The 461,373-nt window shown below is 36.5% G+C and carries 452 protein-coding genes, 1 tRNA gene, 1 other RNA gene, 7 pseudogenes, 4 riboswitches and 3 other annotated features (2 of these 468 running past the window's edge); of the genes and pseudogenes, 333 read left to right on the top strand and 128 right to left on the bottom strand.

Going from position 1 to position 461,373, the window contains the following annotated elements; genetic code table 11:
- Positions 1-226, top strand: partial view of an ATP-dependent RNA helicase DbpA gene (gene dbpA, locus RBB48_RS07830; RefSeq protein ID WP_097890079.1) — the end only. It extends 1,220 nt beyond the left edge of the window; the window shows 226 of its 1,446 coding nt (coding positions 1,221-1,446); its start codon lies off the left edge, out of view; the stop codon is at positions 224-226.
- 42 nt (positions 227-268) lie between these two features.
- On the opposite strand, the gene RBB48_RS07825 is transcribed toward dbpA, so the two are convergent.
- On the bottom strand, positions 269-829 hold the full coding sequence (locus RBB48_RS07825; RefSeq protein WP_088065081.1) for a DUF1836 domain-containing protein: 561 nt from the start codon (positions 827-829) through the stop codon (positions 269-271).
- A gap of 164 nt (positions 830-993) precedes the next feature.
- Here RBB48_RS07825 and trhA point away from each other — a divergent pair, with 164 nt between their 5' ends.
- The 4 genes from trhA (at position 994) to RBB48_RS07805 (ending at position 4,929) form a co-directional block, all read left to right on the top strand.
- A complete protein-coding gene (gene trhA, locus RBB48_RS07820) occupies positions 994-1,641 on the top strand; it encodes a PAQR family membrane homeostasis protein TrhA (RefSeq protein WP_000995376.1) in 648 nt (215 codons plus the stop codon).
- A gap of 224 nt (positions 1,642-1,865) precedes the next feature.
- A complete protein-coding gene (galE, locus tag RBB48_RS07815) occupies positions 1,866-2,882 on the top strand; it encodes a UDP-glucose 4-epimerase GalE (protein ID WP_098082163.1) in 1,017 nt (338 codons plus the stop codon).
- A 469-nt stretch (positions 2,883-3,351) separates the two neighbouring features.
- Positions 3,352-3,942 carry an AmiS/UreI family transporter gene (locus RBB48_RS07810; RefSeq protein ID WP_000542569.1) on the top strand — a complete coding sequence of 197 codons (591 nt, stop codon included), beginning with the start codon at positions 3,352-3,354 and terminating at the stop codon, positions 3,940-3,942.
- Between the two features lie 99 nt (positions 3,943-4,041).
- On the top strand, positions 4,042-4,929 hold the full coding sequence (locus RBB48_RS07805; protein WP_137012945.1) for an NAD-dependent epimerase/dehydratase family protein: 888 nt from the start codon (positions 4,042-4,044) through the stop codon (positions 4,927-4,929).
- Positions 4,930-5,017: 88 nt separating this feature from the next.
- Here RBB48_RS07805 and sodA read toward each other — a convergent pair whose 3' ends face one another.
- Complete coding sequence (gene sodA / locus RBB48_RS07800) at positions 5,018-5,644, bottom strand: superoxide dismutase [Mn] (protein ID WP_088065080.1); 627 nt, start codon at positions 5,642-5,644, stop codon at positions 5,018-5,020.
- 217 nt (positions 5,645-5,861) lie between these two features.
- Here sodA and RBB48_RS07795 point away from each other — a divergent pair, with 217 nt between their 5' ends.
- Positions 5,862-6,932, top strand: a complete 1,071-nt coding sequence (locus RBB48_RS07795) for a nitric oxide synthase oxygenase (RefSeq protein ID WP_088065079.1) — start codon at positions 5,862-5,864, stop codon at positions 6,930-6,932.
- 361 nt (positions 6,933-7,293) lie between these two features.
- Complete coding sequence (locus RBB48_RS07790; protein ID WP_097890081.1) at positions 7,294-8,862, top strand: BCCT family transporter; 1,569 nt, start codon at positions 7,294-7,296, stop codon at positions 8,860-8,862.
- A gap of 96 nt (positions 8,863-8,958) precedes the next feature.
- Here RBB48_RS07790 and RBB48_RS07785 read toward each other — a convergent pair whose 3' ends face one another.
- Positions 8,959-10,257, bottom strand: coding sequence for an MFS transporter (locus RBB48_RS07785; protein ID WP_001103428.1), 1,299 nt, complete (start codon positions 10,255-10,257; stop codon positions 8,959-8,961).
- A gap of 328 nt (positions 10,258-10,585) precedes the next feature.
- Here RBB48_RS07785 and lytS point away from each other — a divergent pair, with 328 nt between their 5' ends.
- The 6 genes from lytS (at position 10,586) to msrB (ending at position 16,794) form a co-directional block, all read left to right on the top strand.
- Positions 10,586-12,355, top strand: a complete 1,770-nt coding sequence (gene lytS, locus RBB48_RS07780) for a two-component system sensor histidine kinase LytS (RefSeq protein WP_088065076.1) — start codon at positions 10,586-10,588, stop codon at positions 12,353-12,355.
- Positions 12,333-13,073, top strand: coding sequence for a LytR/AlgR family response regulator transcription factor (locus RBB48_RS07775; protein ID WP_048542820.1), 741 nt, complete (start codon positions 12,333-12,335; stop codon positions 13,071-13,073). Before lytS ends, RBB48_RS07775 begins: the two co-directional genes overlap by 23 nt.
- Positions 13,074-13,206: 133 nt before the next feature.
- Entirely contained in the window at positions 13,207-13,638 is a 432-nt protein-coding gene (gene lrgA / locus RBB48_RS07770) for an antiholin-like murein hydrolase modulator LrgA (RefSeq protein WP_000104908.1), read from the top strand.
- Positions 13,639-13,672: 34 nt separating this feature from the next.
- Positions 13,673-14,365: an antiholin-like protein LrgB gene (gene lrgB, locus RBB48_RS07765; RefSeq protein ID WP_000168869.1), complete on the top strand. Its 693-nt coding sequence runs from the start codon at positions 13,673-13,675 to the stop codon at positions 14,363-14,365.
- A 328-nt stretch (positions 14,366-14,693) separates the two neighbouring features.
- Positions 14,694-15,737: an AI-2E family transporter gene (locus tag RBB48_RS07760; protein ID WP_088065075.1), complete on the top strand. Its 1,044-nt coding sequence runs from the start codon at positions 14,694-14,696 to the stop codon at positions 15,735-15,737.
- 91 nt (positions 15,738-15,828) lie between these two features.
- Complete coding sequence (msrB, locus tag RBB48_RS07755; RefSeq protein ID WP_088608197.1) at positions 15,829-16,794, top strand: peptide-methionine (R)-S-oxide reductase MsrB; 966 nt, start codon at positions 15,829-15,831, stop codon at positions 16,792-16,794.
- A gap of 27 nt (positions 16,795-16,821) precedes the next feature.
- On the opposite strand, the gene RBB48_RS07750 is transcribed toward msrB, so the two are convergent.
- The gene (locus RBB48_RS07750; RefSeq protein WP_306007500.1) at positions 16,822-19,938 is read right to left on the bottom strand and encodes an efflux RND transporter permease subunit; all 3,117 of its coding nucleotides are present in this window, start codon (positions 19,936-19,938) and stop codon (positions 16,822-16,824) included.
- A 142-nt stretch (positions 19,939-20,080) separates the two neighbouring features.
- Between RBB48_RS07750 and RBB48_RS07745 the strand changes: the two genes are divergently transcribed.
- On the top strand, positions 20,081-20,953 hold the full coding sequence (locus RBB48_RS07745) for a TetR/AcrR family transcriptional regulator (RefSeq protein WP_088065072.1): 873 nt from the start codon (positions 20,081-20,083) through the stop codon (positions 20,951-20,953).
- Positions 20,954-20,983: 30 nt separating this feature from the next.
- Here RBB48_RS07745 and RBB48_RS07740 read toward each other — a convergent pair whose 3' ends face one another.
- Complete coding sequence (locus RBB48_RS07740; protein WP_001170707.1) at positions 20,984-21,955, bottom strand: glycosyltransferase family 2 protein; 972 nt, start codon at positions 21,953-21,955, stop codon at positions 20,984-20,986.
- A gap of 36 nt (positions 21,956-21,991) precedes the next feature.
- Entirely contained in the window at positions 21,992-22,375 is a 384-nt protein-coding gene (locus tag RBB48_RS07735) for a GtrA family protein (protein WP_000413281.1), read from the bottom strand.
- A 302-nt stretch (positions 22,376-22,677) separates the two neighbouring features.
- On the opposite strand from RBB48_RS07735, the gene RBB48_RS07730 reads away from it, so the two are divergent.
- Complete coding sequence (locus tag RBB48_RS07730) at positions 22,678-24,117, top strand: glycosyltransferase family 39 protein (RefSeq protein WP_088065071.1); 1,440 nt, start codon at positions 22,678-22,680, stop codon at positions 24,115-24,117.
- Positions 24,118-24,176: 59 nt separating this feature from the next.
- Here the strand turns inward: RBB48_RS07730 and RBB48_RS07725 are convergent, their stop codons facing one another.
- From RBB48_RS07725 to RBB48_RS07705, 5 genes are all read right to left on the bottom strand, one after another.
- Complete coding sequence (locus RBB48_RS07725) at positions 24,177-25,634, bottom strand: ArnT family glycosyltransferase (RefSeq protein ID WP_306007499.1); 1,458 nt, start codon at positions 25,632-25,634, stop codon at positions 24,177-24,179.
- A 92-nt stretch (positions 25,635-25,726) separates the two neighbouring features.
- Positions 25,727-27,280 carry an ABC-F family ATP-binding cassette domain-containing protein gene (locus RBB48_RS07720; protein ID WP_087981892.1) on the bottom strand — a complete coding sequence of 518 codons (1,554 nt, stop codon included), beginning with the start codon at positions 27,278-27,280 and terminating at the stop codon, positions 25,727-25,729.
- 210 nt (positions 27,281-27,490) lie between these two features.
- On the bottom strand, positions 27,491-28,312 hold the full coding sequence (locus RBB48_RS07715; protein WP_087981893.1) for a glycosyltransferase family 2 protein: 822 nt from the start codon (positions 28,310-28,312) through the stop codon (positions 27,491-27,493).
- A gap of 28 nt (positions 28,313-28,340) precedes the next feature.
- Positions 28,341-29,795, bottom strand: coding sequence for an oligosaccharide flippase family protein (locus tag RBB48_RS07710; RefSeq protein WP_087981894.1), 1,455 nt, complete (start codon positions 29,793-29,795; stop codon positions 28,341-28,343).
- A 490-nt stretch (positions 29,796-30,285) separates the two neighbouring features.
- Positions 30,286-30,798: an acyl-CoA thioesterase gene (locus RBB48_RS07705; RefSeq protein ID WP_000412135.1), complete on the bottom strand. Its 513-nt coding sequence runs from the start codon at positions 30,796-30,798 to the stop codon at positions 30,286-30,288.
- A 312-nt stretch (positions 30,799-31,110) separates the two neighbouring features.
- Here RBB48_RS07705 and RBB48_RS07700 point away from each other — a divergent pair, with 312 nt between their 5' ends.
- Entirely contained in the window at positions 31,111-32,424 is a 1,314-nt protein-coding gene (locus RBB48_RS07700) for an ArnT family glycosyltransferase (RefSeq protein WP_306007498.1), read from the top strand.
- A gap of 92 nt (positions 32,425-32,516) precedes the next feature.
- On the opposite strand, the gene RBB48_RS31635 is transcribed toward RBB48_RS07700, so the two are convergent.
- The 3 genes and pseudogenes from RBB48_RS31635 to RBB48_RS07690 all read right to left on the bottom strand — a co-directional run bounded on the left by RBB48_RS31635 (position 32,517) and on the right by RBB48_RS07690 (position 34,580).
- Entirely contained in the window at positions 32,517-33,323 is an 807-nt protein-coding gene (locus RBB48_RS31635) for a methyl-accepting chemotaxis protein (protein ID WP_370512865.1), read from the bottom strand.
- Positions 33,321-33,698, bottom strand: a pseudogene (locus RBB48_RS31630) (protoglobin family protein); the annotation flags it as partial. The gene RBB48_RS31635 and the pseudogene RBB48_RS31630, both read right to left, overlap by 3 nt.
- A gap of 249 nt (positions 33,699-33,947) precedes the next feature.
- Complete coding sequence (locus RBB48_RS07690; protein WP_000924376.1) at positions 33,948-34,580, bottom strand: trimeric intracellular cation channel family protein; 633 nt, start codon at positions 34,578-34,580, stop codon at positions 33,948-33,950.
- A 270-nt stretch (positions 34,581-34,850) separates the two neighbouring features.
- Between RBB48_RS07690 and RBB48_RS07685 the strand changes: the two genes are divergently transcribed.
- From RBB48_RS07685 to RBB48_RS07650, 8 genes are all read left to right on the top strand, one after another.
- Complete coding sequence (locus RBB48_RS07685; RefSeq protein WP_088065068.1) at positions 34,851-36,257, top strand: O-antigen ligase family protein; 1,407 nt, start codon at positions 34,851-34,853, stop codon at positions 36,255-36,257.
- Positions 36,258-36,334: 77 nt separating this feature from the next.
- Positions 36,335-37,435, top strand: a complete 1,101-nt coding sequence (locus RBB48_RS07680; protein WP_088065067.1) for a glycosyltransferase family 4 protein — start codon at positions 36,335-36,337, stop codon at positions 37,433-37,435.
- Between the two features lie 15 nt (positions 37,436-37,450).
- The gene (locus tag RBB48_RS07675; protein WP_046955475.1) at positions 37,451-38,191 is read left to right on the top strand and encodes a WecB/TagA/CpsF family glycosyltransferase; all 741 of its coding nucleotides are present in this window, start codon (positions 37,451-37,453) and stop codon (positions 38,189-38,191) included.
- 291 nt (positions 38,192-38,482) lie between these two features.
- Complete coding sequence (locus tag RBB48_RS07670; RefSeq protein ID WP_087981899.1) at positions 38,483-39,682, top strand: MFS transporter; 1,200 nt, start codon at positions 38,483-38,485, stop codon at positions 39,680-39,682.
- Positions 39,683-39,950: 268 nt separating this feature from the next.
- On the top strand, positions 39,951-40,667 hold the full coding sequence (locus RBB48_RS07665) for a LytR/AlgR family response regulator transcription factor (protein ID WP_048542790.1): 717 nt from the start codon (positions 39,951-39,953) through the stop codon (positions 40,665-40,667).
- 121 nt (positions 40,668-40,788) lie between these two features.
- Positions 40,789-42,867, top strand: coding sequence for a carbon starvation protein CstA (gene cstA / locus RBB48_RS07660; protein WP_088065065.1), 2,079 nt, complete (start codon positions 40,789-40,791; stop codon positions 42,865-42,867).
- Positions 42,860-43,063, top strand: coding sequence for a YbdD/YjiX family protein (locus RBB48_RS07655; RefSeq protein WP_000919820.1), 204 nt, complete (start codon positions 42,860-42,862; stop codon positions 43,061-43,063). The genes cstA and RBB48_RS07655 overlap by 8 nt, the downstream gene beginning before the upstream one ends.
- A 146-nt stretch (positions 43,064-43,209) precedes the next feature.
- A complete protein-coding gene (locus RBB48_RS07650) occupies positions 43,210-44,265 on the top strand; it encodes a GGDEF domain-containing protein (protein ID WP_088065064.1) in 1,056 nt (351 codons plus the stop codon).
- 82 nt (positions 44,266-44,347) lie between these two features.
- Here RBB48_RS07650 and pdxK read toward each other — a convergent pair whose 3' ends face one another.
- The gene (gene pdxK / locus RBB48_RS07645) at positions 44,348-45,172 is read right to left on the bottom strand and encodes a pyridoxine/pyridoxal/pyridoxamine kinase (RefSeq protein WP_087981903.1); all 825 of its coding nucleotides are present in this window, start codon (positions 45,170-45,172) and stop codon (positions 44,348-44,350) included.
- Between the two features lie 134 nt (positions 45,173-45,306).
- On the opposite strand from pdxK, the gene RBB48_RS07640 reads away from it, so the two are divergent.
- The 3 genes from RBB48_RS07640 to RBB48_RS07630 all read left to right on the top strand — a co-directional run bounded on the left by RBB48_RS07640 (position 45,307) and on the right by RBB48_RS07630 (position 48,363).
- Complete coding sequence (locus RBB48_RS07640; RefSeq protein WP_088065062.1) at positions 45,307-46,878, top strand: GAF domain-containing sensor histidine kinase; 1,572 nt, start codon at positions 45,307-45,309, stop codon at positions 46,876-46,878.
- A 20-nt stretch (positions 46,879-46,898) separates the two neighbouring features.
- Entirely contained in the window at positions 46,899-47,546 is a 648-nt protein-coding gene (locus tag RBB48_RS07635; RefSeq protein ID WP_088065061.1) for a response regulator, read from the top strand.
- Between the two features lie 190 nt (positions 47,547-47,736).
- On the top strand, positions 47,737-48,363 hold the full coding sequence (locus RBB48_RS07630) for an FMN-dependent NADH-azoreductase (RefSeq protein WP_000246726.1): 627 nt from the start codon (positions 47,737-47,739) through the stop codon (positions 48,361-48,363).
- 62 nt (positions 48,364-48,425) lie between these two features.
- On the opposite strand, the gene RBB48_RS07625 is transcribed toward RBB48_RS07630, so the two are convergent.
- A complete protein-coding gene (locus RBB48_RS07625; RefSeq protein ID WP_087981907.1) occupies positions 48,426-49,097 on the bottom strand; it encodes a transcriptional regulator YeiL in 672 nt (223 codons plus the stop codon).
- Between the two features lie 106 nt (positions 49,098-49,203).
- On the opposite strand from RBB48_RS07625, the gene RBB48_RS07620 reads away from it, so the two are divergent.
- Complete coding sequence (locus RBB48_RS07620) at positions 49,204-49,899, top strand: YjjG family noncanonical pyrimidine nucleotidase (RefSeq protein ID WP_306007497.1); 696 nt, start codon at positions 49,204-49,206, stop codon at positions 49,897-49,899.
- A gap of 40 nt (positions 49,900-49,939) precedes the next feature.
- Here RBB48_RS07620 and RBB48_RS07615 read toward each other — a convergent pair whose 3' ends face one another.
- Positions 49,940-51,172: a chloride channel protein gene (locus RBB48_RS07615; RefSeq protein ID WP_088065060.1), complete on the bottom strand. Its 1,233-nt coding sequence runs from the start codon at positions 51,170-51,172 to the stop codon at positions 49,940-49,942.
- Between the two features lie 314 nt (positions 51,173-51,486).
- A riboswitch (SAM riboswitch) is annotated at positions 51,487-51,591 on the top strand.
- Between the two features lie 92 nt (positions 51,592-51,683).
- On the opposite strand from RBB48_RS07615, the gene RBB48_RS07610 reads away from it, so the two are divergent.
- The 3 genes from RBB48_RS07610 (at position 51,684) to RBB48_RS07600 (ending at position 55,308) form a co-directional block, all read left to right on the top strand.
- A complete protein-coding gene (locus RBB48_RS07610; protein WP_000504750.1) occupies positions 51,684-52,982 on the top strand; it encodes a bifunctional O-acetylhomoserine aminocarboxypropyltransferase/cysteine synthase in 1,299 nt (432 codons plus the stop codon).
- Positions 52,966-53,871, top strand: a complete 906-nt coding sequence (gene metA / locus RBB48_RS07605) for a homoserine O-acetyltransferase MetA (protein ID WP_088065059.1) — start codon at positions 52,966-52,968, stop codon at positions 53,869-53,871. Before RBB48_RS07610 ends, metA begins: the two co-directional genes overlap by 17 nt.
- Positions 53,872-54,012: 141 nt before the next feature.
- On the top strand, positions 54,013-55,308 hold the full coding sequence (locus RBB48_RS07600) for a homoserine dehydrogenase (RefSeq protein WP_000659102.1): 1,296 nt from the start codon (positions 54,013-54,015) through the stop codon (positions 55,306-55,308).
- A gap of 30 nt (positions 55,309-55,338) precedes the next feature.
- Here RBB48_RS07600 and RBB48_RS07595 read toward each other — a convergent pair whose 3' ends face one another.
- A complete protein-coding gene (locus tag RBB48_RS07595; protein ID WP_088065058.1) occupies positions 55,339-55,965 on the bottom strand; it encodes a YczE/YyaS/YitT family protein in 627 nt (208 codons plus the stop codon).
- A 98-nt stretch (positions 55,966-56,063) separates the two neighbouring features.
- On the opposite strand from RBB48_RS07595, the gene RBB48_RS07590 reads away from it, so the two are divergent.
- The 5 genes from RBB48_RS07590 to RBB48_RS07570 are packed head-to-tail and all read left to right on the top strand — an operon-like array spanning position 56,064 to position 60,529.
- Complete coding sequence (locus RBB48_RS07590; protein WP_306007496.1) at positions 56,064-57,041, top strand: LacI family DNA-binding transcriptional regulator; 978 nt, start codon at positions 56,064-56,066, stop codon at positions 57,039-57,041.
- A 10-nt stretch (positions 57,042-57,051) separates the two neighbouring features.
- Complete coding sequence (locus tag RBB48_RS07585; protein ID WP_142291835.1) at positions 57,052-57,933, top strand: SGNH/GDSL hydrolase family protein; 882 nt, start codon at positions 57,052-57,054, stop codon at positions 57,931-57,933.
- Positions 57,930-58,847: an ABC transporter ATP-binding protein gene (locus RBB48_RS07580; RefSeq protein ID WP_088065055.1), complete on the top strand. Its 918-nt coding sequence runs from the start codon at positions 57,930-57,932 to the stop codon at positions 58,845-58,847. The genes RBB48_RS07585 and RBB48_RS07580 overlap by 4 nt, the downstream gene beginning before the upstream one ends.
- Positions 58,840-59,832 (top strand): ABC transporter permease subunit, encoded by a 993-nt coding sequence (locus tag RBB48_RS07575; protein WP_088065054.1) that lies wholly within the window; start codon positions 58,840-58,842, stop codon positions 59,830-59,832. Before RBB48_RS07580 ends, RBB48_RS07575 begins: the two co-directional genes overlap by 8 nt.
- A 19-nt stretch (positions 59,833-59,851) precedes the next feature.
- The gene (locus RBB48_RS07570; protein ID WP_088065053.1) at positions 59,852-60,529 is read left to right on the top strand and encodes a uracil-DNA glycosylase; all 678 of its coding nucleotides are present in this window, start codon (positions 59,852-59,854) and stop codon (positions 60,527-60,529) included.
- 41 nt (positions 60,530-60,570) lie between these two features.
- Here the strand turns inward: RBB48_RS07570 and RBB48_RS07565 are convergent, their stop codons facing one another.
- The 3 genes from RBB48_RS07565 to RBB48_RS07555 form a co-directional block, all read right to left on the bottom strand.
- Positions 60,571-60,864 carry a DUF3817 domain-containing protein gene (locus RBB48_RS07565; RefSeq protein ID WP_000953389.1) on the bottom strand — a complete coding sequence of 98 codons (294 nt, stop codon included), beginning with the start codon at positions 60,862-60,864 and terminating at the stop codon, positions 60,571-60,573.
- Positions 60,865-61,073: 209 nt separating this feature from the next.
- Positions 61,074-61,895: a Cof-type HAD-IIB family hydrolase gene (locus tag RBB48_RS07560; RefSeq protein ID WP_087981923.1), complete on the bottom strand. Its 822-nt coding sequence runs from the start codon at positions 61,893-61,895 to the stop codon at positions 61,074-61,076.
- Positions 61,896-62,176: 281 nt separating this feature from the next.
- Positions 62,177-63,460: a purine/pyrimidine permease gene (locus RBB48_RS07555; RefSeq protein WP_046955487.1), complete on the bottom strand. Its 1,284-nt coding sequence runs from the start codon at positions 63,458-63,460 to the stop codon at positions 62,177-62,179.
- A 95-nt stretch (positions 63,461-63,555) separates the two neighbouring features.
- Here RBB48_RS07555 and RBB48_RS07550 point away from each other — a divergent pair, with 95 nt between their 5' ends.
- The 3 genes from RBB48_RS07550 to RBB48_RS07540 all read left to right on the top strand — a co-directional run bounded on the left by RBB48_RS07550 (position 63,556) and on the right by RBB48_RS07540 (position 65,276).
- Positions 63,556-64,548: a potassium channel family protein gene (locus tag RBB48_RS07550; protein WP_000993991.1), complete on the top strand. Its 993-nt coding sequence runs from the start codon at positions 63,556-63,558 to the stop codon at positions 64,546-64,548.
- Between the two features lie 6 nt (positions 64,549-64,554).
- Positions 64,555-64,842: a YwdI family protein gene (locus RBB48_RS07545; protein WP_001167358.1), complete on the top strand. Its 288-nt coding sequence runs from the start codon at positions 64,555-64,557 to the stop codon at positions 64,840-64,842.
- Positions 64,843-64,907: 65 nt separating this feature from the next.
- Positions 64,908-65,276 carry a DUF423 domain-containing protein gene (locus RBB48_RS07540; protein ID WP_000688322.1) on the top strand — a complete coding sequence of 123 codons (369 nt, stop codon included), beginning with the start codon at positions 64,908-64,910 and terminating at the stop codon, positions 65,274-65,276.
- Positions 65,277-65,307: 31 nt separating this feature from the next.
- On the opposite strand, the gene gerQ is transcribed toward RBB48_RS07540, so the two are convergent.
- The 4 genes from gerQ to hemQ form a co-directional block, all read right to left on the bottom strand.
- Positions 65,308-65,736 carry a spore coat protein GerQ gene (gene gerQ / locus RBB48_RS07535; RefSeq protein WP_000068635.1) on the bottom strand — a complete coding sequence of 143 codons (429 nt, stop codon included), beginning with the start codon at positions 65,734-65,736 and terminating at the stop codon, positions 65,308-65,310.
- Between the two features lie 27 nt (positions 65,737-65,763).
- Positions 65,764-66,186 (bottom strand): cell wall hydrolase CwlJ, encoded by a 423-nt coding sequence (gene cwlJ, locus RBB48_RS07530; RefSeq protein ID WP_000538157.1) that lies wholly within the window; start codon positions 66,184-66,186, stop codon positions 65,764-65,766.
- 175 nt (positions 66,187-66,361) lie between these two features.
- Positions 66,362-67,633: a serine hydrolase gene (locus tag RBB48_RS07525; protein WP_088065052.1), complete on the bottom strand. Its 1,272-nt coding sequence runs from the start codon at positions 67,631-67,633 to the stop codon at positions 66,362-66,364.
- A 356-nt stretch (positions 67,634-67,989) separates the two neighbouring features.
- Positions 67,990-68,733 (bottom strand): hydrogen peroxide-dependent heme synthase, encoded by a 744-nt coding sequence (hemQ, locus tag RBB48_RS07520; RefSeq protein ID WP_001287602.1) that lies wholly within the window; start codon positions 68,731-68,733, stop codon positions 67,990-67,992.
- 279 nt (positions 68,734-69,012) lie between these two features.
- Here hemQ and pta point away from each other — a divergent pair, with 279 nt between their 5' ends.
- Positions 69,013-69,984, top strand: a complete 972-nt coding sequence (pta, locus tag RBB48_RS07515) for a phosphate acetyltransferase (RefSeq protein WP_000067226.1) — start codon at positions 69,013-69,015, stop codon at positions 69,982-69,984.
- Positions 69,985-70,032: 48 nt separating this feature from the next.
- Here pta and lipL read toward each other — a convergent pair whose 3' ends face one another.
- Both lipL and RBB48_RS07505 read right to left on the bottom strand, forming a co-directional pair.
- Entirely contained in the window at positions 70,033-70,878 is an 846-nt protein-coding gene (lipL, locus tag RBB48_RS07510; protein ID WP_046955490.1) for an octanoyl-[GcvH]:protein N-octanoyltransferase, read from the bottom strand.
- Between the two features lie 129 nt (positions 70,879-71,007).
- On the bottom strand, positions 71,008-71,700 hold the full coding sequence (locus RBB48_RS07505; protein WP_087981931.1) for an RsfA family transcriptional regulator: 693 nt from the start codon (positions 71,698-71,700) through the stop codon (positions 71,008-71,010).
- Between the two features lie 284 nt (positions 71,701-71,984).
- On the opposite strand from RBB48_RS07505, the gene RBB48_RS07500 reads away from it, so the two are divergent.
- From RBB48_RS07500 to RBB48_RS07475, 6 genes are all read left to right on the top strand, one after another.
- Positions 71,985-72,209 carry a YuzB family protein gene (locus RBB48_RS07500; protein WP_000526075.1) on the top strand — a complete coding sequence of 75 codons (225 nt, stop codon included), beginning with the start codon at positions 71,985-71,987 and terminating at the stop codon, positions 72,207-72,209.
- A 312-nt stretch (positions 72,210-72,521) separates the two neighbouring features.
- Positions 72,522-73,577 (top strand): FecCD family ABC transporter permease, encoded by a 1,056-nt coding sequence (locus tag RBB48_RS07495; protein ID WP_000388283.1) that lies wholly within the window; start codon positions 72,522-72,524, stop codon positions 73,575-73,577.
- The gene (locus RBB48_RS07490) at positions 73,574-74,590 is read left to right on the top strand and encodes a FecCD family ABC transporter permease (RefSeq protein ID WP_088065051.1); all 1,017 of its coding nucleotides are present in this window, start codon (positions 73,574-73,576) and stop codon (positions 74,588-74,590) included. The genes RBB48_RS07495 and RBB48_RS07490 overlap by 4 nt, the downstream gene beginning before the upstream one ends.
- A gap of 15 nt (positions 74,591-74,605) precedes the next feature.
- A complete protein-coding gene (locus RBB48_RS07485) occupies positions 74,606-75,418 on the top strand; it encodes an ABC transporter ATP-binding protein (protein WP_000212064.1) in 813 nt (270 codons plus the stop codon).
- Positions 75,419-75,607: 189 nt separating this feature from the next.
- Positions 75,608-76,552: an ABC transporter substrate-binding protein gene (locus RBB48_RS07480; protein ID WP_088065050.1), complete on the top strand. Its 945-nt coding sequence runs from the start codon at positions 75,608-75,610 to the stop codon at positions 76,550-76,552.
- A gap of 146 nt (positions 76,553-76,698) precedes the next feature.
- Positions 76,699-78,003, top strand: coding sequence for an HD domain-containing protein (locus tag RBB48_RS07475; RefSeq protein WP_000262747.1), 1,305 nt, complete (start codon positions 76,699-76,701; stop codon positions 78,001-78,003).
- A 39-nt stretch (positions 78,004-78,042) separates the two neighbouring features.
- Here RBB48_RS07475 and RBB48_RS07470 read toward each other — a convergent pair whose 3' ends face one another.
- Positions 78,043-78,228 carry a 2-hydroxymuconate tautomerase gene (locus RBB48_RS07470; RefSeq protein ID WP_001147171.1) on the bottom strand — a complete coding sequence of 62 codons (186 nt, stop codon included), beginning with the start codon at positions 78,226-78,228 and terminating at the stop codon, positions 78,043-78,045.
- 112 nt (positions 78,229-78,340) lie between these two features.
- Between RBB48_RS07470 and RBB48_RS07465 the strand changes: the two genes are divergently transcribed.
- On the top strand, positions 78,341-79,015 hold the full coding sequence (locus RBB48_RS07465) for a site-2 protease family protein (RefSeq protein ID WP_000372469.1): 675 nt from the start codon (positions 78,341-78,343) through the stop codon (positions 79,013-79,015).
- A gap of 25 nt (positions 79,016-79,040) precedes the next feature.
- Entirely contained in the window at positions 79,041-79,550 is a 510-nt protein-coding gene (locus tag RBB48_RS07460) for a YwhD family protein (RefSeq protein ID WP_087983730.1), read from the top strand.
- Between the two features lie 34 nt (positions 79,551-79,584).
- Here RBB48_RS07460 and RBB48_RS07455 read toward each other — a convergent pair whose 3' ends face one another.
- Both RBB48_RS07455 and RBB48_RS07450 read right to left on the bottom strand, forming a co-directional pair.
- Positions 79,585-81,636, bottom strand: coding sequence for a transglycosylase domain-containing protein (locus RBB48_RS07455; RefSeq protein ID WP_088065049.1), 2,052 nt, complete (start codon positions 81,634-81,636; stop codon positions 79,585-79,587).
- Between the two features lie 102 nt (positions 81,637-81,738).
- On the bottom strand, positions 81,739-82,464 hold the full coding sequence (locus RBB48_RS07450; protein ID WP_088065048.1) for a glycerophosphodiester phosphodiesterase: 726 nt from the start codon (positions 82,462-82,464) through the stop codon (positions 81,739-81,741).
- 152 nt (positions 82,465-82,616) lie between these two features.
- Between RBB48_RS07450 and RBB48_RS07445 the strand changes: the two genes are divergently transcribed.
- The 4 genes from RBB48_RS07445 to speB all read left to right on the top strand — a co-directional run bounded on the left by RBB48_RS07445 (position 82,617) and on the right by speB (position 86,298).
- Complete coding sequence (locus tag RBB48_RS07445) at positions 82,617-83,024, top strand: MerR family transcriptional regulator (RefSeq protein ID WP_088065047.1); 408 nt, start codon at positions 82,617-82,619, stop codon at positions 83,022-83,024.
- Positions 83,025-83,029: 5 nt separating this feature from the next.
- Entirely contained in the window at positions 83,030-84,193 is a 1,164-nt protein-coding gene (locus tag RBB48_RS07440; RefSeq protein WP_060487953.1) for an MFS transporter, read from the top strand.
- Between the two features lie 186 nt (positions 84,194-84,379).
- A complete protein-coding gene (gene speE, locus RBB48_RS07435; RefSeq protein ID WP_000424696.1) occupies positions 84,380-85,207 on the top strand; it encodes a polyamine aminopropyltransferase in 828 nt (275 codons plus the stop codon).
- A gap of 218 nt (positions 85,208-85,425) precedes the next feature.
- The gene (gene speB, locus RBB48_RS07430) at positions 85,426-86,298 is read left to right on the top strand and encodes an agmatinase (protein ID WP_001209823.1); all 873 of its coding nucleotides are present in this window, start codon (positions 85,426-85,428) and stop codon (positions 86,296-86,298) included.
- A gap of 388 nt (positions 86,299-86,686) precedes the next feature.
- On the opposite strand, the gene RBB48_RS07425 is transcribed toward speB, so the two are convergent.
- The gene (locus RBB48_RS07425) at positions 86,687-87,724 is read right to left on the bottom strand and encodes a PTS sugar transporter subunit IIC (protein ID WP_000996323.1); all 1,038 of its coding nucleotides are present in this window, start codon (positions 87,722-87,724) and stop codon (positions 86,687-86,689) included.
- 234 nt (positions 87,725-87,958) lie between these two features.
- On the opposite strand from RBB48_RS07425, the gene RBB48_RS07420 reads away from it, so the two are divergent.
- A complete protein-coding gene (locus RBB48_RS07420; RefSeq protein ID WP_000779928.1) occupies positions 87,959-88,321 on the top strand; it encodes a YxeA family protein in 363 nt (120 codons plus the stop codon).
- Between the two features lie 25 nt (positions 88,322-88,346).
- On the opposite strand, the gene RBB48_RS07415 is transcribed toward RBB48_RS07420, so the two are convergent.
- The gene (locus RBB48_RS07415) at positions 88,347-89,333 is read right to left on the bottom strand and encodes a S66 family peptidase (RefSeq protein WP_088065046.1); all 987 of its coding nucleotides are present in this window, start codon (positions 89,331-89,333) and stop codon (positions 88,347-88,349) included.
- A 202-nt stretch (positions 89,334-89,535) separates the two neighbouring features.
- On the opposite strand from RBB48_RS07415, the gene RBB48_RS07410 reads away from it, so the two are divergent.
- The 5 genes from RBB48_RS07410 to RBB48_RS07390 all read left to right on the top strand — a co-directional run bounded on the left by RBB48_RS07410 (position 89,536) and on the right by RBB48_RS07390 (position 93,450).
- Complete coding sequence (locus RBB48_RS07410) at positions 89,536-89,973, top strand: YwiB family protein (RefSeq protein ID WP_000414868.1); 438 nt, start codon at positions 89,536-89,538, stop codon at positions 89,971-89,973.
- Positions 89,973-91,643 carry an arginine--tRNA ligase gene (argS, locus tag RBB48_RS07405; protein WP_088065045.1) on the top strand — a complete coding sequence of 557 codons (1,671 nt, stop codon included), beginning with the start codon at positions 89,973-89,975 and terminating at the stop codon, positions 91,641-91,643. The genes RBB48_RS07410 and argS overlap by 1 nt, the downstream gene beginning before the upstream one ends.
- A 323-nt stretch (positions 91,644-91,966) precedes the next feature.
- Positions 91,967-92,494 carry an RNA polymerase sigma factor gene (locus RBB48_RS07400; protein ID WP_088065044.1) on the top strand — a complete coding sequence of 176 codons (528 nt, stop codon included), beginning with the start codon at positions 91,967-91,969 and terminating at the stop codon, positions 92,492-92,494.
- Positions 92,481-92,795, top strand: a complete 315-nt coding sequence (locus tag RBB48_RS07395) for an anti-sigma factor (RefSeq protein ID WP_087983725.1) — start codon at positions 92,481-92,483, stop codon at positions 92,793-92,795. Before RBB48_RS07400 ends, RBB48_RS07395 begins: the two co-directional genes overlap by 14 nt.
- Positions 92,779-93,450 (top strand): anti-sigma factor, encoded by a 672-nt coding sequence (locus RBB48_RS07390; protein ID WP_088065043.1) that lies wholly within the window; start codon positions 92,779-92,781, stop codon positions 93,448-93,450. The genes RBB48_RS07395 and RBB48_RS07390 overlap by 17 nt, the downstream gene beginning before the upstream one ends.
- Positions 93,451-93,475: 25 nt before the next feature.
- On the opposite strand, the gene RBB48_RS07385 is transcribed toward RBB48_RS07390, so the two are convergent.
- The 4 genes from RBB48_RS07385 to map form a co-directional block, all read right to left on the bottom strand.
- Positions 93,476-93,850: a hypothetical protein gene (locus tag RBB48_RS07385; RefSeq protein ID WP_088065042.1), complete on the bottom strand. Its 375-nt coding sequence runs from the start codon at positions 93,848-93,850 to the stop codon at positions 93,476-93,478.
- Positions 93,851-93,997: 147 nt separating this feature from the next.
- Complete coding sequence (locus tag RBB48_RS07380) at positions 93,998-95,398, bottom strand: M28 family metallopeptidase (protein WP_000749138.1); 1,401 nt, start codon at positions 95,396-95,398, stop codon at positions 93,998-94,000.
- A gap of 489 nt (positions 95,399-95,887) precedes the next feature.
- Entirely contained in the window at positions 95,888-104,650 is an 8,763-nt protein-coding gene (locus RBB48_RS07375) for a SpaA isopeptide-forming pilin-related protein (RefSeq protein ID WP_306007495.1), read from the bottom strand.
- Positions 104,651-105,428: 778 nt separating this feature from the next.
- Positions 105,429-106,223 (bottom strand): type I methionyl aminopeptidase, encoded by a 795-nt coding sequence (gene map / locus RBB48_RS07370; protein ID WP_002096176.1) that lies wholly within the window; start codon positions 106,221-106,223, stop codon positions 105,429-105,431.
- A 157-nt stretch (positions 106,224-106,380) separates the two neighbouring features.
- Here map and RBB48_RS07365 point away from each other — a divergent pair, with 157 nt between their 5' ends.
- Genes RBB48_RS07365 through RBB48_RS07350 form a run of 4 tightly spaced genes read left to right on the top strand, consistent with a single transcriptional unit; the run spans position 106,381 to position 109,744 of the window.
- Positions 106,381-107,283 (top strand): ABC transporter ATP-binding protein, encoded by a 903-nt coding sequence (locus tag RBB48_RS07365; protein WP_064470372.1) that lies wholly within the window; start codon positions 106,381-106,383, stop codon positions 107,281-107,283.
- Positions 107,280-108,014 (top strand): ABC transporter permease, encoded by a 735-nt coding sequence (locus RBB48_RS07360; RefSeq protein WP_306007494.1) that lies wholly within the window; start codon positions 107,280-107,282, stop codon positions 108,012-108,014. The genes RBB48_RS07365 and RBB48_RS07360 overlap by 4 nt, the downstream gene beginning before the upstream one ends.
- A complete protein-coding gene (locus RBB48_RS07355; protein ID WP_097907574.1) occupies positions 108,015-109,145 on the top strand; it encodes a sensor histidine kinase in 1,131 nt (376 codons plus the stop codon).
- Positions 109,142-109,744, top strand: a complete 603-nt coding sequence (locus RBB48_RS07350) for a response regulator transcription factor (RefSeq protein WP_000619265.1) — start codon at positions 109,142-109,144, stop codon at positions 109,742-109,744. Before RBB48_RS07355 ends, RBB48_RS07350 begins: the two co-directional genes overlap by 4 nt.
- Before the next feature lie 31 nt (positions 109,745-109,775).
- Here RBB48_RS07350 and RBB48_RS07345 read toward each other — a convergent pair.
- Positions 109,776-110,322, bottom strand: a pseudogene (locus RBB48_RS07345) (M4 family metallopeptidase); the annotation flags it as partial.
- 168 nt (positions 110,323-110,490) lie between these two features.
- Between RBB48_RS07345 and RBB48_RS07340 the strand changes: the two are divergent.
- Positions 110,491-111,354, top strand: coding sequence for a helix-turn-helix domain-containing protein (locus RBB48_RS07340; protein ID WP_063222538.1), 864 nt, complete (start codon positions 110,491-110,493; stop codon positions 111,352-111,354).
- A gap of 83 nt (positions 111,355-111,437) precedes the next feature.
- Complete coding sequence (locus RBB48_RS07335) at positions 111,438-111,575, top strand: quorum-sensing peptide PapR (RefSeq protein ID WP_063222537.1); 138 nt, start codon at positions 111,438-111,440, stop codon at positions 111,573-111,575.
- A gap of 16 nt (positions 111,576-111,591) precedes the next feature.
- Here the strand turns inward: RBB48_RS07335 and RBB48_RS07330 are convergent, their stop codons facing one another.
- From RBB48_RS07330 to cls, 3 genes are all read right to left on the bottom strand, one after another.
- Positions 111,592-114,270: a DUF4084 domain-containing protein gene (locus RBB48_RS07330; RefSeq protein ID WP_088608227.1), complete on the bottom strand. Its 2,679-nt coding sequence runs from the start codon at positions 114,268-114,270 to the stop codon at positions 111,592-111,594.
- 128 nt (positions 114,271-114,398) lie between these two features.
- Entirely contained in the window at positions 114,399-115,352 is a 954-nt protein-coding gene (gene uvsE / locus RBB48_RS07325; RefSeq protein WP_306007506.1) for a UV DNA damage repair endonuclease UvsE, read from the bottom strand.
- Between the two features lie 32 nt (positions 115,353-115,384).
- Positions 115,385-116,578 (bottom strand): cardiolipin synthase, encoded by a 1,194-nt coding sequence (cls, locus tag RBB48_RS07320; RefSeq protein WP_306007493.1) that lies wholly within the window; start codon positions 116,576-116,578, stop codon positions 115,385-115,387.
- Positions 116,579-116,931: 353 nt separating this feature from the next.
- Between cls and RBB48_RS07315 the strand changes: the two genes are divergently transcribed.
- The 8 genes from RBB48_RS07315 to pyrG all read left to right on the top strand — a co-directional run bounded on the left by RBB48_RS07315 (position 116,932) and on the right by pyrG (position 126,854).
- Positions 116,932-119,043, top strand: coding sequence for a (Fe-S)-binding protein (locus RBB48_RS07315; RefSeq protein WP_001086763.1), 2,112 nt, complete (start codon positions 116,932-116,934; stop codon positions 119,041-119,043).
- Positions 119,044-119,052: 9 nt separating this feature from the next.
- Positions 119,053-120,336 carry an acetyl-CoA C-acetyltransferase gene (locus RBB48_RS07310; RefSeq protein ID WP_097889523.1) on the top strand — a complete coding sequence of 428 codons (1,284 nt, stop codon included), beginning with the start codon at positions 119,053-119,055 and terminating at the stop codon, positions 120,334-120,336.
- Between the two features lie 56 nt (positions 120,337-120,392).
- Positions 120,393-121,244 carry a 3-hydroxybutyryl-CoA dehydrogenase gene (locus RBB48_RS07305; protein ID WP_000538863.1) on the top strand — a complete coding sequence of 284 codons (852 nt, stop codon included), beginning with the start codon at positions 120,393-120,395 and terminating at the stop codon, positions 121,242-121,244.
- A 72-nt stretch (positions 121,245-121,316) separates the two neighbouring features.
- Complete coding sequence (locus tag RBB48_RS07300; RefSeq protein ID WP_087985984.1) at positions 121,317-122,447, top strand: acyl-CoA dehydrogenase; 1,131 nt, start codon at positions 121,317-121,319, stop codon at positions 122,445-122,447.
- A 21-nt stretch (positions 122,448-122,468) separates the two neighbouring features.
- Positions 122,469-123,608, top strand: coding sequence for an acyl-CoA dehydrogenase AcdA (gene acdA / locus RBB48_RS07295; protein ID WP_306007492.1), 1,140 nt, complete (start codon positions 122,469-122,471; stop codon positions 123,606-123,608).
- 66 nt (positions 123,609-123,674) lie between these two features.
- A complete protein-coding gene (locus RBB48_RS07290; protein WP_048542708.1) occupies positions 123,675-124,304 on the top strand; it encodes a TetR/AcrR family transcriptional regulator in 630 nt (209 codons plus the stop codon).
- A gap of 154 nt (positions 124,305-124,458) precedes the next feature.
- Entirely contained in the window at positions 124,459-124,989 is a 531-nt protein-coding gene (gene rpoE / locus RBB48_RS07285) for a DNA-directed RNA polymerase subunit delta (RefSeq protein WP_048542705.1), read from the top strand.
- A gap of 257 nt (positions 124,990-125,246) precedes the next feature.
- Complete coding sequence (pyrG, locus tag RBB48_RS07280) at positions 125,247-126,854, top strand: CTP synthase (RefSeq protein ID WP_000170450.1); 1,608 nt, start codon at positions 125,247-125,249, stop codon at positions 126,852-126,854.
- 31 nt (positions 126,855-126,885) lie between these two features.
- On the opposite strand, the gene RBB48_RS07275 is transcribed toward pyrG, so the two are convergent.
- Positions 126,886-127,410: a DUF2529 domain-containing protein gene (locus RBB48_RS07275; protein ID WP_088064869.1), complete on the bottom strand. Its 525-nt coding sequence runs from the start codon at positions 127,408-127,410 to the stop codon at positions 126,886-126,888.
- Between the two features lie 202 nt (positions 127,411-127,612).
- Between RBB48_RS07275 and spo0F the strand changes: the two genes are divergently transcribed.
- From spo0F to RBB48_RS07200, 15 genes are all read left to right on the top strand, one after another.
- Positions 127,613-127,981 carry a sporulation initiation phosphotransferase Spo0F gene (gene spo0F / locus RBB48_RS07270; RefSeq protein ID WP_000398593.1) on the top strand — a complete coding sequence of 123 codons (369 nt, stop codon included), beginning with the start codon at positions 127,613-127,615 and terminating at the stop codon, positions 127,979-127,981.
- 211 nt (positions 127,982-128,192) lie between these two features.
- Positions 128,193-129,050, top strand: coding sequence for a class II fructose-bisphosphate aldolase (locus RBB48_RS07265; RefSeq protein WP_001131858.1), 858 nt, complete (start codon positions 128,193-128,195; stop codon positions 129,048-129,050).
- Positions 129,051-129,382: 332 nt separating this feature from the next.
- The gene (gene murA / locus RBB48_RS07260) at positions 129,383-130,672 is read left to right on the top strand and encodes a UDP-N-acetylglucosamine 1-carboxyvinyltransferase (protein ID WP_097889524.1); all 1,290 of its coding nucleotides are present in this window, start codon (positions 129,383-129,385) and stop codon (positions 130,670-130,672) included.
- A gap of 116 nt (positions 130,673-130,788) precedes the next feature.
- Positions 130,789-131,754, top strand: a complete 966-nt coding sequence (gene glpX, locus RBB48_RS07255) for a class II fructose-bisphosphatase (protein WP_000442336.1) — start codon at positions 130,789-130,791, stop codon at positions 131,752-131,754.
- A gap of 394 nt (positions 131,755-132,148) precedes the next feature.
- Positions 132,149-133,420 (top strand): transcription termination factor Rho, encoded by a 1,272-nt coding sequence (gene rho / locus RBB48_RS07250; protein ID WP_001053898.1) that lies wholly within the window; start codon positions 132,149-132,151, stop codon positions 133,418-133,420.
- Positions 133,421-133,741: 321 nt separating this feature from the next.
- A complete protein-coding gene (locus RBB48_RS07245; RefSeq protein ID WP_000643447.1) occupies positions 133,742-133,987 on the top strand; it encodes a type B 50S ribosomal protein L31 in 246 nt (81 codons plus the stop codon).
- A gap of 110 nt (positions 133,988-134,097) precedes the next feature.
- Entirely contained in the window at positions 134,098-134,682 is a 585-nt protein-coding gene (locus tag RBB48_RS07240; RefSeq protein ID WP_000281084.1) for a thymidine kinase, read from the top strand.
- A 313-nt stretch (positions 134,683-134,995) separates the two neighbouring features.
- Positions 134,996-136,063 carry a peptide chain release factor 1 gene (gene prfA, locus RBB48_RS07235; RefSeq protein WP_002096180.1) on the top strand — a complete coding sequence of 356 codons (1,068 nt, stop codon included), beginning with the start codon at positions 134,996-134,998 and terminating at the stop codon, positions 136,061-136,063.
- On the top strand, positions 136,063-136,914 hold the full coding sequence (gene prmC, locus RBB48_RS07230) for a peptide chain release factor N(5)-glutamine methyltransferase (protein WP_048542701.1): 852 nt from the start codon (positions 136,063-136,065) through the stop codon (positions 136,912-136,914). The genes prfA and prmC overlap by 1 nt, the downstream gene beginning before the upstream one ends.
- Positions 136,915-137,026: 112 nt before the next feature.
- A complete protein-coding gene (gene spoIIR, locus RBB48_RS07225; protein ID WP_097907159.1) occupies positions 137,027-137,893 on the top strand; it encodes a stage II sporulation protein R in 867 nt (288 codons plus the stop codon).
- 49 nt (positions 137,894-137,942) lie between these two features.
- Positions 137,943-138,401 (top strand): GNAT family N-acetyltransferase, encoded by a 459-nt coding sequence (locus tag RBB48_RS07220; protein WP_306007491.1) that lies wholly within the window; start codon positions 137,943-137,945, stop codon positions 138,399-138,401.
- A gap of 108 nt (positions 138,402-138,509) precedes the next feature.
- Positions 138,510-139,553, top strand: a complete 1,044-nt coding sequence (locus RBB48_RS07215; protein WP_048560279.1) for an L-threonylcarbamoyladenylate synthase — start codon at positions 138,510-138,512, stop codon at positions 139,551-139,553.
- Between the two features lie 74 nt (positions 139,554-139,627).
- Complete coding sequence (locus RBB48_RS07210) at positions 139,628-140,176, top strand: manganese efflux pump MntP (protein WP_048542694.1); 549 nt, start codon at positions 139,628-139,630, stop codon at positions 140,174-140,176.
- Between the two features lie 19 nt (positions 140,177-140,195).
- Entirely contained in the window at positions 140,196-140,327 is a 132-nt protein-coding gene (locus tag RBB48_RS07205) for a hypothetical protein (protein ID WP_306007490.1), read from the top strand.
- Between the two features lie 81 nt (positions 140,328-140,408).
- On the top strand, positions 140,409-140,687 hold the full coding sequence (locus RBB48_RS07200) for a DUF3935 domain-containing protein (protein WP_048542692.1): 279 nt from the start codon (positions 140,409-140,411) through the stop codon (positions 140,685-140,687).
- Positions 140,688-140,954: 267 nt separating this feature from the next.
- Here the strand turns inward: RBB48_RS07200 and RBB48_RS07195 are convergent, their stop codons facing one another.
- A complete protein-coding gene (locus RBB48_RS07195; RefSeq protein WP_073517195.1) occupies positions 140,955-141,566 on the bottom strand; it encodes a flavin reductase family protein in 612 nt (203 codons plus the stop codon).
- Between the two features lie 159 nt (positions 141,567-141,725).
- On the bottom strand, positions 141,726-142,112 hold the full coding sequence (locus tag RBB48_RS07190) for a DoxX family protein (protein ID WP_087985979.1): 387 nt from the start codon (positions 142,110-142,112) through the stop codon (positions 141,726-141,728).
- A gap of 388 nt (positions 142,113-142,500) precedes the next feature.
- On the opposite strand from RBB48_RS07190, the gene RBB48_RS07185 reads away from it, so the two are divergent.
- From RBB48_RS07185 to RBB48_RS07095, 19 genes are all read left to right on the top strand, one after another.
- Positions 142,501-142,998, top strand: a complete 498-nt coding sequence (locus RBB48_RS07185; protein WP_087985978.1) for a PTS sugar transporter subunit IIA — start codon at positions 142,501-142,503, stop codon at positions 142,996-142,998.
- Positions 142,999-143,245: 247 nt separating this feature from the next.
- Positions 143,246-143,686 carry a low molecular weight protein arginine phosphatase gene (locus tag RBB48_RS07180; protein ID WP_048542685.1) on the top strand — a complete coding sequence of 147 codons (441 nt, stop codon included), beginning with the start codon at positions 143,246-143,248 and terminating at the stop codon, positions 143,684-143,686.
- 96 nt (positions 143,687-143,782) lie between these two features.
- Positions 143,783-144,226 carry a ribose 5-phosphate isomerase B gene (gene rpiB, locus RBB48_RS07175; RefSeq protein WP_000869917.1) on the top strand — a complete coding sequence of 148 codons (444 nt, stop codon included), beginning with the start codon at positions 143,783-143,785 and terminating at the stop codon, positions 144,224-144,226.
- Between the two features lie 21 nt (positions 144,227-144,247).
- Positions 144,248-144,865: a TIGR01440 family protein gene (locus RBB48_RS07170; protein WP_095205689.1), complete on the top strand. Its 618-nt coding sequence runs from the start codon at positions 144,248-144,250 to the stop codon at positions 144,863-144,865.
- A 253-nt stretch (positions 144,866-145,118) separates the two neighbouring features.
- Complete coding sequence (gene glyA / locus RBB48_RS07165) at positions 145,119-146,360, top strand: serine hydroxymethyltransferase (RefSeq protein ID WP_000349796.1); 1,242 nt, start codon at positions 145,119-145,121, stop codon at positions 146,358-146,360.
- Between the two features lie 272 nt (positions 146,361-146,632).
- Complete coding sequence (gene upp, locus RBB48_RS07160; RefSeq protein ID WP_000517539.1) at positions 146,633-147,262, top strand: uracil phosphoribosyltransferase; 630 nt, start codon at positions 146,633-146,635, stop codon at positions 147,260-147,262.
- 372 nt (positions 147,263-147,634) lie between these two features.
- Positions 147,635-147,748: a DUF4024 domain-containing protein gene (locus RBB48_RS07155; RefSeq protein ID WP_048542683.1), complete on the top strand. Its 114-nt coding sequence runs from the start codon at positions 147,635-147,637 to the stop codon at positions 147,746-147,748.
- A 26-nt stretch (positions 147,749-147,774) separates the two neighbouring features.
- The gene (locus tag RBB48_RS07150; RefSeq protein WP_001171220.1) at positions 147,775-147,999 is read left to right on the top strand and encodes an AtpZ/AtpI family protein; all 225 of its coding nucleotides are present in this window, start codon (positions 147,775-147,777) and stop codon (positions 147,997-147,999) included.
- Positions 147,999-148,391, top strand: coding sequence for an ATP synthase subunit I (locus RBB48_RS07145; RefSeq protein WP_000567600.1), 393 nt, complete (start codon positions 147,999-148,001; stop codon positions 148,389-148,391). The genes RBB48_RS07150 and RBB48_RS07145 overlap by 1 nt, the downstream gene beginning before the upstream one ends.
- Positions 148,392-148,398: 7 nt before the next feature.
- Positions 148,399-149,118: a F0F1 ATP synthase subunit A gene (gene atpB / locus RBB48_RS07140; RefSeq protein WP_048542682.1), complete on the top strand. Its 720-nt coding sequence runs from the start codon at positions 148,399-148,401 to the stop codon at positions 149,116-149,118.
- Positions 149,119-149,174: 56 nt separating this feature from the next.
- The gene (atpE, locus tag RBB48_RS07135; protein ID WP_000052064.1) at positions 149,175-149,393 is read left to right on the top strand and encodes a F0F1 ATP synthase subunit C; all 219 of its coding nucleotides are present in this window, start codon (positions 149,175-149,177) and stop codon (positions 149,391-149,393) included.
- Between the two features lie 129 nt (positions 149,394-149,522).
- On the top strand, positions 149,523-150,029 hold the full coding sequence (gene atpF / locus RBB48_RS07130; RefSeq protein ID WP_001142625.1) for a F0F1 ATP synthase subunit B: 507 nt from the start codon (positions 149,523-149,525) through the stop codon (positions 150,027-150,029).
- Positions 150,026-150,568, top strand: coding sequence for a F0F1 ATP synthase subunit delta (gene atpH, locus RBB48_RS07125; protein ID WP_098349047.1), 543 nt, complete (start codon positions 150,026-150,028; stop codon positions 150,566-150,568). Before atpF ends, atpH begins: the two co-directional genes overlap by 4 nt.
- Before the next feature lie 11 nt (positions 150,569-150,579).
- Positions 150,580-152,088, top strand: a complete 1,509-nt coding sequence (gene atpA / locus RBB48_RS07120) for a F0F1 ATP synthase subunit alpha (protein ID WP_000027511.1) — start codon at positions 150,580-150,582, stop codon at positions 152,086-152,088.
- Positions 152,089-152,303: 215 nt separating this feature from the next.
- The gene (gene atpG, locus RBB48_RS07115; RefSeq protein WP_000157696.1) at positions 152,304-153,164 is read left to right on the top strand and encodes a F0F1 ATP synthase subunit gamma; all 861 of its coding nucleotides are present in this window, start codon (positions 152,304-152,306) and stop codon (positions 153,162-153,164) included.
- 119 nt (positions 153,165-153,283) lie between these two features.
- Positions 153,284-154,693 carry a F0F1 ATP synthase subunit beta gene (gene atpD, locus RBB48_RS07110; protein ID WP_001032603.1) on the top strand — a complete coding sequence of 470 codons (1,410 nt, stop codon included), beginning with the start codon at positions 153,284-153,286 and terminating at the stop codon, positions 154,691-154,693.
- Positions 154,694-154,713: 20 nt separating this feature from the next.
- On the top strand, positions 154,714-155,115 hold the full coding sequence (gene atpC, locus RBB48_RS07105; RefSeq protein WP_000847206.1) for a F0F1 ATP synthase subunit epsilon: 402 nt from the start codon (positions 154,714-154,716) through the stop codon (positions 155,113-155,115).
- Between the two features lie 130 nt (positions 155,116-155,245).
- Positions 155,246-156,028, top strand: coding sequence for a DUF975 family protein (locus tag RBB48_RS07100; RefSeq protein ID WP_098091556.1), 783 nt, complete (start codon positions 155,246-155,248; stop codon positions 156,026-156,028).
- Positions 156,029-156,075: 47 nt separating this feature from the next.
- Complete coding sequence (locus tag RBB48_RS07095; RefSeq protein ID WP_048542679.1) at positions 156,076-156,729, top strand: DUF975 family protein; 654 nt, start codon at positions 156,076-156,078, stop codon at positions 156,727-156,729.
- Between the two features lie 16 nt (positions 156,730-156,745).
- On the opposite strand, the gene RBB48_RS07090 is transcribed toward RBB48_RS07095, so the two are convergent.
- A complete protein-coding gene (locus RBB48_RS07090; RefSeq protein WP_097907154.1) occupies positions 156,746-159,475 on the bottom strand; it encodes a putative bifunctional diguanylate cyclase/phosphodiesterase in 2,730 nt (909 codons plus the stop codon).
- Positions 159,476-159,764: 289 nt separating this feature from the next.
- Between RBB48_RS07090 and nuoA the strand changes: the two genes are divergently transcribed.
- From nuoA to pgtP, 49 genes and pseudogenes are all read left to right on the top strand, one after another.
- Complete coding sequence (nuoA, locus tag RBB48_RS07085; protein ID WP_000179270.1) at positions 159,765-160,133, top strand: NADH-quinone oxidoreductase subunit NuoA; 369 nt, start codon at positions 159,765-159,767, stop codon at positions 160,131-160,133.
- Positions 160,124-160,642, top strand: coding sequence for an NADH-quinone oxidoreductase subunit NuoB (nuoB, locus tag RBB48_RS07080; protein ID WP_000236331.1), 519 nt, complete (start codon positions 160,124-160,126; stop codon positions 160,640-160,642). The genes nuoA and nuoB overlap by 10 nt, the downstream gene beginning before the upstream one ends.
- The gene (locus RBB48_RS07075) at positions 160,639-161,700 is read left to right on the top strand and encodes an NADH-quinone oxidoreductase subunit C (RefSeq protein WP_306007489.1); all 1,062 of its coding nucleotides are present in this window, start codon (positions 160,639-160,641) and stop codon (positions 161,698-161,700) included. The genes nuoB and RBB48_RS07075 overlap by 4 nt, the downstream gene beginning before the upstream one ends.
- 3 nt (positions 161,701-161,703) lie before the next feature.
- A complete protein-coding gene (nuoD, locus tag RBB48_RS07070) occupies positions 161,704-162,804 on the top strand; it encodes an NADH-quinone oxidoreductase subunit NuoD (protein WP_306007488.1) in 1,101 nt (366 codons plus the stop codon).
- Positions 162,804-163,805 (top strand): NADH-quinone oxidoreductase subunit NuoH, encoded by a 1,002-nt coding sequence (gene nuoH / locus RBB48_RS07065; RefSeq protein WP_000573437.1) that lies wholly within the window; start codon positions 162,804-162,806, stop codon positions 163,803-163,805. The genes nuoD and nuoH overlap by 1 nt, the downstream gene beginning before the upstream one ends.
- Positions 163,806-163,830: 25 nt before the next feature.
- Positions 163,831-164,250 (top strand): NADH-quinone oxidoreductase subunit NuoI, encoded by a 420-nt coding sequence (gene nuoI / locus RBB48_RS07060; RefSeq protein ID WP_000677191.1) that lies wholly within the window; start codon positions 163,831-163,833, stop codon positions 164,248-164,250.
- Positions 164,247-164,771: an NADH-quinone oxidoreductase subunit J gene (locus RBB48_RS07055; protein WP_001012824.1), complete on the top strand. Its 525-nt coding sequence runs from the start codon at positions 164,247-164,249 to the stop codon at positions 164,769-164,771. Before nuoI ends, RBB48_RS07055 begins: the two co-directional genes overlap by 4 nt.
- Positions 164,764-165,078: an NADH-quinone oxidoreductase subunit NuoK gene (gene nuoK / locus RBB48_RS07050; protein WP_000100078.1), complete on the top strand. Its 315-nt coding sequence runs from the start codon at positions 164,764-164,766 to the stop codon at positions 165,076-165,078. Before RBB48_RS07055 ends, nuoK begins: the two co-directional genes overlap by 8 nt.
- A gap of 29 nt (positions 165,079-165,107) precedes the next feature.
- Positions 165,108-166,970: an NADH-quinone oxidoreductase subunit L gene (nuoL, locus tag RBB48_RS07045; protein ID WP_306007487.1), complete on the top strand. Its 1,863-nt coding sequence runs from the start codon at positions 165,108-165,110 to the stop codon at positions 166,968-166,970.
- The gene (locus RBB48_RS07040) at positions 166,967-168,469 is read left to right on the top strand and encodes an NADH-quinone oxidoreductase subunit M (protein WP_098155991.1); all 1,503 of its coding nucleotides are present in this window, start codon (positions 166,967-166,969) and stop codon (positions 168,467-168,469) included. Before nuoL ends, RBB48_RS07040 begins: the two co-directional genes overlap by 4 nt.
- A gap of 7 nt (positions 168,470-168,476) precedes the next feature.
- A complete protein-coding gene (gene nuoN / locus RBB48_RS07035; RefSeq protein ID WP_141555619.1) occupies positions 168,477-169,991 on the top strand; it encodes an NADH-quinone oxidoreductase subunit NuoN in 1,515 nt (504 codons plus the stop codon).
- Positions 169,992-170,203: 212 nt separating this feature from the next.
- Positions 170,204-170,440, top strand: a complete 237-nt coding sequence (locus RBB48_RS07030) for a DUF1146 family protein (RefSeq protein WP_000940744.1) — start codon at positions 170,204-170,206, stop codon at positions 170,438-170,440.
- A 51-nt stretch (positions 170,441-170,491) separates the two neighbouring features.
- A complete protein-coding gene (locus RBB48_RS07025; protein WP_371399543.1) occupies positions 170,492-171,196 on the top strand; it encodes a YwmB family TATA-box binding protein in 705 nt (234 codons plus the stop codon).
- 39 nt (positions 171,197-171,235) lie between these two features.
- Positions 171,236-172,540: a UDP-N-acetylglucosamine 1-carboxyvinyltransferase gene (gene murA / locus RBB48_RS07020; protein ID WP_000411269.1), complete on the top strand. Its 1,305-nt coding sequence runs from the start codon at positions 171,236-171,238 to the stop codon at positions 172,538-172,540.
- 208 nt (positions 172,541-172,748) lie between these two features.
- Positions 172,749-173,768, top strand: a complete 1,020-nt coding sequence (spoIID, locus tag RBB48_RS07015) for a stage II sporulation protein D (protein WP_048566710.1) — start codon at positions 172,749-172,751, stop codon at positions 173,766-173,768.
- Positions 173,769-173,871: 103 nt separating this feature from the next.
- Positions 173,872-174,286: pseudogene (locus RBB48_RS07010) on the top strand (AMP-binding enzyme); the annotation flags it as partial.
- Between the two features lie 116 nt (positions 174,287-174,402).
- Positions 174,403-175,410 (top strand): LytTR family transcriptional regulator DNA-binding domain-containing protein, encoded by a 1,008-nt coding sequence (locus RBB48_RS07005; RefSeq protein ID WP_306007486.1) that lies wholly within the window; start codon positions 174,403-174,405, stop codon positions 175,408-175,410.
- Between the two features lie 180 nt (positions 175,411-175,590).
- Entirely contained in the window at positions 175,591-176,433 is an 843-nt protein-coding gene (locus RBB48_RS07000) for an ABC transporter ATP-binding protein (protein WP_306007485.1), read from the top strand.
- On the top strand, positions 176,433-177,140 hold the full coding sequence (locus tag RBB48_RS06995) for an ABC transporter permease (RefSeq protein ID WP_088064857.1): 708 nt from the start codon (positions 176,433-176,435) through the stop codon (positions 177,138-177,140). Before RBB48_RS07000 ends, RBB48_RS06995 begins: the two co-directional genes overlap by 1 nt.
- 162 nt (positions 177,141-177,302) lie before the next feature.
- Positions 177,303-178,262, top strand: a complete 960-nt coding sequence (spoIIQ, locus tag RBB48_RS06990; protein WP_088608243.1) for a stage II sporulation protein SpoIIQ — start codon at positions 177,303-177,305, stop codon at positions 178,260-178,262.
- A 287-nt stretch (positions 178,263-178,549) separates the two neighbouring features.
- A complete protein-coding gene (locus RBB48_RS06985) occupies positions 178,550-178,684 on the top strand; it encodes a hypothetical protein (RefSeq protein WP_000008903.1) in 135 nt (44 codons plus the stop codon).
- A 307-nt stretch (positions 178,685-178,991) separates the two neighbouring features.
- On the top strand, positions 178,992-179,264 hold the full coding sequence (gene spoIIID, locus RBB48_RS06980) for a sporulation transcriptional regulator SpoIIID (protein WP_000544012.1): 273 nt from the start codon (positions 178,992-178,994) through the stop codon (positions 179,262-179,264).
- Positions 179,265-179,425: 161 nt separating this feature from the next.
- Positions 179,426-180,427, top strand: a complete 1,002-nt coding sequence (mreB, locus tag RBB48_RS06975) for a rod shape-determining protein (RefSeq protein ID WP_000457990.1) — start codon at positions 179,426-179,428, stop codon at positions 180,425-180,427.
- Between the two features lie 506 nt (positions 180,428-180,933).
- Complete coding sequence (gene fabZ / locus RBB48_RS06970) at positions 180,934-181,368, top strand: 3-hydroxyacyl-ACP dehydratase FabZ (protein WP_000931959.1); 435 nt, start codon at positions 180,934-180,936, stop codon at positions 181,366-181,368.
- Positions 181,369-181,716: 348 nt separating this feature from the next.
- Positions 181,717-182,394: a CpsD/CapB family tyrosine-protein kinase gene (locus RBB48_RS06965; RefSeq protein WP_306007483.1), complete on the top strand. Its 678-nt coding sequence runs from the start codon at positions 181,717-181,719 to the stop codon at positions 182,392-182,394.
- A 277-nt stretch (positions 182,395-182,671) separates the two neighbouring features.
- On the top strand, positions 182,672-183,415 hold the full coding sequence (locus RBB48_RS06960; protein WP_098146019.1) for a YveK family protein: 744 nt from the start codon (positions 182,672-182,674) through the stop codon (positions 183,413-183,415).
- Positions 183,405-184,106 carry a CpsD/CapB family tyrosine-protein kinase gene (locus RBB48_RS06955; protein WP_098146016.1) on the top strand — a complete coding sequence of 234 codons (702 nt, stop codon included), beginning with the start codon at positions 183,405-183,407 and terminating at the stop codon, positions 184,104-184,106. Before RBB48_RS06960 ends, RBB48_RS06955 begins: the two co-directional genes overlap by 11 nt.
- A gap of 108 nt (positions 184,107-184,214) precedes the next feature.
- Entirely contained in the window at positions 184,215-184,982 is a 768-nt protein-coding gene (locus RBB48_RS06950) for a tyrosine-protein phosphatase (RefSeq protein WP_098962323.1), read from the top strand.
- 243 nt (positions 184,983-185,225) lie between these two features.
- Positions 185,226-186,107, top strand: coding sequence for a UTP--glucose-1-phosphate uridylyltransferase GalU (gene galU / locus RBB48_RS06945; RefSeq protein WP_098146010.1), 882 nt, complete (start codon positions 185,226-185,228; stop codon positions 186,105-186,107).
- A 17-nt stretch (positions 186,108-186,124) separates the two neighbouring features.
- Positions 186,125-186,811: a sugar transferase gene (locus RBB48_RS06940; protein ID WP_098146008.1), complete on the top strand. Its 687-nt coding sequence runs from the start codon at positions 186,125-186,127 to the stop codon at positions 186,809-186,811.
- 59 nt (positions 186,812-186,870) lie between these two features.
- Entirely contained in the window at positions 186,871-188,121 is a 1,251-nt protein-coding gene (locus RBB48_RS06935) for an oligosaccharide flippase family protein (protein ID WP_306007482.1), read from the top strand.
- Position 188,122: 1 nt separating this feature from the next.
- A complete protein-coding gene (locus RBB48_RS06930; RefSeq protein ID WP_098920618.1) occupies positions 188,123-189,028 on the top strand; it encodes a glycosyltransferase in 906 nt (301 codons plus the stop codon).
- A 15-nt stretch (positions 189,029-189,043) separates the two neighbouring features.
- Positions 189,044-190,015: a glycosyltransferase gene (locus RBB48_RS06925; protein ID WP_098146002.1), complete on the top strand. Its 972-nt coding sequence runs from the start codon at positions 189,044-189,046 to the stop codon at positions 190,013-190,015.
- Between the two features lie 21 nt (positions 190,016-190,036).
- Complete coding sequence (locus RBB48_RS06920; protein WP_098920620.1) at positions 190,037-191,326, top strand: hypothetical protein; 1,290 nt, start codon at positions 190,037-190,039, stop codon at positions 191,324-191,326.
- A gap of 23 nt (positions 191,327-191,349) precedes the next feature.
- On the top strand, positions 191,350-192,528 hold the full coding sequence (locus RBB48_RS06915; RefSeq protein ID WP_262719630.1) for a CDP-glycerol glycerophosphotransferase family protein: 1,179 nt from the start codon (positions 191,350-191,352) through the stop codon (positions 192,526-192,528).
- Positions 192,529-192,618: 90 nt separating this feature from the next.
- Positions 192,619-193,497 carry a glucose-1-phosphate thymidylyltransferase RfbA gene (rfbA, locus tag RBB48_RS06910; protein WP_098148158.1) on the top strand — a complete coding sequence of 293 codons (879 nt, stop codon included), beginning with the start codon at positions 192,619-192,621 and terminating at the stop codon, positions 193,495-193,497.
- Positions 193,498-193,512: 15 nt separating this feature from the next.
- Positions 193,513-194,073 carry a dTDP-4-dehydrorhamnose 3,5-epimerase gene (gene rfbC, locus RBB48_RS06905; protein ID WP_306007481.1) on the top strand — a complete coding sequence of 187 codons (561 nt, stop codon included), beginning with the start codon at positions 193,513-193,515 and terminating at the stop codon, positions 194,071-194,073.
- Positions 194,074-194,078: 5 nt separating this feature from the next.
- On the top strand, positions 194,079-194,933 hold the full coding sequence (gene rfbD, locus RBB48_RS06900; protein WP_306007480.1) for a dTDP-4-dehydrorhamnose reductase: 855 nt from the start codon (positions 194,079-194,081) through the stop codon (positions 194,931-194,933).
- 1 nt (position 194,934) lies between these two features.
- On the top strand, positions 194,935-195,957 hold the full coding sequence (rfbB, locus tag RBB48_RS06895; RefSeq protein ID WP_087983256.1) for a dTDP-glucose 4,6-dehydratase: 1,023 nt from the start codon (positions 194,935-194,937) through the stop codon (positions 195,955-195,957).
- 141 nt (positions 195,958-196,098) lie between these two features.
- Positions 196,099-197,487 carry a glycosyltransferase gene (locus tag RBB48_RS06890; protein WP_137035387.1) on the top strand — a complete coding sequence of 463 codons (1,389 nt, stop codon included), beginning with the start codon at positions 196,099-196,101 and terminating at the stop codon, positions 197,485-197,487.
- A complete protein-coding gene (gene cps2T, locus RBB48_RS06885; RefSeq protein WP_097907712.1) occupies positions 197,488-198,645 on the top strand; it encodes a beta 1-4 rhamnosyltransferase Cps2T in 1,158 nt (385 codons plus the stop codon).
- A gap of 146 nt (positions 198,646-198,791) precedes the next feature.
- Positions 198,792-199,706: a polyisoprenyl-teichoic acid--peptidoglycan teichoic acid transferase TagU gene (gene tagU / locus RBB48_RS06880; protein WP_087985949.1), complete on the top strand. Its 915-nt coding sequence runs from the start codon at positions 198,792-198,794 to the stop codon at positions 199,704-199,706.
- Positions 199,707-199,804: 98 nt separating this feature from the next.
- The gene (locus tag RBB48_RS06875; protein WP_087985948.1) at positions 199,805-200,623 is read left to right on the top strand and encodes an SGNH/GDSL hydrolase family protein; all 819 of its coding nucleotides are present in this window, start codon (positions 199,805-199,807) and stop codon (positions 200,621-200,623) included.
- 89 nt (positions 200,624-200,712) lie between these two features.
- Positions 200,713-201,705, top strand: a complete 993-nt coding sequence (galE, locus tag RBB48_RS06870; RefSeq protein ID WP_264461356.1) for a UDP-glucose 4-epimerase GalE — start codon at positions 200,713-200,715, stop codon at positions 201,703-201,705.
- 122 nt (positions 201,706-201,827) lie between these two features.
- On the top strand, positions 201,828-202,499 hold the full coding sequence (locus tag RBB48_RS06865) for a response regulator transcription factor (protein ID WP_306007479.1): 672 nt from the start codon (positions 201,828-201,830) through the stop codon (positions 202,497-202,499).
- A gap of 11 nt (positions 202,500-202,510) precedes the next feature.
- The gene (locus tag RBB48_RS06860; protein ID WP_098082135.1) at positions 202,511-203,941 is read left to right on the top strand and encodes a HAMP domain-containing sensor histidine kinase; all 1,431 of its coding nucleotides are present in this window, start codon (positions 202,511-202,513) and stop codon (positions 203,939-203,941) included.
- A gap of 66 nt (positions 203,942-204,007) precedes the next feature.
- Positions 204,008-204,790, top strand: coding sequence for a DUF3919 family protein (locus RBB48_RS06855; RefSeq protein WP_088064840.1), 783 nt, complete (start codon positions 204,008-204,010; stop codon positions 204,788-204,790).
- Positions 204,787-205,821, top strand: coding sequence for an ABC transporter substrate-binding protein (locus RBB48_RS06850; RefSeq protein ID WP_215558977.1), 1,035 nt, complete (start codon positions 204,787-204,789; stop codon positions 205,819-205,821). The genes RBB48_RS06855 and RBB48_RS06850 overlap by 4 nt, the downstream gene beginning before the upstream one ends.
- 19 nt (positions 205,822-205,840) lie before the next feature.
- On the top strand, positions 205,841-207,175 hold the full coding sequence (pgtP, locus tag RBB48_RS06845; RefSeq protein WP_046955541.1) for an MFS transporter: 1,335 nt from the start codon (positions 205,841-205,843) through the stop codon (positions 207,173-207,175).
- 106 nt (positions 207,176-207,281) lie between these two features.
- Here pgtP and RBB48_RS06840 read toward each other — a convergent pair whose 3' ends face one another.
- Together RBB48_RS06840 and RBB48_RS06835 are read right to left on the bottom strand one after the other, a co-directional pair.
- Positions 207,282-207,794: a DUF3278 domain-containing protein gene (locus RBB48_RS06840; RefSeq protein WP_048560327.1), complete on the bottom strand. Its 513-nt coding sequence runs from the start codon at positions 207,792-207,794 to the stop codon at positions 207,282-207,284.
- Positions 207,795-207,986, bottom strand: a complete 192-nt coding sequence (locus RBB48_RS06835; RefSeq protein ID WP_306007478.1) for a helix-turn-helix transcriptional regulator — start codon at positions 207,984-207,986, stop codon at positions 207,795-207,797.
- A gap of 375 nt (positions 207,987-208,361) precedes the next feature.
- Between RBB48_RS06835 and RBB48_RS06830 the strand changes: the two genes are divergently transcribed.
- The 5 genes from RBB48_RS06830 (at position 208,362) to RBB48_RS06810 (ending at position 212,949) form a co-directional block, all read left to right on the top strand.
- Positions 208,362-209,555, top strand: a complete 1,194-nt coding sequence (locus RBB48_RS06830; protein WP_088064836.1) for an efflux RND transporter periplasmic adaptor subunit — start codon at positions 208,362-208,364, stop codon at positions 209,553-209,555.
- Positions 209,552-210,232 carry an ABC transporter ATP-binding protein gene (locus RBB48_RS06825; RefSeq protein WP_000631628.1) on the top strand — a complete coding sequence of 227 codons (681 nt, stop codon included), beginning with the start codon at positions 209,552-209,554 and terminating at the stop codon, positions 210,230-210,232. The genes RBB48_RS06830 and RBB48_RS06825 overlap by 4 nt, the downstream gene beginning before the upstream one ends.
- A complete protein-coding gene (locus RBB48_RS06820; RefSeq protein ID WP_061679380.1) occupies positions 210,229-211,431 on the top strand; it encodes an ABC transporter permease in 1,203 nt (400 codons plus the stop codon). The genes RBB48_RS06825 and RBB48_RS06820 overlap by 4 nt, the downstream gene beginning before the upstream one ends.
- A gap of 127 nt (positions 211,432-211,558) precedes the next feature.
- Positions 211,559-212,260 (top strand): YknW family membrane protein, encoded by a 702-nt coding sequence (gene yknW, locus RBB48_RS06815; RefSeq protein WP_088064835.1) that lies wholly within the window; start codon positions 211,559-211,561, stop codon positions 212,258-212,260.
- Positions 212,261-212,478: 218 nt separating this feature from the next.
- Positions 212,479-212,949 (top strand): sigma-70 family RNA polymerase sigma factor, encoded by a 471-nt coding sequence (locus tag RBB48_RS06810; RefSeq protein ID WP_087985940.1) that lies wholly within the window; start codon positions 212,479-212,481, stop codon positions 212,947-212,949.
- A gap of 55 nt (positions 212,950-213,004) precedes the next feature.
- On the opposite strand, the gene RBB48_RS06805 is transcribed toward RBB48_RS06810, so the two are convergent.
- Positions 213,005-213,511: a competence protein ComK gene (locus RBB48_RS06805; RefSeq protein WP_048542596.1), complete on the bottom strand. Its 507-nt coding sequence runs from the start codon at positions 213,509-213,511 to the stop codon at positions 213,005-213,007.
- 194 nt (positions 213,512-213,705) lie between these two features.
- Between RBB48_RS06805 and RBB48_RS06800 the strand changes: the two genes are divergently transcribed.
- Complete coding sequence (locus RBB48_RS06800; RefSeq protein WP_000731403.1) at positions 213,706-214,104, top strand: DUF4359 domain-containing protein; 399 nt, start codon at positions 213,706-213,708, stop codon at positions 214,102-214,104.
- Positions 214,105-214,123: 19 nt separating this feature from the next.
- Here RBB48_RS06800 and RBB48_RS06795 read toward each other — a convergent pair whose 3' ends face one another.
- Together RBB48_RS06795 and RBB48_RS06790 are read right to left on the bottom strand one after the other, a co-directional pair.
- Positions 214,124-214,339, bottom strand: coding sequence for a DUF2922 domain-containing protein (locus RBB48_RS06795; protein ID WP_001197599.1), 216 nt, complete (start codon positions 214,337-214,339; stop codon positions 214,124-214,126).
- A 107-nt stretch (positions 214,340-214,446) separates the two neighbouring features.
- The gene (locus tag RBB48_RS06790; protein ID WP_088064834.1) at positions 214,447-214,671 is read right to left on the bottom strand and encodes a DUF1659 domain-containing protein; all 225 of its coding nucleotides are present in this window, start codon (positions 214,669-214,671) and stop codon (positions 214,447-214,449) included.
- 110 nt (positions 214,672-214,781) lie between these two features.
- On the opposite strand from RBB48_RS06790, the gene RBB48_RS06785 reads away from it, so the two are divergent.
- Positions 214,782-215,267 (top strand): VanZ family protein, encoded by a 486-nt coding sequence (locus tag RBB48_RS06785; protein ID WP_088064833.1) that lies wholly within the window; start codon positions 214,782-214,784, stop codon positions 215,265-215,267.
- Between the two features lie 24 nt (positions 215,268-215,291).
- On the opposite strand, the gene RBB48_RS06780 is transcribed toward RBB48_RS06785, so the two are convergent.
- Together RBB48_RS06780 and RBB48_RS06775 are read right to left on the bottom strand one after the other, a co-directional pair.
- On the bottom strand, positions 215,292-218,048 hold the full coding sequence (locus RBB48_RS06780) for a DEAD/DEAH box helicase (RefSeq protein WP_306007477.1): 2,757 nt from the start codon (positions 218,046-218,048) through the stop codon (positions 215,292-215,294).
- Positions 218,032-219,651 (bottom strand): SWIM zinc finger family protein, encoded by a 1,620-nt coding sequence (locus RBB48_RS06775; protein ID WP_088064831.1) that lies wholly within the window; start codon positions 219,649-219,651, stop codon positions 218,032-218,034. The genes RBB48_RS06780 and RBB48_RS06775 overlap by 17 nt, the downstream gene beginning before the upstream one ends.
- A 158-nt stretch (positions 219,652-219,809) precedes the next feature.
- On the opposite strand from RBB48_RS06775, the gene RBB48_RS06770 reads away from it, so the two are divergent.
- The 3 genes from RBB48_RS06770 to RBB48_RS06760 are packed head-to-tail and all read left to right on the top strand — an operon-like array spanning position 219,810 to position 223,252.
- Positions 219,810-220,301, top strand: coding sequence for a zinc ribbon domain-containing protein (locus tag RBB48_RS06770; protein WP_087985935.1), 492 nt, complete (start codon positions 219,810-219,812; stop codon positions 220,299-220,301).
- Positions 220,302-220,306: 5 nt separating this feature from the next.
- Complete coding sequence (locus RBB48_RS06765; protein ID WP_088064830.1) at positions 220,307-221,857, top strand: zinc ribbon domain-containing protein; 1,551 nt, start codon at positions 220,307-220,309, stop codon at positions 221,855-221,857.
- A 12-nt stretch (positions 221,858-221,869) separates the two neighbouring features.
- Positions 221,870-223,252, top strand: a complete 1,383-nt coding sequence (locus tag RBB48_RS06760; RefSeq protein ID WP_088064829.1) for a zinc ribbon domain-containing protein — start codon at positions 221,870-221,872, stop codon at positions 223,250-223,252.
- 42 nt (positions 223,253-223,294) lie between these two features.
- Here RBB48_RS06760 and RBB48_RS06755 read toward each other — a convergent pair whose 3' ends face one another.
- Together RBB48_RS06755 and RBB48_RS06750 are read right to left on the bottom strand one after the other, a co-directional pair.
- Positions 223,295-223,597 (bottom strand): DUF3910 family protein, encoded by a 303-nt coding sequence (locus tag RBB48_RS06755; protein WP_046955548.1) that lies wholly within the window; start codon positions 223,595-223,597, stop codon positions 223,295-223,297.
- Between the two features lie 79 nt (positions 223,598-223,676).
- A complete protein-coding gene (locus tag RBB48_RS06750; protein ID WP_046955549.1) occupies positions 223,677-224,555 on the bottom strand; it encodes a cell wall-binding protein EntA in 879 nt (292 codons plus the stop codon).
- Between the two features lie 664 nt (positions 224,556-225,219).
- On the opposite strand from RBB48_RS06750, the gene opuD reads away from it, so the two are divergent.
- A complete protein-coding gene (gene opuD / locus RBB48_RS06745) occupies positions 225,220-226,737 on the top strand; it encodes a glycine betaine transporter OpuD (protein WP_306007476.1) in 1,518 nt (505 codons plus the stop codon).
- Between the two features lie 282 nt (positions 226,738-227,019).
- Positions 227,020-227,154, top strand: a complete 135-nt coding sequence (locus RBB48_RS06740) for a hypothetical protein (protein WP_000833067.1) — start codon at positions 227,020-227,022, stop codon at positions 227,152-227,154.
- A gap of 193 nt (positions 227,155-227,347) precedes the next feature.
- Here the strand turns inward: RBB48_RS06740 and RBB48_RS06735 are convergent, their stop codons facing one another.
- From RBB48_RS06735 to RBB48_RS06710, 6 genes are all read right to left on the bottom strand, one after another.
- Positions 227,348-228,649, bottom strand: coding sequence for a glycosyltransferase family 2 protein (locus RBB48_RS06735; protein WP_306007473.1), 1,302 nt, complete (start codon positions 228,647-228,649; stop codon positions 227,348-227,350).
- Positions 228,646-229,401, bottom strand: coding sequence for a diguanylate cyclase domain-containing protein (locus RBB48_RS06730; protein ID WP_088064825.1), 756 nt, complete (start codon positions 229,399-229,401; stop codon positions 228,646-228,648). Before RBB48_RS06730 ends, RBB48_RS06735 begins: the two co-directional genes overlap by 4 nt.
- 262 nt (positions 229,402-229,663) lie before the next feature.
- The gene (locus RBB48_RS06725; protein WP_088064824.1) at positions 229,664-230,875 is read right to left on the bottom strand and encodes a NupC/NupG family nucleoside CNT transporter; all 1,212 of its coding nucleotides are present in this window, start codon (positions 230,873-230,875) and stop codon (positions 229,664-229,666) included.
- A 346-nt stretch (positions 230,876-231,221) separates the two neighbouring features.
- On the bottom strand, positions 231,222-232,964 hold the full coding sequence (locus RBB48_RS06720) for a C40 family peptidase (protein ID WP_088064823.1): 1,743 nt from the start codon (positions 232,962-232,964) through the stop codon (positions 231,222-231,224).
- Positions 232,965-233,173: 209 nt separating this feature from the next.
- Positions 233,174-234,058: a D-amino-acid transaminase gene (locus RBB48_RS06715; RefSeq protein ID WP_088064822.1), complete on the bottom strand. Its 885-nt coding sequence runs from the start codon at positions 234,056-234,058 to the stop codon at positions 233,174-233,176.
- A 510-nt stretch (positions 234,059-234,568) separates the two neighbouring features.
- The gene (locus RBB48_RS06710) at positions 234,569-236,497 is read right to left on the bottom strand and encodes an LTA synthase family protein (RefSeq protein WP_060488013.1); all 1,929 of its coding nucleotides are present in this window, start codon (positions 236,495-236,497) and stop codon (positions 234,569-234,571) included.
- Between the two features lie 545 nt (positions 236,498-237,042).
- Between RBB48_RS06710 and RBB48_RS06705 the strand changes: the two genes are divergently transcribed.
- Positions 237,043-237,408, top strand: a complete 366-nt coding sequence (locus tag RBB48_RS06705) for a YkvA family protein (protein WP_000435500.1) — start codon at positions 237,043-237,045, stop codon at positions 237,406-237,408.
- A gap of 50 nt (positions 237,409-237,458) precedes the next feature.
- Entirely contained in the window at positions 237,459-237,950 is a 492-nt protein-coding gene (locus RBB48_RS06700; protein ID WP_088064820.1) for a metal-binding protein, read from the top strand.
- 117 nt (positions 237,951-238,067) lie between these two features.
- Here the strand turns inward: RBB48_RS06700 and RBB48_RS06695 are convergent, their stop codons facing one another.
- A complete protein-coding gene (locus RBB48_RS06695; RefSeq protein WP_087983179.1) occupies positions 238,068-238,385 on the bottom strand; it encodes a magnetosome magnetite crystal formation protein family in 318 nt (105 codons plus the stop codon).
- 284 nt (positions 238,386-238,669) lie between these two features.
- On the opposite strand from RBB48_RS06695, the gene lldP reads away from it, so the two are divergent.
- Positions 238,670-240,325, top strand: coding sequence for an L-lactate permease (gene lldP / locus RBB48_RS06690; RefSeq protein WP_088064819.1), 1,656 nt, complete (start codon positions 238,670-238,672; stop codon positions 240,323-240,325).
- Between the two features lie 71 nt (positions 240,326-240,396).
- Positions 240,397-240,512: riboswitch (TPP riboswitch) on the top strand.
- Between the two features lie 112 nt (positions 240,513-240,624).
- A complete protein-coding gene (gene thiC, locus RBB48_RS06685) occupies positions 240,625-242,385 on the top strand; it encodes a phosphomethylpyrimidine synthase ThiC (RefSeq protein WP_306007472.1) in 1,761 nt (586 codons plus the stop codon).
- A gap of 101 nt (positions 242,386-242,486) precedes the next feature.
- Here thiC and RBB48_RS06680 read toward each other — a convergent pair whose 3' ends face one another.
- The 3 genes from RBB48_RS06680 to cydA form a co-directional block, all read right to left on the bottom strand.
- Positions 242,487-243,845 (bottom strand): arsenic transporter, encoded by a 1,359-nt coding sequence (locus tag RBB48_RS06680; RefSeq protein WP_088064818.1) that lies wholly within the window; start codon positions 243,843-243,845, stop codon positions 242,487-242,489.
- A gap of 352 nt (positions 243,846-244,197) precedes the next feature.
- A complete protein-coding gene (locus RBB48_RS06675; RefSeq protein ID WP_000544164.1) occupies positions 244,198-245,223 on the bottom strand; it encodes a cytochrome d ubiquinol oxidase subunit II in 1,026 nt (341 codons plus the stop codon).
- Positions 245,216-246,571, bottom strand: coding sequence for a cytochrome ubiquinol oxidase subunit I (gene cydA, locus RBB48_RS06670; protein WP_000381970.1), 1,356 nt, complete (start codon positions 246,569-246,571; stop codon positions 245,216-245,218). The genes RBB48_RS06675 and cydA overlap by 8 nt, the downstream gene beginning before the upstream one ends.
- A 254-nt stretch (positions 246,572-246,825) precedes the next feature.
- Between cydA and RBB48_RS06665 the strand changes: the two genes are divergently transcribed.
- Positions 246,826-246,975, top strand: coding sequence for a hypothetical protein (locus tag RBB48_RS06665; protein ID WP_000283173.1), 150 nt, complete (start codon positions 246,826-246,828; stop codon positions 246,973-246,975).
- 91 nt (positions 246,976-247,066) lie between these two features.
- A complete protein-coding gene (locus tag RBB48_RS06660) occupies positions 247,067-248,152 on the top strand; it encodes a transcriptional regulator (RefSeq protein ID WP_142398694.1) in 1,086 nt (361 codons plus the stop codon).
- 55 nt (positions 248,153-248,207) lie between these two features.
- Here the strand turns inward: RBB48_RS06660 and RBB48_RS06655 are convergent, their stop codons facing one another.
- Positions 248,208-249,092, bottom strand: coding sequence for a LysR family transcriptional regulator (locus RBB48_RS06655; protein WP_306007471.1), 885 nt, complete (start codon positions 249,090-249,092; stop codon positions 248,208-248,210).
- A 135-nt stretch (positions 249,093-249,227) separates the two neighbouring features.
- On the opposite strand from RBB48_RS06655, the gene RBB48_RS06650 reads away from it, so the two are divergent.
- Entirely contained in the window at positions 249,228-251,228 is a 2,001-nt protein-coding gene (locus RBB48_RS06650; protein ID WP_306007470.1) for a YhgE/Pip domain-containing protein, read from the top strand.
- A gap of 40 nt (positions 251,229-251,268) precedes the next feature.
- Here the strand turns inward: RBB48_RS06650 and RBB48_RS06645 are convergent, their stop codons facing one another.
- The 3 genes from RBB48_RS06645 to RBB48_RS06635 form a co-directional block, all read right to left on the bottom strand.
- Positions 251,269-251,649, bottom strand: a complete 381-nt coding sequence (locus RBB48_RS06645) for a VOC family protein (RefSeq protein WP_088608291.1) — start codon at positions 251,647-251,649, stop codon at positions 251,269-251,271.
- 42 nt (positions 251,650-251,691) lie between these two features.
- Positions 251,692-252,849 carry an acyltransferase gene (locus RBB48_RS06640; RefSeq protein WP_087983964.1) on the bottom strand — a complete coding sequence of 386 codons (1,158 nt, stop codon included), beginning with the start codon at positions 252,847-252,849 and terminating at the stop codon, positions 251,692-251,694.
- Between the two features lie 148 nt (positions 252,850-252,997).
- Positions 252,998-254,215 (bottom strand): dicarboxylate/amino acid:cation symporter, encoded by a 1,218-nt coding sequence (locus RBB48_RS06635; protein WP_048542556.1) that lies wholly within the window; start codon positions 254,213-254,215, stop codon positions 252,998-253,000.
- Between the two features lie 223 nt (positions 254,216-254,438).
- Between RBB48_RS06635 and RBB48_RS06630 the strand changes: the two genes are divergently transcribed.
- From RBB48_RS06630 to RBB48_RS06620, 3 genes are read left to right on the top strand one after another with little or no spacing between them, the layout of a single operon-like run.
- Positions 254,439-254,741 carry a PTS sugar transporter subunit IIB gene (locus RBB48_RS06630; protein WP_048542554.1) on the top strand — a complete coding sequence of 101 codons (303 nt, stop codon included), beginning with the start codon at positions 254,439-254,441 and terminating at the stop codon, positions 254,739-254,741.
- 14 nt (positions 254,742-254,755) lie between these two features.
- Positions 254,756-256,057, top strand: a complete 1,302-nt coding sequence (celB, locus tag RBB48_RS06625) for a PTS cellobiose transporter subunit IIC (protein WP_097889558.1) — start codon at positions 254,756-254,758, stop codon at positions 256,055-256,057.
- 9 nt (positions 256,058-256,066) lie between these two features.
- A complete protein-coding gene (locus tag RBB48_RS06620) occupies positions 256,067-256,384 on the top strand; it encodes a PTS lactose/cellobiose transporter subunit IIA (protein ID WP_061679347.1) in 318 nt (105 codons plus the stop codon).
- 110 nt (positions 256,385-256,494) lie between these two features.
- On the opposite strand, the gene speD is transcribed toward RBB48_RS06620, so the two are convergent.
- Positions 256,495-256,866, bottom strand: a complete 372-nt coding sequence (gene speD / locus RBB48_RS06615) for an adenosylmethionine decarboxylase (protein WP_088123753.1) — start codon at positions 256,864-256,866, stop codon at positions 256,495-256,497.
- A gap of 27 nt (positions 256,867-256,893) precedes the next feature.
- On the bottom strand, positions 256,894-257,985 hold the full coding sequence (locus tag RBB48_RS06610; protein ID WP_088064811.1) for a polyamine aminopropyltransferase: 1,092 nt from the start codon (positions 257,983-257,985) through the stop codon (positions 256,894-256,896).
- Positions 257,986-258,385: 400 nt separating this feature from the next.
- Here RBB48_RS06610 and RBB48_RS06605 point away from each other — a divergent pair, with 400 nt between their 5' ends.
- The 5 genes from RBB48_RS06605 (at position 258,386) to chbG (ending at position 262,601) form a co-directional block, all read left to right on the top strand.
- A complete protein-coding gene (locus RBB48_RS06605) occupies positions 258,386-258,688 on the top strand; it encodes a PTS sugar transporter subunit IIB (RefSeq protein WP_001023569.1) in 303 nt (100 codons plus the stop codon).
- A gap of 16 nt (positions 258,689-258,704) precedes the next feature.
- A complete protein-coding gene (gene celB / locus RBB48_RS06600; RefSeq protein ID WP_306007469.1) occupies positions 258,705-260,012 on the top strand; it encodes a PTS cellobiose transporter subunit IIC in 1,308 nt (435 codons plus the stop codon).
- 183 nt (positions 260,013-260,195) lie between these two features.
- Positions 260,196-260,519 carry a PTS lactose/cellobiose transporter subunit IIA gene (locus RBB48_RS06595; RefSeq protein ID WP_000989050.1) on the top strand — a complete coding sequence of 108 codons (324 nt, stop codon included), beginning with the start codon at positions 260,196-260,198 and terminating at the stop codon, positions 260,517-260,519.
- Positions 260,520-260,522: 3 nt separating this feature from the next.
- On the top strand, positions 260,523-261,848 hold the full coding sequence (celF, locus tag RBB48_RS06590; RefSeq protein ID WP_000145757.1) for a 6-phospho-beta-glucosidase: 1,326 nt from the start codon (positions 260,523-260,525) through the stop codon (positions 261,846-261,848).
- Positions 261,849-261,896: 48 nt separating this feature from the next.
- Entirely contained in the window at positions 261,897-262,601 is a 705-nt protein-coding gene (chbG, locus tag RBB48_RS06585) for a chitin disaccharide deacetylase (RefSeq protein WP_306007468.1), read from the top strand.
- Positions 262,602-262,640: 39 nt separating this feature from the next.
- On the opposite strand, the gene RBB48_RS06580 is transcribed toward chbG, so the two are convergent.
- Entirely contained in the window at positions 262,641-263,822 is a 1,182-nt protein-coding gene (locus tag RBB48_RS06580; RefSeq protein WP_306007467.1) for a chromate transporter, read from the bottom strand.
- Between the two features lie 189 nt (positions 263,823-264,011).
- On the opposite strand from RBB48_RS06580, the gene exsM reads away from it, so the two are divergent.
- A complete protein-coding gene (gene exsM / locus RBB48_RS06575; protein WP_000207035.1) occupies positions 264,012-264,425 on the top strand; it encodes an exosporium regulatory protein ExsM in 414 nt (137 codons plus the stop codon).
- A 141-nt stretch (positions 264,426-264,566) separates the two neighbouring features.
- Here exsM and RBB48_RS06570 read toward each other — a convergent pair whose 3' ends face one another.
- The 3 genes from RBB48_RS06570 to RBB48_RS06560 all read right to left on the bottom strand — a co-directional run bounded on the left by RBB48_RS06570 (position 264,567) and on the right by RBB48_RS06560 (position 269,358).
- On the bottom strand, positions 264,567-267,242 hold the full coding sequence (locus RBB48_RS06570; protein ID WP_046960087.1) for a sigma-54-dependent transcriptional regulator: 2,676 nt from the start codon (positions 267,240-267,242) through the stop codon (positions 264,567-264,569).
- 104 nt (positions 267,243-267,346) lie between these two features.
- Positions 267,347-268,084 carry a polysaccharide deacetylase family protein gene (locus tag RBB48_RS06565; protein ID WP_097889560.1) on the bottom strand — a complete coding sequence of 246 codons (738 nt, stop codon included), beginning with the start codon at positions 268,082-268,084 and terminating at the stop codon, positions 267,347-267,349.
- 200 nt (positions 268,085-268,284) lie between these two features.
- On the bottom strand, positions 268,285-269,358 hold the full coding sequence (locus RBB48_RS06560; RefSeq protein ID WP_000378314.1) for a glycosyltransferase family 4 protein: 1,074 nt from the start codon (positions 269,356-269,358) through the stop codon (positions 268,285-268,287).
- A 587-nt stretch (positions 269,359-269,945) separates the two neighbouring features.
- On the opposite strand from RBB48_RS06560, the gene RBB48_RS06555 reads away from it, so the two are divergent.
- Both RBB48_RS06555 and wecB read left to right on the top strand, forming a co-directional pair.
- Positions 269,946-271,316, top strand: a complete 1,371-nt coding sequence (locus RBB48_RS06555) for a UDP-glucose dehydrogenase family protein (RefSeq protein WP_097889561.1) — start codon at positions 269,946-269,948, stop codon at positions 271,314-271,316.
- A gap of 74 nt (positions 271,317-271,390) precedes the next feature.
- Positions 271,391-272,506, top strand: a complete 1,116-nt coding sequence (gene wecB, locus RBB48_RS06550) for a non-hydrolyzing UDP-N-acetylglucosamine 2-epimerase (protein WP_000140139.1) — start codon at positions 271,391-271,393, stop codon at positions 272,504-272,506.
- 40 nt (positions 272,507-272,546) lie between these two features.
- Here the strand turns inward: wecB and RBB48_RS06545 are convergent, their stop codons facing one another.
- Together RBB48_RS06545 and RBB48_RS06540 are read right to left on the bottom strand one after the other, a co-directional pair.
- Positions 272,547-273,680 carry an LCP family protein gene (locus RBB48_RS06545; RefSeq protein WP_088608298.1) on the bottom strand — a complete coding sequence of 378 codons (1,134 nt, stop codon included), beginning with the start codon at positions 273,678-273,680 and terminating at the stop codon, positions 272,547-272,549.
- Positions 273,681-273,754: 74 nt separating this feature from the next.
- Entirely contained in the window at positions 273,755-274,390 is a 636-nt protein-coding gene (locus RBB48_RS06540; RefSeq protein WP_000926678.1) for a YigZ family protein, read from the bottom strand.
- A gap of 239 nt (positions 274,391-274,629) precedes the next feature.
- On the opposite strand from RBB48_RS06540, the gene RBB48_RS06535 reads away from it, so the two are divergent.
- The 16 genes from RBB48_RS06535 (at position 274,630) to RBB48_RS06460 (ending at position 292,892) form a co-directional block, all read left to right on the top strand.
- Complete coding sequence (locus RBB48_RS06535) at positions 274,630-275,472, top strand: DegV family protein (protein WP_088608299.1); 843 nt, start codon at positions 274,630-274,632, stop codon at positions 275,470-275,472.
- Between the two features lie 172 nt (positions 275,473-275,644).
- The gene (locus tag RBB48_RS06530; RefSeq protein WP_088608300.1) at positions 275,645-275,959 is read left to right on the top strand and encodes a winged helix-turn-helix transcriptional regulator; all 315 of its coding nucleotides are present in this window, start codon (positions 275,645-275,647) and stop codon (positions 275,957-275,959) included.
- 252 nt (positions 275,960-276,211) lie between these two features.
- On the top strand, positions 276,212-277,528 hold the full coding sequence (locus RBB48_RS06525; protein WP_088608301.1) for a C40 family peptidase: 1,317 nt from the start codon (positions 276,212-276,214) through the stop codon (positions 277,526-277,528).
- Between the two features lie 127 nt (positions 277,529-277,655).
- On the top strand, positions 277,656-279,005 hold the full coding sequence (gene comFA / locus RBB48_RS06520; protein ID WP_097908207.1) for an ATP-dependent helicase ComFA: 1,350 nt from the start codon (positions 277,656-277,658) through the stop codon (positions 279,003-279,005).
- Positions 279,005-279,709 (top strand): ComF family protein, encoded by a 705-nt coding sequence (locus RBB48_RS06515; protein ID WP_097889564.1) that lies wholly within the window; start codon positions 279,005-279,007, stop codon positions 279,707-279,709. Before comFA ends, RBB48_RS06515 begins: the two co-directional genes overlap by 1 nt.
- A 126-nt stretch (positions 279,710-279,835) precedes the next feature.
- The gene (gene cspC / locus RBB48_RS06510) at positions 279,836-280,033 is read left to right on the top strand and encodes a cold shock protein CspC (RefSeq protein WP_001990088.1); all 198 of its coding nucleotides are present in this window, start codon (positions 279,836-279,838) and stop codon (positions 280,031-280,033) included.
- Positions 280,034-280,353: 320 nt separating this feature from the next.
- Complete coding sequence (gene hpf / locus RBB48_RS06505; protein WP_000671189.1) at positions 280,354-280,896, top strand: ribosome hibernation-promoting factor, HPF/YfiA family; 543 nt, start codon at positions 280,354-280,356, stop codon at positions 280,894-280,896.
- Positions 280,897-281,170: 274 nt separating this feature from the next.
- Positions 281,171-283,678: a preprotein translocase subunit SecA gene (secA, locus tag RBB48_RS06500; protein ID WP_048542521.1), complete on the top strand. Its 2,508-nt coding sequence runs from the start codon at positions 281,171-281,173 to the stop codon at positions 283,676-283,678.
- A 144-nt stretch (positions 283,679-283,822) separates the two neighbouring features.
- A protein-coding gene (prfB, locus tag RBB48_RS06495; RefSeq protein WP_096001656.1) for a peptide chain release factor 2 occupies positions 283,823-284,921 on the top strand; the annotation gives its coding sequence in 2 pieces (ribosomal slippage) (positions 283,823-283,894 and positions 283,896-284,921; 1,098 coding nt in all).
- A 438-nt stretch (positions 284,922-285,359) separates the two neighbouring features.
- The gene (gene cccB / locus RBB48_RS06490; protein ID WP_000727965.1) at positions 285,360-285,683 is read left to right on the top strand and encodes a cytochrome c551; all 324 of its coding nucleotides are present in this window, start codon (positions 285,360-285,362) and stop codon (positions 285,681-285,683) included.
- Between the two features lie 319 nt (positions 285,684-286,002).
- A complete protein-coding gene (gene ftsE, locus RBB48_RS06485) occupies positions 286,003-286,689 on the top strand; it encodes a cell division ATP-binding protein FtsE (RefSeq protein WP_000594325.1) in 687 nt (228 codons plus the stop codon).
- Positions 286,679-287,572: a permease-like cell division protein FtsX gene (gene ftsX / locus RBB48_RS06480; protein WP_087983949.1), complete on the top strand. Its 894-nt coding sequence runs from the start codon at positions 286,679-286,681 to the stop codon at positions 287,570-287,572. Before ftsE ends, ftsX begins: the two co-directional genes overlap by 11 nt.
- Positions 287,573-287,690: 118 nt before the next feature.
- Positions 287,691-289,127, top strand: a complete 1,437-nt coding sequence (locus tag RBB48_RS06475) for a S41 family peptidase (protein ID WP_000830301.1) — start codon at positions 287,691-287,693, stop codon at positions 289,125-289,127.
- Positions 289,128-289,369: 242 nt separating this feature from the next.
- A complete protein-coding gene (locus RBB48_RS06470; protein WP_306007466.1) occupies positions 289,370-290,572 on the top strand; it encodes a PDZ domain-containing protein in 1,203 nt (400 codons plus the stop codon).
- Between the two features lie 227 nt (positions 290,573-290,799).
- Positions 290,800-292,515, top strand: a complete 1,716-nt coding sequence (locus RBB48_RS06465) for an ABC transporter ATP-binding protein (protein ID WP_088064796.1) — start codon at positions 290,800-290,802, stop codon at positions 292,513-292,515.
- A 65-nt stretch (positions 292,516-292,580) separates the two neighbouring features.
- The gene (locus tag RBB48_RS06460; protein ID WP_000637523.1) at positions 292,581-292,892 is read left to right on the top strand and encodes a heavy metal-binding domain-containing protein; all 312 of its coding nucleotides are present in this window, start codon (positions 292,581-292,583) and stop codon (positions 292,890-292,892) included.
- 115 nt (positions 292,893-293,007) lie between these two features.
- On the opposite strand, the gene abc-f is transcribed toward RBB48_RS06460, so the two are convergent.
- The 4 genes from abc-f to RBB48_RS06440 all read right to left on the bottom strand — a co-directional run bounded on the left by abc-f (position 293,008) and on the right by RBB48_RS06440 (position 296,773).
- Positions 293,008-294,642 (bottom strand): ribosomal protection-like ABC-F family protein, encoded by a 1,635-nt coding sequence (gene abc-f, locus RBB48_RS06455; RefSeq protein WP_088064795.1) that lies wholly within the window; start codon positions 294,640-294,642, stop codon positions 293,008-293,010.
- Between the two features lie 273 nt (positions 294,643-294,915).
- The gene (locus RBB48_RS06450; RefSeq protein ID WP_088064794.1) at positions 294,916-295,455 is read right to left on the bottom strand and encodes a flavodoxin family protein; all 540 of its coding nucleotides are present in this window, start codon (positions 295,453-295,455) and stop codon (positions 294,916-294,918) included.
- A gap of 4 nt (positions 295,456-295,459) precedes the next feature.
- On the bottom strand, positions 295,460-295,828 hold the full coding sequence (locus RBB48_RS06445; protein ID WP_046955576.1) for a MerR family transcriptional regulator: 369 nt from the start codon (positions 295,826-295,828) through the stop codon (positions 295,460-295,462).
- Between the two features lie 51 nt (positions 295,829-295,879).
- Complete coding sequence (locus tag RBB48_RS06440) at positions 295,880-296,773, bottom strand: LysR family transcriptional regulator (protein ID WP_087983943.1); 894 nt, start codon at positions 296,771-296,773, stop codon at positions 295,880-295,882.
- A gap of 151 nt (positions 296,774-296,924) precedes the next feature.
- Between RBB48_RS06440 and RBB48_RS06435 the strand changes: the two genes are divergently transcribed.
- From RBB48_RS06435 to RBB48_RS06315, 25 genes and pseudogenes are all read left to right on the top strand, one after another.
- Positions 296,925-297,947, top strand: a complete 1,023-nt coding sequence (locus tag RBB48_RS06435) for a YeiH family protein (protein WP_141522828.1) — start codon at positions 296,925-296,927, stop codon at positions 297,945-297,947.
- A gap of 234 nt (positions 297,948-298,181) precedes the next feature.
- Positions 298,182-298,379 carry a helix-turn-helix transcriptional regulator gene (locus RBB48_RS06430; RefSeq protein WP_000538359.1) on the top strand — a complete coding sequence of 66 codons (198 nt, stop codon included), beginning with the start codon at positions 298,182-298,184 and terminating at the stop codon, positions 298,377-298,379.
- Between the two features lie 11 nt (positions 298,380-298,390).
- The gene (locus RBB48_RS06425) at positions 298,391-298,780 is read left to right on the top strand and encodes a hypothetical protein (protein WP_087983941.1); all 390 of its coding nucleotides are present in this window, start codon (positions 298,391-298,393) and stop codon (positions 298,778-298,780) included.
- An 18-nt stretch (positions 298,781-298,798) separates the two neighbouring features.
- Positions 298,799-299,020, top strand: coding sequence for a hypothetical protein (locus RBB48_RS06420; RefSeq protein WP_088064793.1), 222 nt, complete (start codon positions 298,799-298,801; stop codon positions 299,018-299,020).
- Positions 299,021-299,079: 59 nt separating this feature from the next.
- Positions 299,080-299,410: pseudogene (locus tag RBB48_RS06415) on the top strand (ATPase).
- Positions 299,411-299,426: 16 nt separating this feature from the next.
- Positions 299,427-299,654 carry a hypothetical protein gene (locus RBB48_RS06410; RefSeq protein ID WP_000524128.1) on the top strand — a complete coding sequence of 76 codons (228 nt, stop codon included), beginning with the start codon at positions 299,427-299,429 and terminating at the stop codon, positions 299,652-299,654.
- Positions 299,655-299,754: 100 nt separating this feature from the next.
- Entirely contained in the window at positions 299,755-300,516 is a 762-nt protein-coding gene (locus tag RBB48_RS06405) for a MerR family transcriptional regulator (RefSeq protein WP_306007465.1), read from the top strand.
- Positions 300,513-301,133: a hypothetical protein gene (locus RBB48_RS06400; RefSeq protein WP_075309658.1), complete on the top strand. Its 621-nt coding sequence runs from the start codon at positions 300,513-300,515 to the stop codon at positions 301,131-301,133. Before RBB48_RS06405 ends, RBB48_RS06400 begins: the two co-directional genes overlap by 4 nt.
- Before the next feature lie 46 nt (positions 301,134-301,179).
- Positions 301,180-301,608: a DUF4362 domain-containing protein gene (locus RBB48_RS06395; RefSeq protein ID WP_137035897.1), complete on the top strand. Its 429-nt coding sequence runs from the start codon at positions 301,180-301,182 to the stop codon at positions 301,606-301,608.
- A 151-nt stretch (positions 301,609-301,759) separates the two neighbouring features.
- Positions 301,760-303,736, top strand: a complete 1,977-nt coding sequence (uvrB, locus tag RBB48_RS06390; RefSeq protein WP_088608599.1) for an excinuclease ABC subunit B — start codon at positions 301,760-301,762, stop codon at positions 303,734-303,736.
- An 11-nt stretch (positions 303,737-303,747) separates the two neighbouring features.
- Positions 303,748-306,618, top strand: a complete 2,871-nt coding sequence (gene uvrA / locus RBB48_RS06385; RefSeq protein ID WP_137035905.1) for an excinuclease ABC subunit UvrA — start codon at positions 303,748-303,750, stop codon at positions 306,616-306,618.
- Between the two features lie 59 nt (positions 306,619-306,677).
- Positions 306,678-307,127 (top strand): DUF4275 family protein, encoded by a 450-nt coding sequence (locus tag RBB48_RS06380; protein ID WP_088608597.1) that lies wholly within the window; start codon positions 306,678-306,680, stop codon positions 307,125-307,127.
- A gap of 114 nt (positions 307,128-307,241) precedes the next feature.
- Positions 307,242-307,622 (top strand): phage holin family protein, encoded by a 381-nt coding sequence (locus tag RBB48_RS06375; protein ID WP_001267307.1) that lies wholly within the window; start codon positions 307,242-307,244, stop codon positions 307,620-307,622.
- 156 nt (positions 307,623-307,778) lie between these two features.
- A complete protein-coding gene (gene hprK / locus RBB48_RS06370) occupies positions 307,779-308,708 on the top strand; it encodes an HPr(Ser) kinase/phosphatase (RefSeq protein ID WP_001127247.1) in 930 nt (309 codons plus the stop codon).
- A gap of 24 nt (positions 308,709-308,732) precedes the next feature.
- The gene (gene lgt / locus RBB48_RS06365; protein WP_000924234.1) at positions 308,733-309,545 is read left to right on the top strand and encodes a prolipoprotein diacylglyceryl transferase; all 813 of its coding nucleotides are present in this window, start codon (positions 308,733-308,735) and stop codon (positions 309,543-309,545) included.
- Positions 309,546-309,612: 67 nt separating this feature from the next.
- Positions 309,613-310,263 carry a pyrophosphatase PpaX gene (ppaX, locus tag RBB48_RS06360; RefSeq protein WP_306007464.1) on the top strand — a complete coding sequence of 217 codons (651 nt, stop codon included), beginning with the start codon at positions 309,613-309,615 and terminating at the stop codon, positions 310,261-310,263.
- A gap of 75 nt (positions 310,264-310,338) precedes the next feature.
- Positions 310,339-310,845 carry an acyltransferase gene (locus tag RBB48_RS06355; protein ID WP_306007463.1) on the top strand — a complete coding sequence of 169 codons (507 nt, stop codon included), beginning with the start codon at positions 310,339-310,341 and terminating at the stop codon, positions 310,843-310,845.
- A 145-nt stretch (positions 310,846-310,990) separates the two neighbouring features.
- The gene (locus tag RBB48_RS06350) at positions 310,991-312,502 is read left to right on the top strand and encodes a tetratricopeptide repeat protein (RefSeq protein ID WP_088064788.1); all 1,512 of its coding nucleotides are present in this window, start codon (positions 310,991-310,993) and stop codon (positions 312,500-312,502) included.
- An 85-nt stretch (positions 312,503-312,587) separates the two neighbouring features.
- Entirely contained in the window at positions 312,588-313,544 is a 957-nt protein-coding gene (trxB, locus tag RBB48_RS06345) for a thioredoxin-disulfide reductase (RefSeq protein WP_001288065.1), read from the top strand.
- A 160-nt stretch (positions 313,545-313,704) separates the two neighbouring features.
- Entirely contained in the window at positions 313,705-314,511 is an 807-nt protein-coding gene (locus RBB48_RS06340; protein WP_000455195.1) for a DUF368 domain-containing protein, read from the top strand.
- A 228-nt stretch (positions 314,512-314,739) separates the two neighbouring features.
- Complete coding sequence (locus tag RBB48_RS06335; RefSeq protein WP_001190080.1) at positions 314,740-315,198, top strand: NUDIX hydrolase; 459 nt, start codon at positions 314,740-314,742, stop codon at positions 315,196-315,198.
- A gap of 20 nt (positions 315,199-315,218) precedes the next feature.
- Positions 315,219-316,100, top strand: a complete 882-nt coding sequence (rapZ, locus tag RBB48_RS06330) for an RNase adapter RapZ (RefSeq protein ID WP_000138461.1) — start codon at positions 315,219-315,221, stop codon at positions 316,098-316,100.
- Between the two features lie 3 nt (positions 316,101-316,103).
- Positions 316,104-317,057, top strand: coding sequence for a gluconeogenesis factor YvcK family protein (locus RBB48_RS06325; protein ID WP_000712182.1), 954 nt, complete (start codon positions 316,104-316,106; stop codon positions 317,055-317,057).
- A gap of 89 nt (positions 317,058-317,146) precedes the next feature.
- Positions 317,147-318,097 (top strand): DNA-binding protein WhiA, encoded by a 951-nt coding sequence (gene whiA / locus RBB48_RS06320; RefSeq protein ID WP_000006569.1) that lies wholly within the window; start codon positions 317,147-317,149, stop codon positions 318,095-318,097.
- Between the two features lie 23 nt (positions 318,098-318,120).
- Entirely contained in the window at positions 318,121-318,369 is a 249-nt protein-coding gene (locus RBB48_RS06315; protein WP_000250305.1) for an HPr family phosphocarrier protein, read from the top strand.
- Positions 318,370-318,764: 395 nt separating this feature from the next.
- Here the strand turns inward: RBB48_RS06315 and clpP are convergent, their stop codons facing one another.
- The 8 genes from clpP to RBB48_RS06275 form a co-directional block, all read right to left on the bottom strand.
- Positions 318,765-319,346, bottom strand: a complete 582-nt coding sequence (gene clpP / locus RBB48_RS06310; protein ID WP_001049163.1) for an ATP-dependent Clp endopeptidase proteolytic subunit ClpP — start codon at positions 319,344-319,346, stop codon at positions 318,765-318,767.
- 240 nt (positions 319,347-319,586) lie between these two features.
- A complete protein-coding gene (locus RBB48_RS06305; protein ID WP_046955590.1) occupies positions 319,587-320,456 on the bottom strand; it encodes a DUF421 domain-containing protein in 870 nt (289 codons plus the stop codon).
- Between the two features lie 20 nt (positions 320,457-320,476).
- Complete coding sequence (locus RBB48_RS06300; protein WP_088064786.1) at positions 320,477-320,683, bottom strand: DUF1657 domain-containing protein; 207 nt, start codon at positions 320,681-320,683, stop codon at positions 320,477-320,479.
- Between the two features lie 11 nt (positions 320,684-320,694).
- Entirely contained in the window at positions 320,695-321,045 is a 351-nt protein-coding gene (spoVAE, locus tag RBB48_RS06295; protein ID WP_000575918.1) for a stage V sporulation protein AE, read from the bottom strand.
- Positions 321,042-322,058 carry a stage V sporulation protein AD gene (gene spoVAD / locus RBB48_RS06290; RefSeq protein ID WP_046955591.1) on the bottom strand — a complete coding sequence of 339 codons (1,017 nt, stop codon included), beginning with the start codon at positions 322,056-322,058 and terminating at the stop codon, positions 321,042-321,044. The genes spoVAE and spoVAD overlap by 4 nt, the downstream gene beginning before the upstream one ends.
- Positions 322,059-322,535 carry a stage V sporulation protein AC gene (gene spoVAC, locus RBB48_RS06285; RefSeq protein WP_000095399.1) on the bottom strand — a complete coding sequence of 159 codons (477 nt, stop codon included), beginning with the start codon at positions 322,533-322,535 and terminating at the stop codon, positions 322,059-322,061.
- A gap of 29 nt (positions 322,536-322,564) precedes the next feature.
- Positions 322,565-323,050, bottom strand: coding sequence for a YhcN/YlaJ family sporulation lipoprotein (locus tag RBB48_RS06280; RefSeq protein WP_046955592.1), 486 nt, complete (start codon positions 323,048-323,050; stop codon positions 322,565-322,567).
- 93 nt (positions 323,051-323,143) lie between these two features.
- Positions 323,144-323,350, bottom strand: coding sequence for a DUF1657 domain-containing protein (locus RBB48_RS06275; RefSeq protein WP_000216160.1), 207 nt, complete (start codon positions 323,348-323,350; stop codon positions 323,144-323,146).
- 205 nt (positions 323,351-323,555) lie between these two features.
- Here RBB48_RS06275 and RBB48_RS06270 point away from each other — a divergent pair.
- The 10 genes from RBB48_RS06270 (at position 323,556) to eno (ending at position 333,102) form a co-directional block, all read left to right on the top strand.
- A tRNA-Arg gene (locus RBB48_RS06270) sits at positions 323,556-323,631 on the top strand.
- Between the two features lie 180 nt (positions 323,632-323,811).
- Positions 323,812-324,108 (top strand): hypothetical protein, encoded by a 297-nt coding sequence (locus RBB48_RS06265; RefSeq protein WP_097889579.1) that lies wholly within the window; start codon positions 323,812-323,814, stop codon positions 324,106-324,108.
- A gap of 272 nt (positions 324,109-324,380) precedes the next feature.
- Complete coding sequence (gene rpoN / locus RBB48_RS06260; protein ID WP_088064784.1) at positions 324,381-325,688, top strand: RNA polymerase factor sigma-54; 1,308 nt, start codon at positions 324,381-324,383, stop codon at positions 325,686-325,688.
- 9 nt (positions 325,689-325,697) lie between these two features.
- Complete coding sequence (locus RBB48_RS06255; protein ID WP_000869731.1) at positions 325,698-325,943, top strand: glutaredoxin family protein; 246 nt, start codon at positions 325,698-325,700, stop codon at positions 325,941-325,943.
- A 135-nt stretch (positions 325,944-326,078) separates the two neighbouring features.
- Positions 326,079-327,107, top strand: coding sequence for a gapA transcriptional regulator CggR (cggR, locus tag RBB48_RS06250; protein ID WP_001258183.1), 1,029 nt, complete (start codon positions 326,079-326,081; stop codon positions 327,105-327,107).
- Between the two features lie 26 nt (positions 327,108-327,133).
- Positions 327,134-328,138 carry a type I glyceraldehyde-3-phosphate dehydrogenase gene (gene gap / locus RBB48_RS06245; protein WP_000161234.1) on the top strand — a complete coding sequence of 335 codons (1,005 nt, stop codon included), beginning with the start codon at positions 327,134-327,136 and terminating at the stop codon, positions 328,136-328,138.
- A gap of 139 nt (positions 328,139-328,277) precedes the next feature.
- The gene (locus RBB48_RS06240) at positions 328,278-329,462 is read left to right on the top strand and encodes a phosphoglycerate kinase (protein WP_001036333.1); all 1,185 of its coding nucleotides are present in this window, start codon (positions 328,278-328,280) and stop codon (positions 329,460-329,462) included.
- Positions 329,463-329,494: 32 nt separating this feature from the next.
- Positions 329,495-330,250 carry a triose-phosphate isomerase gene (gene tpiA / locus RBB48_RS06235; protein WP_001231043.1) on the top strand — a complete coding sequence of 252 codons (756 nt, stop codon included), beginning with the start codon at positions 329,495-329,497 and terminating at the stop codon, positions 330,248-330,250.
- Complete coding sequence (gene gpmI / locus RBB48_RS06230; protein WP_001231145.1) at positions 330,247-331,776, top strand: 2,3-bisphosphoglycerate-independent phosphoglycerate mutase; 1,530 nt, start codon at positions 330,247-330,249, stop codon at positions 331,774-331,776. Before tpiA ends, gpmI begins: the two co-directional genes overlap by 4 nt.
- 30 nt (positions 331,777-331,806) lie before the next feature.
- Complete coding sequence (gene eno / locus RBB48_RS06225; RefSeq protein ID WP_000103948.1) at positions 331,807-333,102, top strand: phosphopyruvate hydratase; 1,296 nt, start codon at positions 331,807-331,809, stop codon at positions 333,100-333,102.
- 50 nt (positions 333,103-333,152) lie between these two features.
- Here the strand turns inward: eno and RBB48_RS06220 are convergent, their stop codons facing one another.
- Positions 333,153-334,055 (bottom strand): nucleoside hydrolase, encoded by a 903-nt coding sequence (locus RBB48_RS06220; protein WP_199695618.1) that lies wholly within the window; start codon positions 334,053-334,055, stop codon positions 333,153-333,155.
- A 382-nt stretch (positions 334,056-334,437) separates the two neighbouring features.
- Here RBB48_RS06220 and RBB48_RS06215 point away from each other — a divergent pair, with 382 nt between their 5' ends.
- The 13 genes from RBB48_RS06215 to alo all read left to right on the top strand — a co-directional run bounded on the left by RBB48_RS06215 (position 334,438) and on the right by alo (position 347,826).
- Entirely contained in the window at positions 334,438-334,806 is a 369-nt protein-coding gene (locus RBB48_RS06215; protein ID WP_075309614.1) for a CidA/LrgA family holin-like protein, read from the top strand.
- Complete coding sequence (locus RBB48_RS06210; RefSeq protein WP_000078299.1) at positions 334,803-335,495, top strand: LrgB family protein; 693 nt, start codon at positions 334,803-334,805, stop codon at positions 335,493-335,495. The genes RBB48_RS06215 and RBB48_RS06210 overlap by 4 nt, the downstream gene beginning before the upstream one ends.
- Positions 335,496-335,589: 94 nt before the next feature.
- Positions 335,590-335,823, top strand: a complete 234-nt coding sequence (gene secG / locus RBB48_RS06205; protein WP_000557263.1) for a preprotein translocase subunit SecG — start codon at positions 335,590-335,592, stop codon at positions 335,821-335,823.
- Positions 335,824-335,984: 161 nt separating this feature from the next.
- Positions 335,985-336,725, top strand: coding sequence for a carboxylesterase (gene estA, locus RBB48_RS06200; RefSeq protein ID WP_000761972.1), 741 nt, complete (start codon positions 335,985-335,987; stop codon positions 336,723-336,725).
- A gap of 142 nt (positions 336,726-336,867) precedes the next feature.
- Positions 336,868-339,300, top strand: coding sequence for a ribonuclease R (rnr, locus tag RBB48_RS06195; RefSeq protein ID WP_088064782.1), 2,433 nt, complete (start codon positions 336,868-336,870; stop codon positions 339,298-339,300).
- A 248-nt stretch (positions 339,301-339,548) separates the two neighbouring features.
- Complete coding sequence (gene smpB, locus RBB48_RS06190) at positions 339,549-340,016, top strand: SsrA-binding protein (protein WP_001123922.1); 468 nt, start codon at positions 339,549-339,551, stop codon at positions 340,014-340,016.
- A gap of 125 nt (positions 340,017-340,141) precedes the next feature.
- Positions 340,142-340,496: a transfer-messenger RNA gene (gene ssrA, locus RBB48_RS06185) on the top strand.
- Between the two features lie 367 nt (positions 340,497-340,863).
- Entirely contained in the window at positions 340,864-341,541 is a 678-nt protein-coding gene (locus RBB48_RS06180; protein ID WP_087983994.1) for a response regulator transcription factor, read from the top strand.
- A 369-nt stretch (positions 341,542-341,910) separates the two neighbouring features.
- The gene (locus RBB48_RS06175; RefSeq protein ID WP_087983993.1) at positions 341,911-342,924 is read left to right on the top strand and encodes a siderophore ABC transporter substrate-binding protein; all 1,014 of its coding nucleotides are present in this window, start codon (positions 341,911-341,913) and stop codon (positions 342,922-342,924) included.
- A 19-nt stretch (positions 342,925-342,943) separates the two neighbouring features.
- Entirely contained in the window at positions 342,944-343,960 is a 1,017-nt protein-coding gene (locus tag RBB48_RS06170; protein WP_046955599.1) for an ABC transporter permease, read from the top strand.
- Entirely contained in the window at positions 343,957-345,021 is a 1,065-nt protein-coding gene (locus tag RBB48_RS06165; RefSeq protein WP_000631136.1) for an iron chelate uptake ABC transporter family permease subunit, read from the top strand. The genes RBB48_RS06170 and RBB48_RS06165 overlap by 4 nt, the downstream gene beginning before the upstream one ends.
- Positions 345,018-345,770, top strand: coding sequence for an iron ABC transporter ATP-binding protein (locus tag RBB48_RS06160; RefSeq protein ID WP_000590056.1), 753 nt, complete (start codon positions 345,018-345,020; stop codon positions 345,768-345,770). Before RBB48_RS06165 ends, RBB48_RS06160 begins: the two co-directional genes overlap by 4 nt.
- A 517-nt stretch (positions 345,771-346,287) precedes the next feature.
- Complete coding sequence (gene alo, locus RBB48_RS06155) at positions 346,288-347,826, top strand: anthrolysin O/cereolysin O family cholesterol-dependent cytolysin Alo (protein ID WP_088064781.1); 1,539 nt, start codon at positions 346,288-346,290, stop codon at positions 347,824-347,826.
- 51 nt (positions 347,827-347,877) lie between these two features.
- Here alo and RBB48_RS06150 read toward each other — a convergent pair whose 3' ends face one another.
- From RBB48_RS06150 to RBB48_RS06140, 3 genes are all read right to left on the bottom strand, one after another.
- Complete coding sequence (locus tag RBB48_RS06150; RefSeq protein ID WP_306007462.1) at positions 347,878-349,158, bottom strand: purine/pyrimidine permease; 1,281 nt, start codon at positions 349,156-349,158, stop codon at positions 347,878-347,880.
- Between the two features lie 127 nt (positions 349,159-349,285).
- Positions 349,286-349,735 (bottom strand): cyanase, encoded by a 450-nt coding sequence (cynS, locus tag RBB48_RS06145; RefSeq protein WP_029443571.1) that lies wholly within the window; start codon positions 349,733-349,735, stop codon positions 349,286-349,288.
- A 55-nt stretch (positions 349,736-349,790) separates the two neighbouring features.
- Positions 349,791-350,372 carry a beta-class carbonic anhydrase gene (locus RBB48_RS06140; protein ID WP_076541667.1) on the bottom strand — a complete coding sequence of 194 codons (582 nt, stop codon included), beginning with the start codon at positions 350,370-350,372 and terminating at the stop codon, positions 349,791-349,793.
- A gap of 167 nt (positions 350,373-350,539) precedes the next feature.
- Between RBB48_RS06140 and RBB48_RS06135 the strand changes: the two genes are divergently transcribed.
- A complete protein-coding gene (locus RBB48_RS06135; protein ID WP_002008929.1) occupies positions 350,540-350,971 on the top strand; it encodes an Lrp/AsnC family transcriptional regulator in 432 nt (143 codons plus the stop codon).
- A gap of 289 nt (positions 350,972-351,260) precedes the next feature.
- A complete protein-coding gene (locus tag RBB48_RS06130) occupies positions 351,261-351,689 on the top strand; it encodes an Lrp/AsnC family transcriptional regulator (protein ID WP_223270633.1) in 429 nt (142 codons plus the stop codon).
- Positions 351,690-351,729: 40 nt separating this feature from the next.
- On the opposite strand, the gene RBB48_RS06125 is transcribed toward RBB48_RS06130, so the two are convergent.
- On the bottom strand, positions 351,730-352,287 hold the full coding sequence (locus RBB48_RS06125; RefSeq protein ID WP_088064779.1) for a cysteine hydrolase family protein: 558 nt from the start codon (positions 352,285-352,287) through the stop codon (positions 351,730-351,732).
- Positions 352,288-352,581: 294 nt separating this feature from the next.
- Between RBB48_RS06125 and psiE the strand changes: the two genes are divergently transcribed.
- The 4 genes from psiE to RBB48_RS06105 all read left to right on the top strand — a co-directional run bounded on the left by psiE (position 352,582) and on the right by RBB48_RS06105 (position 354,340).
- Positions 352,582-352,986 (top strand): phosphate-starvation-inducible protein PsiE, encoded by a 405-nt coding sequence (gene psiE / locus RBB48_RS06120; protein WP_000834706.1) that lies wholly within the window; start codon positions 352,582-352,584, stop codon positions 352,984-352,986.
- A 142-nt stretch (positions 352,987-353,128) separates the two neighbouring features.
- Positions 353,129-353,644 (top strand): spermidine N1-acetyltransferase, encoded by a 516-nt coding sequence (speG, locus tag RBB48_RS06115; protein ID WP_088064778.1) that lies wholly within the window; start codon positions 353,129-353,131, stop codon positions 353,642-353,644.
- Between the two features lie 180 nt (positions 353,645-353,824).
- Positions 353,825-354,037 (top strand): DUF3955 domain-containing protein, encoded by a 213-nt coding sequence (locus tag RBB48_RS06110; protein WP_088064777.1) that lies wholly within the window; start codon positions 353,825-353,827, stop codon positions 354,035-354,037.
- A gap of 63 nt (positions 354,038-354,100) precedes the next feature.
- The gene (locus RBB48_RS06105) at positions 354,101-354,340 is read left to right on the top strand and encodes a DUF3947 family protein (protein WP_046955610.1); all 240 of its coding nucleotides are present in this window, start codon (positions 354,101-354,103) and stop codon (positions 354,338-354,340) included.
- A 33-nt stretch (positions 354,341-354,373) separates the two neighbouring features.
- Here RBB48_RS06105 and crcB (RBB48_RS06100) read toward each other — a convergent pair whose 3' ends face one another.
- On the bottom strand, positions 354,374-354,730 hold the full coding sequence (gene crcB / locus RBB48_RS06100; protein ID WP_088064776.1) for a fluoride efflux transporter CrcB: 357 nt from the start codon (positions 354,728-354,730) through the stop codon (positions 354,374-354,376).
- Positions 354,727-355,131: a fluoride efflux transporter CrcB gene (crcB, locus tag RBB48_RS06095; protein WP_176546148.1), complete on the bottom strand. Its 405-nt coding sequence runs from the start codon at positions 355,129-355,131 to the stop codon at positions 354,727-354,729. Before crcB (RBB48_RS06095) ends, crcB (RBB48_RS06100) begins: the two co-directional genes overlap by 4 nt.
- Positions 355,132-355,185: 54 nt before the next feature.
- Positions 355,186-355,245, bottom strand: a riboswitch (Fluoride riboswitch).
- A 220-nt stretch (positions 355,246-355,465) separates the two neighbouring features.
- Between crcB (RBB48_RS06095) and RBB48_RS06090 the strand changes: the two genes are divergently transcribed.
- The 5 genes from RBB48_RS06090 to tyrS all read left to right on the top strand — a co-directional run bounded on the left by RBB48_RS06090 (position 355,466) and on the right by tyrS (position 361,608).
- Positions 355,466-356,524 carry an endonuclease/exonuclease/phosphatase family protein gene (locus RBB48_RS06090; RefSeq protein WP_088064775.1) on the top strand — a complete coding sequence of 353 codons (1,059 nt, stop codon included), beginning with the start codon at positions 355,466-355,468 and terminating at the stop codon, positions 356,522-356,524.
- Between the two features lie 34 nt (positions 356,525-356,558).
- Positions 356,559-358,061, top strand: a complete 1,503-nt coding sequence (locus tag RBB48_RS06085) for a DUF4077 domain-containing protein (protein ID WP_088064774.1) — start codon at positions 356,559-356,561, stop codon at positions 358,059-358,061.
- Between the two features lie 211 nt (positions 358,062-358,272).
- A complete protein-coding gene (locus RBB48_RS06080) occupies positions 358,273-358,668 on the top strand; it encodes an SET domain-containing protein (protein WP_000573650.1) in 396 nt (131 codons plus the stop codon).
- Positions 358,669-359,056: 388 nt separating this feature from the next.
- A complete protein-coding gene (murB, locus tag RBB48_RS06075; RefSeq protein ID WP_048542427.1) occupies positions 359,057-359,971 on the top strand; it encodes a UDP-N-acetylmuramate dehydrogenase in 915 nt (304 codons plus the stop codon).
- Between the two features lie 108 nt (positions 359,972-360,079).
- Positions 360,080-360,295 (top strand) — a binding site (T-box leader).
- 50 nt (positions 360,296-360,345) lie between these two features.
- Complete coding sequence (gene tyrS, locus RBB48_RS06070; protein ID WP_088064773.1) at positions 360,346-361,608, top strand: tyrosine--tRNA ligase; 1,263 nt, start codon at positions 360,346-360,348, stop codon at positions 361,606-361,608.
- Between the two features lie 190 nt (positions 361,609-361,798).
- Here the strand turns inward: tyrS and RBB48_RS06065 are convergent, their stop codons facing one another.
- The 3 genes from RBB48_RS06065 to RBB48_RS06055 all read right to left on the bottom strand — a co-directional run bounded on the left by RBB48_RS06065 (position 361,799) and on the right by RBB48_RS06055 (position 364,240).
- The gene (locus RBB48_RS06065; RefSeq protein WP_000043194.1) at positions 361,799-362,977 is read right to left on the bottom strand and encodes an NAD(P)/FAD-dependent oxidoreductase; all 1,179 of its coding nucleotides are present in this window, start codon (positions 362,975-362,977) and stop codon (positions 361,799-361,801) included.
- A gap of 44 nt (positions 362,978-363,021) precedes the next feature.
- Entirely contained in the window at positions 363,022-363,462 is a 441-nt protein-coding gene (locus tag RBB48_RS06060) for a DUF1641 domain-containing protein (RefSeq protein ID WP_001115312.1), read from the bottom strand.
- A gap of 430 nt (positions 363,463-363,892) precedes the next feature.
- Positions 363,893-364,240, bottom strand: coding sequence for a winged helix-turn-helix transcriptional regulator (locus RBB48_RS06055; RefSeq protein ID WP_000760478.1), 348 nt, complete (start codon positions 364,238-364,240; stop codon positions 363,893-363,895).
- A gap of 394 nt (positions 364,241-364,634) precedes the next feature.
- On the opposite strand from RBB48_RS06055, the gene RBB48_RS06050 reads away from it, so the two are divergent.
- The 5 genes and pseudogenes from RBB48_RS06050 to RBB48_RS06030 form a co-directional block, all read left to right on the top strand.
- A complete protein-coding gene (locus RBB48_RS06050) occupies positions 364,635-365,789 on the top strand; it encodes an MFS transporter (protein ID WP_176546149.1) in 1,155 nt (384 codons plus the stop codon).
- 24 nt (positions 365,790-365,813) lie between these two features.
- Complete coding sequence (locus RBB48_RS06045; RefSeq protein ID WP_060488090.1) at positions 365,814-366,653, top strand: aldo/keto reductase; 840 nt, start codon at positions 365,814-365,816, stop codon at positions 366,651-366,653.
- A gap of 124 nt (positions 366,654-366,777) precedes the next feature.
- Positions 366,778-367,707 carry a thioester domain-containing protein gene (locus RBB48_RS06040; protein WP_088064771.1) on the top strand — a complete coding sequence of 310 codons (930 nt, stop codon included), beginning with the start codon at positions 366,778-366,780 and terminating at the stop codon, positions 367,705-367,707.
- A gap of 530 nt (positions 367,708-368,237) precedes the next feature.
- Positions 368,238-368,705, top strand: a complete 468-nt coding sequence (locus tag RBB48_RS06035) for a GNAT family N-acetyltransferase (RefSeq protein ID WP_088064769.1) — start codon at positions 368,238-368,240, stop codon at positions 368,703-368,705.
- A gap of 522 nt (positions 368,706-369,227) precedes the next feature.
- A pseudogene (locus RBB48_RS06030) lies at positions 369,228-371,198 on the top strand (M60 family metallopeptidase); the annotation flags it as partial.
- Positions 371,199-371,253: 55 nt separating this feature from the next.
- Here RBB48_RS06030 and RBB48_RS06025 read toward each other — a convergent pair.
- Positions 371,254-371,892 carry an NAD(P)-dependent oxidoreductase gene (locus RBB48_RS06025; protein ID WP_088064768.1) on the bottom strand — a complete coding sequence of 213 codons (639 nt, stop codon included), beginning with the start codon at positions 371,890-371,892 and terminating at the stop codon, positions 371,254-371,256.
- Between the two features lie 300 nt (positions 371,893-372,192).
- Here RBB48_RS06025 and RBB48_RS06020 point away from each other — a divergent pair, with 300 nt between their 5' ends.
- The 5 genes from RBB48_RS06020 (at position 372,193) to RBB48_RS06000 (ending at position 378,803) form a co-directional block, all read left to right on the top strand.
- Positions 372,193-373,623 carry an alanine/glycine:cation symporter family protein gene (locus RBB48_RS06020; protein ID WP_088064767.1) on the top strand — a complete coding sequence of 477 codons (1,431 nt, stop codon included), beginning with the start codon at positions 372,193-372,195 and terminating at the stop codon, positions 373,621-373,623.
- A 332-nt stretch (positions 373,624-373,955) separates the two neighbouring features.
- Positions 373,956-375,398, top strand: coding sequence for an alanine/glycine:cation symporter family protein (locus tag RBB48_RS06015; RefSeq protein WP_088064766.1), 1,443 nt, complete (start codon positions 373,956-373,958; stop codon positions 375,396-375,398).
- 364 nt (positions 375,399-375,762) lie between these two features.
- Positions 375,763-376,944: a NupC/NupG family nucleoside CNT transporter gene (locus RBB48_RS06010; RefSeq protein WP_000673848.1), complete on the top strand. Its 1,182-nt coding sequence runs from the start codon at positions 375,763-375,765 to the stop codon at positions 376,942-376,944.
- Between the two features lie 351 nt (positions 376,945-377,295).
- The gene (locus RBB48_RS06005; RefSeq protein WP_046960038.1) at positions 377,296-378,477 is read left to right on the top strand and encodes a NupC/NupG family nucleoside CNT transporter; all 1,182 of its coding nucleotides are present in this window, start codon (positions 377,296-377,298) and stop codon (positions 378,475-378,477) included.
- A 92-nt stretch (positions 378,478-378,569) separates the two neighbouring features.
- Positions 378,570-378,803: a hypothetical protein gene (locus tag RBB48_RS06000; protein WP_088064765.1), complete on the top strand. Its 234-nt coding sequence runs from the start codon at positions 378,570-378,572 to the stop codon at positions 378,801-378,803.
- 25 nt (positions 378,804-378,828) lie between these two features.
- On the opposite strand, the gene RBB48_RS05995 is transcribed toward RBB48_RS06000, so the two are convergent.
- Positions 378,829-379,335 (bottom strand): ferritin, encoded by a 507-nt coding sequence (locus RBB48_RS05995; protein WP_046955624.1) that lies wholly within the window; start codon positions 379,333-379,335, stop codon positions 378,829-378,831.
- Between the two features lie 53 nt (positions 379,336-379,388).
- Positions 379,389-379,712, bottom strand: a complete 324-nt coding sequence (locus tag RBB48_RS05990; RefSeq protein WP_000355764.1) for a MazG nucleotide pyrophosphohydrolase domain-containing protein — start codon at positions 379,710-379,712, stop codon at positions 379,389-379,391.
- 73 nt (positions 379,713-379,785) lie between these two features.
- On the opposite strand from RBB48_RS05990, the gene RBB48_RS05985 reads away from it, so the two are divergent.
- Together RBB48_RS05985 and RBB48_RS05980 are read left to right on the top strand one after the other, a co-directional pair.
- Positions 379,786-380,364 carry an LOG family protein gene (locus tag RBB48_RS05985; protein WP_046955625.1) on the top strand — a complete coding sequence of 193 codons (579 nt, stop codon included), beginning with the start codon at positions 379,786-379,788 and terminating at the stop codon, positions 380,362-380,364.
- A gap of 118 nt (positions 380,365-380,482) precedes the next feature.
- A complete protein-coding gene (locus RBB48_RS05980) occupies positions 380,483-380,764 on the top strand; it encodes a hypothetical protein (RefSeq protein WP_088064764.1) in 282 nt (93 codons plus the stop codon).
- Positions 380,765-380,780: 16 nt separating this feature from the next.
- Here the strand turns inward: RBB48_RS05980 and RBB48_RS05975 are convergent, their stop codons facing one another.
- The 3 genes from RBB48_RS05975 to RBB48_RS05965 form a co-directional block, all read right to left on the bottom strand.
- Entirely contained in the window at positions 380,781-380,978 is a 198-nt protein-coding gene (locus RBB48_RS05975) for a hypothetical protein (RefSeq protein ID WP_000656314.1), read from the bottom strand.
- 678 nt (positions 380,979-381,656) lie between these two features.
- Entirely contained in the window at positions 381,657-382,097 is a 441-nt protein-coding gene (locus RBB48_RS05970; RefSeq protein ID WP_001041898.1) for a Dps family protein, read from the bottom strand.
- Between the two features lie 337 nt (positions 382,098-382,434).
- Positions 382,435-383,868: an alanine/glycine:cation symporter family protein gene (locus RBB48_RS05965; RefSeq protein ID WP_088064763.1), complete on the bottom strand. Its 1,434-nt coding sequence runs from the start codon at positions 383,866-383,868 to the stop codon at positions 382,435-382,437.
- A gap of 409 nt (positions 383,869-384,277) precedes the next feature.
- On the opposite strand from RBB48_RS05965, the gene RBB48_RS05960 reads away from it, so the two are divergent.
- From RBB48_RS05960 to nprB, 7 genes are all read left to right on the top strand, one after another.
- Positions 384,278-384,775 carry a cation:proton antiporter regulatory subunit gene (locus RBB48_RS05960; RefSeq protein ID WP_001026071.1) on the top strand — a complete coding sequence of 166 codons (498 nt, stop codon included), beginning with the start codon at positions 384,278-384,280 and terminating at the stop codon, positions 384,773-384,775.
- Positions 384,776-385,975, top strand: coding sequence for a cation:proton antiporter (locus RBB48_RS05955; RefSeq protein WP_088064762.1), 1,200 nt, complete (start codon positions 384,776-384,778; stop codon positions 385,973-385,975).
- Positions 385,976-386,054: 79 nt separating this feature from the next.
- Positions 386,055-386,657 (top strand): undecaprenyl phosphate transporter UptA, encoded by a 603-nt coding sequence (uptA, locus tag RBB48_RS05950; RefSeq protein ID WP_088064761.1) that lies wholly within the window; start codon positions 386,055-386,057, stop codon positions 386,655-386,657.
- A 128-nt stretch (positions 386,658-386,785) separates the two neighbouring features.
- Positions 386,786-387,220: a DUF3920 family protein gene (locus RBB48_RS05945; RefSeq protein ID WP_306007461.1), complete on the top strand. Its 435-nt coding sequence runs from the start codon at positions 386,786-386,788 to the stop codon at positions 387,218-387,220.
- A 112-nt stretch (positions 387,221-387,332) separates the two neighbouring features.
- Complete coding sequence (locus tag RBB48_RS05940; protein WP_088064760.1) at positions 387,333-387,743, top strand: MarR family winged helix-turn-helix transcriptional regulator; 411 nt, start codon at positions 387,333-387,335, stop codon at positions 387,741-387,743.
- A gap of 51 nt (positions 387,744-387,794) precedes the next feature.
- Entirely contained in the window at positions 387,795-388,490 is a 696-nt protein-coding gene (locus tag RBB48_RS05935) for a pirin family protein (RefSeq protein WP_088064759.1), read from the top strand.
- Positions 388,491-388,649: 159 nt separating this feature from the next.
- The gene (gene nprB, locus RBB48_RS05930; protein ID WP_142291828.1) at positions 388,650-390,299 is read left to right on the top strand and encodes a neutral protease NprB; all 1,650 of its coding nucleotides are present in this window, start codon (positions 388,650-388,652) and stop codon (positions 390,297-390,299) included.
- A 195-nt stretch (positions 390,300-390,494) separates the two neighbouring features.
- Here the strand turns inward: nprB and RBB48_RS05925 are convergent, their stop codons facing one another.
- The 4 genes from RBB48_RS05925 to RBB48_RS05910 form a co-directional block, all read right to left on the bottom strand.
- Positions 390,495-390,812: a metal-sulfur cluster assembly factor gene (locus RBB48_RS05925; protein WP_000082523.1), complete on the bottom strand. Its 318-nt coding sequence runs from the start codon at positions 390,810-390,812 to the stop codon at positions 390,495-390,497.
- 117 nt (positions 390,813-390,929) lie between these two features.
- Positions 390,930-392,621 (bottom strand): methyl-accepting chemotaxis protein, encoded by a 1,692-nt coding sequence (locus tag RBB48_RS05920; protein ID WP_088064758.1) that lies wholly within the window; start codon positions 392,619-392,621, stop codon positions 390,930-390,932.
- Positions 392,622-392,847: 226 nt separating this feature from the next.
- Positions 392,848-394,542, bottom strand: a complete 1,695-nt coding sequence (locus tag RBB48_RS05915) for a methyl-accepting chemotaxis protein (RefSeq protein WP_088064757.1) — start codon at positions 394,540-394,542, stop codon at positions 392,848-392,850.
- Between the two features lie 411 nt (positions 394,543-394,953).
- Entirely contained in the window at positions 394,954-395,772 is an 819-nt protein-coding gene (locus RBB48_RS05910; protein ID WP_088064756.1) for a class I SAM-dependent methyltransferase, read from the bottom strand.
- 172 nt (positions 395,773-395,944) lie between these two features.
- Positions 395,945-396,215, top strand: a binding site (T-box leader).
- 402 nt (positions 396,216-396,617) lie between these two features.
- On the opposite strand from RBB48_RS05910, the gene RBB48_RS05905 reads away from it, so the two are divergent.
- Both RBB48_RS05905 and RBB48_RS05900 read left to right on the top strand, forming a co-directional pair.
- Positions 396,618-397,973, top strand: coding sequence for an RNA-guided endonuclease TnpB family protein (locus RBB48_RS05905; protein WP_098133961.1), 1,356 nt, complete (start codon positions 396,618-396,620; stop codon positions 397,971-397,973).
- 304 nt (positions 397,974-398,277) lie between these two features.
- Positions 398,278-398,472 (top strand): annotated as a pseudogene (locus RBB48_RS05900) (methionine--tRNA ligase); the annotation flags it as partial.
- A gap of 41 nt (positions 398,473-398,513) precedes the next feature.
- On the opposite strand, the gene RBB48_RS05895 reads toward RBB48_RS05900, so the two are convergent.
- The 5 genes from RBB48_RS05895 to RBB48_RS05875 form a co-directional block, all read right to left on the bottom strand.
- Complete coding sequence (locus RBB48_RS05895) at positions 398,514-399,416, bottom strand: EamA family transporter (RefSeq protein WP_088064754.1); 903 nt, start codon at positions 399,414-399,416, stop codon at positions 398,514-398,516.
- A gap of 140 nt (positions 399,417-399,556) precedes the next feature.
- Positions 399,557-400,999, bottom strand: a complete 1,443-nt coding sequence (locus tag RBB48_RS05890) for a sensor histidine kinase (RefSeq protein WP_088064753.1) — start codon at positions 400,997-400,999, stop codon at positions 399,557-399,559.
- Positions 400,977-401,642, bottom strand: a complete 666-nt coding sequence (locus tag RBB48_RS05885) for a response regulator transcription factor (RefSeq protein WP_000148835.1) — start codon at positions 401,640-401,642, stop codon at positions 400,977-400,979. The genes RBB48_RS05890 and RBB48_RS05885 overlap by 23 nt, the downstream gene beginning before the upstream one ends.
- A gap of 364 nt (positions 401,643-402,006) precedes the next feature.
- On the bottom strand, positions 402,007-402,468 hold the full coding sequence (locus RBB48_RS05880) for a L,D-transpeptidase (RefSeq protein WP_000735054.1): 462 nt from the start codon (positions 402,466-402,468) through the stop codon (positions 402,007-402,009).
- 30 nt (positions 402,469-402,498) lie between these two features.
- A complete protein-coding gene (locus tag RBB48_RS05875) occupies positions 402,499-402,942 on the bottom strand; it encodes a DUF3978 family protein (protein ID WP_000388758.1) in 444 nt (147 codons plus the stop codon).
- A gap of 413 nt (positions 402,943-403,355) precedes the next feature.
- On the opposite strand from RBB48_RS05875, the gene RBB48_RS05870 reads away from it, so the two are divergent.
- Entirely contained in the window at positions 403,356-403,970 is a 615-nt protein-coding gene (locus RBB48_RS05870; protein ID WP_088064752.1) for a DedA family protein, read from the top strand.
- A 55-nt stretch (positions 403,971-404,025) separates the two neighbouring features.
- On the opposite strand, the gene RBB48_RS05865 is transcribed toward RBB48_RS05870, so the two are convergent.
- On the bottom strand, positions 404,026-404,817 hold the full coding sequence (locus tag RBB48_RS05865; protein ID WP_087981955.1) for a hypothetical protein: 792 nt from the start codon (positions 404,815-404,817) through the stop codon (positions 404,026-404,028).
- Positions 404,818-404,981: 164 nt separating this feature from the next.
- Between RBB48_RS05865 and RBB48_RS05860 the strand changes: the two genes are divergently transcribed.
- From RBB48_RS05860 to RBB48_RS05845, 4 genes are all read left to right on the top strand, one after another.
- Positions 404,982-405,203, top strand: a complete 222-nt coding sequence (locus RBB48_RS05860) for a helix-turn-helix transcriptional regulator (RefSeq protein WP_087981953.1) — start codon at positions 404,982-404,984, stop codon at positions 405,201-405,203.
- Positions 405,193-405,900, top strand: a complete 708-nt coding sequence (locus tag RBB48_RS05855) for a DUF3169 family protein (RefSeq protein ID WP_088064750.1) — start codon at positions 405,193-405,195, stop codon at positions 405,898-405,900. The genes RBB48_RS05860 and RBB48_RS05855 overlap by 11 nt, the downstream gene beginning before the upstream one ends.
- 12 nt (positions 405,901-405,912) lie before the next feature.
- Positions 405,913-406,995 (top strand): site-2 protease family protein, encoded by a 1,083-nt coding sequence (locus RBB48_RS05850; RefSeq protein WP_088064749.1) that lies wholly within the window; start codon positions 405,913-405,915, stop codon positions 406,993-406,995.
- Positions 406,996-407,091: 96 nt separating this feature from the next.
- A complete protein-coding gene (locus RBB48_RS05845) occupies positions 407,092-407,232 on the top strand; it encodes a DUF3985 family protein (RefSeq protein WP_000404783.1) in 141 nt (46 codons plus the stop codon).
- Positions 407,233-407,490: 258 nt separating this feature from the next.
- On the opposite strand, the gene RBB48_RS05840 is transcribed toward RBB48_RS05845, so the two are convergent.
- The gene (locus RBB48_RS05840) at positions 407,491-407,877 is read right to left on the bottom strand and encodes a DUF3938 domain-containing protein (RefSeq protein ID WP_001077775.1); all 387 of its coding nucleotides are present in this window, start codon (positions 407,875-407,877) and stop codon (positions 407,491-407,493) included.
- A gap of 452 nt (positions 407,878-408,329) precedes the next feature.
- Here RBB48_RS05840 and RBB48_RS05835 point away from each other — a divergent pair, with 452 nt between their 5' ends.
- Positions 408,330-408,851: a GNAT family N-acetyltransferase gene (locus RBB48_RS05835; protein WP_088064748.1), complete on the top strand. Its 522-nt coding sequence runs from the start codon at positions 408,330-408,332 to the stop codon at positions 408,849-408,851.
- Positions 408,852-408,961: 110 nt separating this feature from the next.
- Here RBB48_RS05835 and RBB48_RS05830 read toward each other — a convergent pair whose 3' ends face one another.
- Positions 408,962-409,855: a YitT family protein gene (locus tag RBB48_RS05830; protein WP_000530033.1), complete on the bottom strand. Its 894-nt coding sequence runs from the start codon at positions 409,853-409,855 to the stop codon at positions 408,962-408,964.
- Between the two features lie 276 nt (positions 409,856-410,131).
- On the opposite strand from RBB48_RS05830, the gene RBB48_RS05825 reads away from it, so the two are divergent.
- From RBB48_RS05825 to RBB48_RS05795, 7 genes are all read left to right on the top strand, one after another.
- The gene (locus RBB48_RS05825; RefSeq protein WP_000394932.1) at positions 410,132-410,416 is read left to right on the top strand and encodes a hypothetical protein; all 285 of its coding nucleotides are present in this window, start codon (positions 410,132-410,134) and stop codon (positions 410,414-410,416) included.
- Positions 410,417-410,444: 28 nt separating this feature from the next.
- Complete coding sequence (gene yidC, locus RBB48_RS05820) at positions 410,445-411,227, top strand: membrane protein insertase YidC (RefSeq protein WP_000920534.1); 783 nt, start codon at positions 410,445-410,447, stop codon at positions 411,225-411,227.
- 129 nt (positions 411,228-411,356) lie between these two features.
- On the top strand, positions 411,357-412,157 hold the full coding sequence (locus RBB48_RS05815) for a hypothetical protein (RefSeq protein WP_088064747.1): 801 nt from the start codon (positions 411,357-411,359) through the stop codon (positions 412,155-412,157).
- Positions 412,158-412,607: 450 nt separating this feature from the next.
- Positions 412,608-412,844: a binding site (T-box leader), on the top strand.
- Between the two features lie 64 nt (positions 412,845-412,908).
- The gene (locus RBB48_RS05810) at positions 412,909-414,222 is read left to right on the top strand and encodes an APC family permease (RefSeq protein ID WP_088064746.1); all 1,314 of its coding nucleotides are present in this window, start codon (positions 412,909-412,911) and stop codon (positions 414,220-414,222) included.
- Between the two features lie 109 nt (positions 414,223-414,331).
- On the top strand, positions 414,332-415,516 hold the full coding sequence (locus RBB48_RS05805) for an MFS transporter (RefSeq protein WP_142291827.1): 1,185 nt from the start codon (positions 414,332-414,334) through the stop codon (positions 415,514-415,516).
- A 79-nt stretch (positions 415,517-415,595) separates the two neighbouring features.
- A complete protein-coding gene (locus RBB48_RS05800) occupies positions 415,596-415,766 on the top strand; it encodes a hypothetical protein (RefSeq protein WP_087986001.1) in 171 nt (56 codons plus the stop codon).
- A 267-nt stretch (positions 415,767-416,033) separates the two neighbouring features.
- Positions 416,034-418,190, top strand: coding sequence for a SpaA isopeptide-forming pilin-related protein (locus RBB48_RS05795; RefSeq protein WP_098133965.1), 2,157 nt, complete (start codon positions 416,034-416,036; stop codon positions 418,188-418,190).
- A 30-nt stretch (positions 418,191-418,220) separates the two neighbouring features.
- On the opposite strand, the gene RBB48_RS05790 is transcribed toward RBB48_RS05795, so the two are convergent.
- A complete protein-coding gene (locus tag RBB48_RS05790; protein ID WP_087986003.1) occupies positions 418,221-418,979 on the bottom strand; it encodes a TrmB family transcriptional regulator in 759 nt (252 codons plus the stop codon).
- Between the two features lie 188 nt (positions 418,980-419,167).
- On the opposite strand from RBB48_RS05790, the gene RBB48_RS31840 reads away from it, so the two are divergent.
- The 4 genes from RBB48_RS31840 (at position 419,168) to RBB48_RS05770 (ending at position 423,070) form a co-directional block, all read left to right on the top strand.
- The gene (locus RBB48_RS31840) at positions 419,168-421,168 is read left to right on the top strand and encodes a methyl-accepting chemotaxis protein (protein WP_306007460.1); all 2,001 of its coding nucleotides are present in this window, start codon (positions 419,168-419,170) and stop codon (positions 421,166-421,168) included.
- Between the two features lie 77 nt (positions 421,169-421,245).
- Positions 421,246-421,548, top strand: coding sequence for an MTH1187 family thiamine-binding protein (locus RBB48_RS05780; RefSeq protein ID WP_001018862.1), 303 nt, complete (start codon positions 421,246-421,248; stop codon positions 421,546-421,548).
- Positions 421,549-421,596: 48 nt separating this feature from the next.
- Positions 421,597-421,842 carry a YusU family protein gene (locus RBB48_RS05775; protein ID WP_087986005.1) on the top strand — a complete coding sequence of 82 codons (246 nt, stop codon included), beginning with the start codon at positions 421,597-421,599 and terminating at the stop codon, positions 421,840-421,842.
- A gap of 310 nt (positions 421,843-422,152) precedes the next feature.
- A complete protein-coding gene (locus RBB48_RS05770) occupies positions 422,153-423,070 on the top strand; it encodes a proline dehydrogenase (protein ID WP_306007459.1) in 918 nt (305 codons plus the stop codon).
- Positions 423,071-423,092: 22 nt separating this feature from the next.
- Here RBB48_RS05770 and RBB48_RS05765 read toward each other — a convergent pair whose 3' ends face one another.
- Positions 423,093-423,932 (bottom strand): D-alanyl-D-alanine carboxypeptidase family protein, encoded by an 840-nt coding sequence (locus RBB48_RS05765; RefSeq protein WP_000831460.1) that lies wholly within the window; start codon positions 423,930-423,932, stop codon positions 423,093-423,095.
- Positions 423,933-424,029: 97 nt separating this feature from the next.
- On the bottom strand, positions 424,030-424,176 hold the full coding sequence (locus RBB48_RS05760) for a YuzL family protein (RefSeq protein WP_001096344.1): 147 nt from the start codon (positions 424,174-424,176) through the stop codon (positions 424,030-424,032).
- Positions 424,177-424,413: 237 nt separating this feature from the next.
- Here RBB48_RS05760 and RBB48_RS05755 point away from each other — a divergent pair, with 237 nt between their 5' ends.
- The 10 genes from RBB48_RS05755 to RBB48_RS05710 all read left to right on the top strand — a co-directional run bounded on the left by RBB48_RS05755 (position 424,414) and on the right by RBB48_RS05710 (position 434,385).
- A complete protein-coding gene (locus tag RBB48_RS05755; RefSeq protein ID WP_000486366.1) occupies positions 424,414-426,795 on the top strand; it encodes a 3-hydroxyacyl-CoA dehydrogenase/enoyl-CoA hydratase family protein in 2,382 nt (793 codons plus the stop codon).
- Between the two features lie 21 nt (positions 426,796-426,816).
- On the top strand, positions 426,817-427,989 hold the full coding sequence (locus tag RBB48_RS05750) for an acetyl-CoA C-acetyltransferase (protein ID WP_001206340.1): 1,173 nt from the start codon (positions 426,817-426,819) through the stop codon (positions 427,987-427,989).
- A gap of 128 nt (positions 427,990-428,117) precedes the next feature.
- Positions 428,118-428,261, top strand: a complete 144-nt coding sequence (locus tag RBB48_RS05745) for a hypothetical protein (RefSeq protein WP_306007458.1) — start codon at positions 428,118-428,120, stop codon at positions 428,259-428,261.
- A 115-nt stretch (positions 428,262-428,376) separates the two neighbouring features.
- Entirely contained in the window at positions 428,377-430,161 is a 1,785-nt protein-coding gene (locus RBB48_RS05740) for an acyl-CoA dehydrogenase family protein (protein WP_483861669.1), read from the top strand.
- Positions 430,162-430,306: 145 nt separating this feature from the next.
- Positions 430,307-431,029 carry an MBL fold metallo-hydrolase gene (locus tag RBB48_RS05735; protein WP_306007456.1) on the top strand — a complete coding sequence of 241 codons (723 nt, stop codon included), beginning with the start codon at positions 430,307-430,309 and terminating at the stop codon, positions 431,027-431,029.
- 3 nt (positions 431,030-431,032) lie between these two features.
- Positions 431,033-431,590, top strand: a complete 558-nt coding sequence (locus RBB48_RS05730) for a TetR/AcrR family transcriptional regulator (RefSeq protein ID WP_306007455.1) — start codon at positions 431,033-431,035, stop codon at positions 431,588-431,590.
- Between the two features lie 115 nt (positions 431,591-431,705).
- A complete protein-coding gene (locus RBB48_RS05725; RefSeq protein ID WP_001180550.1) occupies positions 431,706-431,891 on the top strand; it encodes a hypothetical protein in 186 nt (61 codons plus the stop codon).
- A 13-nt stretch (positions 431,892-431,904) separates the two neighbouring features.
- Positions 431,905-432,153: a spore coat protein gene (locus RBB48_RS05720; RefSeq protein WP_097891384.1), complete on the top strand. Its 249-nt coding sequence runs from the start codon at positions 431,905-431,907 to the stop codon at positions 432,151-432,153.
- 245 nt (positions 432,154-432,398) lie between these two features.
- Positions 432,399-433,349, top strand: coding sequence for an L-lactate dehydrogenase (locus tag RBB48_RS05715; protein ID WP_306007454.1), 951 nt, complete (start codon positions 432,399-432,401; stop codon positions 433,347-433,349).
- Positions 433,350-433,371: 22 nt separating this feature from the next.
- Entirely contained in the window at positions 433,372-434,385 is a 1,014-nt protein-coding gene (locus RBB48_RS05710) for a PTS sugar transporter subunit IIC (protein ID WP_000666174.1), read from the top strand.
- Positions 434,386-434,440: 55 nt separating this feature from the next.
- Here RBB48_RS05710 and RBB48_RS05705 read toward each other — a convergent pair whose 3' ends face one another.
- Positions 434,441-435,088 (bottom strand): phosphatase PAP2 family protein, encoded by a 648-nt coding sequence (locus tag RBB48_RS05705; protein ID WP_048542336.1) that lies wholly within the window; start codon positions 435,086-435,088, stop codon positions 434,441-434,443.
- 143 nt (positions 435,089-435,231) lie between these two features.
- Here RBB48_RS05705 and RBB48_RS05700 point away from each other — a divergent pair, with 143 nt between their 5' ends.
- Both RBB48_RS05700 and RBB48_RS05695 read left to right on the top strand, forming a co-directional pair.
- Complete coding sequence (locus tag RBB48_RS05700) at positions 435,232-435,759, top strand: hypothetical protein (RefSeq protein WP_088064739.1); 528 nt, start codon at positions 435,232-435,234, stop codon at positions 435,757-435,759.
- 55 nt (positions 435,760-435,814) lie between these two features.
- A complete protein-coding gene (locus tag RBB48_RS05695) occupies positions 435,815-435,928 on the top strand; it encodes a tail length tape measure protein (RefSeq protein ID WP_088064738.1) in 114 nt (37 codons plus the stop codon).
- Positions 435,929-436,235: 307 nt separating this feature from the next.
- Here RBB48_RS05695 and RBB48_RS05690 read toward each other — a convergent pair whose 3' ends face one another.
- Complete coding sequence (locus RBB48_RS05690) at positions 436,236-436,625, bottom strand: hypothetical protein (RefSeq protein ID WP_088064737.1); 390 nt, start codon at positions 436,623-436,625, stop codon at positions 436,236-436,238.
- Positions 436,626-436,776: 151 nt separating this feature from the next.
- Here RBB48_RS05690 and RBB48_RS05685 point away from each other — a divergent pair, with 151 nt between their 5' ends.
- The 19 genes and pseudogenes from RBB48_RS05685 (at position 436,777) to yunB (ending at position 453,317) form a co-directional block, all read left to right on the top strand.
- Entirely contained in the window at positions 436,777-437,166 is a 390-nt protein-coding gene (locus RBB48_RS05685) for a hypothetical protein (protein ID WP_137012389.1), read from the top strand.
- Positions 437,167-437,689: 523 nt separating this feature from the next.
- A pseudogene (locus RBB48_RS05680) lies at positions 437,690-437,788 on the top strand (DUF3937 family protein); the annotation flags it as partial.
- Positions 437,789-438,396: 608 nt separating this feature from the next.
- Entirely contained in the window at positions 438,397-438,762 is a 366-nt protein-coding gene (locus RBB48_RS05675; protein ID WP_000218969.1) for an arsenate reductase family protein, read from the top strand.
- Between the two features lie 41 nt (positions 438,763-438,803).
- Positions 438,804-439,187, top strand: a complete 384-nt coding sequence (gene gcvH / locus RBB48_RS05670; protein ID WP_000026896.1) for a glycine cleavage system protein GcvH — start codon at positions 438,804-438,806, stop codon at positions 439,185-439,187.
- A gap of 590 nt (positions 439,188-439,777) precedes the next feature.
- Positions 439,778-440,122, top strand: a complete 345-nt coding sequence (locus tag RBB48_RS05665) for a toprim domain-containing protein (RefSeq protein ID WP_000640866.1) — start codon at positions 439,778-439,780, stop codon at positions 440,120-440,122.
- A 3-nt stretch (positions 440,123-440,125) separates the two neighbouring features.
- The gene (locus RBB48_RS05660; protein WP_088064734.1) at positions 440,126-440,434 is read left to right on the top strand and encodes a thioredoxin family protein; all 309 of its coding nucleotides are present in this window, start codon (positions 440,126-440,128) and stop codon (positions 440,432-440,434) included.
- A gap of 154 nt (positions 440,435-440,588) precedes the next feature.
- Positions 440,589-440,933: a hypothetical protein gene (locus tag RBB48_RS05655; protein ID WP_000781217.1), complete on the top strand. Its 345-nt coding sequence runs from the start codon at positions 440,589-440,591 to the stop codon at positions 440,931-440,933.
- A 125-nt stretch (positions 440,934-441,058) separates the two neighbouring features.
- Positions 441,059-441,166, top strand: a riboswitch (SAM riboswitch).
- 299 nt (positions 441,167-441,465) lie between these two features.
- A complete protein-coding gene (locus RBB48_RS05650) occupies positions 441,466-442,491 on the top strand; it encodes a methionine ABC transporter ATP-binding protein (protein WP_088064733.1) in 1,026 nt (341 codons plus the stop codon).
- Complete coding sequence (locus tag RBB48_RS05645; RefSeq protein WP_000359548.1) at positions 442,484-443,149, top strand: methionine ABC transporter permease; 666 nt, start codon at positions 442,484-442,486, stop codon at positions 443,147-443,149. The genes RBB48_RS05650 and RBB48_RS05645 overlap by 8 nt, the downstream gene beginning before the upstream one ends.
- 24 nt (positions 443,150-443,173) lie before the next feature.
- Complete coding sequence (gene metQ, locus RBB48_RS05640) at positions 443,174-443,986, top strand: methionine ABC transporter substrate-binding lipoprotein MetQ (RefSeq protein WP_000735093.1); 813 nt, start codon at positions 443,174-443,176, stop codon at positions 443,984-443,986.
- A 71-nt stretch (positions 443,987-444,057) separates the two neighbouring features.
- Positions 444,058-444,864 carry a methionine ABC transporter substrate-binding lipoprotein MetQ gene (metQ, locus tag RBB48_RS05635; protein WP_000722406.1) on the top strand — a complete coding sequence of 269 codons (807 nt, stop codon included), beginning with the start codon at positions 444,058-444,060 and terminating at the stop codon, positions 444,862-444,864.
- Between the two features lie 238 nt (positions 444,865-445,102).
- Positions 445,103-445,888, top strand: a complete 786-nt coding sequence (gene sufC / locus RBB48_RS05630) for a Fe-S cluster assembly ATPase SufC (RefSeq protein WP_000929162.1) — start codon at positions 445,103-445,105, stop codon at positions 445,886-445,888.
- 15 nt (positions 445,889-445,903) lie between these two features.
- Positions 445,904-447,196, top strand: coding sequence for a Fe-S cluster assembly protein SufD (sufD, locus tag RBB48_RS05625; protein ID WP_088064731.1), 1,293 nt, complete (start codon positions 445,904-445,906; stop codon positions 447,194-447,196).
- Positions 447,196-448,416 (top strand): cysteine desulfurase SufS, encoded by a 1,221-nt coding sequence (gene sufS, locus RBB48_RS05620; RefSeq protein WP_001020765.1) that lies wholly within the window; start codon positions 447,196-447,198, stop codon positions 448,414-448,416. Before sufD ends, sufS begins: the two co-directional genes overlap by 1 nt.
- The gene (sufU, locus tag RBB48_RS05615; protein WP_000009525.1) at positions 448,406-448,837 is read left to right on the top strand and encodes a Fe-S cluster assembly sulfur transfer protein SufU; all 432 of its coding nucleotides are present in this window, start codon (positions 448,406-448,408) and stop codon (positions 448,835-448,837) included. Before sufS ends, sufU begins: the two co-directional genes overlap by 11 nt.
- A gap of 48 nt (positions 448,838-448,885) precedes the next feature.
- The gene (gene sufB, locus RBB48_RS05610) at positions 448,886-450,283 is read left to right on the top strand and encodes a Fe-S cluster assembly protein SufB (RefSeq protein ID WP_001118829.1); all 1,398 of its coding nucleotides are present in this window, start codon (positions 448,886-448,888) and stop codon (positions 450,281-450,283) included.
- Between the two features lie 464 nt (positions 450,284-450,747).
- Entirely contained in the window at positions 450,748-452,163 is a 1,416-nt protein-coding gene (locus RBB48_RS05605) for a bifunctional metallophosphatase/5'-nucleotidase (RefSeq protein WP_306472130.1), read from the top strand.
- Positions 452,164-452,228: 65 nt separating this feature from the next.
- The gene (locus RBB48_RS05600) at positions 452,229-452,531 is read left to right on the top strand and encodes a YunC family protein (RefSeq protein ID WP_000248463.1); all 303 of its coding nucleotides are present in this window, start codon (positions 452,229-452,231) and stop codon (positions 452,529-452,531) included.
- Between the two features lie 54 nt (positions 452,532-452,585).
- A complete protein-coding gene (gene yunB / locus RBB48_RS05595; protein ID WP_046954393.1) occupies positions 452,586-453,317 on the top strand; it encodes a sporulation protein YunB in 732 nt (243 codons plus the stop codon).
- Positions 453,318-453,353: 36 nt separating this feature from the next.
- Here yunB and RBB48_RS05590 read toward each other — a convergent pair whose 3' ends face one another.
- Positions 453,354-454,337 carry a M23 family metallopeptidase gene (locus tag RBB48_RS05590; protein WP_000944677.1) on the bottom strand — a complete coding sequence of 328 codons (984 nt, stop codon included), beginning with the start codon at positions 454,335-454,337 and terminating at the stop codon, positions 453,354-453,356.
- A gap of 189 nt (positions 454,338-454,526) precedes the next feature.
- Between RBB48_RS05590 and lipA the strand changes: the two genes are divergently transcribed.
- Positions 454,527-455,423, top strand: a complete 897-nt coding sequence (lipA, locus tag RBB48_RS05585; RefSeq protein ID WP_000166369.1) for a lipoyl synthase — start codon at positions 454,527-454,529, stop codon at positions 455,421-455,423.
- A gap of 20 nt (positions 455,424-455,443) precedes the next feature.
- Here lipA and RBB48_RS05580 read toward each other — a convergent pair whose 3' ends face one another.
- Both RBB48_RS05580 and RBB48_RS05575 read right to left on the bottom strand, forming a co-directional pair.
- The gene (locus RBB48_RS05580; RefSeq protein WP_048542306.1) at positions 455,444-455,923 is read right to left on the bottom strand and encodes a YbaK/EbsC family protein; all 480 of its coding nucleotides are present in this window, start codon (positions 455,921-455,923) and stop codon (positions 455,444-455,446) included.
- A gap of 74 nt (positions 455,924-455,997) precedes the next feature.
- A complete protein-coding gene (locus RBB48_RS05575) occupies positions 455,998-456,552 on the bottom strand; it encodes a histidine phosphatase family protein (protein ID WP_088080791.1) in 555 nt (184 codons plus the stop codon).
- 134 nt (positions 456,553-456,686) lie between these two features.
- Between RBB48_RS05575 and RBB48_RS05570 the strand changes: the two genes are divergently transcribed.
- Entirely contained in the window at positions 456,687-457,130 is a 444-nt protein-coding gene (locus RBB48_RS05570; protein WP_088064728.1) for a hypothetical protein, read from the top strand.
- Positions 457,131-457,153: 23 nt separating this feature from the next.
- On the opposite strand, the gene RBB48_RS05565 is transcribed toward RBB48_RS05570, so the two are convergent.
- On the bottom strand, positions 457,154-457,969 hold the full coding sequence (locus tag RBB48_RS05565) for a YhfC family intramembrane metalloprotease (RefSeq protein WP_116868002.1): 816 nt from the start codon (positions 457,967-457,969) through the stop codon (positions 457,154-457,156).
- Between the two features lie 99 nt (positions 457,970-458,068).
- Between RBB48_RS05565 and RBB48_RS05560 the strand changes: the two genes are divergently transcribed.
- Entirely contained in the window at positions 458,069-458,800 is a 732-nt protein-coding gene (locus RBB48_RS05560) for a MerR family transcriptional regulator (protein ID WP_060488132.1), read from the top strand.
- Positions 458,801-458,830: 30 nt separating this feature from the next.
- Here the strand turns inward: RBB48_RS05560 and RBB48_RS05555 are convergent, their stop codons facing one another.
- A complete protein-coding gene (locus tag RBB48_RS05555) occupies positions 458,831-459,409 on the bottom strand; it encodes a YhcN/YlaJ family sporulation lipoprotein (RefSeq protein ID WP_046954398.1) in 579 nt (192 codons plus the stop codon).
- Positions 459,410-459,524: 115 nt separating this feature from the next.
- On the opposite strand from RBB48_RS05555, the gene RBB48_RS05550 reads away from it, so the two are divergent.
- The gene (locus tag RBB48_RS05550; RefSeq protein ID WP_002008894.1) at positions 459,525-459,836 is read left to right on the top strand and encodes a YutD family protein; all 312 of its coding nucleotides are present in this window, start codon (positions 459,525-459,527) and stop codon (positions 459,834-459,836) included.
- A gap of 45 nt (positions 459,837-459,881) precedes the next feature.
- On the opposite strand, the gene RBB48_RS05545 is transcribed toward RBB48_RS05550, so the two are convergent.
- The 3 genes from RBB48_RS05545 to glpX (RBB48_RS05535) all read right to left on the bottom strand — a co-directional run.
- Complete coding sequence (locus RBB48_RS05545) at positions 459,882-460,379, bottom strand: cytoplasmic protein (RefSeq protein WP_098082241.1); 498 nt, start codon at positions 460,377-460,379, stop codon at positions 459,882-459,884.
- A 370-nt stretch (positions 460,380-460,749) separates the two neighbouring features.
- The gene (locus RBB48_RS05540; protein WP_000392614.1) at positions 460,750-461,016 is read right to left on the bottom strand and encodes a DUF3055 domain-containing protein; all 267 of its coding nucleotides are present in this window, start codon (positions 461,014-461,016) and stop codon (positions 460,750-460,752) included.
- 16 nt (positions 461,017-461,032) lie between these two features.
- Positions 461,033-461,373, bottom strand: partial view of a class II fructose-bisphosphatase gene (gene glpX, locus RBB48_RS05535; RefSeq protein ID WP_000439090.1) — the 3' portion only. The gene runs 631 nt beyond the window's last position; only the last 341 of its 972 coding nucleotides appear in the window; its start codon lies off the right edge, out of view; the stop codon is at positions 461,033-461,035.

The raw sequence follows: 461,373 nt of genomic DNA, 5'->3' as shown, positions 1-461,373 counted from the left end.
ATTGTACTTTAATGGCGGAAAGAAAAAGAAAATTAGGGCGGTAGATTTCGTTGGTACAATTGCTAAAATTCAAGGTGTTTCTGCTGATGATATAGGTATTATTACAATACAAGATAATGTTTCGTATGTTGAAATATTAAACGGAAAAGGACCACTTGTTTTAAAGGTTATGAGAAATACAACGATAAAAGGTAAACAATTAAAAGTTCATGAGGCAATTAAGTAAACAAAAAAACTATCCACTATAATAGGTGGATAGTTTTTTTATTTAAGATTCTTTTAAATCATCAATCAACTTCTCAGCTAAGCGCCTATACATATTACTCATCGACACAAATGATGTTAGTAATAAAAATTTCTCTAGATTCGGATCTTCTAAGGAAGAAATTTCACTTACTTCTGAAACAAGATTATTTACGTCTTGTGTAAAGCTTTCGACGTTTTTTTCGGTAAGAGAAAGATAATCTTTATATAATGTATTTAATTCGAATGAATCATCGTTTAATAAGGATTCATTTATATTTTCTAAGGAGCTTTTTATGTCATTAATGGAAAGGGCTCCTTTTAATTGATAAATTAAGCTGATTAAAATCATATGCTCTTTTGAGTATTTTTTATTTTTGATTGGAATAAACAGTTTCCCTTTTGCGTAATTGTTAATCATTGTTTTTGTTAATACTTTTTCATCATCGGTTCTTGTTGTATCCGAATAAGTATTTTCAAATAATTGGACAACCTGGTCTACATACAAGTCGACATTTGGAATATCCTCAAGCGTAATGTTTTTTTCTAAATATAATGTTTCAAGCAGTTTATTTATATTTTCCACGTAGAACCCCTCACTTTTATAACTTAGTGGAGCATAATGTTTAGTTTATCTCTAAATATGGTATTACGAAACAAATGAATTGTAAATGTTGACCTCTAATAATAATACGTATATAATTACATGTAGTTATTGAAACTACATGTAATTATATGCGGGGTGTATATATGAATGCTTATGTAAGAGAACCAGTTAATGCTTTTACCCACTTGGGAGGAGCTGTATTATCATTTATTGCATTATTAGCTATGCTTGTAAAAGTTTCTATTAAGATGCCATCTTTTGCGGCAATTACAGCTGTTATTTTGTTTGGTATCGGAATGATGGTTCTGTATACAGCATCAGCTGTATATCATAGTGTTGTAGCCAGTGAACGTGTTATTTATTTCTTTCGGAAGCTTGATCACTCTATGATTTTTATATTGATTGCAGGTACATATGCACCATTTTGTTTAATTACATTACATTCCGCAAACGGTTTATTATTATTTTGTTTAGTTTATGCAACTGCCATTTGTGGTATTGTTTTTAAAATGTTTTGGTTTAGTTGCCCGAGATGGTTATCAACAGCAATTTATATTACAATGGGCTGGTTAATTGTTCTGTTCTTTGCACCGTTAGCTGCTAACTTAAGTGCAGGAGGTATCGTGCTTCTAGTGCTTGGAGGCATTCTTTATACAATCGGTGGATTTATTTATGGAACAAAGCCAAAATGGTTAGAGTTTAAACATATGGGGCATCATGAAATTTTTCACGTGTTCGTGTTATTGGGAAGCCTTGCCCACTTTTTAAGTGTATATTGCTACGTAATTTAACAAGATGAAATTTCCGAGTGATTTTTATTTTTTCTTGATTAATAAATAAAGATATAGACACATATGTATGTTAAAGAGTTGCATAACGTAAAGGTTATGCGGCTCTTTTTTATATAAATAATAATTCGAAATAAATATTCTAAATTATCAGTCTTTTGTGGTAGGATAGATTTGTATTGAGGTTATAAAATTTTATAATTAATAATAAGTGGGGGACTATATATATGGCGATACTTATAACAGGTGGAGCAGGATATATTGGTAGTCATACGTGTATAGAATTATTAAATAATAATTATAAAATTATAGTCGTAGATAATCTTTCAAATAGTTCAATCGAGTCCTTAAATCGAGTAAAAGAAATAACAGGAAAACAATTTGAATTTTATAAAGAAAGTGTTTTAAATCGTGAAAAAATGAATGAGATTTTTTTGGAAAATAATATTGAAGCGGTTATACATTTTGCTGGATTTAAAGCAGTTGGGGAATCGACTACAATTCCTCTAACATATTATTATAATAATATAATAAGTACAATCGTACTATGTGATGTGATGCAGAAACATCATGTTAAAAAGTTTATTTTTAGTTCATCTGCAACTGTATATGGAATTCCAAAAACGTCACCAATTACAGAAGAATTTCCACTAAGTGTGACAAATCCATATGGGCAAACAAAATTAATGATTGAGCAAATTATGCGTGATGTGGCAAAAGCTGATGATGAATGGAGTATTGCGTTACTTCGTTATTTCAATCCCTTCGGAGCACATAAAAGTGGTCGTATTGGAGAAGATCCAAATGGGATTCCGAATAATTTAATGCCATATGTAACGCAGGTGGCGGTAGGTAAATTAAAGGAACTAAATATATTCGGAAACGACTATCCAACAAAAGACGGGACAGGTGTCCGTGATTATATTCACGTTGTTGACCTTGCAAAAGGACATGTAAAGGCACTTGAGAAAGTACTTGAGACGAAAGGAATAGAGGCATATAATCTTGGCACAGGTAAAGGGTATAGTGTGTTAGAGATGATAAAGGCTTTTGAGGAGGTTTCAGGTAAAAAAATACCTTATAAAGTGATAGGGCGTCGTCCTGGTGATGTAGCAGTATGTTTTGCTGATGTATCTAAAGCGAAACGAGAATTAGGATGGGAAGCAGAATATGGGTTAGAAGAGATGTGTGTAGATTCTTGGAGATGGCAGGTAAATAATAAAAACGGCTATCAAATGATTTAAGGTAGTTAGTAAAGCATTCTCTTATTAATTTGTAGGATATTTTATGTATATAATAAATTGTTTTCTTTATTATGTTGCTTGAGGTCAGTAATATGTTCAATTTAGGAAAGAGAATGTAATAAAATATTACTGACCATAGCATTTGAATAGCAACCGGTTCTATTGAAAAGTATTCCAATACTTGTATCATTGTTAAAGTGCGTTTATAATCAAATAATCTTGTTAGCTTTTTGCTTGAATTACGTATTATTGAAAGCGTTTTTATTGCGTGATATATTTTGATTGACATCATTACTGTATAAAATGTATGAAAAGGGTTTTTCTATTGTTTTTTAAGGTAGGAAGTCTGACTTATTTTCGAAAAAACTTCGTATGTAGTTGTAAGTAAGAAGGAGAATAAGGAATAATATAATTTTTACAAGACGGGGAGGGTACAGTGTGAAAATGTAAGGTTTTCACATGAGGATATATGGGGTACGTAGGATTATTACTTTCGGGTGCAGCTTTATTTTTAAATAGTCTTGTTATATTAGGGAAAGCAGAGATGAAAAGTGCGGGTGTTTTTAATTTATTTGTGGGTGCACTACAAATTATTATTCCGTTCTATTTGATCATGATTTCTGACCAAAGTAATTGGACAGTGTATTCATATGCAGCTACTTTCTTATTTGGATTAACCTATTTATATGTAGGTGTTACCTTTATAAAAGGAATGGATAGTAGCGGTTTAGGTTGGTTTTGTATTTGGGTAGCAATTATTGCTTTATTCTATATGGTTGTTTCATTTGTTCAATTTCACGATGTTGTTAATGCATTAACGTGGTTTATGTGGGCATTACTTTGGTATTTATTCTTTGTATTAAATACACAAAAGAAGAATATCAATCAATATCTTGGAAGAATTGCCTTCGTACAATCATGGGTAACATTGACGTTGCCTTCACTCTTTTATTTTATGGGAGTATGGGGAGAGGGATTCGTATATGAACTATGGGTTTATGTATCCGTAATTTCTATTTTATACTTCTGTTATTGTATTTATAAATATCGAGTACGTTAATATATTTTCTGTAGAAAAGCATGGAATCGTTAAACGAATTCCATGCTTTTTCTATATTAGCATTTATAATAGAGAGGTAGTATTTTACAATTTATCAAAATGGGGATGATGAATTTGAAAAAAGTATTGGTGCTAGGGGGAACAAGATTTTTTGGTAAACATTTAGTAGAAGCACTTTTGCAAGCTGGACACGATGTAACAATTGCGACGAGAGGCATTACTGAAGATTCTTTTGGAAGTGTAGTAAACAGATTGATTGTAGATAGAGAAGACGAAAAACAACTAGCTGAGCGTCTAAAAGATAAAAGTTATGATATCGTATACGATAATTTATGCTATAGCTCGAATGCGGCGAAGATAGTATGTGGAGTGTTACGAGGAAAAACGAAGAAATACATTATGACATCTTCAATGGCTGTTTACGAGCCAGCACTAGGCTTATTAGAAGAGAACTTTAATCCGTACGAGTATGCCATTACGTATGGAGATAGGAAGGATTTTACTTATGGTGAAGGCAAGCGACTAGCTGAAGCTGCTGTATTTCAACAAGCAACATTCCCAGTTGTTGCAGTACGTTTTCCAGTTGTTATTGGAGAAAACGATTATACGAAAAGGTTACAATTTTACGTTGAACATATTGTGAAGCAAGAACCTGTCGCCGTGAATGATCTAGATGGAGAGTTATCATTTATACATGAAAAAGAAGCAGGAGAATTTTTAGCTTGGTGCGGGATGAAGGACATAGAAGGGCCAATTAATGCTTGTAGCAACGGGGTAGTTTCTACTCGAGAAGTTATTCATTTCATAGAAGAAAATACGGGAATAAAAGCACTCGTTCAAGAAGTAGGAGATAATGTAGCACCTTATAATGAAGTGATTAATTGTACATTACATAATGGAAAAGCTAGTGAATTAGGATTCCCGTTCCGAGAATTGAAAATAGAAATAGAACAAGTATTACGTTATTACATACATGCAATGAAATAATCATAAATCCCCCGGTGGCAATCCGGGGGATTCTGGAGGATTTCGACAATACTAATTGTACATTACCAAACTTACCTTATACGCACGACTAATGTTTTTGTGATCGCATTGCTTGTAAATACTTTTCATTTACCTGGTCCCAGTTCACTGTATGCCACCAGTTGGTAACAAATTCTGGACGCCGATTTTGATACTTTAAATAATAGGCATGTTCCCATACATCGATGACGAGTAATGGAATTTTACCTTCTTGCAAAGGTGTATCTTGATTGGGTGTACTCATAACGGAAAGTTCCTCACCGTCCAGAACAAGCCATCCATAGCCACTTCCAAAACGACTAATAGCTGCTTTGGAAAGTTGATCTTTTAAGTTGTCAAAGGTATTGAAATAATAATCAATTACTTTTGCAACGTCTCCATTAGGCTCACTGCCACCTCGCGGGCTCATTACTTCCCAAAAAAGACTATGACAATAGTGACCACCACCGTTATTTCTGACAGCTGTAACAATTTCTTTTGGTAAAGTTTCTAAATTACATAGTAACTCTTCTAAAGATTTATTATGTAATTCCGTATAGTTTTCTAAAGCGGCATTCAAGTTATTTACGTATGTCGCATGGTGCTTTCCGTGATGAATGGAAAGCGTGTTGCTATCGATATATGGCTCTAGTTCATCATAGTCATATGAAAGCTTTGGCAATTGAAATGAAGACATAACATTCCCTCCTTTCTCATTAAAAAGTTGGTCTAGGTAAAAATAATTTACCTGAGTCAAAAATACACCTATTTTTTATACAAGTCAATAGTAATCTCTTTAATTTTCTGAAAAATATTACAATAAAAGTAACACTTCGACTTTCATTTGTGACTCTTATTCTTTTTGCTTATACTGTAAAGTAGTAACGTTTTGTTGAAATAGAAGGAGATCGTTTATGAGTAAAACGAAACAATTAATAGAGGAAGCGAGTCATTTTATTACGGTTTGCTATAAAGAGCTTAATAAAGAACAATTCATAGAAGAGAGAATAAAAGAAATTCAAGTTGAGATAGAGAAGACGGGGACGTATGAGCATACATTTGAAGAACTTGTTCATGGATCACGAATGGCATGGCGCAATAGTAATCGATGTATCGGAAGACTATTTTGGAGTAAGATGCACATATTAGATGCACGTGAAGTAAATGATGAGGAAGGTGTATACAACGCATTAATTCATCATATTAAATATGCAACGAACGATGGGAAAGTTAAACCGACAATTACAATTTTTAAGCAATATCAAGGTGAAGAAAATAATATACGAATTTATAATCACCAATTGATTCGGTATGCAGGGTATAAAACAGAAATGGGAGTGATTGGTGACTCTCATTCCACTGCGTTTACGGATTTTTGCCAGGAACTTGGCTGGCGAGGAGAAGGTACGAATTTCGATGTATTGCCACTTGTTTTTTCTGTCGATGGAAAAGAACCTGTATATAAAGAAATTCCAAAAAAAGAAGTGAAAGAGGTACCAATTGAACATCCAGAGTACCCAATCTCATCTTTAGGAGCAAAATGGTATGGGGTTCCAATGATTTCAGATATGCGCTTAGAAATTGGCGGTATTTCCTATACAGCCGCTCCGTTCAATGGATGGTATATGGGGACGGAGATTGGGGCTCGTAACTTAGCGGATCATGATCGTTATAATTTACTGCCGGCTGTTGCGGAGATGATGAAGCTCGATACATCGAGAAACGGTACGTTATGGAAAGACAAGGCGCTAATTGAATTAAACGTGGCTGTTTTACATTCTTTTAAAAAACAAGGAGTTAGTATTGTGGATCACCATACAGCTGCGCAACAATTTCAACAATTTGAGAAGCAGGAAGCGGCATGTGGACGGGTTGTAACAGGTAATTGGGTATGGCTCATTCCACCGTTGTCGCCAGCTACCACTCATATTTATCATAAACCGTATCCAAATGAAATTTTGAAGCCAAATTTCTTTCATAAATAATAGCTAGTATAGTTTTTTTATGCAAATTATAATTTTTTTTAATTACTGTTACGTAGCAAATGGAAGCCTTTACTCTCGGTTATTTTTGGAAGGAGCTTTTTGAACCAAGGAGTTCCTTATGTTATAATCAAATTTCTGTTTCGAAGACCTTATAGAAATATAAGGTCTTTTGTTTTGCTTTTTTATGTAATAGGAATAGAAAATTTCTTTTAAATAAGGGATTTAGCATATTTTTAGGGACAACATAAGTGTGTAGAAAATTGATGAATTATTATGCTTATATAATCATTGTGTTTTGGATGTAAACAATAAAACATAATAAAGTTGTTTTTTTAGATTGCTGAGGAAGGAGGAAGTGTAAATGAGAATGAAGAGTCGAAAAACGGATTGGCCTGTATTTCTTATTAGTGGTGGCTCACTTTTATTATTTGTAATTGCAGTTATTTTAAATAAAAGTTACGTAGAGGGAGTCATTAATAGCAGTTTTGCAGCTTCAATTAAATATTTTGGTGCCTTTTGGCAAGTTTTATTAATTGGTACATTTGTTGTTGCAATGTGTATGGCATTTTCGAAATATGGGAGAGTTAAACTTGGGGGGCTAGAAAAACCTGAGATTAGTACGACAAAATGGCTCGCTATTATTATGTCTACATTACTTGCTGGAGGTGGCGTTTTTTGGGCAGCCGCAGAGCCGATGTACCATTTGATGACGGTGCCACCAATACATGAAGGTATAACTGCTGGGACGCAAGAAGCGGTAATGCCTGCTTTAGCACAAAGTTATATGCACTGGGGTTTCCTGGCTTGGACGATTTTAGGTACAATTAGTGCGGTAGTTATGATGTACGGGCATTATCATAAAGATATGCCGTTAAAACCTCGAACGCTTTTATATCCTATCTTTGGGGAGAGATTGCGAAAGAGTTGGCTTGGAACAATGATCGATGTATTTGCCATTATTGCGGTAGCTGCAGGGACGATTGGTCCAATCGGATTTTTAGGACTACAAGCAAGTTATGGGTTACAAGCATTGTTTAACATTCCTGATGTGTTTACTACTCAATTAGCTATTATTGTTTGTGTAGTAGCTGTTTCTACTATATCTGCGGTAACGGGAATTGATAAAGGGATTCAAATTATAAGTAATTTAAATGTTAGGTTAGCAGTTCTATTAATGCTATTTGTATTACTATTTGGACCAGGTGGATTTATTATCGATTCATTTGTGTCTTCGTTTGGATTTTATATAAATGAATTTATTCCAATGAGCACATATCGTGGTGATACAGCTTGGTTAGGATCGTGGACAATCTTTTTCTGGGGATGGTTTATTGGATATGGACCGATGATGGCAATTTTAGTGAGCCGAATTTCAAGAGGAAGAACAATCCGAGAAATCATCGTTGCAATTGGAATTATTGCGCCTATTATTACAACATTTTGGTTTACTATACTAGGGGGATCAGGTGTGTTTTATGAGTTAATGAATCCTGGTTCTATCTCGGTGGCATTAAGTGAATCTGGCATGCCAGCGGCTATGATTGCAATTACAGAGCAACTGCCACTATCTAATATTATTGGACCTGCATTTCTTTTATTAACAATTTTATTTGTAGTGACAACAGGAGATTCAATGGCTTATTCAATTTCAATGGCAGTGACTGGAGATGGAGATCCTAGAATTAGTTTGCGAGTTTTTTGGTCGCTTATTATGGGCGCAGTTGCGGCGATTCTTTTATATATGGGTGAGGGAAGTATTAACGCCTTACAATCCTTCATTGTAGTGACGGCTGTTCCTGTATCTATTCTGTTATTCCCGATGCTATGGCTAGCGCCTAAAGTCGCAGGGGAATTAGCGTTAAAACAAGGTATTGTAAAAGAAGAAGATAAAACTAGCTTCTTGTTCCAAAAAGCTAGTAAATCAAAATAAATAATTGTATTTATATAAGAAGAGGAAGCATTTCATTTGAGATGCTTCCTCTTTGCTATTTATTTAACTACTGTTCATACTCTGTACATTTTCAATCTATTCTAATACTTTATCTTTCGTCTCTGGGACACATAATAGCATTGTAACTAAACCGATTGGATAGATAATGAAGATGAGAGATAATGCTCCCATTAAATTACCACCTGCAGCAAGTAAGCCGATAATAACAGGCCCAAATCCAGCTAAACCACGTCCTGTACCGAAAATAAAGTTTTCTGCTGTAGAGCGAGCTTCAGCAGGATAGTTTTCGGCTAAAACTGCCCCGAATCCTCCCATCATGCCATTGGCAAAGAATCCAAGCAATGCACTTCCCCATAACAATAATGTTGAGTCTGTGAATAAGAAGAAGTAAATGAGACAGTATATAGTACCACCGACATAATAGATTGTAAAAGTTTTACGGCGACCAATTTTATCAGCTAGAATACCAAAAGTTGCAATTCCAATTAGCATGCCAATTGTAGAGATGAACATCCAACCGCTCGCTTTTGCTAATGTGTAGTTATATTTATTCGCTAAAATAGTTGGCATCCATGTGAAAATTCCATAATATCCGAAGTTCTGGATGAATGACATAATAATAAGACCGATTGTTGTTATCGTTACTTTTTTATTGGCAAATAACTTTCGAAGTGGGAACTTTTTCATTTGCTTTAGTTGTTCTGCCTCGGTAGTTGTTAAATTACCTTCAGCTTCTTTTTGTAACAATTCTTTTTTGTATCGTTGTTTTTGTTCCCATATTTTCGGTTCACTTAAACTTTTGCGGACGTAAACAGCTAATAAAGCGGGAATGAGTCCAAATAAGAAAACAGCTCTCCATCCGAAATGCGGGACGATAAATGCTGGAAGGAGTGAAGCGACTAGTACGCCAAATTGCCATCCAAGTGCAACAACGGATGTCGCCTTAGCGCGCATTTCTTTAGACCATGTTTCAGTTACGATGGCCATTCCAATCCCGAATTCACCACCAACTCCCATTCCAACTAAAAAGCGAAGAATTAATAATTGCCAATAATCTGTTGCGAAATAAATAAGTGCTGTTGCGAGTGAAAATAGTAAGATTGTGAAGGCCATCGTACGGATACGCCCAAATAAATCAGCAATAAATCCAAATAAATAAGACCCGATTAGCATTCCTATTGTGGTAGCTAATGTCAAGTTTCCACCTTCAACAGGGCTCAAATGAAATTCTTTTAAAATGTAGACCAGTACGAAAGATAAGAGCAACATATCTAAACCTTCTGCTGCATATCCTAGCGCAGAACCAAACAATGTTTTATATCTTTTCTCCTTCGTTTCCTCTGTTGTTGATTGTACATCAGTAGTAACGTTCATCATTACTCCTCCCTATTTTCTCCTACAGTCGCTATGGAAGAATAACAAAAGGCCTTCTCACCTGATATGATGAGAAGGCCAAAAAAGCATACGTATCTCTAAAAAAGACCATACGTATAGTATATTCCGACTTCCTTCTCAACCTCACGGGGTTGGGTTAAAGGACTGTATTATATTACTTTATTTTTAGCACTCTTCTATTAGGTTGTCAAATAAAGAGGGGATAGTTATGTGTAAAATATTTCAAAAGATATTGCATTCTTCTTGACGCCCACTTCATTATTTTCCCATAATAAAACTAACTCATATAAAAAGGAATGAATCACAGATGCTAAATTTAGTACTTATGATGATTGAACGTGTCGGACTTATTGTTATTTTAGGATTTTTACTTTCTCATATTAGAACGTTCAGGCGCCTTCTTCATAGACAAGATGGGTATGTAGATAAGCTTAAGCTTATTTGTATTTTTTCAGTGTTTACAATTGTCAGCAATTACACGGGAATTGAAATTGCGGGGAATACAATTATGAATGAAAATTGGCTACAAGGTGTTTCGTCATCTAGTACAATTGCGAATACACGTATTATGGGTGTTGGAATTAGTGGATTGCTTGGTGGTCCTATCGTCGGAATTGGAGTAGGATCGATTGCTGGTATTCACCGTTATATGCTTGGCGGGACGACAGCGCTAAGTTGTGCAATCTCTTCAATTTTAGCAGGTGTTATAACTGGGTATATTGGACACATTTTCAAAAAATATAATCGTGCAATTACGCCTAAATTTTCAGCGATTTTAAGCGTGTTTATTGTTTCTTTAGAAATGATTATGATCCTATTAGTCGTAGAGGATGGAACTAGTATCGTGAAAACAATTGCGATACCAATGATCCTTGTAAATAGTTTCGGAAGTTTTATTTTACTTTCAATGATACAAGCTATTTTGCGTCAGGAAGAAAACGCGAAAGCTCTGCAAACGCATAAAGTATTACGAATTGCTGATAAGACATTACCATATTTTCGCAGGGGATTAACAGAAGAGTCTTGTAAACATGTGGCACAAATTATTCACCGTTTTACGGGAACGGATGCGGTATCCTTAACAGATACAGAGAAAATATTAGCTCACGTTGGATTGGCATCAGATCATCATATTCCTTCACACAGTTTAATAACAGGTTTATCGAAAGAGGTTTTACATACAGGGAAAATAATGAAAGCGAAATCACGTGAGGTTATTAATTGCCAACATGAAGGCTGTCCTTTGCAAGCAGCTATTGTTATTCCATTAACTTCACATGAAAATACGATAGGGACATTAAAACTGTATTTCAAGAACCCTAACCAGTTAAGTCGTGTTGAAGAGGAACTTGCAGAAGGATTAGCAAAAATATTTTCCACGCAGCTTGAGTTAGGTGAAGCAGAGTTACAAAGTAAGTTATTGCAAGATGCCGAAATAAAAGCGTTACAAGCACAAATCAATCCGCATTTTTTATTTAATGCGATTAATACCGTATCAGCTTTATGCCGAACAGATGTAGAAAAGGCAAGGAAGTTATTATTGCAGCTTAGCGTGTATTTTCGTTGTAATTTGCAAGGGGCACGTCAGTTGTTGATTCCACTAGAACAAGAATTAAACCATGTACAGGCATACCTATCACTAGAACAAGCAAGATTCCCAAATAAGTATGAAGTAAAGATGTATATTGAGGAAGAGTTAAAGACAACATTAGTACCACCATTTGTTCTTCAACTGTTGGTTGAAAATGCGTTGCGACATGCTTTTCCGAAGAAACAGCCAGTATGCGAAGTAGAAGTGCATGTTTTTGAAAAAGGGGGCATGGTTCACTTCGAAGTGAAAGATAATGGACAAGGAATTGAGGAAGAACGCTTAGAACAATTAGGAAAAATGGTAGTGTCGTCAAAGAAAGGGACTGGAACAGCTTTATATAATATTAATGAACGACTTATCGGGTTATTTGGGAAAGAGACAATGCTTCAAATTGAAAGTGAATTAAATGAGGGGACAGAGATTACTTTTGTTATTCCTAAAAAAATAGGGGAGGAAGAACGGAGTGTTAAAAGTATTAGTAGTTGACGATGAAATGTTAGCACGTGATGAATTGAAGTATTTATTAGAGCAAACGAAAGAAGTAGAGATAATTGGTGAGGCGGATTGTGTAGAGGATGCATTAGAGGAATTAATGAAAAACAAACCAGATATTGTTTTCCTAGACATTCAGCTATCTGATGATAACGGATTTGAAATCGCAAATATATTAAAGAAGATGAAAAATCCCCCTGCAATTGTGTTTGCTACTGCCTATGATCAATATGCGCTGCAAGCATTTGAAGTAGACGCGTTAGACTACATTTTAAAACCATTTGATGAAGAACGTATCGTACAGACATTAAAGAAATATAAAAAGCAAAAACAAATAAAATTAGAAACAAATCAAGAGGTAAAGAGTGTAGACGTAACGACCGAGATGCATAAATTAGCATTACCAATTGAGGAATCGATTGTACTTGTGAATATTGAAGATATTATATATGTAGGACTTGTGGATGGAAAAGTGACAGTAAAAACAATGAGAGAAACGTATGTAACACACGATACACTTGTAATTTTGGAAAAGAAGTTGCCACAAGCAAGTTTTATGCGTGTCCATCGCAGTTTTATTGCAAATATTAATCATATTACGGAAATACAACCATGGTTCAATTCTACATATAATTTAATTATGAAAGAAGGATCAAAAGTACCTGTTAGCCGTACATATGCAAAAGAACTCAAAAAGCTACTTCGTATTTAAGAAGTAGCTTTTTGCATTTCATCTGCCTATTTTTGTAACTAATTTTGTATATTTGACGTTCCGCTATGCAAACGCTTACAGCTTTGTTTTTATCTTATACAATAAAGGTACCAAATCGAAAGAGGTGGCCAAAATGAGTACGAAAAAAGTATATAGTTTCTTATCACAAGCATTCATATTTTCAGCTATTATGTTAGTTTCTAATATTATTGCAACGCATTTACCAATTCCGATGCCTTCATCGGTGATCGGATTAGTTATTTTATTTAGCCTATTATGTTTAAAAGTTATTAAATTGGAACAAGTTGAATCACTCGGAACGGCTTTAACAGGTATTATCGGATTCCTTTTCGTTCCATCAGGTATTTCGGTTATTAATTCTCTCGGTGTAATGGGACAATATTTTGTACAAATTTTAACTGTAATTGTTGTCGCAACAATTATTTTACTCGCTGTAACAGGATTATTTGCACAATTTATTTTAGGAAAAGACGATAAAGAAATAGAAGATACGAAAGAATTGAAAGTAGTAAATAAAGGACGCAAGCACGGAAAAGTTGCGTAACCAATTTAGTATATATTGCTAGGAGGGAATGAACATGGCAAGCACAATGACTCCATATTTCGGAATCGTCGTTTCATTAATCGCATACGGAATCGGAACATTATTATTTAAGCATTCAAAAGGATTCTTCTTATTCACACCATTATTCGTAGCGATGGTATTAGGGATTGTCTTTCTAAAAGTAGGTAACTTTACTTTTGAAGAATATAATACTGGCGGAAAAATGATTAGCTTCTTCTTAGAACCAGCAACAATCGCGTTTGCAATTCCATTATATAAACAAGTGGATAAGTTAAAAAAATATTGGTGGCAAATTTTATCGGCTATCGTGGTTGGATCTATTTGCTCAGTAATTGTCGTGTTTATTGTTGCAAAAGCAATTGGTTTAGATACAGCAGTAATGAATTCAATGTTACCACAAGCAGCAACAACAGCAATTGCATTACCAATCTCTGAAAGTATTGGTGGTATACCAGCAATTACATCGTTTGCAGTTATTTTTAACGCAGTTATTGTATACGCATTAGGAGCATTATTCTTAAAAACATTTAGAGTAAAACATCCAATTGCAAAAGGTTTAGCACTTGGAACAGCAGGTCACGCATTAGGAGTGGCAGTAGGAATTGAAATGGGTGAAGTAGAGGCAGCTATGGCAAGTATTGCTGTAACAGTAGTTGGGGTTGTAACTGTAGTTGTCATACCGATGTTTATGCCATTCATTGGATAGTAAAACTTACTTAAAAAAACGAGAAAAGCAAGCTATTTGTAGGACAGATTTCTACTGATAGCTTGCTTTTTATGTTACAGTAGTGGTAAGACCTATGTTAATAAAATGTAAGTTTCCTTAAATCTTCATTAATACTGTGTAGAATACGTTTTGAATTAGGTCATTGTATTGTAAAATAAGAAGTAAGCTACTATAGGATCTGCTAAGAGAGACCTATAATAAGCTTATAAAAATCTTTATATGAATGAATAATTAAAGGTAGAGAAGAGAGAAAAAATCTACTTATTAACGTTTTACTTTATAGGACAGGAGAGAGTACTCGTCGATTATGCAAATAAAAAACCTGTTTCAAAGCAAAGGATTTCAGAGGTTTCTCGTATTAGTAATACTTGCTCTCGTGTTATACGGGCTGCAAAGTATGTTGAATTTAATTTTAATTACGTTTATTCTCACATATTTAATGGATCGATTCCAAAAGTTTATTTCTCGCAAATTAGATCATTTCATGCCCATTAACCGAAAAATTATTATAGCGTTTCTATATGTAATGTTAATTGGTGGAATTGCTATTACGCTATTTAAATATTTACCAGTATTAACGATACAAATTTCACAATTGATTTATCAATTTAACGTATTTTTAAGAAACCCACCGGATAGTGAATTAATTAAGTATGCAGTTAATGCTGTCAATCATATGGAACTTTCGAAATATGTAGGACAAGGCGTTGACATTTTGTATAAATCGATTACGAATGTTGGGAAATTTGGCCTTCAAGTGTTACTTTCTTTAATTTTAAGTTTATTTTTCTTATTGGAGAAAGCTCGGATCGTTGCTTTTACTGCAAAATTTAAAGAAAGCCGACTTGCAATTTTCTATACTGAAATTGAGTACTTCGGTAAGAAATTTGCACGTTCATTCGGAAAAGTAATCGAAGCACAATTTTTAATTGCAGTTGTTAACTGTGTTTTATCCGTTATTGCACTATGGATATTAGGATTCCCGCAATTATTAGGTTTAGCGTTAATGATCTTCTTACTCGGTTTAATTCCAGTAGCTGGGGTTATCATTTCGTTATTCCCGCTTTGTATGATTGCTTACAATATTGGCGGTATTATGTACGTTGTTTATATTTTAATTATCGTAACAGTAATTCATGCGCTTGAAAGTTACGTGTTAAATCCGAAGTTCATGTCGCAAAAAACAAACTTACCGATCTTCTATACATTTATGGTATTAATCTTCTCAGAACACTTCTTAGGTGTATGGGGATTAATTATCGGTATTCCAATCTTCATTTTCTTATTAGATGTCTTAGATGTGACAAGTGATGAAATAGAGAATGAAGCCAGAAAAAATAAGGTGAAGTAAAGAAAAAGCATCGATGTTCGATGCTTTTTCTTTTATAACATGATGTTTTTTATGCCATACTGTAAGCAGAAGACAGAATAGGGGTGAAATAATGGCTGTAAATGAAAAGGTAGAGTTAGCTACATTTGCTGGAGGGTGCTTCTGGTGTATGGTTTCGCCATTTGAAGAGATGGAAGGAATTATAAAGGTTGTTTCTGGTTATACAGGTGGTTATAAAGAGAGTCCAACATATAAAGAAGTATGTTCAGAAACGACGGGACATTATGAGGCAGTACAAATTACATTTGATGCAAATAAAATGCCGTATGAAGAGTTATTAAATATATATTGGAGACAAATTGATCCGACTGATATAGGAGGACAATTTCACGATCGTGGACAGTCTTACGAAACAGTAATTTTTTATCACAATGAAGAACAACATAAAAAAGCAGAGGCTTCAAAAGAAGAGCTTGCAAAGAGTGGACGCTTTTCAAAACCAATTGCTACAAAAATATTACCAGCAGCTACGTTTTATCCAGCTGAAGACTATCACCAAGGATATCATAAGAAAAATACATTCCGCTATGAGTTATACCGTAAAGGATCGGGACGAGATGCTTTTATTAAACAACATTGGCCAAAAGATAATACTCATTTAAAAGAAAAACTCAATGAGATGCAGTTTTATGTAACACAGGAAAATGGAACTGAGCCACCCTTTCAAAATGAATATTGGAATCATAAAGAAGAAGGACTTTATGTAGATATCGTCTCAGGTGAACCGCTATTTACTTCTTTAGATAAATTTGATAGCGGGTGTGGATGGCCTAGCTTTACGAAGCCAGTTATGTCAGCAAGTGTGAAAGAAAAAATGGATGTCAGTCATAATATGACGCGTACGGAAGTGAGAAGCAAAGAGGGAGATTCACATCTAGGCCATGTATTCCCGGATGGCCCAGGACCAAATGGTCTTCGTTACTGTATTAATTCCGCAGCCCTTCGATTTATCCGAAAAGAGGAATTAGAGAAAGAAGGATATGGTGATTTTCTAGTCGTATTTGGGAATAAAAAATAACCTCGCTAACTGCGAGGTTATTTTTTGTTATTTTGCTTTTTTCTTTTTGAACTTGCTTAATACTTCATAAACGATTGGAACAATAAGAAGTGTTAATAACGTTGAACTTGTTAATCCACCAATTACTGTTACACCAAGTCCTTTAGAAATTAAGCCGCTACCTTCAAATCCTAATGCAAGTGGGATAAGAGCACCGATTGTTGCAATTGCAGTCATTAAAATAGGGCGAAGGCGTGTAGCACCAGCCTCTAATAAAGCTTCACGTGTTGATAGACCTTCATTTTCTTTATGAATAACACGGTCGATAAGCACGATTGCGTTTGTTACAACGATACCGATTAACATAAGTGCACCAATCATTGCAGAGACACTTAACGTTTCACCAGAGATTAATAAGGCAACAAGAGCTCCGATAATTGTGAATGGTAGCGAGAATAAAATTGCGAATGGTGCAAGGGCACCGCCAAATGTAACGACAAGAACGAAGTATACAATGGCAATCGCAGCTAACATCGCTAAGCCAAGTTGCTTGAATGATTCTTCAATATCTTTTGTAACACCGCCCATAGAAACATCTACACCGGAAGGAAGATCCATTTTATCTACTTCTTTTTGAACAGCGGCAGATGCTTTTGAAACGTCATCAGATGTTAGTTTTGCACTTACTTCTGCATAAACACGGCCATCGCGGTGTTTCACTGTATTCGAAGTTTCCCCTTCTTTTACAGTCATAACATCTTTCACAGCCACTTCAGTACCAAGTGGCGTTGTAATTTTACGATTTGTTAAGTCATCGATTGTTGCATAATTTTGTTTTTCAGCTTCGACATATACGTTGACATCTTTACCGTCTTTTTTAATTGTTGTCAGAACAGGTCGATCATGTTGATTAGAAAGTCCCATTCCGATTTGTGCAGCTGTTAGACCCATTTTACTTAGTTTTTCCTGATCTGCGACTAAAGTGTACTCTGCATACGTTTTTGCAATACTAGAGTCAATATCCTTTAAGTTTTTATTTTTCTTCATGATATTTTGAATATCTTTGACAATAGGTTTAATGTCCTCCGAGCTATCTCCGTAAACGTATAGTTTAATTTCATTACTACCGCCACTCGCTCCGAAGTCTTGGTTTTTCCATTCGCCTTTTCCAGACATCTTCTGTAAATCTTTAACGACTTGCTCTTTTTCTTTTTCGAAGTTTTTCGTGTCGTTATCATATTGCACGAAGAACATTGCTTGATTTGATTGACCAGGACTCATTGGGTTTTCGCCACCTAATGAGAATTGAATTGTTTTGACGTCTTTATTATCTTGGAAGTGCTTCTCAGCTTTCGTTGCAATTTTTTCAACATCTTCTAACGTTTGACCTGGTTCAGGGTTGTACGTTGTAATGATCATTTTTTCTTCTTCAGATGGTAAGAAACTTACACCGATAATTGGCACAAGTGCAAGACTACCAACTAATAGAAGGACAGCAATGCTTGATGTGATGATTTTATGATTTAAAGCCCATGCAAGTATGCGTTTATACCCGTTTGCTAATTTACTTGGTTTTTCTTCATGATGTACTTCTTTTTCCCTCATGCTCTCTTTTTTAAATAAAGAGTGAGCTAACATCGGCACGATTGTAACTGCTACTAGTAACGATGCTAATAAAGCGAAGACGATAGTTAAGGCAAATGGTAAGAACATTTCACCAATCATACCTTTTACTAGTCCAAGCGGTAAGAATACAGCAATTGTTACAATGGTAGAAGACATAATTGGGATAAACATTTCCTTCGTAGCTTCACGAATTAAATCTTTTCCGCGCAGTTTCTCTTCTGATAACGACATTCGTCGGTAAATATTTTCAATAACAACAATGGAGTCATCAACAACGCGTCCAATAGCGACTGTCATTGCTCCAAGTGTCATAATATTAAGCGTAATATCCATTTGTTTTATGACTAATACAGCAATTAATAAAGAAAGTGGTATGGAAACGACAGAGATTAATGTTGTTCGGATATTTCGTAGGAACAGCATAATAATAACAATCGCAAATATAGCACCAAAAATAGCTTTGCTCAGCATTGTTTCTACTGATTTCTCAATCGGTGCACCTTGGTCGAATGTTGAAATAATCTCTAAGTCTTTATATTTTTTCTCAAGGTCTTTTACTTTATCTTTCACTGCATTTACAACATCAACAGTATTCGCGTCAGCAGCTTTCACAATTTGAATTCCAATTGCTTCTTTTCCATTTGTTCGAGAAATAGATTCTGCTTTTCCGACTTCTTTAATGTCAGCAATTTCATCTAATGTAACTGTCGGAATCCCGTTCATAGCCGCTGGATTCATTTGCGGTGTTTGTGTACCAGCTCCAGCGTTTTGACTACCTTGACCGCTCGGTGATGAAGGTATAGCTGGGATCTTTAATTCTTTTAATGCTTTCATTGTTGTAATATTTCCATCTACAACAACTGATTTTTCTGTGTCTTTAAATGTATATAAGCCAAGTGGTAAAGATACGTCCGATCCTTTAATTACATTTTTTACAGTATCTTCACTTAAACCTAATTCTTTCATCTTATCTTTCTTGAAGACAAGTTGTACTTCATCTACTTGTTGACCTGAAATTTGAACAGATGCGACCCCATCAAGTCCTTTTAATCCGGGAACAACATTTTTTTCTACATTTTCAGTTAAGGCAGCTAAAGATTCATTTTTACTTGCTACGCTTAACGAAATAACTGGAAAGGCATTGAAGTTTACACGTGAAACTTTCGGGTCTTTTACACCTTCTGGGAGTTTCACATTTGTGAGAGCTTCTTTAATTTCTGTTTCAGCCTTTTCCATATTTTTATCAAAATCATATTCTACCTGAATAGAAGATGCGTTTTGAAAAGATGATGAACTAACAACGTTTACACCACTTAAGTTTTGTAGTTGCTCTTCCATCGGTTTTGAAACTTTGTCAGCTACTTCTTCTGGTGTAGCACCAGGATAAACCGTAGTTACTGTTACAACAGGTGTTGTAATATCAGGAATTGTTTCCAGCTTCATATTCAGCCCAGAATAAATACCTGCAATGGTAACAATAATGGTTAGTAGCCAAACTGCGAACTTATTTTTTAACGAGAAATTAATAATTTTGTTCATGTTTGCGCTCCCTTTGTATTGTATTGACCAACTGGTCAGTCTAATACATAATATAACTGACTGATTGGTCAGTCGTCAATGAAAAGGGATGGTATAATAAATTCATAATAAGATGCGAGATTAAATTTAGGAGAGACATGATATGAAAGAAAAAGAGCGCTTAATTATAGAGATGGCTATGAAGTTATTTGCGACTAAGGGTGTAAATGCGACATCAGTACAGGAAATTGTGACAGCTTGTGGCATATCTAAGGGAGCTTTCTATTTATACTTTAAATCGAAAGATGAGCTTTTATTAGCAACACTTCGATATTACTATGACAAGATTCAAAATAAAATGCTGGATATTGAAAATGAATCGTTATTGCCGCGTGAAAAATTTGCAAAGCAATTGCGTTGTCAGTTTAACGATATACAAAAGCATAAAGAATTTATTATTATGCATGCGAGGGAAAATGCTATACCTTTTAATAAAGAAGTAGAAGAGTTTATGATGAGGATGAAGTTAGAGTCTCATGCATTTTATCGGAATAGTTTATTGTCTATTTATGGTGAAAAGGTTATGCCTTATTTATTAGATTTAGTCATTATGGTAGAAGGTATATGCCGTGGATATTTAGAACTGATCATTTTACAAGCACCAGAAATTGACTTATCTTACGTTTCTGCATTTATTTTGAAAAGAGTAGATGATTTAGTAGATGGATTGGTAGAATCTTCGGAAGAACCTGTGTTACATGAAGAAAAGCTTGGGGAATTTCTTTGCAAATCAGAGCTTAGTAAGGAGCAGGTTAAGGAACACTTTTTAAAAGAAATTATTGTTTTTAAACGCACATTAGCTGATCAACTAGAAGATGAGGAATTGCTTGTTACATTAGATGTTTTGGAGGCAGAAATGAGATTGCAAAATCCAAGGATACCGGTCATTCAAGGAATGTTATCTAATTTAGAGATATATCCAAATTTAAAAGAATTTCGTTTGAGGATTATGGGGTATTACAATATAAAAAGGTAACAATGATGGTTTTCATTGTTACCTTTTTTATTATGCATTCACTTTTTCTTTTGTTTGTGTAGTCTCTTCTTGCTCAATATTGATTGTTTCTTTTACGATATAAATCGGACGGTTTTTACTCTCGTCATAAATACGAGCAATATATTGGCCAACGATTCCTAGACCAAGTAACTGAATACCGCTAAAGAATGTAATAGCAACCATAATAGATGCCCAACCTGTTTGCGTACCAGTGCCAATAATTTTTACAGTAATTGTATATAGTAAGACGATTATTGAAATAAGAACTGATAATAAGCCTAAAGTCATAACGATACGTAATGGTTTTGTTGAAAATGCAATAATGCCATCTGATGCAAATTTAATCATTTTCTTTAATGGATATTTTGTTTCACCAGCAAAGCGCTCATCGCGTTCATATTCAACATACGTTTGACGGAAGCCAACCCAAGACATCATACCGCGGATGAAGCGATTTCGTTCAGTCATTTGATTGAAAACATCAGCTACTTTGCGATCGATGATTCGGAAATCACCAGTATCTTTTGGGATATCGATATCAGACATGTAGTTTAAGAATTTATAGAAATATTTAGCTGTTAAAAGTTTAAACCAAGTTTCACCTTTACGTTGTTTACGTTTCGCATAAACAACTTCATATCCTTCTTCCCATTTTGCAATAAGTTCAGGAATAACTTCAGGTGGATCTTGTAAGTCTGCATCGATAATTACAATAGCGTCACCTTTTGCAGCAGCAATACCAGCTGTAACGGCTATTTGGTGTCCAAAATTACGTGCAAAATTAACGATTTTTGTACGGTAATCATTTGCTGCAATCTCAGATAAGATTTCCATTGTACGGTCTGTGCTACCGTCGTTTACAAAGACAAACTCGTAATTAATATCATTTTGAAGCATAACGGACTTTAAACGGTTATAACATTCCTGTGCTACTTCTTCCTCGAAGTACATAGGAACTACAACCGAAATTAATTTTTGCATGTTGTATCCTCCGTATTTTTAATAAGTTGTTCAAGTTTAATTAGTAGCCTTTTCGGTTTGGTTGAATGTCCAAATTTTATTAAGGACAAAGTTTATAACCATTCCGACACCAATTGCGAAGATCTGTGCAATTAATGCATTAAAAGTAAGTTTATCTACTAATATAAATAAACATAATGTATTAAAAGCCAATACAATTAAATTTACAGTTAGAAATTTAAAGAACATTGACGTGCTTTTATTATTAGGTTTAAACACCCAATTTTTATTCCAATAGTAGCTATTGGCAACACCAATTAAATAGGCAATGGTATTCGCAATAAGGTAGTTCATCCCGAATTTTAATAATATCCAAAAGCTAATAATTGTAATGAGTGTATTAAAGATTCCTACTAAACCAAACTTTAAGAGTTTCTCCATAATAGTATCCTCAACTTTATAAAATATATAAATAAAACAGGAATGTAAAAAGGTTGTTCGTACATAACAACTATCAATTATATCATAGTTTATGCTAATATGTTATATGTTTTGGGTAGATATCATTTTAGGATATAAAATAAATCTGTTCATAATAAAAATGATTATTTTAAATTGGTATACTAGGAAATATAAAAGCAAACATGGAAATCATGATAATATTAATGTATAGTAGCTGGTAGTGTAATTTTTTTAGGAAATATAATGTTTTCCCATATAAATATGTTAAGGAGTGAGTTTTTTTGGAACGTTTTTCTGGATTGTTTTCAACCTTTTCTACACGTGCCATATACGGCATTTATAGCTTTTTCGTTGCAATATTAATTTTTGATTATTTTTCAGATACTCAAAAATATAATTATGTAATGATATTAGTTGGAGTTTTATTATTATGTACAATTGGAAACTTTATACTTAGCAGTGGATCGCTATACCTTGAAAGAGTAAATGAAAAAATATGTTTTTTTGTACTGCTAATTATTTGTGTAGCAGTGAAAACAGCGTGGATTCTTACATATAAGATTGATCCGATTGGTGATTATGAAGCCTTTTTTAATACGGCAAAAGCATTAGGTGACAACTTTGTTATTCATGATAGATATGTTGCATTATTTCCACATATTTTTGGATATGCTTCATTCTTAAGTATCTTCCTGAAAATATTTGGGGCAAACTTTATGATTCCGCCAATTATTAATGTTGTTTTAACTACAATATCGATGGGATTAATATATTTTATAGCTAGAAGAATTGGTGGAGTGAGAACAGCGATAACAGCAAGTGTTTTATGGATTCTCTTGCCATCACAAACGATGTATAACATGTTTGCACTTTCAGAACCGTTGTATTGTACAATATTGTTATTGGCCTGGGCAATTATGATAATTGTTTATGATAAAATTGAAAATATAACGATTGCAAAGGTTCTTATGTATTCAATTCTAGTAGCTGCATTACTTGTATTAATAAATATGGCAAGACCAATTGCAGCAGTGCCAATTATAGCCCTAGCAATATGGATGTTTATTATAGATACAAAGCATATTGGGAATAAAAAGCTACTTATTAACAAGGTGGCATATGTAGGGGTTATCATTATTGGATACTTAATGATGTCTTCGGCGGTAAATCATTATGTAACATTACGTTTAGGTGAAGAGATAGCAACAGTGCCGGGATACAATATTCATGTAGGATTTAATAAGGGAGCTTCAGGAACATGGAATCCAGGAGATTCAGCATTACTATATCATTATAGTGGTCAACCAGGATGGAGTGCTCAGGACGTTCAAAAGCAAATGCTTGAAGAAGCGAAAAAGAGAATAAAAAACGATGATATAGATTTCGGGAAACTAATGTATGATAAATTTATTATCTTTTTAGGGAACGATGATCAAGCTGTTAAATATGCAGATCCAATTATGGATCATAAAGTACGATATACTATAATTTCTAATGTTTTCTATTACTTTTTACTAGCTACTTCACTGTTCGGGGCGTTAGTAGCTATAAAAAATAAAAATAAATCTTCACTTCTCATTATTTGTTTATACACGATTGGGCTAACAATGGCACAAATGATAGTAGAAGTAGCACCGAGATATCATTATTCGGCTACAATACCTATGATCTTTTTAGCTGCTTTTGGCATTAATCATATTTACAATAAAAAAAGGATATAAATAAAAAGGCATGAGCTCGGTATTGCATCGAGCTCATGCCTTTTTTATTTGGCCTTATCTTATATTTTTGTAGTCTTTCTTTTAGACATGAGACGATAAACTACATATAGTCCATAACTTTGAATGATTGTAAAGCTAGGGATGATAAAGTATCGGTATCTTGTTTGATATTCGATTAAGAAGTGAATCGTTATATAGCCAATTATTAATAATAAAAATAGTGTGTAATGTGTGTTGTTTTGCTTAGTTAGTATGAGATAAAAAGTTGCTAACGTGCCAAATAACATAGTTGTAATATATATATATTTATCGTATGTCTTAAGGTCGTCTTGCAAGGTAACCATATCATTCTCTGTGTTACTTAGTGTTGCCAGACTCCATACTGGGGCGGAATCATAATCTGCCCACATAATCGTGAATTTATCACTAAATAAAGATAAAACCTTTTGTGGATCAGCTAGTCGCTCTTGAATCAATTTCTTCTCAACGGCTTCTCGTTCTTTTCCAAGCTCAAAGGACATAACATATTCTACATCTGCTGAAGAATATCCACCTCTTGTTTCGTGATTAAGTCCTACGGTGAATTTCCAGAGAGGATCCCTGTTAGATAGCGGATATTGGGTAATTCCGGCAGATATAAATGAAGAACTTATAATGTAATGAACAAGGTAAAAAATGATGAAAATCCCAGACAATTTTTTTATAGAAGTTAAAATATCCTGTTTTGATTTTCCTAATATACCTTGTAAAAAGACATAAAGAGCTACTGCAATCAAAACTAAAGCGCCAAGTGGACGCATAATATCTCCTAAAGCTAGGGAGATCCCTATAAAAATCCACATATATTTATGGGTTAGGCCTTTTGTAATTAATAAATAAAACCCAAGATAAAATAGGAATGTGGCAATATGTTGATTCGTTAGTAAAGAGCTCATTACAATGCTTGGTATATATAATGCATATAGTAATCCAGCCATTCTTCCAGACCATTCATTAAAAACATATGAAGTTATTTTGTAAATTAGCAAGGTTGTTCCTGTGCAATACATTATATTTAAAAGTTTTAGAAGGAAAGGCCCTTCACCGAATAAATTAATAATGAGGGCTTGGTACATTGTAAATCCAAGTTGATAAACCCATGAAGTATAATAGTCATCTTGTGCAAAACTAAAATCGCCTTTAGTAGCTTGAATAGCACTATTGTACATCACTGAAAAATCCGATTCGATAGGAGTTGGAACGTAGAGAACCCAAATTAATCGAACAGAAAAAGCTAAAACAATAAGTGAAACGGTAAATATAAATGTAGACATATACTTATTAGAAATATAGCCAATAAGCAAAAATAGAAGGCCTATTAGAATAATAATCGGGATGATAATAACGGAATGTGTGTCAGTTTTGTCTTGAATTACGACTATTGATTGCCACGTTATAGCAGCAGAAATAATTAGACATAGTACTAATAAGCACTTTACAAAAAATATATTAAGCTTTAGGGGGAATGTACGTTGCATTATTAAAAACTCCTTATCAAACTGTATGTTTATTTTAAAACGAAATCCCTTTACACGCTAAATAGCAGTGTAAAGGGATGTTTTTTAGGGGATTAAGAATTTTCTTGGGCCCATTTCTCTACATCCCAAGTTTTTGTTATCCACTCTTCATAAAAGTCTGGTTCGTGGCATACAAGAAGAATTGTTCCTTTGTATGCTTTCATCGCTTTTTTCAACTCTTCTTTTGCTGTAACATCAAGGTGGTTTGTTGGCTCATCAAAGAGTAGCCAGTTACTTTCTTCACCCATTAGTTTACATAAACGAACTTTTGCTTGTTCGCCACCGCTTAATTGATTCAGTGGACGAGAGATATGTTCGTTTTTTAAACCGCATTTCGCTAACATTGCACGTACTTGATGCTGGTCTAAGCTAGGGAATGTATTCCAAACATCATCAATGGGTGTTATATTATCAGCTTTTACTTCTTGCTCGAAGTATGATGGGTTTAAGAAGTCACCAAGACTTGTTTTTCCGCTTAATGGTTTAATCTTACCTAAAATCGTTTTTAACAGTGTTGACTTACCGACACCATTGCATCCAACAATTGCAATTTTTTCACCACGTTCAATTGTCATTGTTAATTTCGGTAATAACGGATGTGTATATCCAATCTCTACATTTTCCCCTTCGAAGACAAATCGACTACTTGCACGACTTTCTTTAAAGGAGAACTCAGGCTTAATAGCTGTTTCAGGACGATCGATACGTTCCATGCGATCAAGTTGTTTTTGACGGCTCTTTGCACGGCCTGTTGTTGAGTAACGGGCTTTATTTTTTGCAATAAAATCTTCTTGTTTTTTGATAAACTCTCGCTGCTTTTCATAAGCATTGATATGTTGATTTTTATTGATTTCTGCCAGCTCTAAGAATTTTTCATATGTTGCTGTATAACGCGTCATTTTTGTGAATTCTAGATGGAAAATAACATCGACACATTTATTCATAAATTCCGTATCATGGGAAATTAATAGGAATGCATGTGGATATTCTTTTAAATAACTTGTTAACCAATGGATATGTTCAACGTCTAAATAGTTGGTAGGCTCATCTAATAGTAATACTTCTGGTTGCTCAAGTAGTAACTTTGCAAGTAATACTTTTGTACGTTGTCCACCACTTAATGCCGCAACATCACGATCTAGACCAATTGCATCAATTCCAAGGCCGCGCGCTGCTTCTTCAATTTTAATATCTAATAAATAGAAGCCACCTGCTTCAAGGGCATCTTGAATTTCTGCCATTTGTTCAAGAAGTTCCTCTAATTCTTCTGGTGTAGCAGTTCCCATTTTTTCTGCAACTTCATTTAAAGCTTTTTCTTTTTCAAATAAAGGTAAAAATGCATCTGCTAATACGTCACGGATCGTGCGACCAGGTGTTAAAATCGTATGTTGGTCTAAGTAACCGTAATTTGTACCAGGTGTCCATTCTACACGACCTTCGTCATGGATAAGCTGACCAGTAATTATATTCATAAATGTTGATTTACCAACACCGTTTGCTCCGACTAATCCAACGTGTTCTCCTGCGAGTAAGCGCATGGATACATCTCTAAATAATGTACGATCACCAAATGTATGGCCTAATTTTTCAACAGTTAATAAGCTCATAATGTCCTCCGTTCATTTCTAAATAGTGTCTTGAATCATGATACTAAATTCTTGGATATAATGCTATCATTTCAAAAATATATAATGTAACTGACAAGCAAGGTATGCGATTACAAAAGAATGATGGGTTGCTTTGCAAGAAACAAGCGATGCAAGAGAAATAAAAAAATAAGGTGTAACCATTTAATAAAAGTGGTTACACCTTGTTTTTTATTTTAAATATCCACGAACAATACCGCGTAAGCGGTTTGCGTGGAATTTACGCTTATCATTAGAAATGTTTTGTGTCATACGGAATGTTGCGGCAGCGACAGCACGTATGAAATAAGGGAATCCATAGTGTAAGCGAATAACCCTACCAAAACCACCAGCATAAGAAATAGCACGTTTTAATGATTGTTCATTAATAATTTCCTCTTTTACAGGATGATATACGAACAGATCTTTTCTAAATAAACCAGTGTAATTTTGTTTCATCCCACGTAGTACAAAGTCAGTTTCTTCACCAGCTCCATAAATCGTGCCAGAACCAACACCTAAATCTTCATCAAATGTACCTACAGCTTGTACAAATTGTTTTGTGAAGAATAGTGTGAAAGAAGGCCCCATGAATCCATACTTATTATTTAAAATAATGTCTGTATTCGGTGCGTGTATTAAAGAACCTGTACCTTCAACATTTGTAGTGTTTGTCGAGATGAAATGAACATCTTTATTAGAGTTGAAAGTTTCTAATATACTCTCTAAAACATTTGTTTCATAAATACAATCATCATCTGGAAAAGCGATGAAATCACCATCTGCTACTTTTAATCCTGCATTTCGAGCTCTCGATAGCCCTTTAATAGGTGTATAAATGTAGTTAATAGAAAATTTATCTTTATATTCATCAAATAAATCAGAGATTGGCGTATCATTTTGATCTACTACGATAAGTTCAAAGTTTTTGTAAGTTTGTTGTTCAAGTGATTTTAGTAAGTCAAGAATATCATCACGTCTGCCACAAGTAGCCATGATTAAAGAAAATTTCAAGTTTAACAGCTCCTTTTAGAGATTGCGTTTAAGCTTTTTTGAATCGTGCTAATATCTTTTCAAGTAGTGAAAAGAGAATTTCATCCTTTGTTATAAAGAGGATAAGGGCATACGTTAATCCACACGTTATTATGACTAGGATAACTTGTAGTATTTGTCCAGATACGATCATATCAATAACGAATGCTATGGGGACAAATGTTAGGGAATAAAATAGATATTTAAGTTTTTGTATATCAAATAACGTATAATTCACTTTTAATTTCTTTTTCACATAAATATATTCAAATGTGATTAAGAAACAATTCGCAATTGTTGTTGTGAAAATTGCGGTTGTTGGTGTAAGTATATGGAAGAATATTAATGCAATATTGGATGCCAAGTTGATAAATCCACAAATGAATAAAAATCGCACTAAAATGCTTTCTTTCTTTTTCACATAAATAATTTGATTCGATAAAATGGACTCAATACCGACTGTAATCATATAGAAGGCGAAAACAATTAATGTATTACCAGCCTCAGCAAATTGTTGTCCACCGTAAATAACAACAGCTCCATGAGCAATGAGCATTAAACCAATTGCGGCAGGGAATAGGGTAATGAAATATACTTTTGAAATTTTATTTAGTAAAGACTCATATTCCATTTCAGACGCGTTTCCTGATAAATAAGACAGTCTTGGAACGGTTACTTGTACAACACTTAACATAAGTGTATTAATAATCATCATAATTTGAAAAGCCATTACGTAATATGCAACTTCTTCTTTTCCAACATATACCCCTAAAACAAGACGATCTAATTGAGTATATAAAATATTAGCATTTGAAAAAATCAAGACTAATAGTAACGGTTTTAAATGAGGAATAATTGTTAAGTCGGAAAAATCAAATTTCACTTGGCGTTTCACATATATAAAGCTAATAGAGTGGTTTAAAAATGTCGATAATACTAATAAACCAGCATATGTTTTGTAATCGTCAACCCCATGAATGAAAGAGAAAAGAAGTACGACATAGATTAATCGAACGATAACTGTTTTTTTAGTGATGAAGTCATAATTTTCATATGCCTCATTGAACCATTCCACATAAAACATGTTAGATATAAAATTAAAACCGAAAATAAGAAGAACAGGAAATAAACTTTCATGTCCGTATCCAATATAACTAAAGAGCACAAAGCCTGATAAAGCTAAAATACTAGTTGTGAAGTTAATTACATAGAGACTTGTAAATAACTTAGAAACTTTCTTTTTATCGTTTTTAATTAAGCTAATTTCACGTAAACCATATTGATATACACCAAATACGGCGAACACGAAGAAGTAATTGAAAAAAGTTTCAGCAATGTTAACGGTTCCGATTGAATTGGCCCCTAATGTTCGATATGCGTAAGGACCAACTAAAATTGGAAGTATAATATTAAACGTGTTGAGCAGTATTTTATAAAAAATATTTGAAGCAATTGATTTCTGCATAATTTCACCTTTCCATTAAAATAATCCAGTTTTTTCACTAGAGTTAATTCTCTCAATATAATGAAATGTAAGGTGTTTTCTACACTGTTTACAAATCCTTAAATTGTTTGTTGACCACCCGTATAAGTGTACCCTACATAAACTTTGTAAAGCAACTGTTGATGGGATCGAACTGTATTATAAAGTGAAACTTTAATCAGTGGGGGGTTGTACATTTCCTATTGATTATCAGCACTCATCAATTGGGCGTTTACGGGCAACGGGGCTCCCGCCTAAAGTCTTTGCTACACGGTAGTTTTACAGCCCGAAAATAGCGGGATAAATGAGATTTTATCAATTAGAAAAAGTTAATAGCGAACGGGTATGTATAAAAATATTACATAATATGTGTGAAAAGGAGTAATGGTTGTATGAAGGTGTGAAATTGTTTATAAAAAATGAGCGAATATGTGATAGCTATTCGCTCAAAAGATGTTTTAATGGTGAAGGCCTATATACTCCAAGGTTTACTTAAAGTTAAAACTTCAGCCATTTCTTTGCTTTTTACACGCCCTTTTTTTCTACTTTCTGCACGCTCAGAACCAGTTGTGTGTAGCCAATGTTCTTCTTCCGTTTCAGGTAGTACTTGTGGGACAGATGAAGGTTTTCCATCTTTTAATGCAACGAATGTAATGAAACATGTTGCAGCTATTCTACGTTCGCCTGCTAATAAATTCTCTGCAATTACTTTTACGAACACTTCCATCGAAGATTTTCCTGTATAACATACGAATGCTTCGTAACAAACAGAATCTGCTTGGTGAATTGGAGTTAAAAAATCAACAGAATCGATAGATGCCGTTACGCAATGTTTACGGCTATGTCTTGCAGCTGCAATTGAAGCGATACTATCAATTTCCGCTAATAATTTTCCTCCGAAAAGTGTTTGATGATTATTTAAATCATTCGGAAAAACACGTGTTGTTTTAATTGCTTTGGATTCTCGCATGAATTTCTTTTCCATATGGTCAGCCCCTATTTTCTGTTTTCAATCAGAATGACATGTATTGTAAGTGGAGTACAAAAAATTAAAAATCAATAGATATTTAATGAAGTAAAGAATTCCAGAAGAGGGTTAGTAAAACTTCTGTATTTGTATTCATGTAACTGAAAGAAAATTTATTACTATATAAAGTGTAGTGTAAAAGAGGATTCGCTTACATTGCAAGTGAAAAAATTAGGACCCTGTATTTGTCATAGAAATTCCCTATCAGCTGTGTACCTATTCATGATAGAATCGTTTTGTTATGAATGGAAATAGAGGTGCAATGGACATATGAATCATATACAAACAAATTTTTCGTCTTTTTTTAGTAAAATAATGATTGGTGCGATGCTCGCATTTTTTGTTTATAGTTGTTGGTCAGCGTTTGAAACAAGTAAACAATTTTTTGGCGACAGTACAACAAGTGTAACAATTGTATTGGTTATTTTTGTTATTCTTATGTTGTTAGTGGCATCGATTTTACAGTATCGCTTTACAGAAAAACAATTTCTTGTTTTTCTTATGAGTACATCTATAATTGTGAGACTTAGTATGGTTCTATTTGTAGACGTTCCGATAATTGGTGATATGAAAGCTATGTTTGAGTCTGCAAAGCAGATTGCAATTGGTAATAACGTAGAGAGCATAGCGCAGTTACCTTTTATTATTTATGAATCAATAATTATTCGTGTATTTGGCGATACAGTATTCGCATTGCAGTTATTTAATATTTTATTTTGCACAGGGACTGCATTTTTCATTTATCGTATTGCAGCAATGGTTTTCGGAGAAGAATGCGGCCGTATTGCGTCTGTATTTTACGCTTTATATATTCCGAATATATTTATGAGTTCCTTATTAACATCAGAATCGCTCGCAATATTTTTATTTTATTTGGCTTGCTACATACTTTTATATAAAGGTTTAGATCATCCTTATATGTGGGTACTTTCAGCAATTTTATTTGCATGCAGTAATATGATTTTCCCAATAGGATTACTTCTTCCTATTTTTATTGCTGTATATGTGTTGTTAATTGAACTCTTTCAATCAGCAATGAAGCAAAAAGTACTATTAAAGATGATAGGGATACTTATTCTATTTTATAGTGCTCATTTTGGTGTGAGTTATGGAATTCAGACAATGGGAATGTCACAATATACAATTTCAAATGAGACGTATGTTCAATCTGTTTTAATTGGAAAAAGTAAAAATGAGGAAAAAATAACAAAGAATCAAAACGTAACAGAGCATATTGATCAAAAGCTAAAAGAGATTGAAGAAGAAAGATTTAATCTTTTAAAGCCAGTAATTAATCAATTCTCAGGTGAGGGAATACATTCTATTCTATTTAAATGTGAAAAACTTATATATATAGCGGTAACATTATTTATGTCGATAGCTTTATTACACTTTCTTATTAAGAAACAACAAAACGAAGGATATATGTTGTTCGTTTTGTTAATTGGCGGATACGTATTGTTAAGGCTCTTCCAAGTAGATATGGCATATTACAATCTTATTGTGCCAGCCTTGTTTATTTTGCAAAGCTTTGGTGTTTATATGAGTTATGTTTATTGTCAAAAAATATTCTTCAGAAAATAAAAAGAATCCAGTTTGGATTCTTTTTTTATGGATGGAAGATGAGGACTAAGAGTCAGCAGAGATGAAGAATATCTACTGACATAAGCTTCACCCTATCTATTCAGTTCTAGTTGTAAACTATCAGCTGTTAGAGCCATTTTTGAGGAATCGTCTTGAATTCCTTTCATTACTTGTGAAATGGTTTCTAACTCATTTTCAATTTTTTTATTCTGTTCTTTCGAGTTAGACATGTCTTTTACAATTTCTTGGAAGTATTGATCTGTTGCAGACATACTATCCGTTCCTTCAGATACGAGGGAGCTAATTTGTTTCACTGAAGAAGAGACACGAACAATTTGTTCATTTGTTTTTTCAACGAGCTTTGTAACGTTGAATATAGATTCTTTCGTTTGCTCTGATAACTTGCGAATTTCTCCAGCTACAACAGAAAAGCCTTTGCCAAATTCCCCAGCACGTGCAGATTCAATAGCAGCATTTAGTGCGAGCAAATTTGTTTGCTCTGCAATTGATTTTACAATGTCTATAATCTCGTTAATTTTGTTAGAAATATCGAGAAGTTCATGAGTATCTGTAATAATCGTTTCCATGTTTGTTTGAATGTATTCCATTCGTTTATTCTGTTGATTTAATTGTTCTTTCCCTTTATTCGCTTTTTCTTCTGATGTTGTAGCTAATGATGTACCTGTTTTGGCAATTTCTACAATAGTTTCAGATTTAGCGGTTAACTGTTGAATAGAAGCACTCGTTTTTTCAGATACAGATGCTAGTTCTGTTGCAATATGCGTAATGGTCATAGCTGTTATTTCTTTTTCTTTTTCATGTTCTTTTTGCATTCTTTCATATTCAGATTCATAAGCCGCAATAACGAGCTCTTGTTCAAGGGTGAATAATTTGTTTATTACGTTTATAGAATAAGAAAAATCGTCAATTGTTGTAATTTTTGTTTGCAAAATCTTCATGATAGAGCGGAATAATTCTTGATAAGCGGCAGTATACCATTTTCTATGTAAACCAATTTGTACATGTCTTTTGGCAATTCTAACACGTTGTTCAATAAAATCTTCGTGCATATCTCCGCTGAATAATTCCTTTATATGTGTTTTTAAAGTTTGCTTTAGTTTTGGAATAGAGCTATAACGTTCAATAATAGTAGTTAAATTAGGCTGCTTTGTAATATTGGCATAGAATTTTTCCGTAATCCAATCAATTTCTTCATAAATAAAGGGCTGTAGTACCTTTACGATTTGTAAATCTTCTTTTGAAATATGTAGCATATCCATTTGAATTTTCAGTTCAGAATTAGTAGGCACGTTAAAAGTGATTTTTTGATCCTTACTTAATTCGAGTATACTGGCGTTTGTTTTATTTGTATGTTTTTTAAAAAACCGAAGCATCGTTCTTCCCCCTGTGTATAAAGCGTTTTCATTTTTGATTCTAATATAATTATATATTTTTATATACAATTACTCTATATTAGTGTGTAGAATAGTATATAAATTAAGAGAATTCTGTGTAGAATTCTCTTAATGGCCTTTATTAATTTTAGCATGTGTTTTAAAGAAAACAGGGAAATGTACATTATATATTACAGTGACAACACGAATAATAAATGTTACTAATAAACAAACATAGAAAGCTAGTACGTGTGCCCCCATTGCATATGTGATTAGGAAACTAATAGCTCCTAAGATAGAAGCGATTGCGTAAATCTCTTTTCGGAATACGTAGGGGATATCTTGAGCGCAAATGTCACGCAAAATACCGCCTCCAATACCTGTAATGACTCCCATTGAAACAACTAAAAATGAGGCGTCAACATGATGTGACATTGCTGCATTTGCACCAATAGCTGTAAAAACACCTAAGCCAACAGCATCAGAAAGCATAATAACGACTTGCAGTTTATTGATACGCTCAAAAAACATACAAGTAAATAATGCTGATAATACGCTTACGAAAAAGTAAATGGGTTTAACAAATGCGACAGGAGGCAGGTTACCGATCATAATATCACGAATAATACCGCCGCCGAGCGCTGTAGCTACAGCTAAACAAAGGACACCGAATAAATCTAAATCTTTTTTTAAACCAACTAATGTACCGGAAATAGCAGCGGCGATAATGCCAAGAAACGTAAATATGTCGATTAATAACATTGCTGTAATCCCTTCCTCCTAAAGATGTTCCAGAGAAAAAATATACACTAAAGTTATGTAAATAACAATGCATTTTCTTTACATGTAGAAAAAAAGAAAAAATGAGGAAAGAAAGCGCTTGAAAATGCAAATATGCTTTTTTCTATAAGGTAAGGCTGGGGAGAAATGTGAGGCGTTTAATTAAAAAATATATGTTATAATAAATATTTGAGATAAGAAAAAATATTAACAGTATAGATTGAAATTAGGTAATAGTTATGGAGGTTCTAGATGTTAAGCGAAAATAGTAAAAGTAATAAATTTGAAAATTTTCTATTAATCTTTATTTTGTTGCAACCAATTTTAGATTTGCTCACGGCATTCTGTATAATGGTTTTAAAAATTGATACGACCATTGGAGTTATTACACGCTTATTCGTTATGTTCCTAAGCGGGATATATATTTTAATTCAAACGAAGAAACAAGGAAATATAAAATATATATTGTATATAATCTTAGTAGGAATAGTCTTCACCATCGGATTGGTAAATAACAAGCTTACAAAAGATCCTATGGTACTTACAGAGGAAATTAAGTTTATAGCAAAAGCATTATATCCGTTTGTTATGCTTACTTGTTATGTATTTGTATTTAAGTCTTTAAAAGAGAAAAGCCATTCAAATTCAAAAATGCGTGACTATGTTACGTATGCATCGCTAATTATAGGAGTAGTCATGGTAGCTTCGATTACTACTGGAACAGATTATAATAGTTATGAATGGGTAAAGTTAGGATCACGCGGTTGGTTTTATGCAGGTAACGAGCTAGGATCTATTTTAGCCATCATGTGTCCAATTGTTATTTTGTATTCAATTGAAAGAACAAAAAGTATAGGTAAAGCGTACTATTGGATTCCTTCAATTTTAGTTGTTTATTCACTATTTGCAATTGGGACAAAGGTTGGCGTAGGAGCAATCTTTGGATCAATGGCTATCGCAGTTGTTATGTGCTTTATTCAGGCATTTACACAGCGTAAAGATGGAAAGAAACATGCCTATTTATTAAATGGTTTTCTTGCAATAACTGTATTTGTAGGCATATTGGCATATACACCTTTTTCACCGTTTATGAAAAATATGGGATTCCATTTCCAATTAATTGAACAAGAACAGAGTGCGAAAAAGGAAGAGAAAAAGAAGGAGGAAGCTAAAGAGCACAAACCTCCTGTGACAGAGCAAGAAAAAGAGAAAGAAAAAGCAAAAGAAAAAGTAGCGGAGAAGAAAGAAGAAACGCAAGCTCTTATTTTTAGTGGGCGTCAATTATTTGAACAGATGTATAAAGATTTCTATAATGAAGCCCCAATGTCTCAAAAATTATTAGGAATGGGTTATGCTGGTAACTATAAAGAACAGCCGAAATTAATTGAACGTGACTTCCACGATTGGTTCTATTCTTTCGGAATCATAGGGTTCATTTTACTTGTAATTCCATTCTTATACTTTGGTATTAAATTTATTGCATGTATATTTACTAAATTTAAACAAATATTCACAGTGAAATATGCAATGATGATTGCAGCAATACTTCTCGGATTAGGTATCTCATTCATGGCTGGTCATATTTTAATTGCACCTGGAGTGAGTTTCTACTTAGTAATAATCATGGCATATTTAATAGTTGACTTGGAAATTGAATGATAGAAAAATAAAAGCTAGCATATGTTAGCTTTTATTTTGTTATAGTAAATAAAAAGAAAAAATGGGGGATGTAAGAAATGAAAGTGTTGCATATGAATGCTGGTGCAGAAGAAGGTGGGGGGAAAACACATATTATTTCACTTTTATCTCAATTTTCAAAGGAAGAAGTGGAATTAATGGTATTTGAAGAAGGTGCGATTGCTAGAGAGGCGAGAAACCTTGGTATTCAAGTGCATGTTTTTACCCAATCATCTCGGTACGACCTATCAATTCTTTCAAAAATAAAAGCATTTATTAATGAAAATCAATTTGACATTGTGCATACACATGGCGCACGAGCAAATTTCTATCTCTCCCTCTTGAAAAAAGGTATAAAAGCGAAATGGATAATGACTGTCCACAGTGATCCAACTTTGGATTTTATGAAGAGGGGATTAAAAGGATGGGTATTTACGAAGTTAAATTTACGTTCTTTCAGGAAGGTAGATTTATTCTTTGCAATTACGGAAAACTTTAAGAGAAACATAATAAAACTAGGTGTACCAGAAGAGAAGATTTGTACGGTTTATAATGGAATCGAGTATGATAATACTCCAGCAAAACCTTATGATAAAAGTGAATTTGGCATTGATGAAGGAGTATTTACAGCTGTTCAAGTAGCGCGTCTTCATCCTGTTAAAGGTCATGATATTTTATTTGAAGCGTTACAAAAAATTAAAATTCCAAATATAAAGGTGCTCTTGCTTGGTGATGGACCTATAGAAGCAGAATTAAAAGAGATGGTGAAACAAAAGGGCTTAGAGGATAAGGTGATTTTTCTAGGTTTTCGTACAGATTCAAAAGAATTATATGCATCTGCACACATTAATTTGTTAACCTCTTATAGCGAAAGCTTCCCTCTTGTTTTATTAGAGGCGGCTAATCAACGCTTAACATCTATTGCAACAAATGTAGGTGATATGAAAAAGTTAATAGTTGATGATACGTATGGATGGATTGTACCGATTGGTGATGCGGATTCGTTAGCAAACGCGTTAGAAAATGCTTATGAAAAATGGTTGAATGGTGAATTAGAAGCGATGGGAAATCGTTTATATAATCATGCATCTACTCATTTCTCGCTAAAGAATTTGTATGAAGATACTTATAATGCATATAAAAAACTTTTACTGAAATAGAGAGGATAGTTAATCATGGAAGTAAAAACGGTTGATATTCTAGGTGTTCCTTTTTCTACAATGACAATGGATGAAACGATCCAATATTTGAAGGGACAACTAGAATTGGAGCGAACTCATACTTTTCAGGTAGTAACAGCAAATCCTGAAATTGTTATGTGTGCAAAAAAGGATGAAACATTCCATAAAACATTATTAAATACAGATTTAATTACACCTGACGGTATTGGAGTTGTAAAAGCAAGTGGTATGTTAGGTACACCTGTAAAGGAACGTGTAGCAGGTTTTGATTTAATGTGTAATCTATTTGCAAAGTTATCAGAGGAGAATAAACCGGTATCTGTTTTCTTACTTGGTGCAAAACCGCATGTTGTACAAGCTGCAGCAGATCATTTAACGAAGACATATTCAGCTGTATCTATTGTGGGTACACAAGATGGGTACTTTAAACAAGAAGAAGAAGAGAGTATCGTTTCTCGCATTCAAGAAGCAAAACCAGATTTATTACTTGTCGCGCTTGGTTTCCCAAGACAAGAGAATTTTATCCAAACTAATAAGCATCGTTTAGAAACGAAGATGGCTGTTGGAGTGGGCGGAAGTTTAGATGTATGGGCTGGAGAGGTAAAACGTGCACCAAAATGGATTCAAGCGATTAACTTAGAGTGGTTTTATAGATTGTGTAGTAATCCAACGCGCTGGCGTCGTCAGTTAGTATTAGCGGAATTTTTAAAAGAAGTCATGCGTTCGAAAAAGTAGCGGAATATCGCTACTTTTTTATTTGGTCATTTTTAATAAAGTGAGGTTTTGCTCATCCACCACTGATGGTTAACCCTCACCAATTGGACGTTTAATGGCAGTTGGTCTTCAATTTAACCTTTTTGTTTCAGCTGAATTTTGAGGTAGGAGTCTTACTGCCCTCAAATAGTGTGATAAGTATTTTACTTTTGGGGAATGATGAAGGAGAATTTTTTGAACGAAAGTATTTTACTTATACAATTCACACATGTAAAATGATGTGTAAAGACAGCTGTGTAAGGAGGACTTCTTGTGGGCAAGGTGAAAGAAATTTCGAAGCGAAAGCTACTTGGTATAGCAGGGCTTGGATGGTTATTTGATGCAATGGATGTTGGAATGCTTTCATTTGTAATGGTAGCACTGCAAAAAGATTGGGGATTAAGTACGCAAGAAATGGGCTGGATAGGCAGCGTTAATTCGATTGGTATGGCAGTCGGAGCGCTCGTTTTTGGAATACTATCAGATAAAATAGGGCGGAAATCAGTCTTTATTATTACATTATTACTATTTTCTATCGGTAGTGGTTTAACTGCTTTAACGACGACACTTGCGATGTTCCTTGTTTTACGATTTTTAATTGGTATGGGGCTTGGCGGAGAGCTTCCAGTCGCATCTACATTAGTATCAGAGAGCGTTGAAGCGCATGAACGTGGCAAAATAGTTGTGCTATTAGAAAGCTTTTGGGCAGGTGGATGGCTAATTGCAGCCCTTATCTCGTATTTTGTTATTCCGAAATATGGTTGGGAAGTTGCAATGGTATTGAGCGCGGTTCCGGCACTATATGCTTTATATTTAAGATGGAATTTACCGGATTCTCCCAAATTTCAAAAGGCTGAAAAAAGACCATCTGTTATCGAAAATGTAAAGTTAGTTTGGTCTGGTGAATATCGTAAGGCAACAATTATGTTATGGATTCTATGGTTTTCTGTTGTCTTTTCTTACTATGGGATGTTCCTTTGGTTACCTAGTGTAATGGTATTAAAAGGATTTAGTTTAATAAAAAGTTTTCAGTACGTACTTATTATGACGTTAGCTCAATTGCCAGGATATTTCACGGCTGCTTGGTTTATTGAACGACTTGGTCGTAAGTTCGTTTTAGTTACGTATTTAATCGGTACAGCATGTAGTGCTTACTTGTTTGGAGTGGCAGAGTCATTAACGATATTAATCGTAGCAGGCATGTTACTATCCTTCTTTAATTTAGGTGCTTGGGGTGCATTATACGCTTATACACCGGAACAGTATCCAACGGTTATTCGTGGTACAGGTGCAGGGATGGCAGCAGCATTCGGTCGTATTGGTGGTATTCTTGGGCCGCTATTAGTAGGATATTTAGTTGCTTCACAGGCTTCACTATCACTAATATTTACGATTTTCTGTGGATCAATTTTAATTGGCGTAGTTGCTGTAATTGTACTTGGGCAAGAAACGAAGCAACGAGAATTAGTATAAGGTGAAAGTTTAATCGGTGAGGGATTTATCCCCACTGATTATTAGCCAGCACCAATTGTGTTTTTGGGGAAGTAACACTCATTTCTTCGCATTCAGTGGGTGTTACTTCCTACAAATAATTGAATGAAAGGGTAGGGGGAACCGTTGTGGTTTCCTTTTTTCTGTTTTTTTAGATAAATAATGGTATAGTAAGAAAAAGGGAATGTTTCTTATAAAAGCGAATGTATACAACAAGACATATGGACAAAAGAATTAGGTGGTTGAAGAAATGAAAATTTTACTGATCATGGAAGAAGCAGAAGAGCGAAGAAGTTTAGCTGAAAAATTTACTGAAAATATAAGGAATGTAGAATGTTTTGAAGCGAATACGGGAACAGAATCATTATTGATCATGAAAAAGCATACACCAGATTTTGTTTTCTTGAATTCAAAATTACTAGATGGAACTGGTTTTGAATATGCGAGTTTATTACGGGAAGTAAATTGTTATACGAAATTGATTTTTATGGGTGAAGATATAGAAGAGTCGATTACGGCATTTCGGTTTCAAGCATTTTATTATTTACTACGCCCATTTCGTGAGGAAGATTTGCAATTCCTTTTATATAGAATGTGTAAAGAGCAAGGCGAGAAAGCAAAGAGTTATTTGCGAAAACTACCGATAGAAGGTCAAGAGGGAATTCGGTATATTTTCCCTGAAGATATTGTATATGTAAGCAAAAATAAGGAAAATAAAACGGTTTCAATTTATACAACAAATAATCAGTATATTTCAACATATACACTTCAAGAGCTGGAAAATAAGCTAAATGTATATGATTTTTTACGTGTGCATAAAAGTTATTTAATTAATATGTCATATGTACAAGAACTAAAACCTTATTATAATGGCACATATAATCTGTATTTAGATAAATATGATGAGCAACCGATTCCAGTTAGTCGTAATTATGTGAAACGACTTCGAAATAAGATTGAATTATAGTAGGTAATGCGAATTTTTTAACATGATAAACTAAAAATCCTTCATGATAAGGAGGATTCAAATTAAATATTCAGAAAATTTAGTACAATCCCACTAAGCGATAGTATTGGGGGGATTGTATGTGAAAACATTGAAGTCGATTTTACTATGGGGAGTTATTGCAGCAGTAGGCGCAGGTGCTTTTGGTGTAATAGCTTTATCACAAGGTGAAACTATTAATGCCGTGTGGCTCTTAGTAGCTGCGGTATGTGTGTATGCAGTTGCTTACCGCTTTTATAGTAGATTTATAGCGAGAAAGGTATTTGGTTTAGATAATAATCGGCAAACGCCAGCCCATACATTAAACGATGGAAAAGATTATGTTCCGACAAATAAGTGGGTATTATTTGGGCACCATTTTGCAGCAATTGCTGGGGCAGGCCCTTTAGTAGGACCGATTTTGGCAGCGCAAATGGGATATTTACCAGGGACAATATGGATTATTGTTGGGGTAGTTGTCGCTGGAGCTGTACAAGATTTTGTAATTTTATTTGCTTCGATGAGACGGAATGGTAAATCTTTAGGAGAAATGATTAAAGATGAGATCGGTCCTGTTACAGGGCTTATTGCAATGATAGGCATTTTAGGCATTATGATTATTTTATTAGCGGTATTAGCATTAGTGGTAGTAAAGGCGCTTGTCGGAAGTCCTTGGGGAATGTTTACAATAGCAGCAACGATTCCTATTGCTATTTTAATGGGAGTGTACATGCGCTACATTAGGCCTGGCCGGGTTGGTGAAGGGTCAGTAATCGGAATTATTCTACTTATACTGTCTCTTATTGGGGGACAGTATGTAGCAGAGCATCCAACGCTTGCAAGCATGTTCACGTTTAGCGGTGAAACGATTGCTATTATGCTTATTGTATATGGATTTATCGCATCGGCCTTACCAGTTTGGATGCTTTTAGCACCACGTGATTATTTAAGCACATTTTTAAAAGTCGGAACAATTGTTGGATTAGCAATTGGTATTTTAATTGTAGCACCAGATTTACAAATGCCAGCAGTTTCGAAATTTATCGATGGAACAGGTCCTGTTTTCTCTGGAAACCTATTCCCATTCTTATTTATTACAATTGCTTGTGGTGCGGTGTCTGGATTCCATGCTCTCGTTTCATCAGGTACGACACCAAAGATGATTGAACAAGAGGGACATGCACAGCCAATCGGTTATGGGGCAATGTTAATGGAATCATTTGTAGCGGCGATGGCGATGATTGCAGCTTGTGTATTAACACCAGGAACTTATTTTGCAATTAATAGTCCCGCAGCACTTATCGGTACGGATGTCTCGCAGGCAGCTCAAGTTATTTCCTCATGGGGATTTGCTATTACACCAAATGAACTAAAAGATCTCGCTGTAAACGTTGGAGAGCAAACGATTTTATCACGCACAGGTGGTGCACCAACGTTAGCGATAGGTATGGCGTATATTTTCTCACAAGTAATAGGTGGAACAGCCATGATGGCCTTTTGGTATCATTTTGCAATCCTCTTTGAAGCTCTATTCATTTTAACAACAATTGATGCTGGAACGCGTGTAGGCCGATTTATGATTCAAGATATTTTAGGACATGTATATAAGCCATTTGCGAAAACGGATTCTACATTAGCGAATGTGATAGCTACAACATTATGCGTATTAGGATGGGGTTATTTCTTATACCAAGGGGTAGTAGATCCGCTTGGTGGAATTAATACATTATGGCCACTTTTCGGTATTGCAAACCAAATGTTAGCAGGTATTGCATTATTACTTGGAACGACAATTTTGTTCAAAATGGGGAAAAAGGCATATGTTTGGGTGACACTTATTCCAACTGTCGGATTGCTTATTGTAACGATGACGGCGGGTTATCAAAAGCTATTTCATGAAAATCCTAAAATAGGATTTCTATCTCATGCAAAGGTGTTTCAGGGAGCATTAGATGAGGGGAAAGTGTTAGCACCAGCTAAAAATGTCGCTCAAATGAAACAAATTATTTTCAATGATTATATTGATGCAGCGCTTTGTGGAATTTTTATGATAGTTGTAATCGCTGTATTAATTTCTGCGATTCGAATTTGGATTCAAGTATTAAGAAATAAGCCGATGCCGCTAAAAGAGGCACCATATATTTCTAGAGATGAAAGTGAGTCGAGGAACTATTATGCTTAAACGACTACGAAAAGTATGGGGAAAAAGGAAACACTTTATTAGTTTACTCGTTGGGGTACCAAGCTATGAAACATATGTAGAGCATATGAAAAAGCATCATCCAGAAGAAGAGGTTGTATGTCAAAAACAGTTTTTTGCAGAAGCGCAAGAAGCTAGATTTAATGCAAAGGGTGGAAAGATATCACGGTGTTGTTAAGGAAAAGGGCGAATTTTCGTCCTTTTTTATTTTTTGCTGTTTCACGTGGAACAGCAAAAAATAAATAAAAAGCTTTGGGAATTATAGGTATTTCGTATAAAATAAAATAAGGAAAGGGATAGATAGAAAAGTAGGGAGATTATTTTATGTTAAGGGACTTATTTGTAAACACAACAATTATTCTTTCCTTTATTTTTGTTGGAGGTCAGCTTTTAAGAGATAAACCGTTAAAAGAAGGGTTCTCTTTTTGGCAGAAATGTGTAGTAGGTATTCTTACTGGAATATTAAGTGTACTGTTGATGCATTTTGGTGTACATATTGAAGATATTATGTTGGATCTACGTTATTTAGCTGTTATTTTGGCAATTATAATTGGAGGTCCGATAGCTAGCAGTATAACAGTTACTATTATATTAATTACCCGATTATTTTTTACTGAATACTCTTTAGCCTCTGAATTGGCTTGTTATACAATTGTATTGATAGGTTTTGGAATTATTTTCATTTGGCGGATGAAAGCTTCTATATTTAAAAGATGGATCTGGTTTAATGTATATAGTTTATCTATTTTAACGGTTCCACTTTCTATTTTATTTAAGGATATGTCTATAATAGTATTATATTTAGTTTGTAGTGGTGTTGCAGCATATATCACATTTATAAGCGCAAATTATGTATTGCAATCCAATGAGTTATTTCAAACGATGAAGCAATACGCAACGATAGATGCACTGACAGGTTTAGGAAACGTAAGACAGTTTGATTTAGAGATGAATCGTCATATTGGTAATAAGCGTATGAAAAATGATTCACTTTGTTTACTACTTATAGATATTGATCACTTTAAGTGTGTAAATGATACGTATGGGCATCCTGCGGGAGATGAAGTATTAAAACAAATGGGGCATATTTTACGAGAAGTTTCAATGTTTCCAGATTTGGCTTTTCGAAAGGGTGGGGAAGAGTTTGCGCTTTTGATACCGCAGAAAGGATTAGCTTATGGAATGCGTATGGGGGAAAAAGTTCGTACGGCTGTTGAAAACCATCCATTTCAATTGCTAAATGGAACTAAAATAAAAATTACAGTTTCAGTAGGAATTTCAGTGTATGAAGAATCACCAGAGCGATTTATTCAAGCTGCTGATGATGCATTATATTACTCCAAAAGAAATGGTAGAAATCAGGTTAGTTCTGCATCTTAAAGATAAGATGACCAGAAGAGCTTATAAAAAAACACCCACAGAGAGGAAATATATAAACTCTGTGGGTGTTTTCATTTATATGTTAGACAAGTTCTTTTGATGCAACGAATTTACGATATGCACCGTGATGTGTTGGGCCTACGTATTCGTTGATCTTGAATGAATAACGGATAGCAGCTGTGATAAATTCTTTAGCAGTTTTTACTGCTTCTTTCACAGTTTTTCCTTTTGCAAGTTCTGCTGTAATTGCAGCAGAATATGTGCAACCTGCGCCGTGTGTATTTGTCGTATCAATTTTTTCTGATTCTAGAAGATCGAATGTTTCTCCATCATATAGGACGTCGATTGCAGTTTCCGTACCAAGCTTGCTACCGCCTTTAATTAGGACGTATTTCGCACCTAAAGCGTGGATTTTTTTTGCTGCTTCTTTCATGTCTTCAAGAGAACTAATCTTTACGCCACTTAATTGGTAAGCTTCAAACAAGTTTGGTGTTACAACTAATGCCTTTGGAACAAGAACGTCACGTAAGCAATCGTTCGTTTCAGGATGTAATGCTTCATCAGCACCTTTACATACCATAACAGGGTCCACTACTACATTTTTGAAATTATGTTTTTCGATTGTTTCAGCAACCATTTCAATAATTTCTACTGATCCAAGCATACCTGTTTTTAAAGCATCTACTCCAACACCATCAATTGTCGTTTCTAATTGTGGTTTTAATGTAGAAGCTGGGATTGGGAATACGTTATGTGCCCAACCGTTATGTGGATCCATCGTTACGATTGTCGTAAGAGATGTCATTCCGTATACACCAAGTTCTTGGAATGTCTTTAAATCTGCTTGTATACCAGCACCGCCACTTGTGTCAGAACCAGCGATAGTAAGTGCTTTATTTAATGTCATTATGAAATCCCCCTCAAGTGATATAATGAAAACTATGTTTTCACCATTATATCAATGTTACGAATAAGTACAAAGTGAAAAGTAGATGATTTACTTTAGGGGCGATTTAAAATCTTGTATGTAGGAGACGAATTATGTTTCAAGAGAATCGTACAAATGAATTAGTTATATTAAAAGAGATTGCAGAGACGTTGAACACCTCAAATGATACATATCATGTGCTGCAAGCTGTGTTGGAAAAACTGTTGAATGTAACAGGTTTAACGACAGGATGGATATTTCTTGCGGATGAAAATGGCAGATATACAAAATTAATTGATTATCAATTACCAGAGGGATTAAGATTTGAAAATAAACGACCGATGTGTGAGGGGAATTGTTGGTGTTTACACCGATTTGTGGAAGGGAAACTAGAGAAAGCCGTTAATATTATTGAATGTAAGAGAATTAATAATGCGATTGAATATAACTGGGGAGATACAGAAGGGATTGTGCATCATGCGACAGTGCCGCTAAAAGCGGGGGGAGATGAATTTGGCGTATTAAATGTGGCTAGTCCAGGTAAAACGCATTTTTCTGAAGAAGAGTTAGTGCTATTACAATCAGTTGCTTTCCAAATTGGAACAGCATTAAAACGTACAAAATTGTATGAAAATGAAAAGAGAAGGGCTCATTATTATGTAAAGTTAGACCGATTTATTCAAGCTTTAAGGACGATTCATAAATTTAATGCATTGCCAGAGGAGATTGTAAAGCAAATAGGGAAGTTATTTTTATGGGAGCAAGTTGTATTCTTTATTAGAGAAGAAAATGAACTTGCTGTAAGAGCCCCATGTAAGATAGATGAGATACAAGAGGATTTGAAGTCAGCGGCACAGGAAGCTCTGAAAAAAGAAGAGCCTGTTTTGTTAAAGAGTCAGGTTGGGAATATCGTACATCCTAATCGTGCGGTTATTGCCATTCCCATACATATTCAAGATCATATATTTGGCGTACTAAGTGTAAGTTCGAATAATGGAGAATTTGATATAAATACGATAGATGTAGTACAGGCGTTAGCCAATCATATATCGTTAATGATAGAGAACTTAAGGTTAAATGAAAAGCGCCGAGAACTTGTACGACTGGAAGAACGTAATCGTTTAGCTAGAGATTTGCATGATTCTGTTTCACAAAAGTTGTTTTCATTAACTTTTATGACGAAAGGTGCCGAAGCCGTCTTAAAGGGGAAAAACGAAAAGGTAGATCAGTCTTTGCATGAGATACGTGAGTTATCGCAAGGTGCTTTAAAAGAAATGAGGACGTTAATTTGGCAACTACGTCCAGCGGGATTAGAGAAAGGACTATTACCAGCTTTAAAACAATATGGTGAAAGTTTGGGATTGAAAATTCGGGAACAAGTTACAGGTGTTCGTGATTTGCCACGCGTAGTAGAGGAAGCGCTATGGCGAATTGGACAAGAAGCTTTAAATAACGTAAGTAAACATGCGAATGTCAGAGAAGCGGCGATTTATTTCAAAGTGACGGAGAAGAATGTATCATTAGAAATAGTCGATCAAGGAAACGGCTTTGTAGAGAAGAATATAAAAGAGAAGAAATCACTCGGTATGACTACGATGCGCGAAAGAGTAGAATTAGTCGGTGGAACAATTAAAATTGTAAGTGATAAGAAAAGAACAAGTGTAAAAGTAAATGTACCATTATGATGTGAAAATGAGGGAAGTTTGTGAAAATAAAAGTATTGTTAGTTGATGATCATACAGTTGTTTTAAAAGGATTAGCATTTTTCTTAAGTACACAGGAAGATTTAGCGTTAGTTGGAGAAGCAAATAATGGGAAAGAAGCGTTAGTGAAAGTAGGGGAGACGAATCCTGATGTTGTATTAATGGATTTATATATGCCCGAAATGGATGGTGTCGAGGCGACGGCGTGCATCAAAAAAGAATATCCAAATGTGAAAGTAATTGTATTAACTAGCTTTTCTGATCAGGCGCATGTTTTACCAGCGTTAAGGGCGGGGGCAAGTGGGTATATTTTAAAAGATGTAGAACCCGATCAGCTTGTTGAAGCTATTCGAAGCGCATATAAAGGTAATATTCAATTACATCCAGATATAGCAAATACTCTTCTCTCTCAAACATTACCTGTGGAAGAAAAGGAAGAAGAACCTTCTATTCAAGTGGATGTGCTAACGGCGAGAGAAAATGAAGTGTTGCAGCTATTAGCGAAAGGAATGAGTAATAAAGAGGTCGCTTCTGTTTTAGTTATTACAGAAAAAACGGTAAAAGCTCATGTAAGTAGTATTTTGAGTAAGTTGAATTTATCTGATCGCACGCAAGCAGCATTATATGCAGTGAAAAATGGAATTGTATAAGACAAAAGTCGTAAGACCTAGTTCGCCTTTAGAAGGTGGACTTTTTTTATGGAAAAATACGTCTATGTGAGGACGAAATTGTCTTGATATAAAGATAAAATATGTTTGTAAGCAACAAAACAACAATTACAAGGGATACCTTTTTTGAAAGCATATAACAACAGAAGAGTGAGTACTAGGAGGAAAAACAATGGCAACAGTTTTATTTGTAAAAGCAAACAACCGCCCAGCGGAACAAGCAGTTAGTGTGAAATTATACGAGGCATTTTTAGCAAACTATAAAGAAGCACATCCAAATGATACAGTAGTAGAACTTGATTTATATAAAGAAGAATTACCATATGTAGGCGTAGATATGATTAATGGTACATTCAAAGCAGGTAAAGGATTTGATTTAACTGAAGAGGAAGCAAAAGCAGTAGCAGTTGCTGATAAGTATTTAAATCAATTTTTAGAAGCTGATAAAGTCGTTTTCGGTTTCCCATTATGGAACTTAACGATTCCAGCAGTGCTACACACATATATTGATTATTTAAACCGAGCTGGCAAAACGTTTAAATATACGCCAGAAGGTCCAGTTGGTCTAATTGGAGATAAGAAGATTGCATTATTAAACGCGCGCGGCGGCGTATATTCTGAAGGTCCAGCAGCTGAAGTAGAAATGGCTGTTAAATATGTAGCAAGCATGATGGGCTTCTTCGGTGCAACAAATATGGAAACAGTAGTTATTGAAGGACATAACCAATTCCCAGATAAAGCAGAAGAAATCATTACAGCTGGTCTTGAAGAAGCAGCTAAAGTGGCAAGTAAATTTTAATTGAAAATAGAATCGTCACTCGAAAAAAGTAGCATTAACAGATAAACGTTAATGCTACTTTTTTATATTTTAAGTTCATCAGCCAGTTTTTCTAATTGAATTCGATCTTGTATGTAATAGGTTCTTCCGTCTTTTTTTAAGTAATTTTGCTGGCAAAACTGGTTTAATACGTATAAAAGATGGCGGTAGCTGACATTTAAGTATTCCGAAGCCTCGGTATGTTTTTCTGTATAACTGTTATTTTGTTCTGTTAATAGAATAAAAGCCGCTAATCGATTTTCGAACGGATAACTATTGTTTTTGGCGTAACTTTCTGTTCGGCTAATTGTTTTTTCGCCGATAAATTTACATAGTTTCTGTAGAAAGGTAGCATCTTGCAATAAAAGATGCTGACAATCTTTAAGAGGGAGCGCTAAGCACATACAATCTTCAATCACTTCCACCGTTTTCGTAACGGATTCAACGCCAATTAACCCTAATTCTCCAATGAACGAAGGTGCTTGAATAAAGTTAATTAAGGAGACCTTCCCGTTTTTGTGACTCATATATATTTTCGCTTTTCCGGAAATTAAGTAATAAAGATAAGGAACATCAACGCCTTCATTACATATCCTTTCTCTCTTTTGAAAGGAATGTAGTTCAGCATACGGTAAGACATTAAAAGAAAAAAGAGTATGGACGTTGTAAGTTTGCATGTAATGAGAGATTTCTTCGCTATTTTTGCTGACTTTCATATTTTCACCTCATGTTTAGTATGAGATATCTCCTATTATGTTTACAAGAAGGAATGATACGATTTACGTAAATTTGTTTTTGTAGAAAAGAGAGTGTGAAGGGCTTATGAAAAAATATAAAACATTGCTATTTGATGTAGATGATACATTGTTAGATTTTCAGAAGGCGGAGAAAATGGCGTTACGTATGCTGTTTGAAGAGAAAGGGATTCCTCTAACTAGCGAGATTGAAGGGCACTATAAAAAAATTAATAAAAGTCTTTGGGATGCTTTTGAGGAAGGTGAAATGAACCGTGATGAAGTTGTAAATACGCGGTTTTCAATTTTGTTTAAAGAGTACGGGGAAGAAGTAGATGGAGTATTATTCGAAAATAATTATCGTAGCTACTTAGAAGAAGGAGACCAACTTATGCAAGGTGCGTTTGAATTTATAAGTCAAATTCAAAGTGAGTACGATTTATATATAGTGACAAACGGTATTTCTAAGACGCAAGATAAACGTTTACGTAATGCAGGATTACATGCCTTGTTTAAAGATATTTTCGTTTCTGAAGATACGGGATTCCAAAAGCCGATGAAAGAGTATTTTGATTATGTTTTTGAACGAATTCCTAATTTTTCCCCTGAAGAAGGGCTCATTATTGGGGATTCGTTAAGTGCTGATATGAAAGGTGGATATGTAGCGGGAATTGATACTTGTTGGTTTAATCCAGAAAAGAAATCAAATAATAGCGAGATTGTGCCAACATATGAAGTACAAAATTTTGAAGAGTTATACGCGTTATTGAAGCAACGTGTGTAATAAAAATAGGCAGTGGAACTTTTGTCCCTACTGCCTATTTTTATTCGTTTGCAGCTTCGTTATTTTTAGGAAGTGGAAATGCATTACCAATCGCTGCCGCTCCAAGCATCGGTAATAGTAAATTGAGCGGGAAAAACATGAGTAATAGTAATGTTATAGCAATTGGTTTTCTTAATGCATAGCTTGAAATTGCTGTCGTGACGATGGCTACCGAAGCGATTGGATCTATCGGGATAATGGAAGCTATAGCATATCCGATACTAGATCCAGCAAATATAATTGGGAAAATATGTCCACCGCGCCAACCTGTATTTAAACAAACGGCAGTAATACATAATTTTAAAACACCTGAAAGAAGTAGTACCCAGAAAGATAAATGACTCCATTCAACGACTAAATCTTTTAATTGATGTTCTCCTGAGAATAACGTGTACGGGAGAAAAGTTCCTGTAATTCCTAATAAAATACCACCGATAATTCCAAGTGATAGTTTGTATTCCCTGAAGGGATGGATTAATTTCTCTAATGTGAATTCAAATTTGAAATAAAAGAAACCAACTATAGCACCAATACTAGCAAGTGGTAGAAAGGCGATCCATTCATTAAGAGAAAGGGAACCTTCCCCAAAATCAACGATAAAGGATCCGCGATTATCGAATTTACTAAGTAATAAATAAACGGAAAAGCCAGCGAAAGTGGTAGCTAAATATACAATTGCTTTTTTTCCTTTAGAAAATTCGTTAATTTGCTCACCCTCATTTTCATTTGGAGCTAAATAACCGAATAATGGCGCGTTAAAAATTACACTTAAAGTAGCGCCAATTCCAACCTCTGTTAGTTCATTCATTCCTTTTAAGGCAAATGTAAAGCGATCCCCTACCCATGTACAAAGTCCACCGATAATTCCAACAAGTGCTGCTTCGGGACCTAAGCTAGCTCCAAATATTAAAACGATAATCGCAGTTAAAGTAGCTTTATGTACAAAACGGTATTCAATTCTACCAGTTTTTTTATATTCACCCATCACTTCCGGCATAAGACGTGGATATATGCCGAAGTATTTTTGGGTTAAACCAACGAGAATACCACCGATAGTTGTTACACAAATAGTGTAATACGGGGGAGAAGAGAAAATAGTAGGTAAGTATCCCCAAATAAAGTGAATGCCGATATTTATTGTAACTAAAAATAGCCAGACTGTAGCTCCTACTATAGAGCCTAAAAGAATGCCGTATAGGACGAGTATATAGTGCATGTCCTTTGTGTTTGTCATGTTATACCTCCGTTATGTAAGTTTTAATGTCGAAAGGATTAAATATGCTACTGTGAAAGGAATATGTATAGTATCTTTTTGAGAGGTGGGCTTATTCAATATATTGAGGTCTCGTGAGAATTTGAAATGTATACAGTTAAACTACTTACTTAATTTTATATAGTAATCGTGGGTTTTAAAAGGTCTTTTTCAAATGGATATGGAATATATTTCTTTTGTTATGCATGTCAAATTCTTTGTATTTAATTTAGAACATTCAGAAAAACTGTTTGACATTAGGAAATTATTGCTATAAAATCAACGGTAATTGCATAGTCTTATCAAGAAAAGGTGGAGGGACAGGCCCGATGAAACCTTGGCAACAGCCGTATAACGGAATTGTGCCAAATCCTGCAGGTAATAATCCTGAAAGATAAGAAAGAGCCTTTAGAGCGTGTTTTCAAACTGCTCCTTTCTTGTTTTCAGGAAAGGAGCAGTTTTTTATTTTGTATAAAAGAAAGGAGAATGAGAGATGGGAGAATCATGGGGAAAAGGAACAATTTGTGTGCAAGGTGGCTATACACCAAAGAATGGTGAACCGCGTGTTTTGCCACTTTATCAAAGTACAACGTATAAATACGATACTTCAGATGATTTAGCAGCGCTATTTAATTTAGAGGCAGAAGGATATATATATACGCGTATTGGAAATCCTACTTTAGCTGCATTTGAGCAAAAGTTAGCGGATTTAGAGGGTGGTGTAGGAGCTGTTGCAACGGCTTCTGGGCAGGCTGCTATTATGCTTGCTGTTTTAAATATTTGTAGTAGCGGAGACCACTTGCTTTGTTCTTCCACAGTTTATGGCGGAACGTTTAATTTATTTGGAGTGAGTTTGCGTAAGCTTGGTATTGACGTTACGTTCTTTAATCCGAATTTAAGTGCTGATGAAATTGTGGCCCTTGCTAATGATAAGACGAAACTTGTTTATGCAGAGTCGTTAGGAAATCCAGCGATGAACGTTTTAAATTTCAAAGAATTTTCAGATGCAGCGAAAGAGTTAGAAGTACCTTTTATCGTGGATAATACATTAGCAACTCCTTATTTATGCCAAGCATTTGAGCACGGAGCAAATATTATCGTTCATTCTACGACGAAATATATTGATGGTCATGCAAGCTCTTTAGGCGGCATTGTCATTGACGGAGGGAACTTTGATTGGACAAATGGGAAATATCCTGAACTTGTTGAACCGGATCCAAGTTATCACGGCGTAAGTTACGTTCAAAATTTTGGTGCAGCAGCGTATATTGTGAAGGCACGTGTTCAATTATTAAGAGACTATGGAAACTGTATGAGCCCATTCAATGCGTATATTAGCAATATCGGCTTAGAAACGCTACATTTAAGAATGGAGCGTCATAGTGAAAATGCTCTCGCAGTTGCTAAGTGGCTTGCTAACCATGAACGTATTGAATGGGTGAATTATCCGGGATTAGATAGCAATGAAAATTACTCGTTAGCACAAACGTATTTGAAAAAAGGTGCTAGTGGTGTTTTAACATTCGGCATTAAGGGCGGATTAGAAGCAGCGAAAGAATTTATCGCAAATGTAAAACTAGCAACTCTCGTAACGCATGTAGCGGATGCACGAACTTGTGTTATACATCCTGCTAGCACAACGCATAGACAATTAAGTGCTGAAGATCAGCGTCTAGCTGGCGTTACATCAGATTTAATTCGTTTATCGGTTGGTATAGAAGATGTTTCTGATATTATTGCAGATTTAGAAGCAGCGCTAGTCGGAGGCAAAGAACATGCCGATCATAATTGATAGAGATTTACCAGCTCGCAAAGTGTTGCAGAAGGAAAATATTTTTGTAATGACGAAGGAGCGAGCAGAAACACAAGATATCCGGGCATTGAAAATTGCTATCTTAAATTTAATGCCTACAAAGCAAGAAACAGAAGCGCAATTACTTCGTTTAATTGGCAACACACCGTTGCAATTAGATGTTCACTTACTTCATATGGAATCACATTTGTCTCGCAATGTAGCGCAGGACCATTTAACGAGTTTCTATAAAACATTTCGTGATATTGAGAATGAGAAATTTGATGGACTTATTATTACAGGAGCACCAGTTGAAACTCTTTCTTTTGAAGAGGTAGATTATTGGGAAGAGCTTAAACGTATTATGGAGTATTCAAAAAAGAATGTAACATCTACGCTTCATATTTGCTGGGGGGCACAGGCTGGCTTGTATCATCATTATGGTGTTCCAAAGTATCCTCTTAAGGAAAAAATGTTCGGTGTATTTGAACATGAAGTTCGTGAGCAACATGTGAAATTGTTACAAGGGTTTGATGAATTGTTTTTTGCCCCGCATTCTCGTCATACAGAAGTACGAGAGAGTGATATTAGAAAGGTGACAGACTTAACATTATTAGCAAATTCTGAGGAAGCAGGTGTTCACCTTGTCATTGGGCAAGAAGGAAGGCAAGTGTTTGCGCTCGGGCATAGTGAATATAGTTGTGATACGTTAAAGCAAGAATACGAACGGGACCGCCAAAAAGGGTTAAATATTGATGTGCCGAAAAATTATTTTAAGCATAATAATCCAAATGAGAAACCACTTGTAAGGTGGAGAAGCCATGGGAATCTATTATTCTCTAATTGGCTGAATTATTACGTGTATCAAGAAACCCCTTATGTATTATAAAAAAAGATTGTGTAACACGTGGCAACGTTTTCTTTGTAAAGATTAACTCATATTTTTCCGAATGTTCAAAAAACATTGTTTTTCATATTTTTTACTCATATAATTTCATCTAAACACAATTTTTGAGGGGTGGACAGTATTATGAAAGAAATTCAAGTTGGTTTATTAGGTCTTGGGACAGTTGGGAGTGGTGTAGTTCGTATCATTACAGATCATCAAGAGCGACTTATCCACCAAGTAGGTTGTCCTGTAAAAGTAACGAAAGTACTAGTACAAAATATTGAAAAAGAGAGAGAGGTAGAGGTACCTTCTACTCTATTAACACAAGATGCAAATGAAATTTTAGATAATCCAAATATTGACGTTGTCATCGAAGTGATGGGTGGCATTGATGATGCAAAAGCATATATTTTGCAAGCCTTACAGAGCGGGAAGCATGTTGTGACTGCCAATAAAGATTTAATGGCGTTACATGGGGCGGAACTCTTAGCGGTAGCAAAAGATAATAAAGCAGATTTGTTTTATGAAGCAAGTGTAGCCGGAGGGATTCCGATTTTACGAAGTATCGTAGAAGGACTTTCTTCAGATCTTATTACGAAAGTAATGGGAATTGTAAATGGAACGACAAATTTTATTTTGACGAAAATGTCAGATGAAGGGAGAGCATATAACGACGTGTTAAAAGAAGCCCAACAACTTGGATTTGCAGAAGCAGATCCAACATCAGATGTGGAAGGTTTAGATGCAGCGAGAAAAATGACCATTTTGGCTACCCTTGGTTTTTCTACAAATGTAGAGCTTGGAGATGTGAAGGTAAAAGGGATTACTTCTATTACAGAAGAAGATATTGAATACAGTAAGAGTTTAGGATACACGATTAAATTAATCGGTCTTGCGAAGCGAGATGGTGAAAAATTAGAGGTGACAGTTGAACCGACACTACTTCCAAATACACATCCTCTGGCGGCCGTACAAAACGAATATAACGCTGTATATGTGTATGGTGAAGCGGTCGGAGAAACGATGTTTTATGGGCCAGGTGCAGGAAGTTTACCGACAGCAACAGCTGTTGTTTCAGATTTAGTAGCTGTAATGCAAAATATTCGATTAGGTGTAAACGGAAATAGTGCGGTATCCCCGCAGTATAAAAAAGTATTAAAAGAGCCAGACGAAATTGTTGTGAAGAAATTTTTAAGACTTCATGTAAAAGATGAGATTGGTGTATTTGCAAAAATTACTTCATTATTCTCTGAGCGTGGCGTTAGCTTTGAAAAGATTATTCAAATGCCGCTTGAAGAGAAAGGGAAGGCTGAAATTGTAATTGTGACGCATCGTGCGTCTCTTGCTGATTATGATTATATTCTACATACGTTGCAAGGGTATGAAGAAATAGATTGTTTGAAAGCAAACTATCGAATTGAAGGGGATGCTAAGTAGTATCTCTTCTTATAAAACAGAAAGAGCCTGTTAAGCAGCTTGCTTAATAGGCTCTTTTCTATTTAAAATCTTCGTACCAATTTGAATAAATGCTTGGATAATCCAGCCTGTTGTAAAGGATAAGATGATTGTTCCAAAATAGATAGGTCCATCTAATAGGAAGCTTAATGTTAAAAATAAAAACGCTAACGAAATTTCTGTTCTTCTAAATGTCCATTTCTTTTTCTCAGCAACCGTTAAAACGAAAGCTTCTTGAGGTGCTGCGCAAAGGTTTGTAGAGACGTAAAGACCAATCCCAGCTCCAACGAATAGATTTCCGCAAATAAGTGTTATATATTTTGGAAGAGAACGGATAGCGTCCATAATAGTTGGAATGGAACCAATCCAATCAACAAAAAGGGAAATAAGAACCATCGTTACAATTGTACCAATTGTTATTTGTTTTTTATTCCAAAAGAGTACGATAAGAGTAAATGCAAAGTTAATCATGAAAATCCAAAAACCGATACTTATCCCGAAATTTTGATATAGTGCAATAAAGAAGGAATCATAAGGGCTAAGTCCAAAGGAAGTAATTGTCGTCATCATATTAATACCGATGGCGAGAGTGAGTAGACCGCCAATGAAAAATATATATTCTAATTTGAATCGAAGCATAGTTGTATATCCTTTCAAAATGTATTTGCTAGGAAAGGATATATTGTGGAAAGCTTACCAGGTCAAGGGAGAATTTTTGCAGGGAAGGGGAAAATGAGATGACGAATATAAGGAAGATTGCTGAGCTTGCTGGGGTATCTGTTTCAACTGTTTCACGTGTACTAAATAATCATCCATATGTGAATGAACAGAAACGAAAAGAAATTTTAGCAATTATAGAAGAATTAAATTATACGCAAAATGTGAATGCAATTCATTTAGTGAAAGGAAAAACGAATGTAATTGGCGTTTTATTACCGCACGTAAATGATCAATATTATAGCGCTATTATCGAGGGAATATCAAAGGAAACAGCAAAGAATAATTATAATATGATGCTTTGTCAGACGAATTATAGTGAGGAAAGGGAATTAGAAATTTTAAATATGTTAAAAATGAAAAAACTTGATGGGGTTATTATATGTTCGCGGGCGAATAGTAAGGAAAAGCTTGAAGAATATACGAAATTCGGCCCTATTGTTATGTGCGAAGAAATCGACTCGAATTTCATTTCGAGTGTGCATATTGATTACTATAAAGTGTTTTCGCGCGGAATGAAAAGCTTAATAGATGCGGGCCATACAAGTATTGGGTATTGCATTGGAAGAAGTAATAGCATTAATAGTCAGAGAAGAAAACAAGCATATGAAGATTCGCTTCAACAGATTGCTGTAACACCGATAGAGGCTTGGAAGTTTAAAGGCTGTTTTACAGTGGAAGATGGGCGTAATGTGATTAGGGAATGGACACGTATGTCAGTAAAACCAACAGCGTTTCTTGTATCTTGCAACCATATTGCCGCGGGGATGGTAACGGAAGCGAAAAAACAAGGCATTCGTATTCCGGAAGATATTACGATTATTGGTTGTGATGATCAAGATGTGGCAGATATTTTAGGCATTACGGCGATTTCGTATTGTAGTAAAAATGTTGGTGTGAAGGCATTTGAATTATTATATGAAAAGATTAATGATGAGCAAATCGATATAAGGCACGTAGAGTTATTGCCAGAATTAGTACATAGGGAAACAACATAATAGATAAGGTTTGAAAATCGCTTTTCAAAATTGCGTTTGGTATAATTATGGACAATCTATGAGGGCTAAAAGGGGTTTTGATATGAGATCAAAAGTAGTAAAAGTAATTCTACTCATTACAATTGCATCTTTCTGTTTATTTGCATATGGCTTTGTTTCAGGTGTAAATGATGTATTAAATCCGAAAGCTTCAAATTTAATTAAAAAGACCGATGTAGTGGCAAAAGAGAAAAAGAAAACGGGAACGTTACAAATCGTTAGTTTAGGTGATTCATTAACACGCGGTGTTGGTGATAAAGAAGGAATTGGCTATGTTGGACGGATGAAAGAAGATTTACAAAAAAATTATAAGCAAAAGGTTGCATTAACAAACTTAGCTGTTAGTGGTGCAAAAATGCCCGACCTATTAAAACAAATTGAGAGTAGTGGCGCTCAATATTCAATTAAGCAAGCAGATGTAATCGTTTTAACAATTGGAGGAAATGATTTATTTCCAGGGTGGGAATCGCTTGAAAAGATAGATTTAGAAACATACCGTCCTGATACAGCGACGTTCCAAAATGAAGCGAAGAAAATAATAGAAGAAATTCGTAAGTTAAATACAGATAGCCCTATTTTTTGGCTTGGTTTATACAATCCTTTTGAAGATGTAGAAGATTTAAAAGGTTCTTCAAACATCGTTGTAGACTGGAATGCATCTTTAGAAAAATTAGCGATAAATAATAAAAATGTGTATATTACACCGACATTTGATTTATTCCAAAACCGTGGGAAAGATTTATTATACTCCGACCATTTCCATCCGAATGAAATAGGATATACATATATGGCGGACCGATTAGTTCAAAATGTTGCGAGTAAATTAAAACTAGAACAAGGAGGGGTAAAATGACGACGATACTTTCCGTACGTGACGTGAAGAAGGTAATTGGAAAGAAGACAATTGTAGAGAATATTTCCTTCGATGTAAAACAAGGGGAAGTGTTCGGCTTCCTAGGGCCGAATGGTGCCGGAAAAACAACTACAATTCGAATGTTAGTTGGATTGATTAAAGAAACAGAAGGCACGATTTCTATCGGCGGTTATTCTATTAAGGAGAATTTCAGAGAAGCGATGCGTCAAATTGGGAGTATCGTTGAAAACCCAGAACTGTATACCTATTTAACGGGATGGGAAAATTTAAAACAATTTGCCCGTATGTTAGGTGGTATATCAGATGAACGTATTATTGAAATTGCTCAAATGGTTCATTTAGATGAAAGAATTCACGATAAGGTAAAAACATACTCACTCGGTATGAAACAGCGTCTTGGTATTGCGCAAGCGCTTCTTGGAAATCCAAAATTGCTCATATTAGATGAGCCAACAAATGGTTTAGACCCAGCTGGGATTAGAGAACTTAGGGAATTTATACATAAGCTTGTGAAAGAAGAAAATATGAGTGTGTTTATTTCAAGTCATTTGCTAAGTGAAGTACAAATGATATGTGATCGGGTTGCGATTATTCATAAAGGAAAAATGATAACAGTTGCCAAGGTTGAAGAGTTAATTAAAACAGCAAGTGATCGTGTAGAATGGATTGTTACACCGATTTCTAAGGCGAAAAATATGCTAGAAGATGCTGAGGAAGTAAGAGAAGTGAGTATAGAAGGTAATCGATTACTATGCCGCATGGATATTGTATCTATAAGTAGTTGGAATAAACGTTTTGTAGAAAACGAGATAGATGTGCATAGTGTTAAGGAGCTTGTATTTACGCTAGAAGATTTATTTATTGAACTCACAAGGGGTGAGCAGCATGCGTGAATTTGCGAATCTAGTCTTAAATGAATCGGAAAAAATTTATCGTAAGAAACGTATTTTTGTTGTCATGCTTATTTTAGCAATCTTGATCCCACTTTTCGTGTATGCGCAGTATCGTGAAGTAGAAACGACACAAAAAAGGCTCGGTACGACGGATTGGAAAGTTTCATTACAACAACAAATTGTTGATTCTCAAAACCGCTTGAACAATTCTAGACTACCAGAAGAATGGCGTGATTGGCTAAAGGTAAGAGTGGAGCAGCAACAATATTATTTAGATCATGATATTAACCCGATGGCACCGGGCGCACCCACTTTTGTAAGGGTGTTTATTGAGCAAGGAATTACATTGTTTATTCCGCTTCTCGTCATGATTGTCGCTATCGATATTGTTTCAGGAGAGCGAAGTGATGGAACGATGAAGATGCTACTTACACGGCCGATTCGGCGCTGGAAAATACTTCTTAGTAAGTACGTGACGATGTTATTTTTCATTTCACTCATACTGCTTCTTGTCGGTTTGTTTGCTTACATATTATCTGGGCTTGTATTTGGATACTCGGGATGGAATTTGCCTGTTTTAACTGGGTTTGTTATTGATAAGGAAACGTTAAATACGAATTTTGTACACCTTATTCCACAGTGGCAATACGTCTTGATGGCGTATGGGTTAGCTTGGTTTGTTGCTATCGTTGTCGGAACTATATCATTTATGGTTTCTGTTTTAATTCGAAATACACCAGCCGGTATGGGCGTTATGTTAGCCGGATTAATCGCAGGTGGCATTTTAAGCTCGTTTGCAACATCTTGGGAGGGTGCGAAATATATTTTTAGTGTGAATTTATCATTAACAGATTATCTATCAGGAAAATTACCTGCATTACAAGGCTTATCGATGGGGTTCTCTTTAATGAATTTAACGGTTTGGGCAGTTGTATCCCTTATTATTTCGTTTGTAGTATTTACAAAACAGGATATGGTGAATTAATTGGACGGGAAGTGAAAGCATGAAAAATGTTTTAAAAAATGATTGGGAGCCATTATTGGCACCAGAATTTGAGAAAGAATATTATCGTAAGCTGGCTGATTTTTTGAAAGAAGAGTACAGTACACATGTTGTTTATCCAAGGGTAGAAGATATTTTTAGCGCTCTAGAGTATACAAGTTATGAAAATACAAAGGTCGTTATTTTAGGGCAAGATCCATATCATGGACCGGATCAAGCACATGGTTTAAGCTTTTCAGTACAGCCCGGCATTAAAACGCCACCGTCATTGCTAAATATGTATAAAGAACTTCGAGATGAATATGGTTATGAAATCCCGAATAACGGTTATTTAGTAAAGTGGGCAGAGCAAGGGGTTTTATTATTAAATACGGTATTAACAGTTCGACAAGGTGAAGCCAATTCTCATAAGGGAAAAGGTTGGGAGTATTTCACAGATCGTGTAATTGAGCTATTAAATGAACGTGAAAAACCGGTTATTTTCATATTGTGGGGACGTCATGCACAGGCGAAGAAAAAGTTAATTACGAATACGAAGCATCATATTATCGAGTCTGTACATCCGAGCCCATTATCGGCAAGACGTGGTTTCTTTGGTAGTAAGCCATACTCTAAAGTAAATACGATTTTAGCTAATATGGGCGAGAGAGAAATTGATTGGGAAATTCCAAATTTGTAAATAAAAAAGGTAGTTAACAGTCGTTAACTACCTTTTTGCTATTATTGTTGTTCGTTCTTTAATTTTGCATCTAGTACAAACGTACCGAATGGGATAACTGATGAAACAAATGCCCCAAGTGCCCATGCAATTGATTTGCGGTGTACGATTGTTACTTGAATTACCGCAAAGATGAATAGAATAAATAAAACACCATGAGCCATACCTGTAATTTTAACGGCTGTTGCAAATCCTGCAAAATATTTTAATGGCATTGCTACAAATAATAGTAATAGGAAAGAAATCCCCTCAATTAAGCCGATTGCTCTTAATCGTCCGATTGGTGTAGATAACATGAAGTAGCCTCCTTTAATGTATGCTTGTATATAGTAAATTTGTATTCTTTTTCAAAATAAAATAGTCTATTTTGTTCCATTATATACAAAAAGAAAGTTTACACTACGAGAATAGTGCAAAGTTCAAAATATAGTCACAAAAGCATGAGAATTTAAATAAAAACCTATTTGAAGTGTTTGACTTCAAATAGGTTTTATGAGTGAAAATATTAAACAAGTGCTTCTCTTTTTAGTACGAACTTCTCTACAACTTTTGCAACGCCATCGTTCATATTTGTATCTGTTACGTAGTTTGCAATTTCTTTAATATCATCTGGTGCATTGCCCATTGCAACACCAAGACCGGCGAATTCGATCATTGCCTGATCGTTATAGCTATCGCCCATTGCGATAACTTCTTCGCGCTTAATGCCAAGTTTTTGAATCAGTTGGTTTAAGCTTGTTCCTTTTGTAACACCAGCTTCAGTAAATTCTAAGAAGAATGGTTTAGAACGCATAACGCTTAATTGGCCTTCTAGTTGTTTTTGTAGTTTCTTTTCTACTACAACAAGTCGTTCAGCTTCTTTATTCATTAATACTTTTACTACAGGCTCTTTAACAGCAGCTTTAAAGTCATCTACTACAACAATTGGCATACCAGTAATATCGCCCTCAATTTCAGTATAAGGATTATTTTCTTCTGTTACGATATCATCGCCAATATAAGTATGAATCCATACATCTTCAGTCTTACTAATTTCAAATAGGTTGTGAACGATTTCAGGAGATAGCGTACTACTAAAGATTTCTTCGCTTGTTTTACAGTTAATAATTTTTGCGCCATTAAAAGATAGAATGAAACTACCGTATTCTTCTAAACGAAGTTCTTTCGCTACATTGCGCATACCAAATGTTGGACGTCCAGAAGCAAGTACAACTTTTACACCTTGCTCTTGTGCAGTCATTAGAGCCTCTTTCGTACGAGGTGAAATGGTATGGTCGTCACGTAATAAAGTATCATCTAAGTCTAAAACAATCATTTTATAAGTCATATTGAAAAGTCCTCTCTTTGTTGAAATAGAAATAAAGTTTTATGAAGATATTGGGGAATATATAGTAAGACATCGAACTTCTTTATGTGAAGCTAGGAGAAGTTCTGTATTTTTAGTATAAATTATCACGAGCACGTTGCCCATGATAATTTATACTGCTAATGCCCGATCGGTGAGAGCTAATCATTAGTAAAGATGAATAGCTCTCATTGATTAAAGTTTCACTTTATCATTATCGTAACAACTCTAAAGATAGAGTGCAATAATGGAAGTTTTCCAATTTACGATGGTTGTTTTTCTGTAGAACGAGAAAATAGTATTTCGAGCAAAATTGCCATTACAGATCCAAGAACAAGACCGTTACTTAAAAACGATGCTAGAAACGGCGGGAGTGTAGAAAATGCTCCTGCTGGAACAAACATAACTCCGACTCCTGTAAAGATTGAAAGACCTGCTACTTTAAATAACCGTTCTTTATCTTGTACTGTTTCGTATTCGCGAAAGGCAAGGCCAATCATGCTTGCAAATACAGGGTAAATGGCAGCATATCCGACTGCGACAGGTATCGCCGCAAAGAATGAAGTAATCTTTGGGAATATACTAACGAAAATAATAAAGCTTGACCCTAACATAAATGGGAGTCGTTTATAAATATTAGTCGTTGCAATAAATCCTGCTGATCCAGAAATCGCGACAGGTCCAATAGCTGAAAAAAGGCCTCCTAGCAATTGATTTATTCCTGTTATAATACCGGCTTGTTTGAAACGATCTGGTGCTGCATTCTTTTCATACTTAGAGACAATCCTTTGCACAACGCGAATACTTGCTAACATATTTGTTAGAAGTAATAGTGTAACGAAAACTACCGTAATTGCCATGTTCCATTCAATACGAGGCATTCCGAAAACAAATAGAGACGGAAAACGGATTATATCTGTCACAGGCGTTACTGGATTTGATAATCCGAAGCATGCGAATAATATCCAGCCGCAGACGATACTGAAAAGAACGGAATATTGTCCAATAATAGGTAGCTTCATGATGAAAAAGGATAGTAAAATAACAATGAGTGAAAGAATAAATACGTCAGCTTGTACCTCTGTATGTTGTCCGTCAAGACCGAACATTCCCTTTAAGAAGGACCCGCTAAGTTGCGCGACGAGAAGAAATAAATATGTTCCAATTACTGTCGGTGTAAAATAGCGCACTAGTTTATCGATGAGTCCAAAAACACTAAGAATAATACAAATGATACCACTCAATAGGAAAGCGTACTGAAGGACTTTAAGCGTTTCATTGCTGGATCCAAATAATACGACACCTAAACTTGCATAAAGGGAGAAAATACCCCACCAAAGTCCAGCAGGACCTTCTTGAATAGGAAGTTTATGCCCAAATATAGCTTGCAGTAGGCCAGCAAAGCCAAGAACAAATAATGTTCTTTGTACGAATGCAATAGCTTCAGCGCCATCGAGACCATAATTAGTTGCGACGCTAATTGGTACAATAAGGCTTCCAGCTAAAATAAATAGTGCCCATTGTAAGGCGGAAAGAAATGTTTTCATTATATCAACCTCTTTCATAGATTCCGTATCTAGTATATATGTATTTCATTTCCACTGGCAAAGATTGTAGATAGAGAAAAGAGTTGAAGCGCAATATGAATGCACGGAAGCAATTATGGATAGCAGTTATATGTATGACTTTTGTTGTAATTCTAGGAACGCTAGGATTTATGATGATTGAAGAGATTAGTTTGTTTCAAGCATTTTGGATGACGATGATTACTGTATTGACTGTTGGATACGGAGATGCCGTTCCTGTAACGCAAGCGGGGAAAGTATTTGCACTCCTTATTATACCTGTTGGTGTCGGTATTGTTACGTATGCAATTGGTGTAGTGGCAGCTATGATTATTGAAGGGAATTTATTTCATGCAGTACGGAGGAAGAAGATGGATAAACAAATAGCACAGTTACAAAATCATATTATCGTATGTGGTTGCGGTAGAGTGGGGCTTCAAGTTGTACATGAATTGCAAGAAAAGAAAATCCCATTTGTCGTTGTTGATAAAGATGAGAGTATATTGGAACAGGAAAAGCTTTTATTTGTACACGGAGATGCAACGGAAGACCAAGTGTTACATCATGCTGGAATTTCAAAGGCAGCTGGTTTAGTTGCTATCGTAGCAAATGATGCTGAAAATGTATTTATTACATTAACGGCAAGAGGGCTAAACGATGCAATTAAAATTGTGGCAAGGGCGGAAAAACCAGAAACCGAAGACAAATTAAAGCGTGCTGGGGCAAATAAGGTGATTAATCCATCTAGCATGGCAGGAATTCATATTGCAAAAGGTATTGCGAATCCGCTAACAGTTCATTATATTGATACAGTACTATATGGCATGGAACAGTCATTTGTAATTGAAGAAATTGCAGTCGGCAAGGGTTCTATTTTAGCTAGTAAATCGTTACTAGAGAGTGATGTGAGAAATCAATTTGATGTAACAATTTTAGCGATTTTGAGAAATGGGGATGTTATACATAATCCAACGGGGCAGGAAAAACTACAAGAACATGATATGATAATAGTGTTTGGTTCAGTAGAGAAGCTAGGACAATTTGAGAAAGAACTACAAAGTAAGAGGTGACAAGGAATGCAAATATCGAGCGATAAGATTTTAAATAAAATGGCGAATGAAATTGCAAAGGCAAAAAGCAGTGAAGGGCAACAATCAAAAGCGCATTTATTAGTTGTGCGAGCGTTATGTGATTTATTATTAGATGAACAAGCTGAGCCTTCTATGTATAGAGAACCTGAGATTCCATCACAAGTAATTGGATCTCAGCCTATGACGACAGTTCAACCAGTTATGCCGGTTTCTGGAGAACCTGTGTATATAAAAGAAGAAGGCGCAAACGGTAATTCTTTATTTGATTTTTAGAAGATAAATCGTTTGGCTTATATGAAAAAATTGCTTATGATAAAGGTAAAAAAAGGGGAATTAAGATGAAAATTTTCTTTTTACTAGGTTGTATTGCGGCAGGGCTATCTGTTGCGCTAGGGGCTTTTGGAGCACACGGTTTAGAAAATAAAGTTTCTGCAAAAATGTTAGAAGTTTGGAAAACAGGCGTTACATATCAAATGTTTCATGCCGGTGGACTATTCGTAGTTGCTTTATTAATGGATAAAATTCAATCATCACTTTTAACTACTGCTGGCTGGCTTATGGTAGCTGGGATTATTATGTTTTCAGGTAGTTTGTATGCATTAAGTACGACAGGTATTAAGTTCTTTGGCCCAATTACACCTCTTGGTGGTGTAGCGTTTATTGTGGCATGGATCTTAGTCGGAACTGCAGTTGTAAAAGGCTTATAAAAAAACAAAAGCTGGCATATGCCAGCTTTTTTTATGGTCTTGGAGCATAAGTTGCTTGTTGACTAGGTAAATACATAATTTCTTCTGGGAATTCTACATAATCTAAGTAAATCATTAGTAGTAAAAAACGTTTCCCCGATTGCGGTTCACTAATAACGATGTGATCACGTCCAGCTGCCTCAATAATACCTGTATAAGATTGTGTACCGAGTGAACTACCACGCTCATAAGTCATTACTACGGTGGCTTGCTTGCCTTTGTTCAAGCGAAGAATATTTTCAATATACGACTGTTCTAATGGTAACATGCCTTGAGAAACGGCATATTGAGCTTGCGCAGCTTGTTGTTGCATCGCTTGCTGTTGTTGCTGTTGCTGTGGGGTCATTTGTTGCTGTTGTGCATAAGTTCCAGATGGTTGATAAAAACCTGTTCCATAATACGGGTTTTGTTGCTGTGCCATTCAAAAATCCCTCCTCGTTTTCATTCCTTAATATACGCTAGGGCAATCCCCGGCAGATGGTTGGAAGAAGCAGTGCTTTTTAAAACGTCCAGAGTTTTGTTGGTCATACCAAGTTGGTGGGCAAGGGCCTTCAGGTCTAAAAAACCATAAGGCGAAATTTGCAGGCCAAAAACGTTGTCCTTGAATCGTTCGCCTTGCTAATGCGATATCTTGTTCTCTTGCACGCTGATAAAAATACCCTTTTTGCGTTGCCTCAAAACCGCCAGGATTTTGATAAACCATTTGACGTAAATTACGTATTTTTTTAAAATCTAAACAATTTCCGCGGACACGATTTACCCCTACGTTTCCGACCATTAACATTCCTTGTTGTCCTTCTCCTTCGGCTTCAGCACGCATCAGTCTAGCTAATAACTTTACATCTTCTTCGTTATAAGCAATAACACCCATTATGTGTCACCTCTCTTTTTGGAATACCTTGTGGAAAGAGGTTTATTTCTAGATGAAGTGTGTAACGATTACTAGTTCATACGTATGAGAAAAAGGACTCAGATATGACAACCAAACGAAGTTTTACATGGAGAGAGGAAAATAAAAAAAGCTAGCGTGAGCTAGCTTTCCATCATTAAAATACTTTAGACCATAAGTTTGAAAAGAAATCTCCGATAGAGCGCATTGTTAATACGAACCAATTTGCCTTTTCAACTTCTTCTGTCGTTTTTGCAGTAACTTTCATACTTTTACTACCGTCTAAGAAACCATATTTATCAGTTGATTCTAAAGTAATTGAGCCTACTTTGGCATCTTTCTTAATAGGAGCAACTAAATGTCCATCTTCAGCAAGAGATTTATCTACTTCAGTCCCAATTTTATAAGGATCTTTGCTACCTTTTTTCGCAATTACTGTTATTTCTTTTTCCGGTGTAACAGTCACTTGATCTTCTTTCCCTTTTACTACAGAGATTGTATTATTTTTATCAACTTTTAACTTTTGTTTTTCGAAGTTATTAAACCCGTACTCGATTAATTCACGAGATTCTGTGAAGCGCTCGTCCATTGATTTTGTTTTAATAATAACTGAAATAAGACGTACATCACCACGTTTAGCAGTAATAGTGAATCCATATCCAGCGGTATCAGAACTACCAGTTTTTAAACCATCTGTTCCTTCATAAGAGAAAGCAGCACCTGGTAACATCCAGTTCCAGTTTTCCATACGAATTGGTTTCGGATGATTATCTGGGAAGTTTCTAAATCTTTGTTTTGTATCCTCTAGCATTTCTGGATACTTTGTAATCATTGCTTTTGAAAGCATACCCATATCGCGAGCTGACATGGAATTTTCTCCATTCGGATCCGTTCCCTCAGGGTGTTTTCCTTTTAAGTCAGCGTTATTTAACCCAGTAGCGTTTACAAATTTATATTTCTTTAACCCTAGTTTTTTTGCATGTTCATTTGCAAGATTCAAGAAATTCTTCTCACTTCCTGCAAGAAGTTCTGCTAAGGCAATACTAGATCCGTTTGCAGAGAAGATAACGATAGAATGATATAATTCTCTTACAGTATATTGACGTCCCTTTTCAAACGGAACGTTAGAGAATTCATTATTACGTGAAACTTCATAAGCATAATCAGAAATGTTTACCTTTGTATCCCAAGTAATTTTTCCTTCTTTAATTGCTTCTAATACGGCATAAACAACAATTAATTTTGACATACTAGCAATAGCTAGTAATTCATCTGGATTTTGTTCATGCAGTATTTTTCCTGTATCTGCATCAAATAAAAGTGCAGCTGCCGCCTCAATGTGTATTTTTTCTTCAGCATGGGATGTTGTTACTCCTAAGGAAGAAATTGACAATAAAAGCGCTAGTAAAATAGACAAGATTTTCTTCATATAGATTATCACCTTCGCATCGTTATTAGCATGTAGCTCGTACCATTTTAGCATAAATTTGGATATAGAAAGGTTACAATTTTGTAAGGAAATTGAAAAGAATTTGTAGATTTTTGTTCGAATTTGCAGAGAAAGGAAGTATTTTGAGGAGAAATATAGAGGGTAATAAAAAAAGGAACGAAATTCGTTCCTTTTTTACGATTTGCCCCGCTATTTGCCGGGCAGTAAGATCCTCACCTAAAAATTAAGCGAAAGCAAAGAAGTTAGATGGGCGATCAACTGCTTGTAAAAGCCCGATTGGTGAAGGCTAATAATTAGTGGGGATGAACAAAACCCCCACTGATTAAAGTTTCACTCTATATGTGTAAAAACTTCTCTACCTTTTCGTCTGGTAAAATGTTTCCAACGAAAAATGTTCCGAATTCACCATAACGAGCACTTACTTCATCGAAGCGCATTTCATATATAAGTTTTTTAAATTGAAGAACATCGTCAGCGAATAATGTTACGCCCCACTCAAAATCGTCGAATCCAACTGATCCTGAAATAACTTGGCGTACTTTACCTGCGTACTGGCGACCGATTTTACTATGACTGTACATCATTTTTTTACGTTCTTCCATAGGAAGCATGTACCAGTTGTCATCACCTTGGCGACGCTTATCCATTGGGTAGAAGCAAATGTGATTTGCTTTTGGTAGTTCTGGATATAAGCGAGCTAAGATTTGTGGGTTTTGATATGGATCTTCATCAGCTGGAAGGTAGTTGCTTAGTTCAACAACAGATACGTAAGAGTATGCAGGAACCATATATTCAGCTAATGTTGTTTTATTCAATTCTGTCTCAATTTCATTTAACTCTTCCATTGTTGGACGTAAAATCATAAGCATAATATCAGCTTTTTGGCCAACAACAGTATACATTGCATGACTACCTTTTTTCGCGGTAGATACTTCGTTCCATTTTTCAACGACATTTAAAAATTCAGACACAGCTTGTCCGCGTTCGTCGCTAGATAATGTTTTCCATGCAGCCCAATCAATAGAACGTAAATCATGTAAACAATACCAGCCATCTAACGTTGTTGTTGCTTCACTCATTCTATTCACCTCAGTTAATGATAGTTTTACACGTTAACTATAGCATATATAGTTTTAAAATCATCTATATAAAGCCTTAGCGCATAAAATTGTCACATTTAAATTTACTTGAAAATAGGAGAAGATGAGGCTTAAAGGGGATTTATTTCTAGGCTGAATTTTATGAAAATATAATCATTTTAATTTTATCTATTTTTTGGGAGCTATAAGTTTAAAATATAGAGGAAAAGCAGTATTCTTAAAGATAGAGTTTTTTAACATATGTAGGAGGGTTTATTCGTGAGCAACTTATTTACAACAGTAAAAGAAAAAGTTCAAGGAAAAGGCATTTCTATCGTACTTCCTGAAGGAACTGATGAAAGAATTTTAGGCGCTGCAGAGCGTTTAGCAAAAGAAGAGTTAGTACAACCAATTTTAGTTGGTAATAAAGAAGAAATTAGCGCAAAAGCTGCTAGCATGAATTTAACATTAGCAGGCGTTGATATTTATGACCCAGCTACATACGAAGAAATGGATGCAATGGTAGCATCTTTCGTTGAACGCCGTAAAGGTAAAGCAACTGAAGAAGACGCTCGCAAAATCCTTAAAGACGAAAACTACTTCGGTACAATGCTTGTATACATGGGTAAGGCACACGGTTTAGTAAGTGGTGCAGCTCACTCTACAGCTGATACAGTTCGTCCAGCACTTCAAATCATTAAAACAAAACCAGGCGTTACAAAAACTTCTGGCGTATTTATCATGGTACGTGAAGAAGAGAAATATGTATTTGCTGATTGTGCAATTAACATTGCACCAAACAGCCAAGATTTAGCTGAAATTGGTATCGAGAGTGCGAAAACTGCTGAACTATTCGGTATTGATCCACGCGTTGCTATGTTAAGCTTCTCTACAAAAGGTTCTGCGAAATCTCCAGAAACAGAAAAAGTTGTAGAAGCAACTCGTATTGCAAAAGAAATGGCTCCTGAATTAACTTTAGATGGAGAATTCCAATTCGATGCTGCATTCGTACCGTCTGTAGCTGAGAAAAAAGCTCCAGGTTCTACAATTAAAGGTGATGCTAACGTATTCGTATTCCCAAGCTTAGAAGCTGGTAATATTGGCTACAAAATCGCTCAACGTTTAGGTAACTTCGAAGCAGTAGGACCAATCTTACAAGGTTTAAATATGCCTGTAAATGATCTATCTCGCGGATGTAACGAAGAAGAAGTGTACAAGTTAGCTTTAATTACAGCAGCTCAAGCACTTTAATTCTATAATGAATCGAAATAAAGACCGTCGCTATTATAGCGACGGTCTTTATTTTTCTAAGCCAAGTGCTTTATTGTTACGATCAATAATACGTTGTAAATTCGTCTCATATAAAGGTATTTCATCTATTGTTAATTGAGATGGTGTTAACTTTGGAGCGAATTGCTGCAGTGTTTTTAAAAGGCGCATCATTAAATCTTGTACTGTAATAGTTTCGCCAAGTAATTCTGAAAGTGAAGCCATCGTACTCGGTACAATTTCAGGATACGTAAAGCGTGTTTCTTCTCCTTGAATGGCTAGGTTGTAGAAATCACGAACGAGTGCGGCACGCTCAGAGCCACTTCCTGTAGCGCAGAGATAAATTTGGACAGCGACACCACCGCGAATACGGCGCTGTGAAATGCCAGCAAATTTTTGATTGCGAATACTTAAGTCATAGCTACCAGGACAGTAAGAACCAACAATTTCTTTTGCCTCGATTGTAACATCGTAATCGTTTAACATTTCCTTAATTAAATGCCACATTGTATCGTATCCAAGATCAATATCGATACCTTTTTCTGTCTCTTGGAATAAAAGTGATACGTTTAAAACACCTTCATCAAGTACGACTGCAAGTCCACCGGAATTACGAACGATAACATTGAAGTTGTTTTCTTGTAAAAAGGAAATACCTTCTTCCAAGTGTGGTAGGCGTGAATCTTGAATGCCAAGAACAATTGTATTGTGATGAACCCAAGAACGCATTGTTGCAGCTGATTGACCATTTCCAATGCTTGTGCACAGTGTGTCATCCATTGCGAATGACTGCAATGCATGGAATGTTGGTCCCAAACTAGACTGATCTACAATACGCCACTCTGGCTGAGATAAAATGGAACGGGAATTGCTCATATAACTAACCCCTTATCTTTAAAATGACAATCTCTATTATAGCAAAAAATGAAGAAGGGGGTTTTCTCGCATATAAAGGGAAAGTTTAAAGATGAAAGACTAAAAAAGGATGCATTACATGCATCCTTTCTATTCTGCAATTTTTTCTAAATTACCGTTTCGATCCATTCGGAAAGATGTTTGAGAACGTTCTTCGTCATCCATGACTGCCAACTTACGAGCTCGGTTCATAATATTCATAAGTGTTTCGTAATCTTCTTGTACAGTATGAGATTGTTTTTCTAATTTTTCTAGTTTCTTTTCTAGTTCTTCATTTCGAAGGATTTGTGCTCTAATCTCTTGTTTCAATCTCGTATTCTCGTTTTCAAGAGCTGTCACTTTTATATTTGAAGATCCGACTGTTTGTAAAAAATAAATAACATCTTGCATTGTCATAGAGCTTTTTGTAGCAGGAACGGTAGTTTCTTTATATGGAATAGCTTCTTTATATTGTACAATTGATTCCTCTTGTACGAATTCTTCATAATCAGTTATCGAATCTGAAGCTGGCGGTGTATAAAGTAAACGTTTTTTCGCTTGTTCACCGCTTGCAGCGCGCATTTTATCTTTACGATGTTTTTTTGCTAGTTGAAGAGCTTGTTCATAACTATAGCGAACAACAGCATTCCAACGGAAACCACAGGCAGCCGATGTACGATTTAATTGATCACCCACTTCTTCAAATGCATTTAATTGAGTACTTCCTTCTCGAACGTGACGAAGTACAGTTTCAGCAAGTAATAAATCATCCTCATCCGTCCAAGCATCTTGTCTTACTTTCATAGATTCAACTCCCTTTCTTTTTATGAACTTCCTATTTTTATAATGGGCAAAAAAATGAGCTTTTATACAAAGCTTTTAAAAATATGGTAGATTTCGATGAAAGGTATAAATTTTGCCAAGAATGACGTAAGCTTCTGTAGGAGAACATATAAATATGTAGCATTATATGAAGAAAGAGCTTTAAAGGGAAACTTGCAACGAGCTTCAAAGAGCGGTAAAATACCATTTAGTGTTTATTTTTAAATGTACTTGAGAAAAGTTTAAAATAGAGGAAGTGTTATATAATGGGGAACGAATTTCGTGTGTGTGATGATTGTCAGGCAACGAACGTTAAAACGTTGATTCCAAAGTTAAAAAAAGTAGATTCATGTGCAACGATTGAAGTTGCATGTCAGTCTTACTGTGGTCCTGGTCGTAAAAAATCATTCGCATTTGTAAATAATCGTCCAGTCGCGGCTCCAACAGAAGATGAATTAATTGTAAAAATTGAAGCAAAGTTAAATAAGTAAGAAAAAGAAGAGTGAACAGATTACTCTTCTTTTTTTATGCCCATACGAGGAATGAGTTATTCTACGAAAATACAATTGAGTAGATTAACATTCAATGAAGGAGGGGCATCATCTATTCATTCAAATTTCAATTTATATAAATTTATATTTCAAAATAATGGTTGACAGTCTTTTGAAGCGATAGGTAGAATAGAAAGTGTCTGATTCTGATAATCATTATCAAGAAAAGGTCAATTAACCTAATTTTTTATTACTATTTGAGAATAAATTTCATTTCATTAAATATATGTTGTTGGTTAGGATGGTTGAGGTATGGAAGCGAGCGCAAGGAGTATAGAACAGCAAGATGTGAATGTTAAAGAGATTAAGAGCAGGCCGCTCGTTGCTTCTATTATTTTAGTAGCAGGTACAGTTTTGTTAGCTTTAAGCATGGCAGTTTCTATTTCGTTTGGTGCTGCAGATATTAGTTTAAAGACTGTATGGCAAGCTGTGTTTCAGTTTGACGGTTCTATTACGCATCATAACGTAATTCAAGAACTTCGCATGCCTAGAGCAATAGGGGGCGTAGTTGCAGGTGCCTTTTTAGCAGTATCAGGGGCAATTATGCAAGGTATGACGCGAAATCCACTTGCTTCACCATCGTTAATGGGAATTACAGATGGAGCTGTATTTGGAATTGCAATTATGTATGCATTCTTCCCTAATTCACCCTATTTAATGTTCGTTATCGCATCTTTTATTGGGGCTGCGTTTGGAGCGAGCATTGTATATGGAATTGGGTCTTCTTCACCAGGTGGATTAACACCTGTGAAGTTAGCTTTAGCGGGTGCAGCAATTAGTGCTTTATTAGGGGCCATTTCATCTGGAATTGCGCTATATTTCAACCTTGCCCAAGAGGTGAGTATGTGGAATGCAGGCGGAGTTGCGGGAGTGAAATGGGAAAGTATTAATATGTTAGTACCAATTGGCCTTGTTTGTCTCTTTATTGCAATTATGATGTCGAGGTATATTACAATTTTAAGCTTCGGTGAAGAAATTGCGATTGGACTTGGTCAAAATACGACATTAATTAAATTTATCGGAACAGTACTTGTTCTTGTGTTAACAGGTTCTGCGGTTTCTATGGCAGGATCGGTTGGGTTTGTTGGTCTTGTAATCCCGCACATGACTCGTTTCCTTGTAGGCTCAGACTATAGATGGGTTATTCCATGTTCTGCGGTCTTAGGCGGGCTGTTAATTGAATGTGCAGATATGTTATCTCGCGTTATTAATCCGCCGTTTGAAACGCCAATTGGAGCAATTACAGCGCTAATTGGGGTTCCATTCTTCCTCTACTTAGCACGTAACGAAGGGAGAGGGAAAATGTGAGGACAAGTGTCTTAACAAAAAAGAACGTTTCTGTTTTAACAATCTTAGTAGGATTAATCGTTACTGTATTTTTAGTAAGTTTAAATACAGGGACATTTAAAATACCGCCAATGGACGTATTAAAGTCATTGGTTGGACTCGGGGCTGAAGATCAGTCTGTTATTTTATTTGAATTCCGTATGCCGCGTATGGTCATTGCCATATTAGTTGGATCTGCTTTAGCGATGTCAGGTGCGATTTTGCAAGGGTTATCACGTAATCCACTTGCTGATCCAGGTATTATTGGTATTAACGCTGGAGCGGGGTTAACAGTCGTTATATTCGTTTACTTTTTCTTCGGGAAAGTTGGAACTGGTACATTTTTATCTGTATTTATCCTTCCTTTCTTTGCGTTGGTTGGTGCGATATTAGCAGCGGTTATTATTTATTTACTAGCATGGAAAGACGGCGTTTCATCAACGAGATTAATACTTGTCGGTATCGCTGTTGCAGCCGGGTTTGGTGCTGTTAGTTTAATTTTTTCTATGAAGATGACATCTAACGATTTCCGTTTTGCTACGATTTGGTTAGCAGGAAGTCTATGGGGCACAGATTGGAAATTCGTACTAAGTGTACTTCCATGGATGGTTATTTTCTTGCCACTTGCTATTAGTAAGGCTCACATATTAAACATAATGAACCTAGGCGACTCCACAGCAGTTGGCCTTGGTGTAAATGTAGAAAAAGAAAGACGTAAATTATTGTTTATTGCAGTTTGTTTAGCTGGTGCATCTGTTGCTGTTGCCGGAGGAATTGGTTTTATCGGTTTAATGGCTCCGCATTTAGCTAGACGCCTTGTCGGTGGTAAACATCAAATTATGCTGCCTACCGCTGCACTAATAGGGACGTTTTTACTCTTATTCGCAGACGTAATTTCAAGAAGTGTGTTAACAACTTCAGAAATACCGGTCGGTCTTGTTATTTCTGTAATTGGTGCACCATATTTCATATACTTACTTATGAGGACAAAATAAAGGGAGGCTTTTTGTATGGCAACTTTAGCAGTTGATGCGGTATCTGTTGGCTATAATGAAGGGTTAATTATTGATGGATTAACAGTTGAAATTCCGGAAGGGAAAATTACAACAATTATTGGACCAAATGGTTGTGGGAAGTCCACATTATTAAAAACAGCTTCTCGTATTTTGAAGGCGAAAAAAGGTACTGTTTATCTTGACGGAAAAGCAATCGAGAAACAGCCAACGAAAGAAATCGCAAAGAAAATGGCGATTTTACCACAGACTGCAGAAGTGCCAACTGGCCTTACTGTGTTTGAACTTGTTTCATATGGACGTTTTCCTCATCAAAAAGGATTTGGAACGTTGAAAGAAGAGGATTATCGTTACATTCATTGGGCACTTGAAGTGACGGGAATGACAGAATTCGCAAATCGTCCAGCAGAGGCGTTATCAGGCGGGCAACGTCAACGCGTATGGATTGCGATGGCTCTTGCACAAGGGACAGAATTACTCGTATTAGATGAACCGACAACGTACTTAGATATGGCTCATCAATTAGAAGTATTAAACTTATTGAAAAAGTTAAACGAAGAAGAAGGTAGAACGATTGTTATGGTTATCCATGACTTAAACCATGCTTCTCGTTTCTCAGATCATATGATTGCATTAAAAGCAGGTAAGTTAATGAAGCAAGGAACGCCAGACGAAGTGATGACGAGTGAAACACTTCGCAGTGTATTTGAGATTGAAGCTCAAATCGTTCCGTGTCCAGTAAACTGTAAACCAATTTGTTTAACATATGATTTAGCGATGATTAGTAATCAATTGCGTAAAAAAGCATAAGTAGATCCCCCTCGTAAAGAGGGGGGCTTCTAATGGACGTTGAGCTTCTTATTAGTAAATAGGAAGTTGAACACCCGTTAGAACGGGGCATAAGCAACAATTAATCAATATATATTTATTAATTGTTAATCTTGTTTCTTATAGTTCACTGTAACTTATAAGAGAAATACAGCTAGAAGGAGTGGGAACATGAAGAATTTTAAAATGGCGTTATTAGCAATGGTATTAGTCGTTACTTCTGTACTATTTGCAGCTTGTTCTAACAAAGAAGAGAAGAAAGCAGATGCGAAGGATGCGAAGACTGAAGAGCGCACTGTACAACACGCAAAAGGGGAAATTAAAATTCCTGCAAATCCAAAGAAAATTGCTGATCTTAGTGGTTCAACAGAAGAATTATTAATCTTTGGTATGAAACCAATTATTACTGCTAATACATCTCAAGAAAAGATTGATGCACATATTGAAAAGAAATTAAAAGACGTAAAACCAGTTGGTTCTGCTTGGGGCGATAAAATTAACATCGAAGCAGTAGCTGCTGCAAAACCAGACTTAATTCTTGTAAACAATCGTCAAGAAAAGATTTATGATCAATTATCTAAAATTGCACCAACAGTTATGTTAAAAACTCCATTAGACCAATGGCGTCCGAAATTCGAAGAAGTAGGTCAAATCTTCGGTAAAGAGAAAGAAACGAAAGAATGGTTCAAACAGTATGATGAAAAAGCAAGCAAATTACATGACAAAATCGTTGCGAAAACTGGCGATGCTAAATTTATGAAAATGGCTGCATATCCAAATGCTTTCCGCGTATACGGTGACTACGGTTACGGTAGCGTAATCTTTAATGATTTAAAATTACCAGCAGTTAAAGGTACACCAACGGATAAACCACTAGTACAAGTACAAAAAGAAGCTTTAATCGATTACAACCCGGATTACTTATTCGTATTTACAACTGGTGACGGTTCTCAACGTCTAAAAGAATTCAAAGAAGAATCAATTTGGAAAAACATGAACGCTGTTAAAAACAACCACGTATTTACAATTAAAAACGAAGACGTAAACAAAGGTTACTTCCCTCTAGGTAAAGAAATGATCTTAGATGAAGTTGCTGAATTCGTTTTAGGGAAATAATGTATAAACAGAAATCACTTTTACTTTGGTAAAAGTGATTTTTTCTTTATATAAGGGCAATTAATATAGTCTTTCATTTCTTTCTGTTTCCTATTTCGTTTATAATATATAGTAAGAATGCAGTAAAGAAAGGGGGATGTCGGAAGGTGGTATATTTAAACGACAAACTCAGCGAAACAAAAGTGTTTAAAGACCCGGTACATAAATATGTGCACGTGCGCGATCGTGTTATTTGGGATTTAATCGGAACGAAAGAATTTCAACGCTTGCGCCGTATTAAGCAGCTTGGAACGACATTTTTTACATTTCACGGTGCAGAGCATAGTCGCTTTACTCATTCGTTAGGTGTATATGAAATTATTCGTCGTATGATTGATGATGTGTTTGATGGCAGACCAAACTGGAATGCTGAAGATAGATTGTTATGTTTATGTGCGTCATTACTTCATGATGTCGGTCACGGTCCATTTTCTCACTCGTTTGAAAAAGTATTTTCATTAGATCATGAGAAATTTACGCAAAAGATTATCGTTGGAGATACGGAAATTAATCGCATATTAAGTCGTGTGGATAAAGACTTCCCGCAAAAGGTAGCCGATGTAATCGCCAAAACATCTACGAATAAATTAGCGATTAGCATGATTTCCAGTCAAATTGATGCAGATCGTATGGACTATTTATTAAGAGATGCGTATTTCACTGGCGTAAAGTATGGAAACTTTGATATGGAACGTATACTACGTGTCATGCGTCCATATGGGAATCAAGTAGTCATTAAAAATAGTGGTATGCATGCTGTTGAGCATTATATTATGAGTCGTTATCAAATGTATTGGCAAGTATATTTCCATCCGGTAACGCGCAGTGCCGAAGTTATTTTAACGAAGATTTTACACCGTGCAAAATCATTGCATGAGAAGTATTATACATTTAAAAATCATCCGGTTCATTTCTATTCTTTATTTGAAGAAGAAGTTACAGTAGAGGATTATTTAAAGTTAGACGAGAACGTTATGTATTATTACTTCCAAGTATGGCAAGACGAAGAAGATCCAATTTTAAGTGATTTATGCCGTCGTTTTATGAATCGAAACCTATTTAAATATGTAGAGTTTACAGATAAGCACGGTTTAGATAATTGGATGGAATTAAGTAGCTTATTTAAAAAGATTGGACTTGATCCAGAATACTATTTAGTAGTTGATTCAACGTCAGACTTACCGTATGACTTTTACCGTGCTGGTGAAGAAGAAGAACGTCTGCCAATCTTACTTCTTATGCCAAATGGAGAGCTTAGAGAGCTTTCGCGTGAATCGGATATTGTTGAGGCAATTACTGGTAAGAAGAGAAGGGATCAAAAACTATTCTATCCGCATGATTTAATCTATGAAGATGGAAGAAAAGGAAAATATAAAGAGAGAATCATCGAATTACTAGAAGGAAAAAAATAAGAAGCAGCTAAGAGCTGCTTCTTATGAAAGAACTTGAAATTATTTGTCGCTTAAGCGTTTTCCGCCAACTGCATAATGGTTTTTAGACATTTCTTCGATGAAAACAACGATGTTTTCTTCAGGAGCACCAGTTGTTTCGCTTACTGCTGCTGTTACTTTCTCAGCAAGAGCTTTCTTTTGTTCCTCTGTGCGTCCTTCTAGCATTTTCACTGTTACGTATGGCATATATAATCGCTCCTTTTATGTAAGTTACACTCTTATTATAGCGGATTATGGGGAAGAACAATCGAAAAAACAAATAATTTCTTTTTTTGACATATTGAAGAGGAGATGAATCATGGATCAGTTATTTAGATACCCATTGCAACAAATTCCGTTGGTAGCAATGGCCATTATTATTGCGTTATCAGTGCATGAATTTGCGCATGCATATGTTGCATATAAATTTGGAGACGATACAGCAAAGAAGCAAGGCCGTTTAACATTATCACCGATGGCGCACTTAGATCCTATTGGGATGATCGCTGTATTAATTCTTGGTTTTGGTTGGGCAAGACCTGTTCCTGTTAACCCATATAACTTTAAAAGGCCGCGTCTTGCAGGGATATTAGTTTCAATTGCAGGCCCAATTAGTAACTTAATTTTAAGTGCAATTGGTTTAATTATTTGGTATAGCCTATTAACATTTGGTGTATTAGATTCAATTCCATTTGCAGTAGCAGATACATTGGCTCAATTCTTCCGAATTTTTATTATGCTTAATATCGTATTACTTGTATTTAACTTATTGCCAATTCCGCCACTTGATGGGTATCGAGTTGTGGAAGATCTAGCACCAACAAATATTCGTGCGAAAATGACACAGTATGAAAAGTATGGAGCAATAGCGTTATTAATTCTTGTTATTACACCGCTTAGCAATTATACAATTCAACCTATTTTTAATGTTGTCATTCCATATGTATTTGTATTTTTAGACAGTATCATTGCGCCTATTTTTGGCCTTTTATAATCATTAAGTGAGGAGGAGTTTACATATGACAGAGAAAAAGAAAAAAATCGGTTTTAATATCGTGAAAAATGATTCAACAGATGGACATGGTGGTTTTGGTGTTGGAGCATTAAGTCTAGAAAACATTTCACCTGTATTTGTCGATGTACTAGAGAAAACAGCATTTGTTGATATCGGTGCAATGCATGCACGTAGTACAGTCGAAAAAGGTATTAAGTTTTTAACAAATAAAGATGAAGTTCCAAACGGAAAACCATTTTGGCTTGTGTGGGTAACGATTGAAAGAACGGCGACAGGTGCTTATTATGCAGGTGTAACAGCTTGTGAAATGACAGTTGACCGTGAAATTCGCCGCGGATATAAATCACTTCCAGAGCACGTAAACAAAATGGATAAATCAATGAAGCGTTACATTATGGTTGACCATATGGATGAATCATCTAAAAAAGTACTTGGTACATTCTTGAAAGAACATAATGAAGCGATTTGGAACGAATCTAGTGAAGAATTGCGCCGTGCATTATTAAGTGAATAAAAAATAGCTGACGGATGCCCGTCAGCTATTTTTTTTACCAAGGAAGATATTTTTTCCACCAACTTGTTTTCTTCTTTTCTTCAGTTGTCTTTTCAAATTCCTCTTTGTCATCGACATGATCCATACAATATTCAGTTGGTTCTGTACCTTTTGCGAAATACATTTTAACTGAAATGGGACAATTTTTTGTAGCGATTTTTCCGTTTTCAGGGTTAATGTCGACTGCAACGACGTCACTTGGTTGTTTAAACTCTTTTTGAGGTTGTCCATCTAAGCCTTTTTCCATCGTATCGGTCCATATTTTTTTCGCATATCCTTGTTCTGCTACGTTTGAAATCGATTTAGGTTGATCGTATCCAACCCATACACCCGTTACGATTTGCGGGGTAAATCCAATCATCCAACTATCTGTTTCAGTAGAACCGGATTTTCCGGCATATGTTCTTGATAGTTTAGATAACATCGATTGACCAGTTACAGCAGCATAGCTGCTCAGTTTTTTATTAAACATGCCCGTCATCATTTCTTCCATTACAAACGCTTTGCTTTTATCGAGAACTTGTTTACTCTCCAAATGAGCATCGTATAGCATGTTTCCTTCCTGGTCCATAATGCGGCGAATAAACATCGGTTTTACTTCTTTTCCGCCGTTTGCGAACATGCTATAAGCGTTAACCATTTCAATTGGTTTTACAGGAGATGTACCGAGAGCGAGAGACGGAACATCTTTTAATGCGGTAGTAATACCGAATTGCTTCGCTGTTTTTGTAAGAATGTCTTCGCCTAAAAATAAATTGGTCTTCACGGCATATACGTTATCAGAGACCGCAAGAGCTTGCGCCATTGTTACAAAATCGTCTGCATAATAGTCTTTATAGTTTTTCGGTTTATACTTTGAAACACCGTCACCTAAAGTGAACACAGTGTATTCGCTTTTTAAGCGCGTAGCAGGGGTGAATCCTCGTTCTAATGCCGCGTAATACAGGAATGGCTTAAACGTAGATCCAGGCTGTCGAGCGGCCTGTGTAGCCCTGTTAAATTGACTCGTATTATAATCAGTTCCACCAACAAGGGCAGCTACTTCACCTGTTTTTGGATTCATAGAGACGAGCGCAGTTTGTATGTTTGTTGTGTCAGGTATGTGATCTTTTACAGCTTGCTCTGCAACAGATTGTAATTTAGGGTCTAGTGTTGTATAAATACGCAGGCCACCCTTTTGTAAGGCTTGTTCATCTAATCCGATATCACGAAGAAGAGAAGCTTGTACAGCATCTTGGAAATAAGGTGCAATCTCTGCCACTTTTTTTGTATCTAATGAGGCAAAAGTTAGTGGCTCTTTTTTTGCTGACGTTGCTTGTTTCTTCGTAATGTAACCTTGTTCTACCATTTCGTCTAATATGAGAGATTGTCGTCCTTTCGCACGATCCTCTTTTAAAAAGGGAGAGTAGACACTAGGTCCTTTCGGGATACCTGCGAGCATACTAGCTTCCGCTAATGTTAATTCTTTTGCTGTTTTATCGAAATATAGACGAGACGCAGCTTCGATTCCGTAAGCACCATGCCCGTAATAAATTGTATTTAAATATCCTTCTAAAATATGATTTTTATTATAGTTCACTTCAAGGCGAATTGTGTACATCGCTTCTAATAGTTTACGTTTCCACGTTTTATCATGATCTAAGTATAGGTTACGAGCATACTGTTGTGTAATCGTACTAGCACCTTGGACCTTTGCCATCGCTTTTAAATCGGCAACAATAGCACCAGCAATACGTTTCATATCAAAGCCATGATGTTTGTAAAATCGTTGATCTTCGATAGAAAGTGTCGCCTCTTTTACATAAGGAGAAATTTCATTGAGAGATACATTGTAACGTTTTTGCATTTCATTACTTTGTCCGATAACAGTGTCATCATTAGCGTAAAAGACACTTGTTTGTGGGACAGCAACAGGAGGAGGTCCCATAATTTTTGCAACTATAATAATAACAAAAAAGGAAAAAACAAAAAAAAGAACAGAAGAAAACATTACGGTGAAGAAAAGACGTTTATATTTTTTAAGTTTCGGATTCATAGTTTGATCCATCTTTTTCAGCCCCTCAATACTAATACAAACATTATTGTATTAGTATTGAGGGTTTTCGGTTATTTTAAACAATGAAATTTCGAAAACAAAAAGCTCCTTCAATTAAGAAAGGAGCTCAAAGGCACGTGCTGGCCAATCGGTAATAATGACATCTACGCCATAGTCAATCATAGTTTGTAAATCTTTGTATTCGTTAATCGTATAAGGGCGGAAAACGTACCCTTGATCTTGTGCAAATTGAATAAATTCCTTTGTTAGTAATTGAAAGTTTGGATGTAAACCAGTTGCTTCTCTATTTTTTGCTTCAGCGATAGGATCAGCAAGTGGTGTATCATATAAAATTGCTCTTGGGATTTCAGGAGCTATTTCTGCTAATAATGAAACAGAGTCGTGGTTAAATGATGAGAATATAATTTGATTAGATAGATGGTATTCACGAACGAGAGCAACAGCTTTTTCTTCAATAGTTGGATAGTGGATAACATCTGTTTTTAACTCAATATTGAGCTGTAAATTTGTCGTAGATAACCAAATGAATACTTCACGTAACGTTGGGATTTTTGCTTCATGGAAAGAAGGGTCTTTATGGCTACCAGCATCTAAAGCTTGTAATTCCGCTACCGTTTTTTCAGAAACAAGACCTATGCCATTTGTTGTGCGATCTACTGTTTCATCGTGAATCACGACAAGTTCACCATCTTTTGATAGGTGGACATCAAGCTCAATTCCGTGGGCACCAATGCGTTCTGCTTCTTGGAAGGCAATCATCGTATTTTCTGGATGTGTTCCTTTTACCCCGCGGTGGGCGAAAATAAGTGGTTTATTCATACGGAAATCTCCTTATCGTTTCTTTTCTTTCATTATGAAACTGCTTTTGGAAAAATACAATTGAATAGGATAAACATTTACAAAAGTCTAACAGTTGCACAAAAGTTAACGTTAACGTAAAATGTAATAATTGAGTGAAGGGAGGAATAAACATGTATAAAATTGATGAAGTCACAAAGCAAGTTGGTTTAACAAAACGTACACTTCGTTATTATGAGGAAATTGGTTTAATTCATCCCCCTGAACGTAGTGAGGGGAACATTCGCCTGTATACGGACGAGGACATCGCCAGAATTAAAAGGATTGTAGAAGCGAAAGAAGTGTTAGGGATTACACTTCAAGAAATGCAACATTTTTTATCGTTAAAAGAAAGAATGGAGCAAAGAAGAAATAGTGAGAATCCTCGTGACCGCGAAGTGATTCAAGAAATTAAAGAGATGCTTGAAAAACAAGTGCAAACGCTAGACGAGAAAATGGATCAAATGCAGCGTGTAAAGGCGGAACTCGAAGATAGCCTACATCGTGCAGCGACATTTTTAGAGAGTACAAAAGGAGAATGATCAAAATGGAGAGCAAACAAAAATTAGGGAGATTGATTACAGTGGTGGCTACCTTCCTTGCTTTTTCGGGTATAGGGGTAGTCGACCCAATCTTACCAAGTATTGCTGAGCAAATTGGTGCATCGCATTGGCAAGTAGAGATGTTATTTACAGCATATATTTTAACGATGGCAATTATGATGTTACCAGCTGGAATATTCGCATCAAGATTTGGTGATAAACGAATGATGACGATCGGTCTTGCGATTGTAACTGTATTTGCGTTTATATGCGGTATATCGCAAACGATTGCCCAATTATCTATTTTCCGCGCGGGGTGGGGATTAGGAAATGCGATGTTCTTCGCAACGGCGATGACATTATTGATTGCATTAAGTAAAGAAGTTCATGAAGCAGTAGGACTATATGAAGCAGCTATCGGTTTAGGGATGGCAGGCGGACCGTTATTAGGTGGGATATTAGGTGGACATTCTTGGCGTTACCCATTTTTTGCGACGAGTATTTTAATTTTCTTAGCATTTATTTTAGTTTTCTTTTTTGTAAAAGAACCGGAGCGAAAAGTGAAACGTAAGGCGGCAGGCGTAGGGGAATTACTTAACCTGGTGAAATATAAACCGTTTATGCAAGGTGCGATTTCAGGAATGTTATACTACTACGGATTTTTCGTTGTGCTAGCATACTCACCACTTATTATGCATTTATCTGCTATTCAATTAGGTTTTGTATTTTGCGGATGGGGATTAGCGTTAGCTTACGGTTCTGCAATTTTGGCCCATAAGCTAGAAGGGAAATATGAACCGAAAGCATTGTTGAAAGGTAGTTTACTCGTATTTGCGCTTTTCTTAATCGCACTATTCTTCGTGAAAGTTATGTGGTTACAAATTGTATTAATTGTTCTATCGGGATTAGCATCTGGATTAAATAATGCATTATTTACAAGTTATGTAATGGATATTTCACCTTATGAAAGATCTGTTACATCAGGTGTTTATAACTTCGTTCGTTGGTTAGGTGGCGCAATTGCTCCAATCTTATCAGGAATCATCGGCCACACTGTTTCACCGCAAAGTCCGTTTTTAGTCGGTGGAATTGTTGTGTTAGTCGGTTGTGTAATGATTTTAATTCCGGTTCGAAAGCCGGTAGAAGTAGAGACAAAAGCCCTTTCCTAAGAAAGGGTTTTCTTTCCTATTACAGGGCAATCCCTTTTCGTACATATGTTAGAACCCTCTGACTAAAATATATTTTCGGTATTTTTGTACTTTTAACTATACTTTTTGGATGTTTTGTTTTATTTTTGTTAGGGGACATTAATGATGTCCCTATTATAAATTTGCATTGAAAGGCGTGATTGTACGATGGAACTATGGTTCACTGAAAAACAAACAAAACATTTTGGGATTACGGCGCGTATTAACCGCACATTACATACGGAGCAAACAGAATTCCAAAAACTTGATATGGTTGAAACGGAAGAGTTCGGAAACATGCTTATTTTAGATGGCATGGTTATGACAACAGAAAAAGATGAGTTCGTTTATCATGAAATGGTAGCGCACGTACCTTTATTTACACATCCAAACCCTGAAAACGTATTAGTTGTAGGTGGTGGCGATGGCGGTGTTATTCGTGAAGTGTTAAAACACCCAAGCGTAAAGAAAGCAACTCTTGTTGAAATCGATGGAAAAGTAATTGAGTACTCTAAACAATACTTACCATCAATTGCAGGCGCACTAGATAATGAGCGTGTAGAAGTAAAAGTAGGAGACGGTTTCCTACACATTGCAGAAAGCGAAAATGAATATGACGTAATTATGGTAGATTCTACTGAGCCAGTAGGACCAGCAGTAAATCTATTTACAAAAGGCTTCTACGCTGGAATCTCTAAAGCGTTAAAAGAAGATGGTATTTTCGTTGCACAAACGGACAACCCTTGGTTCACACCAGAACTAATTACAACTGTGTTTAAAGACGTAAAGGAGATTTTCCCAATTACTCGTTTATACACAGCGAACATTCCAACTTACCCAAGTGGTCTTTGGACGTTCACAATTGGATCTAAAAAACATGATCCATTAGAAGTGAGTGAAGAGCGTTTCCACGAAATCGAAACGAAATACTACACAAAAGAATTACACAATGCAGCATTCGCATTACCGAAATTTGTTGGCGATTTAATTAAGTAAGAGCGTTAAATTGAAATAAATAAAGTGTAAGTGACTCATTTAAGGTGTTTGTCTAGAAGGCTTGAACATGCTAGTTACTTACACTGCTACAAATGAAGTAGTCTTCTTGTAAGAAAAAGAAGGCACAGGTAAATCGAGAAAGAGGAGTTATAGGCTCCAAATTTGAGAAATAATGAAAGGTTGGGATACCTTAAGTTCCACACAAGGAGGAAAAGAGTATGCGTTTTGATGAAGCTTATTCAGGTAAAGTATTTATTAAAAGTCATCCAAGTTTTGAAGAGTCAGAGGCAGTTATTTACGGGATGCCAATGGATTGGACAGTAAGCTACCGTCCAGGTTCTCGTTTTGGCCCTGCACGTATTCGTGAAGTGTCAATCGGTCTTGAAGAATATAGCCCATATTTAGATCGTGAACTAGAAGAGGTAAAATATTTTGATGCGGGTGATATTCCATTACCATTTGGAAATCCACAGCGTAGCATAGACATGATTGAAGAGTATGTATCAAAACTTTTAGATGCCGATAAGTTTCCACTAGGTCTCGGCGGTGAGCACTTAGTGTCTTGGCCAATTTTTAAGGCAATGGCAAAAAAATATCCGGATTTAGCAATCATCCATATGGATGCTCATACTGATTTACGTGAATCGTATGAAGGGGAGCCTTTATCCCACTCTACACCTATTCGTAAAGTGTGCGATTTAATTGGTCCGGAAAACGTATATTCTTTCGGTATTCGTTCTGGAATGAAGGAAGAATTCGAATGGGCAAAAGAAGTAGGTATGAACTTATATAAATTTGACGTATTAGAACCGTTAAAAGAAGTATTACCGAAACTTGCAGGACGCCCAGTTTATGTCACAATCGACATTGACGTATTAGACCCAGCTCACGCTCCAGGAACAGGAACGTTAGAAGCTGGAGGTATCACATCTAAAGAATTATTAGATTCCATCGTGGCAATTGCAAATTCAAATATAAATGTAGTTGGAGCAGACTTAGTAGAAGTAGCTCCTGTCTACGACCATAGTGATCAAACACCAGTCGCAGCAAGCAAATTCGTGCGGGAAATGCTGCTCGGTTGGGTGAAATAAAAGTGAAGCCGACTGTTTAGACCCGGTGACTAAGGTTCTTTCCTGCAAAAGGTGCTTTTTACCTTTTGGCAGGGAAGGTTCTTAGACGCAAGGGTCTAAGAGGCGTAACTGGATAGAAATAAAAGCGGAAGTGGCTCGTTTAGAATGTGAGGGGGATGGAGCTTCAGACGTAGAGGCGCTTTTTGCCTCGAAGGAAGAAGCGAAGCCACCGATCATTCTAGCCGCTATAGCTGGATAAAATAAGAGCCTCCTATATGAATAGGGAGCTCTTATTTTGTCGTTATGTGTCGGTAAGTCGATATATTAAAAAAATCGCTGATATAATTTCATTTACCGTTACACGACAAGAAAAAGAGCTACTCTCAAATAATGAGAATAGCTCTTTTTCTTATGCAACTTTTTCTTCCGAAGTAATGCCGCGAATTTCATCAGCAGAACGAATTGGATATTTGCGGAATACGATTGATCCGATGTATCCAACAATAGTGGTAACGATTCCACACAGTACAGCAGCAATTGTTACTTTTACAACGTCATTAAATCCGAATAAGACAAGAAGTCCTGGGATTGGTGATGCTGTTCCTGGTGCATTATTAACGAGCTGGAACAGAGATGTAATAATACCAGCAAGTGCACCGCCAACGAAGTTTGTCGCATAAATTGGAATTGGATTTGCTGAAACAACATCGGCTTGTGTTAAAGGCTCGATTGCTACAGCGATTGTGTCTTTCTTTGAGCAAATTTTTAGTCGCTTAAAGAAAATAAAGTTCATCGGGGCTGAGGCTGCTACGGCAAGACTACCAATTGCCATTGGTAAACCTGTTAATCCAAGCATTGCAGTTAGTGCCATAGAACTTAATGGAGAGGTAGAAATAACTGTTATTAATCCACCCAGCATAATACCCATAATGATAGGACTTTCTGTAGTTGCAACTGAAATCATAGAACCGATTTTACCGAGCGTTGCGTTCACGAGCGGATCCATAAGCATGGCCATTCCGCGTGAGATTGGTGCGGCAATAAATAAAATTGCTAAAAACTCTACACCAGCCGGTAATTTCTTTTCGAGAAATTTCACGACGAAAGCGCAAACGTATCCAGCGAAAAATCCTGGTAAAATACCGAATCCGCTAGTAGCGATACCAATTAAAACAGCATATACGGGTGAAACACCGATTGCTAGTGCGACTAAAATTGCCGCTGCGACACCGCTCATACTACCAGAAGCTTCTCCTACTGATTGTAAAAAGTCATTATGAAACATCTCTCCACCGATATAACGGTGAAATGCTTCAATAAGAAAACTTGCGATTGCTGCATTAGCTAAAGCACCCATTGCTTTCATTCCGTAAGGAGCACGGTAACTAAAAAGTGTAAATAGACAAAGTACAACAAGTAATAGTGCTAAACCTTGCAAGATAGCCATTTGAAAACTGTCTCCTTTGATTTTTGTAATAAAAATTTGTATCATTCAATAATAATATAAAAGTTCATGAAACGGAAAAATTTTTTATTGGGAAATTGCTATAAGTTGAAAAACCCTTACAATAATGTAAGGAAAGTGTAAGACTTTTCAATAGAGTATGGTATGCCTTTTTCCGTATAATACAGGTATAGACATAAGATTAGTGAGAAAGAAGTGCAAACAGGAGGCGCATGTATGAAATTGGTAATTAAAGTTTTAGCTGTATTCGCCATTATTTTAGGTGGAACAGCGTACTATTTAAACACGAAAACAGAAGGTGTGCATGCTTTTGTAGACAACTTCTTTTCAAATAAAGAAATACAAGATTATTATGCGGTTATAAATAAAGGTGAGAAAAAAGACGGTGAATACTTGTATACATTTAAAGGGTATACAGAAGACGGAAAGTTACAAGTTGTGAAAAGAATGATGAACCGTGAATTGCATACGGGGGCGTTTATAAAAATTTATGCAAAAGGTATGCAAGGAAAAGGATGGGCTGAAATCCCAAAAGAATCAATTCCGCAAAAAGCGTTGGAAAAAATAGAAAAACCGTAAAAGGAGCGAATCGTTCGCTCCTTTTTTAGTGCGTTAAAATGGTAATAGCTGAATTCTCTTTATTAGAAATGATTTTTGCACGTCCACCAATTGGGAAAGTGAAAATCGGGGTTGTATGCCCGAAATTTGCGTTTGCAATGATAGGTATATGTGTAAGTTCAGGCTTTGAAGCAATCATTTCTTGAATGTCTTCTATCGTACATTCTGCACCTTTTTGCATCTTTCCTATAACGATGCCTTTTACATGTTCAAAGTCAGGTTGCTGCATAAGAGAATGTAAATAACGATCAAAAGTGTTAAGGGTAGCTTTTCCAGTTAAACTATCCTCCTCAAGAAATAATATTTTCCCCTGTAAGTTTGGCATATATGGTGTACCTTGTAGTAAATTCAATGTGCTCATATTACCACCGATAATCTCTCCAGTTGCTTCGCCTTCATGAATCGAAATATAACCTTCATTTGTAATGAATTCTCGATTTTCCTGATCTATATACCAAGAATCATCGCTCCACGTTTCAGATGGCAGGACTTCAATAGGCTTATTAGAAGTTAAGCATTGTAAAAAGTAATTAGTCGTATATTCGAGACCTTTCTTCATTCCAAATGAAGAGAAATGGGGTCCTGAATATGTAATAAGTCCTGTTTTTGTGTAAATTGCATTATTTAAAGCGGTAATATCAGAATAGCCACAGAAAAATTTCGAGTTTTCTCGAATTAAATCATAATCGAGATGTTTCAATAAACCATTAGAGTTGTATCCGCCAAGTGTTGTCAAAATGGCTTTTACATTAGGGTCTCTAAATGCCTCGTGAAGGTCTTGAACGCGTGAAGAAATAGAAGAGGAAGCAAATTGATCTATCTCATCAGCATATGTTGAGAATGTAACTTGAAAGCCCATGTCAGTTAATCTTTTTACAGCAAGCTTTCTGTTTTCAGTTGAGACAATACTTAAGCTGCAAGATGGTGAAATAACTCTAATTTCATCACCCTTTTTTAATTTTGTCGGTAGCACATAACTCACCTCTTTAAATGAAAGAATATTTAGATTTAAAAAATATTTTATCATATGAAATAAAGTGAAAGTGAATTATTTTTTGAAATGGAGTTTTCCTGATTTTTCAGCAGACAGACAGAGGTTTTTTTTGATATGATAGGAAAAGTGATTTATTATAAGTAGTATTTAATATCTATAACATTTGAAAGGTGTGCAAGACGTGGAGAAACAACTTGCAGGCTTGCCGGTACACGTTCATTTCGTAACAGAAATCCGTGAAGGGGCGAGGAAGGAAACCGTTGCTTTTGAAGCAAATGGTCAATACTATGTAAAAGGTCAAGGTACATATGTAACATTCCAAGAGCCGAACGAACAGGGCGAAGTGAAAACAATTATTAAAATTCAAGATGAACAAGTTCTCATTATGCGTTCAGGTGCTGTTTCAATGCGTCAAACGCATGTGAAAGGTGAATGGACAACTGGTACGTATACGAGTGAACTTGGTACGTTTGCATTGCAAACGAAAACTGATAACGTTCTTTTTAAATGGTCGGATGAAAAGAAAAAAGGACAACTCTTCTTAACGTACGCATTGCTTCTAAGTGAACAAGAAGCTGGCAGATATACAATTACACTTAATTTGAAGGAGGCAAAATAATGAATTCTTTAGAACAAGTAAAAGGATTAATTAAAGAAGAAATTCAAGCTGCTGTATTAAAGGCAGAATTAGCGACAGAAGAACAGATTCCAAACGTTGTATTAGAATCTCCAAAAGATAAAACAAATGGTGACTTCTCTACAAATATGGCAATGCAACTTGCACGCGTTGCGAAAAAAGCACCTCGTATGATTGCAGAAGAATTAGTTGCAAACTTCGATAAAGCAAAAGCTTCTATTGAAAAAATTGAAATCGCAGGACCTGGCTTCATTAACTTCTACATGGATAATAGCTACTTAACAGACTTAATCCCAACAATCGTTAACGCTGGCGAAGCTTACGGTGAAACGAATACTGGTAAAGGTGAAAAAGTACAAATTGAGTTCGTATCTGCGAACCCAACAGGTGATCTTCACTTAGGACATGCACGTGGTGCGGCAGTAGGTGACACTTTATGTAACGTATTAGCAAAAGCAGGATACGATGTATCTCGTGAGTACTACATTAATGACGCTGGTAACCAAATTCATAACTTAGCTCTTTCTGTTGAAGCTCGTTACATGCAAGCTTTAGGCCTAGAGAAAGAAATGCCAGAAGACGGATACCATGGTGCGGACATCATTGGAATCGGTAAGCGTTTAGCTGAAGATTTTGGCGATCGTTATGCAAAAGCTGATGCTGAAGAAAGCTATGAGTTCTATCGTTCATACGGTTTAAAATATGAATTAGCAAAACTTCAAAAAGACTTAGAAAGCTTCCGTGTTAAGTTCGATGTATGGTTCTCAGAAACATCATTATACAAAAACGGAAAAATCGATGCTGCACTTGCAGTATTAAAAGAGCGTGACGAGATCTTTGAAGAAGGCGGTGCAACTTGGTTCCGTTCTATGACTTACGGTGACGACAAAAACCGTGTATTAATTAAAAACGACGGTTCTTACACATACTTAACGCCAGATATCGCTTACCATCGTGATAAATTAGAGCGTGGTTTCGATAAGTTAATCAACATTTGGGGTGCTGACCACCACGGTTACATTCCTCGTATGAAAGCGGCTATTCAAGCACTTGGTTACGATAAAGAAACACTTGAAGTAGAAATCATCCAAATGGTACAACTGTACCAAAATGGTGAAAAAATGAAGATGAGTAAGCGTACAGGTAAAGCAGTTACACTTCGTGAGCTTATGGAAGAAGTAGGCGTGGACGCAATGCGTTACTTCTTCGCAATGCGTAGCGGTGATTCTCATTTAGACTTCGATATGGACTTAGCTGTATCAAAATCTAATGAAAACCCAGTATACTATGCACAGTATGCTCATGCTCGCGTATGCAGTATTCTTCGTCAAGGTGAAGAGTTAGGATTAGCTGCAGGCGGAGACGTGAATTACAAGCTTGTTACTTCGGAGAAAGAAGTAGAGTTACTGAAAAAACTTGGTGAATTCCCAGCTGTAGTTGCGGATGCAGCGCAAAAACGTCTGCCACACCGCATTACAAGCTATGCATTTGAATTAGCAGCAGCATTACACAGCTTCTACAATGCAGAAAAAGTATTAAACCAAGACAACTTAGAATTAAGTAAAGCTCGCTATGAGTTAATGAAAGCAGTACGCACTACACTTCAAAATGCATTAGCAATCGTAGGAGTATCTGCACCAGAAAAAATGTAATAAAGAAAAGCGGAGCCGACTGTTTAGCCCCGAAGGCTAAGGTTCTTTCCCACAGAAGATGCTTTTTATCTTCTTGTGGGGAAGGTTCTTAGACAGAAGGGGCTAGGAGGCAGAGCTGGACAATAAAGAAAAGCAGAAGCGACTCGTTCAGAATAGGAGGAAGGCGCGAAGCCACCGAGTATTCTAACCGATTTTTCGTTTTCAGTAAAAGGCAATCACACGATGTTGTGATTGCCTTTTTGTATGGAGATAATAAAAAAATAAAATTTTATCAAACAAAAGGAGAATTTGCGTCGTCTTATATAAATGAAAGGAGGTTTAAGATGGAAGAAAAGGTAGAAGAATTAATTGATATATATAAGCAGCAAATATATTCCTTATGCTATAAATTAGCGAAAACGAAAGAAGATGCAGAAGATATTTTTCAAGAGACTTGGATAAAAGTTTTTTCCTCTAGGCACCAGCTTTCTTGCGTGGAAAATTATAAAAAATGGATTACTACAATTTGTGTTCGTACGTTTTATGACTTTTATCGTAAGAAGAAAAGGTGGAAAGATCGCGTATTGGATTTGTTTCATAAAGAGGATGGTGGAGAAATCGATTTCGCAGATGAAGTGAATATATCAGAAGAATTTATTCAAAAAGTGGAATCGGAAATGATACGTGAAGTTATACAGCTATTGAATGAAAAATATAAAACCGTGCTCGTACTCTACTATTATGAACAATACTCTTATAAAGAAATGAGCGAAATATTAAATATACCGATTGGTACGGTGAAATACCGCCTTAATTATGCGAAGAAGCAAATGCGGGAACATTTGGAGGGGTTTGTTTATGACGGAAGATAAGTTTGATCAGAAGATAAGAAGCAGCTTAGCTGAAGACACCATTCCAAGCGGAGAGCTGATAAATAAAACGAAACAGAGCGTACGAAATGCTCGGAAATTAGAGAAAAGATGGGTTGTTTGTATTCATGCTATTTGGATTATTTTATTAACAGTTGTTATGGAGCAGTTTGTCACTCATTTGAATCATAAAGTCCCTATGTTGATAGCAAGTGTGATTATGATGCATCTATACGTTCCTATATATGTTGTCATACAGTCATTTTTAAAGAAGGAGTATAAATTACATGATAGAGTTCGCTAATCCATTTGTAGTATTTGAGATAGCTGGGATTACAATGCTTTTAACTTTTATAGCACTTTTAGTATGTGTAGCATCATGGGTGTATACAGATGCGAAAACGCTTGGAATAAGTAAGTGGTGGAGTGTTATAGCGATTGTATTACCATTTTTTATTGGAGTTTTGTTATATATGATACGAAGAAGTAACAAGAAAATAGAAGGAGAACATACGATGAAGGCTATGAAAAAACAAAAGATAACATTAGTTGTCATATTTGCAAGTACGATGTTTGTATTACTGAGCGGCTTTGCTTTCGTTCAAACGTTAGATGATATGTGGAGAGCTGGTGATATATATTTAGAAAATGAGAAGCAAGGGGAGAACGGTTACGAGGCAAAATTCTCATCATGGGATATTACTGGGAAAGATATTGAACTTGAGTATGAAAAAGATACAGAAGTAACATTTTCTTATGAGACAGATGCAAAACGTGGGAATTTATGTTTTAGCTTGTATGAAAGGCAAGGAGAAGGTATAAGAGAGTTAAAAGAGATCTGTGAATCGAAAAAAGGTACTTTCAAAGCTACATTAAAGGCAAATGAAAAGTATGTATTTAATATAAGTGGTGTAATGGTGAAAGATGGTTTTGTAAAAGTGAATTGGGAAATAAAATAAAGGGCCTTGAGAAAGGCCCTTTATTTTATTGGATTGTATACGTAACGGAAAAGCTAACAGGACTATAGTAAACGAAAGGTGCGTGAAATTGAACATACATATTTCCATCTGTTTTTGCAGTGAAAATTCGGCCGTAACCATCAGAATAGCGCCCGATAAGGTTATGATTTGAGTCATAAACACTGTAACTAGGAGTTTTACTGTTAGGTTGAATTGTTAGTTCCTGTCCTTTTTGAAGGAAAATAGGTTCTTGTTCAGAACTACTTCCAGTTTGCAAAGAATAAAATTTTGTAAAGCTTTGTTCTTGAGTGGCAGCAGCGACTTTTGTTTCAGGAATAAAAGCGGTAGCGCCAGTAATTCCTGCTAAAGTTAAAGCACTGGCTAAAATAATTTTTTTCATAGTAGAAAAAGCCTCCTTATTAGTTGTAATCATTTTTGTTACAATTAATATTGTATAGGATAATGAGCAGGAGGAAATATGCTTTTATGCATATAAATATTTTCTCAATAAAAGACCACCGATAAAAATCAGTGGTCTTTTAAATGATTAAGCAGCTTTCTGTTCAGTTTGAGCAACAGATTTTTGAAGTGTATTATAAACTCCTGTCCCGATAACTTCTAATGCCATTTTCATACGTTCAGGCGAAATGTTTTCTAACACATTATCTTGAGGCGTATGGTATACCTTCTCAATATGATAGATTAATGGATTCCAACTATCGACACCCATCCAAATAAATAGGGCGGCAGGAATACCAACTTCAGCAAATGGCACGTGATCACTAGAGCCGAATTTCCCTTGCAGTACGAGGTCATTATTTAATTGTTTACCTGCTTGTAAGGCTGCGTCTGTTACAAGGTTTGGAGAACCGTTAGGCGTCATAGCATATAAATTCTTTGCTTTATCGTAATTTGTTGCAACCATGTCTGCGTTAAAGACACCTAAAATTCGATCACGTTCTTTTTGGGATAGACTATTAACGTAATAATCGGAGCCAAGTAAGCCAGTCTCTTCAGAACCAAAAGCAATAAAACGAATTTCTTTATCAGTTTCTACATTTTGAAAAGCACGAGCTAATTCTAATACTAATCCTGTACCAGAAGCATTATCGTTTGCTCCAGGTGCTCCAACGACACTATCATAGTGCGAACTTACAACGACAGCTTTTTCATTACCTGTACTATTTTTTGGTTTCTTTTTAGCGATGACATTAAGTGATGTTAAGTTAGATTCATGTCTCGCTTTTAGAGAAAGAAGAGTGGTCCCTTTTTTAGCGATTTCCTCTTTAAATGCATTTCCTTGTGCATAAGCAAGACCAAAGACAGGGATAGACTGCTTTTTCGTTAGGCGGGGATTGAAGGTTTGTCCATAATTTCCGCGTCCGCCAATTAAACTGTATAAAAGGACACCTTTTGCTCCTTTGCTAACAGCATTTTCAACTTGTTTATTATAGTCTGCAACTGTTGTTCCTCTTTCAAATAGAACAATTTTTCCGTTTACTTCATTTGGGATATCCTCTAATTTTGTTCCACCTTGAACAAAGATAAGAGGAGCTGTAACAGCTTCTGTAGAAATTAGTGCGTTAGGGGCAGCACCGGCTTGCCAATTACGCTTTGTGGATAATGGTGATTCAATAAATCCAACGTATTGATCCGGTACTTGAAATGGTTGATATTCTACTTCATAGCCCATTGATTTAAGCTGCATACCAACGTAGCGAGAAGCCCATTCTTCTGATTTTGTCCCACCAGGGCGAGGACCAATTGTTTCGGATAAGAAACGGATGTGTTCGATAGCGCGGCTTGCATCAACTTGTTTTGTGATAGGTGAAGTCTGTGTGATTTCTGACGTGGAATCAGCTTTGGCTTGTCCAATTGGAGCTAAGCTAACAGCGAGTGATACAGCAAGCAAAGAGCTTACTATTTTTTGTTTCAAAGATTTTTTCATTTTTTCCTCTCCTATTCTTCTATTCTCTCTGACTGACAAAAGAAGACGGATAACGACTTTATTTTACCGTCATCTTCATTATTTTTCAATATTCTGACATTGAGAAATGAAAAACGCTATATGCATATTTGCATATTTTTGATGGAGATATGTATGCTATCATTTTAAATGAAGGTTCGCTTTCTGCTTGGAAAGCTCCTACATTGCATGAATCTAGTGTACCCAAACTTTAGATTATGTAGAGAAAAGAATCCTATAGGATTTCTTTTCTCATGTTTGAATCATGTGATGATAAATATGTTTCCGCATTTCATACTTATTATCAGTGATATATGTAAGGCATCCATATGAAAATACGAGGCTGTTCAAAGGTTTTCCGTACTTTTGGGCAGCCTCACCCCGTTAAAAGGACGATACTCTATGTATCGTCCTTTTTTGGCATAAAAAAACACCTAATCAAATGTTCACTTGATTAGGTGTGAAAAACTATTAATAATATTTTTTTCGTTTTGTAGCTAAAATACTTAACAAACCAGCTAGTAGAAGTACGATGCCTACTGTTTGAGTAGGATCATTTTTGTGACCTGTATTTGGAAGTTCTTTACCCTTATTTCGGTCATCTTGCTGTTTGTTTATTTGTGTGTCAGGGTTTTCTTTTTCTAGTTCTTCAGAAGTTCCTTTACCATGTGTGTCAGGATTTCCTTTTTCTAGTTCTTCAGAAGTTTCTTTCCCCGTTTCCTCTTCTTTATTAGGAGGAGTAATTGGTTTATCATCTCCACCGGATGAAGAATCGATTTTTTTATTTGAAACTGTAATTTGTAGTGGTGCAGCTTGAGCTTTTTCAATTGTAAAGTTTATTGGTGATGCATCTAATTGATAGCCTTTAGGAGCCTTTGTTTCCACTAATTGATAATTACCAGGTTTCAAATCATTTACGATTAATTTACCATGCCCGTCTGTTTGTAAACCTTCTCGTACTACTTTTCCGTCGTGATCTAAAATATTGAAAATGGCACCTTCAAGTGTTCCATGGTGATCAATATCAATTTTAGTTAACTCCATTGAACCTGTTGTTAAACTATTTAAAGCTGTAACAGAAGTAACTTGAGATTGTCCTTTCGTAATTGTGAAAGGAATTGGCTTAGCACTTAAATCGTATCCAATAGGAGCCTTCGTTTCAACGAACTGATAGTCTCCCGGACGTAAATCAGAAACAGAAATTTTGCCATCTTTATCAGTAGTTAAATCAGTGCGAACATCAAGTCCGTTATGATCAACAATTTTAAAGATAGCTCCTTCAAGAGTAGAGTTGTCAACGTCGTCAAGCTTAATTAATTCGACTGAACCTTTAGTTAAGCTGTTAGTAGCAGTAACAGAAGCTTTAGCTGTTTGACTCTTTTCAACAGTAAACTTGATAGGATTTTGATTTAAGTCGTAATGCTTAGGAGCCTTCGTTTCAACGAACTGATAGTCTCCTGGACGTAAATCAGAAACAGAAATTTTGCCGTCTTTATCAGTAGTTAAATCAGTGCGAACATCAAGTCCGTTATGATCAACAATTTTAAAGATAGCTCCTTCAAGAGAAGTACCGTCGACGTCGTCGACTTTAGTTAATTCTACAGCACCCTCAGTTAAGCTATTTGTAGCAGTAACTTGGAGCTTTTCTTTTTGGCTTTTCTTAATTGTAAACTTAATAGGTGTACTATCTAATTTATAGTGTTCAGGAGCTTTCGTTTCAACAAACTGATAGTCCCCAGGACGTAAATCAGAAACAGAAATTTTTCCATGTACATCTGTTGTAAGCTCAGTACGAATGTCGTTACCATTCAGATCAGTAATTTTAAATACCGCATCTTTAAGAGCAGTACCATCTACATCATCCACTTTAGAAAGTTCCACAGCGCCTTTCGTTAAGCTATTTGTAGCTGTAACGGAGATAGGATCAGCTTGGCTCTTTGTAATTGTGAATGGAATTGGCTCTTTGTTTAAATCGTAGTGTTTCGGAGCCGTTGTCTCGATGAATTGATAATCACCAGGACGTAGGTCAGAAACGCTAATTTTACCTTGTTGATTCGTAACAAGATTTTTGTGAATTACAGTACCATTCATATCCACAATTTTAAATACTGCGCCTTCAAGAGTAGTGCCATCGACGTCATCCACTTTAGAAAGTTCCACGCCGCCTTTTGTTAAACTATTTTTCATAGTAACGGTAGCAATATCTTTTTGGCTTTTTTCAATTGTAAATATAATTGGTTTTTTGTCTAAATCATAGTGTTCAGGAGCCGTTATTTCAACGAATTGATACGTACCAGGACGTAAGTTTTCGATAACGATTTTACCTTCACTGTTTGTTTTTAAATCTGTTTTAAGTACTTTGCCATCTTGATCTAGTAAATTAAATACCGCATCGGCAAGTTTTGTTTGAGTGTTTAAATCATCAACTTTAAGTAATTCGATACTACCTTGTTTTAAGCTATTTGTAGCAGTTAAAGAAATAGCTTTCTTCTGTCCTTTTTCAATAGTGAATTTGATTGGTGTTTCATCTAAAACGTAATGCTTAGGAGCTTTCGTTTCGATAAATTGGTAATCACCAGGACGTAGGTCGTTAATTTCGATTATTCCTTGTTCATTTGTAACAAGGTCTTTATGAACTACATCACCGTTCATATTAACAATTTTAAATACTGCATCTTTAAGAACAGTGCCATCAACATCATCTACTTTAGAAAGTTTAACTGCACCCTTTATTAAAGCATTTGTAGCAGTGACATGAAGAGTTTCAGTTTGGCTCTTTTTAATTGTAAATACGATAGGTTTTTTATCTAAATCGTAATGTTCAGGAGCAATTGTTTCAACGAATTGATACGTACCAGGACGTAGGTTTTCAACAACAATTTTACCTTCATCATTTGTTTTTAAGCCTTCTTCAACTAGCTCTCCGTCTGCATCTAATAAATTAAATACGGCGTTAGCAAGTTTTGTATTTATATCAATATCGTCAATCTTTGTTAGTTCAACGCTACCGTTTTTCAAAGCATTTTTGCCTGTAACATTGATCTCTTTCGTTTGACTTCTTTCAATTGTAAATGGAATTGTTGTTTCATCTAATACATAGTGCTCAGGAGCTTTTGTTTCAATGAACTGATAGTCTCCAGGGCGTAAATCAGAAACAGAAATTTTTCCGTTTTTATCTGTAACAAGATTCGTATGAACTTCCTTACCGTTCATATCAACAATTTTAAAGATTGCACCTTCAAGCATCGTACGATCGATGTCATCGATTTTTGTTAATGTTACTGCACCTTTCTTTAAACTATTAGTAGCGGTAACAGTAATATTCTCTTTTTGACTTTTTTCGATAGTGAACGGAATAGGGTCTTTGCTTAAGGTATAGTCTTTTGGAGCTTTTACTTCAACAAATTGATAGTCTCCAGGACGTAAATCAGAAACAGAAATTTTTCCGTTTTTATCAGTCGTTAAACCTTTTCGAATTACTTTTTTAGTATCATGAGCGTCAACAATTATAAATTCTGCACCTTCAAGAGTAGTGCCATCAACATCATCAACTTTTGTTAAAGTGACGCCACCTGTAAGTAAACTATTTTTTACAGTAACAGGGAGAGGAAGATCTTTCTTACTACCTTTTTTAATTGTGAACTTAATAGGTGTTTTGTCTAATTTATAATGTTCAGGGGCTTTTGTTTCGATAAATTGATAATCCCCTGGTGCTAAATCAGGAATAACTAATACTCCGTAATCATCTGTTGTTAAATCTTTCATAATTTCTTTGCCAGTTGCGTCTTGTAATGTGAATACAGCGCCGGCAAGAGCTTTCGCGCTCTCCACGTCATCTTCTTTAATTAATTTGACCTTTCCTCTCGTCAAACTATTTTTGAAAGTAATAGGGATGAGCTTTTGTTGGCTCTTTTCAATCGTAAATTCGATTGGTTCTTCATTTACATCGTAATAAGTAGGAGCCTTCGTCTCGATTAGCTTATAATTACCCGGACGTAAGTCTTGTACTACTAATTTACCGTCTTTATCAGTAGTAAGTTCCGTACGAACATCCTCACCTTTGTCATTAACAATTTTAAATACTGCACCTTCAAGGGTTTCCTTAGCATTTACAGAATCAACTTTTGTTAATTCAATACCGCCTTTTATTAAGCTATTAGTAGCTGTAACGTTAATAGCAGTCGCTTGGCTCTCCTTAATTGTAAATTCAATCGGTGTTTTATTTAAGGTATAATGCTCAGGAGCTTTCATTTCGATAAATTTATAGTTACCTGGACGTAAACCAGTAGCAATAATTTTACCTTCCTGATTCGTAACTAATTCTGTACGGACATCTTCATTTTTGTTATTAACAATTTTGAATACGGCGCCTGTAAGTACAGTGCCATCAGTATCATCGAGTTTTGTTAGTTCAACATCGCCTGGTAGTAGACCATTTTCAGCTGTAATAACAATCGGTGTTTTTTGACCTTTCTCAATTGTAAATTCAATTGGTGTTGATAGCAGTTCATAATGTTCAGGAGCTTTCGTTTCAATAAATTTGTATTTGCCTGGACGTAAGTCAGAAGCTTTAACAGTTCCGTTTGTATCGGTAGTTAATTCTGTACGAACGTCTTCGTTCTTATCATTCACGATTTTGAACATAGCTCCAGCAAGAGGAGTCTTTTTATCAAATTCGTCGACTTTTAATAGCTCAACAGCACCTGTTGTTAAACTGTTTTTTGCAGTAATTGAGATAATGCTTGTTTGACTTTTCTCGATTGTAAACGGAATTGGTTCTTTATTTAAGTCATAGTATTTAGGTGGTGTTGTTTCAATAAATTGATAATCACCAGGATCTAAATCTTTAACGGTCAAAGTTCCATCTTTTTCTGTTTTTAAGTTTGTACGGACATCTTCATTTTTGTCGTTAACAATTTTGAATACGGCACCTTCAAGGGTAGTGTCATCAATATCATCCACTTTTGTTAACGTAACGCCACCTTTAATTAAAGAGTTTTTTGCTGTAATAGAAGCGGCTGTAGTTTGGCTTTTTTCTATTTCAAATAGAATAGGCGTTTTGTCTAATTCATAATGCTCAGGAGCTTTTGTTTCGACAAACTGGTATTTACCCGGACGTAAATCTTTTGCTTCTATTTGTCCATGTTCATTTGTTGTTAATTTCTCATATCCAGGAATATTTTTTCCGTTGCGATCCTGAACAGTAAACTCTGCCCCTGCTAAAGTTTTATTATAATTATCCACTTTTGTTAAAAGAGCAGATCCTTTAGTTAAACTATTTGTCGCAGTTTGGTTTACTACTGTTGTTTGATCTTCAGAGATAGTAAACGGAATAAGTTTGCTATCTAATTGATAATGCTCAGGAGCCTTCGTTTCTTGTAAGTAGTAAGTTCCTGGTTTTAGTTTATCTATAATAATTTGTCCGTTATTATTTGTTGTTAATTTTTCATGTTCTGGAATTATTTTTTTGTCTTTATCTAGTAGTGTGAAAACGGCGCCTTGTAGTGTTGCGTTTTTGTTCAGGTCATCAGATTTTGTTAAAACTACTTTCCCGACAAACTTCTTATTTGCAAGTTTATATGTTGTAGTCTCTTGTGTACCAAGTTCAACAATTTTCCCTTGTTTTAAATCCCAGCTAATTACATAGCCTTCAGGAGCATTTGTTTCTTTTAATAAATATTTATCGCGTTTTAAATTATTAAATTTAGCGATACCGTCTTTGTCTGTTGTAATTTTACGGATAACAGTTTTACCTGTACGATCGTATAAAGTAAATTCTGCCCCAGCTAATAGTACGTTCTTATTGTCGTTATCTACCTTTATAATTTCAAGGTTTCCACGACCTTTAGTAGCAGATCCTCCGCCTGAACCAGAAGACATTCTCACTTCAATCGTTTCAGTAGTTTCTGTGTTTTTAACTGTCAACTTATTGCCTGTGATTTTTGCTTTATTACTTACTTTTTCTTTATCGTCTGCATTAATAAGTGAGCGATATTCTAAAATATAAGCTCGATCAATTTTTTTCAAGAAGGCAATTTCGAAATGTTGCTTTCCGGTATTATTGTCTGTTGTTATTTTGAGTTTATAGTCTGTTCCTTCTTTTAATTCGTTTACTGTATCTTTTGTTAAATTTCCATATGGATCAACAGTTGTAGGATATAAGTGGAATGAATCTTCCACAATTACCTGATTTTCGGTGGGGTCATCTGTTACAACCGCATCTGCAATGGTTGATTGGCTTTCGTTAATTGCAATACTCCAATTAATATAGTTGTCGTCTTGCACAGCTTTTTTAGTAACGAAGCTGCCACCTTTATTTACTTGAGTGTCACCTGTAAGGGTGTTTACAATTTTAGAGCCATCGTTTAAATCTGCCTCGTTTTTGTAGGTGCCTTGGATAAGTTCACCATCAAGGCTTGTTTTAAAGATAATATAGTAAGGTGAATTAATTGATTGTTTGAAATGAACCTTTAGGGTGTTTTTATTTTTCTCTGTAGGTTCTTCAAGTTCATATTTCTCAGTTGGTACAGCATTACCAGGTTGTGCATTATCAGGATTTCCATTTAAAATCATATCGCGCACTTCAATGGATCCAGGCACTAACTTTTGTTTATCTTGTATTACGTCTATAACATAAGGATCTTTAATCTCAACATTATTATAGTTAAAGCCTATTATCCAAGTAATTTCCTTCGTTTGGGCGTTATAAGAACCGTATTTATAACCATTTGCCTTTGTGAAAGTATCAGGATCGAAATTAGCTTCAACTTTATTTGATTGTGGATTAGAATCCGTATCTATCCAAGATAGGTTACCTGTGTTTTTAAATGAAGTTTTACCACTTTCTAGCTTTGTATAATCAAAGTCTGTCGTATATTTTACGACTAATGTCTTTGTCATATTAGACTGATACGTACCTATAAGAGTAATTTTGAATCCTTTATCTGTTGCATCTAAAACATAGTCAGTCCCAGCTTGAAGGGTATAATTTCCGTCTTTAATTTCTAGTTTCTTATCTTTTAATTGTAATCCACCATGATCAAAGGTGTCCGTAATGATCGCGTTGTTTAATGGATAGTTGTTATTATTTACTATAATTGTCCAAGTTGTTGTTTTGTCTTTATAATTTGTTTCAGCTTTATTATTAGATTTAATAATATTTTGCTGCTTGAAGCTAGCTTCATTTTCTTTACTTGAATCATTATCAGCTGTAACTTTATTTTTTACTTTTCCATCTTCTATAACTTTATTAGTTGGCTTGGTTTTATAGGTAATCACATAAGCACTATTAATATCATCATTAAACTGTAAATCGAATCCATTCTTCTTGTTACTTACAGTGTAATTATTAACAGCGTCTCCTGTTACAAGCGTTCCTTTTTCATTATATGAAGCGTTTTTCACAACAATAGAATTTGCATCTAGTTCGTGTGTATCGTCAAAAATATCTTTTAAAATCGCATCAGCTTTTTTGATCTCTCTTTGATCACCATTGTAAGTAATTGTCCACTCAATTGTTTGCGTCTTTGGATCATATTTACTTGTTTTATTTAAGTGTGTACCACGAGAAACCGTTACAGTAGAGCTTGCGTTTTGTTGCTTTTGATTATCACTCGTTATCGTAACGTTATTTCGGAAACTTTTAATATTTTCATCAGTAATTTTTGTGGCATATTCGATTTGATATGCTTTATTGATAGAATCTTTGAAAGCAATCTCCAATTTTGAGCCATCTGATGAAATAATATTGTAAACTGTTGGCTCAGCTTCTGCACCACGCGTTACATTCCCATTAACATCAACTTCTAAATAATAAACTTTAATAGAATCTTTATTTAAGCTTGTACCTTGTGGAATGTTATCTTTAAAAACAGCGTTTTTAAGAGTGTCTTTCGTTTTGTTCATTTCTACTTTCCAATTAATTTCATTTGTATTAATTGGTCTATCAGGTAACCCTTTTTTATTCGTAGCTGTTTGTACATTAGGCTTAAAGTCAACTGTAATAGAAACATCCTTATCTTTAATCGGGAAAGGAATTTCTTGTGTTGTTGTACCTTTAATTTCAGCTTTATTAAATTCTGTCTTTAATTGTAGGTTACCAGCAACATCTGGATGCTCTTCAACATAATCGTTGAATGTCATCGTGACTTTTCCATCTTTTGTAACAGTAAAATTACCAATTTGATTGTTTTCACTATCATATAAAGGACTGTTAATTGTATTGTAAATCTTAAAATGTTTAGGAAGATCAAAAATATAGTAATCTCCACTTTTCACATTCATTGATTTTAAAAGTTCCCATGTAAACTCAATATTGGCAGGGGAATCTGTACTTGGACGGTTATCCTCTGTAAATGGTTTTCCGTCTTTATCCGTCAGCTTTACACCGGTTAAAATGTTTGTTGTTATTTGCTTTGGACCTGAATTTGTATTCTCAGCAGGGGCGCTTGCTAGCTTTCGTTCTGGATTGTCAGTAGCAATTTTAGCTGCTGGGTTTTGTTCCGGATTATCGGTAACAGGTTTAGTTGCTGGGTTTTGTTCCGGATTATCAGTAACAGGTTTAGTTGCTGGGTTTTGTTCCGGATTATCAGTAACAGGTTTAGTTGCTGGATCTTGCTCCGGATTGTCAGTAACAGGTTTAGCTACTGGATCTTGCACTGGTTTATTAGTATCCTGTTTGGTGCCAGCTTCTTTAGAGTCTTCTACCTGAACAGGAACTGATATAGGCTGAACCATTGTTCCTAAAGGAAAAGCGATTTGAACTGATTTTTCCCCAGTTTTTAAAGTTGAGTTAAACACAGTATCAACTTTAATTTTTCCTTTAGCGTCTTTCAAATTTTCTACTTGATCATTAAATATTAATTTTAATTTATTATCTTTAGCTGTTATAAAATATTGACCAATATTTTTTTGATCTGTTACTAAATCCCCTTGCAAATCTTTAGGTACTTTTAATGCAAGTGGTATTTGAACTACTGCTGTATCATTTGCGTGTGCAACTTGTTGATCCTTTATTGACCAAGCGTATTCTACTTGAATGGTTGATCCTATCTTTACTAAGTTGTTAGGATTTTTTGCTTCGTCAATAATATGATTCGTTGCATCTTTCATTTCAACAGTGTCAAATAAGGAATCTCCTGTTAAGGTTTCCGCTCTTACTTGATTGTATGGAAAACTAGCAAGTTGCGAAAATAGTACGAATACAATTAAACATACATTGAAAAGTTTTTTCATTTTTCCTCCTCTGAACATTCATTTGTCCATTGGGGACTTATTCCACATGAACAAATGGAATATTAAAAGTATTTGTTATAAGCTATTTATTTTTGGTTATCCCTCCGTTTCTATACGCGTTCTCAGACAAACAGGATTATGTTCAAAGTAATATTATTTAACGTAAAACAAAATGTATATTTACACAGTTCTGTGGAAATATACACAATTCGACAAAAAATGTCGAAAAAAATACTGATATAAAGAATGATATCAGACCTTTATATGTGAGATAGTTTTCATGTATATCTAGTAAAAAAGAATGGTTATAAAGGTAAGTTTTACGATACATACTAACCAAGGTAGTGTATCCCTTTGTGAAGGCTTATTTTTGCCTTAAAGTTATGTGGAAATAAAAATCTAGATAGGGTTGGTTTTGGTCAGAATGAAGACAATATGTACTTTGAAATTAGTCATTTATTTTGTCTAAAGAGAGTTGTGCGATTAGTGGACCGAAGTTGAAAGATGATAGTTTCTTACATTGTTAGAGAAATATAAGGATTACAGAATATTCGACTAACACGTTACTACGGTCATTTTTGAGACTGTTTAAACAATAAGAAAGAAGGTGTTTTCCTCCTTAGTTACAATATCTTTTTAGTAAAGATAAGCTTAAGTAACCTCCGCTAAAGATTATATACTTAAATGATAAAGAGTTCAACAATAGTTCACATATTTTCCCAAAAACAAAAACGGCTGTTTTATGTGGAATAAATCTACAAAACAGCCGTTTTTGGTATTAGATTTCTGTTAAGATTATCGGCTCGCCGCGTGTTACGACAACTGTATGTTCACATTGTGCAACAAGGCTTTTATCAGGTGTAACGAATGTCCAACCATCATCGCCACGTTCGATAATGTGATCAGCTTTCATAGAAATGAATGGTTCTACAGCGATAACAAGACCGTCTTTTAGAAGCGCATTATCCATTGGGTCAAAGTAGCTTAAAATGTGGTTTGGTGCTTCATGTAAGCTAAGACCAATACCGTGACCAGTTAAGTTTTGAATTACATTATATCCATTTTTATGTGCAAAGTTTGAAACAGCACGACCAATTTGGTTTTGTTTGGAACCAGCTTTCACCTTTTTCATTGCTGCCCAAAATGCATCAACCGCTGCTTGGCAAAGCTTTTCTTTTGCTTCATCTTCTCCAAGTACAAATGAAATACCTGTATCTGCATAATAGCCATCAAGTGCAGCAGATACGTCGACATTTACTAAGTCGCCTTCTTTTAATACGCGATCTCCTGGAATACCGTGAGCAACTTCTTCGTTTACACTGATGCAAGTTACACCTGGGAAATCATATTCTTTTTCAGGTGCAGAAATAGCACCATGCTCATCTAATACTTTTTTACCGATCAAATCAAGCTCTTTCGTTGTCATACCTGGCTTCGCTTCTTTTTTCATTTCTTCACGTGCAAGTGCAACGATGCGGCCGATTTTTCGTAAGCCTTCTAAATCTTGTTCATTACGAATAATCATGAAAACCACTGTCCTTCCTCGAATGTATATCTTACCCGATTGTATCATGTTTATTTTCGTCCTGCTACTCGCTTGCGGTATGTGGGTTGATTCCTCTCATAAGGAATACATGACAATTGTCATATCGATGTCATGACGCATCATACTGTTTCCTAAGTTTTCCAACACGTACAATGTAAATATAAGAAACAGCGGGGGTGGAGAGATGGAAAAGATTATAGAAGTAAATGGTGTTTCTAAAACATTTAAATATAAAAAGGCAGTAAATAACGTTTCATTTCATGTGAATAAAGGAGAAATAGTAGCACTACTTGGACCGAATGGTGCAGGGAAAACGACGACGATGTCGATGATGCTTGGATTAAAGGATCCGACGGAAGGAACTGTTTCTATATTTGGAAAGAGTCCCAAGCATAGAGATGTTCGTAATAGCCTCGGTGCGATGCTACAAGAAGTAAGTGTCATTGATAGCATTACAGTAGAAGAGGCAATTGAGTTATTCCGTAGTTATTATACGAATCCGGTAGCGAAAGAAACGTTGCTACAGTTATCAAATTTAGAATCGGAGCGAAAGCAAAGATGTGAGAAATTATCAGGTGGGCAAAAAAGAAGATTAAACTTTGCACTCGCACTTGCAGGAAATCCTGATTTGTTATTTTTAGATGAGCCGACAGTTGGAATGGATATTACGTCTCGAAGAACGTTTTGGGAAACAATTCGAAAGTTAGCAAGTGAAGGGAAAACAATTATTTTAACAACGCACTATTTAGAAGAAGCGGATGCATTGGCGAATCGCATTTTATTATTTGCGAATGGAAAGATTATCGCAGATGGTACACCAGATGAGATGAAGGCGACGATTTCGCGAAAAACAATCAAGTTTTATTCGAAGGAAAGTATTCCTGCAAAATTACTAAAAGAATTACCAAACGTAACCGAAGTACAGTCAAACGAAGGGCACTTCACTTTAACAACTGAAGATACAGATGAAACTTTAAAAGCAATTTATCAAAAGAACTTACCTGTAACAGATGTTTCAGTTGAACGTGGAAGTCTTGATGAAGCATTTGAACAGTTTATCGCAAATCAGGAGGAGGGAATCGCATGAGAGCTTTATGGATGCAATGCAAAATAGAAATTTTACGTACGTTTCGTAATAAATTGTTTATCTTTTTCTCATTACTAATGCCAGTTATGTTTTACTACATTTTCACAAATGTTATTCAAGTGCCACAAAACGGAGATGCTTGGAAAGCGCATTATTTAATCTCAATGGCGACTTTTAGTATTGTAGGGACGGCACTTTTTAGTTTCGGTGTAAGGATTTCTCAGGAAAAGGGGCAAGGGTGGACACATTTGTTAAAAATTACACCACTTCCAGAGGGGGCATATATAACAGCCAAAATCATCGCTCAAACTGTAGTGAATGCTTTTTCAATCTTAGTTATCTTTATCGCAGGAATATTAATTAATCATGTCGAGTTAACAGTAGGGCAATGGATTGGCGCTGGATTATGGTTGTTGTTAGGTGTAACACCATTTTTAGCGTTAGGAACAGTAATAGGTTCTATTAAAAAGGCAGATGCAGCAGTGGGTTTAGCGAATATTTTAAATATGAGTCTAGCTGTAATTGGTGGCCTATGGATGCCGATTGAAGTATTCCCAAAAATATTAAGAACGATTGGTGAATGGACACCAACATATCACTTCGGAAGCGGTGCATGGGATATTGTAGCTGGAAAATCAGTTGGTTGGGAAAATATCGCGGTACTAGGAGGTTATTTCCTTATATTTGTTGTAATATCAATATATATAAGAAAAAGACAGGAAGCGGTATAAATGATAGAGAAGAAGAGGATTGAGATTTTTCCGAAACAGATGGGTTTCTTCCCGTATATGTGGCTTGTGTATCTGTTATTTCCAATTTACCATCTAGCACAAGCATCGGGATGGAAGCTTGTAATGGGGAGTGGTATGTTGATACTTTTTGTTATCACATACCGTCAACTTTATTTTGTTAATAAGACTTTCGTTTTATGGGCATGTATGCAAATGATACTCACACTGCTATTTGCTTTTTATTATAATGCCTTCATGATATTCTTTGGTTTTTTCACAGCAAGTGCGATAGGGTTTGCGCCAAATAAGAAAGAGTTTCGAGTGTTGTTAAGTTTGTTAGCTGTAATGCTTGGAATTTTTATATTTGTAAATATGAATCAAATATCAACTACAAGTTTAGTGAATATTGTTCCGATGTTTATTTTAATGCTTATTACGCCATTTGGTATGCGCAACTTTAATCAAAAAAAGATGTTAAGAAATCAATTAAACGAAGCGAATGAGCAAATTAAAGACTTAGTAAAACGTGAAGAGCGGCAGCGGATTGCAAGAGATCTTCATGATACGTTAGGACATACGTTATCACTCATTACTTTAAAAAGTCAGCTCGTGGAGAAGTTAATTGTTAAAAATCCGGAGCGTGCAAGTGCGGAAGCGAAGGAAATTACACAAACATCTCGTACCGCTTTAAAGCAGCTAAGGGAATTAATCTCTGATATGCGTATGATTACAGTGGAAGAAGAGCTTGAGCAAATAAAAGCAATCTTACAAGCTGCTACTATTGAATTAGAAATAAAACAAGAAACGAGTGCAAGTTCGTTATCACCAATTGAACAAAATATTTTAGGAATGTGTTTACGTGAGGCTGTGACGAATGTTGTAAAGCATAGTAAGGCGACGCGTTGCACAGTTTCTGTACTAGAATCACAAGGTGAATTAATTTTGACAGTAGAAGATAATGGAGTTGGTTTAGCAGATCAAAACCATGATGGAAATGGCATTCGTGGTATGAAAGAGCGCATCGCTCTTATTGACGGGTTTGTTGAACTGGGTACGATCAATCCAGGGACACTATTAATAGTAAAAGTACCAGTTGTCATTAGAACAGGAAAAGATGAGGTGAGGGCATGATTCGAATTATTATTGCAGAAGATCAGCGGATGCTTCGTGGTGCATTGGGGGCCCTACTTGATCTAGAAGATGATATTGAAGTAATTGGGCAAGCTGCGAACGGGGAAGAAGCGCTAAAACTAATTGAATCGCTACAACCTGATGTAAGCATTATGGATATTGAAATGCCAATTCAAAGCGGATTAGATGTTGCGGAAACGTTACAGAAAGAAAAATCAGCATGCAAAGTAATGATTTTAACAACATTTGCACGCCCTGGATATTTTGAACGAGCAATGAAAGCTGGCGTGCACGGATATTTATTAAAAGATAGCCCAAGTGAAGATTTAGCGGCAGCGATTCGTAATGTAATGAAAGGAAAGCGAGAGATTTCTCAAGATTTAATGTTCGGCTTATGGCAGGAGCAAAATCCGTTATCAGATCGTGAAAAAGAAGTATTGCTACTTGCGAAAGAAGGAAAGACGGCAAATGAAATTGCGAAGGCGCTCTATCTTTCGCCTGGTACAGTACGTAATTATATTTCTGAAGTATTAACGAAGCTTGATGCGAAAAATAGAATTGAGGCAATTACAATTGCGGAAGAAAAGGGATGGATATGAAAAGAAGTTTACCTATGAGTGGTAAACTTCTTTTTTTCTTATAAACAAGTATTTCAATAGAGAGTTTCGTCGCAGTCGCATCGCTCAGAATTTGAAGTATATCGCGTAATTTAGATTTTACTTCATTTTTCGACAAAAAATTTGTTATAGTAAGATTAGGTTGTTGGTCTAAATTTTGGACAATTTTACCACTAACAGTTGTAATTACTCCATTTTTATCTACTTTTACAATAAAATCTTGGCAATATACTTTGTAATTTTTGTAAGTTTGTGCAAGGTGAACTTCGGTTTGATTTTCTTTTGTTTCTTTATTTGTAGGTTGGGAATCTACATTCATTTCAGTTGTCACTCACTCTTGTTGAGCTTTAGCCTCGTTTATCTCACCCTTTAAATATTTTTTCGCCATATATTTTTATATCATTTTGAGGTTGTGTTAATTTTTAAATCGTTAAACTAGGCTGAGCGATTTCAACTTTTACTTCATTTCTATCTAGTTCTTGGGTGTGAATAGCTTCTGCTGATAAAGGATAAAGAAGACCGAATGTAACGAAAGCACGGGCAAATTTTCTATAATTTATCTATAAAATTACTAGTCTATTATATTATGTGAGATGGATTGTATGAAAAATTTGCCGAATTTTATATATATTATGCATTATTTCATATCAAAAATTGTCGAATTCACATTATTGTAGTGGTATGACAACTCAAAAAATTAGATTGTTATAATGGGATGGTGAGTAAGTATGAACGCAGAAAAATTAGGAAATGAAATAAAGAAAATTAGGGTGATGAGAGGATTAACACAAAAACAGTTGTCTGATAACATATGCCATCAATCGGAAGTGAGCAGAATTGAAGCGGGCGCAGTATACCCAAGTATGGATATATTGCAAGGTATTGCAGCAAAATTACAAGTTCCCATTACTCATTTTTATGAGGTACTCATTTATTCTGATATTGAGAGGAAAAAGCAGTTTAAAGATCGAATTCAAGTATTGAGCAAGAAAAAAAAATATGATGAAATTTATAAAATTGTTTCAAATGAACTTAAGAAAGAAAAATCCCATCCAGAATTTAATCAGTTTCTTCTTTGGTACTATTACTTATCTGCATATGTTTTGAAGAAACTCGATTTTGAATATTGTATTTTAGAGTTAAAAAAAATTGTACATCAATCATATGGAGGGGTAGATGTATTTCAAGATTTATATATTGAAAATTCTATTGCAATCATTTATGCAGAAAACGATCAATTGGACAAAGCAATGACACTATTCCGAGAAATTTTAAAACAGTTAGAATCATTTAACAATAACCAAGTATTTATAGTTAAAGTTCGATATAACTATGCAAAAGCTTTATGTTTGAGTAATCATTTTGAAGATGCACTATATCAATTGAATGAAGCAATTGAGACTTCCTGTCATATAGGAAGTATGGAGTTAATTGGGCATTTATATTACCAAAAGGGTGAGTGTCTGGAGAAATTAGATTATGCATCAAATGAAATTAAAGAAGTTTATGAAAAAGCTTCTTTATTCTTTGATTTATTAGATTTGCATTCATATAAAGCGGCTGTATTAAAGAAAAAGAAATATTTAAATTAAGGTTGGTCCCGATATGCATATTTGCATATTTTACAAGTATATTTTTGTGATATATTTACAAGAAAAAACATAGGGTGATAAATATGAAGAAATTTCTTGTTTGTAGTTTAGTAGCCGTTGCAATGTTGTCTGGTATTGCCTTTGGAGTAAGTCAAGAGCAAGTGCTAATAAATCAGCAAGATCAAGTACAATTAGCTCGTGATATACCGTTTGAACATTAAAAAACAACCGTCTTACTTAGACGGTTGTTTTTTTGTGTAGTAACATCCAAACGTCTTTACTAGAAACAGGCTTGCTAATAAGGAATCCTTGAATGTGGTCACAGTTTTGTTCATATAAAAACTTCCATTGTTCTTCCGTCTCTACACCTTCTGCAATAACTTCTAAATTTAGTTCTTTAGATAGTGTAATGATGGAGGAGATAATCGCTTCCTCTAAAGGACTATTTGTAATTCCGCAAATAAACTCTCGAGCAATTTTTAATGTGTTGATTGGGTATTTTGTTAAATAAGCTAAAGAACTATAACCAGTTCCAAAGTCATCGATTGAAATTTGAATACCGAGATTTTGAAGCTGTTCTAGTTTGGAAATGACAGATTGATTTTGATTAATTGCGATACTTTCTGTGATTTCGATATCTAGTGCTTCTGATTTTAGTTCGGTTTCTTCTAACACTTTTGAAATAGTAGGGATTAAATCTGCATGGTTAAATTGAACAACAGATAAATTCACACCAACTTTTAAGTGAGAAAACCCTTGATTATGCCATCTTTTTGCCTCTAAGCAAGCCGTACGTAAAATCCAATTTCCAAGTTCAATAATAAATCCGGTTTCCTCCGCTAGAGGAATGAATTGGGCAGGAGACACGATGCCGAGTTTTGGGTGCTTCCAACGAATTAATGCTTCAAAACCGATAATTTGTTTTGTTTTCGTACTTACTTGTGGCTGATATTCAAGGAAAAATTCATTTTGTTGTAATGCTTTTGCAAGTTCGCCTTCTAAGAATTGAATTTCATTTTGGGCGATACTCATTTCTTTTGAGAAGAAAACAAATCTGTTTTTCCCATTTGCTTTCGCGCGATACATAGCCATATCGGCATTTTTCATTAATTCAGTAACATCGGTTCCGTAATCAGGATACATGGCAATACCGATACTCGGTGTAATAGATAGTTCTTCGTCTTTAATGAAGAATGGTTTGTTTAAAATGGTTAAAATTTGTTCAGCTATAAAAGCAGCACTTTTTTCTGAGTACATATCTGGTAATAGAATTGTAAACTCATCTCCGCCTTGGCGAGCAACGATATCCTTCGAACGCAAGCAACTGCGTAACCTTTTTGCTACTTCAATTAATAATAGATCTCCGACGTCGTGACCAAGTCTATCGTTAATTTTTTTGAATCGATCTAAATCAAGGAACATGACGGCAACATCATTTGCGCTAGTTTGAGCTATATTTAAAATGTTCTTTAAATCTTTTTCAAACTTTCGGCGATTTGGTAATCCAGTCAGTGCATCATGAAAGGCTAAATGTTCTACTTGTTTTTGTTTTTCATATAAAGTTGTAATATCACGTGCTATGCCGAACATCCCAACAACTTCTTTGTTTATGAAAGTAGGGATGAGTGTAACGTGAAGGTAATAGTAATAGCCTTCTTTTTCTTTTGTGCGAACTTCTAAAGTTTGTGGTCTACCTTCTTTTGTTATTTGTAAAGCTTTCTTTAGTAGATCATGGTCTTTTGAGTCAATAAAGTGTAGAAGAGAATAGCTTTCTACTTCACAATAGTAGGCAGTAAATAAGCTTTCACAAGCTGTATTAGATTGTTGGAAAATACCATCCATATTTAAAGAGAAAACGGCATCAGGATGATCTTCGAATAATGATTTATAGCGTTGTTCACTCTTTGATAACGCAGATGCACCCTCTTCTACTTTGCCTTCTAGTTGTGTAGTCAACTGTTCATATGTATCGATTAGTGCTTGATTATCTTTCCACATGTAAAGTTGTCGTAGGAATAATAAGATGAGTGATAATACTAGACCGATTAGCATGAACTTATCATCCCAAGGTTGAATAAGAATAAAGGAAAAAGTAATGATTATACTGAAATAGGGTAATATAAAGCGCACATAATCAAATCGATAATACTTTGTTTTCGTTTCATGCTGCATTGGTTTGTCCAAAATGTATAGTATGGAAGATAAACCAATTAATAAAATTGAAGCAGTATGTACTAAATAAGAGACTTCAGAAGAAGTTTTCATCCCCATGTTTAGTTGGAACAGATGTATATACCCGTACACAAGTATGATAGTAAAACCGATAATTAATGAAATTCTGCTAGCAGAATATTGTTCTCGTCTATATAGGCTAATAACGGCGTAAATTACTAATGCTTGTGCAATAAAGTATCCAATTAAAACCCAGTGATCTGTTGTTAACATACGAAAGCTTGAGAGGTCCAAAATAAAAGTTAAGGTAAAATAAATATTCATAATAACAATAAAGATGCTATCGAATGAAAATTGAGCAAGGCCTCTAATAGAGTAATGTTTTATGAATTTGATAGCAAACCCAGAAAAGAGCAAAATATATTGTATGATGAAAAAGGGCAATGCCTTATATGAGAATATGACTTGATCATATATAGAAAGTGAATGAAGGAATAAAGTTATTTCCATAGTTAGTCCGCATATGCAAGTGCAGAGTAATAAAACCCAAAATAATTTATCACTACGCTTCATTTTCTTAATAGCTTTATATAAGCAATAGCAAGAAAAGAGTGCAGCAAAACAAAATAAGAAGAGAATTCCAATTTCTTTTATATTCAAGTCCTTAGGGATAAGAAATATCCAAAGGGAAAATATAATTATATACATCGTGACAAAGTGTACATATTTTTTTTGATTAATCATATTATGGCTCCGTTTCAATAAAGTTGAATCGCAGGTGGAAAATGCTAATTCCAATCATAGCATATACAATAGGTTGTTTTTTACTATAAAAATTACTTTTTTTGAAAAAAATAGCTCAACATTACAATTTACCATTGTAATGTTGAGCTATTTACTCTTTTTATCCCTCTTATAGAGGATAATTCATGCATTAATTGCAGCATTGCTAAATCTTTCTGTTTACTTTCAATCATAATATCGAAATTATGGTTGATTTTTTTTGCAATGTGTAAGAAAGGCTTAATAAACTCTAAATCAATATATTCAGAGTGAGCCCTAAATTCTTTTTTTGATTTAGGGGAGGAAATGTGAACTTTAGGAGGGACATTTGTATGTGACCAAGTTTCAAAAATTGCAGGGAGTAACACTTCTAGCGGTTCCTCGCAAAGGTTTGCCATGTGATGATGATAATCAAATACGAATGGAATCTTTTCTTTTTGGCAAATCGATAAAGTTTCAGCAGTTGTATATGTTTTATCATCATTTTCAAGCGTCATTTGCTCTTTTATATGTGCAGGAAGTTTTTTTATGTTTTCATGGAAACGTCCAACTGCTTGTTCTTTATTTCCATAGGCACCACCTACATGGATGTTAATATAAGAAGAATCTGCAATTCCTATTGCATCTAATACTTTATAATGATAGGCCATATCTGTAATAGCGTTAGTTGTAATATGTGGCTTGTCGCTTGTAAATAGCGTAAATTGATTTGGATGAAAACTTACTCGTAAATTGTGTTCTCTAATTAATGCCCCAATTTTACGCCAAAACGGTGTAAATGCACCGATATAATCAAACTCGACTTCGGGATGCGTTGCAAGTGGGACGATGGAAGAAGATAAGCGATATAATGGAATTTCATGCGCTATATTGTAATGAAGAATACGTATTGTATGCTCGAGATTTTGCCGTGTAACATCGTATAATTTATCTTCTCGTTCTTGTTTATTAAGCTTTTGAAAGCTTGTAAATGTCATCGTTTTAGCCGGAGAACAGTCCCAGAGTGCCATTGCATGTGAGACATATCCGAAACGCATAATCATAATGAATACATCTCCTTTATCCATTATCTTTCCTATAGAAAGAAAGCAAGTATCGTTCCTACCCATTCTTTTCCCCTATCAATAAGAGAATGCGGGCTAACATCTTTAAAGGAAAGTAATGACGCATTTTCTAGATCTTCATGGAATTTGTTTTTTACTGTTTGTATAAAATGTTTATCATATAAAAGGCAGTTGATTTCATGGTTAATATATAAACTTCTCATATCAAAGTTTGCAGTTCCAATATCACAAATATAATCATCGACTATAATAACTTTAGCGTGAAAAAAACCTTGTTGAAATGCGTAAATATTACACCCAGCTTGCATTAACTTTCGGCAATATGGGAATTTTGCTTCGCGAACAAGGGCGTGATCTGCTTTTTCTGGAACGAGAACCGTGATTTGGACCCCACGTTTTCGCGCTTTTAATAATGCATTCATAATTTTCTTCCCAGGAATGAAATATGGTGTACCGATAAAGAGTTCTTTTTCCGCACTTTCGATTAAATGTAAAAATGTATTTTGCAAATAGGCACCATCAGTAGGGATAAAACGATGTAGAATGATTCCTGGTTGTTGCTTAGGAAAATAAAGAGGTGAATCTAATAAATTTTGGTTCGTATCGTCGAGCCAATCATGTAAAAATTGCTTTTGTAAATCTTGTATTCCTTCTCCTGTAAGGCGTAAATGATAATCGCGCCATAATCCTAATTTTTGATTATGCCCTAAATATTCTTCTCCAATATTAAACCCACCAATATAACCAATTTTCCCGTCAATAACTGTAATTTTTCTATGGTTTCTTTGATTTGCAGAAAAGAACGGAAAAGGAAATTTCACTTTATGACAAAATGAAAAAGAGACGCCGTGTTTTTGTAGGGAACGAATTGCCTCGTTTGATAAATAATGGCTTCCCAATCGATCGAGTAAAAGTCTTACTTCAATTCCTTCCTGTGCCTTATCGATAAGTAACTTTAAAAATTCACGACTGATTTTATCGTTTTTTACAATGAAGAATAAAACGTGCACATGGTGCCTTGCTTGTTGTATATCAGTAAATAAAGCATCATATAAATCTTGACCGTATGTATAAAGGTGAAAATTACTTTGACGTAAAGGGAAAGTACGAGAGCGCACACGCTTTAAATGAAGAATCCTCCCATATAAAAGGTCAATTGTGATCCAAAGAGTAACGCATATTAACAAGAGAGATAAGAAGAACATAAGTGAATTCCCTCCTTTGCATTCTTTTCGCCTTCATTTTACTGGCTGCCCGGAAAATCCCGATTGGCTTCACCTTATCCCATATTAAGGGGTGGTAAGCCTCCTACTTAAAAATTAGGCTTACTTAAAGGAATCAGGCGAGAGGAAACAACCCCCTACGGATTAAAGTTTCACTTTATAGTTTCACCGAAATAAACAGCTTTATTAAAAAATATGTTGTTGTATAACAAAAAACTGTTGACTGAATGCTCACTCATTATATAATGAAGACAGGGGATAAAATTCAGAAAATTATATGTTTTTGAAGATTCTAAAAAAGAAAGAGGGCTTACAAAGAGAGGGGTAGCATAAAAATGAATAGCTTACTGATCATTAATTGGCTGGCTGCCATTGCTGTTATTGCTTATGCGGGATATTTGTTTGTGTATCTTATACGGACGAGGATGGCCTACATACAGTTAGGAAAAAAGATTGAATTTGACCGTCGTTTTAAAGAGCGTTGGGATCTCCTTAAGGTCAATGTTTTCGGTCAGAAAAAGCTGCTGAAAGATAAGAAGAGCGGCATTATTCACGTTATGTTCTTTTACGGATTTATTCTTGTCCAATTTGGAGCAATTGACTTCGTTTGGAAAGGACTCGCACCAGGATCACATCTTCCACTTGGACCACTATACCCTGCATTTACATTCTTCCAGGAAATTGTCACACTTGTTATTTTAATTGCAGTCTTTTGGGCTTTTCATAGACGTTATGTTGAGAAGCTAGTTCGTTTAAAACGTAATTTCAAATCAGGCCTTGTTCTTATCTTTATTGGTGGCTTAATGATTTCTGTGCTACTTGGTAATGGGATGGGAATTATATGGCACGGCGAGGAGCTTTCATGGAGTGAACCGATCGCTTCTGCAATCGCTTACGTTTTCTCGGGAATAAATGAAACCGCAGCTATTTCTGTGTTCTATTTCTCTTGGTGGGTGCATCTACTAATTTTGTTAACGTTTTTAGTGTATGTTCCACAATCAAAACACGCGCATTTAATTGCGGGACCAGTTAACGTTTTCTTCGGACGTCTTTCAAATCCAGGGAAACTTGAAAAGATTGACTTTGAAGATGAAACGCAAGAAACATTTGGTGTTGGTAAAATCGAAGACTTTAGACAAAATCAGCTTATTGATTTATACGCTTGCGTAGAGTGTGGTCGCTGTACAAATATGTGCCCGGCAACAGGGACAGGGAAAATGTTATCGCCGATGGATTTAATTTTAAAACTTCGCGATCATTTAACTGATAAAGGAGCAGCAGTGACATCAAAAGCACCGTGGGTTCCAGTAGTTGCTTTTAATAATACACAAGGAAATCAGTTAGCGATGATGGCAGCTGGGAAAGGGCAACAAGAATCAGCAGCTACAACGCTTGCTTACGATCCGAGTTTAATCGGAGATGTTATTACAGAGGAAGAGATTTGGGCTTGTACAACGTGCCGTAACTGTGAAGATCAGTGTCCGGTTATGAATGAGCATGTTGACAAAATCATTGATTTACGCCGCTATCTCGTTCTAACAGAAGGAAAGATGGACGCGGAAGCGCAGCGTGCGATGACAAATATCGAGCGTCAAGGGAATCCGTGGGGACTGAACCGTAAAGAGCGTGAAACTTGGCGCCAAGGTGATGATGAAGTAACGGTTCCAACTGTAAAAGAAAAATCGAAAGCTGGCGAGGAGTTCGAATATTTATTCTGGGTTGGTTCAATGGGATCATATGATAATCGTAGTCAGAAGATTGCGATATCGTTTGCGAAGTTAATGAACGAAGCAGGTATTTCATTCGCGATACTTGGTAATAAAGAAAAGAATTCTGGAGATACACCGCGACGTCTTGGAAATGAATTTGTCTTCCAAGAGATGGCGACAAAGAATATCGAGGAATTTGAAAAAGCAGGAGTGAAGAAAATCGTTACGATTGATCCTCACGCTTATAACACATTTAAAAATGAGTATCCAGACTTTGGCTTGCAAGCAGAAGTCTATCATCATACAGAATTGTTAGCTCAGTGGGTGAAAGAAGGACGCTTAAAACCTGTTCACGCTATTGAGGAAACAGTTACGTACCATGATTCCTGTTACTTAGGAAGATACAACGAAGTATACGAAGCGCCACGCGATATTTTGAAAGCAATTCCTGGTGTGAATCTTGTAGAAATGGCACGTAACCGTGAAACCGGAATGTGCTGTGGCGCAGGTGGTGGCTTAATGTGGATGGAAGAGACAGCAGGTTCACGTATTAACGTTGCTCGTACAGAACAAGCACTAGCTGTGCAACCATCCATTATCGGTACAGGTTGTCCATATTGCTTAACGATGATTAGCGATGGGACGAAAGCGAAAGAAGTAGAAGAGAAGGTTCAAACTCTTGATGTAACAGAGATTTTAGAACGCTCTGTTATCGGACAGAAGAAAGAAGCGATGTAATCTGCAAGCATGAATACAACTTTAGAGAGAGGTGCAATTGTTGCACCTCTTCTCAACGTAAGAACACCGAGCGAGCGCTCGGTGCTAAAAAAAGAGATGGGGGAAATAGATATGAGTAAAACAGTTATTTTAAGTGCTGCAAGAACACCGGTTGGGAAATTTGGAGGATCTTTAAAAGACGTGAAGGCGACAGAACTTGGGGGAATTGCAATTAAAGCAGCGCTTGAGAGAGCAAATGTTTCTGCTAGTGATGTTGAGGAAGTTATATTTGGAACGGTTATTCAAGGGGGACAGGGGCAAATTCCATCGCGCCAAGCTGCGAGGGCTGCTGGAATCCCTTGGGAAGTACAGACGGAAACAGTGAATAAAGTTTGTGCATCAGGGCTTCGTGCGGTTACGTTAGCGGATCAAATTATTCGTACTGGCGATCAATCACTAATTGTAGCTGGCGGTATGGAGTCGATGAGTAACAGTCCTTACATTTTACGAGGTGCAAGATGGGGATACAGAATGGGGAACAACGAAATCATCGATTTAAACGTTGCTGACGGCTTGACATGCGCATTTTCAGGTATACACATGGGTGTTTATGGCGGAGAAGTTGCGAAGGAAGATGGAATCTCTCGCGAAGCGCAAGATGAATGGGCTTATCGTAGCCATCAGCGTGCGGTTTCAGCGCATAAAGAAGGACGTTTTGAAGAGGAAATCGTGCCAGTAACGATTCCGCAAAGAAAAGGCGATCCTATTGTCGTTGCAAAAGATGAGGCGCCACGCGCGGATACAACGATTGAAAAATTAGCGAAATTAAAACCTGTATTTGATAAGACGTCGGCAGTGACAGCGGGTAATGCTCCTGGACTAAATGATGGCGGTGCTGCGCTCGTATTAATGAGCGAAGACAGAGCAAAGCAAGAAGGAAGAAAGCCATTAGCGACAATTTTGGCACATACAGCAATTGCAGTGGAGTCTAAAGATTTCCCAAGAACGCCAGGTTATGCAATTAACGAATTGTTGAAAAAAACAGGCAAGACAATTGAAGATATCGATTTATTCGAGATTAATGAAGCATTTGCAGCGGTAGCAATTGCAAGTACAGAGATTGCAGGAATTGACCCAGATAAATTGAATGTAAATGGCGGCGCAGTGGCAATGGGACATCCAATTGGAGCAAGTGGAGCGCGTATTATCGTTACACTTATCCACGCACTGAAGCAGCGCGGCGGCGGAATTGGAATTGCTTCTATTTGTAGCGGTGGCGGTCAAGGTGACGCAATTATGATTGAAGTTTGTTAATTTACGTGTAGGTGATTTTTGATTTATTAACAATTTATATTAAGGGGGAAGAAAGAATGGGTGTACAAAAAATAGTTGTAATTGGTGCAGGACAAATGGGTTCGGGAATCGCACAAGTATGTGCAATGGCAGGATATGATGTGAAGGTACAAGATTTAAAACAAGAGCAATTAGACAGAGGATTGGCTATTATTACGAAAAACTTAGCGCGTCAAGTAGAAAAAGGGCGCATGAAGGAAGAAGAAAAGGAAGCGACGTTAAATCGCCTTACAGTAACGCTTGATTTAGATTGTGTGAAGGAAGCGGATCTTGTTATTGAAGCGGCTGTTGAGAAAATGGACATTAAAAAGAAAATTTTCGCGAATCTAGATGAAATCGCTCCAGAACACGCAATTTTAGCGACGAATACGTCCTCTCTACCAATTACTGAAATTGCAGCAGTAACGAAACGCCCAGAAAAAGTAATTGGCATGCATTTTATGAATCCAGTTCCAGTTATGAAACTTGTTGAAATTATTCGTGGTTTAGCTACAGATGATGAGGTGTATGAAACAATTGAAGATATTACGAAAAAAATCGGGAAAGTGCCAGTCGAAGTAAATGATTTCCCAGGATTTGTATCGAACCGTATTTTATTACCGATGATTAACGAAGCGATCTATACGTTATATGAAGGTGTAGCGACGAAAGAAGCGATTGATGAAGTAATGAAACTAGGTATGAATCATCCGATGGGACCACTTACATTAGCTGATTTTATCGGTTTAGATACATGTTTATACATTATGGAAGTGTTGCATGAAGGATTAGGAGATAGTAAATATCGCCCATGTCCATTATTACGCAAGTATGTGAACGCAGGATGGTTAGGACGTAAAACAGGCCGTGGTTTCTACGTTTACGAATAAAGTCCTCCTTTTATTAAAATAGTGGTCTTACCAAATTATTAAAAAGATATATAGCAAACGGAGGCGGAGTACATGAACTTTCATTTTACTGAAGAGCAACAAATGATGAGGAAAATGGTTCGAGATTTTGCGCAGAAGGAAATAGCTCCCTTTGTTCCTAGTATGGAACAAGGGGTGTTCCCGAAAGAGATTTTGCAGAAGATGGGTGAGCTTGGACTAATGGGTATTCCAGCGCCTGCAAAATATGGCGGGGCAGAAATGGATTTTATTTCTTACATTTTAGCAATTGAGGAAATTTCAAAGGTAAGTGCAACGGTTGGTGTAATTTTAGCTGTACATACGTCAGTTGGAATGAACCCGATTTTATATTTTGGAACAGAAGAACAGAAGCAGAAATATGTTTCTAAACTTGCGACTGGTGAATATTTAGGTGCATTTGCATTAACAGAACCAAATGCAGGATCAGATGCAGGGAGTTTGAAATCAAGAGCTGTAAAGAAAGGCGATCACTACATTATTAATGGATCGAAAGTATTTATTACAAATGGCGGTGAAGCAAGTACATACATTGTATTCGCTTCTACAAATCCAGAGGCAGGAAAAAGTGGGATTTCTGCATTTATAGTAGAGAAAGATACACCAGGCTTAGTTATCGGCAAAGATGAGCATAAAATGGGACTTCTTGGTTCTCGCACGGTACAACTTACGTTTGAAGATATGAAAGTGCCGGCCGAGAATTTACTTGGTGAAGAAGGACAAGGATTTAAGGTGGCAATGGCGAATTTAGATGTTGGACGAATTGGAATCGGAGCGCAGGCATTAGGAATCGCGGAAGCGGCGCTTGCATGTGCGATTGATTATGCGAAAGAGCGTGAGCAATTCGGCAAGCCAATTGCGGCGCAGCAAGGAATCGGATTCAAACTTGCAGATATGGCGACTAGTGTAGAAGCAGCGCGATTACTTGTATACAGAGCGGCATCGCTAAGAGCGCAAGGATTACCATGCGGTAAAGAAGCTTCTATTGCGAAATTATTCGCTTCTAAGACGGCTGTTGAAGTTGCGATTGAAGCGGTGCAAGTATTTGGTGGTTACGGTTATACGAAAGACTATCCAGTAGAACGATTTTTCCGTGATGCGAAAATCACGCAAATATATGAAGGAACGAGTGAGATACAGAAACTTGTTATTAGTCGAGCTTTATAAAAGGACAAGGGGGAGACGGGAATGCATTTTAAACTATCAGAAGAACATGAAATGATAAGAAAAATGGTTCGGGATTTTGCTAAGAACGAAGTAGCACCGACGGCAGCTGAGCGTGATGAAGAAGAGAGATTTGATCGTGCACTATTTGATCAAATGGCAGAGCTTGGTTTAACCGGCATTCCGTGGCCTGAAGAATACGGCGGAATTGGAAGCGATTACTTAGCGTATGTAATTGCTATCGAAGAATTATCTCGTGTTTGTGCTTCAACAGGTGTAACGCTGTCTGCACACACTTCACTTGCTGGTTGGCCAATTTTTAAATTTGGAACGGAAGAACAAAAGCAAAAATTTTTACGACCGATGGCAGAAGGAGCGAAAATTGGCGCATACGGTTTAACGGAACCAAGTTCTGGTTCAGATGCTGGCGCAATGAGGACAACTGCGAAACGAGATGGAGACCATTACATTTTAAATGGATCGAAAATCTTTATTACAAATGGCGGTATTGCTGATATTTATGTTGTTTTTGCGTTAACTGATCCCGAATCGAAGCAGCGTGGTACGAGCGCGTTTATTGTGGAAAGTGATACACCAGGATTTTCAGTTGGGAAGAAGGAAAGCAAGTTAGGGATTCGCTCTTCACCAACAACTGAAATTATGTTCGAAGATTGCCGTATTCCTGTAGAGAACCTACTAGGGGAAGAGGGGCAAGGATTTAAAGTTGCGATGCAAACATTAGATGGCGGCCGTAATGGTATTGCCGCGCAAGCAGTCGGTATTGCGCAAGGGGCTTTAGATGCTTCTGTAGAGTATGCAAGAGAGCGTCATCAGTTTGGGAAACCAATTGCGGCGCAGCAAGGAATTGGCTTTAAACTTGCAGATATGGCAACGGATGTGGAGGCGGCGCGTCTTCTAACATATCAAGCGGCTTGGCTTGAATCGGAAGGGCTTCCGTATGGGAAAGAGTCAGCGATGTCAAAAGTATTTGCAGGCGATACAGCGATGAAGGTGACGACTGAAGCGGTACAAGTATTTGGTGGTTACGGTTATACGAAAGATTATCCAGTAGAGCGTTATATGCGCGATGCAAAGATTACACAAATATATGAGGGAACACAAGAGATTCAAAGGCTTGTAATTTCTCGTATGTTAACGAAGTAGGAGCAAAGGCGTAGGTATTTTCCTACGCTTTTTCCTTCCAAAAAATAATAGAGAGAGGTGAAGGGGATGGTTAAACATAATGTACATGCGTCCGTGAAAGATGAAAAATTAGTTGCGTTAAGACGTGAACAAATGATTAAAGGTGCGGTGCAATTGTTTAAGCAAAAAGGGTTCCCACGTACAACAACGAGAGAGATTGCGAAGGCGGCTGGGTTTAGTATTGGAACACTTTATGAGTACATTCGTACAAAAGATGATGTTTTATATTTAGTTTGTGATAGTATTTATGAACATGTAAAAGAAAGATTAGAGGAAGTAGTGTGTACAGAGAAGGGAAGTATAGAAAGCTTAAAGATAGCGATAAAGAATTATTTTAAAGTGATGGATGAATTGCAAGAAGAAGTATTAATTATGTATCAAGAGGTACGTTTTTTACCGAAAGAATCACTCCCATATGTATTAGAAAAAGAGTTTCAAATGGTCGGAATGTTTGAGAATATTTTAGAGCAGTGTACAGAAAATGGGACATTTACATTAAATAAAAAAGAGATACAGCTTCTTGCACATAACATTTTCATACAAGGACAAATGTGGGGATTTAGACGTTGGGCCCTGCAAAAACTGTATACGCTTGAAGAATATACAGAAATGCAAATTAGGTATGTACTGCAAGGAGCGCATATGTTTCCGAAATAAGGAATAGACAAATTATAATTTTATTATCATATTAAAGTTTCCCGTTTTTTTTGTAGCATATTTGTGCGACTTTTGTTTATAATGAATAGTATGGATTTTTTTAAGCAGACCGTTATATATAAGGTTATATTTGAAGAAAGGAAGTGCCGCATAAGTGAATTTTAAGCAATATTCACCAGAAGAGCTAAAAGAATGTTCAATGATTGAAGTTGTACATAGCGTTTTAGGGGATAAAAGACAAGCAACGACATTCAACGAGTTGGTTCGAGAAATCGCTCAAGTGCTGGGACTATCTCAAGAGCAAGTTAATGCGAAACTCGCACAATTTTATACAGATTTAAACATCGATGGACGTTTCATTAATTTAGGAGAAAATCGTTGGGGACTACGTAGCTGGTACCCATATGAGCAAATTGATGAAGAAATCTTACCTCAGCCAAAACCGAAGAAGAAACGTAAAGTTGAAGAGGACGGTTTTGACGACTACATCGAAGAAGATGAAGACTTCGACGATGCAGACGCAAATGAAGAAGAGGTAGAAGATTTGGACAAGGTTCTTGAAGAAGAAGACGGAGACGACGATGATCTTGATGATTTAGATGAAGATGATGACGATGACTTCGCCGAAGAAGAACTTGAGTACGATGAAGCTGAAGCTGAAGAAGAAGAAGAGGAAGAACTGTAGTTCTTGACTTTTCATTATCGTCCATGTAGAATCATTTTTGGGCTCTTTAAAAAAGGACGATAATACTTTTAAAGTGTAAATATAAAAGAAAATTGCTCCCTACTTATTACTTTATGTGATGAGGGGAGCAATTTTCTTTTTTGTTTTTTGTTTAGAAAATAAAAAGAGTCTAACAATAAGATGGATACAGTGTTATCTACATACGTTGCGCTTTGCAACGGTGATTATATAACAGCAAAATAGGAGGGAGCTTTTTCATGACTAAGTATATTTTTGTAACAGGCGGTGTAGTATCGTCTTTAGGAAAAGGTATTACAGCAGCATCTCTTGGAAGACTTTTAAAAAATCGTGGTTTAAACGTAACGATTCAAAAGTTTGATCCATACATTAACGTAGACCCAGGGACTATGAGCCCATACCAACACGGTGAGGTATTCGTAACAGATGATGGTGCAGAAACTGATTTAGACCTTGGTCACTATGAGCGTTTCATTGACATCAACTTAAACAAATACAGCAACGTAACAACAGGTAAAATTTACTCTTCAGTTCTTCAAAAAGAGCGTCGTGGTGAATACCTAGGAGGAACAGTTCAGGTTATTCCTCACATTACTAACGAAATTAAAGAGCGTGTATACCGTTCTGGTCGCGAAACAAACGCGGATGTTGTTATTACAGAAATTGGTGGAACTGTTGGTGACATCGAGTCTCTACCATTCTTAGAAGCAATCCGTCAAATTAAGAGCGACATCGGTCGTGACAATGTAATGTACATTCACTGTACGTTAATCCCGTACTTAAAAGCAGCGGGTGAAATGAAAACAAAACCAACGCAACATAGCGTTAAAGAGCTTCGCAGCTTAGGTATTCAACCAAATATTATCGTTGTTCGTACAGAATTGCCTGTTTCTCAAGATATGAAAGACAAGCTTGCATTATTCTGTGACATTGATACAAAAGCAGTTATCGAAGCACGCGATGCAGATACTTTATATGCGGTTCCATTATCTCTTCAAGAACAAAATATGGACCAAATCGTTTGCGATCACTTAAAATTAGACAATCCAGCTGCAGATATGACAGAGTGGACTGCGCTAGTTAATAAAGTACGTAACCTTTCTAAGAAAACAAAAATTGCTCTTGTTGGTAAATACGTAGAGCTTCAAGATGCATATATTTCTGTTGTAGAAGCACTTCGTCATGCGGGTTATTCATTCGACACAGATGTAGAAGTGAAATGGGTAAACGCTGAGCACGTAACACCAGAGAACGTACAAGAATTAGTTGGTGACACAGATGGTATCCTTGTACCTGGTGGATTCGGCGATCGTGGTGTAGAAGGTAAAATCGTTGCAATTCAATATGCTCGTGAAAACAAAGTTCCATTCTTAGGAATTTGCCTAGGTATGCAACTTGCATCAATCGAATTCGCACGTAACGTATTAGGATTAGAAGGAGCTAACTCTTCTGAAATTAATCCTGACACACCTTATGCAATCATTGACTTATTACCAGAACAAAAAGATGTAGAAGACTTAGGTGGCACACTTCGTCTTGGTCTATACCCATGTAAGCTTGCTGAAGAAACAAATGCTTACAATGCTTACAACGAGCCGGTTGTATATGAGCGTCATCGTCATCGTTATGAGTTCAACAATCAATTCCGTCCGGATATGGAAAAAGCAGGATTTGTATTCTCTGGTACAAGCCCAGACGGTCGTCTAGTTGAAATCATTGAATTAAAAGACCACCCTTGGTTCGTGGCGGCACAGTTCCATCCAGAACTTGTATCTCGTCCAAACCGTCCACAACCATTGTTCCATGACTTCGTAAGTGCTTCTATTACGAATAAAGAGAGCAAGTAATAAAAAAAGCGCCTGAAATAGGGCGCTTTTTTTAATATTCATTTAACATTTCATCGATTGTAAATTTGATCCCATGATATGCAAACAAAGCTATCATTAAACTTGGGAATCCGTAGCGATTGCCTTCATCGTCTGGAATAAGGCCTTTTAACAGCTTAGTATCAATATGTACATCTGTATATTGTTCTAGTGATTCAGTACCTTCTTGAATAGCAGAGATGCCGACAATAGAGTGTCCATCAGCTTGAAGTTTTTTTGCCATTGCTACAACTTCTTCATCTGTTGAAAAACGGCTAATAAGAAGTACACGGTCTGCAGAAGTTACTTCTACTTCTTTACCATTTTCAAATAATCGTTTTGCTTGCTTCATTGGCTCAGTACCGAATAATGCTTCAGCGACAACGCCCTCCATTTCATTTGTACCATGTAAATAAATGAAACCGTCGCCAACTAATGCTTGAGCAAGTAGACGGGCGCTATCTTCTATATTCATTTCTTCTTTTTGAGAAACTCTGGAGAAATAACCACTTAATTGAGTTGAAAAAATTTTTAACATAATGTTACTCCCTTTCGTACGTGTTTACCGGCTTTCATTATAGTTTATTTTTTTAGAAAGGTGAAATCGAAGGGTAGCATAACAAAATAGGAAACGGTAAAATAAGAAAGAATAGGAAGGAATTTGCCAAAGAATAGCGAAAATTAATCGTTAAGATATAAGAAGCTTTAAATCTTGTATTTACACAGAAAGGTTGGGAGTTATGGAAGGTAAAATTTTAATCGTTGATGATCAATATGGCATTCGTGTGCTATTACATGAAGTGTTCCAAAAAGAAGGTTATCAGACATTCCAAGCAGCGAATGGATTTCAAGCTTTAGATATCGTGAAAAAAGATAATCCAGATTTAGTAGTGTTAGATATGAAAATTCCAGGTATGGATGGTATAGAGATTTTAAAACATGTAAAGGAAATTGATGAGAGTATTAAAGTAATTTTAATGACTGCTTACGGAGAGCTTGATATGATCCAAGAAGCGAAAGATTTAGGAGCTTTAATGCACTTTGCTAAACCGTTTGATATTGATGAGATTCGTCAAGCGGTGAGAGAACAGCTTGCTGTAGAGGCGTAAAAAATGAATTTTTTATAAAAAATATGGAAAAAAGCGTTTACATGGACTATTGAGCAGGTGAATACGGTTGAGTTTTTGAGTACAAGTTGTTATCCTATTGAGTGTAGAAAAAAGTCCGGTATGTAAATATACATATTTTACCTTATTCTGGTCATACTACCAGCGATAAGAACTTATCGGATACAAAAAACGTTTTTTAGGAGGATTCACCATGCCTTTAGTTTCTATGAAAGAAATGCTAAACACAGCACTAGAAGGAAAATACGCAGTTGGTCAATTCAACATGAACAACTTAGAGTGGACTCAAGCTATCTTAGCTGCTGCGGAAGAAGAAAAGTCTCCTGTAATCCTAGGTGTATCTGAGGGTGCAGCTCGTCATATGACTGGTTTCAAAACAGTTGTAGCTATGGTTAAAGCTTTAATCGAAGAAATGAACATCACTGTTCCTGTAGCGATTCACCTTGACCATGGTTCAAGCTTCGAAAAATGTAAAGAAGCAATCGATGCAGGTTTCACATCTGTAATGATCGACGCTTCTCACCACCCATTCGAAGAAAACGTTGAAACTACTAAAAAAGTAGTAGAATACGCACACGCTCGTAACGTATCTGTTGAAGCTGAGCTTGGAACAGTTGGCGGACAAGAAGACGACATCATCGCTGAAGGCGTAATTTACGCTGATCCAGCAGAGTGTAAGCACCTTGTTGAAGCAACAGGTATCGATTGCCTAGCTCCAGCTTTAGGTTCTGTACACGGTCCTTACAAAGGTGAGCCTAACTTAGGATTCGCTGAAATGGAACAAGTTCGTGACTTCACTGGCGTACCTTTAGTATTACACGGTGGTACTGGTATCCCAACTGCTGATATCGTAAAAGCTATTTCTTTAGGTACTTCAAAAATTAACGTAAACACTGAGAACCAAATTGAGTTTACAAAAGCTGTTCGTGAAGCATTAAGCAAAGACCAAGAAGTTTACGATCCTCGTAAATATATTGGACCTGGCCGCGACGCTATTAAAGCAACTGTTGCTGGTAAAATGCGTGAATTCGGTTCTAACGGTAAAGCGTAAGAATAAAATTCCGTTTTGGAAACCGTCTAGTCTTTTAGACGGTTTCCTTTCGTTGTATAATGAAAGCGTGAACAAGTCTAAAGATTTTTATCATTTTGTTTTTGGAATAGAAAATAATGTGCATAGTCCTATTAATAAATGTGATAATGTATCTAAATTGATAAAGTAAATTCGATGAATAGTTAATCTTTATCTATTCGTACTACGGGAGAAATGAAGATAATGGTTTCCTATTTATTGAGTGTTAGGGTGGAAAGAGTGATTGAGATTCTTAAGGGGAGCTTTCTATAAGGATATAGAAAGTAAATACATTCACAAGAAGGGAGCTCAATATGGAAAAATTGCTAATTGAAGGCGGAAGAGCTTTAAATGGAACAATTCGAGTGAGTGGTGCAAAGAACAGCGCCGTTGCACTAATTCCAGCGACAATTTTAGCAGATACTCCAGTAACTATTGGTGGTGTCCCTAATATTTCGGACGTGAAAATGTTAGGAGACTTGCTAGAGGAGATTGGAGGAAGAGTAGCTTATGGACAGGAGGAAGAGATGATAGTTGATCCTTCTAACATGGTTGCAATGCCTTTACCGAATGGAAAAGTGAAAAAATTGCGTGCTTCTTATTATTTAATGGGTGCGATGCTTGGCCGTTTTAAAAAAGCTGTTATTGGGCTTCCAGGTGGATGTCATTTAGGACCGAGGCCTATTGATCAGCATATTAAAGGATTTGAAGCGTTAGGTGCACATGTTACGAATGAACAGGGTGCGATTTATTTAAGAGCAGATGAATTGCGCGGGGCACGCATTTATTTAGATGTTGTTAGTGTAGGAGCTACAATTAATATTATGCTAGCAGCTGTGCGAGCGAAAGGTAGAACTGTTATTGAAAACGCAGCGAAAGAACCAGAGATTATTGATGTAGCTACATTGTTAACAAGCATGGGTGCACGCATTAAAGGTGCGGGCACAGATGTAATCCGAATTGATGGTGTGGATTCACTGCACGGTTGTCACCATACGATCATTCCGGATCGTATTGAAGCGGGTACGTATATGATTTTAGGAGCTGCATCAGGAGGAGAAATAACGGTTGATAATGTGATTCCTCAGCATTTAGAGTCAGTTACAGCGAAGTTAAGAGAAGCTGGTGTCCAAGTTGAAACGAACGATGACCAAATTACAGTGAACGGTAATAGAAGGTTAAAAGTAGTTGATATAAAAACGCTTGTATATCCAGGATTCCCAACAGATTTACAACAACCATTTACAACGCTTTTAACAAAGGCGCACGGAACGGGTGTTGTAACGGATACGATTTACGGCGCACGCTTTAAACACATTGATGAATTACGTCGTATGAATGCACAAATTAAAGTGGAAGGTCGTTCGGCAATTGTAACTGGTCCTGTTTTATTGCAAGGTGCAAAAGTGAAAGCAAGTGATTTGCGAGCTGGAGCGGCTCTTGTTATTGCGGGGTTAATGGCGGATGGAATTACAGAAGTAACCGGACTTGAGCATATTGATCGAGGTTATGAAAATATAGTAGACAAGCTTAAAGGTCTTGGCGCAAATATTTGGCGAGAACAAATGACAAACCAAGAAATTGAAGAGATGAAGAACGCATAAGTGATACTTCCGCAAGGGGGAAGCGAAGCATCACTACTTGCGGAAGTATACTTTGTAGAGAAACACGGTTCACAAAATACGGCAGAAATATAAAGACTTAAAGGAGAGGGATTATCGTGGAAAGAAGTTTATCTATGGAGTTAGTACGTGTAACAGAGGCTGCAGCATTATCATCAGCGCGTTGGATGGGGCGCGGGAAAAAGGATGAGGCAGACGGTGCAGCAACATCAGCTATGCGTGATGTATTTGATACAATCCCGATGAAAGGTACAGTTGTAATTGGTGAAGGCGAGATGGACGAAGCACCAATGCTGTATATCGGAGAGAAATTAGGTACAGGATATGGACCACGTGTAGACGTTGCGGTTGATCCTTTAGAAGGGACAAACATCGTAGCAGCTGGTGGATGGAATGCTCTTGCTGTTATTGCAATTGCAGATCATGGTAATTTGTTACATGCTCCTGACATGTACATGGATAAAATCGCGGTTGGCCCAGAAGCGGTTGGGGCGGTCGATATTGATGCGCCTATTATCGATAACTTACGTGCGGTTGCGAAAGCGAAAAATAAAGATATTGAAGATGTTGTAGCGACAGTTTTAAACCGTCCACGTCATCAAGCGATTATCGAAGAAATTCGTAAAGCTGGTGCTCGTATTAAATTAATTAACGATGGCGATGTGGCTGGAGCAATTAACACTGCATTTGATCGCACAGGTGTAGATATTTTATTCGGCTCTGGTGGAGCACCTGAGGGTGTATTAGCAGCAGTTGCATTAAAATGTTTAGGTGGAGAAATCCACGGAAAGCTTCTGCCTCAAAATGAAGCTGAATTAGCTCGTTGTAAAAAAATGGGTATTGAAGATATAAATCGTATCCTTCGCATGGAAGACTTAGTAAAAGGTGACGATGCAATCTTTGCGGCAACAGGCGTAACAGACGGAGAACTATTACGCGGCGTTCAATTTAAAGGTAGCGTAGGAACAACACAATCCCTTGTTATGCGTGCAAAATCAGGCACAGTACGCTTCGTAGACGGACGTCATAGCTTGAATAAAAAACCGAACTTGGTTATTAAATAAAAAGTGCAAGCGGCTCGTTCAGAATCGCAGGGCATTGGAACTCTCGACCTTGAAGCGCTTTTTGCTTCGAGCGAGAGAGTGAAATGACTGGAGATTCTAGCCGCTGGAACTGGATTAAGTAAAAGGCGTAAGCGGCTCGTTCAGAATCGCAGGGCATTGTAGCTCCTGACCATACTAGCTACTGGAACTAGGTTAAATAAAAGCGAAGACAAATTTTCTTGTCTTCGCTTCTTGTATTTGTGTTTCAACGTATTGATTAAAACTAGATAAAAGGGTTACAATAGTGAATATTACCCTACTTGAACTTATTGCCTTTCATTATTAATTATTTGCCTTCCGTATTTTTTCCCTTTACCCATGTGAAAAGAGAATAACGTTAAAGTGTGGTGTCTGAATGAATTTGTCAATTGCAGCATTAGAAAACATGAAATTAAAAGAGTTATACGAGCTTGCGAAAGAATTTAAGATTTCGTATTATAGCAAATTAACGAAAAAAGAGTTAATCTTCGCTATCCTAAAAGCTCGAGCAGAAAAAGAAGGTTTCTTCTTCATGGAAGGCGTATTAGAAATTATTCAATCAGAAGGATTTGGATTCCTACGTCCTATCAACTATTCTCCAAGCTCAGAAGATATTTATATCTCAGCTTCGCAAATTCGTCGTTTCGATTTACGTAATGGAGACAAGGTTTCTGGTAAAGTACGACCTCCGAAAGAAAATGAACGCTATTTTGGATTATTACAAGTTGAAGCTGTAAACGGAGATGATCCAGAGTCAGCAAAAGAGCGTGTGCATTTCCCTGCATTAACACCATTATACCCAGATCGCCAAATGAAATTGGAAACGGAACCGAAAAAGTTACCGACACGCATCATGGATTTAATCGCACCAGTTGGATTTGGACAACGTGGTTTAATTGTCGCGCCTCCAAAGGCTGGTAAAACAAGTCTATTAAAAGAAATCGCACACAGTGTTACAACAAATCACCCGGAAGCTGAATTAATTGTACTTTTAATTGATGAGCGTCCAGAGGAAGTAACAGACATTGAACGTTCTGTTAAAGGAGATGTTGTAAGCTCTACTTTTGATGAAGTGCCAGAAAATCATATTAAAGTAGCGGAACTTGTGTTAGAACGTGCAATGCGTCTTGTAGAGCACAAAAAAGATGTTATCATTTTAATGGATAGTATTACCCGTTTAGCGCGAGCTTACAACCTTGTTATTCCGCCAAGTGGTAGAACATTATCGGGTGGTATCGACCCAGCTGCCTTCCATAGACCGAAGCGTTTCTTTGGAGCTGCACGTAATATTGAAGAAGGCGGTAGCTTAACGATTTTAGCAACAGCGCTTGTTGATACAGGATCTCGTATGGACGATGTAATTTACGAAGAATTTAAAGGAACTGGAAATATGGAACTTCACTTAGATCGTTCATTAGCTGAGCGTCGTATCTTCCCGGCAATTGATATTCGCCGTTCTGGTACACGTAAAGAAGATCTATTAATTCCGAAAGAACATTTAGACAAGCTATGGGGTATTCGTAAAACAATGCGTGATACACCAGACTTTGTCGAAGGTTTCTTACGTAAACTTCGTCAAACAAAGACAAATGAAGAATTTTTACAAAACATTGTTGCAGACTCAAAAAGATATGTAACAACTAAGTAAAGGGAAAAGATTGGGACTCGCTTATTTTGTGGTAAGCGAGTTTTTTATGTTTTTTAAGGGAATATTAGAGAGAGTAATATATGGGAAAAATTTTATTTTTTGAGATGAAAATTATATTTGGGTCGAGAGTTTGAAGTGTCCTGGATTCTAAACGAGCCGGTTGCGCTTTTAAATTTTAAAAAGACAAAAACAGGTAGTTGCAAAATGGAGTTAGCCTTGTTATAATTTCATCATATGTGTTTCATCAATATAGTTGTGCAAGCAGCTGAAGATGAAAAACTCTGTTTCGAAAATGATTCAGGGCGGAAGGAGATGAAAAGAATGAAAGCAGGAATCCATCCAAATTACAATAAAGTTGTATTTATGGACACGAACACAGGCTTCAAATTCTTAAGCGGGTCTACTAAAGGCTCTAGCGAAACTGTTGAGTGGGAAGATGGTAACACTTATCCATTACTAAAAATTGAGATCAGTTCTGATTCTCACCCATTCTACACTGGACGTCAGAAGTTTGCTACTGCAGACGGACGTGTTGACCGCTTCAATAAGAAATACGGTATCAAGTAATAAAGAACATAAAACAGGCAAGTGTATGTATTCGCTTGTCTGTTTTTTTTGCAAAAATATTAAACCTTTACCCTACTTTGGATTAGGAAAGTAGATGAAAGGAGAGCTCAATGTACTTAATGAATCAAAATGGTTGGATTGAAGTGATTTGCGGGAGTATGTTTTCTGGAAAATCAGAAGAGCTCATCCGCCGTATACGACGTACGCAATTTGCGAAACAACATGCGATTGTATTTAAACCATGTATTGATAATCGTTATAGTGAAGAAGATGTTGTATCACATAATGGATTAAAGGTTAAAGCAGTTCCTGTTTCAGCTTCAAAAGATATATTTAACCATGTAGCAGAAGAAATGGATGTTATTGCAATCGATGAGGTACAATTTTTTGATGGGGACATTGTGGAAGTGGTGCAAGTATTGGCAAATCGTGGCTATCGTGTCATTGTAGCTGGATTAGACCAAGATTTCCGTGGTCTACCATTTGGACAAGTTCCTCAGCTGATGGCGATTGCTGAACATGTAACTAAGTTGCAGGCAGTGTGTTCTGCATGCGGATCTCCTGCAAGTCGTACGCAACGTTTAATCGATGGAGAACCAGCGGCATTTGATGATCCAATTATTTTAGTTGGGGCTTCAGAATCGTATGAACCACGTTGTCGTCATTGTCATGCAGTACCTACAAAACAAAGATAAATGAAACTCGCTATGTAGAGCGGGTTTTTTTCGAAAATAGATGAAGATTGGTGGCCGGCTCTTCGTACAGCTAAGAACTTTAGCAGTCAGAGCTGAGCAAGCCGCTTGCGCTTTTAAATATTATCTAGCTCCAGCGGCTAGAATCGCAGGACATTTGACTCTCTCGCTCGAAGCAAAGAGCGCTTCAAGGTCGAGAGTTCCAATGTCCTGCGATTCTGAGCGAGCCGCTTACGCTTTTAAATATAATTTGCGTTTTTTTGATTAAGTACCATATACTATTTGTATTAGATACTAGGATGTAGAGGTGAATGGTGTGTTAGATCGTTTGCAGGCTGTAGAAGATCGTTATGAGAAGTTAAATGAATTGTTAAGTGATCCAGAGGTTATTAGCGATACGAATAAGCTTCGTGAGTATTCAAAGGAACAATCTGATATGCAGGAAACGGTAGAGGTGTACCGTGAGTATAAAGATGTTCGTGAGCAATTAAGAGATGCAAAAGCAATGTTAGAAGATAAGTTAGACGCTGATATGCGTGACATGGTAAAAGAAGAGGTTTCTGAATTAGAAGGGCAAGATAAAGAATTGTCAGAGCGTCTGAAAATTTTACTTGTTCCAAAAGACCCTAATGATGATAAAAACGTTATCGTTGAGGTTCGTGGTGCTGCTGGTGGTGACGAGGCTGCTTTATTTGCTGGTGATTTATATCGTATGTATAGCCGTTATGCTGAGGTACAAGGTTGGAAAACTGAAATTATCGAAGCGAGCTATACAGAGTTAGGTGGATATAAAGAGATTATCTTTATGATTAACGGTAAAGGTGCGTTCGCGAAGCTGAAATTCGAGAATGGTGCTCACCGTGTACAACGTGTTCCTGAAACGGAATCTGGTGGACGTATTCATACATCTACAGCAACTGTAGCTGTATTACCAGAGGCAGAAGAAGTAGAAATTAGTATTCATGAAAAAGATGTTCGTGTTGATACGTTTGCTTCTAGTGGTCCTGGTGGACAAAGTGTTAATACAACGATGTCAGCGGTACGTTTAACGCATTTACCGACTGGTGTAGTTGTCTCGTGTCAGGATGAGAAATCACAAATCAAGAATAAAGAAAAAGCGATGAAAGTATTACGCGCACGTGTTTATGATAAGTTTAGACAAGAAGCGCAAGCTGAGTATGATCAAAACCGTAAACAAGCTGTTGGTACGGGTGATCGTTCAGAGCGTATTCGTACGTATAATTTCCCGCAAAACCGCGTTACAGACCATCGAATCGGTTTAACGATTCAAAAGCTAGATCAAATCTTACAAGGTAAGTTAGATGATTTCATCAATGCCTTAGTGATGGAAGATCAGGCTCAAAAGATGGAGGCAGCTGAGTAATGCGTGTCTATGAAGCCCTGAAATGGGCTTCTTCTTTTTTACAGGAAAATGGACGAGATGAAAATGCGGGAGAACTTGTCCTTTGTCATGTATTAAAGACGAACAGAACCGGAATGCTCATGAATATGCGTGAAGAAATAACTGTGGAACAAGAAACGAGTTTTACGGAGTTTATTCACAAGCATGTAGAAGGTATTCCTATTCAATATATGATTGGTTATGAAATGTTTTATGGACGGTCGTTCTTTGTGAATGAAGAAGTATTAATACCCAGACCGGAAACAGAAGAGCTTATAGTGGGAGTGTTAGAAAGAATCGAGCGTCATTTTGGCGATGAGAAACTACATGTGGCGGACATTGGTACAGGTAGTGGAGCGATTTCTATTACGCTTGCTTTAGAAAATAAAAATCTTCATGTGTATACGGTAGATATTGCACAAGAGTCGATTGAAGTTGCAAAAGAAAATGCAAAAACTTTGGGCGCAGAAGTAACGTTCTATCATGGTGATTTATTGTCACCATTTTATAAAACAGGTCAAAAGTTAGATGTTGTTGTTTCAAACCCTCCATATATACCGGAAGAGGATTGGCGTGGCCTTTCTCCTGTGGTGAAAGAGCATGAGCCAAAGAGAGCACTTGTTGGCGGTGAAGACGGATTAGATTTCTATCGCCGTTTTATGGAAGAGTTGCCGAATGTGTTGCAGAAGAAAGCAATTGTGGCATTTGAAATTGGAGTAGGGCAAGGTGAGGATGTAAAAGGGTTGTTACAACAAGCTTTTCCACATGCTCATGTTGAGGTTGTTTTTGATATTAATGGAAAAGATCGTATGGTATTTGCAGAGATGGAGTAAGGTTCACACCTTACTCTATTTTTTTGTGGAAAAATTTATATAGATTTTGAATTTAATAGTTTAGAAAGATGAAAGTCTGTCCACACTGTTTGTAGAAGGGACGGTGGAGGAAATGAAAAAACAAGTTATTGCTTATCTTCTTCTATTATTAATTGGTGCACAGTTGCTTGTGCAGTTTGGATATATGAAAGCTGATGCGAAAGGGCCTTCAGTTATTCCGAAAGAGGCCGTTCGATTACGGATTTTAGCAAATAGTGATTCAGATAAAGATCAGGCGTTAAAGCGCAAAGTGCGTGATGAAGTAAAAGCACAAATTGATGGATGGGTAGCAGATTTAACTTCATTTGAAGAGGCACGTAAAGTCATTCAAAGTCATATTCCAGAAATCGAAAAAACAGTGGCAAATACGTTGAAAAAAGAAGGAAGTAAAGATTCATTTCAAGTGAAATTTAGTAAGAATGTAAAGTTCCCTACAAAGGTATATGGTAATTTTATTTATCCAGCAGGGGAATATGAGGCGGTATTGATTACAATTGGGGAAGGGGAAGGGGCAAACTGGTGGTGTGTATTATTTCCACCGATGTGTTTCTTAGATTTTTCAAGTGGTACAGCTGTAAGGAAAGAAGAACATGTTGTGAAGGCTGAATCTCCTGAAGAGGAGCAAGTAAAACAAATAGATGATGAAGAAGTAGTAAATACAGAAGAGAAAAAAGAGGATGAGGTGAAAGAAAAGAAAGCTGTAAAGCAGGAAGTCACAAAAAAAGTAACAGCTTCTGAAAAGAAAGTAGTAAAAAATGAAACAAAAGTAGAAGAACAACCTGTAAGTAAAGAAGAAACAAAAACTGTGGAAAAAGTGGAGAAACCTGTGGAACAAAAGCAAGAAAAACAAAATGAGTATGTAAAAGTAGAGGAGGAAGAAGAAAAGCCAGAAGTTAAGTTATTTATTGTAGAAGCTTTTACATCTTTATTCTCTAAATAGTACTATTAGTAGGTCCCTTCTCATATATAACAAAGAGGAGGGATTTACTATGAAGAAAGTATATTTTGCTAAGAAAGCAGATGTGGAAAGATTGCATTTTTTTTTCGGACAAGCTAATAAAAAAGATGATAAAATAAATGAGTTGTACGCGCAATTTATGATTTTGGAAGAGGCGGAAGAAATACGGGCTGTCATCGGATATGAACAAAGTGAAGAACACGCACTGATTCGTTCTTGTTTATTCACACCTAATGTGGATAAACAGACTTTCTTATATTTTTTTGAAATGTTTTTGCAGTATATGAACGAAAAAAATATTCGACAATTGTACTTACTAACAAATCATCCACAATCTATAACAATCTTTCAGTTTTTTGACTTTGTTACTATAGGGAAAGAAAACGTACCAGAGGGAATTCGACAGTTAGAACACTTTTGTAAAAATATAAAAGAGCCAAATGCAATAATACTAAATTGTCAGCTATTCACAAAGTTATCCACGGATTAATTAGGTTTATCCACATTTTGTGGATAAACCTTGTTTGTCTTTTGGATAAATCTCATAGTAAACTAAAAATAGACAAGTATTTCAGGGTAGAAAAGGACGTGGGAAAAAATGCATACAAATATGTGGGTTGTGGATAATGTTGTGGAAAGAAAAAAATATTATCCACAGTTACAAGAAGCAGCAAAATTATTAAGGGAAAATGAGGCGATTGCCTTCCCTACAGAAACGGTATATGGACTAGGTGCAAACGCGATGAATGATGAAGCAATCGCGAAAATTTTTGAAGCGAAAGGAAGACCGAGTGATAATCCACTTATTGTCCACATCGGTACAAAATCACAGTTAGATGGGATTGTGAAAGAAATCCCGCCAGTTGCAGAGAAGTTAATGGAGCATTTTTGGCCAGGCCCGTTAACAATTATTTTACCTAGAAAAGAAGGGATTTCAGAGAAGGTGACGGCAGGACTTAATACGGTTGGAGTAAGAATGCCTGATCATCCAGTAGCGCTTGCTCTTATTGAAGAGGCAAATGTGCCTGTTGCAGCACCGAGTGCGAATCGCTCTGGGCGCCCAAGTCCGACACTAGCTTCTCACGTATATGAAGATTTAAATGAGAAAATTGCAGGTATTGTAGATGGTGGTGCGACGGGAGTAGGTGTTGAATCGACTGTAATTGATTGTACGAGCGAGGTTCCAACGATATTACGCCCAGGTGGGATTACGAAAGAACAATTAGAAGCGGTAATCGGTACTGTTTCTTTAGATCCGGCTTTAAAGGACGAGAAGGAAAAACCGAAATCACCTGGAATGAAATATACACATTATGCACCGAAAGCGCCGCTTAGTATTGTTGAGGGCTCACGTGAATTTATTCAGCTTATTGTGGATAAGAAAAAGGAAGAAGGATTTAAAGTAGGTGTATTAACGACGGAAGAATATCAGCATGTATATAGCGCGGATGTTGTATTATCTTGTGGTGTTCGAAGCGATTTAGCTAGCGTTGCGACTAAATTATATGATGTACTTAGAACGTTTGATGCAAGTGAAGTGGATGTTATTTTTAGTGAATCATTCCCGAATGAAGGAATAGGGAATGCCATTATGAATCGCTTAACGAAAGCGGCAGGCCATCAGGTTATTACTGAATCGTAAGGTACGATTAGCAAACCGAATATTTCTCCTCGGATAAGCATATTTTGAAGTAGCACGTCCGAGGAGGGACATGAATGACGTTTGAACAGCTAATACCTTTAATAATTATGGCATTCGCTTTAGGGATGGATGCGTTCTCGGTGAGTCTTGGTATGGGGATGATGACCTTAAAGTTAAGACAAATCCTGTATATCGGTATGACTATAGGGATATTTCATATTATCATGCCATTTATAGGGATGGTATTAGGTCGTTTTTTATCAGAACAGTATGGAGACATTGCACATTTTGCAGGTGCTATTTTATTAATTGGACTAGGATTCTATATTGTGTATTCATCTATTTTGGAGAATGAAGAGACTAGAACGGCCCCTATTGGAATTAGTTTATTCGTATTTGCATTTGGCGTTAGTATAGATAGTTTTTCAGTAGGCCTTAGTCTTGGTATTTACGGGGCGCAGACAATTATTACGATATTACTTTTTGGATTTGTTAGTATGTTATTAGCGTGGATTGGTTTATTAATTGGTAGACATGCAAAAGATATGCTCGGCACATATGGCGAGATAGTAGGTGGTATCATTCTCGTTGGATTTGGATTATATCTCCTTTTTCCTATATAATTTTAAATAGGAGGGAGTTATGAATAAATTATTGGAATGGTATATTCGATTTTTAACTTTTTTCCCTAGGTGGTTAATACGGCTTGTTATTTGGGGTATTATTTTGCAAAGTTCAATTTTAGGTTGGATGAAGTTAATTCGCGAATGGTAAGATAGCTCCTTTCTGTGCATAGTTTTATTTATACTATACTGATTGCGCTAAAAAATTATAGATATAGAAAGGATGAGATGAATGACGAGATTGAAGCAAGTTTTTGGTATTATTATTAGTTTTTTTGTTTTTTGGTTTAGTATGCTCGGTGTACAAATGTTTGCTGAGTTTTTAGATATTGAGTCATTGAAGTTTGTTGCGGGAAAAACGGAGGCAGCGCGTGCCTTTTATTCTCCGTATCCGTTTATAATCGTTTTTCTTATTACATTGCTTTCCCTATATTTCTTAGTAATTAAGCTTGGGAAACCGAAAAAAGAGAAAGTATCTACTTTAGAGGAAAAAAAGGAAGAATTACAATGATAAAATCCCTTGCTAAATAGCAGGGGATTTTATGTTTGAGTGATGGAAGTAATTGAGTTACATTCGCTCTCTCGCTCGAAGCAAAAAGCACTTCAAGGTCGAGAGCTCCAATGCCCTGCGATTCTGAACGAGCCGCCTCCGCTTTTAGATATATCCGGTTCCAGCGACTAGCTCTTCGCATCTAAGAACCTCCCGCACGAAAGGTAAAAAGCACCTTTTGTGCGAGAGAACCTTAGCTGGTCAGAGCTAAGCGGGCCACTTCCACTTTTAGATAGGCCTTACCAATTCAAATTGTTCTCCTAGTTTTGCGTAGTTGTGTCCTGCTAGACGGCTTACTGGTTTTAGTCCTTCTGCATGAATGCGGCCGTTTTCGTATAGGTGTTCTGCGACGTGGAAACGAACGACGCGTCCGATTAGTAGATCGCAAGCTGGTGAGTCTTCTGTTCCGCCAAGAGGGATTGCGCGTTCTAGTACGCACTCCATTCGAATATTTGCTTCTTTTACACCTGGAACGGAGATAACATCACTTTCAATTGGTGTTAGTTTTGCTAGTTCAATTTCGCTTTCATTTGGCGGGAGGTTAGCCGCTGTTTCGTTAATTGCTTCTACGTAAGATTCATCAGAAATATGTACGACAAACTCACCCTTTTCGATTGCGTTTCGAGAAGTATCTTTCGGTGTTCCTGCTTTTCGTTGTACAGAAACTGAGATAAGTGGTGGATTAGCAGCGACAATATTGAAATAGCTATACGGTGCTCCGTTTAATACGCCGTCTTTTGTTACAGAAGTAACGAATGCGACAGGGCGTGGAATGATACTTCCCGTTAATAATTTGTAATTCTCTTTTTCCGTTTGTTCATTTGGATTAATGGATAACATGCGTAAAATCCCCTTTCTAAATATGACGACTTATTGTTTGTTTACAAGATGTTAGTGGAAAACTCCTGCTGAAAATAATATTTTTATTACATAAAAAGAACTTACTTCATTGTGATTGAAGTAAGTTCCGTCTAAATAATCTCGAATTCAAGATAAAAATTATAATAAAACGTATGCCCCAGGTCCGATTAAAGCTACTCCGACAGCAACAGCGATTAACATTAAATTGTATTCATATCCGTTTTGTGTTACCCAGTAACCATTTTTTCCGTGAACAGTGAAGATTGCCATTAACATTGTTCCAACGATAAATAATGAACCAATTGCAGTGAAAATACCTGATGCGAATAAGAAGCCACCTAATAATTCAGTTGCGCCAGCCATAAATGCCATGAATACACCAGGACGTAAACCGATTGACTCCATCCAGCCGCCTGTTCCTTTTAAACCGTAACCGCCGAACCAACCAAATAGTTTTTGAGCACCATGACCCATGAATGTAATACCTATAATAAGACGAATAATAAGAAGACCGATATCCATCATTTCAAAAAAACCTCCTAAAAGTTATTAACTTATCTTATGTAAGTAATAATAAGATAGTTACTTACTTTAGTCAAGTGGATTTCGAAAAAAGTTTGAAAATAATTTTACAAATTAGCGACAAAAAGCAAAATGTAGTAAAGACCTCTAGACAAGTTGGGTAAAAAAAGAGAAAATATAAGTAGAAGTTAACTTCTTATTGTTATTCAGACAATCAGAATTGACTGGAATTTTGCAAAGAGCTACAATAAGAGTCTATTAGTAATGACGTAATTTATTTCGAAAGCGTTTTTACAGTATAATATTCGAAGTATGAAGTCTTACATGTATCCCGAGTTTTACTAGGGATTGCCCTATAAACTTTTAGGTAAATTATGAGGAGGACTATCCTATGTTTAAAAAATTATTCGGTTTTGGTTCAAAAACAAATGAAGAAACAATCGTAGCTCCATTAACTGGAGCAGTGAAAAATATTGAAGAAGTACCAGATCCAGTATTCGCTGGTCGTATGATGGGTGAAGGTGTTGCAATCGATCCTACTGAAGGTCTAGTTGTATCTCCAGTTGATGGTGAAATCGTACAATTATTCCACACAAAACATGCTGTAGGAATTAAAGCGAAAAACGGTACAGAAATTTTAATCCACGTTGGATTAGAAACTGTAAAAATGGAAGGCGAAGGTTTCGAAGCTCACGTTTCTGAAGGCCAAGCTGTAAAAGCTGGAGATAAATTAATCTCATTCGACTTAGAATTAATCCGTGAAAAAGCGAAAAGTACAATTACTCCAATCGTTATTACAAACACAGATGCAGCTGAGTCTATTAAAACAACTGTAGGCGTAACAGCTACAAAAGGTTCAACAGAAGTAATGAAAGTTACAATGAAATAATTATTGTATAAGAGGAATCCGTTTCATATGAAATGGATTCCTTCTTTTGTTTTGTAGTACGCTTGCTATGTATGTTAAAATACTCTAGGCACTTGGAAATAGGGTTTCACATATATGTGGATAAGGCGCATTTTTCTTAGAAAAAATATAAGAGAAATGCGCCTTTCGTATATTCACATTTCTTTTGTTCTATTCTTATGTACGTTATGATGAAAGATAGGAAAAAGAAGAAAAGGGGTGGGTTTGGATGGAACGAGTGTTATTTATTTGCACTGGAAATACATGCCGTAGCCCGATGGCTGAGGCGTTACTTCGTCATCATGGAGAAGGGAAGTTTGAAGTGCAATCTGCTGGTGTTTTCGCCTATCCTGGAAGTGATGCGTCGATATATGCAAAGGAAGCTTTAGCTGAAAAGGGAATTACAATCGATCATGCTTCGCAACAGATAAATGAAGCTTTGATTGATTGGGCAGATATTGTAGTAACAATGACGGAAAACCATAAGCAAATTGTACTTGGGCATTATCCGAGTGTTGAAAAGAAAGTGGATACATTATATGGAGTAACTGAGGGGATAAGTAAGGATATTTCAGATCCATTTGGCGGTTCACTTTCTATTTATAAAGAAACGTTAGAAGAGATGGAAAAACTTGTACAAACTTTACTGAAAAAACATTCAGAAGGTTGATGTTTCGTGTATAATACGATATTGGAGATTACTTCGTTCCGTTAAGGTAACGAGTGAGAAATGAAGATAATTGATTGAAACTTTGGAGGGGTAAAAATGAAAGTAGTAGTAGCATCTGATCACGGCGGTATGAATATCCGTAAAGAACTTGTAAGTTTATTAGAAGAGTTAAATATTGAATATATTGATTTAGGTTGTGAATGTGAAGCTGGTTCTGTTGATTACCCTGATTTTGCGTTTCCAGCAGCGGAAATGGTAGCGAATGGCGAGGTAGATCGTGGTATTTTAGTTTGTGGGACAGGCATCGGTATGTCAATTGCAGCAAACAAAGTAAATGGTATTCGTTGTGCATTAGTTCATGATACTTTCAGTGCGAAAGCAACGAGAGAGCATAATGATACGAACATGTTAGCAATGGGCGAGCGTGTAATTGGTGCAGGTCTAGCACGTGACATCGCAAAAATTTGGTTAACAACTGACTATGAAGGTGGTCGTCACGAAAACCGCGTAGGGAAAATTAAAACATACGAAACAAAGTAATAGATTCTAACTAGAAGTAGTATGAAATATAATTTGGTGAACCAACCTGTGAAAGGAAGAGGCGTAATGACAGAAATCGTAAAGGTAAGAGAACAGTTACAAATTTCGCTTGCTGATTTCCAAGAACAAGCTTCATTACAAAGTGGACAAATTTTTGTAGTGGGGTGTAGCACGAGCGAAGTGCTAGGAGAAAGAATTGGGACATCAGGAACGATGGAAGTAGCAGAGGCGATTTTTTCTGAGTTAAAACAATTTCAAGAACAAACAGGTATTGAGTTGGCGTTTCAATGTTGCGAGCATTTAAACCGTGCTTTAGTAGTTGAGAGAGAGTTGGCGATGAAATATCAATTTGAAATTGTAACAGTTACGCCTGTTAGATCAGCAGGTGGTGCATTAGCAACATATGCGTATCACAATTTGAAAGATCCGGTAGTAATTGAGTTTATTAAAGCAGATGCAGGAATGGATATTGGTGATACATTTATTGGTATGCATTTAAAGCATGTAGCTGTTCCGGTTCGTACAGGTGTGAAGGAAATTGGAAGTGCGCATGTAACGATGGCAACGACACGTGGAAAACTAATTGGTGGAGCACGTGCTGTTTATGCGGCGAAGGAAGAGACTATAACTTGCCGTTAGACATGAAAAATTATAAAGTCGCATAATAGCTTTATATCGAAAGATAAAAGGTATGTAGTCTGACTTTATAATAGAAGAAAGAAAAGACCGATTTTCGGTCTTTTTTTTCTTTTATGATATAGAAAGTCATGTTAGAATGTAGTTGAAAACATGAAGGTTCGAAAGAATTACAACCTGAATTTTCGTTTTTTCTGAATAAATGAGAAAAAACTATTGGGAATCGATGTAATTCGTTCAGAAAAGGGGGATTTTGGTGGATCATTTAAAACGTCAAGATGAAAAGGTATTTGCTGCAATTGAGGCAGAACTAGGAAGACAGCGTTCAAAGATTGAGTTAATTGCTTCGGAAAACTTCGTAAGTGAAGCAGTAATGGAGGCGCAAGGTTCTGTTTTAACGAATAAGTATGCTGAGGGATATCCTGGAAAACGTTACTATGGTGGCTGTGAGCACGTAGACGTAGTGGAAGATATCGCACGTGACCGCGCGAAAGAAATTTTTGGTGCAGAGCATGTAAATGTTCAACCACATTCTGGTGCACAAGCGAACATGGCAGTATACTTTACGATTTTAGAGCAAGGCGATACAGTACTTGGTATGAATTTATCTCATGGTGGTCACTTAACACACGGAAGCCCTGTTAACTTCAGTGGAGTACAATATAATTTCGTAGAATATGGCGTGGATGCTGAATCTCACCGTATTAATTACGATGATGTATTAGCAAAAGCGAAAGAACATAAACCAAAATTAATCGTTGCAGGTGCAAGTGCATATCCTCGTGTTATCGATTTCAAACGATTCCGTGAGATTGCAGATGAAGTGGGTGCATACTTTATGGTTGATATGGCACATATCGCTGGTTTAGTAGCTGCTGGTTTACATCCAAACCCAGTACCACACGCGCATTTCGTTACAACGACAACACATAAAACATTACGTGGTCCACGTGGTGGTATGATTTTATGTGAAGAGCAATTTGCAAAACAAATTGATAAATCAATCTTCCCTGGTATTCAAGGTGGTCCACTTATGCACGTAATCGCTGCAAAAGCTGTTGCATTTGGTGAGACACTACAAGATGATTTTAAAACATATGCACAAAATATCATTAATAATGCGAATCGCTTAGCTGAAGGTCTTCAAAAAGAAGGACTTACACTTGTTTCTGGTGGAACAGACAATCATTTAATCCTGATTGATGTTCGTAACTTAGAAATCACAGGTAAAGTAGCAGAGCACGTGTTAGATGAAGTTGGTATTACAGTGAACAAAAATACAATTCCATTTGAAACAGCAAGCCCATTTGTAACAAGCGGTGTACGTATCGGTACGGCAGCTGTAACATCTCGTGGTTTCGGTTTAGAAGAAATGGATGAAATTGCGTCACTTATTGCTTACACATTAAAAAATCATGAAAATGAAGCTGCATTAGAAGAAGCAAGTAAGCGTGTAGAAGCGTTAACGAGCAAATTCCCAATGTACACAGACCTATAATAGATTAAAGAAGACTGCTGAGACGTAATTGTTTTGGCAGTTTTTTTTTTGGACATATATTGTTCTTTAAGTATGTATACAAATGATGAATAAATTTTGGCGATATAATGAAGGATACAGCTCCCATAATTGGTAAAGATACTAGATAGATTCATCGTAAAATCATGATTTTGCCAAATTTGCCCTTGAATATTAGTAGCGTTTTCTTTACAATCGTAAATAGTGTAAAAAAGCGTGCAAACGCATGAATATCATCTAAAGGAGAGATTCACATGGGAAAACTGTATGTATTTGATCACCCGTTAATTCAACATAAGATTACATATATTCGCGATAAGAATACAGGTACGAAAGATTTTCGTGAATTAGTGGACGAAGTAGCAAGTTTAATGGCTTTCGAAATTACTCGCGATCTTCCACTTAAAGACATTGAAATTGAAACACCTGTAAGCAAAGCGACAACAAAAGTGATCGCTGGTAAAAAGCTTGGTTTAATTCCGATTTTACGTGCAGGTTTAGGAATGGTTGATGGAATTCTGAAATTAATTCCAGCAGCAAAAGTAGGACACGTTGGTTTATACCGTGACCCTAAAACGTTACAACCGGTAGAATACTATGTGAAACTTCCAACGGATGTAGAAGAACGTGACTTTATCGTACTAGATCCGATGCTAGCAACAGGTGGTTCTGCAGCTGAAGCAATTAACTCTCTGAAAAAGCGCGGTGCAAAACAAATTAAATTAATGTGTATCGTTGCAGCTCCAGAAGGAGTAAAAGTAGTACAAGAAGAACATCCTGATGTTGATATTTATGTAGCAGCATTAGATGAGAAATTAAATGATCACGGATATGTAGTACCAGGTCTTGGTGATGCTGGTGACCGTTTATTCGGAACGAAGTAAGACAACTGACGAGAGGGGATTTCCCTCTCGTTTTTTTGTACTATGATGAGGTAGGGGAGGGGGGATAAATATACATAGTATATACAACATAAGTTGAATACACACCACATATAATATAGAAGTCTTACGTCTAAAGAGCACTATATTATGGAAGGAAAGCGTTATATCGTAAAAATATAATAGTGACAAACTTGTGAACATTTCCTTCTATTATAATGAGAAAACTGCTAGAAATTGCATATCTCTAACCAGTATTTAGAAGGGGAACGTTTTCATTTTTGGGAGGAAATGACTAATACTCAAATTTTTTGATTTTTTACGATTTCTCGTTGACACTGTTAATACCCTATTGTATGCTAACAACGGGGATAGATGGTAGGGCTTTCAGTGACAAAAATACATCTATTCCGTGACGAAAATGTAAACTTTTTAATTTGTATAGGATTTATGCAAAAAAATGAGTTATTATTAACACATCGTGAATGAGGGTTACATATTGGAGGGATGAATCCTTGCAAAAAAACGATCGCAGCCATATAAAAGCTTATGCTTTAATGTCAGGTATTCTTGCTCAGTTAGTCGGTTCTATTCTTATTGGAATCTTTGGTGGGCAGTGGATTGATAGTAAGGTTGGAACGTTTCCATTGTTTCTTATTATAGGGTTATTACTCGGATTAGGAACAGGGATATACGCAATGATTCGACTCATTCGACATTACTATTCGGGAGAGCAATGATGATAGACGTACATGGACTTGTCCAAAGACAAAAGAAATATATGTACTACTTGCTTGCGCTTCTAGTGCTAGGATGGGGATTCACCTCTTACAAGGATGTATTTCTTGGGCTGATTATCGGAACGATTTTCAGTTTTCTTAGTTTGCGCATCATTGCACGTAGAACAGACAAGCTGTTGGATCGCGTAACAAATGGAGAAAACGTGAAGTTTAAGGCGACAGCGGTAAGTACATATTCGAGATTCGCCACGATTGGATTATTAATTTTATTTGCAGCCAAATATCAAGAGTTAATCGCGATGTGGGGCCTAGGTGTAGGATTGCTGACAGGATACCTTGTCATGATCATAGATTTTCTTTATTTAGAGTATAAGAGCAGGGAAGAGAGGTGAATTACTAGTGGAACACGGTAAATTAGTTAAATTTCTAGGTTTAACGTTCGATTTGTCATCAGTTATGATGGTTACTGTAGCAGCAGTTATAGTTTTCTTAATCGCTGTTATCGGAACTCGCAGTTTAGCCCTTCGCCCAACCGGGATGCAAAACTTCATGGAATGGGTGTTTGACTTCGTGAAAGGGATTATCAATAGTACGATGGACTGGAAAACAGGTGGACGTTTCTTAACGCTGGGCGTTACGCTTATCATGTTTATCATCGTATCGAACTTCCTTGGTTTACCATTCATGTATTCAACAGTTGAGGCTGGCGAACATATTGCATGGTGGAGATCACCAACGTCTGATCCAGCAGTTACATTAACATTAGCCGTGATGGTAGTTACCCTCACCCATTATTATGGAATTAAGATGAAGGGTACGAAAGAATACGTAAAAGGTTATTTCCAACCTATGAAATTCTTATTCCCATTAAAGGTTATTGAGGAGTTTGCTAACACATTAACGTTAGGTCTTCGTTTATTCGGTAACATTTATGCAGGTGAGATCTTATTAGGATTACTTGCTAAGTTAGGCGGGGCATCATTCCTTGGAGCATTAGGTGCGCTTGTACCAATGTTAGCATGGATGGGATTCAGTGTATTCGTTGGATCAATCCAGTCATTTATTTTCGTTATGTTAACGATGGTTTATATGGCTCATAAAGTAAGCCATGACCATTAATATAATTTAAGTAAGAAAAAATTTATTTTTTTATAATACAAAGGAGGACAAATTAAATGAGTTTAGGTGTAATCGCAGCTGCAATTGCAATTGGTTTATCAGCATTAGGTGCAGGTATTGGTAACGGTCTTATCGTATCACGTACAATCGAAGGTGTTGCTCGTCAACCAGAATTAAAAGGCGCGCTTCAAACAATTATGTTCATCGGGGTTGCTTTAGTTGAGGCACTTCCAATCATCGGTGTAGTTATTGCATTCATCGTAATGAACAAATAAGGGAGACTCCCCTTACATAGATGGCGAAGAGTGTTTTTCCGAACTTTCTTCGCCATTGCTTTATGAACGAAACGTATGTCTTTTTTTTTCATATGATCAATTTAGATATTTTGAAGGGAGTGAATCCTTGTGCCAACTTTATTATTAGGGGCTTCCATTCCATTTGGAACGATTGCTTATACATTGTTCATTTTCTTACTTCTATTAGTAATGCTACGCAAATTCGCGTGGGGCCCTTTAATGGGAATTATGAAAGAGCGTGAAGAGCATGTTACTAATGAAATCGACGCTGCAGAAAGAAGTAACGCTGAAGCGAAGAAATTAGTAGAAGAACAACGTGAAATGTTAAAACAATCGCGTGTTGAAGCACAAGAGTTAATCGAAAGAGCGAAAAAACAAGCTGTAGATCAAAAAGATGTTATTGTTGCTGCTGCGAAAGAAGAAGCAGAATCAATTAAAGCATCTGCTGTACAAGAAATTCAACGCGAAAAAGAGCAAGCGATTGCTGCTTTACAAGAACAAGTCGCTTCTTTATCTGTTCAAATTGCTTCTAAAGTAATTGAAAAAGAGTTAAAAGAAGAAGATCAAGTTAAGTTAATTCGCGATTATATTAAAGAAGTAGGAGAAGCGCGATGAGCAATGGGATTGTAGCAAAACGTTATGCTGTCGCTCTTTTTAAAATTGCAAAAGAAAAACACGTATTAGAAATGTTTGAAGAGGAATTACGCCTTGTACAAAACGTTTATGTAAAGAACGGAGAACTACATAGCTTTTTAACGCAACCGAACATTTCAAAAGAGCAGAAGAAAACGTTTCTTGCGAACGTATTCGGATCTGTTTCTGAATCTATTTTAAATACGTTATATATTTTAATTGATAACAAACGCATTGATATCTTACCTGAAATTGCAGATGAATATGTTGTTCTTGCTAATGAAGAACGTAACGTAGCCGACGCAACTGTATATTCTACTCTTCTTCTATCAGAAGAAGAGAAGCTTAACATTGCAGAAGCATTTGCAAAGAGAACGGGAAAAGATGCAATTCGCGTAAAAAATGTTGTAGATGAAGATTTACTAGGCGGCATTAAAGTACGTATTGGAAATCGCATTTACGACGGAAGCTTACAAGGAAAATTAGCACGTATTCAGCGTGAATTAATGAAGAATAGATAGGGGTGAAGCACATGAGCATCAGAGCTGAAGAAATTAGCGCACTGATAAAGCAACAAATCGAGAACTATCAGTCTGAAATCGAAGTTAGTGATGTTGGTACAGTTATCCAAGTTGGTGACGGTATTGCGCGTGCTCATGGTCTTGATAACGTTATGGCTGGTGAACTTGTAGAGTTCTCTAACGGCGTTATGGGACTAGCACAAAACTTAGAGGAAAACAACGTAGGTATCATTATTTTAGGACCTTACACAGAAATTCGTGAAGGTGACGAAGTTCGTCGTACTGGTCGCATCATGCAAGTACCAGTAGGAAAAGAACTAATCGGTCGTGTTGTAAACCCATTAGGTCAACCAGTTGATGGTTTAGGCCCAATCAATACAACAAACACTCGTCCAATCGAAAGTCCAGCACCAGGTGTAATGGATCGTAAATCTGTTCATGAGCCACTTCAAACAGGTATTAAAGCGATCGATGCTCTTGTACCAATTGGCCGTGGTCAACGTGAGTTAATCATTGGTGACCGTCAAACAGGTAAAACAGCAGTTGCACTTGATACAATCATTAACCAAAAAGATGAAGATATGATTTGTATCTATGTAGCTATCGGACAAAAAGAATCAACTGTACGTAACGTAGTAGAAACACTACGTAAGCACGGTGCATTAGATTACACAATCGTTGTAACTGCATCAGCTTCTCAACCAGCTCCATTATTATACTTAGCTGCTTATGCTGGTGTAACAATGGGTGAAGAGTTCATGTACAATGGTAAACACGTATTAGTAGTATATGATGACTTATCAAAACAAGCAGCGGCTTACCGTGAGCTTTCATTACTATTACGTCGTCCTCCAGGTCGTGAAGCATATCCAGGGGATGTATTCTACTTACATTCTCGCTTATTAGAGCGTGCAGCAAAATTAAGTGATGCAAGAGGCGGCGGTTCTTTAACTGCACTACCTTTCATCGAAACACAAGCAGGGGACGTATCAGCTTACATCCCAACAAACGTAATTTCTATTACGGATGGACAAATCTTCTTACAATCTGACCTATTCTTCTCTGGCGTACGTCCAGCAATCGATGCGGGTACTTCTGTATCTCGTGTAGGTGGATCTGCTCAGATTAAAGCAATGAGTAAAGTATCAGGTACACTTCGTCTTGACCTTGCATCTTACCGTGAGTTAGAAGCGTTCGCTCAGTTCGGTTCTGACCTTGATAAAGCAACTCAAGCGAAACTAAACCGTGGTGCTCGTACTGTTGAGGTATTAAAACAAGGATTACACAAACCATTACGTGTAGAGAAACAAGTTATCATTCTTTACGCTTTAACACGTGGATTCCTAGATGATATCCCAGTAGTAGATATCACTCGTTTCGAAGAAGAATTCCATGCTTGGTTAGATTCTAATGCGACTGACTTATTAGAAGAAATCCGCACAACTAAGAAACTTGCGGATGACGACAAATTTGCAGCAGCTATTAATGGATTTAAAAAAGTATTCGTAGCTTCTGAGTAATGAATAAAAGCTCCAGAGGCTCGTTCAAGCCACTGGAGCTAGATAATATATAAAAGGCATCTCAAGTTTTGAGATTGCTGACGGTTATGTAAAGGAAAAGAGTAGGTGCACCTATTCTTTTCCTTCAATCATGAGCAAGAATATCTTGCAACGTAGATTAGGAAGAGAATTCTTACTAATCGTGCCAACTTCCGGAAAAAAGGTGGTGAAAACCTGTGGCATCTTTACGCGATATAAAAGCGAAGATTAACTCGACAAAGAAAACGAGTCAAATTACGAAAGCAATGGAGATGGTATCTGCATCTAAGTTAAACCGTGCAGAGCAAAATGCTAAATCTTTCGTTCCGTATATGGAAAAGATTCAAGAAGTAGTAGCGAGCATTGCGCAAGGAAGTAAAGGAATTAATCATCCGATGCTAAATGCGCGTCCTGTAAAGCGTACAGGGTACATCGTTATTACATCTGATCGCGGACTAGCAGGTGGTTATAACAGTAACGTATTACGTACAGTAAGTAACGTAATTCGTGAACGTCATAATATGGATTCAAACCAATATTCAATTATTGTGCTTGGCCGACTAGGACGTGATTATTTAAAACGTCGCGGCTTTAATATCATTGATGAAGTAGTTGGACTATCTGACCACCCATCATTTACTGATATTAAAGATCTTGCTTCTCGAGCAATTGCGATGTTTGCAGATGGTGCTTATGATGAGCTGTATATTTACTACAACCATTACGTAAGTAAAATTTCACAAGAAGTAACGGAAAATAAAATTTTACCGCTTACTGATGTGGCGTCTGACAAACCGACGACAGCTTATGAATTCGAACCTTCTGAAGAAGAAATTTTAAAAGTACTATTGCCACAATACGCAGAAAGCTTAGTGTACGGTGCATTACTAGACGGTAAAGCAAGTGAACACGCAGCGCGTATGACAGCAATGAAGAGTGCTACAGACAACGCGATGGAAGTTATCGATTCACTTACACTTTCATTCAACCGTGCGCGTCAGGCAGCGATTACGCAAGAAATTACGGAAATCGTTGGTGGAGCAGCAGCGTTAGAGTAGTAATAAAAAGCGTAGGCGACTCTTTCAAAAGAGTCGCGTAAGCTATAAACCAATAAAAAATTAAAAGCTAACTGCTCGTAGCAAGTTGGCTAATTAAAAGAAAGCTAGGAGGGAACCCGATGAATAAAGGGCGCGTTACGCAAATCATGGGTCCGGTTGTAGACGTTAAGTTTGATGGCGGAAAGCTACCAGAAATCTACAACGCCCTTACGGTAAAACAAAGCAACGAAAACGGAACAAGCATTAACTTAACATTTGAAGTTGCACTTCATTTAGGTGATGATACAGTTCGTACAGTTGCAATGTCTTCCACAGACGGACTTGTTCGTGGTACAGAAGTAGAAGATACTGGTAAAGCAATCTCTGTACCAGTTGGTGATGCAACACTTGGTCGCGTATTTAACGTATTAGGTGATGCAATTGACTTAGATGGTGAGGTTCCTGCCGATGTACGCCGTGATCCAATTCACCGTCAAGCACCTGCATTCGAAGAATTATCTACTAAAGTAGAAATTCTTGAAACTGGTATTAAAGTAGTAGACTTACTTGCTCCTTACATTAAGGGTGGTAAGATCGGTCTATTCGGTGGTGCCGGTGTAGGTAAAACTGTATTAATTCAGGAATTAATTAACAACATCGCCCAAGAACACGGTGGTATCTCTGTATTCGCTGGTGTAGGTGAGCGTACTCGTGAGGGTAACGATTTATACCACGAAATGAGCGATTCTGGCGTAATTAAGAAAACTGCGATGGTATTCGGACAAATGAATGAGCCACCTGGAGCACGTCAACGTGTTGCATTAACAGGTTTAACAATGGCTGAACATTTCCGTGATGAGCAAGGACAAGACGTACTATTGTTCATCGATAACATCTTCCGTTTCACGCAAGCAGGTTCTGAAGTATCTGCCCTTCTTGGTCGTATGCCATCTGCGGTAGGTTACCAACCGACACTTGCAACAGAAATGGGTCAATTACAAGAGCGTATTACATCTACAAATAAAGGGTCTATCACATCTATCCAAGCGGTATATGTACCAGCCGATGACTATACGGATCCAGCACCAGCTACAACGTTCGCTCACTTAGATGCAACAACAAACTTAGAGCGTCGTTTAACACAAATGGGTATTTACCCAGCCGTAGATCCATTAGCATCTACATCTCGTGCACTTTCTCCAGAAATCGTAGGAGAAGAGCATTATGAAGTAGCTCGTCAAGTACAGCAAACTTTACAGCGTTATAAAGAGCTTCAAGATATCATTGCTATCTTAGGTATGGATGAGTTATCTGAAGAAGATAAGTTAGTTGTACATCGTGCTCGTCGTATTCAATTCTTCTTATCTCAAAACTTCCACGTAGCTGAGCAGTTTACAGGTCAAAAAGGTTCTTACGTACCTGTAAAAAATACAGTTAGCGGATTTAAAGAAATTCTAGAAGGAAAATATGATGACCTTCCAGAAGATGCATTCCGTCTTGTAGGTGGTATTGAAGAAGTTATTGAAAACGCGAAGAAAATGATGGCGTAAGGCCTTAGGAGGGACGAATTATGAAGACATTTCCAGTCAGTATTGTAACTCCTGATGGACCGGTTTACGAAAAAGAAGTAGAAATGGTAAGCGTAAAAGCAGAGAGTGGGGAAATGGGGATCTTACCGGGTCACATTCCAACTGTTGCACCATTAAAAATTAGTGCAGTTCGTCTGAAACATGGTGGACACACTGATTATGTAGCAGTAAGCGGTGGCTTTATCGAAGTTCGTCCAGATAAAGTAACTGTATTATCATCATCTGCTGAAGAAGCAAACCATATCGATATCCATCGTGCAAATGAAGCGAAGCGTCGCGCTGAGCAACGTATGCAAGATAAACAAGCACATGTTGACTTTAGACGTGCAGAAATGGCATTACAACGTGCTGTGAACCGTTTAAACGTTTCCGATATGAAATAAAAAATCCGTAAAGGCTTTGCCTTTACGGATTTTTTTGTGTAGTTCATGGATAATTTTACAAAAATGGTATAATTATATTGATGCTTGTATAAGTAGAGAATGTACAACAATTTATAAAGGGGATGAATAAATGATCGGTGAAATGAAACGAGAAGCGTTGCACTCTTTAAAGGGAAAATGGGGACTAGGTGTTGGATCAACGATTTTATATTTTATTTTAAGTTATGTTGTTTCAATGGCTGCAATGCTTATACTTTTAATTCCAGGAGTTATTATATTTTTACTATTTGCTGGTTTAACAGGTTCACTTGAAGAGGAAACAATATCAATTGGAGCAGGTATTACATTTGGTATTTTTTATTGCATCATAATAATTTTGAGTAACGCATCGTATGGAATTACATCATACGGTTATACAAATGTATTTTTACAGATGAGTAAACGAGAAGGTGCTAAAGTAGATCACTTATTCGAAGGGTTTCGTGGCTTTAAAAGAATGATGAAAACGATGTGGGCAATGCTTGCGATTTTGTTATATACAGGTACATGGATTCCAATGTTGCTAGTAGCCTTATTCGCATTTTTCGGTGAAGAAGGAAATACGTCGTTTACTATCGCTTTCTTTGTACTATTAGCTATTTCAATCGTTGTTATGATTGTGATGTATTTTTCTTATGCGATGACGTACTATGTAATGATTGAAAATCCAGAGTATAGTGTGTCACGAGCAATGAAAGAAAGTAAGCATCTTATGAAGGGGCACAAATTAGATTTATTTCTGTTGTGGCTGAGTTTTATAGGTTGGGCAATCTTAGCGATTCTTACACTCGGAATAGGATTTCTTTGGCTTAGTCCGTATATGAGTACAACGACAGCGCATTTTTATCGCTATCTTTCAAAAGATGAATTGTAGTAGGAACATGCTATACTAATAGAGTTATTACGTATAGGAGGAACAATATGATTAGTGATTTAAAAGGAGAAGCGCTAGATTCATTAGAAGGGAAATGGGGATTAGCTGTCGGGGCAACATTACTGATTTCGATTCTTATTTCAGCTTTTAGTTTTAGTATTGATTTCATTTTCTTTCAATTTTGGGATTGGAAAGAAGTAAATAACTCACTTTCAGTAGACGTTATTACAATATTGATGGTAGGTCCATTAACGCTAGGTGGTTATCATTTAGCACTACATATCATTCGTGAAAAAGAAGCGAGTATTGGGCATATATTCAGATGGTTTACAGAAGGAAGTAAGTTTATAAAGTCATTTTTATTATATATAGTAGTGAACATTTATATTTTCTTATGGTTTTTATTATTTATTATTCCAGGCATTATTAAATCATTTTCTTATGCGATGACGTACTTTATAATAAATGATCATCCTGAGTATTCCATAAATCAAGCTATTACAGAAAGTCGTCGTATGATGAATGGACATAAGATGGAGTATTTCATTTTATGTTTAAGCTTTATTGGTTGGTTTATATTAAGTTGTATTACGTTAGGGATTGGATTCCTATGGCTAATTCCATATTTTTATACGACGTCAGCAGCTTTTTATGAAGAAATTGCAGAGGAGTATTACGAGAAAACAATTCCGACACTATAAAAACACCCAGTATGAGCTATTGGTTCATACTGGGTGTTTTTTGTAGAAATTTTATAAATTGATGACTAGTAAGTGGTTTACTGAAATAGTAACCTTGCATATATTTACAGTTGTTCTTTTGTAGAAACTTAAGTTGTTTTTCTGTTTCAATTCCTTCAGCAACGACAGAGAGGTTTAAAGTATTTGCAAGGGAAAGGATAGTGGAAACGATAGCTCTTTCCTCAGGCCGATGATCGGCTAGTTGTGTAAATTCTCTCGGTACTTTTAACGTATCGATAGGGAAAATTGATAAATAAGCGAGAGAAGAATAGCCGGTACCGAAGTCATCAATGGACGTTTGAATACCATATTCCTTTAATTGTTTTAGTCTTGATAATGTTTCTTTTTCATCAATCATTGCAATTCGTTCTGTTAGCTCAAGTGTTACATGCTTTGGATCGACTTTAATGTCTGTTAGTATTTGTGAAATGTTGTTGATTAAATTCTCTTGCTGAAACTCTTTTGCGGATAAGTTCACACTTATTTTTAAATCTGTGTAGCCGAAAGTATGCCATATTTTTAACTGGCGACAAGATTCTTTTAATACCCAATGACCGAGCGGAACGACTTGTGGCGTCTCTTCTACAATTGGAATGAACTCACATGGCGGAATGTCACCTAGGAGTGGGTGTTTCCAGCGTAGTAATGCTTCAGCACCAATAATCTTTTTCGTCGTAATATCAATTTGTGGTTGATAGACGAGATAAAACTCTTCGTTTACTAAAGCGAGTGGTAAATCTTTTTCAATTCGAGCTTTTCGTTCCATTTTTTTATACAATTCTTTCGTGTATAGGGAGCTACCATTTTTTCCTTTATTTTTTGCTTCGTACATGGCCATATCAGCATGCTGTAAAATGGATAATGGATCTTCACCTGCTTCAGGATATATTGCAATCCCGATGCTCGGTGAGATTTGTAAATGTTGACTTTCAATTTCGAATGGTTCGTTCATGGCTGCTACAATCGTATCAGCTATTTTTTTCACATCGGGTCTTTTTTTATAATTTTCGATAAGGATTGTGAACTCATCCCCGGCTAGCCGGGCGAGCTTCATATTTGGTGTCGATAGTCTTTCTAGTCTTTTTGCTACAGCAATTAATAGAAGGTCTCCTACCCTATGACCGAGGGTATCATTAATAACCTTAAAGCGGTCTAGGTCAAGAAACATAACAGCAAACGGCCTTTTTGATATTTCGGATCGAGCAATTGCTTGTTCTACATATTGATGAAATGCACGGCGATTTGCAAGCTCTGTTAAAGTATCATGATATGCTAGAAAATTAATTTGTTCTTGTTGTTGTTTGCTTTCCGTAATATCTTTAATCATTAAATAAACACCAGAAATATGATCCTTTAAAAAGATAGGAACTGCTGTAACATGCAAGTAGTAAATATCCCTATTCTTATGATATGCCCGTACTTCTAAAGAAATAGATTTCCCTTTTTTTACTCGATGAAAGGCATTAATGATTTCTTCCAAATCTTCTTCATACGTAAGTGAATAGTATGGTTGCTTTAATAATTCATTCGTTTGATAACCGAGTAAAGTAGTACCAGCGTTGTTCACGTTGAGAAAATTACCGTACAAGTCTAATGTGAAAATTGGATCTGGATGGTGCTCGTATAAAGATTTAAACATCTGTTGGTTATGATATAGTTCATTTTTTTGTTCTACTAAATCTTCTGTACGTAGTTCAATTTGTTTTTCGAGTTCTGAGTTGAATTGCATTTGAGCTAGTAATAATATTTTATTTTGTTTTCGAACTAAACTATGGCGTATGAGAACGAAGGAGAAAGTTATTATAAGCCCGATTACTACAATAGGTGCAAAAACATATTCAACTAGTATAAAAACAATAAGCATTACTACAGAAATATAAGGTAATGACAATCTGATCGATTCCCCAAGTTTAGGTGTTAATAGTACTTGCTCTTGTCTTTCGGGTTCTTTTGTATGCAGAATACAGGCGATTGCTACTAGTACTAAAGTTACTTGATAGAGAGGAGTAACTGTAAACATAGAATACTCGGGTATGAAGTATTTGATATAAGCATAAATCGCATCTGTAGTAGCATATAAAATTAAAGCACTGCCAAGAAGCGCACCAACTTTTTTGGATAATAAGGATAATGGCTTGAATAACAGATTGATTCCTATGAGAAGAAAGAGCAAATCGGCCATTGGATAGGTAAGTTGAACAAATATGTCGATATAGGATGTTGAAGAAACGTGAATGGTGCGTTCAATAAGTAAGTAGTAACTTAAAGTGAATTGTGCTGTAACAATAATACAAATATCACATATCATAAAAAGCTTTTCTAATAAATCGCGGTTATAGATGATCTCATATAGAAACGCAAATGCAAAGGTAATTAAAAAAAGTAAGTAAAAAAAATCGGACGGATCAACGAATGTATAATAGTCCTTTAAAATTAAACGTTGATAGGCAACGACCATATCACCAATGAAATAAGAGAGAGTTCCAACAGATAAAATGGTCCAAAATAAACGAGGTAACCCTTCTTTCCTATTTGAAAAATAAAGTATATAACTACAAGCGATAATATCAATGAATAAGGTACTCATTCCAATTAATATTTGAAAAGGAAATGAGTATTCATATAGAAAAGGCATTGCCACGTAATGAATCGCTATAGATAACAATATAATGCTTATAAGAATACTTACATGTGTTTGTTTTTTCATTTATCTCACCCACGGTATATACATATAAATTCCTCTTTTTATTTTTTATTGTTTCTTGAAACATATATATAATTTCTATACTTATTTTACACAGGTATAGCGAGTTATAAAAATAGATTTTAATAATTCTCGTTTCGGTCCCCAATATATCGACATAGGAATTTGAAGTTTGCTATAATGATTAAAATAGTTGCATTATTTAGAAAAATTTAAAAATAATAATTACTGCAGCTAGGACATATTGTTTACTAAGTGAACTTGTTCTTAATTCAGGGGGGAGGGTTTCACAATGGCAAGTGTATATGAAAATAGTTATATGATCGTTTTGATTTTCTTGCTATTAGGTATATTGCTGCCGGTAGTGGCTCTTACATTAGGAAAGATGCTGCGTCCAAACAAACCAAGTGCAGCGAAAGCGACGACGTATGAGAGTGGGATTGAGCCTTTTCATGATGCAAATATTCGGTTTCATGCTCGTTATTATATTTTTGCTTTATTGTTTGTCATCTTTGATGTAGAAACTTTATTTTTATATCCATGGGCTGTTGCATATGACAAGCTCGGTTTATTTGCACTGATTGAAATGCTCATCTTTGTTGTAATGTTGCTAGTTGGATTAGCGTATGCTTGGAAAAAGAAGGTGTTACAATGGTTATAAATTTTGAGGAATTACATCCAAATGAGCGGGCGGAATTAGAACGAAATATCTTTTTTTCTACATTGGAGCAGTTAAAAGGATGGGCACGAAGCAATTCTTTATGGCCGATGACATTCGGACTGGCATGCTGTGCAATTGAAATGATGGGAGTAGGTTCATCACATTACGATTTAGATCGATTTGGGTCATTTTTTCGGACATCGCCAAGGCAATCGGACGTTATGATTGTGTCGGGAACAGTAACGAAGAAGATGGCTCCTATTGTTCGGCGTTTATACGATCAAATGCCCGAACCAAAATGGGTTATTGCAATGGGATCTTGTGCGACAGCAGGTGGCCCATATGTAAATTCGTACGCTGTTGTGAAAGGTGTGGATCAAATTGTACCAGTGGATGTGTATATTCCTGGTTGTCCACCCAATCCTGCTGCTTTAATTTATGGAATTAATAAATTGAAAGAAAAAATTCGTTACGAGGCAAAGACAGGAAAGCAGGTGACGAATAAATGAGTGATCCAAATAAAGACCTAGAGGATTTGAAAAGAGAAGCGGCTAGGCATGCGAAAGAAGAGGCGAGAAAGCGTCTCGTTGCGAAACATGATGCGGAAATAAGTAAACTTGAGGAAGAAAATCGAGAAAAAGAGAAAGCGCTACCAAAAAATGATGGTATGACTGTGGAGGAAGTAAAACGACGTGCAGCCGCAGCCGCGAAAGCAAAAGCGGCAGCATTAGCAAAGCAAAAAAGAGAAGGAACAGAAGAGGTAACGGAAGAAGAAAAGGCAAAAGCGAAGGCGAAGGCAGCCGCCGCGGCAAAAGCAAAAGCGGCAGCATTAGCAAAGCAAAAAAGAGAAGGAACAGAAGAAGTAACGGAAGAGGAAAAGACCAAAGTGAAAGCGAAGGCCGTGGCGGCAGCAAAGGCAAAAGCGGCGGCTTTAGCGAAGCAGAAGGCCTCGCAAGGTAATGAGGATTCAGGAGATGAAAAGGCGAAGGTAATTGCAGCAGCGAAGGCAAAAGCGGCTGCGGCTGCAAGAGCAAAGACAAAGGGCGCTGAAGGTAAGAAGGAAGAGGAGCTGAAGCCGGAAGAGCCATCCATGAATCAACCGTATTTAAATCAGTATGTTGAAGTTATTAAGGGGAAAGTAGGAGAGGATACATTAGTAGATTCCTACATTAATAAACTTTCAAAAGACGTGCCAACTCTTGTGGTTGAGACCTCCAAATATTATGAAGTAATGGAGTTACTGCGATTCCATGAGGGACTTGCTTTTGATTATATGTCAGAGCTACATGCGACGGATTTTGTGACACATATGGAAGTATATGTTCATTTATTTTCATATGGAAAGAAACAGTCAGTAGCGGTGAAGGTGAAGTTGGATAGGGAAGCACCAGAAGTAGAGTCGGTTGCAGCGCTTTGGAAAGGAGCGGACTGGCCAGAGCGAGAAGCGTATGATTTACTCGGCATTGTATTTAAGGGACATCCGAATTTATCACGTATTTTAATGCCTGATGATTGGATAGGGTATCCGCTTAGGAAAGATTATGAACCGTATGATGTGGAGGTGTAGCTTATGATCCGTACGGAAGAAATGCTTTTGAATGTAGGGCCTCAGCATCCGAGTACGCATGGTGTGTTCAGGCTTGTTATTAAGATTGACGGGGAAATTATTAAAGAAGCTACACCAGTTATTGGATATTTGCATCGCGGGACCGAAAAGATTGCCGAGAGCTTACAGTATACGCAAATTATCCCTTATACAGATCGAATGGACTATTTATCGGCCATGACGAATAACTACGTCATTTGCCATGCTGTCGAGACGATGATGGGGCTTGAAATCCCGGAGCGGGCCGAATACTTACGAGTACTTGCAATGGAGCTTGGAAGGATTGCGAGCCACCTCGTTTGGTGGGGGACAAATCTTCTTGATATAGGAGCGGTCAGCCCGTTTTTATACGCGTTTCGTGAACGAGAGATGATTATAAATTTATTAAACGAATTATGCGGTGCCCGTCTTACTTTTAACTATATGAGAGTCGGGGGTGTAAAGTGGGATGCGCCGGACGGTTGGATTGAAAAAGTGGAAGAGTTTGTTCCGTATATGCGAGAGCAATTGGCAGGTTATCATGATCTCGTTAGCGGTAATGAGATTTTCTTAAATCGCGTAAAAGGCGTTGGTATATATAGCGCGGAAGAAGCGATTTCGTATTCTTTAAGCGGAGCGAATTTGCGGTGTACCGGAGTAAACTGGGATCTTCGCAAGGATGAACCGTACTCCATTTATGATCGTTTTGATTTCGATATTCCTGTTGGGAGTGTGGGAGATGCTTGGGATCGTTACGTTTGCCGCATGCAAGAGATTGAGGAGTCATTAAAAATTGTTGAGCAAGCTGTCCAACAGTTCCCGGAAGACGGAGCTGTGCTAGCGAAAGTGCCGAAAATCATTAAGGCGCCTAAAGGGGAAGCGTTCGTCCGTATAGAATCGCCACGAGGAGAGATTGGTTGCTATATTGCTAGTGATGGAAAGAAAGAGCCGTACCGCTTGAAGTTTCGCAGGCCGTCTTTTTACAATTTGCAAATTTTACCGAAGTTATTGAAAGGTGAAAACATCGCCAATTTAATTACGATTTTAGGTGGAGTTGATATTGTACTTGGGGAGGTTGATGGCTAATGATTGAAACGCTCTTACAATCACCTTCAAGCTGGACGAATTTCTTCATTTTTTTCGGATTAGCGGTGCTTCTATTATTTGCAGTCCTTGGCTTCGTTACATATGGTATTTTGGCAGAACGGAAAGTGATGGGTTTTATGCAAGGGCGGATTGGCCCAAACCAAGTTGGGGGCCGATTCGGCTTACTGCAAACGGTAGCTGATGTTTTAAAACTATTATTGAAAGAAGATAGTATTCCGAAAGCGGCAGATAAACCGTTGTTTATATTAGCGCCTGTCATTGCATTCGCACCGGCATTTATGGTGCTTGCAGTCATCCCGTTTACTGATAAATTTCAGTTCGCGGATATTGGCGTAGGCTTACTGTATTACATTGCTGTTTCTGGCATTACGACGATTGGTGTCGTAACCGGAGGGTGGGCATCAAATAATAAATATTCCCTTTTAGGAGGGATGCGTGCGGCAGCGCAAATGATTTCTTATGAAATTCCGCTTGTAATGAGTGTAATTGGTGTCGTTTTGTTAGCTGGTAGCCTGAATTTAAATGAAATTGTAGCAGCGCAGGAGAATGTTTGGTACATTTTCGTGCAGCCAATCGGTTTCGTCGTTTTCTTAATCGCAGCGGTAGCAGAGTTAAATAGGACGCCGTTTGATTTACCAGAAGCAGAGTCGGAACTTGTTTCTGGATATCATACGGAATACTCAGGGTTTCGCTGGGCGTTTTTCATGCTTTCAGAGTACGTATATTTCTTCGGAATGGCATCTTTAATTACAGTGCTCTTTTTAGGCGGATGGAATCCAGTTATGTTCCTTGGGTTTATCCCAGGAGCTGTATGGTTTGCTTTGAAATTTAGCAGTGTAGTCTTTCTATTAATTTGGTTCCGCGTTACGTTTCCGCGTATAAGAGGTGACCAGTTAATGGAGTTTGGCTGGAAAGTATTATTGCCAATTGCACTTGCGAATATTTTCTTAACGGCATTGATTAAGGAGTTATTCTTCTAATCTATGAGGGGGGTGCCAGTAAGAGATGAAAGGACTATTTAAAGGATTAAAATATACATTAAGCAATTTGAGTAAGAAGAAGGTGACTTACGATTATCCGAATCAACCGTTGCCGTTGCCAGACCGCTTTCGAGGCATTCAAAAGTTTTATCCAGAAAAGTGTATTGTTTGTAACCAATGCTCCAACATTTGTCCGACAGACTGTATTCAGTTAACAGGAAAAAAACATCCGGATCCTACGAAAAAAGGAAAAATTATCGACACGTATGATATTAATTTTGAAATTTGTATTCTGTGTGATTTATGTACAGAAGTTTGTCCGACAGAGGCGATTGTTATGACAAATAACTTTGAGCTCGCGGAATATTCACGTGATGATTTATTTAAAAATTTGCAGTGGCTTGACGAAAACGACGAAAACGTCAGGAAGGAGAATAAAGCATGAATGGCGAGTTTGTAGCATTCTTCATACTATCCTTGTCTGCAATTATCGGCGGTGTTCTTATGTTGAACTTAACGAAAGTCATGCATATGATGCTAGCTCTCGTTCTGACATTTCTTAGTATCGCAGGTTTGTACTTTCTTTTATCGGCCGAATTTATCGGAGTTGCACAAATTTTACTTTACTCCGGTGCGATTACAATTATTATGATTTTTGGCATTATGTTAACGCAACATAACGCAGAAAATGAATCGCGTCTTACTCTTCGAAAATGGATTATCTTCTTTGCGGTTGTAGCATTTGGGGCAGTTATGTATTTCGCTGTTAACAATATTGATTTTGCAAATGAAAGCACACAAGGAAGTTTACCTCTCCATGAAAAAAACACACTTCAAATCGGTACACTTCTCTATTCGAAATATATTATTCCATTTGAGTTAACCTCAGTCATTTTACTTGTAGCACTTGTTGGCGCGATTATACTTGCGAAGAAGGATGAGAAAGAGGAGGATTCCAATGAGTAGCGTTCCCGCTTCTGCATATTTAACGCTTGCGATTATTTTGTTTTGCATCGGTTTGTTTGGAGCTTTAACGAAGCGAAATACAGTGATTGTATTAGTTTGTATTGAATTAATGCTTAACGCGGCCAATTTAAATTTAGTCGCGTTTAGTAAATTAGGTTTGTTCCCAAATTTAACAGGGCAAATTTTCTCTCTGTTTACGATGGCTGTAGCAGCAGCGGAGGCGGCGGTAGGACTCGCCATTTTAATTGCTTTGTATCGTAATCGTACGACGGTTCATGTAGATGAAATGGATACGCTCAAAGGATAACATTGTGACCGAAAAGGGGGAAGGAAACAATGATCGATTATGCATGGCTCATACCGCTTTTCCCGCTTGTTTCGTTTTTTTTATTACTTATATTCGGGAAGAAAATTAGAGAAGGAAGCAGTGTACTTAGTATTTTCCTCGTCTTTCTCTCCTTTATATTTGCGGTACTTGTATTAGTAGAACGGTTTTCGAAAGTAGGATTGAAGCATAAGTGGGTATGGCTTAGAACGGGAGATATTGATATATCATTTGGCTTTGAAGTGACTGCATTAGGGGCTTTAATGCTGTTTATCGTTACACTTGTGAGTTTACTTGTACATGTGTATTCGAAAGGTTATATGAAAGGTGATGAAAGATTACCAACCTTCTATGCCTATTTAGGGCTCTTCACATTTGCGATGCTCGGGCTCGTTATATCACCGAATTTATTACAGCTTTATATATTTTGGGAGTTAGTCGGCCTTGGTTCATTTTTACTCATCGGTTTTTATTTCTTTAAAGAAGAAGCGAAGGTTGCTGCGAAAAAGGCTTTTATTATGACTCGTATTGGAGATGTTGGTTTATTTATTGGGATGATCTTAATTTTCTGGCATGCAGGTAGTTTTGAATATGACGCAATATTTAGGGCGATTCATACGGGGGATCTTACCCCTACGATGATTACAATAACAGCGATATTAATTTTTATCGGGGCGATGGGGAAGTCAGGTCAGTTCCCGCTTCATACGTGGTTACCAGATGCAATGGAGGGGCCGACGCCTGTTTCGGCACTTATTCATGCAGCGACGATGGTCGCAGCTGGCGTATATTTAGTGGCGACGATGTTTCCACTATTTTCAGCAAGTGCGGTGGCGATGCAGACGGTGGCAATCGTTGGAGCTTTCACTGCGATCTTTGCGGCTTCTATCGGTCTTGTACAAACGGACATAAAGAGAGTGCTTGCTTATTCTACAGTTAGTCAGCTCGGGTATATGATGCTTGCGTTAGGGTCTGCTGGTTATGTAGCTGGTGTTTTCCATTTAACGACACACGCTTTTTTTAAAGCGCTACTATTTTTGGCGGCAGGAAGTGTCATTCATTCAGTGCATACGCAAGACATTAATAAAATGGGCGGTTTACAGAAGAAGATGAAAGTAACGGGTGCACTATTTTTAATCGGTACACTTGCAATTAGCGGGGTTCCGCTCCTTTCAGGTTTCTTTAGTAAAGATGAAATTTTAGCGGCGACTTGGATGAATGGCAATTACGTTTTATTCATATTAGCAGTAATTGCAGCGTTCTTAACAGCATTCTACATGTTCCGGCTCTACTTCCTTGTCTTTACTGGGGAAGTAAAGACAAAGGAAGATGTGCATGAATCGCCCCGCGTTATGACGTATCCGATGATCGTCCTTGGCGTTCTCGCCGTAGTGGCGGGTTATATGAATACACCATGGTTTGGGACATTCCTCGGGGACTGGCTTACGAAAGATGTAGCATTTAAAGTGCGAGAGGCACACGGACCAGTTTGGATTATGATCGTAGCGACTATCGTTTCATTTGCAGGAATCGCTCTCGCATATTTTATATATGGTAAGAAATCTATTTCTAGAGATTGGGCTGGTGGCGATGGAACACCTCTTTATAACCTTTTGAAAGAAAAATATTATGTGGATGAACTATACAATATGACGGTGCTCCCTATTACGAAGGGAATCGCCCATGTGCTTCGCTTATTTGAGGTGTATGTAGTCGAAGGAATTGCCGTTTTAATAGGGAGTCTAATTAAAGGGCTAAGCGGACTCGGTTCTAGACTCCAAAACGGAAATGTACAAGTGTACGGCACTGTAACAGCTGTTTCGCTTGCAGTACTCGTCATTATTTTGCTCTATACGGGAGGGGATTTACGATGAATGATTTGTTATTAACGTTCTTCATTTTTTCCCCGCTTTTAGGAATTCTCTTACTTGTATTAACGCCAAAAAAAGAATCGCGTACTGTCCGAGCGCTTGGTTTATTTGGGACGGCGCTTCCATTTGGAATCGCTATCGTCCTCGCTTGTACATATGCTTCTGGAAAGAGTTTGTCGCTATTCGATGAAAAAGTGAAATGGATTAAATTTGGGGATTTTGCAGCGGTGGATAAAAGATGGTTTTCCATTTATTACGAGCTCGGCATTGATGGTTTATCGCTCGTTATGATGGTGCTGACAGCTCTTCTAGCGATGCTTGCAGCAATTGCGGCATTTACTATTAAAAGAAACTTGAAAGCCTTTTATATGCTGCTACTCATGTTAGAAATAGGGATGCTCGGCGTCTTCGCTGCTCAAAATTTAATGTTGTTCTTTATCTTCTTTGAAATTACGTTGCCTCCAATGTTTTTATTAATTGGAAAGTGGGGGAAATTGTCGAGTGAAAAGGCTGCTTATAGTTATTTAATATATAACGGTATTGGCTCCGCTATTTTACTCATCGTTTTCTCAGTTTTATTTGCAAAAACAGGTACAACAAATATTACAGAGCTTAAAGAAATATTAACGAGTGTAGGTGCTGGGGGAGGAATGGCTGTCTCAAGCAGCTTACAGTTCGGTTTGTTTCTTGCCATAATGATTGCCTTTGCGATTAAACTACCCGTTTTCCCGCTACATCGCTGGATGGTCAATGTGCATGTTGAAGCGCATCCGGCTGTAGTTATGCTTCATGCGGGCGTTTTACTGAAGATTGGGGCATACGGTATGATTCGTTTCGGAAAGGGGCTATTCCCGGAATACTTTCGCGAGTTTGCAACGCTTATTGCGATTTTAGGAGTCATTAATTTATTGTACGGAGCCTTCTTAGCGCTCATCCAAACGGACTTCCGGAAGGTACTTGCTTACTCTAGTATTTCGCATATGGGCATCGTATTAATGGGCCTCGCGGCGTTAAATGCACCAGGTACACAAGGGGCACTATTCCAAGTTGTGTCTCACGGTTTAATTGCAGCCTTACTCTTTTTCTTACTTGGCGTTATAGAACAGCGCTTTGGAACTTCGGACATTACAGCGCTTGGCGGACTCGCAAAAAGTGTCCCGGTACTTAGCGGCTTCTTCTTAGCGGGAGGAATGGCATCGCTTGGATTGCCAGGAATGTCTGGATTTGTTAGCGAGTTTCTTGCTTTTCTCGGTTTATTCCAAGGGGAGCCAGTCATTGCTGCAGTCGGTGTACTTGGCATCATTTTAACCGCTGTATACGTATTGAGAGCGACACTTCAAGTAACATTTGGTAAGAAAGAGTGGGAGGCGAAAGCTGATATACACGGTTGGGAGTATGTGCCTATATTGCTACTTATCTTCTGCATTATTGCAATTGGAGTAATGCCAGAAATACTAGGGGATCCGCTTCAAAATACATTGAAAACATTGGGGGTGAAGTAGGATGGATATGAATACGTTACTTAGCTTATCATGGCATCTCATGGTGCCAGAATTCATTATTCTCGGAGCTGCCATCCTTCTTTCCATATGTGATTTGTTTTTTAAGTTGAATCATAGATATGTAGCGCTTAGTGCAATCGCAGCCGTCATATTAGCAATCGTGTCGTTAATCACGCTATACGATGAACCGACAGGAGATATTCTAAATGGATCGTTTGTGTTAGATGGGTTTTCAAAAGGGTTTAAAACGTTGTTATTAGGCGGAGCGGCCCTCATCTTATGCACCGCCATGAGTGATGATAAGAAGAATCCAATTGAAGATAAGGGAGAATATTATTACTTATTTTTAATGGCACTTCTTGGGGCTATGTTTATGGCTTCTAGTGTTGACTTCATTACACTTTTCGTCGGTTTAGAATTGCTTTCACTTTCTTCATATATTTTAGTAGGAATACGAAAAAGGAACCGTGCGTCAAACGAGGCGGCCATGAAATATGTCATTAATGGAGGTATTGGCACGGCAATTACGCTCTTTGGAATGAGTTATTTATACGGTATTACAGGATCAACTAATATCGTGGACATGCAAAAAGTATTCGCAGGGGAGCTTGCTGGTGGTATTCAGTTATTGTTAGCTCTCGCATTTCTACTATTACTCGTTGGACTCTCGTTTAAAATTGCGACAGTGCCGTTTCATATGTGGGCACCAGATGTGTATGAGGGAGCGGCTACGCCTGTTACTGCTTTTCTCGGGACGATTTCTAAAATTGCTGGATTCTTACTCATTATTCGTCTGTTTCTCATGGTTTTTGCAAGTGTATCGGTGCAAGGAGACATGCAATCTTTATACGGACGTATGAGCATATACATTGCAGTACTAGCGAGTATTACGATGATTATTGGAAACGTAGTAGCGTTAAAGCAATATAACGTAAAACGCCTATTTGCCTATTCGGGAATCGCACATGCGGGGTATTTACTCGTTCCGCTTGTCGCATTATCGCCATTTGCGATGGATAGCATGTGGTTTTACATGCTTGCGTATATGCTGATGAATATAGGCGCATTTGCGATTATCCACGGCTTAATCTTACAAAGCGACAAAGAAAATATCACCATTTTCACTGGATTATATAAAAGGTCGCCATTTACAGCGATAGTAATGACGATTTTTATTTTATCGTTGGCCGGGATACCAGGAACAGCTGGTTTCATCGGGAAAATTAACATCTTTTTAGGTGCACTGCATGTAGAGCCAGCTCATTACGTACTAGCTTCTATTATGATGGGGACTACAGTCATCTCATTCGTATATTATTTCCGTATTCTACAGCAAATGTTTTTCCGGACGGGAGAAGTGGAAGAGAAAATTCGTTTGCCATTGAATATAAAGGTTGTTATGAGCCTTTGTGCAATCTCGATTGTAATACTAGGGATTATGCCGATGATTGGATACAATTTCTTTTATGAATATTTTCCATTAATGAAGGATTTCTTCTTCTTAGGGAACGTGGTACAATAGTGAAAATAAAAGGTGTGGAGTTGTTACTCTGCGCTTTTTATTTTGTGTGAATTACAATTGAAAATGCATGTAGGTATATGTTTTTTGAGAGCAAATTACGATGTGAAATGTAAGATGTTTATTTGTATTTGAAAAAGTGTGGCTCCTACTTATCATGGTATCGTTTTTATAGTATTTCGTAAGTAGTAGCTGGGTAAAAAGGGGTCGATTTTTTGGCACATCTTTTAGGGCAACAAGCACTGATTGCCATTGTTTCGCATTTATTGTTTATTACCATTACGTGGTGGGCCTTACAAGGTGTTCACATTGAGCGTTTAATGAAGTCTGGAAAAGTGATGCAGACGCGAGTGTTACTCATCCTAATTACAATTGCAATTGGGACATCTGTAAGTAACTTTTTCCTTGATTATTTAGGCTATTCAAAGAGTTTAACGTATTTAGTAAAGTAAGTGTATAGAACCTCATATCTCCGTTAACAATGGGGATAGGAGGGGATGAAATTGAAGCTTAAAGCCATTCTTATTGTTATGATAAGTGTTGTTTTATTTTTGGTTGGATATAGAGAGATGAAACCGATCAGCGATGAACAGAAAATGGAGAGCATGATTGCAACTTTAGAGAAAAATGATGCTAAAGTAGAGAAGTGGTCATGGTTAGCGCGAGAAACAAAAACAATTTCTAATATACATACGTTTCAAAGGTTGTTAAACGATGTGAAGGACAAGGCGAATATTCAAAAGTGGGAATTAGAGCAATCTCCAGATGGATATAAAGCTACATCCTATAAAAAGTTTTCTTCTTATGAAGAACGAGTAGTAGTAACATGGAGTAAGGAAAATACTAAAGAAAACACTTTCATTATTTTTGAAGTAAGCGGGGCGAAATGGGACCCGAAGTACATTCAGAAAACAAATAAAATTTTTAGTGAAAAACCTATAATTTACACTTGTGTTCAAGGTGTACTGAATGATAAGATTGAAGGTGTTTTGCAAAATAAAACCAATCAGTTTTTGAAAGATCTTTCAGCAAGAGCGATCGAACAGATAGAAGAAAGAGCATTTGTGTCAGTCTCCGCATACAATAAAAAGTGGGATGACGCTCTTTCAACAAATAGAGAGAAAATAAATGTGCAAATAGCAATACGTTCTACAGACAACAAAGATACAATTGTGGTTGGCACACCGATCATAACTTCTGAGTATTGAGTGAATAGATACTGAAAAAAGGACACGGAGGGGAATAATTTGGAAAAGATCATCGTCCGTGGCGGAAAGCGGTTAAACGGCACAGTGCGTGTTGAGGGCGCAAAAAATGCTGTATTACCTATAATCGCTGCAGCCCTATTAGCGAGTGATGGAAAGAATGTACTATCTGAAGTACCAGTTTTGTCTGATGTATACACAATTAATGAGGTATTACGTCATTTAAATGCTGAAGTCGTATTTGAAAATAACCAAGTAACAATCGATGCTTCTAAAGAACTAAACATTGAAGCACCATTTGAATATGTACGTAAAATGCGTGCATCTGTTCAAGTAATGGGACCATTACTTGCACGTAACGGCCGTGCTCGTATTGCACTTCCTGGTGGATGTGCAATTGGTTCACGTCCAATTGACCAACATTTAAAAGGCTTCGAAGCAATGGGAGCAAAAGTACAGGTTGGTAATGGTTTTGTTGAGGCATACGTTGAGGGAGAACTAAAAGGAGCTAAAATTTATTTAGACTTCCCAAGCGTGGGCGCAACAGAAAACATTATGTCTGCAGCTACATTAGCAAAAGGGACAACAATCCTTGAAAACGCAGCGAAAGAACCAGAAATCGTTGACTTAGCTAACTTCTTAAATGCGATGGGAGCGAAAGTACGCGGAGCTGGAACTGGAACGATTCGTATCGAAGGCGTTGATAAATTATATGGTGGAAACCACTCTATTATTCCTGACCGTATTGAAGCGGGAACATTCATGGTTGCAGCGGCAATTACTGGTGGAGACATCTTAATTGAAAATGCTGTACCTGAACATTTACGCTCAATTACAGCGAAAATGGAAGAAATGGGTGTTAAAGTTATTGAGGAAAATGAAGGTGTACGTGTTATTGGCCCAGATAAGTTAAAAGCGGTTGATATTAAAACTATGCCTCACCCAGGTTTCCCAACAGACATGCAATCACAAATGATGGCATTATTACTACAAGCTGATGGAACAAGTATGATTACAGAAACGGTATTCGAAAACCGCTTTATGCACGTTGAAGAATTCCGTCGTATGAATGCTGATATTAAAATCGAAGGTCGTTCTGTTATTATGAACGGTCCAAACAGCTTACAAGGTGCTGAAGTAGGCGCAACTGACTTACGTGCTGCTGCTGCATTAATCTTAGCTGGTTTAGTATCTGAAGGTTACACTCGTGTAACTGAGTTAAAGCATCTTGACCGTGGTTATGTAGATTTCCATAAGAAATTAGCTGCATTAGGTGCAACTATTGAACGTGTAAACGAAAAAGTAGAAGAAGTGAAAGAACAAGAAGTTTCTGATCTTCACGCTTAATTGAAATAGTCTCTACGTCTTTTGACGTAGGGACTATTTTTTTGGGTTATTACTGTTATAGTCAATAAATTCTATACTTATGCACGTACCAGTAAAAATATTTAGAAAATTTTCGTTTTAGCTGCTTCCCCCTTAAGTATGTTCTAAAAGGAAGAGTTGTTCCATAAGAATGAATGGAGTAAAGCTTTTGGATATTGGGGGAAATAAGATGAAATTTTCAAAGCCACTTTTTATCACAGTAGCGCTTCTCATAGCGCTCGTTATCATTGTACCTGCTGCTCTTGTTATTCCGTTTGCGAAAGCAAAAGTAGGGGAAGAAGCAGCTTCTAAAACTCCTCCAGCGATAGAAAGTATACCAGCTCCAGGGAAAGTGGATACAGCGGTTCAAGTTGCTGTATATCGTGATCGGCAAAAGAAGGTAGAAACATTACCTATGGAGGAGTATGTGACCGGTGTAGTAGCTTCTGAGATGAATGCCAGTTTTGAAATAGAGGCGCTAAAGGCGCAGGCATTAGCAGCGAGAACATTTGTGGTACAGCGTATGCTAAGCGGAGGTAAGAAAAACAATGCGGACGTGACCGATACGGTGAAAGATCAAGTGTACAAAAGTAAAGAAGAATTGAAGAAACAATGGGGCAATAACTACGAAAATAATTTGAAGAAAATCGAAGAAGCTGTTTCGAAAACCGCAGGACAAGTTTTAACGTATGATGGAAAACCAATCTCAGCATCCTTCTTCTCAACGAGTAATGGCCGGACAGAAAATGCAGCTGATTATTGGGGAAATGATTATCCGTACTTAAAGAGCGTAGATAGTCCGTGGGATCAAGCCTCTCCAAAATTTACGAGCGAGCAAACCTTTACAGTAGCTGACTTTCAAAAACGTCTCGGTGTGAAGGTGTTGGCAGACGGGAAGGTTGGAAATATTAAAGATCTTACGGAAGGAAAGCGAGTAAAAGATGTAGCATTTCAAGGGAAAACATTAACAGGAAAGCAAGTTCGTGAAAAGTTAGATTTACGCTCTTCTGACTTCACATGGAAACAAGAAGGGGATAAAATCGTCGTTACAACGAAGGGATTCGGTCACGGCGTTGGCATGAGCCAATACGGAGCAAATGGTATGGCGGCGGAAGGTAAGAAATATACAGATATCGTTGCTCATTATTATAAGGGTGTCGAAATAAAGTCGATGAATGATTATGAAGGAAAGTTAATGGTGAAGAAGTAGGGGGAAAAGAGACCGTTCCAAGAGCTATGTTGGGACGGTTTTCTTTTGTTAGTGGATAGGTTAATAGATATATTAAAAAAATCGTCAATGTTCAGTGGTGACAGAACTCTGTTTAAGGGGCCCATGGATCGCTGGAAGCTATTATAAGGATGAACGTACAGAAGAATCAATGAAAGACGGTTGGCTCTATACAGGAGACATTGTCACGGTTGATTCGGAAGGATGTATTAAGATTGCTGATCGTACGAAAGATTTAATTAAAAGTGGAGGCGAATGGATTTCTTCCGTAGATTTAGAAAATGCTTTAATGTCACATGATAAAGTGTTAGAAGCATCTGTTGTGGCGGTGCTGCATGAAAAACGTCCCGTTTACTTGCGTTTTACTAAAAGAGGGACAAGCAGTAGAAAGAGAAGATCTGTATGCTTTACTAAAAGCAGAATTTCCGAAAACATCTGTAGGGAAATTCTTAAAGAGAGCGCTGCGTGATCAGCTCAAGACGTATGTAGAGCAAAACTAGAGAAGAAGGCTATCCTTTCATTTGGATAGCTTTCTTTTTATGATACTTCATAAAATATCTAAATATTCCATTAATTGTTTGGTATAATAGGATAAAAAGTATTTGGGGGAGACAGAATGGCGTTATTGGAGTTGAGACAATTAGGGAAGACGAACCAGTTACCGGCAGTTGAACTGAAGGTTGAGAAGGGACAATGCGTTGTTTTGCAATGTAATAACCATACAGCTAAAGTATTGCACCGCATCATTATTGGTGAGGAAGAAGCTTCAACTGGCAACGTGCTATTTGAGGGAGAATCGATTGGAAAGAAAAATTATTCCCGCATCGGTTTTTGTTTTTTGAAAGATGAAGCATACGAACGTTTGAAGGTAAATGAATACTTCAAGTTCTTAATAGGACTTTATGAATCAAATATGAGCACGGAAGAAGTCGTACAATATGTTGGCCTCTTAGATAAATTAAACGTTAAAATAGAAAAACTATCATTTTCAGAGAAACGTCGTCTTCATATTGGGCGTGTTATGATTCACAATCCGGATTTAGTTATTTTGGAAGAACCAGAGCAAAATGTAGATACAGAGAGTACGATTATTATTCGAAAAGCGATTATGGCAATGAAGGAGAAAGGAAAGGCGATTTTTATAACGTCATCCTTTCTATCGGACGCCCTTTCGTTAACAGAAGATGTATACATATTAAACAATGATGGTGTGAAGAAAATAGAAATCGAACAAGAAGAAATTGAAGAGGTGGATGAAGAAAAGGTTGTTCAAATGATTCCGCAAATGAAACTTGAAAGAATTCCAGCGAAAGTGAACGATAAAATCATTTTACTTGATCCGATGGAAATTCATTTTATTGAAACGCAAAACGGAGTGACACATATCCATGTGCGCGAAGGTGATTTCGTATGTGCATTAACATTAAGTGAACTAGAAGCGAGATTAACAGGGTTCGGGTTCTTTAGATGTCATCGCTCGTACCTTGTGAATTTACAAAGAGTACGAGAAGTCATTACGTGGACTCGTAACAGTTTCAGCTTAATTTTGGATGATGAAAGAAAAAGTTCAATCCCGCTTTCAAAAGGACGAATGGATGAATTAAAAGGTGTGATTGGGCTATAAAAATTGCTCCAATAAGCTTAAAATACGATTCATTCACCGGTAAAAATACTCCTTTTACCGGTATTTTACTGCGTAACCCTTTTGTTTTTCATATGATTGAGTCAAGAAAAGCGAAACAAACAAACGAAAAGCGCTAAAGCGACTTTCATCTATAAAAGAAAAAACAAAGGGGATGACGAGATGACATTGGCAATTGAAATGAAAGATGTAATGAAAAGTTTCAACGAAAAAACGGCACTTCGAAATGTAAATATTGAAGTGAAGCAAGGAGAAATTTTTGGATTCCTCGGGCCGAGTGGATCTGGAAAAACAACAACAGTAAAGATTTTAACTTCTCAATTGCTGCATAGCGTTGGAACAGTGAGGGTACTAGGTAAAGATATTACCGGACCAAGCAGCATCGACTATAAACGAATTGGTATTTTAACAGACAATAGCGGCTTATACGAAAGACTTAGCATTTATGATAACTTACTATTATTTTGTGACTTATACGATTGCAAAAAAGAGCGGATTGATGAAGTGTTAGCGCAAGTGAACTTATTAGATGATAAGAAAACATTAGTAAAGAAACTATCAAAAGGAATGAAGCAGCGCGTTACATTAGCTAGAGCAATTCTTCATAAACCAGATATCCTCTTCTTAGACGAACCAACATCTGCACTCGATCCAGTTAACGTACAAAACATTCATAAAATCTTAAAAGACTTAAATACAGAAGGAACGACGATTTTCTTAACGACGCACAACATGGATGAAGCAGAAACGCTTTGTAACCGCATTGCCTTTCTGTGTGGCGGAGAAATTGTAGCGCTTGATACACCGGAGAACCTTCGCTTACAATACGCGAAAGATCAAATACAAGTCGTGTTAAAGGATAAGAAGAAAGAAACGGTACAAAAAGATGAATTAGGTGCAAAACGTATTTCAGAGTGGATGAAAAAAGGAGAACTATTATCCATTCATTCTTATGAGCCAACGTTAGGCGATATCTTTATTGAAGTTACTGGGAGGGGATTATAATGACATTTTCAATGAGACGATTTTCAGCTATTTTTCGGAAAGAGTTACAAGATTTTAAAACGAATTCACAAACTTTAATTATGTTGTTAATGCCACTTGTCTTTTCGGTATTATTTAGTCGCTCAGATAATATGAGAGAAATTGGAGCGAATTCATTAACTGCGATGACGTTAGTTATGGTCGGAGGTTTTGTACAGGCAATGCTCATTGCCGAAGAAAAGGAAAAAAATACGCTTCGTGTTCTTATGCTATCACCAGCATCATCAATTGAAGTATTAATTGGCAAAAGTTCATTAACAGGTCTGATTACAGTTGCAATCTGTTTTATTAATCTACTTATTTTAGGTAAATTAGAAGGTAATTTTGCATTATTATTACTTATCTTTGTTCTCGGAATGCTAATATTTAACCTTATTGGTACTTGTATTGGATTATTAGCTCAAAATGTACCACAAACATCAACAATTGGATTGCCAATATTAATGATATTTCTTTTCGGTGATTTAATTGGAATGTTTGTGAAGAATGAAGTCGTTACAAAAATAATCGATTATTTACCAACTCGTCATATCGGTGTGGCAGTTAGCAGTGTTATAAAGGGGGAGGGTTTTAGTGCAATTACTAGTAATTTATTGAACATAATAATTTGGTTAGTTGCGGTACTTGTTATTACACTCTTCGTGTATAGAAAGAAACAAATGGACTAAAAACTGAGCCGAAAGTGCTCAGTTTTTTATTTTTTCTATCATTTCCTCGGAAATTTTACAATTCTTATACATATTTTTACAGATTTTGTCGAAAAGTAATTAGTTATAGGTTGTATAGGATACGTGAATATTGTTCAAAATGATTGCTGAGGTGATGATGGAATGCGAGGAAGAAATAATAAAAAGTCGCAAAAGGTAGTACATTTATTTCAAAAAAGATGGGTGTTTCCAGCACTGTACATTGCTTGTGCAGCGGTAATTTTAATGGTTGCGCTATGGTTCCAGGGGGCTAATCCGAAGAAGACTCCGAACCAAGATCAAGCAACACCGTATACACAATCGGAAGATCCAGCAGTACCAGTAACGAAATCTTCAGAAGTAGTGAAAATGCCAGCTGCCGCTAATGCGGAAGTAGTCGTACAGAAGAAATTCTATGAAGATGCAGCAACTGAGGCGGAACAAGAAAAAGCACTTGTCTTTTATAACAACACATATTCCCCAAATAAAGGAATCGACATTGCTGCGAAGAATGGAAAAGAATTCGATGTAGCTGCTGCTTTAAGTGGTACAGTAACGAAAGCTGAAAAAGATTCACTTCTTGGTTATGTTGTAACAGTTGATAGCGGAAATGGTGTAGCAGTTTCTTATCAAAGCTTAGGCAGTGTGAAAGTAGAAAAAGGTGCACGAGTTGCACAAGGTGAAGTATTAGGAAAATCCGGTCTAAGTGCAATGAATAAAGAAGCAGGTTCTCACGTTCACTTTGAAGTACGTAAAGACAACGTGGCTGTGAACCCTGAGCGCTACTTAAATAAATCAGTAGCAGAAATTAAAGCTGATGCGGGTGCTGCAAAAGCAACGAATGCTTCTGGTAAAAAGGCTGATGAAAAATCTCAAAAAGAAGAGAAGTCAACAAGCACGAAACCAGAAAGTAAAACAGAAGATAAGTCTCAAAAAGAAGAAAAATCAACAAGCGGTTCGACTAGTGACAAAAAAGAAGAGCCGAAGAAAGAAGAAAAATCAACAAGCGGTTCGACTAGTGACAAAAAAGAAGAACCGAAGAAAGAAGAAAAATCAACAAATGGTTCTACAGAATCATCTAACAGTTCTTCTTCACAAGAATAAGAAAGTGAAAAAATCAGTTCTCACTAGAGAGCTGATTTTTTTACTTTTACCCCGCATTAACGGGCAGTAAGACCCCTACTTCAAAATTCAGTGAAAGCTAAGAAGTTAGGCCTGGGGTCAACTGCCCGTAAAAGCCCGATTGGTGAAGGCTAAGAATCAGTGGGAAATGGCGCCCGCCGATTAAAGTTTCACTTTATATAAAAATACTCAATTTCGAGAAAAAAGTTGCAATAACAAGGAAATATGACGAGATTCTCGAATATATATTACAAACAGGAGGGGATACTGTGTCATTTTTATTTGTTCTGTCGACTGCTATTATTTTATTGTTTGTTTTATTCACTTTATATTATTATATTGCCGGTAAGAAAGAGGTTCCCCACCATCAATTGTTAGAAGAAGAGTTGGAACGAGAAGAATGACACCTTATATACAAGGTGTCATTTTTTTCGCCAAAATAGTCACTGTTAACGTATTTCTCACAAAAAAACGTAATTTTTCTTAACTTAGTCCGCAAAAATAGTGAACATGTAGCATATATCAGTAGTGCGGGCAATACAATGGTATAAACCAAAGCAAAGAGAGTGTTTGAGGTGAGAAATCGTGAATCATTTCATTATAAATCCAAGAATGTTTAACGCTTACAAACAGCACTCACACTTACTTCTTAGTCGTATGCAGCGAGGCTCATTTCACACTTCTCACATCCAATTTAGGGAGGCGAGTGGTGTGCACGATTACATCAAAGAGAGAACTATCAAGATTGGTAAGTATATCGTGGAGACAAGAAAGACAGTGCGTGTCATTGCAAAGGAATTTGGGGTATCAAAGAGTACAGTCCATAAAGATTTAACGGAACGTCTACCAGAAATTAATCCAGAGCTCGCAAATGAAGTGAAAGAAATTCTTGATTATCATAAGTCTATTCGTCATTTAAGAGGCGGAGAAGCAACAAAACAAAAGTATAGAAAAGAAGATGTAGAAAAGCCGGTCCGTCAATAAATATGCGATCGCAAACATTCCGTTTCAATTCGGTAATATTTTTCAGAAGAATTCTTTTTGCGAATATTACGTTTCTGTTAAATTTATGATAAAATCAGAAATTAGGTGTAAAAGAATTCGGGTGTAACCTGATTTTGAATATCGAGGAGGAAATGACGGGAATGTTTGCGCGAGATATCGGAATTGACCTAGGTACGGCTAATGTATTAATTCATGTTAAAGGCAAAGGTATTGTATTAAATGAGCCATCTGTTGTGGCAATTGATCGTAACACAGGTAAAGTATTAGCAGTAGGTGAAGAAGCAAGAAGTATGGTGGGACGTACACCTGGTAATATTGTAGCAATTCGTCCGCTTAAAGATGGTGTAATCGCAGATTTCGAAATTACAGAAGCAATGTTAAAGTATTTCATTAACAAATTGGACGTGAAGAGCTTCTTTTCAAAACCTCGCATTTTAATTTGCTGTCCAACAAATATCACATCTGTAGAACAAAAAGCAATTCGTGAGGCTGCTGAACGTTCAGGTGGTAAAACAGTATTTTTAGAAGAAGAACCAAAAGTAGCCGCAGTTGGTGCTGGTATGGAAATCTTCCAACCAAGCGGTAACATGGTTGTTGATATTGGTGGAGGTACAACAGATATCGCTGTACTATCTATGGGTGATATTGTTACCTCTTCCTCTATCAAAATGGCTGGCGATAAGTTTGATATGGAGATCTTAAACTACGTTAAACGTAAGTATAAGCTATTAATTGGAGAACGTACTTCAGAAAATATTAAAATTAAAGTTGGTACAGTATTCCCAGGTGCACGTAGCGAAGAGCTTGAAATTCGCGGACGTGACATGGTAACGGGCTTACCACGTACAATTACAGTATGCTCTGAAGAAATTACAGAAGCACTAAAAGAAGACGCGGCTATCATTGTACAAGCTGCAAAAGGCGTACTAGAGCGCACGCCACCAGAACTATCTGCGGACATTATCGACCGCGGTGTTATTCTAACGGGCGGTGGAGCTTTACTACACGGTATCGACATGCTTCTAGCAGAAGAACTAAAAGTACCAGTATTAATTGCTGAAAACCCAATGCAATGTGTTGCGGTTGGTACAGGTATTATGTTAGAGAATATCGATAAATTACCAAAGCGTGCTTTACGATAAAGTGAAACTTTAATAAGTGGGGGTATCCCCCACTTATTATTAGCTCGCAAATAGTAGGAAAAATGAGAAGAACTAAGGTGTTAACCGAAGTTCTTTTTTTGTTTTTTTATTCTTTCATTTTTTTATTTTATTTTGATTTATTGAGAAAATAGAAGAAAAATAAAGAAAAACGAAGGAAATAGGTAAAATATTCATATATATGGTTAAATTTAATATTTCCTTATTTGAAAACGTTTATAATATAATGAGTCGAATACGACATTAAGGCAAATCATGTTCAAATACATATTGCCTTTCCCTAATTTGGGCATACACTCTTTTCTACCTCCGTGTCAGTTGCTGGAATATGCAACTATTTTAAGAGAATAGAGTGTGTGCATTTTTTTATATATAAAGCTGAAAAGATATTAAAGTTTCACTTTATAATGACAAACAATAAACAAAATGGGATAATAAACAATATGTCCAAGTGGTAAGACCAATATTACAAAAGGGGCGATTGTTATATGCTAAATATAGAACAAATTAAAGAAATCATTCCTCACCGCTATCCATTTTTACTTGTTGATAAAATATTAGAAGTAGATGAAGGTAAAAGAGCGGTTGGAATTAAAAATGTATCCGCAAACGAAGAATTCTTTAACGGGCACTTTCCTGACTATGCAGTTATGCCCGGTGTACTTATTGTAGAAGCATTAGCACAAGTTGGAGCAGTTGCGGTATTAAAGAAAGAAGAAAACCGCGGAAGACTTGCTTTCTTCGCGGGTATCGACAATTGCCGCTTTAAAAAACAAGTACGTCCAGGTGATCAACTTCGCCTAGAAGTAGAAATGACACGTGTACGTGGTCCGATTGGTAAAGGAAAAGCAATCGCAACAGTAGATGGTGAAGTTGCATGTGAAGCTGAAATTACATTTGCGATTGGTGATAAAAAAGAATAACAGAAATAAAAAAATCTTCTTGTGAAAATACAAGGAGATTTTTTTATTTCCAATATATATTGGTGTAATTGTTAAAATACAAACTAGTCAGAATATTACTTGTGTATAGAAAATAATTACCATATAATTACTTTATTGTTTATTTGAAAAATAGGATAAATGATAAGAATAGAAAAGAAGGAAAGTCATTGTCATATTGTTAAGGCGTTTATATAAGACAAAGTAGAATGTTAGTGATTATGATGAGATGTAGGGAAATCAGCAATATAAAATATTAATTAGATGTATGAAATCGAGCATAGAGAGAAAAAGGAGAAATGTCGCATTTCACAAAAGGAGACTATGAATATGTTCGGAAGAAAGAAAAGAAAACCATTACGACAATTAATCACACATAAAGAGCCTAAATCACGTGTTGCAGAGCAATACCGTAACATTCGTACAAATATTGAATTTACATCTGTAGATAATCATGTTCGTTCTATTATTGTTACCTCGGCAGATCCAGGTGACGGAAAAACAACGACAATCGCAAACTTAGCAGTTGTTTTCGGACAACAAGGAAAGAAAGTCTTATTAATCGGAGCTGACTTGCGTAAGCCAACGATTCAAAACTTATTTGCCATTCACAATTCAAATGGATTAACGAACTTATTATCAGGACAAGCGAAACTGATGCAATGTATTCAAAAAACAGATATAGAGAATGTATACTTAATGGCGGCAGGTCCAATCCCGCCAAACCCAGCTGAACTATTAGGTAGCCGGATAATGGACGAGACATTACTAGAAGCATATAACATGTTTGATATTATTCTAATCGACACACCACCGGTTCTTGCGGTTACCGATGCACAAATACTAGCGAACAAATGCGATGGAATCGTACTTGTCGTACGCAGTGAAAAAACAGAAAAAGATAAAATTTTAAAAGCGAAGCAAATATTAGACAAAGCGTCCGGTAAATTACTTGGTGTCGTCTTAAACGATAAAAGAGAAGAAAAAGAACAATATGGATATTATTAGAAAATAATGTATAGAATAGTAAATGAGAAAGCTGATAAATATTTTTATCAGCTTTTTTTGAATCTTTATAAAATTCCTTATTGAATTATATGAAAAAAATGATACAATAGAAATTTTGGAAATTCGTTGGAATGTGTTGTCATATTTAAGATTATTTTGTAAGATTATATTTGCTTGATGTCAATAAATGTAGAACTAAAATATTCAAAATAAAAAATGTAAGATTTATATGTTATAATTTTTCTTATGTGCAAATTTTAGAAAGTTGGAGGAACTTATGGAAGAAACAATTAGTTTGAAAGAGTTATTTCATATTTTAAAAAAACGTTTAGCGATGATCCTCGTAATCGCCTTTGGTGCTGCTATAGTAAGTGCTATCATTAGCTTCTTCTTCATGACACCAATCTATCAATCTTCGACGCAAATTCTTGTGAATCAGAAGAAGCAAGAGGGAGCAGCAATTCAATACAATGAGGTACAAACAAATATTCAGTTAACAAATACATACAAAGTTATAATTAAAAGTCCTGTTATTTTGGATCAAGTGAAAGAAAAATTAGGTTTGAACATAACAACACAAGAATTAAACAAAAAAATCGAAGTGGCTAATGAAAAAGATTCACAAGTTGTAGCGGTAACTGCGCAAGATAAAGATCCGAAATTAGCTCGTGATATTGCTAACACAACTGCAGAAGTATTTAAAGGTGAAGTTGCAAAAATTATGAACGTTGATAACGTAACAGTACTATCTAAAGCAGAAGTCGCAGAAAATCAATCTCCAATTAAACCACGACCAATGTTAAATGTAGTAATTGCTTTCGTTGTTGGTTTAATGGCTGCAGTTGGTCTTGCATTCTTACTAGAATACTTAGATAACACAGTAAAAAAAGAAGAAGATGTAGAAAGTTTACTTGGCTTACCAGTGTTAGGTATTGTAGCTCGTATGGATGAAGAAACAATGAACGTGAAATCACACGCTCCATCATCAAGAAAAGTGAGGGGACAAACAATTGGCTCTTAATTTATTTAAAAAGAAAAAGAATCATCGTCAACGTCGTCAATTAATTGCTCATCAACAACCGAAATCACCAATTTCAGAACAATATCGTAATATTCGAACGAATATTGAATTTGCAGCTGTTGATACGAATTTACATTCATTAATGGTAACGTCTGCGAACCCAAGTGAAGGTAAAACGACAACGACAGCGAATATGTCAGTCGTGTTTGCTCAGCAAGGAAAGAAAGTATTATTAATTGATGCAGATATGCGTAAACCGGCAATGCATCAAATGTTCCAAGTGGATAATATTTTCGGGTTAACGAACGTATTAACACATAGTGAACGTTTAGAAAAATGTGTACAAACAACATCAGTTGATAATTTACACTTTTTAGCTTGTGGTCCGATTCCGCCAAATCCAGCAGAATTATTAGGATCAAAATCAATGCAAGAACTTCTTGCACAAGCATACAGTATGTACGATTTAGTCATTTTTGATTTACCGCCAATTTTAGCTGTTACAGATGCCCAAATTATGGCAAATGTATGTGATGCTTCTATTCTTGTCGTTCGTAGTGAATCGACAGAAAAAGAAGCTGCAGTAAAAGCAAAAGGTTTATTAGAATCAGCGAAAGGTAAACTGTTAGGCGTTGTTCTGAATGATCGTGAACGTGAACAAAGCTTATATTATTACTACGGTGCAAATTAATTGAAAGGGTGAGATATGAGAAGAACATATCTCCTTTTTTCCCTTGAATATGAGATGTCTCATATTCAAGGGAAAAAAGATTTATATGAGAGAGGGAGGATGAAACAAATGATAGATTTACATTGTCACATTTTACCTGGTATCGATGACGGTGCACAGACAGTAACAGATAGTTTAGTGATGGCACAAAAGGCAATAGAGGAAGGTATTCATACAATTGTCGCGACACCACACCATCAAAATGGAAAATATATAAATGAACGTACCTCAATTCTTCATCAAGTAAAACAACTAAATGATGAACTGCAACAACATAATATTCCACTTACCATTTTACCGGGGCAAGAGGTCAGGTTATATGGTGACATATTAGAAGACTATGAAGCTGGTAAAATCGTTACTTTAAATGAAACAAACAAATACATATTCATTGAATTTCCATCTAATCATGTACCTCGTTATGCAGAACAACTATTTTATGAACTACGTGTAAAAGGAATGATTCCAATTATCGTTCATCCCGAACGTAATGCCGAGTTAATCGAGAGGCCAGATAAGTTATATAACCTTGTCAATAAAGGTGCATTAACACAAGTAACGGCAGGCAGTTTACTAGGTAAGTTTGGTAAAAAAATTAAAAAGTTTTCACTACAGCTTGTGGAACATAATTTAACTCATATGATCGCATCAGATGCACATAATACAACGTCAAGAGGATTCCATTTAGCAGAAAGCTATGAATTAGTTGAGAAAGAATTCGGAATGAACGTTATGAGCGACTTAAAAGAAAATCCGTATTTAATAATTAGCGGGAAAGCAATTTATAAAGAAGATCCGGAACAAATTCGTCGTAAAAAATTGTTCGGTATTTTTTAAATAAAGAACTGGTGATGTCTCCTAACCGTTATCAACGGAGGCACTCGGTCGTGCTGTGGGTAGAAATTTTTTTATTTCGAACCTACCTTAGACGCTTGTCGTCGGGAGTATGACGTGAGGTTGGGTTAGATGCCCATCATTTATTTGTAATAGAAACTCTACCTATGGAGTTATAGCAATGACTCTATAGGTAGGGTTTTTGTTATTGTTACATATGAATAAAAGGATGTAGGGGGAATAGAATTGAAAAAAGTAAGAAAAGCAATTATTCCAGCAGCTGGTCTGGGAACGAGATTTTTACCAGCAACGAAAGCGATGCCGAAAGAAATGTTACCAATCGTCGATAAACCGACAATTCAATACATAGTAGAAGAAGCAATAGAATCTGGAATTGAAGACATTATTATTGTTACTGGAAAAGGAAAACGTGCGATTGAAGATCATTTTGATCATTCCTTTGAATTAGAACAAAACCTTTTAGAAAAAGGAAAGCATGAAATACTTGAGAAAGTACAAGCTTCATCAAAAATTAATATTCATTACATAAGACAAAAAGAGCCGAAAGGACTTGGGCACGCAGTATGGTGCGCACGTAAATTTATTGGAAGTGAGCCATTTGCAGTATTACTTGGTGATGATATTGTACAAGCAAAAACACCATGTTTACGTCAATTAATGGATCAATACGAAGAAACACAATCGTCAGTTATCGGTGTACAAACAGTGCCAGAAAACGAAACACATCGTTACGGTATTATCGATCCAATTGAACAAAATGACCGTCGTTATCAAGTGCGTCAGTTTGTTGAAAAGCCAGCAGAAGGTACAGCACCATCAAATTTAGCGATTATGGGTCGTTACATATTAACACCTGAAATTTTTGCGTTCCTCGAAAATCAAGAAACAGGAGCAGGTGGAGAAATTCAATTGACAGATGCAATTCAACACTTAAACGAAATTCAACGAGTATTTGCGTATGACTTCGAAGGTATTCGTTATGATGTTGGAGAGAAGTTTGGGTTTATTAAAACGACAATTGAGATGGCGCTTCAACATGATGAATTAAAGGGTGAATTAATGAAATATATGAATGAACTTGTGAAAAAAGAAAATGTATATTTGTAAAGTGAGGTGCAAGAATTTTGACCTTGTTAAAATTATCTGATGGGGATGAAACGAAGCTAAATAGTAGAAAAATAGATGTGGAAACGGTAAATGCTCGTAAAGGATATTTAGTGGTTAAACGTTGCATAGATTTTATGGGATCTTTATGTGGGTTGTTGTTGTTATTCCCTCTCTTCTTAATTGTAGCCTTAATCATTAAATATGAGGATCCTAAAGGACCGGTGTTTTTTAAACAAGTTCGTATCGGGAAAGATGGAAAAGAGTTCTATATATATAAGTTCCGCTCAATGGTTACAGATGCTGAGGATAAATTGAAAGATTTATTGGAACATAATGAAGTTTCAGGTGCCATGTTTAAAATGAAAAAAGATCCTAGGGTAACACATTTCGGTCACTTTATTCGTAAAACTAGCATTGATGAACTTCCTCAGTTAATTAATGTACTAAAAGGTGAAATGAGCCTCGTTGGACCGAGGCCACCATTGCCACGTGAAGTAAAACAATATACAGATCATGATAAGCAAAGACTGCTTGTACTACCTGGATGCACCGGGTTGTGGCAAGTAAGTGGGAGAAATGATCTTGGTTTTAAGGAAATGGTTGAATTGGATTTAGAGTATATAAATAAACAAAGTATCGGGACAGACATTCAAATTATATTAAAAACAGTAACTATTCTTTTCACATCAAAAGGGGCTTATTAATATTAAAAAAATTAGTTCAAAGATAAGTGTGTTTTGAATGTTATTTAAGAGGTCTAATTATGAAGTTAAATAGTATGGCAGTAAAAAACATTGCTCAAATGGGCGTAATTCAATTGGTTAATTATCTATTTCCGTTAATAACGGTCCCTTATTTACTAAGGACAATTGGAATATCAAATTACGGTATACTTTCTGTTGAGATAGCAGTGGCACAAATATTATTGATTATTTCTGACTATGGATTTGCATTTACAGCAACACAGAAAATAGCAATAAAAGAAAAAGTGGATAATGATTTAGCAAGCGCAATTTATATTGTTAAATGCTTAATGGGGATAATTGTTTTTATAGCAGTTAGTATAATTATATATGTATTTTCTGCGGATACTAAGACAATCATACTTCACTTTGGATTCTTCGGCTTTTTCTTCTTCCAGTCATTAATACCCAACTGGTTGTTTAGGGGTTTAAATAAACTCATGTATATATCGATATTAACAGTAATATCAAAATTATTTACGTTAGTATTGATGTTGTTATTAATTAAAAGTGAGAGTGATTATTACTTACTAGGGATTGTATATGCTGTGCCAACCATAATTATATGTGTAATTGCTCAAATAGTGGTGATTAAATTAGGGGTTAAAATTCAGAGGGTTAGTATTAGGAGAATACTTTCAGAAATAGAAGAGGGGAAAGATATATTTCTTTCTAATATCATTGGGGTATTATATACGACCTTGAATACGATAGTGGTGGCATTCTTTGGCGGTAGTTATGCAGCTGGGATATATGCGACTTGTGAGAAAGTAGTTGGTTTAGTTAACAGTGTCACAAATGCAATTTCACAAGCGGTATATCCAATTGTGTGTAAGGAAATAGCTAAGAAAAAAAATAAAATAGAACAGTTTAAAGTGTCTTTAAAATATTTTGGATGGTGGCCGGTTTGTACCTTTATTGGTGGAATAATCTTACTTGTATTAGCTCCGTTTATTTTGGCTCTAATTACGGGAGAGAAAGTGACCGATAATCAAATATTAACACTTCGAATTATGAGTTTTATTCCATTTTTAATTAGTCTAGGCCATTTATTAGGGATACAAACTTTAATTCCATTAAATGATAAAGCATCTGTTAGAATCGCTGTAACTTACGGAGCAATAGTGAATTTATCATTGGGAGTTTTATTATCCTGGTTATACGAGGCGCCAGGAACAGCTGCAGCAATACTTTTATGTGAACTTGTAGTTGTAGGAAAAGAGTTGAAATTTATAAAAACACACATAAGCTCTAAAGAAGGAGAAAAATGATTTGAGTGAATTTAACTTGTTTGCAATTATTGTTATTTACAATAGAAAAATTACAGATGCACCAACATATAATGAACTGAAAAAAATAACGTCCATTCGAGAGAATTTGTTTGAAAATATATTTATCTTTGATAACTCAACAGACAAAGAAGTAAGAGAATGGAATAAGAGATTAGTAAATAGTCAAAATGAGAAAGTAATGCAGTATGTTACAGAAAATGAAAATGTTGGTTTAGCTCATGCTTATAATTCTATATTGAAAAAAATTAACGAGGAATCTCCAAAAAAGAATAATTGGTTTTTGGTGACAGATCAAGATACCGATATTACATTGGAATTTTTAGATGCTTTTTGTGAAAATATTTATGATAACCCTGCAATTGGTGCGTATGTACCAAGAATATTTGGAAAATCACATATGATTTCTCCTTTAAAAGTCAATAGAACATTTTGGGGTGATAGTTTTGATTTACCAGCAGCAGAGCCAAATGGTCTTTTGAATGATCGATATACTGCTATTAATAGTTGCTCAATTTTTAACGTAAATGCTTTAAATAAAATAGGTGGATTTAGTGAGAAGTTTCCTATAGATTATTTAGATCATCATACTTATCATCAATTATGGAAAAATCAATATTCTTGCTACTGTTTGGATGTGGAGATTAAACATGATCTATCATTCGAGTCTTTTAGAGAAGTTAAATACGATCGATATAAAAACTTTTTGATTAGTCAAAGTAATTATATTACAGAGGTTGAACAAGATAATAAAATTAATCTTATTAAAGCTAGTATACATTCTGGTCGAAGACATACAGTTAGGACTTTAAGAAATGGGAGATTAATTTATTTTTGTAAAGGCTGGTATTTAAAGCTGAAGATGTTAGTACGAGCATTGAAAAAATAAAGGAGATAGTAAGAAATGGAGTTAATCTCAAATTCATCTGTGAATGTAGTGATAGTAACCTATGGTGAAAGATGGGGATTTTTAAAACCGATTTTAGCCAAGTTAGAAAGATTTGATGAAATTAATAGTATTATTTTAGTTGATAATGGGGTTCCTTATGATTTGAATGTGAAATTGAAAGGATTTAATAAAATTAAAACAGTTCATTTTCAAAATAATGAAGGTTCTGCAACAGGATTTAATGCCGGAATTAATAAGGCGCTTCAAGAAGAAGGAAATTTTATTTGGCTTTTAGATGATGATAATCTGCCAAATGATGATGCATTAGAAAAACTAAAAAAAATGCAAGTAGAGTTAGATGATGAAAAGATTATATTAAGCTCTTTTCGTAATGATAGATTAGAATTATTAAATTCAGGAGGACAAAGTTTTACACGCAATTCTTTTTTTGAATTCAATATATTGAAAAAAATATTTAAAAAATCAAAAAGATACAGTAAAAAGGATACAGGGTATCCAAATTTACTAGCATGTGAAGCAGTTCCTTATGGTGGCTTATTTTTGAATAAAACTATTATGGAGCAAGTAGACTTACCTACGAAAGAGTATTACTTATATTGTGATGACATTGATTTTACTTATAGAATGACTAATCAGGGTTATGCAATATATTGTGTTACCGATAGTGTGATTGTTGATTTAGAAAGCTCATGGTATAGAAAAGAGAAAGTACCAATGTTTCAAGGAATATTTAGAACCAATGAATTAACTAGAGGATTATATTCAATTCGTAATAGAGTATACTTTGAAAAAAATTATATAGCAGATTCAATAATGGCTTATTATGTAAACATATTTATATATATGTGTTTCGTGTTTATCAAGTATATGCCTAAAAATGTTAATGGTCTAAAAAGGTATATAATATTATTAAAAGCTATTAATAAAGGTAGAAAAGGAGTATTGGGGAAAGAGAAGGATTGGTAATACTTTATTTCCCAAAAAAGTATGAAAAAACTTGAAAAAAATTTCACATATTTATACGTCACTTTACTTTTAATTATTGCAGGCAATACAACTATTACTCAAATGTTTTTATTTACCGGGGAAAGAAAATTTGGAGTTTTATCGAAAGAGCGTATAGTCTTATTGTTATATGTAATTACGGTAATTATCGGGATATTAGTTTCAAAAAAAAGCTTGCAAATTACATTTTCAAAAGTAAAAGCTTTTTATATTCTATTCGCATTTTTAATATCTAGTTTTATACTATCTTTTGTGAATTTATCCGAAGGTTTTGAGAAGATGACAGAAGTTTTCTTCTCTTATTATTGGGTTACTTTATTTGTAATTATACTGGGTATGAATATTAACTTTATGGAAGAAAAATATGTGAAAAGAGCCTTTTCTATGTTTTTCTTTATTCAATGTATACTTGGTATCATGCAATATACCTTTAATAAACCGTTTGTGTTCACTACTTTTAACGGAGAGCCGGTATTGAATACAATCTATTATTTAAATGGTATAAGTTCTGCAAGTGATATTTTATACTCAATGGGGGCACAAGTAAGGGCTTTTGGTTTAACGGATAGTGGGTTAACGTTGGGGTTATTTTCTTTAGCTTTATTTAGTTGTTATTTTTATAATCTATCTTCCTCAAATGGGAGAGAAAAAATGAGAGCTATTTTAATAATGTTAGTTGCATTAATTTGTGCATACATGACGATTACAAGAAATATTTATGTGACAGGTCTGTTTTTATTGTTGGTGTTATTATTCTTAAATAAGATTTCTTCAAAAAAAATCTTATTTGTAAAAACAATGTATGTTCTTTTGGTTATAGGAAATTTTTTATATGTATCATTTGCAGAAGAGCTTTTTGAATTTATTGCTCAAGTAATACCTGAGTTTAATATAGAAACATTATTTAGTCGATTAATAGGGTATCAGCAAGTTTTTAATAAGGTTAAATTTGATGTTTCTCATATACTATTTGGATCAGGTATAGTACCTTCACGTCAATTATATATAGATAATGACTTCTTATATACATATGCTAATATTGGCCTAGTTAGTTATGTACTAATGCAGATAATATATATGTATATATTATTTAAAGGGTTAAACGGCCTAAGGGCAAAAACGTATGATTCTGGATTTTTAAAAGGATTATTAATCTTTCTAGTAACATATCCTTTTGCGAGTTGGATTAGTACTGTTATTTATGTTTACTTTATTCTGGCTATTTTAGCGTATGTAATTATGAAAAATGAAGACAAAAAATTAAATACGTAAATGACTTTTAATGAGGTAAAAAAATGAACGAGAGTATTTTTAAAAACAAATATTTAAAATTGAAATATATTCCATATATAATTTTAGCCTTTTTAATAAATGGATTTATAAAGTTATTAAAATTAAAAAAGCAAAAGATTATTTTAATAGGTGGGCATTGTGGAGAAAAATACGGAGATAATTCAGCTGAAATTCATAAATATTTACTAAGGAAATACCCAGAGTTTAAAATTTATTGGATGATAAATAAAGAGGTAAATCCAGAAGTAGTGAATATAGAAGGAACTGTAATAAAAATAGGTGGGATAAAGAATTACCTTGCGTATTTAAATTGTGATGTTTGTTATTTTAGTCATTCATTAAGTACAGATATTGCGCCAGTAATTGATAAAATCTTGCCTGAAAGAAATAAACCTATTAGGGTACACCTTAGCCATGGAGTAGAGGGATTAAAAAGGAACATTTACCCCGAAAGAATAGAAAATGTAGATTTTTATATATGTAGCTCTGAAAATGAAAAGGAAATCAAGCAGACTGAATGGGGTATAGCTGAGAACAAACTAATTGTCACTGGGGTACCTAGGTACGACAGGTTATATCGTTCAAAAAATATAATTCCTCAAAAAAGTATCTTATACTTACCAACTTGGCGTGAGTGGTTATATGAAATGGAAGAAGAAGAATTTATGCAATCAGAGTTTGTTAGTAAAATTCAAAGGGTAATTAATGATGTAAAATTGAATCAGATATTAATTGAGGCTGGTTTTAGGTTGGAAGTTTTACTTCATCCGTTTATGCAAAAAAAAATACCCTTACTTCAAGAAAATAACATTAATTCGAATATTGTAATTTTAGGAGGAAATGAAGATATTTCCGATAAAATTGTAACTTCTTCGTTATTAATTACTGATTATTCAAGCGTGAGCTGGGATTTTCTTTATATGCGCAAAAATATTATCTTTTTCCAATTTGATCAAGAAAAATATTTAAATGAACGAGGTGCATATATGGATTTTAAAAAAGAACTCTTTGGTGAGGTAGTATTTTCAGTTGATGATTTAATTCAAAATATAAAGCAGCTATTGAATGATAGGTTGGAATATAATGATGAAATTATTAACTTTCAACGTGAGAAATTTTTCACCTTTTTTGATGATAAAAATTGTGAACGCGTAATTCAGCATACTCTAAATGTGGATTAGACAGTGAAGAGATTATATAGAACACTGAAGGAACACTTGGAGTAATTTAATAATAGATTCTAATTTAATTGAATATATGGAGGCATAACGATGAAAGGTATTATTTTAGCAGGTGGAAGTGGGACAAGATTATATCCATTAACAATGGTAACAAGTAAACAATTGTTACCTATATACGATAAACCAATGATTTATTATCCACTATCTACACTGATGTTAGCGGGAATTCGTGAAATTTTAATTATTTCAACACCAGAGGATACACCACGTTTTGAAGCTTTGTTAGGAGATGGATCTCAATTTGGTATTTCTCTTCAATATAAAGTACAACCAAGTCCAGATGGATTAGCACAAGCATTTATTATTGGTGAAGAATTTATTGGTGATGATTCTGTAGCGATGGTGCTAGGGGACAACATTTATTATGGTAGCGGAATGCGCAAAATGTTACAGCGTGCAGCTCAGAAAGAAAGTGGAGCTACAGTGTTTGGGTATCATGTACATGATCCAGAGCGTTTTGGTGTAGTTGAATTCGATGAGAACGGGAAAGTATTGAGTGTAGAAGAAAAACCGAAAGAGCCAAAATCAAATTACGCAATTACTGGTTTATATTTCTATGATAATCGTGTAGTTGAAATTGCGAAAAATGTTAAACCATCGGCACGTGGAGAATTAGAAATTACATCTATAAATGAAGCATATTTAAATAATGGTGAGTTAGAAGTTGAATTATTGGGTCGTGGTTACACATGGTTAGATACAGGTACACATCAAAGCCTTGTGGATGCAACAAACTTTGTAAAAACAGTTGAAGACCATCAAGGAATTAAAATTGCAGCACTTGAAGAGATTGGGTTTATTAATGGGTGGATTAATAAAGAAACTTTAACTGAATCAGGTGATCAGTGCTCTAAAAATGGCTATGGTCAATATTTATTAAAAGTAGCAAACGGTAGTATTAAATACTAATTTGGAGTGAATGTAATGAAAGTTTTAGATACAAACTTATTAGGTGTTAAAGTAATTGAGCCAAAAGTGTTTGGAGATCATCGTGGTTGGTTTATGGAAACGTATAGCGATAAGGCAATGAAAGAAGCAGGAATTGATCTACAATTTGTACAAGACAATCAATCATTTTCTGCAACAAAGGGAACACTTCGTGGCTTACACTATCAGTTAAATCCTAAAGCACAAACTAAGCTTGTACGTTGTACACGTGGATCAATCTTTGATGTAGCGGTCGACATTCGTAAGGGAAGTCCTACATACGGTCAATGGTTCGGTATTGAGCTAAGTGCAGAAAATAAAAAACATTTATTAGTTCCAAAAGGATTTGCACATGGATTTATGACATTAACAGATGATGTTGAGGTTCAGTATAAAGTTGATGAATTATATGCTCCGGAATGCGATCGAGGCATTGTTTGGAACGACGCTGAAATTGGTGTTGAGTGGCCAATGGAAATTCAACCAGTGCTATCTGAAAAAGACGAAAAAGCACCTTCATTAAAAGAAGCAGAAACTAACTTTGTATACGGGGAGTAAAAAAAATGAAAATTTTAGTAACCGGTTATAATGGTCAGCTTGGATATGACGTAGTAAAACGTGGAGAGAAGCAAGGACTAGAAATGCAAGGTATTGGAATAGAAGATTTAGATATTACAAACGAAGCTGCGGTTTATGAATTTGTAGATAAAGTAAAACCAGATGCAATTATTCATTGTGCAGCATATACGGCTGTTGATAGATCTGAAGATGATAAAGAACTTTGTTGGAATGTGAATGTAGAAGGTACAAAATACCTTGCTACAGCAGCAAAAAAATTAAATGCTAAATTTGTTTATATTAGTACGGATTATGTATTTGATGGAGAAGGAACGCATGCATTTGTAGAAACTGACGCACCTAATCCGGTTGGATACTATGGTTTAACAAAGTATGAGGGAGAAAAAGTAGTTAGAAGCCTAATAGATAACAACTTTATTGTGCGTATTTCATGGGTATTCGGTATTAATGGAAATAACTTCATTAAAACAATGCTTCGTTTAGGCAAAACACGTAATGAACTGAACGTTGTGGGAGATCAAATAGGGTCACCAACTTACACATATGACTTAGCTCGTTTATTAGTTGATATGGTTGTAACCGAGAAATATGGTACATATCATGCTACAAATGAAGGTTTCTGCAGTTGGGCTGAATTTGCACAAGAAATTTTTGAGATTGCAGGACAAGATGTAAAAGTAAATAGTATTACAACAGAAGAGTATCCTACTCGCGCAGTACGTCCTAAAAATTCACGTATGTCGAAGCAGAAATTAATTGATAATGGATTTGAGCCATTACAAGATTGGAAGAAAGCAACAAAACATTATATTACACAATTACAACAAGAGGTGAAATAAGTTGGAAAAAAAGAAAGTATTAGTTACAGGTGGCGCAGGCTTTATTGGGGGTAATTTTGTTCAGTATATGGTAAATAAATATCCTCAATATCATATCATTAATTTAGATGTACTTACATATGCTGGAGATTTAACAAAGCATAAAGATATTGAGGGTAAAGATAACTATTCATTTGCTAAGGTTGATATCGTAGACCGTCAAGCGGTAAACCAACTATTTGAACAAGAAAAATTCGATTATGTTGTTCATTTTGCTGCAGAGAGCCATGTTGATCGTTCAATTACTGAACCTGAAGTATTTATTAGCACAAATGTATTGGGGACACAAGTGTTATTAGATGCAGCAAAGGCGTATGGCATTACTAAATTTGTTCACGTATCAACAGACGAAGTATACGGCGAATTAGATTTTGATCCAACTACATTCTTCACAGAAGATACACCTTTACAACCAAATAGCCCATATAGTGCGAGTAAGGCTTCTTCTGACCTATTAGTTCGAGCGTATCATGAGACATTCGGTTTACCAATTAACATTACACGCTGCTCAAACAATTATGGACCATTCCATTTCCCAGAAAAATTAATTCCATTAACAATTTCACGTGTATTAAATGATGAAAAGGTTCCTGTATATGGGGACGGTAAAAATATTCGCGACTGGTTACACGTTATTGATCATTGTGCTGCAATTGATTTAGTTATGCATGAGGGTGCAAATGGAGAGGTTTATAATGTTGGTGGGCATAATGAGCGTACAAATTTAGAAGTAGTAAAAACTATTATTAGTACACTTGGCAAATCGGAAGAACTAATCGAGTTTGTTCAAGATCGACTAGGTCACGATAAGCGCTACGCAATTGACCCAACAAAACTAGAGAAATTAGGTTGGAAACCAACTTACACATTTGAAACGGGAATTGCTCAAACAATCCAGTGGTATTTAGATAATGAAGAATGGTGGAAAGCAATTGTATCGGGTGAATACAAGAGCTATTTTGCGAAACAATATACAAATCTATAAGCAATAGAGGCTATTAATATTAAGTATCATTTAATAGAATGATTTTGAGGTGAAGGTGATAGATTTTATTACCTTCATTTTTTTTGTAAATAATAACATGGAAAATTTATAATCCCATGGCGAAACTAAGGAGAGAACAAATTGAAAATATTGCATATTTCACTGGGATTACCCCCGTATCGCACAGGTGGGTTAACAAAATACTCAGTAGATTTAATGCATTCACAAGGACAAGAGCATCAAGTATTTCTTTTGTATCCGGGAAAATTCACTTTTTCGAAAAGGACAGCTATTAAGAAAAATAAACCATATGGAAGTATATCGGTATATGAATTAGTTAACCCTTTACCGATTCCTTTATTAAATGGAATTAATCAGCCTGAACATTTTATGAAGGAAATAGATCATAAGGTATATGAGGAATTTTTAATAGAATTAAAACCAGAGGTAATTCATGTACATACCTTGATGGGGATACACAAAGAATTTTTTGAAACGGCAAAGAAATTAGATATAAAAATTGTATTTACTACACATGATTATTTTGGTCTTTGTCCAAAAGTAAATTTGATGGACTCAAAAGGTAACATTTGTAATGATTTTGATGATGGGAAAAGCTGTATAGAATGTAATGTGAATGCATTAAGTCTTCCGATGGTTCATGTGATGCAATCGTATCCATATCGTTATTTAAAAGATAGTAGTATCGTAAAATCACTTAGAAAAATTAAAAAGAATCAGACTAAAAATAATACTGTAGCTACTAGGGTAGAACGAGAGATTGAAGAAATAGATGTGAATTTAGCGACGTATTATATAGAATTACGCGATTATTATTTAACAATATTCAAATTGATAGATTACTTCCATTTCAATAGTTCTATAGCAAAAGAGCAATTCGAAAAATATCTTGATGTGAATGGGAAGATAGTCTCTATTAGTCATCAAGATATTTCTGATTATCGTCAAGAGCGTAAAGTTAAACAAAGAGGAAATGAAGTAGTTAGATTAGGATATTTAGGACCCATAGATACCTATAAAGGATTTTATTCTTTAAAGAATCAATTGGATTCTTTAAAGGAAAAGGGATATACTAATTGGCATTTAGGAGTTTATGGTGATTTTGTAAATGATCCAGACACATATAATCCTAAATACTATACCTTTTATGGTCGTTATAATTATAATCAGTTAAAAGATATTTTTAATGAAGTTGATTTGTTAATCATCCCTAGTATTTGGAAAGAAACTTTTGGATTTATTGGTTTAGAAGCACAATCGTATGGTGTTCCAATTATGGTCTCTGAATATGTTGGTTTCAAGGACTTAGTACAAGATGGAGAAACTGGCTTTATATATAAAGTAAATAAGCATGATTTTATTGATAAATTATCAATGATTCTTGACGACACTTCATTGTTAGATTATATAAATGAAAACCTATTGAAATTGGATTTTCCTCATTTAATGGAGCAACATACTAAAGAAATAATAAACCTGTATCAAGAGGTAAGAGCGGGAGAAGAATAGATGAAACACGTATTTATTATTGGATCGAAAGGAATTCCAGCAAAGTATGGGGGATTTGAAACATTTGTAGAGTATTTAACAGAACGTAAGAAAAGTGAAGATATTCAGTATCATGTATCTTGCTTAGCGGATAACAATGAAGAATTTCAGCATAATAAGGCGAGATGCTTCAACGTGAAGACCCCTGAAATTGGGAGTGCGAAAGCTGTAGCGTATGATATATTGAGTTTAAGAGAGTGTATTAGTTATATTAAAAAAAATAATCTTAAAAACTGTATTGTATATATACTCGCATGTCGTATTGGTCCGTTTTTCTCTTTCTATAAAAGGAAGTTAGAAAAAATGGGTGTTCAAGTTTTTGTAAATCCAGATGGTCACGAATGGAAAAGAAGTAAATGGAGTCCGGCTATTAGAACTTATTGGAAAATATCTGAAAATCTAATGGTAAAGCATGCTGATTTACTGGTATGTGATTCTAAGGGTATTGAATCTTATATCCAAAAGGATTATAAAAAGCATGAACCAAAGACAACATTTATTGCCTATGGTGCGGATGTTACAACTTCTTCTTTAAAAGAAGATGACAGCACATTAATTGAATGGTATAAGAAACATGATGTAGCTGTGAATGAATATTATTTAGTAGTTGGTCGTTTTGTTCCAGAGAATAACTATGAATTAATGGTTCGTGAATTTATGAAATCCAATTCTAAAAAGGATTTTGTTATTATTTCTAATGTTGAAGAAAATCAATTTTATCAAGAATTATTAGCAAAAACGAAGTTTAATAAGGATTCACGTATTAAATTCGTTGGTACTGTATATGACCAAGATTTGTTAAGGAAAATTCGTGAAGATGCATTTGCTTATTTCCATGGACATGAAGTGGGTGGGACAAACCCATCATTATTAGAGGCGTTAGCGTCTACGAAGTTGAATCTGCTTTTGGATGTAGTGTTCAATAAAGAGGTTGGCGAAGAAGGTGCGGTTTATTTCTCTAAAGAAGAAGGTGCTTTAGCTAATTTAATTCAAGAAGTAGAGGCTTATTCTGAAGATGAAATTGATAAGTTAAGTAACAAAGCTAAAGATCGAATTATTCATGAATATTCGTGGGAGAAAATAGTGAATGATTATGAGGATTTGTTTTTAAATTCTTGATATATAAACATGTATGCCCTCTATTAATGAAATATTAGAGTAGCATTTAGTTTACAAGTCATTTACAAGTTATGTGTATATCCGTATAGTATTATATGGAATGAAATTTATAATGTTGAAATTGTTACCCGAAAGAAGGAAAAACGATGAAGAAAAAGATTCTATTTTGGATTCTAGGTATCATTGGTGTTCTTGTTATTGCTGGTGGTGTATATGCATATACTGTATATTCTAATGTGTCTAATGCGTTAAATACAGTGCATAAGCCTTTGGATCGTGATAAGTCCGATAAGCGAGATAAGAAAGTAGAGATTGCAGATAATAAACCTATATCTATTTTATTAATGGGTGTAGACCAAGAAGATAATGGAACAGGTAGATCAGATTCACTTATGTTATTTACTTTAAATCCAAAAACAAAATCTATGAAAATTACAAGTATTCCACGTGATTCTTATACAGAAATTGTTGGTAAAGGTAAAAAAGATAAAATCAACCACGCTTATGCTTTCGGTGGCATTGATATGTCTGTAAAAACAGTAGAGAATTTTCTTAATGTACCAGTTGATCATTACATCGAAGTAAACATGGCTGGGTTCAAAGATATTGTAGATGCTGTTGGCGGTGTTGATGTTAATAACGATTTGGAGTTTACATCGAGAAATCAGCATTTTGCTAAAGGTAATATCCATTTAAATGGTGAAACAGCATTAAAGTATACTCGCATGCGTTATGAAGATCCACGCGGTGACTTCGGTCGTCAAATGCGCCAACGCCAAGTTATTCAAGCTGTAATTAAAAAAGGTGCAAGTGTATCTTCTTTAGCAAATTATGGTGATGTATTAAAAGCAATTGAGAAAAATGTTAAAACAAGTTTAACGCAAGATCAAATGTTTGATATTCAAAAGAACTATAAAGATTGCATGGAGAATAGTGAAGAAATCCAAATCCCAGGTGACGGCCACAAAGCTGCTGATGGTATTTGGTACTACTACGTTCCAGATGCAGCGAAACAAGATATTACGAATAAGTTAAGAGCGCATCTTGAAGTGACTAAGTAATATGTAATAACCCAACTCCTTTGGTAGGAGTTGGGTTTATTTTTGCATGGATTTATATTAATATTATATATTGTGAGATTAATAGATGAGGTGAATCGATGAATAAGAAAGCAGTACTTGTCCTAGTTATTTTTGTATTGTTTGTCGCTTCGGTTGTGAGCGGTAAATTGTACTGGAATAAGAAGATTGCGAATGCGACGGGACAGACGAGTGAAGTAACGAAAACGAAGTCTGAAGTGAAAGATAGCGGAGCGAAGAAAGCAGAGAAAAAACAAGATGCGAAGTCATCTTTTAATGAAGCATATGCGAAGAATTTACCAGATGAAGTGAAAGAGAAGTTAAAGAAAGCTGCTGAGGATAAAAAGGTGGTAAACCTTGTTATTGTTGGTGATGAAGCTTCTTCATCTGAAAAAGATGCTTGGGCAGCTAAGTTAACGGCTAATTTAGAAACTGCTTACGGTAAAGGGTTATGGAATGTGACAGTAAAGGAATATAAGGGTGAAAGTACAGACGAGTTAATCACAAATAAACGTGATAAAGAGATTGCGAAAGAAAATCCAGATGTGATTTTATTTGAGCCACCGTTTATTACTGACAATGGTAAAACTGGTAATGGAAACTCTGTTGCGAGTACACAGAAGTTTGTGCACGCACTTTCTACTAGTGCAAAGGGTGCTACGATTATGATTCAACCACCAAACCCAGTGTATGGTGCGAAGAATTATCCGAAGGCGATTGAGGCGTTAAAGCAATTTGCGACGCAAAATGGTTATACATATGTGGATCATTGGGGAGCATGGCCTGATGCAGCAACGAAGTCTATCCTACCATATTTAACAGAAGAATTCGGTTTCCCAAGTGCTAAAGGACATGAAGTTTGGGCACAATATGTAACGGATTATTTCGTTGCTAAGTAATAAAGGTACACAAAAGGTATACGAGCAATCGTATACCTTTTATAATAAGTAAGTGAATAAGAAATCCTAATATATGTAGGAGGAAGACAATGAATTCAATTCTAATCTGCGGCGGAGCTGGTTATATCGGTTCTCACGCTGTGAAAAAATTAGTAGACGAAGGTTTATCTGTAGTAGTAGTAGATAACTTACAAACTGGTCATGAGGATGCAATTACGGAAGGTGCGAAGTTTTATAATGGCGACCTTCGTGATAAAGCATTTTTAAGAGATGTTTTTAAACAAGAGAATATTGAGGCGGTTATGCATTTCGCAGCTGATTCTTTAGTTGGAGTTAGTATGGAGAAGCCTCTTCAATATTATAATAACAATGTGTATGGTGCACTTTGCTTATTAGAGGTAATGGATGAGTTTAAGGTAGATAAGTTTATTTTCTCTTCTACTGCGGCGACGTATGGTGAGGTAGATGTAGACCTTATTACTGAGGAAACGATGACAAATCCAACGAATACGTATGGAGAAACGAAGTTAGCAATCGAGAAGATGCTTCATTGGTATAGCCAAGCTTCTAATTTACGTTATAAGATTTTCAGATACTTTAACGTGGCTGGTGCAACTCCAAATGGTATTATTGGGGAAGATCACCGCCCAGAGACGCATTTAATTCCTCTTGTACTGCAAGTGGCGTTAGGTCAACGTGAGAAGATTATGATGTTTGGTGATGATTATAATACACCAGATGGTACTTGTATCCGTGATTATATTCATGTTGAAGATTTAGTGGCAGCTCACTTCTTAGGACTTAAAGACCTACAGAACGGCGGAGAGAGTGATTTCTATAACTTAGGAAATGGTAATGGTTTCAGTGTAAAAGAAATCGTTGATGCAGTTCGTGAAGTTACAAATCATGAAATTCCTGCTGAAGTAGCGCCACGTCGTGCGGGAGATCCAGCACGTTTAGTTGCTTCTTCTCAGAAAGCGAAAGAGAAGCTAGGATGGGATCCTCAGTATGTAAATGTGAAGACAATCATTGAGCATGCTTGGAATTGGCATCAGAAGCAACCTAATGGGTATGCTAAATAAAATATAATAAGTGAAAGAGAGGGTATTGTCGTTCAACATATGTTCGACAATACCCTCTCTTTTTTTATAGGATTTTTGCTATACTAAACTGTACTATAATACGGGATGGAAGGAGGAGAATAATGAAAATACTTGTAGTTGATGATGAATCGAGTATTCGTAATTTGATTCGGATGCAGTTGGAGATGGAAGGGTATGAAGTGCTCACGGCGGCTGATGGAAGAGAAGCTTTAGAGAAATGGAATGAAGGACCGGATGTATTAATTTTGGATGTTATGCTTCCAGATACAGATGGGTACGAGTTGCTTCGTTTGTTTCGTGAGAAGAATAGGGATATTCCACTACTCATGTTAACTGCGAAGAGTCAGATGAATGATAAATTGCTTGGCTTGCAGCTTGGTGCAGATGATTATGTGACGAAGCCATTTAATTATGCTGAGCTTATTCTTCGGATTAAGAATATGACGCGGCGTGTGAAGAAGGCAGAGGTAACGGTAAGTCATGAAGTAATTGGGGCAGGAGAGATAACGATTTGTCCTAAGGAAAGAAAGGTACATGTTAGTGGACAAGAAATTCAGTTAACGTACCGAGAGTTTAATTTATGTCAGTTGTTTGTTTCCAATCCGCAGCGTGTATTTATGAGAGATGAGTTACTTGAGAAAGTATGGGGGTTTGAGTATATCGGAAATACGAGAGCGGTTGATATTATGGTGCAAAGACTGCGGAAGAAGCTAGGGAATAGCGGGGAATATATTAAGACAATTTATGGCGTTGGCTATAAACTAGATTGTTAAGTGGTGATGGTATGTCTTTAAAAAGGAATATGGTGTTTGGAATAGTGGGACTGTTAATCCCGATTTTTGTTCTTTTGTACGCAGTTGTTTATATTACGTTAGAAAAGAATATGTATCATAACGCGGCAAATTCTTTAGAGAAATTAAGTGTAGAAGCACAAATTTATACGATGAATTATTTAGAGAAGGAAGCAGAGGTCGAGACGCTCGGCCCGAATTCACTTTTAATTGCTTCGTATTTAGCAAAGCGCATGGATGTACGTGTACAGATGATTGGGAAGAATGGAGATGTTGTTGCGGATACGCAAAAGGGAGCACTTCTTCACCGGAATATTGATATTGAGAGCTCTTTGAAGGGGAAGAAATCGTATGTTTTTGAAGAGGGAGACCCAGCTCCAATTCTTTTGTTTTCAAGCCCAGTTTATTATGGAAACGATGTCATCGGAAGTGTTCGTTTTATAAATGAGTTAACGGGTGAGAAGGAAGTTTTAACAAATGTTGGCTGGACGTTCTTAATGACGTCTCTTTGTCTAGTAGCTGCAGGTATTTTCTTTGCAATTCGTTTGGCGAAGTCTCTTCATAAGCCGATTGATCAGTTAAGACAAATGGCAAAGCGGCTTGCGAATGGTGATTATAAAAGTAAGATTGAGCTAAATGAATATGTGGAAATTGCTCAGCTTTCAGCATCTTTTAATGCGATGGCCGATGGAATTGAGCTGCATATTAAGCAATTGAAAGAGGAGAAAGAGAAGCAGAAAGATTTCTTAGACCGCATTACGCATGAGCTAAAAACACCGTTAACGGCGATTATTGGCTATGTGGATTTAATTCCGAAGTTAAAGGCGAAGGAAGATGTAAAGGAAAGCCTGCGATATGTGGCTGTAGAGAGTGAGCGTTTATTATCACTTGTAGAGGAATTGCTTAAGTCTTCAAAGTACGGGAAGAGTACGTTTGAAGTGTCACCTACAGTTGTGAATGTAAAGGAATTAGCAGAAGAAGCAGTTTCAATTGTGAAACCTCGTCTGCAGAAATTTGAGATTGAAGTGATAAATGAGTTAACAGATGTACATGTTGTTGCGGATTTCGATAAGACGAAACAGATTTTCTTAAACGTGCTGGATAATGCGATAAAATATAGCGATGCTACGCAAATTCGTATGAATGTAATTGTAAATGAACGTGAGGCAAAGATTTTTGTTCATGATGATGGCATTGGTATAGATGAAGGTGTGCTTGCAGAGTGGAATGAAGCACCAGAAGGGAAGGTACTGCCTTCTAGTTACGGGAATGGTTACGGTTTGTATATTTGTCAGGAGATTATGAATAAGCAGGGCGGAAGTATGCGAATTGAGAGTAGTGAAGAGATTGGTACTACAATATTTATTACATTTTTGCTTCCGAGACGGATGGAAGACATAAAAAACTTGAAAGCGGTTAAATGATACATTTATGAAACAATTATGCGGTATTTTCGAAACAACGTTTTTTTATCTTGGAGGTAGGCAGAAATGAAAAGGCTATCATTTCAAATTCTTATGTTTGTTCTTTGTATAATTGTTTCTCTTATTTTGTTTTATGTGATGGAGAAGCAAATATATAATCGAATCACAATAGTGAATGACAAACAAACTGTTTTACAAAGAGTGAATGAATCCCTGCCTACCGAAATGAAGGTTAGGCATGAAAAGTGGGGAGAAATTGTTATAACGGATGAAGTTCGTTTGCATACGATTGTTTCATTCTTTGACCGAATTCAAATAGAACCGAGAGAAGCTAAGAATCAAGAACAAGTATTTACTGGAGAAGTAACGTACTTGAATGGACATAAACGTACTTTTGCAGTAGGTGACTTGTTCCAGTACGGGGCTGATATGTACGGAAAGAATGGTACGGACCCAATGATTTCAGCATTTCAAACGTATTTGTTAAGCCTGTATTACACACCAGAACGTATTAGTGATTTTTTTGCGTCAGCGCAGGATGTCATAGTACGCCAAGGTGATGTAGAACGTGCGATGAATCTTACGCACATACTTGATTCGATTCGGTACGCAAAGCAAATTACAGATTACGGAGAAATACAGAAATTATTACAATCACAGAATGAACCGATTGCTTATATTACCGCTTATAAAACAGGGAAGCGTATAAAGAATGAGCGGGAAGACATTCTTACTATTTCTGTATATCCATCTTACTTTGTTGTGCAATATCTCGGCGATAATAACGGGAATGTTATGTATATGAAAAGCTCCCTCGCAAATGTATTTGTAAAGGAGAATGTGTCATGAGAAAGATAGCCTTTTTCTTCTTTTTGCTAGTAATTGGAGGAGCGATGTCTAGTTGCTCTCGAGATACAACCTCTATTAAATATAATAAAAATGGTCTCCCTATTTTGGATGATCGTCATCTTGTTGCGTATGTAGCAGCTCGTGAGGAAGTTGGTGAAGCTTTGCTGTCATCATTTTGTAAACCACGCGGCTGTACGTATGAATTTATTCGTCTTTCGACAGAAGAGCTTCTTCGGAGGGTAGAAGAGGAAGCTGGAAATCCGAAAGCGGATATTATTATTGGCGGTACGGTAGACGCGCATCAAATGATGAAGCAAAAAAATCTATCTATTCCTGTTACGAATCAGCATGCGAACCGTATTTCAAAAACTGTTAAAGATAAAGACGGTTATTGGTACGGTTATGAAGTGGAGAAGCTGGCAATTGCAATCAATAAAGAGCGGTGGAATGAAGAAATAGCATCGCTCGGACTTCCTTATCCATCAAGGTGGCAAGATTTATTAAATCCAGTATATAAGGGAAAGATTGTAATGCCAGATCCAAATGTCTCAGGAACAGCATATACGTTTTTTCAATCACTTATTGATACTTTAGGTGAAGTGGAAGCGAAGGAATATGTGAAGAACCTTGCAGGACAAGTTGGTGAAGTAACGGTGAATGGTTACATACCAGTGGAACTTGTTGCGAGCGGTGAGTATATGATAGGCATCAATTTCATGGGAGATCAGAGAATGCTTCAAAAACGAGGCTTTCCAATTGTAAGTATTGTACCTGAGCAAACAGGGTTATCTGTTAATGCGATTTCGAAACTAAAACGTGCACCGAATGGTATTATTGCGGATTTATTTATTGATTATTGTTTATCAGAAGAAGCGGGTCACATTTTAGAAAAGGTTTCGTTTGGCGTACCAACGATGTTTGCGAAGAACGAGAAAGAAATAGAAGGACAGCCGGTTAGAAGAACAAACCAAAATATATCAAATAGCGGAATAATCGAGATATGGAATAGACAGCGTCTCTCTCAGAAGTGAGAAAAGGAGACGGAAATATATGTTTAAATGGCTCAAGCCAGCACCTGCAATTGAAAGATTGCCAGCGGATATGATTGATCGAGTATACAAATTATTACGTATTCGTGTATTGATGGGAATTTCAGTTGGGTATGCTGCTTATTATTTAGTTCGTAGTAACTTTACGTTATCAAGTACGTATTTAGTACAAGAATATGGATTTAGTACAGCTGAAATTGGACTACTAGGTTCAATCATGGCAATTGTTTATGGATTTAGTAAGTTCTTTATGGGGAATTTGTCAGATAAAGCTTTCGCCCAGCGCTTTATCGCAGTCGGTTTATTCTTATCAGGGCTTGTAAATATTTGTTTCGGTTTTGCATCGTCATTTGGAATGATTGTTACATTACTTGTTCTAAACGGTATTGTACAAGGTATGGGAGCACCCCCTTGTAGTATCGTTATGACGAAATGGTTCTCGAAGAAAGAACGAGGTACGAAAACAGGTATTTGGAATATTTCACATAACGTTGGCGGAATGCTTGTGCCACCACTTGTCGGAATTGGTGTAGCTATTTTTGGTGAAAACCATTGGCAAGGCGGCGTGTTTATTTTCCCAGCGATTATCGCAATGGTAATCTCAGTTCTTGTTTGGATTAATGCGAAGGATACACCAGAATCAGAAGGTCTTCCTCCAATTGATGAGTATCGTAATGACTATGAAAATCTTGAAAAAGCAGATAATGCTAACAAGATGTCACCAAAAGAAATTTTAATGAAATATGTAGTGAAAAATAAATTTGTATGGTTCTTATGTATTGCAAATGCATTTGTTTATTTAATTCGTTTCGGTGTTATTAACTGGGTTCCACTTTATTTAACGACAGTTAAAGGCTTCTCAAAAAATGAAGCACACGCGGCGTACGCAATCTTTGAAGGTATGGCAATTCCAAGTTCATTAATCGTTGGTCTTTTAAGTGATAAATTATTTAAAGGAAAACGTATGCCATTATGCATCATTAGTATGGTCGGAGTTGTTATTGGTACGTTTGTATATTGGCAAGCAACTAGCATACTTGTTGTAAGTATTGCAGTTTCTATCATCGGTTGTTTAATTTATGTACCACAGTTCTTAATCGGTTTAAGTGCGATGGAATTAGTACCGAAATTTGCAGTAGGTACGACAGTTGGTATGTGTGGTCTGTTCGGTTATGTAGGCGGAAGTCTTGTAGCAAACGCAGCAATCGGTGTTATTGTTGATCGTTCTGGCTGGGACGGTTGCTTCATCTTACTATTAACAGGTGCAATTTTATCAACAATCTTCTTGTTCATCGTTCAACGTGGACATGAGGGGAAAAAAACTAAAGTAGCGTAATATTTTGTTTGAAAAGCTATCCAATTGTTATATTGGATAGCTTTTATATTAGCAAAAACAAAAAGTATGTAAAATTGCAGTTTTATGTGTAAGTGATTTTTGTTAATTAGTATAATTTTTTTAGGTTTAATAAACCAATCATGTACATAGTTACACCGAAAAATATACCGCCGCAACTCCAAAGCCCAACATCAAATAAAGAAATAGAGATTTCTTCTGAACCTACATAGGGAAGGATATAATTCATAAAAACAAACATTTGAAAGCCCCAAAGTACACCTGCTTTTAAGCCCGCTTTTCTTAATTTTTTCTTATGTTGCAAATACTCTTCTTTTGTTGCACATTCAGTCTCATTTAAACCTTTTTTCTTAAGCTTAAATGTTAAATAATTAGCATAAATCATATTAGATAGAAAAACTAATATAGTTCCTATAGATATTGTGTGGTTCATAGTATCAACAAGTAACATAATAAGCATTACCAACATATTTAACCACCATAAACCAATTCCAGCTACAGATAATTCTTTATTGATTTCTTGTTTTTGATATTCATCTCTTTCACTCATTGTTCCAACAAAATTATTATAAACTCTTTCTTTCCATTCAATTTTCATCATTTAATCTCCCTCCCAAAATAGACTGTTTAAATCTGTTTGTAGTGCTTTTGCTAATTCGATACATAAGGCTAAAGAGGGGTTATATTTATAATTTTCAATTAAGTTTATTGTCTGTCTCGCTACATTAACTTTTTTAGCTAATTCTAGCTGCGATAGACCTTCAGATTTTCGATATTGTTTAACGTTATTCAAATATAAACCTCCTATTAATAATTGTAGACCTCGTGCATCAGAAATGTCATATATATGTGACATTTTATAATTTGATAAATGAAATGTCAAATATATATGACAAAAATGATAATGGTGCAATTAGGAAAATAATTTTAATAATTTATCTTGGTAAGGAGTTGATTAATAAAGGATGGCTTTTCTTATATTAATATAATCTTTCCTTAAATCTATCTTAAAAGACAAGATGTCATATTTCTAATCATTGGAATTTTTGTTACAATATAAATGGATGTGTAAAACTTTGTAAAAAGAATGTAATAATATGTAATCTGTTTTCAGAAAGTTTTATACAATTCTTATATTAAACTATTAAGTTATAAAAGGAGAGAGAATATGGTACCAAATACGGTTCGTACTCCAAACAAGAAGAAGAAATGGATTATCATCGGGGTTATTGCACTAATTGTTATTGTAGCAGCAGTTAATATTTTTATTATGCAAGGTAAGAAGAAGGGGGCATCAACATCTGCTGATGCTGTGAGCTTTGAGAAGGTAACGGAGCGAAAGCTTAATAATACGAAGTTAATTTCTGGTCAGGTGAAACCAGGGAATATTGAAAGTTTCTATGCGGATCCGACTAAAGGAAAAGTGAAAGATATTGCAGTGAAAGAAGGACAAGAGGTAGAGAAAGGTACGAAGTTATTCTCTTATGATAATGAAGAGATTAACTTGCAAATGAAGCAAGCTGAGCTTGATCAGAAGATGGCAGATATGCGTTATGATCAAGGAAAGAAGAAAATTGATTCGTTGAAGAAAGAAATTAAGAAGGCAAAGGATAGCGGAGCTGGGAAAGAAGTAACAGATCCGATGGATGAGCAAGTAAGTGAGTTAGAGATGGCGCAAAAGACAACTGATCTAGAGAAAGAAAAAGGGAAGTTGCAAAAAGAAGAGTTAAGTAAAAAGCAGAAAGAGCTTACGATTTATAGTAATTTTACTGGTGTCGTTCAAAAGTTAGATAAAGATGCGGCGCAAAGTTCATCTCAAGCGTTAGGTGGTCAAGGGAAAGCATTTTTACAAGTGGCGTCTAAAGATCCATTCCAAGTTCAAGGGACGTTAACTGAGCTTCAGAAGTCACAAATTCAACCAGATCAAACATTTACTGTCACTGCGAAAGCAAATAGTAAGAAGAAGTGGACAGGTAAAATTACAGAGGTAAGTGAATTCCCAACGAGTGCAGAGATGGCTCAAGCTGGTGGTATGGGTGAAGCGACTCAAAATATGTCCCAATATACATATAAAGCAAGTCTTGATAGTCAAGATGGTTTATCTCCAGGTTATCACGTTTCTCTGCAAGTAAGTTTAGAGAATAAGACGATGATTGCTGTTCCAACTAAGAGCATTGTAGAAAAAGGCGATGATGCATTTGTTTATGTTGAGGAGAAAGGGAAGCTTCGTAAACAAAATGTGAAAAAAGGTTCTACTGATGGAGATTGGACAGAGATTGTTGAAGGCGCAAAAGTGGGGCAAAAGGTGGTTAAAAATCCTTCCGACGACGTGTATGACGGAATGGAAGTGAAAGAGAAATGATTACGTTAAATAATATTGCTAAAACGTATTATCAAGGAAAATTGGCAGTGCCGATTTTGCACGGTATTAGTTTAACGATTCAAAGCGGTGAGTTCGTTTCGATTATGGGACCGTCTGGTTCTGGTAAATCAACGCTTATGAATATTATCGGTTGTTTAGATCGTCCAACAGAAGGCGAATATATGCTGAATGATGTGAATATCTTAACAGCAGACGAGTCAAAGCTTGCTTTAATTCGTAATGAATATATTGGATTTGTGTTTCAGCACTTTAATTTGCTTCCGCGTCTTTCGGCAGTCGAAAATGTTGAACTTCCGCTCGTATACGGTGGTGTGAAGAAAGCAGAGCGTCGTCAAAGGGCTCTGGAAGCGCTTGGTAAAGTCGGTTTGTCAGATAGGGTTCATCATTTGCCGAATGAATTATCAGGTGGACAGAAGCAGCGTGTAGCGATTGCAAGGTCGATTGCGAATAATCCAACGTTCATTATGGCTGATGAGCCTACTGGTGCGCTTGATACGAAGTCTGGTGAGCAAGTTATGGATATTTTCACAAAGCTTAATGCAGAAGGTACAACGATTGTTATGGTTACGCATGAAGAGGAAGTAGCAGCGTATTCTTCCCGCCGCATTGTACTGCGAGACGGGAAAATTACAGAAGATAGAAGGTGTGCGGTATGAGTTTACTAGATAGTATAAAAATTGCCCTATCTTCTATTTTAGCTCATAAACTGCGTTCAGCTCTTACGATGCTCGGTATTATTATCGGTGTTGGTTCTATTATTACTGTCGTTGCAATTGGGCAAGGCGGGGAAGCGATGCTGAAGTCGAAATTCGCAGGTTCTGGTGGTAATAACCTTATGCCAATTCAATTTAAACCAGATATGAATGATGAGTTTGCTATAGGCGGATTTGAAATACCAAAGTTAACAGAAGAGGATATTATGGAAGTAAAACAAGTGAAAGATGTTTCACATGTTATTACGACAAATTCGACAACAGAGATATTGGATGTAAATGATAAAAAAGCGAATCTGAATGTTATTGGTCTTGATAATGAATATTTTGCGGTTAATAAAGTAAAGGTCGTAAAGGGACGTACTTTAGGTGAATCAGATATTTCTCATGCAAATAACGTTGTGATGATTAGTACAAAAACAGAAGAGACGTTATTTAAGGACGTAAACCCAGTTGGACAAATTATTGAGATGAAGGGGCAGCCAATGCAAATTATTGGTGTGTATACATCTGATAATGAGTTTATGGGATTTGAAATGGAAGAAGCGTTAATCCCCCTTACATTATGGCCTGTTTTATTCGGAACAGATGATATTCAAAATATCGCAATTCAAGCTAAAAATGTAGACGATTTAGAAGCAGCTGGGAAACAAGCTGTTGATGTGTTAAATAGTCGTAAGCCAAGTGAAATTCCAGGTAAATATGAACTGGTGAATTTAAAAGAATTACAAGAAAATGTTTCTAAAGTCACTAGCATCATGACGATGATCATTGGCGGTATTGCGGGTATTTCATTAGTCGTTGGTGGTATTGGTGTTATGAATATTATGCTCGTATCTGTAACGGAGCGTACGCGCGAAATTGGGATACGTAAAGCGCTTGGGGCAACGCGTAGTAAAATTTTATTACAATTTTTAATTGAAGCAGTCATGTTAACGCTTCTAGGTGGTTTGATTGGAATTGGCCTTGGATATGGCGGAGCATATATCGTTTCCACATTTGCGAAATGGCCACCACTCGTTTCATGGGAAGTTGTCGTTGGAGGCGTACTATTCTCTATGACACTTGGTATTATTTTCGGATTAATTCCAGCGAATAAAGCTGCGAAGTTAGATCCAATTGAAGCATTACGTTATGAATAAGTTAGTAGTGTAGTAGAGAGGGGCTCTCTACTACACATTACCGTTCTAGTGGGCGGTTCGTAGCCTCTATGTTGAGGAAGTGAACCGCCCGTTAGAACGGGTTATATAAATAGAAGGAGGCGTTATAATGGAAGCGAATTTGAATACGCAAAAAGCTGGCGGAGAGAAGCCATCATTGTTTGGAATGATGACTTCTCCTGGCTTACAGTTTGAGAGAATGAAGACGACTGAGAAAGTTTGGGGCATGTTCTTCATAGTGGCACTATTACAAGGACTTGTAGGTGGTTTAAATTCGTATATTACGTATACATCACCTGAGATGATTGAAATGCAAAAGAAATTAGGTGGTGCACTTGCAGAACAGGGCTCGCTTGTATCAAATGTAGTTTCTAGTACGATATGGGGAACAGTAGGTGTTATGATCGCAACATTCGTTGTTGCAGCTATTTATAAAGTGTTTATGATGTTTTACGGGAATGATACTTCTTATAAAAAAATAGTAATGATTATTGTATACGCGGATATTATTGTTATTATTGGTGGTCTCATTAATGGTATTATAGCTTTAATTTTAGGTGCTGCACCAACTGCGTATACAAGTTTAGGTCCGTTATTTGAGAAAGGCTCACTTGTATACGGAATCGGTAATTCAATCGAAGTGTTCTCTTTATGGAATTTAGTTTTAATTTGGTTAGGATTACAAGTTACAGCAGGATTAAGTAAAGTGAAAGCAGCTATTCCAATTATCATTTTATTCATTATTAAGGCAGTATTCTTAGCTGCGATTGTTGTATTGATGGCAAAGTTTTTACCTGGTTTACCGGTATAATATGATTGGACTAAAAGGTGACTCTCCCAAGAGTCACCTTTTTTATTTTTACCCTTATTTCAAATACGACCAGCAGAATTTCAAATTCTACTTCGTGTAATTTCAAATTTCGGCGGTAGTATTTGAAATTACTCACAGTGAAATCGCTTCTTTATTTTTATATTGTGGAGGTACCGGCGGAATAACAAAGAGGTATACCTTTTAGAAACAGGTACTGTGTGAAGCCAGCGACTTTTACAGAGACAGTTGTTTTGTATGAAGGAATGATTGTAAATCAAATAAAGAAGCTAGGTATTTATCAAGATCATGAAGAGTATTATCAATGTGGTTTAATTGGTCTTTGGCATGCTTATGAAAGATTTGATGCGGAGAAAGGAAGTTTTCCTGCATATGCAGTTGTAACGGTGCGTGGTTATATATTGGAAAGGTTGAAGAAAGAATCTGCCTTGCAAGAAAGGAATGTTTACGTAGGTGAATATGAGGAGATTTTTACGTTTGAAGATGCTGAAATAAGAGCAAAGGATTTTATGAGTGTATTAGATGAGAAGGAGAAGTATATTATTTTCGAACGTTTTTTTGTAGGGAAGACGATGGGGGAAATCGCTAGCGAGATGGAAATGACTTATTATCAAGTGAGGTGGGTGTATCGGCAAGCACTTGAGAAAATGCGAAATAGCTTAAGAGGATAAATAGGATTATAAGAATGGAAGGCAATGGATATTGCTTTCCATTCTACTTATTCTGTTAAGGTAGTAAATGTAATAAGAGGTTTTTAAATTGTAGTGAATCTTGCATGTTCATACGTGATAATACGTATCCAGCTTTTAATAATTGTTGTTTTAACTTATGGGGACTGATATGTATTGTTGTAGTAGTGCCATTTGAAAAATGAATGTTAGCTTTTTTACTCTTTTTGAAAAATTCTATGTCATCTATATGGTTATAAAATAGCCATATACAGTTTGGAGAAGAGGGAGATTCTGTCGGGAAAGCACAAATATATTCTCGATGATTAATTGGAATTGGGACATTTTGTTTAAATTTAAAGTTTGTTTGGACTGCATTACGTCTGCCTTGATAAGTAGAGTGAACATTGGTTAGACAAGATTGCTTGATGAGTTGGAGAGCAGTTTGACAGGAGTAAAGATGGTTCCCGCTACTGTCGATAATTTTGGTGCGATAATAAGGGTGCTTGTAAGGTTCCAGCATCATTGTAGAATTAGAAATAATAATATCATTTTCTTCATTCATAAATTTGATTCCTCCCTTATAAATAATAGTAATACCAAATATAATTATATACGAATTAAGTAAATTAATTATTAATATTCTGTTTCATATTGTAAATTTTGACTATTCGTTTACAATCAATAGATGTTAGTCTTTCTAATTTGCATCGCTTGTACATATATATGAAAATAGAAAAGAGTAGGCGGTGAGATAGTATGAAGAAAAAGTATATTATTATGGCTCTAGTTGTTGTTCTTCTAGTATATTTAGCAAATAGTAATCCGAGTAAAGGTGAATATACGGATTGGGCAGCGAAGCAGTTTATGAAACGTAATGATGTAAGTAAGAAGCTAGACGAAGTTCAAAAGGAAAATGAAGAAGGTCTCCTTGGCGATTTAGCATCGGCTGGTAAGAAGTTGGCGAAAAAATATGTTGAGCCACAAGTTGGATTATTAATCGAGAATTATACAAAGCGAAATGATTATATTTTCTTCTCAACATATACGACCGAGTTTGATATAGGCGGAGAACATTATAAATATGTATGCGTCGGTTTTTCAAAAATCTTTATTCCGATTGAAATGCCGAAGAAAAAAGACGAATCTGCAAAATGATGCAGATTCGTCTTTTTGTTTATAAGTTAATTGGAACTTCAGATACATTCTTTTCTACGAGACGGGCTCCTTTTTTTCGGGTATTTTCATTAATTGATGAAAATACAGATGAGGCAAGGATGGTATCCATTACTTGATTTACGACTTGTGCATCGACGGGTGTGATAGGTTTCTCGATAGAAAAAACAACTGTTTTTCCATCTTCTTTCGCAAAAATTAATTCTAGTACTTGCATATGTTATTTCCTCCTTTTTATTTATCCCGCTATATTGCGGGCAGGGTGATTGGTGTTGGTTCATACTTAGCGGGGGATGAACACCCCCCACTAAGTAAATTTTAACCTTATAGGGTAGAAAGATCTGATGTGCTAACAAGCTGTATAGCGTGAAGCGGCGATACTTGTAAAGAAGCAAGAGCACGTGCTACGTTTTGTACTTGCTCTAAGTTTGCGTTTGTTTTAACACGCTTAAATTGTTTTTGCTTAAAAGCTGTTTTTCCGTTCTTATCTAATCCACTGTTTAAGACAAGACGTAAAGTTAAGTCCGTTACGATTGTTCCGACTGCCATGTTTATCACCCCCTTTCACTTTATAAATAGGGTGCAAATGTCATGTTTTGGCGTGAAATTTATTCTTTTTTTTGGTACGCTTAAAAGACTAAGAGAGGGGCTTCGGAAGAGTGAAACGTAAATGGTTATTTTGGATTCCTGTTTTACTATGGATGGGGTTGATTTTCTATTCCTCGGCACAACCATATAAAAAGCAGGATATGCGCTCGGATATTGAACAATATGTAAATGTTGAGTTTGTGAAAGAGCATTTCTCGTGGGTATCTATCGATTATGGCGGTGGTACACCTGTTAGCATTGCAAATAAAGGTGTAGGCGGATTTATTGAGTTTTTCCTTCGTAAAGGTGCGCATTTTATGGTGTTCTTTATGCTCGGTTCATTGACGTATTACGCTTTTCATCGATTAGGTTATTCGAGAAAAAGGTGTTTTATATACGCTCTTCTTTTCGTTGCGGGATATGCAACATTTGATGAAATTCATCAATGGACTACGGGAGATCGTACACCGATGTGGCAAGATTCATTACTGGATACATGCGGCGGATTAACAGGAATTATAATAAGCAATTGGTTTTGGAATAGAAAAAGGAGCTAATCTTTTGAGATTAGCTCCTTTTGTTTATACACCAAGTAATTCTTTTAGTTCATCTGTAGATAGTTCGGTCATCCAACTATCGGTTGTAATGACAGCGTTGTTTAATGATTGTTTTCTTTCTAACATTTCATCAATTTTCTCTTCGAGTGTCCCCGTTGTAATCAGTTTATGAACGTGAACGAAGCGTTTTTGACCAATACGATATGCGCGGTCTGTTGCTTGGTTTTCTACAGCTGGATTCCACCAACGGTCGTAGTGAATGACATGGTTGGCAGCGGTTAAGTTTAAGCCAGTTCCACCTGCTTTTAACGATAAGATGAAAATGTCATACGTTCCGTTTTGGAACTGCTCGATCATTTTGTCACGTTCTTTCTTTGGTACACTACCGTTTAAGAAGAGGACGCGCTGACCGAAATGTTCTTCTAACACATTTTTTAGCATGTTCCCCATACCGATGTATTGTGTGAAGATTAAACAACTTTCATTTTGATCTTTTATATTTTCAATTAGCTCCATTAGCGTGCTCGTTTTCATGGAACGTTCGATGATGTCTTTTGGTTCTGTTTCTTTTAAATAAAGAGCAGGGTGATTACAAATTTGTTTAAGTTTGTTCAGCATGAGTAATATAAATCCGCGTCTTTCAATCCCACTTAATCCTTCTACATTTTGCAATGTATCTTGAACAAGTTGCTCATATAAGGAAGCTTGTTCACCAGTAAGTGGACAGTACGCTTTCTGTTCTTGTTTATCTGGTAAGTTTAATGCGACTGTTTGATCTTTTTTCGTACGACGCAGTAAAAATGGTGAGATAAATCGTTGAACTTGTTGGATTTTTCCTTCGTCACGATCTTTTTCAATCGGTGAGACGAAGCGGCGCTGGAATTGTCCTAAGCTGCCAAGATATCCATGATTAATGAAGTCAAAAATAGACCAAAGCTCGGAAAGTCGGTTTTCCATCGGTGTACCGGTTAAAGCGATTTTGTGAGTTGCTTGCAAGTTTCGTACCGCTTTCGACTGCTTCGTATGTGGGTTTTTAATATTTTGTGCTTCATCCAAAATAACAGCATCCCAGCATAACGTACTAAGTTCTTCTTCATCAAGCTGAGCTAATGCATAAGATGTTAATACAACATCTGCTGATTGAAGGAAGTCTTTAAATGATTCACCTTTCGCTCGGTTACTTCCATAATGTAACTGAACACGTAAATTTGGTGCGAAACGCTCAAATTCTTTTTGCCAATTTCCAAGAACAGATGTCGGTGCTACGATTAAAGCAGGGCCTGTTTGGAGATTGTTCTCTTTTATATATAGTAAGTAAGTGATCGTTTGAATACTTTTTCCAAGTCCCATGTCGTCAGCTAATAATGCTCCGAATCCAAGCGTTCTTAAATATAATAACCACTCAATGCCATGTTGTTGATACGGACGGAGTGTTGCGTTTAGTGCAGAAGGGACATCTACTTTTGGAATATCTCCAATGTGCAGTAGTTTTTGGAATAGTTCTTCATAATATCCATCTAGCTCGATTTCAATATCGGTAAATGGACTATCTTCTTCTACAATTTCTGTTTCAGCAGTGTTTGATAAATGTTGCTGAAGGACATCTTTCATTTCGAGTCCATATTTATCGGCACGGTTCATAAGCTTTCGTACTTCTTCAATAAAGGCTGGGTCCAGTCTCATCCATTGACCATTTATATTGAATAATCGTTTGTTTTGTTCAACGAGTTCGAAAAATTCGTTTTCTGATAAATCAATGCCGTTCGTTGAAATTCGCCAGTCAAAATTAACGAGTGTATTCATGCCAAAGAAAGATTGCGTTTGCGTGGCATTTTGCTTCAACTGCACACGTAATTTTGGTTTTGTCGCTTTTAAATTTTGCCACCAGGATGGCAGTAAAATCGTAATACCTGCAGCGAGTAATTCGTTACTTGCTTCTGTTAAGAAGTTCCACGCTTCTGTTTCAAAGAGCTCACTTCGGAATGCATCGCCTTCTTTTAACCACGGCACGAGCTTACTGAATCCTTCTTGTGTTTCAAGAATACGTTCTTCATAATCGTGCCATCGTTTTGGTAAAGAATCGATACTTTCATATACATATATTCGATGTGCCCCGCGCTTTGGTGTAACAATTGTCTCAAGCTTCCACATTTCAAATTCTTCTTGCGGCTCTTGTAGCCGTAGTCCAATTGTAAAGGGAAGGTCATCTTCAATGTAACCAATTTTTCGAAGCCAATCATCTTCATGTAGTGCTGCATCCAATTGTCTTTTCGTAAAGTCGTAATGTTCATAAAGTCTCTTGGCATCTTCCCATCCGTCGTTTGAACGGTTATCTTGTAATATGCCTTCATTTACCGCCGCCGAGAAAAGAGATGCCAATGTGTCATCTTCAATTGGGGTATTTTGCACTTTCCAAGATGGTTGTTTGGGCCAACGCTCCATATCAGGTACGAAGCTACCGCTTGTGAAGGCATCCCATAATTCGTTCGCATCTTTCGTAAGTGCTGTAATAGGGCCATTCATTTGAATATGGGCAAAGGAGTTCATCGGTTTATTAGCGATGTATTCAAATGCTTGTGCGTTTGTTAGCATAACACCTTGTTTTCCTTCAAAGGTCGCTTCCTTTAGAAACGTGCCGTAGAAGGAAGTGGAGTGCCATGTAAATGCATTTCGTTTCCAACTTGTTACGGATAATGGAGTACCGCTGTCATTTTCTCCCCAAAGGAACCAACCTTGACTAACGTGCTGGAGCCTAATTGTTACTTCAGTTTGATTGATCATCGATTAATTTTCCTTTCCGTAATTCCTCTTGTAGTGCACGCAGACGTGAATGTAAGTTTGCGATGTGAATAATGAAAGCATCCCATTCATCAGTACGCTTTAATCGTTTATATAATGTACGTAATTTCTTTAAGTAACGAACTGCACGTCTATATGATTTGCGGTTTCGCTCTTCAATGGCCTCGGTAGCAGCAAGGTGATAAAGAGGAAGGGCTGCTTCTGGTGCTTCCTTTTCAATATCTTTCAGTGGCTCTTTCAAAAGTTCAATTGCTTCAAACCCATGTAAGAGCTGAAGTTCTGCCCATGTACGATATTGCTTTTTCGCGAGTACGTATTGCTCATAGTTTGCGAAACTATATGGTAATAGCTCTTGCAAAATCATTTCGAGTCCGGCTTGTTCATTTGTATGGGTTGCATACGTTTCATACATGATGACAAATAAGCGAACGATATCTTTTATGAAAATCGTATTTTCGTGCTCATGTATCGTTTTCTTCACTTGTTTATACGTAAAGGAAAGCCAGTTTTTCGCACGATCCCACTGCATTGTATTTAATAGCTCTTCTAACCAATAGAAGTACAGACTTACAACAGAAGCAGGCTGTTTCTTTAGTAAGTCCATAGCTAATAGGTCTTCGTCATTTAAAAAGAGTAGATGAGAAGATGCTAATGCTTTGGAAAGTGGATTGATTTTCGTATCGATTCGCTTTTCTTCTTCTTTCAGTTTCTCTTTATTGTGTAAGAGTTCACTCCATATGTGACGATAAATAAAAAATCTTTCTTGCGTATAGGCGTCGGTGGAGAAGAATACTTCGTGAACGAGACGAGCTGTTTCTTGCAAAATTGCTTCAGACTCTGAAGGAATCGCTTCTGATTGTAAGTCCCGAACGATGGATTCCACTTTGTCTACAAATAAGCGAACGACGTTAACAGGCTGGTGATAAGAATACGTTTTATTTGCTTCGAAGTCCTGAATTTCTTCTAATAATTTTTGAAAGCAATAAAGCGCTGCATGTAGCCTGAACAACTCATGTATCGCAACGATACGCGGAGCTTTCCGCTCGAGTTTCGTATAGAAGTCTGTAAAAATACTCATAAGAAAATACATTTGTTTATAAGTAAGCCGAGCTTGTTCTTTTTTAAATGATTCATATTCGTTGTCAAAATACGATTGCCAACTTTTATAATCCGTTTCTTCAAACGCTGATGATTGCAATACTTGTCTTGCAGTTCGAATAGGAGGAAGGGAAGGTTTCGTATTATTTTTAAATAAAGTTAATACATCTCCTACTTGCCCGAAACTAGATGCTGCAGATAGTAAAACAGCGAGCATATGCTCACATTGCGTTGGTGCAAAGCAATCGCAATAGCTTTCAGCGACGTTACGAATCGGGATATGGACGCTATATACGCTGCCTGCAGCATCTACAGTTCCTGATAGCGTATAACCATCAAAGTCAACGTTGTAGACAACACCACTACGATATAGGTGCCGAGCTGTAGCGACATGTTCCTGATCAGCTGTTTGCTGTGGATCTAGTCCTTGAACGAACTCATTCGCAATCATCATAATTTCATCTTTCGTAATTGAGTGTTGCAGCATAATATTCCTCCGTACACATATTTCTTTCCTTTACCATTATAAACAAAAAATGCTCAAAACAGAAAAAATGAAATTTGGATTACATAAATTGAAAATCATGGTAATATATATAGTGTTAATTTTGTATATTACTATATATGTATAGGAGGAGAAATGGTTTGTCAGATTTACAGACGAAGTTAGGCAGTGGAATGAATAAGTTACAAGAAGGAATTGAGCAAGGGAAGATGAAGTTACAAGTTGCGCAAGAAATCGCTCAACTGAAAAAAGAAATGCAAGTGCAAATGCAGAAAAAGGCAGAGGTTCTATTAGAGATTGGACAACGAGTCTACGTTCAATTAAGAGGAAACGGAGTAGATGAAGCTAGCCTACAAGAAATGATTGCTCCAGTTCAAGAATTTGATGTAGCTATTTATCAAGCAAGAAAACGCATTGTTGAACTGCAAAAGCAACAAGGCGAGAAAGCTACATGTGAATGTGGTGGACCTTTATCAATAAATGATAAGTTTTGTGGTTCGTGTGGAAAGCCTAATCCAATGTTAGCGATAGAACATGAAGGTGAAACGACAAATTGTATTTCATGTAATGAACATATCGATCAAAACTCTACTTACTGTCCAGTTTGTGGGATTAAGCAAAGTGGGGAGTGAATTAGATGTATTGTCGCACATGTGGAAATCAACATGGTGAAGAGGTAAACTATTGCCCTAACGAAGGAAGTATGGAGATTGCAGGAGCTATAGAGGCAGTAACGTTAGAACAAGATACTGCAAAATACTGCAAAGGTTGTGGCAGTGAAAATGCTCAGCAAAATTTATATTGCCAAAAGTGTGGGCATTCTTTATTTATTGTGAAGAAAAAGGAACAATCTATCAAATTGCCTACAATGGACGGTACGCCTGAAGTTAAATTTACAGCAGATAAAGCTGTTTTAAAAACAGGTTTTATTGGTGGGGCTGTTGCAAGTATTCTCATGTTAATTGCTGGTTGGATTGGTAGTGTATTATTTGCTTCTATATTAAGTGAGATGTTTAGTAAATTTGCGAAAGAATTAGAAATGTTGCCAAGCTTTTATTCGAGTGCAACTTCTACGATGTTAAGTTATCATTTACTTGGTTTTACAGCTAGCGACGATAGCGGATTGATATTTTCTTTATCATGGCATACTCCATTTACATTACTATTAATCATTCCATTTATGATTTTCGCTGGTACAGGAATTTGGTTAGGAAAGCAGCGTGTTGCAAAAACGATTAAGGATCAAATCTTTATAGCAGCAACAGTTGGTATTATTTATGGTGTCTTTTTATTCATTATAAGTTTTATAGCATCACAATCTTTCGCAATTCCATTTTCAGAAGCAGGTAAGATTACGGTTGGCTATTCAGCGATTAAGAGTTTACTGAGTGGTTTTGTGTGTGGGACATTATTTACCTTAATAGGATTTATTGCTCATACAAGCAAAAATAATATGGCAGCAGCATTTCAAGAGTTAATGCCATATGGAGCGTCTGTTTATTACGGTATTTCAGCCATGATAAAAGGACTTTTAGTAACAGCAGTAGTAGTTTGTATTATGGCGTTAGTAAATAAGGAAGACAGTATTGAACCATTAAAAGAAATAACAACTTTAAAATCTGAAAGTACATTATTAGCATTAGAGTTAACACCTCAATTATGGAGTATGGCTCATTTTGCTCCGTTAGAAGTATCAAGTCCAGCACTTAGTAAGGAGTTTACTGGAATTGGTAAGAAATCAAAATCATCTGAGAGCACATTATCGTTTTCATTTATATCAGGCATCTCTGTAAATGGCGTAGTGGTTAGAGATATAATGATTTCAAAAGGAGCAAGTCAGGAAAGCCTTGCTGAATTTGATGAAGTGAATAACGTATTCCATTACGGTTTATTACTGCTTATTATTCCATTGTTCCTTATGTTTAGAGCGGGAAGAAAGTTAGCTGAATTATCGACTGCCAATATGTATATTGCATTAGCAGTATGCAGTGGTTCTTACACAATTATGATGATTGTAATGAATATGATTTCTAAGTTCCAAATTGATGTTTCAGGGACTGTAACAAGTTTGTTTGGAACAAGTGGAACGGTATTATCTATGCAAAATTCATTTGTATATTTAACTTTGTGTAGTTTTATTGTGACATATGTAGCAGCATTTGTTGGAATGAAGTTAGCTAAAAAATAGGAGGAGAGCACGTTGAAGTTTTGTGGAACATGTAAAAAGAACGTTGCAGACCATTTGAACTTTTGTCCTGAGTGTGGGAGTAAAGTAGAAGTAATCGTCGATAACACTGCCGCTACATATACAGAAGTACAAAGCGAGACACAACCAGTGAAAAGTAAGAAAAATTTATTTTTAATTATTGGTTTCGCCATTATTATTATTATTTTATTATTTGGGGCATATAAATTTGGAGCATATAAGTTTTCAAAAGAAAAGCAAATAAATGTAATGATTGAAGCATTCCAAAAGAAAGATATTAATGCAATTGATGAGTTTGTGAAAGCAAATGATTCAAGCTTAAAGATTAAGACAGAGGATATTAAAGCGTACATGCGTTACTTAAAAGAGAACCCTTCTTACAATAAACAATTATTGTCTTATTTACAGAAAGAGACAGTAGATCAAAAGTTAACAAAGGATAAAAATTCGTTTAAAGATGGGGAAATTGTAGCAGAGGGAAAAGAGTGGTTCTTATATCCAAAGTATAAGTTTAGCATGAAATCTTATTATATGAGTGTTAGTACAACTGCAAAGAATGCAGAAATATATGTGAATGATAAAAAAGAAACAGAACTTTCTAGTGATAAAACTTCGAAAGAGTTAGGTCCATACTTCCCAGGTACGTATGTTGTCAAGGCAACAGCGAAGACAGAACTTACTGAATTAGAAACAGAGAAAGAAGTAGATTTAGCAGATGAACAGAGCGAGAAAGTGAATGTAGATTTATCGCTTGAAGGAAAGTATGTAAGCATTTCTTCTGATGAAAATGATGCAACCGTATTTGTAAATGGTAAAAAACGTGGGAAATTAAGTTATGGTAATTATAAACTGGGTCCTGTATCCACAGATGAAACAGTAGAAGTACATTTAGAGAAAACTACTGATTTTGGTGTAATAAAATCTGAAAGTGTTAAAATTGGAGACCAAAGCACGTATTACTTAAAATTCCCGAAAGAAACTTCAAGCTCAGCAGTTGGTGATTTTGTACGAAATCACATTTATAATAACGTACGTGCGATTTCATTAAATGATTTTAGTCTAATTGAAAATAATTATGATAAGAGCGGGAAATCGTATAAGGAAGACCGTGATTATATACAATATCTACACAAAAAGGGAATTACTGAAGATTTATTAACAATGGAAATTCGTAATGTAGAGCATCAAAGTGATACGAAATATAAAGTAACGACATATGAAGAGTACCATATTCGTTATGGTGATGGATCTGTGAAGTTCAAAAGTTTTAATAATGAACATATCGTTACTGTTAATGGAAATGGAAAGATATTGTACCATTCTCTTGGAGCGAATAATACGCTTAAGTCAGAGGAAGTATCTGGTCCGAACCGTTAATAAAAAAGACTATCTCATATAATTGAGATAGTCTTTTTTCGATTAGGAGCGCGTTTCCTTTAATATCGCTTGCACATATGGATCATGTAATATTTGTTCTATAATTGGTAACATGTTTTGTTCGAATGGAATATCGATAGGAAATGGTTTTTGTGAGCCGGGTTTGATTCCATATTGGACAATTTTGTAGTGTGTATTTTCTTCAAAGCTGAGCACAATTAATTTATATCGATTGTCATCGCCAGCGAGTGAAAAGTCAATGGAAGTAGCGTCGTATGTTACTTCATCTTTATATATATACGGTTTTGGTGTACCGATCCAGTCTACTTTTGCTTGTACATTCATGAACATAACCTCCTTATAGTTATTATAAAAAAATAAAAGCCAGCTCTCAACAAAGAGAACCGGCTTTAGCAGTCATTGGTTATTTTAAAATTTTCACTTTAACAGTTTTGCGTCCCCATTTTTGAGCAGCGCTATCTGATCCAAGTAGAATGTCGATACGGTTACCTTTAATTGCACCGCCAGTATCTCCAGCGATAGCTTCTCCGTAACCTTCAACCCATACTTTAGATCCTAATGGAATTACTTTCGGGTCAACAGCGATCATTTTCATGTTTGGGTTCGCTGTTAAGTCATGACCCATTGCAGTTAATACACGGCCACCGTATGTGCCACCGTTTTCGCTCGGATGAGCTGTATATGCTGTAGCTACAACTGTTAACTCACGACCACCAGAAGGTGTGCTAGTTTCAGCAGCTTTCACAGCAGGCTTAGCAGCTGGTTTTGCTTGTGCTGCAGGTGCTTGCGCTTTAGCTGGTGCTACAGTTTTAGCAGGAGCAGGTTGTTCTTGTTTTTCAATAACAGGTGCTGTACCTGTTAAGAAAGGAACGTGAACATAAGCTGTTTTCCCGTTATATTCAAATTGTAACCACTCATTTTGTACTTGGTTCGTTGTTTCGATCATATCGTCTTTCTTCAACGTTCCAAGAATTTCTGAGTTTGTGTTCGCTTCAGCACGTACGTTTAATACGTTAGCTGTTACGTAGTAGATGCTTTTTGTAAACTCTGTACTTACGAATGCGTCTTTACCATCTAAAGTGATTTTTGACCATCCGTTCTCTGTATTTTGAACATCTATTTTATTCCCGTTTAGTAATTTACCGACAACTTTTGATTCCGTAGTAGGGTTTTCGCGTACATTTAGTACGTCTGTTGTTACAACAGTTTCTGCATTAGCAGATGATGTGAAAATCCCAAGACCAAAAACTGCTGCTGTTGCTATTCCAATTAATTTTTTCATGATAGCCTCCATTGCGTTTGTTTTCGTGTCCTCATTATAGCAACAGATTTTTTCGGATTTCAGGAAAACACACAATTACAAACCATTCGTAATCAGTCGTTAACATCCTGTAATATAGCAAAAAATATAAGAAAGCGTTTTTCATTCTATATGATTAGTAGGTTTCTACTTATATTCAAAATATTTAATACAACATATTGTTTTCGGCGTAAATAAAAATGTTACAGGAGTATTACATAATGTTTACTAAACGATTACATTCCTTGAGTATTTTACCGTTTTATGGGTAATATAGTTATATAAACATAAACATTTCGTTTGTGAAACTATAAACACGTGCTATATACTAGCAAAAAAACCGCATAATTGTTACAAACAGAAAGGGTTGCAAGGAAGAAAAATGCCCTTTTTTACATCTGTAACACATCCTTTTTTGGGAAAACACATTCCCATCCGCATTTTTCTCACACAATTTGACAGCAGTATTTCGATCTTATAGCTCTCGCAGAGTAAAAAGATTATACGGAAGGTAAGGCTGTCCATAAGAATTCGAATTGGTGAAGGTGAAAGTAAGAAAATCACCGTGAAATTATAGTTTTCTATCCGATTTTACATATCGGAATTTATGTTATTTACAAAAGTGAAACCTACGAAGGGGGATTTGATGAGGAAACTGACAAAAACATTCATCGTATCATTAACATTATGTATTGCATTTACAATTTGGGGGATTATTCCCGAATCTATTATTGGAAAAGGTAGCCTAGGAAATGTAACGACTGCGATTCAAACGGTATTGGTTAGTAAGTTTGGATGGTTCTATATTATTTCTGTTTCTATTATTTTAGGTGTGTCTATCTTTTTAATTGTTTCGAAATACGGTTCTATTCGTTTAGGTAAAGATGATGATGAACCTGATTATAGTTATATGACATGGTTTGCTATGCTATTTAGCGCTGGTATGGGTATCGGTTTAGTTTTCTGGGGCGTTGCTGAACCATTAAACCATTTGTACGCACCTCCGTTTGGAGAAGGTACAACTGAGGAAAGTGCGCGCCTTGCATTACGTTTTTCATTTTTCCATTGGGGATTACATCCGTGGGGACTATATGCATTTGTAGCGCTGTGTATTGCTTACTTTACTTTTAGAAAAGGAAAAGCAAGTACAATTAGTGCGACAGTAGGTCCGTTATTCAAAGACGGGGAACATGGACGTATTGCTCATTCATTTGATGTGTTAGCTGTTTTCGCAACTGTGTTTGGTGTCGCAACATCATTAGGTCTTGGTGCGAAACAAATTGCTGGTGGTGTTAGTTATTTAACATCTATCCCGAATTCATTGCCGACACAGTTAGTTATTATTGCAATCGTAACCGTGTTATTTATGTTATCTGCGCAAACAGGTCTTGATAAAGGAATTAAATATTTAAGTAATGCGAATATTATTTTGGCGTTTGCACTTATGATTATTGTATTATTTGCAGGTCCAACAAACTTTATTATGAATTACTTCACTTCAACAATCGGTTCTTATATTCAGGAATTGCCAAGCATGAGCTTCCGCTTAAGTCCATTAGATGAAGGCGGAAACCAATGGATTCAGTCGTGGACAATTTTCTATTGGGCATGGTGGATTGCATGGTCACCATTCGTAGGTACATTTATTGCTCGTGTTTCACGAGGACGTACGATTCGTGAGTTCGTTATCGGTGTGTTACTCGTACCGACTGTAATCGGTGCGCTTTGGTTCTCTGTTTTCGGCGGGACTGGTATTCATATGGAACTGTTTGGTGGTGCACATATCTTTGAAAAAATTAAAGAGATGGGAACAGAAGTAGGGTTATTCGCTATGTTTGATCAGATGGGAAGCTTTGGATCAGCTTTATCTGTTCTAGCTATTCTTCTTATTTCTACATTCTTTATTACATCTGCAGATTCTGCGACATTCGTTTTAGGAATGTTAACGACACATGGTAGTTTAAATCCACCAAACCGCATTAAAATGATCTGGGGTATCGTTCTAGCAGCGTTAGCTTCTATCTTATTATATGTAGGGGGATTAGAAGCCTTACAAACGGCAGCTATCATTGCAGCATTCCCATTCGTCTTCGTTATTTTCTTTATGATGGCAGCATTGTTTAAAGAGTTACAAAAAGAAGGGCGTATGAAGCGTCATAAATAATAGAAGGAAAAAGAGCTGATTTTGTATCAGCTCTTTTTTATATAGAAGGAATTCTAATTGCAAGTCAGGGAAATAAAATACTTTACTATGTGAGTAGTATGCCTTTTATACGAAGAAAAATCGATACATTTCGACAATGTTCGATATCTTGCGGATTCTATTTGTATTTTTGACAAAAAATTGTCGGAAATGTGTTGTCACGTTTATGTATATGTGCTATATTATTTCCTGTAAGCGATTTCAAATAGTTTTAAAGCGCATTCAAGGGGGACATCTAGAATAATGAAACGTTACGAAAGAAAGTGGAAGCATATTTGTTTGAAACGTGTGGCACATCGTAGTGTCCAAGAAAGCACGGAACCTAAGACTGAAACGCGCAAAGAACAGCAAGAGAAGCAATTGGTTCTACAAAAATAGCAATCACTTTTTCGTATATAAATGAAGGTCAATCGTTCGTTGGGGGATGGACGTGAAATTACTTTCAGCTAAGGGGTATTGTCTGATATATATAATTTATACGGCAATAAATCAGCACAGAGCATACGGCGCTCTGTGCTGATTTTTATTTACAAAATAAAAATCAGTGGGAGTTCTCCCACTGATTAAAGTTTTACTTTTCTTTTTTGAATCGAACTGTTTTATCCCAGCCAATGACTTGTTTCTTGCTCTTTGCACGTAAGTATAAAATTAAGCTGCGAATGAATAAGTACGTAAAGAGCTGTGCGTACGTAAAGTACATGATAACACTAATAAAAATATTAGTTGGTGTAAAGGTTCGTTCCACACTCTGGGCACTAAATAATTGAGAAATATATGTAATATATGCGACATACCACATAAATAGTAGCGGAATGCTATATTGAATTTGGAATATCCCGAGTAAGCCAATTACAAACCAAACGTTCGAGATGATTAAGAATAGCCAAAATACAACATACACTAAAACTTGTTGTAAGGAATGGACGAGAAGTTTTCCTTTAAAGAAACTTAAGGAAGAAAACATTTTTTCTAAAATGTACAAGTTCCCTTGGAGCCAACGTGTACGCTGCTTAATAAGGATTTTTAAATGCTCAGGTTCTTGTTCCCATGTAATTGATTCTGGAACGATCGGTAAGAGATAGCCTTTTTGTGTAATTCGTAATGTTAATTCAGCGTCTTCTGCAATTGCATACGGGTCATAGCTGCCAAGTTCTTCTAATGCAGAGCGACGAAGAAGCATATTTGTTCCTGTTAGTGAACCTGTTTGGAATAGTAACCAGCGTCCTGATTGCATAAGGAGCTGGAAGATTTGAAATTCTAATGAAATCATTCGTGTTAGCCAGTTTCTGTTTTCATTTACAGTACGAACGTGACCAACAGCTCCAACAGCATCCTCGGTTGTTTCAGCGTGTTCTACAAGCATTCGCAGTGCATGTGGTTCAGGCTGGTTATCTGCATCATACACACAGAAGTATTCACCATCTGAAATACTAAGACCGTAGTTTAATACACGCGATTTCCCTTTTGGTTCACCCGCTGGAACACGAATGTGACGAATATGAGCATAAGCTTTGTCAAAATCGTCACCAATTTCAGGTGTCTCATCTTGAGAGTTATCGTTTAATAAATAAACAGTTAGTTTACCTGGATATTCAATCTTTGCCATCGCCTCTAAAGTATCTTTAATAACGACCCCTTCATTGTGGGCTGGTATTAAAATGTCGACGCTTGGATAATGTTCTAGCGTACGATCTTTTCGTTTACTATTTCGGTGAACTAAACCTGCGAGTGTTAAGAAAGAATAGTAAACAAGTAAGGCAGAGAATAGAAAGGCTGTAAAGATAAGTATATACTTAATCGAAAATGTGATACTAATCCAAAAAACGAGTACGCAAAACAGAAGGAATAAAAGCAGTATAACGAGTGTCATCATAATAACGTCTTTCCTTTGTTCCCAATTTGCTCGCGTGAAATTTGTATATCTTGGATCGCTTCAGCAGCAAGCCATTGCTCCATTTTTGGCTTTAGACGGCTCATTACAATGTCAGCACCGGCTTCATTTGTGTTTTGTAATAAAATAACTAGCTTATTATTATCGTATTCAGCAGCAAGATCAAAGTCATCTCTTATCGTTTCAACTAATAATGAAGCTACACGGTTCATAACACTTTCCTTCGTATATTTACTAAAGGAATTGAAATCAAAGTAAATAATAATACCTGTTTCGTTACGACGATTCATTGCAGTGATTAATAATGCTTGTCGTCTTTCGAATTCTTGTCTTGTTAATAATTTTGATTCTCCAATGTATTGTTCTAACGTTCTCACACGTTTGGTTAATTCTTGATTTTCATGAATAACCTTCTTTAATAAATGAGTTGAGATATATACGATGAAGAAGTTTGCTGCCATTAGGAAGTGAGTAATAATGTATTCCCATTGTTCCGATGTACTCCATAAGTAAAGCCATGCTTGGTAGAACAGATAGAATACCGAAGTAATGGTTCCTAATATAAAAAGAACAAATGCGGTTTTATCAGTCAATAATAGAAATAGTACATTAACAATTACATATATAATTGTAAAAATGAGAGCATGCTCATATTGCGTTACATGTACAGTTGTAAAATAAAATAAAATTTGTAAAATCCACATAGAGAGGACTTTATAGAAGTTATTTTTCACAAAACTTTCCTCCTTAAAGGTAATTCATGCAAGGATACTTGTAGTATGCACAATTATTAAGAAATAGACCGGATGACTAGATTCTTTTGGAGAGAGCAACAACAAGTAGTATCTCTCTTTTGCAAGAAAAAATAAACAGACTTACTAATTATTGTATCATAATGTTCTTATATTTAAGCATAAAGTATTTAATATATATCGAAAAAATATACAACATATAATAAAAAGCCCCCTCTTTAGAAAGAGGAGACTTTGCATCATTTTATAGGAACATCATACCTGCAACTGCTGCATTTAAGAAGTTTGCTAATGTACCAGCGATAACTGCTTTAATCCCTAACTGTGCAATTTGTTTACGGCGAGTAGGAGCTAATGTTCCTGTTACACCTAATTGAATTGCGATAGAAGAGAAGTTTGCGAATCCACAGATTGCGAATGTTAAAATTAAGTTTGTTTTTGCAGAGAACTCTGCCATGTGTGGTCCTAAGTTTGCGTATGCAACGAATTCGTTGATTGCAAGTTTTTGACCGATAAAGCTTGCTGCTTGTATAGCTTCACCAGGAGAAACCCCGATTAAGATTGCAAATGGTGATAGTAAGTAACCGAAGATTAAATCAAGGCTAAGTTTAATATGGAACAGAGAGCCAATTAATCCTAACAGACCATTTAATAAAGCGATTAATGCGATGAAAGCCATTAACATTGCTGCTACGTTAATAACAAGTTGCATACCTTCAGATGCACCACGTGCTGCTGCGTCAATAACATTTGCATCTTCACGTTCTGTAGAAAGTTCAACGTTATTATCTACTTTTTCTGTTTCTGGCATAATTAGTTTCGCAATTAATAAACTTGATGGAGCTGCCATAATTGCTGCTGCTAATAAGTGTTCTAACGGAATACCCATTGCTGCATAGCCGACAAGAACTGATCCGGCAACAGCTGTCATACCGCTTACCATAATAGTGAAGAATTCACTATTTGTTAAACGTGCTAAGTAAGGTTTGATTAAGATTGGAGCTTCAGTTTGTCCTAAAAATACAGTTGTTACTGAGTTTAAACTTTCTGCTTTAGAAGTTCCAAGAAGTTTACTTAATGCGCCACCAACGACACTAACAAATCTCTGCATAATACCGAAATGATATAAGATTGCAACTAATGAACTAATAAATACGATTGGAAGTAGTGCTTGAATGAAGAAAACAAATCCCCAAGGGCCTTTTGCGTTGACTAAATCCCCAGCAACGAACTTAATTCCCTCGTAAGAAAAATTAATTAATCCTTGAACGCCATCTGCAGCGTATTTTAAACCTGCTTTTCCGGCATCCCATCGTAATACGATAAATGAAAATGACATTTGTAATGCTAGCGCGATTAAAATTGTGCGCCAATTAATAGCTTTGCGGTTGGAAGATAGTAAGAAAGCAATTGCTAATACTCCAATCACGCCGCCAATTCCCCATAAAAGATTCATGCAGTGTATGCTCCTTCCTCATAGTAAAAAAAGTGTATAAACCAGTTGTCTATACGTTTACGAATATAACATCTTAAGTAACTTATCATAATGGACATCGGAGGTCAAACGTCTAACGAAAAGTTTAAATAAAAAGAAAATTCTTTAAAAAAACACATATAAAATGATTAGACATGAAATAGGTTATGTTTTTTATGTAAAAATATACATTATGATAACGTTATGGAGTGTTTTTGTAGAATATAGTGTATGAAATAGGGAAATAGATACATTATTTTTTCGGGGATATAGGTGACATATATTAAAAAGAGCCTTCTAGTAATCTAGAAGGCTCTAAAAATATAACTTAAGGTGCTTTTGTGTATCCTAAGAAATGGCTCTTCCAATAAGAGTTACTTAATGAAGCGATTGCTACACCTTTATCTCCGGCTTGGATAAATGATCCGCCCCCAAGGTAAATACCCATATGAGAAGGACCTGCTTTATAAGTATCTTTGAAATAAATTAAGTCACCTGGTTGTGGATTTGAAGTTTGTGGTAGGCTACCCCAATATCCTGCAACACTTTGACGACTAATGTTATGACCAAATTTCTTAAATACGTGGTAGATGTAACCACTGCAGTCAACACCAGTAGCAGAAGTACCACCCCAAACGTATGGTACGCCTTGCATTCCTTTTGCATATGCAAGTATGGAAGAACTATCACCACTATTATTGCCTGTATTATTGTTGTTATTGTTTTGATTGTTATTTTGGTTGTTGTTAGGCTTATTATCTACCGCGCCACCAACTGGTGTTTTAGAAAGGTAACGTGTTCCGATGTAACCAGTTTGACCGTTGTAGTTAATTTTGCTCCATCCAGAGTTTTCAGAGATTACTTGAACCTTCTGTCCTTGTGGAAGTGCCCCTATGATTCTATAATTTGTACCTTCGCCGCTACGTACGTTTAGTGCAGAAGCATTAATGTAGTAGTCACCAATTGCACCTTGATCAGGTTGTTTTGGTTGTTCAGGAGTAGCAGAGCCACCTTTAACGAATTTTACAAACTCGCTACTAACGAAGCCTGTTTTTCCTTGATAGTTTACTTTAAACCAACCGTTTTCAGATCCAACTACGTTTAATGTAGTACCATTTAACACGCCACCAATTACACTATGGTAAGCAGCAGGGCCTGTACGAACGCGTAGAGATGTTGCGTTAACAACGTAAGTACCGCCAGTTTGAACAGTTACATTATTGTTTTGTTCTTGTTTGTTATCTTGGTTGTTTCCTTGTGTAACGTTGTCGTTAGAACCGCCTTTTGTTACGTAGTCTTTGCTTACGTAAGCAGTTTGTCCTGCATAATTGATTTTGAACCAATCTTGAACTTCTCCAACAACTTGCACAACTTGTCCTTTTGTAACAGAAGCTACAGTTGTATGAGAAGTGCTAGGACCTGTACGAACACGTAGGGAAGATACATTTACTGTATAGTTTCCGCTTGCTGGTTTTACAGATTCTTGGTTGTTATTATTTGTATTGTTGTTTGAAGAACCTGCATTAGAAGAAACGCCAGATACGAATTCGCCACTTACATAACCTACTTGTCCATTATGGTTGATTTTCACCCAACCATTTTCTTGGCCGACAACGTTTAACGTTTGTCCTGCATATACACGCCCAGAAACAGAACTAGAAGTGTTAGGAGCTGTACGCACACGTAATACATCGGCAGTAACTTTATTGTTCCCACCTGTTGTACTTACATTAGAATTGCTTGCTCCATTTTTTGATACAAATTCGCCACTAACAAATCCTGTTTTTCCATTAATGTTAATTTTGAACCAACCATTTTCTTCGCCAATCACATTTAATGATTGACCGTTATAAACACGCGAGATGATGTCGTGAGAAGTGCTTGATCCTGCACGAACATGTAATACGCTAGTGTTTACCGTATAAGATGAGCTGTTTGATGCGGAAGCTTGGACAGTTTGTGTAGCAGCTTTTTGTGTATTTTGTTCAGGGGCAGCTTGAACACTATCAAGTGTAGGTGCTGCTCCTCCTGCTACAGACACTGCCGCAAGACCGGCAAGGTATTTTTTCATAATTTGTCGATTCCTTTCTGTCTGTAATATAGTGAAGAAATATTTACCAACTGTTAAAAATTCTAAAGAGCATGTCGATTACTGTCAAGACTTATGCGGGAATCTGAATATGACAAAAAGATTACAAGAAAAAATCAAGGCATAAATTACACCTTGATTTCCATTTAAATACATATATTGAATGTAGAAAGGTTAGAAATTATTCGCGTTTAAGAAGATGACATATTGGATTGTAACAAGCTTTGAGAAAAGGATCTTTGCAACATTTTTGTGATAGGGCCAACTTGACCATCTTGGATGGCAGTTCCATCAAGGTGAGTCATCGGCAAAATTTCAATCGTCGTTCCTGTAAAGAAACATTCATCCGCTTGATAAACATCGCGAATGCTAAACAGTTCTTCTTTTACTGGAATGCGAAGGGTTTTCGCTAAAGAAAGGACATACTGACGAATGATGCCATTTAAAATAAGGTGATTGGCTGGATGTGTGTAGAGAGTTCCGTTTTTTATGAGAAAGAAATTAGAACAGCTTCCCTCAGTTACAGTACCATTTCGTACGAAAAGAGCCTCTTTACAACCTTTACGTTCAGCTTTCGTAGCGGCTAATACATTGGGTAATAAATTTAATGATTTGATATCACAGCGTAGCCAGCGGGTATCTGGTTCTGATATAGCACGTACACCATATTCAATCCATAACGCGGGTCTTTCTTTCTTCGTAATATAGGCATAGATTGTCGGCGGGACGTCATATGAGAATGTGTGGGTACGAGCTTGTACACCACGAGATACTTGTAAATAAATCGTTCCATCTTCGTAGAAATTATTATTTTCAATTAGTTTGTAAAGTAGGATAATAAGTTCTGCTTTTGAGAAAGGGAGTGATAATTCTATTTCTTCCATGGAGCGATATAATCTTGTGATATGCGGATCTAATAAGTGAAAGTTCCCTTTATATAGGCGAATAACTTCGTAGACACCATCTCCAAACTGCAAGCCTCTTTCTTCAAGTTCTATGTACGCGCGATGTTTTGTTGTATCAATAACTGCATCATTCCATAGTACAAATTTTTCGTATGCCAATTTCTGTCCCATCCTTTCGTAAGTGCATAAGTAAAGTGAAGCTTTCATTCATTTGGAATAAAAACCACTATAGTAATTTTTATGTGAGTACTTCTTTACATATGACGTATATGTATTTGTAAATGGTAGAGAAGTAGTAGGGATTTACAGCATTTTGTATATACAAATTCGAAAATGAGAAATAAGAATCCTGCTTTTGAATAAAAAAAAGCAACATTCTTATGGAATGCTGCACAAGGAGGGTAGCTATCTTTCATAGGGACATCGTCTTATTGAATGTTTTGTGTATGGAAACAAAACATATTGAAAGACAATTATAAGAAAGTAGAAATAAATGATTCATATATTTCTTTAAGGGATCTTATTACAGATGAGAGATAAGAAATATATAGAACCTTGCTTACATATTTTATTATAGAGATGTTTCGTTAATCCTATGTGAATATTTGGTAAAGGTTATGTAATGTTAAAGTTAATGAATATAAGTGATTGTATGGAGAAATATAAAAAAAGAGGCTGAGATTACTCAGCGCTCTTCTTTTCTTCTTTAATAGCTGTCTTTACTTCACCGGTTTTGGTCTTATTACTTTCAGAGAAGCGAAGTAAGTCACCTTCAATGATTTTGTCAGACATGTTCAATTCATTTTGGGCACGATCAATGAGTGGTTGAGATTCTTCTTTTGGTAATTGTACAACTTCGCTAGTAGTACGGTCGTAGAATGTACTGTTCGTGTACATGTACTTATCTGTAACGAAGCTACCGTCACGAAGAACAACGAATCCCTTATTATCAGGTGAGAATACATCATGACCGAATTGAACTTGATTCGTAGAATCTACACCAAGTAAGTTTAGAATTGTTGGTTTAATGTCAATTTCACCAGTTGGTTTTGAAATTGTTTTACCTTCTTTTTGACCTGGAACGTGAATAAACATCGGTGTTTTTTGTAAGTTCATATGGTCAAATGCAGTGATTTCTTCTTTTCCTAAGAACTGTGCCATTGCACGGTTATGGTTTTCAGAAATACCGTAGTGATCACCGTAGAATACGATAACTGAGTTGTCGTAAATGCCTTCTGCTTTTAGACGCTCAATAAAGTGTTTCATTGCTTCGTCTAAATAGCGAGCAGTTACCATGTAACGGTCAAATACGCCATCACCAGAATTGTATTCATCGATTAATTTCGTGCTGTCATCATAAGTGAATGGGTAATGGTTTGTTAAAGTAAGGAAGCGAGTATAGAACGGTTGCTTCACTTCTTTTAACATATCGATAGATTGATCGAAGTATTCGATATCTTTTAATCCCCAATTTAATTTCGTTTCTGGCGTAATCTTGTAGTCAAGCTCGTTGTAGTAACGATCATAACCAAGTGCCGGATACATAATGTTACGGTTCCAGAATGTTGCGTTGTTCGCGTGGAATACTGATGTATGGTATCCTTGCTCACGTAAAATTTCTGGAGTTGCTGTATATTCGTTATTACCGTGTGTGAAGAATACAGCACCACGATCTAATGGATACATTGAAGTATCTACTAAGAATTCAGCATCAGATGTTTTTCCTTGCCCAGTTTGGTGGAAGAAGTTATCAAAGTAATAACTTTCTTTCGTAAATTGGTTTAAGAATGGTGTAACTTCTTGTCCGTTAACTGTTGCACCAATTAAGAATGTTTGTAATGACTCAAGAGAGACAACAATTACGTTTTTCCCTTTTGCCGTACCAAACATATTTGGATCTGGTTTGCTTTGCGTTGTTTTTACGTAGTTCTCTGTTTCCTGTAATTTACTACCGTCAGCAAAAGCTTTTTGTGAACTTGATTTTGCTTGTAAGCCAAGATCATACACTTGGTGTACATATAAACCTAAGTTTTTAACAAGCATAACGCGGTCGAATGAACGTGTTAATAGTTCGGGACGCTCAGCTTCTGCAAGTCCTAAGTTTGCGAAGAAAATAGCAACTGTTGACACGAAGTATAGGGAACGCATTGGGCGTGCTACACGTTCTGTCGGTGCAAAATTCTTCATCTTCTTCAATAAAATGAAGAATACAATAATATCAGCAAATGCAAGGATAATTTTGTAGTTAAACAATTCTTTCACACTAGAACCTAAACTTCCAAAGTTAGATGTTTGTCCTAGTACTGGTAAAGTAACGAAGTCATTGTAGAATCCGTAGAACATTACGTTACCAACAAGAACGATTGTTAAAACAAAATTAATTCCAAGTGCTATATAGTTACGTTTTTTCCCTTTTGCAAATAATGCAAGACCAACAAGCAGTAATGATGCTGCTAATGGGCTAAGGAATAAAATGAATTCTTGCATGAAAGATTCAAGTTTTAAATCAAAGCTTGTGCGTGTAATAAGGTACGTCTTCAGCCATAAAGCTAAAGCTACGAATACAGTGAAACGCACATTTTGAAATTGTGATTTCAAGGTTTCTTTCATTCATTTCCACCCTTTCTCTATCAGGCTTGGTCGATTTTGGAGCGAAAAATGCTAAAATAAAAAATACATAGTTTTCTTGGCCATAATTAGAGGTTCTATATTCACCCATATACGACTATAACTATGCATACCCTTTTGGTTTCTTGTGCTGCTCATAAGCATAACGTCATTTCTGTATTATACAACAAAATTCATTTCTGAGAAACACTATAACATTTTACATTTTTTGTATGAGATTTGTCACTACCAGAGAAAACTTTAACATTCGTTTATATGTCCGTCAACTAGAAAATATAACAAAGGTAGAGCAGAATGTTCAGTGAAAGTGAAAATTTTTTTGTTGAGAAATAAGAAATGACAATGGGTGAGTGGTTATCTAGAAACCTATTATATGAAGGGAAGTATGTAAAAATTAACGAACACTTGTTCTTTTTTAGTTTGTTTGTTACAATGAAAGTTCATTGATAGATTATGTGTAATTTTGATGAACTTTTACTGATAACATATTGTAGCTTATTTCTTTAAAAAAATAGGGAGGCTTTTACATGGAACAAAAATTTTCAGTTGAAGCGTTTTGGAAGAAAGCAAAACATGTTGCAAAGCAAGCAGGGCAGTCGGTCATTTATGCAAGTTTATTATTGTTTTACGTTTTGCAAAGACCTGATGTTCCAAAGCGAGTGAAAATTATTGTGATTGGAGCACTTGCTTATTTTATTGCACCAATTGATGCCATCCCAGATTTCATTGCTGGAGTTGGTTATACAGATGATTTAGGGGCGTTAATGGCTGCTCTATTACAAGCGTCGTTATACGTCAATGAAGAGGTGAAAGATAAGGCACGAGTGAAGTTGGCAGAATGGTTTGGTTCGGATATAGACACATCCTTTATCGATCAGAAATTAGATCAGTAGGTGAGAACTGTCATATGGTGACAGGGCGAACGTAAGCGAGGAAGTGCATTATGCCATCAGGAAGAACGCATACGAAAATAAACTTAATATCCCTTCCGGTTGTTTTGTTTATGCTCTTTTCGTATGGATTAACAGACTTGGATTTTTTATTAACTTTTGCAATTGGCTTTTTAGTAGGTACTTCATTTTTAACGCCGGATTTAGATACATATAGTAATGCGTATAATAAATGGGGGTTCCTACGTATATTTTGGTATCCGTATAAGAAGGTCATGCCGCATCGATCCTTCTTTACACATACAATTATACTTGGTGATGTGATTCGTATTGCATACATGTTAATTGTGTTTTCTCCGTTTTTATTCCTATTAAATGTAATCGCGCTTGATGGGAATTTAATAGAAATTGCGAAGGAACATGAGGTTGAAATTGTAACGTTCGTAATGGGAATTATTGTAGCAAGTACGCTTCACATTATAGCGGATAAAGTGAATACGCGCCGCAAAAAAATGATGAGAAAAAAGAAGAAACGCAGAAGATAAAAAAACCGTCCCAAAAAGTATTTTGGGACGGTTTTTTCTTATTAAAAGATTGTCGTATCGCCGATAAAATTTCATTTATTATGATGCGTACTGTTTTAATCAAACGTTTGTTTAAACTTAAGCTTTCAGCACTTTAATACCTTTTACGATGTTCCAAATGAAGTAGTATAAGCTAATAATGCCACAAATACATAAGACAATCATTGCTCCAATTCCAAGTGTTACGTCTGGTTGATTCGATCCGATACCCATAATTCCTAGAATAATAAATCCAATAAATGACGCGATGCTTGGAATGATGTGTGTCCATAGAGCGCGTTTTGCGTGCGGTTTCGTTTCAGAATCGCCCACAATCCACACAATGATAGGGAATAAGATAGGGGCAAATAATACACTAAAGTATGATAAAGCTGCTAATATTTTGTTTCCGTTCATATATATCACCTCATAAATAATATCCGTTTTTATACCTTTATTATGCAGGAAATGTAGCGAGCTTCCTATCGATGAACATTACAAGAACGTGACGTTTTTGTAAGATTCTTATGATAAATAATAAAATTTTCAAAAAAATCTTTTTTAATGAAAATTGTTGTGATAAAATTAATGAAAACGTTTTCTTTGACGTTTTTTTATTTTAGGTTTAAAGGTATGATGACCTGATAGTCTATTGATGAGGTTATTCTATTTAAAAGGGGATTCTTTAGGGGGAGAGAACAATGAACACATGGACACAAGTTTATGATCCGTTCGGAAACATTTGGATTTCGGCAGCGGTCGCACTTATTCCGATTATCTTTTTTTTCTTAGCTTTAGCAGTTTTCCGCATGAAGGGGTATGTGGCAGGATTAATTACAGTCGTACTTACAATTTTAGTTGCGTTATTCGCTTATAAGATGCCGTTCACGATGGCGATGGCAGCGACGGGATATGGTTTCTTATACGGACTATGGCCAATTGCTTGGATTATCATTATGTCGGTATTTTTATATAAAATATCTGTGAAAACAGGTCAATTCGATGTGATTCGTGCATCTGTATTATCCATTACGAATGACCATCGTTTACTCGTTATTTTAATCGGTTTTTCATTTGGAGCATTTTTGGAAGGGGCAGCAGGATTTGGTGCACCAGTAGCGATTACCGCAGCGCTTCTTGCAGGTCTTGGGTTAAATCCTTTATATGCAGCGGGTCTGTGTTTAATCGCAAATACGGCACCAGTAGCGTTCGGAGCGATGGGAATTCCGATTACAGTTGCTGGACAAGTAACAGGTATTGATCCGCATAAAATTGGACAAATGGCTGGGCATCAATTACCGTTCTTATCATTATTTGTTCCGTTCTTTATCGTATTTTTAATGGATGGATTTAAAGGAGTAAGACAAACATGGCCGGCTCTATTTGTAGCAGGTAGCTCATTTGCAATTACGCAGTTCATTACAGCGACGTTCTTAGGGCCAGAACTTCCGGATATTACGTCAGCACTTGTAAGTTTAGTGAGTCTATCGCTATTCTTAAAAGTTTGGCAGCCGAAAGAAATCTATCAGTCTAAAGAAGCAAATAGTGAGGTAGCAGCAACGGCGATATCTATGCCGAAACTAACGGTAGGAAAAGTAGTAAAAGCATGGTCTCCATTCATTATTTTAACTGTGATGGTAGTCATTTGGAGCCAAAGTTTCTTTAAAGCGTTATTTGCTCCAGGCGGTGCTTTGGAAAGCCTTGTGTTTAAGTTTGAAGTTCCAGGCTTACACAATTTAGTAATGAAAGCAGAGCCAATTGTAAATAAACCGACGCCTTATGAAGCAATCTTGAAATTAGATATTTTATCAGCGACGGGAACAGCAATTTTAATTGCTTGTATCATTTCTATCTTTATTTTGAAAATGAGTGCAAAAGATGCAGTAGTAACATTTAAAGAAACGATAAATGAGCTTAAGATGCCAATTCTATCTATCGGATTCGTATTAGGATTCGCGTTTATCGCAAACTATTCTGGTCTATCTTCTACATTAGCATTAGCACTTGCAGGAACTGGCGGACTATTCCCGTTCTTCTCACCATTCCTAGGCTGGATCGGTGTATTTTTAACAGGATCCGATACGTCAGCGAATGCACTGTTCTCGAATTTACAAGCGATTACAGCGCAGCAAGTCGGTGTATCTGAAGTACTTCTCGTTGCAGCAAATACAACGGGCGGTGTAACAGGAAAAATGATTTCTCCGCAATCGATTGCAATTGCTTGTGCGGCAGTTGGACTTGCTGGAAAAGAATCAGATTTATTCCGCTTTACAGTGAAGCATAGTTTATTCTTCGTAATTATTGTTGGTATTATGACGTATGTACAGGCATATTATTTAACGTGGATGATTCCATAAACAACAAAAGAAATAAACTTTGCATTTTTCAGATTATCGTGTATGATGGGAAAGTATTGAAAATTAAATCAGTGATAAACTAGGGGTGCCTAACGTATGCGTAGGCTGAGAGAGAAGCGTGTGAACTTCTTAACCCTTTGGACCTGATCTGGCTCGTACCAGCGTAGGGAAGTTAACGGCTTTACATAATGATGTCTTTATGAGCCAGGTCCTTATTTTTTTATGGACCTGGCTCTTTTTATTTTGGCATACGCTGGCCATATCTTGTCCTTGTCACGTACAGGGGGGCAACAAAGGTTATGAAACAGTCTGTTTCAGCTGAGCAAATTGAATTGAAATCGAGTTTACCAGGAAGTAAGAAAGTGTATGTGGATGGACCAAGCGCGGGTATGAAAGTGCCGATGCGCGAGATTGAACAAAGCGAAACGAACGGTATTCCGAATCCGCCAATTCGTGTATATGATACGAGCGGTCCTTATACAGATCCTGCGTATAAAGTGGAACTGGAAAAGGGATTGCAGGCGCCGCGCCACTCTTGGATCCTGGAGCGCGGAGATGTAGAAGCATACGAAGGGCGCGAAGTAAAACCAGAGGATGACGGTGTGAAAGTGGCTTTGAAACATACGCCTGTTTTCCCGCAAATGGATCGTCAGCCGCTTAGAGCAAAGCAAGGTGGAAATGTTACGCAAATGCATTATGCACGTAAGGGTATCATTACGTCTGAGATGGAATATGTTGCGATTCGTGAAGGAGTAGAGCCTGAGTTTGTTCGTAAGGAAATCGCGGAAGGTCGTGCCATTTTACCAGCGAATATTAACCATCCGGAAGCAGAACCGATGATTATCGGCCGTAACTTTCACGTGAAGGTCAATGCAAATATCGGAAACTCTGCTGTATCTTCTTCAATTGCAGAAGAAGTAGAGAAGATGACGTGGGCAACGCGTTGGGGTGCGGATACGATTATGGATTTATCTACAGGTAAAAATATTCATACGACGCGTGAGTGGATTATTCGTAACGCGCCTGTACCAGTTGGAACTGTACCGATTTATCAAGCGCTGGAAAAAGTAAATGGAATTGCAGAAGATTTAACGTGGGAAGTGTATCGTGATACGTTAATTGAGCAGGCGGAGCAAGGTGTGGATTACTTTACGATTCACGCGGGCGTATTACTTCGTTACATTCCGATTACTGCAAAGCGTACGACAGGTATCGTTTCACGTGGTGGTTCAATTATGGCACAGTGGTGTTTATTCCATCATAAAGAAAACTTCTTATACACTCATTTTGAAGAGATATGTGAAATTATGAAGCAGTACGACGTTTCGTTCTCTCTTGGAGATGGATTACGTCCAGGTTCGATTGCAGATGCAAATGACGAAGCACAGTTTTCTGAGCTTGAAACACTTGGTGAATTAACGAAGATTGCTTGGAAACATGATGTGCAAGTGATGATTGAAGGACCTGGGCATGTACCGATGCATTTAATTAAAGAGAATATGGAGAAAGAGCTTGATATTTGTCAGGGCGCGCCGTTCTATACACTTGGGCCGTTAACGACAGATATTGCACCAGGTTATGACCATATTACATCGGCAATTGGAGCGGCGATGATTGGCTGGTTTGGCACGGCGATGCTTTGTTATGTAACACCGAAAGAACATTTAGGTTTACCGAATAAAGATGATGTTCGCACGGGGGTTATTACGTACAAAATTGCTGCACATGCAGCTGATCTTGCGAAAGGGCACAAAACGGCTCATCAGCGTGATGATGCACTTTCAAAAGCTCGCTTTGAATTCCGTTGGCGCGATCAATTTAATTTATCTTTAGACCCTGAACGTGCGATGGAATATCACGATGAAACATTGCCAGCAGAAGGCGCGAAAACGGCTCATTTCTGTTCAATGTGTGGACCGAAGTTTTGTAGTATGAGAATTTCACATGATATTCGTGAATATGCGAAAGACAATGATTTAGAAACGACAGAAGCAATTGAAAAAGGGATGAAAGAGAAAGCGAAAGAATTTAAAGACACTGGTAGTCATTTATACCAATAACACGTTACACCTCTTTACTTGATTGATCACACTGTAGTACCTAACTTAAATATAGAAGAAGCCCCCTTTGCTAAGACGGTAGCAAAGGGGGCTTCTATTTTCTATAAGGCGAAGAATAATTGTACCCAGTAGTATAAGAGGAATAATGTGACGGCTGTTGTGAGTGGGATTACGATGAGAGATACGCTTAAATAATCTTTCCATTTCACTTTAATTTTATTTTGTCTTAGGATATACATCCAAATGAGGGAAGCTAGCGTACCGATTGGTAATAATAGTGAACCGATGTCACTACCAATGATATTTGCGAGATAGATAGTTTTTAATGTGACTGGATCTAGGCCCATTTCTGTTAATGTAATGGTACCAATCATAAGTGCAGGGTGATTATTAAAGACGTTAGAGAGGATAGATACAAGTCCGCCCATTGCAAAGCTAGCATAGAGTAGATGTTGACTTACAACTGGTTCAAGCCAATTTACAAGCGCCGTTGTTAATCCTGCGTTGTGAAGCCCGTAAATAATTACATACATAGAGAAAGCGAAAATTAAAATGTGCCACGGTGTCTTTTTCAAAATATCGACTGGGTTTGTTCGTAAGTAGTACCATCTCCAGATGAGAAGAACGAGTGAACCGAGTACAGCAACAATTTCGATTGGAATCGATAAGAAGGATGCAACGAATAGAAGACAGCGCATAAGAAAGACGAAACCTAATACTTTTAACATAAATTTTGTACGTTTTTGTTTCGTATTAACAGATTTTGTTCCTTTAAGTGGATGGAAGTTTTTTGTGAAGAAAATCTCTTCAATGTCATAAGAAGAAACAGGTAATTTTTTAGGAAGCTTTTTCTTTAACACTGTATACATGAGCCATGACATAAATAATAAACCTAGTGTTGCAGGTACAAACATCATAGCAGTATGCATGTAAAGAGTCATATTAACGATATTTAATGCGATTAAGTTTACGATATTACTTACACCAATTGGTGCACTAGATGCAGTAGCGATTAAAGCACCACTTAATAAATAAGGAATTTGTTGATGTGGTTTTAATTGAAGGTTTTTTAGAAGAAGAATTAAAATTGGAGTTGTAATTAAAATACTACCGTCGTTATTAAATAAAAGAGTCATAAGAAAACATAATAATTGAATATACCAGTATAGACGGCGACCAGATCCTTTTGCTAAATTTGCAAGTTTCGCTGCGGACCAGTGGAAGAAGCCGAAGCTTTCTAATATAACCGCCATAACGATGGTCGCTAATATTGTTATAGAGGCACCGCCAATTTTACTAATAATATCTATGACGTCTGGTCTTGATACAAGTCCAGTAATCAAGATAATGCCAGCGCCAATTGCTGCCGGCCAAGCCTCATTTAAGCCACGGGGTCGCCAAAAGATAACAATCATCGTTAAGAAGAATACAATAATAGTAATCCATATTTCAATGCTCATATTTTACCTACCTTTCTACTTTTCCTTAAACCAATGTAGCTTGTCTCAAGGTTTGTATTAGTAGTATATTCAACAAAAAATAGGAAGAACTAGACATATAATGGAATAAAGTGAATATGTGTTTTTCAAGCGAAAGGACAAGTGTCACGAATAGTGAAATAACTATTGTGAGAGGAGTCTATAAATTAGGGGGGCAGTAAGATAGTAAATGAAATTTATATGGGCGATTATGGAGATATATTGGCGCAACTCAAAATATATCAGCGATTTTTAAAATATATCGACTTATCGACAAAACATGACAAAAGGAGCCCATCCCAAATGCCTTTTGGAACAGACTCCCCCGAATATATTATTTTTCCTTTAAAAAAGTTCGATCCTTCAAGAATAAATTCCAGAAGAAAATAAATCCTGGTAGTAAAATTGCGATTCCAATTGCGTATAGGATAAGCAATGCATAGAATGTTTCTGTCGTTGTAAAACTTGTAAATACAGTTACATCAGGATAAATAATATAAGGTAAATGTGCGACACCGTAAGCGTAACTTGCAAATGCATATTGAGCGACGACCGCTAAAACGGCGATGCGAGGGTATCCTAGTGTGCCGTACTTCTTGTTTGTCCACCAAAGAGAAGAGTATCCGATAACGAATAAAACGATAGAAACTGTAAACCATGGGAATTGCTTTATTAGTCCTTGCATAAGCCAGTGTGTTTCCGGATCCATTACAACGAGGGCGATAATCGCCGTAACGAGTGTTGCAGGACCAAGGATGATGGCGTTTCTTCTATAAATTCTATACGAATCTTCTGAACCTTGCTCTCTCGCAAAATCAGCAAGAAAGAGAGAGGAGAGAAATAGTTCCGAAGTTAGCCCAAAGAGCATATAGCAGTAGATAACCGGGCTAGAAAGAAGTTTTCCATACAGGAGTACTTCTTTTCCTTCAGAGATTGTAATATAAGCCCCCTCTGTAACGGGTAAAACAGTAATTAATAAGGCTGGAATTAAGAGCCCAGTAATACCTGAAATCACCCGAAGGAGGAATTGATACTTTGGCAGAGAGTAAGCAAATACCATGAATGTACTGCGAATTGCAATGAGTATTAAAATTAACATAACTGGCACGAACATCACTGTCGCAAGGGTGAAAGCAGCTTTCGGAAAGAAACCGAGAAAAGCGACAACGACAAAAACGAGAAATGTATTTGTTACTTCCCAAGTTGGTGATAAGTATCGATTGGCAAGTTTGGCAGCGAGCGTTGGATGTTTTGCGTATACCATGCCCCAAAAACCTGCTCCAAAATCGATGGACCCTAATATACTGTATACGAAAATAAGAGCCCATAAGATGATGATTGCAATACTTTCCTCATGCACGAGAATCGCCTCCTTCGTGATGTAAATCATTTGTAAGCGGATGTTTCTTAAAGAATGTCCGTAGTACAAAAACTGTTAAAATGCCGAGTCCAATATATAAAATGATGAATAGAATAAATAAAGGACCGACAAAATCAGCGCGTGTAGAAGCGTCGACTGTCCGTTGCATACCATAAATGGTCCACGGTTGACGACCACTACAGCTGAAAATCCACCCGAATTCAATACCGAGCATCATAATTGGTCCACATGCTGCAGCTCCCCAAAGAAGCCACTTCGGTAATTCTGCACCTTTTTTTCGGTAAACAAAGTACCAATATAAGAGGGCGATTGCTGCAACTGCAAAAGTAAAGGCAGCGGTGCCGACCATTAAGTTGAATAGTGTATGTGTGTAAAATGGTGGCCATGTTTCTTGTGGGAATTCCTTTAGTCCTTTTACGACGGTGCTAGGGTCGAGTCCCACTAGTAGGCTAAGCATGTTCGGAATTTCTAGTGCATAGTTTAGTTCAAGTGTGTTAGGGTCTACAACTCCGCCAATTGATAACGGTGCATGTGATGTCGTTTCAAATAAAGCTTCGGCAGATGCAAGTTTTTCAGGAGAATGCTTATGTAAGGCAATCGCCGATTCGTGTCCCGAAAGCCACATCGTAGCACCTGTAATAAATGTCACGACGAGTCCTAACAGTAGTCCCTTTTTATGATAAGCAATTTCACGTTTACTTAAGTTCTTCTTTAATAATTTAAATCCAGCGATAGAGGCAATGACGGCAGCTCCAGTTGTATAGGCTGTAATCACAACGTGGAATGCGCTTGTACCAAAACTCGGATTAAAGAAAGCTTTCCATGGATCAACGTTAAAAACTGATCCATCTGGCCCCATTGAAAAGCCTGCGGGTGTATTCATCCATGTATTTGCTGATGTAATAAGCACGGCAGATGCCGTGGCACCAATCATGACGAAGAATAGCGAGATTAATCTCATGAATGGAGGTAGTTTGTCAGCTGCATATACATAAATAGACATGAACAACGCCTCTAAAAAGAAGGCGAAAATCTCAATTTGAAAGGGAACAGAAATAACCTGCCCAACAATTTTGGCAAAACCAGGCCAAAGAAGTGAGATTTGCACACCAACAATTGTTCCAGTTGGAATTGCTACACCGAGAAGGATGGCAAAAGCCTTCGTCCATCTTTTCGCCATAATGGCGTAATCGGAATCTTTCTTCCAGTGATAGAGTATTTCACTTATAAAAATCATTAATGAAAGTCCGACACCAAGTGTTGCAAAGATAATGTGGAATGCTAATGAAGAACCAAAAAATGCTCTTGCTAATGTTACCGTATCCATATGTAAACTCCTCTTCTTTTTGCCATTATTTTCTGATTGAATTGGAAGATTTATTCAGAAAAACTACCAAAAATATATATGTATTTAAAAAGTGGATATGGTAATATAATGTTTGAATATTCTAAATAGAAAGAAGTTAATGTTTAATAATATTTTGTTTGTTTTTTAGTAAGGAATATTTTATAATCTTTTATGCGAACATAAGTTCTGTTTTTCGAGGTGAAGAATTTTATGTGAAATGGAGAGGATGTTTTATGTATCCTGAAGTCATTAAAAAGATGGCATTTTCAAAAGAGCATAGAGATTTATTATTGAAGCTGTATAATAAAGAGATTACGCGTCGTGAATATGATCGACTTGTGGCATCGCTATATAGACCTTCTAAAGAGGCTTGTGAGGGATAGAGGCAAGGGAGACAATCTAATAGATTGTCTTTTTTAATTTTACGTATGTTCTGGTAAAATTAAGGCTAGCCTTATTAGGGAGGTGAAAAGATTGCGGAAACGTTTATATATAGGGATTGGAGTTATTCTCTTAATCGCTTTAGGTGGCATTGTATTTTGGTCAGCTATACAAGGAAACCGTACAGAACATTTTATTTTAAGACATATGGTGAATGAAAATGGGACGCTTGCCACATATCGTTTAGCGGATACAAAGGCAGGTACGGGTGAAGCGAAAGGCCGTGAAGCTTTATCGGAATCAGCAGGACTATGGCTACAATATACATTGGATAAAAACGATCAAGCGTTATTCGATGAACAAGTTAAGGTTATTCAAAATAGCTTTGTACATAAGGATCATATTGTTATATGGAAAATCTCTGAAAAGGGAGAAATGCAGTCAGCTACAAATGCACTTATAGATGATCTTCGTATTATAGAACAATTATATCGTGCTTATGAAATGTACAAGGAAGAGCGTTATAAAAACTTGGCAGATCAATTGAGTGACGCTGTAATTCGTTATAATAAGAAAGATAATTATTACGTTGATTATTATGATGCAGATGCAAGGAAACAAAATAATTTTGCAACTACATCATACTTAAATCCACACGCATTCTCGTATATGAAAAAGTACGGCAAAGTTTCTGCACAGCAATATCAGGAAGTCGTTCAATTTTTAGCGGATTATCCAAGGCATGGCTGGGCATTCCCAAAAGAGTATAAAGAAGATGGTACATTTACGTACGATAAAGAAGTAAATCTTATTGACCAATCATATGTTGCATATCATCGAAGTTTAGGTGGCCTTTCATCAGCTGCTTATTTGGAATTTATCAAGAAGAAGTTCCAGGAGGATGGAAAGCTATACGGTCGTTACAATTTAGAAACGGGAAAACAAACTGTGAATTATGAATCACCAGCCGCATACGGACTAACGATTTTGTACGTACTACAAACAGGTGATACAAAGTTTGCAAAGGAATTATATGATCATATGGCCACATTCCGAAATGACAATATATTTAGTAGATATTACGGTGGATACGTAACAGGTGAAAATAATAATACGCATATTTTCGATAACGTATTGCCGCTTTTAGCGGAAATGGAATTGGAGAAGAGTAAGAAATAGAAGGTGCTATCCTCTGAAGGTGGCACCTTTTATTTTTTACTAAGTCGATATAATTTTACGTTCTAATAGTGGAGAAGTAGTCAATTACGAATCTACGGAATTGCTGAGCGGTTTTTGATAAGTAGCGTTTCTTCGACCAACTCAATCCGATAGTCCGCTCGCAATTGGGTTCAATAATACGTAACTTATTTAATGCTAAAGTAGAGTTTTTTAATAAAGTTAAACTTGGGACAAAGGCGATGCCGAGACCTTGCTTAATAAGGTCGCTAATCACGGTTGGTTCATCTACTTCAAAAGCGATATGTGGAGTGAAGCCAGCTTCTTTACAAAATTCATCCGTTAAGTGCCGAAATCCGTAACCAGTGTTCATACTAATAAATGGTTCGTCTTTTACTTCATGCAGATGGATATTTTCGCGTCCTGATAAACGATGACCTGAAGGGACAACTAGGAAAATTTCTTCTGTAATAAGTGGTTCCCACATAATTTCCTCGCCTTCAATTGGCACAGAAGAAATGCAAAAGTCAATTTCTATATTATCTAGTTGTCGCTTCATAGAAGGAGTAGATGCGAGAAATTGTTGGAATCGAACGTTAGGATGTTCTAGTAAAAAAGAACCGAGTAGTTCTGGTAATATTCTCGGAATAGAAACGGCTAGTGTAATAGAGCTTTGGTGTAATTCAGCTAAATCTTTAATTTCTCGTTCGCCTTCACTTAATTCATGAAAAATGCGCTCTACGCGTTTTAAAAATACTTTTCCAAAAGAGTTTAATGTAATTTGTCGACCTTGGCGATCAAATAATAGGACGCCTAAGTCCTTTTCTAATCTAGCGATTGTTTTGCTAAGCGAAGGCTGTGCGATATGCAGTTCTTCAGCGGCTTTTGTCATATGTTCTAATCGTGCGACTGTCTGAAAGTATTTTAGTTGAAGAAGTTCCATTTTGACTCTCCTTTCTATAGACCAAAAGGAATGAATTGATAATTAAAGATGTATTATACAGTATGAAAATGGGCGTGTATAGTAAATCTGTTAAACCATTGTAATGGTGTTAAATTAGGAGAAGGAGTATGTTTCATGAAGGGAATTCAACTTATATTTAAAGATTGGAAAGCGATGTGGCATCATAAACATGGACGTATCGCTTTAATTTTTTTATTAATCGTTCCTTTAATTTATTCAGGATTCTTTTTAGCTGGATATTGGGATCCATATGGACGATTAGATAAATTACCTGTTGCAATTGTAAATTTAGATAAAGGTGCTGCAATGGATGAAAAAACAATTCACGCAGGAGACGATTTTGTAAAAAATTTAAAAGAGAATAAGGAACTAGCTTTTCATTTCGTATCAGAAAAACATGCTGATGAAGGGTTAAAAGAAGATAAGTATTATATGGTTGTTACGATTCCAGAGGATTTCTCTCAAAAGGTAAGTACACTAATGGATGAGAAACCAGAGCCAGCGCAGCTTCAGTACAAAGTAAATCCGGGTAAAAACTTTGTAGCAGCTCAAATTGGAACGACAGCTGTTGAAAATATGAAAACAAAAATTTCAAATAGTATTACGAAATCTTATACAGAAGGTGTCTTTTCAAAGTTTCAAGATTTGGCACAAGGATTGAGTGATGCAAGTAATGGTGCTGAGAAGCTGCATGAAGGAACGACAGATGCAAAAAATGGGGCGAATCAGCTTGCAGATGGTATTCATCGTTTAAGTGACGGGGCATCAAAAGTGAAAGAGGGAAGTGAAAAGCTTGCTTCTAGCCAATCTGCCTTAAGTGGCGGCGCAAATGAGTTGAGTCAAGGGGCAACCTCACTTCATAGTGGTATGGAGTTATTAGCTCAAGGTGAAAAAACTTTACAATCAGGGGTTAGTGAATTAAGTGCTGGTACAAATGAATGGGTGAACGGAAGTGAGAAACTTGCTGAAGGGCAAGTGAAAGCGGACAATGCAGCAAATAGTGTAAAACAACAATTAGAAGAGTACGTGAAAAGTCATCCAGAAGTGCAGCAAGATCCTGCTTTTCAAAAGATCATTGCTACTTCTAACGGATTAGCTAAAGCAGTAAACACTTTAAATAATAGCCAACAACAATTGACACAAGGTGCGAAGAAGCTTGCTGACGGTCAGAATAAGATTGAAGAAGGTATGAATACATTCGGAGTTAAGTTAAGCGAAGCTACTGCTGGAACGAAAAAGATAGCAGATGGTGCTGCGAATGTAGCTAATGGATTTACGAAGTGGGGAAATGGATTTACAACATTACAAGAAGGTGTAAATCACCTTGCGATTGGCGGAACAGAGCTGAATCATGGTGCTAATAAGTTAGAGGACGGACTTGTTAAACTTGACGATGGTGCGAAAGAACTTTCTACGAAATTAGGAGAGGGCGCAGAGAAGATAGCGGATGTTCGCAATGATGATGCCCGTAATACGATGTTCTCAGAGCCGGTTCAGTTAGTAAAGTCGACAGTTTCTGATGTGCCTAACTACGGTTCAGGCATTGCACCATACTTTTTATCACTGGCATTTTATGTTGGCGGAATTATGGCATCGAATATTTTACCTCTTGGCCGTAGACAAAATATGAAGGTAAGCGGAACAGTACATTTTATTAATAAACTAGGATTGGTATATGTAATTGGACTTATTCAAGCATTACTTGTGGATGTGGCTGTGCTAGGAGTTATGAAATTAGAAGTTGCAAGTGTGCCACTCTTTGTTTTATCAAGTATCGTTATTTCCTTTACGTTCATGACGTTTATTCTTATGTTAGTAACGGTATTTGGTCTTGTTGGAAAGTTCTTAGCGGTAACGCTTCTAGTCTTGCAATTAGCGACGAGCGGGGGGACTTTCCCAGGAGAATTAAATATAGCTGTTCTTAGCAAAATTGGGCAGTTTCTCCCAATGTCCCATTCTCTTAGAGGATTACAAGATGTTATCTCTTTAGGAGATTGGTCACAATTACAAATGCAAATTTTAATATTGTTATGCTATCTCGTTGTTGCTGGCGGAATTGCTTGGATTACGAGTCATATACAACATAGGGAAACGAATGCAGAACAAGTTTCTTAAAATGAAAGAAGCTATCCGTTTTTTTAGGATAGCTTCTTTTTTATTTACGCTCCATTACCGCAAAGTAATTGTTTTCATTATCAGCAAAGTTGAATGCTCTACCTGTAGGTAAATCTACAACTTGTCCAACTGTAACGTTTTTCTCAGAAAGATCTTTATACAGTTGATCTAAGTTACTAGAGAAGAACATAAGTGAAGGTGTATTTAAGTTTAATTCAGGTTGCATCTTCGCAATTAACGCTTTATCGTGAAGGACGATGCTTGTGCCTCCTTCTTTCGTTGGTGCAATTTCAATCCAGCGAAAGCCTTGTCCGTTATTTTCTTCCGCAATAATTTGGAATCCTACTGTCTCAGTCCAAAATTGTACTGCTTCATCTTGATTATTTACATATAACATAATTTGTCCAATTTGATTAATCATAGGTGTGTCCTACTTTCTTTTCTTGTATGGAATTCTATTATATCAAAGATATGGTTTGAATACTTTTTCGTGATTTTTCCGAAGTACAATCTTAGCCCATTTCATATTTGTCGTAGGGGAAGGCCCTGTAATCCATGTATGAAATGGTAGTGTACTGCAAATGACCATTGCTGAAATCGAGATTGTGGCCGTTATTGTAAATAATAATAAGCTATATAATATTGTGTTTTCTTGCAGTGTGAATAAAGAAAGAAATTTTGTACATAGTTGCAAGAAGAAAAAATGAGCTAAATAAGCACCATACGTGTAACTCCCAATAAATCGTAAAGCTTTATATAAGAAACCTCGTCGTTGTACGATTGTAATAGACAGCACGTAAAGTATAATAATTTCGCATACGATATATAAAAACATAGACGGTTTTAAATAAGTCGAAACGGTTAAATGAATAGAGTTTGCTCCGTAAAAACTAAATAACTCATAATTGATGAATAGAAATAAGACGAAAAATAACATTGTTATAAGCGGGATATGTTTCATGACAAATGTACGCCACGCTTTTAGTGCGACAGCAGCGATTCCTCCCATGACGAAATAGAATGAGTAGAAGAAGAAGGAACGATCTGTATAATGTAAAATGGTTGAGCTAGTCAATTTCTCTCCATTAAAAATGTAGTGGGAAGAATACCACATTAAGAGGAAATATAGACAAGCAAAGATGGTCATATATTTATATATGTCTTTTTTATTTTCTGTTCGTTTTTGAAACCAATAAAATAGTGTGCATAGCAAAGGGAACAATAAGTGAATTTGGAACATCATAATAACGTACCAAAGATGGGGCGCGGCTGTTCCGAGTAATAAACTTTTGATTCCGCTTTGTAGTGTAATCATATCGTTTGTTGTTAATAAGTAAAGAATAGACCAGAAGAAATAAGGAATGAGTAAATGTGCGGCTTTTTCATAAATATATTCTGTGTAGGCCAGTTGCTTCGTATATTGCCGAATTAAGTGAAAGCCGACGATAAATATGAATGCAGGTGCTGAGAATTTTGCAAGGTTAAATAGCATGCCCATAATGAGGGATTGCTCAAGTAAAACATTTCCTTGATTCATTGTATATAATAAGGAACTTTGCAAAACGACAGCAAGGAATGCAATGCTTTGCAAAACTTTAAATTCTGGTGCGCTTTGAGTCATTAGATCCATCTCCTTTTCCATACATGATTATAGTACGGAGAATGGATAATGAGTGTGGAATATTTGTGAAGATTATAACAAATTTGTGGCGGAATGGATTAGCAACAAAAAAAGAGGATGCTCGGTTGGAGCATCCTCTTTCTATTCATTAAGCAAATTTATTTTTGATCCAGTTCTTACCTTCTACAAGGCGAGCTGTCATTACGGCACAAGCGTTATCTCCTGTTACGTTTAACACTGTTGCAGGAGGGTCAATGATTGTACTAATTGCTGCGATAATTGGCAATGCTTCTGGCGGGAAGCCGTATAGAGAAACGATTAACATTTCACCAATCATACCACCACCTGGAATAGCGCCCATTACTGTTCCTACTAATAGAGAAACAACAAGTGCAATTGCTAATGTTTTCGGTCCTTCGAATTCCATGTTGAAAATACCGAATAAGAAAGCAATTTTTAATACGCCACCTAAAACAGATCCGTCTTTATGAAGTGTAGATCCAAGAAGGACAACTGTTTCACGAACGTCAGAAGAGATACCCATTTTCTTCGTTGCTTCCAAGTTCGCTGGAATACTAGCAGCACTACTACAAGTTGCTAGTGATGTAACTGTAGGAGAGACCATGTTCTTCCAAAATATTTGTACACCTTGTTTGCGACCCGCAAGGTATGCATAGAACGTGAAGAATACAAAGAAGTAAATTAGAGACGCTGGATAGTATACCATTGCTGCTCGGAAGTAAGTTCCAAGAAGTTGTGGTCCGAATTCACCAACTAATGCCGCGAAGTAAGCAGCAAGTCCGATTGGAGCGTAGTACATAATGAAAGATACAACTTTCATTGAAATTTCTGCACCAGCTTGTAAGAATGTAGCGAATGGCTTTCCTTTTTCACCAACTGCTGAAGTTGCAACCCCCATTAAAATAGAGAAGAAAATAAGAGCTAACATATTTTCACGAGATAGTAACTTCGAGAAATCAGATACTGTTATAATACCAACAATTTGATCCGCAACACTAACCGCTTTTTCAGCTTTGTCAGGTTGTGTTAGTTCTAATACAACACCTTGTGCTGGCGGGAATACTTTCACGACAATAATCATAAAAATAGCAGCTAAAATACTTGTAAATAAGAAAGTCCCAGCCATACTAGACATAATTTTACCGAAACGTTTTAATCCATCCATATTAGCAATAGATGACGCGATGCTAAAGAACACTAAAGGTACAACAATCGTAAACATTAAGTTTAAGAAAATGTCACCAAGCGGCTTTAAAGCAACTGCATCGGCACCCATGAAATAACCAATGAAACCACCAATTAGGATAGAAGATAATAAAATAAGTGGAAAGCGATATGCCTTCATAAATATATCCTCCTATCAATTAAAAAAATCATACTGAATTATTATAGCGAGTTAGAGTCCTCTTTACTAGGAGAATAATGATAGATGGAATAGCGTGAAAACCGAGAAATTTTTGTTTTTAAGCTCGGCATACAGCAGGAAATCTAGACATATATATTTGTAACCTAGTGGTGGCAAAGGATGCACCGTAACTTAGGTTTGGAAAAAGGGGGAGGGAAAAGGGATGAATATTTTACTTTGCTGTGCAGCGGGAATGTCTTCCAGTTTGATTGTTACAAAAATGGAGAAAGCAGCAGAGGCAAAAGGGATAGAGGTAAAGATTTGGGCTGTATCAGGTTCTGAAGTAAATAGTCACATAGATGAAGCTGACGTACTTTTACTAGGACCGCAAGTACGTTATTTATTACCGAAAATGAAAGAATTATGTAAGGAGAAGGGAATACCTGTTGATGTCATTCAATCCGTCCATTACGGGCTTTGTAATGGAGAAGCTATCTTGCAAGCAGCTTTGTTAATGAAACCATGAGGAGTGTGGGATAGATGATACGGTTTTTAGAAAAATATGTGATGCCAGTAGCGGGGAAGGTTGCAGAACAGAGGCATTTGCTAGCGATTCGTGATGGACTTGTATTGACGATGCCTTTCTTAATTATAGGATCATTTTTCCTCATCATTAGTGCTTTACCAATACCAGGTTATAATGATTTTATGGCAGGTTTGTTTGGGGGGGATTGGCAGAGGGCTTTAGGGTATCCAGTTAGTGCAACTTTTAATATAATGGCTTTAATAGCTGTTTTTGGAATCGCTTACAGACTTGGAGAATATTATAAAGTGGACGCTTTAGCATCCGGGGCATTGTCGCTTGTGACGTTTTTACTTGCGACGCCATTTCAAGTTGCATATATTATACCAAGTACAAAAGAGAGTGTACTTGTAGAAGGTGCTATCCCAGCTGCATTAATGGGAAGCCAAGGGTTATTTGTAGCAATGATTATTGCACTTATATCTACTGAACTTTATCGGTTTATTGTACAAAAAAAGATAATTATAAAGATGCCAGAGACAGTTCCGCCAGCTGTGACACGTTCATTTGCCGCACTTGTTCCAGGATTTATTGTTGTAACGGTTATTTGGATTTTACGCTTAATTATAGAAAATACTTCTTTTGGCAGTATCCATAATATTGTGGGGCAAATTTTACAGGAACCACTTAGTGTACTTGGTGCTAGTCTTTGGGGCGCAATAATAGCTGTTATTCTCGTTCATGTTCTTTGGTCATGTGGAATTCATGGAGCTACTATTGTTGGTGGTGTAATGAGTCCGGTTTGGTTGTCGTTAATGGATCAAAATCGAGTTGCTTACCAAGCAGGGCAAGATATACCAAATACGATTACTGCACAGTTTTTTGATTTATGGATTTATATGGGCGGATCTGGTGCGACACTTGCTTTAGTTATTGGAATGTTATTGTTTGCACGAAGTCAGCAATTAAAAAGTTTAGGGAGATTGTCAATTGCACCTGGTATATTTAATATTAATGAGATGGTAACTTTTGGTATGCCGATTGTCATGAACCCAATTTTACTAATTCCATTTATATTGGTTCCAGTTGTGTTAACGATTGTTTCTTACTTTGCGATGGAATGGGGGTTAGTTGCCCGTCCGAGCGGAGCTGCTGTACCTTGGACGACACCTATTCTTTTTAGTGGATATTTAGGATCAGGCGGGAAAATTTCAGGTGTTGTGTTACAACTTGTTAATTTTGCGCTTGCATTCTTCATTTATTTACCGTTCTTAAAAATATGGGATAAACAAAAGTTGGCGGAAGAAAAGGGGGAGTAAAGAACTAAAATGGATACGATAGAAACGAAGGCTTTTCATTTAATTTTGCATGGGGGAAATGCGAGAAGTTGTTCAATGGAAGCAATTGATTGCGCAAAGCGTGGAGAATTTATAGAAGCAGAAGCTAAATTACAAGAAGCGTTAGAGGAATTAAAAGAGGCGCACCGTGTGCAAACGGAGCTCATACAGAAAGAAGCCGGTGGTGAAAAGACCGAGGTTACCCTTCTGATGGTGCACGCGCAAGATCATTTAATGAATGCGATTACGGTGAAGGAATTAGCGAGTGAATTTGTAGAATTATATAGGAAGATGTCAGTATCGGAATGAACCTTGCGTATGCAAGGTTTTTTTATGTATGTGTCTGTACCATCAGTGGAGTGTTCGTTCCACTGATGGTATTTATAATCCTCCTTTTTACAAATGAGTAAGAGTGATATTTAATCGGTAGTAACAATCTCCCCTATACCACGGATTAGCTTTTTTATATGCATCTCATTTGGTTTTAATATACTTACGATATAATCAATCGCTATTTGCGGTTCAACGGTCGTACCACACGTATAACAGTCAATGGCTGCAAAGTTTTTTTCTGGATAAGTGTGAATAGAAAGGTGGCTTTCAGATAGTAAAACTAAAACAGTAACGCCATGCGGATCGAATTCTTTTGTACTTACGTTTAAAACATGGGCACCAGAGCGATCAGCAGCAGTAACTAAATGATATTCTAAAAAGTGAACATCATCTAATAAAGAAAAGTCCACTCCCCATAAATCTACTATTATATGCTTACCGAAAGTAGAGTATTCCATAAAGTAGCACTCCTCACTATAATATCGTCAAAACTCCATTTCTTTTTTGTAACATTGATGTAGGATAAGGTTTGATTCTGAGTTTAAAAGAGCGAGATTACGTTGTTCTAAATGTTCTTCTTGAAATTGAAACAAAGGAGCAAGAAGAGAAGGTAATGTTCGAGGAGTTGGCACAACATATAATTGTTCAATTTGATCGAGTACATAGGCAGAGTTAGCAGCAATATGAAATCCCCAGTCAGTTCCGAAAGAAGGAACGATTGTATGATAACTTTTCACAGTCAATCCAGCATGTTCGATTGTGTTACCGATGCTCCAATATACAAGAGGTGCATCAGCAGGTGAATTAGATTGGCAGACGAATGCTCCATCTTCTGTTAAAAATGTAGCTATCCGAGCAAAAAGTTCGCTTGTATATAAAGTACTTAAAACTTCTGTTGCTGGATCAGGAAAATCAATAATAATTACATCGTATAGAGAGGAAGAAGAATTTAGAAATTCTTTTGCATCGCATACGTGTACATTTACACGACTATCAAAAAATGCACTTTGATTTAAAGAAACTACTTCCGGAACATTACGTGCCATATTAATCATTGCCTCGTCTAAATCAACAAGATCTACATGTAGCACAGTTTCATATTTTAAAACTTCTCGTAAAGCAAGACCATCGCCACCACCTAATATAAGAACACGTTTTGGATCAATTACCTTTGACATAATTGGATGAACAAGTGCTTCATGATAAATTTGCTCATCGACGGAACTAAATTGTAATTGCTTGTCCAAATATAAACGGACGTCACTTACTTGTAACAAAGTAATATTTTGATAATTACTTTGTTCTGCAAATAAATTTGTATGCTCACCAGCTTGTATTTCTTTAAGAGAAATTTCATCCCATATATCTAAGCTGTGTGAATTTGTGGGTACTATGATTACATTTTCCGATTGTTCTTGTTTGTTCTGCTTATCCTGTTTATCTTGCTTGTCCTGTTTATTTTCCATTTCCTGTTGTTCTAGTTCAAATTTATCAGAGTCTAATTCAGAGCGCTTGTCTTTTTTATAGCTTGTTATTCTATAAATCTTTATTTTGTTCTGTTTTCTATGTTTTGGCATAGGAATCCCCTTTCGAATTGTGTTATTTTATTCTATTCTATGTAATTTAGTAGAGTTGGCTTGGACAATAGATAGAAGAGTGTATTGAAGAGAGGTTTATTTTTACTAGATTTTCACGCGCAAAAAATTTTTTTAGTGTATTTTTTGTTTTAAATACAACTAGACAACTAAACACTAATCTATTTTCATACAGTTATGTGTTAAAAGCGTGTTGTTTTATAACACACTGTGTGTTTTTTAGGTGACACACTAATTGAAAGCGTTAACACACAAAGAAAACAGTCGAAAAAGTGCTGATTTTAGTGGTTTTAAAAAGTTGGCACGCTAATTGCATTAATAAATAGCGTAAAGAAAAATAAATAAACATAAATTTTTTATACTACACAAGGGGGATTTTCAAATGAATATTTTATTATGTTGCTCAGCAGGGATGTCTACAAGTTTACTAGTTACAAAAATGGAAGCGGCTGCAAAAGCTCGCGGTCTAGAAGGAAAGATCTGGGCTGTATCTGGGGATGCAGTAAAAACAAATATCGATCAAGCAGATGTATTATTACTAGGACCACAAGTTCGTTACATGCTTTCTTCAATGAAAACGCTTGCTGATGAGAGAAACGTTGGAATCGACGTTATCAATCCAATGCACTACGGCATGATGAATGGAGAAGCAGTTTTAGATCACGCGTTAACACTTAAAAAATAATTAGGGGGGAAGCGAAATGCAAAAGTTTATTGCATTCATGGAGAAATATATTGTTCCTGTCGCTGGTAAAATCGGATCGCAACGTCACTTAGCTGCGATCCGTGACGGATTTATTGCAGTTATGCCACTTATCTTAGTTGGTGCATTGGCATCACTAATTAATGGTTTTCCGTCTGAAGCTTTCCAAGAGTTTATGAAAGGTTTGTTTGGTGAAACGTGGAAACAAGTTGGCGGTGGAATGTGGACTGGTTCTTTCGCAATTCTAGCACTAATCATAGCATTTACAACAAGTTATAACTTAGCAAAATCTTACGGCGTTGATGGTTTGTCAGCAGGTATTATTTCATTTGGTGCGTTAATTATTCTTACGCCAACAACACCGAAAGAAGGCGGATTGAACTTAGCTTGGACAGGTGCACAAGGGTTATTCGTAGCAATTATTGTGGCGCTCCTTGTTACTGAGGTATTCCGTTTCTTTGTACAAAGAAACATTACATTTAAAATGCCTGATGGAGTACCACCAGCAGTTTTAAGATCGTTCGCAGCTATAGTTCCAGCATTTGTTATCTTAACAGTAGTTGCAGGTATTCAATTAGCAGTGAATTTAGCTGGTACAAGTGTTCATGAATTTATCTTTAATACGATTCAATCACCACTGCAAAGTTTAGCAGGGACATTACCAAGTGCAATTATCATTGTAATCCTTGTTCATCTTCTTTGGTTCTTCGGTTTACATGGTCCAAATATCGTTGGTGGTATTATTGAGCCATTATACTTACCGGCATTAGAGGAAAACATGAAGTTATTCAAAGGTGGTACATCTGCATTTGATGTTCCAAACATTGTTACAAAACCATTCTTTGATACTTTCGTATATCTTGGTGGTTCTGGTGCAACATTAGCGTTCTTAGTAGTTGTGTTAATTGTAGCGAAAAGTGCACAATTACGCAGTGTATCTCGTTTATCAATTGGTCCTGGTGCATTTAACATTAACGAACCAGTAATCTTTGGTACACCAATTATTTTAAATCCAATTTTATTCTTACCGTTTATCATAACACCAATTGTATTAGTAATTACTTCTTATACAGCTATATCTATTGGCTGGGTACCAAAAACAGTTGGGATGATTCCATGGGCAACACCACCAATTATTAGTGGTTATCTTGTAACAGGTGGACATCTTTCAGGTGCACTCCTACAGTTATTCAACTTTGTAATTGCGATGGTAATCTATTATCCATTTGTTGTATTATGCGATCGTTCTGTTGTTCGTACTGAAAAAGCAGCAGCACAAGGAAATAACAACTCTGTACCTATGTAACATAAAGGTTGTTCTCGCAGATAAGATTGTCTGTGAGAACAACTACCTTTATATCATGTTCAAAAAGATGAAATCCATCTACAAGAACACCAAACTATCATTCATAAAATAATAATGTAATAGAAATGTTCAAACTGAAGGGGTATTTCAATCGGTTGAACCATAATAGAGAGGGCGGTAATTATGATGACTACAGCAGAACAAATTCCATTCCAATTAATTTTAAATAGTGGTAATGCACGAAGCTTTGCAATGGAGGCACTTCAATTTGCCAAACAGGGGAAAATGGCAGAGGCTGATGAAGCGATGGTGAAGGCGAAAGAAGCGATTAATGAAGCGCATCATTTCCAAACAGAGCTCATACAATCAGAAGCAAGAGGAGAAAAAACAGAGATTAGTGTTCTTTTAATTCATGCACAAGATCATTTAATGAATGCGATTACAGTAAAAGAATTAGCAGCAGAATTTATTGATCTTTATAAAAAGTTAGAAGCGAAAGGGGAATAAAGCATGACTGGAATTAAAATTGCTACAATCGGCGGTGGATCTAGTTATACACCAGAGTTAATTGAAGGGTTTATTAAACGTTATGATGAGCTTCCTGTTCGTGAAATTTGGTTAGTAGATATTGAGGCAGGAAAAGAAAAATTAGAAATCGTTGGTAACTTAGCGAAGCGTATGGTGAAAAAATCTGGTTTACCAATCGAGGTACATTTAACACTTGATCGCCGTGAAGCATTAAAAGATGCTGACTTCGTAACAACGCAGCTTCGCGTAGGTTTATTAGAAGCTCGTGCAAAAGATGAAGCAATCCCATTAAAATATGATGTAATTGGTCAGGAAACGAATGGTCCTGGTGGTTTATTCAAAGCGCTGAGAACGATTCCTGTTATTTTAGATATTTGTAAGGATATGGAGGAGCTTTGTCCGAATGCATGGTTAATTAACTTCGCGAACCCAGCTGGTATGGTAACAGAAGCTGTCCTTCGTTATACAAATATTCAAAGAGTAGTTGGTCTATGTAACGTTCCAATCGGAATCCGCATGGGTCTTGCAAGATTACTTGAAGTAGATGCAAGTCGTGTACACGTTGATTTTGCAGGTTTAAATCATATGGTATACGGACTAGACGTATATTTAGATGGCGTAAGTGTAATGGATCGTGTGTTAGAGCTTGTAACAGATCCAGAAAAGCAAATTACGATGGAAAATATTGCAGCACTTAACTGGGAGCCAGACTTTATTCGCGGTCTTCGTGCAATTCCATGTCCATACCATCGTTATTACTACAAAACACGTGAAATGTTAGAAGAAGAGAAAGAAGCTTCGGTTGAAAAAGGTACACGTGCAGAAGTAGTAAAACAATTAGAAGATGATTTATTCGAGTTATATAAAGACCCGAACTTAGATATTAAACCACCACAATTAGAAAAACGTGGCGGCGCTTATTATAGTGACGCAGCATGTAGCTTAATTACGTCTATTTACAATAATAAAGGTGATATCCAGCCTGTTAATACACGAAACAATGGAACAATTGCAAGCTTACCGCATGATTCTGCTGTTGAAGTGAACTGTATTATTACGAAAGAGGGTCCAAAACCAATTGCGGTCGGAGATCTTCCCGTACCAGTTCGCGGTTTAGTACAACAAATTAAATCATTTGAGCGCACAACAATTGAAGCTGCTGTTACAGGAGATTATCATAAAGCGCTGCTTGCTATGACAATTAATCCACTTGTACCATCAGATAAAGTTGCAAAACAAATTTTAGATGAAATGTTGGAAGCACATAAAGAATATCTTCCGCAGTTCTTTAAAAAGGTAGAGAAATAAAGCGGCGCTATTTAGCCCGCTTTTTTTATTCTATTAGGAGGTATTACGATGATTAAGTTAATTGTAAACGCAGATGATTTTGGTCTTACAGAAGGTACAAATTACGGCATTATTGATGGACATATAAATGGACTTGTAAATTCAACGACGATGATGATGAATATGCCAGGAACAGAGCATGCGGTACGCTTAGCAAAAGAATATAACCTACTCGGAGTAGGCGTACATCTCGTATTAACGGCAGGGAAACCTCTTCTTGGAGACGTACCATCACTTGTAAATAGCGATGGATTGTTTCATAAACAAAGCGTCGTATGGGAAGGGAAGCTAAATGCAGAAGAAGTTGAGAGAGAATGGACTGCTCAAATTGAGAAATTCCTATCTTACGGATTAAAACCAACTCATTTAGATAGTCATCATCACGTGCATGGATTACCGATCTTGCACGATGTTCTTGAGAGATTAGCGGCTACATATAATGTTCCAATTCGTCGTTGTGAGGAAGAGCGAGCAGTACGCCCGTTTTCTGACGTGTTTTACAGTGACTTTTACGCGGATGGTGTGGCGGAAGATTACTTTGTGAAGTTAAAAGAAAGAGTACAAGGTGAACAAACGGTAGAAATTATGGTTCATCCAGCGTATATTGATCCAGAGCTTGTGAAGCGTTCTTCTTACGTAATGGATCGTGTGAAAGAATTGCGTATTTTAACAGAGAGCGAGTTGCCTGAAGGAATAGAACTTGTGAAGTTTTAATAGAAAAACGACGGCTACATAATGCCGTCGTTTTTTTATTTACAAAATCGATAGGATATATCCGCCAAAGGCTCCGAGTATAACGATAACCCAAGGTGGTGTTTTCCAAAAAGCGAGCAAGCAAAATAGAAGAGATGCAAAAACAAAATCTACAGCGTTCATAATTGTGCTCGTCCAAATAGGATCATAAAAAGCTGCTAATAAAATACCGACAACAGCTGCATTGATTCCAAGTAGTGCGCCTTGTATGTAAGATATTTTTCTCACACTGTCCCAAAATGGTAAAACACCAATAACGAGCAAGAAAGCAGGAAGAAAGATTGCAATTGTTGCGAGTATTGCCCCAAGCGTCCCGTTTAACACAGCTCCTATATAAGAAGCGAATGTAAATAGTGGACCTGGTACGGCTTGTGTTAATCCGTATCCAGCTAGGAACTGTTCTTTCGTCATCATTCCGTTTTGTACGAGCTCACCTTCAAGAAGGGGTAGCACGACGTGTCCGCCTCCAAATACAAGTGCGCCAGAGCGATAGAAACTATCAAATAAAGCGATGTAATATGAGAACGGTCTTAATATTGGTAGCAACAGTAATAGTCCGAAGAATAAGATGAGACAAGAAACTGCTATCGTTTTTGAAATAGGTACTTTTATATTTTGAGATTGACTAATTGGTTGGTTGCGATATAAAAACCAGCCGATAAAGCCAGATACTATAATGAGAATGACTTGTGTCCAGCTACTTGGCCATAATAAGGCGATTGCGGCAGTTACAATAGCAATCGTCGCACGATTTCGGTCTGGCGTTAATTTTTGCGCCATTCCCCATATGGCATGAGCAACAATTGCGACTGCTACAAGTTTTAGTCCATGAATCCAGCCAGCACTTCCAAGGTCGAATTGATTAAGGAATGAGGCGAAGAAAACTAAAACAAGCACAGACGGTAGAGTGAATCCAATCCATGAAATAATAGCTCCTAATACCCCGCCTCTTAATAATCCAACCCCCATACCGACTTGACTGCTAGCAGGACCAGGAAGGAATTGGCATAGTGCTACTAAATCTCCATAGCTTCGTTCATCCATCCATTTTCTTTTTTGTATGTATTCGTGGTGGAAATAGCCAAGATGGGCGACAGGACCACCAAATGAAGTAAGTCCTAATTTAAATGAGACGAGAAAAATCTCTAATAATGTGTGAAAAGTATATTTGTTATTTTTCAAAACTACCTCCTATAATGCTTTCCTACGTGCATTATACAAGAGATAGTAAAGAAAAAGGAACGATTCTAATGTAAAGATTATGTGAATCTTTTCTTCGTAATTAAAACTTGAAAAAGTCATAAATGATTATGTATAAACCATAAAGTAGTAGAAGTAGTGCTGGGAAATTTATATAAGGAGAATGCCTGTATGACAACACATTTCTTTGCGAGGTTAACAGGGAAGAGGGAAATACCTCCTGTAAATACAGAAGCTTATGGTGTAACAGAGTTTATATTTAGTGATGATTTAAAGAAATTACAATATCGGATCATATTGAAAAACATCGAAAAAGTTACATCATGCCAAATTCATTTAGGGAAAGCGGATCAAATTGGTCCAGTGGTTTTAAATTTGTTTGGCCCAATAAAGCAAGGTATTAGTGTAAATGAAGGAGTCGTGACCGGTGTAGTCAATGTGGAAGATTTTGAAGGGCCTTTACAGGGGAGAGCGTTTGATAGCCTACTTCAAGAAATCATTCAGGCAAATGTATATGTAAATGTTTATACGAAGTCGAATAAGAAGGGCGAAATCAGGGGGAGAATCAGAAAAGTAAAGAAGTAGAAAAAAGGCTGTCCATATTTTGGAACAGCCCTTTTTCCTATAAGGTACAAATTTTAGTGGTTATTGTCGGTAAATCGATATATTGTGAAAATCGCTAATATAATTCGCGTTACGGTCGATATATTTAAAAAACTGCTTCGATTAATTTTTTACAGGCTGATTTTTAATGAAGAAGTCCATGATATAAAACACTTCATCATCAGGTATTTGTATTTCAAATGTATTTTCAATTGGTTGTAATGCTTTTTTCACTTTCATATACATCCAGTACTCATCTTGTCTTCGTTTCTCTTTATCTGGATGAGGGAGGAGGCTTTCTCCTTTTTGAAGACGGTCTACCATACAGCTCATATGCAGAATCACACCCATTAAGCTGTCAGGAGTTAGCTGTAAGGAAATTAATTCTTGAATTGTATTTAATGCGTAACGAATTGTTTTAATAAGTAATGCTCCGTCGTTCCGCTGCATTTGTTGTTCCAGAATATCAGCCATTTTTGCATATGTTTCTTCATACGTAATTAATTCTTGAATTGGCTGAATCGCTGTGTAGTTTACAATGTCTTGGAAATGGTATGTTAAGCATGGCACCTGCACATCGAAATTTGTGACGATACAAATGATATTCCGCTCTTTTTTTATGTTCTCAATCATTTTCGTTAAATCTTTTTCATGGACGATACTAATCGGAATAATTTCAATTAAGTCTTTGTCAAATCGCAAATAGTTCTCTAACATTTTTTGAATAGCTAAAGCACTGCCTTCCCCAGTTAAACAAGCTGTTAAAATAACAGACTTCATTGGTGATAGTGGCTTTTTCTTTTCTTCTTGTACGTTTAAGTAAAACGGTGTTAAGTTCTTCACTGTTTCATATAATGCATCTAACGAGTAGCCAAGTTGAGCTTTTCGAGCTGCTTCTAGTGCATGTGGAGTGCTTGTCATGGAAAGAACACGTACCGGAATTTTGAACTCAGTTTCTAATATATCACCAATATAAGCGAGAGAGCCCATATCGACGAGTAAGAGAAGTCCATTTACATTTTGGAGTGTTTTCATATACACTTTCACACGCTCTAAGAAATCTTTCGGCGATTCATGTAACGGCATATCGATACCGGTTACTTCCTCGATGCCGAGCAGTTCGTTTGCGACGTTTGCCATTTCTGTTGCGATGCCGTTGCCGTGCGCTAATATTAATACTTTTACTTCTGTTTGTGAGGCAGGAATTGGATCAACAACGAAGAACATTGTTAAAAAGCCTGCTTCATCAATAGGCATTGTTATTTGTAATTCGTCCTCCAGTAGTTGAATGCATTGCATAGCTACGGAAAAAGCGTCCTTATATTTCGTACGAATTTGATTTAATTGTGGGTGATGAATTTGTTTCCCAGCTTGCAAACGTTGTAGAGTTGTCTGTACATGTAAGCTTAAAGCGAGAAATACTTTTTCATCAAACGTCTTAGATAAATGCTTTTCAGCAAGTTCCGCAATTCTTTCACATACGGAAACGATATTACGATCCACAATTTTAAAAACATTTTCATGACTTGTTTTTTTAGAAATTTGGTTAAAATATTGTACGAAAAAGCTTTGAATATCATTTTCTATTAGTAATTCTAATTCGTCTTCTTCAATACCGCGAGCTTGAAGTTCTTCGTATTTATAATCAATATAATCGTAAATAGAAGAACGTTTTTCATTCTCTATTTTATGATTACTCCAACCTTCATCACCTGTAAATATAAATGTTTCATTTGGTATTTGGTATAGATGACGGCTCTTTCTTTCAATGAATAGCCCTTCTTTCATATACCAAGGTAAATCTGTACTTGAAACGTAGACAGAATCACGTTTCTTTGTCACAAGGTCAGAATAGGCTTTCGCACAGGCAATTTGTACATCCGTTTTTAATTGCCCGATGTTATTGGGGCAATTGTAAAAGACGAAAGCGCGCATTGCATTCGGACTAACGTGAATTTCTTTTCGCAGACGGATTGCTTCATTTGTGAAAAATAGTTGCAGTAAAGCAAATCGTTCTTTATGTGTACGCTCACGAAGTGGTGGCAGCGTAACAGTCATTGGTATACGTCTTGTAAATGTTTTTAATAAAAATGAATTTGGTTCTTCTGTTGTTGCAGTAATGATTAATACTTGTGCTTTACGCTCGTTTTCTGTTTCTCCAAGGCGGCGGTATACCCCGCGGTCAATAAAGGTGAAAAGCATTTCTTGTCCCTCTGGAGGAAGGCGATGTACTTCATCTAAGAAAAGGATCCCTTCATGTGCTTTTTCAATTAACCCTTTTTGATCACTTGCCCCTGTATAAGCTCCTTTTTTAATCCCAAATAACTGCCCCAGTAGTAGCTGTGGATTATTTGCGTAATCGGCACAGTTAAAGACGATAAATGGTGCATTTTTAGGAAGCTGTTCAACTTCAATTGCATATTCGTGCATTAAAGAAGCGAACATAGATTTTCCGACCCCTGTTTCTCCTAGCAGTAAAGTATGCATACCGTTTGGAGGATAGAGAATAGAAGCTTTCGCTTTTTCGATTGCGATTTTAAGGCTTGTATTTTCAATTGCAAATGTATCTAATGAAGTCATTTCCTTTGAATGCGTTTCCAACGAAGCGTTCGTTTCTATATAAAAACGAACAGGACGCGTATTTGTTTTTAATAAACGTTTATCTTTTACAAGTTTGTTTAAGTCGCTACTTACATTGGCACGATCTAGTTGCAACAGGGTAGCGAGTTCTGATGCGGTTACACCTTCTATATAATTGCCTTCTTGTATTGCGTTAAAAATGAGATCTATTCGTTTCATTTCTATTCACCTCGAAACTTCATCACTATTTAAAATTTTACACAAAAATGGGAAGGGTGGGAAGAGAAAAATAAAACAGCTTTAGCAAATAGGCACTAAAGCTGTTACAATCTTGTGTCTTTCCAAAAGTTCACTTCGAGGTGAGAAGATGGATTATAGGGAAGAAGTTTGTATCCTTGTGACTGTAAGTAATCAATTACTTTAGGCAGTATTTGTACGGTTACACTCGAATCATGCATTAAAATCACTTCGACTTGTTCATCGCTCTGATTACGTACTCTTTCTAGTATGGCAGAAGGATTGTCATAGCTTTTCCAGTCATATGTATCGATTGTCCAATCCCACATTTTATACTGGGCGGATACAAGTGCATCACGGTAATTCTTTTTTAAGTAAGGCATGCTACCATACGGGACACGAACGAGATGTGAATTTAATTTTGTAACTTGCTGAACAATATTTTGTGTTTGTTCCATTTCTGTAATTAAAGCGGATGGATCACCAGTGTAAAGGCGTTTTACATCGTGTGACATACTGTGAAGTCCGATATAATGCCCCTCTTGAATCAATCGTTGCATTGTTTTTTTATAATGTGGTACTTTTCCACCAATAACAAAGAAAGTTGCTTTTCCGTTCTTTTCCTTTAAGATGTTTAAAATTTGCGTAGTATATTTGTTTGGTCCGTCATCAAATGTTAAGTACGCGATTTTTTTTGTAGAAGAGGTAGTTTCGGTATTTGGATGATGTTCAGCAGGGGTAATGGTAGTTGCTCCTGCATGAGATGACGTGTACATAGTAATTGTTAAAAATAAAATAACGTATTGAAATACTCGCTTGATCATAACATTCACCCTCAGTTTGACAATCAAGATGTAAAAAAGAAAATATAATCCTTTTCTTATTATGTATATCTTTCTCCAATAGTGGAGCTCTCAAACAATCTATATTTTGGAAATATAAAATGATGAATAAAAAATAGCATCCTCTTATAAGAAAGAGGATGCTATTTGAATATTTCATAATTGTAAAGGCTATACTACAATTAGTCTTCGCGTTTTTTCACTTTTTTATAAAAGGAAATAAGTGGTTTGTAACGTTCATGTACAAGCCCAATTACTTCAGCAATGATTTCTGTAAAGAAGATTAAAACGAAAAGAAGAATAATGGATAACCATAATGTCGCACTAGAGAAAATGATTGCATTTACACTAAAGAAAATACCGAATGCGTATATAATTAGTACCGTTTTACGATGAGAGAAGCCCATTGCAAGTAAACGGTGATGTAAATGCGATTTATCTGGTGCTGAAATAGGTTTTTTATTTACGATACGACGGATAATTGCAAATGTCGTATCAAATACAGGTACGCCTAAAATGATAACTGGAACGATAAAGCTGAATAACGTTACACTTTTGTATAATCCAAGTAACGATATAACAGAAATACAGTATCCTAAAAATAGTGCGCCTGTATCTCCCATGAAAATTTTTGCTGGATGGAAGTTGTAGAATAAAAATCCAATTGTACTTGCTAATGTAATTAATGCTAGTGGTAAGATAATAGCGGCTCCAGTGCCCCATGGGCTAGTGAAGGCCATATATGCTAGCGTTGCAAGTACGATAGATGAAATACCAGCAGATAACCCATCTAAGCCATCAATTAAGTTGATTGCATTTGTAATACCTACAATCCAAAATACTGTAATTGGATAAGCAAGCCATCCAAGTTCAGTATCCCCGAGGATTGGGATATATAATACTTGCACTAATAATCCACTTTTTACAATCATCATGGCAACTAGTAGTTGTCCACCGAATTTTACCTTCGCAGATAACTCGTACATATCATCTAAAATACCGATGATTACAATGATAATCGCACCTAGCGTTATCGATAACATTCTTTGTTCGTATAAGCCGCCGACAACAAATCCTACAGCTACACCAATAAATATCGCTAACCCGCCAAGACGAGGCATAATCTTTTGGTGTACTTTACGAGCGTTTGGCTTATCTGTTGCTCCTATTTTAAAAGCTAACTTAATAACTAAAGGAGTAACGACGAGTACAGTGATGAAAGATGCCAAGATGGCATAAATCACTTGTGAGTCCATTAATACCCCACCCTTTTATAGTCTAACGTAATTTTTTTTAATATATTTATCTGAAAATTATGATGTTTATTTACAGGCTCATAACATATGGTATCACAAAAAGATTAGAATTCAATCTTTTTTTCTTTGTGTGGTAAATGGAAGCGGATAGAATATATGACAATTGTATACAGAATGTTGAATCATTTGAGAAGGTTAATTGTATTGGACTTTAGAATATGACATTTTCTCTTTTTTCGATAATGAATATTTTTATTTCAGTATTATAAGTGTTACACCTAGAAATGAGTAAGTTCCGTGTTAAAATGTGGGAATTTATCCGCATGAACGGGCAGTAAGGTTCGCACCTCAAAATTCAGTTGGAGAAAAGAAGTTAGGTGGGGATCTTAATTCCTGTAAAAGCCTGATTGGTTTAACTAATAATTAGCCGGGGATGGATGCCCCTTACTGAATAAAGTTTCATTTTATATTCTTACATGTAATTTTACAAAAACTTAAAAAAGAATGGAAAAAGTAATTCATATAATAAAGAAGTAAAAGAGTTTTCTCATTTTTAATGTGAGAGGGGGAAGCACAGGGAGAATTCTATGTATTCGTATATTTTCTATTGTATATTCCTGTGCGAAAAGGAAATGAAAATTACGATAATAGGTACCGGATACGTTGGATTAATTACAGGAGTAGGATTGGCAATGTTAGGCCATTCAGTCACATGTTTTGATATAAATGATGAGAAAATTGAACGGATAAAGCAAGGAGATCTGCCTATTTATGAAGCGGGTTTATATGAATTAATAAATGATGCATGTGAGAATGACTGTTTAACTTTTACAACAAATAGAGTAAAAGCATTTTACGATGCAGAATTTATATTTATTGCAGTTGGAACGCCATCTTTATTAGATGGGACAGCGGATTTAACATATATTCGAAGTGCTTGTGACGATATTGGAACATATGCGACGAATGACATTATTGTCGTTACGAAAAGTACGGTTCCTGTAGGTACAAATGATGTTATGAGGGGATGGATTGAGGAGAAATTACAAAATAGATATGAATTACATATCGTATCGAATCCTGAATTTTTACGGGAAGGTTCAGGGATTTACGATTTTTTTCAGGGAGATCGTATTGTAATTGGAGCAGATAATGAGGAAGCGGCACGAAAAGTGGAGAATTTGTATAGTGAATTACGCTTAAAAACGTATGTTACAAATATAAAAAGTGCAGAGATGATTAAATATGCATCGAATGCTTTTTTAGCGACAAAAATTAGTTTTATCAATGAAATTTCAAATATATGTGAGAAGGTAGGAGCCAATGTATTAGACGTTGCACAAGGGATGGGAATGGATAAGAGAATTGGGGCGTCTTTTTTAAATGCTGGCATTGGTTATGGGGGTTCGTGTTTTCCGAAAGATACGAAAGCCCTTGTGCAAATTGCAGGGAATGTGGCGCATGATTTTCGCTTGTTAAAAGCAGTCATTGAAGTGAATAATAAACAACAGTTGTTATTGATTGAGAAAGCGAAGAAAGTATTAAATATGAACAAGAAGCGGATTGCGGTGCTGGGAGCGGCATTTAAACCGAATACTGATGATATAAGAGACGCACCGTCCCTTATTATGATACAAGAATTAATTCATATAGGTGCGGATGTAGTTCTATATGACCCAAAAGCGATTCCAAATATGAAAAATATCTTTGGAGAGACTATACAATATAGCGAATGTATAGATGAATCGATTAGAGGAGCGAGTGCGGCTTTTATCATGACAGAATGGGAGGCTATCCGAGCTTATCCGTTAGAAAGGTACGCACAACTTATGAGAGAACCTATTTTATTAGATGGAAGAAATTGTTATACTATTGAGGATGTCAAGAAGCAAGAGATAGATTATTATTCGGTTGGAAGAGAAAGTATTTGTAAGAGGGAATTTTCCGTTATTCGTTAAAAAGGCATGTATTCATGTATATTCTTATATGTCATAATAGAAGTTGTAACTAGTGAAAGAAAAGAGGCAATGAAATGACTGAACGTTTAAAAGTAATGACAATTTTCGGGACACGTCCAGAAGCAATTAAAATGGCACCTCTTGTGTTAGAGTTGCAAAAACATCCAGAAAAAATTGAGTCGATTGTGACTGTAACAGCGCAACATCGTCAAATGTTAGACCAAGTATTAAGTATCTTTGGAATTACGCCAGATTTCGATTTGAATATTATGAAAGACCGCCAAACTTTAATTGATATTACAACGCGTGGTTTAGAAGGTTTGGATAAAGTAATGAAAGAAGCAAAGCCGGATATTGTACTTGTACATGGTGATACAACGACAACATTTATTGCGAGTTTAGCTGCTTTCTACAATCAAATTCCAGTAGGGCATGTTGAAGCAGGACTTCGTACATGGGATAAATATTCTCCATACCCAGAAGAGATGAATCGCCAATTAACAGGCGTCATGGCAGATCTTCATTTCTCACCTACAACAAAATCAGCAACGAACTTACAGAAAGAAAATAAAGATGAGTCACGCATTTTCATAACAGGGAATACAGCGATTGACGCACTAAAAACGACTGTAAAAGAAACATATAGTCATCCTGTACTAGAGAAACTTGGAAACGATCGTCTTGTACTTATGACAGCTCACCGCCGTGAAAACTTAGGAGAGCCAATGCGTAATATGTTCCGTGCAATTAAACGTCTTGTTGATAAGCATGAAGACGTACAAGTTGTGTATCCGGTTCATATGAACCCAGTTGTTCGTGAGACAGCGAATGATATTTTAGGCGATCATAGCCGAATTCATTTAATTGAGCCGCTAGATGTAATTGATTTCCACAATGTTGCAGCTCGTTCATACTTAATGTTAACTGATTCTGGTGGTGTACAAGAGGAAGCGCCGTCACTTGGTGTACCGGTTCTTGTTCTTCGTGATACAACAGAGCGCCCAGAAGGTATTGAAGCAGGTACATTGAAATTAGCAGGAACAGACGAAGAGACAATCTTTGGTCTTGCTGATGAGTTGTTATCAGATAAAGAAGCTCATGATAAGATGTCAAAAGCATCTAATCCTTACGGTGATGGCCGTGCATCAGAGCGCATTGTAGAAGCAATTTTACAACACTTTAATAAGTAAATAAAAAAGAGCCAAATCATATGCGATTTGGCTCTTTTTGTTATTGCTGATTTCTCATAATCCACTCTGCATGAGCATTCGTAGAAGGAGGTGGTTCAGTTGGTGCTTTGTTCTGATTCTGATTCGTTTCTTTCTTTGCCTTTTCGTCAGAGTTAGAATTTGAAGAATGGTTTGATTCGGTTTTTGTAGTTGGATTTTCTTGAGTGTTTGCTGTTTCTCCTAATTCTTTTTTAATTTCGTTACGTACTGTCTCTACACCGATTGGATCTGGAAGGAAGTAATAAATACCACCTATTTTTTTGTCTTCTCCTTCAAGTTTGAACGTTTGCATTGTAGAAGGATCAAATCCAGATAGTTTATTGTAAAGAGCCAGTCCGTCTGAAATAGGAATGTCAGTTTTTATATATTTTCCAACGACTGCTGTTAAATCTTTAATTTTAAATACGGTAGAGGCTGAATTTAGTTTTTGAGCAACAGCGGCTAGTAATTGTCTTTGTCTAGCGGCCCGACCATAATCGCCGTTTGGATCCTGCTTTCGCATACGTACGTATGCGAGTGCTTCTTCCCCATTTAAGTCTTGTTGTCCTTGCTTAAATTCGATTTTTTTGTAGTAATCCACGTCTGAACGCTCCCAAAAATCGAATGGGACATCAACAGTAACACCGCCAACAGCATCAACAATTCCTTTAAAGCCTTGGAAATCAATTTTAATATAATGGTCTACAGGAACTTTTAGAAAACCTTCGACAGTTTTGATTGCCATTTCTTCTCCGCCGTAAGCGTGCGCAGCGTTAATTTTGTCCTCTTTGTTCTTACCAACAATTGGAACGCGACTATCACGAGGGATACTCATAAGCGAAATCTTTTTAGTTTTAGGATTGACGGTCGCAAACATTAATGAATCTGTACGACCGTTTTGACCGTCCGTTGCATAATCTTCTATACCCATAATGAGGAGTGTAAAAGGCTCCTTTGTAATTTCTACATCTTCGGTTCTCAAGTCCGATTTTTGACGAGTAAAACCACTATACATCCCCATGAGAGAAGAGTAGGAATTTAATATATAAAGTCCTACACCACCAAATAAAAATACGAAAATAAGGAAGTAGAAAAACTTTCTTCTTCGTTTCTTTTTTATTCTGCTATTTTGGAGATGATAATAACGTTCTTCCATATATAATCTCCTTAGTTCATTTGTAGGAAAGTAATTCACTACATTAATCTTTAAAGGTGAGGATGTAGTTATTCTTAGATAACATCTTGTTCTAAGTACAACATATCTCCTTCTGTAATTGTACATTTCCCATTTGTTAACTCAATCATCCAATCTGTGAATGCTTGTTTTCCGTCTTCTTCTACATACGTATCAAATGTGACATTTTCGAGATAATGTATATCTTTAATGGCATATTTCGAATTACGTAATTCATTTTCAATTTTGCCAAGTAATGTGTAATCAATTTCGGTCTGCATAACACGCATTAGTTTTCGCTGAACAACACCGACATGATTAATGCCTTCGCTTGTACATTTTCCATATGCGCGAATTAATCCACCTGCGCCAAGTTTGATGCCACCAAAATAGCGTGTAACGACAACGACGGTATCTTTTAAACCGCGTTTTTTTAGTACCTCTAACATAGGTACGCCAGCTGTACCGCTAGGTTCTCCGTCATCATTTGCTTTTTGGATTTGATCTTGTTCGCCAATCAAATACGCAGAACAATTATGTGTGGCATTCCAATTTTGTTTTTTTATTTTTTGTATAAATTCTTGAGCTTCTGCTTCGGTTGTAGCTCTGCTAACATAACAAATAAATCTTGATTTTTGAATGACAATTTCGTGCTCACCGTAGTCTTTGATTGTTAAATATTGTAATAACACTCGTATACGCCCCTATCTACCAAAATGACTAGTACTTTACATTTTAAAAGCGAGCGTTTTTATATTCAAACATTTTTTATAAATAAGTTAAAATTTTTGGTGAGTATTTCAACTTTTTGTTGTAATTTGTCGAGATGGTAAGTATTATTTCAAATCGGCATTTTTATGTATGGATGCACCATTTTTAGTTTTCGTGTAAACTTAGGGAATAAAAACTTTTTTATAAGGCAGGTACGCAAATGAAAACAGCTATTGTTACTGATAGTACAGCATATATACCGAAGCATATTCGTGATGAACTCAATATATATATGATTCCATTAAACGTTGTGTTTGGAACGGAATCTTATCAAGAAGAAGCTGAAATTTCAGTAGATGATTTCTATGTAAAAGTACGTGAGCAAGAAGAACTTCCGAAAACTTCTCAGCCAGCAATCGGAAAGTTTGTTGAGTTATTTGAAGAACTATCTAAGGATTATGATGCGGTTATTAGCATTCATCTTTCAAGTGGGATTAGTGGTACATATCAAACGGCAACGACAGCCGGGCAAATGGTAGAGGGTATTGATGTATATACGTACGACTCTGAAATTAGTTGTGAAGTACAAGGATTCTATGTACGTGAAGGTGCAAAGCTAGCAAGCGAAGGAAAAAATCCGAAAGAGATCGTTGCCCGTTTTGATGAAATGAAGAAAACGATGGACGCTTATTTTGTAGTGGATGATTTACATCATTTACAACGTGGAGGACGATTAAATAGTGCACAAGCTTTCATTGGTAGTTTGTTACAAGTGAAGCCAGTTTTATATTTTAGAGATAAAATCATTATTCCATTTGAAAAGATTCGTACACGTAAAAAAGCGTTAAAACGAATTGTTGAAATTTTTGATGAGCAAGCAAGTCAAGGTGTACCTATGGAAGCAGTTATCATTCATGCACAACGTGAAGAGGAAGCGAATGAATGGAAGGCAGAATTAGAAGCAAAATATCCCCATGTTACAATCCGCACAGGTTATTTCGGTGCTGTAATTGGTACGCATTTAGGTGAAGGTGCACTAGGTCTTGGATGGTATACGAAGTAATAAGATATAAAAAGCTCTCTTTTTGAAGAGGGTTTTTTTACGGATATTTTACGTGTAGTTGACAAGTTAATATTTGGAAATTATAAAATGTGCGTAAAATAAAATAATGAGGAAAGTTTTATAACTTACTTTTTACAAGAAACTATATTATAATAGAAGAGAGGTGAAACATATGGAGCATAATTCTTGTTTATGTCCAAAGTTTGAGTCAGCTTTTACTTTGCTTAGTAAAAAATGGACTGGCTTAATTATTAAATCTTTGCTTGAAGAGTCAAAACGTTTTAGAGAAATCGCAGATATTATACCGAATATGAGCGATCGTATGTTATCAGAGCGTTTAAAGGAATTGGAAAGCGAAGGCATTGTAGTTCGTAATGTTTATCCGGAAGTACCAGTTCGAATCGAGTACGGCTTAACTGAAAAAGGGAAAGCATTAGAAAGTGTTATGGATGAAGTCCAAAAGTGGGCTGAGCAATGGATGAAATAACGTTTTGATTTCATTCGTATTAGTGTATTTAACAAAACGTAAGGGAAACCTTGCGTTTTTTCTTTGCTTATAAAAAGCTTTTAAAATTCTACACATATATACAAAAATATGCATATTTTGCGATAGAGTTACATATAATATTACATTTGTTTTACAATAGCGTAACATTAGCAAAAAAAATCCCGAATTATGGTATAAATTTTATAGGTTATATACGGAAAAAAGACAAAAGAAAGCGGTGTAAAAAATAAAATGAAAAAGCTAAAAATGGCATCTTGCGCATTAGTTGCAGGGTTAATGTTTTCAGGACTAACACCAAATGTATTTGCAGAAGATAAAATTTCTGACGTGAAATCACAAATTAATACACAAAATGACACTTTACATAAACAACAACAAGAACGTGATGTATTACAAAAACAAATGAATGACTTAAACAAAACAATTCAAGGTTTGGATAAATCTGTTCAAGAGAATGCTTCAAAACTTGATGAAACAACGAAAAAAGTTGCGGATACTGAGCAATTAATCGAAAATAAAAATAAAGATATTGCAGAACTACAAACGAAAATTGCAAAACGTGAAGAGTTATTAAGAAAACGTTTAGTTGCACTTCAAGAACAACCAAATACGAACGTTGTAACAGAAGTTCTTGTAAACTCTAAAAACGTTGCAGATTTAGTTGATCGTTTAACTTCTGTTTCTAAAATTCTTGAGTCTGACGAAGATATCATGAAAACACAACAAGAAGATCAAGCGAACGTGAAAAAAGATGTTGAAACGGTAAAAACAAAGCAAAAAGAATTAAAAGAAGCACAAGCTCAAATTGAAACTGCTAAGAAAGAACTTGACGCTGAAAAAGCGAAAAAATCAACAGCAGTAAATGATTTAAGCGGTAAAATGGATACAGTTGTAACTTCAATGACAAGTACGGAAAGTCAATTGAAAGATCTTGAAAAACAAGCACTACAATTACAACGTATTGCTGAACAAGAAGCACAAGAAAAAGCTGCACAAGAAGCTGCTGCTCAAAAACAAGCAGAACAAGCTGCTAAAGATGCGCAAGCGCCTACAGCACAAGCACCAGCAGAGCAAGCTGCACCTGCAGCACCAGCAAACAATGGTGGACAAGCTCAAAAAGAAGAGCCTAAAAAGGAAGAACCTAAAAAAGAAGCACCTAAAAAAGAAGAGAAAAAAGCAGAACCAACACCAGGCCCAGCTCCAGCTCCTGGCGTAATTGGTAAAGCACAACAATACTTAGGTATGCCATATGTTTGGGGAAGTGCATCTCCATCAAACGGTGGTTTTGACTGTAGTGGATTTATTTCTTACGTCTTCGGTGTAGGACGTCAAGATGTTAATGGTTACTGGAATTCAGTTTCTAAAGTAAGTAGCCCACAACCTGGAGATTTAGTATTCTTCCAAGGTACTTATAAACCAGGTCCATCTCACATCGGTATTTACGTTGGTAATGGCCAAATGATTCATGCTGGTGATAAAGGGATTGCTTACGCTAGCTTAAGCAGTAGCTACAACCAAAAACATTTCTTAGGATACGGTAGATTCTAGGATTTATAAACGAATAAAACATGTGTATAAAGTCGATAGCTTACTATTTTATAAGTAGGTTATCGGCTTTTTTGATTTTTTACGAGATTATGAGAAGGGTTTATAGTAGTGATGGAGGTGGTTGCTGATGTTAACAGGGAAACAGTTACTATTAGAGGAACTCTCTTCAGATTTACGGGGTACATTACAAGATTTGAAAAAGAAGAGAGAGGCCGTATGTGTACAAGGTGTAATAAAGAAGGCTTCTAAATATATGTGTCAGCGCTGCGGAAATATAGAGCAGCGGCTATTTGCATCATTTTTATGTAAAAGGTGCAGTAAAGTATGTACGTATTGCCGAAAGTGTATAACGATGGGGAGAGTTAGTGAATGTGCTGTACTTGTTCGTGGGATCGCTGAAAGAAAAGGAGAAAAAGGCTTAAATTCTTTACAGTGGAACGGGACCTTGTCTACTGGTCAGGATTTGGCAGCGCAAGGTGTTATAGAAGCTATTAAGAAGAAAGACTCTTTTTTTATTTGGGCTGTGTGCGGGGCTGGAAAAACTGAAATGCTATTTTACGGTATGGAAGAGGCATTGCGAAAAGGAGAAAGGGTTTGTATCGCAACGCCAAGAACAGACGTTGTACTAGAATTAGCGCCGAGATTACAAAAAGTGTTTCCAAATGTAAATGTAGCGTCCTTATACGGAGGAAGTGAAGATAGGGAAAAAGATGCAGCGTTAGTCGTTGCAACGACTCATCAATTGTTACGTTACTATAGAGCGTTTCATGTCATGATTGTAGATGAGATCGATGCCTTCCCGTATCATGCGGATCAAATGTTGCAGTATGCAGTGCAACAAGCGATGAAAGAGAAAGCAGCGCGTATTTATTTAACTGCAACTCCAGATGAAAAGTGGAAGCGTAATTTCAGAAGTGGTAAACAAAAAGGTATCATTGTCTCTGGACGATACCATCGTCATCCGTTACCAGTTCCTCTATTTTGCTGGTGCGGAAATTGGAAGAAAAGTCTCCACCATAAAAGAATTCCTCGATTGTTACTACAATGGTTAAAAATGTACGTAAGCAAAAAGTATCCCATTTTTTTATTTGTTCCTCATGTGCGATATATAGAAGAATTGAGCCTGATATTGAAAACGTTGGATCCTAGAATCGATGGTGTACATGCAGAAGATCCGATGAGAAAAGAAAAAGTAGCAGCTTTCAGAAAGGGAGAAATTCCGTTATTAGTTACAACGACAATTTTAGAGAGAGGAGTAACTGTGAAGAATTTACAAGTAGCGGTGTTAGGGGCGGAAGAAGAAATCTTTTCAGAAAGTGCGCTTGTACAAATTGCAGGCCGAGCAGGTCGTAGTTTTGAAGAACCTTATGGCGAGGTCGTTTATTTTCATTGCGGTAAGACAGAGGCGATGGTACGCGCGAAAAGGCATATTCAAAGTATGAACAAAAAGGCGAAAGAACAAGGATTAATCGATTAATGCATTGTCTACTTTGCGATGAGTATATGTTGGAAACAGTTAGTTGGTACACCTTCTTTGTAAAGTCTCACAAAAAATATATATGTGATAGGTGTGAGCGGAAACTTTCCTATATTATAGGAGAGATTTGCATGGAGTGTGGGCGACTTTTAGAGGACTTGACTTCCGAATATAAAGAAAATGATATTTGTGTGGATTGCATAAGGTGGATAAAAGAGGAGAAGTATCGTCCTTTTAAAAATCGTTCTTTGCACGTGTACGATGATGAGATGAAAGAAATATTAGCACAGTTTAAGTTTCGGGGAGATGCGGAGTTAGTTCATATTTTTTATCGATCCTTTCGGGAGCTGTTTCAAAAGCATTTTACGAGCGTTTCAAGTGTTATTGCTGTTCCGCTTAGTAGGGAACGGGAATATGAACGTGGTTTTAATCAGGCAGAGTTATTAGCAGCATGTTTACCTGTCAAAATTTCTTATCCCTCATTAAGAAGAAGGGAAACAGAAAAGCAAAGTAAGAAGACACGTAAAGAAAGGCTTTCGGGAAGTAATCCTTTTTATTTTCAGGGAGAAGATATGTTTCATGATCAACATATTTTACTCGTTGATGATGTATATACGACAGGAATTACAGTTAGACAAATTGGAAGTCTTTTATACGATAGAGGAGCAAGGGAAGTTTCTAGTTTGACGCTTTGTAGAAGTTGATCTGTAACTGTCGAAAGGGATAATAAAAAGACGATAAGTCTTCTTTGACTTCGTAAGTTGTCATTCGTTATAGTCAAAGTATGGGGCGAATGCCCTGATTTTTAGAGTGAAGGGAATGGAATGAACATGCAAGGAAGAGTGAAATGGTTCAATGCAGAAAAGGGATTTGGGTTTATTGAGCGTGAAGATGGTGATGATGTGTTTGTTCATTTTTCTGCTATTCAACAAGATGGATATAAGTCATTAGAAGAAGGACAACAAGTTGAGTTTGACATTGTAGATGGAGCACGTGGACCACAAGCAGCTAATGTTGTAAAACTGTAGGAATATTGTTTTTGGGAAGAGAGAGCTGCGTTTGTGGCAACGTTATATATATGGTAGAACCTCTTGTTTTTTGCAAGGGGTTTTTGTTATGAATCAAGTTGTCAAAAAGTTGTTTCTTTTCTGTAACGAATTGTCCACAGTTATATTCGTTATTCACGATGTTAATAGGATAAAATAAAGATAGAAACGATGCATCTTTTCATTTCAACAAAAAACGATAAAAAAATCGCAATTCCACTAATTTTTTTAAAAAAGTTAGAAGGAGTTTTTAAGCCAATGTCGAAATTATAGTACATAGGCTTGAAAGGAGGAATTCATCTATGAAATTCAACATTCGTGGTGAAAATATTGAAGTAACTCCAGCATTAAAGGAATATGTAGAGAAAAAACTAAGTAAGTTAGAGCGTTATTTTGATACATTCCCAGAGATTAAAGTTAATTTAAAAGTATACTCTGACAAGCAACGTGTCGAGGTAACAATTCCATTTACTGATTTATTACTTCGTGCAGAAGAAACTAATAGCGATATGTACGCTGCTATCGATTTAGTAGTTGATAAACTTGAGCGACAAATTCGTAAACATAAAACAAAGGTAAATCGTAAGTTACGTGAGAAAGGTTCTATGAAAACGAACTTTATCCTTCCAGAAGCAGTAGCTGTTCTGGATGCGGTAGAAGAGGATGAATTAGAACTTGTACGTACAAAACGATTTGATTTAAAACCGATGGACGTTGAAGAAGCGATCCTACAAATGGATATGCTAGGACATAATTTCTTCGTCTTCACAAATGCTGATACAAATGAAACTAATGTTGTATACGGCCGTAAAGATGGGAAATATGGTTTAATCGAAACTAAATAATAATTCAAAAGCGCAGCCGAAATGGCTGCGCTTTTTTTGCTGAAAATAGATTTCTTTTAAAAGTTTTCTTAATTTAGAACGAGACATTCGGCCGATTGTTGTCATAGTTATAAGACAAGTGTTACAATTATCATTAGGTATATACATTTTAGTTTTTTTAATTAGGAGAAAAATTGGTATAACATACATTTGATTTTTATAACGACTGATTGTAATAGAAAAAGAAAAAACAATCGGAAGTTTTATTTTAATAAAAAAGAGGAGCGTATTTCCTATGATCGGTATTTTAAAAAAGGTATTTGATGTAAATCAACGCCAAATTAAACGTATGCAGAAGACAGTTGAGCAAATTGATGCATTAGAATCATCTATTAAGCCACTAACAGATGAACAATTAAAAGGAAAGACGCTTGAATTTAAAGAACGTCTAACAAAAGGTGAGACAGTAGATGATCTACTTCCTGAAGCTTTTGCAGTTGTTCGCGAAGCTGCGACTCGTGTTCTTGGAATGCGTCCGTATGGCGTGCAGTTAATGGGTGGTATTGCCTTACATGAAGGGAATATCTCTGAGATGAAAACGGGTGAAGGTAAAACATTAACATCTACATTACCTGTATATTTAAATGCTTTAACAGGAAAAGGTGTTCACGTTGTTACAGTCAATGAATACTTAGCACAACGTGATGCGAGCGAAATGGGACAACTTCATGAGTTCCTAGGCTTAACAGTAGGAATTAACTTAAACAGCATGTCACGCGAAGAGAAACAAGAGGCTTATGCTGCTGATATTACGTATAGCACAAATAATGAGCTTGGATTCGATTACTTACGTGACAACATGGTTTTATATAGAGAACAGTGCGTTCAGCGTCCACTTCATTTTGCTATTATCGATGAAGTCGATTCTATTTTAGTCGATGAAGCACGTACGCCGCTTATTATTTCGGGACAAGCTCAAAAATCAACAGAGCTATACATGTTTGCAAATGCATTCGTTCGTACATTAGAAAATGAAAAAGAGTATTCATTTGATGTGAAAACGAAAAATGTAATGTTAACTGAAGATGGTATTACGAAAGCAGAGAAAGCTTTCCATATTGAAAACTTATTCGATTTAAAACATGTCGCACTTCTTCACCATATTAATCAGGCGCTTCGTGCACACGTTGTTATGCATCTTGATACAGATTATGTTGTACAAGAAGGCGAAATCGTAATTGTAGACCAATTCACTGGTCGTCTTATGAAAGGTCGTCGTTATAGCGAAGGTTTGCACCAAGCTATTGAAGCAAAAGAAGGCGTAGAAATTCAAAATGAAAGTATGACACTCGCAACAATTACGTTCCAGAACTATTTCCGTATGTATGAAAAGTTATCTGGTATGACTGGTACAGCGAAAACGGAAGAAGAAGAATTCCGTAGTATTTACAATATGAATGTTATCGTAATTCCAACGAACAAAGATATTATTCGTGATGACCGTGCTGATTTAATCTTCAAATCAATGGAAGGCAAATTCAATGCAGTTGTTGAGGATATTGTAAATCGTCATAAACAAGGGCAACCTATTCTTGTCGGTACAGTTGCAATTGAAACATCAGAGCTTATTTCAAAAATGTTAACACGTAAAGGTGTACGCCATAACATTTTAAACGCGAAAAACCATGCGCGTGAAGCAGATATCATTGCAGAAGCTGGTATGAAAGGTGCTGTAACGATTGCGACGAATATGGCTGGTCGTGGTACGGATATTAAGCTTGGAGACGATATTAAAAACGTTGGTCTAGCAGTTATCGGTACAGAGCGTCACGAAAGCCGTCGTATTGATAATCAGTTACGTGGTCGTGCTGGTCGTCAAGGGGACCCTGGTGTAACGCAGTTCTACTTGTCTATGGAAGATGAACTAATGCGCCGATTCGGTTCTGACAATATGAAAGCGATGATGGATCGTCTTGGTATGGATGATTCACAGCCGATTGAAAGTAAAATGGTTTCTCGTGCGGTAGAATCTGCACAAAAACGTGTAGAAGGAAATAACTATGATGCACGTAAGCAGTTACTGCAGTACGATGATGTACTTCGTCAGCAACGTGAAGTTATTTACAAACAGCGTCAAGAAGTAATGGATTCTGAGAATTTACGCAGTATTATTGAAGGTATGATGAAATCTACAGTAGAACGTGCTGTTGCGCTTCATACACAAGAGGAAATTGAAGAAGATTGGAACATTAAAGGTCTTGTTGACTACTTAAATGCCAACCTTCTGCAAGAAGGCGATATAAAAGAAGAAGAGTTACGTCGTCTTGCTCCAGAGGAAATGAGCGAGCCAATTATCGCGAAATTAATAGAGCGTTACAACGACAAAGAAAAGCTTCTGCCAGAAGAGCAAATGCGTGAGTTCGAAAAAGTTGTTGTATTCCGTGTAGTAGATACGAAATGGACAGAGCATATTGATGCGATGGATCACCTTCGTGAAGGTATTCATTTACGTGCTTACGGTCAAATTGATCCACTTCGTGAGTATCAAATGGAAGGATTCGCAATGTTCGAGTCAATGATTGCTTCTATTGAAGAGGAAATTTCTCGTTACATTATGAAAGCTGAAATTGAACAAAACTTAGAGCGTCAAGAAGTTGTTCAAGGTGAAGCTGTTCATCCATCTAGCGATGGCGAAGAAGCGAAGAAAAAACCAGTTGTAAAAGGTGACCAAGTAGGCCGCAACGATTTATGTAAATGTGGTAGCGGTAAAAAATATAAAAACTGCTGTGGTATCGGGAAGTAATACAGGGCGGTAGCCCAGATTGCTTTGCAAAATTTTACATCAAAAATGTATAATTAAGAAAGTTTAAACTCTCTCCGTCATAAGTGGAGAGAGTTTCCCTTGTTCTCATAAGAAAGTAACAGCAATTACATAGAGGTGAAGGAAATGGAATTAGTAGAAATTAGACAAGAATTAGAGAAAATGGCTAAGAGATTAGCGGCTTTTAGGGGGTCTCTTTGACCTTCCTACTAAGGAGAAACAAATTGCAGAGTTAGAAGAGACAATGATGGGTGCAGGATTTTGGGATGACCAACAAGGCGCACAAGCTGTAATTAACGAAGCTAATGCACTGAAAGAGATGGTTGGAAAGTTCCGTCAGTTAGATGAGACCTTCGAAAATTTAGAAATCACGCATGAGCTTTTAAAAGAAGAGTATGATGAAGATTTACATGAGGAGCTTGAATCAGAAGTGAAAGGCTTAATTCAAGAAATGAATGAGTATGAGCTTCAGCTACTACTAAGCGATCCTTATGATAAAAATAACGCTATTTTAGAATTACACCCAGGTGCTGGTGGAACAGAGTCACAAGACTGGGGTTCTATGTTATTACGTATGTACACACGTTGGGCTGAAAAACGTGGGTTTAAAGTAGAAACGGTTGACTACTTACCAGGTGATGAAGCTGGTATTAAGAGTGTTACTTTATTAATTAAAGGTCATAACGCTTACGGTTATTTAAAGGCAGAGAAAGGTGTACATCGTCTTGTACGTATCTCGCCATTCGATTCTTCAGGCCGTCGTCATACATCGTTCGTATCTTGTGAAGTCGTACCTGAGTTCAATGATGAAGTTGAAATCGAAATACGTTCAGAAGACTTAAAAGTTGATACGTACCGTGCAAGTGGTGCAGGTGGACAGCATATTAATACGACAGACTCAGCAGTTCGTATTACACATACACCAACAAACACAGTTGTAACATGTCAGTCAGAGCGTTCACAAATTAAAAACCGTGAGCACGCGATGAAAATGTTAAAAGCGAAATTATACCAAAAGAAATTAGAAGAGCAACAAGCGGAGTTAGATGAAATTCGCGGTGAACAAAAAGAAATCGGATGGGGTAGCCAAATTCGTTCTTACGTATTCCACCCGTATTCTCTTGTGAAAGACCACCGTACAAATACAGAGGTTGGTAACGTGCAAGCAGTTATGGATGGAGAAATTGATCCATTTATTGATGCTTACTTACGTTCTCGCATCTAATAAGCGAAAAAAAGCCAACAAAGTTGTCGGCGTATGCTGAGGATAATCGAGGATATAAAGAATTTGATTTTATTTCTATAGATGAAGTAAAGAGGAAGAGAAGTTGGAAACGACAACTTCTCTTTTTGATGAGATTATATGTAGCATACAATGTTGTATATTGTATTGTAAAAAGTAGAGAATAGTAAAACAGAGCGGCAATAGAGTAAGACTTGAACAGAACTTTTCTGATTTTCTGTTCAACAAGAATTCTTTATAGAAGTTTTTATGTTGTTCACAGAATTGAAACAACTTATGAAAGCTTTATATTATCAGGGTTTTTACTGTATTTTTGAAAAATATGAAATATACCTTAGTTTTTCTATATAAAGATAATGCTTATAATGAAAATGAGTGTGTTAGGAATGAAAAGAATATCAACAATGGGGAGCGATAGAAGTGAAAAAGAAATTGTTGGCTATTGCGTTAGGAACATCAGTCGTTTTTGCTTTAGGAGCATGTGGAAATAAAGAAGAGAGTAAGCCTTCGAAACAATCTGCAAGCACAGATAGCGCAGAGCAAATTTACCAAAAAAGTTGTATAGGCTGTCACGCGAAAGATTTATCGGGAGCAACTGGACCGGATTTACGAAAAGTGGGACAGAAATATGATGCAGCAGAGATTGAAAAGATTATTGAAAAAGGTCGCGGTTCCATGTCACCAGGAATTATTCAAGGTGAGGATGCGAAAAAAGTAGCTGAGTGGTTAGCTGAACATAAATAAAAAGGGTGAACTGGACGGGTTGGTTATATAATCTTATCCCAAAATGATTTTGGGTAAGAACTATGACGACTCGTTTCCTTTTTTTTTGATGTAACATAACTGTAACAAAAATGTATCCGAACTGGAAACCGTTTGATGTTACAATGAGGTTTGTAGAATTTTGCTGAAATATATTACATAGAGTAGCGCTGCTAATAAAAAGCATGAATGGAAGCTACCTTCAACAAGAGTGGTTAAGCGAGAATAAAAGGTTATCTTTTATTTTCAGATGTACAGAAAAGTATTTCGAAAAAAATCATTAAGTATTGGGTGATAAATAATGATAAAAATGACGAATGTTTATAAGGAGTACCCGAATGGTATGAAAGCCATTGCTGGTCTCACAGTTAACATTAAACAAGGTGAGTTTGTATACGTAGTTGGACCGAGTGGAGCCGGGAAATCTACATTTATTAAAATGATGTATCGTGAAGAGAAGCCATCTACAGGATCAATTAATGTAAATGGACTTGTTATTGAAACATTAGCAGAAAGAGATGTTCCATATTTCCGTCGTCAATTAGGCGTAATTTTCCAAGATTTTAAATTACTACCTAAGTTAACGGTATATGAGAATGTTGCGTTTGCTTTAGAAGTAATTGAAGAAGAAAAAGAAGCCATTCGTGAGCGTGTAACAGAAGTTTTAGGTCTTGTAGGTCTTGAGGATCGTGCAGACGCACTACCAAGTGAACTTTCGGGCGGAGAGCAGCAACGTGTTGCGATTGCGAGAGCAATTGTTAATAGACCGAAGGTTGTAATTGCCGATGAGCCAACAGGTAACTTAGATATTGAAACAGCTCTTGATATTATGAAGATTTTTACGCGTATTAACGAGCGTGGTACAACGATTGTTATGGCGACACATAACTCAGATATCGTAAATACAATTCGTCATCGTGTAATCGCGATTGAAGGCGGAAAAATTGTTCGAGATGAGATTGAGGGAGGATACGGATATGAAGGCTAAGACCCTTAGTCGACATTTGCGAGAAGGTGTAAAGAATCTATCACGTAACGGATGGATGACATTTGCTTCTGTTAGTGCAGTAACAGTTACATTATTACTTGTAGGTGTCTTTTTAACAGCGATAATGAATATGAACCATTTTGCGACGAAAGTAGAGCAAGATGTAGAAATTCGTGTACACATTGATCCAGCAGCAAAAGAAGCTGATCAAAAGAAATTAGAAGATGATATGAGTAAGATTGCAAAAGTAGAATCTATTAAATATTCTTCTAAAGAAGAAGAGCTAAAACGCTTAATTAAAAGCTTAGGTGATAGCGGAAAAACGTTTGAGTTATTTGAACAAGATAACCCACTTAAAAACGTATTCATTGTAAAAGCAAAAGAACCAACAGATACAGCGACAATCGCGAAAAAGATTGAGAAAATGCAGTTTGTAAGTAATGTTCAATACGGTAAAGGTCAAGTTGAAAAATTATTTGATACTGTAAAAACAGGACGTAATATCGGGATTGCGTTAATTGCAGGTCTTTTATTCACAGCGATGTTCTTAATCTCTAATACAATTAAAATTACAATTTATGCTCGTAGTACAGAAATCGAAATTATGAAACTGGTAGGTGCAACAAACTGGTTTATTCGTTGGCCGTTCTTATTAGAGGGATTATTCCTAGGAGTATTAGGATCAATTATTCCAATTGGCTTAATTCTAGCTACGTATAATTCACTACAAAGTGTGTTTAACGAAAAACTTGGCGGAACAATTTTCGAACTTCTACCATACAGTCCTTTCGTATTCCAATTAGCTGGTTTACTAGTGTTAATCGGGGCTTTAATCGGTATGTGGGGAAGTGTAATGTCAATTCGTCGCTTCTTAAAAGTATAAAAAGTTGCAAACATAATTCGTACAAGCTTATCATATAGTAGAAATAGGTAAAGGCATCACACACTGTGTGATGCCTTTTGCTACACCACCTGTGTGTTTTGGAAAGGGGAATTCCGCATTGAAACGTAGAGTTGCAATTATTGGAATGGTTGTTGCATTTTTAATTGGTGCTGGCGGAATGTTTGCAGGTATGTCTTTATTTGGGGTTAACCCAGCAGAAGTAACGCAAACAATTTCGAGTGGAAACGCTAGCACCTCACAAGGGAATTTGGCAAAAATTAATGAGGCGTATGCACTAATTGATTCACGTTATGTGGAAGACGTGAAGGATGACAAGTTAGTCGAAGGTGCAATACAAGGCATGTTGTCTACGCTGAAGGACCCTTATTCCACGTATATGGATAAAGAAACGGCTAAACAGTTTAGTGAATCACTTGATCCTGAGCTAGAGGGGATCGGGGCTGAGGTGAACAAAACGGACGGTAAGCTCATTATCGTATCTCCAATTAAAGGCTCACCGGCAGAAAAGATTGGAATTAAACCGAATGACCAAATTTTATCTGTAGATGGAAATAGTGTGAAAGATTTATCACGTGAAGAAGCAGTATTAAAGATTCGTGGTAAAAAAGGAACGACTGTCGCGATTGAAATTAAGCGTGCAGGAGTAGCTGATCCGATTGTATTTAAAATTAAGCGTGAAAAAATTCCAATCTTCACGGTGTTTAGTTCTGTGAAACAAGAGAGCGGAAAAGATATCGGTTATATGCAAATCACTTCTTTTGCTGAAAATACAGCGAAAGAATTTAAGGATCAGTTAAAAGAGTTAGAGAAGAAAAACATAAAAGGCTTAGTTATTGACGTGCGTGGTAATCCTGGTGGCTACTTAAATAGTGTAGAAGAGATACTAGGGGAAATTATGACGGATAAAAAGCCGATGCTACAAGTAGAGCAACGAAATGGTGAGAAAAAGAAATTCTCTACGGAACTGAAAGAGAAAAAGCCATATCCAATTTCAGTATTAATTGATAACGGAAGTGCTTCTGCTTCAGAGATTTTAGCGGGTGCGCTAAAAGAGGGAGAAGGATACGATTTAATTGGTGAAAAAACGTTTGGTAAAGGTACTGTTCAGCAAGCCGTTCCATTTAAAGATGGCAGCAACATTAAATTAACGATGTTTAAATGGTTAACACCGGATGGAAACTGGATTCATAAAAAAGGAATCGCGCCAACAGTAGAAGTGAAGCAACCAGATTATTATCATGCGACACCAATTCAAATTGAAAAGACACTTTCATACAATTCAAATGATGTGCAAGTAAAACACGCGCAAGAAATGCTTAAGAGTTTAGGATATGTACCAGGGCGTGAAGATGGATACTTTAGTAAAGAGACAGAATCAGCGCTGAAAGCATTCCAAAATGCGAATGAGATGGAAGCGACGGGACAGCTTGATAAAAAGACAGCTGAGGCGATTCAAACTAAAATTATTGAAAAAATCCGTTCTGGAGAAAATGATCTACAATTACAGTCCGCATTAAAATTAATAGTGAAATAAAGTGAAACTTTAATCAGTGGGGGTTTTCTTCATCCCCACTAATTATTAGTTGAACCAATCGGACTTTTATGGGCAGTGGATCCCCCACCTAAATTCTTTGCTTTCGCTGAATTTTGAGGTGGGGGTCTTACTGCCCATTAAAGCGAAATAAAAAGAAATACAGGCAGTTTGCTGCCTGTATTTTTTTGTGTTAAACAAACGTTTGTCCAGTTATGATAATATAAAAAGAAAGAATGATATAAATGGTGGTGAATGAGTTCGTGGAGGCATGGATTTTTGAAATAATGCGGGCAGTTGGACGTTTTTTCTTACACCCTGCTGTCTATGTATTTTTAATAAGTAGTATCTTCGTTGGATACTTACGTATGTTACGAGAACGAAAGGATTTTTCCTTTAAAGTTTATGATATTTGGTTTGAACTGCGAACATCTCTATTTGCGGGAGTTGGATACGGATTAATCGTATCTATTCTTACAATTGGACTTGGCCTTGTCGTTTCCAAAGCGAGCTTATGGGTCATCTTACTTTGGACGTTATTATTTGGATTAACTGCTATGTATCGATATTTATCAGCAGCTTATACATTTAGTATCGCAATTGTATGCGTTCTAGTATCTTCTAAGCTACCAGTTTCCTTCTTACAGCTTGGAGAAGGGGAAGAGAGTACGATTGTATCTCTTGCTATTTTACTAGGTGTCATGCTCGTTGTAGAGGGCTTGTTGATTTCTAAAAATGCAGTAGGATATTCTACGCCGAGGATTAGGAAGGGTAAGCGTGGGCTAAAGATTGGTTTACACGAATCAAAGCGTTTATGGATCGTTCCTATTTTTATTCTTGTACCAGGTGATGCAGTAACGCAGTTTATTTCATGGTGGCCTGTCGTTTCAATCGGTTCACATACCTATTCTCTATTCCTCGTTCCATTTTTAATTGGATTTATGAGAAAGATTAGAAGTTATGAGCCAACGGAAGCTTTATTATTTACAGGAAGGCGTGTCTACGGATTAGCAGGAATTGTACTTGTTTTAGGAATCGCAAGTTATTGGTGGCACGTACTTGCCATTATCGCAATGGGAGTCGCAATGCTTGGGCGTTTCACAATTTCCATGCAAGAAAAAATTGCCGATGAGACGAGACCGGCGTATTTCGCTGCACGTAATGATGGACTTGTTGTATTAGATACAATCCCGAATACAATTGGGGCGGAGCTGAATTTACTGCCTGGAGAAGTGATTACGAAAGTAAATGGAGTCATTCCAAGAAGCGCTGAGGAATTTTATGATGCGCTTCAAACGAAGACGACAGGAGCATTTTGTAAATTAGAAGTATTAGATACAAATGGAGAGCTTCGCCTTGCCCAAACGGCATTATACGCCGGAGGACATCACGAATTAGGAATTGTGTTTGTTCAGCAGGAGCATGAGTGGGATTCGGAAGCGATGTAATAGAGGAAAGGGTATCACCTTGTGGTGATACCCTTTTTGGTTGTGGGGGCGGGATTAGTAGTAAATGAAATTTATATCGGTGATTATTCAAATATATCGAATTTATGGAAAAAACGACAACCATCGCAAACATTCTTTTTAGTTTCATAGACGGATAACTTGAATAATTATTTGATAATGGTTATCATTTAGTGAGTCTTTTTAATTTTGGAAAATGGAGGTAAGATATGCTACGTAAATTTTTTTCTTACTATAAACCGTATAAAGGTTTATTTATACTCGACTTTTCTTGCGCAGTTGTCGCAGGGTTACTAGAACTTGGCTTCCCGCTTATCGTAAATCAATTTATTGATAAGTTATTGCCAGGACAAAACTGGACGCTTATTTTATGGGCTTGTTTCGGTTTACTTGCAGTGTATATATTAAATGCAGGCTTACAATATGTCGTTACATATTGGGGACATATGCTTGGTGTTAACATTGAAACGGATATGAGACAGAAATTATTTGATCACATTCAAAAGCTATCATTCAGATTTTTTGACAATAATAAAACAGGTCATTTAATTTCACGTCTTACAAACGACTTAATGGAAATTGGGGAAATTGCTCACCATGGGCCAGAAGATTTATTTATCGCTGTTATGACTTTAGTTGGGGCATTCTCATTTATGATGATGATCAACTGGAAGTTAGCGTTATTAACGTTCTTCGTTATTCCATTCCTATTGTGGTTGGCACTTTACTTCAATAAAAAAATGACAGGTACGTTTAGACGTTTATTCTCAGACGTTGCTGATTTCAATGCATGTATTGAGAACAACGTTGGCGGTATCCGTGTTGTACAAGCATTCGGAAATGAAAAGTTTGAGAAAGAGCAATTTGCTGTAAACAATGCTCGTTTCCGTACAACGAAATTAATGGCGTATAAAATTATGGCGTTAAATTCATCGATTAGTTATATGCTCATGCGTCTCGTAACGCTCTTCGTCTTAATATGCGGTACATGGTTTGTTCTGCAAGGTGAATTAACGTACGGTGGATTTATCGGATTCGTTCTATTAACGAATATTTTCTTCCGCCCAATTGAAAAAATTAATGCGGTAATCGAAAGCTATCCGAAAGGGATCGCTGGTTTTAAGAGATATGTAGAGCTTCTTGAAACAGAGCCAGATATTGTAGACTCTAAAGATGCGATGGAAGTTAAACATGTACATGGTGATATTCAATATAGCAACATTACATTCGGATATGAAAATAAAGAACCGATTTTAAATGATATTAATTTGAAAATACATGCAGGTGAAACAGTTGCTTTCGTAGGACCATCAGGAGCTGGAAAAACGACGTTATGTAGTCTATTACCACGTTTTTATGAACAATCGTCTGGATCGATTCAAATTGATGGTATTGATACGAAAGATATGACGTTATCTTCACTTCGTAAGCAAATTGGAATTGTGCAGCAAGATGTGTTCTTATTCTCAGGAACAATTCGTGAAAATATCGCTTACGGAAACTTAAAGGCGTCAGAAGCTGAAATTTGGCAGGCAGTAAAACGTGCGCAGTTAGAAGACTTAATTTACTCACAACCAGACGGTTTAGATACCGTTATCGGTGAGCGTGGGGTGAAACTTTCTGGTGGACAGAAGCAGCGTCTAGCGATTGCTCGTATGTTCTTGAAAAACCCGCCAATTTTAATATTAGATGAAGCGACTTCCGCATTAGATACAGAGACGGAACTGGCGATTCAAAAATCACTTGCTGAACTATCTGTGGGCCGTACAACATTAGTTATTGCTCACAGACTTGCAACGATTAAAAATGCAGATCGTATCGTCGTTGTAAATAAAGATGGTATTGCAGAACAAGGTTCACATGATGAATTAATTGAACAAGGCGGAGGATACAGCAGGTTATACGAAGCACAGTTCAGTTCGTAAATATAATTTCTGCTGAATTAGTGCACCATAAGTAAGTGAAAATCTTATATGGGAGGCTATGAAGCATGATTGTAACAACAACGTCTACAATTCAAGGAAAAGAAATTATTGAGTATATCGATATCGTCAATGGAGAAGCGATTATGGGCGCGAATATCGTTCGTGACCTTTTCGCCTCTGTCCGTGACGTTGTCGGCGGTCGTGCGGGCGCTTATGAAAGTAAATTAAAAGAAGCGCGCGACATTGCAATGGAAGAGATGAAAACTTTCGCAAGACAAAAAAATGCGAATGCAATTGTTGGTATCGACGTGGATTACGAAGTAGTTCGCGAAGGAATGCTAATGGTTGCAGTGAGCGGAACTGCTGTCCGTATTTAAAGTGAAAAAGCCGTGCTGATGCACGGCTTTTTCACTTTTATTAATGCTATTCTATGTCGAAGTTCCAATATTTCTTGGGAAATGCGGAAGGCCCTGTCGATATATAGGGAAGACATTAGAGCGCTTCTTTACATTTCTGGATTTGAACTAATAATGTTTCGTATTCTTGTTCGAGAGATGGGATATCATCGTGATGATTTGGCATGGAAATTCGGCCGATAATTTCTGTTAATTTTGTTTGTAATCGTAATAATTCTTGTTCAGTTACGTTTACAGAATCCCCGGTGGTTCTTTTTGTGTATTGCTCGTAATTACCGTGGAATATTCTTGGTTCACTCTCATCTACTTGTAGAATATGGTCTGCAACAGAGCGAATAAAGGCACGGTCATGGCTAATGAAAAGTATTGTGCCAGGATATTCTTGTAACATGATTTCTAATTCTTCTTGCGTCGCTAAGTCTAAATAGTTTGTCGGTTCATCGAGCAGAAGCATATTATAGTTTCCTAAAAATACTTTTGCGAGTGCGACCTTCATTCGTTCGCCGCCACTTAAGACATGTACAGGTTTATGAACATCTTCACGGCGGAATAAAAGCCGTGCGAGTATTGTTCGAACGAATGCTTCTGTATAGTTGGTTTCTTCTAGAACGTTCTCTAAAATGGTTTTATCTGTTTTTAAAATTGATAGTGTTTGTTCAAAGTATCCAATTTTACAACTTTTCGAAAGCTGAATGCCACGCTCGTTTGCGAGAAGCATGTTGAACAAAGTTGTTTTGCCGCTTCCGTTTGCACCTAAAATAGCAAGTTTTGCACCAGGGGCAATGGTTCCATTCATATTTTTAAATAGTGTGCGGTCGCCTATTTTCTTTGTTGCTTTATTGAACTGTACTGCCACTTTACTATGAATGGGTGTATGGTATTGCACGTCAAACTGAGTCTGAGAAAGTTCCTTTGGCTTTTCTTTCTTTTCTAGTTTTTCGAGACGTGTTTCTAATGCTTTCGCTGCTTTGCTAACCTGTTCTTGGCCATGAGCCCCGCTTAACTTATAAAGTTTAGATTCAGATGAACTGAATCGAGTTGGGATTTTTGTCATATTAGAAGCACGTTGCTTTTTTTGTGAAATTGATTGCTCTAAACGATTTTTTTCTTGTATATATTGATCATATTCTGCTTGTTTTTGTGTTCGTTCACGTTCTTTTTGCTTTCGATAGTTGGAATAGTTTCCTTTATACTCTTGAATCGTCCCGTCTTCAATTTCAATAATTTTTGTACATATATTATCTAGAAATTCACGATCATGCGATATTAAAACAAGTGACCCTTTATAAGATAAAAGTGCCTTTTCTAATTGCTCTGTACCAACCATATCTAAGTGGCTTGTTGGTTCATCAGCAAATAAAATTCCTGCATCTTGTTCGAGAGCATGAGCAATCTTTAGCCGCATTCGTTCACCACCGCTCATTGCATCTGTAACGTTTGAAATACTCCATTTTCCTTTTGCGAGAGCAGAAGTGGTTTCCGGTAGTTCCTCGCTAAGTTGAGGAATGATGCTGATAGAACTATGATGAGTTACTATGCCTTTGTCAGCTTCTATTTCTTTACTTAATATTTGTAATAACGTAGATTTACCAGCTCCGTTGACTCCGACAATTCCTATGCGATCCTGTGCTTGAATTTCCAGTGACGGTAACGTAAATAGTGTGCGATCACCAAAGCTCTTTTCAATATTGCGTGCGAATAAAATAGTCATAAAAAACCCTCCCTAGTTTCACTAGAGAGGATAAACGTCGCCCTTGCATGTAAAAAATCGTACATAAATAAACGATTTTTTTACATGATCGTTTCGAAAGAAAGTATCGACAAATGGACAGACTAATCCCCTGCTAGTTTTCATCATTTTTTGTTCACTATTTGTGATGGATGAAATAAATAAGAGAATTAGAACTTCATTGGTCAAAGTACCTTCCTTTCATAATGTTACTTTTATTGTATGCGCATACAAAATGGTTTGTCAAACTTATTTCTATTTACTATTTTTGAACTTATTATTATACAATTGTACTTTTGCTAGAGCCTCAGCATCATTTTTGATTTCATCCAATCCATTCGCATCCCCAATAACATACCCTTCAAATGATGAACCAACAAAATCAAAGATATATTGGAACTGAGCAATAAGCGGTAATGCTTTCAGCTTTGGATTGTCTCCGCCAACGATGACAACGTACATTTTTTTACCTTTCATTTTTTCTTTGAAATGAAGAGATGTATCACGCAAGCTTTGTGACCAGCGATCGACGAAGTTTTTCATATGACCGCTCATTCCATACCAGTATAGCGGTGTAGCAAAGATAATTGTGTCGTGCTCTAACATACGCTCGATTAACTGCTCGTAGTCATCATTTACAGGTTGGAATCCTTCTGCATCATGGCGCTGATCTATGATTGGGTGGACGATATGATCACGCAAGTAAATTTGTTCTGTTTCAATTCCATCAATCACCATATGTGTTAAAGCTTCTGTATTTCCGTTTTGTCTTGAACTGCCATGTATAACAAACATGTAATCATCCCTTTTCTTTTGTTTGCTTTAGGAGTGAAACGTGTTTTTGCAAATTCGTTTGAATGCTAGAAAGTAATGAGATTTGCTTCGTTACTTCATTAAGTTTATCTTCATAAAGCGTAAGGATACTGCTGCAAGGATTTTCGTACAGGTGCGGCTCTATTTCGAGGCAGCGCAGCATCCTTGCCGTCTCTTCTAAATTTAAGCCAATTTGTAAGTACATTTGAATAAGCTCCACTTTTTCGATGGCACTTTCATCAAAGTCACGGTAGCCATTTGCGAGGCGCTTAGAAGGGAGTAATCCCTTTTCTTCATAATGTCTTAGTGATCTTTCGCTAACCCCGGTTTCTTTTGATAACTCTCCAATTCGCAATGTGTTTCACCCCTTGTACATGTATTGTAAACCTTCACACTAATGTGAAGGTCAATGCTGTTTTTTCGCAAAAGAGTCTACATAATTTAAAAACACCTGAATAGCTTTAGACGGGATGAAGTATTTGCCGCGCACGATGGAGAATGGACGGATGAGTTGTTCATTTGGAACTTCGACGTGGAATAGCTCTTTTGCCAGTAACTCTTTCCGTACAGTCCAATCAGAAAGTATAGCGATGCCAAGCCCGGCACTAACTGCTTCTTTCACGCTTTGGATACTACTGAATGTAAAGAAGCGCTTCAATTTTAAATGGTGTTGATGAATAAAGCGGTCACTATAAGCGCGTGTTCCAGAACCACTTTCTCTTAATACCCATACTTGATCTTGGAGTGTGCTTTCATTTATTTCATTTGTGCGGAGCAGTGGATGATTTGGCGGGACGACGAGCTTCATTTCATCTTGCATAAACGTTTCAACGTCCACGTCGGCGTATACGACTTGCCCTTCGACTAAGCCGATATCGATTTGATTAGAGCGAAGGCTTTGCAAAACGTCTTCTGTATTTGAGATAAAGGTATGAACTTCAACGTGTGGATTTTCATTCGCATAGTTAGCCAGTATTTTTGGAAGTAAGTATTCGCCAATTGTGAAACTAGCACCGATGCGAAGAGTTCCTGTTACAACGTTATGTAGCTCGTTAATTTCTTGCTTAGCATCTTCATAAAGAGAGAGCATTTGTTTTGCGTGTATATATAATATGTTTCCAGCTTCCGTCACTTGAACGTGCTTCGGAGAGCGCTGAATAAGTGTAGTGCCAAATTCGTTTTCTAAGTTGCGTATATGCATACTTACGCCAGGCTGTGAAAGGTTTAATAATTCTGCTGCACGGGAGAAATGCTTCTGTTCAACGACAGTAACAAATATTTTTAAAATGTCTACGTTCATGTAATGGGCTCCTTTCTTTTTCTATCATCTTATCATAAGTATTTCTGATGATAGAGATTCAATATTGATATTAAACTTATTATAGAAACTCTCTTATAATATAAGTAGAAAGAACATGCATGTTCCAATACGATTATTGGAGTGGTACAAAGTGGAACAAACACTTGTTATACAAAAGAAGAAGGGCTTTGGATTTTCGCAAGGTATTGGGATTACGTTATTAATCGCAATTGCCGCGAAATATTTAGCAGAGCTTCCATTTTTAAATATTATGGGACAATTAGTAATTGCTATTCTAATTGGGATGGTTTGGCGTGCGGCAATTGGCGTTCCACAAGAAGCGATAGCTGGAACGAACTTTGCGAGTAAGAAGTTGCTGCGCTTTGGGATTATCTTACTTGGAATGCGGTTAAATCTTGTTGATATTGCGAAGGCAGGGCCGAAAGTATTGGTCATCGCTGCCGCTGTTATTACATTTACGATTTTCGTTGTATATGGGCTAACGAAAGTATTTAAGGTAGAAAAGAAACTCGGAATTTTAACAGCGTGCGGAACAGCAATTTGCGGCGCGGCTGCGGTCGTGGCAATTGCACCGCAAGTGAAAGCGAAGGATGAAGAAACGGCAGTTGGGGCAGCAATTATTGCAATTTTAGGTACAATATTTACACTTATTTATACGCTATTATACCCAGTGCTTGGCTTCTCACCGTACGGTTACGGTGTATTCTCAGGTGCGACGCTGCACGAAATCGCTCATGTCATCGCAGCTGCGGCGCCAGGAGGAAGTACGGCTGTAGACATCGCAGTTATCGTGAAATTAACGCGCGTTGCAATGCTTGTGCCAGTAGCGATTTTAATTGGATTATGGTTTGGTAAGAGTGAAGGTAGCGAGGAAAAAAAATCGTGGCGTGACCTTCCAATTCCGTGGTTCATCTTCGGATTTTTAGCGATGAGTGCAGTGCATTCGCTCGGGGTTATACCAGAAGTTGTTGCCGGATACATCGTTGTTCTTGCTTACATGCTTATTGCAATGGCGATGGCGGGGCTTGGTTTAAATGTAGAGTTTAAAACGTTCCGTAAGTTAGGAAGTAAGGCATTCGTGGCGGGGCTGATCGGCTCGGTTTTCCTTTCTATTCTTGGATACGTTCTTGTATATGCATTAGGATTTATGTAGTAGGACGAAGAAGCTGTTCCAAAAGATATTTTTGGACAGCTTTTTTTATGTTTATAGTGCTACGGGTGTCGATATATTAAAAAAATAGCTGATATAAATTTAATTACGCTTGTACTTTGTTAGAGAAGGTGATCAGTGAAACGTTTTTCTAAAATTTGTAAAGATATCTTCACTTATAACTGGAAAATATTTATAATTAAAGTAAAGATATCTTTACTTTCGAAGGTGGAGCCTATGGGTGTGAAAAATAAAATAAAAGAGTTAAGAAAGCAACATCATATAACGCAAGTTGAAATGGCAAAGGCGATGCAGGTGACGCGGCAGACGATTGTGGCGATTGAAAACCATCATTATAACCCGAGTCTAGAGTTATCCCTAAAAATCGCCAAATATTTTGGGGTGAAGGTGGAGGAAATATTTACGCTAGAGTAAGGGGAGAAAAAATGAACGATACTAAAAAGTTATTTATCGGTGCGACTTTTGGATTGTTTTTGGGAGACATTGTAGTTCATAGTATGAATCCGGCTATACCAATTTTACCGCTCGTAGTGAGTAACGTTTTAGCAATTGTATTTTTGATGGTGTATTCGTATTACAAAAAGCGTAAGTACAAAAAAGAAGAACTTCCAGATATAGATGAGCGAGTAAATGAAAATATAAAAAAATATGTAAATGTCTCATTTGTATTCGCGTTTCTATTGCTTATTGTTTATATTGTTGCGAGTAAAGCAATAGGCAGAGCTGTTATACCAGTGCAAGAAATATTTATGATATGTAGTTCCTTATTTGCGGGTAGTCTCATCATAGGAGTCATGATAGGGAAACGAGCATAGCGATAGGAGGAATGAAAAATGCAAGATGAGTTTGAGAGATTTCAGTCAGATAAAGCGTTTAAATATGTAGGGTTATTTTTTACGATTAGTTTAGCGATATGGAGTTTATATAATTTAATTGTTGACGGAAATGCTGGTATGCCATTTGTTTTATTTGTAATAGGGCAGTGGGTGTATTTTCTTGTGAACTATTGGCCGAAGTGGAAATATAGAAATCAAAAAGAGGCTGATCATGTATGAGTAAGTAAGATATTATACGGTTCATAGGAAGTTTGTTTTTAGCGGGTCTTGTTTTAAATATGAGTTTAATGATTTTAAGTATTTCGTGGGGAACAATCTTCATATCGAATGTAGCACTAGTCATTTTATATAAGTATTGCGGAATATAGAGAACAGAAGCGTTTGAAAGAAGAGGGAGTACCGTCGATTGATGAGCGAGTTGTGAATAAGATGAAGTCATATTTTACGATTAGTATTACAAGCTTCGTGTTCTTGTTCATTATGTATCTTTGTTTAAATAAGTATTTAGATAGGCAAGCAGTACATGTAAATGAGTTGTTATATATTGCTATTTTTGGCTTATTAATAAGTAGGGCATCGACGAGTGTGTTAGCAACAAGGAATAGATAGAAAAAGGGGAACTGGGATGGGATTACCGGTATTATGTGTCGCTACGGCTATTTTTGCTTTGTTTTGGGGAATGCAGAACTTCTCTCGTTATCCAGTGCCAAGCATTTGTATTATGATTGGCACTGTAGGTTTATCATATTATTTATTAGTTTCAGCTCATTATCATAAAACAGCAACGAGTGTTGTTGTTGGAGCACTTATTTTATTTTGTGGGCGCGCTATACAAAAGGGATTATTTCCGTAAAAGCTGTTTATACAAAGAGTATAAACAGCTTTTTGTATTTTTTTTACAAAAGTCTTGAAAGTTACGTAACGTCATCTTTTATAATGAAGGGGAAGAGGTGATGGTAGTGATTTCAATACAACAATTGACGAGAGAAACAGGGGTAACGGTACGTACATTACGTTATTATGATCAAATAGATTTATTAAAGCCGAGCGGGAAAACAGAAGGTGGGCATCGTTTATATAGTGAAGCTGACGTAATACGGTTGCAGCAAATTTTATTTTTAAAGGAAATGGGCTTTTCATTAAAAGAGGCTGCGAATATGTTAGTAAAAGGTGACCTTAACTTAAAGGGTTCTCTTGAAAAACAACTTCGGTTTGTACAGGAAGAACAAAAGAAATTTAATCGAATGGACCGTGTTTTACAAGCTGTTGTTTATTCGGTAGATGTGGAAGGGGAACTTGATTGGAAAGTTATGTTTGAACTGATTCAGCTTTCGAAACAGTCGTCTCGTATACGTGAAATATTTCAAAATGAAGTATTTTCAAAGGAAGAACAAAAATTGCTTCATAACTTGCCAAATATGAGTGAAGAAGATCCGAATGTTTTAGAATGGGTAGATTTATTAAAGCAATTACGTACTTTTATGAAAGACGGCAAAGAAGCAGCGAGTGATGAGGTACAAGGGGCAACGAAGAGATTAATGCAGAAATGTTTAGAAATGGCCAATGGTGACGAAGCGTTTTTAGATAAGTTATGGGAAGTTAGAAAATCGAAGGAAGATTCACAGAAAATGAGCATGTATCCAATTGAAGAAGAACTTTTATTATATATGGAAGAAGCTTTTCGTATATATGATGAAAAGGAGATGGATAAATGAGTATACTTGCAGAATATCGTTGGTATTTTTTAATTGGGGCAGAGATTGTATTTTGGTTATCGGCTATCGGCTTCTTTTTACTTCGTTACGGATTCCGTTTGAAGAAGGCGAGCTTTATTATGGGGATTGTACTCCTCGTAAATGAAGTGTTTATTTTAACTTTAGGGGTAGTGGACTATTATCAAACAGGGAAGTTCTCTAACTTTCAAATCATTACGGTAATTATTTTATTGTATGCAGTTTTCTACGGGAAAAAGGATTTGAAGAAGCTTGATATGTTTGCGCAAAAGCTAGTTGCGAAATGGCGGAATGAACCAGCGCCAATTATGGAAGAGCACGTAGAATTAACAGGTATGGCCTATGCGAAACAGGAAATAAAAAATTGGTTATTACATCTTGTTTTATTCGTTGTTGTGCATATTTTCTTTTTCTTTCTGTACGGTTTTGTCCCGTTTGAACAATGGCATAATTGGTTAGAAACGGGGATTGTTTTAAATGAAAAAGCAAGTCGTGTTAGCCAAGTTTGGGCGATTATACTTTTAGTGGATACAGTTATTTCATTTTCATATGTTCTTTTCCCGAAGAAGGAAAAAGAAAAAGAGAAGCTACTTTCATAGAGGAAAGTAGCTTTTTCTAGTATACCAATAGTTTGTATAGGAGAGGATAACAATAGGAAAAACAGGTTTTATATGCTTATTTCTCTTTAGTTTAGTAGCATGCTCACAACCTAACATTGACATTGATAAGAAGAATGATGTCATTGTAAAGAGAGCAGGAATTTCCAATCTAGATAAATTTGAAAAGTTCGTTTTGAATGTTGACCAGGGGAAAGTTGATAAAATAAGAATTGTGCAGTATACCCATGAAGGTGATCCGATTTTTCAAACGGTAGAGCATAGTGAGAACGATATACTTTATGTGTTAGATAATAGAAAAGACCAATTTGCTGGTGAGCATAAAGGATTACATAAAGATAGTTGCAAAAGTATTGTTAAAGAGCAGGGAGAATTAGAAATCACTTATAGGTTAATAGATTGTACGAGTAAAAATGGGCGCAATGGATATGATTTATTATATGTACCTAAAAAATAGAGTTAGTAGAGGAAGGAAGTTTTTACTCCTTCCTTTTTCTATGTATATATTGTCGAAAATTTTACCGAATATCTGTTCGTTTTCTTGGTTTTTTTATGAGCATTCGTGGTAAAATGGGAATACAGATTTTTTACGAGGAGGTCGGTTTTGTTTGGAACATCAATTTGAAATTATCTCAGCTTATTCCCCGCAAGGTGATCAGCCGGTAGCTATAGAAAAGCTTGTAGAGGGAATTAATAGTGGGAAGAAAAAGCAAGTGTTGCTTGGAGCAACAGGAACGGGTAAGACATTTACGATTTCAAATGTCATTAAAGAAGTGCAGAAGCCAACACTTGTTATGGCTCATAATAAAACGTTAGCAGGACAGTTATATAGTGAGCTAAAAGATTTTTTTCCGAATAATGCAGTTGAATATTTTGTTAGTTATTACGATTATTATCAGCCAGAAGCGTATGTGCCTCAAACAGATACGTTTATTGAAAAAGATGCGCAGATTAATGATGAAATCGATAAATTGCGTCACTCAGCAACATCTGCACTATTTGAACGGGATGATGTGATTATTGTTGCGAGTGTTTCGTGTATATATGGTTTAGGTTCTCCAGAAGAATACCGCGAGTTAGTTGTTTCACTTAGAGTTGGTATGGAAAAGGACCGCAATCAATTACTTCGTGAACTTGTTGATGTGCAGTATGGACGTAATGACATTGATTTCAAGCGTGGTACATTCCGTGTGCGCGGAGATGTAGTTGAAATCTTCCCAGCATCACTTGATGAGCATTGTATTCGAATTGAATTTTTCGGCGATGAAATCGATCGTATTCGCGAAGTAAATGCGTTAACAGGTGAAGTATTAGCAGAACGTGATCATGTAGCAATCTTCCCAGCATCTCACTTCGTTACACGTGAAGAAAAGATGAAGGTCGCTATTGAAAATATAGAAAAAGAATTAGAAGAACGTTTAAAGGAATTAAATGATAATGGCAAGTTGTTAGAAGCGCAGCGTATAGAACAGCGTACACGTTATGATTTAGAAATGATGCGCGAGATGGGCTTTTGTTCAGGGATTGAAAACTATTCCCGTCATTTAACACTTCGTCCAGCGGGTGCAACGCCGTATACGTTATTAGACTATTTCCCGAAAGATTTCTTAATCGTTATGGATGAGTCGCACGTATCAGTACCGCAAGTAAGAGCGATGTATAACGGGGACCAAGCACGTAAACAAGTGCTTGTAGATCATGGATTCCGTCTGCCATCAGCTTTAGATAATAGACCGCTTACGTTTGATGAGTTTGAAGGGAAAACGAATCAAGTTATTTACGTTTCAGCAACGCCAGGACCGTACGAGTTAGAGCAGGCACCGGAAGTAATAGAACAAATTATTCGTCCAACAGGGCTTTTAGATCCACCAATTGATATACGACCAATTGAAGGGCAAATTGATGATTTATTAGGAGAAATTCAAGATCGCATTGTAAAAAATGAACGTGTATTAATTACGACTTTAACGAAGAAGATGTCAGAGGATTTAACAGACTACTTAAAAGATGTAGGAATTAAAGTGAACTATCTTCACTCTGAAATTAAAACGTTAGAACGAATTGAAATTATCCGTGATCTTCGCCTTGGTAAGTTTGATGTACTTGTCGGTATTAACTTATTACGAGAAGGATTAGATATTCCAGAAGTATCACTTGTAGCTATTTTAGATGCTGATAAGGAAGGGTTCTTGCGTTCAGAGCGTTCATTAATTCAAACAATCGGTCGTGCAGCACGTAATGAAAACGGCCGCGTTATTATGTATGCAGATCGTATAACAAGATCAATGGGAATTGCAATTGAAGAAACGCAGCGTCGTCGTACTATACAAGAAGCTTACAATAAAGAGCATGGTATTACGCCGAAAACGATTCAAAAAGGCGTGCGTGATGTTATCCGTGCAACGACAGCTGCTGAAGAGCCGGAAATGTATGAAGCGGCACCAGCTAAGAAGATGACGAAAAAAGAGCGTGAAAAGACAATTGCGAAGATGGAAGCAGAGATGAAAGAAGCAGCAAAAGCGTTAGATTTCGAGCGTGCAGCTGAATTAAGAGATTTACTATTAGAATTAAAAGCGGAAGGGTGAACAGAGTGAGCATAAGCAAGGATTTTATTGTCGTAAAAGGTGCTAGAGCACATAACTTAAAAAATATTGATGTAACCATTCCGAGAAATCAGCTTGTTGTTGTGACGGGATTGTCTGGTTCAGGGAAATCATCATTAGCGTTTGATACGATTTATGCAGAAGGGCAGCGCAGATACGTAGAATCGTTATCTGCGTATGCGCGTCAGTTTTTAGGACAAATGGATAAGCCGGATGTAGATACGATTGAAGGATTGTCACCAGCGATTTCAATCGATCAAAAAACAACGAGTCGTAATCCACGTTCAACAGTCGGAACGGTCACGGAGATTTATGATTATTTACGTTTATTATTTGCGCGAATTGGTACGCCAATTTGTCCGAATCATGGTATTGAAATTACGTCACAAACAGTAGAGCAGATGGTAGACCGTGTACTTGAATATCCTGAACGTACGAAATTACAAGTGTTAGCTCCTATCGTTTCTGGGCGTAAAGGTGCACATGTGAAAGTGCTTGAAGATATTAAGAAGCAAGGGTATGTTCGTGTACGTGTTGATGGTGAAATGCTTGATGTATCTGAAGATATTGCGCTAGATAAAAATAAGAAGCATTCGATTGAAGTTGTAATTGACCGTATTGTTGTAAAAGAAGGGATTGCAAGCCGTCTTGCGGATTCTCTTGAAAGTGCATTAAAGCTTGGCGGGGGCCGAGTGTTAATTGATGTAATGGGAGAAGAGGAACTTCTATTTAGTGAACATCATGCTTGTCCGCATTGTGGTTTTTCAATCGGAGAATTAGAGCCGCGCATGTTCTCATTCAACAGTCCATTCGGGGCATGTCCTTCTTGTGATGGACTTGGTTCAAAGTTAGAGGTAGATTTAGAACTTGTCATTCCGAATTGGGATTTATCATTAAATGAACATGCGATTGCGCCTTGGGAACCGACAAGCTCACAATATTATCCGCAGCTTTTACAATCTGTATGTAATCATTACGGCGTTGATATGGATATGCCTGTGAAAGATATACCGAAAGATTTATTTGATAAAGTGTTGTACGGAAGCGGAGAAGAAAAAGTTTATTTCCGCTATGTAAATGAATTTGGTCAAGTAAAGGAAAATGAGATTTTATTTGAAGGTGTTATTCCAAATATCGAACGTCGTTATCGTGAAACGAGTTCTGATTATGTTCGTGAGCAAATGGAGAAATATATGGCAGAGCAAGCTTGTCCGAAGTGTAAAGGTGGACGCTTAAAGCCAGAGAGTTTAGCTGTTTTCGTTGGTGATAAAACGATTGCTGATGTAACGAAGTATTCTGTTCAAGAAGTACAGGAATTCTTCTCGAATGTGGAGCTAACGGAGAAACAACAAAAAATTGCTCATTTAATTTTAAGAGAAATCCAGGAGCGCGTTGGATTCTTAGTGAACGTCGGTTTAGATTATTTAACGTTAAGTCGTGCCGCAGGAACTTTATCAGGTGGTGAGGCGCAGCGTATTCGTTTAGCGACACAAATCGGTTCTCGTCTTACTGGCGTACTTTACATTCTTGATGAGCCTTCAATCGGCTTGCATCAGCGCGATAACGATCGTCTTATTCGTACGTTGCAAGAGATGCGTGATTTAGGGAATACGTTAATTGTCGTTGAACATGATGAAGATACGATGATGGCTGCTGATTATTTACTTGATATCGGACCTGGTGCAGGTATTCACGGTGGTCAAGTTGTATCAGCGGGGACGCCAGCTGAAGTGATGCAAGATGATAATTCGCTAACAGGGAAGTATTTAAGCGGTAAAGAGTTTATTCCGGTTCCACTTGAAAGACGTAAAGGTGACGGACGTAAAGTGGAAATTATCGGTGCAAAAGAGAATAACTTAAAGAATGCAAAGATGTCATTCCCGCTTGGTACGTTTGTAGCGATAACGGGTGTATCTGGTTCCGGTAAAAGTACGATGATTAATGAAGTACTATATAAATCATTAGCACAAAAGTTATATAAAGCGAAAGCGAAGCCAGGTACTCATAAAGAAATTAAAGGTCTTGAGCATTTAGATAAAGTAATCGATATCGATCAATCGCCAATCGGGCGTACACCACGTTCTAATCCAGCGACGTATACAGGTGTATTCGATGATATTCGTGATGTGTTTGCACAAACGAATGAAGCGAAAGTGCGTGGATATCAAAAAGGACGTTTCAGCTTTAATGTAAAAGGTGGACGTTGTGAAGCGTGCCGTGGTGATGGGATTATTAAAATCGAAATGCACTTCTTACCAGACGTATACGTTCCATGTGAAGTTTGTCATGGTAAACGTTATAACCGCGAAACGTTAGAAGTGAAGTATAAAGATAAGAACATTTCTGAAGTGTTAGGGATGACAATTGAAGATGGAGTAGAGTTCTTCGCTAATATCCCAAAAATTAAGCGTAAACTTCAAACGCTTGTAGATGTAGGTCTTGGTTATATGAAATTAGGACAGCCAGCTACGACGTTATCTGGTGGTGAAGCGCAGCGCGTGAAGCTAGCTTCTGAATTACACCGTCGTTCTACTGGGCGTACGTTATATATTTTAGATGAGCCAACGACTGGTTTGCATGCACATGATATCGCGCGTCTTCTAGAAGTGCTGCAACGCCTTGTTGAAAGTGGCGAGACAGTTCTTGTTATTGAACATAATTTAGATGTAATTAAAACAGCTGATTATATCGTTGACCTTGGACCAGAGGGCGGAGATAAAGGTGGGCAAATTGTTGCTTCCGGAACGCCAGAGCAAGTAGTAAAAGAAGAACGCTCGTATACAGGTAAGTATTTAAAAGAGATTTTAAATCGCGATAAAGCAAGAATGAAAGAGAAAATAAAAGAAGTAGAGTTATCTCAATAAGTGTATTACGAAAAACCGAGTGGAAATGACACTCGGTTTTTCGTTCATAGGGGGAAAAGATGGAGTTTACAGATGTTTTAAGAAAGAAAAACATGAAGGTAAGAGAGTTTCAAAGTTGGGGTGTTTATTTTCGGAAGCGCTGGGAGGATAACTTTGCAAATCATGTAAGTGATGAGGAAAAGGAAGACATCTTTCTGTATGGTGATAAGTATGCATGTGGGTTTCTTTGGCACATATTTAGTTATGAGAAAAAGAAGTGTTTAGAGGGTGAAGAAGCGGAGAATGCGTTTCATAATGAAGTGAAAAAGGATTGCTATATATTCTATCAACATTGTGATGATGTACTGCTAATAAAAGATACGAGTTTATTACATATGGAGGATATATTGTGTGAGAGGGACGATATGTATAAAGGCGATATCTATATTGTAGATAAAGAGTTCACTTGGACTTTTGTAAAAACTCATGAACATAGATGGTATGGCCCTTATTTTGCGAGGAAATGTTAGTAGGTATACAAGCAGGAAGAGTAGAATAAGTTGATATAAGTGTTTGTATGATACTTGCGTTTATAATCTATTAGCGTATGATGAAATATATATGTCAAAAGGATGTGTAAGAAAATGAGATGGATTGTATCACTTCTTGTAAATAGCGTTGTGTTAATCGCTGTATCGGGACTTTTAAAAGGGATTGCGCCAGACGCGTTTTACGTAGCAAATATACAGACTGCAATTATTGCGAGTATTATCTTAGCTGTTTTAAATGTGTTCGTAAAACCGTTTTTAATTTTAATTACGCTACCAATTACTCTTGTAACTTTCGGGTTCTTCTTAATTGTTATTAATGCGATTACGTTAAAAATAGCAGATTCATTATTAGGAGATGCGTTTAATATATCAGGGTTTGGTGTAGCAATCGTTGCGGCAATTTGTATTTCAATTTTTAATATGATTATTGAAAAGGCAATTGTGGAACCTTTATATGAAAAAAAGAGAAAATGACAAAAAGAAAAACATTTCATGATGTGTATGAAATGTTTTTTTCTATTTATTAGAAACCGTATTTCTTGTTTCCAGAAAAAAATGGTACAATATCCGGTAGAATGGAATTTTACATCAAATGAGACTGAACCCGCAGCGGAGTGGAGGTTTATACATATGCCGAAAGTAAGGACAAAAGATTTAATTGAACAATTTCAATTGGAGTTAATAAGTGGTGAAGAAGGAATTCATCGTCCGATTGATACAAGTGATTTATCACGACCTGGAATTGAAATGGCAGGATTTTTCACATATTATCCAGCTGATCGCGTGCAGCTTCTTGGAAAGACGGAGCTTACGTTCTTTGACACATTAACGTCAGAGCAAAAACAAGAGAGAATGAAAGCGCTTTGTACTGAGGAGACGCCATGTATTATTATAACTCGGAATCAAGATGTACCAGATGAGTTATTGCAAGCATCACGTGAATCAGGCATGCCTTTATTACGTTCTGCTCAAACGACAACAAGATTATCAAGTCGTTTAACAAATTATTTAGAAGGTAAGTTAGCACCAACAACAGCTGTACATGGTGTGTTAGTAGATATTTACGGTGTTGGTGTTTTAATTACAGGTCAAAGTGGTGTCGGTAAAAGTGAGACAGCTCTTGAGCTTGTAAAACGTGGTCACCGTCTTGTTGCGGATGATAGTGTAGAAATTCGCCAAGAAGATGAAGACACATTAGTAGGAAGCTCACCAGATTTAATTGAGCATTTATTAGAAATTCGTGGTCTAGGTATCATTAACGTTATGACGTTATTCGGTGCAGGGGCAGTGCGAAATTATAAGCGTATTACACTTGTTATTAATCTTGAAATTTGGGATCAAAAGAAAAATTACGATCGCTTAGGTCTTGATGAAGAGAAGATGAAGATTATTGATACAGAGCTTACGAAGATTACACTTCCAGTTCGTCCTGGTCGAAACTTGGCTGTTATTATTGAAGTAGCAGCGATGAACTTCCGTTTAAAACGTATGGGAGTCAATGCAGCACAACAGTTCTCTGAACGATTAATGAGTGCGATTGAGTTAGGAAATCAGGAGTAAACTTTGGAGAGGGAGGTCATACATATGCTGTTAGGTTCTGTACCACAGCTTGACCGTGTAGCGATCCAACTTGGGCCGTTTCCTGTATATTGGTACGGGATTATTATCGGTACAGGCGTGCTATTAGGTCTTTGGCTAGCAACTCGCGAGGGAGAAAGACTAGGTATTCCAAAAGATACCTTTGTTGACCTTGTATTAATTGCAGTACCGATCGCTATTCTATTTGCGAGAATGTACTATGTTATTTTTGAATGGGAATATTACGCGCAAAACCCGAGTCAAATTATTAATATTCGTCAAGGTGGCTTGGCGATTCATGGTGGTTTAATCGGGGCTGTTATTACAGGGATTCTTTTTGCGAAACGACGCGGGGTTTCATTCTGGAAGTTGGCTGATATTGCTGCGCCAAGTATTTTACTAGGACAAGCAATTGGTCGATGGGGAAACTTTATGAACCAAGAGGCGCATGGTGATGAAGTAACGAGACAGTTTTTAGAAGGACTTCATTTACCGGATTTCATTATTAATCAAATGTATATTGAGGGTGTGTACTATCACCCAACGTTTTTATATGAATCATTATGGAATTTTGCAGGTGTCATTTTATTACTTGCATTACGAAAAGTGAATTTACGACGCGGGGAATTATTCTTCACATATTTAATTTGGTATTCAATAGGGCGCTTCTTCGTAGAAGGCTTACGTACAGATAGTTTAATGTTAGGACCACTTCGTATCGCACAAGTAATGTCAATTGGACTTGTTGTTATTTCTATTATTTTCATTATCGTGAGACGAAAAATGGGGCAAGCTGATAAAAGATATTCGGAAAATTAGAGAAAAGTAGCATCTTATTATAAGATGCTGCTTCTTTCATATTCAGGAAAGAGAAGGGACTAAGGCAATGAGAATAAATACAGTGTTATTTGATTTAGATGGAACTTTAATTAATACAAACGAACTTATTATTTCTTCTTTTTTACATACGTTACATACATATTATCCAAGTCAATATAAGCGTGAAGATGTATTGTCATTTATTGGCCCTTCTTTACATGATACTTTCAGCAAGATTGATGAAAACAAGGTTGAAGAGATGATTACATGTTATCGTCAATTTAACCATGATCATCACGATGAATTAGTGGAAGAATATGAAACTGTATATGAAACAGTTCAAGAGTTGAAGAAGCAAGGCTATAAAGTTGGTGTTGTTACAACGAAAGCGAGACAAACAGTTGAGATGGGATTAAAGTTGTCAAAGCTTGATGAATTTTTTGATGTTGTCGTGACAATTGATGATGTGGAGCATGTGAAACCACATCCAGAACCACTTCAAAAAGCGCTTGAGTTATTAGATGCGAAACCGGAAGAAGCATTGATGGTTGGGGATAATCACCATGATGTTGTCGGCGGACAAAATGCGGGCACGAAAACAGCTGCTGTCTCATGGACGTTGAAAGGTAGAGCATATTTAGAGGCTTACAAGCCGGACTTTATGTTAGATAAAATGAGTGATTTGCTACCGATTTTGTCTGATATGAACCGTTCATAAAGGTCCAAGTAAGTTAGTAGGGGTCTGTTTCCCTACTAACTTACAGTTTCACTTTTTAGTAGAGGAGCGAGTTAAGTGCGACGGAAAACGCGCTATCCTGTTTCAGGAGAAAATTCATTATGGAATGTGTATAAAACAGTTTCTTTTTGGAAGGTAATGAAAAACTTTATTATTATTCAAATTGCGCGTTATACACCATTTTTATCCGTCAAGAATTGGTTGTACCGTACATTTTTACGGATGAAAGTCGGAAAGAAAACATCAATTGCGCTTATGGTAGTGCCGGATATTATGTTCCCAGAAAAGATAACTGTGGGAGAGAATTCAATTATCGGCTATAATACAACGCTTTTAGCACATGAATATTTAATTCGCGAATATCGACTTGGAGAGATCGTCATAGGAAATGAAGTGATGATTGGAGCAAATACGACTATATTACCAGGTGTGAAAATTGGGGATGGCGCGATTGTTTCAGCTGGCACACTTGTTCATAGAGATGTCCCAAGTGGTGCTTTCGTGGGTGGAAATCCAATGCGTGTTATTTATACGAAAGAAGAAATGGATGCTAGAGAAGGTTGATGCTAAAAATGTAACATTTCTCTTCTTTTTTAATGAATAAAAAGGAAATAATTGAGTATAATATACTGTTTTGTTTTTTACGGAATCGTTTATACTTATAGATAGAAGAATGTGTGAACGAAGAAAACAAAAAACTGGAGGATATATGGGGAAAAATCAAGGAATATATAAGGAGAACGGACAAGTTATCTCTTTTAATCAATTATCGGACTTCTTTTATAAAAAAGGGATGAGGGCTTACAAAGGACAGAAATTGCAAGATGCAATTAAATATTTTCGAAGAGCGGCACAAAGTGAGAAGGAGCCGTTTATTTTATGCCAATTAGCAACAGTATTATCTGAGGCTGGTGAATATCAAGAGTCGAATCAAATCTTCTTTAAGCTTGTTAGATCTAATCCAGAACTTGAACAATGCTATTATTTTATTGCAAATAATTATGCATATATGGGGCTATTTCAGCAGGCGAAAAAGTATGCGGATCGCTATTTAGAAGTTGCAGAAGAGAAGGAATTTGTAGAAGATACATTAGAATTACTTGAAATTATGGAAGAAGAAGCGATGGGTGAGGAAGAGATTGAGGATGAAGACGATCTAATTGTTATGCAAGAAGAAGCGAATCGTTATATTCGTAACGGACAATTGGAAGAAGCAATTGCTACATTGGAAATTGTTACAAAAGATTATCCGGAATTTTGGTCGGGTCATAATAATTTAGCCATTGCACATTTTCAATCTGGTAATGTAGATAAAGCTCTGAAGTTAACGGAAATGATTTTAGAGAAAAATCCTGGTAATATACATGCGCTTTGTAATACGCTTATTTTCCTATATTCAATTGGAGAGCATAAACAAGTAGAAGCGTTAGCGGAGCAGTTAGTTTCAGTATATCCGATTTCGTTCGAGCATCGTTTGAAACTTGGAACGACACTTGCAACAATTGGTCATTTTGAGCCTGCATATAAATGGTTCAAAGTATTAAAGCGTCAAGGATATGAGGGAGACGTTAGTTTTTATTATTGGTTTGCATATTCTGCTTATATGGTGAAAGATCAGCAAGTAGCCGAAAAAATGTGGCAGCATGTTGTAGAATTGCACCCTGATAAAAAGGGAAAAGAACCGTGGAATGCGCTGAATTTAGCAGATGAAGGACAAAACGTATTATTTGAAGAATTACGAAAATCATTTCAACAAAGTACGACGCTAGAGGAACAAATGCTAGCTTTATATTTAATGAATGAATTGTCAACGCCAGAGAAGGTGGGATTCTTCTTTGATGTAACGCAGGCGAAGAACGGTGTTCCAATCGTATCGCAGCTTGCAAAGTATTTCTTTTTACTTAATAGCCATAAGAGCATTCCAGCTGATTTACAGCAATTTGAACAGTGCGCACAAATTGCGGATGCTTTATATAATTATACGAAAAAAGATGATGAATTAATCGAAGAGTGTTTACAATTTTGGTTTTGTACGTTCATACGTTTATATACATCTGGGGCAGTTTTTACAAATGTATACGGCTGGTCAGCTGCTGTTGAATATATCGTACGCAGCGAACAAGGAAATAAGATGACACAGTCGGAGCTTGGGGATGTATATAATGTATCTGTAGCGACTGTTCGAAAGTATGTGCAGGCTGTTAAACGTACGCACACATAGGGTAAGCAAATCATTGGGAAAAAAATGATGCTAACAGTATAATGAGGGTAACTTAATTGTGTAGGAATGAATAGGAGTGAATAGTGTGTCAGAAGAAAAAATTTATGATGTCATTATTATTGGTGCAGGACCAGCTGGTATGACAGCTGCAGTATATACATCTCGTGCGAATTTAAGTACATTAATGCTTGAGCGTGGTATCCCGGGTGGCCAAATGGCAAACACAGAGGATGTAGAGAACTACCCAGGTTATGAGTCTATTTTAGGACCAGACTTATCAAATAAAATGTTCGAGCATGCGAAGAAATTTGGTGCTGAATATGCATACGGTGATGTGAAAGCAGTCATCGATGGTAAAGAATACAAAACAATTATTGCTGGTAAAAAAGAATATAAAGCACGTGCAATTATCGTTGCAAGCGGTGCAGAGTATAAAAAAATTGGTGTGCCAGGCGAAACAGAACTTGGCGGCCGTGGTGTATCATATTGTGCAGTATGTGATGGGGCTTTCTTTAAAGGAAAAGAACTTGTAGTTATTGGTGGTGGAGATTCTGCTGTTGAAGAGGGTGTATTCTTAACACGCTTCGCATCAAAGGTAACAATCGTTCACCGTCGTGACACTCTTCGTGCACAGAAAATTTTACAAGATCGTGCTTTCCAAAACGAGAAAGTTGATTTCATTTGGAATCACACTATAAAAGAAATTAACGATGCAAATGGTAAAGTGGGAAGCGTAACACTTGTAGACGTAAACAGTGGAGAAGAGAAAGAAGTCAAAACTGATGGCGTGTTCATATACATCGGTATGTTACCACTATCAAAACCATTTGTTGAACTAGGTATTACAAATGAAAATGGTTACCTTGAAACAAATGAGCGTATGGAAACGAAAGTTCCTGGTATTTTCGCAGCTGGAGATGTTCGCGAAAAAATGCTACGTCAAATTGTAACTGCAACAGGTGATGGTAGTATCGCAGCACAAAGTGCACAACATTACGTAGAAGAATTATTAGAAGAACTAAAAACAGTATCAGAAAAATAAGGGATAATATGCCTTTTGAGAAGAAAGCTACCGATAGGAGCTTTCTTTTTTTTATGAAAATGTCAAAGTTTTGTCAAAAAATATTGGGATTATAAGCTTTCTTATTGATATACTGGACTTTACGGAAAAATCACTATAAGAAATGAGGAATTTATTCAGTATGGAATGGCGTAATATATATCGTGGATTTTGTATGGGCGTTAGTGATTTAATTCCTGGTGTGAGCGGCGGTACAATCGCTGTTGTGTTAGGGATTTATGAACAATTGCTTGCGGCAATTAGTGGATTCTTTAGTCGCGAATGGAAAAAACATTTAGGGTTTTTAATTCCCCTTGCAGCTGGTGTGGCAGCAGCGTTTTTAACGTTAAGTCACGTTATTAAATATTTACTTGCAAATCATTATGAACCGACTCAATTTTTCTTCCTCGGTTTAATTATTAGTATATTACCGATGTTAATGAGAGAAGCTGATGCAAAGTCGTCGTTTAAAGGTAAGCACATTGTTTTATTAATAGTTGCAGCAATTCTTGTTGCAATCACAGCTTTCTTTAAACCAGATAAGGCAGCAGATCCAATTACGACGTTAACAATTTTAAATGCAATTGGTTTATTTTTCGCGGGCTGGATGGCTAGTATGGCTATGTTGCTTCCTGGAATTAGCGGATCATTTATTTTATTAATTATTGGTGTGTATCCGACAGCAATTAATGCTTTAACTACACTGAACTTACCTTTAATCGTAGTTATCGGTGCTGGTGTTATGGCGGGGTTTGTTGTAAGTAGTAAAGGAATTAGTTTCTTGTTAGATCGTTATAAAAGTATGACATTTGCGGCAATTATTGGACTTGTTATCGGCTCGATTGTAATTGTGTTCCCTGGTATTCCAACTGGAGGATTTTCAATTATAAGTTCAATTATTACCTTTATTTTAGGATTTGCGATTGTTACTTATTTCGGTAAGAAATAAGGACTTTAATCCCCTTGGCGATAAAAATCGTTAAGGGGATTTTTCATGCTATTCATTGAAAGTCTAGGCATTTACATTGCTTGTTCTAGAAAGCTTTTTTAAAATTGTTGAGTAGCATGTGCTTAGCGAAAGAGGACTGGCTCCTTCGTTGTAGCAAACTGTTTTTGATAGTATAATGAAATGAGTATGCAGTGAGAAATTTACTGCAAGTAGCTGAGGTGAAGAAACATGCAAAGAGTGACAAACTGTGTGTTAATTAGAGATAATGAAGTACTCTTACTCCAAAAACCTCGCCGAAATTGGTGGGTTGCACCAGGCGGGAAAATGGAGCGTGGTGAGACAGTAAGAGATTCCGTTGTTCGCGAGTATCGTGAAGAAACAGGTATTTATTTAAAGAACCCAGCGTTAAAAGGGGTCTTCACCTTTGTCATCCAAGAAGGTGATAAAGTTGTTTCTGAATGGATGATGTTCTCCTTTTTAGCGACAGATTTTGCAGGAGAAAACAAACTAGAGAGCGAAGAAGGCATCATTGGTTGGCATACATTTGACAAAATTGATGATTTAGCAATGGCACCAGGAGATTATCACATTATTGATTATTTAATTAAAGGAAATGGCATAATCTACGGTACATTTGTATATACCCCAGATTTTGAGTTGCTTTCATATCGATTAGATCCGAGTTAAACCGTCAAGGAGAGGATACGATGACAGAGAATAATGATATAAAAATGGTAATTATTACAGGAATGTCTGGAGCTGGAAAGACAGTAGCTTTACAAAGTTTTGAAGATTTAGGATATTTTTGTGTAGATAATTTACCACCGATGTTATTGCCGAAGTTTATTGAACTTATGGCGGATTCAAAAGGGAAAATGAATAAAGTGGCACTTGGCGTTGATTTACGTGGCCGAGAGTTTTTCGAACATTTATGGGGAGCACTTGATGATTTATCAGAACGTACATGGATTATTCCTCATATTTTATTCTTAGATGCGAAAGATGGCACGCTTGTAACTCGTTATAAAGAAACGAGACGTTCGCATCCACTTGCACCAACTGGTTTGCCGTTAAAGGGAATTGAGATGGAGCGTGGCTTATTAACTGATATGAAGGCACGAGCGAATATTGTGCTGGATACATCGGATTTAAAACCGAAAGAATTACGTGAAAAAATTGTTCATCTGTTTTCAACTGAAACTGAGCAAGCATTTCGTGTAAATGTTATGTCGTTTGGATTTAAGTACGGTATTCCAATTGATGCAGATTTAGTATTTGATGTTCGTTTTTTACCAAATCCATATTACATTCCACATATGAAGCCATTAACAGGACTAGATGAAGAAGTTTCATCGTATGTGCTGAAATTTAATGAGACACATAAGTTTTTAGAAAAATTGACGGATCTTATTACTTTCATGCTGCCTCATTATAAAAGAGAAGGCAAGAGTCAACTTGTAATTGCAATTGGATGTACAGGTGGACAGCATCGTTCTGTTACGCTTACAGAATACCTTGGGAAACATTTGAAACCAGAGTATAGCGTTCATGTATCTCATCGTGATGTGGAGAAGAGAAAGGGCCATTAAGGGATGAAAAAAGAGAGAAAACCTAAAATTGTTATCATGGGAGGCGGTACTGGACTCTCTGTTTTATTAAGAGGATTAAAACAATATCCGGTTGATATTACAGCAGTTGTTACAATCGCTGATGATGGTGGCAGTTCAGGTAGATTACGTGATGAGCTCGAAATTCCACCCCCAGGTGACATTCGTAACGTACTTGTTGCGTTATCAGATGTAGAGCCGCTGGTGGAAGCTTTATTTCAGCATCGTTTCACAACGGGAGACGGGCTGAAAGGTCATGCGTTAGGAAATTTATTATTAGCGGGTATGACCTCGATTACAGGAGACTTCTTCCATGCGATTACGGAAACGAGTAAAGTGTTAAATGTCAGAGGACGTGTGTTACCTGCAGCGAACCAAAGTGCGGTACTTCATGCGGAACTAGAAGATGGAGAAATTGTAACAGGTGAATCAAAGATTCCTTATTCTGGGAAGAAGATTAACCGCGTCTTTTTAACTCCAGAAGATGTAGAGCCGTTACATGAAACGTTGGCTGAGATTAAACGAGCTGATTTACTTGTTTTTGGTCCAGGAAGTTTGTATACGAGTATATTACCGAATTTAGTTGTTAACAAAATCGGGGATGCTGTTCTTGCTGCAAAAGCGAAGAAGGTATATGTGTGTAATGTTATGACGCAAGCTGGTGAAACGATGGGATATACTGCGTTTGACCATGTGCAGGCGTTACATGATCATTTAGGTAAACCATTTATCGATACTGCAATTGTAAATAACCGTGATATTCCTTGTGAATTACGTCAGTTGTATGAGGAAGAAATGTCGGCACCAGTTGTAGTAGATGAAGAGCGTTTTACAGAGAGCAATATTGATGTCATTCAAGATCAATTAGCGAAGTATGATGATCGTGTTGTAAGGCACGATACATTAAAACTAGCTTCTATTTTATATTCACTGTTGTAGATGTGCGTTGCCTCGTTTGAGGTAACGCTCATCATTTCATATAGGACAAGATTTTTGTTCCAAAGTAATCGTATAAGGAGGTGTTGACTGTGTCATTTGCATCAGAAACAAAGAAAGAGCTAACGAATCTTGAGGTGAAGGAATGCTGTGAGAAAGCAGAATTATCAGCGTTACTTCGAATGAACGGATCGCTTTCTTTTTCAAACCGTCGTCTATCTATCGATATTCAAACGGAGAATGCGGCAATCGCAAGAAGGATTTATACGCTTTTGAAAAAAGGATATGACGTGACGGTAGAATTACTTGTTCGTAAAAAAATGCGATTGAAGAAAAATAATGTATATATTGTGCGGCTTGTTGAGAAGTCTCGCGAAATATTAGCTGATCTTCATATTGTTCGAGATGACTTTTCGTTAATTCGAAATATATCCCAGGAATTAATCGAGAAGAAATGTTGTAAACGATCGTATTTACGAGGTGCATTTTTAGCAGGTGGTTCAGTAAATAACCCAGAAACATCATCTTATCATTTAGAGGTCTTTTCGTTATATAAGGAACATAATGATGCTATATGTGAATTGATGAACGGATTTGATTTAAATAGTAAGACGTTGGAAAGAAGAAAAGGGTACATTACGTATTTGAAAGAAGCAGAAAAGATTACGGAGTTTTTAAATATTATAGGCGCTCATAATGCACTTTTAAGATTTGAAGACATTCGAATCGTTCGCGATATGCGTAATTCAGTAAATCGTTTAGTGAACTGCGAAACAGCCAATTTAAATAAAACAATTGGTGCAGCGCTAAGGCAGATTGAAAATATCCGTTATATTGATGAGACAGTTGGTCTTGATATATTACCAGATAAACTGCGAGAAATTGCACAATTACGAAGAGATTATCAAGATGTAACATTGAAAGAGTTAGGCGAGATGGTATCCGGGGGGAAAATTAGTAAATCGGGTATTAATCATCGTTTGCGTAAAATCGATGAGATTGCAGAGAAATTACGCGCGGGGGAAGCGGTAGCAAAAAAATAAGAGGTTAAAGGGGAAATGGAGCTGTGGTTCAAAAACGAGTTAAGGTTTCATTAAAAAACGGTTTACAAGCACGTCCGGCTGCGTTGTTTGTACAAGAGGCCAATCGCTTTCATGCGGATATCTTCATCGAGAAAGATGGAAAGACAGTGAATGCAAAGAGCATAATGGGGATTATGAGCTTAGCAATTGGAACTGGTAGCATGATAACAATTACAACAGAAGGTTCAGATGCAGAAGAAGCTTTAGAAGCATTAGCTGCATATATACAATAAGAAGCTATCGCGCATGTGCGATAGCTTTTTTGTTTTGTTATTTGGTGTTGGGAGTCGGGTATGTAGGGGGTGCATGCTTGTCGAGGATTGTCGGTAAGTCGATAAGTTGTGTCGAATCGTCGATATATTAAAATAATCGCCGATATAATTGGAGTTACGGTCGATATATTTGAAAAATCGCCGATATATTTAGGGTTATACTAGGTGGGGTATGTGAGCGGGGAACAATATATAAAAGAAGCGCCCAATTATAGGGCGCTTCCGCTTTTAGTCTATCCAGCTCCAGCGGCTAGAATCTCCGGTCGTTTCGCCCCTTCATTCGAGGCAAAAAGCGCCTCGGAATCAGGGGCTCCATCGCCCTGCGATTCTGAACGAGCCGCTTCCGCTTTTAAGTATTAACGATTTGTAAAGATCTTATCGATTAAGCCGTATTCTAGAGCTCTTTCAGCTGTCATGAAGTTGTCGCGGTCTGTGTCGCGTTGTAGTACTTCAAGTGGTTGACCTGTGCGGTCAGCAAGAATTTGGTTTAGTTTTTCACGTAAGAATAGGATACGTTTTGCAGCGATTTCGATTTCAGTCGCTTGACCTTGTGCTCCGCCAAGTGGTTGGTGAATCATTACTTCACTGTTTGGAAGTGCATAACGTTTTCCTTTTTCACCTGCTGCAAGTAAGAATGCACCCATAGATGCAGCCATACCGATACAGATTGTTGATACTTGTGGTTTAATAAATTGCATTGTATCGTAAATTGCCATACCTGCTGTGATAGAACCACCAGGGCTATTGATGTAGATGTGAATATCTTTTTCTGGATCTTGAGATTCCAAGAATAAAAGCTGGGAAACGATTGAGTTAGCTACATTGTCATCAATTGCACTACCAAGCATAATGATGCGGTCTTTTAATAGTCGAGAGTAAATATCGTAAGCGCGTTCTCCACGATTTGTTTGTTCAATTACTGTAGGAATTAAATTCATCTGTTATTTCCTCCTTCTAAAGCTTTCTTAGTCTTATAATACAATTATGGTCAATAAAGGTCAAACGAAACCACTTTAAATCAAAAAAATATGTAGTTGTACCATGAATTATTCGCTATGTTTTTGAAATTCCCTGCTTATGTATCTTCAACATCATAACCGAATTACATAAATTTAAACGTCATGAAATCTGTAGTAAAAAGAAAAGAACGCCTTTTTACTGAAGCGTTCTTGTGATATCTATTCTTTTAAAAGATAGGTTACTTTATTTAAAATCTTTTCGATGTGTTTCGCGTTTTTACTATACATTTCGCTTGCTGATTTCGACTTTGTTTCTAGGGAAAATAGTTCAAGATCAGCATGACATTTTTTTAAAGATGCTAATAATAAAGGCTTGTTTTGAGGAGAAGGCATTTGTAGTTTGTCATTATAAATGTCGATAGTAAGTTGTCCGTATGAATCCACTTGACCGAGAAAGACATTTTCAATAACAACACCGAGCTTTTCTAGTTCAGAATGTAACCAAGCGCGGTTATGTCCACTAGAGGATAGAGGTTCATCTAAGACATTGCCATCCATAATAACAGTTTGTGGTTCTTTTTCATTCGGTACTTTTAAGCCAACGTCTTTTGCTGTAAGTGGTTGGCGATCTTTCTTTAATAATACATTTAATTCTCCGCTCGGTTCTAGTACGGCAAATTCAACATCAGCTACGCTGAAAGCATTTTTTCCACGGAGTAGTTCCAGTAATTCGTCACTTGTATATTTTTCTTTCTTTAAGTTATCTTCGAGTATTTTTCCATCTTTTATTAATACGGTAGATTTCCCTTCAAAGAAGTCGCGAGCTGTTTTGTTCTTTAAGGAGAGGATTCCTGTGAAAAAAGGTACCACAGCGAAAATGAGTATCGCAAAGACGCCGTGGAAAAATTTTGAATCGAGCCCTGTAGATACTTGGGCAGCGATGTCACCGATTGTCATTCCGGCTATGTATTCAAAAAAGGAGAGCTGAGAGATTTGTCTTTTCCCTAACCATTTCGTAATAGCGAATAAAATAATTAATATGAATACAGAGCGAAGAATGACAAGTGTCCATTCCGGCAGGTGAGACATAGTCATTTCCTCCAGTCTACTTAAAACCCTTTATATTGAGGTTCTTCACGTTCTAATAATGAAACTCTATTCTGTAAATCAGCGATGATGCTGTCCATTTCTAACATACATTCATGAAATACGCGTTTTGATTCCGCGTCCTGTGAATTTAGTGAAAGGGAGCTTAAACTTGCTTGAGCGCCCCTTACACTAGCAAGGCAGGTTTTAACGCTAGCGATAACTGTCATACAAACACCTCTTATCCTTTCGGTTTGAATAGTAATGCACCAATGAATCCGAATATGATAGCAGCAGAAATACCAGCGCTTGTTACTTTAAACATTCCGGTAATGACGCCAACGATGCCGTGTTTTGCAGCTTCTTCCATTGCGCCGTGAACGAGGGCATTACCGAAACTTGTAATAGGTACAGTTGCCCCGGCTCCAGCAAAGTCGATTAATGGTTCATACAGGTTGAATCCGTCCAGTATAGCACCGGCAACAACGAGTGTTGCCATTGTATGAGCGGGTGTTAGCTTGCCAACATCAAACATAAGTTGGCCAATTACACATATGAGTCCGCCGATGACGAAAGCCCAGAAAAAAATCATTGCGTTGCACCTCCAAATTCAATCGAAACGGCGTGAGCGATACACGGAATCGTTTCTTCTTGTTGGAATGTAAGTGGAGATAGTAAAGCGCCTGTCGCAACGACAAGTATTTTTTTGAACTCTCCTCTTTTCATTCGGTTTAATAAATGACCGTACACGACTGTTGCGGAACATCCCGGTCCGCTAGCACCAGCTATGACAGGTTGCCCTTCTCTATAAATGAGTATGCCGCAATCTTGAAACTGTTCGCTCGTTACTTTCGTTCCGTGTTTATGTAGTAAGTCATAAGCAATTTCGCGACCGACATGTCCAAGATCACCTGTTACAATTAAGTCGTAATAAGAGGCGTCAATTTGTCGTTCGCGTAAATGGGCCTCAATCGTATCGACAGCTGCTGGGGCCATCGCACCACCCATATTAAAAGGATCTGTTAATCCCATATCAATCACTCGTCCGATTGTTGCAGATGTTACTCTAGGACCATGTCCAGTGTCGCTTAAAATAGCTGCGCCAGCTCCAGTTACTGTCCATTGTGCGGTAGGAGGTTTTTGACCGCCGTATTCAGTTGGATATCGGAACTGCTTCTCTACAGCGGCGTTATGACTAGATGCCCCGGTTAATAAATATTTTGCGCCTTTTGCATTTACAATACTTGCCCCGAGCGCTAATCCTTCCATGGAAGTAGAACATGCTCCGAATAATCCGAGATATGGTGTTCCGAGTGTACGGCAGGCAAAGCTTGTTGGAGTGATTTGATTAATTAAATCTCCTGCAAGTACGAATTGAATATCGTCTTTACGAAGCTTGGCTTTTTCAGTAGCGCGGCTACAAGCTTCTTCGAATAAAATTTTATGGGCTTTTTCATAGGAATCCTGTCCGAGCCATAAATCTTCATGGAGGATATCGAAGTCTTCTGGAATGTTTCCTTTTGCTTCAAACGGTCCACCAACGACTCCTGTCGAAATAATAACGGGTTTATTTTCAAATACCCACGTTCGGTGTCCTTGTAACATTTATAGCCCTCCCCATTGAACGAGAATCGTTTTAATAAGTGCGATGACGAAAGCTGAAAATACACCAAACAAAATAACAGAGCCGGCTAATTTAAACATATTTCCTCCAACGCCGAGTACGAACCCTTCTGTTCGGTGTTCGATACATGCGGCAATAACAGAGTTACCAAATCCAGTAACGGGTACAGCTGTGCCTGCTCCAGCAAACTGCCCAAAGCGGTCATATATACCAAAACCAGTTAGTAACATGGAAATGAAAATGAGAGTTGCGACTGTTGGATTTCCTGCTGAACGCTCAGTGAAGTCAAAATATGTGATATAAAACGTAGAAATGAGTTGTCCGATGAAGCAAATAAAACCACCGACGAAAAAGGCTTTAATACAATTTTTCAAGACAGGACGCTTCGGTTCGCGTTCTTGCTCGAATTTTTTATACTCTTGTTGCACAGGGGTTAAGTTCTTATCTTTACTAGACATTGCGATCCTTCCTTTTCTATTAAAAAGCGTTAAGTGTTAGACTCCATTTTTTTCCCAATGAGTTTTAATTGCTTATTGATCTCGTCTTTAGATACTTCTTTTTTCTTAATTTTGCTCTCAAGCTTTTCGAGTAACATAAAGATTTTTTTATCAGTACTTACACGAACATCGAAAGTAGGATGCTCATCACTTAGCTGCTTTTGAAGCTTCTTACGCAGAGGCTTTAATCCAAACCTTTCGTGATGCTCAGGTAGAACTGCTATGTAGAGATCCAAATTTGAATTCACTGCTGTGCTTTTTGTAATTTCATCCATAGCGAGAGCCCTTTTCTTGGCTCCTTGTGATATAGATTGATTAAAGGATTCCGTACTCGTCTTTGTTAGTTTGGGACCTTTTTCTTTCTCCGTTCGTTTTGCTTCTTCTTTCACTTTTTTATCTAAGGGACTATTATCACATCCGGTAAAAGAGCTAAATAGAAGGGCAAATAATGCGGTTATGAGACCGAGTTTTCGCATGATTATCATTCCATTTCTATTGCAATATGTAATGTGATAGAAAAAGGATGACTGCATATCATCCTTTTTCTATTTCACAGCATGACTAATCTGTTATTGCTGTGAGTATTGTGGTTCTTCTTGTTGGACTTCTTCAACGCGTGGATTTAAAGAATCGATAATCGTTTGCGTTTGCTCTGCAGCTGTTTGGAAAAGTTGCTTTGCTTGTTGGTTATCCGTATCAAGAGCGAATCCCTCTAAGCTAGCTTGTGCACTTTTTAATCCAGAAACAGTTTGCTTTAGTTTTGTAATTACAGTCATTGAATGAAGCCCCCTTTGGAATATCAATTCAAAGATTATAATTTGTGAGTTGGGATGAATTTATGATTGGAAAATTTAGGGGATAGTACTTTGTTAATATATTCCTAACTAAGGTTCATAAAGGATTACAGGGATATTTTTATTGATTTAGATGGATTTTATTGCTATTATTATGAAAAGAAAATGAACTATTTTCTATAATCATGCGCCCATAGCTCAGTCGGATAGAGCGGTGGTTTCCGGTACCACGTCTGCCGGGGGTTCGAATCCCTCTGGGCGCGTTATGTATTGTTGGTGTTACGTGTTGAAAATAAATAGTAAATTTAAAACAACCTCTTGTATGTGATTAGAAATAATTGTGTATAGGGGGTTTTTGTTATGGCCCTACAAGGTACTTCTGTTAATTTTGTAATGAGTTTATACTAAAATTATCTAAAAATTATAGTATGAGGGGATTGCAGGTGCGTAAAATTAGTGGATATTTAAGTATTTTAGGGGATAACGAACGTAGAACCGTTGCTGTGTCTGATTCTGGTGAAATTACAGGCGATGAAATGTTGAAATTCATGTTAAATATGGAAGTGCACTATAAAGAAATTGATAGGGATTGTTTTGGACCTAATCACTATTTGCCTAGCGGAGACTACCATAAGGATTTAATAGCGATTGTCTTTACGGCTGAAATGATGTTAGACGACATGGAATTAGAAGGTGAATGGCCTGCTGAAGAAGGGGATGTTATATTTAACGAAGCATAATGAATCTATCTGCATAAAAAGGTCTGCACTTACAAATATAAGTGCAGACCTTTTTTATTAATACTTGTTATATCTGATAATAAGAATTACTATTAGTATGTGGTAATAATTTTTATCGCGCTATTATTTTCTTTCAATATTATTCAAATTTCGGTTGTAAGTTGTAAATCTCATTAATACATATAAATTAATAATATTTTGGAATGGGTGTCTGTGATAGCATTCTCCTTTTACCAAACTTATTGTACAATAGAAACAAGGGGGAGATTAGTTTGAAGGCAAGTCTTTTACAAGAACAAAGCTTACGTTTGGCAATGACACAAGAGTTAAGGCAAGCGATTACAATGCTCCAGTATAATGTACAAGAATTATCGGAGTTTTTGTATGAGCAATCGTTAGAGAATCCCCTTATTGAGTTAGGTGGTTTTGAGAGGGAGAAGAAAAAGAGCTCTAACAACAGTAAAAGTACCAGCAAACAAATCGAGAATCAGATGGAAATCTACAGTGTGGATTCAACAACGATTCAGCAACATTTATTAAATCAAATACAGTATTATAAAATAGATGAAGAAGAGCGAAAAATAGCTTCTTTCATTATTATGAACATGGATGGAAATGGGTATTTACAAGAAACGAACGAAGAGTTAGCGGATCTCCTTTCCGCACCGATTCATGAAGTCGCCCGCTTTGTAGAGCTTGTCCAATCACTCGAGCCAGCAGGGGTAGGAGCGCGTAATATTCAGGAATGTCTAACTTTACAATTGAAGCGCTTACAAAGACGGAATGGATTAGCGGAAGAGGTTATAGAGGATCACTTCGCTTATTTCGTGAAGAAAGATTGGCGAAAGCTCGTTCAAGTGTTGAAGTGTAGTAATGAAGAATTGCAATCGGCGGTGAACTGTATTACGTCATTACAGCCGAAACCAGGTCTTGCGTTTTCTTCTGATAAACCGCTTTATATTGTGCCTGATATGGCGGTGAAAAAAGATGGTGATCGTCTCGTTTTACAAATGAACGAGAGAAATATGCCGAGAATTGAAATTCATTCTGAGTATAGTGCGCTTCTGAATAATAGTGAAAGTGAAGTAGCATCTTATGTATCAGAAAAGTATCAGCATGTGCAGTGGATTATGCGCAGTTTAAAACAGAGAAAACAAACGCTTCTGCAAGTGATGACTATTATTATGGAAAAACAACGTGATTTCTTCTGGGAAGGTCCAGAATATTTAAAACCGCTTGCTTTAAAAGAGGTAGCGGAAGAGTTAAGTGTGCATGAATCTACAATTAGTCGTGCAACGCGAAATAAATATGTGCAAACACCACATGGTTTATTTGAGATGAAATCTTTCTTTAGTAATGCTATTTCGACTACTGAAGATGAAGCAGTTTCTACAAAGCGTGTGAAACGATTTATCCAAACGCTTGTTGAGGCGGAGAATAAGAAAAAGCCACTTTCAGATCAAAAGATTTCAAAATTATTAGAAGAAGAGCATGAAATCGTTATTTCTCGAAGAACAGTGGCGAAGTATAGAGAACAAATGCACATTCCAGCGTCATCATTACGAAAAACGATCGGATAGGTGAAGAATATGAAAGTTGTACTGTATACAAAAAAAGATTGTGGCCTTTGCGTGCAGGCGAAACAAGTTTTAGAGGAAGTACAATGTGAATATTCTTTTCAAATCGAGGAAATAAATATATATGAAGATAATGACCTTTTAGAAAAATATCACCTAATGATTCCGGTGGTAGAAATAGGCGGAAAACAAGTAGAATATGGTAACATTCACAAAGGTGTCATAATAAACTATATAAAGAATGCAGTTAAGAGTTGAATAAGTTTCTATCTCCTGTTACAATAATACACGTAGCAGGGATTATTTTTTTAACCTATGTGGGACGCAAAATGTCACTACGGGACGTAAAGTGACCACGAGGAAAAATGAACCAATGTAGTGAGGAGAAAAGATATGCGCTCATGGATTCAGAACACAAAAAAATTATTACCTGATCTGCTACCTGTTATGCAAACGAGAATGCAAATTCTTCAATACATTAGGCTCATGCAGCCGATTGGAAGAAGAAACTTGTCAGCAAGTCTCGGTATGACAGAACGAGTATTGCGAAGTGAAGTTCAAGTTTTGAAAGAACAAAACTTAGTTCACGTCGCTTCTTCTGGAATGACTTTGACAGAAGAAGGAACAGCTTTAGTTCTTGCTTTGGAAGACTTTATGAAAGAAATTTCCGGGTTAAAGGTTTTAGAAAAGCAACTTAAGGAAACATTAGACTTGGATGAAGTTTTCGTTGTCCCTGGTGATAGTGATGAATCACCTTGGGTCAAACTGGAGATGGGCCGTGCTTGTGTGACTTGTATAAAAGACCGTCTGACAGCGAATAATATCGTTGCTGTGGCTGGAGGAACTACGCTAGCTGCTGCTGCGGACATGATGCAGCTTGATTGCAAAGATTTACATATGCTATTTGTCCCAGCGCGTGGTGGAATTGGAGAGGGTGTCGAATTAGAAGCCAATACCATTTGTGCCAAGATGGCACAAAATACGATGAGTAATTATCGCTTATTGTATGTTCCAGACCATGTTAGTAGCGAAGCATATGCGTCTATTGTGACAGAGCCTTCCGTGAAAGAAGTTCTTGAGTTGATTCGATCTTCCAATATCGTCATTCATGGAATAGGTGATGCGTTAACAATGGCACGTCGCAGAAATACTTCAGAAGCAGATTGGTTAAAGATTCAAGCAAGCGAAGCAGTAGGCGAAGCTTTCGGTTACTACTTTAATGAACAAGGAAATGTTGTTCATAAAGTAAGGACAGTTGGTATGCAACTTGAGGATTTACAACATGTATCTCACGTTGTTGCAGTCGCTGGAGGTTCTTCAAAGGCAAAGGCAATACAGGCTGTAATTAAACAAGGGCACACTTCAATTCTAATTACAGATGAAGGTGCAGCAAAACAGTTAACAAAGGGTATTACCCTTTAATATAATCCCCCAAGGAGGAAATTCAAATGACTAAAATTGGTATTAATGGATTTGGACGTATCGGACGTAACGTATTCCGCGCAGCTCTTAACAACTCTGAGGTAGAAGTAGTAGCAATCAACGACTTAACAGATGCTAAAACATTAGCTCACCTTTTAAAATATGACACAGTTCACGGAACTTTAAATGCAGAAGTATCTGCTAACGAAAACAGCATCGTTGTTAACGGTAAAGAAATTAAAGTTATCGCTGAGCGTGACCCAGCTCAATTACCATGGAGCGACTACGGAGTAGAAGTAGTAGTAGAATCTACTGGCCGTTTCACTAAAAAATCAGACGCTGAAAAACACTTAGGTGGATCAGTTAAGAAAGTTATCATCTCAGCTCCAGCTTCTGACGAAGATATCACTGTAGTTATGGGTGTTAACCACGAACAATACGATGCAGCTAACCACAACGTAGTATCTAACGCTTCTTGTACTACAAACTGTCTAGCTCCATTCGCTAAAGTATTAAACGAAAAATTCGGCGTAAAACGCGGAATGATGACAACAATTCACTCTTACACTAACGACCAACAAATCTTAGACTTACCACACAAAGATTTACGTCGTGCTCGTGCAGCAGCTGAAAACATGATCCCAACATCTACTGGTGCAGCTAAAGCTGTAGCATTAGTATTACCAGAACTTAAAGGTAAATTAAACGGTGGCGCTGTACGTGTTCCAACTGCTAACGTTTCTCTTGTTGACTTAGTTGTTGAACTTGACAAAGAAGTAACAGTTGAAGATGTAAACGCAGCATTCAAAGCAGCAGCTGAAGGCGAATTAAAAGGTATCCTTGGATACAGCGAAGAGCCATTAGTATCTATCGACTATAACGGATGTACAGCTTCTTCTACAATCGATGCATTATCTACAATGGTAATGGAAGGTAACATGGTTAAAGTACTTTCTTGGTACGATAACGAAACTGGTTACTCTAACCGCGTAGTAGACCTAGCAGCATACATGACTTCTAAAGGTCTTTAATTCTTAATTATATAAGTAATCAATGACAAAACGAGGGAGAGGGTTTGTTCCCTCTCTCTCTTCTTTCGTTTTAAAAGCAAATGTGTTAAGCTTTTGAGTGGGTTTTGTCAATCCTAACTAGTAGTCGGAGGGAAATCCAATGAACAAAAAATCAATTCGTGACGTAGATTTAAAAGGTAAGCGTGTATTTTGCCGCGTTGATTTCAACGTACCTATGAAAGAAGGCAAAATTACAGATGAAACTCGTATCCGTGCAGCTCTTCCTACAATTCAATATTTAGTAGAGCAAGGTGCGAAAGTTATTTTAGCAAGTCACTTAGGCCGCCCAAAAGGTCAAGCAGTAGAAGAATTACGTCTTACTCCAGTAGCAGCACGTTTAGGCGAGCTTCTTGGTAAAGATGTTAAAAAAGCAGACGAAGCATTCGGACCAGTTGCACAAGAAATGGTTGCAGCAATGAACGAAGGCGACGTATTAGTTCTTGAAAACGTACGTTTCTATGCGGGCGAAGAAAAGAACGATGCAGAACTTGCGAAAGAATTTGCAGCTCTTGCTGATATCTTCGTAAACGATGCATTCGGTGCAGCTCACCGTGCTCACGCTTCTACAGCAGGTATCGCAGACTACCTACCAGCAGTATCTGGATTATTAATGGAAAAAGAGTTAGATGTACTTGGAAAAGCACTTTCTAACCCAGAACGTCCATTCACAGCTATCATCGGTGGTGCGAAAGTAAAAGATAAAATCGGTGTAATTCGTCATCTATTAGACAAAGTAGATAACTTAATCATCGGTGGCGGACTTGCTTACACATTCGTTAAAGCTTTAGGTCATGAAATTGGTCTATCTCTATGTGAAGACGACAAGATCGAACTAGCTAAAGAATTTATGCAACTTGCAAAAGAAAAAGGCGTAAACTTCTACATGCCAGTTGATGTTGTAATCACAGAGGAATTCTCTGAAACTGCAACAACTCAAATCGTAGGTATCGACTCTATCCCTTCTACTTGGGAAGGCGTGGACATCGGTCCTAAAACACGTGAAATTTATGCAGATGTAATTAAAAATTCTAAGCTTGTTGTATGGAATGGACCAATGGGTGTATTCGAAATGACTCCATTCGCAGAAGGTACAAAAGCAGTAGGACAAGCATTAGCAGATGCAGAAGATACATACTCTGTTATCGGCGGTGGTGACTCTGCAGCAGCTGTTGAAAAATTCGGTATGGCTGATAAAATGAGCCACATTTCTACTGGCGGCGGTGCGTCATTAGAATTCATGGAAGGCAAAGAGCTTCCAGGTGTAGTTTGTCTTAACGACAAATAAGTAGCAGCCAAAGAAAAAGGACGGTGCAAAGCATGCGTAAACCAATTATCGCAGGTAACTGGAAAATGAATAAAACTCTATCTGAAGCAGTTAGCTTCGTAGAGGAAGTTAAAGGTCAAATCCCAGCAGCTTCAGCTGTTGATGCAGTAGTTTGCTCTCCAGCTCTATTTTTAGAGCGTTTAGTAGCAGCAACTGAAGGAACTGATTTACAAGTAGGTGCACAAAACATGCACTTCGAAAAAAATGGTGCATTCACTGGCGAAATTAGCCCAGTAGCACTTAGCGACTTAAAAGTAGGCTACGTAGTACTTGGCCACTCTGAGCGTCGTGAAATGTTTGCTGAAACAGATGAGTCAGTAAACAAAAAGACTCTTGCAGCATTTGAACATGGTTTAACACCAATCGTATGTTGTGGTGAGACTTTAGAAGAGCGCGAAAGCGGAAAAACATTTGATCTAGTAGCAGGTCAAGTGACAAAAGCACTTGCAGGTTTAACAGAAGAGCAAGTTAAAGCAACTGTTATCGCTTATGAGCCAATCTGGGCTATCGGTACAGGTAAATCTTCTTCTTCTGCAGATGCAAACGAAGTATGTGCGCACATCCGTAAAGTTGTTGCAGAAGCTGTTTCTACAGAAGCTGCAGAAGCTGTTCGTATTCAATACGGCGGTAGCGTAAAACCAGAAAACATTAAAGAGTATATGGCACAATCTGACATCGACGGCGCTTTAGTTGGCGGTGCTAGCTTAGAGCCTGCTTCGTTCTTAGGTCTTCTGGGGGCGGTAAAATGAGAAAGCCAACAGCTTTAATCATTCTTGATGGTTTCGGACTACGTGAAGAAACTCATGGGAATGCTGTAGCACAAGCTAAGAAACCTAATTTTGATGGTTACTGGAACAAATTCCCTCACACAACGCTTACAGCTTGTGGTGAGGAAGTAGGCCTTCCAGAAGGTCAAATGGGTAACTCTGAGGTTGGTCACTTAAATATCGGTGCTGGCCGCATTGTATATCAAAGCTTAACGCGCGTAAACGTTGCAATTCGTGAAGGTGAGTTCGATCAGAACGAAACTTTCCAAAATGCAATTAAAAGCGTAAAAGAAAAAGGTACTGCTCTTCATTTATTCGGTTTACTTTCTGATGGTGGTGTGCACAGTCACATGAACCATATGTTTGCTCTTCTTCGCTTAGCAGCAAAAGAAGGCGTGGAGAAAGTTTATATCCATGCATTCTTAGACGGCCGCGATGTTGGACCACAAACAGCAAAAGGTTATATCGATGCAACAAATGAAGTAATTAAAGAAACAGGAGTAGGACAATTCGCGACTATCTCTGGTCGTTATTACTCTATGGACCGTGACAAGCGTTGGGATCGCGTAGAAAAATGTTACAGTGCTATGGTGAATGGTGAAGGCCCTACTTATAAATCAGCAGAAGAGTGTGTAGAAGACTCTTATGCGAACGGTATCTATGATGAATTCGTATTGCCGTCTGTAATTGTTAACGAAGATAACACGCCAGTTGCAACAATCAATGATGATGATGCAGTTATCTTCTATAACTTCCGTCCAGACCGTGCAATTCAAATTGCTCGTGTATTTACAAACGAAGACTTCCGTGAGTTCGATCGTGGTGAAAAAGTACCTCACATTCCTGAATTCGTTTGTATGACACATTTCAGTGAAACTGTAGATGGTTACGTGGCATTCAAGCCAATGAACCTTGATAACACATTAGGTGAAGTTGTTGCGCAAGCGGGATTAAAGCAACTTCGCATCGCGGAAACTGAAAAGTATCCGCACGTTACATTCTTCTTTAGCGGTGGTCGTGAGGCTGAATTCCCAGGAGAAGAGCGTATTTTAATTAACTCACCGAAGGTTGCAACGTATGACTTGAAACCTGAAATGAGCATTTACGAAGTAACGGACGCTTTAGTAAATGAAATCGAAAATGATAAACATGATGTTATCATTCTTAACTTTGCAAACTGTGATATGGTTGGCCATTCTGGGATGATGGAACCAACAATTAAAGCAGTAGAAGCAACTGACGAATGTTTAGGAAAAGTTGTAGAAGCGATTCTTGCAAAAGATGGTGTAGCACTTATTACTGCTGACCATGGTAATGCTGATCAGGAGTTAACTGCTGATGGTGGACCAATGACAGCTCATACAACTAACCCGGTTCCTTTCATCGTTACAAAAAATGATGTAGAGCTTCGTGAAGGTGGTATTTTAGGAGATATCGCTCCAACAATGCTTACGCTTTTAAATGTGGAACAACCGAAAGAAATGACAGGTAAAACAATTATTAAATAATTTGCTTATATAAAAAGGAGAGAATTTATTATGTCAACAATTATTGATGTTTATGCTCGCGAAGTCCTTGACTCTCGTGGTAACCCAACTGTAGAAGTAGAAGTTTACACAGAAAGCGGCGCTTTCGGACGCGCTATCGTACCAAGTGGTGCATCTACTGGTGAGCACGAAGCAGTAGAATTACGTGACGGTGACAAATCTCGTTACCTTGGTAAAGGTGTTCTAAATGCAGTAAACAACGTTAACGAAGCAATCGCTCCAGAAATCGTTGGTTTCGACGTAACTGACCAAGCTGGTATCGACCGTGCTATGATCGAATTAGATGGCACTCCAAACAAAGGTAAACTAGGCGCTAACGCTATCCTTGGTGTATCTATGGCAGTAGCTCACGCAGCAGCTGACTTCGTAGGTCTTCCATTATACCGTTACCTTGGTGGATTCAATGCAAAACAATTACCAACTCCAATGATGAACATCATCAACGGTGGTTCTCACGCTGATAACAACGTAGACTTCCAAGAGTTCATGATCTTACCAGTTGGTGCTCCAACATTCAAAGAATCAATCCGTATGGGTGCTGAAGTATTCCATGCACTTAAAGCTGTATTACATGACAAAGGTCTTAACACTGCAGTAGGTGACGAAGGTGGATTCGCTCCAAACCTTGGTTCTAACCGTGAAGCATTAGAAGTAATCATCGAAGCTATCGAAAAAGCTGGTTACAAAGCTGGCGAGAACGTATTCTTAGGAATGGACGTTGCTTCTTCTGAGTTCTACAACAAAGAAACTGGTAAATATGACCTTGCAGGCGAAGGCCGTACTGGCTTAACTTCTGCAGAAATGGTTGATTTCTACGAAGAGCTTTGCAAAGACTTCCCAATCATCTCTATCGAAGATGGTTTAGACGAAAACGACTGGGATGGTCACAAATTATTAACTGAGCGTATCGGTGATAAAGTACAATTAGTTGGTGACGACTTATTCGTAACTAACACTCAAAAACTTGCTGAAGGTATCGAAAAAGGTATCTCTAACTCAATCTTAATTAAAGTTAACCAAATCGGTACTTTAACTGAGACTTTCGAAGCTATCGAAATGGCTAAACGTGCTGGTTACACAGCAGTTGTATCTCACCGTTCTGGTGAAACTGAAGATGCTACAATCGCTGACATCGCAGTTGCAACTAACGCTGGCCAAATCAAAACTGGTTCTATGAGCCGTACTGACCGTATTGCTAAGTACAACCAATTATTACGCATCGAAGACGAACTAGGCGAAATCGCTGTTTACGATGGTATCAAATCTTTCTACAACATCAAACGATAATTGTAGAAAATAACGACAGACCGTGAGAAATCACGGTCTGTTTTTTTATGTTAAAATTGCTCACCCGTCATCAGTGACATGAAATGTTTAAAGAAGCAGTTATAATCAAAATCAATTGCGATTTGATGACTCGGCCAATCAATAAATGGCTTAGATTCTCCTAAAGAACGAAATTCCCCTATGCTTGTTCCTTGTGCATAAGATTCTGTCATGACAACGATAGGTGACTTGTGATATGTAAACATAGAGTTATCAAGTAAAGCGAGTATTGGCATTGTGTCATGGAAGGGGCTCCCCTTTAAATGCGGTAAGGCGTCTTTATAATATCCGTAGTAATAATGATTGAATAACGGTTTGACGAGTGGGGCTTTTCCTTTTGCTTCAATGTATTCAGCCATTTCTGGTGTAATGATGGAATACTGAGTGACGTTTAATGGATAGATGTACATGTTAGGTGAGGATTGAAGGACTATATTAGCAGCAGTAGGATCGCCATAAAAGTTTGCTTCGGAAATAGGGGTAACATTACCAGGATGTAAAAAGGCACCGCCCATTACGTAGTAAGATTTAACTTGCTTCATGAGCTGTTTACATAAGATGAATAAAATTGCTAGGGAGGTAAGTCTGCCTAAACTAACAATGATTAATTCATCTTTATACTGTTCAATAAGAGGAATGACTTCGAAAAAATTCTCCATTTCTCCGTTAGTCACATGTCCCTTTGGAATAATTGGCCCGAGCCCTTGTTTCCCGTGTACTTCCGTAAAGAAAGCAGGAGGGGCGCCAGTAAGTGGGCGTTCTGATCCACCAAATATCTTGATATTTCTATCCTTTGCTTCGTTCTTAAGAAAATGAGCATTTTGTACGGCCATTTCTTTTGGAACATTGCCGTAATCAGCAACAATGCCGACGATTTCTATTTCATCAATAAAGAATGCTAAGAGGAGAGCCATCGTATCATCAATCCCAGGATCACAAAAAATAAGAACTTTTTTGGCATATGTTCACCACCTATCTTGTTTATCCCGTAAAAGCCTGATTGTAGGGATGAAGAAAACCACCACTAATGAAAGTTTCACTTTATATATATGTAAGCTTAAGGATAAAAAGATTATTTTATTGAAATAACAACGTTATAAATTCAGAAAATAAAAACTTTTTATATTAGGTCAAGGTTTTTGACTTAATTTCTATGCGGAAATCCAGTCATATCAAGGTTGTAAGCGTCTAACATAAGCTGTTTTTGCTGTCAAGTTGATAAATTGCAGCTTTTTACAATTTATACTATGATAAAGATATTAAGAGAAGATCGTATAAACATGAGGGATGATGAACATGAAATTTACAAAGATTCTTGTCCAAATTGCTGCTCTTTACGTCTTGTATATGGTTGGAACTTGGTTACAAGAAGTGTTAAATATTCCGATTCCAGGAAGTTTGATTGGAATGTTCCTCTTACTTGTTTTACTTAGCCTAAAAGTCCTTCCAGTGAAATGGTTCGATTTAGGAGCAGAAACACTCGTTGCTATTATGCCGTTTTTATTAATTCCGCCAACACTTGGCCTAATGAATTACGGTGCTTTTTTTATGAGTAAAGGAATTTCTCTTTTCATTACAATTGTAGCGAGTACATTTTTAATTATTATTGTCGCAGGGCATACAGGACAATATCTTGCGAATAGAAAGGAAAGAGAGTCGCGATGAGCCAAATATTAATTGGAATCGGTTGGGTTCTTTTTACGGTGCTATTATACCAATTATCTAAAAAAATCTATAAATTATTTCCAACACCATTCACCATTCCAATGCTTGTAGCAACAGGATTAATGGCTTTCTTATTTATCATGCTTGATATACCATATCAACATTATATGGAAAGCGGTGGTGGCTGGATTGCAAAACTGCTGGGACCCGGTGTTGTAGCATTTGCAATTCCTCTTTATAAGCAACGTCACGTTCTGCAAAAATATGTTGTACCGATTGCTGGTGGCGTATTAGTAGGGACAACAGTTGCAATCGCAAGTGATTTTGCCATTGCATCACTTATGGGAACAGATAAAAGCTTAATTTTATCTTCTTTACCAAAATCGGTGACAATGCCAGTTGCGATGAGTGTTTCAGAGCAAGTTGGTGGTGTACCGTCATTAACAGCAGCTTTCGTTGTTATCGCAGGTATTACTGGAACGATTACCGGCCCACTTTTATTAAAATGGAGCCGCGTTACAAACTCAGTTGGTAAAGGTATCGGATTTGGATGTGCTTCTCATATTATGGGTGTAATGAGAGCGATGAAAAATAATGAACATGAAGGTGTTATTGGATCGGTAACAATGACATTAACAGCAATTTTGACATGTTTGCTCGGGCCGTTATTTGCAATGATGTTTATGTAATAGAAGAAAAGCGAGAGCGACTCTATAGCTCTCGCTTTTCTATAGAATTTATGCTACAGTTAAAATAACTGAATCTTTGTAGGAGGTACGCCAAGTGCATACGTTATTATCCGTTTTACTTATTATTGTATCGATTTTAATGATTGTTATGGTACTTATGCAGTCTAGTAATAGCTCAGGCCTTTCAGGTGCAATTTCAGGCGGTGCAGAGCAATTATTTGGTAAGCAAAAAGCACGTGGAATTGAAGCGGTATTAAACCGTATTACAATTGTTTTAGCTGTTCTATTCTTCGTATTAACAATTGCTGTTACGTACTTAAATTTATAGAATTGAAAGAAGAAGCGTTAGTAAGATGTACTAATGGTTCTTCTTTTTTTATTTTGCCATTTGAAAGATGTTTCTAATTAGATTATAGAAATATAAATATGGTACACTAGATATAGAAAGAATACGACTAGATTACAGAAGAGAAAGAGGAGAAGTACATGATGAAATTAGCATCTCCGAAACCATTTACATTTGAGGGTGGAGACCGCGCTGTTTTATTACTACATGGTTTCACAGGAAACTCAGCTGATGTACGTATGTTAGGGCGTTTCTTAGAGAAGAAAGGCTACACTTGTCATGCGCCAATTTATAAAGGGCACGGTGTACCACCAGAAGAGCTTGTTCATACAGGTCCTGAAGATTGGTGGCAAGACGTAATGGAGGCATATCAGCTTTTAAAAGATAAAGGCTTTGAGAAAATTGCTGTTGTTGGATTATCACTTGGCGGCGTATTTTCTTTAAAATTAGGTTATACAGTACCTGTTTTAGGTGTAGTACCAATGTGTGCACCAATGTATATTAAGAGTGAAGAAACGATGTACCAAGGTATATTGGCATATGCCCGCGAATATAAAAACCGTGAGCAAAAATCACCAGAGCAAATCGAACAAGAAATGTTGGAATTCCAAAAGACACCGATGAATACATTAAAAGCATTACAACAATTAATTGCTGACGTACGTAACAATGTGGATATGATTTATGCACCTACATTTGTTGTACAAGCACGTCATGATGAAATGATTAATACAGATAGTGCTAACATTATTTATAACGGTGTAGAATCTACGTTAAAAGACATTAAATGGTATGAAGACTCTACGCATGTCATTACACTTGATAAGCAACGTGACGAGCTACATGAGGATGTATATAACTTCTTGGAGCAACTAGATTGGTAAGATCTAGTTGCCTCTTTTTTTCATAAGGAATTTTTTGTGAAAACTGTAAAAATCATTAGGGGAGTATTAAATTTTCGCTTTATACATCCCCAGTCTTTCGGATACACTAAATAATATAAGGGTTTAAAGGAGGTATTTCTGCTTGGAAGAAATCATACAAGAAAATATTGATAAGTTGTTGTTATTTATGAGAGAAGAAGCGTATAAACCGTTAACAATACAAGAGTTAGAAGAGGCATTTGGAATTGAAGGGTCTGAGGGCTTTAAAGATTTTGTAAAGGCACTTGTAATGATGGAAGAGAAGGGACTTGTTATTCGCACACGTAGTAACCGTTACGGTCTTCCTGAAAAGATGAATTTAGTACGCGGTAAATTAATTGGACATGCACGTGGCTTTGCATTCGTTGTACCAGAAGAGAAGAAAACGGGAGATGATGATCTTTTCATCCCACCTACAGAGTTAAACGGTGCACTTCATGGCGATACAGTATTAGCGCGTGTTAGCGCACAATCAAGTGGATCACGCCAAGAAGGTTCAATTGTACGTATTTTAGAGCGCGGCACGAAAGAACTAGTTGGTACATATACAGAATCGAAAAACTTTGGATTTGTTGTACCTGACAATAAGCGCTGGACGAGTGATATCTTTATCTTGAAAAGTGCATCAATGGGTGCTGTAGAAGGCCATAAAGTAGTTGTGAAAATTACGAGCTATCCAGAGAATCGTTTAAGTGCAGAAGGTGAAGTTATTCAAATTCTAGGTCATAAAAATGATCCAGGAGTAGATATTTTATCAGTTATTCATAAACATCATCTACCTTTAGCATTCCCTGAAGAAGTGATGGAGCATGCAAACAGTGTACCAGAAACGATTTCAGAAGAAGATTTAAAAGATCGCCGTGACCTGCGTGACCAAATGATTGTAACGATTGACGGTGCAGATGCGAAAGATTTAGATGACGCTGTTACAGTAACGAAGCTCGAGAACGGTAACTACAAGCTTGGCGTTCATATTGCGGATGTAAGTCATTACGTTCAAGAAGGTTCTCCAATTGATGTAGAAGCAGCGGAAAGAGCAACGAGTGTATATCTTGTTGACCGTGTAATTCCGATGATTCCGCATCGTCTATCTAACGGTATTTGTTCGTTAAACCCGAAAGTAGACCGTCTGACGTTATCTTGTGAAATGGAAATCAACAACTTAGGTGATGTTGTAAAGCATGAGATTTTCCAAAGTGTGATTAAAACGACAGAGCGTATGACGTATGCTGACGTAAGAAGCATTTTAGAAGATGAGGACGAAGAGTTAATCAAACGCTATGAGCCGCTCGTACCGATGTTTAAAGAGATGGGTCAATTGGCGCAGATTTTACGTGAAAAACGTATGCGCCGCGGTGCAATCGACTTTGACTTTAAAGAAGCGAAAGTATTAGTAGATGAAGAAGGTAAACCGACAGATGTTGTCATGCGTGATCGTTCTGTATCAGAGAAGTTAATTGAAGAATTTATGCTTGTTGCGAACGAAACAGTAGCAGAGCATTTCCACTGGATGAACGTACCATTCATGTACCGTGTCCATGAAGATCCGAAAGAAGATAAGCTGGAACGTTTCTTCGAGTTTGTAACAAACTTCGGATATGCAGTAAAAGGACGTGCGAATGAAATACATCCTCGTGCGCTGCAACAAATTCTTGAAATGGTTCAAGGACAGCCTGAAGAAGTAGTTATTTCAACAGTAATGCTTCGTTCAATGAAGCAAGCGCGTTACGATGCGGATAGCTTAGGACATTTCGGTTTATCAACTGAGTTCTACACACATTTCACATCACCAATTCGTCGTTACCCAGATACAATCGTTCATAGATTAATTCGTGAATACATCATTAACGGTAAAGTTGACAACGAAACACAAGCAAAATGGCGTGAAAACTTACCTGAAATTGCAGAGCATTCTTCTAATATGGAACGCCGTGCAGTTGAAGCAGAACGTGAAACAGACGAAATGAAAAAAGCAGAGTATATGGTTGATAAAATCGGCGAAGAGTATGATGGTATGATTAGCTCTGTAACAAACTTCGGTTTATTCGTAGAGCTTCCAAATACAATTGAAGGTCTTGTACATGTTAGCTACTTAACAGATGATTACTACCGTTATGACGAGAAACATTTTGCAATGATCGGAGAACGTACAGGTAACGTATTCCGCATCGGAGACGAAATTACAATTCGCGTTATTAACGTAAATAAAGACGAGCGTGCAATCGACTTTGAAATCGTTGGCATGAAAGGTACGCCTCGTCGTAAGTTCAAAGATCGTCCAGTCGTTATCGAACAGCCAAGAACAGGCAGAAAGAAACGCGGTGGACGTAGCGAGCGCAGTGATGAGCGCGGCGGAGAACGTGGTACAGGTAGAAAATTCGACCGTGGTGGCAAAGGAAAAGGAAGAGGATCAGCTTCTGCTTCCACTTCCACGTCCGCTAGTCAGCCAGGGAAAAAAGATGGTAACGGTAAGAAGAAAAAAGCATTCTTCGAAAATGTACCAGGATTCAAGAAGAAAAAGAAAAAGCGTAAGTAAGAAAAGGAGGGCTTCGCTTTGATGAAAAGCGGGGCTTTTTCTTTTTTATTGGTGGCTTGAGAGCGGGCCACTTTCGCTTTTTGTTGGAATCCAGCTACAGTGGCTAGAATGTTCGGCGGCTTCGCTTCTTCCCGAGAGGCAAAGAGCGCCTCAAGGTCAGAAGCTCCATCCACCTCACATTCTGAGCGAGCCACTTTCGCTTTTTATTAACATTTGTTACAATAGTAAAAATAGAGGAGGGACGTTATATGCCAAAGGGTACAGGTAAGGTTATTGCACAAAATAAAAAAGCATTTCATGATTATTTCATCGAAGAAACATACGAGGCAGGGCTTGTCCTTCAAGGAACGGAAATTAAGTCGATTCGCGCTGGACGCGTGAACTTGAAAGATGCGTTTGCACGTGTGCATAATGGTGAAGTATGGGTACATAATATGCATATTAGTACATATGAGCAAGGGAATCGTTTCAACCATGATCCGCTTCGCACGAGAAAGTTACTTCTTCATAAAAAAGAAATTGAGAAGTTAACGGGTGCTTCAAAAGAAACAGGCTATGCATTAGTTCCAGTTAGAATTTATTTAAAAAATGGATTCGCGAAAATGGCACTTGGTTTAGCAAAAGGTAAAAAGCAATATGATAAGCGTAACGATTTAAAAGAAAAAGAAGCAAAACGTGAAATTGCACGCGCGTTCCGTGATCGTCAAAAGATGTAATACAGATATTTACATTTGTAAAACGACGCGCGTATGTTATAATAACTTATGTAAGATTGTTGCACATTGAAAAACAGCTCTTAGTAGCTATCACGATATTTCTTCGTATGCTCCATTTTTATCATGGGGACGTTACGGATTCGACAGGGATAGTTCGAGCTTAGGTTGCGAGTCGAGGGGATCGGCCTCGTTAAAACGTCAAAGCCTATAATTGGCAAACAAAACAATCTTTCTTTAGCTGCTTAATTGCACTAAAGGTTCCTCCCTCCATCGTCCATGTGGTAGGGTAAGGGACTCAAACTAAGTGGACTACGCCGGAGTTCGCCGTCTGAGGGCGAAGGAAGAGAACAATCAGACTAGCAACTTGGAAGCCTGTCGATAGGCCGAAGAGTTCGCGAAATGCTAATATATCGACTACACTCGTAGAAGCTTAAGTGCCGATATTTTTGGACGTGGGTTCGACTCCCACCGTCTCCACCAATACATATTTGGTGGTTTTTTTATTTTGTATGATATGAACCATAACTTTTCCAAATTGGCGAGGTTATGGTTCTTTTTGTTTTGTGGTTTTATAAAATGCTTAAGTTGATGAGGGGGAGGGCGGTACCCCTGAAACAGAAAATGAAGAAATAGTTATTGCTGATAAACAGGTATATACTATAGCTACCTTTAATGATTACATAATATGTATTTAAATCTTCATATCCTTTGTGTTTCTATTCACATCTATTGTAAGATTATATAGAGTTCTCCTAATAAGCTGTTACAATGGCCTTTTTTAGGGGTTTCATATTTATAAATTTAAAAATGTTTTTTTGAGATAAATTGAAGTAGAGGTGAACCATCGGTGAGGCAGGTGTTAGTAATTAAGAATGAACGGTCTTTAGCAAAAAAAATCGTAAGCGGTTTAACGCAAGAGGGCCATTTCATTTTAAAACTTCACAATGAAAACCAAGGTTTAAATATAGCATATGAACAAGATTGGGATATTATCATATTGGATTGGGATTCATTAAGTATATCGGGACCAGAAATTTGTAGACAAATACGACTTGTTAAAACGACACCGATCATTATTGTGACTGACAATATTTCTAGTAAGGATTGCATAGCAGGGCTACAAGCAGGAGCAGATGATTATATTAGAAAACCATTTGTGAAAGAAGAATTAGTAGCAAGGGTTCAAGCTATTTTAAGGAGAACTGACTATATCCAGCAAAATGAGACAAACTTTTTTCAATTTAAAGATCTCTTTGTTGATACATCTAGCAATATTGTGAAAAAAGGTAGCGAAAATCTCTCGCTTACGAAGCGCGAGTACGATTTACTTGTATTTTTAATTAAGAATAAAAATACAATATTGAGCCGTGAAATGCTTTTAAATCAAGTTTGGGGATATAACGTAGTAGTGAATCCAAATGTAGTAGACTTATATATTGGGTATGTAAGAAAAAAGTTAAAGTGTGAGAAGAGAGACAGGTATATTCAAACGATACATGGCAGAGGCTATTCAATGGTTGAATGATAAAAATAAGATAATAAAATAGTTTCTGTGAAATATGAAAAGAAGGAAACTATAAAAAGAAGATTGCTATTAGGAAATGGTCATTGTTTTGCAGTAGAAATCATGGTTCATAAGGTGCTCAATCTATTGATTAGCACGTGTGTGGACTGACTCTGGTGCGCATTAGATGAGGTTGTATCTAATTTATGTTTAATTTGATTAACTCACACCATTCACAAGATTTTCACAGAATTAATGACTATACTTATTTACAGGATGTTCAAATGAAAATGATTATCAATAGCAATTTAGATACATGAAAGTTACTATCTAATTCAATCTATGGACGTCATCATTTTCGAACTAAATTACATAATAAGGAGTATACGTATGAAAAAAACTATGCTTTTAAAATTAGTAAGTATTCTAGCAATTTTCACTTTAATGTTAGTAGCTTGCTCAGATTCAAGTAAGGAAACTTCGAAAGCTAATAAAGGTGATAGTAGTGATAAACCAAAAACGGTTGAAATCACTGATGCTCATGGAACTGTTAAAGTCCCTGTAAATCCAAAGAATGTAGTTGCTTTAGATAATAGAACGTTTGAAACTTTAGCTGATTGGGGAATTAAATTAGCGGCTGCTCCAAAGGATATCATGCCTGCGGATTCAGCATATAAAAAGGATGATTCAGTTAAAAATATCGGGAATCACCGCGAACCAAATCTTGAAATTATTGCAGCGGCAAACCCTGACCTTGTAATCGTTGGTCAAAGATTTGCTGATCATTACGAAGAAATCAAAAAATTAGTGCCAAATGCAGCTGTTATTGATCTTAATTTTGATGTTTCTGAGAAGGCTACTAAGCCTGGAGAAAACTTAGTAAAAGGACTTAAAGATTCTACAACTACTTTAGGAAAAATCTTTGCTAAAGATAAAGAAGCTAAACAATTAGTAGCTGATTTCGATAAATCTATTGAAAAAGCAAAATCTGCTTATAACGGAAAAGATAAAGTTATGAGTGTTATCGTTACTGGTGGAAATATTGGCTTTGCTGCGCCGCACTCTGGTCGCGTTTGGGGACCTATGTATGAAATTTTCGGTTGGACTCCAGCATTAGAAGTTTCGAATTCTACTGCAGGTCATAAAGGTGATGACGTTTCTGTTGAAGCTATCGCACAAACAAATCCTGATTGGCTTTTCGTATTAGATCGTGATGCTGCAACATCTGATGCAGCTAAGTCAGCTCCTGCTCAGGATGTTATTTCTAAATCACCAGCTCTTCAAAATACAACTGCTGTTTCTAAAAAACAAGTTATTTATGCACCAGCAGATACTTACACAAATGAATCAATTCAGACTTATATAGAGTTATTTGGAAATCTTGCAAAAACTTTAGCTAAGTAGTGTAAAGGGGTACGAAACAGTGTCAAAAAATATGATTTCTAGGGTTGAGAATATTTCTCAACCCCAGTTTTATAATCACAATAAAATATGGACAAAACCTTTTATAATAGCGGTTATAGTTGTTATAATTTTAGGGATTATATCACTGTTTACTGGAGTTTATGATATACGTGGACAAGAGGACGGAATGGAGATGTTTTTCATCACTCGTGTTCCGAGAACAGTTGCATTAATGCTTACTGGAGCTGCAATGGCAATGGCAGGGCTCGTAATGCAATTAATTACACAGAATCGTTTTGTTGAACCTACTACAACGGGGACGATTGAATGGTCAGGCTTAGGCCTGCTTTTTGTATATTTATTATTTCCTGCCCCGACTTTAGTTCAAAGAATGACTGGTGCAATCATTTTTTCTTTTATAGGAACTATGATTTTCTTTTTATTTTTAAGAAGAGTTAAACTTCGTTCTTCTTTAATTGTTCCAATTATTGGATTGATGCTTGGAGCAGTTATTTCTGCAGTGTCTACTTTTTTGGGACTCCTTTTTCAAATGACGCAAAGTATTGAAACTTGGTTCGTAGGTTCATTTGCTACTGTTCAGGTGGGAAGATATGAATATTTATGGCTGATTGTTATCGTTACTTTGTTTATTTTTATGTATGCTAATAGATTGACTTTAGCTGGACTAGGAGAAGATGTCGCAACAAGCCTTGGAGTTAATTACAATAGAATTGTTCTTTTTGGGACTGGTCTTATCTCTGTTGCTGTTGGAATTGTTGCAGCTGTTATTGGAAACTTACCTTTCTTGGGATTAATTGTTCCAAACATTGTTTCCATGTTTAGAGGGGATGATCTTAGGAGTAATTTACCTTGGGTATGTGTGATCGGAATGGGGACAATCACTGCCTGTGACATCATTTCTCGAACAATTATAAAGCCGTTTGAATTACCTGTTTCTTTAATACTTGCAACAGTGGGAGCGGTCGTGTTTATTACTATTCTATTGAGACGAAGAAAACCAAGGAGGCTGCGATGATCACATTAGATTATAGAAATAAAGAAAATGTCGAAGTCGATTCTAGCCTTCATAATGAAAGTAGATCAGCTAGTGCTTTTCGTTCTAAGAAGGAGGCAAGACGTTATTGGATTGTACTGACAACATTGATTGCTTTAGGTCTCCTTTCTTCATATGGACTTTTAGTTTATAACAATCCAGTTCCGATAGATTCACCTTCTTTTATCCCGGTTGTTAAGAGAAGGATAGTAGCTATTGTTGCAATGATTATTGCTGCAGTTTGCCATAGTTTATCGACAGTCGCTTTCCAATCTATTACAAATAATAAGATTATTACTCCTTCACTTTTAGGTTTCGAATCACTTTATTCAGCAATTCAAACGAGTACAATATTCTTCTTTGGTGCTAGTGCATTAATAAACTTTAATGGAATTGGATCATTTTTATTTCAAGTTGTTGTGATGGTCTTCATGAGTTTGATACTTTATGGGTGGTTACTTTCCGGTAAATACGGGAATTTACAACTTATGCTTTTAGTTGGAATTATTATTGGTACCGGGCTAAATTCTGTGTCAACTTTTATGAGAAAACTACTTGCGCCTTCAGAATTTGATATTTTACAAGCGAGATTATTTGGTTCTGTTAATCATGCAGACCCTGCATATTTTCCTGTTGTAATTCCTATGATCATAATTGTAGCGTTATTAATTTTTGCTCATTCTAAGAAGTTGAATGTTTTGTCACTAGGAAAGGATGTTGCTACTTCTTTTGGGGTTAAATATCAACCTAGTGTAATTTATACGCTTGTGTTAGTAGCTATTTTAATGTCTATCTCAACAGCTCTAATTGGGCCACTTACTTTCTACGGCTTTTTAGTAGCAACTTTGAGTTATCAGGCGGCGTCAACTTATGATCATAGATATATTTTCCCAATGGCTTTTGCTATAGGATTTTTAATAATGACGAGTGCATACTTTTTAATGTATCATGTATTCCATGCTCAAGGTGTAGTTTCAGTTATTATTGAATTATTTGGTGGAATCATATTCTTAACTATAGTTTTAAGGAAGAGGGCTTTATGATAAAAATCGATAATGTTAAAAAGTTCTATACTGATAAGGTGAAAATAGGACCTTTGGATATTGAAATACCAAAAGCGGGCTTTACTTCTTTAATTGGACCAAATGGTGCTGGAAAGTCTACGACACTATTGATGATTGGAAGACTTTTAGATATGGATGAAGGCCAAATTCAAGTAGCGAATATGGATGTTTCTGAATCCAAATCAAAAGACTTAGCAAAAATTTTGACTATATTGCGACAAGAAAATCATTTTGTAACGAGGCTTACCGTTAGACAACTAGTTGGATTTGGGCGCTTTCCTTATTCAAAAGGAAGATTAACTAAAGAAGATGAGGTTATCATTTCTAAATATATCGATTTCTTAGATTTAACTAGTTTAGAGAATAGATATTTAGATGAGCTTTCTGGTGGTCAAAGACAAAGGGCATATGTAGCGATGGTATTGTGCCAAGAGACTGAATATGTGCTATTGGACGAGCCTCTGAACAACCTTGATGTTGCGCGCTCTGTTCAAATGATGGAGCATTTGAGGCGTGCAGCTAATGAATTCGGAAGAACAATTTTGACTGTTATGCATGACATAAATTTTGCAGCTAAATACTCTGATAAAATTTGTGCTATGAAAGATGGGCAAATTGCTGCTTTTGGAACAGTAGAAGAGGTTATGGACCCAACACTTTTGACAGATATTTTTGAAACAAAAATAGAGATTATTAATGGTCCTTATGGGCCGATCGCTGTTTATTAGTTACAAAATGAGTATGCAAAAAAAAGCTGCTGTCTATATTTTATAGGCAGCAGCTTTTTTAATGCGGTTGCCCATGATAACTCTTAATATTTCTGGCTGCTCGTAACAGTTCTGCATGTATTTCATTACTTCCGGTCCTGCGATGCTTCCAACAATAAACTTGTAAATTACTTATGAAATGCAAAGGAATGTTTCGTGTTTTCAAGTATTTACCAAACGAAAAATTTATCTCTGTATAACTTTTTATAAGAATTCAGCTTGTTTTTTTGTATGTAATATTGCATATAAGAGTGTATTGATAAAAGTGTAGGGGGTCACTATAATGAGGGCATAAAGATAAATCACATTTTCGTAGCAATAAAAAAGGAGGAAATAATATGGAAATCGCAATGGCAGTTTTGAAATTTATAGGTGGCGTAATCCCGTTAATTCAAGAACTTTTGAAAGCATTTATGTAGGTTTATTAGTTAGCTATCATTTATCAATCATTATCATATCTTACTAAAAAAAGAACGGGGTGATTTTTCTGAATATTAAGAAAAACACTAAAAGAAGAAAGTTCCTTGCGTGTTTATTAGTTAGTCTATGCACTATTAATTATTCATCTATTTCCTTCGCAGAAACACAAGTAGGTAATGCAACTGATGTAACCAAAAATGCTAGTGGCATTGATACTGGTATAGCAAATCTTAAATATAATAATCAAGAAGTTTTAGCTGTAAATGGTGATAAGGTAGAGAGTTTTGTTCCGAAAGAAAGTATCAATTCAAATGGTAAATTTGTAGTAGTGGAACGTGAGAAAAAATCAATTACAACTTCACCAGTCGATATTTCGATTATTGATTCTGTGGTGAATCGTACGTATCCAGGAGCGGTACAACTTGCAAATAAAGCTTTTGCAGACAATCAACCGAGTTTATTAGTGGCTAAGAGAAAGCCTTTGAATATTAGTATAGACTTACCTGGCATGAGAAAAGAAAATACAATTACTGTCCAAAATCCGACATATGGTAATGTGGCTGGAGCAGTAGATGATTTAGTATCTACTTGGAATGAAAAGTATTCTAAAACACATACGTTACCTGCAAGAATGCAGTATACAGAATCTATGGTTTATAGTAAATCACAAATCGCAAGTGCCCTTAACGTTAACGCTAAATATCTCGATAACAGTCTAAATATCGATTTTAATGCGGTTGCAAATGGAGAGAAGAAAGTGATGGTAGCGGCATATAAGCAAATATTTTATACCGTAAGTGCTGAACTACCTAACAATCCATCCGATCTTTTTGATAATAGTGTTACTTTTGGTGAGTTAACTCGTAAAGGTGTAAGTAATTCGGCTCCACCTGTTATGGTTTCAAATGTAGCTTATGGTAGAACTGTTTATGTAAAATTAGAAACAACATCTAAGAGTAAAGATGTACAAGCTGCTTTTAAAGCCTTACTTAAGAATAACAGCGTCGAAACGAGTGGACAGTATAAAGATATTTTTGAAGAAAGTACCTTTACTGCTGTAGTATTAGGCGGAGATGCGAAAGAGCATAACAAGGTTGTTACTAAAGATTTCAATGAAATCCGAAATATCATTAAAGATAATGCTGAATTAAGTCTTAAAAATCCAGCATATCCAATTTCATATACAAGCACTTTCTTAAAAGATAATGCAACTGCTGCTGTTCATAACAATACAGATTATATTGAGACGACAACTACAGAATATTCAAGTGCTAAAATGACACTTGATCATTACGGTGCTTACGTTGCCCAATTTGATGTATCTTGGGATGAATTCACATTTGATCAAAATGGGAAAGAAGTACTAACACATAAAACATGGGATGGTAGCGGCAGAGACAAAACAGCTCATTACTCTACAGTTATCCCTCTTCCACCAAATTCAAAAAATATAAAAATCGTAGCTAGAGAATGTACTGGTCTTGCATGGGAATGGTGGAGAACAATTATTAATGAACAAAATGTTCCATTAACAAATGAAATAAAAGTTTCAATTGGAGGAACAACATTATACCCAACGGCTAGTATTAGTCATTAGGTATAAAAAAGCGCCCTGTAATCAGGGCGCTTTTTTACTTAGTCACAAATTTTACTCTTTCCAAAACTGCTCTAGCAAAATAACGATTATAGTACCTACGAGTAATCCGTTACTTAAAACATATTGTAAGGAAGAAGGAACTCCGCTAAATGCACTTTCTGGAAGAAACATTATTCCCAAACTGATTAATAATGAAATTCCTAATATAGTTAATCGGCGTTGCTTTAATTCTTCAAGTAAAATGGATTGAAATGAAATGCCTATTACTTGGACAAATGTAGCTAAAAGTGCAGAATTAGCAATAGGACCTGGTAGCAAGGATATAAAGTTTACAATTGAGGGGATAAAAGAAATACCTGCTAATATAAGACTTGCTATAAGAAACGACTTCACCTTTTTTTGACCTGTTAGTTGAATGAATCCTGCTGATGCAGGTAATGGTACAATTCCAATTGTAGAGAACAATGATGAGATAATATGTGATATACCTCCGACCCATACACCACGGTTCAGTGTTTGCTTTTCATTTTCTTTAGATAGGGGAGCCACTTGTTTTACAGCCGAAATAGCAGCAATTGTATTTGCAACTAAAAGAAAAGTAAATAAAGTTGCAGTTAGAGTCATTCCAATATCGAATCTAGGTGTCCCCCAAGCAAATACCTCTGGTAACTTAACTAGCGTTGTATGTGAAGGCATATGAGATGATTTTCCTAATACTGCATACAAAAGCCAACCACATGAAATTCCAAGTAACACAGCGTAACTTTTCATCCATCCTTTCCCTTTAATTGATAAGAAAGTAATAAGGGCAAAAACAAAGAGCGCAATAGTAGCTGTTGTATAGTCAGGATGAGTTGCAGGTCCTTGTAATCCCATCATTCCTTTTAGTAACACACCACTAAGCTGAAGAGATAATATTAAAAGAAAGGTTCCTGTAACCAAGGGTGTAAATAAACGTAAGATTCGATGAACAAGCCCTGTTATACCAAGAAAGAAGAGTAATATACCTGCAATAATTAATCCGCCTTCTAAAAGTTGCAACACGTCTTTTGCACTTTGTCCCTGATGCATAGCGACTTGTCCCAATATGACAAATATACTTACCCATGAACCGGCTGGCCCGTCCGCAATGGGGTAACGATGCCCAAACCACGCTTGTAGAAACGAACTTACTCCCACGACTAAAAAAGTCCGCTGCATTAATGTTGAGATATCTTCTATTGGTAAATGAAATATGCCACCAATAATGATAGGTAACGCAATTGCATTTGCTAATAGAAACACAAACCATTGTAGAATACTAAAACTCGTATCAAAGTGTTTTTTATTCATATTATTCTCCTTTGCCGAAAAAGAATCTCATAGTAAAAATCCATCCTTTCTACACAGTTAGATTAAAAAGGATGGATTTATTAAATCTATAAAATTATTTTAATTATATAGATAGATTTTTAATTAATTACCATGTACGGAATGGTAAGAATTTCCCATTAAGTGTAATCACGATACGAGGATCGCCACCTTTTGGATCTTCTTGTGTATCCACACCTAGGTTGAAGTTAATCGCACTCATTACACCTTCGCCCGCTTTTTCTAAGATTAACTCTCTAATAGTTGGTGCATATTGTAACATCATTTCATATAAACGATATGCAATCGGGTCAGTAGGAGGCATTTCCATTACTTGGCCACGAAGTGGAACTACTGTTAATGCTTGAACTACTTCTTCATCTAATTCTAATAGTTTACCGATTTTTTCTGCTTCTGGACGTGTCATTGTAGCTTGTCCTAATAACGCTGTTACAACCCAAGTCTCAGAGTTTTCACTTACTTTTGCAATTTCTTCCCAAGTTAACCCTTTTTTAATTTTTGCCGCTAGAATTTTTTGCGTAGCTTCTTGTCTATTCATATCTAATACTTGTCTTTTCATATCTCATAACTTCCCTTCATGTACGTAATAATTATTATTTTGCTTCACTATTTAACGCTTTATATCCATCAACCACTACATCTAATTTACCTGTGTGAGGGTCAATAACTAAACCGTGTACAGGAACATCTTTTGGAATAAGTGGGTGATTTCTTACTAAATCAACATTAGCTTGTGTTGAATCGCAAACATCATCGAATCCGAATAACCATTTTTTAAGGTCAACACCAGCATATTCAATCGCTGATAAAATTTCTGGTGAAGCTACTCCACGATCTAATATTTTTTGAAGTGTTCCTTTTGGATTCGTTTGGCTCGCACCACATCTATGGTGTCCAATAAGGAAGATTTCATCTGCATTTAAATCGTATACTGACGCGACAACACTTTGCATAACACTATCGAAAGCAGAAGCAATTTTACCACCTGCATTTCTGATGACTTTTGCATCACCATCGTGTATATCTAAAGCTTTTGGAAGTAGCTCAATTAAACGAGCATCCATGCAAGAAACAACAACCATACGTTTTTTAGGCATTTTTGTCGCTTCACGAGGAGCGTATTCCTTATTTTCTACAAATTGTTCATTGAACGATAGAATTTCTTGTAATAACATATTTGTAACCTCCTTTAAATCTAGATGTATTTTTTTGTTGCGTCCTCTATGTTATAAGTAAATATAACTGATAAATAATGTGATGTAAGAGGATAAACTAAGTATAGTGAATTGTATCGATAAGCAGAATAAGTTGGCGAAACACTTTCGGGCTTTCTACTTTCACGGTGAAAGGATTGGTTTATATCATTGATCAAACAGATTTTGAGATACTGAAATTATTAGGAGAAAACTCAAGAATACAATGGAAAGAGCTTGGCCAAAAAATACATATGACGGGGCAGGCCGTAGGAAATCGAATTCGAAGATTAGAGGATTTAGGGATTATTGAACAGTATACAATTGCAATAAACCGAATCAAATTAGGACAAGTAGTGACTGCATTTGTTACTTTGTTCGTAACAACAGCTAATCACCAAGAGTTTATGAATTTCTTTCAAGGAGAAGAAGGGATTTCTGAAGTACACCGTATAAGTGGTGAGGGGTGTTATTTATTAAAAACACATTTTGCGTCCAATGAAGACTTAGATAACTTTCTAGGACGACTATTAAAATACGGGAATTATCGTGTTAACTTATCAATAGGAAAGTTGAAATAAGGTTTCTTTTCCTTGGAGGGGATGGCAACATTATTTGCTAAACTTTATTTGTATAGAGATAATGAAGTCGTTTCATGTTTATCTTAAATAGTCAGAGCCTTACTACAATTTATGTGTAGTAAGGCTTTTTAAAGTTGTTAAAAAAATACATTGTAAGGAAGAAGGAAAGCCGTTAACAATAATGTAATTTCTAATAGAGTTAATTGATTGTATTGTAAAATTTTTTGAGATGAATTGTAGGGGGGAATGAAGATCTTATAGAAGGGATTCTTATAGGAAGGGGATGTCCATGTTCGATTCAACAGATTTTAAAATTATAAAGTTACTACAAGAAAACGCTAGAATGAACTGGAAGGAAATTGGAGAGAGAGTACATTTGACTGGCCAGGCTGTTGGGAAACGAATTAATAAATTAGAAGAGGCAGGTGTCATTCAAAAATATACGATAGATATCGATAGGGCTAAGTTAGAAGGGTCTATTATGACGTTTGTTACACTATTTCTGCATGCGCCACATTATCATAATCAAATTCAAACCTTTTTTGAAAAAACGGACGTAATTACTGAAATGTATCGTATAAGTGGCGATGGCTGTTATATCATGATTCTTCACACATCTTCACATCAACAATTAGAAGAGACTCTTGCAGATGTTTTACATTATGGTGATTATCGTATAAATACTGTCATTAAGACAATTGAAAAAAAGAAAGAATAACATATTTATCCTTTCTTTTTTTATATGGAAATGGAATTCTTTATTTGTTTTTGTTTATAAAATTGTTTGCTGACATGACTTTTGCATAAATATCACCAAACTCTAATGCGCTCATGAATGACTGATGAGCGTGTACTGCGGGGATTAGATTTCCTTGAAATTCTAAATCTTTTGTTGTACAAGCATCTTCAATTACAACACATTGAAATCCTAAATCACTGGCAGCACGTACTGTTGCATCAATACATACGTGAGTCATCATACCGCAAATGACTAGTTGATCTATTTTTTCCTTCTTTAATGTTTCAAATAAATTGGTTCTTAAAAAACTGTTAGGGTGATGTTTTTGTATGACTCTTTCGTTAGCAATCGGTTGTACATCATCATGAATTTGAACACCTACTGTTTCAGGTAAGAAGAAAGTAGCTCCTTCATTGTTCGCAATATGTTGTACGTGAATAACTGTGTTATATTTTTCACGAAATACTTTCAAGACTTCTTGCGCTTTTTGTGCGGCTTTTTCAGGTTGATGCAATTCCATATTGCCGCCTTTAAAGTAATCATTTTGTATGTCGACTAATAGTAACGCTTCGTTCATAGTTAATCCCCCCACATATATTTGTACAGTACGTTGTTTGTACTGTACCGTTATTATATAAAGTGTAGGTATGTGCAGGTAATAATGTCATGAAACGATTTTGACGCATATAGTTTCATTGTGAAAAAGCTAAAAGATACAAAGTAAAGATTGGGGAAACGGCTATATTAAGCGTAAATATCAGGATGGTGAAGTGATAGTGAAAGAGGACGATCATATTTGATTTAACACTTTTGCTAGTATAATTTTGCTATAATAAATACGTACTTACACGAAGGGGAGTTTAAAGATAAAATGAAGTCGTTTAATATCGATCATCTTATAGCTAGTGTTTTGCAATGGATATTAAATATAGCTTTAATTATATTATCCATTGTGTTATCGATTTTCTTAGTGAATGAGACAATTACATTTGTGCAGTATATCTTTTCGGAAAAGGAGTATACATCGTATAAATTGGTTGAAAGTATTATCGTCTACTTCTTATACTTCGAGTTCATCGCATTGATTATTAAGTATTTTAAGTCGAATTATCATTTCCCGTTACGTTATTTTATTTATATCGGAATTACGGCGTTAATTCGTTTAATTATCGTATCTCATGAGGAACCGATGGAGACGTTGTTATATGCGGGATCCATTCTTGTTTTAGTCATTGCTTTATACATATCAAATATGAGAGATTTGAGAAAAGAGTAGTAGTGCAGACGTAAGTTTGCACTACTTTTTTACGTCTTGACATTCAAGTTACTTGAAAGTTTACAATGAAATTAGGGCGTTTGAAATTGAAAAAAATTGAGAAATTAAGTGAAGAAGTTTCTTTTACTTGGAGGTTATAGCAATGAGTCAGGATTTGAAGTTACGTCCTTTAGAACGAGAAGATTTAAAGTTTGTACACGAACTGAATAATAATGCACATATTATGTCGTATTGGTTTGAAGAGCCATATGAGGCATTTGTGGAGCTGCAGGATTTATACGATAAACATATACATGATCAAAGTGAACGGCGTTTTATCCTAGAGAAAGATAATGAGATGGTTGGATTAGTTGAGTTAGTGGAAATTGATTATATTCATCGAAGAACAGAATTCCAGATTATTATTGATCCGAATTATCAAGGACATGGTTATGCAGCGGAAGCGACGCGTTTAGCGATGGATTACGCTTTTTCTGTATTAAATATGCATAAACTCTATTTAGTTGTTGATAAAGAGAATGAAAAAGCAGTACATGTTTATAAAAAAGTTGGATTTATGGTAGAAGGAGAACTTCTCGACGAATTTTTCGTTGATGGTAACTACCATAATGCGATAAGAATGTGTATGTTTCAGAAGCAATATTTTAGAACGAAATAATGGAGTGAAAAGGCTATAGATAATGATTGTCTATAGCCTTTTTGTTGTGTTTAACAATAACTATTTATTGTAAAACAATAAATAGTTATTGACTGAGAATGTTAGTGGGCTTATTATGATGGTAGTGATAATAGTAAAAAGGAATGCAGATAAATTAATTGTGAAATCAAAGGAGAATATATGATGAAAAAATATTTATTAGCTTCTAGTCCAATATTTTTAGGAGTGTTATGTATCATTATGTTTAATGTAATTGGTTCGGAAGTAAAACGAGATGGAACTTTAGTGGAGCCATTTTACTTAATTCCGTTAGCATATTTATTTACTTTCACTGGAATTGTTGCAATTTTGTGTGTGGCTCTTTTCTCGGTGCTTCGAAAAAAGACAGCGTAATAAAACACTTGTCATGAAATAGAAACATACGATAGGGAAGAAAAATAAAAAGTGAGCTGAATCATGGTGAATCATTATTGTTATCCTGAAAGGCAAGTTGGATCGGCTATTACTTTGGCAGGAGCACAGGGGACAATTCATGCTGTGAATCAAGCGATTCAAATGCAGCAGCAAGCATATTTTGCACAAATGATGCAAGGGCAGTATATGTCGTACTCACAGCCTCCGATGCAAATTGTACATTACGATGTGCATCCAGCGGGTTTATTCTCCATTCCATATGGCGGGACATACTTCTTATGAAAGAAAGCGACTGATAAGAGTCGCTTTCTTTTTTTATATTCCGCCTAGTTTCATTCCAAGGAATGCAAAAAGGATACCAATAATATAAGTAGCACTTAAATATAGAAATAGTATGCCAAAGTTTTTACGATTGAAGAGCTGAATGGACTCTAGTTTAAATGTTGAAAACGTCGTAAAGGCACCCATAAATCCAGTACCTAATAATAATTGCCAACCTGTAGTGACCCCGTTGCCAATTATATATCCGAGTAAAAACGCGCCTGTTATATTAATGAGAAATGTAGCAATTGGAAAGGAAGTTTTATTTCTTTTTTTAAACCAATTACTAATTGCAAATCGTGTAATAGCACCGAAAAATCCACCTGTTGCCACTAATAAAGCTTCTATCATAAGTGATCACCTTCCGTAAGATGTTTCTTAATTAAGAAATCACCTAGTGTATAGCCAAGAGCAGACATAATGAGGCCACCGAGTATGCTGCATGATACATATAAGAAAGCCGTAGTCCATTCAGAATGATGGATTAATTGAACAGTTTCTACACTGAATGTTGAAAACGTCGTAAAGGAACCGATGAATCCAGTCCCAATGCCTGTGATAATTTCTGAAGACAAGATGTTTCTCCGAGCGATATACGTAGTCAGCCACGCTAATAAGAAGCAGCCGAGTAAGTTGATGAGCAATGTAGCTAGCGGAAATGAATGATTCCATGAAGTATGAATAGTAAGACCTAAATAATAGCGAGAAAGGGCTCCTAATATACCGGCTATGCCAACGATAATATAAATCAATTTCTTCACCTCTTTAAATAGCTTGCTCAAAAAAATAGACTCCTACCAGTAGTTATCCTGGTAGGAGTCATTAGCTAAGCAGCAGTTATGGCGAACTCCATCGCCTATGATTATTACATATAGTGTACTAAAAATTGCGTAGAATTTCCAGTGAAGAAGTGGAGCTGTTTTGTATGTATGTGATGGTTTAGGATAGAGAGTTTATACTTATAAACTAAATATAGTGATATAAGGTTTTTGATATGATAAAATGTTTCGTATGTCTGTCATTCGCTTCAGTTAACTGAAAATAAAGAAAAGTAAAATTGGTAGTTTTAGAAAAGGAGTCGTTCGTTTGAAAAAATTATTAAAAATAGTACTTATATGTATTTTAGTAGGGGTGGGAGTTGTAGGTGGTTTTTTAGCGTATATGACACTTACAAAAGAACAGCCAGCTAATGTTATAAGTTTGAAGGTGGAAAATAATAAGGAACGCGTGTTAGCGCTTGGAAATGAATTTAAAGTTACAACATTTAATATTGGATATGCTGGATTAGATAAGGATCAAGACTTCTTTATGGATGGTGGAAAAGGTTCTGGTTCAAGTAGTAAAGAGCAAACGGAAACGAATTTAAAGAAAATGCTTTCGTTTTTACAAAATGAGAATAGTGATTTTACGTTATTACAAGAAGTTGATATAAAATCAATGCGATCTTTTGATGTAAATGGGCATGAATTTTTGAAAAAAGGATTACCTGATTATGCTTCGTCGTTCGGAAAGAACTATGACACAAAATGGGTCCCTGTACCAATTACAAGTCCAATGGGATATGCGGAGGCTGGATTAAGTACGTTTTCTAAATATACAGTTCAAACAGCGCAGAGGTTCCAGCTTCCTGGAATGGAGCCTTGGCCAAAGCGTTTGTTTGATTTAGATCGAGCGATTGTTGAGCATAAAATACCTGTTAATAATGGGAAGTTTGTGAGACTCGTAAATTTACATTTGTCTGCGTATGATGAAGGCGGGAAAATTAGAAAACAGCAAGTAGAGTTTTTAAAAGAATATATGAACAAGCATTATGAAAATGGTGATTACGTAATAATGGGCGGAGATTGGAATCAATTACTTTCGAACGCTCAGTTAAGTGATCCGAAGTTTGTGAAAGAGCGTCCTGAGTGGTTAGTGGAGTTACCAAAGGACTTTACTGATGGTGGCTTTAAGTGGGCTGTAGATCCGTCTGTTATGACTGTGAGAGATGATGTGAAGAAGTATGTGGAAGGTGAAAACTTTGTCACGATTATTGATGGTTTTATCGTTTCACCGAATGTGGAAATTGTAAATGTACAAGGGAAAGATTTAAAGTTTGAAAATAGCGATCATAACCCAGTAAGTGCGGTATTTAAGCTGAAGTAATCGATATGTATAAGTAGAAGGTGGGGCTTCATATATGGAGTGGTTAAAGAGAACTTGTTTTTCTAACCTGGAGAAAGAATCACAGAAAAATCATTTATTGCTGTTCATTACGATTTGTAGTTTCTTTCTTGGAATAATCGCGATTGGGTATTACGGATATATTTTTACAGAGAGAGCAATAGCGTTTTGGGTTTGTGGTATTTCAGTTGTTGTATTTGGAACGCTGTTTACTTTTATAGAAAGCATGGAAGCGATGTATAAATATATCATGACATTTATGTTGCTTATTATGTCTTTCATTATGGTACAAGCTTTTAATGAAAGTCCGGCTGTATTTCAAATGGTCTACTTTACATTAGCAGTTTCACTTATTTATTTAAGTGAACGTCTCGTTATCATTCTCGGCGGAGTGGCGGTTATTATCACATTTATTCTTTGTAGTTATTGGCCGGAGCAATTTTTTGCTTATACAGCGGCATCTGAAGCTGCAAACTTCGCAAGCTTGTTAGCGATCGTAACGATTGCAATGTGGGGCGTAACGAAGATTGGCTCTAATTTGTTAGCTCGTTTAAGTGATGAGAAGCAAGAAGTAATGAGGAAAGCTCAGGAGCTAGAAGAAACGCAAAGACTGATTGAGGAAACGGTTGGGAAACTAGATAATAATTTCAATCACTTAAGAGAAAATATGAATACATCGATGGAGTCGATGAGTGAAATTAATTTTGCTTTTGAAGAGGTGGCAGTTGGCACTCAATCACAATCAGAGATGATGGCACGTTCAGTAGAAGTATTGAACGATATGGAAGGGAATATTGAACAAATCATTTCGCAAGTAAGAAATGCATCGACTCGTGTTGATGAAAGTTTAGAGATTTCAAAGGGTAGTGTACATACTTTACGAAATTTTGAAGCGAATATGAGAAGTTTAAATGATGTTGTTTCACAATCAGGAATTATATTTAGAGATTTAATGATGCAGTCGAAGCAAATCAACGAAATTGTAGATGTAATAACGAATATCTCAAGTCAGACGAGTTTGCTAGCTTTAAATGCAAATATTGAAGCGGCAAGAGCAGGCGAGCATGGAAAAGGATTTGCTATTGTAGCGAATGAAGTATTAAAGCTTGCCGAAGAATCAAATCGCTCTGCGGGGAGAATTCAAGGTATTTTGAAGGAGTTTAGTAATCAGGCAAGTAAAGTGGAAGTACAGGTAGAAAAATCAGAAAAAGTACAAGAAGAATGTAATGAAATGCTAGCAAGTGTTTTAACAAATGTAACGGATTTAGGAAAGTTTATTGATGCAATTAATGATGTAATGAGAGAGATTGTTGGTCATCAAGAAAACTTGCAGGTTAAAACGACAAATATCGTAAAGGATGTTACACATGCTTCTAATGTAATTCAGCAAACTTCTGCGGCTACGGAAGAAGTGTTGGCAAGTGTGGAAGAAGAAAAACATCGAAATGATATATCGGTGAAGACGTTGCATACTGTTAGCGAGCAAGTGAAGTTGCTAGAAAATATTTTAGAAAAGTAATATCTCTTAAAAAGGGCACACTATGTGTGCTCTTTTTTCATTTAAATGAATACTTGATAGTAATTTAATTGCTTTTCTGCGCGTTTTCTGCCAAGCTTAAGGAGATAAACTGAGACTTTAATTAGTGGGGCAATACGCTACTGATTATTAGTTGAACCCCGCAAATAGCGGAATAAAATACTTCAAAGAAAGAATTATATAGGTGACGCATATGATCGAAGTTAAGACTTCTGAACTTAGTGATGGAGAATTTAATAGAGGGGTATTTGCAACTCGTGATATTAAAAAGGGTGAGTTGATTCACTCAGCACCAGTTATCTCTTATCCGAATGAACAGCATGAACACATTGAGAAAACGTTACTTGCTGACTACGCATTTGAGTATGGGGTAAATCATACAGCATTCCTTTTAGGATACGGCATGTTATTTAATCATGCATATAATCCGAATGCAACGTATGATATTGTCTTTGAGAATCACACGTTTAACTTCTTTGCTTACAAAGATATAAAAGCGGGAGAAGAGATTCTAATCAATTATAATGGTGAAGTTGATGACGATGAGCTATTATGGTTTGATAAGGAAAAAGAAGAGAACGAAAAGTAAATTATAATAAGTAATAAAAAAGATGCTTTTACATAGGTAAAAGCATCTTTTTTTATTGATGAAAATAAAAAAAGATTACAAAAAAATACCACTTTATTTTCGTATGGTATAGTAAGATACTGAAGGATAGTGTTTTGAAAAAGTAATATATTTTACAAATTGTTGTCTTTCTGATGACATGTCAAGTTTAGTAGCCCATTTGGGTTGCTTTATTATGCAATATATATTTTAATATGAGTGGCACCTCTTATAAATTAAGAGGTTTATAGGTGTCTCGAATTGATTTTGGGTACACTGTATCCACCACTTTAGGTTCGTTCATGTATGTGGGGATATTATGGGCCCGTATAACGGGATAAAAAGAATATAGAAATAGAGGAATCGTAAAATGAATATGCAAGAGGTTTATAAATATTTAAGTACGGTATTGCCTGAAGGTCATGTGAAACAAGATGAAATGTTAAAGAATCATACGCATATTAAAGTTGGTGGAAAAGCAGATGTGTTCGTTGCGCCGACAAATTATGATGAAATTCAAGAAGTTATCAAATATGCTAACGAATATAATATTCCAGTTACGTTTTTAGGAAATGGATCGAATGTCATTATTAAAGATGGTGGAATTCGTGGGATTACCGTAAGTTTAATTCACATTACAGATGTGACTGTAACAGGAACGACGATTGTAGCACAGTGTGGTGCAGCAATTATTGATGTATCACGTATTGCATTAGATCATAATTTAACGGGTCTTGAGTTTGCTTGTGGTATTCCAGGTTCAGTTGGCGGAGCTTTATATATGAATGCTGGCGCATACGGCGGTGAAGTATCGTTTGTATTAACAGAAGCTGTCGTAATGACAGGTGATGGAGAGTTACGCACTTTAACGAAAGAAGCATTTGAATTTGGATATCGTAAGAGTGTATTTGCAAACAACCATTACATTATTCTTGAAGCGAGATTTGAGCTTCAAGAAGGTGTGCGTGAAGAAATTAAAGAAAAAATGGATGATTTAACGTTTAAACGTGAGTCAAAACAACCTCTAGAATATCCTTCATGTGGTAGTGTATTTAAGCGTCCACCAAATAACTTTGCTGGTAAATTGATTCAAGAATCAGGACTACAAGGTAAGCGAATTGGCGGAGTGGAAGTTTCTTTAAAACACGCTGGATTTATGGTGAATGTTGATAACGGAACAGCACAAGATTACATCGATTTAATTCACTTTGTACAAAAGACTGTTGAAGAGAAATTTGGCGTGAAGTTAGAGCGAGAAGTAAGGATTATTGGAGAAGATCTATAATAATCTTTGAATTAAGAGCGTATAAAAGTATGAATTATTTTAAAATAATATTTGGGTATTGTTGACAAGTTGTTTTCAATTCAATATAATGGCTAATAATTTAACAAATAACATACGTTGAAAGAGCCCAGTAGCAGTTTGTCACTGTTAACGAGAGAGCTAGGGGTTGCTGGAACCTAGCACAAACAAACTTGCGAATTACACTCTGGAGTATCTTAGGTAATGCTAAGCGGATTGGCAATCGATATTATTGCTAAGAGTGGTATGAGTAGCTATGCTATTTATACAAACTGGGTGGTAACACGGTGAATAATCGTCCCTATGTCATAGACATAGGGACTTTTTGTTTTAAAAAATAAAGGGGATGACAAAAGATGAATATTATTGATGAATTAGAATGGCGCGGCGCTGTGAATCAACAGACTGATGAAGAAGGTTTACGTAAGCTAGTAGAAGAGAAAAAGATTTCACTATACTGCGGAGTTGATCCGACTGGTGATAGTATGCATATTGGACATTTAATTCCGTTTATGATGATGAAGAGATTTCAGTTAGCTGGCCATCATCCAGTTATTTTAATTGGTGGGGCAACAGGAACGATTGGTGATCCGAGCGGACGTCAATCAGAACGTCAACTTCAAACGTTAGAAGTAGTTCAGCATAATGTGGATGCGTTAACAGCGCAAATGAAAAAGCTATTTGATTTTGGCGGAAATAGCGAAGTGAAGATGGTAAATAACTACGACTGGACACATGAAATAAACATTATTGAGTTTTTACGTGATTACGGGAAGAACTTTAGCATTAATAGCATGTTAGCGAAGGATATTGTAGCAAGTCGTTTAGATACAGGAATTTCTTTTACAGAATTTACGTACCAAATTTTGCAAGCGATGGACTTCCATCATTTATACACGAAAGAAGATGTTCAACTGCAAATTGGTGGTAGTGACCAATGGGGAAATATTACGAGTGGTTTAGATTTAATTCGTAAGTTAGAAGGGCACGAAGCGAAAGTATTCGGATTAACGATTCCGTTATTACTGAAATCAGATGGTACGAAGTTCGGTAAATCAGCAGGTGGTGCAGTTTGGCTTGATCCTGAAAAAACAACACCATTTGAATTTTACCAGTTTTGGGTGAATACAGATGACCGTGATGTAGTGAAATACTTGAAATACTTTACGTTCTTAACGAAAGAGCGCATTGATGAATTGGCAACGAAGGTAGAAACAGAGCCTCATAGACGTGAAGCGCAAAAAGTATTAGCGGAAGAAATGACGAAATTCGTTCATGGAGAAGAGGCCTTCCTGCAAGCTGTGAAAATTACAGCAGCGTTATTTAGCGGAGATATTAAATCATTAACAGCTGATGAAATTGAGCAGGGCTTTAAAGAGATGCCAACATTCCAGTCTTCAAAGGAGACGAAAAATATCGTAGAATGGCTAGTCGATTTAGGAATTGAGCCATCTAGACGACAAGCACGTGAAGATATTAATAATGGAGCTATTTCGATGAATGGCGAAAAAGTAACGGATGTGGGTACAGATGTTACTGTAGAAAATTCATTTGATGGACGATTTATTATTATTCGTAAAGGGAAGAAGAACTACAGCTTAGTGAAGTTAGGAGAATAATTTGTGTGAAAGGATGGGAGTAGGAAGAATACTTCCATCTTTTCATATACACAATTTAGACATAAAATAATCAGTAAATTTAGATAATTAAAAGGGTTATAATATTCTTCTGCCGAATAAATAAGTTAGAGAAAATTACGGACAAAAATAGCCCGAACCATGCAGGGCATGATTCGGGCTTATATTCAGATTAGTAAGCTAAGCTGAATAGACCTTTAATGTGTGATAAGTAACGAACGTTACTTGCTTCTTTCATTAATGATGCTGGTAAGCCTTTAAGTGGAGTATTGCTTGCTCCAATTGTAGCAACAGCATCTTTACGTCCTAGACTAGCAAGTGTTCCAGAGTTTACAGGTGCGAACTCTTCGAATGCTTTGCCTTCTAGTGCTGCGTATAAGTTGTATCCAATTAACTCACCCATTTGCCAAGCGATTTGTGCAGTTGGTGGGTATGGACGTCCGTCTGGAGCGAAGACAACAGCGCTGTCTCCAGCAACGAATACGTCTTTGTGAGAAGTAGATTGTAGGTATGCATCAACTGTTGCACGGCCACGGTTTACTTCAAGACCTGATTCACCGATTAATGGGTTACCTTGTACGCCGCCTGTCCAAACGAATGTGTTAGCAACAAGTTTTTGACCGTCTTTTAAGTCGATTTCATTGCCAGCAACGTTTGTTACAGGAAGACCTGTTAAGAATGTAACACCGCGTGCTTCTAGGCTAGTAGTTGCACGTTCGATTAAGTGGTCTGGTAATACTGGAAGGATTTTTGGACCTGCTTCAACAAGAAGAAGTTTAACTTCTTTTGGATTTACGCCGTGGCTTTTTGCAAGTTTAGGCATAATGTCAGCAAGCTCACCAACTAGCTCAACGCCAGTTAATCCGCCACCACCGATTACGATTGTAGCATCAGCTTCGTTTTTCGTTTTCGCGTATTCACGAATACGGTCTTCAACGTGTTTGTAGATTTTGTTTGCATCAGCAGCAGATTTTAATACCATGCTGTTTTCTTCTAGTCCTGGAATACCGAAGTAAGCAGTTTTACTTCCTAAAGCAACTACAAGTGCGTCGTAAGATAAAGTAGTGCCACCAGCTAGTTTAATTTCTTTGCTATCAACTGAGAATGACTCAACTGTTGCGATTTTAAGATCGATGTCTTTACCTTTGAAAAGCTTTGTAAGTGGCATTGCAATTGCTTGCTCAGCAACGTTACCAGCTGCAAGGCGGTGTAGTTCAGTGATGATTTGGTGTGTTGGGTATTGGTTAATCACTGTAACTTGTGCTTCTGATTTGCTGTAATATTTACGTACGTTTAAAGCGGCAAGAAGACCGCCATAACCAGCGCCTAAGATGACAATTTGTTTTGACATAGTATGATATCCCCCGTCTTTACTAATTGTTGTTATAAGTTAACTTATTTATTGTTACGTTCTGCACTAATTTGAAGATATGCGTTCACAAAGCGGAACATTTTTTGTGCTTGTGGGTCTTTTAGTAATTTTAATAGACCGAACAGGCCGATAACTTCGTTGCTTTCGTCAGCACGATCTTTCGCTTCGATAGCAGTCGCAGCCATGCCTTTCACTGTATCTTTTACAGGTTCTACAAGCTCTGTGATTGCACTAACAGTGTCGCTTTTTAATACTTCATCAGTAGCAACAGTTTGAGCGAAGTCATAAGACTTAGTTAAAATATTAACAAGCTCAGTTAATTTTGGAAGCTGTTCTACTAGTGTAGTTAATGATTCTTGTACCTCAGGTTTTAACAACTGATCAAGTACATCAAGTTGTCCTTGGCTAGCAGAAATTTGTACAGTTTCTTGTTCTGGCTTTGTTTGAGTCATAGTTTCTGGCATCTCCAATTCTCCTTTACGATAGCAATACTCTTATTTTTGATAGGTAAGATAGTAAACGTTTGCGAAACTTTATACAAAGTTTCACAAAGCACAATAAAATGCCTTTAAATTTATGCCAGCAAGTAAGCTGAAATCATAAATCCAAAACCATAATGTCCTACCTATTATTTATGAACTGTCCGATACATGGCTTGTCCGCATAATGGAAAGTTCCTTTATCGGAAAGTGTATATAATATATATCCTATATTATATACTATATACACCTATGTTAACATAAAAATGATTCCTAATTATTTGATATTAAGCGTATAATGTAGTACTGACAAGGCGTGAAAGCGCATAAATTATTTTGTTAAGGTTAGAAAGGTACGTATATATAAATAAAAAAAGGAAAAAATGGACAAATTTATGTTCATTTTTTCCTTTTTTTATTGTTCACCTTCTGTAATTAGCATCGATGTGTTACCGCTTTTTTCAAGGTGGCATTCGCCCCAAGTACAAAGGGAATCAAGAATGGATTCTAAAGACCAACCGTAGTCTGTAAGAGAATATTCTACTTTCGGTGGTACTTGATTGTATACCTTTCTTTGAATAACTCCGTCTTCTTCTAATTCGCGTAATTGCTGTGTTAACATCTTTTGTGTAATACCAGGCATGAGACGTTTTAATTCACTCGTTCTCTTTGTACCTTTCGTTAAGTGGCAAAGAATAACGACTTTCCATTTTCCGCCGATAACCTCTAAAGTCGCTTCAACGGGAATATTATATTTCTTCATATAAAAAAATCTCCTTTGATGAATATAGATTTCAATTCTCCAACAAAAGAAGCCAAATAATTTAAATGTTACTAAAAAGTACCTATAGCACTTTAAAGTACGTACTTTTTATCATGTTGAATATGTTCCATAATAGCATACGTAAGAGGGAAATGAGTAGTACGGTACTAAAAAGTGCCTATGTTACTTTTTGGTACCTATCGTACTTTAAAGTGCGTTCTTCAAAAAAAGAGTGAAGCCATTCATAATAGCATATATCAGCAGTAACATTATTTTTGTAGAAGAAAAAAGGCCTTTTTTCATACTATTATGATTGGATTTCTCGTATTAAGGAGGAGTTCAATTGAATTCATATACAGTATCTTCTTCGGTAGTACAGACGAATCGGAGAAGCATGTTTGCTTTATTAGCACTAGCAATTAGTGCGTTTGGAATTGGTACAACCGAATTTATTAGTGTCGGTTTATTACCATCTATTTCAGAGGATTTACATGTTTCTGTTACAACAGCGGGTTTAACCGTTTCTTTATATGCATTAGGAGTAGCGTTTGGTGCCCCAGTATTAACGTCATTAACAGCTAGTATGTCGCGAAAGGCGTTATTAATGTGGATTATGATTATTTTCATTATTGGTAATGGAATTGCGGCAGTGGCAACAAGTTTTACTGTGTTGCTTATCGCAAGGGTTGTATCTGCGTTTGCACACGGCGTTTTTATGTCGATAGGATCCACAATTGCGGCTGCGCTTGTACCAGAGAATAAACGTGCGAGTGCAATTGCATTTATGTTTACTGGTTTAACTGTTGCGACCATTACAGGCGTACCGATTGGAACATTTATCGGTCAACAATTTGGCTGGAGAACATCGTTTATGGTAATTGTGGCAATTGGAATCGTTGCCTTAATCGCCAATAGTATGCTAATTCCTTCTAACTTAAAAAAAGGTACGTCTGTATCATTTCGCGATCAATTCAAACTGATTACGAATGGAAGGCTATTACTTGTATTTATTATTACTGCATTAGGATACGGGGGAACATTCGTAACGTTTACGTATTTATCTCCGCTATTACAAGAAGTAACAGGATTTAAATCAAGTACCGTTACAATTATTTTGTTAGTGTACGGAATTGCAATTGCGATTGGGAATATGGTTGGCGGGAAATTATCAAATCATAATCCGATTCGAGCATTATTTTACATGTTCTTTATTCAAGCAATTGTATTATTTGTTTTAACATTTACAGCGCCATTTAAAGTCGCTGGACTCATCACAATTATTTTTATGGGACTATTTGCGTTTATGAATGTTCCAGGGCTACAAGTGTATGTCGTTATCTTGGCTGAGAGATTTGTTCCAAGTGCTGTTGATGTGGCATCAGCGATTAACATTGCAGCATTTAACGCAGGAATTGCTCTTGGTGCTTACTTGGGCGGTATTGTAACGAACTCGTTAGGGTTAATTCATACGGCCTGGGTAGGCGGCATCATGGTAGCAGGGGCTGTTATTTTAACAGCGTGGAGTATGACATTAGAAAAAAGGGATTAAGTGAAATAAGGGAGAGAAAATATAATGAAAAATTTACAAAGTACAACAACATTGCATAACGGTGTAGAAATGCCTTGGTTCGGTTTAGGTGTATTTAAAGTAGAAGATGGACCAGAACTTGTAGAAGCAGTAAAATCGGCGATTAAAGCAGGATACCGCAGTATTGATACAGCTGCGATTTATGGAAATGAAAAAGCAGTTGGAGAAGGAATTCGCGCTGGTATAAAAGAAGCCGGGATTACTCGAGAAGATTTATTTATTACTTCAAAAGTGTGGAATTCGGATCAAGGATATGAAACGACACTTGCTGCATATGAAGAGAGCTTAAAAAAATTAGAGCTAGATTATTTAGACTTATATCTTGTCCATTGGCCTGTAGAAGGGAAATACAAAGATACGTGGAGAGCGTTAGAAACACTGTATAAAGAAGAACGTGTGCGTGCAATTGGCGTAAGTAACTTCCAAATTCATCATCTGAAAGACGTATTAGCAGGTGCAGAAATGAAACCAATGATTAACCAAGTGGAATATCACCCTCGTTTAACACAAAAAGAATTACAAGCGTTCTGTAAAGAGCAAGGTATTCAAATGGAAGCATGGTCACCACTTATGCAAGGTCAATTATTAGATAACGAAACATTACAAGAAATTGCTGATAAGTATGATAAAACGACAGCTCAAATCATTTTACGTTGGGATCTTCAAAATGAAGTTGTAACAATTCCGAAATCAACGAAAGAACACCGCATTATTGCAAATGCTCATATATTTAATTTTGAATTAACGAAAGAAGATATGGAGAAAATTGATGCGTTAAATGAAAATCATCGCGTTGGTCCAGATCCTGATAACTTTGATTTCTAAACTTATAGTGGAGAGAAGGGGTGCAAACAGTTTGCACTCTTTTTTGTTTTGCTTATGCATAAAAAAAGTTTCTAACTAAATAATAAGCAGAAGAAAATTTGTTATTTCATAAGGGGTTGTAAACATGAATATAAAAAGATCGTTCAAGCTAATGGCCGCTTTTTTGAGTGTTTTATTTGTATTTGCGAACTTATTATTTCCACTTCAAAAAGCATTCGCGGAAGTTATGGATCATACAAAGTATGAAATGGATTGGAGTTATAGTAGGTCAAAGAAGAAACCAATTCGAACAGAGCTTATTAAAACAGCAGATGGAAAAATTGCCTTTTGCTTAAATGTAGATTTGAAATCTCCAAGCGGTCAAGATTTACCGGAAATGGGCAAAGTGGATATTAATGTATACCGTGTACTGTTAAATGGGTATCCGCAAAAGAGTCCACAAGAATTAGGTGTTTCTGATTGGAGAGAGGCACATTATGCAACGCAGCTTGCAGTATGGAATGCGTTAAAACAAATTGATATTAATGATTTAGATTTCCGTAATAAAAATGTAGAAAAGGTAACGAAAGATATCGTTGCAAAAGCAAGTGCTAGTGAAGAATTACAAGAAATTACGATGAGCGTAATACCGTCAGAAGAACAACAAGCAGTGTTGAAAAATGATTTCTTTGAAACAGGTTTATATACAGTAGAAACAAATGCGAAAAGCGGAACATATAAAGTGCAAGCAACAGGTGCACCAGAAGGCGCGAAATTTGTAAATGAAAAGGGCGAAGCAAAAACGGAATTTAATGTAGGAGAAAAGTTCCGCATCTTAATTCCGAAACAAACACCAGCTGGTGGGTTTAGCTTTAAAGTATTAGGAAATTTAACAAAGTTACAAGGGATTGCACATAAAGGGACACCGACTATTCAAAATGCAGTTGTATTACTTGAGCGTAGTGAAGAAAAAACAAGTCCGGAGTTATCGGTAAGTTGGAAAACAACAAATGGTCATGATAATAATAAACCACATACTCCAAATGAACCACATAAACCGAATCAAAAGAGATAATGAAAAAGCATTGGCACACAGCCAATGCTTTTTTGCAGTTCATTTATTTACAGAGCCATTATCTTTAGTAAAGCAGTTTGCATATGCACTGAATGGATCTTCGATACTTTTCATTATATGGTTGACGCTTTTACAATGTATCGTTTGGTGGTTATTCGTAGATAGAAAAAGGAGTGGATTATAATCGATAAAGATATTTTAATGTTACCGCTAGTACTTATAGCGATTGCTCTATTTCTTTTCACTTCACAAATCTACATAGCGACCCTTTTGTATAAGTATGAAAAGTCTTGGTGGTGGGGAGGACTTAGTTTTCTTTTACCGTTCGGACTCAATGTGTATATATATCAAATTATTATATTAGAAAATCGAGTGGGGATATTGTTTGAAGGACTAAATTTAAGTGAAAGAAAATTATGGAGAAAAATATATGTTCTTGTTTGCATGCTTCGGATTTCTTGCATCACCAACATGAATATTTTGATCAGTACGGTATAATGAAAACAAGAAATTAGAGAGAGAGATAAAAAATGAAACTTCGTATTTGTGAAATAACGACAGAAAATCGGCATGAAATTGCTAAGTTAAAAGTAACAGAGGAACAGCATAAATTTATTGAAAGTACAGTTGAAAATTGTTTAGTTGATACTGAAACAAAATATAAAGAAGATGCAATTTCAGTAGGGCTATATGATGGTGATACACCTATTGGATATGCAATGTATGGCTGGTTTGAGGAAGAAGAAAAGGCTGTATATTTAAATCAATTTGTCATCGACAGTGCATGCCAAGGAAAAGGGTATGCAAAACCATTATTACGTTTGTTGATGGACCATTTTAACACAGAATATAATTGCAAAGTTATGTATTTAAGCATACATCCAGAAAATAAACTTGCACAAAAGTTATATGAATCAATAGGCTTCCATTTAACTGGTGAAATTGAAGATGAATGGTTACATGGAAAAGGATTTATAATGAAACGTATGCTGGATTAATAAAAACCTGTCCGGAAGATTAGTATCTTTCAGGCGGTTTTTTATTTTAAAATAGCATTGGAATTTAAAATTTGAACATTACGATTTATGGATTAATTCATAAAATTTTAATATTAATCTAATTGAAATGTCTATCTAAGGAGAAAAATATCGTGTACAATTCACTTTGGAAAAACTGTCCATAGATGGATGCCTATGAATTAATTGTAAAAAAACAATATTTTTATACACATTTTTCATGTATAGACAACAATACGTATTAAATGTATTTCTTATCATTATCCCGTGATGTAAAAAAAGGAGAACTCATCATAAAACATAGAGAAAGATGAGGAGGAATTTTAGACTTAAAATTTTTTTCTATATAAGAAAGCGAATACATATAGGGAATAAAGGTAAGCGATATTGGGGCGCGAAGTTTTGTTGTGTATTTAAAATGGTTGTATAAAGATAAATTGATTTTGCAGTAAATGAATATATCTATGATGGTTTGCATTACAAAAAGAACAGGGGACACAGATTATGTCGAAGAAAAAGAGTAGTAGGGTATTAGTGGCTGGGATATGTATATCTACATTATTATCGCCAGTAGCTTTCGAAGCATCGAAAGGATATGCAGCACCTTTGGAAGAAAATAAAGGTGGAAAATTAGAAGAGGTTAAAGAGAATAAGTTTGAGCAAAGGACGTTTCATGTACCTGGAAAAGGTGATATAGAAAAGGAAACGAAACGCTTAAAAGTAAGTGTTCACCTTTCGGTTAACGAACTGACTGGAATTTATGCAGCGCCAAACGAAAAGATTACAATTGAAATAAAAGGAACGCAGTCTATTCAAGCTTTTATGGGAACGAGATCATATGATGAAAAGGACCCTGAAAAGTTTGATTTAAAACCTGGTAAAAATGTTATTTCATCACCAAATGGTGGTATTTTATATTTTTACAATATGAACGACGAAGGTGAGGTAACGGCTTCTGTTACGAATGGTGGTAGCCATTTTCCTTTGTTTATTTTAGGTAAGCATACGAAAAAAGATTTTGATGAAATGTTGAAGAAATATAAGGATCCTTATGCAGTTGAATTAAAAGGTGAGAGAAGTTTAATTACTGCGAGTTATAATGCTGTTCAAGATCATATGAACGATACAGATCCAATAAAGTTAATGAAATTACATGATAAGATTATTCGTTTGGAAAATGCAGTAGCAGGATTATCTGAGGACGGTATTGGAGTCGCAAAATCTCCAAATCATTACGTTCAGTTTGTTGAAAAACGGAATCCGGATGAAGATGATTATATGTTTGCAACAGATTATCGTACAGCATATATCCCAAAAGTAATGAATAGAGTATTGGATTTAGAAGTACTTGAAAAGGATGGTTGGGGACCATGGCATGAAGTTGGATATTTACATCAACAAAGGCCGTGGGACTGGGATGCTGTTGGGGAAGTAACAGTCAACATTTATTCTTTAGCAGTACAAAAAGCATTAGGGAATAAACTAGACATGGAAGAACATTATGAAAAATCATTTGAGTATTTAGAAAGACCTATTGCCGAAAGAGTAATTGATGAAATTGATCCGCTTACGATGTTTTGGCAATTAAATATCGTTTATGGGGAAGATTTTTATCCTACATTGCATCAAGCGTATCGCTTGTTATCTGAAGAGGAAATGCCTACTTCTGATGAAGAGAAAAAGCAAATGTTTGTTTATATGACATCAAAAGTGGCAGGACAAAATTTAGTTCCATTCTTTAAAGAATGGGGATTAACTCCAAGTGATGAGACTAGAGAAAAAATAGAAAAATTAAATTTACCTAAATTAGAAAAAGAAATATGGAAAGCTACAGATAGTAATGATATTCGCGAGAAGCAAGTTGAACCGTATAAAGTTCCGTATGGTGAACCTGCTAATGAGGTACAAAACCTTGTAGTTGGTACGAATTTTGATGAAGAAAAAGCGGGTAAACTTGTTCAAAATTTAGGTGAGAATGTAAAAGTAACAGGTAAGATTATATGGTCTAAATTAGACGCTGGAAAACAGGAAGTGTTAGTAGAAATTGAGGATGAGAAGGGAAATAAAAATTAAATTCCTGTTCAAGTTAATGGTATTTATGGTGACAGTATCATTTTTCAAGGAATTTCAAATGATGTAATGTCAACAGTGACGCTTCGTCACAATGAAAAAGAATTAAATGTAAACTTTACTAGTAATAAAATACATTACCGTTTTGAAAAAGAAGCATATATGGGTTTGACAGTATATGATCGAAATGGAATTGAAAAGAAACGTGTATCAGCAGAAGGGCAAGAAACTGGAAAAAGATTTGCTGAACTAAATGGAGTGGATTTTGAATATGGAGATGTAGTGAAAGTGTATCATGCCGAGTCAGGTCGTTTAATTTGGTACAAAAATAGTGAGTTAGTTGGAAAAGGAGATAAGAAAAAGTTTAAAGAAATTTCCTTCAAGATTACTCCAAATGGCTTAGAACAAGTGCAATAATAAAAAAAGCTCGTAAAACATTATGTTTTACGAGCTTTTTTTATTACTCAGCTTCAGAAACTACTGTGAAGCGTTCGTTTACGTGTTTTGGATTTTCGATTTCATCAAGTGCTGCAACTGCGAAGTCTTCGTAACTTACGTAGCTATCACCTTTTGCGTTAACAAGAAGGTTGTCTTTGCCAGCTGTATAAGAGCCTGTGCGTTTTCCTAATGCAAATAGTGCAGAAGGGCTGATGAATGTCCAAGTTATATCGTTTGTTTGTTGCAAGATTTCTAAGTTTTTACCTTGGTTTTGAGCTGTTGCAAGGTATTCATTTGGGAAACCTGGCGTATCAAATACACGCGTTGTTTTCTCTTCGTCTACAAACAAGCTTCCAGCGCCGCCAACTACAAGTAATTTTGTGTTAGGTGCACCTTTCATAGCTTCAATTAGTACGTTTCCTGCATCTACGTGAAGATGTTCTTCTCCTGCTGGAGCGCCGAATGCATTTACAACTATATCAAATGCTTGTAGGTCATTAGATGTAAGAGCGAATACATCTTTCTCTAAAACTTTTATATTTTCTTCTGTAATTTTTGCAGCGTTTCTTACGATTGCAGTTACTTCATGTCCGCGATCTAATGCTTCTTTTAAAATACGACTTCCTGCTTTACCAGTTGCTCCGATGATTCCGATCTTCATAATAAATCCCTCCAAATTGTTTTGTTAAAGTGTATATCTGAAAGTAAATGAATTTGTTGTAATAAGGTTTGTTACAACCTGATGTAATCATTATAGTTACAGGTTGGTGTTTTTGTCAATGGGGTAGTTTGTATATTTACTTTTTGTTTTAGTATGTACAGTTAAAGGGAGGAGAGTCATAAAGATATTGTTACTTCGTGTCTGGCTAATATTTGGAAATTGCAAATTGTCGAAAAATGTTGATTTTTAAATGTTTTTTAAATATAATTCGTTTTATGGAGAAAAGGAGGGGTTAATTGTATGAATATTTTAGAGCAATTTGTTTCATCAACGAATACAATTCTTTGGTCATATATTCTTATTGCAATGTTAATTGGTTTAGGTCTTTATTTTTCTATTAAATTGAAATTCGTACAAATTACTCATTTAGGGGAAATGGTTCGATTAATGAGTGATGGATTAACTGGAAAGACGCGTAAAAAAGGTAGTGTATCTTCTTTCCAAGCGTTCTGTATGAGTTCAGCAGCTCGTATTGGAATCGGGAACTTAGCCGGTGTAGCGTTAGCTATTTCTATGGGAGGACCTGGAGCGGTATTTTGGATGTGGGTTATTGCGATTGTCGGAGCGTCTTCAAGTTTCGTGGAAAGTACGCTTGCACAAATTTATAAAATAAAAGATGGCAGTGGCTTCCGTGGTGGTCCTGCTTATTATATGGAAAAAGGTTTAAATAAACGTTGGATGGGAATTTGGTTCTCTATCCTTATTACAATTAGTTATGGTTTAATTTTTAACTCAGTACAAGCAAATACAGTTACATTAGCATTTAAAAACGCTTTTGGTATTGAGCGTTACGTTGTTGGGATTGTATTAGCAGTATTAGTTGCGGTTATTATTTTTGGTGGCGTGAAAAGTATCGCGCGTATGTCTGAAATGATCGTTCCGCCAATGGCACTTATTTATATTGCAGTAGCAATTTTCGTTGTTATTAAAAATTATTATTTAATACCGGATATGTTTACAGAAATTTTTAAAGGAGCATTTGGTTTAGATTCAGCTGTAGGTGGCGGTATCGGTGCTGCAATGAAGTATGGTATTCAGCGCGGATTATTTGCGAACGAGGCAGGTATGGGTAGTGCGCCGAACGCGGCAGCAACAGCTGATGTAACGCATCCGGCGAAACAAGGTTTTATTCAAACAATTGGAGTGTTAGTGGATACATTCTTAGTATGTACATCAACAGCATTTATCGTACTATGTTCTGGTGCATATAAGGCAACAAATTTAGAAGGTATTGAATTAACGCAAAATGCATTAAGTTCACAAATTGGCCCATGGGCAAGTAGCTTCTTAGCGATTATTATTTTCCTATTCGCTTTCAGTTCACTTCTAGGAAACTACTATTATGGTGAAACGAACATTGAATTCATTAAACAAAGTAAAACTTGGTTAACGATTTACCGTATTGCGGTAGTGGGAATGGTATTATTCGGTTCTGTTGCCACACTTCAAGTTGTATGGAATATGGCGGATTTATTTATGGGACTAATGGTAATCACAAACTTAATCGCGATTACACTTCTTGGCCGATTTGCATATGCTGCTTTGGCAGACTATGTAAGGCAAAAGAAACAAGGAAAAGATCCAGTCTTCAGTGCAGATTCTATTCCTGGTTTAACGAATACGGAGTGTTGGGATAAGCCAGTGGTAACAGATAAAGAAAAAGCAGTGTAATGAAAAGGTGAGCATCGAGATAAATTCGATGCTCACCTTTTTTGTTGTAGTAAATGATGAAAAGGGTGAGAGGGAATTATTAATATAATTTTGTTTGTTCATTATTCCCGTTATTTGTAGAGAACGCACTGTCTTAAAAGTATGACCGGTCGAATGGGATGAGTGATTGAGTATTGGATAAATGCACATACTGGTTATATTTTTACGTAAAAAAACATATATGTTAAGAAATTTAACGTGTACATGTTATAAAACCTAACATAAAGTTCTTGATTACTAAAAGTTTTTAGAATATAATTTTCTTATTGTTAGGAAGAGGGGGCAATGCAATTATGGATTTTTTAGCTAAGGTAATTGGGGATGTAAATAATGTCCTTTGGTCATATGTCATTATTGCGATGTTAATTGGGTTAGGGCTTTACTTTTCATTTCGTGTGAAATTTGTCCAAGTTCGTTACTTCGGTGAAATGATTCGATTGCTTGGGGATGGGGCAAGTTCGAAAACGAGGAAAGCTCAAAAAGAGAAGAGCGGTGTATCATCGTTCCAAGCTTTTTGTATGAGTACAGCCTCTCGTGTAGGTACTGGTAACTTAGCTGGTGTAGCTATCGCAATCTCAGCAGGTGGACCAGGAGCGGTATTTTGGATGTGGTTAATTGCGGTAATTGGGGGTGCTTCTGCATTTGTAGAGAGCACATTAGCGCAAATTTATAAAGTAAAAGATGGGAATGCATTCCGTGGTGGTCCAGCGTATTATATGGAAAAGGGTTTAAAGAAACGCTGGCTAGGAGTTGTCTTCTCTGTTCTAATAACAGTTAGTTTCGGATTAATTTTCAACGCCGTGCAGTCAAACACAGTAGCGGCGGCTTTTGATGGAGCATTTAACACAGATGGTAAGTTTGTAGGTTTGTTTATGGCTGGTTTACTTGCAATCATTATCTTCGGCGGAGTAAAACGTATTGCACGTGCGGTTGAAATGATTGTTCCAGTAATGGCAATTATATATGTAGCAGTAGCATTATTCGTTGTTGTAACAAACATTACGGCAATTCCGTATGTATTTAAAGAAATTTTCTTACATGCTTTCGGAATTAAAGAAGTAGTAGGTGGGGGATTAGGAGCTGCGGTTTTACTAGGGGTAAAACGTGGATTATTCTCAAATGAAGCAGGTATGGGTAGTGCGCCGAACGCAGCTGCGACTGCAAACGTAACGCACCCAGTTAAACAAGGTTTCATTCAAACTTTAGGGGTATTTACAGATACATTATTAATTTGTAGTTGTACAGCATTTATCATTTTATTATCAGATGTGCCTGGAGCGGCTGATTTAAACGGAATTCAATTAACGCAACAAGCATTAAGTCAACATATCGGACCGTGGGCTTCTATATTTGTAGCAGTTGCAATCTTCTTGTTTGCATTTAGTTCATTAGTGGGTAACTACTACTATGGTGAAACGAATATTGAATTCTTAAATGGAAGTAAAGTGTTATTAAATGTATACCGCATTGCTGTGCTTGGTATGGTTGTTTTAGGATCTGTAGCAACAATTCAAATCGTTTGGGATTTAGCAGATTTATTTATGGGGATTATGGCTGTTATTAACTTAGTTGCGATCGTATTCCTTTCTAAGTACGCTTTCGCGGCATTATCAGATTACGTTAAGCAAAAGAAACAAGGAAAAGATCCAGTATTCTATGTGGAGTCTATTCCAGGTTTGAACAATACAGAGTGCTGGGATAAGCCAGCAGTAGCTGATAAAGAAAAAGCAGTATAATGAGGTGAGCATCAAGTGAAACTTGATGCTCATTTTTTTGTTTTATCCTGCTATTTGTGAACAGTAAAACTCTCGATTGATACGGGCTAATAATCAGTGGGGATGATACTGATTAAAGTTTCGCTATATAATGTAAAAGACGAACATTCATGAACGTTTTATAATAAAATGTAATTTTTTAAGAAAAGTGCGGATATGAGTTGTGATTTATGTTAGAATGGAAAATGCCTTTGAAACAAGAGGTTTTATGATCTTTCCTATCCGATTGAAGGTTTTAGAGGAGAAATGGAAAGTTCGGATTATTTCTTATTTCAAGTGGTCAGACGTTCAACGTTAATGAAGAGTTAAATGGAGGATTTTATTAATGAAGTTTGTTATGTTTCTTGTAGGATTGCTCGTTGTATTTGTACTCGGTTTTCTTATAAGTGCCGATCGAAAGAAGATTAAGTATAAACCAATCGCAATTATGCTTGTTATTCAGCTAGCGTTAAGTTATTTCTTATTAAACACGCAAGTTGGTTATATTTTAGTAAAAGGAATTTCAGATGGATTTGGCGCGCTTCTTGGATATGCGGAAGCTGGAATCGTTTTCGTATTTGGCGGTCTTGTTAATAAAGGAGAGGTTTCATTCTTCTTAACAGCGTTATTACCAATCGTATTCTTTGCCGTTTTAATCGGAATTCTGCAACACTTTAAAATTTTACCGATATTTATTCGTGCTATTGGTACTGCGCTAAGTAAAGTAAATGGTCTAGGAAAACTAGAATCATATAACGCAGTAGCAGCTGCCATTGTTGGGCAAGCGGAAGTATTTATTACAGTAAAAGATCAATTAAGTAAAATCCCAAAACATCGTTTATATACATTATGTGCATCTTCCATGTCGACAGTATCAATGTCAATCGTAGGTTCTTATATGAAAATGATCGAACCGAAATATGTAGTAACAGCACTTGTATTAAATTTATTTAGTGGTTTCATTATTATTCATATTATTAACCCGTACGATATTACAGAAGAAGAAGATACACTGAAATTAGAAAATAAGAAAAAACAGTCATTCTTTGAAATGCTAAGTGAATATATTATGCTTGGTTTCACGATTGCAATCACAGTAGCGGCAATGTTACTTGGTTTCGTAGCATTAATTACAGCAATTAATAGCTTGTTTGATTCAATGTTCGGTATTACATTCCAAGCTATTTTAGGATACATTTTCTCACCATTAGCATTTGTAATGGGTATCCCGCAAGCAGAGATGGTAACAGCGGGACAAATTATGGCAACAAAATTAGTATCAAACGAATTTGTTGCGATGCTGGATCTTGGAAAAGTAGCTGGTGATTTATCAGCTCGTACAGTTGGTATTCTTTCTGTATTCCTTGTATCATTTGCGAACTTCTCATCAATCGGAATTATCGCAGGTGCAACGAAAGGTATCGATGAAAACCAATCAAATGTTGTATCATCATTCGGTCTACGCCTTGTGTACGGTGCGACATTAGTAAGTATTCTATCAGCGATTATCGTTGGTGTTATGTTATAAACAAAGATGGCCCTAGCTTATAGCTAGGGCTATTTTTTATGGTAAATTTGCATGAAAAAACCAATTAGTTAGGAATATATTAACATATAAAAATCTTTTAAAATTTATATTGCATTTCGATTAGATAACGCTTACAATTTGATTTGTAGGTGGTATCAATTTCAGACTTTCAAGTATGGTAGGAGAGAAGAAGCTACCTTTTATAAATTGCAATTTATGTAAACGCTTACTGATTTTAGAAAACAGTTGAATAATATTTAGGGGTTTTAAATTTTTTAACATCAATGGTCAGACGTCATTCGTTATACGTTATACGACCAATAACTCGTGGGAGAAGTGGAGGATTCACATATGAAGATCGTAATGTTTCTAGTCGGTTTACTTGTAGTATTTGTACTAGGGTTCCTTATCAGTTCAGATCGTAAGAAAATTAAATATAAACCAATTGCACTTATGCTTGTCATTCAATTGGTACTTGCGTATTTCTTACTAAATACAAAGGTCGGATTTGTATTAGTAAAAGGGATTGCAGATGGATTTGGCGCTATTTTAAAATTTGCGGAAGCAGGGGTTAATTTCGTATTTGGTGGTTTAGCAAATGATGGACAAGCACCATTTTTCTTAACAGTATTATTACCAATTATTTTCTTAGCAGTATTAATCGGGATCTTACAACATATTAAAGTTTTACCGATTATCATCCGTGCAGTCGGTTTCCTATTAAGTAAAATTAACGGCTTAGGAAAACTAGAATCATATAATGCAGTAGCAGCTGCAATTGTTGGTCAAGGTGAAGTATTCATTACAGTAAAAGATCAACTAAGCAAATTACCGAAAAATCGTTTATACACACTTTGTGCATCTTCCATGTCAACAGTATCGATGTCAATCGTCGGTTCTTACATGAAAATGATTGATCCAAAATATGTAGTAACAGCACTTGTATTAAACTTATTTAGTGGATTCATTATCGTTCATATTATTAATCCATATGACGTAAAAGAAGAAGACGACATTTTAGAATTACAAGAAGATAAAAAACAAACATTCTTTGAAATGTTAGGCGAATATATTATGCTTGGTTTCTCTATCGCTGTAACAGTAGCGGCGATGTTAATCGGTTTCGTAGCATTAATTACAGCAATTAACGGTGTGTTCGATTCAATTTTCGGAATCACATTCCAAAGCATTTTAGGATACGTTTTCTCACCATTAGCATTCGTAATGGGTATTCCAACATCAGAGATGCTAACGGCAGGACAAATTATGGCAACGAAATTAGTAACGAACGAATTCGTTGCAATGCTTGACCTTGGAAAAGTAGCTGGCGATTTATCAGCTCGTACAGTAGGTATTTTATCTATCTTCCTTGTATCATTTGCAAATTTCTCATCAATCGGAATTATCGCAGGTGCAACGAAGAGTATCGATGGCAAACAAGCAAACGTTGTATCTTCATTCGGATTAAAACTTGTATACGGTGCAACGTTAGTAAGTATATTATCAGCTATTATCGTTGGGGTTATGCTTTAATAAAAACAAACGAAGTCGTTTATCTCTCGCCTAGAGGGATGAACGACTTTTTTATTTTGGTATGATAAATAATATAGAGAGGGGGAATTAGGGTGAAAGAATCGGATAGTTTAAGGGAGTTTGATGAGATTATAGAGAACATTAATCATTTAACTGGAGAAGATGCTAGAGCGTTTTTGAAGTTTATACATGGATATTTAAGCATAGTAGAAGAAGGAGATGGGACTTTTACTAATAGTAACTTTGTTGAAAAGGTTTCAGGGCTTTATAAGAAGGATTTGGCGAGGGTTATTCAGCTTAGAGAAGAAATAAAAAAATCACCTTAATACATTCATTAAGGTGATTGAAATACTATTCAGCTGGAGGCGTAAATGTACGTTTCTCTAATTCAGCGTCTAGCATAAATAATGCGTTTGAATCGCTTGTAATACGTTTTAATTTTTGGATGATGCTATCGAATGAAGATTCTTCTTCTACTTGCTCATCGACGAACCATTTTAAGAATGTAATTGTTGCATGCTCACGCTCATCCCAAGCGATATCAGATAAGTTGTAAATACGCTTCGTTACTTCACGCTCGTGCTCAAGTGCCACTTCAAAAGCGTTCAGTACAGATTCGTATTTGTTATTTGGATTATCAAATCCAGTAATAATAGCGCGCTCACCGCGGTCATTAATGTAGTTGTAAAGCTTCATTGCGTGGAAACGTTCTTCTTCAGCTTGTACAAGGAAAAAATTAGCGAATCCATCATAGCTCTCCGCCGTACAGTAAGCAGCCATCGCCATATAAGCATGGGCAGAGTAAAATTCAAAGTTCATTTGATCGTTTAATGCGTCGTGCAATTTTTTAGATAACATAAAATCCCCCTTAGTATTGTGACAAGAACATTATACCATAATTGATAATATTCTCATTTGGATACTTCGAACCTTTTCGAAAGCTTTGTGACGTGTGCCTCCATAATGTCTTGTAAATCTAAATCATATTTTTGTGAAAGAATAATAAGATTAGATAGTACATCACCAAGTTCTTCTTTTAACTCTTGTTTTAGTTCTTCTTCTGTTTTCACTTTTTCGTCAGGACGATCACGGCCAATTTCGATTGCGCGAACAACGCGTGAAACTTCTCCGACTTCCTCTGTTAAGAAATTTAAGCGAATAAAGGAATTATACTGTGACCAGCTTCGTTTTTCGTAAAATTCCTCCACCCATCTTTGAAATGCGACGATATCCATTTCTTCCTCATCCCTTCAATATGTTGTATAATATTCATTGTATCATAACAATATATAGTTTCGGGGTGTAGGAATGAGAAAGATTTGTGTGTTTGCAGGTTCCAACTTAGGGGAGAGGCCTGAATTTAAAGAGCAGGCAATAGCGTTAGGAAAAATGTTTGTTGAGAACGATTATGAGCTTGTATACGGTGGTTCTTGCGTTGGATTAATGGGAGAAGTGGCAAACGAAGTTCTTCGCTTAGGCGGACGTGTAACAGGTGTTATGCCGCGCGGTCTATTCCGAGGAGAAATTGTTCATACAGGGCTAACAGAATTAATTGAAGTAGAAACGATGCACGAGCGCAAAGCGAAAATGGCAGAGCTTGCGGATGCTTTTATTGCATTACCGGGCGGATACGGAACGTTTGAAGAGCTATTTGAAGTAGTATGTTGGTCACAAATTGGTATACATAATAAGCCGGTTGGTTTATTGAACATAAAAGGCTTTTATGGACCAATTTTGCAAATGGTTGAACGTGCAGCAGAAGAAGGATTTATGAATCCATCAAATAAAGAGTTGATCGTTTCAGCTGAGACGGCAGATAAACTAATTCATGCAATCCAAAATTATGAGCGTCCTGTTTTAGGAACGAAGTGGAAGCAGCTATCATAATACAATTTTATAGATGTTTTTGGAAACACATGTCATTTTATCTTGAAAAGGCATGTGTTTTTAATTTAGTTAAATATGTTAATGTTAAGATGTGATATTTTAGGAAAAGAAGAAATAGATGGAGGAGTTTGTGTATTTACGTCCTGTTTTTAAAAGTATTTTAGCAGCGTCTATTCTTGCTATGCTAATTGTTTCAACACAGAAGAAAGAGCTAATTAATGAGTTTTCGCTTTGGTTTATTTCGATATTGTGTATCGGTGTTTCCGCGATAACATTGTTTATGTCTGGGTTTATCGTTGATGAGTATGATTTAGCTGGGGATGCACAGAGTTTTAGCATGTTTATTGCAATTGGCTGTATTAGCGGTTTGAATTTTATTATTTATTATAGACGGCAATAAAAGAAGGCATTCCGTATTACTTTGGAATGCCTTTATCACTTTGATTACTTTGTTTTTTATACAGGTACCAGCCACCCCAGCCGCCACCAATTGCTACAACAACGAGGAAAGCATAGTCTTTAACCTCGACACGTATATTGAAAATATTAGCTATAAGTAAGAGAATCCCAACTGTTATTAACGCAAAAAATGCTCTAATTAAGTAGTCTTTCAACTGAACCACTCCCGCCATTTAAGTAGTAAATGATGAATATGGAAAAGCTTTTTTGGATCTATTTTACTAAAGGATGTTACCTATATTTTAACATAAAAGGGATTGTAATATATTGATAAAAGTAGAGGAGAGGGGTGCTAATATTGTCGTGTTTTGTCGGTAAGTCGATATATTGGAAAAATCGCTGATATATTTGATGGAATCGCCGATATAATGCAAAAATCGCTGATATAAATTTCATGTACTGATATGCGCGATTAACCCCATAGAAAAAAGCGACTCTGAACGAGCCGCTTCCGCTTTAAATGATATCCAGCTCCGGTGACTAGAACAGTCGGTCATTTCGCGCCTTCCTGTGAGGCAAAAAGCGCCTCTTCGTCAGGAGCTCCAATGCCCTCTTGTTCTGAGCAAGTCACCTCCGCTTTTAATATTATCCAGCTCCAGCGGCTAGAACAGTCGGTTGTTTCACTCCTTCATTCGAGGCAAAAAGCGCCTCGTAATCAGGAGTTCCAACACCCTCCTGTTCTGAACGAGCCGCTTCCACTTTTACATAATATCCAGCTCCAGCGGCTAGAATCTCCGGTCATTTCGCTCTCTCGCTCGAAGTAAAAAGCGCTTCAAGGTCGAGAGCTCCAATGCCCTGCGATTCTGAGCAAGCCGCTTCCGCTTTTAAATATATTATTGATTCAAGAACGCGCGTAGCATCCAAGCGTGTTTTTCTAGTTCTGTGTAGATGCCTAATAGTAGGTCAGATGTCATTTCGTCATCAGAGTTTTGAGCGATTTCCATGCCTTTTTTCAGTTCGACTAGCATCATTTCGTAGTCTTTCATAATTGATTCAACCATTCCTTCTGCAGTTTCGCCGTATGCTGCTTCTTGAATAGAAGATAGTTCTAAGTATTCTTTCATTGTTGCTACTGGTTTGCCGCCAATTGCTAAAATGCGTTCTGCAATTTCGTCGATGTGAGTAGCTGACTCTGTGTAAAGTTCTTCGAATTTCTCGTGTAATGTGAAGAATTGAGGTCCTTTTACGTACCAATGGAAGTTGTGTAATTTTGTGAATAAAACGCTCCAGTCTGCTACTTGTTTGTTTAATACTTCGATTACTTGTTTGTTCATTATGATCAATCTCCTTTTGAGTTGTTATGTTATATCAATTACTAATTTATAATAATTATAATCTAGTAATTTGTATAAATCAACCCTTTTGCTGGAATTAATTTGAACAAATTATGAACTGTTATAAATAAAAATCCCTATTACTGTGGAGTAATAGGGATTTTTATTTTGATATATAGCTCTTGTTCTAAACGAGCCACTTTCGCTTTTAATGATGTCCAGCTCCAGCGGCTAGAATCTCCGGTCATTTCGCTCTCTCGCTCGAAGCAAAAAGCGCTTCAAGGTCGAGAGCTCCAATGTCCTGCGATTCTGGACGAGCCGCTTCCGCTTTTAATTATTACACAGCCTTCTGTTTCTCTTCTACATCCTGTCCATCCCAACACTCTGTATTCTGTAAGCCAGGGATAGAACTTGCAACGAAGACAGGATCTTTTCCTTGTTTCTTTTGCTTTATATAGTCTACTAAAGCTGCGTATGCAAACTTGCTAAGGAATGAGATGGCAATTAAGTTTGTGAATACCATTAGTCCCATAAAGAAATCAGCTAAACTCCAAACTGTTTGAAGGGCAGCGATAGATCCGAAGAACACCATTCCGACAACTGCAACACGATAAATCAGTAACCATGTTTTGCTTTCTTTAATGAATGCGATGTTTGTTTCACCATAATAGTAGTTTCCTAGTAAAGAACTGAAAGCGAATAGGAAAATAATGATCGCTAAGAAAGTACTTGCCCACGGTCCGATTTGTGAACTTAATGCACTTTGTGTTAATTCAATACCTTGTAAATTTGTTCCTTTGTACAGTCCGGAACATAATACGATAAATGCTGTTGATGTACATACTAAGAATGTGTCCACGAAAACACCTAATGCTTGAACAAGTCCTTGTTTTACAGGATGAGATACATCTGATGTTGCTGCTGCGTTAGGAGAACTACCCATACCTGCTTCTGTCGCGAATAGACCACGCTGAATTCCGAACTTGATTGCTGCTCCAATACCACCAGCGATAGCTTGGTCTAAACCGAATGCACCATTAAATATTTCCATAAAAATGCTTGGTAACATAGTGAAGTTGTTAATAACGACAAAAATTGCCACACCAATATAAATAATTGCCATTGGAGGAACAATCATTTCTGTAATACGTGAAATGCTCTTGATACCACCGAAAATAATAACTGCAACTAATAAAGCTAATAGAGCTCCTACGATCGTTCGCTCTAATCCAAAAGCATTTTCAAACGCTATTGTTACCGTATTTGCTTGTACTGAATTGAAGATTAATCCGTACGCAACTGTAATAAGAAGTGAGAACCAAACACCCATCCAGCGTTTGTTTAATCCTTTTTCCATGTAATATGCTGGTCCACCACGGAACCTGCTGCCATCTTTTACTTTATAAATTTGCGCGAGCGTACATTCTACGAAACTAGTAGCTGCTCCGATAATTGCGATAAACCACATCCAAAATATTGCACCAGGTCCACCCATTGAAATGGCTAATGCTACACCAGCTAAATTTCCGATACCAATGCGCGCTGCTGCACTTAAGCAAAATGCTTGGAATGGAGAGATGCTATCTTTCTTTTTTTCTTTTCGATTAAACCCTTTACTAATTAAACTGACCATCTCACGGAAATGAGTAATTTGGACGAATTTTAATTTGAAAGAGAAATAAAGACCGAAGCCGATTAGCATTGCAATAAGAATATATGACCATAAAATATTATTCGTTACCTCAAGGAATCTGCTAAAGATATCAACCATATAATACACTTCCTTTTTTCCGTAATAAGAAAATTATATGCAAAAAATATACGAGAATCAATTTTTCTAAAAAATTATGTTACATAAACATATTTTGTGTTATGATTATGTTACATCGTAATATTTTTAGAATTATTTACATTTTAAAAAACTAAATGTAAAGCGAGAAAGAGGGGATAATTTGAAAGAAGAAACTTTATTGAAAGTAAGCCTTAAAAGTTTGAAAATGAGAAGTAATATATTTTTTATCATTACATCTTTAAGTATCTTTTTAGGAGCCACTTATTATTACAATAAAAGATTTCCAAGTCACAGGTATCCTGAATGGTTAGAATTTCTAAAATTGATTTAATGAACAAAAGACAGAAAAACAGAAAATTTAAATAAAGAAGTTATGGAGGAGCTAAATATGAATATTAGAGAAAGTGAACTTCCGGGTATTGGTTATAAGTTTCAAATCGTTACGAAAGGTAACGAAAAGATGGTGATTGTTATTCATGATGATGGACGTAGAGAAATGTATCATTTTGATTCAGATCATGAAGAAAGCATCTCAAGTATTTCATTACGTGACTCAGAGGCAAGACAAATTGCAGCAATATTAGGTGGAATGGTATACAAGCCTAGAGCATTAGAAAATGTTGAAATGGTCTTTGAAGGTTTAGCGATTGAGTGGTTTAAAGTAGAGAATGCTGCTCCAGCGCTTGGAAAAACAATCGGTGATCTTGAAATAAGAAAAACATATAGCGTAACGATCATTGCAGTTATGAAAAAGAATATGAAAAAATTATTTAATCCAGGGCCAGAAACGGTAATTGAAGAAGGCGATATGCTTGTAGTTTCAGGCGAGAGAGAAGAAATTAAAAAGATTATTAATGAGTTACTTTCGAATAGGGGGACTGACTAGATGGATACGTTAATTTTTGAAGTTGGTACAGCGTTAGTATTAGTTGCAATTGCGGCAGTAATTGCTGGAAAGTTTAAATTCTCAGTAATTCCGTTTCTAATTGTTCTTGGAATGTTAGTAGGGCCACACGCGCCGACAATAGGTGTTATCGATTTCAAGTTTATTGAAAGTGCAAGTGTCATTTCCTTCCTTGGACGGATTGGGGTTCTGTTCCTTCTGTTTTATCTAGGACTTGAGTTTTCGATGAAAAAACTAATAAAATCTGGACGTTCTATTGCGATTGGCGGAACGATCTATATTTTAATTAACTTTTCACTTGGGTTATTATACGGATTTATAATGGGATTCCCTTTACTAGAAATCTTAATTATTGCGGGTATTATTACGATTTCTTCTAGCGCTATCGTTGCAAAGGTGTTAGTGGACTTAAGAAGAACTGGTAATAATGAGACCGAATTAATTTTAGGAATTATTATGTTTGAAGATATATTCCTTGCTGTATATTTATCAGTTGTCTCTGGTTTAGTTCTAGGGGATCATGCTTCCTTCCTAGGTGCTCTTACTTCAATTGGAATTGCTCTAGGATACATGCTTCTATTCTTTATTGTAGCTAGAAAGGCGACGCCGTTATTAAATAAATTGCTCAATATTAGTTCAGATGAAATTTTCATTATTGTAGTATTTGCTTCGTTATTCTTTATTGCAGGTTTCTCGGAAACAATTCACGTTGCCGAAGCAATTGGAGCACTTCTTTTAGGATTAGTTTTCTCTGAGACAGAGCATAGTGACAGAATTGAGCATCTCGTTGTTCCATTTAGAGACTTTTTCGGAGCTATTTTCTTCTTTAGTTTCGGATTAAGCATTGATCCGTTTTCATTAGGCGGAGCGATATGGTTAACGTTAGGTGCTGTCCTTCTTACAATCATCGGTAACTTTATTGCAGGAATGATTGCAGGGCGACAAGCTGGATTATCTCATAAAGCGTCAACAAATATTGGATTAACAATCGTTTCAAGAGGAGAATTCTCCATCATTATGGCCAATATCGGAATCGCCGGTGGTTTAATGTCAGTCTTGAAACCATTCTCGGCACTATACGTGCTTATACTATCCATCTTAGGTCCACTTCTGACGAAAGAGTCAAAGAATGTATATAAATTTTTAAATAAAATCTTTAAGTGGGATACGAAGACTAGCTAATTTTAAAAAATAAAAGTACAAGATATTTACTGCTTGTACTTTTATTTTTTGCAATGAAAAAAGTAAAGAGAGGTACATAATGTTAGGAGAGTTGATTCATTCCGTTTTAGTTTTTCTAGAAGGACTTGGTTATTGGGGAATTATGCTTGGATTGATGTTAGAGGTTATTCCGAGTGAAATCGTATTGTCTTATGCAGGTTATTTAGTATCAACAGGAAGCATTACGTTTTGGGGCGCTGTCGCGTTCGGTACAATTGGTGGTGTAATCGCACAATTATTCATTTATTGGATCGGTCGATACGGAGGAAGACCCGTCCTTGAGCGATATGGAAAATATATTTTAATTCAAAAGAAACATATTGATTATGCTGAAGATTGGTTTAATCGTTACGGAACTGGCGTTATTTTTACAGCGCGTTTTATTCCTGTTGTGCGTCATGCTATTTCGATACCAGCAGGGATTGCAAAAATGTCACATGCTAAGTTTATTACGCTAACTACATTAGCTGTTATTCCGTGGTCAATTGTATTTGTATATTTAGGTTTTAAATTAGGAAGAGAGTGGGAAAGTATTAATAAAGTCGCTGGGCCATATGTGAAATACTTTGCACTTGCTGCTATTGTTTGTACAATTGGTTACTTTGTATTAAAAAAAATGATGAAAAAAAAAGTGATTACGTAAAAAGAATCTATGCTGACATAGATTCTTTTTTATTGTCATTTTTCGAAAGGGGAAAGAGTAGGTTTAATATTTTACATATTGTGGCATACATATAGGAAAAGGGAGTTTGGAAAGGGGATTATAGAAAAATGGAACTCCAGTTTCAAAATGTATATCAACAGGTGGAGAATTGGTATGTGTTGGATTCGGAGCTTCCTTGGGATATCAAAAGGCTTAGAGATGATTTGTTTTCACTGATTGAAGTATGTAAAACACCAGTTATTTTTTGTGATACGTGTGATGCGAATCATGTGCTTCTATCATTAGGAGAAGAAGAAGAGGAATTCTTATTCCCAGTAGGTGGTTTTTATCATAAAGAAAAACAATTAATTTTTGTTTGCATATGGGAAGAGTATGAGCAGGTGCTCAAAACACTACTGCATGAATTTCGCCATGCGATGCAGCATAAGAGGGAAGTATTGTATGTTGGAAGTGAATTGTACGAAGATAGATGGATTGAGAAAGATGCGAGAAAGTTCGCGGAGAGGAAGTTAGATGAATATAAAAATAGAAAGTTAATGTAAAGCATAGTGGAGAAATGGCACTGTGCTTTCTTTATTAATTACTAAAAGTAAGTGATTGACTTTTATAAAGTTTAGTTCTAAACTAATGGTATGAAATGAGCGAGGTGATAGAATGAAGACAGAAGATAGACTCGGATTACTATTATGGTTTCGTTTATCACGTTTTTATAACAAAAGTATTCGTGAGACGAATCAGCATTTGAAAGAATGGAATGTATCTGCCGCTCAGTTTGATGTGCTAGCTCAAGTTGGAGGACATAATCGTCTAACGCAGCAAGAGCTCGGAAATAAACTATTTGTTACGAAGGGAAATATCACGCAGCTATTAAATAAAATGGAGCAGCTGGAGTGGATTCATCGTGAACAAGAAGGTACTACAAAATATATTTCGTTAACAGAAAAGGGAGAAGCTTTATATGAAGAAATCGTCCCGCCTCAAGAAACGTTCCAAGCGGAGCAGTTTCAAAATTTAAATGTAGAAGAACAACATCAATTATTACAATTACTAAAAAAATTACAGTGAGAAAAATTTTAAAAATAAATCTTGAATTCGAGATAATATGAGGTGAAGGATATGTTTAGAAAAGTTGATCATAAAAATATGGGAAGAGCAAATCACGGTTGGTTAAATACACATTTTCATTTTTCCTTTGCGAATTACTATAACCCGAATAATATGAACTTTGGAGCATTGCGTGTAATTAATGATGACCTAGTAGCGGCACAAACTGGTTTTGATATGCATCCGCACCGTGATATGGAAATCATTTCGTACGTTGTAGATGGTGCTTTAACACATGAGGATAGCATGGGGAACCGCGGAACAATTGAGCGAGGACATGTTCAATATATGAGTGCTGGCACAGGTGTATTTCATAGCGAGCATAATTTAGGAAATGAAACACTACGTTTATTACAAATTTGGATTTTACCAGATCGTGCGGATCATAAACCAAACTATGGTGAGTTTACATTTGATTGGAGTAAGCGTGAAAATGAATGGTTCCATATGGTATCTCCAGTAGAAGGAGAGGCACCAATTCGTATTCACCAAGATGCGAATTTATATTCTTTATCGTTAGATGCTGGAAAAGAAATTCATTTTCCGGTGCAAGAAGGCCGTCAATTGTACCTTGTACAAATTGAAGGGAGTAGTGTAATAAATGGTGAAAATCTTGTTATGCGTGATGCAGCAGAAGCGATAGAAGAGGATATTCATATTGAAGCGAAAGAACGATCACACTATTTAGCAATCGAATTGAAAAAATAATAGAATGTTTATGGAAAAGAGGACATCGAATGGATGTCCTCTTTTTTTGAGTGGAATTGTCAGAAAAAACTTTCTCAATATTTAGAAAAAGGTATTGGCCCGGAAAATAAGAATTGTATAAAAGTGTCAAAAATCTTTATGGGAATGGGGAATGTTATAGTGAAAAAGCAAGTCATTTCATCAGCATTAGCGTTAACTGTTATAGCCGGAGGATTTGGAGCATTTGGAGCAACGACAACGAAAGCGGAAGAACAAAAAATTCAATATCATCAAGAATTTAAAACACCTGCATACATAGGTGAAGAATGGAAAGCACCGGAAGGACTAGATAAAAAAGAGACGGTCTTTCAATATTTAGAGAGTAAGAAAGATATGTTTAAATTAGCAGGAAATATTGATAAACACTTCAATGTCGTTGGAGAGGAAAAAGATGCTGAATCTGGTACGACACATGTGAAGTTAGTTGAGAAGCATAATAACATTCCTGTGTATGGTTCAGATCAAACTGTTACACTTGATAAAGAAAATAATGTAAAAGCATTCTTCGGACAAGTTATTCCGAATTTAGAGGATAAAAATATTCCTGCGTTTGCAAATATTAGTGCAGAGCAAGCTGAAACGATTGCAAAGGCAGATATTGAAAAAGAAGTTGGTAAAGTAAAGAATTATGACGGTGTGAAAAAAGATTTATTTGTGTATGAAAAAGATGGGAAGTACTATCTTGCATACTTAGTTAAAGCATCGATTTCAAAACCAGCTCCAGGATATTGGCATTATTTTGTTGATGCAACGAATGGAAATGTGATTGAGAAATATAACGCTGTAGATCACATTACAGGATTTGGTTACGGAGTATTGGGCGATAGACAATCATTTGAAATTGCTCAAGATGAGAAAACAGGAGCGTTCAACTTATTTGATGGTAAACGAGGACAAGGTGTTCACACATTTGATGCAGAAAATATGGATGAAAACTTGTTTAATTTATTCTCACAATGGCTTGGATATACAGGAGAAGAGGTTGAGAGTAAATCTAAGTTCTTCGAAGATAAAGCAGCGGTTGATGCGCATGTAAATGCAGGAAAAGTATACGATTACTACAAAAAGACATTTAATCGTAACTCTTTCGATGATAAAGGTGCGAAGCTTATTTCTACTGTTCACGTCGGAGAAAGCTGGAATAACGCAGCTTGGAACGGTGTACAAATGATGTATGGTGATGGCGATGGAAAAACATTCATTCCATTATCTGCTGGACTAGATGTTATCGGTCATGAATTAACGCATGCTGTAACTGAACATACAGCAAACCTTGTTTATAAAAATGAGTCAGGTGCGTTAAATGAATCGTTATCTGATATTATGGGTGTCATGGTTGAGAAGAAGAGCTGGGATTTAGGTGCTGACATTTATACACCTGGAAAACCTGGCGATGCACTTCGTTCTCTGAAAGATCCAGCATCTATTCCAAATCCATTAAAACCAAGTGAAGGTTACCCAGATCATTACAATAAACGCTACACTGGAACAGCTGATAATGGCGGCGTTCATATTAACAGTAGTATTAACAATAAAGCTGCATATTTAGTATCTGATGGCGGAGAGCATTACGGTGTGAAAGTAACTGGAGTAGGCCGTGAAGCGACAGAAAAAATTTATTACCGTGCTCTTACGAAATATTTAACTGCGAACTCTGACTTTAAGATGATGCGTCAAGCTGCTCTGCAGTCAGCTGAAGATTTATATGGTAAAAACTCTAAAGCTGTACAAGCTGTAACGAAAGCTTATGATGCAGTAGGCGTAAAATAATAAGAGAAAAAGACCTGACTAGGATGTCAGGTCTTTCTTTATCCAGAATTAACGGGCAGTAAGACCCCCACCTCAAAATTCAGCGGAAGCAAAGAAGTTAGGTGGGGGATCAACTGCCCGTAAAAGCCCGATTGGTGAGGGCTGATAGTCAGTGGGGGATGAACAAAACCCCCACTGATTAAAGTTTCACTTTATTTAGTCACGAATACCTAATGCGATTTTCGCCATACGTGACATGCGTTCTTTAGACCAGGGTGGATTCCAAACGACATTTACTTCTATTTCATTGACTTCAGGTACGTTCGTTGATAATACTTTTTTAACGTCTGATACAATTTGCCCAGCCATTGGACAACCGATAGAAGTCATCGTCATCGTAATGACAGCATTATTATTTTCATCTGCTGTAACGTCATAAACTAATCCAAGATTAACAATATCAACACCTAGTTCAGGATCAATAACAGCTTCTAAGTTTGCATATAACTTTTCTTCAAATGCTTGTTGTGACATGTGTAGCACCCCCTACATATTAATGATATCGGTTCTCATTATAACGGATATATATATAATATGCAGGGAATGAGCTCAAAAAAATATTCCTCTTGAAAGAGGAATATTTTTTGAAAGCTATTCAGTTTTGAAATGAGATACGAGTTGATCTAATTCTTCAACTGTTTGTTTCATTTGTTTAGCAGTTTGTGTCATTTCATTCATCGTAATGACTTTTTTCTCAGCAGATTGTGCTGTTGTCGCTGTTTCACTAGATACTTCAGTCGAAATAGAAGCGATGTTATTCAGTGAAGCGTTCATTTCTTCAGCGCTTGCAGCCATTTCCTCAGCGGTTGCTGAGATGTCTTGCATTTGAGTAGATACTTTATTTACTTGTTCCACAATCGTTGTGAAAGAGTTGCCGGCTTCACGAATGACATGAATGCCTTCAAATGCTTCCGAACGGCCTTGGGACATCATAGAGCTCGCAGTTTCAGTGTCTTGTTGAATTTGATGTAGTAGTTGGTTAATATCTGTTGCCGCTGTTTTAGATTGTTCAGCAAGTTTTCGAACTTCGTCAGCTACGACAGCAAAACCTTTTCCTTGTTCGCCAGCACGAGCTGCTTCGATAGATGCATTTAAAGCAAGTAAGTTTGTTTGTTCTGCGATATTAGAAATAGATTGAACAGCTGTATCAATATATTTCGTGTGGGTGATTAGACGTTCGACCACTTCTGAAGTAGCATTTACCGCGTCGTGTATCGTTGTCATTTGGGAAACGGATTTTTGAATAACTGAACTTCCATCGTTAGCCTGTTCAGATGTAGTTACAGCAAGTTCAGTTACAGATGAAGCAGATTCAGCAATACGCTGAACGCTTACTGTCATATCGTCCATTGCAGTTGAGCTTTCTTCCATACTAGAGGCTTGCGATTGAATATTTGCATTTAAGCTAGACATCGAGCTTTGAACTCTTATTGTTGCCTCGCGTGATATATTCGTCTTTTCTAGCATATTTTCAGAAGCGTTTTGTACTTCTACGGATGTTTTTTGAACACGATTGATAATATGTTGTAGGTTTTCTAACATTTTATTAAATGATGTTGCAATCGTACCAATTTCATCATTACTATTTACTTGTAGGCGGGCTGTTAAGTCACCTTCTTGAGATGATAATTCTTTTAGCTTACTATCAATTTGTTGAATTGGTTTTACAAGTTTACCAGAGAACCACCATGCAAGAATGATAGCTACGATAATACAAATAACAAGTGATAAGAAGATAACATATTTAATTTGTAGTGAAGATTGATCAATTTTTTCGATAGATTGATCACGTAACTTAGCTTGTTCATTACTGTAATTTGTGAAATCACCAATTACTTTATAAACAGAGCCATTCTCTGTAGAAGCTACTTGTAAAGCTTCTTCCCACTTTTGTTCTTTTGCAAGGATGAAGACTTTTTCTTCAATAAATTTTCTCCAAGTGGACCCTAAATTCATTGTATCTTTCACGGATTGAGAAATATTTGGATTAGAAAGAAGTTTATCTTTTGAATCCTCCAGACGTTTACTCATCTCGTTAAACTTGTCTAATTCTACTTGATCGTGTTGTAGTAAATAACCTCTTAAAGCAGAAAGTTGTACTTGATAAGCGTCTCCACGCTCTTTCAATTCTGTTGCTAGAGGAGAAATTTCTTTTTGTAATGTTTCAGCTTTACGAGATTGGTCAATAGCAAAAAATAAAATAAAAGCTAAGGCGATGCCAAATAAAGCGCAAATCGTTCCCATCATGAACATTAGTTTTTTTCGAATGCTAATAAAATTCATATGATAAAAAGCCCCCTTTGTGAAATCTTAGTATTAGAATTAATTAATGTAAAAAATCGAAAGAAAGCTTTACTCCATCTGGAATAAAGCTTTCCTCTTTCCTCTAGGAATTATAGCAGACGTAATGAGAGATAGAAAGAGATATTTTAAGGTTAAAAAAAGAGAGACTGTAAATCTCTCTTTTTAACAACTTGGAGCTCATAGAAGTATAAAGGAAAGTTTCGCTTTAAACGTTTGTTTTGAAATGAGAAACGAGAACTTCAAGTTCTTGTACGGTCGTTTTCATTTCAGAAGCTTTTTTAGCAACGACACTCATTTTATTTACTTGGTCACCAGCCGAAGTTGCTGTTTGTGATGTTTCGGCGGCAACTTCATTTGAAATAGAGGCGATGTTATTTAAAGCTGCATTCATTTCTTCTGAACTTGCGGCCATTTCTTCAGCAGTTGCAGACATTTCTTGCATTTGTGTAGAGACTTTATTAATGTGGTTAACAATTTCCGAGAATGAAAATCCAGCGGTACGAATGACTGTAATCCCTTCCGAAGCCTCTGACTGACCTTGTGTCATCATTTCATTTGCTATTTTTGTGTCAGCTTGAATTTGATGAAGTAAATGGTTAATGTCAGTTGCTGCTAGCTGAGATTGTTCAGCAAGTTTTCGTACTTCATCGGCAACAACGGCGAATCCTTTTCCGTGTTCGCCAGCACGTGCTGCTTCAATTGAAGCATTTAAAGCGAGTAAATTCGTTTGTTCCGCGATATTAGAAATGGATTGAAGTGCAGTATCAATATGATTCGTATGTGTAATGAGTCGCTCTACTACTTGTGATGTAGCGTTAACAGCTTCGTTAATTGTATGCATTTGTGTAATAGATTTCTCAATGACTTTATTCCCACTATCTGCTTTTTCTGAAGTTGTAACAGCTAGGCTAGCAACAGAGGAGGCAGATTCTGCAATACGCTGAACACTCGTTGTCATATCGTCCATTGCAGTTGAACTTTCTTCGATGCTTGAAACTTGTGAACGAATATTATACTCAAGAGCATTCATAGTTTCTTCGGTTTTTGCTGTATTTTCCATAGAAGCAGTGGTTTCGATAAACACATTTTCAGACGCTTCTTTTACACTTGTGGATGTTTGTTGCACTTGTTTTATGATACGTTGTAAGTTAGCGAGCATTTGATTAAAGGAATTGGCGATATCACCAATTTCATCTTTACTCGTTACGTGTAATCTAGCAGTTAAATCGCCGTCTTGAGAAGCTAATTCTTTTAATTTCTCATCAATTTGTCGTATCGGTTTAACGAGTTTACCAGAGAACCACCATGCTAATAAAATAGATGTTAACGTACATGTAATGAGTGAGAAGAAAATAATATATTGAATAAGAGATGAAGAAGACTCTACGTCAGCAATTAATGCGTCACGTTTATCATTTTCTTCATTTGCATATTTAGTAAAACGACTTAAAAGATCGTTTACATAATCGGTTTGAGCTAAAGCGATTTTGGATGCTTCGTCCCATTTTCCTTCGCGAGCGAGAGGGAGGACTTCATTATCTATGACGCTTCGCCATTTTGCGCCCATTAAAATCGCTTCTTTCATTCCTTCAGGGAGTTTTTTATCACTTGTTACCTTCTCTCTAGTATCAGCAAGTTTTTTTCCTTCCCGGTTGAATTTATCCAATCCTTTTTGATCATGTGACAGTAAATATTCTTGTAAACCGGCAACTTGTGCTTGGAACCAATCACCACGTTCTTTTAAAATTGTTGCTCGTTTTGATACATCATTTTTTAACGTTTCAATTTCGCTTGCTTGGTTCATAGCGAATGAAAGAATAACAATAAGAGCAATACTAAATAAAGAAGAAATGCTTAAGAGTGTGAACAGTAGTTTTTTGCGAATACTAACATATTTCATCGTTACCCCTGCCTTTAAAAACTATTTATTATGATTTATAAATATAAAGAACGACATTAATAAAAACATCATTATGAAGTTATTAATCTGTTCAATGAAAATTATAGCAGATAATGGAAGATGGCAGATTAATATGAGTAAATGTTCTTAAAATGTATACATTTGTATATCAAAAAGTTCATAAATAAAAATGAGAAATGCTATTGTAATTTGAAATAACATCATGTATACTTCTAATTAGTTGATAACGATTATCAGTATCAACTGTAACATTACTCTTCGTTATGTTGGTCATACCCCTTTTTGACGACGTAAGTCAGAGACGAAATGTTGAAATATCTTGTGTCCTATTCTACAGAATTATGGTAATCTCCAACCTCAACTTATATGCGTGAGCATGCAAAAAGGATCCTATCCGTGAAGGGATCCTTTTTTGCATGCTGTCGCAATTAATGTATATAAACCAGGCACACGATCTTCAATTTCTTCCGGTGCAGTAGGAGGGAAGACCCACCTTTGATGAGACCCGTGTTCTTCAACTAGTTTTTCAATTTTAAAATGTTCTTCCGCAAGTGTTGTAATAATTTCTCCTAGCGTCCAGCGACGGATGGTTGTTTTAGGTAATGATTCTTTCTGCGCTTCTGTCAGAAGGATGCTATAAGCAACATCATCTTCAATCAATTCTTCATCGAAATAATTTCCATTGGCCCGAAATGATGGGTGGTCTACTCCTAATAATTTCGTGTAAACAGGATGATAGTCACGAAGGATAAGCGTTCCATCTCCTTTAAGAAAGGTAGCAATTTTTTGAAAGAGCGGTTTTAAATCTAGAAAGTAATGGAGTACACCAAGTTCCAGTAATACGATATCAAATGATTCGGAGAGCTGCACATTTAGTACATCAGAAACGACATACTGGATAGAGACACCTGCTGCTTCCGCAAGTTCATTTGCATATTTTGCATTACTTGCCGAAATATCAACAACTGTTACGTCTGCTCCTAAAAGAGCAAGAGCAACGGCTTTATTGCCTTTTGAACCGAGTAAATTAATAATATGTTTTCCTTTTGGAGATTGTATGTAAGGTAAATAGTGATCTACCTCGCGCACGGGATCTTCCATAAGCTTTTTTGCATAATCGGCTGGTGCCCCGTGGCGATTCGTCCAAGCTTCATAAGCGGCTGCATTCCAGCTTTTTTCATTACGTGTGCTTAGTTGTTTTTGATTCAATCGTATCACTCCTTTTGTGAAAGTATAGTTATTCGGCAGGGGGATAGGATTTCCTTTTCTTCCTGAATAAAAGTTTGATTTTTCAGTGATTAAGTCGTAAAAGCCCGATTGGTTCAACTAATAATCAGTGGGGGATGAACAAAACCCCCACTGATTAAAGTTTCACTTTATATAAAAAGCGTTGAAAAGGAAAAGTAGGATGAAACCATTCTTTCCAGAGAGCTTCGGTAGCTGAGAAGAAGCAAGAATATTCATTTGAACAATGGCCTTTGAGCTTCGTCTTGAACTTATCAAATGATAATAGTAGGCGGCGACGAGAGTTGGTACTCGTTATCAAAACCACAGTATAAGAGCATATAGCTCCGTACTTGTTAAGGTTAATTATGTGAGTAATTGGCGAAATAAGGTGGTACCGCGACTGTTTATACAGCCCCGCCCTTATCTTTTTTAAGATAAGGGCGGGCTTTTTTATATTTAAAAGGAGGAATGTAAGATGAGTATTTTTATTCTTTTCGGCAAGAAGACTCCATTTGATTTGTGTTACGGGTGAAACCCAATAATTCAGGTAGAGATGAATTGCCGTCAGAAGGTAGACCAAACACTTTTGTTTCGTTCATAACAATTTTTTGAGAGCGAATATTTGTTTCTTTTTGTCTTACGATATAATCTGCCCTTAGATAAGGAGGGAATATATCGTAAGACAACGAAATTGGATAATAATAATCATTCGGTTACTTGAGCCAAAAGGAATTACGATGAAGACCATGTTCATATTTTGTTCCGTTCCAAATATTGATTTGTCAAAAAAAATTTTAATGAACTCTCTAAGAAAGGTGGTGAAAACAATGGCTAAAAAGAAAGCAGTGAAGGTATTACGTAAACAAAAGAAAAGAGAAACAATACAACGATTCACCCAGAAACAGAATATCGGACGAGCTTGTCTCACAGCTAAAGAATTTCGTTTACTGCAGCGCATGTCACATAGCTCAAAAGCGTTGCGAAATGTTGGATTGTACACGATTAAACAAAGTTACTTGAATAATAACAAGATGGCTACTGTAAAAGAAGTGGACACTGCCATGCAAGCCGATATGAACTACTCGGGCGTTCAATCAAACTCTGTTCAAGCCATTCGTAGAGCCTTATTTACAGAAGTGAAGAGCTTTTTTAAAGCGTTGGAACAGTGGAAGAAAAAACCTGAAACATTCACAGGTCGTCCTAAGTTTCCGAATTATTCTCGTTCAACTGATAAACGAATTATTGAAATCTATCAAGTGCCAAAAGTAGATGATAATGGGTATTGGATGATTCCAATGAATGTTGCATTTAGAAAAAAATTCGGTTCCATTAAAATACGTATGCCAAAGAACTTAAGAAATAAAAAAATCTCCTACATTGAGATTGTACCGAAGCAAAAAGGTCGGTTCTTTGAGGTGCATTACACATATGAAATGCACGTTTCTCAAATGAAGAAACCACCCACGACTACTAGTAACGCTTTGAGTTGCGATTTAGGTGTAGACAGATTAGTAAGTTGCGTGACAAATACAGGTGATACATTTTTAATTGATGGGAAAAAATTAAAATCTATTAACCAGTACTTCAATAAAATGATACGTAATCTGCAACAGAAAAATATGGAGAATGGAATTTCCAAACGCATTGTAACGAATAAAATCGCTGCACTTTGGCATAAACGAGAACGACAAATAAATGGTTATATTTCACAAACGGTAGGCTTGTTGTTCAAAAAAGTGAAAGCATTCGATATAGATACTATTGTCGTAGGGTATAACACGGGTTGGAAACAAAAATCTGATATGGGAAAAAAGAATAATCAAAAGTTTGTTCAAATCCCATTTCATAAACTGATTGCAGCGATTGAGAATAAATGTGTAAAAGAAGGCATTCGCTTTTTAAAACAAGAAGAAAGCTATACTTCAAAAGCCAGTTTCCTAGACAAAGATAGGGTTCCAGTTTGGTCTAAGGATGATAGGACTCAGTATCGCTTTAGCGGCAAACGAACCACTCGTGGTCTGTACCAAAGTAAAGCAGGAACATGTATCCATGCTGATATTAATGGTGCGCTGAATACATTGCAAAAATCAAAAGTTGTAGAATTGGACGACAATCTCAAGGTGAAAACGCCGATTCTATTAGAAGTGCAAAAACGTAAGGCTGTTGCTTCGCGCATAGCTTAGTGGGTGCGTCAACCATCCATGTGTACTCGATTTGTCGGGGCTTGTAGCACACGCCAGGTTCATCTGAGTGGTGGCTTCTTCTGCAAGGAAGAACTGCTCTTTTTCGAAAGGGTGGTGCAAGTGGGAAAACAATCGCTCGTTGCCAGTACCAACCAAAAACATACTTGGGGTGTTACCATAAGGGGGCATGAATGCTAGAGCGTCAAACTGTCTAGCGATAGACGAAAAGACCTAGCGTTCTAACTCAAGCCCCCACTGAAATATTTCATCTCAGTGGGGGTAGTTGACTGGAGGCGCTTGGCCGTATGCAAATCTCCTTGAACCGTTTTTACCATTTTCAAGTGAAAGAGTTAGAAACATATTATCGATTGTGAACCGAAATTGGGAGCCTCAAAACACGTTGCCGAATAGAATTGATAGTGTGCAGCCACTATTTGAACGAATCGATGTAAAACAAATTGAGCATGAAATAGAAAAGCTGTATGGAGCGGTAAAGTGAGATAGAGAAAAAGACCTTTCAAATACATGAAAGGTCTTTTGTTACGCACTATGCACGCTACTATGTTTCTTTGTTTTCCTAGCCGTAAGCAGCTGAGGAGTAAAAATTCCAAGTAGTATAAAGAGTATCCCAATCCACTGCATGAAGGTTACGACTTCATGTACAAGTGTAATAGAAGCGATAATGGCCGTTGGTAATTCAGCTGCTCCTAGTATTGTACTAAGTCCTGTTCCTACTTTCGGTACACCAATTGAAAAACAAATGACAGGTACGACAACGCCGAACAATCCGAGGAAGAAAGTGTATTTCCAAAGACCGGCTTGCAGGGTACCATCCGTTAAAAAGGTTGGCGGGAAGAATAGGCATACGATCAGAGTAGCACTTGTTGTCATAAGAAAGCTTTTCGTATAAGGCGGAACTTCTGTAGCAACACGCCCACTTGCAAAAACATAGAATGAAAAAGAGACAGCGGCTAATAGACCAAAGATAATACCTTTCGTGGAAAAGTTTTGTCCGAGACCTTCAAAGACACCGCCTGCAAACAATGTTCCAGTAAATAAAATAATGATAGATATAACTTTCTCACGGTTTGGTAATGTTCGATTAGCGATTGCTTCTATAACGACACCAATCCATGTGAACTGGAAGAGTAGGACAACAGCGATAGACGCTGGTAGTTCTTCTACAGAAATAGCGTAGAAGATACCAGTCATACTCATTGTTGTGCCAACTGTTAGTAAGGAAAAGAATTGCTTTTTTGTTACTTTATGACGTGAAACGAAAAGAACGAGCAGAAGAAGCCCGATCCATCCGAAGACATATTGTCCCCCTAATAGTTGATGTGCTGAAAATCCATCAATGAATCCGAGTTTGAAAATAGTTGAAAGTACGCCGTAGCTACAAGCTCCGAATAAAACAAGTAATGAATACTTAAATTTCTCCATGAAGATCCTCCTTTTAAATAATAAAAAACGCCCGCTATCCAAATAAGGATAACGGGCGAACGAAACAGAGTAAGATACTCTACAAAATTCCGCCATTCATACGAAGTATGAATTTGGGGTATGAAATTGTAGTAGGTTTTTTACATTGCTTTTGGGAATACAATAGAACATTTTACACCTTGAGGCGTGTTTTGTATCCCATAAGGAAACTGATGTTTATCTAATATTTGTTTTACAATATATAGCCCAAGGCCACTACCTTGTACTAATCCGTGTTTGCCAGGGTTTGCGCGATAGAATGGCTCAAATAAATGGGCGAGTTTATCCTCATCAATTTGTGAACCTGTATTTAATACTTCTAATGCATAACCGTTTGGCTTTTCATAAAGCTTTATATATACATGCTGATGGTCAATTGTGTAATGAATTGCATTTGAAATAATGTTAAAAATAGCAGTTTGAATAAATTTAGGGTCAGCTAAAATTTGTACATCTTGCTTAATGTTAGATTGAACATTTAATTGCTTTACAGATACAAAGTAATCTACTTTCTTCATAACATCCTCAATAATATTAGTTAATGAGATAACTTTTAAATCAGGTTTAAATTGAGGGTTTTGTATTTTGGATAATTCCGACATTTTTTCCGTTAATATGTTAATGTCTTGCATCATTTCATAGGAACGTTTTAAATATTTATCTCTATCTTTATAAGCTCCAATTCCGTGAATCATGCCATCTAGTTGTCCCATAACGGCTGCGATTGGTGTTTTTAATTCATGGGAAACCATAGACATAAATTCTTTACGAGATTGTTCTAACTGTTGTTCCTTTTTGAGCTCATTTCTTAAGTCTTGATTGCTTGCATGTAAATTCTTCACAATATTTGGGACCTGTGAAGCAGCTACTTGTAAATTAAAATCGGTTTGGTCTGTATTTTTGTTAAGTAGCTTTTTATCTGAGAAATCAAGATTCATAATATCTTTTAAAGCATCGCTCATAAATTGAAAAGGTTTGGCAATTAGTTTCGTATAAATTAAAGATCCGAGTAAAGATAATGCAAGCATTGTCGCACCAATATGTGGAGCTAATTGCTGCAGTGCATCTGCTAATTTTGGATAATCTTGTGTATCATTTGTGTTATTTGCTGCATTTTGTTTATGTAAGGCATCATTAGTAGCGACTTGCTTTTCCGTTTCTGTAAGTGGAGTAGAAGTGCTGTTTTCCCCCGCAATATTTTGGGTATGTTCTTTTGCTTTTACAGTTTGGCTAGGCTGCAAAAGGTGATTTATGGCTGTGGAGAGTGCTTTATAATCTATAGTAGAAGATTGGAAATTGGAAATCATACTCTCTGAAACAGCCTTACTTTGATTCGTTTTACTTTGGTCGTTTTGTTTGTCTGAATCCGCTTGTTCTGTAGACAGCGCTCCATTTTCTTTTGCAAAACGTTCTTTATCGTAGTTCGAAGCTAGAAAATAAATAATTTGATAAAGACAAAGTGATAAAAGAATACAAAATAATAAGGTTTTGATGAAAATATTTTTGGTGATGTTGTCTGTACTACGATTCGATTTTGTAGCCAATGCCTTTCACCGTTTTAATATAAGGAATCCCTAATTTTTTTCTTAAGTTTTTAATATGTGTATCTATAACTCTTACATCACCATAATGTTCATAGCCCCATACCTTATTTAGCAAATCACTTCTTGATAATACTTTTCCCCGATTTTGCAGTAAAGTATATAAAATTTCAAATTCTTTTGTTGTTAATTCAATTTGATTACCATGAACATAAGCGGCATAGGCTGTAGAATTTAACATCAATTCATGGAATTGTAGTATAGTTGCAGCTTCTGCTTCCTTCGTTGCTGCCCTTCTTAATACAGCCTCTACACGTTTAATAAATACGGTGTAATGGAACGGTTTCGTAATATAGTCATCAATACCTAACTCAAATCCTTTAATTTCACTTTCTTCATTATGTAAGCCTGTTAACATAATGATCGGTACATCAGATTGTCCTCGCATAATTTTACAAATACTATAGCCATCTATATCTGGTAACATCACATCAAGGAGGACAAGATCGTATGAATTTTTTTGGAAAAGAAGAATACCTTCTGTTCCAGCGCCAACGACATCAACAGTAAAGTTTTGTGCCATTAGAAATTCACGAATCAGTTCTTGTATATCTGGGTTGTCTTCAATCACCAGTATATGCGTCATAGTAACACCTCCTAAATAACGCTTTTTACTGCAATATTCGAATTCATCATTTTTTGGATAACTCAAATTGTTTATACATATAATAAGCCCCCGCTATAAAGTCATCATGAAAGTAGCAAGGGGAATGGTTTAGAGAAACTGAATATTTCAGAATTACATTAGTTCTATTATAGTATGTATTGTAAAATTTATAAAATATTATAACTGTATAATTTTAATATCCATGTTTATCAATGTTTTGATATTGCTTAACGAAACCTATTCTTATTATATATGTAAATACAGTTGTTTTGCTACTGTAAATGAATAAATAAAATAAGCCAAGATATAAAATTCTTGGCTACACATAAATCTTGTTTTTAGGTTATTTTACAGTGACGGTAGCTTGCTGCTGAATACGCTCAAATAACCAGTGTATATCATTGTTATACATACGAATACAACCAAGTGTTGTCCATTTGCCGATTGCTTGATTATTGTTAGTACCATGAATCGCATAAGTTGTTCCGTAAGTTCCTGCCATGTTTAGTCCGAGCCAACGGTCACCAAGTGGATTACGTGGATCGCCGCCTTTAATTTTTCCTGTATAGTAAGGACGGTTTTTAATTTTATTAACGATTTGAAAAGTACCTTTAGGCGTAGGTGTGGCTGCTTTTCCAGTAGCGACAGTAAAACTCTTTATAAATTGTCCGTTTTGATAATAATCCATTTTATTTAACTGCGTATTCACGATAAGCTGATCGTTTGTTGTAGCTGCCTCAGCATTTGTGAATGGAATAGTTAAAAATCCTAATGATAATAGTGCGCTTAATAATAGTTTTTTCATTATATTCTCCTTTTTACTATTGTAATAGTCTTACATACAATGAATTTGCAATCCTCGTAATACTTTATTTACATTTTCATCTAATGTTTCAAAGAACGTAGTAATCTTTGGATTTTGTTTGTTGTTTTTATCAATAAGTAATCTTTCATTTAGTAAAAGTTCACCATGTAGTCCAAAACTTTGAACTTGAATATTTAGCTCATCTTCAGTTTCAGAAATAATTGGTAAGAAGTAGTGGAAAGCTTTCGTTGGAATGATGTAACTTTTACCAATCATGCTTTCTTGATTTGAATTAATCCATTTTTTCGTAACAATCTTAATGTTCTTTTTTGAAACGATAAAAGACAGTGTTGTAGATTTTGTTAAACTTACGTCAAATTCACTTGTTTCACATATGTGTAAATTAAAAACGGTTTCATTTTGATGAGATTCAACATTTGTATTAATAAAATCATGCATTTTATAAGCTTCCATTTCTTATTCACCCTTTTTTCAATTTCGAAAAACTACTTATATTTATTCAATTTAATGCTTAGTCATATATTAGTTAAATTTTTCAACAAATTCCGATATAATCTTACAATACGTATATGAAGCTAATATGAAGTTAGTATGAGTTTGTGGTGGTTTTTTATTGAGAACAAAATAAGGTGACTTTAAGTGTTAAAAACTGGATAAAAAATGCATATTAATGCCCTTGTGTCGTCTGATATATAGTTGTTAGCTTATTTTAAAACGATAATGGATAGCAGCAAATAATGAACAGAAAACTTTAGTGTGAGCCTTACAAAAATGTAATAAAAATGTAAGCTATTGTGATAGTTATTTCGACAATTTTTTTATACAATAATAGTAAGAAGTTGTACGTGATTGAAAGGAGAGATGACATGGAATGGGTTCATGAATTATTTCAGCAGTACGGGTACTATGTTGTACTTGTTGGTTTGCTGTTAGAATATATTGCACTTCCGTTTCCGGGAGAGCCAACGTTAGCATATGCGGGGTTTTTAGCACAGAAGGGCGATTTAAGTTTACCGATTTTAATTATCCTATCCTTTATTGGGACAAGTGTAGGAATGACAATTCAATACTTTTTAGGAAATAAATTAGGTATGCCCTTTATTCAAAAGTATGGGAAATACGTATTTTTAACACAAAGAAAAATCGACTTAACAAGAATGTGGTTTGATAAGTATGGATACTTCCTTATTTTTATCGGCTTCTTTATTCCTGGTGTACGTCATTTTACAGGATATTTTGCAGGAATTATTAACTTACCATTCCGTCGTTTTGCGATTACAATTTACTCAGGTGCTCTATTTTGGGTATCATTCTTCTTAATCGGTGGTTACTGGTTAGGTGGCAACTTACATGATATTTTTGGAGTGCTAGAAGATCATATCGGTAAAATCATTGTTGGAGTTATCGTTATCGTAGCAACTACGTTAGGAGTACGTTTCCGCAAACAGCTAAAACGAGTATTGTTACAAAACGCAAGTTAATATGGAATCCATTCTATGTCAGAATTTAGGAAGGCAGTGCAGACGCACTGCCTTTTTATTTTATATTCCAATCTATTCTCAACTTTCCTTTTAACTTATTGCCATTAACTATAATGTAATACGTTCCCGTCTTAATTGCTGCAAATTGGTATGTATTAGGACCGTTTGAAGCTAAATAATTTTCTTCCTCTTGAAACTCACTAGCCATTTTTACGGCTCCCATGTAGCCATCCGGATTTTCAGCTCGTGATTCAATGGTAAATTCTAATATGTCACCTCGTTTTAGTTCAATGGGGACTTTATGTTCACCACTAAAATGTTGAAAAGATGCTTCGAAAGAGTTTTCTGTTTTTGTTTCGACCCATTGTTCTTTTGATGTTCCAACCTTTTCTAGATCGATAAAGTTGATTGTGATAAATATAATAAGCATAATGCCTGGCACGACATATTGTATCCACTTAAGTTTTGTTGCTATAACTGCACATAAGTAGAAAAAAAGAGAACACACTGCTCCAATTGATCCGAGAAACAAGAACTGTATTAGACTAGCTTCTTTAAATATTAGGAATGGAAGAGAAAATAAATAGCCGCAAAAAATATAAAGGCATAATGTCTTCAGTCTTGTATATGTTTTTAATTTCAATTTATCGATGCAAATAGAACAAAAAATTGCATACGCCGCAAGAATAGGAGCGAAGGGAACATAAAGTAGTTCTCGTAATCCAGCTAAGAAACTATATAATGTTTGTTGACTAGTTGTTAAGAGAAGCGTGCTAATAAGTAATAATAATAATAAAGCTGCTGTAAGCTTAGTAAGAACGTAAGAAAAGGTAGATGTTTTCTTCATATGGAACCTCCTTTGTTTAATATTTCACATTCATTATATAAGTTATTTTCATCATAATACATCTTTATTTTTGTCAATTATTATAGTCGTAATGACAATTATAATTGACAAAAATAAGGATATTATTTACAATTTTAATTAAATAAATGAAAAAGAGGGAAGACATGAAGCTTCAAAATCGAGTGAGGGAATTGCGAGCAAAGCATCGTTTATCACAAGGGGATTTAGGGAAAGCGATTGGATCATCACGGCAAACGATTAGTTTAATTGAGCGCGGGGATTATGCACCATCTATTGTATTGTCGCTAAAAATCGCACAAATTTTCAACGTACCGGTGGAGGAAATATTTGCGTTAGTGGAGGGGGAAGATGGAGATGAAGAGTAATCGAAAAAAACAATTTGATGTTGTGGGGAAAATAGCATTAAGTATGATGGGTGGCTTTTTAACATCTTATATAGCTTTAAATTTACTCTCGGATGAACCGAGAAAATTATCATCTAATACATTTATAGGTGTATGTACTATTTTTGGAATCGTAATGATGTACTACACTTGGAAGAATACACGTATGTTAGCGGAGGCACGCGATGAAGAAGAGAGCGTACAAGGAAGAAAATTAGGCATTATAAGTATATATTTACGTGTAGGTGATATAGTTACGCAAGCATGGTTTGTATATGCAGTTATTACATGTAGACGTGCACTGTTGCAGGATACAAATGTTTCATTTGCAGTGTGGAATTTAGTAGCTTCTATCGTCTGTTTAACTATTGTAGTGGTTATCGGGCTCATAACAAAGAATCGTTATAACAAGCTATATCCTGAACAAGGTGTAACATATATGGAATCTATGAAAATGTGGACGAAAAATGCAGATGAGGGATTAAAGCACATTGTGCATGAGGCTGGATATAAAGCGTATGAATTTACGAATACAATATTAGCATATGTATGGTGGGCTGCCGTTATATATACAGCGGCTAGTGATATCGATTTTGTATTAATTGGCCTAATCTCATTTATTTGGATATTGCATCTCGGAAAATTCATGTACGAAATGCATAGAAAAATGATTTATTAAGGGGAGAAAAAGGTGGATATTTTAAGAAGGCCAGCTGGTTCACTGACAGTGGCGCTCATTCTGTCCATTTTATACGGAGTGATCCGAACTGGGAAATTAGAAACAATGTTGAATATATGGGCATTATTGGGGATTTTTCTGGCAGTGGTAATCATTCATGAGTTAGGACATGTCGTATTCGGCGTAATAGGTGGTTTGACATTTAAATTTATGACAGTAGGGCCTATTACTGTTCAAAAAGAGAAGGGAAAAGTACGCATTCGAGAAAATAAATTATGGGCGTACTTCGGAGGCGTGGCAATGTTAATACCGCCTTCTATAGTAACACCTAACCTTTCAAAAAAATGGGCATGGATGACTTTAGGTGGACCAATTACAAGTTTACTATTTGGTATTACTTTTGGTTACATATACATGGTGAGTTATTATCAATATCTTTTATATTTTTCTGTTTTCCATTTTATAATTTTTGCGGTTACAATCGCGCCGATAAAAGGAACGCTTATGAGCGATGGTATGCAATTTCTTATTTTAATTAAAGATGATGAAAAGGCGAAGCAGCATGTATATAACATTCAAGTATCGAGTGAGTTATTTAGTTATAAGAGGCCGAAAGATTGGGATAAGAGATTAGTAGAACTTAGCGAAGATAAAATAAAAGAAAATAAAAATATAAGAGAGATCATGAGCGGACTTATGCTCGTTTTCCTTGCCCGATCGGATCAAAAGGGAATGGAAAGAGCAATACTATATGTAGAACAAGTTGCCCAACTTTCTGTCACGAAAGAAAATAAATATTTCGTTAGTAGTTTTCATAGTTGGTATCTTTTATATAAAGCTCTTTATCAGATGGATAGTCTTTCTCTGCAAGAAGCGAAGGAATATGGGAAGGCCATTACAAAAGTGGACTTACATGGGTATTATCGTACACAAGGAATTGTTAAATATTTAGAGGGCGATATGGAAGCGTCCCACACTTATATGAGGAAAGCAGACAAAGAATTAAAGAGTGCCGAGAAGAGTGAAATAGGATATTTACAATTAGAGAGAGAATGGTTTGAGCAGTTGAAAGAGAGGGTATCTTACGATGGGTAAGGTATCCTCTTTTTTCTATGTCGTCTTATGCCGTTCCATAAAAAGTCTGTGGCGAGTAAAATAAGATAAGCAGAGCAAAGCTTGGAGGAATTCTAGATGGAAATTTTAACGATTATTTTAATAGTCTTGCTTATTTATGCTGTTTTTAAAGTAGCATATGTAGCATTAAAGATACTCGCGATCCTATTAGTTATCTTTTTAATCGTAGAGTTCGGCAGTAAATTGCTTGGGGGATAGGGTATGTTGTGCGTTTTGAGTGTCGAAGGGTGTCGGTAAGTCGATAACCTGTGTCGAAACGTCGATATAATGAAAAAATCGTTGATATAAGTGGAGAAACGATCGATATATTTGAAAAATCGTTGATATATTTTAGTGAATACTGAATGGGGTATGTGGAAAAGAAGTTGCCGTGGGGGTAGCTTCTTTTTATTTTAGTGATGGGGTATGAACAGGAAAGAGTAACAAAACAAAAAAGCTGGAAGAGTATCTTCCAGCTTACGAGTTACTTTCAATTTGGCGACCGTTTTCTTCTTCATTGTCTTGTAAAAGGTTGAATACGTCTGCTAGGCAGAATGCAATGAACCAAGTCCATAGACCGTGGAAGAAAGCTGAGCTTAATTGAAGTGGTAATGTATAGTTAGTCATTGAGTAGGAAATACATCCGCCAACGATTCCAATCATTGTTAATAACATTGTTTTTTGCGCATTTTCTTCTGGATTGAAGAGGAAGTAAATGTATCCACCTAAAATTGAAGCGCTTACAAGGGTTTCGATTCCATTAAAAATGATATTCTCTCCTAGCTGAGTGTTTGTCCAGAAGCAGATCGTTCCGCCGATAATAGCAAACAGGACAGCTATTGTGTATCTTATATATTGATTCATATGTTCATCTCCTTATGTAATAAGATGATTTGGAAGTCAAAAAGGTAGGTATAGTATATTGAAGTGAGTTTTAGTTGTACGTATCTTTTTATAAAAAGATCATTGAAGAGTGATCGGTTGTTTAAACCGTTACGTGTATGGTGTCTGAAATATACCCGACTGCTCGTTTCTTTTTGCTTGTAAAAATAAGAGAAACTTCCAAGTCTATATACTCTTTTTTTGTGAGTCTGCTTTCATTATAACACATTTAGGGCCACAATAATAGAATTATCTGATTTTGTAATAAGTGTAAAAAATAAAAATCGCAAGGAAATACCACTAACAATGCGGTTTAGTGGAAGAAGGATTTTAATTTATTATGATGAAATATGTAATCAAGGTGAGATCTAAGAAGGAGGCTTACATACTATAAAAAATGTTTTGTAGCATGAATGTAAGGGAGGAGAGCTAACTTGGAGATCACAACAGAAAGATTAATAATTAGACCTTTTAAGAGTACTGATTTACAGGATGTATTTGCTATTTATAATAATGATGATACATGTAAGTTCCTATTACATAATAAGTGGACTCATGAAGACATGCAGAAAAGATTTAATAAGAAGCTAGCAAACAATGTACTTACTGAAGAATCAATATTAAGTTTGGCAGTTATATACAAGACTAAAGTAGTTGGTGATTTATCCGTATGGTACACAAATATGAAAGACACTGTTGAGATTGGTTATAGTTTTTCAAATGAAGTAGCTGGGAGAGGTTTGGCAACAGAAGCAGTAAGTAGTTTGGTATTTAAATTATTTAATGAATTTTATGTACATCGTATACAAGCTAATCTTGATGCACGTAATACAGCTTCACAAAAATTGTGTGAACGAATAGGCATGAGAAAGGAAGCCCATTTCATACAAGATTTTTGGAGTAAAAATGAATGGACAGATAGTATTGTATACGGAATGCTATCCTCCGATTTGTAGTAATAAACTTCGTGATTTTATTATGCTAAAGGGTGCGTTAGTTGAATAACAAAGGGCATAACATATTATATATGACTAATATGTTATGCCCTTTCATGTATTAACCTTTTTTATATGCGTTTGAAACGGCCGACAATTTCAACTGTTTCAGTAATGTTCATGAATGCTTTGTTATCCACTTGACGGATAATACGTTTCATTTCGCCTAACTCATAGCGAGTCACGACAGTGTAAATCATTTTTTTCTTATGGTTTGTATAGCCGCCGACAGCATCTACCATTGTCACCCCGCGTATGCCGTGATGCAATAGTGCGCTTTTTATTTCCTCGCCTTTTTCTGTAACTGTCATTATCGTTAATTTAATATGTTTCGTATGCACAGCATCGATAACTTTGCTGACTACAAACCGGCTAATTAACGTATAAAGCGTAATATCCCATCCGAAAATAAATCCTGCTGCAACAAGTAAGATTAAGTTGAATCCAAAGATGATTGCTCCAATTGAAATATCTCGATGTTTCGCTACAATCAATCCAACAACATCAAAGCCACCTGTTGAAGAAGCAAATCGGAATATGATTCCGGAAGCTGCTCCGCAGATTACACCACCAAATACAGAAGACAGTAAAATATCGTCTGAAACTTGGTGTACAGGGATAATGTTCATCGCTAACGATGATATAGCTACAAAGTACGCTGTTAAAAAGGTTGTCTTTTTGCCTAAGTAAAAGTGACTTAAAATAAGAAGAGGAATGTTTAGTAAAAAGATAAGTGCACCGATATTGTAGTGCATTAAATAACCGATAATCATCCCTACACCAGCGAAGCCACCGCTAATCATGTTATGCGGGATAAAGAACATATTCATAGAAATTGCATACAAAATAGAGGCTACGAAAATAACAACCAACTGTATGATAAATTCTAAGTGAAATGTTTTAGCTGCTGGGAAGGATAAAAAGGCGGTGTCGGGAACGTAATCGGCGTCTCCTAGTTGACCCATAGTATGTTTCATCTCCATATTCATTTTTGATTACAAGAAGAGAATAAAGGTTTTTTCAAAAACTGGCAATAGTTTTATTATAATGCGAAAATTTTATAAATTTCTAACAAATTAAACCTATACAAGGATACGTGTGAATATACTAAAGAAAGCGAATACATTAGTTTTTTAGCATAGTTTTCTTGAGAAAATATGCAAAATACTTTTTTGACGATAAAAGGAAATAGAGAATGTTTGTTGAATGTGCTAAAATGACCTTATTAAGGATGTGAAGCGATGGAATTTTTATTGCAGGATGCAATTCTATATATATCGTTTGTAACGACAGCACTTTGTTTATTAGAAGTTTTCTTCCTTGCTAATGTTTCTCGCTTTGTGCGTCAGCAAGCATCAAGCGGTAGACAAAGAGCTTTTAAACTAGTTAATACGTGTGAAGAGGGTACTGGTAATGTAACGCTTTTCTCTATTTTTTATAAATATGGAATGATTCGTTCTGTGCGCAGACAAGAATCCAGTGAAGAGAATGACGAGGTCGGTCCGTATACACCAATGTTTCGCTAAATAATTACGAAACATTGGAGGAATGAACATGTTAAAATCATACCGAGCTGTGCTCGTTAGTTTATCATTATTACTTGTTTTTGTTTTATCTGGTTGCAGTAATGCAGCCCCAATTGATGCACATAGTACGGGAATTTGGGATCATTATTTCGTATATCCAATCTCGTTTATGATTCAATTTGTTGCTCATCACATACCAGGAGCTAGCTTCGGGATTGCTATCATTATTATGACGCTCGTTATTCGTTCAGCCATGATTCCATTAGCTGTTTCACAATATCGTAGTCAAGCGAAAATGAAGAAAATGCAACCTGAACTGCAGAAGCTGAAACAAAAATACGGTGATGTGGGTAAAGATCTTGAAAAACAAAAGCAGTATCAAAAGGAAATGTCGGAACTAATGAAATCAGGCGGTTGGAATCCACTAGCTGGTTGCTGGCCACTATTAATACAAATGCCGATTTTCTCTGCTTTGTATTATGCGATTAGCCGAACAGAAGAGATTCGCACATCGTCATTTTTATGGGTGAACTTAGGACATGCAGATCCTTATCATATATTACCGATTATCGCAGCGTTAACGACATTTATTCAGATGAAAGTTTTCCAATCTAATATTACACCTGGAGAACAAGTACAGATGCTGAAAGTGCAGCAAATTATGATGCCAGCAATGATTTTATTTATGGGATTTGCGGCGCCATCAGGACTTGTGTTGTACTGGATAACGGGTAATTTATTTACAATGACACAAACAATTGTATTAAGAAGAATAATGGAACGTGAAGAATTACAATTACAAAAAGCTTAGAAAAACGCCGCTCGGGATGAGCGGCGTTTTTTTGTTAAGTCGTTAAGGAAATGTTAAGAAACCGACATTACTATAGGAATTGTATACGAAAGTGTACATGCTTTAGAAATATGAAGGAGGAAATTTCCTATGAAGAAGAAAACAGTTGGGTATTTAGCGATTGCAGGTGCTTTATCATTTGGAATCATTGGAGGAGTCGGTATTCCGGCATTCGCGGCAACGAATACTCAAGCAGCTGAGCAGTCTACAAAAACGGCGAAAAAAGATTTAGATGACGCTACAAAACAAAAAGTAAAAACGATTATGGACGATACAAAGAAACAGTTGAAGGAGTTAGGTGTAAAGCTTCCAGAGAAAGAAAAACGTAAAGATATGTTTGCGGGATTAGATGATCAAACAAAAGAAAAAGCAAAATCAATTTTAGAGCAAGAGAAATCCGGCAAATTAACACGTGAACAAGCGCAAGAGGAATTAACGAAGTTAGGCGTGAAAATGCCAGAGAAGGGTAAGCATGGAGATATGTTCACTAACTTAGACGAAGCAACAAAAGAAAAAGCGAAATCAATTTTAGAGCAAGAGAAATCCGGCAAATTAACACGTAAACAAGCAAAAGAGGAATTAACGAAGTTAGGCGTGAAAATGCCAGAGAAGGTTAAGCATAAAGACATACTTGCTAACTTAGACGAAGCAACAAAAGAAAAAGCAACGTCTATTTTTGAACAGGAAAAGTCCGGGAAATTAACACATAAGCAAGCAAAAGAAGAATTAACAAAACTAGGCGTGAAGTTCCCAGAGAAGGTTAAGCATAAAGACATCTTTGCGGGATTAGATGAGACAACGAAAGAAAAAGCAAAAGCGATTTTAGAGAATGAAAAGAAACAATTAGAGGAATTGAACGTTGATTTACCGCACCATAAAGTGAAACTTTAATCAGTGGTGCATTTCCACTGATTATTAGTTGAACCAATCGGGCTTTTACGGGCAGTTAATATTCCAACTTCATCCTTGTATTCGCTGGATTTTAAGGTGGAAGTTTTACTGCCCGTTAATGCGGGGTAAATTTTTTATGAAAAAAGATGAGAAATAATTGAGTAAAGTCGTATCTTCCGTGTGGGCAACCGGAAGGTATGTATGTGAGGAGACTTTCTTTTAGAAAGTCTCCTCTTACTTATTGTCGTTTTTTGTTGGTAAATCGATATATTTTGAAAATCGCTGAGATAATTTTTACCGCTACGCTGTTCCAAAGATACTGGGGAATTAGAGAAATATTATAGCTTCTGTTATAATATAAGAAGAGAAACATTTCTTATGTTATATAAAAAATATATTGATTTTTTCTAACAATTCAATATAATGAACAATAACTACAAAATTCGACATCAAGAAGTGATGATGAGGACATGATCAATTTTTTACGATTCTCAGAGAGGGAAGCCTTTGGCTGTGAGCTTCCTAATACGGAAAAATGGATTACCACCTCTGAACTGCAGCAGTGAACGGATACCTAGTAATTGCTTGCCGGCAAAAACCGTTATTTAGACTTGAGAAATTGGTGAAGTATGTTACTTTACGAATTGAAACAAGGGTGGAACCACGAATAAAACACTCGTCCCTTTTTAGGGAGGAGTGTTTTTTTATTTCATTTTTGCATCACACTAGAATTGGAAGGAGGATACGCAGCATGCATCATGATGAGAAGAACAAAATTGGTTTAACAGTAGCACTTTCTATCGTAGTAGGAACGATTATTGGATCTGGTGTGTTTATGAAGCCAGGGAGCGTATTAGATTACTCGGGGAGTTCTAATATGGCTATTCTTGCTTGGGTAATTGGTGGTCTGTTGACGTTAGCAAGTGGTTTAACAGTAGCCGAAATTGGAGCGCAAATCCCGAAAAATGGTGGGTTGTATACGTATTTAGAGGAGATTTACGGAAGTTTTTGGGGATATTTATCAGGCTGGATGCAAACAATTGTTTATGGACCAGCTATTATTGGAACATTAGGATTGTACTTTAGTTCTTTAATGATTAATTTTTTCTATTTAGATAAAGTATGGAATTTACCAATTGCTATTGGAACAGTTGTGTTCCTTGGCGTTGTAAATAGTATGGGAACAAAATATGGAGGTATCGTCCAAACGGTTACGACAATTGGAAAGATGATTCCAATCGTATTAATTGTTGTGTTAGGTTTTTGGAAAGGAAATAGCGATATCTTTAATGTAGTAGTGCCGATATCAGAAAATCAAAGTATCGGTATGGCAATTTTAGCAACATTATTTGCTTATGACGGCTGGATTCTACTTGCTTCGATTGGCGGAGAAATGAAGAATCCAACAAAGCTATTACCGAAAGCGATGACAGTTGGGATTTTAATTGTAACGGCTGCTTACGTACTAATTAACTTGGCATTATTAAATGTGTTACCAGCAGCGAAAATTGTAGACCTTGGAGAGAATGCAACAGCGACAGCTGCGGGCATGCTACTTGGAGAATATGGCGGGAAAATCATTAGTATCGGTATTATCGTTTCTATTTTCGGTTGTTTAAATGGAAAGATTTTAACGTTCCCACGTATTCCGATGTCTATGGCAGAGCGTGGACACCTTCCGTTTTCTAAGTTTATCGCAAAGGAAAGTCCAAGATTTAAAACACCAGCAAATGCGATTACTGTTGAAATCATTTTAGGAATTATTTTAATGGTTATTAGTGATCCGAATAAGCTATCTGAGATTTCCGTATTCATTATTTATATTTTCTATGTAATGACGTTTATTGGTGTCTTCATTTTAAGAAAACGTAACAAGAATAAAGAGCGTGCATACAGTGTACCGTTATTCCCGATTGTACCAATCGTTGCGATTTTAGGATCATTGTTTGTACTTGGAAGTGCGATTATTAATGATCCGGTAAGTTGTTTCTTATCAATTGGAATTGTCTTTACTGGACTACCGGTATATTGGTATTTAAATAAGAAGAACAAAACTAGTGTTTAATAATTAGAAGGCAGGCGTATGATACGCCTGTTTTTTTATTGTAAAAAAATTGTACTTGTGTTCAATTTCTTTTTTGGTTACTATAGTCGTAGTAACCAAAAAAGAAAGCGTGGGGAAAGACTTGAATTTTCGTGTGTATATTTTAGCTATCGCGGCTTTCGTAGTCGGAACGGTTGAGCTAATTATAGGAGGAACGCTCGATCTAGTTGCCAATGATTTAGGAGTATCTATTAGTGCAGCTGGTCAGCTTATAACAATATTTTCAGTAGTATTTGCTTTATCAGGTCCGGTTTTATTGGCGATAACTGGAAAATTTGAAAGAAAAAGATTATACATTGGGGCATTATCAATTTTCTTAATCGGAAATATTATTTCAGCATTTAGTGTGAATTATGGGATGTTAATGTTCTCAAGGGTTATTTGTGCGGCGAGTGGTTCGCTTATTATTGCACTGTCAGTAACACTTGCTTCTAGCGTTGTAGAACCACATTTTCGTGCGCGTGCAATTGGAATCATCTTCATGGGGATTAGTGGTTCACTTGTACTTGGAGTACCGCTTGGCCTTGTACTCGGAAATGCATATGGATGGCGTGCACCATTTGTACTCATTTCGATCTTAACAGTAATGGCACTCGCATGTATTTCATTATTCTTAACGAAAGTACCACCAACATCAGTGCTATCGATAAGAGAGCAAATCGCTACGTTAAAAGATAAAAAAATTGTCAGTGCACAGTTAACGTCATTCTTATTTTTAACGGGTCATTTAACACTATATGCATATTTAACACCATTTTTAAAAGATGTGATGCATGTTGAGGCAAATTGGATTAGTGTATTTTACTTCATTTTCGGAATTGCAGCGGTACTTGGAGGCGGCCTTGGGGGCTTGCTTGCTGATAAATGGGGATCGAAGAAAAGTATTATTTCAATTATTATCGTATTTGCGTGTGCGATCTTCATATTGCCAATGATGACATTTTCATTCCCGCTGTTCATTATTATGATGGGAATTTGGAGTATGCTTAGCTGGGCTATTTCACCAGCACAACAAAATTATTTAATTGAAATTGCACCAGAATCAGCTGGTATTCAGCAAAGTTTAAATAACTCTGCGCTTCACTTAGGGATTGCTCTCGGTTCAACAGTAGGCGGAGTTGTTATTGAGAAATCATCTGTTATATATAATGCTTGGGTAGGTGGCGGCTTTATTATATTAGCACTACTTTGTGCAATTTTCTCGATTACGAGAGGACGTTCTGCTCAGTTTGCAAAAGAAGAATCTATCGTTTGATAGGTTCTTTTTTATTTGTAAAAAATTGCAGGTTTTAGTAGGTGGATGGAGAAAGTTGTATGTAGCGAGGTGATGGAGAATGATGTCTAATTTCTCGGTATTTGGCATGATAATTGCTCTACTACCGATATTGATAGTTGTTGTTGTATTAAGGTGGGTCCGTTTCATCTATCAAAATTCAGAGAAACAAGTGGAGCAAAATGAGAAAATTATTGAGCTGTTGACGGAGATAAAGGAAAAAGATAAGTAATATGTATTCGTTTAAAATTTGTTTCTCGTAAGTTATGAAGGCACTTATAAAGTGCTTTTTTATTTTTTGGAAATTTAAAATATGTAATATTCATTTGTCAATAGCAGCATGAGAGCAAATAATTTAAAGGTTGCTTATTACTTTGGAACTTTCTCAACAATTCGACAAGATGCTACAAAAAAACCACCTATTCTCTTTTTTTCACTATAAGTACAATGAAACAGTAAGATTGCTTCATGTAGAAATTTATATATGGTGGTGGAGAGAATGAAACGAAAGATGGTAGGTAAATGGTTTAGTTTTTTAAGCGCTCTTATTATTTTATTAGGAATTGCAATGCCACAAGTAAAGGCAGAGGTAATGAACAGAGAAACATATAAAATGGATTGGAGTTATAGTAATTCGAAACAGCGTGAAATAAAAACAGAAATAATTAAAACGGCTTCGGGTAGTATTGCGTATTGTTTAACGCCTGATTTGCGTTCTCCAAATGGAGATGATTTGCCTGAAATGGGGAAGACATCTGATGCCGTATATCGTGTTTTATTAAATGGATATCCTCAAAAAAGCCCATCTGAATTAGAGGTAGCGACAACGGAAGAAGCACATTATGCTACACAATTAGCGGTATGGATTGCAGCAAATGAATTAACGGTAGAAGATTTAGTTGCAAAAAATGAACGAGTACATAATCTTATGAAGCGTTTAGTAGAGGCTTCAAAAAAAGAAACTGGATCACAAGATGTATTCTTTAAAGTTAATCCTGTAGATCCACAAACTGCTACACAAAAAGGTAATTATTTAGAAACAGGATTTTATGCAGTGCAAACAAATGCGGTTTCTGGCTCTTATACAATTCTTCCTGAAAATGCTCCTAAAGGGCTTCGAATTGTAAATGAAAATGGAGAAGAAAAAAGTACATTATCAATTAACGAAAAATTTAAAATATTATTCCCGAAAGATACGAGTAGTGATAATTTTAAAATGAAAGTGAAGTCTACTTTAACAAATTTACAAGCAATAGCTTTTAAAGGATCAGAAAAAGTTCAAAATACAACGGTATTGTTACAAAGAAATAGTGAGAAAATCAGTACAGATTTAGTTGTAAATTGGGAATCAGTAGGCTCTTTAAAGATTATGAAATTAGGAGAAAAAAAGGAATTATTAAAAGGAGCGGTGTTTGAAGTTTCTAATGAAAACTTTAAACAAAATGTCACGACTAATGATAAGGGGATTGCGGAGCTAGGGAATCTTCCAATCGGTATATATAGCGTCAAAGAAATTCAAGCGCCAGCTGGATATGTGTTAGACGGAAGTATTAAAAAAATTGAAGTGAAAACTGGTGAAACTGCTGTATTAGAGTTGAAAAATGAAAATATAAAAGGTGAACTAGAAATAACGAAAGTAAATATAGCGGATGGGAATACAAAATTACCAAATGCAGAGTTTACAATCTACAACGAACAAGGGAAAGAAGTAGTAAAAGGGAAAACGGATGAAAAAGGTGTAGCGAAATTTAAACTACCATACGGAAAGTACACGTATAAAGAAACAATAGCACCGAATGGATATGTAATAAGTGAAGAGACGTTTGCATTTGAAATAAAAGAGAATGGAGAAATTATTAAACATATCGTTCAAGATAAAAAAGTAGAAGGTGAACTAGAAATAACAAAAGTAGATGTAGCGGATGGGAATACGAAACTGCCAAATGCAGAGTTTACAATTTATAATGAACAGGGAAAAGAAGTAGTAAAAGGAAAAACAAATGAGCAAGGTATAGCGAAATTTAAACTACCATACGGAAAGTACACGTATAAAGAAACGATAGCACCGAATGGATATGTAATAAATGAAGAGACATTTGCATTTGAAATAAAAGAGAATGGCGAAATTATTAAACATATCGTTCAAGATAAGAAAGTAGAAGGTGATTTAGAAATAACGAAAGTAGATGTAGCGGATGGGAATACGAAACTGCCAAATGCAGAGTTTACAATCTACAACGAACAAGGGAAAGAAGTAGTAAAAGGGAAAACGGATGAAAAAGGTGTAGCGAAATTTAAACTACTATACGGAAAGTACACGTATAAAGAAACAATAGCACCGAATGGATATGTAATAAATGAAGAGACATTTGCATTTGAAATAAAAGAGAATGGAGAAATTATTAAACATATTGTGAAAAATAAGAAAGAAGAAAAGGCATCACTTCCTTCTAAGCCAAATAAGCCAACACCGAGTGGAGAAGTGAAACCTTCCGCTGATGTGAAGCCGATGCAACAACATAATACTCATAATGAAGTGCGTTTACCAGCTACTGGCGGCGTCGGCAATGAATTTACGGCTTTATTCGTTTTAGGAATTGGTTTTATTATTGCTGGTGCTTATGTGTTAAGGATGAAAAATAGAAAAGAAATGTAGAAAAAAACGCCTTGTAATAGAGGCGTTTTTTTAGTATCTTAACTTCCTCAACAAACTCTTAATTTCCTCATCTTGCATGAAGAGATCCAGATGCTTTTCTGTAATTTTTGCAAGTGCAACGTCGTGATAGAAAAATTCTGTAAAGAACTTTACGAAAGGTTGCGACATTGTTTTCATCGCTTGCCATGACTCTTGCTCTACACCAGCAAATAAAATTTCGCGGTCGTCAACGATGAGTAGCAAGTAGCGTTCTAATGCGTTAGGTTCTTCAGTTGGGATTAGAAAATGCATGTTTTCTAAGTCTGTTTCTACTTTTCCAACTATAAGGGACTCGAGTTTGACGCCTTGTTTTGCTTTTTCTTCTAGTGAAGGAAGGTATTCTGAAAGAGTGTCATTCCAAGCTGAAATGCGAATTGATTCTTTTGCACTTTCGATGAGTTCTTTACTTTGAACTCGAATAGAAGATTGCATTTTTAAGCTCCACACACGGTCATCTGTAAATGATTTTTTTGATATATTCGTTTCTAATTCTTTAATGTTTGATTGAAATTCTGTCGTTAATTTTTCAATTGCGAGCTTTAGTGGTAATGCTGTATACAATTTTTTCTTTTCTGAAACAGAATCCATTACCATTCCTTTATCAATCAGGCGTGCTAGCACTTCATATATTTTTGCTTTTGGAACACCAGAATGCTTCACAATTGTTGTAGCATCTAATGGTTCATTGCTTGATACGACAACTTCATAAGCTTGGCTTTCATATTGTGAGAAACCGAATTTTTGTAACATAGTTCCCTCCGAACGAATGAGATGATATAGCTTAAGGATAATGAACTATTTGTTTTTGCACAAGTGGTAGTAGGTTTTCTACTCAGATTGAGATGAGAATTAATTTCAATTTTTTAATTTTATCCATTATACTTAATATAGTGATTAATATGATTACAATACAACGAGAAGGGGATGCTTGGGGGAAGATGTTGAGAAGTTTACGTTTAAAAATTGCGGTAGTATTTTCGGTGCTTATTTCTATGATGTTTGTAATATTAGGTACAGCTATGTATCAATTACAGAAAGAGAAGGAAGTGCGCTCCTTAGACCAGTATTCTCAAAATACGATGGATCTTGTGACAGAGCAACTTACGACATTTGTTCAAAGAACGGATGAAGATATGGGATATTATGCGAACAGTGAGATGGTTCGTAATATACTTCAAGACGGAGTTACTCCAGAAGAAGAAGCATTTTTGACGAAAGAGTTTTCAGAGTACAAAAAGAATCATCCTGGTATTTTAGACTTATATATTGGTACGAAAGATAAAAAAACATTAAGTGCCAATCTTGCTGAAGGTGGACAAGTGCCAGAAGGATATGATCCAACGACAAGACAATGGTATAAAGAATCAGAAGCTGATGTGAAAAAGGTTCACTGGGGACAACCTATGTATGAAATTGCAACAGGTAAGTTAAGTGTGGGAGTTTCTAAAGCAATTACAGCTCAAGATGGATCTGTGTTAGGTGTTGTTGCGATGGATGTATCGCTCGGAACAATTCAGAAGTTACTTCATAATATTCAATACAATAATGGCGGAGAAATGTTTATTATAAATGATAAAAGTATGGCTCTTGTTTACCCAGAGAAAATAGGGAAAGATGTTTCGAAAGAGCCACTTGTGAAGAGTTTAAATAAAGAGGTAACAAAATATGCTGTCACTACATTAAAAGGTGAAGAAGTAGTTGTTTATAGCCAGTCATTTGATTTGATGAAATGGAAAATAGGAATTTTTTATCCGAAAGAAACGATTGATGGGCTATTAAATAGTATGAGAAATACAGTCCTTATAATGGCATGTATTAGTTTATTAGTTGGAATCGCAGCTTCATACTTGTTCTCAAGAAGATTAGCAAGACCATTGCAACTATTAACAAATCACGTTCAAAAAGTAGCAGAAGGTGACTTAACGTTGCAAATGAAAGTGACAAGTAAGGATGAAGTTGGAGAGCTGACGAATCATTTTAATCATATGGTTGAGCAAATGAATGAAATGGTAAGTAAAATTAAAAATAGTGTATCAACAGTGCAACAATCAACGAATAATCTACATTATTTAACGAATGAAACTGTAGCAGCTAGTAGAGAAGTATCAGGTGCAATGGATGATGTGAGCGGAGGAGCTTCTACTCTTGCTAATAGTGTAGATGAAGTTTCAGAGCAACTCGAGAATATGGCGCAGTCAGTGGAACAAATGAATAATTCGGTTGGTGAAATAAAAGGTGTGGCTGGCAAAGCTGAAGAGGCATCTAAGCAAGGATTAAATACGATGCGTAATTTAGTTCGTACAAGGGGCCAATCATCTTCGATTGTTGTTCATACAGAGGAAGCATCCGGAAAGTTAGAGCAAAGAGTTGGATCGATTCAAAATGTTGTAGAGCTTATAAAAGGTATTTCGGATCAAACGAATTTACTTGCTTTAAATGCTTCGATTGAGGCGGCGCGTGCAGGGGAACAAGGTAAAGGCTTTGCTGTTGTTGCCGAAGAAGTTCGAAAGTTAGCGGAACAATCGAAAGAGGCGACAGGAGAAATCGCAACGATGATTGGCGATGTACAAGTAGAGGTAAAACGAGTTGTAGAGGTTATAAGTAAATTAAAAGATATTGCAGATATACAAAATAAAGTTACGACAGAGGCAGAAACGGAATTCCGCACAATTATGTCAGTTGTAAATACAATTAGTACTTCAGTCGAACAAATTGTAGAAGAGGTACATAACATCGGTTACGAGCAAGGAGAAATTACAACGGTAATGCATACAATTGCTAGTACAAGTCAAGAAAGCGCAGCTGTTTCGGAAGAAGTAAATGCTGCAACTGAATCTCAAGTGAGTCATCTAGAAAAGGTAGCTCATACGATGGAAAGTTTGACGGAGCATATGAGAGAGTTAGAAAGATTGGTTGAGCAGTTTAAAATAGAGGAATAACAAATTAGTAAAATGATGAGTATTTCGGTAAAATAGACAATGGATATATAAGAAGCAATTATAGGAGGAAGACTACTATGGCAATTGTTGACGTATCGATTATTCCAGTAGGAACTGGTAATCCAAGTGTTAGTGAATATGTAGCAGAAGTACAAAAGGTGCTAGAGAAAAATGCAGATCGCGTGAAGTATCAATTAACACCAATGAATACAGTAATTGAAGGAGATCTTCCTGTCATTCTAGAAGTAATTCAACAAATGCATGAAGTTCCATATACGAAAGGTGCACAGCGCGTTGCAACAACAATTCGTATCGATGATCGTCGTGATAAAGTAAGCACGATGGAAAAGAAATTAAACTCTGTTCGATCAAAATTATAAGGAAAAGCAGCGATCTTCGCTGCTTTTTTCATATAGGAGGTAGATAAGATGAGTGAAAAGTTTAACGAACAATTTGACGGGTTACTAGAAAAATACACGGAACTATTACTTGGAGAGAGCAATGCAGAGAGAAAAGAACAGGTGCAGAAGTGGGCACTGTATTCTTACATAGCGAAGACGATGCCGGCTTTAGTGAAGCATTGGAATGAGACATATCCTGATGCGAAAGAAGAGATGGTACAGTTAATTACAGATATTAAAAAGTTGAATGAAGAGAAGAGAAATGAGCAATAAAAAACTTGAGGTAAATATAATCTCAAGTTTTCTGTATTAATATCCTTATATAATTTACATGGAATATAAAGGGTTTTATAAGCATGTCGAATATTTTCGACATGCTTATTTTGTGCCTAGTAAAGTCGTTTTTTCTAAATGTCGAAAAATATTCCCTGCATATTTATAAGCGAGAATATAGGTTTTTAAATGTTTTTATAGTATTTTATAAATTATCTAAATAATTATTTGTATCCAATAATTTTAAACAATGATATAATTTTGAAGAGGGGTAAAAAACAGATAAATTACAGTCATAGGGGTGAATTACATGGAACAATTAATGCGAAATTCGTTTCTTTTCTTGTCAAAAAATAAAGCGCTAACAAAACTGGCTAAAAAGTACGGTTTACGCTTTGGTGCAGGTCGCTTTGTCGCAGGGGAGACAATTGAATTAGCGACAGCAGCTATTAAACAATTGAACAAGCAAGGACTTTGTGTAACAATCGATTATTTAGGGGAATTCGTTGATAATGAAGCGGAAGCAAATGAAATGGCTAACCAATCGATTGAAGCAATCCGTGCAATTGGAAGAGAAGGTCTTGATTCGCAGCTTTCTTTAAAAATGACTTCTATGGGATTAGATATCTCTGATGAAATCGTAATGAACAACATGCGCCGTATTTTAGAAGCTGCAAAAGAAAATGGTGTGTTTGTTACCATTGATATGGAAGACTATACACGCTGCGGAAAGACAATTGATATCTTTAAACAGTTAAAATCTGAGTACGATAATATTGGTACAGTTATTCAAGCTTACTTATATCGTACAGAAAAAGATATGGAAGAATTAAATGCTTATAGTCCTAATTTACGTCTTGTAAAAGGAGCTTATAAAGAACCTGAAGAGGTAGCGTTCCCGGAGAAGAAAGATGTAGATGATAACTATAAAAAAATTATTAAAATGCACTTATTAAATGGAAATTATACTGCGATTGCTTCACATGACGAAGTGATTATTGAATATACAAAAAAACTTGCCGAAGAACACAACATTCCAAGAGACCAATTTGAATTCCAGATGTTATATGGTATTCGTAATGAGCGTCAACTTGAGCTAGTAAAAGAAGGTTACAAAATGCGTGTTTATGTGCCTTATGGAAATGACTGGTATGGCTACTTCATGCGTCGTCTAGCAGAGCGTCCAGCAAACGTTGCGTTCGTGTTAAAAGGTATGGTTAAAAAATAACCAAGGAGAAAATACTCCTTGGTTATTTTAATTGCTGAAATGCGTAATGTGCCATTTTCTTCGTATCAGGATATAGCTGCGTGCGAGTAGAAGATAAAACAACATTAATGACGCGTTTACCGTCTTTTTCATCCACTGTTACGACCGTATATTTTCCGAGTGCTGATAGACCGCTTTTACTTCCAATTGCATATGGATCGTCATATAGTTCTTCTCGTCCATAGTTTGCGATGTTTGGAGAGCGTTCTGAAGTATGTAGAGTTGTACGTGTTGAATTCATATATTCTAAAACAACTGGGTACTTTAATGCTTCTTTCGTAATCATAGCAATGTCATATGGCGATACTTTATTTCCAAGTGCATCAGCACCACTTGCGTTTTTGAAAGTCGCATGCTTTGTACCAAGTTCCTTCGCTCTTGCATTCATCATTTTTACAAATTCATTTTTTGATCCTGCGATATGTTCTGCGATGGATTCAGCTATCGGGTCTGCACTAATGATAAGCATAAGCTTTAATGCCTCATCCCGCTTTAACTTTTCCCCGGCACGAAGTTTAATTTTCTTACTTTGACTTTCTGTTTTAATTGCGTTCTCTGTAACTGTAATTTCTTCATTTTCTTTTACATTCTCTAGTAAGAGTAAGGTAGTCATCATTTTCCCTATACTAGCCGGATAAGAGCGTTCATCTTCCCGTTTCCCATACAAAATTTCACCTGTGTCTGCATCGATTGTAATGCCATATTGCCCAGTAATGTTAGGTTGATCCGCTCTTACAGCTTGTTGCCTTTGTGCATAAGAGAAGAAAATCATCCCTGTAAATAGTGTAGCAATCATTACAATCATAACTATTGTTCGTTTCATCATCGTTCCCTCTTTTGTTTTCCATATGTACAAATAAATTGGGCAGAAAAAGCAGCCATTACCCATTATGCCACGTTTTCTGCCCAAAAATATACCGTTATTTTTCGCCCATATTATGCTTCTTATATTGTTGGTTATTACCTTGACGGCCCTTTTCCACACCGTGATTATGAGGACCTGCATTTCCAGTTACGCTTGCTGCGCTAATTCCAGCCTTTGAAGGGTTCTTCTTAAGTTTTGCCATATATATTCCTCCAGTTTCGTCAGATTATAAAAAGGAAAAGTGCATTTTAATGAAGAAAATACACATGTATAGCATAGCCAAATGAAAGAAATATATTTATTTCAGAAAATTTTATCAATAAATATATTGCGAAAATTCAAACTGTATCATATATTTATTAGTAGAGGCTCACTCATTGATTGCGACTTATGTCGAAAAATTGAATGAGCATTCATTCAAGAATAGGGGGAGAAATGGATGTTCCAAATTAAAAAGGCTGCTGTTCTAGGTTCAGGCGTAATGGGTTCAGGGATTGCGGCACACTTAGCTAATATTGGTATTCCGACATTATTGCTTGATATTGTACCACCTGCGCTAACAAAAGAAGAGGAAGCGAAGGGACTTACATTAGAACATAAAAGTGTGAGAAATCGTTTTAGTAATACGGCTGTGCAAAAACTATTAAAGCAAAAACCAGCTCCTCTGACAGTGAAAGGAAATCTAGCACTGATTGAAGCAGGTAACTTAGAAGATGATCTTGAGCGTCTAGCTGATGTAGATTGGATTATTGAAGTAGTAGTTGAAAACTTAGATATTAAAAAGAAACTATTTGAAAAAGTAGATGCTGTTCGTAAACCGGGTTCTATTGTAAGCTCGAATACGTCAGGCATTTCAGTAGAAAAAATGGCAGAAGGTCGTTCAGACGACTTCCAGAAGCACTTCTTAGGCACACACTTTTTTAACCCACCACGATATTTAAAACTTCTAGAGGTAATACCGACGAAAGAAACAGATCCACAAGTATTAAGCTTCATGAAACTATTTGGCGAAGATGTTCTTGGAAAAGGCGTTGTTATCGCAAAAGACACACCAAACTTTATTGGAAACCGCATCGGTACGTATGGTTTATTAGTAACTCTTCAAGAGATGATAAAACGCGGCTATAGCATTGGGGAAGTTGATTCTGTAACAGGCCCACTTATTGGTCGTCCGAAGAGTGCAACGTTCCGTACATTAGATGTTGTCGGTTTAGATACATTCGTACACGTTGCAAATAACGTATATGAAAACGTACAAGAAGAAGAGCGTGATGTATTTAAAGTACCAGCTTTCATGCATGACATGCTTGATAAAAAATGGCTTGGAAGCAAAACAGGTCAAGGCTTCTTCTTAAAACAAGGAAAAGAAATTTTAGAACTAAATCCTGAAACGATGGAATACGAAGCCCGCAAAAAATTAAAAGCGGCATCTATCGAGTTAAGTAAACAAGAAAAAGGTTTATCGAATAAATTGAAAGCGCTTGTATACGCGAAAGACCGCGCAGGAGAGTTATTATGGAACATCATCACACCAACTCTTTTATACTCTGCAAAACTTCATAAAGAAATTGCTGACGATATCGTTGCAATTGACCAAGCGATGAAGTGGGGCTTCGGCTGGGAGCAAGGACCGTTTGAAGTTTGGGATGCAATCGGCGTTGAAAAGTCCGTTCAAAAGATGGAAGAAAACGGCGTAGTTGTTCCGACTTGGGTGAAAGAAATGTTAGAGAAAGGTTTCACTACTTTCTACAAACATGATAACGGAGATAGCTACTATTACGATAATGGCGAATATAAGCTAATCGAACGTAATAAAAAGGCAATTTCTCTTAAGCAATTAAAAGCGAAAAATGGCGTATTAAAGAAAAATAGCGGAGCAAGCTTAATTGATTTAGGTGACGGCATCCTTTGCTTAGAATTCCATTCGAAGAGCAATGCAATCGGTATGGATATTACGCAAATGATTAACTACGCTGTTGATGAAGTAGAAAAGAATTATAAAGGTCTTGTTATCGGTAACCAATCGAAGAACTTCTGCGTTGGTGCGAACTTAGCAATGATCTTAATGGAAGCGCAAGATGACAACTACTTTGAAATTGAGTTGGTTGTGAAGAACTTCCAAGATGCAATGACGAAAATTAAATACTCTTCTAAGCCAGTTGTAGCAGCACCATACGGTATGACGCTTGGTGGAGGTACAGAAGTTTGTTTACCAGCAGCGAGCATTCAAGCTTCTAGTGAAACGTATATGGGCTTAGTAGAAGTTGGTGTTGGCTTAATCCCTGGCGGAGGCGGTAATAAAGAGCTATACATTAAACACTTAAATAAAATGCCAAACGGTGTAGAGTTTGATCTGCAAAAAGTTGCGAATAAAGTATTCGAATCTGTAGCGATGGCGAAAGTTTCTACATCAGCACAAGAAGCTGTATCGAACAACTTCTTAGGCGATAAAGACGGTATTAGTGTGAATGGTGATCACTTACTATATGATGCGAAACAAAAAGCACTTTCTTTATATGAAGCTGGCTATAAAGCGCCGATTCGTAAAAAGATACCAGTTGTTGGTGAAACAGGATATGCAACTCTTGTACTTGGTGCAGAAGCAATGCACTTATCAGGTTACATTTCTGAACATGATCTTCACATTGCGAAGAAACTTGCATATGTCATCGCGGGCGGAAAAGTGCCGTACGGAACAGAAGTTGATGAGCAGTATTTATTAGATGTAGAACGTGAAGCATTTATTAGCTTAGTAAGTGAGATGAAATCACAAGCAAGAATGCAGCACATGCTTGTAAAAGGAAAGCCATTACGTAACTAATAACGAGGGGAGATATCGTTCATGAGAGAAGCTGTCATTGTTGCGGGAGCAAGAACACCAATTGGAAAAGCAAAGAGGGGTTCATTAAAAACAGTTCGTCCTGACGATCTAGGGGCGTTAGTAGTAAAGGAAACATTAAAGCGTGCGAATTATGAAGGACCAATCGATGATTTAATTTTCGGTTGTGCGATGCCAGAAGCAGAGCAAGGGTTAAATATGGCTCGTAATATCGGCGGACTAGCGGGACTTTCTTACGATGTTCCAGCTATTACAATTAACCGTTACTGTTCTTCAGGGTTACAAAGTATTGCTTACGGAGCGGAGCGCATTATGCTTGGTCACTCGGAAGCTGTATTATCAGGCGGAGCGGAATCAATGAGTTTAGTTCCGATGATGGGACACGTTGTTCGTCCAAATAGTCGCCTTGTAGAAGCAGCTCCAGAATATTATATGGGTATGGGACATACAGCAGAGCAAGTTGCTGTGAAATATGGAATTTCTCGTGAAGAACAAGATGCATTTGCAGTAAGAAGTCATCAACGTGCTGCGAAAGCATTAGCTGCAGGGAACTTTGCTGATGAAACAGTATCTGTAGATGTAACGTTACGTACTGTTGGATCAAACAATAAACTGCAAGAAGAAACAATCATTTTCGCACAAGACGAAGGTGTAAGAGCAGAAACGTCGCTAGACATTTTAGGTAAATTACGTCCAGCATTTAACGTTCGCGGTTCTGTAACAGCTGGTAACTCTTCACAAATGAGTGACGGTGCAGCATCTGTACTATTAATGGATCGTGAAAAAGCAGTGAGTGATGGCATGAAACCACTTGCGAAATTCCGTTCATTTGCAGTAGCTGGTGTACCACCAGAAGTAATGGGAATTGGCCCAATCGCTGCAATTCCAAAGGCGTTAAAATTAGCTGGTTTAGAGCTATCTGATATTGGCCTATTCGAACTAAATGAAGCATTCGCTTCTCAATCGATCCAAGTTATTCGTGAACTTGGTTTAGATGAAGAAAAAGTAAACGTAAACGGCGGTGCAATAGCACTTGGACATCCACTTGGCTGTACAGGAGCAAAACTAACACTATCTCTTATTCACGAAATGAAACGCCGCAACCAACAATTCGGTATCGTAACAATGTGTATCGGCGGCGGAATGGGAGCAGCAGGAGTGTTTGAATTACTATAAAAAAAGTGGAAGTGGCTTGCTCAGAACAGGAGGGCGTTGGAAGCCCTGACGTAGAGGCGCTTTTTGCCTCACAGGAAGGGATGAAACGACCGATTGTTCTAGCCGCTGGAACTGGATTATGAAAAAAAGTGGAAGCGGCTCGCTCAGAATGTGAGGGGGATGGAGCTTCAGACGTAGAGGCGTTCTTTGCCTCGCAGGAAGAAGAGAAGCCACCGAACATTCTAGCCGCTGGAACTAGATTAAAAAAAGTGGAAGCGGCTCGCTCAAAATGAGACGCCGCCAATACAAAGAATGGAAGCAACAAAGGTTTATAAAAAAGAAAATTGAGAGCCAGCTTCTTTCAAAAAGAAAGAAGCTGCTTATGAAAATATGAAGGAGGAAATTTTTATGGAAAAAACAGTAGGAAATGCGGTTAAAGGCGGTAGCTTTTTAGTTGATGAGATTACGATTGATCAAGTGTTTACGCCAGAGGATTTTTCATCTGAGCATAAAATGATTGCAAAAACGACAGAGGACTTTATCGTAAATGAAGTTCTTCCAGAGCTTGAATATTTAGAGCAACACGAGTTTGATCGTTCTGTTCGTCTTTTAAAAGAAGCTGGGGAACTTGGTTTATTAGGCGCTGACGTACCAGAAGAGTACGGCGGAATTGGCCTTGATAAAGTAAGCTCAGCGTTAATCGCAGAGAAATTCTCGCGCGCTGGTGGTTTTGCAATTACTCACGGTGCTCACGTAGGTATCGGATCATTACCAATCGTGTTATTCGGTAATGAAGAGCAAAAGAAAAAGTATTTACCATTACTTGCAACTGGTGAAAAATTAGCGGCATACGCATTAACAGAGCCAGGTTCAGGGTCTGATGCATTAGGTGCGAAAACAACTGCACGTTTAAATGCAGAAGGTACACATTACGTATTAAATGGTGAAAAACAATGGATTACAAACTCTGCATTCGCTGACGTATTTATCGTATATGCAAAAATTGATGGAGAGCACTTCTCAGCATTTATCGTAGAGAAAGAATATGCTGGCGTATCTACAAGCCCAGAAGAAAAGAAAATGGGTATTAAATGTTCTTCAACTCGTACGTTAATTTTAGAAGATGCATTAGTACCGAAAGAAAACTTACTTGGTGAAATCGGTAAAGGTCATATTATCGCGTTCAACATTTTAAATATCGGCCGTTATAAATTAGGTGTTGGTACAGTTGGATCTGCGAAACGTGCAGTAGAAATTTCAGCACAATATGCAAACCAACGTCAACAGTTCAAACAACCAATCGCTCGCTTCCCATTAATTCAAGAGAAACTTGCGAATATGGCAGCGAAAACATATGCAGCTGAAAGCTCTGTATACCGTACAGTAGGTTTATTCGAAAGCCGCATGAGCACATTATCTGAAGAGGAAGTAAAGGACGGTAAAGCAGTAGCAGCTTCTATCGCTGAATATGCAATCGAGTGTTCTTTAAATAAAGTATTCGGTTCTGAAGTACTAGATTATACAGTTGATGAAGGTGTTCAAATTCACGGTGGTTACGGATTTATGGCAGAGTATGAGATTGAAAGAATGTACCGCGATTCTCGTATTAACCGTATTTTCGAAGGAACGAACGAAATTAACCGCCTAATCGTACCAGGTACGTTCTTACGTAAAGCGATGAAAGGTGAATTACCACTTCTTCAAAAAGCACAAAAATTACAAGAAGAGTTAATGATGATGATGCCAGAAGAAGTAGGCGATGAGCCATTAGCACTTCAAAAATATTTAGTAACTAACGCGAAGAAAATCGGCTTAATGGTAGCTGGATTAGCTGCTCAAAAATACGGTAAAGCATTAGATAAAGAGCAAGAAATTCTTGTGAATATCGCTGACATCGTAAGCAACCTTTACGCAATGGAGTCAGCTGTTCTTCGTACAGAGAAAGCAATTAAAACAACTGGTCTTGAAAAGAATAAACAAAAAGTGTTATACACTGAAGTATTCTGTCAAGAAGCATTCAACGAAATCGAAGCAGATGCGAAAGAAACACTTATCGGAGTTGAAAACGGCGACATGCTGCGCATGATGTTATCATCATTACGTAAATTAACTCGCCACACACCACTTAACGTAATTCCGAAGAAACGTGAAATCGCTGCGAAAATTTTAGAAGATGAGCGTTACACAGTTTAATAGCTGTAAAGAAAAGTAGTCGTATAAACGGCTACTTTTCTTTTTTTTTTTTTTTGCAAAAATGAAAATTTTAGTGACAAAAAACTAATACCATTAGTATAATGAAACTAATGATATTAGTTTTCGTGAAAAGGGAGCTGGAAATATGAGAGTGATACATGAAAAAACGGTATATCAATTGTCATTTTTGCCAAGAGTGTTTCCTGTGAATTGTTACTTTGTCGAGGAAGAAGATGGTTTAACTTTAATTGATGCGGCTTTGCCATATAGCGCAAAAGGAATTTTACAGGCGGCTGAGAAAATAGGGAAACCAATTACTAAGATTGTATTAACACATGCGCATGATGATCACATCGGTGCATTAGACGCATTAAAGGAAGTGCTTCCTAATGTTCCAGTCTATATTTCTAAGCGGGACGCAAAGCTTTTAGAAGGAGATACGACGTTACAAAAGGATGAACCGAATATACCGATAAAAGGCGGTGTACCTAAAAAGGTAAAAACGGTACCTGATGTTTTATTGGAAGATGGCGACCGAGTTGGATCGCTTCTTGCGATTATGACGCCGGGACATACGCCAGGCTCCATGTCGCTTCTTGATGTACGAAATAAAGCTCTGATTGTCGGGGATGCCTTCCAAACAAGAGGAGGTATGGCTGTTTCGGGACAAATGAAATTTTGGTTTCCGTTTCCTGCGATGGCAACGTGGAGCAAAGAAATATCATTACAAAGTGCAGAGAAGCTAAGCGAATATGAGCCTTCCTTACTTGCGGCAGGACATGGGAAAATGATAAAGAATCCAGGTACTGTCATAAAACATGCTATTAAGGAAGCTAAGCGGAATATAGAAAGTAGAAAAGAGGGTTAATTTATGTCACCAAGAATCGGACTTACATTACAGAAAATTGTAGAAACAGCAGCAGAAATTGCAGATACAAATGGAATACAAGAAGTAACGTTAGCTTCATTAGCGCAAACATTAGGGGTACGTTCCCCCTCGCTATACAATCATGTGAAAGGTTTACAAGATGTACGGAAAAATCTTGGCATTTACGGAATCAAACAGCTGTATAACAGACTGGAAGAAGCGGCCGAGGGTAAACGGATGGATGAAGCAATTCATGCTTTGGGAGAAGCGTATGTAGCATTCGTACGCAAACATCCTGGACTGTATGAAGCAACTTTTTTACGAGATGAAGAAGTAAGAAAAGCAGGTGACGGAATTGTAAAGCTTTGTCTTCAGGTGTTACAACAGTACGGCTTAGAAGGAGAGAATGCACTTCATGCGACACGTGGATTCAGAAGTATTTGTCACGGGTTTGCGTCGATTGAACAGCAAGGGGGATTTGGTCTACCGTTAGATTTGGATATAAGTTTACATGTATTATTGGAAACGTTTATTAAAGGATTACATGTAATGAAAGAGTGAATAGGAAGCGAGACAGTCAGCAACCTTAGGAGAAATTCTAAGGTTTTTTAGTGTATATGATTTCAAAAGAACAGAATACTAAAGGAGAATGTATGAAGAAAGGTAGGAGTATTCTATGCAAAATTTAACAGAGCTTGAAGTAGAAAACTTACGCCATTTAATTGGTGGACATGCAACAATTATTAATAAGTTAGACCAGTACGCACAGGCTTGTACAGATCCACAACTGAAACAAATGCTACAAAAGGATGCACAAGATGCACGAAATACGAAACAGCAATTGATGACTTTTCTAGGATAGGAGGAAGCGACAGATGAATGAAAAAGATATGGTAAATGATTATTTAGCAGGATTGAATGCAAGTTTAACAAGTTATGCAAATTATATTTCTCAGTCTGATAATAAACAGTTACATCAAACGTTAATCCAAATTCGTAATCAGGATGAGATGCGTCAACGTAATATGTATGAGTACGCAAAGCAAAAGAGTTATTATAAGCCAGCTGCACCTGCTAACCCAATGGTTGTACAGCAATTAAAAGGTCAATTAAGTGCGGAATAATGGGATGAAGAAACGAGCGAATGAAGTCGCTCGTTTTTTTGTTTTGGGCATGTCAATAAATATATAATAAATATTTTTTCAGTTGTAACAAATATGAAGAAAATGGAATATAACAATTCACAAAAAGGACAAAAGTTTGCTCAATATTTCACAAAGTATCCATGGTTTATATCGTGGGAATCTCTATAATTAGGAGTGTAAAGAACAAAAGAAATAGATTATATGATCAATTAGGAGAGATTGCTATGAAAAGAAATACAAGAAAAATTGCAATTATCGGTACTGGATTAGTTGGATCAAGTTGTGCATATTCCATTGTAAATCAAGGCATTTGCGAAGAACTATTATTAATTGATATAAATCATGAACGTGCAGTTGGGGAAGCAATGGATTTATCACACTGCATTAACTTTACAAATACAAGAACAAAAGTATATGCAGGAAGCTATGAAGACTGCAAAGATATGGACATCGTTATTATTACAGCAGGACCAGCACCAAAACCTGGACAAAGTCGCTTAGATACTTTAGGAGCGAGTGCGAAGATTATGGAAAGCATTGTTGGCGGCGTAATGGAAAGTGGATTTGATGGTATTTTCTTACTTGCATCGAACCCAGTTGATATTATTACATATGAAGTGTGGAAATTATCTGGATTACCTAGAAATCGTGTGATCGGTACTGGTACATCACTAGATTCTTCTCGCTTAAGAACAATTTTATCTGAAATGTTGCATGTAGATCCTCGTAGTATTCATGGGTATTCTCTAGGAGAACATGGTGATTCTCAAATGGTTGCTTGGTCTCACGTAACTGTTGGCGGAAAGCCGATTCTACAAATTTTAGAAGAGAAAAAAGACCGATTTGGTGAAATAGATTTAGATGAAATTGTTGAGAAGACTGCAAAAGCTGGATGGGAAATTTATAAACGAAAAGGTACTACTTATTACGGAATCGGAAATTCTCTAGCATATATTGCGAGCTCAATCTTTAACGATGATTACCGTGTCATTGCTGTATCAGCTATTTTAGATGGGGAGTACGGTGAATATGATATTTGTACAGGAGTGCCAGCTATTATTACTAGAGATGGTATGAAAGAAGTTGTAGAACTAAACTTAACAGAGGATGAAGAATCTCGATTCGCAAAATCAAACGATATTTTACGTGATTATATGAAAACAATTGGTTACTAACTTATAGGAGAAGGTGAAACAAATGAAGGAATATATAATGTCTCGTGTATTTAAAGCATCTGCTGGAATCGCACAAGGTATTTTCGTATCCCTTGGAATTGGTTTACTAATCGAAAATATAGGAAGAATTGTTGATATTCCATTGCTTATTACAATCGGAGTTGTTGCAAAATCGCTTATGGCACCAGCCATTGGTGCCGGAATTGCCTTTATGCTCGGTGCAAATGGTCTTGTAATCTTCTCGGCTATGGTAGCTGGAGCGATTGGTGCTGGATCCATTTCAATTACTGAAGCAGGTCTAATTATTAAAACAGGTGAGCCAATCGGTGCATTATTAACAGCAACTTTAGCTGTATATATTGGTAAACGTTTAAGTGGAAAAACTGCGTTAGATATGATGCTCGTTCCATTTGCGGCAATATTAGGTTCTGGTTTAGTTGGTATTTGGTTGTCTCATAATATTACTCCTGTGTTAAATACAATTGGAGCATTCATTAAAGATAGCTCAGCTGGTAGCCCGTTCATCGCTTCTATTGTTATTGCAGTCGTTTGGGGACTATTACTTATCTCTCCAGCTTCATCAGCTGCGTTAGCGATCGCACTTAGCTTAGACGGTGTTGCAGGTGGTGCTGCTCTTGCAGGCTGCGTTGCTCAGTTTATCGGATTCTCTGTAATCTCAGCGAAAGAAAATAATTTAGGCGGCATATTAGCTCAAGCGCTTTGTACTCCGAAAGTACAGTTGCCAAATATCACTAAAAATCCAATGATTCTCGTCCCAACTGTCGTCGCCAGTGCTATAGTTGGTCCAGTATCCGCATTAATTTTCCAACTAGAAGCAGGAAAAGAAATTGCAGGTCTTGGATTAAGTTCTCTTATCGCACCAATTAATTTAATTTCTAGCGAAGGATGGGAAGTTGTCCCAGCGATGGTAATCACTTATATCATCATTCCAGTAGCTGTTTCTTATATACTTTACATTGCTCTTAAAAAAGCAGGTCGTATTCACTCTGGTGATATGACTGTACCGCAATCTTAAATTGAAAATCTCCTTTTATATAGAGAAAAGCAGACTGGAACCCACAGTCTGCTTTTTACATTTTGTGATTTTGTTTTACTGGAACACGTACAGTTTCTTTTGCTAATAAAAGCTGAACGCCGAAGTAAAGTATGCTTGCAAGCGTCATTCCAGAAATGGCGTCTACAAATGCGTGTTGCTTCGTAAATAGCGTTGATAAAATAATAAGCGTACCGAAGAAGGTAAGAATATAATATTCAAAAGCATGTTGTTCTCTACGTTTAAAGGCAGCTAGCATAATCACAAAGGTAGTAAGAACGTGAATGCTAGGGAAACAGTTTACCGGTTGGTCGATACTATAAATATAGCGGACTAGTTCGGAAAATACGTCGGATCCAACGACTGTTGGACGTGGTACAGTTGTCTGCCAAAAATAATAAATAGAAAAACAAGCAAGTTTTCCAAGAATTATACTACTTAAAGTGACATAATATTGTTTTCGATTCGCAAAGCAATAATAAATAAGTGCGCCGTATAAGTAAGGAAACCAAAGTAAATAAGGAATAATAAATGCTTTCACAAATGGAATCCAATCATCTACTACAGTTGTGACATCTACTGCGTGTACAGTAGATTTATTTAATACATCGTAAAGGGGACTTACGAGTACGAGTAGAAGTATATAACTTAACGGAAGAAAAGATGAAAGTTTAAATTTCTTCATGATAATCTCCTATGTTTAGTAATGTAAATAAATTCAATTGATTATAATATAGAAACGTCATTTGAGCTATCGATTTTACTTACATTTTCTTGAATTCACCTTACGTTTTTGTCACTTGACTTAAAAGAAGGGGAGGGTGCTAAATGAAGCGTTTATCGTATTTCTTATTTTTTATATTGATATGCCTAGTCAGTGCGGGGTGTGCAAAGGATAAAGAAGGAGAGAAATTAGAATATAACGGAAGAGCACTCGTAATTGGAGTTATTGGAGAAAAGCCGAAAGATACGTTTAGGAATATAAAGTTTGAGGAAATGAAGTTAGAGGAACTGGAAAAGAAATCTAAGGAAGTGGATGGTTTTTTAATAATGAAAGATCACTTTCAAGAAGCCTCAACAGAGCAGTATAAAAATGTATTTTCATCGCTAAAGAAACCAGTATTTTTTATCGGTTTGCAAGATAAATCATATTCAACGTTTATTACAAAGGGGATAGAGTATAACAGTGCACGAAAAGATGTAAATGCTATGTATACGCAAGGCTTTGCAAATATCGGAAGTGGTGAAGGACAACAATGGGCAGTCGGTTTGTCCAATGGTGGAAATACTGAAGAAAGTATTCATAATATGTATATCGTCGTATTTCAAACAATTGCAGATTATTTGAATAGATGATGAAGGAGCCTGTAAACGAGGCTTCTTATTTTTTTATGTAGAAGCATATAACAATGTGATTGAGAAGCTCACGAAAGCTTTACAATGTATGCCAGATGCATTCGCTGCTGTAATGATACCGATTTATAATTTTATATCAGCTATTGCAGATTTAATTATAAAGTTTTAATGAAGCGCATCCAGTATTAGCTCGTTTTATCAAGGGGTAATAATGTTAGTTCCACATCTCCCTTTGCGATTGGTATTGGTTTGTGGGCATGCAAGCAGTTTTAGCTTCAGTATGGCCAATAATCGTTCCTGTTGAGACTGGACTTGCGGTTATGAGTGGCTACGGTATGGTTAGTGATGTCTGCTTGAGCAGGAATTGCAGTAGGATATTCATAGGCATATAAACATGTTTATTTATATAATCGTTTACTCTTTCTATATCTCACTACATCATAACGACTATGCCATAGTTATGTAATGGGTTTCTGTTAAAAATTAGTATTAAATATCTTAATTGAAGTGCACTGCATTTCTACCCATTCATTTGCTATATCTTGCTCGATTCCTTCTACATCAATTAGTATTATACTATCGTAGATATTTAGTGTTGCTAAGCTATCCTCACTGTTATAATCTAGCTTAGCAATTACTTTAAAGCCTTTACTATTCTGAATTATTGCATTTGCATTTTTATCTGAAAAGGTTATATTTGTATTCCATATAAATTCATTATCTATATGTATTTCTACATTATAGTTTTTGTGTTTTTCTGGCTTATCGCCATCCCACTCAGCGATAAATTGATTGCTATCTACTTGAACTAAAACTTTATATCCATCTAATAATTTGTCTGATATATCCACTATTTTAATATTCATTGCTTATTACTCCTTTTTATTTTTTATATGATACTCTAACAAGGGGATTGTCAACATTCATCATGTTATTTACTGGGTCATAGGTCCATTTTTCTTTATGAAAGAAAAAATGTAAATAAGAGGATATTTATTGTGAGGATAAGGGGGAATGATGTTGAAAACTATTAAAAACACACTATTATTTGTTCTATGTTTGGTGGTTCTTAGTGGTTGTTTTACAAGAGAGGGAACGATTGTTGGTGGTAAAGTTTATGGAGGTTCAAATAGTATAGATGGGAAGTATAAAAAATTCACTGGTTTTGCAACTCAAGATATGAATGTAAAAAAAGGTGAAAGTTGGGCATTCTCTTTTGATGATAAAACTAAGCAAGGAACCATAAAGGCTTATGTTTTAGATTCAAATGATAATACAATACTGGAAGTTACTAGTGGAAACAGTAAAAATAATATTAAAGTATCTAAAGATGATACATATAAAGTTAAAATTATAACAGAAGAACATGGTGGAGAATTTGAAATATCATGGAAAAAAGAAAAGTAGTTAAGTTAATAAGTAGAGGAATAGTATTATGTTCTTAGGATTTGAATGGCTTCCAAAGAGATGGGGGAAAAGAAAAGTTTCAGCAAGCAAAATTTGCTGATGAAGGAAAAGGGAGTTTGATTATTACTTATGCTATAGATTTATATGTAATATCTATTCCTTTAAAAGTAAAGAAATATAATTCACTTTAATTTGTATTGAATATAGAAGTGATTATGCTATGAAAGTCATGTGTATACATGGCTTTTTCTTTGCAGTAATTTCTTACCTGTTGGTTCTATCGCATCCGCTGTAGCGTTATGCGGCGGGCTATTCATTATGGTAGGTAGCCAGGAACAGGGATTTCCCCTTATTTCAAGGGCTGGGATTGTCTATATAGTGGTTCAAATGATTTCGTTATTTATGCGATTACTTGTTGGGATTGCTAAAGCTATTTTGCCCTACACTAGTAGGACTTTTTTATTAACAGTAATTCCTCAATATGCAAGAAATATGCAAATATGCATATTGTATTTATTTGGATATTTTGTTAGATGCCCCTGAAAGTATATTGGTTATTTTAGGCGCAATTGCTTTATATGATTTCACAAAAGAAACATCACCAAAAGACGCATCCATTTAAATGCGTCTTTTTTATTTGCAGTAATTTCTTCAACATCATGGCATACTCTCACTATTACGGTCAAAATCGTTAGTTCCTTTTATCTGTACATCTTTGTCATGTAAAGTGTTTCCAGATTTTGTGACTATAGGATGAAATGGTTAAATAAATGTTTGTTTGAGATGTATGTTCGGTAGGAAGAAACCGATGCAGCCCAAGGGTTAGAAAAGAAAAATAGGGAGCTAATCAAACGTTTGTTTAAGATGTATGTTCGGTAGGAAGAAACCGATGCAATTCAAGGGTTAACAAAGAAAAATGTGGAATTAATCAAACGTTTGTTTAAGATGTATGTTCGGTAGGAAGAAACCGATGTAGCCCAAGAGTTAGCAAAGAAAAATAGGGAGTTAATCAAACGTTTGTTTAAGATATATGTTCGGCGAGTGATGAGAGAAGAATCTAAAAAAATATATATTTATTTTTTCTTAACAAATGGCGGGAAAATAAGGAAAATTCGCAGGATTATTAAAATTTATCACGAAATAAGTAAAAGTTTAGCGAATAATCGTTTGAAATAATAAAACGTTTTCTATATGATAAAGGTAAAGGTTAGTAAAAAAGTAGGTGAATTTATGACAGTAACATTTTATTCATATCCAAAGTGTGGCACATGTCAAAAAGCAAAGAAATGGTTTGAGGCAAACGATGTAGCATATGAGATGATTCATATTGTTGAAAATCCACCATCAAAAGAAGATTTACGTAATTTACATGAAAAAAGTGAATTACCATTAAAAAAATTCTTTAATACAAGTGGAATGCGTTACCGCGAACTTGGTCTGAAAGATAAGTTAAAGGATGCAAGTGAAGATGAAATGTACGAACTTTTAGCATCTGATGGCATGTTGATTAAACGTCCAATCGTAACAAATGGAACGAATGTAACACTTGGTTTTAACGAAGAGCAGTTTGAAAGTGTGTGGAAAAAGTACCAATAAGGTATTTTTACATAATTAATACATTCACTGGAGGTACAGTCATGAGCATTCCAAATAATTTACGTTACTCTGAAGAACACGAATGGGTAAAAACTGAAGGTAATGAAGTTGTTATCGGTATTACTCACTTTGCACAAGGTGAGCTAGGCGATATCGTATTCGTTGAACTTCCTGAAGTAGGTGCAACAATCGAAGCTGACGAGCCATTCGGAAGCGTAGAATCTGTTAAAACAGTTTCTGAGTTATACGCACCTGTAAGTGGTAAAGTTGTAGCAGTAAACGAAGAATTAAGTGACCAACCAGAACTTGTTAACGAATCTCCATACGAGGGTGCATGGATGGTTAAAGTTGAACTTTCTGATGCAAGCCAAGTTGAGAAGTTATTAACTGCAGAAAAATATGCAGAAATGACAAACCAAGACTAATTATAGTCGACTAAAGGACAGCCTTTGTGCTGTCCTTTTTTATTTTGTGTAAAATAATGAACGTAGAATCATATACTAATTATCGTGTAGGAGAACGTTTTTTGAAAAAACGATTTCGTTTAATTTTTTATTGTCCAGCTCCACCTCCTAGCCCTTCATGTCTAAGAACCTTCCGCACGAGAAGACAAAAAGCGTCTTCTGTGCGAAAGAACCTTAGCCAACAGGGTTAAACAGTCGGTTCCGCTTTTCTTTATTGTCCAGCTTCAGCGGCTAGATTGTTCGGTGGCTTCGCTTCTTCCTACAAGGCAAAAAGCGCCTTTACGTCAGAAGCTCCATCCCCCTCACAATCTGAACGAGCCGCTTCCGCTTTTCTTTGTGATCCAGCTTCAGCGGCTAGAACAGTCGGTCATTTCATTCCTTCACTTGAGGCAAAAAGCGCCTCTAGTTCAGGAGTTCCAATGTCCTCTTGTTCTGAGCAAGCCGCTTCCGCTTTTCTTTTGCAAAAATAAACAGGAAACAACATGAAAATAACGAATATACTATATACTAAGTTAAAGGTTGTATAGTATATGGTGATCGGGTGATGACATATGATTTATGTAGAAAAAGTCATTATTGTAGAAGGTAAATCAGATAGAAGAAAGATTGAATCTATTATTCGTGAACCGGTGGAAATTGTTTGTACAAATGGTACAATTGGTTTATCGAAAATGGATGAGCTCATTGATCAGTTTTTTGATAAGGAAGTGTATGTACTAGTGGATGCTGATGATGCTGGAGAAAAGTTAAGGAAGCAATTTCGAAAAGAATTTCCGCAAGCAGAGCATATTTACATTGATCGCTCGTACCGAGAAGTGGCAACTGCGCCATCTTCACACTTAGCAAATGTATTATGGGGAGCTGACATTGACGTTTATACAGAATATTTACGGTAAGGAATGATAGAAGTGATTGATTGGACAGGAGCCGAAGCTACAGCCCTAATAGAGAACGAAGAAAAAACAGTGTTATATGTATATACTCCAATGTGTGGAACATGCCAATTAGCAAAAAAGATGTTAACAGTTGTTGAGCTGACAATTGAAGACCTCCAAATTGGAATGTTAGATTTAAATTATGCTCCGCATTTAGCGAAAGAGTATGGAATCGAAAGTGTACCGTGTTTACTTGTTTTTGAAAATGGGACACTCATGAAGAAGATATATGCATTTCATTCGGTTGAATATTTATATACGGAATTAAAGTAGGCGGCAAAGTTTTTGCCGCCTCGACATATTTCTCGGGAAATATGTCGAGATGCAGGGTGGTTACAGTATTTGTCGAGCGAAAGTAACAGGATTGCTCTTTAGTGAGAGGGAATGGTATGTGTAATAGAAAGTGATATGAAGGATGTGATTTAGGGTGAAATTATATTCTTTGCTGCAATCATTTGTAAATTACGCTAATGGTCAATATCATTTAGAGCCGCTTTTAAGACAAGGAGAAAAAACTGTTAATTTCCGCTTTGGAGATGAAAGTTGTTCGTTACAAATTTCAAGAGATTATATAGAGCTGCTACATGAGGAAAGAGGAACGGAGCAAATCGTTTGTGTAGATGAGGAAGATGTAAAACAATTGGTGAATGGAAATGTACGATTGCAAATGCTAATGAACGATGGACGTGTACAATATTCGGGAACGTATCGAACGATGCTATTAGTTGAATCGATGTTCCATATATGTAAACCGATGTCAGTAGGCGCTTAAAATTCTGAAGTTTCATTTTTTACGAAAATTTCTGTTGACATGGTGTGTGGATATTGATACAATTCAATTCATAAAATATAGACAATTTCATAAATTACAAATCAGACGAAAATGTAATCTGATTTCTCTTATCAAGAGAGGTGGAGGGACTGTGCCCTGTGAAGCCCGGCAACCGTCAACTTATGTTGAAATGGTGCCAATTCCTGCAAAGCAAATGCTTTGAGAGATGAGAGAGAGGGATAATGTTGTTATATACGCATATAAACCTTTCTGCTTCTCTAAAGCGGAAAGGTTTTTTTATTGTTTGAATGTGGAGGACATTCAAACAATAAAAGTAGTGATAATGGTGGATTACACGCATTAAAAATAAAAAATTGCGGAGTCGACCAAAAATCTAGCTTCAGCGGCTAGAACAGTCGGTCGTTTCATCCCTTCCTATGAGGCAAAAAGCACCTCTACGTCAGGGATTCGGGCGTCCTCTTGTTCTAAACGAGCCGCTTACGCTTTTTAAACAAAAAAAGGGGTGAACATCATGATCTTGTTAGAAAATGTAAAGAAAATATATAAAGCAAAAAGCGGTGATGTCACTGCTGTAGATAATGCCAATTTAAAAATAGACAAAGGTGAAATATTTGGTGTGATCGGATATAGTGGCGCTGGGAAAAGTTCTTTAATCAGATTATTCAATCAGTTAGAGAAACCAACTTCTGGCCAAATTACAATTGCAAATCGTGTGATTTCAGCAATTACAGGGAGTGAACTTCGTAAGGCAAGGCAAGAAATCGGAATGATTTTTCAGCACTTCAACTTACTTTGGTCACGAACTGTACGCGAAAATATCGAGTTCCCACTTGAAATTGCAGGTGTTGATAAGGCGAAGAGAAGAAAACGAGTGGATGAGTTAATTCATCTTGTTGGATTAGAAGGAAGAGGGGACGCGTATCCATCTCAGCTGAGCGGAGGACAAAAGCAACGCGTTGGTATTGCAAGAGCATTAGCTAACAATCCACAAGTGCTTTTATGTGATGAAGCGACATCAGCTCTTGATCCAGAAACGACAGATCAAATTTTAGATTTATTATTAGATATTAATAAGCGTCTCGGTTTAACAATTGTACTCATTACACACGAGATGCACGTGATTCGAAAGATTTGTAATCGAGTGGCGGTAATGGAGAAAGGGAAGATTGTAGAAACGGGTCCAGTACTTGATGTATTCCGCAATCCGCAGAAAGACATTACAAAGCGATTTGTACAGCAGTTAACGGATTCTGAAGATACAAATGAAACGATTGAAAGTTTAATTGAAAAGTATCCAGATGGTAAAGTAGTTCGTTTGCAGTTTATCGGTGAAGCTGTAGAAAGACCAGTACTTCAAAGATTAATGCAACGCAGTGATATAGAAGTTAGCATTTTGCAAGGAAACATCGCCCAAACAAATAACGGCTCTTACGGTAGTTTAGTTATTCATTTAAATGGTGAGGAAACAGCGATTCAGCAAGCAATAGAGGGAATACATCAAGATCAAGTAGAGCTGGAGGTGATTGCACATGGATAAGTTACTCACAAATATTGATTGGAATCAAATGTTAGAAGCAACTGGTGAAACGTTATATATGACGGCAATCGCAGCTCTTGCCACATTTGTTTTAGGACTAATTTTAGGATTGTTACTCTTTATGACAGCGAAAGATAATTTATGGGAAAACAAATCGGTTAACACGGCAATTGGAGCGTTCGTAAACATTTTCCGCTCGATACCGTTCATCATTTTAATCATTTTATTAATCCCATTCACAAAGATTCTGCTTGGAACAATTCTTGGAGCGAGTGCAGCACTGCCAGCTTTAATTATTGGAGCGGCACCGTTTTACGCGAGAATGGTTGAAATTGCACTTCGCGAAATTGATAAAGGTGTAATTGAAGCTTCAAAAGCAATGGGAGCAAAAACAAGCACTATTATTTTGAAAGTATTAATTCCAGAATCGTTACCAGCATTAGTATCTGGTATTACGGTTACAACAATCGCTTTAGTAGGCTATACAGCAATGGCGGGGGTTGTTGGTGCTGGTGGCCTTGGAACACTTGCTTATTTAGAAGGATTCCAGCGAGGAAATAACGATGTAACAATCGTTGCGACAATTTGTGTATTACTAGTGGTATTTTTCATTCAGTGGATTGGTGATAGTGTAACGACTCGAATAGATAAACGATAATAAAAAAACAGGAGGATGTTTCAAATGAAAAAATTATTACTTACAGCACTTATTTCAACTTCTATTTTTGGGTTAGCTGCTTGTGGCGGGAAAGATAAAGATGAAAAGAAACTAGTTGTGGGGGCTTCTAACGTGCCGCACGCTGAAATTTTAGAAAAGGCAAAACCGTTACTTGAGAAAAAAGGAATTGAATTAGAAGTGAAAAAGTTCCAAGATTACGTGTTACCAAATAAATCGTTAGCGGATAAGGATTTAGATGCAAACTACTTCCAGCATATTCCGTATTTAGAAAAAGAAATGAAAGATAAAAAATATGATTTTGAAATAGCAGGGAAAATTCACTTGGAACCAATTGGTGTATATTCTCAAAAGTATAAGAGCTTAAAAGAACTTCCAGACGGGGCGACAATTATTATGAGTAATTCCGTTACTGACCATGGACGTGGTTTAGCAATTTTACAAAAAGAAGGCATTTTAAAAATTAAAGACGGAGTAGATCCAGTTAGTGCAACTCCAAAAGATATTGCAGATAATCCGAAAAACTTAAAGTTCAAAACGGATATCGAGCCTGGTTTGTTACCACAAGTGTATAACAATAAAGAAGGCGACGCTGTTTTAATTAACTCGAACTATGCAATTGATGCGAAATTAAATCCAGAAAAAGATGCAATTGCAATTGAAGGTGATGATTCTCCATACGCAAACGTATTAGTGGTTCGTAAAGGTGATAAAGATAAAAAAGGGATTAAAGAGCTTGTAGAAGTATTGCATTCTAAAGAAATCGAAGACTTTATTAATAAAGAATATAAAGGAGCGGTTGTTCCTGTAAAAGAATAATTGCTGAAAAGAGCTGGTGTATGCCAGCCTTTTTTATAACTACATAACTATAGGGGAGAAGGGGACATCATATGAAAAAGATTCTATTGTCAGTTGTTACAGCGCTGTCTGTATTTACATTAGCTGCTTGCGGAGGGAAAGAAGAGAATAAGCTTGTGGTGGGAGCTTCTAACGTGCCGCATGCTGTTATTTTAGAAAAGGCACAGCCGATACTAGAGAAAAAGGGCATTAAATTAGAGATTAAAAAGTTCCAGGATTATGTTTTGCCGAATAAAGCGTTAGCGGATAAGGAAATTGATGCGAACTACTTCCAACACATTCCTTACTTAGATAAAGAAATTCAAGAAAAGGGATATAAAATTGTAAACGCAGGAAAAATCCATTTAGAGCCAATGGGCATTTATTCTAAGAAGTATAAAAGTTTAAAAGAATTGCCAGATGGCGGAACAGTTATTATGAGTAATAACGTAGCGGAGCGTGGCCGTATGCTCGCATTGTTACAAAAAGGTGGCGTTATTAAATTAAAAGACGGTGTAGATGTTGTTAAAGCAACAGTAAAAGATGTTGTAGAAAATCCGAAAAACTTAAAGTTTAAAACAGATGTAGAACCGGGACTTTCACCGAAGTTATATGAAAATAATGAAGGTGATGCTTTATTCATTAATTCAAACTACGCAATTGATGCGAAATTAAATCCAACAAAGGATGCAATTGCGATTGAAGGATCAGACTCTCCGTATGCAAATATTATTGCAGTTCGTAAAGGTGACGAGAAGAAAAAAGAAATTAAAGAACTAGTAGAAGTACTGCATTCAAAAGAAATTCAAGATTTTATTAATAAAGAATATAAAGGTGCTGTACTTCCGGTAAGTGAATAAATATAAGGGAAGGACTGGAAAATTACCAGTCCTTTTTTCTTTATATAAATAAGAAGAAAGGTGTATCATATAAAGATGCAAGGGAAATACTTATATACATTTGTGAAAAAATTGTTACTTTTTTTCGTCGTTTGCGATATCATTTTATTTGATATAAAATTAGAATGAGAATAAAATGAGAATATGAACGTTTTAGGAATTTTTAAAATGTATATAGAGGATTAATGGAGGTATTGAGATGGCTGGTTCTACATTAACGGTTAAAGACTTACACGTATCAATCGACGGTAAAGAAATTTTAAAAGGTGTAAACCTTGAAGTAAAAGGTGGAGAAATCCACGCAATTATGGGACCTAACGGAACAGGTAAATCAACTTTATCTTCTGCAATTATGGGTCACCCAAAATATGAAGTAACAGAAGGTAGCATCATCATCGACGGTGAAGATGTATTAGAAATGGAAGTAGATGAGCGCGCACAAGCAGGTCTATTTCTAGCAATGCAATATCCAAGTGAAATTAGCGGAGTAACAAACGCTGACTTCTTACGTTCTGCAATTAACGCACGTCGTGAAGAAGGCGATGAAATTTCTCTTATGAAATTTATCCGTACTTTAGATAAAAACATGGAATTCCTAGAAATGGATCCAGAAATGGCACAACGTTACTTAAACGAAGGTTTCTCTGGTGGAGAGAAAAAACGTAACGAAATTCTTCAATTAATGATGATTGAGCCAAAAATCGCAATCTTAGATGAAATCGACTCAGGTCTTGATATCGATGCATTAAAAGTTGTATCTAAAGGTATTAACCAAATGCGTGGCGAAGAGTTCGGTTGCCTAATGATTACGCATTACCAACGTTTATTAAACTACATCACTCCAGACTTCGTTCACGTTATGATGAACGGTCGTATCGTTAAATCTGGTGGCCCTGAGCTTGCACAACGTCTAGAAGCTGAAGGTTACGACTGGATTAAAAAAGAATTAGGTATTGAAGACGAAACAGCAGAGCAAGAAGCGTAAGAGAGGAGCATAAACATGACAATCGGTACATTACCTTTCGATCAAGAAACAATCCGTCAGCGCGCAAGCGAAGTAAACGAAGCTGCTTGGTTGACTGAGTTCCGCTTACAAGCTCTTGCACAAGCAACTGAACTTCCAATGCCAACGCCTGATAAAACGAAAATTGAAAAATGGGACTTTATCGGAAAAGGCGACGCTGCTAAGCAAGAGCCTGTAAGTTCTTTAACAGAGCTTCCAGAAGCAGTGAAAAACTTAATCGATGAAAATAACAGCGTATTAGTACAACGTACTGGTACAACTGCATTCGTTTCTTTAGCAGACGAAGCAAAAGAAAAAGGTGTTATTTTTACAGACATCCTAACAGCTGCAACAGAGCATGCTGAACTATTACAAAAGTATTTAATGAAAGACGGCGTGAAGGTAGACGAGCATCGTTTAACTGCACTTCATGCTGCATTAATCAACGGCGGTGCATTTGTATATGTTCCGAAAAACGTTGTTCTTGAAACTCCACTTCAAGCTGTATTCTTAGTAGACGGCGAAGAAGCTAACGTATATAACCACGTATTATTCGTAGCTGATGCGAACAGTACTGCAACTTATGTAGAAAACTACGTTGCAAATGAAAATGCTAAAGGTATTGCAAATATCGTAGCAGAAGTAATCGTGGAACAAGGCGCACAAGTGAAATTTGGTGCGGTTGATCTATTAGCAAAAGACGTAACAACTTACGTTAACCGCCGCGGTGTTGTTGGACGCGACGGCCGCATTGATTGGGCTCTAGGCCTTATGAATGACGGAAACACAATTTCAGAGAACGTTACGAATTTAATGGGCGACGGATCATATGCTGATACAAAAACAGTAACAATTGGTCGTGGTAACCAAACACAAAACTTTACAACTAAAGTTGTTCACTTCGGTAAACACTCTGAAGGTTGGATTTTAAAACACGGTGTACAAAAAGATAGTGCAACATCTATCTTTAACGGAATTGGTAAGATTGAACATGGTGCATCTAAATCAAATGCACAACAATCTTCTCGCGTTCTTATGTTAGATGAAAAAGCTCGCGGTGATGCAAACCCAATTCTTTTAATCGACGAAGATGATGTAATGGCAGGTCACGCAGCTTCAGTAGGCCGCGTAGATCCGTACCAATTATACTACTTGATGAGCCGTGGTATTCCAAAACGCGAAGCAGAACGTTTAGTCATCCATGGATTCTTAGCACCTGTAGTAAATGAGCTTCCAATTGAAGGAGTAAAGGCACAGCTTGTTGAGGTAATTGAAAGGAAAGTTCGCTAATGAATATTCATGAAATACGCAAACAGTTTCCAATTCTTGATCAAAAAGTGAACGGCAAACAACTTGTATATTTCGATAGTGCAGCAACTTCTCAAAAACCAATTCAAGTCATTGAAACGTTAGAACGTTACTATAAAGAATATAATTCTAACGTGCATCGCGGTGTTCATACGCTCGGTACGAAAGCTACCGACGCGTATGAAGGTGCACGCGAGAAAGTTCGCAAGTTTATTAACGCGAAATCAATGGAAGAGATTATTTTCACGCGCGGAACGACAACTGCATTAAATACAGTAGCGGCTAGCTATGGTCTTGAAAATGTAAAAGAAGGCGATGAAATCGTTATTTCTTACATGGAACACCATAGTAACATCATTCCGTGGCAACAAGTTGCGAAGAAAACTGGTGCAACTTTAAAATACCTTCCGCTTCAACCAGACGGTACAATTTCTTTAGAAGATGTTCGTCAAACAGTTACACCGAATACAAAAATCGTTTCTATTATGCAAGTATCAAACGTACTTGGAACGATTAACCCTGTAAAAGAAATCGGAGCAATTGCACATGAAAACGGTGCAATCATGATCGTTGATGGAGCACAAAGTGCACCTCATATGAAAGTGGATGTACAAGATTTAAACTGTGATTTCTACGCATTATCTGCTCATAAGATGTGCGGACCTACAGGTATCGGCGTATTATATGGTAAAAAAGAATTGCTGAACAATATGGAGCCAATTGAATTTGGCGGTGAAATGATTGATTTCGTAGATTTACAAGAATCTACTTGGAAAGAGCTTCCGTGGAAGTTTGAAGCAGGTACACCGATTATCGGTAATGCAATCGGACTTGGTGCGGCAATTGATTTCCTAGAAGAAATCGGTCTTCATAATATTGAAAAGCATGAACATGAATTAGCGCAATATGCTTTAGAAAGACTATCAGAAGTAGATGGCGTTACAATTTATGGTCCAAAGCATCGCGCTGGTCTTGTTACATTTAATATTGAAGACGTACATCCTCATGATGTAGCAACTGTATTAGATGTAGAAGGCATTGCGGTTCGCGCAGGACACCACTGTGCACAACCGCTTATGAAGTGGCTGAAAGCTTCTTCTACAGCACGTGCGAGCTTCTATTTATATAATACAAAAGAAGAAATTGATACATTTGTTGAATCACTAATCAAGACAAAGGAGTATTTCACAAATGTCATTTAATAATTTAGATACGTTATACCGTCAAGTTATTATGGATCATTATAAGAATCCTCGTAACAATGGCGTGTTAGAAGATAGTGTTACTGTTAACTTGAACAATCCAACTTGCGGCGATCGTATTCAACTTACGATGAAAGTAGAAGAAGGTATTGTACAAGAGGCGAAGTTTGAAGGAGAAGGGTGTTCTATCTCAATGTCTTCAGCTTCGATGATGACACAAGCAGTAAAAGGTAAGAAAATTGAAGAGGCACTTCAGCTTTCTAAAATTTTCTCTGACATGATGCTAGGAAAAGAGTACGATGACAGCATTGATTTAGGAGATATTGAAGCATTACAAGGCGTATGCAAGTTCCCTGCACGTATTAAATGTGCAACATTAGCGTGGAAAGCGTTAGAAAAGGGCTTAAACGAAGATAAGTAATGTTAAAGGTTCCTAAAAACGAGGTTATCTAAGGAGGGACACACCAACATGGCGAAGCAACTGCCAGATATCGGCGATTATAAATATGGTTTCAAAGACAAAGACGTTTCGATTTTCCGTGCTGGACGCGGTTTAACAAAAGAAATCGTTGAAGAGATTTCACGTATGAAAGAAGAACCACAGTGGATGTTAGACTTCCGTTTAAAATCACTGGATAAGTTCTATGAAATGCCAATGCCACAATGGGGCGGCGACTTAAACGACTTAGATTTCGATGAAATTACGTACTACGTAAAACCATCTGAGAAATCTGAGAAGTCTTGGGATGAAGTACCTGAGGAAATTAAAGCGACATTTGATAAATTAGGTATTCCTGAAGCTGAGCAAAAATATTTAGCTGGTGTATCTGCACAGTACGAATCTGAAGTTGTATACCACAACATGAAAGAAGACCTAGAAGCTCTAGGAATCGTCTTCAAAGATACAGATAGCGCATTAAAAGAGAACGAAGATATTTTCCGTGAGCATTTCGGAAAAGTAATCCCACCAACAGACAACAAATTCTCTGCATTAAACTCTGCAGTTTGGTCTGGTGGATCATTCATCTACGTTCCAAAAGGTATTAAAGTGGATACACCACTTCAAGCGTACTTCCGTATTAACTCTGAAAATATGGGACAATTCGAGCGTACGCTTATCATCGTAGACGAAGGCGCACACGTACACTATGTAGAAGGTTGTACAGCACCTGTTTACACGACTAACTCACTTCACAGTGCGGTAGTAGAGATCATCATTAAGAAAGATGCATATTGCCGTTATACAACAATCCAAAACTGGGCGAACAACGTATACAACCTAGTTACAAAACGTGCGGTTTGTGAAGAAAACGCAACGATGGAATGGATTGACGGTAACATCGGATCTAAATTAACGATGAAATACCCAGCGGTTATCTTAAAAGGCGAAGGCGCTCGTGGTTTAACATTATCTATCGCGATTGCTGGTAAAGGCCAACACCAAGATGCTGGTGCGAAAATGATTCACTTAGCACCAAACACGTCTTCAACAATCGTTTCTAAATCGATTGCGAAGCATGGTGGTAAAGTAACTTACCGTGGTATCGTGCAATTCGGACCAAAAGCGAAAAACTCTCGCTCTAACATCGAGTGTGACACGTTAATCATGGATAACCAATCTACATCTGATACAATTCCTTACAACGAAATCAAAAACGATTACGTTTCACTTGAACACGAAGCGAAAGTATCGAAAGTATCAGAAGAACAATTATTCTACCTAATGAGCCGCGGTATTTCTGAGCAAGAAGCTACAGAAATGATCGTAATGGGCTTCATCGAGCCATTCACTCGCGAACTTCCAATGGAATACGCAGTTGAAATGAACCGCCTGATCAAGTTTGAGATGGAAGGTTCTATTGGTTAATATATGTATGAAGAAAGCGCCCTGCACAGCAGGGCGCTTTCTTATGTTGTGCTGGGGTCGATTCAGTTTAGGTCAGTCTGGTATACCCAGGTTGGTATTCAGCTGAATATATCAGCGATTATTGCAATATATCGACTTATCGACAAAGTAAGACAAAAGTAATTCTTCATATACCCCGCAACATTTTATATGAAAAAAGAACGATTGGAAGTAAGGCAAAGATACTGACAAATCCACTGACAATCTATTGGGGAATCCAATCAAACCCCAACAAATCCCCCGTTCAATCATCTAAAACCCTTCCACACACTAGAAAAAGTTTTCTTATCAAAAAGGACAATCTTTTGCTTTTTCTTATAATGCGAGTACAATGTAAAATAGCAAGAAAAGACGAAAAGTATTTACAGGATTATTGCGTACGTGTAGCGTAAATGGCAGTAAGGAACTGAGAGGAGGTTTTTTCTCTGAATATAAATAAAGAAACAATCATCCACCTTTATCATACAAACGATATACATAGTCATTTTGAAAATTGGCCGCAAATTTCTCGGTTTGTACAAGGGGAGAAAAAGCGAAGACAGGAAGCGGGAGAGACCGTTTTGACGGTTGATATCGGCGATCATGTGGATCGTTTTCATAGTATTTCGGAAGCGACGAATGGACTTGGCAATACGAAGCTTTTGAATGAGGCGTTATATGATTATGTAACGATCGGAAATAATGAAGGAATTACGTTAGCGAAGGAGCATTTGAATCGTCTATATGATGCTGCTGGATTTGAGGTGCTCGTCGCGAATTTATTTGAAAAAGAAGGGGTACGTCCAGCGTGGGCAAAGCCTTATAAATTACATACAACGACAGATGGAATTACGATTGCTTTTATCGGATTAACAGTAGCGTATCCAGAGTTTTATCATATGCTCGATTGGCATATTGAAGATCCGCTTATCCATTTAGAGTCTATTTTAGAAGAAGTGCGAGATGAGGCTCATATTACGGTTGTCCTTTCTCATCTTGGAAAAAGCATGGATGAGTATATGGCAGAGCATTATGATATAGATGTTATTTTAGGTGCACATACGCACCATTTATTTGAGCGTGGCATTCTTATGAATAATACTTTACTTTGTTGTTGTGAAAAGTGGGGACGTTACGTTGGGCACGTTCAGCTTACTGTGGATAAAGAGACGAAGAAGCTGTTGAAAAAGGACGGTAGAGCGATTAAGACAGAACGTTTAGGTGCTTATAGCAAAACGTTATCCACAATTGAATTGCTGCAGGAAGAAAGTAAACAGATTATGGCAGAGCCTGTCGTTCATTTAAAGGAATCTTTACCAGTCGATTGGTTTCATGAGACGGCATTTTCGCACATGTTAGCAAATGCGCTGAAAACGTGGTGCGGTGCAGAAATTGGAATGGTGAACGCTGGTGTGCTATTAGAGGGATTAAATGAAGGTGTTGTGACGCGCGGAGATATTCACAGAATTTGTCCACATCCAATTAATCCATGTTTATTAAAAGTGCCGGGGAAAACGTTAAGAGAAGTTATTTTGAAAGCATGTCGCCCGAATATGGAGAACCTTGAGGTAAAAGGATTCGGATTTCGTGGAAAAGTGATGGGGAAAATGATTTACGCTGGTGTCGAAGTCATTCCAGATATGATTCCTGGGAATAAAATTTTACTGGAAGATGTATTGATTAACGGGGAATCGCTGGAATTAGATCGTATATATACGGTAGGAACGATTGATATGTTTACATTCGGATACTTATACCCAGAGCTATCCACACTTTCTGACAAACAATATTATATGCCAGAGTTACTCAGAGATGTGTTAACAGACGTGTTGATAACTCATACATCTTCCGTCAAACTATAGGCTAGTTAACTTGTAACACTCATTTTTCTCTTGTCATACAGATAAGAAAGAGAGGAGTGTGAACTATGGTTAATGTGGAGCCAATTATAATCGATAATTATACGTTTATTGCGGTTAGCGTCAAACTTCCAAAGACAAATTTGCTAGCTGTAATGAGCGATAAAGGATATATTATGTGCGGTGCATTAGATGTAGGTCTTTTAAATGAGAAGTTAGGTGATCGAGGAATTATTGCTGGCCGTGCGGTTGGTGTAAGAACGATTGAACAACTTCTTGAAGCGCCGCTAGAATCAGTAACGATTGAGGCCGAAGCATTAGGTATTACGGCAGGCACAATCGGAAAAGAAGCATTATTAAAAATGAGATAAGCATATATCGTCCCTCCTTCTTGCATAGAAATGATATAAGAAGGAGGTTTTTTTATGAGTATATTTCGTTCGAAAAATTCGCGGTTTCGAAGGGGACCAATTTCCTTTCGGCACATACTGCTTATGTCGTTTATTCTTTTTGTCATATTACTCGTGCAAGGATTATGGATTGTGAATAAAAGCATTCAGCCGACATTACTTAAATATGGGGAAGTAGAGACGCATAAAATGGCGACAGCGGTTATGACGAAGGCGGTAAAAGATAGAATTAATGAAGGGTTTGATGTCGATTCATTAATGAAAGTACAAAATGATAAAAACGGAAAAGTATCCACAATTAATTTAAATACAAAGCAAGTAAATGAAATCGTAACGTCAACGACCACATACATAGAAAAATATTTACAGCAAGTAGAACAAGGTGATTTGAAGGGGCTAGGTATTTCTGAAAAAAATGGAGCAACGATGGCAGTTCCTTTTGGTCGTGTAACGGATAATGCGCTTCTTGGAAATATAGGTCCCGATATTCCAATTGATTTCACGACGATTGGTCATGTGAATACGGATATTAAACAAAAAATTGAACCGCACGGGATCAATACGACAGCGATTCAAATTATTATGGAGATGGAAGTCACGTTGCAAGTGATTATTCCATTTCATACGAAAGAAATAAAGGTAAAACAAGATGTTCCGATTGCAACGCGTATTGTTCAAGGGGAAGTGCCTACTTATTATGGAAGTGGGAGTGTTGTTGTACCTGATAAAAAGAAAACGGATAGTTAGCCGAATTAAAAAAATAACCGTAGCAATATGCTACGGTTATCGTTTTGTATTCGTGCGTTCTTTTCGCTCCCAAAGACTTAAATGCATGTATGGATCGAAAGCCCATTCTGTATAACCATTGTCTTTATACATACCGAAATGTAGGTGGGGCGGGAATTTTCCAGCTGTGCCGGGAGGGCCGTAACCGGTGCTACCGACAAATCCGATTACTTTTCCTGGTTCGACAATTTGTCCAAGCTGTATTTCTTTTGAGAATCCGCCTAAATGAGCGTAATAATGGTAATTATTATGAAGGTCGCGAATACCGATGCGCCATCCGCCAAGACGGTTCCAGCCTTTTGTTTCAATAATGCCATAGCAAGTAGATCTTACTGGTACACCATAGCCTGCAAAAATATCAGTTCCTTCATGAACTCTCCTTCCCCCAAAACTTCTTCCAGCACCGAAAGTACTACGGTAGCTATGGTCACTACGAATCGGAAGAGGGAAAGCATTTCCTTCTAAATTAATACGTCCGTAATGTTTATAAATTTGGGCGTATTCGGTAATTAATTCAACTGTTTTCGCACGTCTATAATATTCCCAAAGCATAATGTGAACACGGTCTTCGGACGTTCCTTGTTTCTTTAAAATTGTCGCTGCTGTATGCAGAAGATCACGGTCGTTATTTGCGTTTGCAAATCCATCTTTGTCACCATCTAAACCCAATCCGCCAAATAGAGAAATTGTATGGGGGAGAGTGTCGTTACCATTAACGGGACCAGCCCATATTTCTGGTTTGAAATAAAGGGAGATAATGGCATCTGGTTTTTTCGGAATATCTTTTCTTACGCTCCGTATATTTCTTTCGTATTGATCCATTGCAGCTAAGTAATACCACGGAATGCCTGAAGATTGCTCGGTTTCTTTATATAGTGCCATGCGCTTTTCGTATATGCTTTGCTGATTATCTTCACCGTAAGCGATATTTTGGTGGAGAAGAAAGCAAATCGAAAGCAAAAGAGAAATTTTTCGAAGCATGAAATAGACTCCTTTCACAACATCACTCTTTTTAGTGTGGGATATACGGAGTATTTCATTATAGGGAACGATTGGAAAAAATCTTAGAATCTTCATTTGAGCAAATCGCTTTCATACGTTAGAATAGATATGTTACATTGAAAGAAGCGAACACGGTAAATTATTTCATATTGTGCGGAGTTGATAACCATGACAAAACAAACAGAATATAAGCGCAAGCCCGAATGGTTGAAAATTAAGTTAAACACGAATGAAAACTATACAGGCTTAAAGAAAATGATGCGTTCTAAGAATCTTCATACAGTTTGTGAGGAAGCAAAATGTCCGAATATTCATGAATGCTGGGCTGTAAGAAAAACAGCAACATTTATGATTTTAGGTGCGGTTTGTACACGTGCTTGTCGTTTTTGTGCGGTTAAAACAGGCTTACCAACTGAGCTTGATTTACAAGAGCCAGAACGCGTAGCAGATTCTGTAGTACAAATGGGCTTAAAGCACGTTGTTATAACAGCGGTTGCACGTGATGATTTAAAGGACGGGGGAGCAGCTGTTTTTGCTGAAACAGTACGCGCTGTACGTCGTAAAAATCCATTTACGTCAATCGAAGTATTACCATCTGATATGGGTGGAGTAGAAGAAAACTTAAAAATGTTAATGGATGCAAAACCAGATATTTTAAACCATAACATTGAAACAGTACGTCGATTATCTGACCGAGTTCGCGCTAGAGCAAAATATGATCGTTCATTAGAGTTTTTACGTCGAGCAAAAGAAATGCAGCCTGATATTCCAACTAAATCGAGCATTATGGTGGGCTTAGGTGAAACGAGAGAAGATTTAATTGAAGCGATGGATGACTTACGTGCAAACAATGTGGATATTTTAACTCTTGGACAATACCTACAGCCATCTAAGAAGCATTTACCAGTTCTTAAATATTACCCACCAGCAGAATTTGCAGAGCTTAAAGAAATTGCACTTAGCAAAGGCTTTAGCCACTGTGAAGCTGGCCCACTTGTGCGTTCTTCTTACCATGCGGACGAGCAGGTTCGTTCTGCAAAAGAAAAAACAGCAGAAGCAAAATAATGAAAAAAGAGAGCTAATCATTAGCTCTCTTTTTGTTTATATTCTAAAACAGTATTTGGGCATGTTAATAAGATTTTCTTTAATTCCTCTGTGGATAATTCAATTGTAAATTCAGGTACACCAGGTGTAATTAAAATTTTATCGTAAGCATAAATAGCACTATCCACAATAATCGTTACATTTTGTGAATAACCGAAAGGAGCTACACATCCTGGAGTACAGCCTGTTTCTTCTCTTAGCTCATCAGGAGAACAGAGAGATAAGCTTTCTCCTGTTATTTCTTTCATCTCTCCTCGGTTGAGCCTTGTACCCTCTAACGTAAAAAATACGTAATAATCTCCAGACTTTGATTTTAAAAATAAGCTTTTACTTGGAGTGCCGTGTAAGCCAAGCCTTTCACGTACGATACGATCTGTTTCATAATCGAGTACTGGTTCGTGTTCAAACTTTTCGTAAGAAGCATTTGTTTTATGTAGTAAAGCAAGTACATCTTCGTACATATGGAGTGATACCCCTTTCTATTGTTAGTACAGTTTCTTCTCGTGGCGTCAACTGAATGTGTTGGAAAGAGATATTACTTGGACGGTGCTTCCCATAATCGTTTTAGGATACATTGTTTATCGAGTGTAATTTCGTAAATATCAGGATTCGTTAAAGCTCTCCATTCAATAAAGCCGATCGTATGATCAAAGTGCTTTAAAATGAGCGTCAGTAAGTTGCCATGTGTAACAAGTAGTGTTGTAGTATGGTTTAACTTTAAAACGTCTTGGATAAGTGATATAGCACGATCCGTCGCTTGTTTTGTTGACTCTCCGCCTGAAAAGGCGATATCTATATTTGTAAAAGTAGATTCTAGTTTTTGCAACCAATCATCCATTGGAACGTCGCTTAATATGCGTTCAGCTAATCGTTCATCTTCTTGGATAGACAAGTTAGCTTGAAGCGCATAGGGCCGAATAGAATCGATAGCTCGCACAAATGGGCTTGAAATAATATGATCTATTTGTGATTGGTTTTCTAAGAGGAATGTAGCAAGAGTGTTTGCTTGATTTTTTCCTGCAATCGTTAATTCGGCATCACGTTCTTGTCCAGTTGCTGAACAATGTCGTATTACAATCAATTTCTTCACAATTCATCCCCATCTTTCAAGTTGACGCTATATACTTCGACAAATGTGGGAAAAATTCCTTTTTATTGGAAACGGCATATTGATTTAAATATGTGGAAAAGTAATGTGGATAAATGAACATTTGAGGTGTAATGATGAAAAAAATGATATGTATTATATTCGGTCTTTGTTTTTTTATACACTTGTCCACAACATATGCAGAATCCAATCAAAAATTAAATTATCCAAGCAATCGAAATAAATCATTTGTGAGTGAAGATGTGTTTTACGAACAGTTAGATAAGAAAATCTATAAAGAATACAACAATGCAGCATATAGCGTTCGAAAAAAGATTTTATTTAAAGAAGTGCCGGATAAAGAATTTTCTTTCAGAAAAAAAGCAGCCGTGGGTTGTCGTAGTAGCGTGGTACTTCAAGATTTTTTTGTTCACCCTGATCGCCAAGTTTATTTTTTTGCTTCCTTTTCTCAAAATGAAGCAGAAGAGTTTCATAAGTACATTGTTATAGATGCAGAAACAAAGAGGGAGCTGCAAGAGGGCAAGAGTTATCATCATTGCGAAAATCGTGGTAAAAAATAACCCACCAGCTGGTGGGTTATTTTTTATTCCGGTACACTCATTAATTTCTCTTTCATTTTACGAATAAGAATGACAGCACCAATTGTGAAGAGAAGGGTAATTCCTTCTGCAACAAAGATGTTAATTGTTTTTGTTTGATAAAGTGCCGCGAAAAAGTCTACAAATGCGTGGAATAATATAGCGTAAACAAGGAAGATATATTTCTTCTGTTTTACTGCGTATAAGACAAGCATTGTAAAGGCAATTTGCAATACAAGAGCCATAATTCTTTCCAAGCTGCCAAGGAAGTATAAATAAGCAGGTTGTTCTATTAACATATCCTTTACAAGATTTAATTGTGGTAGTTTTTCTGCCATTTGAGCGAAGCTACCATTGTTAATAGCATTAGCGAATATAAGTGTCTGCAATGCAGAGAATCCGCCAACTAAAATGGATTCAATCCCGCCGTGACCAATTCCATAAGCGAAGCCATCTTTATATTCTAGATATTTTTTTAGTAGGAAGAAGAAGGCAACGAAGCGTCCTAATTCTTCAAAAATACCAGCAGTTAGTCCGCCATAAATTGCAAAGACAAACGGATTTTCTAAAAATGGAGCGATTGCTGGATTACCACGCATAAATAGGTGGAACGGTGTTTCGAGAATTTGGGTAAATCCAATAAAGATAAGAACACCAACGCCGACCACTTTCCAATTAATATTATATTTTTTACGGAAATAAACAAACGCAATAATAGGTACCAGAATCGAAATCACAAGTTGAATTGTGATACTGGCAATTACCGTACTTGAAACCATACTTTCACCGCTTTCTAATATATGTACATATCTATTATGCATGAAATATAGTGGAGATGAAACTTTTAACAAAAAATGAATTTACTTATTGACTCTAACGTTGCGTCATACTTTATCGTATGTATTAAGGGGGAGATACACATGACAATGAAGGTAAAAGAAGTAGCTAATTTAGTTGGAATTAGTGTGCGCACACTGCATCATTACGATGAAATTGGGTTGTTAACCCCAGACGAGACGACAGAGTCTGGATATCGTCTGTATTCCAATAAAAATTTAGAGACATTGCAGCAAATTTTATTTTTTAAAGAGCTAGGCTTCCCTTTGAAGAAAATTAAAGAAATTATCATGAGTCCATCATTTGACCACGAAGAAGCACTACAGCTTCATAAGAAAATGCTTCTTGAAAAACGTGCCAGATTAGATAAGGTGATTGCGACAATTGATAAAACAATTCAGCATACAAAAGGAGAGATTGAAATGACGAATAAAGAGAAATTTGAAGGCTTCGATTTCAGCCATAATCCGTACGAAGAAGAAGCGCGTGAACGATGGGGAGACGCAGCTGTAGATAAAGCGAATGAATACGCGAAAGGTATGTCAAAAGATAATCAAGAAGAGTTTAATACTATTTACAGAAATTTAGCGGCGCTTAGACACGGCGCACCAGATTCTAAAGAGGCACAGGAAGCAATCGGGGTATGGTACGATTACTTGCAAAACTTTGGAGAATATTCACTAGATGCTTTTAAAGGACTCGGTCAAATGTACGTCGCTGATGAGCGCTTCACGAAAAATATCGATAAGTTTGGTGAAGGTTTAGCACAGTTTATGTGTGATGCGATGGAGGTTTATGCGGATCGTAAGAAATAGTAAAAAAGGTGGAGGTTTTCTCCACCTTCTTTATTTTTTAATCATATCATTCAAAGTCTGATCCCCCGTATTGTTTAAATGAGGATTTTTGCTCATTTCTCGCTTTAGCATGTCGAGGCTCTGTGTATATTCTGTATCATTTAAGCTACCTGATTGAAGGCCTTGAATTTGAGAAATCAACTTTTGGTCTGTTGATACATATGCTTTATAATAGCGAGGGACGATGGACAAAGCAGCTTTATATACTTGATCCGCTACGAGTTTTGGATCCGTTGTGTTTGCACGGTATACAACAAATACTTCATCATCGGTAACGAGCGTAGCAGCGTTTGTAACGTCAGGAAGTTTGACTGTCATGCTTGTAATCATTTCAGCGACTTTCTCACGGTTAATGGCTCCTACTTGTTTGTTAGATACTTCATGTTTTTGTTTAGATGAATAACCGACTCTCGTTAATCTTGTATTTGTATTTTCCGTATGATACATGTCGTTTTTATTGGAAACAAGAACACGACTTCCTTCTTCACGTTCCATTTCGGCTTTATTAGATGATTGACAGCCTGCAAATAAGGAAAGAGTGAGGAGAGAGAGTATAATTTGTTTTTTCACGATGTATCACCTCCTTCTCCATAGCATGCACTAATTTTCAATTTTTTGTATTTGAAATTGTTGGTTGGTATGCTTTGTGATACGATAAAAAGAAGAATGCTTAGAGAGGAAGTTAATGATGGAGCAAAAGCAAGAGCAAGAGATGCATGCTACGGTGAGCATTAATAATGTTCAGTACGAAGTAATTAAAAACTTTCGTGACGGTTTTAGTGAAGAAGCATTTAAAGAGCGTTATGCAGAAATCTTAAATAAATATGATTACATCGTTGGGGATTGGGGTTATGAGCAACTTAGATTGCGCGGTTTCTTTGATGATAGTAATCAACGTTCGACATATGATACGAAAATTAGTACGTTAACGGAGTATTTATACGAGTACTGTAATTTCGGTTGTGCACACTTCGTATTACGAAAAGTGAAGAAATAAAAAAATCCTCTTACGATTGTAAGAGGATTTTTTGCATATTTTCGCTTATAAACAAATCGAGATATGATCGCCTTCAGAAAGTATTGCGTTTGGTTTCATTTGTTGTCCGTTCAATTGAATATCCCCATTTTTAATTTTATCCACAATGCGTGTACGGCTCCAGTCAGAAATATATGTGGATAAAGCTTTATCGATTCGGTGGGAACCGAAAACGAGGTCTAATACAATTGTAATTTCAGCTACGCCGCTTTCTTTATGTTGTGTAATGGAAATGGTAGTAGTTGTTTCTGTTTGATCTTGCTGCGTCATATCGACTGTTTCAACGTGATCAGTGAATGCTTTATAAATACGTAGCTTTTGATTCCACGTATGATCTTTCGGACATTTATAAATGGCAAAACGATATATATTTTTTCCGTTGGCGTTATGCCTACGAATATTCGTGTCAGTAAATAAGGTAGTGCGTCTGCAATTTTTACAATACTTTTCGATTGTGTTTTGTTCATTTTCATATAAACTCCAAGAAAGTTGTACTTTCTGCATTTTTCTTCACCTCTTATAGTAGTGGCAAAGAAACGTAATACAGCTATTTGGATGTCTTGTAGTATGAAGAGATGAGAAATAGACAAAAATAAAAGGAGGTTCCCTTAGGAACCTCCGTAAACATCATACTACAGATGCAATACGTTCCTTTGTAATGGGAATGGGCAGACTACTCCCTTGAAAAAGCAAGGTGCTTTTTTGAGAGTAATGCTATCCAATTGCTGGTCCATTACAAAGTAAATGTTGGCATACGTAGATAACGTCCTTTCTATCCAAATAGATTTATTCTTAATTATAACATATAAGATTGAAAATTCAAAATACTTAAAGCGAAAAAACACCAGCTAAAATAGCTGGTGCCTAAGATAAATTATATAAGTTCAAATAAAAATGAGCGTAATTCTTCTGCAATTTCTTCAGTCATAGAAAATGCATGCTCTAAATAGCCTGGTTCGTTTAAATCGTCAGGACCGATGATTGCAAATCTATTGCGCTGTATATCAAGGACAATTGTTTTACCGTAATGACGATCGGAGTATAAAAGCGCTAAATCATGACGCTCATTTTCTCCCATAAAGCTAACGAAACGAGTTCTTGTAGCGACTGTATCGTCGTACAGAAAGAAACGTTCTTCCATACACATGGCTCCTTTATTAAATATCTAAGTTTAAGTGTGGTTTATGATCTAAATGGTGATGCGTTTTAATGAATCGTACCGTTCTTGTTTTGTAACGCATAACGATAGAATATGTTTCAGCTAGATCTCCGCCAAGGAATTTAACACCGTCTAATAACTCACCAGCAGATACACCAGTTGCTGAGAAGATTGCATCATCCCCAGATACTAAGTCATCTAACATAAGAAGTTGACGAGGATCTTCTAATCCCATTTCACGACAACGAGCTTCTTCTTCTTCGTTCATTGGAACTAAGCGAGCTTGCATTTCACCTTCAAGGCATTTTAATGCTGCTGCAGAAATAACACCTTCTGGAG

The sequence above is a fragment of the Bacillus sp. MMSF_3353 genome (genome assembly GCF_030733445.1).
In the GTDB taxonomy this organism is placed as follows: Bacteria; Bacillota; Bacilli; order Bacillales; family Bacillaceae_G; genus Bacillus_A; species Bacillus_A wiedmannii.
The sequence above is the reverse complement of the archived record's forward strand: the minus strand, read 5'-3'. Positions and strand labels throughout refer to the sequence as shown.

Bases quoted from the DNA above. Each gene is read 5' to 3' on its own strand.
- hpf (WP_000671189.1), top strand. From the start codon at position 280,354: ATGAAATTCAACATTCGTGGTGAAAATATTGAAGTAACTCCAGCATTA.
- RBB48_RS07540 (WP_000688322.1), top strand. From the start codon at position 64,908: ATGAAAATTTTCTTTTTACTAGGTTGTATTGCGGCAGGGCTATCTGTT.
- prmC (WP_048542701.1), top strand. From the start codon at position 136,063: ATGCGTGTCTATGAAGCCCTGAAATGGGCTTCTTCTTTTTTACAGGAA.
- RBB48_RS06430 (WP_000538359.1), top strand. From the start codon at position 298,182: ATGGGTGTGAAAAATAAAATAAAAGAGTTAAGAAAGCAACATCATATA.
- RBB48_RS05895 (WP_088064754.1), bottom strand. From the start codon at position 399,416: ATGGAGAAATTTAAGTATTCATTACTTGTTTTATTCGGAGCTTGTAGC.
- RBB48_RS07290 (WP_048542708.1), top strand. From the start codon at position 123,675: ATGGTTAAACATAATGTACATGCGTCCGTGAAAGATGAAAAATTAGTT.
- RBB48_RS05705 (WP_048542336.1), bottom strand. From the start codon at position 435,088: ATGAAGAAATTTAAACTTTCATCTTTTCTTCCGTTAAGTTATATACTT.
- acdA (WP_306007492.1), top strand. From the start codon at position 122,469: ATGCATTTTAAACTATCAGAAGAACATGAAATGATAAGAAAAATGGTT.
- RBB48_RS07385 (WP_088065042.1), bottom strand. From the start codon at position 93,850: ATGAAAAAAATTATTTTAGCCAGTGCTTTAACTTTAGCAGGAATTACT.
- ftsX (WP_087983949.1), top strand. From the start codon at position 286,679: ATGAAGGCTAAGACCCTTAGTCGACATTTGCGAGAAGGTGTAAAGAAT.
- RBB48_RS06240 (WP_001036333.1), top strand. From the start codon at position 328,278: ATGAACAAAAAATCAATTCGTGACGTAGATTTAAAAGGTAAGCGTGTA.
- RBB48_RS06010 (WP_000673848.1), top strand. From the start codon at position 375,763: ATGAAGTTTGTTATGTTTCTTGTAGGATTGCTCGTTGTATTTGTACTC.
- RBB48_RS06655 (WP_306007471.1), bottom strand. From the start codon at position 249,092: ATGGAACTTCTTCAACTAAAATACTTTCAGACAGTCGCACGATTAGAA.
- RBB48_RS06960 (WP_098146019.1), top strand. From the start codon at position 182,672: ATGGAAGAAACAATTAGTTTGAAAGAGTTATTTCATATTTTAAAAAAA.
- msrB (WP_088608197.1), top strand. From the start codon at position 15,829: ATGGCTGTAAATGAAAAGGTAGAGTTAGCTACATTTGCTGGAGGGTGC.
- RBB48_RS07200 (WP_048542692.1), top strand. From the start codon at position 140,409: ATGACGAGATTGAAGCAAGTTTTTGGTATTATTATTAGTTTTTTTGTT.
- RBB48_RS07560 (WP_087981923.1), bottom strand. From the start codon at position 61,895: ATGACTTATAAAATGATTGTTTTAGACTTAGATGATACTTTATTACGT.
- RBB48_RS06025 (WP_088064768.1), bottom strand. From the start codon at position 371,892: ATGAAGATCGGAATCATCGGAGCAACTGGTAAAGCAGGAAGTCGTATT.
- tyrS (WP_088064773.1), top strand. From the start codon at position 360,346: ATGAATATTATTGATGAATTAGAATGGCGCGGCGCTGTGAATCAACAG.
- spoIID (WP_048566710.1), top strand. From the start codon at position 172,749: ATGAAATTTTCAAAGCCACTTTTTATCACAGTAGCGCTTCTCATAGCG.
- RBB48_RS05775 (WP_087986005.1), top strand. From the start codon at position 421,597: ATGAGTGAAAAGTTTAACGAACAATTTGACGGGTTACTAGAAAAATAC.
- RBB48_RS06645 (WP_088608291.1), bottom strand. From the start codon at position 251,649: ATGATTAATCAAATTGGACAAATTATGTTATATGTAAATAATCAAGAT.
- sufB (WP_001118829.1), top strand. From the start codon at position 448,886: ATGGCGAAGCAACTGCCAGATATCGGCGATTATAAATATGGTTTCAAA.
- RBB48_RS06705 (WP_000435500.1), top strand. From the start codon at position 237,043: ATGGAACAAAAATTTTCAGTTGAAGCGTTTTGGAAGAAAGCAAAACAT.
- RBB48_RS07170 (WP_095205689.1), top strand. From the start codon at position 144,248: ATGAAATATAATTTGGTGAACCAACCTGTGAAAGGAAGAGGCGTAATG.
- RBB48_RS05995 (WP_046955624.1), bottom strand. From the start codon at position 379,335: ATGTTATCTAAAAAATTGCACGACGCATTAAACGATCAAATGAACTTT.
- RBB48_RS07090 (WP_097907154.1), bottom strand. From the start codon at position 159,475: ATGAAAAAACAAACACATGTAAGTATTCTTATAAGCATTATATTGTTA.
- RBB48_RS05920 (WP_088064758.1), bottom strand. From the start codon at position 392,621: ATGAATTTTATTAGCATTCGAAAAAAACTAATGTTCATGATGGGAACG.
- RBB48_RS07750 (WP_306007500.1), bottom strand. From the start codon at position 19,938: ATGAACAAAATTATTAATTTCTCGTTAAAAAATAAGTTCGCAGTTTGG.
- RBB48_RS07315 (WP_001086763.1), top strand. From the start codon at position 116,932: ATGAATAGCTTACTGATCATTAATTGGCTGGCTGCCATTGCTGTTATT.
- RBB48_RS07725 (WP_306007499.1), bottom strand. From the start codon at position 25,634: ATGCAACGTACATTCCCCCTAAAGCTTAATATATTTTTTGTAAAGTGC.
- RBB48_RS07525 (WP_088065052.1), bottom strand. From the start codon at position 67,633: ATGAAGAAAATCTTGTCTATTTTACTAGCGCTTTTATTGTCAATTTCT.
- RBB48_RS07460 (WP_087983730.1), top strand. From the start codon at position 79,041: ATGACAGAGAAAAAGAAAAAAATCGGTTTTAATATCGTGAAAAATGAT.
- RBB48_RS05935 (WP_088064759.1), top strand. From the start codon at position 387,795: ATGTTTAGAAAAGTTGATCATAAAAATATGGGAAGAGCAAATCACGGT.
- RBB48_RS05855 (WP_088064750.1), top strand. From the start codon at position 405,193: ATGAAGAGTAATCGAAAAAAACAATTTGATGTTGTGGGGAAAATAGCA.
- RBB48_RS06305 (WP_046955590.1), bottom strand. From the start codon at position 320,456: ATGTCTCACCTGCCGGAATGGACACTTGTCATTCTTCGCTCTGTATTC.
- RBB48_RS06005 (WP_046960038.1), top strand. From the start codon at position 377,296: ATGAAGATCGTAATGTTTCTAGTCGGTTTACTTGTAGTATTTGTACTA.
- RBB48_RS06060 (WP_001115312.1), bottom strand. From the start codon at position 363,462: ATGCCAGAAACTATGACTCAAACAAAGCCAGAACAAGAAACTGTACAA.
- RBB48_RS06140 (WP_076541667.1), bottom strand. From the start codon at position 350,372: ATGTTATTACAAGAAATTCTATCGTTCAATGAACAATTTGTAGAAAAT.
- RBB48_RS07455 (WP_088065049.1), bottom strand. From the start codon at position 81,636: ATGGATCAAACTATGAATCCGAAACTTAAAAAATATAAACGTCTTTTC.
- RBB48_RS06695 (WP_087983179.1), bottom strand. From the start codon at position 238,385: ATGAACGGAAACAAAATATTAGCAGCTTTATCATACTTTAGTGTATTA.
- RBB48_RS07310 (WP_097889523.1), top strand. From the start codon at position 119,053: ATGAATACAACTTTAGAGAGAGGTGCAATTGTTGCACCTCTTCTCAAC.
- RBB48_RS05800 (WP_087986001.1), top strand. From the start codon at position 415,596: ATGATGTCTAATTTCTCGGTATTTGGCATGATAATTGCTCTACTACCG.
- RBB48_RS07810 (WP_000542569.1), top strand. From the start codon at position 3,352: ATGGGGTACGTAGGATTATTACTTTCGGGTGCAGCTTTATTTTTAAAT.
- RBB48_RS07245 (WP_000643447.1), top strand. From the start codon at position 133,742: ATGAAAGCAGGAATCCATCCAAATTACAATAAAGTTGTATTTATGGAC.
- cls (WP_306007493.1), bottom strand. From the start codon at position 116,578: ATGTTCTTCTTATCTCTCTTGTTAATATGCGTTACTCTTTGGATCACA.
- RBB48_RS07685 (WP_088065068.1), top strand. From the start codon at position 34,851: ATGTTAAGCGAAAATAGTAAAAGTAATAAATTTGAAAATTTTCTATTA.
- RBB48_RS06400 (WP_075309658.1), top strand. From the start codon at position 300,513: ATGAGTATACTTGCAGAATATCGTTGGTATTTTTTAATTGGGGCAGAG.
- RBB48_RS06790 (WP_088064834.1), bottom strand. From the start codon at position 214,671: ATGGCAGTCGGAACAATCGTAACGGACTTAACTTTACGTCTTGTCTTA.
- abc-f (WP_088064795.1), bottom strand. From the start codon at position 294,642: ATGACTATTTTATTCGCACGCAATATTGAAAAGAGCTTTGGTGATCGC.
- cggR (WP_001258183.1), top strand. From the start codon at position 326,079: ATGCGCTCATGGATTCAGAACACAAAAAAATTATTACCTGATCTGCTA.
- RBB48_RS06440 (WP_087983943.1), bottom strand. From the start codon at position 296,773: ATGAACGTAGACATTTTAAAAATATTTGTTACTGTCGTTGAACAGAAG.
- nuoN (WP_141555619.1), top strand. From the start codon at position 168,477: ATGAATACGTTACTTAGCTTATCATGGCATCTCATGGTGCCAGAATTC.
- murB (WP_048542427.1), top strand. From the start codon at position 359,057: ATGAATATGCAAGAGGTTTATAAATATTTAAGTACGGTATTGCCTGAA.
- nuoH (WP_000573437.1), top strand. From the start codon at position 162,804: ATGATTGAAACGCTCTTACAATCACCTTCAAGCTGGACGAATTTCTTC.
- RBB48_RS06725 (WP_088064824.1), bottom strand. From the start codon at position 230,875: ATGAATCTTTTATGGGGAATTGGCGGCGTGATTGGAGTATTAGCAATT.
- RBB48_RS06710 (WP_060488013.1), bottom strand. From the start codon at position 236,497: ATGAAAGAAACCTTGAAATCACAATTTCAAAATGTGCGTTTCACTGTA.
- RBB48_RS07190 (WP_087985979.1), bottom strand. From the start codon at position 142,112: ATGATGGATATCGGTCTTCTTATTATTCGTCTTATTATAGGTATTACA.
- eno (WP_000103948.1), top strand. From the start codon at position 331,807: ATGTCAACAATTATTGATGTTTATGCTCGCGAAGTCCTTGACTCTCGT.
- RBB48_RS05810 (WP_088064746.1), top strand. From the start codon at position 412,909: ATGCATCATGATGAGAAGAACAAAATTGGTTTAACAGTAGCACTTTCT.
- RBB48_RS05885 (WP_000148835.1), bottom strand. From the start codon at position 401,642: ATGACGCATATACTGGTGATTGAAGACAACCCAGATATACAAGAACTG.
- RBB48_RS05550 (WP_002008894.1), top strand. From the start codon at position 459,525: ATGATGGAGCAAAAGCAAGAGCAAGAGATGCATGCTACGGTGAGCATT.
- RBB48_RS06535 (WP_088608299.1), top strand. From the start codon at position 274,630: ATGAAAACAGCTATTGTTACTGATAGTACAGCATATATACCGAAGCAT.
- RBB48_RS06335 (WP_001190080.1), top strand. From the start codon at position 314,740: ATGCAAAGAGTGACAAACTGTGTGTTAATTAGAGATAATGAAGTACTC.
- RBB48_RS05940 (WP_088064760.1), top strand. From the start codon at position 387,333: ATGAAGACAGAAGATAGACTCGGATTACTATTATGGTTTCGTTTATCA.
- RBB48_RS06380 (WP_088608597.1), top strand. From the start codon at position 306,678: ATGGAGTTTACAGATGTTTTAAGAAAGAAAAACATGAAGGTAAGAGAG.
- estA (WP_000761972.1), top strand. From the start codon at position 335,985: ATGAAATTAGCATCTCCGAAACCATTTACATTTGAGGGTGGAGACCGC.
- RBB48_RS06080 (WP_000573650.1), top strand. From the start codon at position 358,273: ATGATCGAAGTTAAGACTTCTGAACTTAGTGATGGAGAATTTAATAGA.
- rfbA (WP_098148158.1), top strand. From the start codon at position 192,619: ATGAAAGGTATTATTTTAGCAGGTGGAAGTGGGACAAGATTATATCCA.
- cwlJ (WP_000538157.1), bottom strand. From the start codon at position 66,186: ATGGGTGTTATTGCTTATAACGAAGAAGATGTAAAGTTATTAGCTAGA.
- RBB48_RS05760 (WP_001096344.1), bottom strand. From the start codon at position 424,176: ATGGCAAAACTTAAGAAGAACCCTTCAAAGGCTGGAATTAGCGCAGCA.
- RBB48_RS05765 (WP_000831460.1), bottom strand. From the start codon at position 423,932: ATGAAACGAACAATAGTTATGATTGTAATGATTGCTACACTATTTACA.
- RBB48_RS07360 (WP_306007494.1), top strand. From the start codon at position 107,280: ATGAGAGCTTTATGGATGCAATGCAAAATAGAAATTTTACGTACGTTT.
- thiC (WP_306007472.1), top strand. From the start codon at position 240,625: ATGAAACAGTCTGTTTCAGCTGAGCAAATTGAATTGAAATCGAGTTTA.
- RBB48_RS05845 (WP_000404783.1), top strand. From the start codon at position 407,092: ATGGAAATTTTAACGATTATTTTAATAGTCTTGCTTATTTATGCTGTT.
- RBB48_RS06965 (WP_306007483.1), top strand. From the start codon at position 181,717: ATGTTCGGAAGAAAGAAAAGAAAACCATTACGACAATTAATCACACAT.
- RBB48_RS05985 (WP_046955625.1), top strand. From the start codon at position 379,786: ATGAGAAAGATTTGTGTGTTTGCAGGTTCCAACTTAGGGGAGAGGCCT.
- RBB48_RS05650 (WP_088064733.1), top strand. From the start codon at position 441,466: ATGATCTTGTTAGAAAATGTAAAGAAAATATATAAAGCAAAAAGCGGT.
- RBB48_RS05645 (WP_000359548.1), top strand. From the start codon at position 442,484: ATGGATAAGTTACTCACAAATATTGATTGGAATCAAATGTTAGAAGCA.
- RBB48_RS07620 (WP_306007497.1), top strand. From the start codon at position 49,204: ATGAAAAAATATAAAACATTGCTATTTGATGTAGATGATACATTGTTA.
- RBB48_RS06275 (WP_000216160.1), bottom strand. From the start codon at position 323,350: ATGACTGTAATTACAAAACTAAAGCAAACTGTTTCTGGATTAAAAAGT.
- atpD (WP_001032603.1), top strand. From the start codon at position 153,284: ATGAATAAAGGGCGCGTTACGCAAATCATGGGTCCGGTTGTAGACGTT.
- RBB48_RS05685 (WP_137012389.1), top strand. From the start codon at position 436,777: ATGTTGAAAACTATTAAAAACACACTATTATTTGTTCTATGTTTGGTG.
- RBB48_RS05570 (WP_088064728.1), top strand. From the start codon at position 456,687: ATGAAAAAAATGATATGTATTATATTCGGTCTTTGTTTTTTTATACAC.
- pdxK (WP_087981903.1), bottom strand. From the start codon at position 45,172: ATGACATTAAATAAAGCACTTACTATCGCTGGTTCTGACACAAGTGGC.
- RBB48_RS06420 (WP_088064793.1), top strand. From the start codon at position 298,799: ATGCAAGATGAGTTTGAGAGATTTCAGTCAGATAAAGCGTTTAAATAT.
- RBB48_RS07745 (WP_088065072.1), top strand. From the start codon at position 20,081: ATGAAAGAAAAAGAGCGCTTAATTATAGAGATGGCTATGAAGTTATTT.
- RBB48_RS06515 (WP_097889564.1), top strand. From the start codon at position 279,005: ATGCATTGTCTACTTTGCGATGAGTATATGTTGGAAACAGTTAGTTGG.
- RBB48_RS06350 (WP_088064788.1), top strand. From the start codon at position 310,991: ATGGGGAAAAATCAAGGAATATATAAGGAGAACGGACAAGTTATCTCT.
- RBB48_RS06050 (WP_176546149.1), top strand. From the start codon at position 364,635: ATGTTTGCTTTATTAGCACTAGCAATTAGTGCGTTTGGAATTGGTACA.
- RBB48_RS06055 (WP_000760478.1), bottom strand. From the start codon at position 364,240: ATGAAGAAATATAATATTCCCGTTGAAGCGACTTTAGAGGTTATCGGC.
- RBB48_RS05580 (WP_048542306.1), bottom strand. From the start codon at position 455,923: ATGTACGAAGATGTACTTGCTTTACTACATAAAACAAATGCTTCTTAC.
- RBB48_RS07335 (WP_063222537.1), top strand. From the start codon at position 111,438: ATGAAGAAATTTCTTGTTTGTAGTTTAGTAGCCGTTGCAATGTTGTCT.
- RBB48_RS07640 (WP_088065062.1), top strand. From the start codon at position 45,307: ATGTTTCAAGAGAATCGTACAAATGAATTAGTTATATTAAAAGAGATT.
- RBB48_RS07095 (WP_048542679.1), top strand. From the start codon at position 156,076: ATGATTAGTGATTTAAAAGGAGAAGCGCTAGATTCATTAGAAGGGAAA.
- RBB48_RS06125 (WP_088064779.1), bottom strand. From the start codon at position 352,287: ATGAACGAAGCGTTACTATTAGTCGACATACAAAATGATTACTTTAAA.
- gerQ (WP_000068635.1), bottom strand. From the start codon at position 65,736: ATGGCACAGCAACAAAACCCGTATTATGGAACAGGTTTTTATCAACCA.
- nuoB (WP_000236331.1), top strand. From the start codon at position 160,124: ATGGTTATAAATTTTGAGGAATTACATCCAAATGAGCGGGCGGAATTA.
- RBB48_RS06950 (WP_098962323.1), top strand. From the start codon at position 184,215: ATGATAGATTTACATTGTCACATTTTACCTGGTATCGATGACGGTGCA.
- RBB48_RS05860 (WP_087981953.1), top strand. From the start codon at position 404,982: ATGAAGCTTCAAAATCGAGTGAGGGAATTGCGAGCAAAGCATCGTTTA.
- lipL (WP_046955490.1), bottom strand. From the start codon at position 70,878: ATGAGCAATTCCCGTTCCATTTTATCTCAGCCAGAGTGGCGTATTGTA.
- RBB48_RS06775 (WP_088064831.1), bottom strand. From the start codon at position 219,651: ATGCTGCAACACTCAATTACGAAAGATGAAATTATGATGATTGCGAAT.
- RBB48_RS05875 (WP_000388758.1), bottom strand. From the start codon at position 402,942: ATGGAAGCTTATAAAATGCATGATTTTATTAATACAAATGTTGAATCT.
- RBB48_RS06255 (WP_000869731.1), top strand. From the start codon at position 325,698: ATGAAAGTTGTACTGTATACAAAAAAAGATTGTGGCCTTTGCGTGCAG.
- cspC (WP_001990088.1), top strand. From the start codon at position 279,836: ATGCAAGGAAGAGTGAAATGGTTCAATGCAGAAAAGGGATTTGGGTTT.
- RBB48_RS06460 (WP_000637523.1), top strand. From the start codon at position 292,581: ATGATTGTAACAACAACGTCTACAATTCAAGGAAAAGAAATTATTGAG.
- rfbD (WP_306007480.1), top strand. From the start codon at position 194,079: ATGAAAATTTTAGTAACCGGTTATAATGGTCAGCTTGGATATGACGTA.
- RBB48_RS07545 (WP_001167358.1), top strand. From the start codon at position 64,555: ATGCAAATATCGAGCGATAAGATTTTAAATAAAATGGCGAATGAAATT.
- RBB48_RS07040 (WP_098155991.1), top strand. From the start codon at position 166,967: ATGAATGATTTGTTATTAACGTTCTTCATTTTTTCCCCGCTTTTAGGA.
- RBB48_RS06150 (WP_306007462.1), bottom strand. From the start codon at position 349,158: ATGAATAAAAAACACTTTGATACGAGTTTTAGTATTCTACAATGGTTT.
- RBB48_RS06085 (WP_088064774.1), top strand. From the start codon at position 356,559: ATGGAGTGGTTAAAGAGAACTTGTTTTTCTAACCTGGAGAAAGAATCA.
- RBB48_RS06925 (WP_098146002.1), top strand. From the start codon at position 189,044: ATGGAGTTAATCTCAAATTCATCTGTGAATGTAGTGATAGTAACCTAT.
- RBB48_RS06825 (WP_000631628.1), top strand. From the start codon at position 209,552: ATGATTACGTTAAATAATATTGCTAAAACGTATTATCAAGGAAAATTG.
- secA (WP_048542521.1), top strand. From the start codon at position 281,171: ATGATCGGTATTTTAAAAAAGGTATTTGATGTAAATCAACGCCAAATT.
- RBB48_RS06425 (WP_087983941.1), top strand. From the start codon at position 298,391: ATGAACGATACTAAAAAGTTATTTATCGGTGCGACTTTTGGATTGTTT.
- RBB48_RS07570 (WP_088065053.1), top strand. From the start codon at position 59,852: ATGAAAAATGTTTTAAAAAATGATTGGGAGCCATTATTGGCACCAGAA.
- RBB48_RS05545 (WP_098082241.1), bottom strand. From the start codon at position 460,379: ATGCAGAAAGTACAACTTTCTTGGAGTTTATATGAAAATGAACAAAAC.
- argS (WP_088065045.1), top strand. From the start codon at position 89,973: ATGAATTCTTTAGAACAAGTAAAAGGATTAATTAAAGAAGAAATTCAA.
- atpC (WP_000847206.1), top strand. From the start codon at position 154,714: ATGAAGACATTTCCAGTCAGTATTGTAACTCCTGATGGACCGGTTTAC.
- RBB48_RS07365 (WP_064470372.1), top strand. From the start codon at position 106,381: ATGGAAAAGATTATAGAAGTAAATGGTGTTTCTAAAACATTTAAATAT.
- RBB48_RS07495 (WP_000388283.1), top strand. From the start codon at position 72,522: ATGGAAGCGAGCGCAAGGAGTATAGAACAGCAAGATGTGAATGTTAAA.
- smpB (WP_001123922.1), top strand. From the start codon at position 339,549: ATGCCAAAGGGTACAGGTAAGGTTATTGCACAAAATAAAAAAGCATTT.
- RBB48_RS06175 (WP_087983993.1), top strand. From the start codon at position 341,911: ATGAAAAAAACTATGCTTTTAAAATTAGTAAGTATTCTAGCAATTTTC.
- RBB48_RS07565 (WP_000953389.1), bottom strand. From the start codon at position 60,864: ATGTTATCTACACCAATCGGACGATTAAGAGCAATCGGCTTAATTGAG.
- RBB48_RS05880 (WP_000735054.1), bottom strand. From the start codon at position 402,468: ATGAAAAAACTATTATTAAGCGCACTATTATCATTAGGATTTTTAACT.
- nuoA (WP_000179270.1), top strand. From the start codon at position 159,765: ATGGCAAGTGTATATGAAAATAGTTATATGATCGTTTTGATTTTCTTG.
- RBB48_RS06850 (WP_215558977.1), top strand. From the start codon at position 204,787: ATGAGAAAGATAGCCTTTTTCTTCTTTTTGCTAGTAATTGGAGGAGCG.
- RBB48_RS07650 (WP_088065064.1), top strand. From the start codon at position 43,210: ATGTTAAGGGACTTATTTGTAAACACAACAATTATTCTTTCCTTTATT.
- RBB48_RS06325 (WP_000712182.1), top strand. From the start codon at position 316,104: ATGAAAAAAGAGAGAAAACCTAAAATTGTTATCATGGGAGGCGGTACT.
- RBB48_RS05960 (WP_001026071.1), top strand. From the start codon at position 384,278: ATGAATATTAGAGAAAGTGAACTTCCGGGTATTGGTTATAAGTTTCAA.
- RBB48_RS07705 (WP_000412135.1), bottom strand. From the start codon at position 30,798: ATGGAAAAGAAATTCATGCGAGAATCCAAAGCAATTAAAACAACACGT.
- RBB48_RS06610 (WP_088064811.1), bottom strand. From the start codon at position 257,985: ATGCCAAAACATAGAAAACAGAACAAAATAAAGATTTATAGAATAACA.
- RBB48_RS07445 (WP_088065047.1), top strand. From the start codon at position 82,617: ATGTATAAAATTGATGAAGTCACAAAGCAAGTTGGTTTAACAAAACGT.
- RBB48_RS06840 (WP_048560327.1), bottom strand. From the start codon at position 207,794: ATGATGAAAATTGAATGGAAAGAAAGAGTTTATAATAATTTTGTTGGA.
- RBB48_RS05660 (WP_088064734.1), top strand. From the start codon at position 440,126: ATGATAGAAGTGATTGATTGGACAGGAGCCGAAGCTACAGCCCTAATA.
- RBB48_RS07265 (WP_001131858.1), top strand. From the start codon at position 128,193: ATGCCTTTAGTTTCTATGAAAGAAATGCTAAACACAGCACTAGAAGGA.
- RBB48_RS06715 (WP_088064822.1), bottom strand. From the start codon at position 234,058: ATGGGACAGAAATTGGCATACGAAAAATTTGTACTATGGAATGATGCA.
- RBB48_RS07300 (WP_087985984.1), top strand. From the start codon at position 121,317: ATGAACTTTCATTTTACTGAAGAGCAACAAATGATGAGGAAAATGGTT.
- RBB48_RS06765 (WP_088064830.1), top strand. From the start codon at position 220,307: ATGTATTGTCGCACATGTGGAAATCAACATGGTGAAGAGGTAAACTAT.
- RBB48_RS06665 (WP_000283173.1), top strand. From the start codon at position 246,826: ATGTATCCTGAAGTCATTAAAAAGATGGCATTTTCAAAAGAGCATAGA.
- RBB48_RS06640 (WP_087983964.1), bottom strand. From the start codon at position 252,849: ATGACTCAAAGCGCACCAGAATTTAAAGTTTTGCAAAGCATTGCATTC.
- RBB48_RS05965 (WP_088064763.1), bottom strand. From the start codon at position 383,868: ATGGTTGATATCTTTAGCAGATTCCTTGAGGTAACGAATAATATTTTA.
- RBB48_RS05780 (WP_001018862.1), top strand. From the start codon at position 421,246: ATGGCAATTGTTGACGTATCGATTATTCCAGTAGGAACTGGTAATCCA.
- RBB48_RS05600 (WP_000248463.1), top strand. From the start codon at position 452,229: ATGGTTAATGTGGAGCCAATTATAATCGATAATTATACGTTTATTGCG.
- RBB48_RS07195 (WP_073517195.1), bottom strand. From the start codon at position 141,566: ATGTTATCCATTAATCCAAATGAACAAACGGAAAAAGAGAATTACAAA.
- RBB48_RS07590 (WP_306007496.1), top strand. From the start codon at position 56,064: ATGACGAATATAAGGAAGATTGCTGAGCTTGCTGGGGTATCTGTTTCA.
- RBB48_RS07305 (WP_000538863.1), top strand. From the start codon at position 120,393: ATGGGTGTACAAAAAATAGTTGTAATTGGTGCAGGACAAATGGGTTCG.
- RBB48_RS07760 (WP_088065075.1), top strand. From the start codon at position 14,694: ATGCAAATAAAAAACCTGTTTCAAAGCAAAGGATTTCAGAGGTTTCTC.
- spoVAC (WP_000095399.1), bottom strand. From the start codon at position 322,535: ATGTCTAGTAAAGATAAGAACTTAACCCCTGTGCAACAAGAGTATAAA.
- RBB48_RS05925 (WP_000082523.1), bottom strand. From the start codon at position 390,812: ATGTCACAACAAGCATTTGAAGAAAAGTTATATGCAAACTTAGAAGCT.
- RBB48_RS07470 (WP_001147171.1), bottom strand. From the start codon at position 78,228: ATGCCATACGTAACAGTGAAAATGCTAGAAGGACGCACAGAGGAACAA.
- spoIIQ (WP_088608243.1), top strand. From the start codon at position 177,303: ATGCGAGGAAGAAATAATAAAAAGTCGCAAAAGGTAGTACATTTATTT.
- RBB48_RS06860 (WP_098082135.1), top strand. From the start codon at position 202,511: ATGTCTTTAAAAAGGAATATGGTGTTTGGAATAGTGGGACTGTTAATC.
- atpA (WP_000027511.1), top strand. From the start codon at position 150,580: ATGAGCATCAGAGCTGAAGAAATTAGCGCACTGATAAAGCAACAAATC.
- RBB48_RS07420 (WP_000779928.1), top strand. From the start codon at position 87,959: ATGAAATTGGTAATTAAAGTTTTAGCTGTATTCGCCATTATTTTAGGT.
- uvsE (WP_306007506.1), bottom strand. From the start codon at position 115,352: ATGATTATGCGTTTCGGATATGTCTCACATGCAATGGCACTCTGGGAC.
- RBB48_RS07595 (WP_088065058.1), bottom strand. From the start codon at position 55,965: ATGCTTCGATTCAAATTAGAATATATATTTTTCATTGGCGGTCTACTC.
- RBB48_RS06340 (WP_000455195.1), top strand. From the start codon at position 313,705: ATGGAATGGCGTAATATATATCGTGGATTTTGTATGGGCGTTAGTGAT.
- RBB48_RS07785 (WP_001103428.1), bottom strand. From the start codon at position 10,257: ATGAACGTTACTACTGATGTACAATCAACAACAGAGGAAACGAAGGAG.
- RBB48_RS06545 (WP_088608298.1), bottom strand. From the start codon at position 273,680: ATGGAAGAACGTTATTATCATCTCCAAAATAGCAGAATAAAAAAGAAA.
- RBB48_RS06470 (WP_306007466.1), top strand. From the start codon at position 289,370: ATGGTGGTGAATGAGTTCGTGGAGGCATGGATTTTTGAAATAATGCGG.
- RBB48_RS06410 (WP_000524128.1), top strand. From the start codon at position 299,427: ATGGGATTACCGGTATTATGTGTCGCTACGGCTATTTTTGCTTTGTTT.
- spo0F (WP_000398593.1), top strand. From the start codon at position 127,613: ATGGAAGGTAAAATTTTAATCGTTGATGATCAATATGGCATTCGTGTG.
- RBB48_RS07550 (WP_000993991.1), top strand. From the start codon at position 63,556: ATGAATGCACGGAAGCAATTATGGATAGCAGTTATATGTATGACTTTT.
- RBB48_RS06635 (WP_048542556.1), bottom strand. From the start codon at position 254,215: ATGAAGGCATATCGCTTTCCACTTATTTTATTATCTTCTATCCTAATT.
- RBB48_RS07185 (WP_087985978.1), top strand. From the start codon at position 142,501: ATGTTTAAAAAATTATTCGGTTTTGGTTCAAAAACAAATGAAGAAACA.
- RBB48_RS07355 (WP_097907574.1), top strand. From the start codon at position 108,015: ATGATAGAGAAGAAGAGGATTGAGATTTTTCCGAAACAGATGGGTTTC.
- lldP (WP_088064819.1), top strand. From the start codon at position 238,670: ATGAACACATGGACACAAGTTTATGATCCGTTCGGAAACATTTGGATT.
- RBB48_RS07580 (WP_088065055.1), top strand. From the start codon at position 57,930: ATGACGACGATACTTTCCGTACGTGACGTGAAGAAGGTAATTGGAAAG.
- RBB48_RS05540 (WP_000392614.1), bottom strand. From the start codon at position 461,016: ATGGAAGAACGTTTCTTTCTGTACGACGATACAGTCGCTACAAGAACT.
- RBB48_RS06875 (WP_087985948.1), top strand. From the start codon at position 199,805: ATGAATAAGAAAGCAGTACTTGTCCTAGTTATTTTTGTATTGTTTGTC.
- RBB48_RS06855 (WP_088064840.1), top strand. From the start codon at position 204,008: ATGAAAAGGCTATCATTTCAAATTCTTATGTTTGTTCTTTGTATAATT.
- atpH (WP_098349047.1), top strand. From the start codon at position 150,026: ATGAGCAATGGGATTGTAGCAAAACGTTATGCTGTCGCTCTTTTTAAA.
- metA (WP_088065059.1), top strand. From the start codon at position 52,966: ATGCCGATCATAATTGATAGAGATTTACCAGCTCGCAAAGTGTTGCAG.
- chbG (WP_306007468.1), top strand. From the start codon at position 261,897: ATGATTAAGTTAATTGTAAACGCAGATGATTTTGGTCTTACAGAAGGT.
- cynS (WP_029443571.1), bottom strand. From the start codon at position 349,735: ATGAATAGACAAGAAGCTACGCAAAAAATTCTAGCGGCAAAAATTAAA.
- RBB48_RS06110 (WP_088064777.1), top strand. From the start codon at position 353,825: ATGATGAAAAAATATTTATTAGCTTCTAGTCCAATATTTTTAGGAGTG.
- RBB48_RS07480 (WP_088065050.1), top strand. From the start codon at position 75,608: ATGAAGAATTTTAAAATGGCGTTATTAGCAATGGTATTAGTCGTTACT.
- RBB48_RS06700 (WP_088064820.1), top strand. From the start codon at position 237,459: ATGCCATCAGGAAGAACGCATACGAAAATAAACTTAATATCCCTTCCG.
- RBB48_RS05755 (WP_000486366.1), top strand. From the start codon at position 424,414: ATGTTCCAAATTAAAAAGGCTGCTGTTCTAGGTTCAGGCGTAATGGGT.
- clpP (WP_001049163.1), bottom strand. From the start codon at position 319,346: ATGAATTTAATTCCTACAGTAATTGAACAAACAAATCGTGGAGAACGC.
- pyrG (WP_000170450.1), top strand. From the start codon at position 125,247: ATGACTAAGTATATTTTTGTAACAGGCGGTGTAGTATCGTCTTTAGGA.
- RBB48_RS06795 (WP_001197599.1), bottom strand. From the start codon at position 214,339: ATGCAAGTACTAGAATTAATTTTTGCGAAAGAAGATGGAAAAACAGTT.
- RBB48_RS07380 (WP_000749138.1), bottom strand. From the start codon at position 95,398: ATGAAAAAATCTTTGAAACAAAAAATAGTAAGCTCTTTGCTTGCTGTA.
- RBB48_RS06570 (WP_046960087.1), bottom strand. From the start codon at position 267,242: ATGAAACGAATAGATCTCATTTTTAACGCAATACAAGAAGGCAATTAT.
- speG (WP_088064778.1), top strand. From the start codon at position 353,129: ATGAGTCAGGATTTGAAGTTACGTCCTTTAGAACGAGAAGATTTAAAG.
- RBB48_RS06865 (WP_306007479.1), top strand. From the start codon at position 201,828: ATGAAAATACTTGTAGTTGATGATGAATCGAGTATTCGTAATTTGATT.
- RBB48_RS07575 (WP_088065054.1), top strand. From the start codon at position 58,840: ATGCGTGAATTTGCGAATCTAGTCTTAAATGAATCGGAAAAAATTTAT.
- murA (WP_097889524.1), top strand. From the start codon at position 129,383: ATGGAAAAATTGCTAATTGAAGGCGGAAGAGCTTTAAATGGAACAATT.
- RBB48_RS06035 (WP_088064769.1), top strand. From the start codon at position 368,238: ATGAAACTTCGTATTTGTGAAATAACGACAGAAAATCGGCATGAAATT.
- RBB48_RS06130 (WP_223270633.1), top strand. From the start codon at position 351,261: ATGTTCGATTCAACAGATTTTAAAATTATAAAGTTACTACAAGAAAAC.
- RBB48_RS07425 (WP_000996323.1), bottom strand. From the start codon at position 87,724: ATGGCTATCTTGCAAGGTTTAGCACTATTACTTGTTGTACTTTGTCTA.
- RBB48_RS06935 (WP_306007482.1), top strand. From the start codon at position 186,871: ATGAAGTTAAATAGTATGGCAGTAAAAAACATTGCTCAAATGGGCGTA.
- RBB48_RS05915 (WP_088064757.1), bottom strand. From the start codon at position 394,542: ATGAAATATGTTAGTATTCGCAAAAAACTACTGTTCACACTCTTAAGC.
- RBB48_RS06915 (WP_262719630.1), top strand. From the start codon at position 191,350: ATGAACGAGAGTATTTTTAAAAACAAATATTTAAAATTGAAATATATT.
- RBB48_RS05945 (WP_306007461.1), top strand. From the start codon at position 386,786: ATGGAACTCCAGTTTCAAAATGTATATCAACAGGTGGAGAATTGGTAT.
- RBB48_RS05560 (WP_060488132.1), top strand. From the start codon at position 458,069: ATGACAATGAAGGTAAAAGAAGTAGCTAATTTAGTTGGAATTAGTGTG.
- RBB48_RS06215 (WP_075309614.1), top strand. From the start codon at position 334,438: ATGAAATTTACAAAGATTCTTGTCCAAATTGCTGCTCTTTACGTCTTG.
- RBB48_RS07155 (WP_048542683.1), top strand. From the start codon at position 147,635: ATGGTAGGGCTTTCAGTGACAAAAATACATCTATTCCGTGACGAAAAT.
- lrgA (WP_000104908.1), top strand. From the start codon at position 13,207: ATGAGTACGAAAAAAGTATATAGTTTCTTATCACAAGCATTCATATTT.
- RBB48_RS07275 (WP_088064869.1), bottom strand. From the start codon at position 127,410: ATGTTAAAAATTTTTTCAACTCAATTAAGTGGTTATTTCTCCAGAGTT.
- RBB48_RS06165 (WP_000631136.1), top strand. From the start codon at position 343,957: ATGATCACATTAGATTATAGAAATAAAGAAAATGTCGAAGTCGATTCT.
- RBB48_RS05905 (WP_098133961.1), top strand. From the start codon at position 396,618: ATGGCTAAAAAGAAAGCAGTGAAGGTATTACGTAAACAAAAGAAAAGA.
- spoVAD (WP_046955591.1), bottom strand. From the start codon at position 322,058: ATGTTACAAGGACACCGAACGTGGGTATTTGAAAATAAACCCGTTATT.
- RBB48_RS06045 (WP_060488090.1), top strand. From the start codon at position 365,814: ATGAAAAATTTACAAAGTACAACAACATTGCATAACGGTGTAGAAATG.
- RBB48_RS07000 (WP_306007485.1), top strand. From the start codon at position 175,591: ATGACATTGGCAATTGAAATGAAAGATGTAATGAAAAGTTTCAACGAA.
- sufC (WP_000929162.1), top strand. From the start codon at position 445,103: ATGGCTGGTTCTACATTAACGGTTAAAGACTTACACGTATCAATCGAC.
- speB (WP_001209823.1), top strand. From the start codon at position 85,426: ATGCGTTTTGATGAAGCTTATTCAGGTAAAGTATTTATTAAAAGTCAT.
- RBB48_RS05815 (WP_088064747.1), top strand. From the start codon at position 411,357: ATGAAGAAGAAAACAGTTGGGTATTTAGCGATTGCAGGTGCTTTATCA.
- RBB48_RS06555 (WP_097889561.1), top strand. From the start codon at position 269,946: ATGTATTCGTATATTTTCTATTGTATATTCCTGTGCGAAAAGGAAATG.
- RBB48_RS05700 (WP_088064739.1), top strand. From the start codon at position 435,232: ATGAAGCGTTTATCGTATTTCTTATTTTTTATATTGATATGCCTAGTC.
- RBB48_RS07690 (WP_000924376.1), bottom strand. From the start codon at position 34,580: ATGTTATTAATCGACATATTTACGTTTCTTGGCATTATCGCCGCTGCT.
- lipA (WP_000166369.1), top strand. From the start codon at position 454,527: ATGACAAAACAAACAGAATATAAGCGCAAGCCCGAATGGTTGAAAATT.
- RBB48_RS31840 (WP_306007460.1), top strand. From the start codon at position 419,168: ATGTTGAGAAGTTTACGTTTAAAAATTGCGGTAGTATTTTCGGTGCTT.
- map (WP_002096176.1), bottom strand. From the start codon at position 106,223: ATGATACAATCGGGTAAGATATACATTCGAGGAAGGACAGTGGTTTTC.
- celB (WP_306007469.1), top strand. From the start codon at position 258,705: ATGCAAAAGTTTATTGCATTCATGGAGAAATATATTGTTCCTGTCGCT.
- RBB48_RS06820 (WP_061679380.1), top strand. From the start codon at position 210,229: ATGAGTTTACTAGATAGTATAAAAATTGCCCTATCTTCTATTTTAGCT.
- yunB (WP_046954393.1), top strand. From the start codon at position 452,586: ATGAGTATATTTCGTTCGAAAAATTCGCGGTTTCGAAGGGGACCAATT.
- RBB48_RS06650 (WP_306007470.1), top strand. From the start codon at position 249,228: ATGAAGGGAATTCAACTTATATTTAAAGATTGGAAAGCGATGTGGCAT.
- metQ (WP_000735093.1), top strand. From the start codon at position 443,174: ATGAAAAAATTATTACTTACAGCACTTATTTCAACTTCTATTTTTGGG.
- RBB48_RS07500 (WP_000526075.1), top strand. From the start codon at position 71,985: ATGGGGAACGAATTTCGTGTGTGTGATGATTGTCAGGCAACGAACGTT.
- nuoD (WP_306007488.1), top strand. From the start codon at position 161,704: ATGATCCGTACGGAAGAAATGCTTTTGAATGTAGGGCCTCAGCATCCG.
- RBB48_RS07210 (WP_048542694.1), top strand. From the start codon at position 139,628: ATGACGTTTGAACAGCTAATACCTTTAATAATTATGGCATTCGCTTTA.
- RBB48_RS07505 (WP_087981931.1), bottom strand. From the start codon at position 71,700: ATGAAAGTAAGACAAGATGCTTGGACGGATGAGGATGATTTATTACTT.
- RBB48_RS05825 (WP_000394932.1), top strand. From the start codon at position 410,132: ATGGAATTTTTATTGCAGGATGCAATTCTATATATATCGTTTGTAACG.
- cps2T (WP_097907712.1), top strand. From the start codon at position 197,488: ATGAAACACGTATTTATTATTGGATCGAAAGGAATTCCAGCAAAGTAT.
- hprK (WP_001127247.1), top strand. From the start codon at position 307,779: ATGCCGAAAGTAAGGACAAAAGATTTAATTGAACAATTTCAATTGGAG.
- RBB48_RS07375 (WP_306007495.1), bottom strand. From the start codon at position 104,650: ATGAAAAAACTTTTCAATGTATGTTTAATTGTATTCGTACTATTTTCG.
- tpiA (WP_001231043.1), top strand. From the start codon at position 329,495: ATGCGTAAACCAATTATCGCAGGTAACTGGAAAATGAATAAAACTCTA.
- lrgB (WP_000168869.1), top strand. From the start codon at position 13,673: ATGGCAAGCACAATGACTCCATATTTCGGAATCGTCGTTTCATTAATC.
- RBB48_RS05590 (WP_000944677.1), bottom strand. From the start codon at position 454,337: ATGCTTCGAAAAATTTCTCTTTTGCTTTCGATTTGCTTTCTTCTCCAC.
- RBB48_RS07180 (WP_048542685.1), top strand. From the start codon at position 143,246: ATGGAACGAGTGTTATTTATTTGCACTGGAAATACATGCCGTAGCCCG.
- RBB48_RS07400 (WP_088065044.1), top strand. From the start codon at position 91,967: ATGGAAGAAAAGGTAGAAGAATTAATTGATATATATAAGCAGCAAATA.
- RBB48_RS07450 (WP_088065048.1), bottom strand. From the start codon at position 82,464: ATGAATAAACCACTTATTTTCGCCCACCGCGGGGTAAAAGGAACACAT.
- RBB48_RS06375 (WP_001267307.1), top strand. From the start codon at position 307,242: ATGAGATGGATTGTATCACTTCTTGTAAATAGCGTTGTGTTAATCGCT.
- RBB48_RS07615 (WP_088065060.1), bottom strand. From the start codon at position 51,172: ATGACAAACACAAAGGACATGCACTATATACTCGTCCTATACGGCATT.
- RBB48_RS07555 (WP_046955487.1), bottom strand. From the start codon at position 63,460: ATGAAAACATTTCTTTCCGCCTTACAATGGGCACTATTTATTTTAGCT.
- RBB48_RS06755 (WP_046955548.1), bottom strand. From the start codon at position 223,597: ATGAATGTACAAGCAAAAGTAGACTGGATCGGTACACCAAAACCGTAT.
- mreB (WP_000457990.1), top strand. From the start codon at position 179,426: ATGTTTGCGCGAGATATCGGAATTGACCTAGGTACGGCTAATGTATTA.
- sufD (WP_088064731.1), top strand. From the start codon at position 445,904: ATGACAATCGGTACATTACCTTTCGATCAAGAAACAATCCGTCAGCGC.
- opuD (WP_306007476.1), top strand. From the start codon at position 225,220: ATGAGGAAACTGACAAAAACATTCATCGTATCATTAACATTATGTATT.
- RBB48_RS05720 (WP_097891384.1), top strand. From the start codon at position 431,905: ATGAATGAAAAAGATATGGTAAATGATTATTTAGCAGGATTGAATGCA.
- pgtP (WP_046955541.1), top strand. From the start codon at position 205,841: ATGTTTAAATGGCTCAAGCCAGCACCTGCAATTGAAAGATTGCCAGCG.
- RBB48_RS07340 (WP_063222538.1), top strand. From the start codon at position 110,491: ATGAACGCAGAAAAATTAGGAAATGAAATAAAGAAAATTAGGGTGATG.
- hemQ (WP_001287602.1), bottom strand. From the start codon at position 68,733: ATGAGTGAAGCAACAACAACGTTAGATGGCTGGTATTGTTTACATGAT.
- yknW (WP_088064835.1), top strand. From the start codon at position 211,559: ATGGAAGCGAATTTGAATACGCAAAAAGCTGGCGGAGAGAAGCCATCA.
- RBB48_RS06405 (WP_306007465.1), top strand. From the start codon at position 299,755: ATGGTAGTGATTTCAATACAACAATTGACGAGAGAAACAGGGGTAACG.
- RBB48_RS07630 (WP_000246726.1), top strand. From the start codon at position 47,737: ATGGCAACAGTTTTATTTGTAAAAGCAAACAACCGCCCAGCGGAACAA.
- RBB48_RS06300 (WP_088064786.1), bottom strand. From the start codon at position 320,683: ATGACAGTTATCGCTAGCGTTAAAACCTGCCTTGCTAGTGTAAGGGGC.
- RBB48_RS05565 (WP_116868002.1), bottom strand. From the start codon at position 457,969: ATGCATAATAGATATGTACATATATTAGAAAGCGGTGAAAGTATGGTT.
- RBB48_RS07055 (WP_001012824.1), top strand. From the start codon at position 164,247: ATGAATGGCGAGTTTGTAGCATTCTTCATACTATCCTTGTCTGCAATT.
- RBB48_RS07100 (WP_098091556.1), top strand. From the start codon at position 155,246: ATGATCGGTGAAATGAAACGAGAAGCGTTGCACTCTTTAAAGGGAAAA.
- RBB48_RS07665 (WP_048542790.1), top strand. From the start codon at position 39,951: ATGAAAATTTTACTGATCATGGAAGAAGCAGAAGAGCGAAGAAGTTTA.
- RBB48_RS05665 (WP_000640866.1), top strand. From the start codon at position 439,778: ATGATTTATGTAGAAAAAGTCATTATTGTAGAAGGTAAATCAGATAGA.
- RBB48_RS06780 (WP_306007477.1), bottom strand. From the start codon at position 218,048: ATGATCAATCAAACTGAAGTAACAATTAGGCTCCAGCACGTTAGTCAA.
- galE (WP_264461356.1), top strand. From the start codon at position 200,713: ATGAATTCAATTCTAATCTGCGGCGGAGCTGGTTATATCGGTTCTCAC.
- RBB48_RS05865 (WP_087981955.1), bottom strand. From the start codon at position 404,817: ATGAAGAAAACATCTACCTTTTCTTACGTTCTTACTAAGCTTACAGCA.
- RBB48_RS07600 (WP_000659102.1), top strand. From the start codon at position 54,013: ATGAAAGAAATTCAAGTTGGTTTATTAGGTCTTGGGACAGTTGGGAGT.
- RBB48_RS07330 (WP_088608227.1), bottom strand. From the start codon at position 114,270: ATGATTAATCAAAAAAAATATGTACACTTTGTCACGATGTATATAATT.
- RBB48_RS05790 (WP_087986003.1), bottom strand. From the start codon at position 418,979: ATGTTACAAAAATTCGGTTTCTCACAATATGAAAGCCAAGCTTATGAA.
- upp (WP_000517539.1), top strand. From the start codon at position 146,633: ATGGGAAAACTGTATGTATTTGATCACCCGTTAATTCAACATAAGATT.
- RBB48_RS05710 (WP_000666174.1), top strand. From the start codon at position 433,372: ATGAAGGAATATATAATGTCTCGTGTATTTAAAGCATCTGCTGGAATC.
- RBB48_RS05830 (WP_000530033.1), bottom strand. From the start codon at position 409,855: ATGGGTCAACTAGGAGACGCCGATTACGTTCCCGACACCGCCTTTTTA.
- RBB48_RS06595 (WP_000989050.1), top strand. From the start codon at position 260,196: ATGATGACTACAGCAGAACAAATTCCATTCCAATTAATTTTAAATAGT.
- RBB48_RS06160 (WP_000590056.1), top strand. From the start codon at position 345,018: ATGATAAAAATCGATAATGTTAAAAAGTTCTATACTGATAAGGTGAAA.
- rpiB (WP_000869917.1), top strand. From the start codon at position 143,783: ATGAAAGTAGTAGTAGCATCTGATCACGGCGGTATGAATATCCGTAAA.
- RBB48_RS05725 (WP_001180550.1), top strand. From the start codon at position 431,706: ATGCAAAATTTAACAGAGCTTGAAGTAGAAAACTTACGCCATTTAATT.
- RBB48_RS05955 (WP_088064762.1), top strand. From the start codon at position 384,776: ATGGATACGTTAATTTTTGAAGTTGGTACAGCGTTAGTATTAGTTGCA.
- speE (WP_000424696.1), top strand. From the start codon at position 84,380: ATGGAACTATGGTTCACTGAAAAACAAACAAAACATTTTGGGATTACG.
- RBB48_RS06210 (WP_000078299.1), top strand. From the start codon at position 334,803: ATGAGCCAAATATTAATTGGAATCGGTTGGGTTCTTTTTACGGTGCTA.
- RBB48_RS07350 (WP_000619265.1), top strand. From the start codon at position 109,142: ATGATTCGAATTATTATTGCAGAAGATCAGCGGATGCTTCGTGGTGCA.
- yidC (WP_000920534.1), top strand. From the start codon at position 410,445: ATGTTAAAATCATACCGAGCTGTGCTCGTTAGTTTATCATTATTACTT.
- tagU (WP_087985949.1), top strand. From the start codon at position 198,792: ATGAAGAAAAAGATTCTATTTTGGATTCTAGGTATCATTGGTGTTCTT.
- RBB48_RS07740 (WP_001170707.1), bottom strand. From the start codon at position 21,955: ATGCAAAAATTAATTTCGGTTGTAGTTCCTATGTACTTCGAGGAAGAA.
- RBB48_RS06720 (WP_088064823.1), bottom strand. From the start codon at position 232,964: ATGAAAAAATACCTTGCCGGTCTTGCGGCAGTGTCTGTAGCAGGAGGA.
- RBB48_RS05740 (WP_483861669.1), top strand. From the start codon at position 428,377: ATGGAAAAAACAGTAGGAAATGCGGTTAAAGGCGGTAGCTTTTTAGTT.
- RBB48_RS07735 (WP_000413281.1), bottom strand. From the start codon at position 22,375: ATGGAGAAACTCTTAAAGTTTGGTTTAGTAGGAATCTTTAATACACTC.
- RBB48_RS07075 (WP_306007489.1), top strand. From the start codon at position 160,639: ATGAGTGATCCAAATAAAGACCTAGAGGATTTGAAAAGAGAAGCGGCT.
- RBB48_RS05735 (WP_306007456.1), top strand. From the start codon at position 430,307: ATGAGAGTGATACATGAAAAAACGGTATATCAATTGTCATTTTTGCCA.
- spoVAE (WP_000575918.1), bottom strand. From the start codon at position 321,045: ATGATTTTTTTCTGGGCTTTCGTCATCGGCGGACTCATATGTGTAATT.
- RBB48_RS06830 (WP_088064836.1), top strand. From the start codon at position 208,362: ATGGTACCAAATACGGTTCGTACTCCAAACAAGAAGAAGAAATGGATT.
- RBB48_RS05730 (WP_306007455.1), top strand. From the start codon at position 431,033: ATGTCACCAAGAATCGGACTTACATTACAGAAAATTGTAGAAACAGCA.
- RBB48_RS07790 (WP_097890081.1), top strand. From the start codon at position 7,294: ATGAGAATGAAGAGTCGAAAAACGGATTGGCCTGTATTTCTTATTAGT.
- rapZ (WP_000138461.1), top strand. From the start codon at position 315,219: ATGACAGAGAATAATGATATAAAAATGGTAATTATTACAGGAATGTCT.
- RBB48_RS07720 (WP_087981892.1), bottom strand. From the start codon at position 27,280: ATGAGCTTATTAACTGTTGAAAAATTAGGCCATACATTTGGTGATCGT.
- celB (WP_097889558.1), top strand. From the start codon at position 254,756: ATGATACGGTTTTTAGAAAAATATGTGATGCCAGTAGCGGGGAAGGTT.
- cydA (WP_000381970.1), bottom strand. From the start codon at position 246,571: ATGGATACGGTAACATTAGCAAGAGCATTTTTTGGTTCTTCATTAGCA.
- RBB48_RS07485 (WP_000212064.1), top strand. From the start codon at position 74,606: ATGGCAACTTTAGCAGTTGATGCGGTATCTGTTGGCTATAATGAAGGG.
- RBB48_RS05970 (WP_001041898.1), bottom strand. From the start codon at position 382,097: ATGAACAAACAAGTAATCGAAGTATTAAACAAACAAGTAGCAGACTGG.
- RBB48_RS07610 (WP_000504750.1), top strand. From the start codon at position 51,684: ATGGGAGAATCATGGGGAAAAGGAACAATTTGTGTGCAAGGTGGCTAT.
- RBB48_RS06450 (WP_088064794.1), bottom strand. From the start codon at position 295,455: ATGTTTGTTATACATGGCAGTTCAAGACAAAACGGAAATACAGAAGCT.
- RBB48_RS06620 (WP_061679347.1), top strand. From the start codon at position 256,067: ATGGATACGATAGAAACGAAGGCTTTTCATTTAATTTTGCATGGGGGA.
- RBB48_RS06560 (WP_000378314.1), bottom strand. From the start codon at position 269,358: ATGGACTCACAAGTGATTTATGCCATCTTGGCATCTTTCATCACTGTA.
- rfbC (WP_306007481.1), top strand. From the start codon at position 193,513: ATGAAAGTTTTAGATACAAACTTATTAGGTGTTAAAGTAATTGAGCCA.
- gcvH (WP_000026896.1), top strand. From the start codon at position 438,804: ATGAGCATTCCAAATAATTTACGTTACTCTGAAGAACACGAATGGGTA.
- ppaX (WP_306007464.1), top strand. From the start codon at position 309,613: ATGAGAATAAATACAGTGTTATTTGATTTAGATGGAACTTTAATTAAT.
- sufU (WP_000009525.1), top strand. From the start codon at position 448,406: ATGTCATTTAATAATTTAGATACGTTATACCGTCAAGTTATTATGGAT.
- RBB48_RS07795 (WP_088065079.1), top strand. From the start codon at position 5,862: ATGAGTAAAACGAAACAATTAATAGAGGAAGCGAGTCATTTTATTACG.
- RBB48_RS06740 (WP_000833067.1), top strand. From the start codon at position 227,020: ATGAAACGTTACGAAAGAAAGTGGAAGCATATTTGTTTGAAACGTGTG.
- RBB48_RS05750 (WP_001206340.1), top strand. From the start codon at position 426,817: ATGAGAGAAGCTGTCATTGTTGCGGGAGCAAGAACACCAATTGGAAAA.
- RBB48_RS06995 (WP_088064857.1), top strand. From the start codon at position 176,433: ATGACATTTTCAATGAGACGATTTTCAGCTATTTTTCGGAAAGAGTTA.
- fabZ (WP_000931959.1), top strand. From the start codon at position 180,934: ATGCTAAATATAGAACAAATTAAAGAAATCATTCCTCACCGCTATCCA.
- exsM (WP_000207035.1), top strand. From the start codon at position 264,012: ATGACAACACATTTCTTTGCGAGGTTAACAGGGAAGAGGGAAATACCT.
- RBB48_RS07710 (WP_087981894.1), bottom strand. From the start codon at position 29,795: ATGCAGAAATCAATTGCTTCAAATATTTTTTATAAAATACTGCTCAAC.
- RBB48_RS05870 (WP_088064752.1), top strand. From the start codon at position 403,356: ATGGAATGGGTTCATGAATTATTTCAGCAGTACGGGTACTATGTTGTA.
- RBB48_RS05980 (WP_088064764.1), top strand. From the start codon at position 380,483: ATGGAGGAGTTTGTGTATTTACGTCCTGTTTTTAAAAGTATTTTAGCA.
- RBB48_RS07390 (WP_088065043.1), top strand. From the start codon at position 92,779: ATGATAGAGTTCGCTAATCCATTTGTAGTATTTGAGATAGCTGGGATT.
- RBB48_RS07220 (WP_306007491.1), top strand. From the start codon at position 137,943: ATGAAGAAAGTATATTTTGCTAAGAAAGCAGATGTGGAAAGATTGCAT.
- lgt (WP_000924234.1), top strand. From the start codon at position 308,733: ATGCTGTTAGGTTCTGTACCACAGCTTGACCGTGTAGCGATCCAACTT.
- RBB48_RS07700 (WP_306007498.1), top strand. From the start codon at position 31,111: ATGAATCATATACAAACAAATTTTTCGTCTTTTTTTAGTAAAATAATG.
- gap (WP_000161234.1), top strand. From the start codon at position 327,134: ATGACTAAAATTGGTATTAATGGATTTGGACGTATCGGACGTAACGTA.
- comFA (WP_097908207.1), top strand. From the start codon at position 277,656: ATGTTAACAGGGAAACAGTTACTATTAGAGGAACTCTCTTCAGATTTA.
- crcB (WP_088064776.1), bottom strand. From the start codon at position 354,730: ATGATAGAAGCTTTATTAGTGGCAACAGGTGGATTTTTCGGTGCTATT.
- nuoL (WP_306007487.1), top strand. From the start codon at position 165,108: ATGATCGATTATGCATGGCTCATACCGCTTTTCCCGCTTGTTTCGTTT.
- RBB48_RS06605 (WP_001023569.1), top strand. From the start codon at position 258,386: ATGAATATTTTATTATGTTGCTCAGCAGGGATGTCTACAAGTTTACTA.
- RBB48_RS07655 (WP_000919820.1), top strand. From the start codon at position 42,860: ATGCTTAAACGACTACGAAAAGTATGGGGAAAAAGGAAACACTTTATT.
- RBB48_RS07465 (WP_000372469.1), top strand. From the start codon at position 78,341: ATGGATCAGTTATTTAGATACCCATTGCAACAAATTCCGTTGGTAGCA.
- RBB48_RS07215 (WP_048560279.1), top strand. From the start codon at position 138,510: ATGCATACAAATATGTGGGTTGTGGATAATGTTGTGGAAAGAAAAAAA.
- RBB48_RS05770 (WP_306007459.1), top strand. From the start codon at position 422,153: ATGGAACAATTAATGCGAAATTCGTTTCTTTTCTTGTCAAAAAATAAA.
- RBB48_RS06805 (WP_048542596.1), bottom strand. From the start codon at position 213,511: ATGAATGAAGAAAATGATATTATTATTTCTAATTCTACAATGATGCTG.
- RBB48_RS07440 (WP_060487953.1), top strand. From the start codon at position 83,030: ATGGAGAGCAAACAAAAATTAGGGAGATTGATTACAGTGGTGGCTACC.
- RBB48_RS07005 (WP_306007486.1), top strand. From the start codon at position 174,403: ATGGCGTTATTGGAGTTGAGACAATTAGGGAAGACGAACCAGTTACCG.
- RBB48_RS07145 (WP_000567600.1), top strand. From the start codon at position 147,999: ATGATAGACGTACATGGACTTGTCCAAAGACAAAAGAAATATATGTAC.
- rho (WP_001053898.1), top strand. From the start codon at position 132,149: ATGAATTTGTCAATTGCAGCATTAGAAAACATGAAATTAAAAGAGTTA.
- RBB48_RS06525 (WP_088608301.1), top strand. From the start codon at position 276,212: ATGAAAAAGCTAAAAATGGCATCTTGCGCATTAGTTGCAGGGTTAATG.
- RBB48_RS05715 (WP_306007454.1), top strand. From the start codon at position 432,399: ATGAAAAGAAATACAAGAAAAATTGCAATTATCGGTACTGGATTAGTT.
- RBB48_RS05675 (WP_000218969.1), top strand. From the start codon at position 438,397: ATGACAGTAACATTTTATTCATATCCAAAGTGTGGCACATGTCAAAAA.
- RBB48_RS06105 (WP_046955610.1), top strand. From the start codon at position 354,101: ATGGTGAATCATTATTGTTATCCTGAAAGGCAAGTTGGATCGGCTATT.
- lytS (WP_088065076.1), top strand. From the start codon at position 10,586: ATGCTAAATTTAGTACTTATGATGATTGAACGTGTCGGACTTATTGTT.
- speD (WP_088123753.1), bottom strand. From the start codon at position 256,866: ATGGAATACTCTACTTTCGGTAAGCATATAATAGTAGATTTATGGGGA.
- RBB48_RS07675 (WP_046955475.1), top strand. From the start codon at position 37,451: ATGGAAGTAAAAACGGTTGATATTCTAGGTGTTCCTTTTTCTACAATG.
- RBB48_RS06065 (WP_000043194.1), bottom strand. From the start codon at position 362,977: ATGTCAAAACAAATTGTCATCTTAGGCGCTGGTTATGGCGGTCTTCTT.
- RBB48_RS07680 (WP_088065067.1), top strand. From the start codon at position 36,335: ATGAAAGTGTTGCATATGAATGCTGGTGCAGAAGAAGGTGGGGGGAAA.
- RBB48_RS06280 (WP_046955592.1), bottom strand. From the start codon at position 323,050: ATGCGAAAACTCGGTCTCATAACCGCATTATTTGCCCTTCTATTTAGC.
- RBB48_RS06020 (WP_088064767.1), top strand. From the start codon at position 372,193: ATGAATATTTTAGAGCAATTTGTTTCATCAACGAATACAATTCTTTGG.
- RBB48_RS05795 (WP_098133965.1), top strand. From the start codon at position 416,034: ATGAAACGAAAGATGGTAGGTAAATGGTTTAGTTTTTTAAGCGCTCTT.
- RBB48_RS06735 (WP_306007473.1), bottom strand. From the start codon at position 228,649: ATGATGACACTCGTTATACTGCTTTTATTCCTTCTGTTTTGCGTACTC.
- RBB48_RS07805 (WP_137012945.1), top strand. From the start codon at position 4,042: ATGGGGATGATGAATTTGAAAAAAGTATTGGTGCTAGGGGGAACAAGA.
- RBB48_RS07205 (WP_306007490.1), top strand. From the start codon at position 140,196: ATGAATAAATTATTGGAATGGTATATTCGATTTTTAACTTTTTTCCCT.
- RBB48_RS06530 (WP_088608300.1), top strand. From the start codon at position 275,645: ATGGAGCATAATTCTTGTTTATGTCCAAAGTTTGAGTCAGCTTTTACT.
- spoIIR (WP_097907159.1), top strand. From the start codon at position 137,027: ATGAAAAAACAAGTTATTGCTTATCTTCTTCTATTATTAATTGGTGCA.
- RBB48_RS06465 (WP_088064796.1), top strand. From the start codon at position 290,800: ATGCTACGTAAATTTTTTTCTTACTATAAACCGTATAAAGGTTTATTT.
- metQ (WP_000722406.1), top strand. From the start codon at position 444,058: ATGAAAAAGATTCTATTGTCAGTTGTTACAGCGCTGTCTGTATTTACA.
- RBB48_RS05990 (WP_000355764.1), bottom strand. From the start codon at position 379,712: ATGGATATCGTCGCATTTCAAAGATGGGTGGAGGAATTTTACGAAAAA.
- RBB48_RS07395 (WP_087983725.1), top strand. From the start codon at position 92,481: ATGACGGAAGATAAGTTTGATCAGAAGATAAGAAGCAGCTTAGCTGAA.
- RBB48_RS05840 (WP_001077775.1), bottom strand. From the start codon at position 407,877: ATGAATCAATATATAAGATACACAATAGCTGTCCTGTTTGCTATTATC.
- RBB48_RS06800 (WP_000731403.1), top strand. From the start codon at position 213,706: ATGAAGAAAAAGTATATTATTATGGCTCTAGTTGTTGTTCTTCTAGTA.
- RBB48_RS06040 (WP_088064771.1), top strand. From the start codon at position 366,778: ATGAATATAAAAAGATCGTTCAAGCTAATGGCCGCTTTTTTGAGTGTT.
- trhA (WP_000995376.1), top strand. From the start codon at position 994: ATGAATGCTTATGTAAGAGAACCAGTTAATGCTTTTACCCACTTGGGA.
- galE (WP_098082163.1), top strand. From the start codon at position 1,866: ATGGCGATACTTATAACAGGTGGAGCAGGATATATTGGTAGTCATACG.
- uptA (WP_088064761.1), top strand. From the start codon at position 386,055: ATGTTAGGAGAGTTGATTCATTCCGTTTTAGTTTTTCTAGAAGGACTT.
- nuoK (WP_000100078.1), top strand. From the start codon at position 164,764: ATGAGTAGCGTTCCCGCTTCTGCATATTTAACGCTTGCGATTATTTTG.
- sodA (WP_088065080.1), bottom strand. From the start codon at position 5,644: ATGTCTTCATTTCAATTGCCAAAGCTTTCATATGACTATGATGAACTA.
- RBB48_RS06750 (WP_046955549.1), bottom strand. From the start codon at position 224,555: ATGAAAAAATTAATTGGAATAGCAACAGCAGCAGTTTTTGGTCTTGGG.
- RBB48_RS06565 (WP_097889560.1), bottom strand. From the start codon at position 268,084: ATGATCAAGCGAGTATTTCAATACGTTATTTTATTTTTAACAATTACT.
- RBB48_RS07240 (WP_000281084.1), top strand. From the start codon at position 134,098: ATGTACTTAATGAATCAAAATGGTTGGATTGAAGTGATTTGCGGGAGT.
- nuoI (WP_000677191.1), top strand. From the start codon at position 163,831: ATGAAAGGACTATTTAAAGGATTAAAATATACATTAAGCAATTTGAGT.
- psiE (WP_000834706.1), top strand. From the start codon at position 352,582: ATGAAGTCGTTTAATATCGATCATCTTATAGCTAGTGTTTTGCAATGG.
- RBB48_RS06220 (WP_199695618.1), bottom strand. From the start codon at position 334,055: ATGGCTCTCCTCTTAGCATTCTTTATTGATGAAATAGAAATCGTCGGC.
- wecB (WP_000140139.1), top strand. From the start codon at position 271,391: ATGACTGAACGTTTAAAAGTAATGACAATTTTCGGGACACGTCCAGAA.
- RBB48_RS06680 (WP_088064818.1), bottom strand. From the start codon at position 243,845: ATGAGCATTGAAATATGGATTACTATTATTGTATTCTTCTTAACGATG.
- gpmI (WP_001231145.1), top strand. From the start codon at position 330,247: ATGAGAAAGCCAACAGCTTTAATCATTCTTGATGGTTTCGGACTACGT.
- ftsE (WP_000594325.1), top strand. From the start codon at position 286,003: ATGATAAAAATGACGAATGTTTATAAGGAGTACCCGAATGGTATGAAA.
- RBB48_RS06920 (WP_098920620.1), top strand. From the start codon at position 190,037: ATGAAAAAACTTGAAAAAAATTTCACATATTTATACGTCACTTTACTT.
- RBB48_RS06015 (WP_088064766.1), top strand. From the start codon at position 373,956: ATGGATTTTTTAGCTAAGGTAATTGGGGATGTAAATAATGTCCTTTGG.
- sufS (WP_001020765.1), top strand. From the start codon at position 447,196: ATGAATATTCATGAAATACGCAAACAGTTTCCAATTCTTGATCAAAAA.
- RBB48_RS07625 (WP_087981907.1), bottom strand. From the start codon at position 49,097: ATGAAAGTCAGCAAAAATAGCGAAGAAATCTCTCATTACATGCAAACT.
- RBB48_RS06630 (WP_048542554.1), top strand. From the start codon at position 254,439: ATGAATATTTTACTTTGCTGTGCAGCGGGAATGTCTTCCAGTTTGATT.
- atpE (WP_000052064.1), top strand. From the start codon at position 149,175: ATGAGTTTAGGTGTAATCGCAGCTGCAATTGCAATTGGTTTATCAGCA.
- celF (WP_000145757.1), top strand. From the start codon at position 260,523: ATGACTGGAATTAAAATTGCTACAATCGGCGGTGGATCTAGTTATACA.
- RBB48_RS05690 (WP_088064737.1), bottom strand. From the start codon at position 436,625: ATGAATATTAAAATAGTGGATATATCAGACAAATTATTAGATGGATAT.